Here is a 461373-nt window from a genome sequence, read left to right as displayed (position 1 = left end):
CATCTGTTTTACAATTAATTATATCATATGCCAAATTATGTTTTACAAAAATGCTTGAAATGATATTATAAAAAGATAAACTTATATGATGAGGTGTGATATTGTGAGATTATGGCATGAAGATTTGATTTCTCGTTTGCCTAGACAACAATTATTAGGTCAACACAGAGAATGTTGTGCATTAAGAGGTAAAGGTTGGGGAAAAAGACATGCTACGGTTAACTATGTTTTTGACTACTCACCCTATAAATTATATCAATACCATCAACTAGTTATGGATGAAATGGTTCGCAGAGATTATCGTCCCACAGATTTATGGCGTAATCCTCTTTACAGAGGATTAAAATGTGCGCCTTATAAATCTTTGGACGTTGAAACACTATCCAAACCAATTTATATTGAACACAATCAAAATTATCTAACAGAATGTTTAGATAATTTAAAGTCTAAAAACATCGAGATATAAAAATTTGTCCAATTTGTTATTTACAATTACATTTTAAGTAAACATTTTTTATGAAATATGTTGAACTATATTTTGTTAGCTGATTGTTTGCAAGATTTTTTAACTAAATGAATAACACATAAAAACCTTATATTTTGTTATTTTATTTTTCTAATAATTTTTTTATATACAAAACAAAGTTATATAAATAGCCCCTTTATTGGATTTAAAGATTAAAATTGTATAAAATTACTATGTATCATTTGTAATATTTAGAATTTTGAGCTATCGTATATAAATAAAATAGGAGGTCCTGCAATGAAAGTTGATCGTCTTGAATTTAAAAAAGTAGTTAACGATGCTGCTCACCTTCGCTTTAACTACAGCCAAATGCGTATAGCTGATGATAGTGCCGACATTCGGGAAGATGAAATCGAATATTTAATCGACAATAATATTCATCATCGCGTGATGGAAAACTCAAAACGCAGCCTCTTTGGTGACAAAGTGAATATTAATTCTACTGTAGAAAAAGACTACTTACTTCTTAAAAAATATACTGAATATTTTCGCTGAGCTAAAAAGAAAGGCAATGAATAATTTCTTATTCATTGCCTTTCTTTTTATTCTTCCACTTTACCAATAGAAACGGTTTTCTTATTGTTATAAACATCTTTGTCCAAAGCATCCACACTGTTTGCAACCAATAAAGAAACAAATACATCATTATTTACATTTAAGAATGTTCTAAACATTCCTGCAAACCAATCGACACCGATTAACAAAGCAATTGATTCCAATGGTAAGCCTAAAGATGTTGCTAAAAATGTCGCAACAACAGCTGCACTTCCAGGAACAGTGATTGTTCCTAAAGTTAACATAATTGATAAACCAATACCGATTAACAATTTCAAGAGTGGTAACTCGATGCCTGCACTTTGTTGCATAAATAAAATCATGACAACATAACACATAGCCGCTCCTGCGCTTCCCATGGTCATTCCGACACTCATGGTAAAATTAGCTACATCACGACGCACACCGAATTTCTCTACACAGTCTTTTAATGCTGTAGGAAAAGTAATTGCTGAACTTGTTGTGGTCAATGCAACAATTGACATATCCATAAATTTCTTTGGAAGAAGCATTGGATTTAGTTGGCAACGTACAGCAACCACAGCCGACATAATCAGCATCATTAATAAGACACCAATTAATAAAATTCCTAAATACTTAATCATTGGGAATATAATTTGTAATCCAGTTGTTCCCGCTACATTTGCTAATAAACAAAATACACCGATTGGCGCAACTTTCATCGCTAACTGAATGATATTCAAAACAATCGTATGGACTTCTTTCACACCATCTAAAACTAAGGTATTGCCAGTTTTTTTCACAAGCATATTTAAACCTGCTCCAAAAAAGACAGAAAAGATAATAATTGGAATCATATCTGCGGATGCCATTGACTGAAAAATATTTGTTGAAACAAAATTCGTTACAGTTTCTTGAAAACCTAATGCTTCAGGAACTTCAACTGTTAAACTTTCAGCTGTCATCATTCCTTTACCTGGTTGGATGATTGTCGCCAATAGATAGCCTAATGTCGATGCAACCACTGTGAAAAATAAAATCCATTTAAAGGTATTGACCCCCATCTTCACTCCAAAGGTACTGTCTTCTTTTTGGCGAGCCATTTCGCCAATCGCCGAGATGACCGAAGCCATAACTAAGACAACAATGGACATTTGAATTAAACGGATAAATATATCTCCTATAAATTTTAAATTACCTGCCCATTCACCAACAACTGTTCCAAATACCATACCGCCAATTAACGCAATAACCATTTGCGTTGTGGTCGACTTTTTTATAAATGATAATACTTTCATAAACCCCACACTCCTATTTTTTTATTAAGCATATTATAACTAATTTCCTTGTGTAAAGAATTGGTCATCAAGTATGAGAATAATTCTCTATTTGTCTATTTTAACTAAAAAAAACCAAAAGAAAAGGGTTTCTTTCAAAAAAAAAGCGGAAAAGACGATTTTCCACTTTGTCTGTTTGTTTAATTTTAACAAAAGCTATTTTGCCTTTAAATAATCATTCACTAGAAAAGGTGACTGATTTTTCCTCGTGGAATAGTCAAACAACAGTCAATTCTTTCATTTATCTTTCTACTATGTCTTGCCATTTTATATATTGTATAGTATAACTCTATACAAACAATGAGACCTTGTACGAAAATACCAAAAATTTATTTTTTTAGTGCTCAGTGTACAAAGAAAGGAGTCCTTATGCAGCTTTATTCTTTATTAAATGCAGATGAAACGCATTATATTCAAGTTGCCAACCAAAAAGCAGATTTAACTAGAGAAGTGACGACCGTGGGAATGATGGAAGCTCCTGATATTATCGACTTTTTAGTTGAAGGACAGTTATTAGTCACAACCGGTTTTCACTTTTATCAGGATATTCCCGCACTAACCAGTTTAATTAGAGAAATGGACGAACGAAATTGTGCAGCAATTGGCATTAAAGATCAACGTTATTTTGATAAAATTCCTCAAGAAGTCTTAGATGTAGCGAATGAATTACAATTCCCTGTTTTATTATTGCCTAAAGATACTGGTTTGTCTGTTGTTGTCCGTGATTTATTGCATCGCTTGTTAGAATCACAATCAAATGCTTTGTCACGCATTATTGAACATACCAGTAAATTATCAACATTTATTTTAGAAGAAGGCCCCACTAGTTTATTTTTAGAAAAAATTTCCATGATTATTAATAAAGAATTATTTTTAATCAATTCACATTATGTCGTCACTTACACTAGTAAAAATATTGATGAACATGCGCAATACATTGGACAAACGCTAAAAGCATCATTGACACAAAAGCTATTGGACTTGTCTGAACCGCTTATCGGAACTTATGATAATCATACCATCGCTTTATTACCCATTAATACAGATTTCCAATCAGATGGGTTATTTCTAGGTATATTAGATTATGAAAATGGGAATAAAGAAGCGACTCTTTTATTGCAACAAATTGTAAACTTACTCGGTTTTTCTACATTGCGTACTTTAATTAATGAAGAAGCTAAACGTCAAATAAAAAATGATTTATTCACTTCGATTATCTCAAAAAAAGTTGATTCGTCGGTGCTAGTAGAACAATTACGCCTACAAGAAGTTGATACGTTCACACTGCATAAGTGTGCCATTGTCTCAATTCAGCAAGTGACGACTTCTTATTTAATTAGTTACAAAATGGTGCGCAGAGTGCATGACTACTTAAAATGGTTTTTAGATGAAGAACAATTGGATTATCAATTATTCATTAATGGCGAAGAATTAGTTTTTCTCATTCCCTCTCTAGATATGACTTTTAAACGACTCTATCACCTGCAAACATTTTTATCTGAACAAATTGCAACACCCTATACAGTTGTGATTGGATATTCTCATAGTGAACTCCCTTTAATTCAGACCCATACTTTATTTACGGAAGCTGCTGAAGCATTGACACTCGTCACCAATCCACCAGAACGGACTTTAATTGAATACCGACCAAAAGTGATTTCTGAATTGTTACAACTGATTCCTAATAACGAACAGGAAAGTTATATTGAAGATAATTTACTTGCTTTAATGCAATTGGAAAATCCTGTTGAAAAAGCTGAATTGATAGAAACACTCTATCACTATTTCTATCATTCACGAGCAATTAATAAAGTCGCAAGTTCCTTGTTTTTACATCGAAATACGGTCATCTATCGTTTAAAAAAAATCGAACAAATTTTACACGTTTCTTTAGAGGACCCAGAAGTGAGAATGCGTTTAACAATCGCTATTTTACTATTGAGAAATCATACAGATAATCCAAGATAAAAAGTTTACGTCTTTCATGAAACATTTATGTTAGAATAAAAGAAAATGAAACAATGAAATTGAGGTGTTGTTGATTGAGAAAAATCAAAATTGATTGGAATTATTGGATTATTCGGTTTTTATTTCTGATGGCCGTTATCTTAGGATATAAATTCATCTCTAATTATCAGATTATAGTCAATGCGTTGCGTAACTTTTTCCATATTCTATCCCCTTTTATCATGGGTTTTATCCTTGCTTATTTACTCAACGGAGCACAAAATAGAATTGAGAAATTGTGTCAAAAAATTAGACATCCCTTTATCAAAAAAAGAAGTCGTGGTATTAGTATCTTGATTTTATATCTCTGTGCAATCTATTTAATTTTTATTGCATTAAATTATCTTGTACCATTGATTATCAATAATGTGATTGATTTATTGACGTTATTGCCAACGTTTTATAATTATTTAATTGATTTGGCTACAAATTTAGAAGACCAAGGTGTCATTGAATTTATTCGTTTAGAAGAGTTATTGACTAATTTAACAGCGGATTATTCTCCTGATAAATTGTTACTTCAGTGGACGCAAGCCTTAACTTCTTTAGGTGCATTCACCAAAGGCTTGTCTTCGTTAGTCATTAATTTCTTTTTATCTGTCATTATTTCAATCTATACGTTGTTGTTTAAAGACTCAATTTTAGATTTTATTGGTAAATTATCTAGTAAAATCATGTCAGAAACTGTCTTTAATAGTAGTCGACGTTGGATACAAACTACCAACCAAATTTTTTATAAATTCATTAGTTCTCAGTTTATTGACGCTTGTATTGTTGGTGTTTCTGCGTCAATTGTCCTTTTATTGATGAATGTCAAATTTGCCATTACGCTAGGTTTGCTATTAGGGATTTGTAATATGATTCCTTATTTTGGTTCAATCTTTGCGTCTGTAGTTACAGCAATTATCACCTTCTTTACGGGTGGATTGAGTCATGCGGTATCGGTATTATTTGCTTTGATTGTCTTGCAACAAATTGATGGAAATATTATCGGTCCTCGTATTATGAGTGGTGCATTAAATCTAAATCCGATTATCATCATTATTTCAATTACTATTGGTGGTGCCTACTTAGGGATTTTAGGAATGTTCCTTGCTGTACCAATCGCTGCTATCTTAAAAATTATCGTGACCAATTGGCTTGACGATTCCATAAAAGAAACAACACCGCAATCTGAATAAGTTTGCGGTGTTGTTTCTTTTATATTTCTTCTGAACGACGTTTGGCTTCTTTCACAAATTCTGTCATATTTTCTACCAACTGTTGGCGCAAATCAGAGACTTGTTGCGCGACTAATTGCTTCTCTTTGACTAGTTGACAACCGTTAACCCAAACATCTGAGACATTGCTTGCATTTGCAGAATAAACCAAGGCTGAATAGGCATCAAAAATAGGAAACATATTAACTGATTCTGTTTCAATTAATGTTAAATCAGCTTTCTTTCCAACTTCAATTGACCCCACCAAATGATCTAATCCTAAGACTTGTGCGCCACCTTTTGTTGCTAAGGTAACAATCTCGTTAGCTGGGAATAATCCTCGATCATGTTCATGCGTTTTATGAAAATTAGCAAACATTCGCATCTGGGTAAATAAATCTAAGGTATTGCCACTACTTGGACCATCCGTTCCTAAGCCAACGTGCCAGTGATTTTTCAGCATATCTTTGACTGGTGCTACACCTTTTGCTGATTTTGTATTGGCACCAATACAATGAGCTACTTTAACGGCCTGCGCTTTGCTTTGCAACAAATCAAAGTCACTCGCTTGTGTAAAAATACCATGCGCTATAATAAATTGTTGTTCAAAATAACCTAATTCATTTAAAAAAGCAATCGGTGTTTGCTGGTACCTTTGTGCAAATTCTTCCATTTCATAGGTCATTTCGGCTACATGCATTGTAATGGGACTACCATAGTGTTGGGCGATAGCTACAATTTGTGCTAATACTTCCGGTGTATTGGTATTGGTTGCATGAGGCGCAATGGCTGGCGTAATTAATGGATGCCCTTGCCATTTCTCTATAAAGGTTTCACACCACTTGAGGGCTTCCTCAGGCGTGGCAAAATCGCAAGTTGGCATATCAATAATTGTTTCACCTAGAATCGCTCGAGCGCCCATTTTTTCGACAGATTCAGCAATAGCATCTTCAAAATAATACATATCACAAAAACTTGTCACACCGCTTAATAACATTTCAGCGACAGCATATTCCGCCGAAGCTTGTGCTAATTCTTTCGTCATAACTTGTTCTAAGGGAAATAAAAATCGGCGTAAACGATCAGGTACATCATCTCCTAAAGAACGAAACGGTATCATTCCTACGTGCGTATGCGCATTTATCATGCCTGGTATTAAAATGCCATTTTTGCCATCAATGACCCTATCTGCAGATGGCAATTTTGCATCCATCGCACCGATTTCTTGAATTGTATCCTCTTCAATTAAAACATAACCTTCTGGAAACTCGGTCATTTGGTCATCAATCGTTAACACATGAACATTTTTAATGAGTTGTCGCATGTAAAACACCATCCTCTGGGAAAACCAATGGATAAAACGTTTGTGATTTAGTATCCATCATGCCTTTATCTGTTACTTTAATCGCCGGTGAAACAGGTAATGATAATGTGGAGAAAGACATAATTTCATTCATATTTTCATAACCGAGTTGCTGCATTGCCAACCGAACTTGTTGTAAATCAGCACCGAGTTCTTCAACAGGTGCTTGCGATAAAATACCACCAATTGGCAACGGACAAGTCGCTACTACTTTGCCATCATGGACAACTACATAACCACCTTGTAGTGCTAACAAAGCTTGTTGCGCGACTAAAATAGATGTTGAATCATTCCCCATCACCATTAAATTATGATGGTCATGCGCCCATGTTGTAGCAATGGCTCCTTTATGCTTTAAAGGTTGCTCCATTAAAGCATGAGCAATGTTGCCATTTTTACCATAGCGTTCCATCACAAGTAGATGACCAAGGTTTTCGCTTTCTGTTTGTAATATTCCTTCTACAACAGCAATTTCTTTTGTAACTCTTTCCGTAAAAGTTCCGATGACTTGCTTTTGAATGACATTACAACGAACTTGTACCTTGTCTGTTTCAACTTTTAAGACTAAATCATCCGCTGTTAATAGACGACATTTAACACTTTGCTGGTATGCTTGTGGAAATTCTTCTATGACTTGCGGATAAACAAATGGTTCGCCTTTTTCAAAAACTTTTTGACCGTCTTTATAAACTTGAGCAATCGAGAAATCTTCCAAGTTATCTAATAAAATAAAATCCGCCACTCGACCAGGAGCAATCATTCCTCGGTCTAATAAACTCATGCGACGAGCAGGTGTGTATGTTGTCATATAAATCGCCTGTTCTATGGGTAATCCAGCAGAGACAGCTTTTTTTAAATTCTCATTTAAGTGCCCTTGTAACAGATCGTCTGCCATTACATCATCTGTAATTAAGCAAGCAAAATCATATAAATTATTGTCGCGAATGACTGCCATATTTTCTGGTGTAATGGATTTATTTTGAAATTGGATAAACAATCCTGCTTGAATTTTGTCTAGTAGATGTTCAGGAAACTGGTGGGTATGATCAGATGAAATCCCACTATATAAGAAATCGGCTAACTCTCGATCATAAATTTTAGGAATATGTCCTTCCATCGGCATCGTTGGGCGCATTCCTTTGCATAAATCAATAATTTGAGCAATCAAGGAATCGGGTTCATAAGCAATTCCTTTGAAATTCATCGCTTCACCTAAACAAATTACTCGTGGATCTTGCAGTAATTGCTCCACTTCAGGTAAGCCAATAATGCCACCTGTTGTTTCTAATTCCGGTGTAGTTGATGGAACTGAAGATGGAATCGCATGAAAAATATCCAAAGTAGTTTTGGCAGCCATAAATTCCTTAAGACCTTCTAATCCAAAAACATTCGCCATTTCATGCGCATCTGCTACAATCGTTGTCACACCATACCGCAAAACTGTTTCAGAAAAAATCGTTGGTGTCGTCATAGAACTTTCAATATGCATGTGAATATCAATTAAGCCGGGAATCAGATATTGATTCTCGGCTTCAATCGTTTTTGCAGAAAGATCGTCTATGTCGGCAGCACTGATATAATAAAATTTGTTCCCTTTGATGGCAACATTTTGTTTCACAAAGCTTCGAGTCGGTGTTTGAAAGACCCAAGCATTTTTAATAATCACATCTGCGTTCATTGTATCCCTCTTTTAATTATTCATTGTACGGTTCCATTGGTCTACCCAAGAACTCATATTTTCATTAATTAGTTTGAAATCTACTGGTTGCGCACGGTCAGCAACAGCACCATATGTTTTATTTTCTGCTTCTTCATCAGTCAATTCAACATCTTTGTTCACTGGACCTTCATTTAAAGATAAAGCTTTAGCTTTTTGAGACTCTTCGCTGATGCGGTGGTCAACAAATTTTAAAGCTAATTCTTTGTTTTTTGTGTCTTTTGGAATATTTACTGTATTAAAGTTAGCATATGTGCCTGATTCAGGGACAACATATGTGACATCTTCTGCTGCACCTTTAATAATATCAACAGCAAAGTCTGCCACTACAGCAACTGAAATTTCGCCTGATTGGAACATATTCGCTAAATCAGATGATTTTGAATAAGTTTTAACTACATTTGGTTTTAATTCTTTTAATGCTTCAAAAGCTTTTTCACCATTGTCTGCAGTGATATCTTGTTTTGCATAATCACTTGCTACATATAACATTAATGGACCAGCTGTTACAGTAATATCTGGAATTGAAATTTGACCTTTTAAGTCTTCACTCCATAAATCTTCCCAACTAGTAATTTCATGTCCAACTTTTTCTTTATCGTAGACAATACCAATACTGTTAACAGCAATCGGTACCCCTGAACCACTTTCAAAAACTTCTTTTGCACTATCTGTTAAATTTGCTAAGTTTGGTACGTCTGCTTCAGTAATTTCTAAAAACATATCGTCTTGATTACCTTCTGTTGAGTTGTTTTGTGCTAACTCAATTACATCAACACCTGCATTTGGATTATTTTTCAATTTTGTAAAACGATCCGCACTGTTTCCAACTTCTAATGTAATCTTTGCATCATTTGCTTTTTCAAATGGTGCCATGATATCTTGCTTCACAATATCTTCACTTAAACCAAATGTTGAAACAACTAATGCGTTGCTTCCTGAGCTTTCTCCACCCTTTGTTTCTTCTGTTTTGGTTGCTTCACTATTACCACAAGCTCCTAAAATTAATCCCGACACCAATAATAAACCGAACATATACTTTTTCATTGTGTTCTCACCTTTCTAAAATAACTAATTTTTCAGCTGGGAAGTTTAATTGAATTTCTTCACCAGTTTGGTAAACTTGTTGATCGCTACCATTCACTAACAACGTACCTAATTCCGTTGCTACTTCATATTGGTGGCTTTTGCCTAAAAATGTACGGACAACAACGGTTCCTTTTACTGCACCAGCATTGACGATTTGGATATCTTCGGGACGAATGGTTGCAACTGCTTTTTCAGCTGTTGCAGTTGAAATCGTTGAAGAAAGAATAGTATTATTTTTTGTCTGATAACCAGCTGCCGTTTTAGTTACATCAAAGAAATTTTCAAATCCAATAAATTGAGCGACAAATTGGGTTCTTGGTAAGCGATAAATGTTTTCAGGTGTATCATATTGCTCAATTACTCCGTTATTCATAATCGCTACTTTATCGGAAATCGAGAAACATTCTTCTTGGTCATGAGTAACAAATACAGTTGTAATTCCTAACTGTTGTTGAATTCGTTTGATCTCAATACGCATAGCTACGCGCAATTTAGCATCCAAATTCGATAATGGTTCATCCAATAATAATAATTTTGGTTCAATAATTAACGCACGTGCTAAAGCAACACGTTGGCGTTGACCACCAGATAATTGTTTAGGATAACGATCACCTAGGTTTTCTAAACCACAGATTGCTAACATTTCAGCAACACGTTTTGCGATTACTTCTTTGCTTTCTTTGCGTAATTTTAAACCGAAACCAACATTTTCAGCAATTGTTAAATGAGGAAATAATGCATAACTTTGAAAAACCATTCCAAAATTACGTTTATGAACAGGAATTTTTGTTAGATTTTCATTATCTAAAATAAACTCGCCATCATTCGGTTTGATTAAACCTGCAATCACTCGTAAAGTTGTCGTTTTACCACAACCACTCGGACCTAATAAAGAAACAAGTTCGCCTTTTTCCATCGAAATATTCATTTCTTCTAAAATATTTTGTTTTCCGTCATAACTCACACGGATGTCTTTTAGTTCAACAAATGACACGTTTTTCTCTCCTTTACGCAATAGACGCTAAGCCTAACGTTTTTTCAATCAGATACATCAAGCCGATTGTCAATAACATCAACATCACTGAAATTGCCGAAACGGTTGGATCGTAGTTGTATTCCATATAACTTAATAAAGATGTTGGTAACATTGTCACTCCTGGACCAGATAAAAACATCGATACAGGAACATTGTTAAATGAGTTAACAAATGCCAACATGAATGCAGCGAAAATTCCTGAAGAAACATTTGGTAGCACAATTTGCATAAATGCTCTAAAACGTGTACATCCTAATGTCCAAGCAACTTCTTCCATCGAATAGTCCAATTGATCCATACTTGAACCTACGACACGAATAATATAAGGTAAACTAATTAAAAAGTGTCCAATCAATAGCCCTTGAAATACTGGCAAACCTAGTGCAACAACAATAAATTGGAAAAGCGTATAGCCGACAACAATTCCTGGAATAACAGTAGGTGATAAGAAGAAACTCTTAATCAAATTTTTGCCTTTCACTGTGTATCTCGCTAATGCATAAGAAGCAGGAACACCGACTAATAACGCCAAAATAGTTGCAAGTAAGCCAACAATTAAACTTAATTTAAAACTCTCTAGCATAGTTTCTGAGCGCAGTGCATTGCCATACCAATCCAATGTAAATCCTTTGATAGGAAATTGAATCGCCGCAGCTGTTCCAAACGATGTCACAACGATTAGCAACAAGGGTAGAAATAAAAAGGCAAATACTAATATTGCAATAATCGTCATTCCTTTTTGTTTACGCATGATTCATTTCTCTCCTATCCATTCGACTAGCAATTACATTTAAACCTTTCATTACGATTAGCGTTGTAACAATCATAATCAAAGCAATAATAGCAACTGCATTCCAATCACCTAGCGTTGACGCTTTTTGGTAAAGGAACGTCGCTAATAACATTTTTTGATTTCCACCAAGCAATTGTGGTGTAGTATATGCTGTTAGTGTTCCGGTAAATACTAAAATACTCCCAACAATGGCACCTGGAATGGATAATGGCAAGACAATTTTGATAAAAGCGATAAATGGTGAAGCACCCAATGTTTCTGCAGCTTCCAACATTTCTCCTTCAATATTTTCCATTACGCCGACTAGTGTCATAATCATAGTTGGTAAAAATAGATACACAGAACCAATGATAATCGCAAATTCCGTGTAAAGTAAACTTAGGGGTTGGTCAATTATACCTACTGACAGTAAAAAATTATTAATAACACCATTTTTTCCTAAAATGTTAATCCACGCAAAACTTCGAATAACCGAGTTTGTCAATAAAGGAAACAAAGTCATTGCCATTAAAATGCCGCGCCATTTTTTCTGTAAACCAGCAATAAAATAAGCAGTTGGTATTCCTAAAATTAACGAAATAATCGTCACAATTCCTGACACGCGAATTGTTCTCCAAAAAATCCCACGGTTATATTCATCTTGAAAGAAAGCGATGTAATTACCAATACCTCCATTTTTAGGAAGAAAAGTAGGAAAGATACTCGCAATCAATGGAACCATTAAGAAAAATACTAGAAGGATAATTCCTGGTAATAAAATCATATATGGAATATTTTTTTTCATTGTTACACTCCTCTTTGTTTTAAGCACAGAGAGATTATACGGGATGAGTTCCTGGCTTTCAATAAAAAAACATAAAAAACATATCTATTTTTAACGAACGTTCGTATTTTGACCCATTATTTTTTTATCCACTACTACTTTTTTCTATAAAACAACAAACAAATCTAAGTATATCAATGTTTTCAACCCTAATCAATCCTTAATGATTTTGTTTTCATTTTATTATCATTCGTAAAAAATAGACTGAGACTCTAAAAAAGAATCTCAGTCTATTTTTTATTCTTCGATTGGTTCATTTTGGAATACTAATTGGTTATCTAACAAGCTAATTGTGACGTTTGTTTTTGGTAACACACGTCCAGAAACAATCTCTTTAGCGAGAGGCGTTTCGACTTCGCGTGTAATAAATCGGCGTAAGGGACGCGCACCATAAGCTGGCTCATAGGCTTGTTCTGCAATCCAAGATTTTGCATCATTAGAAATACTCAAGTAAATTTCTTGATTAACTAAGCGTTTAGCTAATTGGACAACTACCTTATCAACGATGCCTTTCACATTTTCAAGACTTAATGGTGTAAATAAGATGGTATCATCAATTCGATTTAAGAACTCTGGTTTAAAGTGTCCTTTTAGAATGGCCATTACTTGTTCTTCAACAGCTTCTGGAATTGTTCCATCGGCTGTTACACCTTCAAGTAATAGTTGGGAACCGATATTACTTGTCATAATTAACACCGTATTTTTAAAATCAACTACGCGACCTTTCGAATCTGTCAAACGACCATCATCCAACACTTGTAATAAGATATTAAATACATCTGGATGGGCTTTTTCAATTTCATCTAACAAAATAATTGTGTATGGATTACGACGGACGGCTTCAGTTAATTGACCGCCTTCTTCAAATCCCACATAACCTGGAGGCGCTCCGACTAAACGAGACACAGAATGTTTTTCCATGTACTCACTCATATCAATACGTACCATATGATCTTCTGAATCAAATAGGTTTTCGGCTAAAGCTTTTGCTAATTCCGTTTTACCAACACCTGTTGGTCCCAAGAATAAGAATGAACCTAATGGACGATTTGGATCTTGCAAGCCAGCTCGCGAACGAATAACCGCATCACTGACCGCATTCACTGCTTCGTCTTGTCCAATGACACGGCGATGAAGTGTTTCATTTAATTTCATTAATTTCTCGCGTTCACCTTCAACTAATTTAGTTACAGGAATACCGGTTAGACGACCAACAACTGTTGCAATTTCATTTTCTGTCACTGATTCTTGTACCATGCGTAAATGATCGCTAGCATCTTTGTTTTCTAATTCTTTTAATTCACGTTCTAATTGTGGGATAGTTCCATGACGTAAAACAGCGGCACGTTCTAAGTCATAATTATTTTCAGCATCTTCTAATTCGTGCTTAGCTCGATCAATTTCAGCACGTTTATTAGAAATTTCATTGACTTCTTCTTTCTCAGTTTCCCATTGCATCTTCATCGCATTAACTTCTTCACGTAATTCTGCTAATTCTTCTTGGAGAGAAGCTAAACGTTTTTTCGATGCATCGTCTGTTTCTTTTTTTAGAGCGGCCTCTTCAATTTCTAATTGCATTAAACGACGAGTCACTTGGTCTAATTCAGTTGGCATAGAATTCATTTCCACACGAATGGTTGCACAAGCCTCATCTACTAAATCAATCGCTTTATCTGGTAAAAAGCGGTCTGTAATATAACGATCGGATAGTGTTGCCGCAGCGACTAACGCATTGTCATGAATATTTACACTATGATGGATTTCAAAACGTTCTTTTAGTCCGCGTAAAATAGAAATGGTATCCTCAACAGTTGGTTCTTTTACCAACACTTTTTGGAAACGACGTTCTAAGGCTTTGTCTTTTTCCATATATTGACGATATTCATCTAGTGTAGTGGCGCCAATTGTATGCAATTCGCCACGCGCCAACATAGGTTTTAATAAGTTGCCAGCATCCATACTGCCTTCTGTTTTACCAGCACCCACAATATTATGAATTTCATCGATGAATAAAATAATGCGACCATCTGATTTTTTCACTTCTTGTAAAACAGCTTTTAATCGTTCTTCAAATTCACCACGGAATTTTGCACCAGCAATCAATGCTCCCATATCTAATGAGAAAATGGTTTTATCTTTTAAGTTTTCAGGAACATCTTTACGAACGATACGTTGGGCTAGTCCTTCAACAATGGCCGTCTTACCAACACCTGGTTCACCAATTAATACTGGATTATTTTTTGTTTTACGTGACAAAATACGAATAACATCGCGAATTTCTTCATCACGTCCAATAATCGGATCCATCTTGCCATTTTTCACTTGTTGCACTAAGTCAACACCATATTTTTCTAATGCTTTGTATTGCTCTTCCTGATTTTGTGAGGTCACTCGATCCCCTCCTCGCATATCTTCTATATTTTTACGTAATTCTTTTTCATTGATTCCTTGTTTGGTTAAATATTTTGTTAGTCGATAATTTTTTAACTTCATTAAAGCAAGTAATACAATTTCAGTTGATAAAAATTCATCTTGAAAAGATTCTCTTAATTTATCCGCTTCATTTAATAAATTGTATAAATTTTGGCTCATACTTTGCCCATATTGAACATTTCCACCTTCAATACTTGGATATTCATCTAACGCACGATCAACTTCTGTTTCAAAAGCATCCACGTCAATCCCAGCATCTGTATAAAAATTTCTTGCAAAATGATTTGGTTGTAAAAAGATTTTCCATAAATGGGCTATATCGATTTCTTGATGATGACGAGTCACTGCAATTTGTTGTGCTTCGGCAATTGCTCCTTGAAGCGTCGTCGTCATTTTCTCTATATTCATAACATTTCCTCCCATCATTTGACTAAGACTTATTGTCTTACAAGAATTATTATACGACTATGGTCAGTAAAGGTCAAAAAATAACCCTTAAAAGTCAAAAGTTTTTTGACTGATTATAAAACGTAATAAAAAGCTTAGACACAGCTATCGTCTAAGCTTTCTAACAGTATAGTTAACAAAATTTGATAAAACGTTTTTGCATCTTATTCACTTGGTATCCCATTTTTTATAAAATGGGTGTGCATTGCTTCGATTTTCACCAGAATTTAAACGTATAGCCAAATAATTCCGTCGTTTTGCTTCGAGTTCTACTTCATCCATTAACTGCTTCCCAATTCCTTGCTGTTGGTGAGTTTCTAAAACAGCTAATCCCATAACGTTAAACATTGTTTCAGAATATAAATTATCATAGATTTCTGCATGAACATAACCAACTACTTGTTTCGTTTTAACGTCTTCATATACACGCAAAAAATGATGATGCTTCTCTTTCATTAGTTTTTGTAATTTATAGTTTCTGTTAGCTCTAAAGAAACAGCATAACCTAATTCCATTGCATTCAACTGTTGCAAAGCCAAAACGTCTTTTCGTTCAATTTTACGTAACATCTTGCACCTCTTGACTATTTAGGAAATTGATTTTTCATCTTATCGATATATTCGGCTTTTTTTGTATAGAGTTTAAATGAAATATGAAAGATACCACAGGCAATTAGGAGTCCTCCGTACATCAGATTTCCTTGCCAAAACACATATGTATTAAAGGCAGCAATTAGCAACAAAGCTATAAAAAAACAAAACAGCATTCGCAGAAATAATCCTTTTGCTTTAATTGTGTTAAAATAGGCAATCCATTTTCCTTCATCCATTTGCAATATCATTCTTTTCAAATGAAAAAACAACATTAACAATAGCACAGAAACCAATAGCGCTAAATAAATCGATACTAATACGGTGATAAATAAACTTAAAATATCTAAAACCAAGTAGACATCTCCTTGCATTTTTATTTCTTTCAAAGTCTACCATAGAATAACTATTGTCTCAATAATAGAACACCAGCCATCTTTTGGAATCAAGATGACTGGTGTTCGTCTGTTATTTCTCTTTTTTAGTTAACCATTTTACGCTGAAAAAAAGGGAGGAAACACTTAAAGCAAAACTAGCAACTAAGCAATTAAACCCTAATTTTAGTACAAAAAGATCTGCATCTTGCCACTTTGCAAGGTCAAAATTAGTTGTACCCACTTGTTTTACAGATTTCGATACCATAACAAATAGAATAATTGAACCAATCATTAATAAAATCGAACCGAGTTGTAACAGATGATTAATTTTTTTCATAGACCTTCTCTCCTTTGAAAACCAAAATCGAAAACGTTTTAATTAATTTTATCACATCACTTACTATACAACCAAAATTGCTACTTCTCTTATCAAAATACAAGACAATCCTAATCAAACATTCGCATAAATAAATCGTTTGCAGTAGAATAAACAAAAGGAGGAAATACTATGACAACAATTTACGATTTCACAGTAAGCGATCAATCAAATAATGATTTTTCATTAAATAACTATCAAGAAAAAGTTCTACTTATCGTGAATACTGCAACAAAATGTGGGTTCACGAAGCAATACGAAGCCTTAGAAAAATTATACAGCGAACTCGCTGAACAACCATTTGAAATTCTTGATTTCCCATGCAATCAATTTATGGAACAAGCACCAGGAACAAGTGAAGAAATCAATCAATTCTGTTCACTGAATTATGGCACTACCTTCCCACGATTTGAAAAAATTGATGTCAATGGTCCACAAGCCATTCCTTTATATCAATGGTTACGAAAAAATAAACCGACAGATGAAGGAAAAGAGGCTCAAGCTTTCGCTGAGAAAATGCACACTGTTCATCCCGATGCAGAAATTGATGCAATTAATTGGAATTTCACAAAATTTTTAGTCGATACCAAAGGACAAGTCGTACATCGCTACTCCCCAACTGTTGAACCTGCAGAAATCAAAGAGGATATTTTAGCTTTGTTAGATTAAAAAAATTCCTCGCCTGTTTGGATAGGTGAGGAATTTTTTATACGTTCAAAAGATACAAGAATTAACTTCCTTGTTGTTTCTTATTTTTATCTAAAGCCTTATGCAAAAGGATACTGTCAAAATCTAATCCTTTAATTAGAGTAAGGAGATATTCATTTAGCTTATTCATTTAACAACAATTCTGCTTGATAATCACAACGTTCATAATCATCTATATCGACAGGCACTTCATTAAAGCCAAACAATTGATAAATATGCAATGCTGTTTTCAAATTTTTATTGGAATAGATAACAATTTTTTTCGCACCTTGCTCTTTTACATAATTTATTGCCTCAGTAAATACTATCTTCCCTGCGCCTCTTCCTTGGAATTTTTCGTTTGTAGCAAATTTACAAATTTCCCATACTTTCGGTTGCAGTTCAGTCACCATACACGTTGATAAAACATGATCATCCTCTATCGCGAAAAAAATCATTCCACCTTGCTCTATATAAGTTTCCACATTTTCTAATTGTTCTAAATCATGTGGTTCGATTTTAAAAAATTTATCAATCCAACGCTTGTTCAAATCAATAAAGTCTTGTTTATATTTTTCTTTATAACGAATAACCTGCATCTTTTTTCCACCTTTTTTATTAAATATGTTGCCATACCCATTTTTCATCCATTAATTCTTTGTTCTTCCATTTGGTAGTCGGAACTGCTTCAGTTAAAGTAAACCCACTTCTTGCATATAGATTTCTAGCTTGTGTTAATTCATTAATCGTCCATAAATAAACGTGTTGCACTTGTTTTTCTGTAATAAATTGCATAAGCGTATCTAATAATTGCTTACCTAAACCTAAATGCTGATAATTTGAATCTACAGCAAACCAATGAATTTCCCACTTATTTTTCTCATTTTCAACAATTCCAATCGATCCTACACGAATACCGTTGACTTTCGCAATCCAGATTTTTCCCGACCGAGGTTTCTCCGTATAACGTATCAAAGAAGTTAAAATATGCGTTTGAATGGCATAATGATACCCTAGCTCTGTATACAATCTACTATGCAAGTCTGCAATAAAACCAATATCTTGAGTGGTTCCTTCATCAATTGCGATGTGATTGTTTTTTTCATAAGTATTTTTAAAAATAGTCATCGCACAATCTAATCGTTGCATTTCTTGTTTAGAATACGGAAGTAACTCTTCTCTCAATCCTAGACGCACAATTTCAGTTTGTTCTAAATACATCTGTGTCCCTTTTTCAGTAAGAGATAAAATAAAAGAACGTTTATCATTATTATCTGGTACACGTACTACGAGACCATTTTTTTCAAATTTATTTAACATTTTACTTAGTTGCCCTTTATTCATCATTAAGTTTTCACTAATATCTTTAGCGCTTAATGCATGATTATTATAAATTTCAGCGATTACGTTTGCTTCACCAATTGTAAATAATTTACCATAAAATTTAAAATCAAATTTCCCTAATAAATTTGCATAAAATCGGTTAAACCCACGAAATTTATCTATAAAGTATAAGTTAGTCACCTATCGAATCCTCCTTTATTTATAATTTATACATTTTAGTTTAATTTGTAAACTAAAATAGAACCTCATGTAAACTAAATACAAAAAAAGATAGAAAGCTATAATAGCTTTCTATCAAATCATTTTACTTCTCTTTCTTTTTCTGACTATCTAATCCAGCACCAATGGCAACGCCAAGTGCCACCCCTAAAGCAATACCTAGAGCTAAATTATCAAATAATAAACCAAATACGACACCAAAAGCGGGACCTAATGCGACACCAAGAGCTGTATAATTTACATCATCTTTTTTCTTCATATTCGTCACTCCCTTTGGTTTTCTCAATTTAAGCCTAACAAAAATTGGATGTTGTGGCAATTATTTTAAATAATTTCAGGTAAATCCTTCAAATACATCTCGCAAGCATTCGTAGCTTCAGACAGAGTGATCATCGTTTGACTGTTTGGTTTCACATAAATAGTTGGATACGTGTATTCATCCTCTTCCGAATTAGGAACAAACGCCAATTTTTCTACTTTCCCATCAAAATCTGCCTGAATCCCTTCTTTATTTCCACGCGCATCTAATTTTACCCATCTTTTTTTGGAGTGTAGATAGACTGCATTAAGCGCATGAATGCAATATTTGCCTGTTTCTTTATCCATTAGCAATAAACGTTGGTAACAAAATCCTGTGGGAATCGTTTCATTCCGTAAAATAGCTGCTAATAAATTAGCCTTTGCATAGCAAATTCCATGACCAGCATGTAATACCTCTAGCGAAGTTTTAGTGACTTCATTTTGTTGAACATCCCAAGAATGGGCAATTTTATCTCGAACAAAAACAAATGCTTTTTGAACCTTTTCTATTTCTGTGTCACTTACCAAAAACAACGTCTCTGTTAATTCTTTAATTTCTTTTGAATGAATCGCTAGTTCTGGTAAGTCCTCTACGTAAGCAGATAATTCATCTACTTCAACATTCATCCGCTATTCACTTCTCTCTGCCTTCAATTCTTCTAATTCATTTGAAATAGCATTTTTACGATCGACTAATACACCAACAAATCCAAGTAAAAATGGTAAGACATACGATGCAAAGCGATATAACAACATAGATGATACGGCATCCACGGTTCCTACTAATGGACTAAATAAAAAGAGATAGACAAATTCAAATGCTCCGATACCCGCAGGAGAAGGCAAAACACCCGCCAAAACGAGGGTGAAACTAATCAAGGAAAAGACTAATAAAAAGTCAATATCTGGATGATTGTCTACTAAACAAACATACGGAATGAGATACCACATGCTCAATTTCAATAAATTTAACAAATAAATTTTAACAAGGGCTGTTCGATCTTTTAAAACAGAAGAAACAGTTTCTCGCAAAGAATAGATTTGAATATTGCACCGATCAACAAAATCACGCATTTTTTTTGTCTTTAAGAAACGATGACACAACATGACAAAACCAACTTGTAATTTTAAACTTATTGAGATAACTAAAAAGAATGAGATAATCACACCTGTCATGACCATGCCCAATAAAATCAATGGAATCATTTTAGGCGCATGTTCATAAAACAGAGAAAATTGGATAATTAATGCAAAGATAGCATAGGTTAGAATAGCACCTTTATACATAATCATATGTAGCGCTGCAACACCCATCCCTTGCGAAACTTTTAATCCTTTACGATTATAAAAATTAATTTCTGAGATTAACGTCCCCATGCCAAATGTAATCACCCGATAAAAAGCCACATAAAAAGCCGTTAGCATTCCATCAAAAATACGAAATTTCTTAGAGAAGCCGGTCACAATTGAACGAATAGACCAACCTTCAAAAAATTGATAGGCAATTCCTAAAAAAACGACACCCACTAAAACAATAATCGTTGTTTCTTTTAATTCCGCAAGTATGTCGGATAAAGAATTTTTAATTAAATAAAACATGATTCCAAAAATCAGTAATAACGCTAAAATATTTAAGATAAATTTAGCTTTTGCATTTATTTTCATTTCATTCTCCTAACTAAAAAAGAGCAATAATCCATCAAAAACGACACCAACTAGAAAGCAAACTAAAAATTTAGGTTTACGCGTCTTATGATGGAAAAAAGCGCGTGCAAGTAGACCACCTAGACCTCCACCAATAATCCCAAAAAACAAAAGATTTGCTTCTGGTACACGCCATCGTCTTTTTTTTGCTTGCTGCTTATCGTAGCCCATTAAACAAAATACATACACATTGACCAGTATCAAATACATCCATACCGGATTTTGAATTATTTCTGACATATAAACCTCCATACCTATAGGATAACTTACAATGAGAATTTATCAATAGAAAAGCAGACAATTCTCATCGTCTGCTTTTCCTTTATTTTGTTGAAGGTGTAAACACTGCTAATTTTTGATGAATCGCTTGTAAGTGAACAGGTAAATCATCTGTTGGGTCTCCATCGGTTCGAGTAACAATTTTTTTCTCATCAGTCAACGGTGTTAGTGTGGCTTCTTTGGCTGAAAAATAAGTTACTCCTGGAATTTTATGAAATTCTCCTTTAAAAATACGTGGAATATTATAAATAAAACGGAAAAATTGCAATTTCGGAATAATCGTCACATGCATTTGTCCATCATCTGGTGTGGCAGATGCATCAAATTGAGTAAATCCACCAACTGAATTTGTCATAGTAATTGTCACTAAATGCGCCTTTCCTTGCCAAAAATCATCTTCTGTTTGAATAGAAAGTGGATATTTTCGGCGCTTGAATAAGATACGGAAAAAACGTTTTGTAAATGCCAATGGACCATATTTTTGCTTTTCTTCTTGACTAACTTTCGATGCAGTATCTGCTAAAATACCAACTGTCATAGTCGAAATCATCACATCATCGTTCACCTTTGCATAATCGATTTTACGTGTGTGTTGATTAATTATTACATTAAAAGCCTCATCTTGTTCTAACGGAATAGCTAATACACGAGCTAAATTATTAACTGTTCCACCTGGAATCAAGCCGACTTGATATTGGTCAATCGTTTCTTGGAACATGCGAACCACATGATGGACAGTGCCATCGCCGCCAATAACTACAAGGGTGTCGATTTGATGATCTTTTGCACTTTGAAGAATTTTCTTTTCATCAACATCTGGATTTGTGACTTGAAAAATAATTTTTTTAACATCTTTGTTATTTTTCACAAAGTTTTTGAAGTTATTAGCAATTTGCTCACCTTCGTTTTTACCAGACGTATCATTATAAATGACCATGATTTTCATCTTACTCACCCCTAAAAAAGATAGTAAAGTTCAATTCGACTTTACTATCTTTTTTGTTATTTTGCAACTAATTCAGCGATTTTGACAATAACGTCTGTTGCTTTTTCCATCGCTTGTAAAGAAACGTATTCAAAACGACCATGCATATTTTCGCCACCTGCAAAAATATTTGGTGTTGGAATTCCCATATAGGAAATTTTTGAGCCATCTGTTCCACCACGTACTGGTTCAATAATTGGTTGGATTGCTAATTCATGCATCGCTTGCTCAGCAACATCAATGATACTCATATCTTTTTCAATGACTTCTTTCATGTTGTAGTATTGGTCATACATATGAACAGCAACACGTTCTTGATCGAACGGATGGTTCATTTTTTCTTGAATTTCTGTAATTAGATTTTTACGTGCTTCAAATTTTTCGCGGTTATGGTCACGAATAATGTAGCTCATTTTCGCTTCTTCTACAGAACCAGATAATCCCATTAAATGGAAGAATCCCTCATAGCCATCTGTTTTTTCAGGAACTTCGTCCGCAGGCAATTGATTTTGAAAATCGATTGCTAATTGTAGTGCATTAATCATGGTATCTTTTGCTGTACCAGGATGAACATTCTTACCATAAAAAGTAATATCTGCTTGTGCTGCATTGAACGTTTCGTATTGTAATTCACCTACTGGACCTCCGTCCATCGTATAGGCAAATTGAACGTTGAAATCTTCTACATCAAACTTATCAGCGCCAACCCCGATTTCTTCATCAGGACCGAATGCCACTTTAATTTCACCATGTGGAATTGATGGATTAGCTAACAAAATTTCCATTGCTGTCATAATTTCTGCTATCCCTGCTTTATCATCTGCACCTAACAAGGTAGAACCATCTGTAGTGATTAATGTTTGACCCGTGTAATTCTTTAAATTAGGAAAATCTGCGGTAGTTAAGACATATTTCCCATCTTTATCCAATGGAATATCAGACACACCGTCATAATTTTCTATAAGTTGTGGATTGACATTGACCGCATTAAAATCAGCTGTATCCATATGTGCGATAAATCCAATTGCTGGCACTTCTTTATCGGTATTTGCTGGTAAAGTTGCTAGGACAAACCCATTTTTTTCATTGTAATGGACATCAAATAAACCTAATTCTTCTAACTCATTTTTCAATGTATGCGCAAAAGCAACTTGCGTTTGCGTTGAAGGTGTTGTAGTGCTTTCTGGATTTGAACGTGTTTCTGTTGTTACATAACGTAAAAAACGTGGTAATAAATTTTCGTACATCTGACATTACTCCTCTTATCTAAATTGGAAAGGATTGGTATTTGTTTCAGATGGGATAAATTCGATATCCCATTGCTGTTCTTTTTTCCATTCTTCCATTTTTTCTATGAATTTTGGTACACAGACAACTTCAATGTTATGACCAGGATCGATAACTGTCAACCCATTTGTTTGCATATCATGCGCTGTATGATAATAAACATCGCCTGTAATATAGACGTCTGCGCCAGCTTTTAATGCATCTCCATAAAAATTACCACCTGAACCACCACAAATGGCAATTGTTTGAATCATTTTTTTCGGTTGCTGTGGTTCAATCAACCGCAAACCATCTAATTGAAAAACTTCTTTCACTTTTTGTGTAAAGGCATCAATCGACATTGGCTGGGCTAATTTCCCCACACGACCTAATCCAAATGTTTGTGGTGGATTGTCCAACGTTAAAATATCATAGGCAGGCTCTTCGTAAGGGTGAACAGAAAACATCGCTGCTAATACTTGTTGTTGAATTGTCTCAGGGTAAAGTACTTCAATTCGGGCTTCTTGTACTTGCTCTGCTTTATTTGCTGAACCAATCGCTGGATTGGCTGCCTCGGTTGGCGTAAAACGTCCCGTACCAATCAACGAATAACTCGTATGATGGTAATTCCCTTGTGTTCCTGCACCGGCATCACCTAACGCTTGACGCATCGCTGCACTTGCTTCAACAGGAACATACACAGCTAATTTTTTAAAGTGAATCTCATGTGTTTTTTTCAAATAATTTGTCACTTGAATACCCAACATTTCGCAAAACCAATCATTTAGTCCGTCTTCGATGATATCCATGTTTGTATGTGCGGCATAAACAGAAATGTTATGACGTAATAAATCAATATACATCTTTGTTTGTAAATCATCTTCAGTTAAACGCTGAATAGGACGAAAAATAGGCGGATGCTTAGCTATAATCAAGTCAATTTTTTTTTCAATTGCTTCTTCCACAACTTCTGGACGAACATCTAAAGTCATCATCACACGTTGAATCTCACGGTCTAATGTTCCAATATGTAAACCGACTGGATCGCCTTCTTCTGCTAACCATAAAGGACAATATTCTTCAAAGCGATGAATAAATTCTTTGGCTGAAAGGCTCATGCCAAAACCTCCTTAATCCAAGCAAGTTGCATTTTTATTTCTTCAACTTTTTCTAAAGGTTTTTCTTCAGCTTTTTCTAATTGACTTAACACACGTTCTTTAGCAGTTAGTTCACGTTGCCATTTTTGGAAGAAAACCTCATTTTTTTCTTCTAATAATTTCGGACCAAAAAATAATTCTTGCTCAGTATAGGTCGTAGGTTTCTGTTTTTCGGCAACAATAATTTCATACGTCTTTTTGTTTTCTTCTAAAATTTCTTCTTCAATAATTGCATAGTCATTTTGTGCTAACCATTCCCGTAATGTTTTCTCACCGATATTTGGTTGGAGGATGAGACGTTCAGTACCATTCATTCGACCATTATTTTTACCACTTTCTAAAATTGAGCGAATTAATGTCCCTCCCATACCGGCAATGGTGATTGCGTTAATTTCATCATTCACTTCAATCGCTTCTAAACCATCAGCTAAACGGACAACAATCCGATCTGTTAAACCACTTTTACGGACTTGCTTTTCAGCTGATTGAAAAGGCCCCCTAACAACTTCACCGGCTACCGCGAATGTAATTTTATTTTTTAACATCAACGCTACGGGTAGATAGGCATGATCTGAACCAATATCTGCTAATCGTGCATCTTGGGGAACATGCGAACCAACACGTGCTAAGCGTCGTGATAATTCTTGTTCGTTCATTAAAATTCCTCTTTTCTCACTAAAAATTCTCTTAAAAATGGCACAACACCATATTCAAGAGAATACTCAATATTTATGGTAATAAGGTAATATTTTCAATTGCATTTCCAGCAACTTGTGGTGGAATTGACGCTGTGGTTGCTGGAAGTCCCTTTAAGGTTACTTCTACTTTACTTCCTTTGCGCCACGCCCGCCAATAAGCAATATCTTTGGTTTTCACATTGATACCGACCCCATGCTGAATAAAAATGTCAACAATATTTTCAGGGTCTTCAATTGATTCCACATTTTCTAAAAACAATAAGACACTGTCATCTTCCATTGCTGATTCTTCAAGATGCTCTGTCAATGTTCCTGTAAAAATAGTTCGTGATTCCATTATTTCACTACTCTCAGTACTTTCTTTTGTTTCAGGTGTAGCATTTTGAGTACCACAGCCTGCCACAAAGACTAAACTTAATCCTAAAAGACTACCTAGTAGCCAGTTCTTCATTTGGTTTCACCTCTATTGATTTCGTCGATTACGCCCACTCATGCTAACCTCTTTGGTCAAGTAGCGAATACGTTCCATAATACGTTTAGCTTTTAATGGTTCTTCTTCACCACGTTGCGTAACAGACAGATGTTTTTCCAATTCTAACATGGTAAAGTTAGAGGTGAAAAACGTTGGGAGTTGTTCCTGCATCCGATATTGCAAAATCACACCAAATACTTCATCCCGAATCCAGCTACTCATGGCATCCGCACCAATATCATCTAACATTAAAATCGGCGCTTTTTTGATAGCTTCCATTTTTTCAGCGACTTGATCTTTACCAATTGCTTGTTTCATTTCAACAGCAAATGAAGGGAAATGTAACAGCGTCGATGAAAAACCTGCTTCTGCTAAATCACGAGCAATTGCCCCTAGAAGATAGGTTTTGCCAATACCAAAACTGCCGGCTAAGTACAAGCCCTTATGAAAATTTTTTGGTTCTTCTTTGTACGCTTCAATAAAATCAATTGCTGCCATTAATGCTTCACCACGTCCAGCAGTTCCTTCATAGGTAGCAATACGAGCTTCTTGGATGTCTTTTGGCATATTCAACGCTTGCACGCGGTTACGCACTTCTTCTTGATGTCTTCTAGCTAATAATTCTTCAGTTGGGATATACGTCACATCGACTGAATGAAAATTTAACATCAACTGAGGCTCATATCCCGGTGCAATTTGGGCTGGATCATTTAACTCAAATTTACGTTTTTCTTGAACAAACTCATAAAGTTTTGCATAACTACGCTCAATATCTTGTTGGGTTAAACGATTTTTATGCAGATCTAAAAAATTACGCACATCGACGTCTTGTAAAACTTCTTGCATCATTTCTTCAAAGCGTGTCCGATAATTTTTTTGATCTAATAGACGATTTAAGTTTTTACCTACATCTTCCATCATTTTTCACCTTCTTTGCGTTGTAAATATTCTTGCAATCGTTGATTAATTGCTGCTTGTTTTTCGGAATCTTCCACTTCTTCAACTGGATTATCAACCCAGTCAGGTAATGTTTCTTTACGAATCGGTTTGCGGTAATTGGTTCGTTGGGTTTCTCGTTTTTCTTTGGCTTCTTTAGATTCTTTAACCAGTTGTCGAACATGTTTAATTGCCTCTTCAGGACTTTTAATTCCCATTTCGGACCAATTGGTTGCAATTCGATTAACAAAGCTCGCTTGTAATGAACTATTGTTTTGTACCACTAGCACATAATGCATCAAAACATTGATGACGCTATTGGCTAGCGGACTTTTCTCAATCAATGATTTCAACAACCAGCTTTCTGAATCCGCTACAAAACTATGCTTTTCTTGCTTGATTGCTTGTAAAAAATCAGCTGGTGCTGTCGCTTCACTCATCTGAATTAAACCGATATCTTGTTCAGAAAATCCCGACTGACGCAATGTATTGAAGCGACGAGTTTCAGCATCTTTTGAAACATAAATCCCTGTCTTTTTTTGTGGTATTTGCTTTGTATGACGTGCTACAACCTTAGCAAGCTCTTTTTCATTCACTTTACCGTCAATAAAAGATACTGCTTCCGTCATCAAGTCAACTAATTCCATCTCATCAAAGCCATAGAGATTTTGGTAAAGAACTAATTGATGATTAAAGGATGTCGTAAAGTTTGTACGTGAAATATATTTTTTCTCAGCTAAGTTAAGTAAAAAGTCCCAATCAATTTGAGAAGCATCAAGCTGAATACCATTGTTTTTATTCACATCATAGACTTGTGCCACTTGTTCTAATTTTGATGATTTGCGCATAAATGATTCTTCGTTAATTGAGCCATACACATCTTTAAAGCGACACGTAATTTCTTGATAGTTAGAGACATCGAGCTTTTTAGGCTTAAAACGTTCAACCATTTGATTAAATTTTCGCTCCCCAATTGCACTCCATAGCAAAAAACTATATGTTTCATCTTTAAAAAACACTTCTGGATGTAATGGTTCTTCTAAGCGATATAAAAACATTCGACCAAACTCTACATCTTCTTTCATAAAAACAGAAAGCAATCCCATACCTTCTAATTGTTTACGAGCATGTAAAAAATCTGGCAAACCGATATTTAATGCATGTAACATATCAATGTGCGCAAAGTCATTTTCAAACGAATCTTCCTCATCACCCAATAATGCATAATACAGAGCCAAAGCTTGTGCACCAATAATTGGTTGGTAGAGGTATAATAAACCATCATTGCCTTCTTTTGTTAAAGGCAGGCTCTTGAACACTTGATAAATATGATTTGGTTGGACTTCATCCCAAGCGGTCTTCACAAAAGCCCCTCCTTTAAATTACTTATTTGCTTCTTTTGCTTTATCAACAATGTCTTGTAGTTCCTTTAAGAATACCGACATGTCTTTAAATTGACGATAGACACTTGCAAAGCGAATATAAGCAATCTCGTCTAAATTGACTAATTCTTCCATAACATACTCACCAATTAAAGTTGAAGGTATTTCATTTTCGCCTCGCTCACGAATTCTAGCTTCTACATGATCGACAATTTGTTCCATTTGCTCCATCGCTACTGGACGTTTTTCAGCAGAACGAATTAAACCACGTAATACTTTTTCACGATTAAATTCTTCACGCGCGCCATTTTTCTTAATGACTAACAGAGGTGTTTCTTCTAATCGTTCAAACGTTGTAAAACGAAAGCCGCAGTTTTCACATTCGCGTCTACGGCGAATCGCACGACCATCATCGGCTTGACGGCTATCAATAACACGAGAATTATTATGATGACATTTTGGACAGTGCATATTTCCACCCCATTTATCTTTATTTATTTTAAATTTACTGAATGAATAAATTAAATTTCTTTCTATATTATAACACGTTTATCAGTTCTTCTGACAGAATAGACAAGAAAAAACTCTAGAAAACTCTAGAGTTTTTAATCTTTTTAAATAAATTTTTGTGCTTTTAACCAGTTTTTAACTTTCTTTTTTGTTTCTTCCAGTGAATTTTGGTTATCAAACACAATATCCGCCCGTTGCTTTTTCTCTTCAATTGATAGTTGACTAGCTATTCGTTGCAACGCCTGTGCTTTTGTTAAGTCATCTCGTCTTATTAAACGTTCTAATTGAACAGCTTCAGGAACATAAACCACGGCAACCTGATCCATTTCATCTTCATAATGGGCTTCAAATAATAGCGGAATATCTGCAATTACTAAGGGTTCCTCTCGATATCCACGGATACGTTGAGTAATTGTTTGTCGTAAAATAGGATCTAATAACGCATCTAATTGGCGACGTTTTTCTTCATCAGAAAAAATAATATTACCTAATTTTTTACGGTCTAACTGACCATTGTCTAACAAAATATCCTCTCCAAAGACGGAGACAATCGCTTGTAGACCTGCTTGTTTGGGTTCAACAATCTCTCGTGCAATCACATCCCCATCCACAATCGGAAAGCCATATGCACGAAAGATGTTCACAACGGTACTTTTTCCTGTAGCAATACCGCCTGTAAGACCTAAAACCATGCCCATCAGCACTCATCCTTTCCGCTTCTGACAAGTTGGACAATAATGGGTGCCACGTTGGGCGACTTTTGTTTTAACAATCGGTGTTTGACAACGTGGACAAGGTAAATCCGTTTGCCCATAAGCATTTAGTGATACTTGAAAAGTGCCTGCTTCTCCTAGTGCGTTAGCGTAAGAACGAATCGTCGTTCCCCCTGCTTCCACAGCTCTAGCTAAGACATCGATAATCGCTTGATGCAAGCGGGTTGTTTCACTTTCGTTTAATGCATTTGCTGGCGTTTCAGGATGTATTTGGGCTTCCCATAGTGCTTCGTCTACATAAATATTTCCTAAACCGGTGACTAGTTTTTGATCTAATAAAAGTGGCTTAATCGCTTTAGCCGATCGTTTTAATTTTTCTTGAAAAGTTTCCAAATAAAAGACATCTGGTTGAGGTTCTGGACCTAATTGTTTAATTCCTTTGTATTGGCTACTCTCATCTTTAGGCACCAAAACCATTCGTCCAAATTTACGCACATCATTATAAAAAAGGCGAGAATGGTCCGTAAAATTAAAGATGACATGTGTATGCTTATCAAGCATATCTTGCATATCAGGGTCAAATTCATATTTACCTTCCATACGCAAATGTGAGATCATATCAAAATTCGTGAATTTAAAAATTAAAAATTTCCCTCGACGCTGAATATCTTCAATCGTCTGATTAACCAAATTTCTTTGGAAAGTTTCTATCTCGGGCGATTCAATAATTCGTGGCCAGCGAACTTCGACAGATTCAATCGTTTTTCCCTTAACTAAATGCAATAGCCCTTTGCGAACAGTTTCTACTTCTGGCAATTCTGGCAAAGCTTTTCACCTCTTTATTTTGCTTCATACCATGTTTTTCCCCAACTGCTGTCGGTGATTAATGGTACATGTAAGGAAACAGCTGTCTCCATCACTTCTTTTACAAGTTGATTTAATTTTTCTAACTCATATTCTGGAACTTCAAAAACCAATTCATCATGTACTTGTAAAAGCATCGCTGCTTCTAATTTTTCTTCTTTCATCCGACGATTCAAATCAATCATCGCAATTTTTAAAATATCGGCGGCACTTCCTTGAATTGGTGAATTAATGGCCGTTCTTTCTGCAAATGAACGTAAATTAAAATTACGTGAATTAATATCTGGTAAATACCGACGACGATGATACAAGGTTTCTACATAGCCGGTGTCTTTAGCTTCACGAACTACTGTCTCCATGTATTTTTTCACACCTGGATAACGTTCGAAATAAGTGTCAATATATTGTTGAGCAGCTTTTCGAGTAATGCCCAAGTTTTGTGATAATCCATAATCAGAAATGCCATAAACAATTCCAAAATTAACTGCTTTGGCTTGGCGACGCATATTGGGAGTGACGTCTTCAGCTTTTTCAATGCCAAAAACGCGCATCGCTGTACTTGAATGGATATCTTGTCCTTCTAAAAAGGCCGCTTTTAAATGCTCGTCATCTGAAATATGAGCCAACACACGTAGTTCAATTTGGGAATAGTCGGAAGAATAAATTACCCAATCTTCTTTTCTTGGTACAAATGCTTCACGAATCTTACGACCTTCTTCTAAACGAATAGGAATATTTTGTAAGTTTGGATCGACTGAGCTTAGACGTCCTGTTTGTGTCAACGTTTGTACATAACGTGTATGAATTTTTCCATCGCTTTGAATCATTTTCAATAATCCTTCAACATAGGTTGACTGAATCTTCGAAATTTGGCGATAAACTAAAATATCTTCGACAATAGGAGCTTGTTCTTTTAGCTGTTCTAAAACATCAACCGCTGTGGAATAGCCTGTTTTTGTTTTTTTAATGACAGGTAGACCCATTTTTTCAAATAGGATAACGCCTAACTGTTTTGGTGAATTCAGATTAAATTCTTCGCCTGCTTGTGCATAAATTTTTTGTTCAATTTCTTGTAAGCGTTCAGCAAATTCACCTTTCATCTGATTCAAACGTTGTCCATCCACTTTGATCCCTGTCATTTCCATTTCTGCTAAGATATTCGATAAAGGAAATTCCATCTCATAAAAGAGTTGCGTTTGCCCTTTTTCTTCCAACTCTTCAACTAGTTTCTCACTTAACCATTCAATCGCAACAATTTTACGAGCTAAATGCGCAAAAAAGACTTCTTCCTCTTCTGGCAGACCTTTTTTAGCTCCTCTTCCATAAATCACATCATCTGATTGAATTTCTGTATATCCATAATGAGCCGCAACAGCTGCAATATCATTACTATTATCATTGGTATCTAATAAATAAGCGGCTAATAAAACATCATAAGACAAGCCTTTTGGACAGCCAATATAACGATTTAAAGCGACTTGGGTACGCTTGGCATCATAGACTTTTTTCTTTTTCGTTTCGTCAAATAGCCATTCTTGGAATGCAGCATCTTCAAATACAGCTTCGTTATTGGCAACATAGATTTTTTTCTTCGTTCCCCAAGCAATCCCCACAATATCTTCAATGTGGTAGTTATCCCCTAGCATTTCAACGTATAGCGCTGATTCTGAGGTAAACATTTCAGGAGTCGTTTCTTCTACCACTTCAAATAAAATATCATCCATCTCTTGGTCATCAACGATATTTAAACGTTCTAAGAAAGTTTTAAAATTCATTTCTTTATAAAAGGGCACTAATTTATCTAAATCTTTGCCTTCATATTTTAAGGAATCAACGTTCACCTCAACAGGGGCATCGGTATTGATGGTTGCTAATTGTTTTGAAAGAAAAGCTAACTCACGATCATTGATTAAATTCTCTTTCATTTTGCTTTTTTTCATTTCATCAATATGTTCATAAATGCCTTCTACTGACTCATATTGTTTTAGCAATTTAATTGCAGTTTTTTCACCGATTTTGGTCACTCCAGGAATGTTATCCGAGGCATCACCAGCTAGACCTTTCATATCGATGATTTGTAAAGGTTTTAAACCATCATATTTTTCTGCAATATGTTCAGGTGTATAAGATTCAAGATCACTGACGCCTTTTACTGTAATATCGATTTTTATATGTTCAGTGGCTAATTGGGTTAAATCACGGTCACCTGTTAAAATTACCACGTCAAATTGTTCTTCATCCACACGATTAGCTAAGGTTCCTATAATATCATCGGCTTCATAGTTATCCAATTCGTAGTGCTTGACACCCAAGCCTGTAATCAATTCACGAATATACGGCATCTGTTCTTTGAATTCACCTGGCGTTTTTGCACGCCCACCTTTGTATTCTTCATACATCGCATTACGAAAAGTAGTGTTACCCGCATCAAATGCAACCAAGACATGCGTTGGCTGCTCTTTAGCCATTACATTTTCAAACATATTGTTGAAGGCATAAATCGCGTTGGTGTGTAATCCATTGTTGTTTTTAAAGCGTTCTAGCGAATTATGTAGCGCAAAAAACGCACGAAACGCGACGCTGTTGCCATCCACTAATAATAATTTATTTTTTGTCATTTTTTTGGCTCCTCACTTGAAACATTCTTCTTTATTTTAACAAAGAAATCTAAGGAATGCGATTATTTAAGTACAAAAAAACGAACATTGGTTTGCCAATGTTCGTTTGCTTGATTAGTCTCTTGAAAAGATTCGTAATAGTGATAAGAACAAGTTGATAAAGTCTAAATAAAGTTGCAATGCCATGAAAGCAGCTAAACCTAAATTCTCTTGTCCTTGTGAAGCAAAATAGACGTGACGGATACGTTGATTATCATAGGCTGTTAAGCCAACAAAGATTAACACCGTAACATAGGATAAGAAATAATCGACACCTGAACTTTGTAAAAACATGTTTACAACTGTCGCAATGATTACCCCAAATAGTAAACCAATTCCCGCACGACCAATACCACTTAAATCACGTTTCGTAAAGGCACCATACAGTGCCATTACTAGGAATGTAATAGTAGCTACAACAAAAGCTCTTGCTGCATTTTCTACACCATAAGCTAAAATAGTAATAGATAAAACTAATCCATTTAGTAAGGAATAGACAATAAATCCTGCCAGTGTTAACGATGGATTTTTTTGTGCTTTGGCACTTAATACAATTACTAAGATGATTTCAGCAATCCAAATCCCTGTTAAGCCTAATGGGAAGTTTTGAATAAACGCTAATGTTTGTTTTAAAAAAATACTTCCACCTAAAAAAGCAGCTAAAGCACTGATACCTAGACCTAAACCGAAGATTCCATAAACCTTTGCATAAAATTTATTTAATCCAGATGTATCTTCAATAACTTGATGATTATTCATTTGTTTCCTCGCTTTCGTCAATTAAAATTGGTGGTTGAACCATCACAACCGCATCCAATACGCGATCGTTTTCTGTATTCACTGCTTCCACAGAAATAGTAATGACATCCTTCATTTTATCAACTTTGATAACTTCAAATTCAAATGTCAATGTTTCATAATGGTAGACAGGTTCCACGAAGTTCACAGAAAAATTAACCACATGTGACCCTGGTCCAGGCAAATGTTTTGAAATGGCACTCGTTACAATCCCCATCAACATAATTGACGGAACAATTGGGCGTTCATACGCTGTTTGTCGTGCATAATCATGTTGAATATATAATGGATTAGCATCATTCGTTAATCCTAAATACAACAACAGCTGATTATCTTCAATCGATTCTGTAACGGATAACGATTCACCCTCCTCAATTTCATCAATGGTTTTTCCTAGTTTTCTTGGCTTACCTATATCCAAAATAGCAGACCTCCAAATAAAATATATAGTTTCTCTTATTTTATCAAATGCACAGAAAAGTGCAAGCGTCGTTACTTCTAAAAAAACGAATGATAGCTAAGCTACCATCCGTCTTGTTTTTATAATACGTTACGTGTTGTTCCGCTTAATAATTTTTCATAAGCTTGTTCAAATTTTTGAACATCGCCTGCGCCCATAAAGATGATCACCGCATTTTCGTGATCTAATAATGGCGACACATTATCTTCTTTGATAACTTGTCCACCTTTTGAAATTTTTGCTCCTAAATCTTCAATTTTCACATCGCCTTGCGTTTCACGTGCTGAACCGAAAATATCACATAAATACACTTTATCTGATAAATCTAACGCTTCTGCAAATTCGTCCATCAATGCAATCGTTCGAGTGAATGTGTGTGGTTGGAAGACTGCAATAATTTCTTTATCTGGATATTTTTGACGTGCGCCATCAATCGTTGCTTTGATTTCGGCTGGATGATGTGCATAGTCATCAACGATAGTCATATCTGCCACAATTTTTTCACTGAAGCGACGTTTTACCCCTTTAAATGTTAACATTTCTTGGGCAACTTTCTCCATGTTAAAGCCTTCTAAATGTGCCGTTGCAATCACACCCAACGCATTGTTGATATTGTGTTGACCAAAAGCTGGCAAAGCAAAGTGGCCGATAAATTCACCTTGGAAATACACATCAAATTCAGAACCTTCTGTTGTACGAATAATATTTCTTGCTTGAATATCATCGTTTTCATTTACCCCATAGTAATAGATGGGAACATCTGCTTCTAATTTACGTAAATACTCATCATCACCAAAAGCTAAAATTCCTTTTTTCACTTGATGAGCCATTGTTTGAAATGCTGAGAAAACATCTTCAATACTTGTGTAATAATCAGGATGGTCAAAATCAATATTTGTCATAATTGCATAATCCGGTGAGTATGCTAAGAAATGACGACGATACTCACATGCTTCAAAAGCAAATAATTCAGCATTTGGGTCACCATGACCTGTTCCATCACCAATTAAATAGCTTGTTGGACGAATACCAGTTAATACGTGAGCTAATAATCCTGTCGTACTTGTTTTTCCATGGGAACCAGTTACGGCAATACTTGTAAATTGTTGAATAAAGTTACTAATAAAATCATGGTAACGAATCACTTCTAGACCTAATTCACGTGCACGCACTAATTCTTCATGAGCATCTGTGAACGCATTACCAGCAATGACTGTTAAACCATCATGAATATTCTCAGCATCAAACGTATATAAAGGAACACCCGCACGTTCTAATTCACGTTGTGTGAAAAAGTATTCTTCTACGTCAGACCCTTGTACTTGCAACCCTTTTTCATGTAAAACAAGTGCTAAAGAGCTCATACCTGAGCCTTTGATTCCTACAAAATGATAGATTTTTTTATCTTGATTCGTCATAATTTGTTGTCCTCTTTTCTCAAAACATTCTCTATATAAAGATTCATTTATCGTCTAATAAGTATATTTAACTGGGATACATTATCTTACAAAACTTCGAAAATAGCAACGAGTTTTAACTTATCATAGTCAAGATTTAATTTTCTCTCATCATTTTCCCAAAGAAATAATTGTTGTATCTAAGTATTGGAGCTTCCCACGACAAGCGCCACACACGTAGCGTTCCGTATTAATTCTTTGACGTCGTTGGACACATTTCTCACAGTTTTGGCATTGATAAATCAAAACTTTTACTTCTCGAGGTGGACTGGGCGCAAACCTAAGTCCACCTGTTTGAGTAAGTAATTCTTTAAATTCCCAATCTTTATGCTGATAACCTTTACCTGCTAAATGTAGATGATAATGACAAAGCTCATGTTTGATAATTCCGATAAATACTTCCATTCCCTGTGTTAACATCTTAGGATTAAAATCTAAGTGATGATCATTCAAATGATACCGACCACCTGTTGTTTTTAGACGCGCATTAAATACAGCCTTATGTTGAAAAGGTTTATCAAAAAATTCAAGCGATATTTTTTCAACCAATTCTTGCAATTCAAATGGTGTCATTTAGACGATCCAGGATCAAGCATGGTTAAGCTGATTCGCCCTTTATTGACATCGACTTGATCAATCCAAACCGTAACCACATCACCCACAGATACAATATCTTTGGGATGTTTAACAAAAGTTTTACTTAATTTAGAAATATGAACCAAACCATCTTGTTTCACACCAATATCAACAAAGGCACCAAAATCAATAACATTACGTACTGTACCTTTTAACTCCATTCCTGTTTTCAGGTCTTCCATGGAAAGCACATCTTTACGTAAAAGAGGCGCAGGCATTTCATCACGCATGTCTCTTCCTGGTTGAAGTAAGGCTTTGATAATATCTAAAACAGTTTCGTTGCCCACGGTTAACTCGTTCGCAGTTTGGATCACATTCAATTGAGCTAACGCTTCTTTCGCAGACTCTGTTCCTAATTGCTCTGATGAAAGATCGACTAACGCTAAAATATCTTTGGCAACAGCGTAGCTCTCTGGGTGAATGCCTGTATTATCTAAAATATTTTTTCCACCTGGAATACGTAAAAATCCAATTGCTTGTTCATATGCTTTAGGTCCTAAACGTGGAACTTTTTTTAATTGGTTTCGTTGCACAAAAGCACCGTTTTCTTCACGGTACTTAACGATATTTTGAGCTGTCGTCTTATTCAACCCAGAAACATGTTGTAAAAGTTGAGGACTTGCGGTATTCACATCTACACCGACTTGGTTTACTACGGTTTCTACCACAAAATCCAATTGTTCTCCTAAACGCTTTTGAGAAACATCGTGCTGATATTGACCCACACCGACTGCTTTTGGCTCAATCTTCACTAATTCGGCTAGTGGGTCTTGTAAACGACGAGCGATACTAATTGCGCTACGCTCTTCTACTGGTAATTCTGGGAATTCTTGACGAGCAGTATCACTCGCAGAATATACTGAAGCTCCGGCCTCATTGACAATCACATAAAAGACTTCGCGTGCAATGTCTTTTAATTGTTCCGCAACAAATTGTTCTGATTCGCGACTAGCGGTTCCATTCCCAATGGCAACCATATCTACTTGATGAGTTTCAATTAAGTTCTTCAATGCTGGTCCTGCCGCTTGACGTTTATTTGGTGCCGCCGGTTTATGTGGGTAGATAACTTCAATCGCTAAAAGCTTACCTGTTGCATCAACTACTGCTAATTTACATCCTGTACGATACGCTGGGTCAAATCCCAATACTACTTTTCCCTTTAAGGGCGGTTGTAATAATAGATTGCGTAAATTCTCACCAAAAATCGCAATCGCTTGCTCATCTGCTTTTTCAGTTAATTCATTGCGAATTTCGCGTTCAATTGCTGGACCAATAAAGCGTTTATACGCGTCTTGATAGGCTTCAATAATAAAAGGCGCGGCTGTTGACTGTGGTTGTTGAATTAATTGTCGGTTAAAATAATCAAAAATTTTCGTTTCATCCACTTCTAGAGAAACTTTCAAGATGTCCTCTTTTTCACCACGATTTGTGGCTAAGATACGATGAGAGACAATTTTATTAATCGGTTCAGAAAAATCATAGTACATTTCGTAAACGCCTTTTTCATCTTTATCTGCATCTTTGACCTTACTGACGTAGCTTCCTTTATTAAAAAGATAACTACGAATCCATGTACGAAATGTCGCAGAATCACCAAATTGTTCTGCTAAAATTTCATGGGCACCTTGTAACGCTTCTTCAGATGTTTCAATTGCTTCATTCACAAAACTCTGTGCTTTTTGATAGACATCTTCTTTAGGAAAAGCTAATAACCATGTTGCAAGGGGTTCTAAACCATTTTCTTTTGCAATCGTAGCTTTTGTTCGACGTTTTTGTTTATAGGGACGATATAAATCCTCTACTTGTTGCATCTTTGTTGCCACTAAAATAGAATTTTTTAATTCAGGTGTTAATTTTTCTTGTTCATCAATTAAACGCAACACTTCTTCTTTACGTTTTTCTAAATTTTCTAAATACGTATATCGTTCTTCAATCTCACGAATTTGCACTTCATCCAATCCGCCAGTCATTTCTTTCCGATAACGAGCAATAAAAGGAACAGTATTTCCTTCTCCTAATAATTCCAACACTTTTGTTAGTTGGTTTCCACGATATTGCGTAAGTTCTTTTTGCAATAACTGAATAATTTTATCGTTCATTTGTTAAATTCCTTTCCTCAAACATCTTCTTAAGTTTAACATAAAATAAACACAGATGGATATGTTCCCATCTGCGTTCTCCGTTTAAAAATCTGGTTGCCATGGACCAGACACATTTTGATATTCAATATCTTGAACAATTCCTTTTTGGTCAAAAATCACTCCATGAACCGAACCACCAAACACCGCTCCACCATCAATTCCGATTTTATGATCAGAAATCCATAAATCTGTGGTTTTCATATCTCCGTGTAACATCGGTGTGATCGTATGACCAAAGACAATTGTTTTTCCTGTATTATTTTTCCCTGTATGAAACGAGTCTCGAATCCAAATAAAATCACGAGGATCGGTTTCTTTCCAATCCTTTTTTGTTAAATCCACTCCGGCATGGACAAATAAATACTTGCCCCACTCAAAACTCAATGGACGATCCATCAAAAAATCAACTAAGTCTTTGTAACGAGAACGTATCATCATCGCAATTTCCGTAGGTGAATACTCCTCTGTCGCTCCAGGATGAAGCAAACTATCAATAGTTTCTTTGCCACCATTACGTACATAACCTGTCATCCAATCTTCCGGCGCATGCAAAAATTGTAAAAAATATTCTTCATGATTCCCTCGAAGATAAATCGCACCATATTTTTCAACTAATTCTTTTCCTAATAAAAAACATTCTTTGCTTTTTTTTCCTCGATCATTTAAGTCACCAATTAAAACTAGTTGATGATGAACTGGATCAAAGCTTTCTAATAATTTCTTAAACAAATCAAGTTGACCATGAATATCGCTAATCACATAAACATATGGTTTCATATTCTTCATCCCCTTTTCTTAAGTATACGCCTTTTTTCAAGCAAATTCATGGATAATTATTTGCGCTTTATTTAGGAAGTCGCTATACTAAAAAACAAGGATGTGAGCACATTGAAGAAATGGACACACTATTGGTTACAATTTAAAGCAGAAATGAAAGAATCCATTCGTACAGGTGCTATTGCGAATGATTGTCAAAAATAAAAAAATGATTCATCGCAATAACATACGATGAATCATTTTTTATTTACCTGAAACAGCGTAATAATTTCCATCACGGTCTGCAAAATTAAAGACCATTTGTTCTTCCATTTGAATCAATTCGCCAACTTCAACATCCATAGATAATAGTTTTTTATATAAATCGACAATTTGATTAGAAACAAACATAATTGATGGTGAATTTGTCGCAACTTCTGGTGAATGACGTTCAATAAATTCACGATCATATAAAACAAAATGGGTTTGCGCATCACTTGACGCTGCAATTTCAACGACAAGTGTTCCGTCTAATTCTTGTTTTTCAATCACGATAAATCCCAATTCTGTCCAAAAATCAACTGCTGCGGGAACATCATCTACATAAATCATCACTTGCATCTCATTTGAAAACATAGCTATCAATCCTCATTTTCTTGATTGTTAAAGTTTAATTTGATACCTGGTTGATCTGTGACAATTTCTGTTACTTCGTATGTTAAACGTTGCAGCATTTCAAATAAAGGTTCAACTAATTCATCTGCTTCAACCTTTGATAGGTCATTAGGGCCTGTGATTTTACGATTGACAATATGATTGATTTGTCCAATCGCTCCACTAATAATAAACTCTGGGAAGACCACTTCAAATTGCAAACGAGCACCTAAAACTGTATTTTCTTCTGGATAATTTTCTTGTGGTTTTAATGGCGCAAAACCAACGTTTAATTTTGTTTCTGCTTCTTGCTCTGGATTACGCATATCAAAGTGATATGTTTCAACTACTGGTTTTTGTCTTTTTATTTCCAAACTTCTCACGCTCCTTAACGAAAGTATATCATAATTTAAAGTAGGAACCTATTTGTATCTTATGCTTTTTTGCGAAAACAAAAAATCGAAACAGAATATCTGCTTCGATTTCACCCTTACATTTTTTCAAGATAATCTAATGCATCCTGTAATGTTTTTACAGGGACAATTTTCATATCTGATTTAATTTTTTTCATTGCTTCTACGGCTTCTTCGTAGTTGGTTTTTAATTCGGGATAGGCAGCTTTTTGTTCTGCAGTAATCTCATCGTCAGGTGCAAAGAAAATTTCAACGCCTTCTTTACTAGCACTGGCAACTTTTTTATCGATTCCTCCAATACGACCAATGGTTCCATCGTTATTCATGGTTCCAGTCCCCGCAATGTTTTTCCCTTTACGCAAATCCTGATCGACTAACTGTTCATATATTTCTAAAGTAAACATTAATCCCGCAGAAGGACCTCCAATATTTTCTACGTGGAAATCAATTTTGTCATCTGATTGAATTTCTGTATGATCGACTAAAGTAATGCCAATCCCAGCTTTTTTATTTGCCTCTAAAGTAATTAATTTAGCCGTGGCTTCTTTCTCTTCGCCATCTTGAAGATAAGTTATCGTTACTTCATCATTGGCTTTTTTCCCTTGAACATAACTCATAAATTCTTGGGTGTTCTTAAACGTTTTACCATCAACTTTAGTAACTGTGTCTCCTACAGAAATTTTATCGATGAAATTGGAATTGGATTCAATTCCCATCACATAGACACCTTTGTAGTCGAAATGATACGGACGTTTCGCTTGTTTTAATGCTTGCTCAATCGCATTATTTTGGGATGAAGTCATATAATATTGTTGAATACGGTCATATTCCGCACCACTTGACTCCCCAAATAGTTCTTTTTCACTAACGACATCTTCAAAAGGATCAAACTTGGCTTTAATTGCTGTAACAACTGATGCTTGGCGAATCCCTACTGACGTTAGCGAAAATGAACCAGGATTATCATCTTTTTGGTCGTTGACTGTAACGAGTTCTTTTAAATCAATGGTCGAGCCGGGCTGTTCAATATAATAAGGCAATGGAATAAAGACACTTGCCACAATTGTCAACGCCACCACAATAGATAAAAGATAATTGACAGAGGTTCTATTTTTCATTTTAATCACCGCTTCTTAATCGCTTCATAGACATTCTTAGGAAGATATTTTTGAACGTCTCCTCCAAATAATAGCACTTCTTTAATCAAACTAGAACTGATATGACTATATTCAGATTTTGCTACTAAAAAGACTGTTTCCAAATTTGGGTCTAAATGACGATTCATTTCCATAATTTCACGTTCATATTCATAATCTTTCATATTACGCACACCACGTAATAAAAAACTCGCGCCTAAGCGTTGGGCAGTTGTGACTGTTAATTCGGTTTCTTGAGAAATAACGGTCACATTTGGTAAATGTGCTACTGCATCATTCACTAATTTCACTTTTTCTTCTACTGAAAAAAATGAATGCTTATTGGTATTAACAAAAATCCCCACATAAAGCTCATCAAAGATTTTAGACCCTCGCTCAATGGTATCTAAATGTCCCATCGTTAATGGATCAAAACTTCCTGGAAATAATGCGATTTTTTTCATATTCGTTTAGACCTCATTTCTATAAATAGTAACTGCTGACATCCCATACACCTGATGTCTAATTTGGACAAGTGTTTGCAGTTCCTCTGGCAAAACAACACCCTTATCTGTTTCACAAACAACTAAACAGTCTGAATTCAATAGATTTTCATCTAACATCTTTTCTAATTGCGTGACAATTTGCTGTTTTGCATAGGGCGGATCTAACAAAATCAAATCAAAAGAATTTTCTCCATGAGATAATTTTTGTATCGCTTGATTAGCATCCATTTTAAGAGTCGTAAATTTCTCGGGCTCTTTCGTAATTTTAATATTTTCTTGAATCACTTTCATTGCAGGATAACTACGGTCAACACAAACAGCGTGCTCCATTCCTCTAGAAATTGCTTCAATGGCTAATCCACCACTGCCTGCAAATAAATCTAACACTTTGCCTCCATCAAAATACGGACCAATCATATTAAAAATCGATTCTTTTACCTTGTCAGAGGTTGGTCGTGTATTATCACCATCTAAACTTTTCAAACGGCGACCACGATAAGTTCCTGATACTACACGCATACGGTTGTTCCTTTCATCGGCTATATTCTCTTTTATTTATCAGCTGCTCTCGCTCTCCTTACAGTCGGACAATCGCAGTGATTCGGGAGGGTGACTACCCTCGCTTCGCTCTGCTAGTGCTGTTCATCAGCTGCTCTCGCTCTCCTTACAGTCGGCGAATCGCAGTGATTCACAGCAAATAGGCTGGGCTTTGCAGTCCAACCTTCTTTGCTATACGTTTTCGGCTAGGCGAATTGTTGTATTTCGTTCTTCAATATCGTCTTTGTCTTCGGTTACTTGGAAGGCCGCTTTGGTGCCAATTTTTTCGGCGAAGTTCATTTCGATATCTGGACGGTGAGAAATGTCTACATTACGCACAAAATGAAGGCGTTCAATTTTTTCTCGGTTCTCTTCAACATTTTCTTCATTCACATACATCACTACATATTTCATGCGTCTTGAAACATAATGAACAAATCCGAAACGTCTTAAGTTCTTTAACTGACGCAAACTATACACCCAGACAATCAGTCCTCGTCTTTTTTGCATCGTAAATTCCTCAGTGTTAACTGACATGGCATTTCCCTCCACAACTTGATTTTGTTTCAAAGAATGGATTTCCTGTATCTACTTTAATATCGTCTGAAATACAATGGGCAATTTTTATACCCATTTCATCTAAAATTCCTTGCAGTTCTGTTTCTGAAAAGCGAAACTCAGCAACTAGCGGATGTAAATCTAATGCACGCTTTGATTTTCGCAAAGCTCGTTGCTTCTCGCGATGATCAGGTGCATACCCTCCATAAGCTGCAACACGGTCAAAAGATTCTTTTTTAGTTAAAAAGTCCGTTCTTATTCCTTGTACATCTGCATCTTCATATAAAATTTTCTTATTATCAATATATGTTTGAAATGTCTGACTTCGTTTCAAACACGTTAATAATTTTTGTACCTGGTCTTCTATTTCAAAAAATTGATCATCGTAAATCAATTGGCGTCACTGTCCTCTGTTTTATTTTCTAATTTCTGTAATAAGACTACCACATTCTCTTTTGAAAAGGCAATTCCTAAAGACTCAGGATCTTGATGCATAAAACGCGTATGTAAATACGGCGTGCTATACCACGTCAAAATAGTAAACGTTGGGTCATAAACGGGTAATTCTAAATAGACACTCGCAGTGGTTGCTGAAAATTCCTTTAGAACATCTTCCATTTCAGAGCGAGATAAGGTAAAACGGCCATCTTCGGTACCACTTTGAATTCTTTTTAATTGCTGGGTACGCTCAGTAGTTAAGAAATCTTCTGTTTTTGAGAAAAAAGAGCCCAAAATTTGTTCCCCAAGCATTTGATTTTTAGTATCTAAAATAAATTCCGGCAAACGATCATAATTTCTTAAAAATTGAAATAAGTTTTTGCTTTGCTCTTGTTTGTTTTGATTAATAATCTCCCAATCTGCATCTTCTTCCATAGTAAAACGAGACGATACTCCATCAGTTAATTGATACGGTTCAAGTTGCAATAATGTTTCTTTATCCAAGTACATCACACTATATAACGAACTCTCACCTTTTTTCTGACTAAAAAATAACATTGCGAAAGTTCCGTTATCAAAAGCGATTAATGGTCGATAATTCATATCATCTTCCATCAATTCAAACGCGATAATCTTCCCGTCATGATTAAGCGTAAAATTGGGGTAAATCATCGTAATTTTTGCTAATTCATTCATTGTCATACCAAATTGAAAGGGTGCAATATCGGTGTTTTCTTTTCCTAAAAATTTAATACTAGTGATACGATTACCTTCTGTGTTAACTTCCAAATATGTCTGATCGTCTATAAAATATTGATGAATAACAAAAGAAAATCCAGAAGAATACACCTCTTCTGGATCTCCATAAACCGTTTCGAAATCCGTTAGTTTTTGCCCTATCCATTTGGCAAACCCATCCGTCGCAATTGGTTCATAGTTCCAAGATGTCGCCGGTGGATCTCTTCGAATTTCACTTTTATTAGACGGATCAGAAGAAACATGAGGAAACCACACAGGATACATATACAACAGAAATGTACATCCTATGAAAATGACACTAAATAATATTCCTCGATGTTTCATGCTGATTCCAGCCTTTCGTTATTTTTCTGCTACTTCGATTAATAAATCTCCAGATGAAATTGGTTCACCTTCAGTAACATATACATGGTCAACTGTACCATCAAAGCGTGCTTCAATTGATGTTTCCATCTTCATTGCTTCTGTAACTAGCAATGTATCCCCACGTTTCACTTGGTCTCCTTTTTTCACTAAAACTTGTAAAACCGAACCAGACATTGTAGCACCAATTTGTTCTTTATTAGTTGGCTCAGCTTTACGCTTAGCAATAACAGTGCTCTTAATTGAAGTATCTTTTACTGAAATTTCACGACGTTGACCATTCAAGTTAAAGAACAACGTACGATTTCCTTCAATATCTGCATCACCAATCTCATCTAAACGAATAATCAAGTTTTTACCTTTTTCGATTTCAACATTGATTTTTTCGCCTGTACGCATACCACTAAAGAAAGTTGGTGTATCTAAGACTTTGATATCAGCAAATTGTTCGTAAGCTTTGCGATAAGCTAAGAAAATTTCTGGATACATCAAGTAGCTCAATACTTCATCATGTTGTGGTTCGTAGCCAATTAATTCAGCTAGTTCTGCTTTTACTTGTTCAAAATCAACCGGTTTTGCTAAAGCACCCGGACGGTCTGTATAAGCAGGACGGTCTTTGATAATAATTTTTTGTAATTTTTCTGGGAAGCCGCCAGTTGGTTGACCTAATTCACCTTGGAAGAAAGTAATTACTGATTCTGGGAAGCTAATTGTTTCACCATTTTCATAAATATCTTCTTCTGTTAAATTATTTTGAACCATGAATAGCGCCATATCTCCAACTACTTTAGAAGAAGGAGTTACTTTTACAATATCACCAAACATCATATTTACATTGTGGTACATTTTCTTAATTTCATCCCAACGATCGCCCAAACCAACTGCTTTTGCTTGTTGTTGTAAATTAGAATATTGTCCACCAGGCATTTCATGCATATAAACTTCTGTTTGAGGAACGTTCAAGCCATTTTCAAATGGTTGATAATACATACGTACATCTTCCCAATAATGATTCAATTCTTGTACATTTTCAATATTGATATCCGGTACGCGTTTGCCATTAACTAAAGCATAGTATAAACTACTCAAGCTTGGTTGACTTGTATTGCTACTCATCGCACTCATCGCTACATCGACAATATCAACGCCTGCTGTTACTGCTGCAGAATACGTGATAATTCCGTTACCACTTGTATCATGTGTATGCAAATGAATTGGCACATCTACAGTATCTTTTAACTCGCTAATTAATCGATAAGATGCTTGTGGTTTCAATAAACCTGCCATATCTTTAATCGCAATCGTATGTGCACCTAATGCTTCCAGCTCTTTTGCCATATCTTTATAATACTGCAATGAATATTTCGGTCTAGAAGCATCATTAATGTCTCCAGTGTAACAAATTGTTGCTTCAGCAATCTTACCTGCATCACGAACTGCTTGAATACTTTTTTCCATTTGTGGAATCCAGTTTAAGCTATCAAAAATACGGAAAACATCAATTCCTTGATGTGCTGCTTCATTGATAAATTCAACTAAGACATTATCTGGATAATTTGAATAACCGACTGCATTTGAACCACGGAATAGCATTTGCAATAACGTATTAGGCATTTTCTTACGTAAGATACGTAATCTTTCCCAAGGATCTTCTGTTAAGAAACGATAAGCAACGTCAAATGTTGCTCCACCCCACATTTCACTTGAGAATAATTGTGGCATTGCTTCTTCTGTTTTACCAGCAATTTTCGCTAAATCATGTGTACGAACACGAGTTGCTAATAAACTTTGATGCGCATCACGGAATGTTGTATCTGTTAATAAAACATTTTTTTGTTCTTTAATCCATTCAACAACAGCATCTGCACCTTTTGCATCTAAAATATTTTTAGCAGTTACTAGATTTTCCACTCGCTCTAATTTTTTAGGCATACGTGGTTCATCAAAGAAACGTTTTGTTTGTTTTTCAATTCCAGGGAAACCATTCACTGTGATTTCACCGATATATTTCATTGTTTTATTTCCACGGTCACGTGTGCGTGGGAATTCAAACAATTCTGGTGTTGTATCGATGAAAATTGTTTTTGCATCACCTGAACGGAATTGTGGGTGGCGAACAACATTACGCATAAATGGAATGTTTGTTTCTACCCCACGGATACGGAATTCTTTCAAGCAACGTTCCATTTTATCAATTGCTTGTTGGAATGTTGAACCATGCGTACAGACTTTTACTAATAAAGAGTCAAAATACGGTGTTACAACTGCTCCAGCATACGCATTACCTACGTCTAAACGCACACCAAAACCACCTGGTGAACGATACGTATCAATTTTACCTGTATCTGGCATAAATCCGTTTAATGGATCTTCTGTAGTTACACGACATTGAATGGCTGCACCTTCAAAAGTAATTTTATCTTGAGTCGGAATACCGATTTCTGTGTGTAAGTTTTTGCCTTGAGCAATTAAAATTTGTGTGGTTACGATATCAATGTCTGTAATCATTTCAGTAATTGTATGCTCTACTTGAACACGCGGGTTTACTTCGATGAAATAGAATTTATCGTCTTCAACTAAGAATTCTACTGTTCCAGCATTAACGTAATCAACATGTTTCATTAATTGAACTGCAGCATTACAGATTGCCGCACGTTGTTCATCATTTAAGGAGACACATGGAGCAACTTCTACAACTTTTTGGTGACGACGTTGAACCGAGCAATCGCGCTCAAATAAGTGAACAACATTTCCATGAGAGTCCCCTAAAATTTGTACTTCGATATGCTTTGGATTACCGATATATTTTTCAACATATACTTCATCACTACCAAAAGCTGCTTTCGCTTCACTTTTCGCACGTTCATAACCATCACGTGCTTCTTTTTCATCATGAGCCACACGCATTCCGCGTCCGCCTCCGCCAAGAGCTGCTTTAATCATAACTGGATAGCCATGATTATTGGCGAATTCTAAAACATCTTCAACGGTTTCAACTGGACCATTTGACCCAGGAATGGACTGAATACCTGCTGCAATCGCTGCCTCTTTGGCTTTAATTTTATCACCAAAAATATCTAAATGATGTGGTGTAGGGCCAATGAAAATAATTCCCTCTTCTTCACAACGTTTAGAAAATTCTAGGTTTTCTGATAAGAAACCATAACCTGGATGAATCGCTTCAGCGCCTGATTCTTTTGCAACACGAATAATATCTTCAATATCTAAGTAAGCATCAATTGGGCGTTTGCCTTTACCGACTAAATACGCTTCATCTGCTTTAAAACGATGAACAGAATATTCATCTTCCTCTGCATAGATTGCTACTGTTTTTATTTTTAATTCCACACACGCTCGAAATACTCGAATCGCGATTTCTCCACGGTTAGCAACAAGAATTTTTTTCATTAAACCACTCCTCTTTCACTTCAATATCAATAATTTAATTGATAATTTTTTTTCTTTTCATCCGCACTAATATTCAATACAAAACCAATACAGATAGAGAATATCAGTAAACTGGAACCACCCTGACTGATAAACGGAAACGTAATCCCAGTTAAAGGAATAATTCCCGTAATTCCACCTAGGTTGATAAATACTGAAATTAAGAACAATGAGCCAATTCCTATACACATCATAGAATTGAACGCATCATTCGAACGAATGCCAATTAATATGATACGCGCAATCATATAAAATAGTAAGCCTAAAATAATGATTGCTACAATGAGACCTAATTCTTCCACAACAATTGAAAACGCAAAATCGGTGTGGGCGAATTTTAGGAATCCTTTTTTCTGTATACTGTTACCAAGTCCTCGCCCTAACAGTCCACCATTAAACATCGCATAGTATCCATGAATTAATTGGTGACCATTTCCAAACTCATCACTAAATGGGTTACGGAAAACTGCAAAACGAGAAATAACGTGTGCTGGTAAAAAGTATTTTCCGACAAGATTGACTAAAGTGACCATTAAAACACTGCCTACTACGCCAATAATACCGGTATATAATGTATAGAGATAATTTACGCCACTACTTAATAACATAATCATCACTAACAATACAATAACTGCTGCGTTCCCAAAATCAGGGTAAAATAGAATAACAGCAATTTGAAACCCAATAACCGCTAGCAAACCTTTTACACTTGTCCAAAAATCTTCATGAATCATTTGTTGTCGTTGTGCCAAATTAGTTGCTAGAAACCAAATTACAATAAATTTTAGAAATTCTACGGGCTGAATGGTTCCTAAGCTTCCTAGCTTAATCCATCCATACGCTCCGTTTGTCGCTTCCTTATCGAACAAAAAAACCACAAATAACGATACAGTAACTATGGTCATTACTATTTGTATCAGTTTTTTATTTTTTAAAAAATCAGTTTTCATTTTGTAAACAACAAAAATAGTAAATAAACTTAACAACCAAAAAGCAAATTGTAACAATGCTTGACGGGTTGTATTCTGCCCACTTTCTAACATAACATAGGTTGTTGTACTGTAAACCATCATTAATCCAACAACGCTTAAAATAAGATATGGGATTAGGATGCCTAAGTCTAACAGATGCCGTTTTTTTATCTCTTTAGGCAAGTTCTAAACCTCCTTGCCTATTTCATTTGCTCTGGTTTCCTCATATACTTCATTGTATAGTTGATTCAAATCTTTTTCTAAATCACTTAATAATTGTTGACCTATTTCATTCGATACAATTCCCAAGCGAATAGCGTATGTGACTTGTCTTGACAAACCGTACATTTGAGTATCTACAACTTCTTCAAAAGCTTTACATTGAGAAATACATAAGCTATTTTTTTGATTGCGAATTAACATACGAATACGATCCGCTTCTTGTACAAGAAGCTCTAATGCTAGTTCTGGAGAAATAGATTCCATTTCCGCTCCCTCCTATCTTTCGTTTCATTATTATAGCACAACTTTATATAGAATTGGATGTTTCAAATCACGAAGTTTTAACAAAAAAATGAAAAAAACGAACAAAAACTCTATAAATCTTGTTTTTTTAAGAAGTTCAAACAAAAATTCACTATATTTTTTTAATTTATTCGCTTTTTTTATGAACGTATGTTCCGTTCGTGAAACACACAAACAATATGAAACATTCTATCGCTTTCTATTTTAACTAAAAAAAACAAAACATTGCTATATCAACTTTTTATTTATTTAATTCTTAAAGTTTCCCACAGATTTACAAAAAAAGCCATCGAAAATTATTCGATGACTCTTTTTAATAAAATTATTCAGCTTTTTTCTTTTTCTTCGCTGCTTTTTCACGTTCGTTCTTGTTTAAAATTTGTTTACGTAAACGAATGCTTTCTGGAGTTACTTCACAATATTCATCATCATTCAAGAATTCTAAAGATTCTTCTAAAGATAAAATACGTGGTTTTTTGATTACTGACGTTTGATCTTTATTAGCCGAACGAACGTTAGTCATTTGTTTTGCTTTTGTAATATTAACTGTCAAATCATTCTCACGAGAGTTTTCTCCAACAATCATACCTTCATATACTTCCGTTGTTGGTTCAACAAAGACAGTTCCACGTTCTTCAATACTCATGATAGAATACGTTGTGGCTTTTCCTGTATCGATTGAAACTAACGCACCATGATGACGTCCGCCGATTTGAGTTGGAATCATTGGTAAGTACTGATCGAATGTGTGGTTCATAATTCCATAGCCACGTGTCATTGATAAAAATTCATTTGTATAACCAATTAATCCACGAGCTGGTGCTAAGAAGACAAGTCTTACTTGCCCATTTCCTGTATTAATCATATCCTGCATTTCTGCTTTACGCATACCTAATGACTCAATAACTGACCCCATATATTCTTCTGGTGTATCAATTTGTACACGTTCAAATGGTTCACACTTCACACCTTCAATTTCACGTTCGATAACTTCAGGGCGTGATACTTGTAATTCATAGCCTTCGCGTCGCATATTTTCAATTAAGATTGATAAATGCAATTCACCACGACCAGAAACAGTCCATGAATCAGGTCCAATCGGTTCAACACGCAAAGATACATCTGTTTGTAATTCTGACATTAAACGTTCTTCAATTTTACGAGAAGTGATATATTTACCTTCACGACCAGCAAAAGGAGAGTTATTTACTAAAAATGTCATTTGTAATGTCGGCTCATCAATGTGCAAAATTGGTAACGCATCTTGATGGCTAGCTGGTGTTACTGTTTCCCCTACGAAGATATCTTCCATACCAGAAACGGCAATTAAATCACCCGCTTGTGCTTCTTGAATTTCAACTTTTTGTAAGCCAAAGAAACCAAATAATTTTGTTACACGGAATTGTTTAACAGAACCGTCTAATTTCATTAAGGCTACACTATCTCCAACTTTAATTCTTCCACGGAATACACGACCGATTCCGATACGTCCCACGTAATCATTGTAGTCTAATAAAGATACTTGGAATTGTAACGGTTCATCACTGTTATCAACTGGAGCAGGAATGTTTTCTACAATGGTATCAAAAATTGGTGCCATTGTTTTTTCTTGATCGGCAGGGTCATCTGATAAACTAGATGTTCCATTTAATGCTGATGCATAAATAACTGGGAAATCTAATTGATCGTCATCTGCGCCTAATTCAATAAATAATTCTAACACTTCATCTACTACGTGTTCTGGACGAGCAGAAGGTTTGTCGATTTTATTTACAACAACGATTGGTGTTACACGTTGTTCTAAAGCTTTTTTCAATACGAAACGTGTTTGAGGCATTGTTCCTTCGTAGGCATCTACGACTAATACTACACCGTCTACCATTTTCATGATACGTTCCACTTCTCCACCAAAGTCCGCGTGTCCAGGAGTATCCATGATGTTGATACGAGTTCCTTTATAATCTACAGCAGTATTTTTTGCTAAGATTGTGATTCCGCGTTCTTTTTCAATGGCATTGGAGTCCATTGCACGTTCTTGTAATTGTGTACGCGCATCCAATGTATCGGATTGTTTTAATAATTCATCTACTAATGTTGTTTTACCGTGGTCGACGTGGGCAATAATAGCTACGTTTCTAATATCTTCTCTATGTTTCAATTTTATTTGCTCCTTTTAATTTGGCTTTACACTTGACGAGTAATTATAACAAATAATCTTTCTGAAAACTAGTGAAAAGTTTTCAGTTGAACGTTTTTTTTCAAAAAAAGAAAAACTTCAAAGTTACCGTCACCTAACTTTGAAGTTTTTATCTCTTAATCATCGTTTTGTTGCGATAAGGCTAGCATTTCTTCATATGCACTTGGCGTTCCTGCTAAAAATCGTTCACGTCCGTCTAGTTTTAATTTTCTACCAGTAATATGGCTCATTTTCATTCCTAATGCCTCGATTAACACGCCACCAGCAGCATAGTCCCACGGTGCTAAATTAGATACATAGCCAACTCGACGACCTAATGCCATTCCCATTAATTCTAAACCAGCGCAACCAGACATTCGTACGCCCATTGCTCGATCACCCATAATTTGGGCATTATGACTGTTTCTAGCATACATTGCTGCATTCATTCCTAATAAACCGTCTTTTAAAGAAACATTGGCTGGTTGAGGCACACGTTCTTCGTTCAAGAACACACCGATATCGCGACCACCCCATAGAAGTTGTCCTTTTATAACATCATAGATAAAACCTAAAATCCCTTGACCTTCTTCGTAAACAGCCAACATAATACAAAAATTTTCACGCTCCAAAACAAAATTCATTGTCCCATCAATTGGATCAATAATAAACACTCGACCATTCCATTTATTCAGATGGTCTTGTCCATTTTCTTCTCCTAAAATTTTAGCTTTTGGATCAAAAGCTAAAATTTTCTGTGCAAAATAAGTTTGTACTATTTTATCCACATTGGTTACTAAATCTTTTCGTTCGCTTTTTGTATCGACAGTTAAGGCATCATCGAAAAGTGCCGTTTTAATCATTTCGCCGGCTTCTGTCATCCAATACTTAATTTCACTAATTAATATTTGCATGATGGTTATCCTTTCATTTTCAATTTACCAGTAGCATTATTTTTTGCTTCTTGCAATGTTCGATACAGTGAATAACCGGATAATTCTTCAAACTCTCTCCCTAAACGACGTTCTTCACCAATACTGCGAACAACTGTTTTAAACGCTTGATGGGTCTTTAAAAATTTTTCAGTAGGTATTCCTTTTTCATAGGCTTGCTCCAAAGCATCCCACATGTTCATGACTAAGACCATTTCATCAGTGGTCCAGTCTAGGTTCAAAGGATATTGATACTCTCTCATATAGTTCCCTCACTTTATTCTCTTCTCATTCAGTTTATCATAGATATCCTAGGAGTAAAACACTTGTCTTAAAAATGAAAAAAAGCTGATTTTCTCAGCTTTTTTACTCTAGTTTTTCTAATACGTTTTTTGGAACATCTTCCTTAGCTACTTCTTCATACGTTTCAACATGAGCACCTTTGTTAGTTAATTTTAAATAATGTCCTACTTTTAATTCTGAAATACCATTAAAGGCAATTGGTCGAGTTTTTCCATCTTCATACACTGCGATTTGTTCATAATATGCTGTTCCATAGCCATTCACACTATCTGCAGCTTTGGTTTTCACATACACGTGTCCTTCTTTAACTAGAGGATTTAGTTGATCCAAAATCCCCGCAAACTCATTCGCTGAATTTTTAGTATAGAAGGTTAAAGCAAATAAGCCTCCCACCATTAATAAAATAACTCCTCCGATTTTCGCAATTAATTTCATCTTTCTTTTCCTCCGTCTTTCATTTGATAACTTTATTTTAATAGAAGAAAAGAAATTATTATTCAGTCTATAGGCCGAAAAATTTCTTACGGTTTTGTCACTCAAATCGATGAATAAACACTGTTTTATTCTAATAATGCTAAATCATAAATTGTATAATCACAACGATAAACAAATAAGTATTGACCATCAATTAATAACCCCGTACTTTTGGGGACATCTGTTTTATACAACGAAACATTATTTCCTCCGTATGTGGCTAATGGTGTACCATTTTGACTACGAATTAAAACAACTTTTTCTTTACCAACAAATGAATTTTTAAAATCATTTACTAATGAATTTATGACTGGTACACCTCGTTGAATAGTTTGAGCATCAACTGTTTGAGCATAATCATCAAAAATATTTTCTAAACCTTTTTCAGCAATAATCATAGATGAACCTACATGGTGCATTTCTTTAGTACCAATTGTAATTTGAATCACAGAAGAATCTTTCGTTTCAGCATCCGTATCAAAAGTAGAGTCACGTTCAATTAAAATTGATTTACCAGTAATTTGATCAATTAGCTGACTTTGTTCATCATAGGTCTGAATCACCATTTCTAATCCCTTGAAACTTTCTTCAAAATCTTTAAACCACATTTTAATATCTTGACACCCCGATAAAAATATTACCCAAAATACCATTACTGCCATCAATCGCTTTTTTTTCATTTTTTTCTCCTTTATAAAAATAAAATTATTTAACTTTACTATAATTGAATAATTTTATTTATTCATCCGCCTAGAGAACGATTACACTTATAATTACAGACAAAAAAAGAGCTATCTAAAACGATAGCTCTTCATTATTCATCTTAAGCGTGAATTGGTAGACCTAATGCTAATTCTGAAGCGTCCATTACGATTTCACCTAATGATGGGTGAGGATGGATTGTTAATGAGATATCTTCTGCATTCATACCTGATTCGATAGCTAATGCTAATTCAGAAACCATATCTGAAGCGCTGATACCTGCAACTTGAGCTCCGATAAGAACGTGACCTTCAGTAGTAGCAACTAAACGGATAAATCCTTCAGTTTTACCTAATGATAATGCACGACCGTTACCAGCAAATGGGAATTTAAATGCTTTAGCATCAATTCCAGCTTCTTTTGCTTCTGCAATTGTCATACCTACTGAAGCTAATTCAGGATCAGTAAAGGCCACAGCTGGCATTGCTTTATAATCAACTGCTACTTTTTTACCTGAAATTGCTTCGGCAGCAATTTTAGCTTCATAGCTTGCTTTATGCGCTAAAGCAGCACCTGGAACAATGTCACCAATAGCGTAGATATTTGATACATTTGTACGGCATTGTGCGTCAACGTTGATTAAACCACGTTCACCAATTTCAACACCAGCTTGCTCTAAGCCCATGTCATCAGTGTTTGGACGACGACCTACAGTAACCATTACGTAATCAGCAGTGACTTCTTCTTCTTTGCCATCTACTGCATATTTAACAGTTACGCTATCTCCATTGTCAACAGCTTCTTTAGCCATTGCACTAGTAATAACAGTCATGCCTTTTTTCTTGAATTCAGCTTCAACAATTTTAACCATATCTTTTTCATAAGTAGGTAAAATTTGTGGTGAACCTTCAAGAATTGTTACTTCCGAACCCAAGTTAGCATAAGCGCCACCTAGTTCAGCACCGATAACTCCGCCACCGATGATCACTAATTTTTTAGGAACTTCAGTTAATGCTAAACCACCAGTTGAATCAATTACGCGTCCAGCAAATTTGAAACCAGGGATTTCAATTGGACGAGAACCAGTTGCTACAATCGCATTTTTAAATTCATACGTTTGTGCAGAATCAGGATGGATAACACGTAAAGTGTGATCATCTACAAAGAAAGCTTCTCCTTCAATGATTTCTACTTTATTTTTTTTCAAAAGCATACCAACGCCAGAAGTTAATTTGTTAACAACGCCATTTGTTTTCCACTCTTGAGTTTTTGCAAAGTCTAATGTTACATTCTCTGCAGACACACCAAACATTTCTGAATGTTGTGCTTCTTGATAATGATGTCCAGCAGCGATTAACGCTTTTGAAGGAATACAACCAACGTTTAGACATACGCCACCAACGTTTTCTCTTTCAATAATCGCTACTTTTTGTCCCATTTGAGCAGCACGGATGGCAGCTACATAGCCGCCAGGTCCCGCACCGATTACTACTGTATCTAATTCTAAGGCAAAATCTCCAACTACCATTTGTTTATCATCCTTCCATTAATAGTAACTCTGGATCTGCTAACAAACGTTTGATGTTATTCATAGCTTGTTGAGCAGTTGCGCCATCAACGATACGGTGGTCGAAGCTTAATGATAATTTCATCATACGACCTACTACGATTTCGCCTTCTGCATTGACAACAGGTTGTTGAGCAATTGTACCTACACCTAAAATTGCTACTTCAGGGTAGTTGATTACTGGTGTGAACCAAGCTCCACCAACTGAACCAATGTTACTGATTGTAACTGTACCGTTACGCATATCTTCTGCAGCTAATTTACCTTCATGAGCTAAAGCAGCTTTTGCATTGATTTCATCAGCGATTGCAAATAGACCTTTACGATCAGCATCTTTAACGTTTGGTACGTATAGACCGTTCGCAGTATCAGTAGCAATACCGATGTTGTAATAGTTTTTGTAAACTACTTCTTGAGAAGCATCATCAATTGATGCGTTCAATACTGGATATTTCTTCATTGTTGCAGTTAATGCTCTAACAACATATGGTAAGAAAGTTAATTTAGTATTTTGAGCGGCAGCAACGTCTTTAAATTTCTTACGTTGATCCCATAGTTTAGAAACTTCTACTTCATCATGTAAAGTTACGTGTGGAGCAGTGTGTTTGCTGTTAACCATTGCTTTAGAAATTGCTTTACGCATTGGTGTTAATTTTTCACGAGTTTCTAATTCGCCCAAGTTAGATTGGTATGGTTTTGCTGGTTCTGCTTTTTCAGCTTTCACAGCTGGTTTTGCTTCTTCTGCTGGAGCTGCTGCTTCTTGTACTGGAGCTGGAGCAGATGAACCACCAGAGATAAAGCTTTGGATATCTTCTTTTGTTACACGTCCACCTTTTCCAGAAGGTGTAACTAAAGTAATATCAACATCGTTTTCACGAGCAAATTGACGTACAGATGGCATAGCTAATACGTTTTTGCTTGGTTTACCAGTAGGAGCCGCTGCTTCAGCTGGTGCAGATGCAGGCGCTGCTGCTTCTGGTGCTGGAGCTGACGGAGCCGCTGCAGGTGCATTGTTATGTCCAGGTGCGTCGATTTCAACTAATACGTCACCAACATTTGCTACAACGCCTTCTGCTACAACAACACGTACAACTGTTCCTGTAACTGGTGATGGAATTTCTTCCACTGATTTATCATTTTGTACTTCTAATAAAGTATCGTCTTCATTAATAGTATCGCCGGCTTTTACAAACCATTTAACGATTTCGCCTTCTGCAATTCCTTCACCAATATCTGGTAATTTGAATTGGAATACGCCTTGACCGCCAGCTTCTGGTAATGCTGCTGGAGCTGCTGGTGTTTGTTCTTGAGCAGGAGCTGCTGGAGTTTCGTCTTCAAAACCTGGTGCGTCGATTTCAACTAACACGTCACCAACGTTTGCTACAACACCTTCTTCTACAAGAATGCTTTTAACTGTTCCTGTAACTGGTGATGGAATTTCTTCCACTGATTTATCATTTTGTACTTCTAATAAAGTATCATCTTCATTAATAGTATCGCCTGGTTTTACAAACCATTTAACGATTTCGCCTTCTGCAATTCCTTCACCGATATCCGGTAATTTAAATTGAAATGCCATGTTTGATATCTTCCTCTCTTATGATCTTAGAAGTTTGCGATTTCTCTTACTTTTGCTTCAATATCTGATGCATTAGGTAACCAAGCATTTTCAGCTTGACCAAATGGGAATACAGTATCTGGAGCAGATACGCGTCCGATTGGAGCTTCTAAAGAAAGGATCGAACGTTCAGAAATTTCAGATACTACTTGAGCAGCTACACCTGCTTGTTTTTGAGCTTCTTGAACAACTACAACACGGCCTGTTTTTTCAACAGATGCAATGATAGTTTCAATATCAAGAGGAGCTACTGTACGTAAGTCAACAATTTCAACGCTGATATTTTCTTTTGCTAAGTTATCAGCAGCTTTGATTGCTTCACGAACCATTGCGCCATAAGTGATGATAGAAATGTCAGTACCTTCACGTGTTACAGCAGCTTTATCCAAAGGTACTGTGTAAGATTCTTCTGGCACTTCTTCACGGAATGAACGGTAAAGTTTCATATGCTCTAAGAAAACAACTGGATCGTTACTTCTAATAGCAGAAATTAATAATCCTTTTGCATCATATGGATTTGATGGAATAACCACACGGATACCAGGAGATTGAGCAATCAATCCTTCTAAGTTATCTGAGTGTAATTCTGGCGTATGAACTCCACCACCAAATGGTGAACGGATTGTGATTGGCAAGTTTCTTGTGCCACCCATACGGTAACGAGTACGTGCCATTTGAGCTACAACTTCATCCATTGCTTCAAATACGAAACCGAAGAATTGTAGTTCTGGAACAGGACGGTATCCTTCTAAGGCTAATCCAAACGCTAAACCAGCAATACCTGATTCTGCTAATGGTGTATCGAATACACGATCTTCACCAAATTTTTCTTGCAAGCCTTCAGTTGCACGGAATACTCCACCGTTTTTACCAACGTCTTCACCAAACATCACTACGTTTTCATCGCTGGCTAACTCACAAGCTAGGGCATCAGTGATTGCTTGAATCATTGTTTTTTGTGCCATGATTATTTCGACTCCTTCGCTTCGTAAATTTCAATTTGTTCTTTAATGCTTTGTGGTTGATCTTCAAACATATTTTTCAAGAAATCAGAAACTTTTTGTTTTGGAACTTTATCAGCTTCAGCAATCGCTACTTTGATTTCTTCTTTTGTTGCTTCAATTACTTCTTCTTCTTTAGCTTCAGACCATAGTCCTTTAGCTTCTAAATATTTACGGAAACGAACCAATGGATCTTTTGCAGTCCATTCATCGTCCATCTCTTTAGAACGGTAACGTGTTGGATCATCACCAGATAATGTATGTGGACCATAACGGTAAGTTAATGCTTCGATTAATACAGGGCCGTTACCAGCAACTGACCAATCACGAGCCATTTTAGATACAGTGTACATTGCTAATGGATCCATACCATCAACTTGGATACCTGGGATACCAGCAGCTACTGCTTTTTGAGCTAAAGTTGTTGCAGCTGATTGTTTGTCACGAGGTGTAGAAATCGCAAATCCATTGTTTTGAATAAAGAATACTGCGTTTGCTTTATACGCACCTACAAAGTTAATACCTTCATAAAAGTCACCTTGTGAAGAACCACCATCACCTGTATAAGTGAATGCTACATTTTTCTTACCGCGCATTTTTAATGCTAAAGCAACACCAGCTGCTTGAACATATTGTGCACCGATAATAATTTGTGGTGGTAAAGCTTTCAAATCTTCTGGGTAGTTGTTACCAGCTACGTGGCCACGAGACCATAAGAAAGCTTGAGTTAAAGGTAAACCATGTTGGATTAATTGAGGTACATCACGGTATCCTGGTAATAATACGTCTTCTTTTTCAAAAGCAAAATGACTTGCTAATTGACTTGCTTCTTGTCCAGCTGTTGGAGCAAAGAAACCTAAGCGACCTTGGCGGTTTAAAGCAGTTGAACGTTGGTCAAGGACACGAGACCACACCATACGAGTCATTAATTCAACTAATTCCTCATCACTTAAATCAGGTACTAAAGCTTCGTTTACAATGTTTCCATCTTGGTCTAATGCCTGATAAGTTGGAAATTGAGCATCGACATTTTCTAGCAGTGCTTGAAAGTCAATTGTTTTTTTCTTTGCCATCTTGTCACACTTTCCTCTCTTTGTTAGGTTAATTCTTGTATATGATAGATTGTAACAGCGATTCTCTTCTGTATCACTTGTCGGAATCATTTACAGTTAATAAGCTATCATTTTTACAAGAGAAAAACAAGTAAAAAGTTTGCAATTCTTTTATTTTGTTTCTTGCCAATCCTTATTATACTAACTTTTTCTCGTGAAATCAATCACATTCAGAAAAAAGCTTTTTTAAAAGTAAAGCGTTTCCCATATGTAACAATCTATATTAGTACAGATTAAAACACCACACGAAACAGCCCACATAATTTAGAGGGAATTTTTAAACTTTCTCTATCTTTATCTTCTAAAATAAACATCAAAAAATGAGAATAATTACACCAAATAAAGGGCAGAAAAACTCTCTAAAACAAGAGTTTCTCTGCCCTTTTAGACATTTTATTTTATAACCATTCTTTGGTCAATCGAATATAAAAGCGTTTAGCAATTTCTACTGATAAAAGATAAGTTATAGTAATACAGATAAAACCCAACCAATACTTTGCTGGTAAATCAGTAAAGCTAAAATATTCTTTCATAGGCGATAAAACAAGTAAGATACCCGCAAGAATAGCTATTAAACTAGCAATAATCACTGGGAAGGATGCACGACTTTGAATGAACGGCACTTTTTTTGTTCGTACAATATGCACAACAAGTGTTTGAGTCACTAAACCAACGACAAACCAACCCGTTTGAAAAACTGCTTGATCTGCTATTGTATTTGCACCAATGATGTACCACATCATCAAAAAGGTTAAAATATCAAAGACACTACTTACAGGGCCAATACATAACGTGAATTTTAATAATCCCCCTACTTGCCATTTAACTGGCTTAGCAATCTCCTCTTCATCAACAGAATCCCAAGGTATCGTTAATTGCGCCATATCATAAATTAGATTTTGTACGAGCAATTGAATGGATAGCATAGGTAAAAAAGGTAGGAAGGCACTCGCAACTAAAATTGAAAACACATTGCCAAAATTAGAACTGATAGTAATTTTGATATATTTCATCATATTGCTAAAGACTTTTCTACCTTCAACTACACCTTTATCTAGCACGTTCAAACTTTTTTCTAACAAAATAATTGAACTGGCATCTTTAGTAATATCCGCAGCAGTATCTACAGAAATCCCTACATCTGCTGTTCGTAAAGCTGGTGCATCATTGATTCCATCGCCCATAAAACCAACTGTATGTCCTTCTGCTTGCAACGCTTGAATAATACGTGATTTTTGCATAGGGTTTAATTTTGCGAAAAGATTTGTTGTTTCCGCAGCTTCTGCTAACTCTTCTGCAGACATAGAATCAATATCTGCCCCTAACAATGCATGACTTACTTCAATACCAACATCACGACACACTTTTTCTGCGACTACTTCATTGTCACCAGTTAAAACTTTGACTGCTACGCCATGATTATGAAGTGATTTGATTGCTGTGACTGCGGATTCTTTTGCAGGATCAAGAAATCCCATAAAACCAATTAATGTCATTTCTTGTTCATCTGCCACAGAATAAATTGCTTCTTGATGTGCATCTTTTTTGACGGCGACAGTCAATACACGCATCCCTTCTTCATTCAAACGACGGTTCACCTGACGCAGACGTTTTTTCAACGTGTCTGTTAATGGTTGTACCTCACCATCAAGCATAACATGAGAACAAATTTCCTCCATTTCCTCAACAGCACCTTTTGTAATCATCCATTGATGGTTATCTGCATTCACTACTACGGTTAAACGACGACGAGAAAAATCAAATGGAATTTCATCTACTTTAATTACTTCTTTAAATGGTAGCTTTTTTTCTTTTTCATCAAAATAATTGATAACAGCAATGTCCATTAAATTCTTCCACCCTGTTTGATAAGAAGAATTTAAAAACGCCATTTCCAAGACTGTTTCGTCATCTTCACCTAACGGATTTAGATGTTGAACTAACACGACACGGTCTTCGGTGATTGTACCTGTTTTATCTGTACACAAAACATCCATGCTTCCTAGATTTTGAATCGAAGGCAGTTCCTTAACAATGACTTTTTCCTTTGCTAAAGTCATGGCACCTTTTGCTAAATTACTGGTAACAATCATTGGTAACATTTCAGGTGTTAACCCCACTGCAACTGCAATAGCGAAGAAAAACGCTGAGCTCCAGTCACCTTTTGTTAAGCCATTAATCAGAAAAACGATTGGGAATAACACAAAAACCATTCGTAATAATAATTTACTAATTTGAGTTAAGCCTGTATCAAATGTTGTTTTCCCTCGTTGCTTGGTCGCATTTTTAGCAATATCTCCAAAAAAAGTATGTTGTCCTGTTTTTAAAATAATTGCTTTTCCTTGACCACTTAAGACATCTGTTCCCATGAAAACTAAATTGTTCATATCTAAAGCTGAAATAGATTGCTTTACTTGAATTCCTGCGTCTACAAACTTTTCAATTGGCATTGACTCACCAGTCAAAGAAGATTGATTAACAAATAAATCATTCGTCCAAATTAATACCGCGTCAGCTGGAATCATATCACCCGTTGCTAACGTAACAATGTCACCTGGCACAACTTCATCCATCGGGATTTCTTTTGTTTGTCCGTTTCGTGTCACAGCGCACGTATTTTCGATTAGTTCTTTCAATTCTAAACTCGCCTTTTGTGAACGATACTCTTGAATAAAAGAAATCGTTGCACTTGCCGTAATCATAACTGCCATAACAATTGCTGCTTCATAGTCTCTCGTTGCTAAGGAGACAATCATTAATAACGCTAGCACTAAAACAAATGGATCGCGAAAAGCGTGCAGAAAAATTAACCATCCTGGTGTGGGTTTCTCTGCATCGATTTGATTTAAATCAAATTCTTCTAAGCGTTTTGTGGCATCTTCTGCAGAAAGTCCATTTAAGGATGTTCGTAATTCCATAAATAACTCTCGATCTGACAACATTGCTAATTTTTTTAGTTCTTGTTCTTTTGTTTGTGGTTGTTTCAACATATTTTCTTCCTCCTAGTTTTGTCTAGGAGTTTATTCCTAGACAATTAGTTTTTTAGATTCCTCTCGGGTGCGGGGTGATCCATAATAAACCTTCCTTTCTGTCTAGTGAAGATACATTTTCAACATAATAAAAAACGCATACTCAACAATGAGCATGCGCCTACTTAGTAGCTAATTCATAGTCATCGTTGAGCTTTAGCACTATAGGGCGTAGACAAATGATTATTTGTCAGCTACGTTATGAATAACCTTCAACGATTATTCTTGTTATACCAAACTAAGGGTCTCTCGATCCTTTCGCGGCAGTAGCCTATGTCCATATAGGAGCCTCACCTAACAATTATTTTATTTTTTACGAAAACTTTCGTCATCCTTCATACTACTTATTTGGTGTCATTCTGTCAACTAATTTAATGTTTGGAAAAATAATCTGCCATCGCATCTAAAATATATTCACTGGCATTTCCATTTCCATAAGGATTTTTTGCTTGTGCCATTTGTTGATGACTAGAAGCATTAGTCAACAATTCTTTTGTTTCCACATAAACTTTTTCTTCTTCTGTTCCAATCAATTTCAAAGTACCTGCCGCAACTCCCTCTGGACGTTCAGTCGTATCACGCAATACTAAGACAGGAACGCCTAATGAAGGGGCTTCTTCCTGGACACCACCTGAATCAGTGAGAATCAAATAACTACGTGCAATTACATTATGAAAGTCCACTACATCCAAAGGTTCAATTAATTGCACATTGGATAGATTCCCTAACAATTCTTGAGCAATCATTCGTACTTTCGGATTTTTGTGCATCGGAAAAATCAACCGAACATCCGGAAACTCTTTGGCGATACGACGTAAAGCAGAAAAAACGTGCGTCATTGGTTCGCCTAAATTTTCGCGACGATGCATAGTGACAACTATTTGTTTTTGCTGATTCAAAACTAAATCGGCATTTTCGTAGTCCTCTTTAACCGTGTATTTCATTGCATCAATTGCGGTATTTCCTGTAATAAAAATCTGGTCTTCTGGATGATTTTCTTTCAATAAATTTTCCTTACTTTGTTCAGTTGGTGCAAAATACAAATCAGCTAAGGCATCGGTCATTTGGCGATTTGCTTCTTCTGGAAATGGCGAATATTTATTCCATGTTCGTAACCCTGCTTCCACATGACCAATTTTAACTTGTTGATAAAAAGCAGCCGTAGCAGCCGCAAATGTCGTCGTTGTATCGCCGTGAACCAATACAATATCGGGTTGTTCTGCCTTTAAAATTGGCTGCATATCTAAAAGAACTTTTGTTGTAATATCAGTTAACGTTTGACCACTGGACATAATATTCAAATCATAATCAGGAACAATATCAAAAATGGTCATCACTTGATCTAACATTTCGCGATGTTGTGCAGTGACAATGATTTTAGAATCAAACCGTTCATCTTTTTCTAACGCTTTAACTAACGGAGCCATTTTGATTGCTTCTGGTCGTGTACCGAATATTGAAAATACTTTAATTCCCATTTTCATTCACCTCAGTTGTATTGTAACAAACCGTTGTTCAGTAAGCTATGAAAAAAAGAAGTAAAATCAAAGTGATTTTACTTCTTGAAAAAGTTATTTTTAGATTGTATCGCCATTAAAGATAGAATTTTTAACAATTACATAGTCAACTTTGCGAATTGCTTCCAAATCTTTCCCACCTGCATAAGAGATAGAAGATTGTAAGTCTTGTTGCATTTCAACTAATGTATCTTTTAATGAGCCTTTGTGTGTTACCCAAATTTTCTTACCTTCAACGTTTTTCTTTTCACCTTTTTGGAATTCAGAAGCTGAACCAAAGTATTCTTTGTAGAATACGCCATCTTCAACTTTTGTTTCACCTGGTGACTCTTCATGTCCTGCAAACAGTGAACCAATCATAACCATCGTTGCTCCGAAACGAACAGATTTCGCGATATCGCCATGTGTACGAATCCCACCATCAGCAATAATTGGTTTACGTGCTGCTTTTGCACACCATCTTAGTGCTGCTAGTTGCCAACCACCTGTACCAAAACCAGTTTTGATTTTAGTGATACATACTTTACCAGGTCCAATGCCGACTTTTGTTGCATCTGCTCCAGCATTTTCTAGCTCACGAACAGCTTCAGGTGTACCCACGTTTCCTGCGATAACAAATGTATCAGGTAAATGTTTTTTGATATGTTGAATCATACGAATAACTGAGTTTGAATGCCCATGTGCGATATCAATTGTAATATAATCAGGAATTAAATTTTGTTTTGCCAATTCCTCAACAAATGGATATTCATTGTCTTTCACACCTACACTAATAGAAGAAATCAAATCGCGTGCTTTCATTTTTTTAATAAATGGAATACGTGCTTCTTCTTCAAAACGGTGCATAATATAAAAATAGCCATTTTCTGCTAAGAATTCCGCAATTTTTTCATCAATAATTGTTTGCATATTTGCTGGAACTACTGGCATTTTAAATTCGTGTTTTCCTAATTTTACAGTTGTATCACATTCTGAACGACTATTTACAATACATTTATTAGGAATCAACTGAACATCTTCGTAATCAAAAACCGTTAAATCAAACATTGAAAACATCCTCTCAAATCTTCACTTATTATCGAAACATTAAATATTTTTATACGTATTTTATTTTTAATGCCTTCAATAATTTAGCTGATATCATTAAATAAAGCAACTATATTCTTTCGTTTTATAAAAAGAAACGAGAAATCGTTCGTGTTTTACGAACAATCTCTCATTTTCACTTTATGGTAAAATATTTCCAGCAGCCATATACACGCTATACCAATCTTCTCTTGACATTTGTACTTCCGATGCTTTAGCAATCTCTTCAATACGTTGAATGTTCATTGTTCCAGCAATCACTTGCATATTTGCTGGGTGACGTAAAATCCATGCAGAAGCAATACCAGTTGGCGTAGTATTATATTTCTCAGCCATTTCTTCTAAAACTTTATTTAGTTCTGGGAATTTTTCATGACCAATAAAAACGCCTTCAAAGAAACCAAATTGATAAGGTGACCAAGCTTGAATGGTCATATCATTTAAACGAGAATACTCTAGAATTTCTCCATCATGATCAACTGATCCAGCATCTGTCATATTCACATGAATTCCTTGATCAATCATTCCTGTGTGCATAATACCAAATTGTAATTGATTAGCAACTAAAGGTTGTTTCACATATTTTTTCAACAATTCAATTTGCCCTGGTTTTTGGTTACTTACACCAAAATATTTCACTTTTCCTTGTTGTTCAAGCTGATCAAAAGCTGCGGCTACTTCTTCTGGCTCTACTAATGTATCTGGACGATGCAATAATAATGCATCTAAATAATCCATATCCAAACGTTGTAAAATACCTTCAACAGAAGAAATGATATGTTCTTTTGAAAAATCAAACATTTTTCCTGGAACAATTCCACATTTTGATTGAATAAACAAATCATCACGCTTAATCTCTGTGTTTGCTAAGGCATCTGCAAAGATACGCTCGCATTCTCCGCGACCATAGATATCGGCATGATCAAAAAATGTAATACCATTGTCGACAGCAGTCTCAATTACTTTCACTGAATCTTCAGCATTACTAATACGCATACAACCAAGAATGACACTTGCAACATCAAGATTAGTTGTACCAAATTTAACAGTTTTCATAAGTTAAAATTCCTCCTTTTACGTTTATATTTTAGCACAGTTTAATGCAAACGCTATACTAAATTTAATCAATAAAAAACTGGATGTTCATTTTACATCCAGTTTCCCACTTAAAATGCTTTATTTCCAATATCATGACGATAAAATAGATATGGCCATTCAACTTGTTCTAATGCTTGATAAACTTTTTGTTGGGCTTCTTGTAAAGTCTCTGCTTGAGCTTCGACTAATAACACACGCCCACCAGCACTTACCAAACCATTTTTTTCTGCTACACCCGCATAATAAACTCGACATTCTTCACTAATAAAGTCTGGAAGCAGTTGTCCCGATACATACTCACCTGGATATCCTTCTGCAGCAACAACTACTCCTAAAGTTGCTTGATTATTCCAGCTAATTTCAGGTTCTTCGCCTTTTAAAAGCTCAGTGATAATTGTTGCTAAACTACTGTCTAAACGAGGTAATACCACTTGAGTTTCAGGATCACCAAAACGTGCATTAAATTCAATTACTTTGGGTCCAGCTTCAGTTGCAATTAATCCTGCATATAAAATACCAGTGAAAGGTGTTCCTTGTTCCACCATTCCTTTCGCAGCTGGTAGCAGAACTTCTTGAACAGCTTGTTCCACCATCGTTTCTGGAATTTGTGGTACTGGAGAGTATGCTCCCATTCCACCAGTATTAGGACCCCGATCTCCATCAAATGCTCGTTTGTGATCTTGAGCAATCACCATTGGGTAAACTTTTTCATCACGAACAAAAGCTAATAATGAAAACTCTTCACCTGCTAAAAACTCTTCAATAACTACTTTCGCACCACTTGCTCCAAACTTATTGTCTTCCAGCATATCTTTGAGAGCCATAATTGCATCATCAATTGTTTCTGCAACAACAACGCCTTTTCCAGCAGCTAACCCATCTGCTTTAATTACAATGGGTGCTCCCTGTTCTAAAACATAAGCCTTGGCCAAATCGAAATCTGAAAAGCTTTGGTAGGCTGCTGTAGGAATTTGATTTTTTATCATTAATTCCTTGGCAAATTCTTTGGAGCCTTCAATCATGGCTGCAGCTTTTTTAGGACCAAATATTTGTAATCCAGCTTGCTCGAAATCATCAACAATTCCATTTAGCAAAGGAATTTCTGGGCCAACGAACGTCCAATCAACAGCTTGATTTTTCGCAAATTCAATCAATTTTTCATGATTATCTTCAGAAATATCCACAATCTGAATCCCATCTTTTTTCATTCCAGGATTTCCTTTAGCACAGAAAACAGTTGATACATTTGAATCTGAAAGTAATTTTTTAGCAATCGCATGCTCACGACCACCACTGCCAATTACGAGTATTTTCATTCATTTACTCCTTTAAAAAAGATTAATGTCTAAAATGACGAACAGCTGTAAACAGCATTGTAATGCCATATTTATCTGCCATATCAATTGATTCTTGATCTTTGATACTGCCACCAGGTTGAATAATCGCTTTAATTCCTTTTTTTGCAGCATATTCCACACTATCACCCATTGGGAAAAAAGCATCACTCGCTAAAACAGCACCTTCAATTTTACCGGCTGCTTCGGCTTGATCAATCGCAATTTTTACGGAACCTACACGATTCATTTGTCCTGCACCAATTCCCACCGTTTGCTTGTCATTAGCCAATAAGATTGCATTTGATTTCACGTGTTTAACAGCTTTCCAAGCAAATTCCAACGCTTTTAATTCTGTTTCAGTTGGTTGGCGTTTGGTTACAACTTGCCAATCCGCACTATTTTCTTCAATTAAATCTTGGTCTTGTACTAATAAACCACCTATTACAGAAACAGTTTCTGCTTGTGTTGATGTTTGATCAGAAAAATCTAGTGTCATTAAACGAATATTTTTCTTCTTCGTTAAAACTGCTAGTGCTTCTTCTTTAAACGCAGGTGCAATAATAATTTCTAAGAAAATTTTACTCATCGCTTCAGCAGTAGCTACATCTACCGGACGGTTCAATACAACAATCCCTCCAAAAATAGAGACTGGATCTGCTTCATAAGCTGCTGTGTAAGCATCAAAAATAGTATCTGCTGTACCAATACCACATGGATTCATATGTTTTAAAGCAACCACTGTTGGTTCAGAGTATTCACGTGCAATGCGAATTGCCGCATCCGCATCACGAATATTATTATAAGACAACTCTTTTCCGTGTAATTGTTTTGCAGAAGCAATTGAATACGTTTTTGGTAAAGCATCCGCATAAAAAGCTGCTTCTTGGTGACTATTTTCACCATAACGCAAAGATTGTTTTAAATCATAAGTCAATGTTAATTTTTCAGGTTCCTCTTCGCCCACTAGTTCGGTTAAATAGTTAGCAATTAACGCATCATAAGCCGCTGTGTGACGAAAAACTTTCGCTGCCAAACGTTTTCTAGTAGCTATTGATGTTTGACCATCCAAATATAATTCATTTAAAACTACTTCATAATCAATTGGATCCACTACAACTGTTACAGAAGCATGATTTTTAGCTGCAGAACGCAACATACTTGGTCCACCAATATCAATATTTTCAATAGCATCTTCTTCGGTTACATCTGGTTTTAAAATCGTTTCTTTAAATGGATACAAATTAACGACAACAAAATCAATAGGAGCAATATCATGTTCTGCCATCGCATCCATATGTGTTGCTAAGTCACGACGCCCTAATAAGCCACCATGAATTTTGGGATGTAATGTTTTGACACGACCATCCATCATTTCAGGAAAACCAGTGACTTCATCAATTGAAATTGTCGAAATCCCTGCTTCATCTAACGCTTTTTTTGTACCGCCCGTTGAAATAATTTCGATGTCTTTTGCCACTAATGCTTTAGCAAATTCTTCAATTCCTGTTTTATCTGATACACTGATTAATGCTCTTTTTTTCATGTTTTAATTTACTCCTTTTTGTGTAATCTCCGCAATGACCTTGGGATACCAATGATGTTCTAATTGATGAATTTTTTCTTCCAACGATTCTAGCGTGTCTTCTTCAGTGATTGCAACCGCTGCTTGAGCTACGATTGGGCCTGTATCCACTCCAGCATCTACGAAATGTATGGTAATTCCAGTAATTTTCACACCATAGTTATAGGCATCTTTAATTCCATGTAAACCTGGAAAACTCGGTAATAAAGAAGGATGAATATTCAAAATTTTATTAGGAAATGACGCTAATAAATCTTTTCCAATAATTCGCATATATCCTGCTAACACGACAAAATCAATTTGATTCGCAAGCAATAAATCTCGTAATGCTTCTTCATACTGTTTTTTCGAGGCAAAGTCTTTCGGCGTGAAACTAAAACGTGGAATTTGATATTTTTTGGCTCGCTCTAACACATACGCATCTTTTTTATCTGAGAAAACTAACGTTAATTCACCTTGAATTTGTTGATCTACAAAAGCTTGGGCAATCGCTTCAAAGTTACTACCATTTCCGGAAGCTAAAACTGCTACCTTCATGCTTCTACCTCTTTAAAAACAATCGGTTGCTCCGCTTGATCAATCACCTTACCAATAATATAACTTGCTTCATCTTGTTTTTTCAATAACGTTTGAACTTTGGTTACATTCTCAGGTGCAACAGCAACCACCATTCCAATACCCATATTAAAAATTTCATACATTTCATGTATTGGGAGATTGCCATAAGAAGATAACACATCAAAAATCGGTAAAATCGGCCAACTATTTTCTTGAATTTCTATTGCTAATCCATCAGGCAACATACGAGGTAAATTTTCAACAAACCCGCCACCTGTTACATGCGCAATACCGTGTACCAATTCTTCTTTGACTAATGGCAAAATAGCTTGAACATAAATGCGCGTTGGCGTTAATAACTCTTTCCCTAACGTTTGTGATAACTCTGGTAGCTGTGCATCATACGTTAATTGATGTTGTTCAAAGAAGATCTTTCTAACAAGTGAAAAACCATTTGAGTGAACACCAGAAGATGGCAAACCAATTAAAACATCGCCGGCTTGAATTTTTTCGCCTGTGACTAATTGACTTTTTTCAGCAATGCCAACTGCAAATCCGGCTAAGTCATAATCATTTTCGTCATACATCCCTGGCATTTCAGCTGTTTCTCCACCAATTAAAGCGGCACCAGCTTGAATGCACCCATCCGCCACACCGGCAACGACTTTTTCTAGACGCTCAGGAACGTTTTTGCCTGTTGCAATATAGTCGAGAAAATACAATGGTTCTGCTCCTTGAGCAACAATATCATTCACACACATCGCCACACAGTCGATACCAATTGTGTCATGTGTATCTGTCTGAATAGCAATCATTAACTTTGTTCCTACACCGTCTGTTCCTGATACTAAAACAGGTTCTTTGACTGAAAGAGTACTTAAATCAAAACAGCCACCAAAACCACCTAGACTACCTAAAACACCTAAGCGCTCTGTTTTCTTTACATGTTTTTTAATACGTTCAACTACTTCATAACCCGCTTCTACATCCACGCCGGCTTTTGAATATGCGTTTGTCACTTGCTTTCCTCCATTTAAAAAAATGATGTTTGCTCTTGTAATGATGCTTGGTATTGTTCTTCGTAATCATACAGTGGCGTTGGATAATCCCCGTTAAAATACGCCATACACAGTCCAGAATAAGGTGCATCAAATGTTAAACCAATAGAATCAATTAACCCCTGTTCACTCAAAAAAGCCAAGGTATCAGATTTGACACACTCTTTAATTTCTTCAATTGAATGATTCGCAGCAATTAGTTCTTTACGAGTTTGAATATCAATGCCATAAAAACAAGGATATTTCAATGGTGGTGAAGCAATTCGTAAATGAACTTCTTTTGCTCCCGCTTCTTTCAATAAATTCACAATCCGTCGACTCGTCGTTCCACGAACGATAGAATCGTCCACTAAAATAACCCGTTTTCCTTCAACAACACCACGAACTGCTGACAACTTCATACGAACGCCTTGTTCACGTAATTCTTGTGTTGGCTGAATAAACGTTCGAGCAACATATTGATTTTTAACTAATCCTAATTCATAAGGAATACCTGAATATTCTGCATAACCACTAGCAGCAGACAGAGATGAGTTGGGTACACCTATCACCATATCTGCTTCAACAGGTGCTTCTTGTGCTAAACGTCGTCCCATTTCTTTCCTTGCTGTATGCACATTGACTCTAGCAATATTAGAATCCGGTCGTGCAAAATAAATGTATTCCATTGCGCAAATTGCATGTTGTGTTTCTGTTGTATATTGTTCAATCGTAATGCCTTCTTCGTTAATGATGACCAACTCCCCAGGTTGGACATCACGAACAAATGCTGCGCCACTCACTTCTAAAGCACACGTTTCCGAAGCAATCACATACGCCCCATTTTTCATCTGTCCAATTGATAATGGTCGAAAGCCATTTGGATCAAGCGCTGCTACAATAGCATCCTCAGTAATTAACAGGTACGCAAAACCACCTTTTACTTGATTCAAGGCTTCTTTTAACTGACCATTAAGCGTTGGCTGTTGACTTCTACGAATGAGATGCATCAAAATTTCAGTATCTGAATTAGAGTGAAAAATCGCACCATCTTTCTCTAATTCACGACGCAAGGTTTTCGCATTCGTTAAGTTACCATTATGAGCTAAAGCAATTTGGCTATCATAAAATTTGAACAAAAATGGTTGAATGTTATCTACGCTACCATTCCCCGCTGTTGCATAACGAACATGCCCAATTGCGGCATTTCCTTTTAACTTAGTCAATTTATTTTCATCTGAAAACACTTCAGATAACAACCCTAAATCACGATGTCCACGTAAGCGCCCTTGATCATTTGAAACAATCCCAGCACCTTCTTGTCCCCGGTGCTGTAAACTGTGCAGACCAAAGTAAACTACGCGGGACGCATCCGGATGTCCCCACACACCGAAAACGCCACACTCTTCGTTTAAACTTTTTACTTCATAAGACATGGAATAGCTTCCTCCCATAATCGTTTAGCTACTTGTGTGTCTACATTAATTTCGTCATTTTGAGCAGTAATCTTTAATTGACCAGTTGTCGTAACTTTTCCGATATATTGGCCTAAATCACCTAGTAACTCCTCAAATGCTACTTGATTTTCCGGTTTGACACTCACTACAAAACGTGATTGTGTTTCTGAGAACAACCATTCTTTTGGCATATCTAATGAAACATCAATGCCCAATTCATTTTTAAAAGTTGCTTCAGCTAAAGCAATCGCCAGTCCACCTTCTGCGCTATCATGCGCACTAGCAATTAGCCCTGCTTGAATCGCTTCTAACACAAAATCTTGAACCGTTTTTTCCGTAGTCAAATCAAACACCATTAATTTTCCTTCGATTTTTCCTACTTGTCGTTTTTGAATTTCGCTTCCATTAAAATCAGCTTTTGTTTCACCAATCACATAAATTAAATCATCTGCGTTTTTAAAATCTTGTGTGGTAATATGAGCAAGATTTTCAATCAAACCAACCATACCAATCATTGGTGTTGGATAGATTGCTTTTCCATTGGTTTCATTGTATAAAGAAACATTTCCGGAAATAACCGGCGTATCTAATATACGGCAAGCTTCAGAAATCCCATCCGCTGATGTCCATAATTCCCAGAAGCCTTCTGGTTTATCTGGTGAACCATAGTTTAAACAATCCGTGATTGCTAATGGTTTCCCACCACTAGCTACAATATTACGTGCGGCTTCTGCAACAGCAATTTGTCCGCCAACTTCCGGATTCAAATATAAGTAACGGCTATTACAATCAGTCGTCATTGCTAACGCTTTTTCAGTTCCACGAATTCGTAACACCGCAGCATCACTCCCTGGTGGAACGACTGTATTTGTACGTACTTGTGAATCATAGGTCTCATAAATTGATTTTTTAGAAGCAATTGTTGGTTGTTGCAATAAATCCAGCAATGTTTCAGAAGGATTTTCAATCGTTGGTACAAAATCTTCTAATGCAGCAAATTCTTGAATACGTGCTGGTTCTTGACGTTCTTTGTGATAAGTTGGTGCATCTTCTGCTAACGCATCTACTGGTAAGTTGGCAACTTCTTCTCCATGATGATAAAGACGATATAACCCATCCTCTGTTACTTCTCCAATAGACACTGCATCTAAATCATATTTCGCAAATAACTCAACGACTTCTTCTTCATGACCTTGTTGGACACAAATCAGCATTCTTTCTTGTGACTCAGATAACATCATTTCATAAGGAGTCATACCCGTTTCACGTTGTGGTACATCATCTAAATAAAGTTTCAAACCTGAACCGGCTTTTGAAGCCATTTCAGAACTAGAAGAAACCAAACCAGCTGCTCCCATATCTTGAATTCCAACTAGAATATCACTATGATCTAAAATTAATTCCAAACAAGCTTCTAACAATAATTTTTCCATGAATGGATCGCCCACTTGAACAGCAGAACGTTGTTGCTCTTCTCCTTCGACAAATTCTTCAGAAGCAAATGTCGCCCCATGAATCCCATCACGTCCAGTTTTCGCGCCAACATACATAATGGCATTACCGACACCTTTTGCTTGACCTTTTTGAATATCTTTATGGTCGATTAAACCAACACACATTGCATTCACTAGCGGATTGCCTTCATAACAAGCATCAAATTGCACTTCGCCCCCAACAGTAGGAATACCAATACAATTTCCATACCCACTAATCCCTGCAACGACTTCTTCTAATAAATATTTTGTCCGTTCATTATCTAACTCACCAAAGCGTAAAGAATCTAAAATAGCAATTGGACGCGCGCCCATACTAAAAATGTCACGGATAATCCCACCGACACCAGTCGCAGCTCCCTCATAAGGTTCAACCGCCGATGGATGATTGTGACTTTCGGCTTTAAATACAACTGCTTGACCATCACCAATATCAACGATTCCGGCTCCTTCTCCTGGACCTTGAAGCACTTGTGGGCCACTTGTTGGGAATTTGCGTAAAACAGGTTTAGAATTTTTATAAGAACAATGTTCGCTCCACATCACCGAGAATAGTCCTGTTTCGGTATAATTTGGCATCCGCCCTAAAATATCTTCTTCAATCATTCGATATTCTTCATCGGTTAACCCCCATTGTGAATAAATACGTTGTTCTTTAATCTCTTGAGGAGTTGGTTCTACTTTTATCATTATACAGACACCTTTCCGAAGTTTTTCAAAATAGAGGCAAAGAATTTTTTCCCATCTTCTGACCCTAACAATGATTCCATCGCACGTTCAGGATGTGGCATCATACCTAATACATTACCTTTTTCATTACAAATTCCGGCAATATTTTTTAGACTACCATTAATGTTTTCTTCATATTTGAATACAATTTGATTATTCGCTTCCAAAGATGCTAACGTTTGTTCATCACAGTAATAATTTCCTTCGCCATGCGCAACTGGAATACGAATAATTTCATCTTGCTCATATTCGGAAGTAAATTTTGTTTGATTATTAACAACTTTTAAAGACGTTGTTTTACAAATAAAATGGAGTGACTCGTTACGGCGAAGAGCTCCCGGTAATAATCCAGCTTCTGTCAACACTTGAAATCCATTACAAGTACCAAAGACTGGTTTGCCTTCATCCGCAAAACGAATCACCTCTTGCATAATTGCAGAAAAACGAGCGATTGCCCCACAACGTAAGTAGTCTCCATAAGAAAAACCTCCTGGTAACAAGACACCATCAAATCCTTCAAGCGAGTCTGCATCGTGGCGAACGTATTCAGCTTCAGCACCCATGACATCCTTGATTGCCCAAAGCATATCCATATCACAGTTTGAACCTGGAAAAACAATGACTGCAAATTTCATGTTTAAACTTCCTCCGTTGCTACAATTTCATAGCGATAGGTTTCCATATTGACATTTGCTAATAATTTATCGCAAATTTCTTCAATCGCCTCTTCAACTGGACGATCAGATTTTGCCACTTTAATTTCAAAATACTTCCCAATACGAATTTCGTCGATTTCATCATAGCCTAAACGATGAACTGCACCTTTCACTGCTTCCCCTTGAGGATCTAAAACTGACTCTTTATATGTGACAAATACTTTTACGAAATACATAATTACGCTCCTTTTTCTTCTAATCTTTGTAATACTTCTTCATATACTGGAATTAAATCGCCTAAATCACGACGATAAACATCTTTATCTAAATGATCATTGGTGTTAACATCCCATAAACGGCAGGTATCTGGCGAAATTTCATCAGCCAATAAAATAGTGCCATCCTCAGTACGTCCAACTTCAATTTTAAAATCAATCAAACGAATATCAATTGAAAGAAATAATTCTTGCAGCAAATGATTCACTTGCAATGCAAGTTCTTTAATTTTTTGTACTTCTTCTTTCGTTGCGACTTGTAAAAAAGCAACATGGTCATCATTGATGAATGGATCATCTAAACGATCTTCTTTGTAATAAAATTCGGTGATTGGAAATGGCAAATCGGTCCCTTCCGTTATATCCAATCGTTTTGAAAAGCTCCCAGCAGCCACATTTCTCACAACAATTTCTAAGGGAATCATTTCAACTCGTTTCACTAATTGTTCGTTTTTAGATATTTTTTCAATAAAATGACTTTGAATACCTTTAACAGTTAGTTTTTCAAAAATTTGGGAAGTGATTTGATTATTCATTTGCCCTTTGCCTTTAACAGCGTCTTTTTTCGCACCATTTAATGCAGTTGCCTGATCTAGATATTCAACTAAAAACACTGATTCATCGTCTGTTTCATATAGCTTTTTAGCTTTACCTTCATAAGCTAATGATCTTTTTTCCATGTTACACCTCATTTTGTTTTTTCCTGCTACTTCTTTTTGTGTACTGTTATTCTAACAATACCCATTTCCTACCGTCAACGATAACTTTACATTAATCGTTTATATTTTTAAAATAGTTCGTGTTTTTACGATTGAAAATATTTTTATTTAACACTTACAAAAATAAAGCGTTTACACAAAGCGGTTTGGGTGTTATTATAATGGCAGATGATAGTCTGGTTTCAAGGAGGACGATGAGTATATGATAGAGTTTTATGAAGAGGCTCAACATTTTGTATCATATTTAACACTAGCAGAAAGAAAAAAAATGTTTTATGATCTTTCGAAAGTTTTACAACAATATACTGAAATGCAAAAACGAAAGCTATCATGGAATGAACGTATGATTTTTTTGACAAAACCCTATCGTCGTTGCAAGCAACTTTTTCAATTTACTAATCACCATAATGAAGAAATTGTTATTCGTGAAGTATATCAATCACATTTTTTCCAACGTCAATACCATGTCGAAGTATTTTACAATTTTAAAGAAACATCGATTGACTTTATTCAAACAATTTTTCTTGTGTTGAAACGAGAGCTTTATACAATCAGCTTCGTAACTTACGGATAACCAAAAGCAAAAAACCCAATTCCCAAAAAGTTTGGAAATCGGGTTTATTTTTCTGTGTTAATTATTGCCTAAACCAACACGTTCAAAAATGGTATCCACATTTTTTAAGTGATGATTGTAATCGAAGGCATCATCTAAATCTTCTTTTGTTAACACTTGGGTTACTTTTTTATCAGCTTCTAACAAAGGACGAAAAGCAGTTTGATCATCCCATGCTTTTGCTGTATGTGGTTGAACTAAGTCATAGGCTTGCTCACGTGTCATCCCATGATCAATCAATTTTAACATCACACGCTGACTATAAATCAAACCAAATGTTGCTTCCATGTTACGTTTCATATTTTCTGGGAAAACAGTCAAATTTTTCACGATATTGCCAAAACGATTTAACATGTAATTTAATAGAATAGTTGTATCAGGAATAATGATACGCTCTGCTGAAGAATGGGAAATATCACGTTCATGCCACAATGTAACATTTTCGTATGCAGTAATCATATGTCCACGAACGACACGTGCTAAACCAGTCATATTTTCAGAACCAATTGGATTACGTTTATGAGGCATAGCTGAAGAACCTTTTTGTCCTTTTGCAAAAAACTCTTCTACTTCACGTGTTTCTGATTTTTGTAAGCCACGAATTTCTGTTGCAAATTTTTCAATGCTTGTTGCAATCAAAGCCATCGCTGAAAAATATTCCGCATGTAAGTCTCTTGGTAAGACTTGAGTAGAAATTTCTTGCGGGCGAATACCTAATTTTGTACACACATATTCTTCAACAAATGGTGGTATATTGGCAAACGTTCCTACTGCACCACTAATTTTCCCAGCTTCCACACCTTTAGCAGCATGTTCGAAACGTTCGATATTGCGTTTCATTTCAGAATACCACAAAGCTAATTTCAACCCGAAAGTAGTTGGTTCTGCATGCACTCCATGCGTGCGCCCCATCGTTACTGTATGTTTATGTTCTTTAGCTTTTTCACCAATAATATCTGTTAAACGTTGCAAATCTTGACGCAAAATATCATTGGCTTGTTTCATTAAATAACCGTATGCTGTATCCACGACATCTGTTGAAGTTAAACCATAATGTACCCACTTACTTTCATCGCCTAATGTTTCTGAAACGGCACGCGTAAAAGCAACCACGTCATGTCTTGTTTGTTCTTCAATTTCTAAAATGCGTTGAATATCAAATGAGGCATTTTCACGAATTTTTGCAACATCTTCTTTTGGGATTTCACCAAGCTCAGCCCAAGCTTCATCTGCTAAGATTTCCACTTCTAACCACGCTTGATAGCGATTTTCATCTGTCCAAATTTTGCCCATTTCAGGTCGTGTATAACGTTCTAACATAGTTTTTCTCCTCTTAATCCCAAATTTTTGTTTTTTCGATTTCTTCTAAAGTTTGCTGCACATCTTCAGTGACAATGGTAATATGCCCCATCTTTCGTCCTTTTTTAGCTTCATTTTTGCCATAATAATGAAATTGCCAGTCAGGCTTACGTGCAATCATTTGATACGTTGCTGCTAAATGCTCGCCTAAAATGTTGACCATCACAGCATTACTTAATAAATGCGCATCTGCTAATGGCCAGCCACAAATACCACGAATATGCGCGTCAAATTGACTCATACTACATGCCTCAATAGAATAGTGACCCGAATTATGTGGACGTGGTGCTAATTCATTGACATAGATGCTACCAGTTTTAGTTAAAAATAATTCAATTCCTAAGACACCGCGTAAATCTAACGCTTTCGCAATGACTTTGGCAATTCGTTCTACTTCTTTGGCTACATCTTGAGGAATATTTGCAGGCGCAATAGTTTCATGCAAAATATTATTGCGATGAATATTTTCAACCACTGGGAAAGTGGTATATTCTCGACCATTTCCTGCTACCATAATTGATAGTTCTTTATCAAAGGGAATCCATGCTTCTAATTCACATGTTCCTTCACGTAATAAATTCATTGATGATGCAAGGTCTGTACGACTTTTTAAAACATATTGACCTTTACCGTCATAGCCACCACGCGTTGTTTTTAAGACACACGGATAACCAATATGCTCAATCGCATCTTGAATATCGGTAGGACTAATAATTGTAGCATATGGCGCGATGACAATATTATTTGCCTCTAAAAAAGATTTTTCTAACAAACGATCTTGAGTAATTGCCAATAAATCGGTTCCTTGAGGTACATCGCAAAACGGTAAAATGGCATTTAGTGCTTCCACACTAACATTTTCAAATTCATACGTCATAACATCGCTTCGTTTTGCCATTTCTTCTAACGCTAAAATATCATCGTAGTCAGCGATAATATGCCAATCAGCAATTTGTGCTGTCGGACAGTTTTCCATGGGGTCTAATACTCCTACACGAAAACCCATTTGTTTTGCACTTATGGTCATCATTCGACCCAATTGACCGCCACCAACGATTCCAATCGTTGCACCCGGCATCAAAGGTTTAACCAAGTTGATCACTACTTTCCATTACTGATTCTTCCATTTGTTTACGTTTTTGAGCAAGTTTTTCTGCTACCTTTAAATCATACATTGAAAGCATCTGTGCCGCAAGTATTCCTGCGTTGATTGCACCAGCTTTTCCAATTGCTGTTGTCGCAACTGGTACCCCACCTGGCATTTGTACAATTGATAATAAGGAATCTAACCCATTTAATGTTCGTGATTGCACCGGAACACCAATTACTGGTAACGTAGTTTTCGCTGCAATCATCCCCGGTAAATGTGCCGCTCCTCCTGCACCAGCGATAATTACTTTCAACCCATTTTCACGAGCATTCTCAGCAAAAGAAAACATAAAATCGGGGGTACGGTGTGCGGAAACAACTTTCTTTTCATACGGTACGCCTAGTTCATCTAAACTATCGCAAGCACCTTTCATTGTTTCCCAATCTGAGGTGCTCCCCATAACAACAGCAACTAAAGGTTTCATTTTCTAAACTCCTTCTCATTTATTCTTTTTCATTTTAGCAATCGAAAAAAACAAAGTCAAAACATTAACGAATAATTTTAAATAAAAACTACCCATTGTTCGTCATATAACAAAATTATTCTTTTTCATAAAAAATACGATAGTCTCTCAACTATCGCATTTCTATAATTATTCTTTGTTTTTGACTCCATTTAAGATCAAGTTCAAAACAACTGCTGTTAAACTGCTCATAACAATTCCGTTGCTTGTAAATAATTGTAATGTTTGTGGTAAACGTTCAAATAGTTGTGGCATCATATTAAATCCTAGACCACAACCAATCGATACTGCAACAATTAATAAATTTCTATCATTGTTGAAATCCACTTTTGCTAACATACGCATTCCTGCAACAGCTACCATGCCAAACATTACCAACATACCTCCCCCTAAAACAGGTTCTGGAATAACTTGGGCCAAAGCACCAATTTTAGGAAATAGACCTAAAATAATTAAAAAGATAGCAGCAAAATAAATTGGTAATTTGGTTTTGATTCCTGAAAGCTGAACTAGACCAACGTTTTGTGAAAATCCTGTATGAGGAAATGTGTTAAAAATTCCGCCTAATAAAATAGCTAAACCTTCAGTACGATACCCGCGTTTTAAATCTGCGCCAGTTACTTCTTGTTCAGTAATATCACCTAAAGCAAAATAAACTCCTGTAGACTCAACCATACAGACAATCACAATAATAATCATTAAAACAATTGATACAAGGTCAAATGTAGGCATTCCAAAATAAAAGGGATGTGGAATTTGAAAAACAGGTGCTTGACTAATCGCTGAGAAATTGACATTCCCCATGAAATAGGCTAATAACGTGCCGCCAGCTAATCCAATCAAGACGGCAATCGAACGAATAAATCCGCGACCAAAGGCTTGAACGCCAATAATTAGTGCAATCGTTACAAAAGCTTGAATTAAGTAACTTGGTTCACCAAAATTACTCATAGAGACATCGCCACCACCCATTTTACTAATCGCTACAGGAATTAAGGTCAAACCAATAACGGTAATAACGGTCCCCGTAACAATTGTAGGAAACAACACTCTAATTTTAGAAAAGATTCCAGCCGTTAAAATTAAAAATAAACCTGCGACAATAATGGAACCAAATAATGCACCAATACCTGCTTGAGAACCAATCATGATAGCTGGTCCAACTACTTGGATTGCACAACCCAAAATAACGGGTAACCCAATTCCAAAATACTTTGTTGCAGTTAATTGTAACAAGGTTGCCAATCCACACATGAAAATATCCATTGAAATTAAGTACGTCATCTGTTGCGCATCCATGCCCAATCCTGTACCAATCAATAGCGGAACGGCTACTGCTCCTGCATACATTGCTAATAAATGTTGTAAACCAACTAGAGCTGCTTTGCCATTCTCTTCATTTGTCTGATTACGCATCTGCTTCACGGAAGGCTACCTCCCCATCAGCTAGTGATGCAATACGTGCCAACGATACAACACGAATTCCCATATCTTCTAACAATTGACGACCGTCTTGGAAGGATTTTTCAATCACAATCCCAACACCTTCCACTTGTGCACCTGCTTGGCGACATAATTCAATCAACCCTTTTGCTGCTTGACCATTCGCTAAAAAGTCATCAATAATTAATACTTTGTCTTCATTACTTAAAAATTTACGTGAAATTGAAATAGTACTTGTCACTTGTTTTGTAAATGAATAAACAGAACTAGTTAATAACTCCTCATCCATCGTTAAACTTTTGGCTTTACGAGCAAAAATCATTGGGACGTTTAATTGTTTCGCTGCGTATAATGCAGGAGCAATACCTGATGCTTCGATCGTTACAACTTTAGTGATACCACTTTCTGCAAATACTTCTGCAAAACGAGCACCCATTTTTTCCATTAATTCAGGATCAACTTGGTGAGTGACAAAACTATCGACTTTTAACACACCTTCTCCTAAAACATTTCCATCTTTTTGAATACGACTAACTAATTCTTCCATCTTTACAAACTCACTTTCCTTTATTTTAATAAAATAAAAAGAGCACCTCTTTGCGAATACAGCAAAAAAGGTGCACAAACAAACACTTTTTTACCTATAGTCCGATATTCCGGTATCGGGTAGAAACTGTCGACCTATTACGACGATATATAAGTAAGAACTAATTATGAAAAACACAACCATCATTATGCCTATAAATTGAATAAAATACAAGTAAACTCAATCATAAATTTGGAATTTCTCATTTTTGTTCGTTTTTAATGTGATTTTTAAATTCGGATCGTTCTTTTTCACGATAAAAATCCATCTTCTTACTGAATAACTTTCCATTAGAAGGTGGCGTATACGTAATGGCATTCGCCCCAGCTTCAATTGTTTCACGAATGCTTTCTTCAGTTGGTCCACCTGTAGCCATAATTGGTAATTCTGGATAGATTTTTCGGAAATGACGGACAGTATCTGCTGTTTCTTTTCCTGCGCTGATGTTAATAATTTTGACTCCCGCTTCAATTTTTTCATCAATTAGTGTATATTTACTAGTCACTGTACTAACTACAGGAATATCTACCACATTACAAACTGCTTGAACAGTATCCAGTGGTGTAGGTCCATTTAAAACGACACCAATTGAACCTTGTGCTTCAGCAAACAGACTCATATAAGAAGCTCGTGTTCCTTGAGTTAAACCACCACCCACTCCAGAAAAAACTGGAATGTCTGCTGCTTCAATAATACTTTTGGTAATAGCTGGATGCGGGGTAAATGGATAAACCGCAATCACAGCATTTGCATTTGTATTGCGAATAATCGCAATATCTGTCGTAAAAATAATAGATTTAATTTTTTTCCCAAAAATAATAATTCCACTCGCTTCATCAATTATTTCTGGTACTTTGACAATGTCTTTTCTCAATTCAGTGGTGATATTCGGAATAAATTTTTCACTCATCGCACAACAGCTCCTTTTAATCGTATTGATTAAGTTGATAGGTTTCAATCACTTCTTTAATTTTAGCAGCATACCCTGGATCCGTTGCATAACCTGCTTCTTGCAAAGCATCTGCTGCAACTTCATAATTTGGAGCAGTTAGAACTTTTTCATATTTTTCAGGACTCCAATCCACCCCGTTGACAAACAGCATGGTATGGTCATCCATTGACTCTTCCCAAGAATTATAAACACGAAAATCACCTTTGATGGTAATCCATTGTTCATTAACAAATTCTTGCGTGTCCAGTGTTACTTTATTTTGGTCTCCGTATGCTTTTATGCCAAATAAATTATTATACTCTTTAGATAATTGACTGTTTCCCCAGTTTGATTCTAAAATAGCTTGTCCAATAACAATACTCGGTAAAATCCCATACCCTTCTTGTAATTCTTTGGCATGAGGTAACAAACGAGAAATAAATTCTTCTTTGGTCATCTCTGAATTTTCTTCATATGCATACATATTTTGTGATAAATTTGGATTTGTTAAACTACGTAACGAAAAAACAAATGCTCCACCAATCATAATAAACCCAATCAAAATGGCAGGTAAACGAAGTGTTTTTTTCTTTCTTCTACTCATATACACCCTACTTTTCTTTTAATAAGTCAATGTACTCTTCTAGTGTCAGGTGATTTTCTTCGATATACTTCGCATGCTCTACACCAACATAACGAAAATGCCATGGCTCATACGTAATTTTAGTAATATCTTCTTTTCCTTCAGGATAACGAACGATAAATCCATATTCTCTGGCATGCTCTGCCAACCATTTTGCTCCTGGTTCGTCGCCGTAAGCTGGTTCTAACAAAACACGTGGATAATTTTGTTGCCAATCGGTATCTACCACGTCGATAGCTAATCCGGTATGATGTTCGCTATTTCCTGGTTCAGTTGAAGTCTTTTTCGTCTCTGTAATGGCTTCTTTTTCAGATAATCCTTGCGACATATACTGATAAACAGCATCATTAAATACTTGCTCTTGATAAGAGACAGAACGATAGGAAGACACTAGCGCTAATGGATAGCCCGCTTGTTCTGCAGCTTGTGTTAGTTGCTGATAAGGTTCAATGACACGGCGATCTAATTGCATCACGCTTCCAGGAATTTCTACAAGGTTATCTTGTGGAATGTCTTTTTCTAATGGATGCTCAGGACCGACTAGAATTAAATTCCAATCATCAATCGAACCGTCAGGAAGTATATCTTGCTTTGTTTCTTGTTCTTTTTCTTTTTTCTGTGTCGTCTCTTTTTCAGAGGCTATAACCGAAGAATCAGCATCTTCGATTACCACTTTTCTTGTAACAAAACGATTAATCCCATAAATGACGATAATACCTATTATGATCAAACTAACCGTCTTTACTATTTTTTTCAACAACCTTTCCCCTCTCACTTTTACTTATTATACGTTTCTTCTAAGTTTTCGTTAACCCAGTCTAATAAAGCAACTTGCTCATTTTCTAATTGTTGTTGAATATATGCTGGCAAGCGGAAAGTGAGAATATCATCAAAGCCCCATTCATCATAGGCAATCCCTACACGTAAGTTTAAGTATTGACTTGAACTATTTTCCTCTTTTGATTGAATCATTTCAACCGTCCCAAGACCGATGTTTAACCACTTGCGAGCAATTGCTGTTTTCATTTTTCGATAGTCACTTACAGCAATGCCACGTTTTTCTGGATAGATAATTGTTTGACGCAAAATCTTTTGTAATAACATCCATTCATAATCACTAAACAAATTTTTTACTTTTTGATTCTCTTCGGGTGCTAAAGAATCGATACCTTTTTTCCAGTTCTCCCATTTTTCAGAAGAAATTCCTAAATTATTTTCATAAAATAACACTTCAGTGCCGTATTGTTCGTAAATAGCACTCAAAATCAATTCAATATATACATCATGCATAAGCAATCCCTCCATCTTCCATTCTACTCAAATTTTATGATAAAAGAAACTTTTTCGCTACTACCTTTTCTCAATTTTAAACTAATTCTGTTATACTAAGGATATCATTAGTAAAAGGAGAAGATAGAATGACAAATTATCGTTGGGGAATTATCGGTCTAGGTGATATTGCGCATCAATTTGCAGCAGATTTTAAAAGTGAGACTAGTGAAATTTACGGTGTCGCAGCTAGAAAATTATCTAAAGTGCAAGCATTTGCAGAAAAATTTTCCATTCCGAATGTTTATGAAACAGTTGATGATTTATTAGCTGATGAAGCGATTGATTTTGTTTATATTGCCGTACCAAATAATGTCCATCATCACTACATTATGGCCGCATTACAAGCAAATAAACATGTTTTATGTGAAAAAGCAATTACGATGAACAGTGAGGAATTGGCCGAAGAAATTGCTCTTGCAAAAGAGAAAAACCTTGTACTACAAGAAGCAATGACCATCTTTAACATGCCACTTTACCTTGAATTAAAAAAAATCGCAGATAGTGGTAAATTAGGTAAATTAAAACTAATTCAAGCGCCTTTTGGTAGTTATAAAGATCCTGATCCAACCAATCGCTTCTTCAGTCCAGAGTTGGCGGGTGGCGCTTTGTTAGACATTGGAACTTATGCTGTATCTTTCGCACGCTTTTTCTTATCTGAAGCGCCTGATGTGTTATTCAGTAACGTTCTGCCGTTTGAAACAGGTGTAGACGAACAATCAATTACTGTTTTACGCAATAAAAAAGATGAAATGGCTACAGTTAGTCTAGCTTTCCAAGCAAAAATGCCTAAAGAAGGGATTGTCGCCTACGAACATGCGTACATTACTGTTGACGAATACCCGCGTGCTGATAAGGCTGAAATTAATTATCGTGACGGCCGCAAAGAAGTGATTGAAGCAGGCGATACTGCTGAAGCATTAAATTATGAAATTCAAACCCTAATCGACACTGTTGAGGGAGCCGATAATCGGACGCTACCACTTACAACAGATGTTATCCGTATTTTAGATGATATGCGTCGGTTTTGGTAAAAAGCAAGACAGCCGTTTGTTTAAGCGGCTGTCTCTTCATTCAGTTTAGTAATAGATTTTGAAAACTCAGCTTTAATCTCAATAAAACTTTTAAAAGACTGAAGAAATTGGAAGAGTCGTGCACGATTTTCAAACTCTTCACGATTCCGAGGCAAAGTTTTTGAACGATACACTTGATAAACCAAGTCAATACGTTTTAAAATTTCTTTCCCATCATTATCCTCATCAAATGTCGCAGCAGTGAAATTTAAAAGCAATCTCAAATCCTCTACCAACACCTCTTCTACTTGAATACCATCGAGTAATTGAACCATGTCTGATAATATTCTAACTTGCGTCCGTCGCATAGAGAAATATTCTTCATAATAAGCATCTTCTACCTGCCACTGATTTTCTTGGTACATTTGTGCTCGTCGTTGATCTTCACGAATAAATATCAATAACTTATCACACGAATTTTTTAGCGTATCTCGTGAGGGGTGATTTAACATCGCAGCCATACCTGATAAAATATGACGAAAACTGTCTTCTATTTTTTCTTGATCTTCTTTTAATTGTTTTTCAATATTAGGCATGTACAAATTAAATGCTAAAGCAAAACCTACACCAATACTCATTAAAAGTAGTTCATTAATTAAAAGCGGTAATGAATACGACTGCTCCATCATATAATGTGTGACTAATACTGAATTAACAACAATACCATCTGTTAAATGAAAGGTAGCCGATACAGGAATAAAAAATAATAAATAAATACCAAATGCGATGGCATTATAACCAATCACTTGAAAGCATACAAAAGATATCGCTGTCGCAATTGCCAGAGAAGCTAAGCGTCCTAAGCCAGTGTATAAGGAAGCTTTTTTTGTATTTCCTACACTTAATATTGCAATAATTCCTGCTGCTGGCGCATAAAGTAAATTTAATACATTTGCTAAAAGCATGGATAAAATAGCGGCTACTGCCGTTTTAATCGTACGCAGTCCAATTCTCATATAAGTTCCTCCCTACATAAGGAATTATACTAAACCTTTTGTGTTTTCTCTATAGATTCGTTATTATTAAATGAAAGGGGGCTATTATTGTGCATATTGGCCGTTTTCGACTTGGCATGAGAACATTCAAATCATCTTTGTCTGTGTTAATTTGTATTTTAATTTTCGAATTTTTTAATCGTGGCGAACCTTGGATTGCTTCATTAGCAGCTGTTTTTTCATTACGTCAAGATTTAACAACTACCTTTAATTTTGGTAAATCACGGGTTCTCGGAAATACTATCGGTGGGATTGCAGGTATTTTATATTTGTTACTACAACAACGATTTACTGAACATTTTCTTGTTGAAATTATCGCTTTACCTGCTCTAGTGGCATTAGTGATTGTTGTATCAGATGGTATTAATAATAATGCTGGGATTATTTCTGCCATTGCAACCATTCTATTAATTACTTTAAGTGTTGCTCCTGGAGATTCTGTCAATGTAGCGATAGATCGTATTTTCGACACATTTATAGGTACTTCTGTGGCAATTGGCCTTAATTTCATTTTGCGTCCACCTAAACCAGAAGCTGAAGAGGAAATAAAAGAAGATCTTATCGTATTAAAAAACAAAGAAGCCGAACTTCAAAAACAACTACAAGAAATTCAAGAAAAAATTGAAAACCAAAAAAAATAAGAGACTGGCATGCCAGTCTCTTATTCATTTGATTTTAACGCTTCAATCATATCAACTTTTTTCAACTTCAAATACATGACAATTCCTACAACTAACGTAAAGAAAGTCGTAATGCAACTCGCATATATATAGCTGATTGAATGAATCGTTGGCGAAAACATCAGCATATCCATCTCTACTGTTTGTAAAACATACCCGTGTAATAAAATCCCCATTGCTAAGCCTACAAGAACACCAAAGAACGTTAAGAAAATGTTCTCACGATAAATGTACATCGTTACTTCCTTATCATAAAAGCCTAACACCTTAATGGTTGATAATTCTCGAATCCGTTCAGAAATATTAATATTATTCAGATTATAAAGCACAATAAACGCTAATAATCCAGCTGAAATAATTAATACCCAGACGACAATATTTAATGTTCCTGTCGTTTCGTCTAATGCAGTAGATGAATCAGACAAGAAACTAACATTAATGATGTCTTCTTGCTCCATCAATTTTTCTGCAACTTGTTTTTCTTGCTTTTTCGTTTGTTCATCTTTGAAGACAACTAAATCTGTATTATACGTGGGTTGCTTATCAAAAACTTCTTCAAAAGTTTTTGGTGTTAAATAAGCAAAATGACCGACATAATTTTCAACAATTGCCGCTATTTTCACTTTAAAAGTTTGATTATCAGCATTTTTCAAGGTAAAAGTATCCCCTTCAGATAAATCAAAAAGAGTGGCTAATTTTTCATTTATAATCGCTCCATCATCTGTTAAATAAGATTCTTTTCCTGTTTGACGATTGTTAAATAAAACAAAATCAGACAATGCTTCAAGATTTTCTGGCACATATACCGTCACATCTTGACTAGTTATTCCTGTTTTCTCCATTGTCAAAGTTTCCGAACCAATTGCTAAATGTGTCTGATAATCATCAAATTGTTCAAGTTTATCCAAATACTTTTGATACGCTACTTCTGTTGGTTGTTCTTTAAAAGTGACAATTCCTTGATAGTGCCAAATTTTTGAAAATTGAATCGGGACTACATCACTAATAGAGTCCCGTAAACCAAAACCTGTCAGAATCATCGCTGTACATCCTGCAATACCAAAAATAGTCATAAACATCCGTGACTTATAGCGAAATAAATTTCGCATCGTTACTTTTTGAATAAAACTCATGCGTTTCCATAATGGCGTTAAATATTCCAATAAAATTCGTTTTCCTGCTTTTGGCGCTTTCGGACGTAATAACGTAGCAGGCGAACTGAATAAATCCACACGCAAGGCAACCAACGAAATGCCCACTGTACAAACTAATGCAACGACAATACCAATACTACTATAACCTACATACCATGGCGTCATAAATTCTTTAATATTGTACAACTGTCCATAAGCGCTAATGATAATTGTTGGGAACAGATAAAAGCCCACTGCTAAGCCTAATAAACTTCCTAAAAGTCCGGCAGATAAAGAATACAACAAAAATTTTTGAGAAATCTCGCCATTTTTATAGCCCAATGCTTTCAATGTACCAATTTCTACACGTTTTTCTTCAATCATTCGTCCCATGGTTGTTAGACTAACCAGTGCTGCTATTAAAAAGAAAATCGTTGGAAAAACAGTAGCGATTGATGAAATTCGATTCGCATTCTCCTTGTATTCAGCGTATCCAGGATTACTTTCACGATCAATTAAAGTAAAGGATGCTGGCTTTAATTCATCGATCTTTTTTTGTTCAGAAGCTAATGTCTCTGTCGCTTCTTTGAGTTTTGGTAGCTCTTTTTCTTTTTGCTTCGTAAATTCTGCTAAGCCCTCATCATATTGCTTTTTACCAGCTTGCCATTCTTTCTCAGCTGATTCTAATTGATTAGCTCTACGTTCTTCTTCTACAGCAAGGGTTTGTTTCCCTTCTGCGAGTTGCTGCTTCCCATCTGCTAATTGTTTTTTTGCCTCTTCTATTTGTTGCTTTCCTTCATCTAATTGTCTTTGCCCTTCTTTAAGTTGTTGCTGTCCTTGGGCAATTTCATCCACTCCAGCTCCTAATTGCGCAAGATTTTCTTCAAGAGTAGCAATTTGAGAATCAATCATTCCTCCTAAACTACGAATATCTGCAACAAGCATTAACAATGATTCCGATGAAAGTTCATCAAGAATCTGTTGAACTGTAGTTAGCCATTCATTATCCTCTGGCAATTGTGTTAGCAACAATTGTAAACTCACTCGCAGATCATCCAACAATTGATCCAGCTCTTCTTCAGGTACCTCATTGACCTGTGAAGTTAAATGCTCAATATCTTTAAAGGTTTGTTGTGCTATTTGTAATTGATTAAGAGCTTCTTCTAACTGAGTGCGCTGTGCTTCTAATTGCGAAAGTTGAGCTTCGTATGCATCTAAAGATCCGGATTGACGATCGACTTCACGCTGACTTTCATTTAAAATTTGTTCATTTGCAGCGAGTTCTTTTTCTGCTTCAGTAATTTGTTGCTCTCGTGTTTGAATTTCAGCTTTCGCAGCAGCTATTTTTTCATCATAGGTTTGTTGTGCTGCTTCTAATTCCGTCTGCCCTTGATCCAATTTTTCTTTTGCTTGTTTCAATTCCTGTTCAGCTTTTTCTAATTGTTCTTCGCCTTCTTGAATTTTTTGGCGATTTTTTTCTAATTCACGATTTGCAGCTTCCTTAATTTCAATTAAGCGAGCTTGTTTTCGAGGCTCCAGCCAGTCTTCTAACTGTTCTTGATTTTTACCCATGAGTTTCGTATATTCGTCAGAATAAGCAGTCACTGTCTGTACATTTTTAAATGACAACAGCATTCGTGAATAGGCATCCATTTGAAAAGCTTCTTCTGGTAAAAGCGCAAAATAATCAATAGCACCATTTCCTACATTTGTATTTCCACGTTTAGCATTGTCAATAAACTCTGGTGTTGTCGCAAAACCAACAATTTTATATTGCTGTTGCTTTAAATTATTTTCTGAATCATCATTTTTTTGAACCTCAAAGGTATCTCCTAATTTATAGTATTCTTTCGCACGAGTATCCAAAATAATTTCATTTTCTTTTGGTAATTTACCTGATTCCAGCACAGGTACGTTCATTGTATCTGTTAGACTATAAAAACGAACAACTTCATTTTTTTCTACTAAATGCATATCTAATACATATTGTGGAACTACCGATTCAATATTTTTTTGTTTTTCTAAGTATGTTTGATCTTCTTCTGAAAACCCAAGACTAGAGTACACTGTGATATCAGATAACTGCTGCTTTTTGTAATAATCATCAGCAGACTGAATCATATCTGGACCTGTCGCACCAATCCCTACAAAAAAAGCGACACCCAAAAAGATAATTCCTAAAATAGAAAAAAAGCGTGCAGGCGATTGCTTGATTTCCCGAATACTACTTTTAAGGAGAGCTGTCTTTTTCATTGCCTTCCTCCTTACCATTCAATATGAGCAATTGGTGTTGGTGTTTCATTATGCTCAATACTACGAACTTTTGCATCATTAATACGAATAACACGATCCGCCATTGGAGCAATCTGAGAATTATGAGTAATAATTATCACGGTTGTTCCTGTATTTCTTGCAGTATCTTCCAAAATTTGCAAAATCTGTTTTCCAGTCTCATAATCCAATGCGCCTGTGGGTTCATCACATAACAACAATTTCGGTCTCTTAGCCAAAGCTCGCGCAATTGTAACCCGTTGTTGTTCTCCTCCTGATAGTTGTGACGGGAAATTATTCATACGATTTCCTAAACCTACTTGCGTTAAAATTGCTTCTGCATTCAACGCATTTTCCACAATTTGTGCAGCTAATTCTACATTCTCTTTTGCAGTCAAATTAGGAACCAAATTATAAAATTGAAACACAAAACCTACATCATCCCGGCGATATGCTGTTAGTTGCTTGGCATCATAATTTGCAATATCTACACCGTCAATGATTATCTGACCACTATCACAACTATCCATGCCACCTAATATATTCAAAACTGTTGATTTTCCCGCACCACTCGGTCCTAAAATCACAGCTACTTCGCCTTTTTCAACACCAAAAGTGACACCATCATTTGCCATGATTGTCGTATCACCCATCTGATATTTTTTTACTTCATCAATAACTTCAATGTAACTCATTTGCCCTCCCCCTTTTTCTTTAGTTTAACACAAACAAATAAAAACACAGACGTTTTTTTACATATAAAAAAACGAGAATCAATTCAATTCTCGTTTCTTTAAGCAATACTTTGATTCTGAAGCCCACCTAATAATTATTGATTAAATAAATTTTGGTTAACCAGTTCACTATTTATTACTCAAAGGATTTCTAGAGATGGTAGTTCGTATGATTAGATAGACTTTTAATAAAAGATGCTTGCGGAAAAATATGTAGTGATGACCTGTTTAATTGATGTCGTTATGGAGCCTACGACGACGTGAGAAGCAAACTAATTATGGCGATAGTTTACGTATTTCAATTCGTTGCAGTCACGAAGACTGCAACCAAGAGTACATCAATAAAAATTTGCTCACGAAAAATATTTCAATCCATGCAGTCACGAAGACTGCAACAACCAGCGTAATTCATGATGGTTGCTGATCGTGCATTTCAATCCATGCAGTCACGAAGACTGCAACGTTGATTTTCTGGGCGCTCTCTCCCCCAATATATTATTTCAATCCATGCAGTCACGAAGACTGCAACGAAAACTCAATTTCAGGTGTTGTGCTTAATGGTTTGATTTCAATCCATGCAGTCACGAAGACTGCAACTATTACAGAGTAGATGTAACTGAAAGCCCAAGTAGATTTCAATCCATGCAGTCACGAAGACTGCAACGCCTCTCGTAAACTAAAGCGACTCACAGGCGTTGAATTTCAATCCATGCAGTCACGAAGACTGCAACGAACCAATTAAAATACGATACGATAAACTTGTGATTTCAATCCATGCAGTCACGAAGACTGCAACGGCAGTCAAAGTGGCCGAACAGTAGATGTTCGAGAATTTCAATCCATGCAGTCACGAAGACTGCAACATAGAGTTTAACAGTATTGTCACTTGCATCTGTAATTTCAATCCATGCAGTCACGAAGACTGCAACCGGCACGATCGAATGAACTATCGTGGGCAACAAAAATTTCAATCCATGCAGTCACGAAGACTGCAACGATGCTTCCAGTGTGATTAATGAATCTAGGACAGGTATTTCAATCCATGCAGTCACGAAGACTGCAACGACAACACGGCAAATGGTACATACCAATTATAGTAATTTCAATCCATGCAGTCACGAAGACTGCAACGGAATACAACACTTTAGACGAGTTGTTAAATAGCATTTCAATCCATGCAGTCACGAAGACTGCAACACAAAATAAAAATAACCCGCATGAGGTAAGCAAAATTTCAATCCATGCAGTCACGAAGACTGCAACTCTCTTATCTTATACCTAACCAACAATGCCATCGATTTCAATCCATGCAGTCACGAAGACTGCAACAATTGAGGACGAAGAGGACGCAGACGACCTTATCATTTCAATCCATGCAGTCACGAAGACTGCAACTTCATATTATCTAAAATATCATCTAAATCATCACTAATTTCAATCCATGCAGTCACGAAGACTGCAACATTTTCAAAATCTTCTTGAGTGTAGCGTACTTTCTATTTCAATCCATGCAGTCACGAAGACTGCAACGGCGATTAAAAGTAAAAAAATAGCAAACCTTCCTATTTTTTGATGAATATCGCCCAATTATATGTATTTTTCTTTTAAAATCGAATATAATCGTATTTATCTCTCATCATTTTCTCATTTATAGGATATTTCATGGTGCGAATCTCCTAGAGAATTTCTGGGAGCTTGGGATTCGCACTAATCTCACTAAATGAAGTAGTTTCTTTTAATTCATTATATCATTTAACTATGACGACTTACTATAAAAAAACAGAGCGAAAAATATTCACTCTGTTTCATTTATTATTTAGATGCATCGAAGCGTTTAATACCGTCTAAATAAGTAGCTTCAAGTGTCATATCTGAATTTAGAACGATGAAGTCTGCAGCACGGCCTTTTTTAATCATGCCACATACATCATCAATTTTACAACTAACAGCTGGTACTAAACTTGCCATCATAACTGCTTGTTCAGGTGTTGCCAATCCCCAATCAACGACATTTTTGATAGCTTCTTTTAGTTTTAAAATACTTCCTGCTAAATTACCTTCTTGCAAGCGAGCAGTTCCATTTTCAACAACTACCGGAAACTCTCCTAAAATATAATTTCCATCAGGCATTCCACCAGCCATCATACAATCTGTAATTAAAGCTACATGATCATGCCCTGCTTTTTCCATCAATACTTCTGCTGCTGCTGGATGAACATGATGACCATCACAAATCAATTCAGAAAAAACGTCATGCAAACTTAATAATGCTCCAACCATACCAGGTTCACGATGGTTCAATCCACGCATTCCGTTAAACGCGTGCACAAAAACGCTCGCTCCAGCTTCTACTGCCTTAGAGGCATCTTCCAATGTGCCGTTGCTATGTCCTAGAGAAACAACTACACCTTCGTCTGTTACTTGCTTAACGAATTCTTCAACACCTTTACGTTCAGGAGCTAAAGCAATTTTTTTGATTATGCCGCCAGAAGCTTCTTGCCACTCATGAAAAGTATCAATATCAGGATCACCGAAATAGGATGGATTTTGTGCCCCTTTGTATTCCTCTGTAAAAAATGGTCCTTCAAAATAAATTCCTTGAATCTTAGCACCAGTTACATCCTTGTGAACACGACCAATCGTTTCAGCCACATCGCGTAATAATTCTTTGCTAGAAGTTAAAGTTGTTGGTAGAAAAGATGTCACCCCACAAGATAACAAGGCATCTGACATCACCTTAATACCTTCTGCATCATTGTCCATTACATCATGATTCATATAACCATGAATGTGCGTATCTACCAATCCCGGTGCAATCCATTTGCCCGAATAATCAATCAACGTTACTTCTTCTTCAGGAAGTTCAGAAGTGTACTCTCCAAATTTTTCGCCAACAATTTCTAAATATCCAGGCCCTTTTACCATTGATTTCAAGAAAAATTTATCTGCACTTATAAAAGTTCTCATTTGACTCGCTCCTCTTTATTTTTTCTACCCTAAAATTACTCTTATTTTCCTTAGAAGTCAAGAAAGGTCTACACCATTTATCGAATTTTTGATACATAAGTAGCTAAAGATAAATATTCTTTCGATTCTTCTATAAGATTCATTTTTTGGCAAATAACACCTGATAACGAAAAGAGTTCTTCCAAATAATAATGACTGCAACGTTGCTGTGCCCATAAAATGCCTTGTTCTGAAACTTCTAGTGCTTGTTCATATTTTTCCATTTGGAATAAGAAACTTCCATAATTATAAAATATCTTTGTTAACTCAAAACTGGTTAATTCAGTTGGTAATAATTCGATTAATTCGTAACTTGTTTCCAAATAAAAGGAAGCTTTCTCAATATTCCCAGCATCGCCGAAGACACGACCTAAACAGCTTAATAATTGAATTTCAATAGAGGAACTATTTTCGTTTCCTTTATTATATGTATATGATAATCCCTTTTTCAGAGATTGAATGGAAGCATCATACGCTTGGTATAAAAAATATTCACAACTTCCTAAATAGTAATAATAAAGTTGAAAATCTGTATCTAAATAAAGATGATCCATCAAACGGGAGTTTTCTAGTAAATCTTCCATTTTTTGATATTCTTGATGAATTAAATAGTAGTGTACTTGACTAAACAAAAATTTAATTCGTTGTATTTCTTCAGACTCTGAATGTAAAACTTGGTCCAAAGTTACATTTAATCGTTGACAAATACTCTGTAAAACCATCACATTGGGAATTTCTACGCCATTTTCTATGCGGCTTAAAACACTTTGAGCACAAATCCCTTGAGCTAGCATTTTTTGAGTCATTTTACGTTCTTTTCGTAAGCGCTTGATTGTTTCGCCAAAAGTTTCAGATGTTGACATCGTACTTCCTCCAAAATATGCGAATTAGCATTTTATTTTTTATTTATTTTAACACATAATGTTAAAAAAGGAAGATTTTATCGAAAAACGTTCGGAATTCTTCATTATTTAGATCGGAGTGACACGTATGGAAACGAAAACAAACGTAACATTCAAGTGGGAAAACCTAACTTTATTTGGCTTTATTGAACGAGAATACGAAAATTCATTTTTAATACAAGTTAACGAACCTTCTAAAGAAATCATGGATAAATTTAGTGGCCGTATGGTCATTAGTAAAAAAGTTTGCGAAAAAATTTCCGAATAAAAATGGAGCAGCGATTATTCGCTCCTCCATTTTTTTATTTTTGTTTATAAGTTGCTAAAAATTCATGCATTTTATCTGCAGTTAGTTTTAATTCTTCCACATTTGGCAAATAGACAATTCTAAAATGATCCGGCTGTTGCCAATTAAATCCACCACCATGCACCATCAATATATGATGCTCGTGAAGAAAGTCTAAAACAAATTTTTCATCATCTAAAATGTTAAAGCGTTTCGTATCGATTTTAGGGAACATATAAAAAGCAGCTTTTGGTTTCACAGCAGATAATCCTGGAATATCATTAATTGCTTTATGGATAAACTCACGTTGTTCATAAATACGTCCCCCTGGCAATAATAATTTATCGATACTTTGATAACCACCTAATGCCGTTTGAACAATTTGTTGTGACAACACATTTGAACACAAACGCATCGAAGATAACATATTTAAGCCTTCAACATAATCTTTAATATGTCTTTTATCTCCACTAAGAACCATCCAACCAACACGGAAGCCTGCCACACGATGAGATTTAGATAAGCCACTAAATGTTACGACTGGACGATCTGGAGCTAGCGTAGCAATAGGAATATGTTGATGACCATCCATCAATAGACGGTCATAAATTTCATCAGAGAAAATAATTAAATCAAATTCACGGGCAATTTCAACAATTTGTTCTAAAATTTCTTTTGGATAAACCGCTCCAGTAGGATTATTAGGATTGATTAAAACAATTGCTTTTGTTTTAGAAGTGATTTTTGAACGAATATCCGCTACATCAGGATTCCATTCACTCTCTTCATCACAGATATAATGGACAGGTTTGCCACCAGCTAATGAAATAGAAGCTGTCCATAAGGGATAATCAGGCATTGGTACTAAAATTTCATCCCCATTATCACATAAACCTTGCATTGACATTGTAATTAACTCACTGACACCATTTCCAGTATAAATATCATTAATAGTCACATTGGGGAAATTTTTCAATTGACAATATTGTTCGATAGCTTTACGTGCTGAAAAAATACCTTTTGAATCAGAATACCCTTCTGATTCTCTCACGTTCATAATCAAGTCACGAATAATTTCGTTTGGAGCTTCAAACCCAAATGTTGCAGGATTCCCTGTATTTAATTTTAAAATACTGATTCCTTCTTCTTGCATGCGATCTGCTTCTTCTAACACAGGCCCACGCACGTCATAACTAACACCTTCAAGTTTGCTAGATTTTTCAAAATTTCTCATAGTAGAACCCTCTTTTCATAAATATACATAATGTATATTGAACTGTATTGCTGCGTCTTCCATAGAACTTTTTTTCAGTGTACCTATTATAGCAAATTTTCTGAAAAAACGGGAAGTATTATTATTCATTTTTACTAAAAAAGTAAGAATTGTAGTATTGACAAATATCCAAATAAAAAGTAAGATTTTAACTGTTACTGCGGACGTGTTGGAATGGCAGACAAGCATGATTGAGGGTCATGTGAGCGTATGCTCGTGTGGGTTCAAGTCCCATCGTCCGCATTTTGTCATCACTAGGAATAGTGATGTTTTTTTATATTTATCGATGTTTCCTTCCTGTAAAAAATAAACATTCGTCTTATCCTAATAACAAGTCCATAAATAACTTATGAGAATTAAGGAGATATTTCAATGAAATCAACTGATATATTACAAAGAGTATTTGGAAACATTGAAATTTATTCTTTAGAACAACAAAATTCAGCGTATGAAGGCTGTCTCTTCTACTCAAAAACAAAGGATATCATCATAAGAACCCGTCTGGCAAAGAAGACATCAAAAAAAGCAGGCTATTTTGTGACGTTTTGGGAAAAGGATGCACAAGCAAACAATACACCTTTTAAAGCAGAGGATAGTCCAGAACTGTTAGCAGTAGTGATTGATGATGGAAATAAAAAAGGAATTTTTACTATTCCAAAAGAAATTGCTGTAGAAAAACAGATTTTATCTACAGCAGACCAAAATGGTAAAATGGCCATGAGATTTTACCCAGTGTGGTGCCATAATTTAAATCAAACTGCCTTGCAAACTCAAAAATGGCAATTACACTATTTTAAAAATTTATCAGAATAAATAACTTTATTCTCTCTTCATGAAAACTAGTGTAACAATGCTAGTTTTTTTATTTTTAGAAACAAAAAAAGTCAACTATCTGAACGATAGCTGACTTGATAATTAACCTTTAACGATGTTTGTTGCTTGAGGTCCACGTTGACCTTCTTCAATATCAAAAGTTACTGCTTGACCTTCTTCTAAAGTTTTGAAACCTTCGCCTTGGATAGCTGAGAAGTGTGCAAACACATCTGTTCCATTTTCTGCTGTGATAAAGCCAAAACCTTTATCTGAGTTAAACCATTTTACTGTACCGTTATTCATAACGTACCTCCAAATTACACATCATATGTGTTTATTTTGTAATAACGAGTGAAGTGCAAATAGAAGTGCGTATCATTTTTTATAAAGATAAACATATTATAGTTACATATCAAAAAGTATTACTTACGTAGTTTAACACGAATATTTTATGAATGCAAATAGATTTCCTTATTTTTCTACTTTTTCTTTGAATTTGCACGATATTGACTGCGAGTCATTTTGACGGAAGAATTGGAATTGAATTTACGAACAGCAGGATCAGTATCTTTGCGAGTTTGATACGCAGCAGGTTCTGTATCAAATAAGAGATACTCGTCTTTTTTCATAGAATTCATCAAATCCTCTTCAGAAATTGCAGGTGCATATTCGTCTTGAATAATTGATGTAGGAATATATTTAGGAACAAATGGCGATTTTTCAGTCGTTTCTTTGTTAATTGATGGACGCGTGACTGTTTCTGCTCTTTTTTCTGTCACCTGATACGTACTGTGCGCAACTGTATCTCCAAACAAACGCTTTTTCCCTGTTGGTGTTACTTCGGGCTGATACTTTTTATTATAGTTGGGTAAATTCTGACGATGCTTACTTAATTCATCACGTTGGCGAATGCTCTGTCCCGCTTTTTCCTGACTTACTCGAGGTGAACGACGTAATGAACGTTCTTCATTATTTTCAACAGAAACTGTGTGTGGATGCTTCGCTGCTTCTGTAAGAATCCAATTATCATCACTTTTAAAAGTAGGTCGTTTATTCTTAGGCTGCAATTTTACGCCTGCCTCATCTGAATAAGCCGGAAAACGTGCATGTTTTCGTTTAATTTCTTCATATTGTGCCATTACTTTCATTCCTTTTATCACAGTTTTTTTTATGATAACATAAATATCTATGCTTCAACAGCTCTAATCCTAAAAAACAGAGGCAAACAAGATGTCTGCGCTCTGTCGTAAGTTTATACAAGTTGTAATTGTTCTTGATTCATTTGGAAACGTTCAATTTTTTCTTTCTTCTCTTTGCTACTGATTAAAATATAACTATTTTCAGCAATCGAGCGTCCAACCAAACGACGGTTCACTTCTTGGGTCAAAGATGTTTCTTCTGCAATAAAATGTAGTTTTTTATTAACATGTTTTGGATAATTAGTTGGATTCATTATCACAGCTACATATTCATTCTTATCTCTTCTTAAAATACCAAATAATTCATCTGTATAGAAGAAACTCAAATCACCATGAATTAATACTTCATAATTATTACGATATTCTACCCATTTCCGACAATTATCATATATTTCACGATCGATTTGGCTCCAAGGGAAAAATTTGCGATTTTCAGGATCCTTCGCTCCAGTCAAACCAGCCTCATCGCCATAATAGATACATGGAACACCTGGAGATAAAAACATAAACCCAAATGCTAAATCTAATTTTTTTGTATGGTTGCCAACCATAGTCAAAATACGCTCCGTATCATGAGTACCAATATTATTCAAATTATTGTAAAAAATATCCCGTGGATAATTTTCATATAGTCGTGTCAATGACTTCGCAATTTGTTCTGGGGAGCTTGTCTCATTCAATAATTCAATGGCACTATCACGCAATGGATAGTTCATCACGCCTTGCAAATGATCCCCTAAGATATATTCACGTCGTACATCATAAGATACTTTATTTGAAGCATCTTCCCATACTTCGCCAATTAATACACGATCTTCATAATTGTTTAAGTTTTTGCGAATACCTGCAATAAACTCATCGGGTAATTCGTCAGCAACATCCAAGCGCCAACCATCAACACCCAGTTGATTCCATTTTGTTAACACACTATTTTCTTCTCCAAAAATAAACTTTTGGAACTCTGAGTCGTGCTTATTGATTTCTGGTAAATCTTTAATTCCCCACCATGATTCATATTCATTTGGATAATTAATAAAATTAAACCAAGAAAAATATTCACTATGACGATTTTGAAATGCGCCAACATGTGTGCCATAAGTACCGTTTGCATTGAAATAACGACTATTTTGTCCAACATGACTAAACACGCCGTCTAAAATAAGATGCATATCATTTATGTGTAAAATATCAATTAATTCTTTAAAATCTTCCTCCGTGCCTAAAACAGGATCAATTTTAAAGTAATCAGATGTATCGTAGCGGTGATTACTACACGCTTCAAAGATAGGGTTTAAATAAATTCCTGTTATCCCTAGCTCTTTTAAGTACGGAATTTTTTTAATGATTCCTTGTAAATTCCCTCCAAAAAAGTCCCAACGTAAAATATCGCCATTTGGACCTTTTACATATAATGGTTCATCCTCTTCAGTTGCATAAATAAACGTGTTTGGTTTGGGTGAATTAATTTTTTTATCTTCATTTCCATTGAAAAAACGATCTGGAAATATTTGATAAAAAATTCCATTACGATACCAGTCTGGTGTGCGTTCTGCTTCTTTATAGCAAGTAATTTGAAAATCCCAAATAGTGGCTGGTTCATCATACAAACGGCCTTCTCCACCTTGTTCACTTGCACCATAATATTCAACAAACACTTGATCGTTTACTTTCGTATGCACTTCAAAATGATAGAAATAAAGACCTTTCCCTTGATTAAAGAAATACTCATATGAGTAAAAGCCTTCTTCTTGTTTTTCCATAAAAATTCGTTGTTCTGGTTGATGATCCTTATGCATAACCAAATAAACTTGTAAAATGTCCTCGGCGATTACCTCAATAGATAATCGCACGAGTCCATTTTCTTTGACTGCTCCAAAAGGATGTTTATGATAGCTTTGCCAAGGATTAAAACGGATTAAAGACATTGCTGGTTCCCTCTTTTTCTGTATGCGCAAAAATTGGTTCAATTTGCCAAATATCTTCTGCATATAGTCTTACAGTATCATCAGAAGAAAAACGTCCAGCATTTGCAATATTTACTAGACTAATTTTACGCCATAATGATTGATCTTTGTAAGTTGCATCAATTCTTTCTTGCGCTCGACAATAATCATCAAAATCACGCAGCAAGAAATATTCATCATTGTAGCGAAGTAATGAATCATAAATTTCGCGTCCTTCATACCCAATATTTGGAATAGTTCCATCAATAAAGGCATCCACTACGCGTCGGATTACCGGGTTCTCATCATAGATTTGGTGAGAGTAATATTCATGATTTTCATAATATGCGTACACTTCTTCTTCAGTTAACCCAAAAATACAAATATTTTCATCGCCTACAGCATCTCGAATTTCTACATTCGCACCATCTAAAGTTGCTACTGTTACAGCACCATTTAACATTAACTTCATGTTACTTGTACCAGATGCTTCTTTTGATGCCAATGAGATTTGTTCACTCACATCTGCTGCTGGAATGATACGTTCTGCTAAGGAAACATTGTAGTTTGGTAAAAAGACAATTTTAATTTTATCTTGAATAGAAGCATCGTTGTTAATCATATTTGCCACTTCATTAATGGTCTTAATGATTGCTTTGGCATAGGTATAACTTGGTGCAGCCTTCGCACCGAAGATAAACACACGTGGATGAATATCTAACTCAGGATTATCTTTCAAGTCAAAATACAATTTTAGAATGTGCATTAAGTTTAATAACTGACGTTTATACGCATGCAGACGTTTGATTTGTACGTCAAAAATTGCATTTGGAGATACAGTAATTCCAGTTGTTTCTTGAATGTATTCTGCCAATTCTTCTTTCTTTTGATGCTTAGCTTCAGCTAATTTACCCAGCACTTTTTCATTATTTTGATAATTCATCAATAATTTCAAGTCAGACGAATCTTTACGCCATGTTTTACCAATCGTTTCATCTAATACATGAGATAAAGGCTCATTAGCTAATTGTGACCAACGACGCTGTGCAATTCCATTTGTTTTGTTGTTAAAACGGTCTGGATAAACTAAATAGAAATCATGTAACACAACTGATTTTAATAGATCAGAATGCAGTTTTGCGACACCATTGGTACTATGACTACCAATAATCGATAAATTAGCCATGTGTACTTGATCGCCTTGAATGATACGTGTGCGTTGAATTAAATCTTCAGGATGGATACCACGCATTGAATCAACATAGCGACGATCAATTTCTTCAATAATTTGATACATACGCGGAACAATTTGTTTCATCAAATAAACTGGCCATTTTTCTAGAGCTTCTGCCATAATAGTATGGTTTGTATAGCTCATAACTTTAACAGTAATGTCCCATGCTTGTTCCCAATTAACGTCATTCTCATCGATTAAAATACGCATTAATTCTGGAATACATAATGCTGGATGTGTATCATTGATATGAATTGCGACTTTTTCACTTAATGCAGACCAAGGTTTATTTAATTTTTGGAAATAACGCACAATACTTTGTACCCCTGCTGAAACAAAGAAATATTCTTGAATCAAGCGAGTCATACGGCCTCTTTCATTTGAATCATCTGGATACAATACAGCCGTTAAATCTTCATATACACGTCGTTCTTCGATACTCTTATATTTACCTTCTTCTGAAGCCGGAATTTCAACACTCCATAAACGCATAGTGTTTACAATGCCATTTTGATAACCTACCATTCCAGTATCATATGGAACTGCACGTAAGATAATTTCATTTTCTGCAACAGGTTTTAATTGCCCATGTTCATTTTCTTTTAAATAAACATTTCCTGCAAAATGTACATTGACTGCTTTACTCGGGCGACGGATTTCCCATACATTCCCATTATTTAGCCATTCATCAGGTAATTCCACTTGATAGCCATCAACAAATTGTTGTTTAAACAAGCCGTAATCATAACGAATACCATTTCCGTTTCCAGGTAAACCACTTGAAGCAATAGAGTCCATAAAACATGAAGCTAAACGGCCTAAACCACCGTTTCCAAGTGCCATATCTTTTTCAACATCTGCTAAATCATCCAAGTCTACATCTAAATCTGACAATGTTTCACGCACTAAATCTAATAATCCTAAATTTAGCAAGTTACTTTTTAACATTTTGCCTGGTAAAAATTCAATGGAGAAATAATAAGCTTGTTTTTGTTCTTCCTTTAAATAATTTTTCCAAGTTTCACGCCAGTTATCGTTATAAATAGCTTTCACTAAACTACCTAAAGTAAAAAACAACTCATCTGCTGAGGCATCTTCTAATTCTACTGCATAGCTTTCTCTTATGCGTTGTCGCAATTCTTCTTTTAAATTTTCCTTTGTTAAAATGGTCATTACCCCCTGTTTCTAAAAACAGGCTGAAACATTGAATAATTCAACGCCTCAGTCTGCCTGTTTCTAAAACTTTTTTTATTTTATTACACTATGCTCTCATATAAAGCAAGGTATCCGTCACAGCTAGTTTCCCAACTGAAATCTTTTGACATCGCATTGCGACGTAATTTATCCCAAGCCTCTGGTGAAGAATAGTATAAATCAATAGCTTTTTGTAAACACTGCATTAAATTATATGATGTAAAATCTTGGAATCCAAATCCTGTACCTGTGCCTTCTATCGGATTAAATGGTTCAACGGTATCTCGTAAACCACCAATTTCATGAACAACAGGTAATGTTCCATAACGCATTGAAATCATTTGTGACAAGCCACAAGGTTCAAATGCAGATGGCATCAAGAAAATGTCCGCTCCGGCATACATTTTTTGAGCAAGCTGAACATCAAAAGAAATGCTAACGGAACACTTTTCAGGATATCTTTCAGCAATCGATTGGAATCGATTTTCAAAGACTGGATCGCCTGTTCCTAATAGAACAAACTGAACATCAAACTGTAATAAGTTTTCTAATTCGTCTAATACTAGATGGAAACCTTTTTGATAAGTCAAACGACTAACAACTGCAATTAATGGTACCTCTTTAATTGGACGTAGACCCATTAAACGTTGCAAGTCTTCTTTATTCGCTGCCTTACCGGATAAATTATCCACAGAGTATGCGCTCACCAAAGCAGGATCTGTTTCAGGATTATTGATATCATAATCAATTCCATTTACAATTCCACTTAATTTGCCACTTTCCATACGCAAAATCACATCAAGTCCAGAACCAAACTCTGGAGTCTTGATTTCATTGGCATACGAAGGACTTACAGTATTTACACGATCTGAATATAAAATTCCAGCTTTCATGAAGTTTAATGCATCGCCCATCCGAATGGTTCCATCATCATACCGTTCTCTTCCCATGCCAAATAAATCTGGCAGGACGTTGCCACTATACTGACCTTGGAATTCGATATTATGGATTGTTAGCACCGTATGAATATTGCGATAAGCTTCAATCCAATTATATTTTTCTTTTAATAAAAATGGAATCATTGCTGTGTGGTAATCATTGACATGTAGAACATCTGGAATAAAATCAATTCTTTCCATCAATTCAATAATTGCCATTTGGAAAAATGCGAAGCGCTCACCATCATCATAATAACCGTATAAACTTTCACGATCAAAGTAATACAAGCTATCAATAAAATAGTACGTTACGCCATTTAGTTCCAGACGTTTCACACCACAATACTGGCTACGCCATCCAACAGAGATCGTGAAGTTCAATACATCTTCACATTGCTCTTTATATTTCAGAGGCATCTTAGTGAAATAAGGTAAGACAACTATTGTTTCAATACCTTTTTTCGTTAATTCTTTTGGTAGTGCACCTGCTACATCGCCTAATCCGCCTGTTTTAAAAAACGGGGCGCATTCAGCTGCCGCAAATAGAAGTTTCATTTTCTAACCTCCAATAATATCTGCTGTTACATGCGTTCCTTTTTTAACAACGATTGGTTTTTCTGGTGTGCCAATAATCTTCACACCTTCTTCTACAACAATATTTTTATCTAAAATTGCGTAGCTAACTTCTGCATTTGATTTGATTGTATTACTTGGGAAAATTAATGATCCAGTAACTTTTGCACCTTCTGCAATATCGCTACCACGACCGATAATAGAATCTTCTATTTGACCTTCAATCATACATCCTGTTGCAAATTGACTGTTATTAACAATCGATGTTTCAGAATAATATGTTGGTACTTCATTTTTCATTTTTGTATAAACTTTTTGGCTTGAATACAATAACGACGTGAATTTTTGAGTATCTAACATATCCATATTTGCTTGATAATAAGATTGAATATCATAAATGTTGTTCAAATAGCCTGTGTATTCATAAGCATACGTACTTTTTGAAATACGTTCACGTAAGAAACTTTCAACATTTCCTAAAATATTTTTAGATTGTTTCTCAAGTAAAATTTCAATTAATTTTTCTGTTTTGATAATAAAAATATCCGCACATAGATTTACAACATCTTGTATTTCGGTATCTTTCACTAAAGAAGTTTTATCAATCAGGTTATCTTCGCCTAAGTTAATCACAATGTCTTCTTTATATAAAAGACTCTTAGGTACACGTTTATAAACAACCGTCATGTCATTGCCATGTGCTTGATGAATGTGTAATAAAGCTCGTAAATCAATATTCACTAAGATTTTACTACCCATATATACCGCATATTCAGATTTTGATTTTTTCAAATAATCAATAACTAAATCATAATAACTACTATTGTTGTCAGCACGACGGATAAAATCTTGATAAATATGAATGAAGAAGCGGTTTTGAATACCATCTAAACTCCATTCTTTTCCGCCACCAATATGGTCAAATACGGATTGTGTTTCACCTTCATTAAACACCATAAACAATGATTTAATATTTGCATTTGCAATACTAGATAAATTGAAATCAAGTAAACGATACTTACCATCAAACGGTAAAGTAGATAGTGGACGATTTGCAGTTAATGGTAATAAATCATCATAACGATGCAAATTTCCAACAAGCGCACACATTTTATTAGTCCTCATCAACAGTCACTCCAATCACTTCAGAATAGCCAACCACAGCAATTTCTTCTGTTCCATCGATTACAGCATTATCGCCAATAATCGCATCTTCCCCAATAATTGCTTTGTGGATTGATACATTTTTACCAATTGTTGCACCAGACATCACGATACTGTCTGTAATTTTTGCACCTTCTTTTACTTGTACATCATCTGATAAGACACTGTGATTAACATCCCCTGCAATATAGCAACCATCAGAAATCAAGGAGTTTTTCGCTGAGCCAGTTTCCGTAACGAAATGTGGTGGTGAAATTGGGTTTTTAGAATAAATACGCCATGCTTTATCACGAATATTTAATTCCATGTCAGGACGTAAAAATTCCATATTTGCTTCCCATAGAGAATCAATTGTACCCACGTCTTTCCAATATCCATCAAAACGATAAGCAACCACTGTTTCACCGCTATCTAGGTAAGCAGGAATAACGTGTTTACCAAAGTCATTCATTGAACTATCTTTTGCATAACTTGTCGTTAAAATATTTCTTAAACGACCCCAGTTGAAAATGTAGATCCCCATTGATGCAAGGTTACTCTTTGGTTCGTCTGGTTTTTCTTCAAATTCAATAATACGATCATTATCATCTGTATTCATAATACCGAAACGAGACGCCTCTTTCATTGGTACTTCAATAACAGCAACTGATAAAGAAGCATTGTTACGTTTATGATTTTCAAGCATTTCTTCATAATCCATCTTGTAAATATGGTCTCCAGATAGGATTAAAACATATTGTGGATCTAATTGATCTAAATAAGAAATATTTTGATAAATCGCATGCGCTGTTCCTTCAAACCATTTACTACCTTCAGAACTTGAGTAAGGTTGTAAAATAGTTGCACCTGCATTAATTCCGTCTAAGCCCCAACTTGCACCATTTCCAATATGATGATTTAACGCCAAAGGTTGATACTGTGTGACTACACCTACATTATTAATTCCTGAATTTGCACAATTACTTAAAGTAAAATCGATAATACGATATCTTCCTCCAAAAGGAACTGCGGGTTTAGCCATATTTTTGGTTAATTTGCCAAGTCGCGTACCTTGCCCTCCCGCAAGAATCATGGCTACCATTTCTGTTTTCATTTTTTCGGTGAAGAATTCACCTTGCCCCCTTTCAACTTACTTGCTTGTATTTCATTTGTTGCTGTTATTCCGTTAGTTACTTTTGTTGCTTTTTTGACTTTTTTCTTTATTCGTACATTAACATCTTTCGGACGAATAATTAGTGCGCCTAATGCTGGTAAAACGGTTTGAACTTGATAATCAAATTGCTTAAATGATTGCTCAATCGTTTGCATATCATCATTATTTTTAGTCCACGTTCCGCCAAACTCCTCCATTTCTGTATTAAGTATTTCTTGATACGTACCTGGATAAGGAACACCTATTACAAAATCATGTCGTTCTACCGGTGCAAGATTTAAAACGACAATCAAGAAATCTTTTTTTGTTTTGCCTTTACGAATAAAAGAAAGGACCGTGTCCTCTAAATTATCTGCGTCGATAATTTCAATTGTTTCACGACTGTCTTCTAATTCCCATAAGGCAGGCTCTTTTTCATAGAAGTGATTCAATGTACTTGTAAAGTGTTGCATTTTGAGGTTCATGTCATCGTCTAAGTTTTCCCATTCCAATTGCTCATCATATTTCCATTCGAGAAATTGTCCGAATTCGCTTCCCATAAAGAGAAGTTTTTTCCCAGGATGCGTCATCATATACGTATACATATTTCGTAAATGCGCAAATTGCTTATACCGATCTCCCCACATTTTATGCATCAAACTTTTCTTTCCATGAACAACTTCATCATGAGAAAAAGCTAATATATAATTTTCATTCATCATATACATAAATGAGAATGTCAATAAACGAAAGTTATCTTTGCGGAATAATGGGTCCATCTCGTAAAAACGTAAGACGTCATTCATCCATCCCATATTCCACTTATAATCAAATCCTAACGCATCATTTTCGATTAATCCTGTAATTTTGGTTTCAGAGCTACTCTCTTCCGCCATCATAATTGTTGCGGGATATGCAAGTTTAATTACGGCATTTAATTTTTGTAAGAAATAAAATCCTTCAAAATTCCGATTACCACCTTCATGATTTGGTGTCCAAGGTCCATCATCGTAGTCTAGATATAACATGCTTGAAACTGCATCTACACGTATCCCATCAATATGGTACATTTCAAGCCAAAACAAAGCACTTGAGATTAAAAAACTTTGGACTTGTGGTTTTCCTAAATCAAAACAAATAGTACCCCAGCGATTATTTTTCGCTCGGTTCGGATCTTCATACTCAAATGTCGGTGTACCATCATAATAAGGTAATGTATCATCGTTAATACAAAAATGACCTGGAACCCAATCGACAAATACGCCAATATTGTTCAAATGACATTCCTCGACAAAATCTTGGAATTCTTTTGGTGTACCGTAATACGAAGACAATGCAAAATAACCGGTCAATTGATACCCCCAAGACATACCTAGTGGATGTTCCATCAATGGCATAAATTCAATGTGGGTATACCCCATTTTTTTCACATAAGGAATGAGTTCATCTTTTAAATCAGCAAATGAATATGGTGTGCCCTCTGAATGTTGTTTCCACGAACTTGCATGGACTTCGTAAATGTTTAATGGACGTTTAAATGTATTACGTCTTTTTTGTCGTCCACGCCATAAACCATCCTTCCAAGTTTTAGTTGGAACCGTATGCAAGACTGCTGCCATACCAGGGCGCTCTTCAAACCGGATAGCAAAGGGATCGATTTTCATAATCTCCCGTCCATCGGCTTGACGAATTTTAAACTTATATTTTTCGCCTTCTTTAGGAAGAGAAGTTGCTACTTCCCAAATCCCTGATACTTCGCGCATTTCCATAGGCAAAGAATCGTCCCATTCGTTAAAATCGCCAACTAACCATACTTTTTGTGCATTTGGTGCCCAAACACGAAAAATATAGTTCTCTCCTTCTTTGTGCACTCCCAATAAATGTTGAGCGTAAAAATTTTCTCCGGTTAAAAATCGTTGTTCAGCTTCTAAAAACTTTTTGTCTTTCACACTCATGCAAAAACTCCTAACCGCTTTATAAATAAATAACTATTAATGCTAAAAATAAAAAAAATCGAAAAGCCATGTAACCCTATTGTCTTTTGATTTCTAATACAATTATATCATATTTTTAATCTTTTAAAATAAAAATTAACAACATTATTTAAAATAACGCAGGAATAATATTATTTAAAATTCTCAATAAAAAAATGTTATTTACGGAAAAATTTTCATTTTTCAAGAATGAATTTTAAAACTTATTTCCTTTCATTTTTCACAAAAAAACGCTATGAAAACATTGTCAAAACAACTATTGAAAATAGTTTCATTTCAAAAGTAAAAAAAATGCATTAAAACACGAACATTTTTTCTTAACATTTTCACAAAACAATAAAAATATTATCAAAAAATTTTTTTCAATGAATAACCTCTACTGATAAAAATAACTAGAATAAATGCATTTTGGGTGATTTTTATAGATTAGATAACACTTTAAAGAGAAAGCACTTACATTAAAATCAAATTAAAATTATCTTTTTATTAAAAAAGAACGCTTTATTTAGCGCTCTTCTTTAATAAAAATGCTTGTTGTTGCTGTGACATTCAATTCAGTCATCACTTTTGCTAGAATAATTCGCTTCATAATGACAGATAATTGATTAAATTGAGGTTGCATTTCAAATGAAGACGCTGAGCTATATACTGGCACGCATAATTCTAAAGGTTCCGTTTTGTGAATTAAACCAAACTTTCTCATCGATTCAATAAAAATGCTTTCTCGGATTCGTCTGCGCTGTACCAATATTTTTTCAATAACCACCTGAACTTGATCCAAATAATACTTTGGATCTACATCACCGATTAATTGTGCTACTTCTTTATAGACTGGTTCTATTGGCTTGGTTCGTAAATTACTAAAATAACGCGGCAATGTTAGCGGCCATTCTTCGACGGAAAGCGAAGCTACTGTCAAATTTTCATTAGAAAGTGAATCGTAATACGCTAAAGGAATAGACGTCTCTATTCCACAAAATATTTCGGAATTATCATGAGGAAATAAAGCTTCTAAGAAAGCTATGCGTTCTCTTTTATTTTTTTCCGATGCACTTTTTACAATTGTTACCACCCAGTCATCTAATAATTTATTATCAATTTCGAGTATAGGGAAAGCAATAAAATAGCGTCGTTCTTTACGCTGAATTATTCCTTTTTTTATCAATTTTTCCAGTTTTTTCTCAACTTTATTCCCAAATACTTCTTTTAAATGTCGCAGGGTTGGAATTTCAGCTTCCAGCAAAGTGACTAATTCTGCAAAAAAAGGACTGCTTACTATTTCTGCCAACTCTGTATCAGATGTTTCATAAATAATTTTCATCTCTGTCTCCTACGAAAAAACACTTCGCAGAGTCAACTCTTCCGAAGTGTTTTTTGTTTAATTAAAACTTTCTGTTAATTGTGGAACTACTTGTTTTTTACGAGAAACAACTCCTGGTAAAAAAGCACGATTATTTTCTAATGTCACATTGAAAGCTTTTTCCACATTAATTTTTGGTTCACCAACAACTAACAATTCAGAATCGCTATCTAAAATGTTGGTTACCACTAATAAAAATAAATCATAGTTATTCTCTACATTTGCACTGCTCATCGCTGCTTCTAAATCTGTTTGACGTTCAAATACTTCTGATAAATCTACCGTATTTACTTGAGCGATACGAACATTTTTATCTCCCATTGGGAAACTTTTGGCATCTAAATCTAATAGTGTTTCAACAGACTTATCACTTAATTTTGTCCCAGCTTTTAACATTTCTAGTCCATACGCTTCTAAATCTACTTTTGCAATGGCTGCTAGAGCTTTCGCCGCTTGAACATCTTCTTCTGTGCACGTAGGAGACTTAAACAATAATGTATCTGATACAATTGCAGACAACATGATACCCGCAATCGCTCCTGGTACTTCGACGTTGTTTTCCTTGTACATTTTAAATACGATTGTACTTGTACATCCTACAGGTTCTGCACGATAATACAGTGGGTTTGCTGTCTCAAAGTTAGCAATTCTATGATGGTCAACTACAGATAAAATATTGACATCTGCAATATCTGCCACACTTTGTTGGAACTCGTTGTGGTCAACTAGCATCACGTCAGCTGTTTCATTTGCGACTGTTGCTACAACACGAGGTGCAGCTAACTCAAAATGGTCCAAGGCATATTGTGTTTCTTCACTTGGAGTACCTAATGCGACTGCTTCCGCATCTTTCCCTAAAGCTTTTTGTAATTCTGCAAAAGCAATTGCTGCACCAATGGCATCTGTATCTGGATTTTGGTGTCCAAAGACTAAAATTTTTGACATATACTTCGCTCCAATCTTTCAATTCATTGTTAATCATAGCAAAATCATCCAGAAATTTCCATATCTTTCCTTGAAAAGACGCGGATTATTTTAGAATATAATAAATGATGCCAATCTAAATAAACTATCCGAACTATATATGACAAGAAACATTCTGTCGTCCTTAATAACTTTTAGATAAGGATCCACTTGATTGTTCTTCATAGTTCGGATAGTTGATTATTTTGTTGCATTCTTATGAATAGATTACCGAGTCAAATAGCCCGTATATTGATTAACATGCAATAACTCTTTCGCATTGCTCACTCGGTCTTGACCTGGAGGCTCAATACCTTCTAAAGGATATTTAATTCCTAATTCGTCCCACTTGTATTTACCCATTGTGTGATAAGGTAACACTTCTACTTTATCGACGTTATTCAACGTTTGGATAAAATCGTCTAAGCGAATCAAAAACTCATCGTAATCACTCCGTTGAGGAACTAATACATGACGAATCCAAACAGGTTTCCCAATCTCAGAAAGATACTTAGCCATTTCTAAAATATTCTCATTGCTTTGAGTTGTTAATCGTTTATGCGCTTCATTATCAATATGTTTAATGTCAAACAATAATAAATCTGTATAATTCATTAACTCTTCAAATTTACTAAAAAACGGTTCTTCTCTAGTAAATGGCTTTCCACACGTATCTAACGTCGTATGAATCCCTTGTGCTTTTGCTTTTTTAAACAAATCAATCAGAAAATCTACTTGAAGCAACGGCTCACCACCACTTACAGTGATGCCACCTTTTTCTCCCCAATACGCACGGTATTTCGCAGCTTCTGCCAACACATCATCTGATGAGCGCAAAGCTGCTTTCGGATCATTGATTTTCCAAGTATCTGGATTATGGCAAAATTGGCAACGCATCCGACATCCTTGAGTGAATACGATAAAGCGGACACCTGGTCCATCAACTGTTCCAAAGCTTTCTGTAGAATGTATTCTTCCCATAACTGGAGTCGTCATATAAATCCCTCTCTCTTTACAAAAGAGAGTGACTACGCCACTCTCTTATTTTTTTATTCTTACAATTTACTATGTGATGTTCTTGCAATAACGTCTGCTTGTTGTTCAGGTGTTAAATCACGGAACTTCACAGCATAACCAGATACACGAATTGTTAAGTTTGGATATTTTTCTGGATGTTTTTGTGCATCTAATAGCAATTCATTTGTGAATACATTGACGTTTAAGTGGTAACCACCTTTGTCAAAATAACCATCCATGACATTGCGTAAATTATTAATTCTTGTTTCTTCATCTTTTCCTAAACCATTTGGATTGATGGTTTGTGTATTTGAAATACCATCTAGTGCATGTGTATATTCCAAACGAGCAGTTGAATTCAATGATGCTAATAGACCATTTTTCTCACCTAGGAATTTACCATCTTGATAACTTGGGTTGGCACCTGGAGCAAGTGGTTTACCTGCACGTCGTCCATCTGGTGTATTTCCAGTCGCTTTTCCATAAACAACATTAGATGTAATTGTTAATAATGAAGTTGTTGGACGAGAATTACGGTACGTATGTTGACGTTTAATTTGTGTCATGAAATAATCCAAAATCCAGTTCGCCATCTCATCAGCTTCTTCATTATCATTACCATAAGTTGGGAATTCATTTTGTGGAACATAATCGATTGCCATGCCATCTTCATCACGGATTACTTGAACATTTCCATGTTTAATTGCCATTACACTATCTGTGGCATGAGAAATCCCTGCAATACCAGTTGCAAAAGTACGTTTCAAATCAGAATCCATCAATGCTAATTGTGCAGCTTCATACGCATATTTATCGTGCATGTAATGAATTACGTTTAATGTATTTACATATAATTCAGCTAACCAATCCATAATATCTTTGAAGCGTTCCATAAATTCATGATAATCCAAAGTTTCACCAGTCATTGGGCGATATTTAGGACCCACTTGCATTTTTGTTTTTTCATCCATACCACCATTAATGGCATACAGTACAGCTTTTGCCAAGTTAGCACGAGCACCAAAGAATTGCATATCTTTCCCAGTAACTGTTGCAGATACACAGCAGGCAATTGCACAGTCATCTGATCCCCAGTTTGTTCGTAATAAATCATCATTCTCAAATTGAATAGAAGAACTTTCTTTTGCAATTTTAGCTGCATAAGTTCTGAAGCCTTCTGGTAAATGAGAAGAATATAAAACAGTTAAGTTTGGTTCTGGTGATGGTCCCATATTTGTTAATGTGTGTAAAATACGGAAATCGCTCTTCGTAACAAGTGAACGTCCGTCCATACCCATACCAGCAATTGATAACGTTGCCCAAATTGGGTAACCTGAGAATAATTGATTGTATTCTGGTGTACGTGCAAATTTCACCATACGTAATTTCATAATTAAATGATCAATCATTTCTTGAGCTTCAAATTCAGCAATCACACCGCGTTCTAAATCGCGTTGGATATAAATATCTAAGAATGCAGAAATACGTCCAATTGACATCGCTGCCCCATTTTGTGATTTAATGGCGCCTAAGTAACCGAAGTATAACCATTGGATTGCTTCTTGAGCATTTTCAGCTGGGCGAGAAATATCAAATCCATAAGAAGCTGCCATTTTCTTCAGATCATTTAATGCACGATATTGTTCTGTAATTTCTTCACGTAAACGAATAACGTCATCGGTCATCACTTTATTTCCAGTATTATCGTGATCTTTTTTCTTTTGTTCCATTAAGAAATCGACACCGTACAACGCCACACGACGATAGTCACCGATGATTCGACCACGACCATAAGCATCTGGTAGACCTGTAATAATTTTGTTTTTGCGAGCTAAACGCATTTCTGGCGTATATACATCAAAAACGCCTTGATTATGTGTTTTTCTCCACTCACTAAAGACTTTTGTCATTTCTTCATCTGCTTCATAACCGTTTGAAACTAACGCATTATTTGCCATGTTAATGCCACCAAATGGTTGAAATGCTTGTTTCAATGGCACATCTGTTTGCAAACCAACAATTTTTTCTTCTTCTTCAAGTAGATAGCCTGGTGCATGTGAGGTTAAAGTAGATGGGATATTATTATCCATATCATAAACCCCATTTTGCTGATGTTGCACTTCAAACAATTCTTGTAATTTTGTCCATAATTTATCTGTGCTAGGGGCAATTCCTTCTAAAAAGCTATCATCTCCGCGGTATTCTGTGTAGTTTGCTTGAATAAAATCACGAGTATTAATTTCTTTTTTCCATTGTCCGCCTTTAAATCCTTCCCAAGCAGTATTTAATCGTTCTGTTTTGTTTGTTACTGATGCCATTTTATGTTCCTCCTCAATTCCTGTTCATTGTAACAGCTCTACGTGAACAGTATAACACTTTAACGAAACTTTGCAAGCATTTACATATTTTTTTATTAACAAAAATATGTAAAATTTAATTAAAATTAACAAAAACATTGATTTAACAACATTTATATTTTGTGATTATTTTATCAAATGTCATTTTTTAAACTTGATAAAAATTGAACAATAAACCATAAAAAAGGGACTCTGTATTGATACAGAGTCCCTTTTCAGTGTTCATTATACAACAGTTTCGTCATTTGTAATTGATGGGTCTGTTATTTCGATAACTGATGTTACCTCGCCACCTTGTTTTTCATCCATGACAAAAGAACCATTTGAAGTACGATCATTTATAGCATAACTGTCTGTAGAAATCAGTTGTTCTTCCCCTTTTTGATTTTGCAGACGAAGCTGTCTATTCTCGCCATTCCCCATATAAACAATCCGATGCGGATGCGCTTTTAGCTCTCTTAAAATCATTAAACCACGTTTCGCACGACCTAATTGCGTTAATTCTTGGGCTAACATCCGTTTGACAGCCCCTCGCTGTGTAACGATAACAATTGGTGTATCCCCTTCAGAATAGACCAATGTACCATTTACAACCGAATCTCCTTCTTTGAGATTCATTGATTTAACACCTGCTGCTTTTGGTCCCACAACAGGTACTTCTGTTAATGGATAACGTAGACCAAAAGACTTTTCACTTGCTAAAAAGACATCTAAACTTTCCTCTTGATTAACCAAGAAGACATTTGTTAATTCATCTGTTTTTGATTTGAACTTAATAATTGTTGTCGGACGACTCTTATATGTTCGCCACGATTCAAATTCCGTCATACGTGTTTGTTTAATTAATCCTTCTCGACTAATTAAAACAAAATTCTTCAATGGATTTAATTCATTATACGTAAATACACCTAAAATGGACTCATCTACTGAGAAGTTCAAAATTGTTTGCGAGATGTGTTCGCCAATTTCTTTCCAGCGCATGTCAGGTAATTCATGGATCGGTCGATAAATCACATTCCCCTTATTAGTAATCAATAATAGATGATCCAGTGTATTTGCTGGTCCGGTATATAAAACATAGTCGCCATCTTTCATCCCAAGCTCTTCTGGTTTTGAAGCTGCATAAGATCGGAGACTACTGCGTTTAATATACCCTTCATGCGTAACAGATATCACGACATCTTCTTGGGGTACTAAGACTTCTGTTTCAATTTTGATTTCTTGAATTTCGTCTTCAATTCTTGTCAATCGCGCCTGACCATATTGTTTTTTAACTTCACGCAATTCTTTTTTAACTACTTTTAATAATTCAGTTTCATTATTAATAATTTTTTGCAGGTGAGCAATGATTGCGGCAAGTTCTTCTGCTTCTGCTTTTAATTGTGTGATATCGGTATTCGTTAAACGATATAGTTGTAACGTAACAATTGCTTCTGCTTGTACTTCTGTAAATTGATGTTCAATAATCAAGTTATTTTTGGCATCTTTTTTATCTTTACTTCCACGAATAGTTGCAATAACTGCATCTAAAATTGACAAGGCTTTAATTAAACCATCCACTATATGTTGTCTAGTTTCTGCTTTTGCAAGGTCATAGCAACTGCGTTTTAAGACGACACCACGACGATGCTTGATATAGCTTTCTAGAATTCGTTTTAATCCTACTTGCTGTGGACGCATTTCATCAATAGCAACCATATTAAAGTTGTAGTTGATTTGTAACTCCGTATTTTTGAACAAATAATTCAAAATTCCTTGAGCATTCACGTCTTTTTTCAATTCCACAACAATTTGTAACCCAGTTCGATCGCTTTCATCACGAACTTCAGCTATTCCTTCGATTTTTTTATTCAAACGAATTTCATCCATTTTCTTAACAAGAGTTGCTTTATTTACTTCATAAGGGATTTCATTAATAATGATTTGTTGCTTGCCGCCACGAATCGTTTCAATACGTGTTTTCGAACGTAAAATCACTTTTCCTTTGCCTGTTTCATAAGCTTTTTTGATTTCTTCTTTCCCTTGTAAAATACCACCTGTTGGAAAATCTGGACCTGGAATAAATTCCATCAATTTATCTAAAGAAGCTTGAGGATGATCAATCAAATAAATCGTTCCATTAATTACTTCATCTAAATTATGCGTTGGAATTTCTGTTGCATAACCAGCAGAAATACCGGTAGAACCATTTACTAGTAAATTGGGATATTTTGCTGGTAAAACAGTTGGTTCCTTTTCGGTATCATCAAAGTTCCAGACAAAATCGACCGTTTCTTTTTCAATATCTTTTAATAATTCACCACTTAATTGTGATAAACGTGCTTCAGTGTAACGCATCGCAGCAGGAGGATCTCCATCCATACTTCCGTTGTTTCCGTGCATTTCAATCAAGATTTCACGTAGTTTCCAATCTTGACTCATCCGAACCATTGCTTCGTAAATACTGCTATCGCCGTGAGGATGGTAGTTCCCCATAATGTTCCCGACAGATTTAGCAGATTTTCGAAACCCTTTTTCATGGGTATTCCCATCTTTATTCATCGCGAATAAAATCCTACGTTGCACCGGCTTTAAACCGTCTCGAATATCAGGTAATGCTCGTTCTTGAATGATATATTTAGAATATCTTCCAAAGCGATCTCCCATGACTTCTTCCAATGTTAATTCTTGAATATTGTTTGTGTGTTCCAAGAGATCACCTCCTAATCATCAAATAAACTTAACTCTTGAACGTCTTGTATAGATTGTACTTCAATTTCAGGTTCATCTTCTTTTTTCTCCAGAATACTACCTTCTTCTTCTAATGAAAATTGAACATGAGATTCAATCCATTTGCGTCTCGGTTCAACCTTATCACCCATTAACGTTGTCACACGACGCTCAGCTTTAGCAGCATCATCAATTCGAACCCGAATTAACGTTCTTGTTTCTGGATCCATAGTTGTTTCCCATAATTGTTCAGCATTCATTTCACCAAGACCTTTATAACGTTGAATCATGTAACCACGACCAACTTTTTTTATCATTTGGTCCAGTTCTTCATCGGTCCAAGCATATTCAATAATCTCTTTTTTCCCTGTACCTTTAGACACTTTATACAATGGCGGTAAAGCGATATAAACTTTCCCAGCTTCAATTAATGGTTTCATATAGCGATAAAAGAACGTCAATAATAAGACTTGAATATGTGCCCCATCAGTATCCGCATCAGTCATGATAATTACTTTGTCATAGTTACAATCTTCTATTGCAAACTCCGGACCGACACCTGAACCGATTGTATAAATCATTGTATTAATTTCTTCATTTTTTAAAATATCTTGCATTTTAGCTTTTTCAGTATTAATTACTTTTCCACGCAAAGGTAAAATCGCTTGAAATTTGCGGTCTCGCCCTTGTTTAGCAGAACCACCAGCTGAATCTCCTTCGACAAGATACAATTCATTTTTCTGAGGATTACGAGATTGCGCAGGTGTCAATTTTCCTGAAAGCAGAGATTCACCTTTCTTACGTTTCTTCCCTGTACGGCTTTCTTCACGAGCTTTACGAGCGGCTTCTCGTGCTTCTCGTGCTTTAATAGCCTTACGAACAAGCATTTGACTCATTTCACTATTTTCTTGTAAATAAAAGCCTAATTGCTCACCTAAAACAGAATCTACTGCGCCACGCGCTGCTGGTGTTCCTAATTTTTCTTTGGTTTGTCCTTCAAATTGCAACAAGTTTTCTGGAATACGCACAGATAAAATGGCAGATAGCCCTTCACGAAAATCGCTACCTTCTAAATTTTTATCTTTTTCTTTTAATAGATTCACCTTACGCGCATATTCATTAAAGGCTTTCGTCATAGAAGTTTTTAACCCAACTTCATGCGTCCCGCCATCTTTTGTACGTACATTGTTAACAAAAGATAGGACATTTTCTGAATAACCATCATTATATTGGAAAGCAACTTCTACTTCGATGCCTTCTCGTTCACCTGAGAAATACGCAACTGGCGTCAATGTATCTTTCTCTTCATTTAAATAATCAACAAATTCTTTAATCCCTTCTTCATAAAGAAAAGTTTCTTCTACTTTTTCTTCTCCGCGAAGATCCGTTAGCATAATGCTTACACCACGTAATAAAAATGCCGATTCACGCAAGCGTTCTGCTAACGTTGTATAAGAAAATTTCGTTACTGAAAAAATAGTGGCATCCGGTAAAAAGTGAACCTTGGTTCCATTTGGTTTTCGGGTCTTACCGATTTTTTTAAGCGTTCCGTCAGGTTTTCCACCGTCTTTAAATTTCTCTTGATACTCTACACCATCACGAACAATCGTGACAGTTAGCCAAGTAGATAAGGCGTTTACCACACTGGCACCCACACCATGTAAACCACCTGATGTTTTATAACCACCTTGTCCAAATTTACCGCCAGCATGTAAGACAGTGAAGATAACCTCAACTGTCGGGATTCCAGAAGCATGCATTCCCACGGGCATTCCACGTCCACTATCTTGAACACTAATGCTATTATCTTCATGAATGGTTACACTGATTTCTTTTCCATAACCTGAAAGAGCTTCATCGACAGCATTATCAAAAATTTCATATACTAAATGATGTAAGCCTCGGCCATCTGTCGAACCGATATACATCCCGGGTCTTTTTCTTACCGCTTCTAATCCTTCTAAAACTTGGATTGAGGCGTCATTGTATTCATTGGTTTGTTTTTTTACCAAAGCTAGCGCTCCTTTTTCAAAATTTACTCGAATCATTATACATCATATTTGTTCCACTAAGCAAAAAATTCGTGAAAAACAAGAAAAAAATTCTAAGAAGAAACTTTCTCTTAGAACTTTTTTTCATACTTGCATTTACGTCATCTTTGCTAATTCAATTTTAATGCAACGATTCATTACAATGTCTGTTCGACCTGCTGTTTGTAAAATTTTAGCAGCCTCTTCATTTTCAATACCTAGTTGCGCCCAATATACTTTAGCATTCGTTTCTAAAAAATCTTTCGCAACATCTGGTAAAAATTCACTTCGTCTAAAAATATCCACAATATCGATTTCTTCAGAGATATCTTGCAAACGTGCATATACAGGTTCACCAAGAATTGTTTGCCCTGCTAATACAGGATTTACAGGAAAAATACGATACCCATGCTCTTGTAAAATTTCAGCAATTTTGTAGCTAGTTCGATCTTCTTTATTACTCAACCCAATCACTGCAATGTTTTTTGCTTCTTTTAAATATTGTTGAATTACTTGTTCACTAGGATTTTCAAAACTCATGTTGCATCCTCCTTCGAATATTTCGTTCTTTTTTATTGTTGCAATACGTAATTCATGCTAAAATTGCTCTAGTTCTTTTAAGAAAGTTGGTCATTATGAAAATTATAATTTTATTGGTCATTGCTTATTTATTGGGTTCTATTCCCTCTGGCGTATGGATTGGAAAACTCTTTTTCAAAAAAGATATCCGTCAATTTGGTAGTGGAAATTTAGGCACAACCAATACCTTTCGTGTCTTAGGAAAAAAAGCTGGAATCATTGTCTTAGTAATGGATATTTTAAAAGGAACACTGGCTACTAGCTTACCTGTTATTTTTCATATCACTACAATTAACCCTTTATGGTTTGGTGTTTGTGCTATTTTAGGTCATACATTTCCAATCTTTGCTGGCTTTAAAGGTGGCAAGGCGGTGGCTACTAGTGCGGGAATGCTGTTAGGTTATCAACCACTTTTCTTTTTATATTCGACAGTTATTTTCATCATCTGCTTGTTTTTCACTAGCATGGTTAGTCTAGCAAGTATGATTGCTGCCGTGCTTATTACTTTATCAACCTTTTTCATCCCTTATATTGCGCCAATTATTTTAGAAAAGCAAGATTGGCTATTAACTATTATCGCCATCTGTGTGACTGCTTTTATTTTTTATCGTCACAAAGACAACATTCAACGGATAAAAAAAGGAACAGAAAATAAGGTTTCCTTTGGTCTAAATAAACCGAAAAAATAAGCTGGGTGTATCCATCCCAGCTTATTTTTTATTTCACTGTTATAAACTGGTATACACAATAGGTAGAAACTACTTAAACCTTTTAGCAAATATATACCTTAACAGTACCACTTTATCAACTTGATTGCACCTATTAAGTAACTCAAGTTTATTCAAATTTCGATTAATCTAGGCTCACTATATGGGTGGCTCTCTTAATACATAGAGATAAATTTCCTGCACGATTAATTATATTTTTCTCAATCGATTTTCTATACTCACCCGTATAAAAATATACTATTCCGTCTTTATAAAATCATTTAATTATTAATCTATAAACAATATATAGTTTAAAACTCATACATTTTTTTCGGAATGATTTTAAATTTATAAATATTATTTTGTTTCGCTTCTTGCTTTTTGAAGTTAGGTTTTATATAAAGATAGAACTCTTCTTGCTTATCATAATGATTATAGTAATTGTAAAATTTCCCTTTTGCGAATTCCACTTCTACAAGAATTGTTCCCTCTTTATTCGGAGCCAACAAAATATCATTTTTTGACGTTTCCGCCATCATATAACTCGAAAAATTTTGATACTTAGCAAAAAAAGAAATGTACTTTTTTTCTAACAAATCAATTTCTTTATCTCCAATATTTTTGACTTGAATAGCTAACGTTGTTACTATATAGTTTCGTTCCATATCTTCCTTATATATTTCTTCAATACTAACAATTTCTTTTAAAGTGTACTCTATATCTTCAATATTAATACTTTCTCCTACCTCAACAGGTATTTCTGAGGTTTCATACATTTGATTATTTTTATTAACAGCTTTAATCCTTAGTAAGGAAATAATAATCAAAAAGAGTATCAAGAATATTATACAGTTTTTCTTAATCCATTTCATTTAAATGCCCCTCGCTAATTCTAAGCCTAATATCCGTTATTCTAGCTAAAAATTCAGAATCATGACTAGCAATAATAATAATCTTGTTCTTTTGACGTTCAGAAATCAATATCTGTTCGATCGTTTTTATACCATCTTCATCTAATGCATTAGTTGGCTCATCAAGTATAAGTATTGATTGATCTTCCATTATAGCTTGAGCAAATGCTAACCGTTGTTTCATACCTAATGAGAAATTTTTATATTTCTCCTTTTCCACATTTAAAAGACCAATTTTACTTAAAGTTGATCTAATTTCATTATCAGTTATTTTATTGTTAATAGATGCAAGAAATTTCAAATTCTGAAAAGCCGTCAAATCATTTATAAACTGAGGATTCTCAATAATAATACCTGTATCTTCTAAGTGCTCAATATCATGTCCAACAATTTTTTCTCCAAGTTTAACTTCTCCCGCATCATAAGAAGTTAAACCTGTAATTACCTTTAATAGCATCGTTTTTCCAGAGCCATTAGGTCCAGTTATTCCTATAATTTGACCAGATTGAGCTACAAAAGATATATTATTTAAAATCCTTCTTTTTTTTATTGTTTTTGTTACATTTTTTATTTCTAATTTGCTCATTTACTTACTACTTCCTCTCATAAAAAAATGACTACACGAAATCAAGAAAACAATAATTGACCAAGTAATGGCTAGATTTCTTGATATAAAAACTAACTCCCATTGGTTAACCATTAATGCGTTCAAATAGATTCCTTTTCCAACTAAGATGTTCACAAAAATTAGAATCATTACTATAACTAAACTGATTTTTGGAGAAATTTTCATGGTCATATATTCGTAAAATATCCCCGAAGAATACAATACCATCCATGACGTTAAAAGTATCTTAGCAAGAAAATAGTCTATCTCTGAGTTGGCATTCGGATTAAATTGTGTATCTAAAATCAAAGGGATAAAAAAGTATACGGTCACAAAAAAGAAACTTATACATAACAGAGAAAGGTTCTTTAAGATTGAAAATGTGTGCTTTGTTGTCCGTATTCTCAAATAAACTCCTGTAGAAGTCCAATCTTCATATCTCGTGGACCCTAAAAATAGAAAATATAAAACTATAATAAAATACCACATAAAGGGAAAAGAAAAAATATCTTCATACAACAAATCTTTTACCATAGCTGGCTCAACACCAAGTAAAAATTCCATGCTATACACCGATAAATAAGAATAATCCTGATAATTTATATATTTAAAAAAAGTATATAGTAATATTAAAATAAACATTAATACCATTTTCTTTACAGTTTTCCAACGAATTAAAATTTCACGTTCAACTATTTTCCTATTTATAAAAGAAAATGTGTTTAGAAAAATTAGTATACACACTGCTATATTTCTAAAAAAATACAAAGGTGAAAAAGCATTCAATCCTGCTATATTAAAAAAATAAATAAGTTTTGACGAAAAAAAGAAATAATCAATGATAGGAATAATACTCATAGATAGACATAATATCAATGATATTTGATTTTTTAATAAAATAAGGAAAAGAAAGCATATTATAAACATAATAATTTGTTGATTAATTATTGTGCCTATATAAGTAAATTCAAAAGAAAAATAAGTTTGTTTTTTTATAGCAAGAATACATATCGCCGCCAATATGTATAAAAATGAATAGAAAATACTAGCAAATAAAGAATAATAACTTGCCAAAATAATCTTTCTAGATGGGTTCATTCTTATTTGAGCTATTTTTGAATAATAACTATTGGTGACAATTCTAAAAAATAAAAAATAAAATGGAAGTATCAATATACTTATATAGTATTCATCAATAATAAGTGTGTATCCGGATTGACCTATTTTCAAAATAAACTCAGCTGAATAATTAGCAGCCAGTAAGAAATATAAAAAATAAGGAATATAAATTTTCTTATAGTGCATAAAAATATTAAAATACATTTTTGTTAGTCCTCACTCCGTATGTCTTAATATATAGTAATACAGTGATAAAATGATGCCAAACAAACATAAAAAAAGAATGCTTGTGCTGATTAATGATACGTTATAAGCGTGTACCGAAAGAGTAACAAGCGGTGACAATTTATGTTTTATTGGTATTACAAGTAATATGAACGGAAAAATTACTGCTAAAGAGAATAAATACATCTGCTTATTTACAAAATATCCCAATAATAAAATCAAATTATTTATTAGTAATACATATATAAGTGCAATACCAATGTACATCAGCATGTTGATTAAAGGATGGTTTTTGAATAACTCTTGGCTAAATGTTTGTCCTGGAATTAATGGATATGCTCTCATATAATCTGTAAACTCGTTTGGTTTAATTAATGGAAAGAACAAGCTGTTCAAATATATATTCAAAAATAAAGTTGAAAGTGTTACAAATATACTGATAATAGAATTAGTGAGTAACATTGAATTTAAATACGTTTTTTTGGAGGATCTAATTAAATAAAAATAGGAGAAAAAGTTATTTTTTTCTTTTAATAAGTGTAACGAGAACGGTAGACTTGAAAGTGGAAATAGTAGAACCAACATGATAAACAAAAAAGAACCACTAGAATCTCCCGATAAAATCCAGGCATAAGATAAACTTCTTGGAACTTCTTCTGGATTAGCCAATTTTTCATTCATCAAATTGTATACTACTTGAGAAATAGAAATTGTCCATAGAATTAATAAAGACAAATAAATAATTTTTTCTGACAGAACTTGATGTAATCTTTTCTTTAACAAATTTTATATCTCCATTCATTTATATTATAGGCAGGTCATTGTATTAAATTATAATAAACTGATTATTTAAGGTAAAACATATACGCCACTTTCTCGAGTATAATCTGGGGACCAATTCCCAGAAATAGTTACTTTTCCCAAAGTACTAGCAATACCTCTAAATCGAGTTGGAACTTTATTGAATGTCTCATATGCCGAATTATACACTTCATACTTTCTTCCAACTGCAACGGTCCCACCATTTCCGACGTTTACCCATCTATTCTTTCCATTAGCTTGAGGCTTAGCATTAAATGTAGTTATAGATCCATCACTTGTTTTAGTAACACTAATATACATTGAGGAGCTTGTCTCCTTTGTTCTAGCACCAGTATAGTGATTACTAGCAGGTCCCCAAAATTGGAATGAATAAGGCTTATCCTGAGTATCTGCAAATCCAATGAATGATGTAAAAAGAGTGGTTACAATAAAGATAAATGCTCCTCGTGACAAAATTTTACTTTTCATAAAAAACTTCCTTTCTTATGACCTGCCCCAAATTATCTTACCATAACTGATATGTAAAAAATGTTTTGGTCGTAAACGTCGTGAATTCATGCCTGAACGTCATGTTTATTATAATTGTATACGTCATACAATAACGAAGTATATTTTTTCTGTAGAGTATCTAAATAAAAAGACAGTTGATTTAGCCTTTGCTACACTTTTCATGCTTTATGATCTAATCGTTTTAGACTAGGTTATCTCATAAAGAGGTAATTTTTTTATCCCCTCTTTTATCATCTCAAGTTGCAATTTCTATTACAAATTACCATGTATGATACTAGAAGTTACTAGTTAAAAAATTTTATCAACGACATAATAACATTCCTGTTATAACCGCTCATGGATTTCGTCACACACATTGTAGCCTGTTGTTTGAATCTGGTGCATCCATGAAAGAGGTACAAGAGCGATTAGGACATAAAGACATTCAAACAACGATGAATATCTATGCTCATGTGTCACCAGAAAAAGTGAAAGACACTGCATCTAAATTTGCTAACTATATGGCTTTTTAGTGTGAAGTTTATTCAAAAGTTTATTCATTTATATTTATCTAACAAAAAAAAGCCTAGAAATCTTGATTTAACAAGGTTTCTAAGCTTCCATTTAAACTTATTTTTTATTTCACTGTAATCGAATACTTTGTCTCAAATACTTCATGAGCATCTAATTTACGAATGCCCAATTTTTCTGTTAGTTCACCACTTGCATCATGGGTATCTGCAATGCCTTCCCATGGTTCAATACATACAAAAGGTGATTCTACTGGATAAGTAGACCAAATACCAACATACGGCATGTTATTATAAGTTAATGTTACACTATGTGGTGAATTTTCACTACGAATCGAAAATGAATTTAAACCAATTGTTTCAAAAATCAATGCATCATTTTTGAATAAATCATGCGTTAAAGCAATATTCGTATTTGTTTGTCCAAGCGTCCGCTGATCTAAATTTACATAGCGGCCACGCAAAGGAACAATAACACGAGATTTCATTGGTGATGGCTCTAAAAAATAATCCTCAAACGACAACCCTTCCTCTAATGGCACATTAAAAGCTGGATGTCCTCCAATTGAAAAATACATTTCTTCACCTGTAGGATTTTCTACACGGTATTTAACCACAATACCGTCTCCTCCTAATTCATAAGACAAAACTAATTTAAAATCAAAAGGATAGACTTTTTTTGTTTCTGGTGTGTCTTCTAAGATAAAACTTACTGCATCTTCTTTTTGTTCCAACACGCTAAATTCCATATCGCGAGCAAATCCATGTTGCGGTAGTTCATAGGTTTTCCCTTGATACGTATATTGATTGTCTTTTAAAGAACCAACAAATGGAAATAAAACTGGTGCATGACGAGCCCAATGTTTGGGATCAGCTTGCCAAATGTATTCAATCTCTGTTTCTTTACTTTTTAAGCTCTTTAACTCTGCTCCATGTGTTGAGATAACTGCTTTTAAGTGAGGTGTTTCAATTGTAATATCCATTTTATTTCCCCCTTAGAGTTTAAAAGTTTACGCTTTATCTAGTTCATCTTTAAAGCGATGATTCAATACTTTTAAATAAGTCCCTTTCATCCCTAATGAACGCGATTCAATGATGCCTGCTGATTCTAATTTACGCAAAGCATTCACAATCACTGAACGCGTAATACCAATTTCATCTGCAATATTGGAAGCTGTCAAACGGCCTTCATCACCTTCTAATGCATTAAAAATTGCTTGTACAGCTTTTAACTCGCTATATGACAAGGTATTTACTGCCATTTGAACAGCTGTTGCACTACGAATATCTTCTTCAATATTACGTGATGTTTGGTATAAAATTTGCATTCCTACAACTGTTGCACTATATTCTGCCAAAACTAAATCTTCATCATCAAAAGAATCCGTAATTCTTGAAAGAATAATTGTACCTAAACGTTCACCCGCACCAAAGATTGGCACAACAGTTGTTAAACCATGAGGATATAACTCACGAGATTCAACAGGAAATGCGGTCATATCACTATCAATTGTAATATTAGCTTCTGTAGCATTTAAGTTATCAACCATATCGGTATAATTTTTTGGAAATTGTTTCTCAACAAACATATTTTTTACACGCGCATTGTTCACATCATGTTTTTCATTGAAGCCTAATAAGCTTCCGTTACTACTGATAATATACGCATTACTATCTAAAATATCCCCTAAAATAATCGCCATTTTATCATAAGGCAAATCAGAATCCATATTAAAAGTATTTTTTTGTTGTAATAATTCGTTAATTTGTCTTGTTCTTTCTAAAAGTGTGGTCATCTTTTTCTCCCTTTTTTATAAAATATAACGACTTAAATCTTCATCCTTGGCAATATCTGCTAATTTTTCATCAACATACGCTTCTGTAATTGTAATTTCAGCCATTTGCATATCAGAGGCTTCAAAAAGAAGGTCTTCTAAAAGTTTTTCTAAAATAGTGTGTAGACGACGAGCACCAATGTTGTCTGTATCGCGATTCACTTGGAAAGCAATCGCCGCAATGCGTTCAATTGCTTCAATTGTAAAGGTTACTTGCACATTTTCCGTACCTAATAATGCAATATATTGTTTGACTAACGCATTATTTGGCTCTTTTAAGATTTTCACGAAATCTTCAGCTGTTAAATCGTCTAGTTCCACACGAATTGGGAAACGTCCTTGTAGTTCAGGAATTAAATCACTTGGTTTTGATAAATGGAACGCGCCTGATGCAATGAATAAAATATGATCAGTTTGTAATGAGCCATATTTAGTATTGACTTGCGAGCCTTCCACGATTGGTAAAATGTCACGTTGAACACCTTCACGAGAGACTTCACCAGATTGTTGTGATTTGGAAGTTACTTTATCAATTTCATCAATAAAAATAATTCCACTTGATTCAGCTAAACGTAACGCCTCACTATGAATGTCTGCATCATTAACTAATTTAGAAGATTCTTCTTGAATTAATAGTTCACGTGCTTCTTTCACAGTAACTGTCCGTTCGACTTTCTTGCGTGGTTTCAAAGCACCTAAAGTTTCGTTTAAATCAATTCCCATTTGTTCTAACCCATTATTCATCATAGGGGCTTGCGTTTTTGGTTCGTCAATTTCAATCGTTACTTCACGCGCGTCTAGAGCACCACGTTCTAGCTGTTCAAAAATTGACTGACGGTTGACACGAATTTCATCGGTTAATTCTTCTTTAGGTTCTTCTGGTTGTTGCATTGTGTTAAACATATTCATCATCTGTTCATATGGATTTGCTGATTGTTTCTTCTCTTTTTTGATTCCTGGCACTAATACTTTAGCTAAACGACGATTGGCTTTTTTTTCTGCTTGAATACGTACGCGATTATATTGTTCTTTTTGAACAATTTGAATCGCATGTTCAACTAAATCTCGAACCATAGACTCCACATCACGACCGACATACCCAACTTCAGTAAACTTAGTTGCTTCTACCTTCACAAAAGGTGCTTGCACTACTTTGGCTAAACGTCGAGCAATTTCTGTTTTTCCGACTCCCGTTGGACCAATCATTAAAATGTTTTTAGGGGTAACTTCTTGCTGCATTTTTTCGTCTAATTGTAAACGACGATAACGGTTACGCAAAGCAACAGCTACAGATTTTTTAGCAGCGTGTTGTCCAACAATATATTGATCCAATTCAGCGACAATTTCTTTTGGTGAAATATTTTGATTCATCATAAAACTAACATTCCTCTACAATAATATTATGGTTAGTAAAGACGCAGATATCTGCGGCTATATTTAAGGCATTTTCAGCGATTTCTTTCGCTGTTAATTCATTACTAGCGTATTTTTTCATTGCGCGCGCAGCTGATAACGCATAGTTCCCACCTGATCCAATCGCTAAAATACCATCATCTGGTGCAATTACTTCTCCAGTTCCAGAAACTAATAACATTTCATTTTTATTCATAACAATCAACATCGCTTCTAATTTTTGCATTGATTGTTTCGTACGCCATTCTTGCGCTAGTTCCACAGCAGCTCGTTGCAAGTTACCGTTGTATTCATTTAATTTTCCTTCAAATTTTTCTTCTAAAGTAAACGCATCCGCTACGCTACCGGCAAAACCGACAACTACTTCACCATTATAGATTCGACGTACTTTGCGGGCAGTTCCTTTCATGACGATTTGCTCGCCCATCGTTACTTGACCATCTCCGGCCATTGCAAATTTGCCATCCTTTTCAACGGCACAAATAGTGGTTGAATGAAATTGTGATTCCATTAATACATATCCTCCTAAATAACTGTTTATTGATTTGCTCTTGGATGAAACTGTCGATAATTTTTTTGTAAACTTTCTTTCGTCACATGAGCATAAATTTGAGTAGTTGATAAATTGGCATGACCAAGCAGTTCTTGAACTGTACGCATATCAGCACCATTGTTTAGTAAATGTGTCGCAAATGTGTGTCGCAACATATGCGGATGAATTTTACTATCCAAACTACTTTTACGAATGACTTGATTAAGTGCATATTCAATTCCCGTTGAAGTAATTGGATCACCTAAACGGTTTACAAAAACAAATGCATGGTCTTTGTGATATTTTTCCATTAATAATCGGCGCCCTTGTTCAAAATATATCTGCAAGGCTTCTTGTGCATACGCCCCAAACGGAACATATCGTTCCTTGTTTCCTTTTCCGTGAATTAACAACACGCCATTTTCCCAATCGATTTGATTAACTTCTAAATTGGCACATTCACTTACACGTAAACCTGAACCATATAACACTTCTAGCAGCACGCGATTTCGCTGTTGCAAAGGTTCAGTTCCTTGAACGCTTTCAAAAAGGGCAGTCATTTCATCTTCATAGAAAAACCGAGGTAATTTAACACCCTTTTTTTTCAAATGAATATATGAAAATGGATTTTCAGAGATAACTTCTTGTTTCAGTAAATACTGATAGAAGGAACGTAAACTCGCAATTTTCCGACTAATGGTATTGCGACTATATAGTTTATCATTTAATTTTCCCAGATACATTCGAACATCGCGATGATCAATCGCTAAATAGTTTTTATTTTTATCTTTTAAAAAATCAAAAAAGACTTCCATATCTTCCTGATAAGCCTCTTGAGTTTTTTCTGAATAACCTCGTTCTACCATGAGATAGCGGAAAAATTCAGCGGGCCAATCTCTTGATACCATTGCTTTTCCCCCATTCTTGATTCTCTTAACTTTAGCATAGACCAAAAGAAAAAACAAACGAATTGTCAGAATTTAATCAATATTTCAAAGTATCTTCACAATTAAGAAAATTTGCATATAATTTTCTAAAAAATTTCTAAAACAACTTTCAGTTTTCTTTCCATTTTGTTATTTTATAGAATGCACAAAGACTGCTAAATAAGTAAATTATTTAACAGTCTTCCAATTATATTTTTATTTTTCTTCAGCTACAATTACAGGTTGTACATCGTCATGTTTTGATTCGATTGCTTGAACAATTTCTTTATTCCCTTGTTTTGTAGCCATGGTCTCATTAATTAAGCCTACTAAATCTAATCCCGTTGTTTCTTTAATTGTATCAAACGTTCGAGCTAGACCAGCTTCACCCATTTCATGTAATCCATCACCACCGCCAAAACTAACAACCTTGTCGATATTACTAATTGGTGCATTAACTTCTTTCGCAATCGCAGGTAGGACTTTAATGAATTCCATTAAAATACCAGCTTCGTTGAGTTTTTGTAATGCCAAGGCCATTTTCTCTTTGCTTTCAGCTTCGGCTTGACCAACCTTCGCAATTTTATCCGCTTCGGCTGCCCCAAGTTTTTCTACTCGTTGTGCTTCTGCTTCAGCCGCTAAGCGTACTTTTTCAGCATCAGCTTCCGCTTTCGCAATTTCTCTGGCTTTTTCAGCCAAAGCGTTTTGTTCAATAACATATTTATCCGCTTCTGCTTTCTTACGAACAGTCGCGTTCAATTCTTTCTCACTTAATTCTGCTTGTTTTTCTTGAATTTCAATATTTTTCTCTTGTTCGATTAAACGAACTTTCATTTTTTCACCAGTCGCAACTTGTTCAGCTTTCGCAACAGCAACATCTTGTTCTTGTTTGTATTGCGCTTGTTTTAACTGCATTTCTTTGGTTGCTTCAGCAATTTCTGTTTTACGACGAATTTCTTCATGCTGTGCTAACTGTTCATTTTCTGCTTGTTTAATACGTGTTTCACGCAATGCATTCGATTCAGCTACTTCAGCATTTTTCTTCACTTCAGCGATTTGCGGACGACCTAACGCATCTAAATAGCCATTTGGATCGGTCACATCTTTAATTGTAAATGAGACAATTTCTAATCCCATTTTTCGTAAGTCAGTGGATGCCACTTCTTGAACTTGTTCCGCAAAATCATCACGGTTTTTATAAATCGCTTCAACAGTCATCGTTCCTAAAATTGCACGTAAATGACCTTCTAGTACTTCTTGTGCTTCATCTTCTAATTCTTTTGTTGATTTACCTAAATATTGTTCTGCCGCTGTTTTAATAGATTCAACACTGTTTCCTACTTTAACTAATACAGTTGCACTCGCTAAAATCGGAACACCTTGTTCTGTATAAACTTCTGGCGTACCAATTTCTAATTTATGTGTTAATAAGCTTAACTTATGGGCCTTTTGAACAATCGGAATAACAAATGTTCCGCTATTCTTTAAAATTTTAATTCCTTCTTTACCTAAAAAAGAACCCGTCACAATTAGTGCTTCATCAGGCTTTCCAATACGGTAACGAACCATCAGAAAAGCTAAAATTGCAATTACAGCAATGATTCCCCACAATATAGGACTACTCAAGATTTCTAACATATACAACACTCTCCTCTTTAAAATTGATTACTTTTAACGACTAGGGCAATCCCCTTTTCATCAAAATCAATAATTAACACTTTTGTACCACTTGGTAAAACGACGTCGCTGTTTCGATCTTCCTCACGATAAAATTTAGCTGGGTAAACCGAGATGGCAGATTCACTCCCAATTTCAATTACTTCACCGATTGAATTTCCTCGAAGTCGCGTAGTCAATTCGCCAATTAAATAATCATTTTCTCCTAACACATTGCTTTTATTTTTATCAGTTAATTGATTATATAAAAACATTAATGGAAAAAAAATGAGTGCAAATAATAAATATAATGCAAAAATAACGAGAAGAAAAAATAGCAACCATAATAATGCTCGTATAGCTACCGGTTGACTAGCTCTAAAATGATTTAGTTGTTCAATAAAACCAAACATTCGATTTCCCACCTTCCGTTATTTCATAATTTAATGATAGCGTATTCCTTGAAAAGGTTCAAGAATATTCCTAAAGATAGTCCTTAAGACTGATAAAAACACCGAACCATTTTTACATTGGTTCGGTGTTTTTTTAATGATTAATTTCTGATTTTTTTGCTTCTAAGCTTTCTAATGCACGATTTGCAATTGCTTCATAACGTGATTTTTTATCTTTAATGCGTTCTGGTAATTCAGGGAATAAACCAAAATTTGCATTCATCGGTTGGAAATGTTTGCCAGAAGCATGTGTAATGTAATACGACATACTACCGATTGCTGTTTCTTGTGGGAAAGTAATTAATTCTTCCTCTTTCGCCATACGTGCAGCATTGATTCCTGCTACTAAACCACTTGCGGCGCTCTCAACATATCCTTCAACACCTGTCATTTGACCAGCAAAAAATAGATCATCACGTAAACGTGATTGATACGTTTGTTGTAATAACTCTGGTGAATTCATAAAGCTATTGCGATGCATTACCCCATAACGAACGATATCTGCATTTTCTAAACCAGGAATCATGCGGAAAACACGTTTTTGTTCGCCCCATTTTAAATGAGTTTGGAAACCAACAATGTTGTATAACGAAGCAACGGCATTATCTTGACGTAATTGAATGACTGCATATGGACGTTTGCCTGTTTTTGGATCTTCTAATCCAACAGGTTTTAATGGACCAAATAACATTGTTTTACGGCCACGTTTTGCCATAACTTCAATTGGCATGCAACCTTCAAAGAATTTTTCTTTTTCAAATTCTTTTAATGGTGCAACTTCGGCAGCTACTAGCTCATCATAAAAAGCGTTAAACTCTTCTTCTGTCATTGGACAGTTTAAATATGCTGCTTCACCTTTGTCATAACGAGATTTCAAATATACTTTATCCATATCAATCGTTGCTTTATCGATAATTGGAGCTGCTGCATCGTAGAAATAAAAACCTTCTGAACCATTAAAATCTTTAATAGCTTGTGCTAAAGGTGCTGAGGTTAATGGACCTGTCGCAATTATGGTAATCCCCTCTGGAATATCAGTAATTTCTTCTTCAACCACTGTAACTAATGGATGGTCTTTCACACGTTTTGTAATTAATTCTGAAAAAGAATCTCGGTCAACCGCTAAAGCTCCACCAGCCGGCACAGAAGTTTGATCCGCTGAAGTAATCACAACAGAATCTAAACGGCGCATTTCTTCTTTTAAAACACCAACAGCATTTGCTAAGCTATTTCCGCGGAGTGAATTTGAACAAACTAGTTCAGCAAAGTTTCCTGTATGATGTGCTTCTGTTGATTTTTTAGGGCGCATTTCAAACAAACGAACAGGTACTCCAGCTTGGGCTACTTGCCAAGCTGCCTCGCTTCCAGCTAAACCAGCACCAATAATATTTACGGTTTTCATTATAAAACTCCTTTAAGATGAAAAGAATCCATCTTTTTTCTATTTTTGTACATCTTCTTCATAGTCACCGTTTGGACAAACAATTTGTTTGCCACCTTTGACTTTTTTCTCTACTAAATAATGATCACATTTTGGACAATTTCGGCCAATTGGTTTGTCCCAAGAAGTAAATTCACATTCAGGATAACGATCACACCCATAGAAGATACGATTTTTCTTAGATTTTCTTTCCACAACTTGTCCTTTATGACAGATGGGACACTCCACACCAATTTCTTTAACAATCGGTTTTGTATTGCGACAATCAGGAAAATTACTACACGCATAAAACTTCCCGTATCGTCCCAATTTAATAACCATTGGATGTCCACATAATTCACAATCAAAGCCTGCAGGTTCATCCTTTATTTGGATTTTTTCGATTTTCTCTTCTGCTGTTACTAATTCTTTCTCAAATGGTCGATAGAATCGGTCAACAACTTTAATCCAATCTTCTTTACCTTCTTCTACTTTATCTAAATTGTCTTCCATCTCAGCTGTAAAATGAACATCGACAATTTGCGGGAAGAAATCTTCAATAAGCGTATTGACGATTTCACCTAATTCAGTTGGTTCAAAACGTTTTTGTGCCAATTTCACATAATACCGACGTTGAATCGTTTCTAGGGTTGGAGCGTAAGTAGATGGTCGACCAACACCGTTTTCTTCCAATGTACGAATTAAGGTAGCTTCACTAAATCGTGCAGGTGGTTGTGTAAAGTGTTGTTTTGGTTCGATATCTACAGATTGAACAATCTCGCCAATTTCTAGCTCTGGCAAAATGTTTTCTTTGTCCTCTTTCCCATCATCGCGACCTTCAACATATACTTGCATAAACCCTTTAAATTTTACTTTTGAACCATTCGCAATAAATTGCACACCATTATGATCCAATGTCACTTTCATTGTATCTAAAATCGCTGGCGTCATTTGACTTGCTACAAAACGTGACCAAATTAAAGAATATAATTTTAATTGATCTTTGTCTAGATATTTCGCCATCTCATCTGGTGTACGCAATGCACTAGTTGGACGAATTGCTTCATGGGCATCTTGAGCACCTTGCGCATTTTTCAATTTTTTGACATCATGCGCTGCGAATTCTTTTCCATAAGTTGATTCGATAAAGTCCGTCACTTCAGCTTTTGCAGAATCTGAGATACGTTTTGAATCGGTACGCATATAAGTGATTAAACCGACTGTCCCTTGACGTCCTAATGAAATTCCTTCATATAGTTGTTGGGCAACCATCATTGTTTTACGTGTTCTAAAGTTTAGTTTGCGCGCTGCCTCTTGTTGCAAACTACTCGTAGTAAACGGCGCTGCTGGGTTGCGTTTACGTTCTTTTTTCTCAACGTTTTTTACTTCATAATCTTTGCCTGTAATACGGCTAGTAACTTCTTTCACGCTTTCCGCATTTGGCAATTTCTTTTTCTTACCATCAATTCCCCAGAAGTTAGCTTTGAATTTCTTGCGTCCCTTTTTGAAATTCCCGTCAATACTCCAGTATTCTTCTGGTTTAAAATCACGAATTTCTTTTTCACGGTCAATAATAATTTTTAAAGCGACTGACTGAACACGTCCTGCACTCAAACCTTTTTTAACTTTACGCCACAAAATAGGACTAATGGAATAACCGACTAAACGGTCTAATACCCGACGTGCTTGTTGCGCATCCACTAAGTCTACATCAATTGTGCGCGGTTCTTTAAACGCTGCTTTTACTGCATCTTTGGTAATTTCATTAAAAACCACACGATTTTTTTCATTTAAGTCTAAATTCAATAAATGGGCTAAATGCCAAGCAATGGCTTCCCCTTCTCTATCCGGGTCACTTGCAAGATACACTTTTTGTGCTTTTTTTGCTGCTGAGCGGAGACTTTTAATGACATCGCCTTTTCCACGAATGGAAATATAATGTGGTTCATAATTATTTTCAACATCGATTCCCATTTTACTTTTTGGTAAATCACGAATATGTCCCACACTGGCAACAACTTTGTAATTTCGACCAAGATACTTCTCAATCGTTTTTGCTTTCGCTGGTGATTCCACAATCACCAAATATTTATAGGCCATGCACAAATGGCTCCTTCCTAAGAAAATTTCCTACTATATAAAGTGCTATCAATTAACAATAAATCGTAGCCTATCATATCTATAAGAAAATCTTTTGTCAAGGAGAGACATACGCACACTTTCAAAAAATAACTTAATATTTCGGAAGTTCGTCAAAAATATCCTGCACAGTATAGACACATTTTGCTCCGTCTTGAATCAAATGATGACAACCATTTGACTGTCCACTGACAATTTCTCCAGGAATAGCAAAAACTTCTTTTCCGTACTCCAACGCCAACTGTGCGGTAATCAAGGAACCACTTCGTTCTTTCGCTTCAATGACGCAGGTTCCTTGTGTTAAAGCCGCGATAATTCGATTGCGCATGGGGAAATGATGTTTTTGTACGCCAACGCCATGAGGGTATTCACTTAAAATCAAATGATTCTTTCGCATTTCTACAAATAAGCTACTAACTTCTCTTGGGTAACACAAATCTAAACCACAACCAACAATTCCAATGGTATTTCCTCCTGAAAGAATGGCTGCTTCATGGCTACAACGATCGACACCCTTTGCTAAACCACTGACAACGACAATGTTTTTTTCAACAATTTTAGGAACAAAACTATTCAACACCTGTATGGCATAAGATGTCGCTTGCCGTGCACCGACAATTGCTAATTTAGGATACTGTAACAATGATACGTTCCCCACATAAAATAAAATTAACGGTTGCTGATACAATTGCTTCAATTCTATCGGATAATCTTCAGCCAACCAGGTGACAAATTGTTGTTTGGCGGCCTGTTCTACTAACCAAGATTCTGAAATAGCCTGCCAACTTTTTTTGAATTGTTCTTTGAATCGCTGAATACCTGCAATGCGTATAATTTCATCCATTGAAAAAATTTCCTGTTGCAATTCCTCTGCACACCTCACAACTTTCCATTTACCGATTAGTCCGATTCCTCTACAATAAGTTAATTTAAAAATTAATCTCTCAAGTTTACTGAGCTGCCAAAAGTTCAAACTTTTCCGCCTCCTTTTCTTCTCATCTAAAAATACGCAAAAATATTCCCAACTTTTTTACACACAAAAAACTTGAGTCCCTTTGTAAAAACGTTTATGATTGACGTTGTGTAAAATAAATGACAAATTTTATCCATATTCGTAGAAAAGGAGTGATAGATATGGCAATTCAATGGTTTCCTGGTCATATGGCAAAAGCGAAACGAGAAGTAAGCGAAAAATTAAAATACGTGGATATTGTTTTTGAATTAGTTGACGGACGACTACCTTTAGCATCTCGTAACCCTATGCTTGACCAAATTCTTCAACAAAAACCACGCCTTGTTTTAATTAACAAAGCTGACCTTGCTGATCCTAATCAAACAAAACAGTGGGAAAAATATTTTATTGAGAAAGGTTTTTCCGTTTTAGCAATTAATGCCCAAGAAAATAAAGGAGTCAAAGCGATTGTTGCAAAAGCTAAAGAAGCCCTCAAAGCAAAATTAGAACGCGATCGCAATCGTGGTCTAAAACCACGTGCTATTCGTGCAATGGTTATAGGCATTCCAAACGTTGGAAAATCAACACTCTTAAACCGATTAGCTGGCAAAAAAATTGCTCAAACAGGAAACAAACCTGGCGTAACTAAAGGACAACAATGGATTCGTTATGGAAGTGAATTAGAATTATTAGATACTCCTGGAATCTTATGGCCAAAATTTGAAGATCAAGAAATCGGCAAAAAACTTGCATTAACAGGTGCTATCAAAGACCAACTTTTGCATTTAGATGATATTGCCATTTATGGACTGGATTTCTTTGCGCGTTACTATCCAAAGCAATTGGTTCAACGTTATCATTTATCAGAAGAAGAACTCTCACAATTAGGTCCTGAACTGTTGATGACAATTACTGAAAAATTAGGCTTTCGCGATAATTACGAACGGGGAAGTGAACGGGTCATTCATGACATTCGTCAAGGAAAATTAGGAAGATATACATTAGATCGTTGTGAAGAATTTGGAGTGGGACTTGATGAAGATTGAATCTATTGCGACGATTAAAGAACAACTACAATCTCTTTCATCTTTAGACGATCCCTATGTGGTAAGCTTGCGTCAAGATTCACGATTAGGCGTTCAAAAATTATTGACACAGCTTGAAAAACGCTTAGAAAAAGAGGCACAACTCAAAACAAAGTATACTGAAATGCAGTTATTTGAACATGCTTGTTATGACCAAGGGCATATGCTAATAGCGGGTATCGATGAAGTGGGTCGTGGCCCTTTAGCAGGTCCAGTGGTTGCCGCAGCAGTGATCTTACCACAAAACTGTGAAATTTTAGGTTTAAACGATTCCAAGCAATTGTCTGAAAAAAAACGGGAATTACTTGCAAAAGAAATTAAAGAGCAAGCAATTGCTATCGGAATCGGAATTCTCTCACCTGAAGAAATTGATACCTTAAATATTTATCAAGCAAGTAAACAAGCGATGATGCAAGCAGTCGTCCAATTAACACCGCAACCTGAGCATTTATTAATTGATGCGATGACTTTAGAGTTACCTTTTCCTCAAGAAAAAATTATTAAAGGGGATGCGCGTTCTATTTCAATTGCTGCAGCAAGTATCATTGCAAAAGTTTATCGGGATAATTTAATGAAGGATTATCACAAATTATATCCACATTATGGCTTTGATAAAAATGCTGGTTACGGAACAAAAATTCACCTTGATGGGCTCGCAACACATGGAATCACACCAATTCATCGCAAAACATTTGCCCCTGTCAAGCAATATCTTTCATAAAAAAACACCCTTCTCGAACTTGAGAAAGGTGTTTTTTCTCTATTAAATTAAATGACTGTCTTTTAATAACTCTTCAATAAACGTTCCTTCGACTTTTTTCAACCCGCGTTTTTCTAACACTTTAATTAACCAAGGAACGTGCATGTCTGTAATTTTTTTACCATCCATTAAACGATTCGTTGAAGATAATAAGGTGCGAATATCATAGGCTGACGCAAAGACTTCTGGTACACCTCGATCAACTTTTAATAAGCTATACACGGCTTCCATTGCGGTACGGACGGAATATTCTGTGGTAAAAACTGTATCTCGTTCGGTCTCGCTAAAGTTTCCAATAAAAGCTAAATTTTTAGAGCCTTCTGGAACTACTAGCGGACGGTCTCCGTTAGCACGAGGCATAAAATAAGACGTAATGTAAGGCATATAGCAAGGAATTGTATTCGCTGAATGACGAGCTAAGTCAGGAATTATTTCCACTGGTACACCTAAATGATATAACCATTCTTGTGCGATTTCATTTCCTGAACATTCCGTAATTTTTTTCTTAATAAAATCACCTTTTTTATCCGAAAGTAAGCCATAAATCCACACGACTAATTGATCTTTAGGTTGATTTTTAAAATGTGGTTGTCGATTTAGGGTATAACTCATTAGCCATCCAGAATCCTTAGCTGTAACGATTCCGCCAGTGACAACTTTGCCAGCATAAGGATCACGTTTGCTAATTTTTTCGATATATGGCGCTATTTTATCATCAAGCGTCGTTAAAGTTGCAGAAACAAACCAACTTTCTTCAGGTAAATTTTCACAGAACTTACTAGGATTACCTAATGCTGGGTCTTGTTTCGCTAAATTTTGCCATAACTGCCAGCTACCACCGGGCTCATGAGTAATAGGGGCTGGGTGATCATTATCCCCATATGTCGTACTTTCAGTAATGCTACCATTCGTTACAAAGACTAAATCATCTGTCGTTAAAGACACACGTTGTTCTTCACCATTCACTTCAAGAATCAATTCTTTTGCTATTAATCCATTTTCATGTTCCACGATAATATTTTTTACCATAGTATCATATTGGAAATGCACATGATGCGCTTCTAAATAGCGAACCAATGGTAAGACTAATGATTCATATTGGTTATATTTTGTAAATTTCAAAGCAGATAAATCTGGTAACCCATCAATATGATGGATGAAACGCATAATATAACGACGCATTTCCATTGCTGAATGCCATTTTTCAAAAGCAAACATGGTTGACCAATACGTCCAAAAGTTAGACTCAAAAAATTCTTCTGAAAAGACATCTGTAATTTTTTTATCTTGTAAACTATCTTCTGTCATAAGAAACAAACGAACAATCTCTTCTGAAGCTTGATCAGATAATGTAAATTTACCGTCTGTTGGAATACGTTCGCCACGGTTTTCAATCACACGACAATTAGAAGAATTCGGATCTTCTTTATTTAACCAATAAAATTCATCTAACACCGAAGCATCTTCCACTTCAAGAGAGGGCACTGAACGGAATAAATCCCACAGACATTCAAAGTGATTTTCCATCTCGCGTCCACCACGAATAATAAATCCTTTTGTTGGATCTAAAATACCATCCAAGCTTCCCCCAGCAAGGGGTAGTTCCTCGAAAATGTGAATATTTTCTCCTTTCATTTGGCCATCGCGTACTAAAAAAGCAGCAGCTGCCAAGGACGCTAAACCGGATCCAACTAAATAAGCTTGTTTACGATCGACATTTTCTGGTTTTTTTGGACGAGCAAACGCTTCATAATTTCCATTACTTCGATACATAGAAACATCTTCTTTCATTAAATTGTTAAATACAAATTTATTATGAAATTTTTCCTTAAATTTAACAATCAAAAACCCTTCAAACTTGTACGACAAATTACGTTTTTTGTCAAAAAATGACGGTGATTTACATAAAAAAACTATCTAAACAATTGAGACATTGCGCTCAATTATTTAGATAGTGCATGTTTAAACAAGCCTAATTCATAGCTTCTAAATAAACTTAATATGTGTAAATGGGTAATAGACAAAACGAGCCTTACCTAAAATGTTTTCTTCAGAAATTGCACCAAATGAGCGACTATCTTTAGATAAACGTCGATTGTCTCCAATAACAAAATAGCTGTCTTTTCCTAATTTTTCTACACCCATCAATTCTTCAAATTTAAAGTCATAGGTGAAAGGAATCGGCTCATCATTTTCTGCCAAGTTTTTCTCTAAGAAAGGTTCATTAACTTGTTTACCATTAATATACAGTTTATCGTCTGCATAACTAACAGATTCTCCAGGTAGACCAATTACCCGTTTAATATACGTTGTTCCATCTGATAGTTGAAAAACAATAATATCAAAACGTTTGATCTCAGAAATCTTTTCAACAACAACCATATCTCCTTGCTGTAAAGTTGTCTCCATAGAATTTCCTTCAACAGGAACTGGAATCAATAGAAATCCCCGAATCATTATAGCCAGTGCTCCGGCAACAAAAGTATATTTCAAAATCATCCAAACTATTTCAAAAAAGCGGTCTTTGTTTACTGTTTTCATTGTTTCGACTCTTTCGTCAATACTTCAACTGCTTTCTCGTACATTTGATCGGACTTGCGCAGTTGGTCTGTTATTTTCAATTCAATAACCACTGCTGTTTCGGCATCTACTTCTCCGGTTTCTTTTAACTTATTGGATGATTGGAAATCTTTGACCGCTTGTTCTGTTGCATCATTAAAGGTATTGCCTTCTGTTTGATATGCCAATACATGTAAGAATGTATTTAAATTTTCTACGTCTTCGGAGGTCATTCCTTTTTTTAACGTTTCATTTTTCGGTAATGGTGGTAGGTAGGCATACTCTGGAAAATCAACTTCAATCGTCGGTTTTAATCCTTTTTCATTAATCCATTCACCAGATGGCGTTAACCACTTTTGAACCGTCATTTTCAGCTCACTCTGGTCTCCAAAACCATTCACTGCTTGAACGGTCCCTTTCCCAAAAGTTTTGGTGCCAATTACAGGTACATTAGCGGATTCTTTTAACGCTGCTGCAAAAATTTCTGAGGCTGAAGCACTGCCACCATCGACTAATACTGCAACAGGTTCCGTCACCTTAAACCCACCGTCTAAGTCACTAGATGCTTTACTGGAACCGACAATTTGGTCATCCGTTTCAAATTGAACAATCGTTTGACCATCTTCTAAAAACATACTTGCCATAGCTTCAACTTGACTTAAATAACCACCAGGATTTTGTCTTAAATCAATGATAAATGATTGTGCTCCTTCTTTGCGCAACTTTTCAATTGCCTCTTGTAACTCACGTGCAGTACTTTCATTAAAACTAGCAATTTGAATCTTACCAATCGTCGGTTGGTTTTCATCCATTTCTGCGATTAAAGAAGCAATTGGAATTTTTCCACGAGTAATTTCAACATCAAATGTTTTGTCTGCCCGCTGAATGGTTAACGTTACTTGTGTACCTTTTTCGCCACGAATCGACTGTACCACTTCATTTAAGGTTTGCCCAATGGTTTCTTTTCCATCCACTTTTAAAATTTTATCATGAACTTTTAAACCAGCTTTTTCAGCAGGACTGTCTTTGACTGGGGCTTGTGCAACTTCAGGTAAATTATCAACTAAAGTCAGTGTTGCACCGATGCCTTCAAAACTATCAGCTAACGAATTTGACAATTGCTCTGCTTCTTCTTTGCCCAAATAAGTTGTATACGGATCATTTAATGCTTCAGTCATGCCTTTAAGGGCTCCTTCAATCAGCGTATCTTTATCAACTTTTTGATAATAATCTTCTTGTAATGTACGATACAAGGTATGAACTTTTTGTAGTTCATCTTCTTCCTCTGAAGCTAATGTGACTCCTGAATTGTTGGCAATATATACGCCGCCACCAGAAATAACCGCTACACAAATGAGTGATATAATATATCTATGAAAAGGTATTTGTTTATTTTGCATGTGTTTCCTCCATTTTTATACCATGAGTATTTCTATACTTTGCATCATACCACAAGAAAAAAGAAGACGGTACAAAAGTCTATTATGACTTTTCCGCCTTCTTTACTTATGCATTATTTTCTAAATATTTTTCCCAAATTCGATCAAAAATATCCATGTTTTCTAAATAATTAACATTCATTTCTAAGTAATTAGAAATTTCATCATAATTGTCTGTATGCTTAGGAAATTGAATATCATGACTTGCATCGGTTGCAAAAATTTGTTCTTCATCTGTATGACTCGGTCCTTTCAACGTCATCAAATACTGATAAAAGCTTCTTCTCATATACTCACCAGTTCTCTTTTAAAAATGCTTCTCTTCGGGCATGACTACGCTCAAAGTTCGTTGGATTTTTCTTATAATAGTCTTGATGATACAATTCTGCTGGATAAAACGGTTGCGCTGATTCAATACTTGTCACAATCGGTTTATCAAAACGGCCAGAATCCTGTAAGGCTTGCTTACTTTCTTCGGCGATTTTCTTTTGTTCGTCATTAAAGTAGAAAATCACTGGACGGTAATTGTCTCCACGGTCTTCAAATTGACCAAATGCATCGGTTGGATCTGTTTGTTGCCAGTAGATTTCTACTAAATCTTTAAACGAAATCAATTCTGGGTCAAAAATAATTTCCACTGCTTCTGTGTGTCCAGTTGTATGACTACACACTTGCTCATACGTTGGATTCTCCACATGACCACCTGTATAACCTGACAGTACTGAATGAATTCCTGGTAGTTCATCAAAAGGTTGTATCATACACCAAAAACAACCTCCTGCAAAAATAGCTCTTTCCATCTTTGTCACTCCTTTTCTTTGGATTCAGGTAAATATAAGCTCACTTGAATCTCATCATCAACCAAATTTATTTTATCTGCTTTTAAGAACAGACCGTTTTGCATACGGAATTGATCTAATCGCAACATAACTGTCTCTTCTTTAGGATTGATCTCAATCCATTTGGGCATATCGTAGTTTCTTTGAATCATTTTCATGACTTCGGTAATCGGTACGCCAAGTGTCCCAATTGATAAACTTTTTGCTTTCAATTGCACATTCCCATTATCCATCACATACGGATCAAAATAAAGATAAAATGTTACTGGAAAACCTAAAATTTTAAATTCACCCGTCAATAATGCTTCATTTTCCAAACGAAATTCATATTTGACATCTGTATCTTGTTGATATTCATCTAAATAAAAATCAATCAGTGAATTGATTTGTTCTTTATTACTACGAATATTTAAAACTGGACTGCCTTCACGTTCAACCAATTCAGGAATATCATGTTTTGTAAAATCTCTTTTTTCAGTAATTCGTGTGAATAAAAAAATACTGCTACCTATTACAATACCAATTAATACAAAAAAAGCAACTTTCCATTTATTCCATTCTTTCCACGAAAAAGTTTTTTTGGTGCTTGGTTTTTCTTCGGGGGTCATCTACTCACTCTCCTTTAGTAACCATTCATTTTTAGTGCTGATTAGTTCATCTTTAACTGCTTTAGCCATCAATTGATAACCAATATTATTCGGATGGAATTTATCTTTATCATACAACACATTATTTTTAACAATATTCAAATCATTGCCTGTTTCTCTAGAGCTATCTTCTGTTTGAACTGTGATTGCAGGCTCGCCTAATCCAGAAGCAATCAACTCATTAATTGGAATAAAATAGACATTTTCATTTTCTTCAACAATTTCTTTCGTCCCTTCATTCCAATTATCTACAATCGTCTGCATATCTGTAATCTCTGGAAAATTGACATAAAACGGATTATACACCCCGACCACATAAATAGGTGCATGAGGATTTAAATTTCGTAACTCTGTTAATAGCTCAGTTAATTGCGTTTGATATTTCTTTAAAGGCTTCTCAAAAGTCTTCATTGACAAACCAAAGATGTTATTTTGAATGACTTTCATTAAATCATTTCCACCAACAGTTAACGTGATAATGTCGGATTCTGCCATATTGTTCTGAATCTCAGTTTCCTTTTTTAAACGTTTATAAATTTGGTCACTACGTTCACCTGCGACACCATAATTCTCAACTTCGACACTGGTTAACTGAAATTCTTCTTGTAAATCATTGGCGACAATCGGTACAAAACCGCCACGTTTCGTATCATCACCCACGCCTTCTGTTAAGGAATCCCCTAAAGCAGTATAACGAATCGTTTCTTTGTATTTTTCTGTAGCAACTTGGCTTGTCCCATTTAACCTTGGTTGAACTTTAGGAAAAGCTTGTTGAAGGACCAAAAAAGTCAAAAATGCCAGTAAAAAAACCACAATAATTGGTCCTATTATTTTTTGAATCTTCACGTTTGCGTCCCTCCATCTTCTGATTTCTCTGCTATTTTATCAGAAAATAATAAAAAAACATACTAAGCGTTCTTTTAATAAACTATTTTTAAACAAAAAACACCTAAAATGAAATACGCCTCTAAGTTAGATTGTTCGATCTAACCTAGAAGCGTACATTCAAATGAACTTCTTCGACTATTCTGTATAATACATAATCGCAAATGCGCCTTCACCTGTATGCGTAGCAATAATTGGTGTGGTATGCAACAAACAAATATCCATTTTAGGGAAGATTTCTTGCAATTCACGTTTGAATTTTTCAGATTGCTCTAACCCACCTGCATAGGAAATTCCTATTTGCTTGACTGCTGGATTATTTTTTAACTCATTTTTTAGTTCTTCAAACCATTTGTTAAATGTCTTGACACCACGGCCTTTAACGACTGGAATTAATTCAGAATTTTTTAATTCCATAATAACACGCATATTTAGAAAACTAGACAGCATTCCTTTTGCACGACTGATTCGACCACCTTTTACTAGATTTTCCAATGTCGATAAGCCAATAAATAGTTTTGTATTGCTTAAAATATTTTGAACAACTGGTAAAACTTCATTTAAGCTTTTTCCTTCTTGTGCTAATTCTGCTGCTCGAATCACTGCAAAAGATAGTCCTTGGTCTGTCATATCAGTTTCTACAACTGTTACGTTACTTTTTGAAAGGTTACTTGCTTGTCTAGCAGCCTCAACCGTTCCACTTAATGCTTTGGTCATATGAATAGATAAAATTTCACTACCATCTTTTCCTAATTCATCATATAATTCAGCAAATTCACCGATTGGCGGTTGACTGGTCTTTGGTAACTCTTTGGAAGTTGACATCATTTCCATGAATTTTTCTCCAGGTAGCTGATCGTCATCACGATACACCACACCATCAATCATCACTGATAATGGCACTACATGAATATTCAACTGATCTCTCACACTTTTTTTCATTGTACAAGATGAATCAGTAACTATCTTAAGATTTCCCATTCTTCTTTCACTCTCTCTTTAACACTGGTCCTGTTTCGTGTTAGAATACTAATGAACCATTTCTTCCCTTTAGTATAACAAACAAAAATTAATTTTTCATCTAACTTAACTAATTTCCAAATGAAAAGAGGCAACCATTTATGGAAACATCTAAATTTACTCGTAAATATCTCATCGTCAATGAAGTACTAAATGCCGTCACACATGGTGTAGGCTTTGGACTTAGTATCGCTGGCCTGGTCATTTTGTTAGTCAAAGGCGCACATTTAGGCTCGCCAATTCATGTCGTTTCTTATGCGTTATACGGTTCCACGATGATTTTGTTATTTTTATTTTCTACCTTGTTTCACAGCTTAATTTTTACCAAAGCGAAAAAAGTCTTTCAAGTCTTTGATCATGCATCGATTTTTTTATTAATTGCTGGTAGCTACACGCCATTTTGTTTATTAAGCATCCAAGGATGGTTAGGTTGGACCTTATTTGTAGCGATTTGGCTGTTAGCCATCAGTGGTATCGTGTACAAATCCATTACCCTGCACAAGCAAGAAACCGTTTCGAAAATCTCAACTGTTATTTACATCATTATGGGATGGTTATGTTTATTCGCTTTTCAACCATTGACACAGTCGCTTGGACTTTGGGGAACTATTCTATTAGCCAGTGGCGGTGTTTCTTATACAGTAGGCGCCTTGTTTTATAGCTTAAAACATGTGCGGTTTATGCATGTTGTTTGGCATTTATTTGTCATGTTAGGCGCAGGTCTGATGTATTTTTCTGTTTTATTTTTCACTTAAAAAAGAAGCAGTTCGATGCTCGAACTGCTTCTTTTTATTTGCGCTCAAATGTTTCATATCGATGTGCATATTTATTTTTTTCGTCTACTACACCCTCTGTTGATTGGACTAATTCCCACTGAGACCAATCAATTTCAGGCATATAAATGTCACCATCAAATTCTTCATCAATCATCGTTCGAAGTAATTGGTCACAATAAGGTAAATAATCTTTGAAAATTAATGCTCCACCGATAATATAGACTGGATGACCTGATTGTTTAGCATAGTCAAGAATTTCTTCTACGGTATGCATAACTAAAACGCCTTCGCTTTGATAATTCTTATCTCTCGTTAGAACAATTGTTTGACGAGAGGGCAACGCACGTTTTCCCATTCCTTCAAATGTTTTTCTTCCCATTACAATCGTATTACCAATGGTGGTTTCTTTAAAAAATTTTAAGTCTGCTGGCAAACTCCATGGAAGTTGATTATCCTTTCCAATGAGACCATTTTTATCTTGTGCCCAAAGTGCTACTAACATTTATTTCCCTTCTTTCTCCTACACTGCAATTGGTGCTTTAATTGTTGGATGTGGATTGTATCCTTCAAGTGTGATATCTGTCATTTCAAAATCAAAAATTGATTGTTTGTCTTCATTTAAAATCAATTTAGGCGCAGGTCGTACATCACGTGTTAATTGTTCACTCATTTGATCAAAGTGATTATTATAAAGGTGAGCATCACCTAAAGTATGGATAAATTCGCCAACTGCAAGGCCGGTTTCGTGAGCAATTAAATGCGTCAACAAAGCGTAACTAGCAATATTAAAAGGAACTCCTAAAAAAACATCGGCACTCCGTTGATATAGCTGACAACTTAATTTACCATCATTCACATAGAACTGAAACATCGTATGACATGGAGGCAGTGCCATTGTAGGAACATCTTCTGGATTCCACGCTGAAACAATTAAACGTCTCGAATTAGGATTTGTTTTAATCATACTGATTAAATCTTGAATTTGATCAATAAAACCACCGTTGACCGTTTCCCAATGGCGCCATTGATAACCATATACTTTTCCTAAATCACCATGTTGTTTCGCAAATGCTTCATCGTCTACAATTTTTTGGCAAAAAGCTGCCAATTCTTTTTGATACACTTCATTAAATTCTTCATCTATTAGACAACGACGACCAAAATCTGTCATATCGGGTCCTTGATAGTCAGAACTTTTAACATAACGTTCAAACGCCCACTCATCCCAAATATGATTATTATGTTGTAATAAATAGCGAATATTCGTATCACCTTTTAAAAACCATAATAGCTCACTTTTAATTAATCCAAAAGGAACACGTTTAGTCGTTAATAAAGGAAATCCCTGTTGCAAATCAAAACGCATTTGATGACCAAAAATACTTTTTGTTCCTGTTCCTGTCCGATCACCTTTTTGATTGCCTTCTTCAAGAATTTTTTTACCTAAGTCAAGGTATGCTTGTTCCATTTATCTTCCTCCTACTCGTCAGCTAGTTCACTTAAATACGCCCAACGTTCCATTTTTTCATCTAACAATTTTTCCGTTTCTGTCAGCGCATGTTGTAACTCTTGTAGCTTCGTAAAGTTGTCACCTTGGTGATTCATTTCTTCTGTATAAAGATCCATTTGTTCTTCTAATTTAGCAATATCATCTTCAATGGTTTCCCATTCTTTCTTCTCCATATAACTTAATTTCTTTTTAATTTTTTTCTCTGGTTGTTTTTCAATCGACTTGACTTTAACAACTACTTCTTTGGGTTCTTCTGTTAAATAGTCATTAATCGAACCAAAATAGGCCTCAATTTGCCCCTGACCTTTAAAAATCAGCAGTTTTTCTGCTACTTTATCTAAGAAGTAACGATCATGCGACACCGTAATAACAGCCCCTGGAAAAGATTGTAAATAATCTTCAAGAATAGTTAAGGTATCGATGTCCAAATCATTCGTTGGCTCATCTAACAGTAAGACGTTTGGTTGACCAATCAATAGTTTCAATAGGTATAAGCGGCGTTTTTCACCACCAGATAGTTTGCCAATTTTTGTCCCATGCATAAAACGTGGAAACAAAAAGCGCTCTAACATTTCAGCCACACTAATTTGTGTGCCATCACTACGTTTCACTTCTTCTGCTGCTTCTTGTAAATACGCAATCATCCGTTGCTCATTATCCATTGCTTCGTTTTGCTGTGTATAATAGGCTAAACGAACAGTCTCACCTACAATTAATTCACCTTGCTCTAAAGGTAAACGTCTTGCCAAAATATTTAACAATGTTGATTTTCCGGCACCATTTTCTCCAGTAATTCCTAAGCGTTCTCTAGCTTGAATCAATAAATCAAAATGATTCAAGATGGCTTGATTTTCAATATGATACACGCCATCTTTGATTTCTAACACTTTTTTTCCTAAGCGTTTCGTTGCAATATCAATTTCAACTTCCCCATTTGTTTTCACTTGATGAAGATTCTCTTTTAAATCTTCAAAGCGGTTGATTCGGGCTTGCTGCTTAGTCGTTCGTGCTTTAACTCCAGCACGCATCCAAGATAATTCTTGTTTGTACAGCTGGTGACGTTTTTGTTCTTGTTCACTTTCTACTCGTTCACGTTCTGCACGCGCGAATACATAAGCTTCGTAGTTTCCTTGATATTCATAAAGTTTACCAAAAGATAATTCAAAGATACGATTAGTCACACGATCTAAGAAATAACGATCATGCGTCACCATTAATAGCGCCCCACGATACTGATTCAAATAACCTTCTAACCATTGAATGGCTTCATAATCAAGATGGTTGGTTGGTTCATCTAATAATAATAAATCTGGTTCATCAATTAAAACCTGAGCTAGACCTACACGTTTTTGCTGTCCACCAGATAATTCACTGACCAATTTATCTAATTGATGAATGCCTAATTTCTGTAAAATAATTTTTGCATTGGTATCTGTTAACCAGGCATCTTTTTCATTCATCGCTTCTTCAGCTAATGTATATTCTTTTTGAGCATTGGCATCCGAACCATTTATTTCAAGATTTAATAAGGCTTTTTCATATCGTTTCACTGTTTTTAATTGTTCGCTTTCCCCTTGAAAAACTGCTTCTAAAACAGTTTGATTGTTGTCAAAAACAGTATTTTGTGACAAATAACCTATACGATACTCACTCGGATAAAATACTTGTTGGCGATCACCATCACCACTATCTTTTCCTGATAAAATTCCTAATAAACTGGTTTTTCCCGTTCCATTTACTCCGATTAATCCAATACGATCTCTCTCATGAATTAAAAAGGAAATCTGATCAAAAAGCGTTTTTTCTCCGTAAGTTTTAGTCAACTCACTTACTTTTAATTCCTTCACAGAATCCCCTCCATTTCCTTTCGCTATTGTAACACAAAACGAGCTCTTGATATAAGTCTGTTAACTATAAAATATTCGAACGATATAGAGTGTGTTTCTGCTGACTAGCGGGCGCTTTCTCTTTATCGTTCGAATATTTTTATAGTGTGTACTTATAACCTAAACTCGTTAAGCTTAATGTAAATTTTTACTAATAGCGAATGATTCTAACAAATTAACTTTTTGACGGTAACTATTGGCTAATAAAGAAGAGATTTTCTCTTCCCGTTCAAATTCGTCGATTGTTCGACGTTCGTACGTATAACCATTTAATAGTTCGCGTTCATAAATCGAGCTTTTTTCAATCGAAACCATTGATACCACATTCCGATGATACATACGTTTCAATAACATTTCACGACGACCAACAAGAAATGATAAAACCGTTTTGCTGACTTTTTCTTCTTTTGATTCTAATAGTTGATTAATACGTAAAGTATTCATATCATAAATATATTTCAATTCATTGACATTAATTTTAGGGTTTTTCGGAAAATCTCGGTTACGTTTTAAATGCCAGAAACGTTTTGGATGTAATAACATACGTAATAAACGACGACCGATTAATAACCATAAACTAATAAATGACAAGAATTTTTTTTCATTTTTGAATTCATAACGATCTAGCAATCGATTATAAATAGCATAACTTGTTTGACTAATTTCACCTTTTTGGTACATTTCATCTAAGCCTTGTTGCTCAATCGTCAACGTCCATGCTTGCAATTCTTGCACTTTTTTCTGATCACTTTCAGTCATGCCTTCAGTTGTTATCTCCCATATTCGCATTCGATACTGATCAACAATTGCTTCAATAGCGGTTTCTTCTTCTTCTGAAAGAGAATTCTTTACTAATTTTTGTTGTAAATATTTAATGACTGCGTTTAATACTTCTAGTTCTTTTAAATCAATTGGTCGTTCATATTCTCCATCGGAAAGAAGTGGTAAGATTAACATCCCAATGGTTAAACTAACAAAAATGACACAGGCAGTCAAAAATAATAACAACGCACGCTGCTCAAATACAACGCCATTTACAGATAATGGTAAAATAAAAATAGCTGCTAAGCTGACCGTTCCTTTTACGCCACCAAAAGTCAGCAATAAAATTTCACGCAAGGTTGTTTTTTCAGTAGTACGATGTTCTTTTACTAAATAAAACCCACCAACAAACAAGAAACGAATTAAAAAGACGACTGCAGTAATTAGTAAGACGATCATCAATAGCCAGCCATTTGAATACGTTCGGTCTGTCCATACAGGTGAAACAACTTCTGATAATTCAATTCCTAAAAATAAAAATACCAGTGCATTTAAAGTAAAACCAATCGTACTCCAAATATTCTCAGATACATTAGCTAACTGAGCATCAAATAGTGTCACCCGCTGATGGCTTCTCGATTGTAAAACACCAGCAACTACGGCTGCAATAATTCCTGAAACACCCATAATTTCTGCAATAACATAGACAACAAAGGGTAAGAGCAATTCAATTAATAAATAGCTAATCACATCTTTAGCTGCTGCTTGTTCAATGAAATTAAGTATTCTATTTTTGACCCACACAACACCAATCCCGACTAAAGCTCCACCAATACTAGATAAAACTAAAGTGACTGACGCATCTAACACAGAAAAAGTCCCAGTTAATAATGCTGCTACAGCAAATTGAAAGGCTGTTACACCCGACGCATCATTTAACAAGCCTTCACCATTTAAAATATTAATAACTTTATCAGGCATTTTAAGTTTTTTAGAGAGCGAACCAACTGCAACCGCATCGGTCGGTCCTAAAGCTGCTCCGAACGCTAAACAAGCGGCCAGAGGAATCGTTGGGAAGAATGTGTGAAGCGTAAATCCGACTGCTAATAAAGTCAAAATAACTCCACCAAATGCTAAAAATAAAATTGTGGAAAAATTCTTAGCAATCGAAGAAATATTCGCCTCTTCTCCTTCTCGAAACAAGAGAGGCGCAATAATCATCACCAGAAAAATCTCTGGTTCAAACGTAATTTCATGTCCATATTTTGACATCCCTAAGAGAATGCCTAGAAAAATTTGGGCAAAAAAGATTGGGATTGTGGGCATTACTTTACTTAAAATATTTGAGAAAGTAATTGTTAATGCAATGATAATGAGTAGTTCAATAAATTCCATCGTACCATCTTCTTTCCTTGAGTTTTGCATCTAATCCATTATACTTTATACTTAACGTTTTCACGAACATAAAGAAACCATTCAACCTAAAAAATTCTCAATGCAGACTTAGAGAGAATCGGTTTGCATTTTACTTAGGTACCTAACTTTACTTTAAAATAAAGTATAATTCGGTACCTAACTATTTGTCAATAACTTCTTACATTTTGCAATAAAAAAAGATAGATACTAAAAAGCATCTATCTTTTTGCTATTCTGCTAAATATAAATCATAATAAGCATCCATAATTTGACGAGTCAAATCTAAGTTTGGTGTGCCACGATTCTCACCTTTCAACTGTGGAATTACTACAGACACAGCAATTTCAGGATCAGAATAAGGACCATATGCTACCATATTCAAATTGTCAACATCAACAGGTTTCCCATCTACATAAATAACTCGTTCAGCTGTACCTGTTTTGGCAGCTAAATCCATCTTAGCTGCAGTTAGTGAGCGTGCTGTTGTATAGGGATCACTTCCATGAACGACTTGATAAAAGCCTTCTTGTAACAATTCCATATTTGCAGAAGAAATATCAATTTTATTTAAAACATTCGGTTCAATTTCTTCCTTCAACTCACCTAGGTTACCATTTTGATCATTGCCATAAATACCTGAAACTAGATGAGGTTGCATCCGTTGTCCTCCATTGGCCACTGTAGACACGTATTGTGCAAGTTGCATGGCAGTATACGTATCAAACTGTCCAAAGGCTAAATCCAAAACTTTACCTGCATCATTATTTTCATCCGATAAGCTAGAAACACTTGGTTGCAGACCAGTTTCTTCGTTTGGTAAATCAATTTCTGTTTTCACGCCTAACCCATAAGAGCCCATAGCCTTACGGAGTTTCTTATACGTATCTTCTTGACTTGTCACTCCAGGAATATACAAGTCTCCTCCTTTGTAATCAATGCCCATCAAACGCAAAGCAATTTGAATCATATACGAGTTTGAAGATAATTCAAGTGCTTGCACGACATTCAAATTACGATTATTGTAACCTAATTTGTTGAAGATCGAAGCTTTTGTACTACCTGGTAGATAAATCGGTTGATCATACAACACTTGGTTGCCTTCGAGTACATCGTTTTCCCAACCAGCTGTAATTGTTGCGGCTTTCATAACAGAGCCAGGTTCAAAAGCGGCTTGATAGGTTCCAATAGCATTTTCAGACAGCTCATTGGTTTCAATATCATGATGATAACCTGACATCGCCATGATTCCTCCAGTTTTAGGATTCATAGCAACTACATAAATTCCTGGCGAATACTCAGCTACCTTAGTATCAACTAGATTTTGATAAAGGTTCTTAACAAGTTCATCAACTTTTTCTTGAAAAGCTGTATCAATGGTTAATACTAAGTTATCTCCTTTTTCACCTGGAGAAATCTCTTTTTGATTTTCAATTGTTCCGTCATTGCCAACTTTAATTTCTTGTTGTGATTTAACACCTTGAAGAACTTCTTCATATTGTTTTTCTAAAAAACTAGTGCCGACACGGTCATTTAACGCATATCCTTTAGCTAGATATTCTTCTGCATTTTCGGCTTGTAATCCTTCTGTTGATACGCGACCAATCACACTTTTTATTGAATTATTCCCTGTACGTAATGATCTTGTCCAATCTGTACCTGTAGATACCCCAGGTAGTTCTTTTGCACGTTCAGAAACTAATGCTAGCTCTTCGTCAGTTACGTCTTTATTCTTCACAAAAACTGTTTTTAGTTGTTGTGCACTATTTAATCGTTTAAAAATAGTTGCTACTTTTAGTTGTTCGCCATCAAATTGAATCTCATCATCTGATACTTTTCCAACTAATAATTCATATTCTTTTGAAGTTCCAGCTAATTTTTCTGTTGTGGTTAATCGTTCTCTTGCTTCATTGAGATTTTCTTTATTAGCTAACCAAAAATCTTTTAAATCTCGTTCAGTGAGTGCATCATCTGCTTCAATATCGATTAATTCATTTAAACGAGTGGCAATATCTAATAAATCGTTAGCCGTCATTTCAATCCCACGAGTAAACGTAATGGCAGCATTGGCTTCATTTTCTACTAGCGCTTCACCAGAAGCATCGTAAATCATTCCACGCGGTGTGCTTCCCTGGATAGTGATTACTGATGAAGCTTTCAATTGTTCTTCAAGCTGATTGCTATTTATAATTTGTAAATGCCCTAATTGAGCAATTAAGATAACAAATAATGTAAAAATAACGAAAAATAATAAATTTAATCGAAAAGGAACATGTGATTTTCGATTGGCATTTCCAGAGAAGTTCTTTTTAAATTTCTGCATGTTGACATTCCTTCCATACTCGAGCTACTGTCTTATTTTACCAAAAAAAAAAATTAAAAAAAGCGAAAACCTCTATACTTATAGAAAAACCAACATTTTTTTACAAAACAACGATTTGTTTCACAAAAAATCTGATTTATATCTTTTTTTCTTATAAATAAGCATTCATTCGTGAAACATTACAAACAGTCATCTAATTTGTGGACAACTAAAAAAGCGACTCATCATGAGCCGCTTCTTTTTAATATGCAAAATCAGTTGTTTCTTCTATTTCTATGTTTTCACTAGTCTCATAATAAGGTTCATCTTCAGGGTCTGCAACCGATGTATGATCCACACCATCTACAGAATCGTCATAAAATTGATTGCCGATATAACCATTGTAAGAATATTGAAATTGTGAATCAATCTCCAACGTTTTACTTGTTGGTAATTCCAATTGTTCTTTTAAGATATTTTGAGCATTCAACAATTCCGTAATACCTAAAATTTGATAATAGACACCATTCACCATTTGACCATTACCTTCTAATTGATGTTGATTAATCGTAGTAAAGGCTGGGTAATAGTTCGTTGCAATGTCTAACATATCATTCCAAGTTAAATCTGTTTTAGAATTTTTTTCCACAGCTTTCAAAATGTTCTGATAGTTACTCACACCATCTAGACTCAATACTTTTTGTACAATTTTCGTTACAACTTCTCGTTGGCGACGTTGACGACCAATATCGCCTTCAGGATCATCATAACGCATTCTTGCATAAGCTAATCCGGTTTTGCCGTCTAATGTGATTTTCCCCGCTGGAACGTGAACTTTTTCTAAAGTAAAGTCAATTTTATTATTTACTTCAATTCCACCTACTGCATCAATTAAATCACGCATCCCCTGCATGTTAATTGTCACATAATGGTCAATTGGAATATCTAGTAATTTTTCTACCGCATCCATTGCTAATTCCACACCGCCATAAGCATAGGCATGGTTTAATTTATCAAAGGTTACACCATCTAACATATCAGCCAAAATATCCCGGTCTAAACTAACAATTGTGGACTCTTTTTTCTCAGGGTTCACTGTGACTACCATCATACTATCTGAGCGTCCCTGATCCGTCCTACCAAGTGCTCCCGTATCAATACCTAATAAAAGGATTGAAAAAGGATCTCGGTCTTCAATACTTACTGCTACGTCTCGTTTTTTTGTTTTTCTATTGGCAGCTTGACTAATATTATCAATGACATCATTAATATCATCAAACGCGCGCATGCCATAAATGGTAAAACCAATTACAACTGCAGCTAATATGCCTAAAATTCCTATAACTATTTTTTGATATAAACGCATTCTGCACCTCTTTCTAATAGAGCAACCGTTTAAATTTTGCCACAATTTAGAATTTGTATCAATATTACAATAGGTTTATTACATAAACTTAACAATTCTGAAACATAAATGAAAAAGAGATGGTCAACCATCTCTTAAATATAATCTACAAATTTTGCACGGAATTTCATGTGTAAATGACTTCCCAGAATCAACAAAATTAATACCATCCCCCAGAAAATAAAGCCATATGTAGCTTTTTCCCAGAACCAAGCTCGATTTAAAAAGGTATCTCTGAAGCCTTCAATGATGTAATAAACAGGATTAATTCGTAAAACTTTAACTAACGTCGGTGGTAAGTTTCTATTCTGAATATCCCAAATAGGACCTGAAACATAGAATAATAAACGTAACACTGACTGTAAGAAAATGTGATAGTCACGAATTAAAACTGTAATTGTAGCATTTAGCAAGCCAAACGCAAATAAAAATACAAACATACAGAAAAAGTAATAGATGTATTGTAACCAATACAATGAAGGCGTGCCTCCAAAACCTAATACCGTAATAACCACAATTGCCAACATTGGAAAATAAGAAGACAAGTTACTGACAATATTAATGGTTGGCAATACACTCACGGGAAACTTCATTTTTGCAACCATACCGACTTGGCGATGAATACTATTCGATGCACCCAAAATAGATGAATTGACATAAAACCAGACGGTAATCCCAATTAACATCCACACAATAAACGGAACACCGGAAATTTCTCGACCTTGATTGACTCCTACACCAAATACTAAATAGTAAATTCCAACTTGAATAGCTGGATTCAAAATTTGCCATGCTAGACCCAAGTAATGACTTTGATAAGTCGCTTTGTCTTCATAGCGAGACATACGAAAAATCATGCCCATATGCTGGAACTGCTCTTTGATAACAGCGACAATTTCTTTCACAAAACTCTTCCTTTTCTATCTAAATTGAGCATTCAATTTATTTCTATTATTTAAAAACACTTGTAATAACCTCTACTGGATGTTCCACTGAATAGCTCAATGAACGTCCACTAAATGACACTAAGGTACAAAAGAGTGTAGCTAGAATTGTTCCTGTCAATAACAGTTTTGTCCCAACGGTCATTTTTTCTCCTAAAGGTGTACGTTTTAAATTTTTATTGATAACTTTTTCAGAAAGCTGCTGGGCTTCTAATTGTAAATCTCCTTTAGCCACACGTTCAGCTAATTCTTCTAAATTGAAAGCTTTTTGTGCCTCTTTTTGATCATCTTGATATTTTTTCTGTTCAGCTTTTGGCTGTTTCTTAAACCATTCGATAAATTGACGATATTCTTTCATCACTTCATTTGTTGGTCCAAACATCCTTAAATCACCATAATGCATCCAGATTGTTTTATCACATAACTTTTCAACCTGTCCTAAAGCATGACTAACAAAGAAAATCGTCTTGCCTTGTTCTTTAAATTCCATAATCTTATCCACACATTTTTGATAAAAGGTCTCGTCTCCAACTGATAAAGCTTCATCAATAACTAAAATATCTGGGTTATTATGCACAGCAATCGCAAAACCTAAGCGTGAACGCATCCCACTTGAATAACTTTTAACAGGTTGATTGATGAAATCCCCTAAGTCAGCAAAGGCAATAATCTCATCTAATTTTTCGTCAATTTCTTTATTTGTCATTCCAGACATTAAGCCTTTCAGACGAATATTCTCCATCCCTGTTAGTTGAAATTTCAGTCCTGCACCAATTGAAATAATCGATGTCTCACCATTCACTTCCATAGTTCCTGATGTTGGTGGAATAATTCCACTAATTACATTAGATAATGTTGACTTTCCAGAACCATTAATTCCAATAATTCCGACTGATTCACCAGCTCTTACTTCAAAATTCACACCTTTTAATGCCCAAAAACGGGGCACATTGCGATGATAAAATTTAAAAAGTGCTTTTATTTTATCTGATTTTTTCTTATACAGATCGTACTCTTTTGTAACAAGCGTACTTCTTACTTTGATTTCATTATTTTTCAATTTATTCATCCATCCTCAAAAACTCTTTAAACAATAAAAAATCATAGTTATCATACCACATTTTTTTATGAAGGGACATTTATCCTTTAGAAAGTAAAGGAAACATTAAAAAAGTCGAGACTTCTCGACTTAGTTTTCATTTAATTTTAAATCTTTTTTGATTTGTGTTGTAGAAATTTCTGGTGTACGTGCTAAATAAAGGACTTCTGCATCTGTTTGTTCTTGAATGAAATCAAATTCACCAGCCCAGTCATCGCCCATTACAAATGTATCAATATGATATTCACTCACATCAGAAACTTTTTGATCCCAGCTGTTTTCTGGAATAACTAAATCTACATAACGAATAGCTTCTAATAATTGTTTTCTTTTCTCATAAGAAAAATAGCATTTTTTCTGTTTTTTGTTCCAGTTAAATTCATCTGTTGATAAAGCAACAACTAAATAATCACCTTGCTCTTTTGCTCGACGCAATAAGTTTATATGACCATAATGCAACAAATCAAATGTTCCATAAGTAATTACTCGTTTCATATTAAGACCTCATTTATTATTTAATATAATTGAAGATAACAAAAAACAACTAAAATAGCAACAAAAGAAAAACCACAAAGACTTCCCTTTGTGGTTTCTACTCTTAAAGTTTTGTTACTTCTGCTGCTTGAGGACCGCGATTTCCTTCAACAATGCTGAATTCAACTTCTTGTCCTTCTTCTAAAGACTTAAAGCCATCTCCTTGAATTGCAGAAAAGTGCACGAATACATCACTGCCATTGTCAGCTGTAATAAACCCAAAACCTTTTTCATTGTTAAACCATTTAACTGTACCGTGTTCCATATAAATAATGCCTCCAAAATAGTAAAATAACGAATATTTTCGTTATAAATATTATAACAAAAATGAAAACGTTAGCAATAGTTTTTTTCAAAAAGATAATCTACCATAAAAAAACCTTGTCCTATATCAGCAATATCTTCTTTTATTAATTGAAAACCACGGTGTTGATAAACAGCAATCGCTTGTTTATTATTTTGATTTACGCGTAGGCGCTGGTTTAAACGCAATTCTTGACTTAACTGATCATACCAGTCAAACACTTCACGCATCAACCCTTGTCCACGATAATCTTGATGAATATAAATTTTACTTAAATACAAATGATCTTTTTTAATTTCATAAGCTGTATATCCTACGCAGTGACCATCTGAAAATAACATATAATATTGTGTGCCTCCTGCCATTTCTTGAAGGATAGTTTCTATTCCTTGATAGTTTTCTAACATATACGCAACCTGTTGTTCTCCAATAATTGGCGTGTAGACCTCTTGCCAAATTTCTGTAATGATTGGATGAACTTCTTCAATATCTAATGGCGTAACTTTTCGACGTTCTAACACCTTATCGCTCCTTACTTTTATCGTAAAATCAAAAAAGCAGATAGAATTTTCTACCTGCTCAAACGGTTTGACCTATTATTTTGCTGCATTGTATAATTCGTTGGCTTTTTCCCAGTTCACTAAGTTCCAGAAAGCATCAATGTAGTCTGGACGAACATTTTTGTAGTTTAAGTAGTAAGCATGTTCCCAAACATCTAAACCAACAACTGGTGTACGGCCATCCATCAATGGAGAATCTTGGTTTGGTGTAGAAGTTACTTCTAATAATCCATTATTTAAAGCTAACCAAGCCCAGCCAGATCCAAAACGACTAGTTGCTGCTGCTTTAAATTCTGCTTTGAAGGCATCAAAACTACCAAATTTTTCGTCAATCGCTGCTTTTAGTTCGCCTACAGGTTCGCCACCAGCGTTTGGTGCCATAATTTCCCAGAAGAATGTATGGTTTGCATGTCCGCCACCATTATTGCGTACGGCTGTACGAATATCTTCAGGAACTGCAGTTAAATCAGAAATTAACTCTTCAACAGATTTTTCACCTAATTCAGGATATTTTTCAATTGCTGCATTTAAGTTTGTCACATAAGTGTTATGGTGTTTGTCATGATGTAAATGCATTGTTTCAACATCGATGTGTGGTTCCAAAGCATCGTAAGCATATGGTAAATCTGGTAATGTGTAAGTCATAGAATGATTCCTCCTAAATAGTTATTTACACTGTAAGACTATCAGAGAAAGCGATTTTCTTCAAAAAATATGCTTAGTTTTTTTCTCATGTACGTTTAAAAATTAAAAACTTACTAAACACATAATTAGCTACAACCACAAGGATTTGTGTAAAGATTTTTGCTACAATATCACCTGCATGAATGAATTCAATTAACACATACATACAGCCCATATCCATAATTAGTGAAAGTAAGCGATAAAACACAAACTTTGAAAATTCAATTAGCCATTCAGTACCGCCTTCTGTCTGTGAATGGAAAACCCAACGTTTATTTGTTACGAAGGCAAATAATACAGAAACAATCCAGGAAATAACTGTCGCTACCATATAGTGAAAACCAAATAAATCTAAACAAGTGAAATGGACAGCAATATTAACAATTGTTGTTAAACCTCCGAAAAAAAGATATATAAAAACTTCCCATAATTTTCTTTCTTCTAATTGCTGTTTACATTTTACTAAAAAATTCATAACTTCTGCTCCTTATTTATATAAATTTTGCTTATTTATTATTTTGTTTCTATTTATCTTCTGATACAATAGACTTTAGTATTTTAAACTATTCACTTATATGAAGGGATTGTATCATGTCATTAATTCAACTTGCAAAACACGCTTTTTTTAATTTTCCTCAATTAAAAGAAGCTCGAAAAATTGGCTTAGGAAAAATCATTGCATATATCTTATTATTAAGCTCCTTGTCTGCGATTCCAATCACTTTCCAAGTCTTACAAATTTTTAAAGATATTCAAACAGATGGTCAAGAAATTGCCAAACAAATTCCTGACTTTAGCATTGCAGATGGCAAATTAAAAACAGATAATGCTGAAAAGGGATTTATTTATCAAACAGATTCAATTATTTTTACTTTTGATCCTGAAGGTCGACGAACGCCAGAAGATGTTTCAAAAGATATGGTCGGAAACTTTCTAAGTGTTGGCTTACTTTCTGAAGAATTGATTGTTAGTTTACCTTCCAATGATGCAACCACGTCTATCTTAGGAAGTAATCAATTTGAACTTTTATATACAGACCTTACAGACGCTAATTTGCTCAACGGGAAAATGTTACGAAATATACTAGCAAATCAACAACTACCTTGGTGGGTATTTGTAGTTATTTTTATAGTTGCTCTCTATCCTTCATTTTTAAGTTTGATTGCTTCCATTTTAATTGCTACATTATTCGGAAATATTTATTGTCGTTTTCGTCAAGTACGCTATTCATTTTTAGACAACTTAAAAATTACCACATTATGTGTCACCCTACCTGTTGTAGTAGCCACTATTGTTCATGCACTAACGTATACCTTTGATAGTAGTACTTTTGTTTTATTAAGTACACTCTTTATTTTCACACGTGCAGTTCGACCAGAAAAAAATATTACCTGACATTTCCATTTTGGGAATGTCTTTTTTTATTAAAGTTTGCTAGACTTAAAGAAAAGGAGGTTTGTTTATGAGTAAATATATTTTATCCACTCGTCCATTCCGAGAAGAATTTATTCGCCAAATGCGCGAAATCTCTACTGATTATCAATTCGTTACCAAAGATGAAATTCATGATTCATTTGATTGGAACAATGTTGAAATCACGATTGGCTGGTCTAAAGATTGGCGTGACAAATTATTAGTCCCTTCAACTTCACTAAAATGGGTACAAGCGATTTCTGCTGGTGTCGATACGTTGCCTTTAAAAGAATTTGCCCAACATCATATCCAGTTATCAAACGCCAGTGGGCTTCATGCACAATCAATTACTGATCATGTGTTAGCCATCTTATTCATGCAAAGTCGTGGAATTTTTGAAGCCATCCGCAGCCAACAAAAACAAATTTGGCAATCAGAATTGACGATTAATAATTTACAAGATTTACGTATTTTAATCGTTGGTACTGGAAAAATTGGTCAACAATTAGCTAAATGTTTAGCATTTTTAAATTGCCGACCAATTGGTATCAATACAAATGGACGTGCCATTGAGCATTTTCATGAAACCTATTCGATTGTAGAGCTTGCGCCACAAACTCAAAAAGCTGATATTATCATCAATATCTTGCCGTTGACGGAAGATACTTACCATCTTTATGACGATGATTTCTTTGCAACCATGAAACAATCCGCGACATTTATTAATGTTGGTCGTGGGGCAAGCGTCGATACAACCGCTCTTTACCAAGCCTTGGTTGATCATTCCATCCATTTTGCAGCTTTGGATGTATTTGAAGAAGAACCATTGGCAGAAGATGACCCGTTATGGATGTTAGAAAACATACTAATCACGCCACACATTTCAGGTTACACGCCACATTTTCAAAAATCATTTATGCGTATTTTTATTGAGAATTTCAAATCATTTCATACTACCGGAAACCTCTCTAAAAATACAGTAAATATTCAATCTGGATATTAAAAAGAAGATGGTGAAAACCATCTTCTTATTTTTCTTCGGTTTCTTTTACAATATAAATTGGACGCTTTTTCGTTTCTAAGAAGATTTTTCCGATATATTTCCCAATAATACCGATACATAAAAGTTGAATGCCACTAACAAATAAAATAATGGATACTAATGATGGCCAACCATCTGTTTGATCACCAAAAATTAATGCACGAAAAACAATAAATAATAAAGCAATTCCTGCACCGAAACACGTAATCGCACCAATAACCGACGCAATGGTTAATGGAGCATCGGAAAAATTGACAATTCCGTCTATCGAATATTTAAATAAGCTCCAAAAAGACCATGATGTCTCGCCAGCCACACGTTCGCGATTTTCATAAGAAATATATTCTGTTTTAAAACCGACCCAACTAAATATCCCTTTTGAAAAACGGTTATATTCAGTCACTTCTAAAATCGCATCTACCATTTGACGCGTCATCAAACGAAAATCACGTGCGCCATCTACCATTTCGGTATCACCAAATTTGTTGACTAATCTATAAAACATTTTGGCAAAAAAACTACGGATTGGCGGTTCTCCGTGACGATCAGCTCTACGGGTTCCTACACAATCAATATCTGAATTCTCAAGCATTTTAATCATTTTTGGTAATAATTCTGGAGGATCTTGTAAGTCAGCATCCATAACAGTAATCAAGTCACCTTTGGCCGCTTGTAATCCAGCATATAACCCTGCTTCTTTTCCGAAATTTTTTGAAAAAGAAATATACCTTATTTTATCAGGTATCTCTTTATGGAGCTTTCGTAATACTTGTAAGGTTTGATCTTTTGATCCATCATTCACAAAAATATACTCCAATTGATGCTCGATATTTACAGCTATTTTCTCTACTTCTTTGACAAATAATGGCAGAGATTCTTCCTCATTATAACAAGGGACTATAATTGATAACATGTCTGCTTCGACCTCCTAATTCTCAAAAATTATAGCACATTTTTTATACATAAAGAAAAAAAAAGCTAAATTCTAAGATTAATTTAGCTTCTTTCACATGCAATTATGATAACTCTGTAAATAAATATTTTGGTTCGTTTAATTTTTCATCATAATCAACGGTCATTTCTAACCCTTTAAAGAACCAATCATCGCTTTCTTCAGCAAAAAATAATATACCATCAACAGTTTCTTCAAAAAGTGGATTTTCTGGACGATCAACAGACATCCCTACCGAGAATCCTTCATGAACTTGAGTGTTTCCATAAATTTTCCCAAAGAAACGAATGCCTGTTTCTGGTTGTAATTCTACTTCTTTTTTAAACCATGATAATGCTGTATCTGTAATTACTATTTTCATTTGCTGCACTCCTAGTCATTTAGTTTATCATCAAGCAAATCTACTTCATCCGTATTTCCAATCACAAGTAAATTATCATTTTCACGTACAATTTCGCTGGCAGCAGGAGAAACGACGACTTTACCATTTCCTCGGCGAATAGCAACAACTGTTAAGCCAAATTTTTGACGAAAATTCAATTCTAGCAATGTTTTGTTGAAGAATCGTTCATTGGTTACCCGAATCTCGGCTAATGAAAATTCATCAGAAAGTTCAATAAAATCCAAAATATTTTTAGAGACTAAATTGTGCGCAATTCGAATTCCCATATCTCTTTCCGGATGAACGACGCGATCTGCACCAATTTTTTCTAATACACGTGCATGATATTCATTTTGTGCTTTCGCTAAAATATTTGGTACACCCATTTCTTTCACCATTAAAGTAACCAGAATACTTGCTTGAATATCTTCCCCAATTGCAACAATCACATGGTCGAAATTACGAATTCCTAATGAACGCAATGTCATTTCATCTTGTGCATTCCCTACAACAGCATGAGTAGCAATATTCATGTATTCATTGACTCGATCTTCATTACTATCAATTGCTAAAACCTCTTGACCTGATTCTATCAAAGTTCGGCAAATACTCCCACCGAAACGACCTAAGCCAATAATGGCATAATTTTGTCTCATTATTTTTTCGCTCCTTTAAAGAATGTTCCTTAAAAATTGTAACAAACAGTTAGTTTATTACGACTGAATTATTTCACTAATTTATGTTTAAAGGCATAAATAGCCGCTTGTGTACGATCTTCTACTTCAAGCTTAGATAAAATATTAGAGACATGGGTTTTAACTGTTTTTAAGGTAATAAATAATTCATCAGCAATTTCCTGATTGCTTTTTCCTTGAGAAATCAACATCAATACTTCTCGTTCGCGATTTGTCAAATCTTCATGTAACTGAATTGTTTTATTCGTCATACGATTAACCATTTTAGTGGTCACTTCCGGTTCTAAAACACGTTCACCACGTTGTGTAGCGCGAATTGCATCAGCTATCTCATGAGCTGTTGATGTTTTCAACATATAGCCAGCAGCACCCGCTTCAATTGCAGGATAGACTTTTTCATCATCAATAAAGCTAGTCACAATAATAATTTTTGCTTCAGGCCAATCTTTTAAAATGGCTTTCGTCGCTTCGATACCATCCATTTCTTCCATTACTAAATCCATCAATATAACATCAGGACGTAACTCCAAAGCTTTTTCGTATCCTATTATTCCATTTTCAGCTTCCCCAACAACTTCAATATCATCTTGGATTAATAAATAAGAAGATACCCCTAAACGTACCATCTCATGATCATCTACCAACAATACTCGTATCATTTACTAATAACCTCCTTCAACAACGGAATCTTAATTTCTATGCTTGTACCTTGATTTTTAAAACTAATAATTTTTAATGTTCCACCAATACCCGTAATTCGTTCGCGAATATTCATTAAACCATAGCTTCCAGCTTTTTGTTGTTGTTTCTCAGGATCAAAACCAACACCATCATCAATCACTCGTAATAAAATATTTTGATCGATTAAATTAAGATAAACCTCTAATTCTTCAGCTTTAGCATGGCGTAATGTATTAGAAAGTAACTCTTGTACTACACGGAACAGTTGATCTTCAATACTACTTGGTATCACTAAATCTTCAATGTCCCACTTTAAAGAAATTTTGATTTTTGTTTGTAATTCTCTTAACAATTGTTCAATACCTTGTTTTAAACTCTTGCCTTCTAAAGTAACTGGTCTAAGATGTAACAATAAAGCACGCATCTCAGATTGGGAAGCATTTATAATATCTGAAACCATTGCTAATTGCTTTCTTTGGGCTTCGGGTACGTCCGTTTTGATTGCTTGTTCATTTAACGCTGACATCATCATCATTGCCGCAAACAATTGCTGAGAAACCGAATCATGTAATTCTCTCGCTAAACGATGACGTTCATTTTCTAAAATTTCTTCTTTGGTTTGTCCATCCACAACTTGTGGGCGTGCATTTAAAATTTGTAGTTCGCTGGACATTTCTTTTAGTTTTTCTTTGATTTGATGAATATCATTATCCATATTGAATAATTCTTTATTTGAAGCAGATAATGGCATGTTTTCATTTAGCGTTTTACTTTCTAAGTTACCATTTGCTAGCAAACGCATTTTTTCTTCGATTGGTGCTAATAGTCTTTTTTGTGTAAATGATAAAAGAACAAAAATCGAGATTCCTGAAACAATTGCAATTGCTAATAAATAAAAAATCATTGGAATAAATAAAACTTTTACTTGAAATAATTGCAACCACCAGTTTTTTTGACCAGTGGCAAAAAGATAGGTAAATAAAACAAAAACTAAAATAAGAAAAGTCGCAATACCACTGTAGAGTGCAAGCATGCTTCGTGAGGTTTTAGCTATCATACACGAATCACCTCTAAATCTCCCACTAAGGTGTTAGATACGATTTTCAAACGTCGCGGACTTGTACTATAATCACTGCTTACTACTGTTAGCACTTCGTTACGTAATTCAGTTTCTTTTGATTCAAACACAACGGAGCCAGCAAAAGCTGCGTGTTCTAATTGCACACCAATCCCTGTTGGAATTAAAATACGTGTTCGACCAAAGCCTTTTCGTACTAATACAATATTATCATTTTTTGGCAAAATTGTATTGCCTAAATCAATGATTGTATCTCCAGATAAAATACTAATATTAATATCGTCCCACTCATAAACTTGACTGCCAATCCGTTCATTACCAAACCATTGTTGCTTTTTCTTTTTTCCGTCATGCTTTTGTGGTTCATCAGTTTCTACCATAATAATTTGTTTTTTGCGCCAAAATGAATGCTTTGAAAAATCAATACCTGAAATTTCTACTCCTTTTAAGCCAATAAAAAGAATAGCAAAGACAATCATCAACCATAGTGCTGGACTATTTAATAAACTCACTAGAATCATCAAACAACCTACGATTAATTGAAAATTCTTTGTGCGTAAGTGTTTTTTACGTTTTATAGCTAAATAAACATTTAGCATACCTATCCCTAATAAAATTAATAATGGGGTATTATTAATAATTTGCCACACAGCAAGTAAAAACAATAAGGCTTCTACGACAAAAAAGAATCGCCATGGACTATTCATAGAATTCCCTCCTCTACTCCAATTTCTCTGCTTATCATACTCGTTTTTAGCACAAACTTCATCCGTCGTGAGGCTGAAAGATAACAAATAAATAGGAATAAACCCTTATGGTCTATTCCTATTGTAGATTTTACTTATTTTACGTCAACAATTTTTACTAACATATCTCCACCTGGAGTTGAGATTGTTACTTCATCATTAATCTTTTTACCAATTAACGCTTGAGCAATTGGTGAGTCATTCGAAATTTTACCAGAGAATGGATCTGCTTCAGCGCTACCTACAATGGTATATTCTTCTTCATCTTCATCTGGTAATTCTTTAAATACCACTGTTTTACCGATTGAAACTTCATCTTGATCCACACCATCATTGTCAATAATTTGTGCAAAACGAATCATTGTCTCCAATGTGGTAATACGACCTTCTACAAATGCTTGTTCATCTTTTGCAGATTCGTATTCAGAGTTCTCAGACAAATCTCCGAAACTACGAGCAACTTTAATTCGCTCAATAATCTCCCCACGTTTAACAGTTTTTAACTCTTCCAACTCTTGCTCTAGCTTTTCTTTGCCTTCTATCGTCATTGGATATACTTTTTCTACCATAATAAAATCTCCTTTTACATCTCATCATTTCGCATCTCTAGAATAAACCTAGGTGTAATAAAATGGTAATCTTTTGTATAGAATCCACAAAAGATTACCACGCTTTTCAATAATTGTAAACTACTTTCTGTGAGAAAATGTTTTTAATCGGTTTTATTTGTTTTATTCACATATTCATCAACTAATTTATTATGTTCTTCTAAAGTTTCAGCATAATAAACTTTCCCAGTTTCTAAATCTGCTACAAAATAATAATTATTATTTGGTGTCGGCTCTAATACAGCTTTAATCGCTTGTTCGCTTGGGTTATCAAATGGTCCTGGTCCATAACCAGTATTTTTATATAGGTTATATGGCGAATCGACCTCTAAATCTTCGTAAAGAACCATCTCTTTATGAACACCCAACGCGTATAAAATCGAAATATCTGACTGTAATGGCATGCCTGTTGCTAGACGGTTGAAGAATACTTGGGCAATCTTCTTACGATCTTCTTCAGTAACCCCTTCTTTTTCCACTAGTGAAGCAATCGTCAGTACTTCATGGACATTCAAATCAGCTTCTTCAATTTGTTCATAATATCCCGCTAATACATTATTAGTTGCTGAAACCATTTCAGTCACTAAAGTCTCAAGAGAAGTTCCTTTATAGTAATCGTAAGTCGCCGGGAACAGATACCCTTCTAAACGGTAACGAACACCTTCAGATTTGCTAGCATCCGTTAATAAATCTGGAAATTGTTCAAGCAATTCATCGAAAAATTTTTCATCTTTCATTAAAGCAAGAAAATCTTTCTTCTTCAATTCTGTATGTTTTTCAATTACGTCCCCAATCTGATCAACATCGTAACCTTCAGGAATAGTTAAACGCGCATCTGCTTGATCAGCTGCTAGTCCACCACCTTGTAATAATTCGCCAATTTCATCTAATGTCATATCTGGTGATACTTGATATTTACCAGCTTGGAAACCAGTTAAATTATTAAATTTTGTATAGTAGTTAAATACCATACCACTTTTAATAACTTTTTCATCTTCTAAAATCTGACCAATCATTTTGTTAGTTGACCCACTTGGAATATCTACCACAATTTTTTCCGAATTATCCGGATCTAAAGGTTTGATACTAGATGCTACATATCGATAAGTAGAAAAACCAAACACCCCACCAACAATTAATAATGCTAGTACGACAATAGCTACAATTCGTGTAACTATCTTGTCTTCTTTTCGATGTTGAGATTTTCTTGAATTATCTTCTTTTTGCTCCACTGCATCTACCTTCTTTCCATCCGGATTTGAAGAATAAAATGATTCTTCCGCTCTATTGTTTTTATCATCTTTTCCAAGGAATTTTGATTCATTCGAGTGTTGTTCTCGCTTCAAAACAACGCCTCCTCACTTTCTGTTTCTAACTTGTATCATTATACACGAAATTGAAAAGAAGAGGAATGATTTATATATATATTGTTAGATATTTATCCAATTCTTATTTAATGCTAACGATGTTTCAATCGTCACGTGTTTCACTAACTCTTCTCTATCAACAGAATCATTCAACATATATACACGTGCTAATTCATTTAATTCTTCCAACGAATGTCCACTGTCTTTACTGTCTATAATTAAATGATTTTCAATTTTTGCATTCTTAACCAATTCTTTTAAATCATTTGGCAGAGCATTAGACAAATATTTATCATAAAATGAAGATTCTTTTAGTTCTTCTAAAGTAAAATAGGGATTGATAATTACTGATTTAAAATCACCTTTAATTCCGTGATGCAACGCCGACATCGCAATATTATCAACACCATATAATACAACACGTTCCTTTTCAATATTCAGTTCTTCTTGTATTTTTTGTATAATATTTTGAACATCTTCTTCCATATTTGGATAATTACTTGTGTTTAAATATAAACTTCCGTATGAAAGATTAGCATCCATAATTCGTAAAACATACGTATTTTTTGCTAAATATTTTTGAATATTAGGAAAATATGTTCTGAAACAACGTGCTGAAATATTACTAGAATATTTTACATTCTCTGCTGGCATTGGACTGAAAATAACAATCAAATTATTTTTTTCAGTTTCACTACTTCGTTCTTTTAATGGTTCCTCTACTGTATAAAATAACCCACCTAAATCTCCTAAGTCTGTACGCTTCCAAATTTCTTTCAAATATTTCCTTCTAATAAAATAGGATACGCCATTATGATGCCAATAAAACATATAATCTTCAGTTAACAGTTTTTGATAAAATAGATACACATCTTCATCTTCGTCTGCTAACTCCAAAATATTTTTACCTGGACCTACGCGAATTCCTAATTTTTTAGATGAATAATTCCCTTCATATTCATCTAAATTAATATATACGATATCATCTAAAACTTCGCTATTAGCTTCTCTTTTTTTCTTAATTACCTTAGCCATAATTTCCCTCCAGCTTTATAATGATTCAACCAACATTTCATGTTCAACTTTTGACTCTTCTATAATTGTAGATAAAATATCTTTTGTAGCATTTTTGTTATCTTCTGTCATTAATTCTTGTATAATTAAACGATTATAATATCCATCATACGGTTGTAAAATTTCTTCTACTAATTCAGGCAAACTGTAATTATGACCATCAATATCAATCAATTCTTTTGTATTGAAATAATAACCAATCTGGCTACCATAATCTTCTGCATCTTCTTGGAAAATTAGTATTTTTCGATTCATATGCGCATAATCAAACATCGCACTAGAATAATCGGTAATCATTACTTTACTTAAAATATATAGCTCTTGAATATCTACTAATTCATTATAAAAACAATGAATTCTTGGATGCAAAGAATTATATTGTTTTCGTAAATGTCCTTCTAATGGATGCAATTTAACGATTAATTGATAGTTCTCAGGTAATTCTTCAATAAATTGTTGTAAATCTAAGCTTGTTGTTGAATTACGTTTATCTTTTCGCCATGTTGGACAATATAAAATATACGTATCTCCATTATAAGGTCTATTGAAATATTTAAAATGTACACGTTCCAATTCTTTTTTATTGTTAGCATTTTTAATCAAATATGCGTTTCTTGGCGCACCGTATTCTAAAATTTGTAAATTTTCATTTTGATCTAGCATAAATGCTGAACTAAAATACTCAGTATTACGCTCAGAGCAACTCAACAAATAATCCCATTTTAACATTCGTGGTAAAAACGCCTCTGATTCTTCTCTACGTTGATCTGGATTTTCTAAGTCATTTACCATCTTCTTCAATGGCAGTCCATGCCAAGTTTGAATAAACACTTGTTCATCAGATTTTCCACATTTATCTAATGCATTTCCATTAGTAATAATATATTTACTTTGTCTGAATTTACGAACATACTCTCTACTACCTAAACGAACAGGTAAGAAGCCCCACTTTAATATTTCCATATCCACCAAACTATTAATACTACTAATATAAATATACATATTAGGGTACATTTTTTTCAGTTCAAGTGCGATATATTTAGGATCTCCACTAAAGCTTTTTCCATGATAGCTTTCAATGAAAGCAAAATCTTCACGTACATCCAATTCTTCAGTATACGGAAAAATTTTATCGTAAATGTCGACTAATTGTTTGTGTAACCATTTATTTCTAAACAGTTGTTTAAATCCTGGAAACGTATTTAACCAATTGTAAGCAGTAGATAATTTACTTGTTCTTGTAGACTTATCCCAATTATAGATTTTTTCAAAAATTTCTGTTTCTTCAGCTTCTCCTGTATAAATTAAGATATTCTTGTTTAGCAATAAGTGATCAATAAATTTTTGTCCATAATCTCTTTTTATACTATAAACCAAAGCCTCATCCAAGTCTGCTTCAAAATCTTCTTGAGAAATTGTTTGATTACAGTAGCTTAATAAAACTTCGCAGTCACTTTCAATATTTTTTGTCAACCAACCGAATGTTTTAAAATTACCATAAATCTTAGTTAAAACATGATCATCTCCACCATAAAGCAATACTTTTTTCCCTGAAACAAAAGCTTCACTAATACTATAACCAAAAGTCTCTGTACGAGCAGTACTTAAATATAACGCATCTTCAGGAATTTTTTCATTAATAAACACATTATCTTCAAGATTATAATAAGCAATTAAATTGTGATACAGAGTCTCTGTTTTTCCTTTACCATTAATATATAATTTATATTCATCTTCTCCTAAATAGTGAACTAGGTAATCCATTAAAGCGATACTGTAGCTAATATCTTTTTGTAATTCCTCAAAACGAGAATAAATATAAAGATTTTTCGTAACTCCACCTTGAAAGACTACATTTTTGTCATATTCTAAGTGTCGCACACTTACAGGAAACTCAACAATTTCTCCCTTAACTTCATTAACTCTATTTAAAAGCATCCTTCTATTAATGTCTGTTGCAACACGGTAAACATCAATACTCTCTGCACATAAGTCGATTTCAGGTTCTATATTAGCAACAGGTGCATGTACTTCACCTACAATCAACGCATTAGGAAACTTTTTCTTTAATAATTTGCTTAAAATAAATAAGTTTTCTCGAGTTAGTAAATAAACATCACATTCAGAATCTTTTAGAATTTCACTAAAATGTCGATACGTTAATCGTCCATGATATTCTTTAAAAACTTCCTCGCGATTTTCAAATTCATTAATAATTCTTTGATTATATTTTTTTGTATTATAATAAACAACCTCTACATCAGGTATATCAAATAATTCCTGCAATAGATTGATGTTTGCTCTACTTGTTCCTCCTAGTCCAAATAGATGGTATCCTACTATACCTATTTTCAATTAACTTCTCTCCCTTAGTCGTCTACAATTTTACTTCTCAATATTAAACGTTTTACCTAAATCTTGCAACTTGTGTATACACTAGTATCTGTTCCTTCTCCACTATTATCTATTTTTTAAATTCCATAATAAACTTTTGAATAAAAAAACAGGTAATTGAAAAATACGACCAATACGTCTAGGATTACTCAGTGAACGATATAACCACTCTAAATGAAAACGCAAAAAAAAGGCAGGTGCTCTCTTAACATGGCCACTAAGCACATCAAAGCTGCCACCTACATCTTGAAAAATAGAGACATTTAATTTATCAAGATTGCGATTCAACCACTGTTCTTGTTTAGGAAATCCCAATGCAATAAATAAAAAATCGGGATGTACTTGATTAATTTTATCCACAATTTCTTCATCTTTTAAAGATGTATATCCATCGATACTGCCTGCTATATTCATTTTAGGATATTCAATTTCTAGTTTCCTAAGCATGTCTTTTAAAACATCTGGATGCGCTCCATAAAAAAAGCAGCTAGAGCAATTTTCATTTGCATATTCTAAAAATTTTATCATTAACTCAAAACCAGCAACACGTTGCTTAATATTTCCTTTTGTTAATTTAGAAACTAATACAATACCAATACCATCTGGGATACGATGCGTACTATTTTTTATAAATTCGATGACTTCAGGGTGTTTTTTGCCTTCCACTATAATTTGAGGATTGACACTAATTGCTGTCATTTTTTCACCTGTTTTTATATACATGGGAACCTCTCTTATAATATCTTCATATGTTAAACAGTCTACAGGTACACCTGCCATTATTTCAGTTTTCATATTTACTCCTTATCCAATCTATCAATTGTTGCTTAGCTTTTCCAGTTGTATAGTTATTCCAAAGTAAATTAAATGCTTCAAAGTTTTGAGTATCCAAGTTAGCAATTTCATGTAGCAGCTCTTTTTCTGTTTGTACAACTTTCCCTGGTACCCATCTTTCAAAATCTAGTTCTATGCCAACTTCTGTTTGATATTTATGCAAATCATAACAATAGAAAATTATTTTTCCTTCTCTATTGGCTAATGAATATTCAAACGGAATAGAAGAATAATCTGTTATTAGACAATCTACGGAAGGAAGAATTTCTTGCAAACTCATCCCTTTAAAGTCAGTAATAATGCCAACTTCTTGTTTTAGGTATTCATGAAACAATTTATCATGAGGATGAGCCTTAACAAAAATTTGCCAATCTTTACCAATTTTTTGTTGTAATTTAGCAAAATTCAAAGGTACATCTGTAGGTGTTTCTCGATATGTTGGCACGTACAATAGTACTTTCTTCTTGTTATTAAATACTCGATTAAATTTATCTTTCACTTTTTTTAGCCATATATTATCAAAAAAATTATCTGTTGGTGGATAACCAAACGGCAATATATTAATTTTTTGATTATAATTCCGCTCAAAAATCCTAGCCATTTGATCTGAACTTACCACATATTTTGTGAATTTTTGATATACATCTAAGTATCTTTGCTTATCTTTATAAGTAGCACTCTTGGCATATTTGGCTTCTAAACCAAATAATTTAATAGCTCCATTAGCATGCCATAATTGTACAACTTCTGTCTTATTATCAAGTGTCATTCCAGCTAAAAATGCAAAATAATTGTCACACAAAACAACTTTGCTTTTTTTTATTAAAGGAACAATTTTAGTACACAATACAAAAAAATTATCTAAACAATATGTAGGTACACCTTTTTGGCGATATTTATCCGCTTCTGATTGACTATTATTGGTATAACAAATGACTAGTTGATTTCCCAAAGATTCATACAAAGCCTCTAATATAGTTTCACTTGTTGAAGGAAAGCTTAACAAAAAAACAATTTGATTACTTTTCCCTCTAGGTCTTTTGCTAATTATTTTTATTAAAAGCAAATATAGTTCTTTACTTAATAATGTAATTTGTTTTTTCAATAGACTTTTCCTCCAGTTTTTTTAATTCTACATGAATTTGATAAAAAAGAAAATACGTGTTCTCAAAAATGAGAACACGTCGTAAGCAGTTCTTTATTCAATTCTAAAAAAATCTCTTATTAAAATAATACTTCCCCATATACTAATCATAATCCAAGAAAAAATACTAATGCCTAATGCTACATAAAATAATACAGAATTTTTGTAGTAAATACTTAATTCATTTTCTCCTATGGCAGAATTAAGTAATAAATTTCCTATACGATTTTTTTTAATTTCAGTCCCTGTTAATAATTTCCCGTTGAAAGTAACTTCTGTTCGATGATAAATAAAAATTGGAACAATCACTTCAGAACTTCGAGTCGCTTCCCATGATAATTTCAATTTGTTATTTTCAACTGTTTTTACTAATCTTTTGTTTAGCGGATTAATTACAATAGTTTTTCCGTATTCTTTATACGGCTTAAATTTAGGATCAGTTGCTAATTTTTTATTTTCTAAAGGGATATAATCTGGTGTTGTTTTACTGAAAACGTCTAATGGTGTTAAAAGTTGATCCGATTTGAAAAAACTATTACGAATCTCATCAGGATTATATTTCTTTACTCGAAGTCCTGTGTTTTTATAATCATCAATGATTGTATCACGGAACCAATATTGTGATTGTATATAAGACGATTGTAAATGTTCTATAACTCCCAAACTCAAACAGCTAAACAGTACTAAATAAATTACACTAGAAGTTAATCTAGATGTCGCTTCTTGCTTAAACAACTGTTCTAAAGACAAGCCAATCCCTAATAATACTAATATAACACTTGGCATTAACAAACGAGAAGGAAATTGAATGAGGGAAATATTTGGTATTATACTTATTAATTCATTCCATGGAAAAATACGCGTTGATGCAATAAAGGTAATATATGCAAGAATAGTAACTATTCGGTTAGTCTTAGATGGTTTAACAAAAAATAACAAAATAAACTGAAAAATATATAAAGAAAAAACAGTGATAGTCAGATGTGTAGGCAACGTTTGAAAACTCAATTTTAAAGCCGATTTATCCATATTAGCATTGAAAAATGGGGGCAAAATAGTATTTTCTAAATTTACTTCTAGCAAAGGATACCAGACATTTGCTGTTGTACAAATAGTTAATACAGCCGCAATACTTACCCACTGTACTAACCTCACTTTATTATCCGATGAAAAAAATGCCAAAACAAAAAAAATACTTAATAAAATCACTAAAAACAATGTAGTTAATACATGTACTTGAACAGCTAAAGTCATAGCAAATGTTAGGAATAGGATTTTCTTAACTAGCGAACCCTCATTAGATTTAAAAAATGCCAGCCCGGCTAAAACTCCTAGTGGAAAAATAACTGCTCCCCATGCATGAAAAACTTGATTAAATGTCCAAGCCTGAACTAAATAAAACGTAACATACATTATAGACAGGAAGAAAGATATTCTTATTCTAATATTATTTTTGATTAGCAAAATAAACATACTCAATGATGCTAAAAAAGTAATCAAAAAATTGGTCAATAACTGATAATTAAACCATGATTTTGTAATGAGAATAAGTAAGCCATTAAAATAAGCAAACATTGGTCCATACAAAGCATTTACTATTCTTCCAGATTGCGTAAAACCATACATAGAGATAAAATATTGAAAATTTCCTTCTTTAATTTGTTGTGCGGCATCATAAAATCTATTGTAATGAAAAACCCAATCATAACCTAAGTACAAGTTTCTATTTTGCACTTGTAAAAGTTGTAAGCTACCTGCAACTATTACTAATAAGAAAATAGCAAATAAAGCTTGTATTTTTCTATTCAATATATACTTTTTCATATTCTCCTCCACTAAGCTTAGTTTTTTACTATTAAATTTTAAAACAACTACTATTTTAGTTTGTAAAACAATTGGTTTAAAGTCAAGATTAGTTTAATTAAAAAAAAACGAAAAACATGTGATATTTGCATTAGTTAAAAAATGAAAACAACCGTTTTAATGTCAATTTTTTTAATTGTAGTGCAATTCACATCTTTTTCGCTTATTTATTACCTATTCAAAAAATTGGTTCCAGTTTCATTAATATAGCCAATCCATTTTCCATCAAGCGTATACAAACCTAAATAGGAAGCCCCATTAGCATGCCTATAGACATTCTTTACTTCTAATTGCTGATTAAGAAAATCTTTTGAGACATTTTTCTTTTCCCAATTAAAATTCTCCCAAATCGTATAATTATTTCTTATAACAGTTACAAGCATTTTTTGAGATGATGGTTGTGCTATATTTCGTGATCCACTACTATTCATATACCCCAGCCACTTACCATTCAAATCATATAAATTTAAGAACTTTGATCCATTAAAATGTTCATGATAACCTCTAACTTGTAAGACTTTTCCTTGATATTTAGAGGAATGAGTACGCTTCTGCCATTTAAAATTATTCCAAATAACATAATTATTTGCTGTAATTTTAATATAATTCTTATCTATTTGATGCCAACCTACCTTACTATCAGAAATTTCTACTCCAGTCTCATTGATATACCCAATCCATTTTCCTTGGTTATCATAAACGGTTAAATAACGTTCTCCATTAAAGTGGTCATAATACCCTCTCGCTTGCAAGACTTTTCCTTGGTAATTAGATGAATGATCGCGTTTTTCCCAATTAAAGCTTCCCCAAATCGTATAGTTATTGGCTTTGATAGTCACATATTTACCATAATTACGATGGTTTCCAATTTTATTTGGCGATAACTTAGTAGCCACTTCATTGATATACCCAATCCATTTTCCTTGGTTATCATAAACGGTTAAATAACGGGCACCATTAAAATGGTTGTAATACCCTCTCGCTTGCAAGACTTCTCCTTGGTAATTAGACGAATGATCACGTTTTTTCCAATTAAAATTTTCCCAAATCGTATAGTTAGCTGCTGATATAGTGACATATTTCGTATAACCAAAAAGTTCGCCTGCTGCGTTATCTATCATATTACTATCTGTTGAACGTATGTATCCTATTTCGTGTTTTTGCTTATCTTCTAACAAATAATATTTTTGATTGGTACTATCTTGTACTTCTTTCTTTATTCTTAGTGTTTTTTCTAACCATTGTGAAGTAGTTCCAATTTGGATAGCTTCATTATTGTCTATACTCCATAAAGAAATTTCTTTATTTAATGTAACATATTTGTTGAATTCTTGATTGCTTTCAAGACTTGTGGTAAATTGCTGTGCGTAATCTGAAGAGATGTCAAATACACCTGAGACATTGGGAAACTTCATTTGTGATGACCATTGCCATGCACCGTATTCTGTATATCTTTGTGTTGTGTCAAGAACATATGGATATGCGGCAACCCACAGCTTTGTATATCCTAATGCAACTGGATTAATTTTTCCACTAGTAATCCAATGCATCCCTACATAATGATTTACATTGATAAACCCTAATTGATTCAATCTCTTTTCGAATTCCAGTGAATTTTGGGTATGATCATTCCCACTTGCAATTTGAGGCTCCTCGATATCATTCACCATTAATGTGTCTTTAGGTAATCCTAGAGTTGTTGCCATTGCAGAAAAATAATTTGCTTCTTGTATCGCTTGTTCTTTTGTCTTAAACCAGCTGTAATGATAAACAGAGACTTTCAATCCTGCTGCTAAGGCATTTGATATTTGTTCTTTAGCAAATGGGTTTTGATAGCTAGTTGCTTCAGTTAGTTTAACCACAACCCCCTTTACACCATAGGATTTGATTATTTTATAACTTTCTATACTAATACTTCCATTGTGAGAAGAAATATCAATGAAGCTTTTTTGTGGTAGATTCACATCAGTTGCATTAACTGTGGGTATAGTGTTCATACTGAATCTTTGTTGACTGCTAGACAAATCGGAACGTCCGCTCGGATAGTTCATATTTTCCTCAGGTATACTGGACTGCTCTGTGGTATCTGTTTCTTTTATGCTTATTGTATTACTTTCTTCTATTTCATCAACGTTAACTGTAGAAGAAATAGTACTTTCATTTGTGGATAGTTTATCTTCTGTTGACATTAAAGTATCTTCAGATTGAGATGTAGAAAGATCCTCCTCTAAAAAATTTTTACTGTCTTCAATAACTATTGGATTATTTGAAATATCTACTCCCATTCCATTACTACTATCAACTAATGAACTCCCGGAATTTGATTCGTCTAAAACGCTACTACTTTCAAGCGTTTCCGTTTGATCTACTGCCTGAACAATAATTGAACTATTTTGAAAAACTAACATAGTTATTATTCCTATTAATAAAACTTTCTTTTTCATTCTTTCCATCCTAACACTCTTATTTTAACTAATAGTTATTTAATTAAAATAACTACTACTCTTTAAATGAATTATAACCTTTCTGCAAGAAAATTACTTCCATTAAAATAATATTTATGATTATACTCATTATACTTGTAAAAAACCTACATTATGCTATGTTTTAATTAACAAGGGTTTTTAGGAGGGAAAATAAATGAAAAAGAGAACTATTACCTTTTTATCAATTGCGATGTTATTAGGTGTTATCCATTCATCCAATGTTTTGGCAGATGATATTGATATAACAACACCTGTTCAAACATCAGAAACTATACCAGAAAAAAAACTATGGGATTCTTCAATCCAAACTACTAGTAGCTTGGATTCTCAAAATACTGAATCTACAGATGCCTTTGAAGAAACTATAGAAGAGCCTACTACAACTGTAGAATCTAGTGAATCAATGGAAACTACCCAATCTACTGAAAAAGAAATATTGACCACGCCACCTTATCAAACACAACAAATAAATGCGCTCGCAAAATTATCATCACAGGAGGTAACAGGATGGAAATCAGTAGAAACTCTACCACAAACTAACAATACTTTTTCTGTTTCAAATAGCATATCAATTTCCAATCATGTCTATCAAGTAACCGAGCATGTTTTATTCGAAGATAATACAAGTTATTATAAACTTATCGATTTAACACAAAAGACTATTGGCTATGTCTCAAAATCTGAAATTGTTTTTCTTAAGGAACCACAGGTAATTGAAAAATATTTTACATTCACAGAAACGAATACACCAGTTTATAGAGATTTAAATTTAACACAAGTAGTTCCTACAACTAATATTTTAAATAAGACTTTTTTTATAAAAGAAAAGCTTCAATCATGGGATGATAAATATTATTTTTCTCTTGTGGATTTTAAAAATCAATTAGTAGGATACATGGAAGTTAAGAATCAAAAATTAACCGATAGTCCATTAGGTATTGAGCAAAAGTTCACGGGATATGCAAATTTTACCAAACAAAATCAAATGGCTTACAAAGATAATCAACTTAAAATAAGTGTTTCTACTAACAGCCTCCTTCATACTACCTATCGTATCAAAGGAACTTATCGACACTTTGATGGAACAGAATATGTGTCATTAGAAACTAACAATACTGAGTCATTATATACTAAAAAAGAAAACATCTTTATAACAGATGGACAACAAGGGCAACATTACAGTTATGGTAAATATGTAACTATCAAAGCCAATAATTATATGATTTGGGGAAGCTTTAATTGGGAAAAACGCGACCATTCATCTAATTACCAAGGAGAAGTCTTGCAAGCGAGAGGGTATTACAACCATTTTAATGGTGCCCGTTATTTAACCGTTTATGATAACCAAGGAAAATGGATTGGGTACATCAATGAGACTGGAACAGAACTTTCTGATGGACGTAGTCAATATCATGCGTATGATAAATATGTGACCATTAAAGCTAGTAATTATACAATTTGGCAAGATTTCAACTGGAAGAAACGCGAACATTCGTCTAATTACCAAGGAGAAGTCTTGCAAGCAAGAGGGTATTATGACCACTTTAATGGACAACGTTATTTAACCGTTTATGATAACCAAGGGAAATGGATCGGGTATATTAATCAAACTGGAACAGAAGTAACTCCTTCTAAAGTAGGAAGTTTTCACAGTGATAATAAATATGTCGCAATAAATGCTAATAATTATACAATCTGGCAAGATTTTAACTGGAAGAAACGCGCGGATTCCGCTAGTTACTATGGACAAGCTCTTCAATCACGTGGATATTACCAACATTTTAATGGCACACGCTACTTAACTTTATATGATAATCAAGGGAAATGGGTTGGTTATTTAAGCGAAAAAGGAACCCAACGTGCTGACAATAAAATGGGGTTACATCATCATTATGGAAAAAAAGTTGTAGTAACAGGAAAAAATCATACAATTTGGCAAAACTTCAACTGGCAAAAACGTGCGAAGTCCTCTACCTATTTTGGACAAACTGTTACGGCACGTGGTTACTATGATCATTTTAACGGTGATCGTTATTTAACTATTTATGATGACAACGGCCATTGGATCGGCTATATCAATGAAACTGGCACTAGTTTAACTAAAGGTGCTGGTTCTTACCTAGGAATCAATCGTAGCAATATCTTAAATGAACTAAATAATAACAGTTCTATGTATCTCAATACTCCTTTTAGAGGCTCATTAGCTATTCCAGCTAGTGTCATGAGTCCAATTGGTAATCCTAATCAATACGGACCAGGATTTAACTGTACAGGTTTTATTGCTACTGCGTTACGAAATAGTGGTGCAAATATCAATAAAGTTGCGAATGCTACTAATGGCATTGGTGGTGTAGCAAATGCGTATAACTGGCGTGATGCTTTAACTGCTAATACTGATTATTATACGTTCTACTCTGTCGATGCTTTATTGCAAAGCGGCAAAGCGAAAAAAGGAGATTTAATTTATTTTGAAGCAGACTTTACTAAACCAAATTATGATTGTCATATTGGCTTTTTCTGGGGAGATACGCCTTCACAAAATCGCTTTTGGCATTCAACATTAGCTGCTGGTGGTAATAAAATCACTCATATTTTCTCAGGGACACCTTTTTCAAAGATTTTATTAATACCAATGGACTAGTTTTTAACAGGGACTTATCAAATAGTCCCTGTTTTTTTGCAAAAAAAAAACAATCGTTAGAAAATATTTTCTAACGATTGTTTTACTTAACTAAAGAAACAACTATCATCAATCAAATACTTAATATCGCTTATATCCACTTCTAATAATCGATCTGCATTTACTTTACCTCGATCACAAATATCATAATTTTCAACTTTAAGAAGAATGGAACCATTCTCTACACGAGTTACTGTTCCAATAACACCACGGTGAAAATTTTTAGGTTGTACTTCATAACGTTCTCCTACGACAATTTCTTTCACTTGAACCATAATATTGTCCCCCTTTTGAATAAAGCAAATAACTATTGATTTTATACTCTATTCATAACACGTATTTAAAAAACATACAAGTTTTTCGGTTCAATAAAATAAGGTTTTTTTAAAGCGGTAAGATATTAAAGACGCCTGCTGCAACGATACCGCCAATAATAGGTCCAGTAATGGGAATCAAACTGTAGCCCCAATCAGAGTTTCCTTTGTTTTTAATTGGTAAAAACTGATGTGCTAAACGAGGGCCTAAATCACGTGCTGGATTAATTGCATAGCCAGTTGGTCCCCCTAATGATAACCCAATTGCCAAAATTAAAATTCCCACTACCATCGGATTCGTACCGTCTGCAAAGCTTGTTTCACCAAAGGCTAATAGAGCAAAGACTAAAACAAATGTACCAATAATCTCAGTCATTAAATTTGCTGGTAAATTACGGATAGCAGGACCTGTCGCAAAAGTGCCTAAAATAGCTCCCTGATCTTTGGTTTCTGCCCAATGAGGTAGATATGCTAACCATACAAGTGCTGCACCAACTATTGCTCCCAAAAGTTGTGCAATAATAAATGGTATAACTAAACTCCAAGTAAATTTACCAGCAATCGCCATTCCAATAGTTACAGCAGGGTTTAGATGGGCAGGTCCCATAAAACTAGACGCATATACTGCAATTGTTACCGCTGTAGCCCAACCAGCAGCAATTACAATCCAACCTGATGCTTCAGCTTTGCTTTTAGCTAAATTGACGGCAGCACATACACCGCTACCTAATAAAATTAACATCGCTGTTCCTAAAAATTCACTAAAAATCTGTGTCATATCGCTCATTGTCCTAACTCCTCTTTCAATTGTTTTAGATCAGATTCTGCAATTACTTCTTCTAATTCTGCACGTTGTTTTTCAGTTTCTTCATCTGTCCAACCAAAGAATGCTTGCATTTTTTTAATAACCGGTTCTTTAATAGCATCCACTTCATCGCGAATGAATAAAATAAAGTTGGTTCGACGCATCAAATAATCGGCAGGTGTCAAGACTGCTTCTTCATTCAGCGCATAATTTAACGAATAACTATCGCGTGCTGATAAACCTGAAATTTTTTCGTCATAACGCAAAACTTTTTCTAGATTAGAACCATATAGATTAGCTAAATAGCGAGCATCTTTTTCATCTAAACCTTTATCCTCTGCTAGTTTTGCCAGTTTAGCTAGTTCATCATCCACGTTTTGATAATCAATTCGTCCACCTGAAACAGGATAGTTTACAGAATCAATTAAAACGAACCTTTTTTGAAAACCTTCTGCTAGAATTTCTTGAATTTTTTGTAAGGCTCCTTCAGCCATTAGACGATAATCGGTAATTTTGCCACCAGCTAGTGTGAGCAAACCATCTACTGAACGATCTAAACTACTACCACGTGATACTTGCGAAGGATTCACAGTATTATCAATGGATACTTCGACTTCATTGATTGCTTTTTCTACTTTTTCACGAGCGGATGGATCGTTCAAATATTCTTTAACAGCGCTTACAACATCTTGAAAACTATCTTCTGACAATGCTCCGTTATTGCCACCATTATAATCTGATCCACCATTACCTGAAATTAACGGACGCAAACCTGCCCAACTGGATTCAATATCTTGAATCGTGATATTTGCTTCTGGAAAGCGATGGTTCACAATGTCTAATAAATAAGCGACATCACTTTGCTCCACTTTAGGGTGTTTTAAATCACCCTGATAATCCGTATCTGTTGTTCCGAAATAAGTTTTTTCTTCACGAGGAACTACAAAGACCATCCGTCCATCATTTTTTCCTGTATCAAAATACGTTGGTTGTGGCACGTTTAATTTACTTCGGTCAACAACTAAATGTACGCCCTTGGTTGGACGCATTTGCGCAGGTAATTCATTTTTACTATCCAATTGTCGCACCTTATCAGACCATGGTCCTGTGGTATTGATAATCACGCGAGCCATAATTGTAAATATTTCTCCTGTTAATAAATCCTCTACTTTTGCTCCATTTGCTTGACCATTTTCGTCATGTACAATTTCAAGCACTTTCATTTTATTAAGCATTAAACCACCATCTGATTGCGCCTGCTTAATATTTTCAATAACTAAACGTGCATCATTATTTCGAAAATCAAGATAGACACCCGCTCCTTGCAAATTTTCTGATTGGAGTTGTGGTTCTCTTTGTAGTACTTCTTCTTTATTTAAAACATAATTAGCATATTTCGTGCCACTAACACCTGCTAGTTGGTCATATAAATCCATAGCAATTTTTGCAGAAAATAAATTAAACGTTGCTCCCGGTTCATCATAGATAGGTAATAACATCGGATCTGGTTTAGGAATATGAGGAGCTATTTTTTGTACATTCGCTCGTTCCTTGACCGTATCCGCTACAACTTCCACATCAAAAGTCTTTAAGTAACGAATACCACCATGCACTAATTTTGTTGATCTAGAAGACGTGCCTTCTGCAAAATCTTGCATCTCAACCAAAGCTGTTTTCATACCGGCAGCGGCAGCTTGAACAGCTACCCCTGCACCAGTAATACCACCACCAATGATTAATAAATCAATCGTTGTTTCTTGTAATTCTTCGATGTTCTTTCGTCTAGTCTTAAATGAAAATGCCATCTTATTGACCTTCCTTCTTTTTGCGCGGTTTGAAAACTTGTGTAGCGGCAACTGCTGCTTGCCAATTTTCATACAATTCTTCACGTTCATCCTCTGCCATTTGTGGTGTGAAAATTTCGCCTTCTTTTTGCATTGCTTTTAACTCGTCTAAGTCTTTCCAGAAACCTACAGCTAAGCCCGCAAGATAGGCAGCGCCTAACGCTGTTGTTTCTAAATTAGCAGCCCGTTGCACTTGAGTATTTAGTATATCTGCTTGGAACTGCATCAATAAATTATTTTTCGCCGCACCACCATCGACTTTTAATAGAGGAATATCAATGCCCGAATCTTTTTTCATTGTTTCTAAAACATCACGTGATTGATACGCTACTGCTTGAAGTGTTGCTCGTACGAAATCTTCTTTTGTTGTTCCACGAGTTAAACCAAAGACCGCTCCACGTGCATCTGAATCCCAATAAGGTGCTCCCAATCCCGTGAAGGCAGGTACAACATACACATCATTACCGCCTGTCGCTTTAGCGGCTATCTCTTCAGATTCTGGAGAAGTTTCAATCATACGTAAGCCATCACGCAACCATTGAATGGCTGAACCGGCTACAAAAATACTTCCTTCTAAGGCATAATAAACTTTTCCATTAATACCATATCCAATTGTCGTTAACAAATTATTGGCTGATAATTGTGGTTTTTCACCCGTATTCATCACAATGAAGGCACCTGTACCATAAGTATTTTTGACCATTCCCGGTTCAAAAGCCATTTGTCCGAATAGTGCTGCTTGTTGATCCCCAGCCATTCCTGAAATTGGTACATTACTTCCATAAAAATGATATCCTTTTGTATACCCATAAATTTCAGAATTACTTTTCACTTCAGGAAGCATAGCTTGCGGAATATCTAGTAGGTCTAAAATTTCTTTATCCCATGTTAAATCATGAATATTGTAAAGCATCGTCCGACTTGCATTTGAGTAATCTGTTACGTGCGCATCGCCATCTGTTAGTTTCCAAACCAACCAAGAATCGATTGTTCCAAATAGCAATTCTCCTTTTTCAGCTCGCTCTTGTGCACCTTCTACATGATCTAAAATCCAACGAATTTTTGTTGCGGAAAAATAAGCATCCACAATCAAACCTGTTTTTGAATGAATCATATCTTTATAACCATCTTTTACCAACTGATTTGCGATTCCTGAAGATTGTCGAGATTGCCAAACAATTGCATTATGAATTGGTCGCCCCGTTTCTTTTTCCCAAACAACTGTTGTTTCACGTTGATTCGTAATACCAATTCCTGCAACTTCATCTGGATGAATGCCTGATTCAATAAACGCACCTGCAATGACCGACTGAACTGAATTCCAAATTTCATTAGCATTATGTTCTACCCAGCCTGAGTTTGGAAAGTATTGTGTGAATTCTTTTTGAGAGCTACCAATATTTTTACCTTTTTTATCAAACAAAATTGCTCGTGAACTGGTAGTTCCTTGATCAATTGCCATAATGTATTTTTTTTCTTTTGTCGTCATAATTATCTGCTCCTTTGATAGCGTTTTCTTTACATACATATCTTACCTTTTTTATTTCAATTTATTTTGTCAGCTTTTTTGCGTTTTTTGTATTTTTTGACAAAATTCAAGCATAGCAAGGCTTATTCTAATTGCCGAATTATTTTTTTAATTTCTTGAATATCATAATTCGTTCCTAATTCTGATAAGCGATAATAGCGTACTTTTTCTTGCTGCTGATTCGTAATAATTAAATCGTAATGGTGTTCAGGAATACACGCCTCTACTACTACACCATTAATCATATTTAAATGTAGCATATACATATTAATAGCGGCTTCTTTAAATAATGGATCCATTTTTAAATCAATGCCTATCCGAATTTCTCGATTCATTTCTACATCTAAAATCGTGACAATACTCAAATATTTCACTTCGGTCATCGCCAACAAACTATTTTCTTCGTCATAAGGAATCGCTAGTGTGTCTTGTGCCAAGCCCAACAATTTTTTTGTATATGCTTGAATATTACGACTAGATAGTTTAGCCTCTAGTTGCCAAATATTCTCACGATCATACACTTCAACATCCCCTTGAAAAAAATACAAACGCAAATGCACTTGGGATAAATGATAATAACAATTGGCTTCCCATTCTGGGCGAATTTTAGGACGAGGATATAATCGTAAAATATTTTCTAAAATTAAAGTATCTGCAATACTACTTGGTGTAAATCGTGAACGTTGTAAGGAATAGTGATAAAAATCTTTTTCGTTTAAAAGAGACATACTAATTAAAAAGATAAAATGTAGCATAATTTCTTCTTCCCTAATTTCTACTGCATAATAACTAAAAAATCGTTGAAAAATAGGTTTTAATTGTAAGTAAAAGCGGTCTTTTTGGTAAGGGATAAATTTTTTGTGAAATTCTTGAAAAGATAATTTTGGAATTGAAATACGGTATTTAGTGATTTTCACCCATAAGTTAATCCGTTGATGCGCTTCTTCAGTAAAAATAAGACCAAAACCACGTTCAAACTGTTCAATCAAGTGTTTTTCTTTTCCCGTTAAATGTTTTGGGTATTGGTCGAGATACCACATCAATTGAAAATAAAAATAACGAATTTGACTTTCTTCGCCTTCGATTTTCCCTTGCCAAATCATCAGTTTAAATTCTTTTAATAAGATATTAATTTCTTTGATTTTTCGTGATAAGGACGATTCACTGATTGCCAATTCTTGTGTTAAACGAATAAAAGCCATTTCTTTGTTTTCCAGTAGATGAATGAGTATTTGATATTTAGGCGCTTCTTGGTACCAAGTCAATTCTAGTTCACGTAAAGAAAACTCCGGTATTTTCCAAAATTCAACACTTGTTTTATCATAGATTAATTGACATTGACCTTCATAAATAGCTAAATCATCTCTTAACTCTTCTAAATAATTTTCTACGGATTTTTTAGAAAGTTGCAACTTCTTCATCATTTCTGTAATAGTGTCTTTTCCACCTGAAAGTAATAAGTTTTTTAAAAGCCGCATTTTTTTTGCTTCTTTTTTCTCTAATAATTCTTCAAATTTCATCGGTGTCACATCCTACAAATAAGTCATTTAAGAAAGCGAGTGTACTGCTGTATTGCGATTGAAAAAAGAAATCTTGTTCTAATAACGCCTCAATCGTCATTTCTTGTTGGATGACCCACCCGCAACGTTCAATAATCGCCAAACAATTCGCTTGTGACAATAACTGTACACCTAATAAACGTTGTGTCTTCCTTTCAATAATTAACTTACAATATAAAGTTTCTTTAGAAGTTATAGATGCAGGTATAACAGTAGTTTTAATCATCAATTTTTTAGGATATAAAAAGGCTTCAGATTCCAGCAAACCCACACTCGCAAGATACCAACCAAATATTTTAGTACCAATCATCCGCAAACCACCACGAAATTTCTTAGTTGGTTTAACTAAATTTGCAGCCGCTGTCATTCCAGAACGAACAGCATGGTTGATTTGTGGCAAATAGATTTTTTCATTGGTTAAGGTAAAAGGAATCTGAATTAAGTCCCCCACTGCAAAAATGTCTTTCTGAGATGTCTCTAAAAAATCATTCGTCTGAATAGTTAAATCGCTATGCGTCGCTAAAACGTCACTCATTGTTTCTGTCGGATGGACATTGACAGTAGTTAAAATTAATTCACTTAATTCCTCCTGATCCATTTGAGTGATTCGCTGATTCAAACGTAAATCTAATTGAGGAATCTTTTCTAACGCAGCTAAAAACGGGGTTAAAAAGTCTTGATCAAAATATTTAAATAACGGATAATCCATGGCCTCAAACAAATGAACTTTTTTACCCAGTTCAATAAAAACACTGGCCGCTTCCATGCCCGCTTGTCCTGCACCAATCAAAGTTATTTCTTGAGCTTCTTCGATCTTTGGTAGCAAATATTTTGCTGCTTGATAGGTTTTGTAATGATAAATTTCTTCTTCTTGCAATTCAATTACTTTTGATTGTTGTGTTGAACCAGTTGCTAAAACCAATTTATCATACATATACGTCCCACAATCCGTTTGTAACGTCTTTTCTTGACCATCGCAAGATAAAAATATTTCTTGCAAACGTAGTTGAATGTTATTTTTCATTAAAGTTTCTTTTGAAATAAAAGTAGCATCTGCTAGATTCTCATACACACCTTGAAGATATAACAGTAACCCATTAGGTAAAAACGCAAGTTGCTCATTTTTTTCAATAATCATAATTTCTGCATCAGGATAAAGTCTTCTTGCTTCTAACGCACAATAAACGCCACCAAATGATGCGCCAATAATTACAATTTTCATACCTTCACCTCTGTTTTCTCATTAAAAAAAAGCGTAAATTAATTGATTTACACATTTTTTTGGCTGTTCTTTTATTCTAAGTATAACAAAAAAACGCCCAAAATGCGGGCGCTTTGTCAGTTCTATGGGTAAATACGATTTAATAAACGTGGGAATGGACTTGCTTCACGTACATGTTCAATCCCCGCTAGCCAAGTAACTGTTCTTTCTAAACCTAATCCGAATCCTGAATGAGGAACAGAACCATACTTACGTAAATCCAAATACCAAGAATATTCGTCTGGGTTTAGACCATGATGCTCAATCTCAGCAAATAAGTGATCATAATCAACATCACGTTCAGAGCCACCAATGATTTCACCATATCCTTCTGGAGCGATCATATCCGCACAAATTACAACATCCTCACGAGTTGGATGTGGTTTCATGTAGAATGGTTTAATAGCTTTTGGATAATTTAAAATGAACACTGGTTGGTCATATGAATTAGCAATAAATGTTTCATGTGGTGAACCAAAGTCATCGCCCCATTCGATATCGTCAAAACCATTTTTCTTCAATAATTCCACTGCCTCATCGTAAGAAATACGTGGATAAGGTAATTTCGTATATTTTTCTAAAATAGCACGGTCACGACCAAGTGTTTCTAAGGCTAGTTCACAATTATCTAATACATTTTGCACTAAAAATGCCACGTATTGTTCTTGAATTTCTAAGCTTTCGTCTTGATGCATGAACGCCATTTCTGGTTCCATCATCCAAAATTCAATCAAGTGACGACGTGTTTTTGATTTTTCAGCACGGAAAGTTGGTCCAAAAGAGAACACTTTTCCAAATGCCATAGCTGCAGCTTCCATATAAAGCTGACCAGATTGTGAAAGGTATGCTTGTTGATCAAAATAATTTGTTTCAAATAAATCAGTGGTTCCTTCTGGTGCAGAACCAGTTAGAATCGGTGGATCAATTTTAATAAAGTTATGTTTGTTGAAAAATTCGTAAGTTGCACGAATAATTTCGTTACGAATTTGCATAATTGCATGCTGTCTTGAAGAACGCAACCATAAATGACGGTGATCCATCAAAAATTCTGTTCCGTGTTCTTTTGGTGTGATTGGATAATCATGGCTTTCACCGATCACTTCGATGCTTTGTACACCAATTTCATAACCGAATTTTGAACGGCTATCTTCGCGAATTTCACCTGTAATCCAGACAGAAGTTTCTTGCGTTAAATTTTTCGCAATTTGAAAAATATCTTCGCCTACTTCATTTTTCACGACAATTCCTTGGAAAGTTGCTGTTCCATCTCTTAATTGTAAGAAAGCAATTTTTCCGCTTGAGCGTTTGTTCGCAATCCATGCGCCGATTTTGACTGTTTCACCAACATGGTGTTGTGCATCAATAATTTGAATTTGTTCCACTTGTGTCTCTCCATTCTATAATTAAACGTTCTATGACAGTGTATTACTTTCTGCGATTTTTTTCAACAAATGCCTTAATTCGATTAACCATCTCTTCTAATGTTTCCCAATCAGAGGCATAACTTAAACGGATATTTTCATTTGCACCAAAACCTGCACCTGTTACAACAGCAACGTGCGCTTCATTTAATAAAGCATCCGTAAATTCAGTCACGTCAGTGTATCCACAAAGATCCATGGTTCCTTTGACATTAGGGAAAAGATAAAATGCGCCTTGTGGTTTCGCTAATTTTACCCCAGGGATTTCTAACATCAATGGATATAAACGATTTAACCGTTCTTCAAACGCTTGACGCATTTCTTCGACTGCATCTTGAGGACCTGTTAAGGCTTCTACAGCTGCATATTGACTCACCGCAGTTGAATTACTTGTTGATTGAGAAGCAATATCTGTCATTGCTTTAATCAATTCTTTGTCACCAATAGCAAAACCAATTCGCCATCCGGTCATTGAATAGCTTTTTGATACGCCATTGATAATTAATGTTTGTTTGCGAATTTCTTCAGAAATCGTCGCAATTGGTGTAAATTCATATCCATCATAGACCAAACGACCATAAATATCATCTGCTATAATTAACAAATCATGTGCCACCGCCCACTCACCAATTGCTGTTAATTCTTCTTTTGTATAAATCATACCTGTAGGGTTAGAAGGTGAATTTAAAATCACCGCTTTTGAATTTTCTGTACGAACAGTTTCTAATTGTTCCACAGTCACTTTAAATTGATTGTCTTCGCTGCCTTCAACAAAAACGGGTGTCCCATCAGCTAATTTCACTTGTTCCCCATAACTTACCCAATAAGGTGTGGGAATAATTACTTCGTCTCCTTCATCCAAAATAGCCTGGAATAAAGCATACAAAGCAAATTTTGCACCATCAGTTACTAAAGTTTGAGAAACCTCATAAGTCAAACCATAGAATTTTTCAATATAATCAACAATCGCTTGACGCAATTCTGGAATCCCTGCACTCGGTGTATAAAAACTTGCTTTGCCTGATTCAATCGCTTCAATTGCCGCTTTTTGAATATTTTTTGGCGTTGGAAAATCTGGTTCACCTAATGTCACACTTAGAACATCGATTCCTTGGCTTTTTAATTCCTTCGCTTTTGTAGAAGCAGCTAATGTCACTGATGGTTCTAATGTTTCAGTTCTTTTCGATAATTTCATACCATTCACCCTTTCAAATTACACCTTAAATATTTCGAATTACTTTAACCTCTTTGCCATCTTTAAAGTCTAATAGATAATAGTTATTCCCCTTATCATCTTTTGTCATGACTTCCCAGACAGGTTTATCTTCAAACATTCCAAGTGTTGCTTTTCTTAATGTTTCACTTGGATATTCATTAAAAATCTTTTCCTTTGCTTCATCTTCGGTTAGACCGTCATCTTGCGCTAAAACGGTCACTTTTTCTCCAGACTTAGGAATAATTGCAATAACCTCTTGTTGTTGATCATTCTTCCCTAAAACAGAAAAATAAGTTTGTTCTCTTGTAAACCAATAGAATTGATCAACTTGCTCAATCTTAGCGTATTGTTCTGCAAGTTGTATAGCTTCTGTTTTAGCTTGCCGCACTGGACTTGTCGCACGGATATAAGAAAGCGAAGAAAAGAGAATGATCAACAACAAAACAATAATTCCTGTCAACAATGCAATAATTTTTTGTTTTTCTTTTTGCGCATTAGTGTTCACTTCTAGTTATCCACTTCCTTTCTTGATAGGTTTCATTATACAAAAACTTTCGTTGAATCTGTACTATTTTCGTTTAAATCTTTGTTATTTTCTAAAAATTGAACAGTTGCTTTTTGGATTTCTTCTATTGAAGCTTCTTGTAATGGAAGTTCCTTTGGTAAGGCTCGAGCGATTTTTTTTCCATATTTTGTGGTTACAATACGTCGATCTAAGATAATCATCGTTCCTTTATCTTCTGTTGAACGAATTAGACGACCTAAGCCTTGACGTAATTTTAAAGCTGCCTTAGGAATGGTTTCTTGCATGAAAGGATTGATGCCCTTTTTTTCCAAATACATCTGACGTGCTTTAACCATCGGACGTTCAGGATTTTCAAACGGTAGGCGCGTAACAATCAACAATTGTAAGGAATCTCCTGGTAAATCGACACCTTCCCAAAAACTATCTGCTCCAAACAAAATACTGTTATTTGATTGCATAAATCGTTTTAACAATTTTTCCCGACTTCCGCCCATTCCTTGTGCCAAAATCTCACGACCATTTTGTAAAAAGTCCATGTGCATACGACCATACACTTTTTGTAAAATATCATGGGAGGTAAATAAGACTAAGACTGGTTGATTCACATCTTCTAACAAGGTTGTCAAAGTCGTTGCTAAATATTTTGCATACGCCGAAGCATCGTATTCATGAATAGCAATCCCCTGATCTAAAGTAAATAATTGTGCTTGTTTCGCATAATCGTACGTAGTTGGTACAACTTTTAACATCGCATCAGGAATACCTAATTTTTTTGCAAAATAACTACGGTCGCCGGATACACGTAACGTTCCACCAATATATAAAATCCGCTCATATCGTTCGTACCAACGAGTATTAGGCAAAATGGCTGCGTCAAAATCAACTAATTGTAATTTCACAGTCCGTTGGTTGCCATAAAAGACTAAGAAATGGACGTAATTTTCTTCCCAATTCGAAAACCAACGATCCATCACTTGATATTGACGTTGCATTTCATCAAAGAAACTCAATAAATCCCCAAACAAAATTCGTTGTCGATTCAACCATGAATGACTCATTTGATTCATTAATGTGCCCAACTGTTTTTGTAAAATTAGTAATTCTTCGTAGTATAGTAGCAAGCGTTGAATATTTTTCTCACATTGTAGTGAAACTGATTCTCGCTGTTCTTTAGTCACGATATTTTCTGCGTTTCCTGTTGCTTGGGACCATTCATAAAAAATATCTTCTTGTGTTTCAGCGATTGCTGTCAATTCTTCGCGATATAATTGAAATAGTCGTGACGTCTCATAATCTTGCCCTACCATCAACTGAATCAAATCAAATAATTGCCCTTCCTCTTGAAATTGACCTAATTTTCTTTGAAAAGCTGCCGTATCCACAAATAAATTAGAAACTTGTTCCATAATGTCTGGTAAATGATGGGCTTCGTCAATAATTAAATAGGGACTTGCTGGAATCAATTGTTGCTGGCGTTGCGTTTCTTGTGCTAATAACGCATGATTAATAATTAACACATTACTTTGAGCCATTTGTGCATATAAGTGCCGTAAGAAATCTTCTTCATATAAAGATTGTGATTTTGCTAAATTTTCAACCCCACGATGACTAATTTCTTTAAATAATAGATGATTCAAACGAACTAAATTCAATTCATCGAAATCGCCTGTTACTGTCTGTGTTAGCCAAACTAAAATTCCCATTTGATATAAGGCATATTGTTTTTGCTGTACAGGCATGTTTAACGTTGCTTTAAATCGTTGCAAATCAATGTAATGATTTTTACTTTTGACAACCGTCGCTTGAATCGGTTGTTCCAAAATGGAATTTAACAACGGAATATCATGTTTCATTAATTGCTGTTGCAACAAAATGGATACGGTACTAATAATTACAGGTTTTTCTGGCGTTGCTAGAAAATGTGCTGGCAATAAATAACCAATTGTTTTGCCCATTCCAGTAGAAGCTTCAACCAATAAATCTTTTTGTTCACCTGTTGTAAAATGGCGATAAATAATATTCATTAATTTACTCTGTTCTTTTCGATACATTAGTTTATCGTGATACAGTGCCATTTTTTCTTTTTTGGTCGTAGGGTATGTTTTCTCAAAATGTTGTTCCAAAAATAATTTTACTTCTTTTTTACGCAAAGCCATGCCATCCACTATTTCTAATTCTGGTGCTAATGGTCGTGGATTCTCGCGCATCTCTTGAACAACTGATTGAATGTACTCGCTAGTTTGCATACTGGTAACAACGCTTAATTGCGCTATTTTTTCCATTGTTACTAACGGTAACTTTTTCATAATTGCTTCTATATATACTAATAATGTGGCTGTTACTTCAGCATCACTATCCGCTTGATGGGGTGCATCATGTTCCAACCCTAGATTTTCTGCCAAATCACCTAAACGAAAACTGACTTCTGTTGGTAAAAAGATTTGCGCTAATTCAACCGTGTCAATTCCCGGAATCGTCAATGGCGGCATTCCACAACGCTCCAACTCGTGATTTAAGAAATGATAATCAAAATGAATGTTGTGCGCAACAAAAATCGTATTTTCTAATAAATTATAAATAGTGGTTGCCACATCTTCAAAAAGTGGTGCTTTTTTAACACGTTTATTTGAAATATGCGTTAAGTTTTGAATTTGTTTGGAAATCGGCTGCATCGGATTGATATCAGTCGCAAATCGACTAACAATTTTATTATTTTCAACTAAGACACAACCAAATTGGATGATACGATCACTTTTAGGATCGGTGCCTGTGGTTTCGATGTCTACAATTGCATAAGTGGTTTTCATCCTCTTCCTCCTCACACATGCTCTTTGCATTATACTACAAAGATTTTTATTCGCCCACCTTTGCCCAAACAAAAAGACCACCCCTCAAGATGATCTTTGTTTGCTTATTTTGTTTCTGGAATTAATTTATTCATCGCTACTGCGACAATCGCACTTAAAGCAATTGGTGAATCTAATAAATATTGGATAAACTGTGGAGCACTTTGTTTCACTTCTGCTGGCATAAATAATAAACCAATCGCGACAATTAATGGCACGCCAATAATATATAATTCTCGTTCAGAAAATTCTTGGTTTTTGATAACACGGAAACCACTCAACATAATAATGACACAAACAACCGAAAATACACCGCCGATAACTGCCGATGGAATGGCATGAATCAATGCAGATAATTTTCCTAAGAAAGATAAGATGATAAACCAAACAGATGCCATAACAAACACTTTCTTACTTGCAACGCCTGTAATTGAAATAATCCCAGCATTTGTTGAATAACCTGTCACTGGAGTTGTTCCTACTAATGCTGCCATTAAACAACCCAAACCTTCGCCAATCACACCTTTATTGATTTGTTCATCTGTGACAGCTTCTTCAGTTACTGCGCTGACTGCATACCAAGTACCAGTCGTTTCAGCTAAAAGAACCATATAAATAACTAACATTGTTAAAATTGCAGAAATATCAAATTTCAATCCAAAATCAATAAAAGCGATATTTGGTAAACTTAAAAAAGAAGCTTCCGAGACTGAACTAAAATCTAAACCGCCCATAAAAGAGGCAATTACTGAGCCTAATGCTAACGCAATAATCACTGAGCTGATTCGGAAAATTTTGCCTAAATTAGGGAAATATTCACCTAACATTGAAAAAATAATTAAGGTAGCTGCTGTAATTATAGCTAATAAAATATTCTGATTGATACTTAAACTTTCGCTTGAAACATAAATGTTTCCAGTAAACGCAGACGGTAACAGGGTCAAACCAACAATCATGATAATCGTTCCACTAACAATACTTGGAATAAACTTGCGGACAATATATTTATATACCCCAGTCATCCCTAACAAAACAACTGCTAATGCACCGATGACACTTGCACCCAACACTGTATCCATTCCTTTTGAACCAAGATAAATACCAATAATTGCCCCCACTGGAACAAAGGACGGCCCTTGACAAACCGGTAATTTCAAGAAAAATAATACTTGAATTAATGACGCAATCCCCGCTCCTAAAAAGGTAGACTGAATAAGTCCTGCTGCCTCAGGAGAAGACATCCCTACTGCTGTTGCAATAATAAATGGTGGAACATATACGTCCATCGCAAGGACATGTTGTAATCCTAAAATAAAGGCTTGGCCAAAGGGAATATCTTCATTGACACCCACAGTTAAATTCTTTTTCTCTACTCTTGTTTCCACAAATTTTCCTCCTAGTACTTCTCGTGTACAAGTTTTCCTTGTACCCAAACTTGTTTAATATTGGTAGGTGTTGCTAAATAAAGTAATTTTTGCAATTGATCTGCTGGCTCATTGAACACGCCAAAGCCTGATAAAGATGCACCTGTTGCATTCATATCCACCACTTGCAAATCACAGGCATAGCCTTTTTCAATGACACCAATTGGTAAACTTAACGCTTCGCCTCCACCTTGTGTAGCCAAAGAAAAAGCTTCAATTACTGAAATACGTGAATCGGCTACGCCACGTGTATCTTGGGTACGAGTAACATCGACACCATCTTCTAACATGCGTGAAGACATGACCGCTTGTTTGATGTTATCCCACAAACTCGGTGAAAATCCCCCTGAGATATCCGTTCCTAAACCAATTTCTACTCCTTGTTCTTTCAAGCGTTTAATCGGAATAACGCCGTTCGCAAAATAAGCATTTGAAATGGGACAATGTGCAACGGCAGTACCAGTCTCCACAAAAATTTCCCCATCTTTTTCATCCACAAAATTGCAATGTGCCATCACTGATTTTTCTGTTAACAAACCAAAATCACGTAAGACTTCCGTATCAGTTTTTCCAAAGCGTTCTTTGACGTGATCGTGCTCCCACTGACCTTCACTACAATGCGATTGGATATGAACATTGTATTTTTCGGCTAATTTTCCTAAACCAGCTAATCCTTCATCTGTACAGCTTGGTACAAAACGTGGTGTGACAACAGGATAGATACCTTGTGTCACCTCTTTTGATAATTCTTTCACTGCTACAATGAACGCTTCCGTATCACTTAACGCCTGTTGTGTTGAAGCATCACGATAAAATTCAGGATTCATTTCTGGATGGTCCATCACAACCTTTCCAACCAACCCACGTTGCCCTTGCTCTGCGCAAATTCTAGCCAAAGCTAAACTTGCTTCTAAATGTATTGTTGCAAAATACAAAACCGTAGTCGTTCCTCGTGCTAGTAAATTTGTTACCAAATCTTGATAAACATTTTGGGCGAACTCCTTATCTTGATATTTCGCTTCTAAAGGAAAGGTACATTCATCTAACCATTTATTTAATGGTTCATCCAATGCAATCCCGGCTTGTGGCCATTGCGGAGCATGGACATGTAAATCAATAAAACCTGGTAAGAAATATTGTCCGTCTTTTAACTCTACAAATTTCTCGCTTGCCTGAGCTTCTTTTAATTTGGTTTGATACAATGTATCTTTTGTTTGGAATACATTTTGGATAATTCCTTGTTCATCCACTTCAATAAGTGCATCTTCTAAAAAAACTAATTGACCATAGCTTGGCGTATGGAATACAGACCCTTTAAAAAACATGATTGTTTGCTCCTTCTTTTTTATTCTTTTTAATTATAATAGAAAACCTATAATCCACAAGATTCTCACGTAAATTAACAACCTAAATTATATTATCGTTCGTTTATTAACCGTTTACAACAAAAAGTGCACAAAAAAAGACGAAGTTGTTCAACTTCGTCTTGTAAATTCATATAGAATTAAGCTTTAACAACGTTAGTAGCTTGAGGGCCACGTTGTCCTTCTTCGATATCAAAAGTTACTGCTTGACCTTCTTCTAAAGTTTTGAAGCCGTCTCCTTGGATAGCTGAGAAATGTACGAATACATCGTTACCATTTTCTGCAGTGATAAATCCAAAACCTTTGTCTGCGTTAAACCATTTTACTGTACCTGTTTCCATATTAAAAAATCCTCCTTGTGTATAAACACATATTTTGCAATTACTTGTTAAGGTGAAAATTTGGAAGATGTTTTAAAATGAAACAAGCTACCATATTTACCATTACAAAAACTACATTTTCATTATAACACACTCATTATAAAAATATCTACCTTTTTCCAGAAGAATTAAAACTAATAGCGTAAAATAGCTACTAATTCCTTCTCACCTGGTGCATCTTTTTGATCTAAAACAAAAACATCGCCACCATTACGAATGGCATCATTTGTTAACGTATTTAATACTTGTCGCCAATCATATTCCTCTTCTGGATTATCGCCATAACCATCAATCAAGTTCGAAGTTGAGATGAATAGATGCGAAACACGCCCTTCTGATGCAGCTTGACGAATATCTGCTAATTGATCAAAGAATTTACGCTCAATCAACTCTTTATAATTTTTCACTTCTTTTGCTGTCAGCTCATCAACAATTACTTGCGTGCCTTTTTCAATTTCATTTACAGACAATTGTGCAGGCGATGAAGATACCGCAATTGACGAATCATAATAAGGATATTTCGCCACTTTTTTGAAGGTTGTTTGATTTTCTGGAAGTGCAAAAAGATAAAGTGGTAACTTCTCTCCATTTTCCAGTTCCTCTTTCAAGAAAGCATCCACTGCTTGGTAATAGTTCACCCAATCAATTTCAACTTCCTCATCTTTTGCACTGACACCGTGATAAGCAGCACTTGAATTTCCTTGTGTGCGGAAGTTTAAGTTGCCACCTGTAATTTCTTCACCCAGCGCTTTTTTTATATCTGTTGGTGCCCCTTCTGATAAAGAAACTTCAGAAAGTTGCTTATTTTCCATGCGATACAATTTCATTGAATCACGATTTAAACCTAATAGATGGTAATTATAATTGAATTGGGCATTTTTAATAATCGCTAATAGATAAGGTGTATCACCAACATAATATTGGTCATCTACAGCAATACTTAAACGGTGAACATAGGTTTCTTCGGTTGTTAAAATAATCGCAACACTAGCTGTTGCACTACGCCAAAAGTTTCGATCATTCAATAACGTATCTGTTTTTTCCTGGAATTTTTGCCAGTCGTTTTCGGAATAACGTTTATTAAATCGTTTTTTTGCTTCTTTAACAAAGTTTTTGAATTTTAATTGATCTTTTTCGATGTCTTGATGAGCCACATGTGTATTTAACATGATTGTTACAAATGGTCCTTGTACACCTTCGGAAGTGAGTTGATCCAATAATTCTTTACCAATTTTCGCCATAATATTCCCTCCTACAAAATTATATATTACACAATTAGTGTATCATGCCTCAGAGAGCTTTCCAAATAAAACGGTTACGTAACTAGTAATAGCCAATTCAAAAAAATAAATGAAGAAAAGGCTTGACTTTCATTTTACTCTTATGATAAATTAGGCACTGTCTTAAATCGTAACAATTACGATTTGAAAAAAATAATAAGAGAGATTCTTATTAAGGTAGAAAGTGAGTGAAGAAAGTGAAAAAAGGAAAATTAGGTATGTTGTTAGTCAGCACACTCTTATTAGGGGCTTGTGCAAGTAACACAGCGGATAAAACGGATAGCACATCATCAAAAGAGGAATCATTAGAAATTGTTACTACCTTCTATCCAATGTATGATTTCACAAAAAATATTGTTGGAGATGAAGCCAACGTCGAATTATTGATGCCGGCTGGAACAGAAGCACATGATTATGAACCGTCTGCTAAAGATATCGCTAATATTCAAAAAGCTGATGCCTTTGTTTACAACAATGAGAATATGGAAATGTGGGTTCCTTCTCTTGAAGAATCGTTAAAAGATGGTGACGTCAACGTCATTAAAGCAACTGAAGGCATGTTATTGTTACCTGGTTCTGAAGATGATCATGACCACGATCATGGACATGGCGAAGAAGGACATAGTCATGAACTAGACCCTCATGTTTGGATATCTCCTTATCGTGCCATTCAAGAAGTTGAAAGTATCCGTGACCAATTGATTGCTGCATATCCAGATAAAAAAGAAGCGTTCACGACAAATGCTGAAAAATATTTAACAAAATTATCTACTCTTGATGAAAGCTATCAAGAAGCATTTGAACAAGCAAAACAAAAAAGCTTTGTCACACAACACGCAGCTTTTGGTTACTTGGCTTTAGATTATGGTTTGACACAAGTCCCGATTGCTGGTCTTTCTCCAGATGAAGAACCTTCCCCTGCCCGTTTAGCAGAACTCAAAGAATTTGTTGACGAACATGGTGTAAAATATATTTACTTTGAAGAAAATGCAAATGATGCTATCGCTCGTACGCTAGCTGATGAAGCCAAAGTAGACTTAGAAGTTCTAAATCCACTTGAAGGTTTAACAAAAGAAGCCATGGATAACGGTGAAGACTATGTTTCAGTAATGGAACAAAATTTAGTAGCCTTACGTAAAACAACCGATACAGAAAATCCAAAAGAAGAAACAGCTAAAGCAGAAAAAGAAAAAACTGTTTATAATGGCTATTTTGAGGATAATGATGTCAAAGATCGCCCATTATCTGATTGGAGTGGTGAATGGCAATCTGTTTATCCATTACTTGAAGATGGTTCATTAGATCAAGTCTTTGATTACAAAGCCAAACTGGACCCAAGTCAAACAAAAGAAGAATACAAAGAATATTATACAGTTGGTTACCAAACAGATGTCAAAGAAATAACTATTACCGATGATACTATGGAATTTATTTTCGACGATAACTCGTCTGAAAAAGCAACGTATCGCTATGCTGGAAAAGAGATTTTAAATTATAAAGCTGGAAACCGTGGCGTTCGTTTCTTATTTGAAGCAACAGATCCAGATACGAAAGCATTTAAATATGTTCAATTTAGCGATCATTCAATTTCACCAACAAAAGCCGCTCACTTCCACATTTATTTTGGAAATGATAGTCAAGAAGCTTTGTTAGAAGAAGTAGATAATTGGCCAACGTATTATCCAACTGATTTATCTTCAACTGAAATCGCTCAAGAAATGTTAGCACATTAATATAGGAAGGAAGTTTTATATGGAAAAGCAAGATTTATCAAGTGCCTATCGCCGTCTAAAAAGTCCCAATATTAAGACGCGTAAACGCGCATTAAAAATTATTCATCAATATAAACGAAACAACAAAAAATAAAGGAGTCCTTTTTCATGGCAAAAAAATCAAAAATTGCAAAATACAAGAAACAACAAGCGCTAGTTGAACAATATGCAGCTTTACGACAAGAATTAAAAGCCAAAGGTGATTATGAAGCTTTAGCAAAATTACCTAAAGACTCACACCCCAATCATTTAAAAAATCGGGATGTCATTGACGGACGACCACATGCTTATATGCGTAAATTCGGACTATCAAGAATTAACTTTCGTAAATATGCCCATCTTGGCCAAATTCCTGGCGTAAAAAAAGCTAGTTGGTAAATATGAAAAAACTATTGAAGCAAATGAGAATCAAACCCTTTGATTTACCAATCATTTTCTGTCTAATTCTCTTTTCTTTCATTCCTCTCGCTATTTTTGCTGCACAACAACCAGAAACGGAAGAAACTTCTGCTCGTTATGCCATTATCCGTATTAACGGGCAAGAAGTTGATCGCTTTAATTTAGATGAAATTCAAGATTTTGAAAAAACTTACTATCCAGCAGAAAATCAATATAATATCATTCAAGTAAAAGATGGACGTATTCGTGTTCGTGAAGACAATAGTCCCGATCAAATAGCGGTTAAAACCAGTTGGATTGCTAAAAATGGAGAAACAAGCATTTGTCTTCCCCATAAATTAGTCATTGAAATTCAACAAGAAGGCGCCGAGGATGCTTTTATCAATTAAAATAGGAAGGAACTTCTAAAAAAGTTCCTTCCTATTTTTGATTTTATTCAATTGGAATAGTTTTTTTACGTGCTAATCTTTCCTCTGTCTTTGGTAACGTAACCTTCAAAATACCATCTTGATAGGTTGCTTTAATCTCATCTTCTTTTACATTATCGATTAAGAACTGCCGCTTCACACTATTATAACTTCTTTCACTGCGAACAACTTTTCCTTTATCATCTGTTGCTTCACTTTCAGTTTGATGTGCACCTTCAATAGTTAAGACACCTTTGCTATAATCGATGTGGATATTCTCTTTTGGAATACCTGGAAGTTCTGCTTCTACATTATATGCAGCTTCTGTTTCAAAAATATCTGTTTTCACCAAATTTTCCTTAAAACCATCGAAAAAACTTCTACCTGCATTGCCTAAAAAATCAAAAGGAGTCATATCGAATAAGCTAGCGTTACGTGGAATTATTTCATTTGCCATCTCAATCCATCCTTTCTATTTTTATTTTCAATTATATTATAAATAGAACGATTTACTTTTTCAAATAGTTTGCTAAAGCAATCAAACGAAAGCGTAAATAACAGTTCCCCAAAATAATGCTAAGAATCCTAAGATAAAACGCCAGACAACATATGGTTTCATTTGAGTAAATTTCATACAGATTCCTCCTAGTCTTTATCATCTTACAACTCAAATGTGTTCTTTTTTATAACAAATTATAAAAGAATCCTTAAATTAAAGATAAGATATAAATAGAACGAAAACTCCTTTATAATAGAAACAAATAATAATTGGAGGAATTTTATGACAAATAGTGCCTTGCTCCTAATCGATGTGCAACAAGCGTTCGATGATGCTAAATGGGGACCTCGAAATAATCCTCAAGCTGAAGAAAATATGCAAAAAATTTTAGCATTCTGTCGAAAAAACAATTGGACAATTATTCATGTCCAACATATTTCGCAATTAACAGAATCTGTGTTTTACCAACACGGTTCAGGTTTTCCAATCAAAGAAATTGTCGCTCCACAAGCACATGAAAAAATCATCCATAAACAAGTAAACAGCGCCTTTATCGGTACAGGTCTGGATGATTACCTTAAAGAAAAACAAATTGGCGACTTAACAATTGTCGGGTTAACCACACCTCATTGTGTATCTACAACGACTAGAATGAGTGGTAACTTAGGCTATCGCACCTACTTAATTTCGGATGCTACAGCTGCGTTTGGTATGAAGGATCATCAAGGGAATTTTGTAGATGCTCAGACACTCCATCATTACTCTCTTGCCACACTCCATGAAGAATTTGCAACAGTAATTGATACAGATACTTTCATTAAAAATAAAACTTCAATTGATTAACATTATATGATGGTGCTTGAATAAGAATAGAGGGAATTGTTAATGAAAAAATTCGATTTTAAAAAAGAAAACAAACACTATTATCTTCCAAAAAATAAGCCTGAGATTATTACTATTCCTAAAATGAATTTTATTGCGATTCGTGGAAAAGGCGATCCAAATGAAGTTGACGGTGAATACGACCACGCACTAAAACAGCTATATACGATTGCCTATACCATCAAAATGAAAGGCAAGGAATTGCCAGGTTATTTTGAATATGTTGTCCCTCCTCTAGAAGGTTTTTGGTGGATGGATGGTATAAAAGGTATTGATTATCAACATAAAGAGTTATTTCAATGGATTGCAGTTATTCGCTTACCTGATTTTGTCACCAAAAAAGCTTTCTCTTGGGCAATTGACTATGCCACTACCCATAAAAAACAAGATTATTCAAACGTCTTCTTCTTTACTTATGATGAAGGGCTTTGCGTACAGATGATGCATCTTGGTCCGTATGATGATGAACCTAAAACATTAGCTATTATGAATCAATATCTAGAGGAACAAGGTTATGCACCCAATTTCGAGTACCGCATGCATCATGAAATTTATATCAGTGATCCACGTAAGACAGCAAAAGAAAAATTAAAAACCGTCCTTCGTCATCCAATAAAAAAACGGATAGATTAAAGAAAAAAACAGAGTGTTCTTATGAAAGTAAGAATCCTCTATTTTTTTAATGTGAATTATGTTTTTCGCCCAGTTTAATTTAGGCAAGTATGAAAGAGTCTAACCACAAGAGTAAAAATAAGTTCTTTTATGGTGGGAATTTCAATCCATGTAGTTGTGAAGACTGCAACTCGCCATATATCCAACTTATTTTTGAGGATAATCTCATTTCAATCCATGCAGTCATGAAGACTGCAACGTTGCAACCGTCCTTGAGGTCAGCGTTGACCCTCGCTATTTCAATCCATGCAGCCATAAAGACTGCAACAAATGTTTAGTTATCAAGTAGCATACGTTGATTGATTTCAATCCATGCAGTCATAAAGACTGCAACCAGGTAGTTAAACTCTCCCGTACCACATCTAAGGTAATTTCAATCCATGCAGTCATAAAGACTGCAACAAAACTTCAAAAATATTATCATAACAAAACTTGCTATTTCAATCCATGCAGTCATAAAGACTGCAACATGGTGTCCTAATCAACAAGTTCTTTATAAATTTATTTCAATCCATGCAGTCATAAAGACTGCAACCTTCTGTCAAGATAGCTAATTGGCTATTGATGATAATTTCAATCCATGCAGTCATAAAGACTGCAACATCTGTAATTTACTTATTAAACGACCGAATTGAAATTTCAATCCATGCAGTCATAAAGACTGCAACAGGTAGTTCCTAAACCAACCCCATCACCTGCATGATTTCAATCCATGCAGTCATAAAGACTGCAACGAAATAAGGAGTGTAAATAGCATGTTTATTCGCGAATTTCAATCCATGCAGTCATAAAGACTGCAACTTATACATTGGCATAATAAATCGCCCACGCTTTTTATATTTCAATCCATGCAGTCATAAAGACTGCAACATGGTCGCAAGCCTTTGAGAAAAGAGACACTGCCAATTTCAATCCATGCAGTCATAAAGACTGCAACTATCAACGAGCAACCAACCCTCGACGAGTGGCAAATTTCAATCCATGCAGTCATAAAGACTGCAACTTTTAGTCGTGACAGTAAAAATCAACCAAAAGACATTTCAATCCATGCAGTCATAAAGACTGCAACAAACCAAGATGGAAATACGAACTATATTTTTTACTATTTCAATCCATGCAGTCATAAAGACTGCAACAAAGGCGTTTTAGCTTTTTTGAGGTTTTTACCCTTATTTCAATCCATGCAGTCATAAAGACTGCAACGGCGATTAAGTATAAAAAACAGTGATTCGTTCTGTTTTCCTGATGAGTTTCGCCCAATTATATGTGTTTTTTTTCAAAAAAACACATATAATTGTATTTTCTCTCATCATAATCTCATTTTACAGCTTTTTTTCGGTGCGAATCGTCTAGTGTTTTTCTGGGAGCTTGGGATTCGCACTAAATTGAATCTTCACAATACTTTCTTCTTTTATTTTATCACAAAGTCATCATAGACATCTGTGAATTAACTGAACAATACAATCAAAGAGCAGAATTATTCTCCATTCTGCCCTTGTTTGTTAATTATAACTGTTCGCCGTTTGTTGCAATTACTTCTTTATACCAATCAAAAGATTTTTTCTTGGTACGTTTTAAGGTGCCATTTCCTTGATCATCCATGTCAACATGAATAAAACCATATCTTTTTTTCATTTCTCCTGTTCCAGCAGAAACAATATCAATACAACCCCATGGCGTATAACCAATTAAATCAACTCCATCTAATTCGATGGCGTCTTTCATGCATTGAATATGTTTAGAAAAATAATCAATACGATAATCATCAATAATTTCGCCGTTCTCGGTCACTTCATCAACTGCACCAAACCCATTTTCTACTACAAATAATGGGATATGATAACGTTCGTATATTTGTACTAATGAAATTCTTAAACCTAATGGATCTACCGCCCAGCCCCATTCAGATTCAGTTAGATAAGGATTTTTAACTGCTGGAACTTGATTGCCGCCAATGTACTTCACGTTTTCTAAGTTTACTGTAGACGCTGTTGACATATAGTAGCTAAACCCGATAAAATCGACAGTTCCTTTGGCAATTAGTTCATCATCACCTGCTTCTTTAGCTATTGTAATGCCTTCACGTTCAAATTTTTTCAGTTGATGTGCAGGATAATACCCTTTCACTTGCACATCCATATAAAATTCATGTTGTCGATTATATTCAATGGCTGCAAAAACGTCTTCCGGTTTACTAGTCATTGGATAACTTGGAATGTAAGCAACCATCATCCCAATCTGGAAATTCGGATTGATACTATGTCCTAGTTCAACAGCTTTTGCACTAGCGACAAATAAATGATGTGCTGCTTGGTATTTACTTTGCGGTTCACTACTATGGATACCAATTTGAGTCCAACTACGTAAAAAATTAATTTCATTAAATGTCATCCAATATTTTACTTTATCTTTATAACGATTAAAAATTGTTTCGCAGAAAAAGACAAAATAATCAATAACTTTACGGTTGGACCAACCATCATATTCATCTGCTAAATACATTGGAATATCAAAATGATTAATTGTAACTACAGGTTCAATCCCATATTTCAAACATTCATCAATGATATTTTCATAGAATTGTAATCCTTCTTCATTCACTTCTTCGGTCCCTTGCGGACAAATTCTTGCCCAAGACATCGAAAAGCGGAAACATTTAAAGCCCATTTCTGCAAATAGCGCAATATCTTCTTTATAATGGTGATAAAAATCAGTTGCCACATGGCTAGGATAATATTGTTCAGAATCGATATATCCTAATGCCCCTTCTGGCAAACTTTGATTGGCTTTGACTTGACTAACCTCGCCTTCTTTTGTTTTAAATGTAATCATTCTTGGTGTATCTTTGTCTCCACCAGTAATTGCATCCAAAGTGCTTAATCCTTTACCTCCTGATAAATAGCCACCTTCGTATTGGTTTGCTGCAGTAGCGCCGCCCCATAAAAAATTCTCTGGAAAACTCATGATCTTCATTCCTTTCTATTTTGTTTGTACTTTAATAAGTGATTCACCCGTTTTAATTAATTTATGCTCACTTGAAATGATTTCTTGATAAGCATCCATATTTGTTACAACAATAGGTGTTGAAATTTCATAACCACTTGCTTTTATTTTATCAATATCAAAGGTTAAAAGTACATCCCCTTTTTTAAATGTATCGCCTTGTTTTAAGGTACTACTAAAATATTTACCCTCTAAATTAACCGTATCGATTCCCACATGAATTAATATTTCTACTCCTTCATCAGATAGTAGCCCTAACGCATGTTTGGAATCAAAAAAGACGGAGATTGTGCCATCAAACGGTGCAACTATTTTTCCTTCAGTAGGGATAATTGCATTCCCTTTACCAACCAATTCTTGGCTAAATACTTCATCATTCACTTCAGCTAACGAAATTACCTCGCCGGATAAGGGACTTTCTATAACAAAATTTTCTTTAACCTTGCTTGAAATCATTACTGAATCGTCGGTTGGTTCAACTCTAGCTGTGGTCACTTCTTTTGGCAAACCAAAAAGATATGTCAAGACGCAAGCTAATCCTGCTGAAATTAATACACCAATGATTAAAGCACCAAAATTATTTGCTGTAAAGACTGGCAAAGTTAATAATGAAGGCGGTACATATGCAGTTCCTTGCGCATTAAATAACGATAAAAATGCTGCTCCGATTGCAGAAGAAAGTAAAGCAAAGCCAAATGGACGTTTATATCTTAGGTTAACTCCAAACATAGCAGGTTCCGTGATTCCTAGAAAAGCCGAAATAGACGACGTAGCCGCTAATGACTTAACTGACTTATCTTTAGCACGTAAAAATACCCCTAAGGCAGCACCAGCTTGAGACATGTTGGCAGTTAATGCACTTACTAAAATATAGGAACCACCTGTGGCTGCAATTTCTTGAATTTGCAGAGGCCCAATAGCATAATGCATTCCTAACATTGTTAATAATGACCGTGTGCCTCCTAAAGCAAAAGCAGAGAATACGCCACCAACTGTGTAAAACCAACGGATAAATATAGCTAGATATTCACCGACATAAGAACCAATTGGACCTAACACAACTAGTTGCAATGGAATCATAATTAACAACACAATCATTGCAGAAAAAATAATTTTTAAAAAATCAGGCATAAACTTATTTACCCATTTATCCACGTAACTTAAAAACCACACAGATAAAATAATCGGGATAACTGTCGATTTGTAGTTCACTAAAAGAATTGGCAAACCAAAGAAACTGATTGTGTCTACACCTGTATCAGCAATTGCTAATGCACCATTTAGAATTGTTGGATACATATATCCTGCTGCTAAACCTAAAGCAAGAAATTCATTGGTTTTAAATTTCTTGGCAGCGCTTAATGCTAAAATAAACGGTAAGAAGTAAAATACTAAATCACCAATCATACTTAGAATAGCTACTTCGCTAGATTCAGCATTAATTAAGTTATACGTTGTTAAAAGCGAAACAACTGCTTTTAACATCCCTCCAGCAATAATCATTGGAATTGCTGGACTAAAAATTCCAGCAATGGTTTCAATGACAGAACTAATTTTTCCTTTCTTTTCCGCAGGTTCAAAATGAGCAGCATCTTCATCAATTTTTACTATTTTTTGAACTTCATGATAAATTTTTTGAACCTTAGCTCCAATAATTACCTGTGTTTGCCCATTTTGCAATTGAGCATTTAAGACACCATCCAAATTAGCAATCGTTTTCAAATCAGCTTTACTATTATCTTTCAAATTAAAACGCAGGCGTGTGGCACAATGTGTAAAATTCTGAATATTCTCCTCCCCTCCTATTTTTTCAACAATTTTCTTGGCTAATTCTTCATTAGTCATATCGCTTTCCTCCTTTTATATATAAAAAATGACCAGCACAAAAAAATGAATTTTTTGTGTTGGTCATGCCTGATCGAATCAGTAACAGTCCAGAATGGCTATTTAGTTGATAAACGTTTTAAATGCAATAATAAATATAATTGTTCATCTGTGGTAACATGCCAATTATAATTATTTTCAAGATATAGGCAAATCTTTTTTAAACATTCTAGTTCTTGCTCAGCCGTTTTTTTAACGACTTCATATAATTCAGATTGTTCATTTAATGATTCATTATTGATTTGTCGAAAAATAAAGTATCTTAAATGTGTCACAAAACGAGCAAAATTAATTGAATCTTCGTTAATGTTTTTCTTCAGATTATATTTTACTATCGTAACAATATCTTTAATAATTTGAGTAATTTTAGATGTTTCTGAAAAATCTGCTCCATTTTTTAATTGGGCATTTACAAAATGTAATGCAATTAAACTGGACTCTTCTTTAGGGAGTGTAATGGCAGTTTTTTCTTTAATTAAAGACAATGCATATTCGCCAATTTTTGTTTCAGTTGGATAGATATGTTTAATTTCCCAGTGTAAGGTATTAATTACTTCATCAGTACCTTCTTCTCTCTCCACTGAATTATTAATATGATCTGCCAAAGAAAACAAAAGCAACTCATTTAAGTTTGCTTGTAATAATTCTTTTCCCTCCTCGATAATCTTTTCTGTTATGTTAATAATTGGTAAGGGAATTTGGGTAAAAATTGCCATATATTTATCGGCATTTTTATCTTGTTGGGTAAATATTTTTTCAATAATTTCATCATTATCATTTAAAATAAAAGGTGTTTGTCGAAATCCCAATCCTCTACCAACCACAAATACTTCAGAACCATCCCTCATTTTTGCCATAACGATATTATTGTTAATTTTTTTTATTACCTTCATGTAAACACCTTCCATTTTTCTCACAATACGCAAAAAATGACCAATATTCCAGCACAAAAAAACTGAAAAATTGGTCATGCCTGATCGAATCAGTAACAGTCCAAACCAAGATGGTCAATATTTGTTTAAATCTTACCACAAAAGTATTGCGCTTTCAACAATAACTTTTAATTCATTTTTTATATCATTAATTTGGCGTAATGCATCTAATTACGCCAAATTAAAATAAACAACATTTAATTCATTAACTTCTTAATCCACGTCCACGCTCAATTAAATACCAACAAGCGCCATACAAAACAATAATGAACAACACTAAAATAGTCATCGAAAAAACTAACGGGACATCGATTGTTCCTAAAAATCCGTAACGGAATCCAGAAATCATATAAACAATCGGGTTGATTTTAGAAATTGTTTGCCAAATTGGTGGTAACATAGAAATGGCATAAAATACGCCACCTAGATAAGTCAATGGTTGCAACACAAAGGTTGGTACAATCGAAACATCATCAAAGGATTTCGCAAAAATCCCATTCAATAGGCCTGCTAATGAGAATAAGGTTCCTGTCATTAAAAGAGTCACCACAACAATTCCCCATGAGTAAACATGCAACGGTACAAAAAATAAAGAAATTAATGTCACTAATGCGCCCACCAAAACACTTCTTCCTAAGCCACCGATCACAAATCCCCAGATAATGACATGTGTTGGTACCGGCGCAACCAATAACTCTTCAATATTTTTTTGAAACTTCTGTGAGAAAAATGAAGAAGCAACATTAGAATAAGAACTGGTAATCACAGACATCATGATTAATCCCGGTACAATAAATTCCATATAAGTAAATCCTGCCATATCACCAATTCGTCCACCAATTAAATTGCCAAAAATAACAAAATAAAGAGATGTTGTTATAACTGGTGGTACTAACGTTTGTATCCAAATTCGCATATAGCGATGTGTCTCCTTAACTGCGAGACTTTTTAAAGCTGTAAAATAAAGACTAAACATGTTTCTCCCCCATTTGTTGATTTTCTTCAGTAATTTTTAGGAATAATTCTTCCAAACGATTGGATTTATTGCGCATCGATAAGACTTTAATTCCTTGGCTGGTTAATTGTTCAAATAACTCATTGATTCCTTGATTACGTTCAACTTCTACTGCAAGTGTTGTATCATCTTCAAATGAACTATTATAGCCGACAATCTCTGGGGCTTTGTCGAATGGTGCTAAATCAAATAAAAATGTTTCAAACTGTAATTTTGATAACAAAGATTTCATGCTTGTATTTTCAATTAAACGTCCGGATTGAATAATGCCGATGTTTCGACATAACATCTCTGCTTCTTCTAGATAATGCGTCGTCAAAATAATAGTCGTGCCTTTTTCATTTAATTCTCTTAAAAAACGCCACATTTCACGACGTAATTCAATATCGACACCTGCAGTTGGTTCATCTAAAATCAATAATTTCGGTTCGTGCATCATTGCCCGAGCAATCATCAAACGACGTTTCATCCCTCCTGACAACATTCCAGCACGTTCATTGCGCTTTTCCCACAAATCAGATTGTTTCAAATATTTTTCACTACGTTTAAACGCTTCTTTACGTGGCACACCATAATATCCTGCTTGGTTCACAACAATTTGTTGGACTGTTTCAAAGGGATTAAAATTAAACTCTTGTGGTACTAAACCAATTTGTTGTTTCGCACGAACTAACGCTGTATCTAAATCATAATCAAAGATTTTCACTTGACCAGATGTTTTATTGACAAGTGAGGTGATAATACCAATTGTAGTTGATTTCCCAGCGCCATTGGGTCCTAAGAGTGCATAGAAGTCTCCTTCTTCAACGGTTAAATCAATTCCTCGTAACGCTTCCACACCAGATGCGTATACTTTTTTTAATGCTTTAATTTCTAATGCATAACTCATTCAATCATTTTCTCCTTTAGGTATAATTTGCCTTACTATCATAACATGTTTTATTTCTAACATTAAAATGATTGATTTCTAAAAAAACTACTTACTGAAATTTCAGCAAGTAGTTATTCATCCGTATCAAATTTTACACCTCGTGGACCGATGTTGGTCGAAAAAACGATGTTAGTTTTTGTATCACCAAATGTTTGTAATTCATTAATAAATTCATCTAATTCAATCGTGTTTTGAAAAAAAACTTTCATTAACATTGAAAAATCACCCGTGATACAGTCACATTCCACTACGTTGGGAATCTCTTCAATGTACTGATAAAACTCATATTTGATTTTTGCATTCACGGCGCATTGAATATACGCTTTAATCGAAAAGTTTAATTTCTGATAGTCAACAATCGTCTGATAAGATTTAATAACCCCTTGATTTTCAAGGTTTTGTAATCTTGTTGAAACAGATGGAGAAGAAATAAAACACTCTTCGGCAATTTGTTTTACCGTGACACGCGCATTTTTTTGTAAAATATTAAGTATTTTGACGTCTAGCATATCCATAGTGATCCCCTCCAATTTCTATCGTTACTCTATTTTAACGATAGAAAGAGTTCGATGCAACAGTTGTTTATTAATCATGTTATATTTTATAACATATTATATTCGATTTCGCCAAAATAAATAGACAATGCCAGCTAAAATGCCACATAGTGTACATGAAAGATACATAGTTGAAAACCCAACAAAAGTTGCTACCACACCCCAAATCATTGCGCCACCACCATAAGCTACATCTAAAGACAATAAAAAAATAGCAGTGGCTTTGCCTCGCTGTTGCTCAGAAACACTTTGTAAGACAATCGTATTCATTATCGGCATCAAATTTGCATAGCCGATTCCATATAAAATTGCTGACAGCAACAATTCCACTAAACCATTCGAAAATGCCACCAGAGCAAACGCTATCGTTACAAACGAAATACTACCCATGATTAAAAACTGTTGATTTATTTTTTCTAGTAATACTGGAAAACAAAGCCTCACTAGAACTGTCACAATAGACATTACTGTAAAGTAATAGCCCGCACCAGAAATGTGACGTTCTATGGCGAATTGTGCGATAAACGCAACTACTCCAGATTGTGCTAAAAAAATCAAAAACATAATGATGCTTGGAATAACAACTTCAGGCTTTTTCAATAGCCCAACATCCAACTCATTTTTTTTCTTAGCAGTAACCATTAGACTTTCACTGACAAATAAACTTAAAAAGAATGCTAGTGCAGTTAAAACTAACGCAATTCGAAAGAGTGCATCAAATCCATAATTTTCAACGACTGTCAACCCAATCAGCGGTCCAATCGCACTAGGTACGGATTGAGCAATACTAAAATAACCCAGTCCTCGTGCCAATATCTCTTTAGGAATTAAATCAGCGGTCATGGTTGCTGAAGCAGTCGCTTGGATACTATTTCCAACACCTTGCACTAAGCGTAATAAGAACAATGAAAGTAAGGTTTGTAAAAAATTCAAAAGTGTAAAATCAATCAGTAGAATAAATAAACCTGTGATTAGCAGGATGCGCCGACCATATTTATCAAGGAGAAAGCCAATCGGAAAACGGACAAACAAGGCGGAAATTCCTAAAATCCCGACGACTCCTCCTGACACAGCGCTTGACCCTCCTAATTCAGATACAAATAACGGTAACGTTCCCATCTGAGTGGTGATAGCGGTCATTGCTAACATGGTAATCAGCATTAACAAAATAAAATCTTTGGTCCATAATCGGACTTTTTCTTGAGAATATTCCATCGCTAATCTCCTTTAGGCTGTTTTAAAGTTAATTTGCGATAAAAATTTCTTCGTTCGCTCTTCTTTTGAATGTTGAAAAACTTCTTCAGGCGTTCCTGCTTCAACAACTACACCATCTGCCATAAAAATGACCTTATCTGCTACTTCATAAGCGAATTGCATTTCATGCGTCACAATAATCATCGTTTGACCCGTCTCAGCCAACTGACGCATAACCTTTAAGACATCACCTACTAATTCTGGATCCAAAGCAGAAGTTGGTTCATCAAATAATAATAATTCTGGACTCAACGCCATTGCTCGTGCAATTCCTACCCGTTGTTGTTGCCCTCCAGATAACTGAATAGGGTACATACCAGCTTTATCCACCAAACCAACTTTTTCAAGCATGGTTAATGCTATTTTTTGCGCTTCTTTTTTTGAATAATGTCGAGGAGTCACTAGTCCTTCCATCACATTTTGTAAAACTGTCATGTGTTGAAATAATTCATACGATTGAAAAACCATTGCCGTTTTCAACGCAATTTCGCGACGTTGCTTGCTTCCAATTCGATGTAATAAATAACTTTCAGATCCTAAAACATAACTTCCTGCATCTGGACGTTCTAATAAATTTAAGCAACGCAAGAAGGTTGTCTTTCCAGAACCACTTGGACCAATAATACAAATGACTTCTCCATGGTGAATAGTCATACTCACATCTTTTAAAATTTCGTTTTTGCCAAATTGTTTTTTCAATCCTTGAATTTGTGCTTGAACCATCGTAATCCCTACTTTCTATTTTAAACTGAAATTTTATTCATAGACTCTCCTTTCACTAGAATTTCTTTGGCATTGTTCAACGCCGTTTCGGTAATTTCTTTCACTGCTAACTCTGTATGAAAAGCCACATGGGGCGTTAAAAAGACATTTGGATACTGAATTAATTTTTTATAAAAGGGATTTTTCGTCCAATCGTCATTGAAATATTGTTCTTCATTTTCAATTGCATCTAAAGCAACTCCCCCAGCTTGTCCTGAAGCCAGCCAATCAATCATAGCGTTTGTATCAATGATTTTGCCACGTGCAGTATTAACTAAGCAGGCATTGGGTTTCATCATCGCAAATACATCATCTGAAAATTGATACAATGAACGTTCATTCAAAGGAATATGAATCGATAAAACATCTGACTGTTTGACTAATTCTTCAAAAGAAACATAGTTAACAATACCTTTAAGACGAGGATTCGGACGTGAACTAGATGCTAAAACATTGCCACCTAAGGCATAAATGCCTTCAGCTACGACGCAACCAATTCGTCCCGTACCTAATACGCCAACTGTTACGTCTTGTAATTCTCGACCAATAAGATTTTTTCGTTTTGATCGTTCAGTCATATGAAGGGGAACATTTCGCAATAATAGCATGATGGACATAATCGCAAAGTGACCGACCGATGTGGGACTGTAGCCTGGAACATTCGTGATTGTTAAATTGTATTTATCTGCCCATTCGAAATTTACACTATCCACTCCCGTAGACTTAATGGACAATTGACGAATGCCATAATCACTCAACCGTTTATAGATGGTTTCGCTTTGTCGCATTTCGACACTTGGATAAAGACAAATACCATCGTAGCCTTTAACCAACTCAATGTTTTCACTAGAAATTCCTTCTGAAACCATCTGAACAGGAATCTGATTAACGAACGACCATTTTTGAATAAATGATCGTTCCTCTTCACTTACGTTAAAAAAAATTAATTTCATCGTCTTCCTCCTCAGCTTGCGCGATAGACTTCTTTTACAGCTGCTTTTTCGATAGCAGTGCCGAGTCGTGCAATTCCTATTTCAATTTCTTCAATTGTCGGTTTGGTAAAGTTTAATCGAATATAATGCTCATAGCCTTTGCCATTGACACTCATGATATTTCCGGGAATCACCACGACTTTGTCCTCTTCTAAAAATTGATAAAAGTTCTCCATGTCAATTGAGTTATCAAGTTTACAACAGATAAAGTACCCACCCGTTGGTTTGATATAACTAATTTTATCTTGCGCTAAAGAATCTAGCCCCGCCATCATCGTCGTTAATTTTTCTTTATATAAAGCTTTTAAGAAATCAACATGTTCTTCAAAATTATGGTGTTGCATAAATTCTGCAAGCATCACTTGCCAATAAAAATTGCTGTGTGAATCAGATACTTGTTTGGCTAAAATCATTTTTTCCAATAATTCATCCGGAGCCATCACAAAACCTAAGCGCGTACTAGGTGCCAATATTTTAGAAAATGAACCTGCATAAATCACTCTACCATCCGTATCCATTTCCTTGATTTTAGGAATAGGATCTCCTTCATATAACAAATCACCATAAGGATCATCTTCAAAAATAACCACATCATATTTTTTTGAAAGTTGATAAATCGCTTTACGTTTCTCTAAGGGAATTGAGGTACCTAAAGGATTTTGAAAGGTCGGAATCAAATAAAGCATTTTAATACGATGATTGCTATCCATTCGTAATAGTTCTTCTAAAGCTTCTAAATCAACCGATTCTTCTTCGATATTCATCGGAACCTCTTTAGGAATCGCACCATAACCTTTAATTGCGTTCACCGCTCCAGAAAAAGTCATTTCTTCGCATAAGACAATATCACCTTCATTACATAATACCTTTACCGCCACATCCATCGCTTGCGTAGAACCAGATACAACCATGATTTCTTCATCGTTTTTAAGTGCATTGATTGTTTCCAAACGTTCTTTAATTAATTTTCGCAAAAGAGGATACCCTTCTGTTGCGCCATATTGTAAAAGTATTTGTGGATCTACTTCCGTATAAATTTTTTGGGAAATTTCTTGCAACGTCGCCATAGGAAAGGCTTCTGTTGGCGGAAAACCATACGCAAAAGAAATAACTTCTGACTCTTCCATATTTTTCTTCGCATTTTCTCTTAAAGGGGATGTCTGCATCCCTAACATTCGATTCGCAAAACGATAATTCATCTATTTTTCCTCCTACCCGGCTAATTGACTTGTAAAACGAGCGAGAAAATCTTTGGTTCGCTCTTCTTTCGTTTGTTCAAATATTTCTTTTGGTGTACCTTGTTCAACAATGTGACCATTTTCCATAAAAATAACTTTATCGGCCACATCATAAGCAAATTGCATTTCATGTGTGACCAATACCATGGTTGCGCCTGTTTTGGCAATCTCTTGCATTAAATGCAGTGTCTGACCAACTAACTCGGGATCCAAAGCCGAGGTTGGTTCATCAAATAAGATAATTTCCGGATTTAAAGCCAATGCTCGTGCAATGCCTATACGCTGCTGTTGTCCGCCTGACATTTGACTTGGATAGAAATCCGCACGATCGCTAAGACCCACTTGTTCTAAAAGTTGTAAGGCTATTTTATTTGCTTCCTCAGGTGTTTGCTTTTGTGCCAACATGAGTGGCAAAGCAATATTATCTTTAGCTGTCTTGTTCAAAAACAACGCATAATTTTGAAAAACCATGGCTGTTTTACGTTGGTGTTGTAGAATTTCTTTTTTGGTGGCTGTTTCAATATTGGTCTCCACGCCACCTAATGTCAGTTTTCCTTGATCGGCATGCTCTAAAAAATTTAAACATCGTAAGAAAGTCGTTTTTCCTGAACCACTTGGTCCTAATAACACAACTACTTCTCCTTTATTAATCTCCATATCGATGCCTTTTAAGACTTCATTTGCACCAAAACGTTTATGAATATTTCGTACTTTCATCGTAATCATGTCGTTGACCTCCTCAATCTACGTGTCATTCGTTCTTCTAAGAATCCTGCTCCTTTTTCGATGAGGAAACTCAATGCCCAATAAATAATCGCTACAGCAATGTATGCTTCTAAAAAACGGTAATTTTGTTGCGCAGTAATTTTAGCTGCCGCAAAAACATCTACGACACTCACCATTGAACCCAATGCTGAAGCTTTAATCAAATTGATTAATAAATTGCTAAACATTGGCAAAGAAACAGGAATTGCTTGGGGTAACAGCACACGTTGTATCGTTTGAAAAGGTGATAAACCAATTGAATGTGCCGCATCCAACTGTCCTTTTTTAATCGAAGCAAATGCGCCACGAAAGATTTCACTACTATTGATTGTTGATAAAAGACTTAAAGCGACAATCGCAATCCAAATCATCTGAAAGTTCTTAAAGCGCAAGGACCAGCCCATTGATTCGGCCCACACATCAAATTGTTTTGAAGCAATCAAATAGATACTTAAAATAATCAGTACAATCGGAACGCCTTTCAAAAGAGTGATGATTGTTTGTAAAATAGGCGATATCACTTTCACCTTGTACAATCGAATTAACGCAATTCCCAATCCTAAGATCATGCCAATCATTAACGAGATGATTGCCATAAATAATGTTGTTCCAATATATTGACTTGCTACTTGTAATGAATGAATCATCGTGCTCAAATCAAAACTCATAATCCTCACCTCGTTTATTTAGGAACGTAATCTCCTTTTAAGTATTGTTCAGAAAGTTTTTTCACAGTTCCATCATCAATCAATTCCTGTAATCCTGTATTTACAGCTTCGATTAATTTTTCGTCAGTCTTTTTATTAAACAATAGAAAAGCATTCGAATTATGCACTGGTTCATTTCCTCTTTCTAAAGAAGTATTAAAAGAATTGTTCCAATTATCTAATTGGTATTGTGGGCTCAATGTCGCATCCACCACACCTGAAGTTAACGCTTGGACAATTTGTTCGTTATTGTATTCACCATAAACCAATTCAAATGCATCTGGGTGTTCTGATAAATAATTTTCTGCCATTACTGCTTGGTTTGTTGCTGTTGTTACATAAATTTTCTTACCTGCTAAATCATCAAATGTGTTATATGTTGAACCATTTGCTGGATCAAAAATAATATATGTGTCCCATACAGAGTAACCTACGTCTCCGTAGATAAATTTTTCTTGTCTTTCGTCGTTAATTTCATATTCATAAGCAGCAATATCGACTTTTTTACTCTCTAAATTAGATAATGTTGTCGAAAAATCAGCACCTTCCAATACAAAGGTATAATCAGGTAATTTTTCATCAATTGCTTTTAAGATAGCTACATCATAACCATCTAATTCGCCATTTTCATTTAAGTATGCAAAAGGCAGTGCATCATTCCCTGTACCAATTTTAATTTCGGTTCCTTTTTCCTCAGTTGCTGCTGAATTATTTCCACATGCTCCTAATACAAATAGTGCTGCTGTTATGACTCCGCTAGTGACCCATCTTGACTTTTTCATCCTAGTTCCTCCCTTAAATCAATTCCGTTTTTTTTCGTTTAAATAAAAATAATTTCGGTAGTTGTATCTTCATCGCTCGTTTTTGCTCAAAACTCATATTCCGTTCTAATAAAGCAAAGATGCGTTCTAGAACCATACTTAATACGATGAAAATAATAGCGGCTCCAACGTATCCTTCTAATGTATGGAAAGTAACGGCTCCAATGGCTCGTGCTTTTCCGACCACATCGATTACACCAATGGTAAATGCGAGTGAAGTATCTTGTAATAAGGCAATCGTTGTCGTGCCAAATGCCGGCAATGCGACTCGAACGACTTGAGGAAAAATAACTCGTGTATACATTTGGTATTTTGTCAATCCACAAGCAATACTTGCCTCTTTTTGTGTCGCTGGTACGCTTAAAATCGCGGCTCGAATTGTCTCGGATTGAAATGCTGCGGTGTTTAATCCATACGTAATGTAAATAAAAATAATTTTATTCCATGAACTCACATCAATTTGAATGAGCTGCAATAACATTGGTACACCGTAATAAACAACATACAACTGAACCAGAATCGGCGTGCCTCGAATAAACGAAACAAAGATTGCCCCTATTTGACTAAGAACTGGAATGTTTTCAATACGTAAAAACGCAATCACACCTCCAAAAAACAATCCTACTATTGTCGCAATTCCCACAATCATGAGCGTGACTGGTAGTGCACTAAGAATATTGGGGAAATATTCGACTACCAAGTTCCAACTAAAAAAGCTCGTCATGTTTTTTTCCTCCTTTTGTCCAGTTTTTTCTGAATATTCTGAACATATCCATACAATACAGAGCAATGAAAGAAATAACAATAGCTCCTCGGCTTTTCCTTTAACCATTTCGAAAATGAGGTGTTTTACAAAATAATCTAAAAAATAAAGCGGATTCACATTTATTTTATAAGTTCACTCAAAATAAAAATAAACGAATACTTGACTGACTTTAATAAAATAAGCCCTCAATTATTCGTTTATTTAACTAAAAATTATGTAAAAATATATTAAACATCCGTCATTAACAGATACTTGGTTTTAAAGAAAAAAAGCATGCTATACTGAAACATAGCGTTTTTTTTATTCCATCTAAAATAGATTCTTAATAGAAAGGTAGACGAACAATGTCTGAGAAATTGCATACGAACTTTATTAATGAGATTGAACATGAATATCAAAAAATTGATAATCAATGGCTAACACTTCATTATCGAACAACAATTGGTGTGGTTTGTCTTGGATTAATTGTTGAGCTTTTATTATCTATACTCTTTTACAAAGTAGAGCAAAGTCAAATCGTACTCACAGTATCCCAATATTACATAAAATATGTACTCAATCCATTTCTACTAAATATTCTTTTTTTAATCCTAAGTGTCTGTACGATGAGAACTCGTCATTTAAGTTCCATTTCACGAGTCTATCTGCTATCGATTTCTTTAATCGGCGTGTGCATGGTCTTTTATTCTGTACATTATATCTACTCAATATCAATTATCTTTTTTGCACCTATTTTATTTACAGCTTTTTACGGAAAATATTCTTTGACAACAAATGTAGCGATTATTACTATCGGTTGCAAGTTAATCTCAGATTATTTTATTTACTACGATGGTAACAAGCCGTCTCCTTTTGAGTCTGGTATTTCTATGATGAATATGATTATCTCTACACTACTGCTAATCTTTTTTTATGGTATCAGCATGGTGATTATTTATTTTCAAAAAAAGAAAAATATGGCAGTCATTCAAAAAGAATATGAACGGCAAACAATGCAAGAACAATTATTAACTGATCCTCTGACACATATCAATAATCGTCTCGCTTTATTAAATGTATTTCAAGAGATGAATCAGTCCATCGAGAACAGTCACTATTATTTGGCGATGATGGATCTCGATTTTTTTAAAAAGGTGAATGATTCTCTGGGACATGCCAAAGGAGATGAATGCTTACAAGAGATTGGTAAAATTCTCAAAAAACATAGTAGTAAATCAATCACGCCTTTTCGCTTTGGTGGTGATGAATTTTGTATTTTATTTGAAGAAATAAGTCTTGAAGAAGTTCTTCAAATATGTAACACATTACGACAACAAATTAACGAAACAATTATCAAAAATTTTGACTTACACTTAACCATTAGTATTGGTATCGCAAAATATACAACCGATATGTTTGCAGAAGACTTGTTACAAAATGCTGATACTGCACTATATCAAGCCAAAAGTCAACGAAACCATATCATGTTGTATGCTGAATAAAGGTAACTCTTTTTAAACTTAACAAAAACTTGCAAAGCTGTTTGCAAGTTTTTTTGCTGGAAATACTATCTTTAACCATCTCTTCTGTGACACTAGTCAACACATTCAGAGATAAAATTTGCAAGCTGCTTTCTTCTATATTAATGTCTAGTTATCTATAAAAATATCTGAGGTGTGATTCATGCAAATCAATCGACTATTTCAAATTATCTATCTACTGTTAAATAAAAAAACAATCACCGCAAAAGAATTGGCGACTTATTTTGAAGTATCGCTTCGAACCATCTACCGTGATATTGAGCTACTTGCCACTGCGGGCATTCCTATCTATACAAAGCAAGGAAAAGGTGGTGGAATTTCTTTAGTAGATACTTATGTATTAAATAAATCATTACTTTCCGAACAAGAACAAAATGAAATCTTGTTTGCTTTACAGAGTTTAGCTATCACACAAAGTTCTGAAACAGATAACGTTCTTTCAAAAGTGAGCACTCTCTTTAATAAACGTCATACAAATTGGATTGAAGTCGATGTATCTTCTTGGGGAAGTAGTATCGATAGCAAAAATGATTTCACTATGATAAAACATGCGATTTTAGATGGTCGTGTGCTTCAACTAACTTATTTTAATAATTCAGGTGAGAAAAGTATTCGAAAAATCGAACCTTTAAAACTCGTTTTCAAAGTAAATGCTTGGTACCTTCAAGCATTTTGTCGTATTAAAAACGATAATCGAACCTTCAAGCTCTCACGTATGTCAGATATTAGCGTAACAGAGGAAACATTTTTACCTACTGTCCCCTCCTCACTGAATACCAAAACTTCCGTTGACCAAAAATGGATGCCAGCACAGTTACGGATTTCTCCTGAAGGTAGATACCGTGTGTTTGATGAATTCAAAGAACATGAAATCACCCAAAATACTGATCAATCATTCACTATTCACACTTATTTACCAGAATCTGATTGGACAATTCAACATCTGCTTTCTTTTGGTCATACACTTGAAGTTATTTCTCCTAAAAAGTTGCGTAGACAAATGCAAACTAAGTTAACACAAATGATTAAAATTTATAAAAATTCCACGATAACTTGACACTCAGTTGTCAAGTTATCGTTAGTATAATACTCGTTGGATAGCCAAAATAACAATCTAGGAGGAATATTCATGACTTTACAATTACCCCCAATAATTATGACCTATTTTCAAGCAGCCAATACGTTTGACAATCATTTATTGTTTACTTGTTTTACAGAAGATGCGCTTCTTTATGATGAAAAGAAGATATTTTATGGACCTAGTGAAATAGAAAAACATATGATTGAGGCAAGTAACAAATTAGCTGTTCAGGCAAAGATTTTGCATTTTGTAGAACACGACGAACAAATCATTGTTACGGCTACGATAACTGGGAATTTCGCGGGTAGCCCTCTTAATTTAGATTACCATTTTTCTTTAGAACAAGAAAAAATCAGTAAATTGACAATTGTCCCATCAACTAGCGAGGAGTGACAGCTATGGCTGACAGATTAAAAGATATTTATTCAACAAATTTTTTAATAGGTTTTGGAAATAAAGTAACACGTGTGTATCCTGGCTTTAAAAGCGCTGAATTTCTTACTGCGGTATTAGATGATACATGGGAAGATCTATCAGTACGCGCACGTTCGAAACAGATTGCCACACAATTGGGATGTTTTCTCCCAGCCAATTACGAAACGGCGTTAGAAATTCTCTTTCAACTTACAGATACCTGTAGTGGTTTTGCTTATCTATTCTTTCCAGATTTTGTCACGATTTATGGACAAGAAGAAGCTGATTGGGAACTTTCGATGCTAGCTCTTGAAACATTTACGACCGCTTCAACTTCAGAATTTGCGATTCGACCGTTTTTATTACGCGACTCAAAACGAACAATGGACCAACTGATGAGTTGGGCAACTCATCCAAATGAACATATTCGTCGATTAGCAAGTGAGGGTTGTCGCCCGCGATTACCTTGGGCAGAAGCCTTACCTCTGTTCAAAGATAACCCAGAACCTGTGCTTGCACTTTTAGAATTGCTGAAAGCTGATCCTTCACTATATGTTCGTAAAAGTGTAGCTAACAATCTCAATGACATTTCAAAAGACCATCCGGCTACTGTCCTTCAAGTCGCAGCTGACTGGTTAGGTTCTAATGAACAGACAAATTGGATTATCCGTCGTGCGTGCCGAACGATGATAAAAGAAGCACATCCTGTAGCCATGCAATTATTTGGCTATGCAGTAGATGAAACGGCAATCAGTGATGCAAAAATTGCACCTACATCAAAAATACTAACCATTGGTGAAAACTGTGACATTCACTACACCGTAACTATTTGTCCAGAACAAACAACGCAACTCCGTCTTGAATATGGCATTGATTTTATCAAAGCTAATGGAAAAACGAGTCGGAAAAAATTTCTTTTATCCGATAAAACGCTTGTTGGAAAAACCATTTTGGCAGGAACTCGCACGCATAAATGGGCAAATTTAACCACTCGCCGCCACTACCCTGGTAAGCATGCGATTGTTTTGTTAGTAAATGGAATTGAAGTTGCCTGGACGGAAATAGAGTTACACTAAGTTTGTCTACTACAATTATTCAGTCATTGACACTCTCAAAGTTTATATGATAGAATACCCGTGAGATTGTTACCGCTTTAATTCTTGTGGGCTATACTCTAATTTATTTCAATATATTGAAACATAGGAGCCTTTTCATTATGGTTATAAAAAAAATAATTAACAATAACATTGTCGTTTCATTTAACAATGCACATAATGAAATAATTGTTATGGGAAAAGGCTTAGGATTCAAAAAAAGTGTTGGCGATTCTATTGACGAAAGCCAAATAGAAAAAACTTATGTTATCACCCAAGAATGGAATGTCAATAAATTGACGCAAATGTTATTAGATATTCCTATCGAGCATATTCAAGTTGCTAACGAAATTATCAGTTTTGCACGAGTTTCTTTAGGTAAGAAACTCAGTGATAATTTATTTTTGACCCTAACCGATCATATCCATTATGCCATTGAACGAAAACAAGAAGGCATTATGTTAAAAAACGCTCTTTTATGGGAAATCAAACGATTTTATAATCATGAATTTTTAATTGGGAAAGAAGCACTCAACATCATCCGTCATCGTTTAAATGTTGATTTACCTGAAGATGAAGCTGGTTTTATTGCTCTTCATATTGTAAATGCAAATTTAGATATGAAAGAAGTTAGCCAAGTGAGTGAAATGGCTGAAATTATTCAAAATATTCTTAATATCGTTAAATATCATTTTAAAATCGATATTGATGAGTATTCGTTAAATTACGAACGCTTTGTTACCCATTTAAAATTTTTCATTCAACGCTTATTTAGTGATACTCGTTTGAATGACTTAGAGACAGTACAACTTATGCTAAAAATTAAAGATCAATATACTAATGAATACGCCTGTGCTCTCAAAATAAGCAATTATGTTCAGAGTGTGTTTGACCGTGAATTAGAAGAAGATGAATTGATTTATTTAACAATTCACATTAAACGAATAACAACTACCGATTAGGATTGTTACCATTGTATGTGGGCTAGACCTAAATATCTCTTATAGGGATATTTGGGTCTTTTTATTTATTTAAAATATAAGGAGGAATAAAAATGAATTATCAAGAAATAGCAGAGAAAGTCATTGATGGTATTGGAGGGACAAACAATGTCAATAGCCTAACACACTGTGCCACTCGTTTACGCTTCAATTTAAAAGACGATAGTAAAGCAAATAAAAAAATATTAGAAGAAACCCCTGGGGTAATGGGCGTAACGATAGGCGGTGGCCAATATCAAGTAATTATTGGTAGCGAAGTTCGTCATGTCTATAATGAAATAAACAAACATCTGACGCCTGGAACTAATTCAGCCAATGAAGAAGAAATTGAAGGACAAAAGAAAAATATCGGAACTCGTTTCTTAGAGACAATTTCTAGTATTTTCACGCCTATTTTGCCAGCAATTACAGCAGCTGGGATGATAAAAGCAGTTTTAGCTTTGGTGGTCGCATTCAAATGGGTAGATAATACTTCGCAAACGTATCAAATTATCAATTTTATGGCAGATGCAGGCTTTTATTTCTTACCTATTCTGTTAGCAAATTCAGCTGCTAAAAAATTCAACTGTAATCCCTATCTAGCTATGATGGTTGGAGGAATTTTACTTCATCCAAATTTTGTAACGATGGTTAATACTGCCAAAGAATCAGGTGAAGCAATCAAACTAGGATTTCTCCCTATCTATAATGCAACGTATGGATCATCCGTAGTCCCAATCATTTTAGCCGTTTGGTTTATGTCTTACATGGAAAAATTTGCTGATAAATATTCTCCAAAAATGATTAAATTCTTTACTGTTCCTTTAATCGCCATTTTAGTAACAGGAATTGTCTCATTAGTTGTATTGGGTCCGATTGGTTTCCATATTGGTAATGGAATTGCTGCAGGTATCTTATTCTTAGACACACATGTAGGTTGGTTAGTTCCAATGATTATTGGTGCATTCTTCCCACTATTAGTATTAACAGGAACACACTATGGAATTATTCCAATTGGCGCAAATAACATTATGTCAGTTGGTTATGATGCCATGATTGGGCCAGGAAACTTGGCTTCAAATATTGCTCAAGGTGGCGCTGCGCTAGCAGTTGGTTTGAAATCAAAAGATCCTGTTGTAAAAGAGTTAGGTATTTCTTCGGGAATTACCGGTGTCTGCGGAATCACTGAACCTGCCTTATTCGGTATTAATATGCGTTTTAAAACGCCTTTATATGCTGCCATGATTGGTGGTGGTGTTGGGGGACTCTTTATTGGATTTATGGGAGTAAAACGTTTTGCTTCTGGTTCTCCAGGCTTAATGACCTTACCTGTGTATATCGGTGAAGACGGTTTTAGCAATTTAATCTATGCCTGTATTGGTGCCGCTATTGCTTTTGGTGTTGCGTTTGTTGTTTCCTATATTTTATATAAAGAAAAACCAGCAGAAACTGCTGAATTAGATGCACTAGAACCCACTGTTGACAATGCAAAAGATGCAGAGATGATTTCATTTTTTTCACCAGTAGATGGTCAAGAAATGGCATTGTCACAAGTAAATGATGCTGCTTTTGCAAGTGAAGCAATGGGAAAAGGCATTGCCATCATCCCTTCTAACGGAACATTTGTCTCACCCATTAACGGCACTGTTGAAATGGTTTTTGAAACAAAACATGCGATTGGATTGCGTTCAGATGAAGGTTTAGAGGTATTAATTCATATTGGTTTAGATACTGTAAAATTAGCAGGAAAACCTTTTGAAACATTTGTAAAAAATGGGAATCGCGTACAAGTTGGTACTCCCTTAGTTCAAGCAGATTTAAATGTAATTAAAGCAGAAGGTCTCGAAACGACTACACCGATTATCTTTACGAACTATACAGAGTTTTCTAAACTGAATATATTAAATAAAACACAAGTTACAAGTGGTGATTTATTGGTGGAGGTAGGAAAATAATGACAAAAAATTTAGTATTTCCTGACGGATTTTTATGGGGCGGTGCTACAGCTGCCAATCAATATGAAGGAGGCTATGGTCAAGATGGTAAAGGAAAAGCTATTGTTGATGTCTTGCCTGCTGGAAAAAATCGTAAATCAGTCATGCTTGGTCGTCTAGATTATAAAAATCTAGACGAAGATACTATTTATCCAGGTAGAGAAGCAGTCGATTTTTACAATCACTGGGAAGAAGATATTAATCATATGATTGAAATGGGATTTAAAGCCTACCGTTTTTCTATTTCTTGGAGCCGAATCTTCCCTACTGGTATAGAAGAAGAACCTAGTGAGGCTGGTCTAGCTTTTTATGAACAAGTCATTGATAAACTAGTTGCCAATCATATTGAACCAGTAGTTACTATTTGTCATTTTGATATGCCACTACATTTAGTAGAAACTTATGGTTCATGGAGAAGTCGTAAAGTAATAGATGCTTACTTGCATTATAGCGAAGCATTATTTAAACGGTTTAAAGGAAAAGTAAAGTATTGGATTACTTTTAATGAGATTAATATGCTTTTCCATTTACCATTCATGGGTGCGGGGATTGTTTTCCAAGAAGGTGAAGACGAAGAAGCTGTGAAATATCAAGTCGCGCATAACGAGCTGGTTGCATCCGCTTTGGCAACTAAATTAGCTCATGAAATTGATGAAAAAAATCAAGTAGGTTGTATGTTAGCAGGCGGACAATATTATCCTTATTCTAGTCATCCCGATGATGTTTTTGATGCTATGGATAAAAATCGCAATATCTTTTTCTTTAGTGATATCCAAGTACGTGGCCACTACCCAAATTATGCGAAGAAAAAATTAGAACAACTTGGAATTCAATTACAAATGGAACCTGCAGATGAAGAAATTCTTCAAAAATATCCTGTAGACTTTATTTCTTTTAGTTACTATTCTTCTCGCCTAACGAGTGCTGACACATCAGTAGGTGAAGTAACTGCAGGCAATGTCATTCATTCTCTTCGAAACGAACATTTAGAAGCCAGCGAATGGGGATGGCAAATTGATCCAAAGGGACTACGAACAACCTTAAATGTCTTATATGAACGTTATGAGAAGCCTTTATTTATTGTGGAAAACGGTTTAGGTGCTAAAGATGAGTTGATTGATGGTACCGTAGAAGATGATTATCGCATTGACTATCTAAACAAACACATGAAAGCAATGCGTGACGCAATTTTAATAGATGGCGTAGATTTAATTGGTTATACTTCTTGGGGGTGTATTGACTTAATCAGCGCTTCTACTGGCGAAATGAGTAAACGCTATGGGTATGTTTATGTAGATAAAGATGATACTGGACAAGGGACTTTAAACCGTTATCCTAAAAAATCATATTACTGGTATAAAGACATCATTGCTTCAAATGGTGCTAGTTTAGAATAATCTAAAAGACCTCTTGGATCTATAAAATAAATCCAAGAGGTCTTTTATTGTCATTATTAACGATGCTTATCTTGAGCTTCTTTGGTTCGTGCGGTCTCTAGATGTGTCACATAATCAAATTCGTCTGTATAAGTTTTCATACGCTCTTCAATTGTGCCCCACCATTCTTGTCCTTGTGGAATCTCATATTTCGCGTAATCCGCATAAGGAACAACTTCATACATTTTTTCATTCTCGGTGCCAAGGATAAATATAGGCATAAATTTGGGATTTGTCACAACGACTTCCCCATCATCTTGGCGTTTAAAAGTGACTTCAGTAATCCCACCTTGTTTATTATCAATATTAACTTGCCCTGTTAAGAAACTAGCTTGAGAATAAATGGCAAAGGTCTCTTTTCCATTGTACCAATCCATCGGTTGTAACACATGTGGATGACCGCCTAAGATTAACTTCACGCCTGCTTCACTTAACATTTCAAAAACATAACGTTGATTATCATCAGGTAGTGTTTCGTATTCTTGACCTAATTGTAGTGTGACTACAACAGCATCCACTTGATCTTTTAGTTTTGTTACATCATCCACCATTTTTTCGACATCCACTAGACTAATTGTGTATTCTTTACCTGGATCAACTGGAATGCCATTAGTTCCATAAGAATAGGTTAGAAAACCTAGTTTAATCCCATTTTCATCAATGATTCGAGGTGTTTGTTGATCTTTTTCACTTCGATAACTTCCTACATACATCAAACCTGCCTCACGAATATGTTCAATTGAGGTAAGTGCTCCTTCACTGAACCAATCCAATGTATGATTGGTGCCATTACTAACAATGTCTACACCAATATTTTTGACATTATTTAACAGCGAACTCGGCGAATTAAATTGAGGATAACCAGAGATAGGTAATTCTGGATAGGCGGTAATCACTTCTAAGTTGGCAATCGTCGCATCTGCATATTGAGTAAATGGCGCAATTTGTGCAAACATAGGTGAAAAATCATAGTCCACTTGCTCTGTTGTACTTGCCGTTGTTTCATTTCCATCAGCTAAAGCTGCCACATCAACTCCATCAGCAGACAATATTTCCATCGCTGATTGATACAAAGGATTACTAATATCGGCCATATATGAAACAGTTTCATGAATTAATAAGTCCCCCACAGAACGTAAGACAAATTCCCCTTCTTTGTCTGGCTTAGCATTAGTTTTCTCTTTTTCCTGCAAACCAAGTAATGGTTCAGTCAAAGGTTTCATTTCTGCTTTTTTCTTTTTAGCCGCTTCTGCTTTTTGGGCAACATTTTCTGCCTCTACTTGCTTTGTATGGCGTATAATCATAATCGTAGTAACTAGACAGGATATGACTAGAGCTACCAACAATCCCACAACTATATTAATCTTTAACTTTCTTCGTGACAATTTGTTCATTCGTGCACCCCTTTTTTCATTTAACTTTCTTTTACTTTTTCTACTATAATACATTGTAACAGAAAACGTTTTCTGTTGGTTGAGCTATTTTCTGATCTAAATAAATTTCCATACAAAAAAAGCGTCCAATAAGCTATTGAACACTTCTTCTTCATTTAAAAATGGATTATGCCAACCACTGTTTAGCTGCTAGAATTTCTTGATAAGTTAGTTGATGATTGGCTGTCCATAATTTCGTAACCACGGCATGACGTTCTTCTAATACTTTAATCACATGCAAACTATCTGATATCGAAACAATAGGATCTTGTTCGCCTAAAGTTGTAAAAATGTGGGTCTTTTCTAACGAATAAATAGGTAAATTTTCAACTGGAAACATTGGATGAAATAAAATAGCTTTTTGAAAAAGTTCTGGTTCATGAAGTAATAGTTGCATAGCAATATTAGCACCATTCGAATAACCCACTAAGATAACTTGTCTTAAATCAAAATGATAGTTTGCTGCAGCTTCTTTAATAAACGCACGCAACTCATTCCCACGCAAAGTTAGGTCTGCTTCATCATAAACACCTTCTGTTACTCTTCGAAAAAAGCGAGGCATATTTCCCTCTAAAACATTTCCACGAATACTTAAAATAGAGGCTTTTTCATTTAACATTTCTCCAATTTCAAGCAGAGAATTTTCATCGCCGCCAGTACCATGTAATAAAACAAATACTGGTTCTTGTGTTCCTTGTTTAAAAATATGATGCATTGTTTTTCTCCTTTCTAAGTTGGACGCTCCATTTCAAAAATATCGCCAATCGTTGCATATGAGCTACCTGCCAAACGACTAATTGCAGCTAATTTTCCAGCATCAATCCTGCCTTCTTGATAAATGGCCTCATCAATTGCATAGTGCTTAATTTCTAATAAAAATAAATCTGCAGTCACTTTTTCCAAGTGATGAATAGGTATATGCTGATAAAGTATCGTCTCAAAACGAACTTTAGCCTCGTTTAAGCTGGGAACTGCAACCTTTGAAGAAGCGCTAGTAGTAAAGTTTGACACAGATAATTCGCTCTCTTCAGGCAATAATGATGCCGCAGTTTGATTCGCATCTTTTACGTTATCACTATCTAAAATATGAATTACAGCTGCTTTTCCAGCTAAAATATTCCGTGCAGTATCTTTCATTTGATTTTCTTTTCTTTGCACTGCTATGGATACGATGGCTGGCTGTGTACTAATAATTGAAAAATAACTAAACGGTGCGATATTTAGCTGTTCATTTTCAGAAAGAGTAGTCACAATCGCTACAGGTCTTGGAATAACTGATCCAATCAGTAATTTATAATTTTCACGTTCACTTAATTTTTGGGGATCAAATTGTAACAAAACACAACACCTCTCTTAGATATTTAATTTGGGTAAGGATGCACTAATTTCTTTTCTACGAGATTCAAAATGTGCAGGCAACATTAATCGTTGACCAAGTGTCTCAAAAGATTCATCTATGGTAAATCCAGGACCTTCTGTCGCTAATTCAAACACTACACTTCCAGGTTCTTGGAAATAAATTGCTTGAAAATAATTTCTATTTTTAATTTCAGTTACTCCATAATGATGTTGCGATAAATAATCGTGCCATTGCGTCTGTTCTTTTTCATCAGAAACAGCCCATGCAATATGATGAACCGTTCCAATTCCCCAACGACCTTTAGATAAAGGTTGTTTAGGAATCCCAATCTGATGACGAGCATCCCCTTTCGTGTAAAAATAATCATAGTTTGTGGAACTGCCGGCAATTACTAAACCTAAATCTTGCGTCAATGTATGCGCAGTAGCTTTTGGATTTGCAGATAAAAGAATGGCTCCATGAAAACCTAAAATCTCTGGGGTTTCAAAAAATTCATTGCTTTCAACTAAAGCTAACGCTAAATCATGAACATCTAGTAATTCCAATGTTGGCTGATTAAATAGCCTTGTTTCTTTAATAGGAACACCAAATTGAGTCAAACGATCTCGCCAATAGCTTGTACTTCCTTTAGGAATGCGAAAAGCTATCATCCCCACTTGTCCGCTCCCCACTCTTCCTTGATGAGCATTTTTCCAATTAAAGAAAGTCATAATGCTCCCATTATCAACTGATTGATTACTAAAATAAAGATGATACGTATGTTCATCATCATAATTCACGGTTTGTTTGATGAAACGTAAATTTAAAACGTCACGATAAAAATCAACGGTTTCCTGTGGGTCCCCAACAATTGCTGAAATGTGATGGATATTCGTAATAGCCTTCATTTTATTTCCTCCTTTAAAGCAAAACTTATTCACTACGTTTAGTATCAAAAGGCTTAATGACACTTTCAATATACGTACGACGATTTTCTAAGAATGGTGCTAAAGATAATTTTTCTCCAAGCGTTTCATAAGGCTCATCTCCCATAAATCCCGGTTCATCCGTTGCCAATTCTACTAAAATATGTCCCATACGCACATAAAGTGATTCAAAATAATAACGATCAACATACCCAGAATTTGGTAGTCCCAACTTGGTAAAAATTTCTTGCCAAACTGCCAATGACTTGCGATTGGCTAAACGAAAAGCGACATGATGCACTTCACCATAACCTTGTTGGGATTGTGGTGAAGTTTGATTATCTACTAAAATAACCTGTCCACCATTCCCACCTTCACCGACTTCAAGTAAATAACGATTTCCTTCATGTTTGATTGTTTGAAAACCTAACACGCCTTCAAATAATTCCTTGAATTGTTCAAAATACGCAATAGAAATTTCTACTGGACCTAAACCATAAATCGCAAATTTTTCTGGTACTGGACCTTTTTTCCAAGGAATTCCAGCTTTCACACCGCTGTTGGTTTCATCGGAAATTAGCTGATAAGCTTGTTCATCAAAATCCCAAAAATGTAAAACTTTTTGTTCAAACTCGGTTGTAATTTCTTGATATTTCACATTAAATTCTTGGAACCTTTGCGCATAATATTCTAACGCTGCATCATTTGGTACCCGAAAACTTGTACGTGTAATTGCATTTGTTCCCTTTTTTCCTTTTGGATTATTGGGAAAGTCAAAAAAAGTCATAGTAGTTCCAGGTGACCCCAAATCATCAGCAAAATACGTATGGTACGTATAAATATCATCTTGATTCACTGATTTTTTTACAAGGCGCATCCCTAATATTTTAGTAAAAAATTCATAGTTTTTAACTGCATCGCTTGTCATCGCTGTAACATGGTGAACTCCTAGTAATTGGTCTTCTTTTCTCATAATTATTCCTCGTTTCTTTTATTCGATATTTTTTTTAGTATTTTTTGTAATAGGTGCAACTCATCTAATGAAACTTCTTCAAAACTGTCAGCAATTCGTTTCGCATGTAATGGAAATATTTTTTCCATCAAATCAATACCCGATTTTGTAATTTCTACATAAATAACGCGACGATCCCTTGGGTTATTTCGTCTTTGAACAAGTCCTTTTTTTACCAACTGATCAATGACATATGTTGTGCTACTACTAGCAATTAAAATTTTTTCTTTAATTCCTTGTGTTGTGTGAGCACCTTTATGAAAAAGTAATTCCAAAACTGAAAATTCTGTAATGTTTAAGTTGTAACAGGCAACATCTTGTTTGGCTATTTGTTCCAATTGGCTACTTGTCCGCAATAAACCAATGTAAGCTTTTAGTGCTTCTGATTGGTGATCCATCTTCCCACCTCTTTTATTTCGAATTCGAGATAAATATACCTTACTTTTTATAAGTAATCAAGAGAAATGCTTGAAAACAATTACTGAAGAAAAAATAGTATAAAAAATCTTATAACTAAGATTTTTTATACTATTTTAATCAATTTTATTTATTCACACAGAATCTCATTCATTTTTTTTAATTGTATACGAATCAAATTCTTCCATGGTATCTGTACGACATGCAGTCATTGTAAAACGATCTTTTGTAAATTGAATATGCGAGAAGGTTGGCACGTAAAATTGTTCTTTGACAGCCAAATAAGGATCATTTACTTCTTCAAAATCATAATATTTACTCCCACTCGCAGAACTATTTGTAACATAAAGTGTTCCTTTGGGATTGAGAGCGATGGTGTTCTCTTCGTCTTCAAATTCAACATCGGTTACTTCTTCAAAGTCATGCATTTGATAGGTTCTACCATACGTGTGGTCATGACCCATGAATACAACGTCAATAGCCAATTTATCAAATGCTGGCACCAATGCCTCTTGACGTGCGGGTGCATCTTCATTCAATGCTTGTTTGCCTGCCGCATAAATGGATTGATGAAAGAGAACCACTTTCCAATCGAACGCTTGGTCTGCCGTTTCTGCAACCGTCTCTTCTAGAAACTGTACATGTTCTTCATTGTTTAGGTTATTGGTATTTAGTACCATATACAACACATTGCCATACGTAAAGTAGTAATCACTGCCGGCTTCATCTTCACCAAGGTTCGATTGATTGGGTTCATTGAAGTGATTGCGATAATTCACGGCAACATCATGATTGCCTACAGTAGTAACCGTTGGATAAGACGCTAAAATTTCTGGAGTAAAATAGGCATCGTATTCACTTTCTTTGTTTGCTGTATCTACAAAATCCCCCGCATTTAAAATAAAGCTTGCTTCTGGGACAGTCTCAAATGCTTGCTTTAATGTCCTTTCCCAGCCAAACACATCCGTAGGAATAGTTCCCGTGCCAATTTGTGGATCCGCTAAGAAAATCGCGTCGTGTCCATCAGTAATATCTTGTGTATTTAATGAATAAACTGGTGAGTAAGCCTCAGCATTCCCCACTCGATACAAATATTCTTTGTCAGGTTCGATCTCAATCGTTCCTTTGTTAACAAAATAATCGATTGACGTAAATTTCGTATAAGAGAGTTCCGTTGTATCCGCTTCAAAAATTCGTGCTTTTTCTTCAGAAAATTCTTCTGGATTACTGCCTTCAGCTAGTTGGATTTCGCCTGCTTCTGAAGATAGTGCATTCCAAGTAAAGTTTAGCAATCTCTCATTTTCACCAGGATTCATCGCTATATTTTTTACTTCTTCGCTGTCAGCAGCCAATTCAGTTTCATCTGGATTTACAACAAAATTAAGCAGCTCAAAACTTGCTTCGTTGTCTTCTGGATTATAAGCATGTAATTCAACAGCAATCGTGATATCTACAAAAGTATTTCCATCATCATCTGTAGCAGCTTCGCTCAATGCATATCTTGTATCACCATTTTCGTTGACAGTGCCTGTATACTCACCTGGAATAAAACCATTAGTGATACTTGAAACATCATCCACAATAAATGTTTCTTCAAGAAAGTCACCATCAGCAACTTTTTCTTGCGCACCATATTCTAAGTTCTCAGAATAATTAGCTGTCGGAATATTATGAAACCCACCTACCGGACTCCCATTAATATACATTGTCATTGCATCATTGTATCGTGCCGTAATTTCAAGCGCATAAATATTTTCTGCTTGTTCTTGTGTGAGTGTAAATGTGTGGCGTAAAAAATACGTGCTTTTTGCTCTACCCTCTTCATTTTTTTGTAGCACTTGACCTTTTGTTTTAGAATCTGTGTTAAATACAGTTCCTTCATACGTTGGCCACTCCTCTTCAGTAAAGTCCATCGGTGTTGAACCCCAATCCAACCAACCCTCAGGATATGCCCAACCATTTCTCTTGTTCCAACCTTCATACCAAGTACCAGCATTGGGATCTTCATCACCATCATAATAACGCCATTCCATTTTTTCATTAACTAATTCTACAGATGCTAAATCTGTATCTTCATTGTCTAAAATTGAAACTAGCGGACGTTGACTCATCGTTACTTTAGATGTGCTATTCTCTGTAGTAACTGTTTCTTCTGTTTCTTTCTTTTCACAAGCACCCATGACAAATACCATTACTAATAGCAAAACGAATAGAATCCCTTGAACCTGCTTATTTTTCATATTTTTTATGTATAAGTTAGATAATATAACTTATACTCTCCTCCCTTATTTTTAAAGTTAAAGAAAATTTATGTTATACCGGTAAAAACACTGATTTCTCTTAATATATACATTATCATTTATAGATAGCGCTTCCAATAAATTCAGTCAAAGACGAAATACATTCCGTATTATTTTAAAAATTAGCTTATCAGGCAAAATTTATTTCGTATTTATTTATAAAAAAAGAGTATTTAACAACAATACTCTCTTTTTATTATCTTTCTTGGAGGGTTGGTCTGATAATCATTTCATTAATAGACAGATGATCCGGCGTATCGATGATATACAGTATAGCCTCACCAATTTCCTTTGCTTTTAAACCTATTTTTTGAGAATTTTCTTTAAGCTCTGCACTAACTTTTTTATCATTAATTGTTTTATATAAATCAGTTTCGACCATTCCAGGAGTAATCAAAGTAGATTTAATATTATTTTCTCTCTGTTCTTGTCTTAACCCCTCCATAATCGCTTTCACTGCAAACTTTGTTCCACAATATACCGCTGAATTAGGATAAACAACATGACCTGCCACTGAATCTGTCGTAATAATATGACCCGATTTTTGTTGAATCATCGTAGGTAGGACAGCAGCAATACCATTCAAAACACCCATAACATTAATATCAAGCATTTGTTGCCATTCTTCTCTTTTACTTTTACTTAGAGGTGCTGTCGGCATTATTCCAGCATTATTAAATAGCACATCTACACGACCATATTTCTTCTTAGTAAAATTTATTACTTCTTGTACTTCTTCAAAATTGGTAACATCCGCTTTTAGATAATCGATTGCTGCTTTTGGTAACTCATTTTTTATTTTTTTAAGTTTGTCAATTCTACGTGCTGCAATAACTAGTTTAAACCCATGTTCTGCTAATATTTTGGTTGTTGCTTCACCGATACCACTTGAAGCTCCCATGATAATAACTACTTTCTCAGTTAAGTTCATTGCTTCTCCTACTTTATTTATAAAATTTTACTTCCCAGTACGTTTCTTTTGTTCTTGATTGTAACGATCGCCAACAATTACTAATTGGTCTACCGCATAATTAATGTCTATCAACTCTTGTTGGCTAAATTGGATTGTCGTTGCACCAATATTTTCGTCCACACGATTCCATTTTGTTGTTCCAGGAATTGGGATAATCCAATCCTTTTGAGCTAATAACCATGCTAGCGACACTTGAGCAATTGTTGCCTCTTTTTCATTGGCAATTTTTTGTAATAAGTCTAGGACAACTTGATTTGCTTGAAATGCTTCTTTAGTAAAACGTGGAAGTTCCGCACGGTTATCATTCTCATTAGCAATATCACTTCTAGTTAACTTTCCTGTAAGAAAGCCTCTTCCTAGTGGACTGTAAGCCACTAGGCCTATTTTTAATTCTTCCAATGTAGGAATGACTTCTTTTTCTAATTCTCGCCACCAAATAGAATATTCACTTTGTACAGCGGCTAAAGGTTCTACTTGATGTGCACGTCGAATTGTTTCAGAATTGGCTTCTGATAAGCCCCAGTGCAAAATTTTACCTTCTTTTTTAAATTCTTGCATCGTTTGCGCAACTTCTTCAATTGGTATATGTGAATCTATACGATGAATATAATACAAATCAATATATTCTGTCTTCAAGTGTTTCAAAGAACCTTCCAATGAATTTCTCAATGTTTTTTTGCTACTATCCGGTGTGTCAGAATCACCAGTAATTCTAAAACCGCCTTTTGTTGCTAATTGAATATCTTTACGAAACGGTTGAATAGCCTCACCAACTAATTCCTCATTGGTGTATGGTCCATAAACTTCCGCAGTATCAAACATTCTTATCCCAGCTTCATACGCATGCTGAACGACTTTTATCATATCGTTCCTGTCTTTCACAGGGCCTCTGTGATGATTCAAACCCATACAGCCAAATCCTAATTCTGAGGTAACTAATCCTGTCTCTCCTAAAATTCGTTGATTCATAACTGTTCCCCTCTCATCTTTCTAAAAAATAAAAGAATGGAACAAGGCACCATTCTTTTATTTTCATTTCTTATTTTATTTGATGAAATTAACTTTATCACGAAGATAATTTATAGAATCTCTCCATTTGATGCAATTACTTGTTTATACCATTCAAATGACTTTTTCTTCGTACGCTTAAGAGTTCCATGCCCTTCATCATCACGATCAACGTAAATAAATCCGTAACGTTTACTCATTTGCCCTGTACTTGCAGCAACTAAATCGATACAGCCCCAAGTGGTGTAACCAAGAAGTTCTACGCCATCAATCTCCACAGCATCTTTAAAAGCTTGCACATGTTTCTTTAAATAGTCGATGCGATAATCATCTTCTATATAGCCGTGTTCATCTGGCTTATCAATAGCACCCAAACCATTTTCTACGATAAATAAAGGTTTTTGGTAACGATCATACATTTGATTTAAAGAATTTCTTAAACCAAGTGGATCAATTTGCCATCCCCATTCCGTTGAAGGAAGATGTTCATTTTTAATAGACGGGAACAAGTTTCCTGTAGCTTGTGCATAATCTTCTGGATGCGCACTGACTGTTCGCGAACAATAATAAGAAAAAGTCACAAAATCTACAGGTGATGCCGCAAGAATCGCTTCATCCTTTTCTTCCATTTCAATATTTAACCCTTCACGTTCAAATTTCTTCAACGCATAATTGGGGTATTTTCCACGCGCTTGGACATCAATAAAGAAATAACCTTCTCTGTCACGATTAATTGCTGCTTGATAATCTTCTGGTCGGCAAGTATACGGATAGTGACTTCCTCCAGCTAACATACAACCTACCATGTTCTCACTATCTACTTCATGTGCAATTTTAGTCGTTAATGCGCTAGCTACCAATTGATGGTGCGCTGCTTGATATTTAATCTCTTGTTGATTATCACCTTCTTTAAAGACGATACCACCACCTACAAAAGGTTGGTGTAACAAAATATTGATTTCATTGATTGTTAACCAGTATTTGACTAAACCTTTGTATCGTTTGATTACCGTTTCTGCATAATTAGCATAGAAATCAATCAATTGACGGTTTTTCCAGCCACCATACTCTTTAATCAAATGAACAGGAACGTCAAAATGAGCAATTGTCACTAATGGTTCAATGTTATGTTTTCGCAATTCTTTAAAAATAGTTTCATAGAAAGCTAATCCTTCTTCATTGGGTTCTTTGTCATTTCCATTAGGAAAAATTCGAGACCAAGAAAGAGACATCCGATAGACTTTAAAACCCATCTCTGCAAATAGTTGGATATCTTCCATATAGCGATGATACATATCAATCGCTTCTTTTGCTGGATAATAATAGCCTTCTTGCCACTCCAACATTTCTAAGTTACCAGCTGCAACTTTTTTGCGATCAGGACCTGTCGGAAGAAGGTCTACATTTGACAGGCCTCTTCCACCTTCCAAAACACCACCTTCTGCTTGATTGGCAGCTGTTGCGCCACCCCATAAAAAATCTTTACTTAAAGTCATATTTAATCACTCCTAAACTTTGACGACTAATACTTCTTCGTCTTTATTCACGTCCCCTTGTTTAATCATTTCAATTGAGGAATATTGTGGTGTATTTGTTACTACAACGGGTACTTGCGTTGGATACCCTGCTGCTTCAATTTTCTTCACATCAAAAGTCAACAGTAACTGTCCTTTGGTAACTGGCTGATCCGGTTCTACTAATGCGTCAAAATATTGACCATTTAGCTCGACTGTATTCAAACCAACATGAATTAAAATTTCCACACCTGAGTCCGACATAAGACCAATGGCATGTTTAGTAGGAAAAACTGCAACAACTTTCCCATTAAATGGTGCAAAAACTTCTCCTTCAGATGGATTAATTGCGAAACCTTTTCCTAACGCTTCAGATGCAAATGCTTCATCCTGAACTTGACTTAAAGGAATAACTGTCCCGGGAATAGGGCTAATCAAACGAGTGTCTTCTAAAATAATCGGTTTGATTTCTGGTACATCTGTTATCTCATCTTTTTCATATTTGAAGCTTAAAACGTAGGTTAATACTGCTGTCACAGCTGCAGAAATAATTAATGCAATGATAATATTCCAGAAAAATTTCATTGTATCATCACCAATATAAAGGAGCACAGCTGGTAATCCAGATGAGCCTGTTGCAAAGCGATGTGTATTTGTTAAACCGGCATATAATCCACCTGAAGCTCCACCAATCATGGCTGCAATCAATGGATATTTTTTAGGTAAATTCACTCCATATAATACAGGTTCTGTAATTCCCATATAAGCAGTAATTGATCCTGAAACGGCTACTTGTTTTATTTTTTTATTTTTTGTACGGAAAGCAACTACCGCTGCAGCAGTCGCCTGTGCAATATTTGAAACCAATGCGCCTGGACCAAAAATACTATCATAACCTAATTCAGCCATTTGCATAACGCCAAGGGGTGCCACTCCGTTGTGTAAGCCAAACATAACCATTACTGGAAGCAAACCACCAATTAAAACAGCTGGTACCCAGCTGGCATTTACGCTTAAGAAAGTAAAGAAAGTTGCTAAATAACCGCCCAAAATACTACCAATTGGTCCAAATAAAGAGAACGCCAATGTTCCCATGATTAGAAAAGTTAACATCGGAACAAACACTAATTCGACTGATTTTGGAATCACTTTATTTAAGAATTTTTCTACATAAGATTGGAAGAAAATAACAATTAAAATAGGAATAACTGAACCAGTATACGTAGCTAAAGTAAAGGGAATGAATCCGAAGAAATTAACTGGTTCTCCTGCTGTTACTAAAGCTCCCCAATTTGGATGCAACATCATTGCTGCTACAGAAACAGCTAGAATAGGATTACAGCGCAACTTTTGAGCAACTGTAAACGCCAAAATCATGGGTAGAAAGAAAAATACGCCATCAGCAAATAGATTCAACATATAATACGTTTGAGAATCAGGGGTAATCACCTTAAATACAATCAAAAGAGCTAAAACTGCCTTTACCATCCCAGCTCCAGATAATGCTGGAATAACTGGTTGGAAGGTTCCTGAAACAAAATCGATCACTGTAGCTACTAGCCCTTTTTTCTCAGTTGAACCGTTATCGTTTGAAGTTTGAACATCAATATTTTTTTCAACTTCTTCAAACACATCCTTCACATGAGTACCAATGACAACTTGATGCACACCTGCATTATGAATATATTTCGTCACACCATCTAACTCTTCTAATTTGTCTTTGTTTAACTTCGATTCATCCGCTACTTTAAAACGTAATCTTGTTTGACAATGATAGGCGTCAGTAATATTTTCTTTGCCGCCTAATTGTTGAACTATCTCTTTAGCCAACTGTTCATATTTTTTGCTCATACAAACCTCTCCTAAATAAATTTTAAAGAAAATTTATGCTATCACCGGTAAGACATAATGTTTCTCCTGCAAGCAATTTAACACTTAAAGATAGCGTTTCCAACACTTTTCTTTAAAGTTGAAATGGATTTCATTTTATTTTAAAATCTGCTCTTTTCCATGAAATTTATTTCATCTTCACCAAAAATAATTGACTTAAAGTGAGCTTAAACTGATATAATCAATAGTATGTTAATCCATTTAAAGGAGCTGAAATAAAATGACAGATAAGAAACAAGCACTTCCTCCACAAACGATTTTTTTTGCGCAAGAAGCCTTTCAAAAAAATGAAGAGACGATGATTCGCTGGTTGGGAAATTCAGGAATTTTATTGAATAGCAGAGGAACTTGCCTGATGGTGGATCCTGTTTTAGAAGAATTTGACTTACCTTTATTAATTGAATTGCCAATTAAAACCGCAGATGTTCCTTACTTAGAGGCTATTTTAATTACACATTCTGATAACGATCATTACAGTTTGCCAACTATAAAAAAATTAGCTCCGAAAACGTCTTCTTTTCATGGACCAAACTACGTTGCGGAATTAATGGCAAAGCAATTAGCAGTCGCAGCTACAGGACATGCTCTTTATGATGAATTTATGGTTGATAATTTAAAGGTGACTTTAACAAAAGCCAATCATTTGTGGCAAAATGAAACAGATAAATTTGATCGTATTTTTAAAATAGAAGATTATTGTGGATTTTGGATTGATACTCCTGATGGAACACTGTGGATTCCTGGAGATTCTCGATTACTTCCAGAACAGTTAGAAATGCCACAACCCGATGCCATTCTTTTTGATTTTAATGACAATACTTGGCATATTGGTTTTGAAAATGCAATTAAATTAGCAAATACATATCCCCATGCGGATTTAATTCTCTCACACTGGGGAACTGTTGATGCGCCACACATTGATGCCTTTAACGGGAATCCTGAAGATTTATATGACAGAATTATCAATCCCAAACGTATTCAATTAGTTGCTGCTGGCGAAGCTTTTAAATTAACAAAGAAATAAACATATCCGAAGTACATAGATGAAGATCGCACATTACTTGGCTTCCTATGTACTTCGGATATGTTTTATTGTCGTTGATATTTACCTTTAGAAATCTTCTGAAATATCTTTAAATGTTGTTTGTCTTTTCACTTCCAACCTACGTGAATTAGCTATTTTGGTCTTCATATTTTCATCATAATTCAAAGAAAATACTTTGGCATATAAAATAGTTAAGATAAATTGAATGGACTCTTCGGTAGAAAAATTAGCTATTTTTGAATATAGTTTTTCTCTGCTTGATACATTTAAAACAATGGTAGAATAGTCGCGCAAATAGTTTTCTCCGCCACTGGTTATACTAATGATTGGCACACGATTGTTTAGAAGAATTTTTACATTTTTCATTGGATAAGAGTCAGAATTATTGCCAGAATAAGAAATAATGATGGCACAATCTTTACTAGTCAAGGTATTTGAAATCAATCCCGCTTCATCTGTATCAGCTACAAAAGCTTTCTTATGAATTGTATTTAGGTTTCTTTTAAATAACTCTCCAAAATAAGAATTCGGACTTCTTCCATAAATAATAATCGTCTCTGCTTGGTTCAAAATATTAGCTGCATGATTAATATCAGTCACCGACATTAATGAAGATGTTTCTTTAATCGTTTGCATTCGAAGATTCGCAATATTTTCAATAATTTCCAAAGTATCTGCGGCATTATCAAAAGGAACATTGGTGTCGACATCAAAATGATTGTCATTAAAATGAGCCACTTCATGTGTAAAAGCGTACATGAATTCCTTCCACCCAGAATAATTAAAATATTTCGCAAATCGAACCAATGTTGCTTTTGAAGTGTGCGTCAATTTAGCGATGTCTTCCATGGTATATTCTGATAGTTTTTCACGATTGGCTAAAAGAAATTCTCCGATTGTTCGACGGGCATCATATTGTTTAAAGACAGTTTCTTCAATTTTCTGAAAGAGATACATACTATTCAACGCTCCCATTAGCATAACTAGCGGTTTGACTTTCGCCTGTTTTTATTTTTGCTTCATAGTTTTTTATTTTATTTCCTAATTTAAATACTGTTTCATTTATTTGCTGTTGTTTTTCTAGTAATTTTTTATATTCCACAATCAAAATCGCCTGCCGTTCTTCTAAGGTTTCATCTCCTTTTTGATATAATTTCGTATATTCAGCTAATGATTCAATTGATAATCCAGAATCGCGCATGCATTTAATAAATTCAATCCAATTTACATCTTCGTTGGAGTAGGTTCGATTCCCCGCCTTGGTGCGTGCAATAGGTGGAATCAACCCCTGTTGTTCATAATATCGTAAAGTTGCTGGTGTCAATTGATACCTAGCAGCTACTTCTGAAATATTCATCTGTATGTCCTCCTAATCAGTATCTTTGGGCTATGTACATTAAGACTAGTGGAAAAATTCCTACTAGTCTTAGCATTTATGAAAATCCGACAATTTTATGTGGAATGTACTCTTCTTCCAAATAGGTCACTTCTTCTTCAGTTAATTTAAAGTCAATGGCTTTGACTGCTGTTTCGACGTGACTAAGTTTGGTAGCGCCGATAATTGGCGCCGCTAAATTCTCTTTTTGTAAAAGCCAAGCTAATGCTACTTCTACACGACTGACATGATGCTTGTCCGCGATTTCTGCTACGCGCTCGATAATAATTCGATCTTTTTCTGCAGATTCATCGTATTTCGCTCTTTGTGCTGGATCTGTTTCTCGTCTTAAAGAACTTTCAGAAAATGGTTTGACAAGTCTCCCTGAAGCTAACGGACTGTATGGCGTCAAAGCAATCCCTTGATCGATACAATAGGGAATCATTTCACGTTCTTCTTCACGATACATCAAATTCAAATGATTTTGCATAGACACAAATTTTGTCCAACCATTTTTTTCAGCAACATGATTGGCTTTCTGAAATTGATAGGCATACATCGCTGAAGCTCCAATATAACGTGCCTTTCCTGCTTTCACTACATCATGTAATGCTTCCATCGTTTCTTCAATCGGTGTATCGTAATCCCATCGATGAATAATATACAAGTCCACATAATCTGTTTGTAGTCGTTGCAAGCTTTGATCAATTTGTGACATGATTGCTTTTCTAGATAATCCTTGCCCATTCGGACCGTCAAACATTTTTTGATGCACCTTTGTAGCTAGAACAATTTCATCACGATTGGCATAATCTTTCAGCGCTTTACCTAATATTTCTTCACTACGCCCTAAAGAATAGACATTTGCCGTATCAAAAAAATTAATACCTAAATCTAGTGCACGCTTAATAATCGGACGACTCTCATCTTCTTCTAAAACCCATTCGTGAATCCAATTATGGGGATCCCCAAAACTCATCGCTCCCAAACAAATTCTAGAAACATCCATTCCAGTATTTCCTAATTTCACATATTCCATTCAACTACCTCCTCTTTTAAACAGTCATATACTTATTAAAGATCAATGTAACTAATCCAATACTACATAATCCTACTCCCGTAAAAATGATTTGATTACTTGCACTAGTATTACCGCTAAGTAAAGAAATACCTTGTGATGCGTACGGTGCAAGTGTCGCTCCTAAATTATAAGCAACTAATACAACTGTCGTACCAAATTTTGCTACTGCTTCACCACCTGTAGTAAATGTATGCATGAAATAAGGCATAATATTCCGAAAAGCAAAACCTAGCACCAACGAACAAATTAATGTAAAAGCAACAGAAAATGACCAACTAGTTAAAAAAATACTTCCACCAGCTACAAAGGCTGCAAGGGGGAGTAACCAACGCTGTAAATAAGCATAAGTTACTCCAAATAAATTCCCTGCAATAAACGCTCCTGTTGCAATCGCTGCAATCATGTTACTCCCATTAGTTGCATCGCCAATTCCCTGTTCAATCAATAAAGGCGTTATCTGTAAATTGTAATTGATAAATAGCAAAACAATACAGAATAAAACAAAGCCCAATAAAATAGATTTTATTTTTCGTTCCTTTGAAACCTTAACTTCTCTAACGGATGCTTCAGCTTTATTAGTACTTTCATTTGGAATAAATACAAACACAAATAGCAAACTAATCATTGCAAAAGCATACACTAAAAAAGAGCTTTCCCAATTTATTTTCACTAACTGTCCTACTGCAATTGTCATAAAAATACCGCCTAAACCTTCACAGGCACTTTCTAATCCCAATGCTTTCGCTTTTTTGAGATTATCTTTTTGAAATAGCTGACTAATCATTTGAATTAGCAAACGATTAAACAAACCAATTCCTAAGCCCAATAAACATCTTGAAAGAAACAAAAGCGCAAAACTACCTTGGTACCATGCAGGCAGTGTCCCAAAAATCCCAACAATAATTAATCCTGTAATAATTGTATATTTTTTTCCTATTTTCTTTTCAATAAAGCTAGTTAAAAATACGCCAATTACCAAAAATAGAGACGGAATCGTTGTCAGTAAACCAACATACACAGGGTTTATTTTCGAAAAATATTGGGTAATAGCTGGAATATTAGCCGAAATAGCTGGGGCAGAATTAACAACCAAAGCTACCGATAATAAGGCTATTAATTTCGTTGAAAAAAATTTCATTTTTTCTCCTTTACCAGCAGTTTTACTCGTCATCAAAAATTTCTTTGGCTAAATTAAATGCTGACCATGCTTTCGGCCATCCAGCATAAAAAGCAAGATGTGTAATTAATTCGACAATTTCTTCTTTTGTTACGCCATTTTGCTTAGCAATATTTAGATGTGCTTCTAATTGAGGAACACCTTGGGTTAACAGACTTGCAACAGTGATTAAACTACGATCACGTTGAGAAAGTTGTGCTTCCCGATCCCATACTTCACCAAATAAGACATCATCATTTAATGCTGCAAATTGTGGGGCAAATTCTCCTAAGTTATCTCTTCCAGCTGTTTGTTTTGGCATTATTTTTCCTTCTTTCTTATTTTTTTAAATTTAAATAAATCTCATCAGAAACTGGTTCTAGCCATTCTGGAGTGCCAGCAGTAATTGCAATATGTTCAAACCAACTATCTTGTGCTGCACCATGCCAATGCTTTACCCCATCATGTGTAACGACAACATCGCCTGGCTTTAAGAATTGAGCTTCTTTTCCTACCTCTTGATACCAGCCTTCACCGCCTGTAACTAAAAGAATTTGGAAACCATCGTGATGAATATGCCAATTGTTTCGACATCCTGGTTCAAATGTCACATTTCCTACACCGACATTAACTGACGGATCCGCGACAAGGGTTTTCAAATAACTTTGCCCAACAAAATATTGAGCAAACGCATCATTTTTATCACCACTTGGAAAAATCACACCATCTTTGACTTCTTCAAATTTTGCCATTTATATCTCCTCCGTTATCGAATACTGTGTAAGCCAGTTTGCAATAGCATTATCAGCTTTCTCAACTCTTGAACCTCTAACTGGTAAACCTACCTTTACATTTGCGTTTGGACAGATTTTTTTTAGCTCAATTAAACTGCAACCAAAAGCACTTCCTTCATGTGTACAAAATGGATAAATTGTTTTAGCTGACAAATCAACTGTTTCTAAAAAGTGAACAACTATCTGCGGAAGCGAACCAAACCAGTTTGGAAATCCTAAAAAAATCGTTTCTACTCGATTCCAGTCAATCGCTAGTTCATGAAAAATAGGCTTGTCCTTCGTTACTTTTTCCTTTTCAACAATGGCCATTGCCTCGTAATAGTCAAAGGGATACGGAACTTTCGGACAAATTTCAACTACCGAGAGTTGTAACTTTTCTCCAATTTTTTCTGCTAAAATTTTTGTATTTCCCTTCACTAGTGTTTTAATTTGACCATTAACGAAATTTTCATCTTTTCTAGAAAAGTAGATTATAATTGTCATTTTCTCACCTCAAAAAAGCTGTACCATGAACTCAAATAGCTTACAAGTTCATAGTACAGCGTTATTTACTTAGCGTCCAATACCTATTAGGCTTAGTTTCATGCCTCTAAAGCATGTTTGATTTTTTTGATAAATGTAAGAACTGTTGAACTAAGGATGGCATCTTTTTTCCAGACAAGTACACAATTAGTTTCAAGTGCGGGGGCGCAAGGTAGGAAGATTGTCTTATTTTTTCGATTATCAATGGCTCCTTTAATCGCTAAGGCAGCTCCCACTTTATTTTCTACTAAAGAAATGACATTAAAAATTAAATTGTATTTCCCAACAATATTTAAGTCGCCTTCTGTGAATTGTCCCCAAGAACAAAACATCTCTCTGACTTCTTTACGACTAGAACAAATAAGCGGAATCCCTCGAAGATCTGTTGCAGAAATGCTCTGTTGGTTACTTAAAAAATGTTCTGTCGAAACTAATACTCCCCAGATTTCTTTGTCTGGTAAAATCAATTTATTGTATTTATCCATAGGCGTTGGTTCAATTAATAACGCAACATCTAACAGACCTTTATCTAATTTTTCAGTAATATCATTACTCGTTCCACTAAAAATATTGAATGTTACTTGAGGATAATCAGCAATCATTTCTTCTAACATTTCTGATAAAAAATGAGAACTTTCCGCTTCTACACAACCAATTGAAATTTGACCACTTAAAATAGCCTGTTGATAATTCGCAAATTCTTGTTCGGTTTTTTCATTCAACTCTAAAATTTCTTCTGCTCGTTTCTTCAAAAACATACCCGGTTCAGTTAAATATAGTTTTTTATTTTGGCGTACAAATAAATCAAGCTGTAAACTCTCTTCGAATTCTCGAATTTGTCTACTTAAAGTTGGTTGTGTGATATGCAGTTTTTTTGCTGCTTGAGTAATATTTTGTTCTTCTGCAACGGTTAGGAAGTATTTTAACATTCTAATTTCCAAAGATACCTTCCTCCTTATTTTTTCTCTTAATGTTATTATACATGTTAAAGCCTGCTTTAAGACAAGCCGGTCTCTTTTTTAAATAAAAAACTGCACTTCCTATCGAAAAGTGCAGTTCTTTCTTATTTTTCCCATTGTTTACCAAATGATTTTTGTTGCGATTCGACATGTCCTCTATGGCCATGAATCACTACGTCATTGAGAGCGAATTCAATTGCTTCAAACTCTTGATTATTTAAATGAACATCCCATGAACCTAAATTCTCTAAAATCCTTTCTTGATTTTTAGATCCGGGAATTGGAATAACGTTACTATACTTATGAAGCATCCAAGCGAGCGAAATTTGCGCATTTGTAGCTTGTTTCTCTTTTGCAAATGTCTTTAAAAGAGCTATTATCGGTTGATTGGCAACAATATTTTCTTTCGATAATTGAGGAACAAATTTCCTTACATCGTCTCCTTCAAATTTTGTTTCAGTTGTGATTTTACCTGACAAAAAACCACTCGCTATTGGTGAAAAAGGCACCACACTAATCCCATGTTTTAAACAATATGGAAATATTTCCTGCTCACAGTCACGTTCCATCATAGAATAAAGATTTTGTACGGCTGCTACAGGTGTTACCTGATGTGCTTTAGCAAGCGTCTCAACTGAAACTTGAGATAAGCCCCATTCTTTAATCAATCCTTCACGAATGAACTGCCCCATCACCTGAGCAATATCCTCAATTGAAATCTGTTCATTAATTCGATGTAAATAATATAAATCAACATATGTTGTCTGCAAGTTTTTCAATGAAGCATTCAAATGTTTGCGAATAGCTGTATACAAATCTATTTCTTCTGTAATTTCATTTTCATCAATATGAAATTTAGTTGCTAGAATAACCTGTTCTCTAAAAGGAGCAACCGCTTTCCCAACTAATTGCTCGTTATGTCCTGGATAAAACATTTCTTTCCCATAAGCTTCTGCTGTATCAAAAAATGTACAACCAAATTCATACGCTTTACGAATCGCTTCAATACTGTAAGCTTCTTCTGGAACTTGTCCATACCCATGAGAAAAACCCATACATCCCATACCAATCGTTGAAACTGATAAATTTCCTATTTTTCTTTTACTCATTATAAACTTCCTCTCCTTACTTATTAACTAACTATTTTGTTCATGATATAATTACTGTAACACCTTAGAGTTACTCTAAGTCAAGGAATTTCAAGGAGAAAAAAATGTATACAGTCAAAGAGGCTTCAAAAATTCTCAATATGAGTGAACATACCATCCGTTATTATACAGATTGCGAATTAATTCCTACTTTAATTCGCACTAAAAATAATCAACGTCTCTTTAATCAAGACTCTATGAATTGGTTGTTAGGTATAAAAAATTTAAAAGCTTGCGGGTTATCAATTAAAGAAATTAAAGAATTTGTTCAATTAAGTCAACTAGGTGATTCCACCATTAAAGAACGCCATCAAATTTTTTTACGTTCTAAGAAATTAGCAGAATTACAATTAGCAGAAGCTCAAGCTAGGGTAACTTTTCTTGAAAACAAACTGAGGCATTATGAAGAAATAATGTATAATGGGATTCCTGATAAAACCAATCCTTCTCAATGGAAAAGATAAAGAAAAAAGAGCTTCCCTAGTTTTTAGGTGAAGCTCTTTTAAGATATTTCTGATACTTAATATAAATGAAGTTCTTCTAAAGATTTTGCTATACCGCCTTCATCATGTGTCAAAGTAACAATATCTGCTACATCTTTTAAAACATCTTGCGCATTTCCCATAGCAATACTCAATTCAACTGCTTCAAACATTGACAAGTCATTATGACCATCACCAAATGCAATCGTCTCGCTCTTATCTTTTTCAAGATGCTGAATGACTGTTTCGATTGCCGTTTTTTTAGTGATATTTTTAATGCCTATCTCGCCACTGTCTGGACCAAAGATTGGAACTGTACTACGTAACATATAAAAATCGCCCTCATATTTTTCATGGATGACTTCATAAGGAATCGTTTGATTGATAAAAGAAACTTTATTAACATCCCCATAATCAATCTTTGTTTGATCTTCAATTAACAAGTCTAAAAACCAGGCAATATCTTGTAATTTTTCTTGACCCTCAATCGAGTCTTTCGGTGTTCCTTTTAAAATCAAACTACTCAGTCTATCTCTAAGGTTTTTACTCGCAAACAATCCTTGATTTGATTCTAAATAATATTCCACTTCATTTTCTTCAAGAAAAGTTATCAATTTTCTTAATTCAATTACATCAAAAACTTCATGTAAAATAACTTCGCCATCCACTTCACAATAACCACCACCCGCACCAATCATACCGCGAATCGGTAATTGCACCACTTCTTCTGGGATTTCGGCTTTCGAACGTCCTGTGCACAAAAAGAAATCATGTCCATTTTCATGTGTCTTTATAATTGCTTCTTTCGCACTTTCAGGCACTTTTCCTAAGTCGTTACACAGTGTTCCATCAACATCTAAAAAAATGATTTTTCCCAATCAGCATTCCTCTTTTCTAAAATAAAGTCACCTCTATCTTATCAGTTTTTTTCAACGAATTGAACATTCATAGTCAGATACATCTAGTAAACTATTCGCTAGTTGATAATGACTGACATAATTAGCTTTATGCTATACTAACAATAGCGCTACAGAATGGAAAGGAGTCGCAAAAATGACAAATTTTATTGCAAAAAATGCAACGGTAATTGGCGATGTCACTTTAGGGACAGAAGTAACGGTTTGGTTTAACAGTGTGATTCGAGGAGATGGCAATTCCATTACAATTGGCAACCGTACCAACATTCAAGATGGAACAATTATTCATATTGATCATAACGCGCCAGTAGAAATTGGCGACAATGTGACAGTCGGACATCAATGTATGCTTCACGGCTGTAAAATAGCATCTGGCGCATTAATCGGGATGAGTTCCATTGTGCTGAATCATGCCGTTATTGGAGAAAACAGTATGATTGGTGCAGGTTCTTTAGTTACTCAAGGTACCATTATTCCTCCAAATGTTTTAGCTTTTGGTCGTCCAGCAAAAGTTATTCGGCCATTAACCCCTGAAGAAATCCAAGCCAATCAAAAAAATGCTGACCACTATTGTCAATTGGGACAAGAATATTTAGAAGGAAAATATTTAGAAATACAGGAATAGACACGTACCTAGCATTTAAGTATGTCTACTATTTCATAAGTAACTTAATTTCTCAAATAAACAGGCAGTCCGATTAACAGGTAAATCTGGACTGCCTTAAGTTTTTTAGAATGAACAATAATCGTTAGTCAGTGAACTTATGATAGACTATTTTTTCAAATACTGGTCTAACTTATCAAAAAATAATTGATTATTGATATGTTCCAGTTCATCCAGAATCTCCTCTATTTCTTCTTCTGAACACTCTAAACAGGTTTCTAGAAAACAACTTAGTAAATCTTACTTTTTTCTTAAATAGGCAACATATCTAGATCCTTTTTCAGTAAGATATACACCCATATATGGCGTATATCTTACAAGATTTTCTTGAGATAATTTTTGAAGCATTTCCGTTACAGACGACTTCGTAAGGGCTAATTTTTTTGCTAAAAGCCCCGTTCGAGCAATACCATCTTGATTTTGATAATAATTTATCAATTTTAAGTATTCTTCTTTTTCTGCTGAAAAAATTTTCACCTACTCACCTTCTTTTACTTTTAATTGATAGTAGGAATGAATGATTCACTACCAAATCTTAATACCAAACAACTCTTTCACACCTGATAAAATCAAGGTAGGCAATGCTGGAACAAACAGTACCAGTAAATAGATCGGCAACGTCAATGGTGCTGTTCCCATAACTATATTAAAGAATGGGATAATCGTTACCAGATAAGAAGAAATACCTGCAAAGAGAACGGCTGCGATTAAGTGCTTGTTTTCAAATGGGTTTCTTCTAAATAATGTTTTCGTGCTTCGCGCATCAAAGACATGCCATAATTGGCCATAAACCAGTGTTAAGAAAGCTACGGTTTGGGCTTGATTACTTGATAACCCTTGGTGAGCCGCCCATAAGAATGCAACATAAACCAATACTCCCATAAAAATTCCGCGAATCAAGACACGAGACCAGGTATAATTTGCTAGAACCGATTCGTTTGGATCTCTCGGCTGTTCCTCCATAATATCAGACTCAGCGACATCATATCCTAGTGAAAAAGAAGGGACTGCATCGCTTACCATATTGACCCATAAAATCATCAAAGCAGTTAATGTTGGTGTCGCACCAGGAACGTTGCCGACTGATTGTGTAAAGAAGATTAAACCAATCAATAATGAAAGAACTTCTGCTACATTGGTTGTTAATTCATGACGCATAAAATTTTTAATATTGGCATAAATGGTTCGACCACTTTTAACAGATTGTTCAATTGTTGTGAATTTGTCGTCCATCAGAATTAAGTCGGCTGAATCTTTCGTCACTTCGGTTCCAGCAATCCCCATAGCGATACCAATATCCGCAGCACGTAATGCAGGTGCATCATTGACACCATCACCGGTCATTGCGACAATTTGTCCGTGCTTTTGTAATTGTTTAACAATGCGTTGTTTATGTTCAGGTGACACACGAGCATAGATATTCGTATGTTTCACACGACTATATAATTCTTCATCAGACATCTTCTCGATTTCAATACCTTTAATCACTGGCGCATCTACCGTATCAACAATACCTAATTCTAAGGCAATTGCTTTGGCCGTTTTTTCATGGTCCCCTGTGATCATAACAACTTCGACATTCGCTTTTTTTAACGTACTTACAGACTCTTTGACTTCTTCACGAGCTGGGTCAATAATTCCGGCAACACCGGTAATAATTAACTGCTTTTCTAACTCTTCGACAGATCCATTCATTGCTTCTTGTTCCGTAATTTCTCTATAACCAACAGCTAATGTACGTAAGGCTGCTTCTGCATACTCTTCGACGGTATCTACGAATGATTGTTTTGCTTCCTCTGAAGAATCAACTTTATGATTGATTAAAATGCCTGTACTTTTATTGACCAATACATCTGGCGCGCCTTTGGTATACACCAGATAACGCTCGCCTTCTTTAACAATGACACTCATCATTTTACGACTACTCGTAAAGGGTAATGTACGGATAATTTCTTTTTCTTGTTCTAGTTTTTCTTTCTTTAGACCTGCTTTTAAGCCTAAAACGGTTAATGCGACTTCTGTTGGATTCCCAAATGGTTTATATTCACCATCCACTTCTTTGACAGTCGCTTCATTACATAAAACAGCTCCTTCTAAAAAAGCTAGTGTATCAGACATCTTGGCGCTTTCTTCTAGTGAATTAATGTCACCCGTTGGCGCATAACCCAGCCCAGATACAGTGTAATAATGGCCGTTACTATAATACTTAACCACTGTCATTTCGTTTTTCGTTAAGGTTCCGGTTTTATCCGAACAAATATAAGAGGTCGCTCCTAAAGTTTCTACACTGGAGAGAGATTTAATAAGACCTCTGTTTTGTGCCATTTTAAAAGCGCCAATTGTCAATACAATCGACAATACTGCAGGCAACGCATCAGGAATAGAAGCTACTGCTAGAGCGATTGATGTGGAAAGTACCGAACCAATCGATGTAAAACTGATTTCCCCTGCCTGAATCATACCAATCACAAAGGTAAATAGAATGACACCAGCTGAAATCAGCATTAAGGTCTTTGTCAATTTATTAACCGTATTCTGTAAGGGAGACGGTTTATCTTCTACAGCTTGAATTAATTGTGCAATGTTTCCTAATTCAGTGTTTAAACCTGTAGCAACGACTAAACCAATTCCTTGCCCATTTGAAACAATGGAGCCTGAAAAGCCCATATTTTTTCTATCGCCAATTTCGACAATTTCATCAATTGCTTCGGTATTTTTATGAATCGCATCTGCTTCGCCAGTTAAATGTGCTTCAATCACTTGCAATTCATTCGTTTGAATCCAACGTACATCTGCTTCAACGAAATCGCCTACTTCTGCTTTGATTAAATCCCCCACCACAACATCTGTAGCAGCAATTTTTTCCCAGCACCCATTTCTTAAGACCGTTGTTTGACGATTGTTCATCTCTTTTAAAGCATTCAAACTCTTACGTGCACTAATTTCTTGCCAAAAACCTAAACAAGCATTGATGATAATTAAAATAAAAATAGCTGCTGCTTCATACAGAGATTCTTTACCATGCTGCATATCTCCTTGTATCTGAATAGAATAAAAGGAACTCAATAAAGATAATACAATAGCCCCCATCAATACGATGACAATGGGTTCTTTAAAATTCTTCAAGAAGACTTTCCAGTATGGATCTTCTTTTTCATCAGGTAGCTTATTCACTCCATATTGCTCTCTGAGACTACGAACACGCTCATTTGTTAACCCGTTCGTTGGATCAACCTCAAATCTCTTGATTAATTTTTCTTTTGTTTCTTGATAAAAATGCATCGCTAACTTCCTTTCTTTTTTCTAAACAACGCAAAAAGAGCGCAAGCAAACAAGACTCTCCTCACCCTTGGAGAATATGTCTTGAAAGCTTGCGCCCAACCTGGTCATTTATGAAATTAGTATTAATTTAACAAAAATTTTCTACTTTGTCTATCTTGATGCCTAAAAAATATAATTTTTTACTACTCAATCGTTATCGTAGACTGAAAAACTATTCTTCACTAGTTTTTTCTGTACTTGAAGAAAGCGACGTTCGCATCTCAGTATCAGCATGAATATTTTAATCCATTGCACTTAATATTCCCTTTTGTAATGCTTCCACCTCGACAACTGCCAAGGTAAAAGGAAAAATGTTAGCAAGAAATTCAGCCACTTTTATTAAAAATTATAATTTTCAATCTGCAAAATCTCTAAATACATCATTCAAATAAAAAAACTGAAACCCTTATACAAAGAGTTTCAGCTACGTCCTCTGCTGGAATCGAACCAGCAACTAAGTCTTAGGAGGACCTTGTTATATCCATTTAACTAAGAGGACGATTGACAAAAAGTCTGTTATCATTTTATCGCTAACCTAAAAAAAACGCAAGGTCAGCGATAAAATTACTTATTAAAAATAATCCTCTAAAACAGGAATATCTGTTGGTAAAATCGCTTCTACAATAGACACTATTTCTTTATCAACCGTTACACAATTGAAAAACATCAATTCTCGTAATTTTTGATAGCCTAAAAAGAGTTGTGTAAAACGTTGAACAGAAATTGTTAGCGTAGGTAGCTTGGTTTTCGCTACTTTACTGACAGTTCCTTTTGAATGAATTTCAAAAATCCCTTCATTCCATGGCGCATAGGTATCTTCTAGAATCTGAATCGCAAATGCTGCTTGTAGATTATCAAATGGATAAACCGTTAAAAATGCCTCAATATCAACAATTCGAACCATCATTTCTGGTCGGATTGTTGCATTTGCAAGTGGTTTTTCTTGTAGGAAGAATGAACTATTTTTATTGTATCCTTGTTCATAGCGAATTTCACTGACCGAATCTCTGTGTGTAGCAATGTAGCGATTCAACGCATGATATGCATTGCCGCTTAATACTTCCCACTCTGCACAATGAAACTTACCATTTAAAATTTGATAAATTAAATAGCCTTCCGCTTCGTCGGATTCATTATAATACACGGCAAAATAATATGGGCGTTGAATATGGAACTTATATTCATACCACCAGTCTTCACGTTGTAATCCTCCATGCTTATTTCGATTAGATGCTTCATATACTTCTTTAATGACATCTTTTGATTGTTCCCATGTCTGTCGACGAATTTTTCCTGGTACACGTCTACTATCCGGCCACTCATGACTAGGTACATCATACGCAATTCGTTCAAAAATCAATTCGTAACCGTAACGACGATAAAAAGGATATGAGAATGGTGCGAGATAAGAGAAAAGAACCTTATTTTCTTTGCAGTCATTTAAAATATTCGCCATCAATTGATCGATTCGGCCTTCACCACGATAACTTGGATCAGAGGAAACAAATCCTACACCTGCCATATCAAACACTTGATTAAAAAATTGAACTTTTAAAGGCGTCGCAATAATTTGACTTGCTAGTTGTTCTCCATCGTAGGAACCATAATGTTTTGAATGTTCTACAATATAATTCAAGCGATTTTTGTATGCGTCGCTTTGATTAAATTGAAACGCATAATGAGCAAGTTGATAGATCGCATCTGCTTTTGTAGTCTCTTGCATTTATTTTCCTCCTATGAATTTATAAAGAAGGACCATAAAAATGACCCTTCTTTAAGTAGATATTTTATTGTGCTGCTTGTTCGCGTTTTAATTCTTGTAAAACTCCGATACGAACAAACGGAATGTAAATCAATGTAGAAATGACTAGGTTGATGGCTGCTAATAAACCGCCTGTCCAACTTTGTGTTGCTAAAAATCCGCCAATTACTGGAGGTGTTACCCATGGTGGCATAAATGTTGCTGCAGGGACGAAACCTAATTTGGTTGCCCAAAATGCAGTTGTAATTAAGACCATTGGCGTGATGATAAATGGAATAAACATAATTGGATTTAAAACAATTGGTAAACCAAACAATAATGGTTCATTGATGTTGAATAATCCTGGTGCAGCACTTAAATTATTTACTACATTGTACGCTTTATTTTTACGACCAACTAAATAGATCGCAATTATCAAACCAAATGTTGCACCTGTTCCGCCTAAGTTGACAAAACTATCAATAAATGGCTTATTCACGATATATGGTGCTACCTTACCAGCTGATACAGCTAATGCATTCGCTTCGATGGCAGGTGCATTAATTGTTTGTAAAAATGGGTCAATCATATTTGCACCGTGTAAACCAAAGAACCATAAGAAAGGTGTAATAAACGCAATCAACAACGCTGATGGATACGTACTTGCCATTCCCATGAATGGTTGTTGTACCGCTGTGTAGAATGAATTAATAATATCTGGCACACCGAATGCTGCAAAAATCGCAGCAACTAAACCGAATAAACTAACTACAATCATCGCTGGTAACAATGCTGCAAATGAACGTGCCACAGCTGGTGGTACACCATCAGGCATTTTAATTACTAATTTACTACTACCAGATAAGCGAACAAATAGTTCTGTTGAAACAATCCCTACAATAATTGCAATAAATAAACCTGTACTAGACATTCCTGTTGCGCCGCCTAGAGCGAAGAATGAAGCTAGTGATACTGTTCCTGCTGCAATACCATCTTTGCCATAACCGTGAGCTAAATTATACGCAATTAAAAATGAAATAATAACAGACAAAATAGCGAATGTTCCGTTCCAAACAGAGCCGCCAAACGTTTGCCAAACACCTTCACCAAAAATACCGTTCATAAAATTTTGATAAACCGGTATTGGTAAGTTATTAATCATAACCACCAAAGCCCCTAAAATCATTAAGGGCATTGTTACCATAAATGAGTCACGAATCGCTACTAAGTGACGTTGTGCGCCAATTTTAGATGCAATTGGCACAAATTTATCTTCCATAAAAGCTACAAATGAATCCATTGTTTCTTCCTCCAAATAATCAAATTATTTTGCTTCGATATGACGATAAACGTCAATAATCTCTTTTGCTAAATCGGTAAATGCGATTGAAGTCATCAAATGATCTTGAGAATGAACGGTTAATAAAGTAACTGTCATGTGATCTCCTTGTGCTTCTTGAGTTAATAGTCCTGTTTGAGAATGATGTGCTTCCACTAATGACGCTTCAGCATCTTTGATTTTTTGATCTGCTAATTCAAAGTCACCTTGTTTGGCAGCAGCAATAGCTTCCATTGCATCGCTTTTTGCATTCCCACCATACATAATTAATCCCATAATTGCTTCTAAGTTTTTTTCATCCATGCGTATATCTCCTCGTAATTAAAATTATTTCATTAAACTTTCTGCTTGAGCTAACACTTTTTCACCATTCATCATGCCATAATCAGACATATTAATTACATCTAATGGAATTCCTTTTGGTGTTAATTTTTGTTCAAATTGAGCTTTCATAAAACGAACTTGTGGACCTAATAATAAAACATCCACTGGTTTTGTTTCTAAATGAATATCAGCTTCTGATGCTGATACTGCAAAGATATCTGCGTCTACCCCTTTATCTTGTGCTGCTTTTTGCATTTTTGTTACTAATAAACTTGTGCTCATTCCTGCTGAACATACGAGCATAATTGTTTTTTTTGCCATGATTGTTGCCACCTCTCAAATTTATGTTGTCTTTACACTTATTTATAAAGCAAGAAGTGTGCCAACTATCAAACAAGCTAAAACCCTTTGAAATCAACGTTTTAGTTACACTATTCAACTACACACTGATTACATTTCACCTACACACTACAAGTTAAGTGTAAAAATACCTCTTTGTATGTAATTTAGTGCGTAAAAAAAGAGCCCGTTGCCGTAGCTCTCTAATACGATTGTTCAATCATTGCTAACATCTGTTTAAATTGACGTTTTTTAAAGAAGCTAAGAAGTACCCCTGTAACCATATCATTTAATGATTGAATCATTCCATGTGAGTCCATTTTTTCTACATATTGGATTTCACAACTCTTTTCATCAATCGAACGAATTTGATAAGTTGCAGTAAAATCATTACGCGTGGTAGATGTTCGGTAAATATATAATTGATCGGTGATTAATTCTTCAATTTTTATTTTAGCACTGGTCTTCTCATTGAATTTCTTGATATATTCAAAACCTATCAGTTGTTTTTCTTTTAACGTTTGACCAGTAGCTTCTTGAACATCATACATCACTGAATCAATAATTTTCTTGTAGAAAAATTCAGCAGGAACATTCATTTGTTTAACGATTTCCACGATTTTCCTCCTCCACTCTCTTTTTTTCTTTTTTATTGCCTTTAATAAATAGACTGATTCCTAGGATTATAAAAAAAATGGACACGATTAAATTGGGCCAATTATACGTGCCGGTCTGTGCATTTACACTATATATAAAGCATATCATCCCTATACTAATTAGAAACAAGCCGTTCTTCAACATATGATTCACCCCATTTCATCTGATTATGCCACATTAAAATATAAAACTTTGCCCCATTCTTCAGCTTTGATTGCATCTTTGGCTAATCGGATTGCGGCATCTTTGTCTCCTGTTATCTTAAAAATTAATTGGATGCCCTTTTTTTCTTTAAACTTATAAGTAATTGCTTCATTTTCAATTGATTCTAATAATTTTTTGATATTTTCTTGTTGCATTGCAGAACTAACTGTAATCATAGTATACACTCTCCATTATTTATAAAATTTCTAGCTGAGTAATTTCTTACTCAGCTAGATTTTTTTACGCTTGATCGGATGGATCAATTTTGTTGGCTGCTAGAATAAATGGTGCCCAAATTAATAAGGCTACTACTAAGTTGACAATGGTTAACACAATCGCTCTCCAGTCTCCTCCTGTTGCTAAGAAACCACTAAGAATCGTAGGCATTACCCAAATAACATTCACTACCACTGGCGAAACTAATCCAGCAGCTGTCGCAAAGAAAGCAATCGTTGCAGTTACAAGGGGTGCAATGATAAATGGAATCATAAACAATGGATTCAACACGATTGGCAATCCAAACATAATTGGCTCATTGATATTGAATATTCCAGGTCCTAATGCTAATTTACCAATCGTCTTGTGATCTGCCCGTTTAGAGAATAACAAAATACCAACTAATAGCATTAATGTTACTCCTGCACCGCCAGGCCATACGAAGGCTTCAAAAGAACCTGCTACCCATTTGTACGGAATTGCATCACCTAATTGGTAAGCATTAGTATTTTCAACCATGGCAACTCCATAAATCGATTGTAAAACTGGCCCCATAATGTTTGTCCCATGTAACCCAAAGAACCATAAAAAATGTACAAGTAAAACAATAATAAATACGGCAAAATAGCCTTGTGATAATCCAAGTAAAGGTTTTTGAATAGATTCAGCAATCCAGTCAATTAATGGCATACCTACAAATTTTTCAAATAAGAAATAAATTGTACCTGAAACAAATAATCCGGCAATTCCTGGAATAATTGCTGCGAATGCTTTAGATACAGCTGGTGGTACAGAGTCTGGCATTTTGATAATAATATTTTTATTCATTAATTTAGCAAAAATGATAACCGAGATAAAACCAAAAATCATTGCTGTAAATAAACCAGTTCCTCCCATATAGGCACCAAATGGGAAGTATCCCCAACCGCCTGCAGAAATTGTTGTTCCATCTACAGTCCAGCCAGCTGTTGTAATAATATCAGCTGCTTCTTTAGGTAAAGCTTCTCCCAAAGTCAATGAAAGATTTGCTGATTGTGGAATCCCCATAATAAATGCCGATAAGGAAACAATTGCTCCTGATAAAGGATCCACATTATATGCTTTTGCAATGTTATAGCCTAAAGATGCTGAAAATACTACAGCCATAATAGCTAACGTTCCTGTCCAAACGAGTCCATTAACTGAAATTAATGGTTGAAAGAATTTAGTAATCACATTGATTCCTTCTGCTTCGTTATACCATGAACCAGAAGTAATATACGTACTTGGAAAGTCACGTACAAAGGCGTTCAATAATACGGCAATCGCTCCTGCCATTGTCACCGGCAACATCCCAATAAATGCGTCACGCAATGCTACTAAGTGTTTTTCTGAGCCAATTTTTGCTGCAATTGGCAACACATATCTTTCTAACCATCCTGATAAAGCTTCCATTTCGTTTCCTCCTATAAGTTCAATTCTTAGAATATTTTTTCTAAAAAATAATCAAATAACTATCCGTTCAAAGTAGTATTTGAAAAACATTCTGTGTATTTTGAATCTATCCGTTCTTTTGTTACATCAATAAAAACAATTGATGCCATCAGGCCATCTTGTGAATGATGCACTTTAACTAACAAGACTTCTCATCTACTAACTAAAAGTCACGCCTCTAGGTAACCGCTTCCATTATATTATTTTTGGCAATCCCATCATGCACAATCCATCCCATGATGACTTTTAACTGTTTTTTCTTTCAATAAATTCCTCTGATTGCTACTTAATTAGTGCTTCTGCTTGTGCTAATACTTTTTCGCCGTTCATCATGCCATAGTCAGCCATATTGATAATATCCAATGGAATCCCTTTAGGCGCTAATTTTTGTTCGAATTGGGCTTTCATAAAACGAACTTGCGGACCTAACAATAATACATCCACTGATTTTGATTCCAAATGGTTGTCCGCATCTGAAGCTGAGACTGCAAAGATGTCTGCTTCCAAACCTTTGTCTTCTGCTGCTTTTTGCATTTTTGTTACTAATAAACTAGTACTCATCCCAGCCGAACATACTAACATAATTGTTTTTTTTGCCATGTTTATTCACCTCTTTTATTTTTTATTTACACTTAACTATAAAGCAAAAAGCATGCCAAAAATAAAAATAGACCAAAAACTGATACATTCAGCTTTTGGTCTATACAGAAAACTACACAGTGTTGATATAAACTTTACACACTTTCATCTAGTGTGTAAGAATTAAAGTGTGTATCTACTTTATTTTCAATAAACATTTGTGTTAGAAAAGCAATTTCATCTTCTGGGATACGTACATTGTAATTCTTTTCAATTAACATCAAACTTGTTTTTAATTGATCGGCTTCTAAACGATACCGTTTTTGAAAACTTGCTAAGTCTGGGAAATGACGGGTTGGTTCTTCTTTCAATAAGCTTTCAATCAAGAAGGCTAAATGAATAACAATGCCTGCTTCAGCACTTGGTTCAACAATTAAATGCATTTGCGTTTGAATTTGTTGAACGGCTTTTTGTAAATCAATAATCAATGATTTTAATGAAGAAACATGGGTAATTGTCCCTTTCAATGAATTGACAATTGTTTCTAACGGTACCCCATCACTGACAATTCGTTTTAAAACATTCAAGCGTTCATGATTAAAGACATCATACGCAGAAAAGAAGGGGATATTCTGATATTCGATCTCTACGGTCCCAGCAATAGCCCGAATTTCGTACTCTTCCAATAAGCCATCAATGTGTTTTTTGAATGTTTCGCGTTCGATAAACTGCATCTGTATAATTTCAACTTTGGATTGGTCAACAATTGGCGCAATTCGTTGATATAACTTCGCAGCCACACCTTCCCCTGTAAAGCAAGTAACCACAATGGCTTTTTTCGTACGTTTCGTTTCATGAAGTGAACGAAATTGTTCCCGTACGATACTTTCAAAGGAGATTTGAATATTTTGATAGATGTCTTCCAAACTTCGTCCAGCATCTGCCATTCGCAAGGCTTCAATCACAATCATGGTACTAGTCATGGAGATTGCTTTCGTACGAATACCGGTTTCTTCATAAATTAAATTCGCAAATGAATTCAATGATCCCATATCGGTTAACAACAATAAACCATTAGATAATTCATCACGGTTTCCATTTACGTAAGCTAATAAATCAGCATACATCTCTTGAACTTCTGTTTCCAAAGACATGTTCATCGCAGTACCAATTGTGGTACTTAACAGTTCTTGCGCTGTTTCAAGCATGCTGCTGGCAGTTGCGCGTCCGTGCATCAACACTACAATGTCCACTTTATTTAAAGGCAATGATTCGGTTTCACCCACTTGAATCGATAAGAACATGCTAATAAAGCCAATTTCATCAAAGGGGATTTCCACATCATATTCTTCTTCAATGATACTTGATAAGTCTAAGGCCACTTGAAATTCTGACTTCAATTTCTTACGAACCGTGTTCAAATCAGGATGTACAATCATATGCCCTTCTGCTACACGATCAAGTGTACTTTGTAAGTGCATTGCAAACGCAAAACGAGCTTTTTCGTTGTACTTACGATCAAGTTCTTCTTCGGCAATATCATACAAACGATTAGTTAACTGCCATAATTCTTGCGGAATTAATTCTTTTTGAACAGGCGCTTGTGCCAACTCTTCCACATACGTTTCAAAATATGCGTCAACATCTCGAGAAATCAATTTTTCCAAATCAACACTTGCCACACCAGTTTCACTTAGCGTAGATACTTTTTCCTCAATGTCATTGTAGACTTGCATATTCCGTTCTGGATCATGAGACCAAACAGCATCGGCTTCTTTAGGTTCGAAGCTTAAAAATTCCCCTTTTCCCTCTAAAAAGCGATCCAAGCGATCCGCCATTTCCTTCACTTTTAATAAGCCTTTTTGAACTTGTAAAGAACAGTCTTTTTTTCGAATGACTAAGATATCCTGTCGATGCGTACGATAGTGTAGGAAAGCTTTGGCACAAACTAATTTCAAATCACGTTTAATTTGGCCAATGTTTGCTTCTGCATCATACAGCATGAAGGCTAAAATGGCTTCCTTTTCTACTTGAATTCTCTGATTCAAACGATTTGCTTCTTGCTTAATAAACAACGAAATAATTTCGTAACGTTCATCTAACGAACGCGCAGCTAAGCTTGGTAAGGTAATCGCCATCGGAATTCGACGATTGAACGTTGTCAAAAAAGAGTCTGAAGATTCAGTTGTTGCGCCAATGATTTGGACAGAAGCTTCATAGACTTGAGCACTTTCCCCTAAAGGACGATACACCCCTTTATCAATAAAGGTAAACAGCATTTCTTGTCCTTCCGGTGGTAAACGGTGAATTTCATCTAAAAATAAAATACCGCCATCTGCTTTAGCAATCAATCCTGGGCTATCTTCCGTCGCTCCAGTATAGGCACCTTTACGAATTCCAAAGATATGACCAAATAATAGCTGTGGATTTTGAGCATAATCCGCACAGTTAAACGAAACAAAAGGAGCCGCTTTTTCCAACATATGTGATTGTACAGCAAAATGATACATACATTCCGCAAACATCGACTTACCAGTTCCCGTTTCGCCAAAAATAATTGTGTGTAAACCTCTTGGCGGATATAAAATAGCTGCTTTGGCTTGTTGAATACTAACTTTAAGGGAAGCATTTTCTCCGACCAAGGTTTCAAACGTGATGTCGGTAGAAGTATCCACATGCACTTGGTCATCAGAAATCGCTTCGTATATCACTGGTCGTCCTGAACGTTTTTGAATTTTTTCTTCTTTATAAAGTTCACTCAAATAACGACTAGCATTACTGCGATCAATCTGCAAAATATCGGCTACTTCTGCGGCAGTTAATCCTTTTTTATGCAGTTCAATCGTTTGCAAGATTTCTTCTTTTCTAGAGTACATGTCTCTCTTCCTTTACTTTTCTTTGCGTTTTCGTGCGCCTTTATTTTTTTGTGCTTTTTTGCGATTTTTTACTTTAGGTTTTGTGTTTGATTTAACCGCTTCGTGTTTAACTTTCGGTTCAGTTTGTTTCAATGGTTTGCGTTCTTTGGGTTGATGGATTTCCTTTTCAGGTTGTTCATCAAGTAACGCACCTCCATGTAAAAAGACTTCTTCTATTGTTAAGTCTAACTCTCTGGCTAGTTTTTTCAAACGTGGCAACGTGTTTTCTTGGACAATGGTCACTACTTGGCCAGAAGCGCCCATTCGTCCGACACGACCTGCACGATGTAAGTAGCTCTCTTTTGTCAAAGGTACCTCTGCATTGACAACATATGGCAATTCGGCAATATCTAAACCACGAGAAGCCACATCTGTTGTGAGTAACTCCACAATTTTTCCTTGTCTAAATAATTCTAGCGACATCTTACGCAAATCCTTGGATTGATCCGATGCCAGTGATGCGACACGTAAATGATGGAATAATAATTTTTCTTCCGCACTCCCTAAGTCTTGCAATTGATTGAAGAAAACCAGACCCTGGAATCCTTCAATATTTGCCAAACGACGTAACCCATCAACCAAGCGGCGACTTGGATAAACAAGGTATGTGTGCTTTACCACGCCTTTGCTTTGGTCTTCTTTTGTTACATCAATTACTTGAATCTCTGGTTTAATTGCTTGAATTGCGGCTAATGCTTGATCCGCTGTCGCAGAAAAGAAACCTAATTGTACCTCTTGTTGCAAGCTTTTGATAATTTCTTCAACTAAATGACTGGCACCAGGTAAAAACAATTGATCGGCTTCATCAAAAATAATTGTTTTTAATTGATGTGATTTAATTTTCTTTTGTTTAATTAATTCAACAATTCGTCCAGGTGTCCCTATCAGTACTTCTGGTTTTGTTTTTAACTTTTCAATTTGACGTTTAACATTCGCTCCACCGATAAATGGTTGAACATTTAAGCCTAAGTCTTTTCCCCATTGACGGGCAACTTCAGCTACTTGAATGCCCAATTCCTGTGAGGAAGTCAAAATCAACAATTGATTGCCTTCATTCAACTGAACATTTTGCATTGTTGGTAAAAGATAAGACAACGTTTTTCCTGAACCCGTCGGTGAAATACCTACAAGACTTTCTCCTTCGATTAATGGACGATACACTGATTCTTGGATAAGTGAGGGCGTAGTAAATCCTTCTTCATCCCAGCGTTGTTGCCATTTTTCAGGCAGTTTAAATTCTGACATCACATTCGTTCCTCTATTCCTGATCCGCATCAAATTTGATGTCGGCTTGTTTTCTCAATTGATACAATACATTATTCACGTCACGTGCTAATTCAACCCATGTTTCATAACGTTCGATATTTGTTGCATCAGTTGGATTCTCAATGATTTCTGCAAAATCAAGCGCTTCTTCAATCATTGGATTTTCTTTGGCAACCACATCTAAAACTTGCGTCCCAGTTTCGCGGTTGTGTAACTCCGCTTTTTCAATGGCATTAATTCCATTTAATGCTAACGTCCCGTTATCAAAATAAATTTCTGAAGGCAATTCTGCATTACCAATTTTACCATGTTGAATTGTTACATCAAACGTATCGTATCTTAAAATAGCTATGCCAATCCCATCGACACCCGTTGCAATTTTACGTGCAAAATGATGCACTTCATTTGGTACACCAAACCAGCCTAACGCTGCATAAATCGCATACACGCCTAAATCAGACAACGATCCTCCTGAAAAACGTGGCGAAAAGATATTTGGTTCTTCTCCAGCTAACACTTGATCATAACGTGAAGAATACTTCATATAAGTAAAGTTTGCTCCGATAATATGCTCAGGTGATGGTAAAAATTCTGCAACCGTTTGAAAACTTTTTTCATGGATATTACGCGCTGCTTCAAAGAAAAAGACGTCTTGTTTTTTTGCCAACTCAATAATTTCAGCCATTTCTTGTGGATTTGAAAACGCTGGTTTCTCCACAATAACATGCTTGCCAGCTAAAATAGCTGCTTTAGCTTGACTAAAATGCAAACTATTTGGTGAAGCAATATACACCGTATCCAATAATGGTGTAGCAAAGAAAGTCGCTAACTCCGTTTCACAAGCAATATTTCCTTCATATTTACTAGCAAATTCTTGCGCTGTTTCTAGTCTCCTTGAATAAACAGCCGTTAACGTGTACCGACTCGTTTCTAATGCACCTTGTACAAATTGATGCGTAATCCAATTTGTACCAATAATTCCTAAATGGACCATATTCATTCCCTCTTTTCTATAATTTAACTGAATTTAAAATTCTGAGCTACTTAGGGAAATTTTAACATATAATCACAAAAACTTCTTGAAAAATCAAACCTTAGTCCCACTTATTTTCTTAACTACCATGATATAATAAATGTAACTTGATAAGAGAACAGGAGTGATTAAGTGGACGCCAGAATGTTTCTTCTCGGAACTTCTTTAGTGACAAATATCGTAGGTTCTACGCTTATCCGTCGCAGAAAGAAACCGAATAACAAGCTAGATTCTTTTGTTGGTAATTGGGTATATTATCGACGAAATCACACAGGACAAGTCTATGTAACAGTAACCGATGATTTACAACTCTATATCCAGAATAAACTGCAACCAACAACAGTCATAGATTGTACTGCTGAGCGTCTTACATTAATCGATTCGATGGGATATCATATTGTTTTTGAACAAAAAGACAAACATATCGCTTTTTATGACGAAACAGAAGGGACTTCTTTTCAATTAATCGAGTGTTAATATTTTTTTGTGGATGAACAAGGTTTGTTCCGTTAAATAAGTCGTACTTATTTATATTTTAAGGTGTGGGTTCGATTCCCATCTTCCACGTATCAATTATGAAGGGTGTGCTGTCTATGTTAACCACATTTGTTTCATTAGTATCTATTTTTGGATTAATGGGATTGTTGGCTGTGTTTTCTTTCTTAGCCTATCAAATTAGTCAAACAGAAACGAGCGCGAGTGTTCCCGTTCGAGTAGAATCTTCTTCAAAGTCTCATCGTAGAGTTTAGTTGCAACTAAACTCTTTTATTTTCGCTTTGAATTTGATACACTCTTAAGTTGAGACTATTTAAAGGAGAGTATTTATGAAGAAAAAACATCGCTTTCTCCCCTTATTAGCGGGAATTTTGTTTTTCCTTTCATCAGTTGTGCCTATTTTTAGTGTGCAAGCAGATGAATTATCTGGAGACTTCAAAGTGGAAGCTAAAGCCGCCCTTTCGATTGACGCAGATACAGGTAAAGTGTTATATGACCAAAACAGTGACGACGCATTAGGTATTGCCTCTATTACTAAGATTATCAGTCTTTATTTAGTGGAAAAAGAAGTTGCAGAAGGGAAGCTTGCTTGGGACGATGAAATTGAAATTTCCGATTTTGTCGCACAACTAAGTGTCCATCCTGAACTTTCAAATGTTCCTTTAGAAACAACCAGTAAATATACTGTAAAAGACTTATTCGATTCAGCATTCATTCAATCATCAAATGCTTCTACCATGGCATTAGCTGAAAAAATTGCTGGTTCTGAAGCAGATTTTGTTGATTTAATGAAAAAACAATTGGAAGACTGGGGCATTAAAGATGCCAAAATCGTAAACTCAACTGGTTTAAACAATGTTTATCTAGGTGAACATATCTATCCTGGTTCTAAAACAGATGATGAAAATATTTTATCTGCAAAAGGTGTAGCGATTGTTGCTCGTCATTTAATTAATGATTACCCAGACGTACTAGAAGTAACTGCGACACCAAAACAAGAATTCGGGTCACATACTTTCTCACCAATCGAGATGGTCAACTGGAACTGGATGTTGCCAGGCATGCTTTACGAAAAAGCAGGTGTGGATGGATTAAAAACTGGAACAACTGATCTAGCTGGCGCTTGTTTTGTAGGAACGATGACAAAAGATGGCCAACGAATTATTACGGTGGTATTAAACGCTACAAATCATGAGACCGATCCCGGCGCACGTTTTGTAGAGACGGGTCGCTTAATGGATTATTCTTTTGATAATTGGAAAAAAGAAGAAGTTTTAGCTAAAGATGCAACGGTCCCTGAATTGAAAACCGTTCCTGTTCATCAAGGAAAAGAATTAACCGTTCCTGTCCAAACAGAAGAAGCACTAACAGTCTGGTTACATTCTTCAATGACAAAAGACGATGTCACCTTCAAAACTTCTTTAAATTCAAAACGTATCACTGACGATAACGAATTACAAGCTCCTATTGAAAAAGGAGTAAACGTCGGAACTGTCCAAGCTGTTTCACCCGACAAATTAGGTTTTATCGAAGAAAGTGATACCGATACTACGAAAACTGCCTTACTTGCTAGTCAAGAAGTTAAAAAAGCCAATATCTTTGTTCAAGCTTGGCGAGCAGTCAAAGGATTATTTAATTAAAAGAATGTGCGTCACTTTCTTATGGAAAGCGACGCACATTCTTTTATAACATTTTAATCGGAAAATATAATTCTACTTCTCCAGGTTCAAAACTTGGTAAATAGTGTTCTTGGATTGCTGCAACTAATTCAGCATTTTCTTGTGGCAGGATTTCTTCAAACATCTTTTCTGTCATCATTTCTAAATTCGCTTCATTGGTTTTTACAACAAGATATTCCATTGCTGGAATCAACCAGCGTTGCCAGTCATGCGGTTGCTTGACTTCATGTGGTAACTGCATTCCAGCTAAATAACGCCCCTCTTCTTGCCACGGATCTAACCAGCGCTTAGTATCACTCATCAATCCCCATAAGTTTACCGAATCGACTTCCCATTCGTTGGCTGCCTCTGCCAATTCTTCAAAATCACGATTTGCCAGTTCCCACAATTCAGGAACCCAAGAAGCAGCTTCAGTTGCTAAGCCGCGTCCTTCTTTCCCAATCACTGCAAACTCAGGTAGTCTTTTACGTATTACTTCACCTAGTTCCAATCCTATCATCCTCCTACTCATCTCTTCTTTTCATTGTAACGGATTTTTGTAAATAAATAAAACAAGATTTTTTGTAGAAAATTCGTTATACTTAATCTATTAATGAATGGAGTGATCGTATGGGGTTAATGCAATTATTTATTTTTGGAATTCCTTATTTAATAGGAGCTGGTGGAATTTATTGGTGGCGTAAAAAAAAGCCACAGCCTGATAAATTTTTCTTTTTAGTTAGCTGGACGTTACTTGCGCTCTCAATATACTTAGGGATACTCGAAGCTAAAAATGGTACTTATTATTTAATAATTCCGCTATTATTTTTTGGTCTATTTTTCTTTTCTTATCGTTTAGAAAAAACCAGATTAATAAATGGCTTTTTATTTAATTTATTTATTGTTATTTTTGGTAGTTATTTAGTGATTAATTTCATTCAAACACCAAATATTATTGTGTTTTTATTATTAGCCGTTATTGGTGTGTGTGGTTTACTGATTTTAGCTTTTGGTTTTACAGGTCTAATGCTTTTATTGTACTGGAATGCCGTTATTGTTATTCGAAAAGAATCACGTTCTTTAGCAAATTTATTAACGTTGATTTTAGCCATTTTAATGACATTGTGGCTGATTTATGATCATTTTATCGCGAGTATTTTACCAGACTGGGCAAGTCTTTTATTATCTATTTTACCGATGACACTTTTTTATTTCGCTTTTGTTTTCTTAAATTTCTTAACAGTTTCAGTTTTGTATCAATTCAATCATCCTCGTTATAAACAAGACTGTATTGTTGTGTTAGGTGCAGGATTGATTGATGGCGAACGTGTTTCGCCACTATTAGCCCGAAGAATTGATAAAGCTATTTCTTTTTATCATCAACAGAAAAAAGCAACAGGTAAAGCACCCAAGTTGATTATGTCTGGTGGGCAAGGTGCCGATGAGAAAGTCTCAGAAGCTGTTGCGATGAAACAATATGCATTAACACAAAATATTCCGGAAAGTAATATTTTAGTAGAAACCAATTCCACCACGACTTTGGAGAATATGCAATTTTCAAAAGAAATTATTCGTCAAAACTTTGGTGAAAATGCCAACGTGATTTTTTCTTCTAATAACTATCATATTTTTAGAGCAGGAATCTTTGCGCGTTGGGCGGGGTTAAAAGCAGATGGAATTGGCTCAAAAACAGCCTTGTATTATTTACCAAATGCCTTTTTAAGAGAATTCATCGCCATTATAGCCATGAATAAAAAACGTCATTTTTTAATTGTGGGGCTCTTAGCAGCGATGATTTTAGTATTGACAGTCATCGTTTTAATTGGTACTTATTGGGCAACATAAAAAAGTAGGTGATAGCGAACTATCACCTACTTTTTCTTATATAGAATCATTTCTTACAACGACACGTTGAATCCGTGTTTTGAAGCGTTTCATTAAGGGGCTAGTGGCCTCTTGAATCGCACAATACTTATCGACCATTGTTACAATGTAGCTTTCTTTGTAACGTGGTGGCGCGATTGTTGCTCCCCACATATGTTTGACAATAATGTCACGTTCTAAATCAGAAAGTTCTGTTAACTTTTCTGCATTCTGTACTGCAATGCGTGGATGCATATACGCATGAGATCCTTCATCGAATTTCGTTGTACGCCAGTCATAATAGAATAAATCATGTAATAGACCTGCGCGAGCAGTTGCACGTGCATCGCCTTTCCAACGTTTTGCTAGTTTATAACTATTGTAAGAAACACTAATTGAATGATCTAATCGAGTTGAATGCATATGTTGAACAAATTCTGATAATTTTTGAACTTCATCCGTTGCAAGTAAATCTTCTACATAAGATAGATATTCTGTATCTTTTTGCCATTCTGTTGTCATATGAATCTTTTGGCCACCTTTTACTTTGCATTTTTTGTATCTAATAAAAGTATAGCACGCTGATTTTAAAATTCTATAATATCATCATATTGTCAAAGAATTTTAATAGTTCCTTAAAATTTGTACTTTTTTCACACAATAATTACACAAAGGCATACATTAAAATTCCAGCCGCAACGCCGACATTTAAGGATTCTGCTTTTCCATGAATCGGAATATATAAATTTTTATCTGTCATTTGTAACAATTCAGCAGCGACCCCTTGCCCTTCATTTCCTAACACCAATGCAACATTCGCTGTTTTTTCCACTTGATTAAATTGTACAGCATCCACATTTAGCTCTGTTCCATAAACCGGAACTTGATTTTTTTGGAATTCAGGTACCACTTCAAGTAAATCACACGCAATTACAGGTATATGAAATTGACTTCCCTGCATACTACGTAAGACCTTCGTGCTGTAGACATCTGCAGTTCCCTTGCCTAGCAAGACACCATTAAACCCTGCTGCATCAGCGGTACGAATCATGGTACCAACATTCCCTGGATCTTGAACGTTGTCTAACAATAACCATTTCCCTTGATACGTTAATTCAGCGAATGCTTCTTTTTGAACAACTGCAATCATGCCCTGAGGTGTTGGCAAATCAGATAACTGCTTCATTACTTCATCTGAAACAAAATAAGTGGTGCTCATTTGTTCAGCTATCCAAGTTCCCCACTCTTTTTTCCCACGTTCATCGATAAAGATTTCTTCAATTTTAGCGCCATATTTTATAGCTTCTTCAACTAAATGAAATCCTTCCAGTAGATATTTTCCTTCTTGTTCACGGTATTTGCGTTTATGTAATTTTTTACGTTCTTTAATTAGTCCGTTCTTTGTCGATTGAATTTCTTTCATGCTTTCACCTCAAGTCTCATTATAGCATGAAAGAATTTTCAAGGCTTGTTCAAATCAATAAAAAGCGCTATCATTAAAGAAAAAGGAGTGACGAACATGAAAAAAATTCGCATGAATGTCCAAGGTCGGGTCCAAGGTGTTGGTTTTCGATTTTCAACTAAAATGCTTGCTGATGAATTAGGAATTTTCGGTAGTGCAATGAATGAAGACAACGGCTCTGTAACCATCGAAGCCATGGGTGACGATGCTGTTATCGATACCTTCATTGAGAAAGTGAAAGCTTCTCCTGCTCCCTACGGACGTGTTAATTTCTACACAATTGAAGAAAATGCAACAATTACCGAACGTGATCGATTTGTCACAAATTAAGACCTTCATACTTCTTTCACATTTAATTTTGGCTTTGTTCATTGAAAAGATGGTTGTTTTTTAGTATAGTTATCATTGTCTAAATTTAATAAGTAGAGGAAGAAGTACATGAGAAAAATGAAAAATTGGCTGGTTGGCTCCGGTCTTTTCGCGCTTTTAATCACATTATCTGGTTGTGTAAGTCGTCTGGAAGATGGGACACCTGATCCAAATGGTCTAATTTATCGTACGTTAGTGCAGCCTTTAGGGAAGTTTCTTTCATATGTTGCTACAGATATGGGCTTAGGTTTTGGTTTAGCAATTATCATTGTAACCATCATTGTTCGTTTGATTATTTTACCATTAGGGATTGGTCAATCGAAAAAAGCGATGGTGCAAAGTGAAAAAATGCAATTTCTAAAACCACAAATTGATGTCGTTCAAAAGAAATTAAAAGCAGCTGCATCACGTGAAGAACAAATGCAAATTCAAGCAGAAATGCAAAGTATTTACAAAGAAAACAATGTGAGTATGCTTGGTGGAATTGGTTGTTTGCCAATGTTAATCCAAATGCCAATCTTTACCGCTTTATACTTTACTGCTCAATTTACACCAGGAATTGATAAAGCTACCTTCTTAGGTATTTCACTGGGTGAGCCTAGTATCGTTTTGGTTATTATTGCTGGTCTTTCTTATGTCTTACAAGGGTACCTATCATTAATTGGTGTTCCTGAAGAACAAAAGAAAACAATGCGTAGTATGTTAATTGTTTCTCCATTAATGATTGTGATGGTTTCATTCGCTGCTCCAGCTGGAGTTACCTTATATTGGGTAGTTGGTGGTATTTTCAGTTGTTTACAAACCTTTATTACTAACGTGATTATGAAACCAAGAATTAAAGCACAAATTGCGGAAGAAATGAGAAAAAACCCACCAAAAACTGTCGTAACACCAATGAAAGATGTGACAGAATCAGTTGAACCTGCAAAAGAAAAAACGCCAACTCCAAAGAAAAACACCAAACAAGGAAATGGTCGTAACGCAGGCAAACAACAACGAAAATAATCAAATTGTTCTTTTTCTTCTCTAGAAAAAGAACAATTTTTTTATAAAAAGGAGGAAATCGGTTGTTACAAGCTTATCTCAATATATTTGTTATTTTTTTATTAATGTTTGTTGGTTATTGGTTATCTTATAAACAATGGTTCACCAATCGTACTGCGGATGTCTTTTCTAAGATTGTTTTGAATTTATCCTTACCTTTCAGTATGTTTTTAAACATTACAGCAAATTTTTCACGTAATGAATTTTTATCATTGTTTTCAGGAATGATTATCCCCTTATTGTCGATGTTAATCACTTTAGGCGTTAGTTTCATCTATCGAAAACTCTTTCGAATTACTAAAACGCGGCAAGGAACTTTCTCTACAATGGTGACTTGTTCCAACACTATTTTTATTGGTTTACCCATTAATTTAGCTATTTTTGGTGAACCTTCTATCCCTTATGTATTGCTTTATTACATTATCAACACCACGATTTTTTGGACGATTGGTATCTATTTAATTGCTACCGATAGCCCACAAATTAAAGAAACACGTGTAACCTTCCACCCTTTAGTTGCTTTGAAAAAAATCTTTTCTCCTGCTCTACTAGGATTTATTATTGGATTAATTTGGATGATTTTAGCACTCAAAGTACCTATTTTAGTGAAAGGTTTTGGCACCTATCTAGCAGATTTAACAACGCCTTTATCGATGTTTGCGATTGGTATTATGGTTTATTTTAATGGGGTAAAAAATCTGAAAATGAATAAAGATATTATTGGCGTGTTGATTGGTCGCTTTATTTTATCGCCAATGATTGTTTGGTTACTTGGGCAATGGATTCACGTGCCATCATTGATGTTACAAGTGTTTATTATTCAATCAGCCATGCCCGTCCAAAATTCCGTACCTATTCTTGCTCGAACCTACCATGCAGACGAGGAATTTGCCGCATCCAGTATGGGCTATTCTGTTTTAATTTATATGCTCTACATTCCTATTTTGTTGAAGCTAATTTATGCAATGTAAAAAAAGGAGGAACCTATGAATGCTATCAAAATAAGCAATCTCATACTGGCTTTTGTATTGGAACTTCTTGCTCTTGTTATTTTAAGTTATTGGGGATTTAGTTTACCCCTGAATCCAAGTATAAATATTTTACTAGGGATTGCTGTGCCAATCATCCTTATACTAGTCTGGGGTAGATGGTGTGCGCCAAAATCTCCCTACCGTCTCGTTGGTATTCATTTGTTTCTACTAAAAAGTTTGATTTTTATCGGTGTTGTTTGGTGTTTAATCCAGTTGCATTTCTTCGCATATGCTTTTGTTTTTGCTTTTTTTGTCATTCTTCATTTAGGAATCAGTAGTTATTTTAAAACATTATAAAAAACTAGGCTGTCGTTAAGCGACAACCTAGTTTTTCTTATTTTGTAATTAATGTGTCTAAACTTGCTAAAGCTAATGACATTTTAGAAATTTTACGTAATTGTAACAGACGGTTATTACGAACTGCTTCATCTTCTACCATAACCATTGTTTGCTCGAAATAAGCTTCAATCAATGGACGTAAGCTAACCAGCGCTTTGTAGTTTTCTTCAACAGTTTGTTCTACAAAATCATTTTCTAAACGAGTAGTTGCTTCATACAGCGCTTTTTCTGCATCATTTTCAAATAGTTCTGGATTAATTTTAGCGGCTTCATCTTCCACTTTTTTCGCTAAATTAATGACTCGTGTTAAAGCTTCCATTGACGGTTTGAAATCCTCATCTTCTAAATGATCTTTTAGCATATCTGCTGTTTCAAACAAACGAGAAAAATCTTCTTGTTCGGCATGAATGACTGCATCGATTACATCATGACGAATATTTTTACCTAAGAAGAATTGACGTAAACGGGCTTGTAAGAAACCTAATACCTCTTTGTCATCATCAGATAATTGAATTCCATATAATTCTTGATTCGCATTAATTTTTTCTTCAATCATTTTTTGCATAACACTAAATGGGAAGCGCCATTGTTTATCTGCAATGATTCGAACAATTCCATATGTTTGACGACGTAGTGCATAAGGATCGTTTGAACCACTTGGACGCATTCCTACTGCAAAGAAGGACAATACACTATCCAATTTATCTGCAATCGCTAAAACAGCACCTACGTTGGATTGTGGGAGTTCTCCTTCACTTGAAATTGGCATATAATGTTCACGAATTGCTTGAGCAACAGCTGGCTTTTCACCTTGTAATAAGGCATATTTTTCACCCATAATTCCTTGTAACTCTGGGAATTCACCAACCATATTCGTCACTAAATCAAATTTATAGATTTCAGTTGCACGTTGTAAGTCAGCCAATTCTTCTGCCGTTAGTCCAACATTTTTACCAAGAATTTGTGCTTCCACACCGACACGTTTCATTTTTTCATAGATAGAACCAATTTTTTCATGGAAAGTAACGTTTTTTAATTTGTTCACACATTGATTGATAGTTAATTTTTGATCTTCTTGATAAAAGAATTCTGCGTCTTCTAAACGGGCAATCAAGACTTTTTCATTTCCCTTGATGACATTCTCAATTTTCACACTATCTCCATTACGTACAGAAATGAAGTGTGGTAATAATTGACCTTCCGCATCACGAACATCAAAATAGCGTTGATGTTCTTTCATAGATGTTACTAACACTTCTTCGGGTACTGCTAAATATTTTTTATCAAAGTTTCCAACAAAAGCAGTTGGATATTCGACTAAATTGTTCACTTCTTCTAATAAATCTGCATCTAATTCAATCGTCCAATTGTTTTTGTCAGCAATTTTTTGAATTTGTGTCGCAATCAAGGCTTCGCGTTCCGCAGAGTCAGCTATTACAAACTGCTCTTTTAGTTTTTCTAAATATTCATCCGCATCGTCAAACGTCACATCTTGCCCTAAGAAACGATGACCACGAGAAGAACGTCCTGTTTTTACATCTAAAATTTCAAAAGGAATCACTTCATCATCCAATAATGCTACGATCCAATGAATTGGGCGAATGTATTCAAAATCATAGCTACTCCAATGCATCGTTACAGGGAAAGTTAAGCTAGTAATCACTTCTTTTAATCCTATTAAAACATCAATTGCCGCTTTTCCTGGGGTATGTTTTGTGACATATACGTATTCTACACCTTTTAATTCTTTAAAAGTAATGTCTTCTGTTGTCAATCCTTGGCCACGAACAAAGCCTTGCGCCGCTTTTGACCAATTACCTTCTGCATCTAACGCAATTTTTTTAGCTGGACCTTTCACTTCTTCTTCCATCTCTTCTTGTTTCTCATCAAGATTAGTTACATGGATTGCCAATCGACGTGGAGTCGAAAAAGCTTGGATTGATTCAAAATTCAAACGATTATCAATTAAAAATTGGCGAGTTTTAGTTTCTAATTGTTTCATGCTTGGCACGACAACATGTGCCGGTACTTCTTCTAAACCAATTTCAAATAATAAATTTTTTGCCATCTTATTTCTCCTCCTGTAATAATTTCTCTGCTTCTGCGCGATCTAATAATGGATAACCTAATTTTTTACGCTCATCTACAAAGATTTTAGCTACTTCACGTGCCATATTACGGATACGTGCCAAATATCCTGCACGTTCTGTTACTGAAACCGCACCTCGCGCATCTAATAAGTTGAAATTATGGCTACATTTTAAAATATAATCATATGCTGGATGCACTAAGTTTTCTGCAATACAGCGTTTTGCTTCTGCTTCAAATTTTGTAAAATTATCTAACAACATCTCTTGATTACTAATTTCAAATGAATATTTGGAATGCTCGTATTCAGGTTGTTTGAAGATTTCACCATATTTAACTCCTGGTGACCATTCTAAATCATAAACACTTTCCACTTCTTGAATATAAGAAGCTAAACGCTCCAAACCATATGTCAATTCGGCAGTTACTGGATGACAGGCAAGTCCACCAACTTGTTGGAAATAAGTAAATTGGGTAATTTCCATTCCGTTTAACCAAACTTCCCAACCTAAACCAGCACATCCCATTGATGGATTTTCCCAGTTATCTTCAACGAAGCGAATGTCGTGCTCTAATGGATTAATTCCTAATTTTTCCAAACTTTCTAAATATAACTCTTGAATATTTTCTGGTGAAGGTTTCATTACCACTTGAAATTGATGATGTTGGTATAAACGGTTTGGGTTTTCTCCATAACGCCCATCAGCTGGACGACGTGAAGGCTCTACATAGGCTGCGTTCCAAGGTTCTGGACCAATCGCGCGCAAGAAAGTGTATGGACTCATCGTTCCGGCACCCTTTTCCGTATCATATGCTTGCATTAACATACAACCATTGTCAGACCAAAATTTTTGTAATGTTAAAATCATTTCTTGAACAGTTAATTTTTGACTCATGATTTTGCTCCTTTTCTTTTTCGATATTTATTTTGGAAGCCGCTGTAGGACTAGGTTCCATCTGTTCAACATCAGCTCTCTGCTTCGCTTTGCTCAGCGAGTCGCTGTGTTTCGGCGCTGGGAAACTACGCTCCCACTGGTCGCCTAGTACTGTTCAACATCAGCTCTCTGCTTCGCTTTGCTCAGCGAATCGCTGTGTTTCACAGCAAAAAGTCCCTATATCTATACTCATGTACAGATATAGGGACGAATAAGTTCGCGGTTCCACCCTACTTCCGATTGCTCGGCAGCTTCGTTGTCTCTGTGCTCACATTGCCTACGGTAAAAAGTTCTTTGTTTGGCTTTCACTCTTCCAAACTCGCTTAAAAAGATTTACTTTTTCCTTTTTATGCTCATCGCACTATTTGAATATAACTATAATAATTCGTTATTCTAGTGTTTGTCAAACGAAAGATGAAAATTTTCGCAAATTACTTCATGGTTTCTTGTTTCACTTTATGGTCAACTACATGACGTTTTGCTAATTCGTCGGCAACTTCTTTAACCGAAATATTCATTTCATTCATCAATACCAACACATGATAGGCTAAATCAGCGACTTCATAAACTGTTTCTTCACGATCTTCTTTCATCGCACCAATCACAACTTCTGTTGATTCTTCACCAATTTTTTTTAAGATTTTTTCTTTACCTTTTTCGAATAAGTAACTAGTGTAGCTACCTTCTTTAGGCGTGTCTTTTCTTTCTTGAATTAACGCATATAGTTGTTCTAATGAAAATTTTTCAGGATGGTTTTCTTCATAAATTGTTTCAAAAAAACAGCTTTCGGCACCAGTATGACAAGCTGGACCATCTTTTTTCACTCGTGCAACCAATGCATCTTTATCACAATCTGCTTTTAACGAAACTAAGTGTTGGTAATTCCCGCTCGTTTCTCCTTTGCGCCATAATTCTTGACGACTGCGTGAATAAAAGGTCATTAGTTTATCTTTTAATGTTAATTCAATGCTTTCTTGATTCATGTACGCAACGGTTAAAACTTCCTTTGTTTCTGCATCTTGTACAACAACAGGAATCAAATTATCTGCGCCAAATTTTAATGTTTGGATATCCATTTTCTTCATCTCCTATAATCGTACTGCAATGTGTTCTTGAGCTAACTTTGCTTTCAAATCAGGGATTTTAACTTCCCCATAATGAAAGATGGAAGCGGCTAGTCCGGCTTCAATATTGGGTAGTTGGAATAATTCAATAAAGTCTTCTGCTTTACCGGCGCCACCAGAAGCGACAATCGGTACGGAAGAAAATTCGGTAATCGCTTGTAATAGAGGCAAATCAAAACCTTCTTTTACCCCATCTGTATCCATACTATTGATGACTAATTCGCCAGCACCTAATGCTTCACCTTGACGAATCCATTCTAACGCATCGATTCCTGTGTCTTCACGACCGCCTTTTGCAAACACATGCCATGCATCTCCTACACGTCGAATGTCAACAGATAAAACGACACATTGGCTACCATAACGCTTGGCACCTTCTGCAATCAATTGCGGATTACGAATAGCCCCAGAGTTTACACTTACTTTGTCAGCTCCACAATTTAAAACGCGCTCAAAATCTTTTAATTCATTAATCCCCCCACCAACAGTTAAAGGAATAAATACTTCTGATGCAACAGCTTGAAGTATATCTGTAAATAAGCCTCGCCCTTCTGCTGAAGCAGTAATATCATAAAAGACTAATTCGTCTGCTCCTTGTTCGTTGTAAAATTTGGCTAACGTCACTGGATCATTAACATCTTTTAAACCAGCAAAATTAACTCCTTTTACTACACGTCCATCACGTACATCTAAGCAAGGAATAATTCGTTTTGAAATCATATTATTCCTCCGCTTCTTTCAAGACGTCTTCTAATTTTAAATCTCCCTTATATAAGGCTTTACCTACAATCGCACTTGGAATACCAAGCTCTTTTAAAGATGTAATGTCATTTAAGGTTGCGACACCACCAGAAGCGACAAATTCAACACCTTCAATTTGTAATAACTGTTGATATAACGGAATATTAATGCCTTGTCCAGTTCCATCCCGTGAGATTTCAGTGAAGATAATCGTTTTTGTTCCCCATGATGCCAATTCTTTACAAAAATCAAACGCATCTGTTTCTGTAGTCTCTAACCAACCTTCAACAGCAACTTTGCCATCGCGAGCATCTACGCCAACAGCAATCTTATCGCCATATTTTTGAATGAGTTCTTTAGCTAATGTTGGATTTTTTTGTGGTAAAGTGCCAATAATTACACGATGAACACCCGCTGCTAAACAACGTTCAATCGTTGCTTCATCACGAATACCACCACCGACTTCCACAAATAAATTGGTATTTTTCACAATATTTTCTGCTGTTTTAAAATAACGCAAAGCGCCGTCTTTTGCTCCATCTAAATCGACTAGGTGCAAATATTTCGCTCCTTTTTCTTCAAAAGACTTGGCAAAAGCAACCGGATCCTCGCCAAAAACTTCTTGTTGGTCATAATCCCCTTGATACAAACGCACGACTTTTTCGTTTAATAAATCAATCGCTGGAAAAATTTTCATTCTTTCACCTCCGAAAATGCTTTAAGCATTTGTAATCCAACTGTTCCACTTTTTTCTGGATGAAATTGTGCGCCATAGACATTGCCTTTTTGTACCAATCCCGGAACTTCGATACCATATTCACTCGTCGCAACTAGACTATCGTCACAATTTGTTGCATAAAAACTGTGAACATAATAGACTTGTTCACCGACACTAAAGTTTTTAAGTAACACACTCTCTTTTTTAACAAGCAATTCATTCCAGCCAATGTGAGGTACTTTTAAGGTCAGATTTTTATCTTGTAACATTTCTTTTAAAGAAACAATTTCGCCTGAAAGCAGTCCTAATCCTCGATGCTCACCAAATTCCGTACTTTTTTCAAATAAAAGTTGCATCCCTAAACAAATTCCCATTAACGGTTTGCCGTCTTTCACTAGTTGTTTAATGGGTTCTTCTAATTGATGCTCACGTAATTTTTGAATGGCATCACCAAAGGCCCCTACGCCTGGTAAAATAATTTGGTCAGCAGCTTTTAATTGTTCAAGATCATTGGTAATGGTACTTTCAATACCTAAATATTCTAATGAACGCGACAAGCTAAACAAATTGCCTACACCATAATCAATAATTGCAATCATATCCTGCCTCCTAAATAATTGTGCCTTTCGTTGATGGAATTTCATCTGGAGCCACTTCATCAATACTTGTTGCTTGGCCCAAAGCACGACCAAAACCTTTGAAACAGGCTTCAACAATGTGATGACTGTTCTTACCAGCAAATTGATGGAAATGAATAGCTGCACCTAATTCACGAGCAAAGGCAATGAAAAATTCTTCCACTAATTCCGTATCAAATTGCGTGCCGATTTTTTCACTTGGAATATCTAAATTAACAACTGCGATTCCACGACCACTAATATCAATGGCTGTCATCACCAAACTTTCATCCATCGGTAACAAGAAACTTCCATAACGCTTAATTCCGCGACGCTCCCCTAAAGCATCTGAAAAAGCACGACCCAATGCAATCGCAACATCTTCAGTGGTGTGATGTGCATCAACATGAACGTCACCATCACAAACAAGTTCAATATCAAAACGTCCATGACGACAAAATAGTTCTAACATATGGTCTAGAAAACCTACGCCTGTTTGAAATTTTTGTTGTCCAGTACCATCGATGGTTAAAGTAAGTTCAATTTTTGTTTCTGTGGTATTTCTAGTAACTGAAGCTGTTCTCATATGTCCACTCCTTCGATTTCTTTGATTGCTTGAATCAAAGTTGCCATTTCTTCTGGCGTTCCAATTGAAATTCGTAAATAATTGGCAATCCGTGGATTATTAAACCAACGAACCAAAATATTTTTTTCTTTTAATTGTTTAAAAATTGTCTCGCCAGCAACGGTTGGATGTTGACAAAAAACAAAATTAGTCTGACTATTCGTGGTTTCAAAACCTAATTTTTGTAATTCTTGTTGCGTCCAATTACGTGTAGCAATAATTTTTTGGGTACATTCATCTACATAGTCCTGTGCTTGTAAAGAAGCTTCGCCACAAGCTAACGTCATTGCATTCACACTGTAGGGATTATGACTAAATTTTAATTTATTTAAGTCTTCAATCAATTGCTTCGAACCCACCGCGTACCCTAAGCGAGCGCCTGCTAGATGGCGTGATTTCGAAAAAGTACCTACGACTAAAATATTTGGATGCGCTTCAAGATAAGGAACTAATGATGCTTCACTAAAATCACTATAGGCTTCATCAACAATAATTAAACGTTGGGGATTATTTTTAGCAAATGTACAAATAACTTCTGGGGCTATCATTAGGCCAGTCGGCGCATTAGGATTGGCAATAATGACTGTTGCTTCTCCCGTGTATTCTGCTAAATCAATGGATAAATCCTCTTTTAATGAAATGATTTCCGTCTTTAAATGGAATAAATCACTATAGACTTCATAAAAACCATACGTAATATCTGGGAATTGCACGCCTTTTTCCATAAATCCCTGAAAAAGAAAGAACAATACTTCATCACTACCATTCCCCAAAAAGATGTTTTCTGGTGCCACGTTAAAGTGTTTCGCCAATGGTTGAATCACTTGTAGACATGTCGGATCGGAATAGCGGCTTAATGTTTTAGCTGCTTCTTTGGCCGCTTCAATCACATTTTGTGGCGGATCATAGGGGTTTTCATTGGTATTTAATTTAATAACTTTTGTCCGTGTCTGTTCACCGGGTACATACGGTACCAGATGTTGAAATTGACTATCTAAAAAACTCATTGATTGCTCTCCTTTCGCACTGCCATTGAACGGGCATGCCCGTCTAACCCTTCCATTTCGGCAAAAGCAATGACTTGCTCAGCAGAGGCTTGTAACGCTTCTTTTGAATAATATAAATAACTACTTTTCTTGATAAAATCATCGACAGAAAGCGGCGAATAAAAACGTGCTGTGCCTTCTGTTGGTAAAGTATGATTAGGTCCAGCAAAATAATCTCCTAATACTTCTGGTGTATGATGGCCTAAAAAGACACTGCCTGCGTGTTTGACTTTTCCTAATAAAGCAAATGGTTCAGCGACACACAACTCTAAATGCTCTGGTGCAATCCGATTCGCTAAGATCAGTGCTTCATCTAAAGACTGTGCAACAATAATTTTACCGTTGTTTTTAATGGAAGCTTGCGCAATCTCTTTACGTGGTAAAACAGCTAATTGCTGGCGTAATTCTTCTTGAACTGCTTTTGCAATTTCCTCACTAGTTGTTACTAAAACAGCTTGTGCCAAAGTATCATGTTCCGCTTGTGCCAATAAATCTGCTGCTAACCATTTGGGGTTCGCCGTTTCATCAGCAACAATTAAAATATCACTCGGTCCAGCAATCATATCAATATCGACTAAACCATAAACCATACGTTTGGCAGTCGCCACATAAATATTTCCTGGACCAACAATTTTATCTACACTGGGAATTGTTTCTGTACCATAAGCTAATGCAGCCACACCTTGTGCACCACCAACTTTATAAATAGCATCCACCCCGGCAACTTTAGCCGCTGCTAAAATAGCTGGCGGAATTTTTCCTGCTTTATTTGGTGGCGTAATCATAACAATCTTTCCGACACCAGCAATTTTAGCTGGTAAAACATCCATTAAGACAGTACTTGGGTAAGCAGCTGTTCCTCCTGGTACGTAGACCCCTACTGTATCTAAAGGTAAAACACGTTGCCCCATCACAATTCCTTGCTCATTCGTTGAAATGAAACCGCGTTGCACTTGTTTTTCATGGAAATTTGTAATGTTTTGCTTGGCTTGTTCTAAAATAGTTAGAAATTCAGAAGTGATTTCTGCTAATCCTTCTGTAAATTCGCTGTCGCTAACTTTAAATTCAGTTAATTCAACTTGATCGAATTTTTTTGTATATTCTTTTAATGCTACGTCGCCACGCTCTTTTATGTCGTTTAAGACTTGGGCTACGACTTTAGAAACATCTTGACTTTCGCCAGCTTTTCGTTGAACTAATTGTTCGATGGTTTCTTCTTTTGTTGTACGAATGTTTATCATAGTTGTTCTTTCACCTTCTCTAACAAAGTCTGAATCGTTTCTTCTTTAAAACGCCAAGTTGAATGATTAACAACCAATCGCGCAGAAGAGGGGGCGATATCTTGAATCACCGTCAAATCATTTTCACGTAAAGTAGTGCCCGTTTCGACAATATCAACAATTACATCTGATAAATTCAACAATGGTGCTAGTTCAATCGAACCATGTAATTGAATTAATTCGACGGATTGTCCCAAACGACTGAAATATTTACGGGTAGTATTGGCATATTTAGTCGCTACACGCAACGTACGTGTGTTATCTTGTTTGAAATCTTTATGTGCAGCAACTGCCATTTTACATTTCCCCATACCTAAATCTAATAGCTCTAAAACATTCGGTTCTGTTTCGTCTAAGACATCTTTACCAATAACACCGATGTCTGCCACGCCATGTTCCACATAAATGGCAACATCACTTGGTTTAACTAGGAAAAACTTCAACTTCTTCTTTTCATCGACAAAAATCAATTTGCGGTTATCTTCAAAAATATTGGCGCTTGCTAAATTAGCATTGACTAATAATTGGTACACAGAATTCGCCATACGCCCTTTTGGCAACGCAAAGCATAAATAGTCGTCTGTCTCTTCAGGAACTTCCACAGAGCGTCCTAGATTGTTTAAATACATTCCAAAACCGATACCGCCTTGTGCTTTATCTTGTTTTTGTAATAAATAATCATAGCGACCACCAAATAATACGGCTTGATTGACTTTTTTTACAAACCCTTGAAACAGTAACCCACTATAATAATCGGCATCATTTACAATTGAGAAGTCTAAACGAATTTTCACATTTTTCGGAAGACGGCCTTCTTTTTCTAACAAGTCATATAATTGTTTTAGTTCTTCAATTGCAGAAATAGCCACTGGATTGGTAAAAATAGCTGATGCTTTAGCATACGTTTGCTTAAAATCACCACATAATGTGATAAGTTCTTCCAAAAGAATCAGTTTCTCTTCAGGAACTCCTGTTTTTTCTCCTAAACTACGAATAACATGGGGACTTTTTTGTTGCAGTGCTTTAATCACTTCATCATGTTTTTCAACAGGAAATAAGCCACAAATCGCTTTAAGTACACCGATATGAGAGACATCTAACACACCACCACCTGCAACTGAAAGGCTTTCTAAAGCTAAATGCAATACTTCTAATTCTTCTTGCTGACCAATCTCACCAATAAATTCCAGACCAGTTTGATGGATACGTAAATATTCGCCATTTTGACGATCGTGACGATACACATCCTCATAATAATAAATTTTTCTCGTTTCTCCAGGAGGTGTGTTTTTGACAATTGACAACGTGATGTCGGGTTTCAATGCCATAATGCGACCATCGCCACCAGTGAACGTAATTACTTCAGCTTCATTCAAAAACTTTTTATTTTGGCTATATAATTCATATTCTTCAAAGCTGCTAAGATGGTAAAGTTGAAAACCATGAAATTGATACAATCCTCTAAGTTGTAATGCTATTTGTTCTTCGGGTCTTAATACTGAAAACAGATTTTCCAAAATCCCACTCCTAACAATTAAAATTCAATAAAAATGTATTAAGAGTATCATAAAGATAAATTAAGCAAAGGTCAATATTTACTCCTTAAATTTTGTAATTTTCTGTAAATTCATTCGGTTATTACAAACAAAAAAACGTTTCACACAATCACTCATTGTGTGAAACGTTCGTCGTTTTATCGGGCGTTTGAAAGACTGTTTCCCATTTACCCATTTGATCGATAAACGTTTTACTTTTTAAGTTCACGCCGACATATTCTTCATACAAAGCATCAATCGTTTGTCGAATTAATGCTTTGGTTTCTGATTTTAGTTCAATGGATTGAATATGTTCATAAGAAATTTGAGAAAACATGCGGATAAAATGAATGGCGATTGGATCTGCATGATAACGATGGGGATCCTTGTCCCAATGGCGTTCACATAAAACACCGCTATATGTTGAAGAATAATCAAATTTACCCTGCGTTTCTCCACAGACCGCGCATTTTTGCCAATTAATGGTAATTCCAAAACGTTGCAATAATTGAATTTCAAAAATATTGGTTAAAATTTCGCCATCATTTCCCTGATCTAACATCATTAAGGCTTGTTCCAAAAAATGAAATAAATTGGGATCATACACATGGTCTTCAATCGCTGCGTCCACTAAATTCATCATATACGTTGCATATCCCGCTAAAAAAATATCTGCTTGAATATTACGATAAGCATGGATATTTTTTGCCGCATTCAAAAAAGACAACCCTTCGCTATTGAATTTACCAATATAAACAGCTTCTGTATAAGGGAGTAATGCTGGTGCTAGCGGATTATTTTTACGATGTGCCCCTTTAACGTAAAACATTTGCTTGCCTGCAGATTCAGTAAAAATTTTGACTAATTTATCTTTTTCTTTATGATTTTTACTAAAAAGCAAAATCCCTTTTGATTCGGCAATCCCCATCAAATTCCCCTCCTTTGGAAAGAAAAGCGAGACAAATTCTCCATAGAGATCTATCTCGCCATAACCGATTAATAATTGTCTTCGCGGTAACCGTAATCTTTCAAATACGTTTGTTTGTCACGCCAATCTTTTTGAACTTTAACCCATAGTTCTAGATAGACCTTATCGCCTAATAGATGTTCAATGTCTTGACGTGCTTTGGTACCGATAACTTTCAGCATTTTTCCGCCTTTTCCAATAATAATGCCTTTTTGGCTATCACGTTCAACAATGATTGTCGCTTGCACTTGAACTTTATCATTTTCATTACGCTTCATTGAATCAACAACTACCGCAACAGAATGCGGTACTTCATCACGTGTTAGTAATAACACTTTTTCACGAATTAATTCAGAAACAATAAAGTATTCTGGATGATCCGTAATTTGGTCGTCAGGGAAATATTGTGGTCCCTCTGGCATTTGTTCTACTAAAACATCCATGAGTGTCTCAAAATTGTTTCCTTCTGTTGCTGAAATTGGAACAACTTCAGCAAATTCCATTTGACTTGTGTAGTCTTGAATCGTTTCTAATAACGCATCAGGATGAATCTTATCAATTTTATTGACGATTAAAAAGACCGGCACGTCACTTTTTCTCAAACGTTCAATAATAAAGTCATCGCCTTTTCCGCGCTTTTGATCAGCACTAATCATAAATAAAGTGACATCTACTTCACGTAAGGCACTATAAGCTGTTTCTACCATAAAATCACCTAAGCGATGTTTTGGTTTATGAATTCCAGGTGTATCGATAAAGACAATTTGCGTATCTGGTGTTGTATAGACACCTTGAATTTTATTTCTAGTTGTTTGAGCTTTGTCACTCATAATCGCAATTTTTTGCCCAACAATGCGATTTAAAAGTGTTGATTTTCCAACATTCGGGCGACCAACAATTGCAACAAACCCTGATTTATGTTCTGTCATATAATTTTTTCCTCTTTCCTAATGAAAAACTAGCTGAATAAGTTTTGGCAGAAAAATAATTGCGCCAATTAGCAAAGCAAATAAGGACGTAATTAATACTGCACCAGCAGCCATATCTTTAATTTTTTTTCCTAATGGATGAAAATGTTTATTCGTCACCATATCTACTACATTTTCAAAGGCTGTGTTGATGATTTCCATAATTATCACCAAAAAAATACTTAAAAGTACCCACAACCATTCTTGTTGACTTAATCGAAAAATAAATCCCAACAAGATGACACAAATAGCAACGACGGTATGACTACGCATATTACGCTCATCTTTATAAACAGTTTTAATCCCTGTTAAAGCAAATTCCACTGAATTAATAAAATGCTTGTTTTTTTCAATGTTTTGTTTTTTATCTTTCAAGTCCATAGGCATCCAAGATTTCCTTTTGTAGTCCAAACATTACCTTCTCATCTTCAGGTGTCATATGATCGTAACCATTGATATGCAAAAAACCATGCAATGCTAGAAAACCTAATTCACGATCATAACTGTGGCCATATTCTTGTGCTTGTTCTTGTGCTCGCTCTGTTGAAATCATAATATCCCCCAACGTACGTGGCATATCTAATTCAAAGTCATCCTCTTCATCAAAAATAATCGGCAATTCATCTTCGCCCTCTTCTTCCATTGCAAAACTAATGACATCAGTCGGTGCATCTTTGTCACGATACGTGCGATTAATGACTTGAATTGCGGCATTATCCATAAATGTGACGGACATCTCAGTTTCTTCGGGCAGTTTTAAATAATCGGCCGCAAACTGAAGCAACGATTCAATATCTGCCACTTTGTCGTTTGAAACAGCATTTGTTTCATCAATAAAGGTAATCTCCATCATTCTTCTCTTCTTTCTTGTTCTTCTTTCATTTTCTCTGCTTCTGATTTCATTTTTGGATATTTAATTCTTGAATGGAATGTACTACATAGACCATTCACTAATGAATTTTCAATAATTCTAATTTCTTTGAGAGTCAAACCAGAATCATCTAATTGGCCATCTAAAATCCGATCAGTAATTAAGTTAGAAACGAACTGACGAATCTTTTCATTGGTTGGATTTTCCATTGCTCGTACTGCTGCTTCACAACTATCGGCAATACTAACCACTGCTGCTTCACGTGTTTGCGGGATTGGACCAGGATAACGATATTCTTCTTCTGTTACTTCTGCATTACGTTCTTTCGCTTTAATATAGAAAAATTTCATCAATGTGGTTCCATGATGCTGACGACAAATGTCAATAACCATTTGTGGCATATTTTTCTCTTCAAGTAATGCCGCCCCATCAATTACATGTCCAAAAATGATTTGTTTACTATCAGCTGGCAACAAGAAATTATGTGGATTTTCTGCCCCAGCAGGTAGATTTTCCACAAAGAAGTTGGCATGTTTTAGTTTTCCAATATCATGATAATAACATGCCACACGAGTTAATAACGAATGCCCCCCAATTTCTGCTACTGCATTTGCACTTAGGTTAGCAACCATCATGCTGTGATGATATGTTCCTGGTGCTTCTTCTAACAATTGCTTTAATAACGGATGATTTGGATTACTTAATTCATTCAAAATAATCACGCTATCGTCTGTAATCAATAACTCAATGTATTGATGTAACCCAATCGTTAATAATAATGAGAAAATACTACCCGCTAAGCCACATGCCAATGCAATCCAGGTCCGACCATTTGAAAAACTCATCCCTTGAAAAATCACCAAAATCAAATTAATTAAGAATGGGAAAATAACCACCCATACTAGCGCTTTAGTTCCTTGATCGACAATTCGTTTTCTTGCCAAAACAGTGCCCATAATTCCTGAAAACATATAAGAAACTAAAATGATAGTTAAAAGATTGGTATCAATTGATTGATAGAAAATAAACGTCGCTGTCACTACTTGAAACGCTGCTGCTAAAATCCCCAAACGTCTATTTAAGAATAAACTTAACACTAATGGAGCAAATGCAGCTGGATAAAATAGTGGAATAAAAGGAACTGCCTCTGTTTGGAATACCTGGAAAAATTTCATGACCAAGATACTCAAAACCATGGTTACTGCATAAAACGTCAAATAATTTTCGCGTCTTTCTCGATCAGACCATTGTTTTACAAAATAAAGTAAGACCATGATTTGTAGCAAAATAGTCATTACTAATGCTACCAGTGGAAACAATGAGGCATTGGAACTAGTCATCCCTAACAAGTTTAATTTTTCAATTGCGTTGGCATCAATTTGTGAACCTTCACGAACAATAATTTCACCTTGGTAAATCATTACTGGCTGAACGGCTTCTTTGGCTGCTTCTTGTAAGTCTTGCGTTTTTCGTTCATTTAAGAACGTGTTGACCACAATTCCCTGATTAAGCATCAAACGAATGGCTTGCGCTTGATTGCTGGTCACATCCAAAAATCCAACTTTTTCTTCCGCATCTTTACGGGCTTCTGCAAGGTTTGATTGACGAACTTGTTTACTCATTTGTTCATCAAGTAAAGTAAGGGTTTCATTTTGGACCGTTTCTAACGCTTCGGAACTCAAAGAAAAAACAATTTGGAAAAAGCTATTACTTACTCGTTGATAGAAACTTAAATCATCTGAATCAATCTGTTCAAATTCTTTTTTCAAGGCAGCAATTTGCTCATCCACGGTCACCTTTTGCACTGTTTGATTCTCTTTAGCATCCGCTTCTCGTTTTTTATTTTCTGCTTCGCTATCTTCTTTTACTTTTCCAACTAATTGAAAAAGATGTTGAATCAATTCATGTTGCTTTTGTGCAATATCTTCTTGGTACGTATATTCTGGGATAACCGCTTCAGCAGCAATTTTTCGTTTTTGTTCCGTAGCGGAGGTATTCTCAATGGTTTTATTGGCACGAATACTTGTTTCAGCTACTTGTCCTTCTTTATAATCGACGGCACGTTGTTTCACACTAGAAAATACTAAACCAATCATAAAAATGAAAAAAATTAGGAGTACTAGCGGTACGAAAAATCTCCCTAGTTTTTCACGTATTTTTCTTAAAGGTTGAATAATCATCTATTTCCCCTCCTAGATAACAAAACTATTTCACTTCTCGTATTTCCGCCTCATCATATGCTTGAATAATCTCTGCTACAACTGGGTGACGTACAACATCACTTGCTGTAAATGTAGCAAAAGCAATTTTATTAATTTTGTGCAACGTACGTTCTGCGTGGACTAACCCACTCGTAACGCCTCTAGGCAAGTCAATTTGGCTAGTATCCCCATTGACAATCATCTTTGAGTTATAGCCTAAACGTGTTAAGAACATTTTCATTTGAGCAATTGTTGTATTTTGAGCTTCGTCTAAAATTACAAAAGCGTCTTCTAATGTTCGTCCACGCATGTAAGCTAAAGGTGCAATTTCAATGACCCCACGTTCCATAAGTCGATTCGTGTGTTCCATGCCAAAAATTTGATACAAGGCATCATAAACTGGACGTAAATAAGGATCTACCTTTTCTTTTAAGTCTCCAGGTAAAAAACCAAGATTTTCGCCAGCTTCAACAGCTGGGCGAGTTAAAATGATTTTTTGAACTTGCCCTTTTTTTAACGCTGCAATTGCTAAAACAACAGCTAAGAACGTTTTCCCTGTCCCTGCCGGACCGATTCCAAATGTGACATCGTGCGTACGTACCGCATCAATGTATTTTTTTTGACCGACATTTTTTACACGAATCGGCTTACCATTACGATCTTTGATGATTTCTTCTTCGTACATATCAATAAATGTCGTTGTATTGCCTTTTGATACCATTTTTAGTGCTGTTACAACATCAGGTGTATGCACTTGAATGCCACGCTTAATCAATTCTTGCAAGGCACCGATAACCGCTGCTGCTTGCTCAATCTTCTCTTGGTTCCCTTTGATTTGAATGATTTCTCCGCGTGTGCGAATAATCGTTTGTGTTGTTTCTTCAATCACTTTAATATGTTTATCGTGTGTTCCAAATAACATGCTGGCATCATCAGCTTCAGTTAATTTAATTTCTAAAGATACTTGCTCTTCTGTCAAAAAAATTCTCTCTCCTTTTTATCTACATTCACTCTAATAATACCATACAATAGATAAAAGAAAAATCGCTTCTGCTTTTTGTATGAGAGTCTTTTAAGGTTTTTATTACGAAACAAAAAAGCCGCAGACAATTGCTTGCCTGCGACGGATTCATTACTTTTCAGTTAATAATTCTTTGACGACTGCATTTACTTGGTTACCGTCTGCTTTACCTTTTACTTGAGGCATCACTAGACCCATTACTTTACCAAATTCTTTTGGTGAAGTAGCACCAGTTTTTTCAATCGCATCTACAACAATTTGACGAATTTCTTCATCGGTTAATTGTGCAGGTAGATATTGTTCAACAATTGTAATTTCACCTTTGACTTTTTCTGTGAGGTCTTCACGACCTGCTTTTTCAAATTCGGTCAAAGAATCACGTCGTTGTTTCATCTCACGAGATAAAACCGTCAACTCTTCATCTTCTGTTAAGTCACGACCGACCTTGATCTGTTCATTTTGTAACGATGCTTTCAGCATGCGAATGACTTGCAAGGTCTCTTTCTCCTTTGCCTTCATCGCCGTCTTCATATCATCGTTCAGTTTACTAAGTAGTGACACACTACCAGCTCCACTTCTCACAACAGAAAACTTAAAAATTAAAATTAGAATTTCTTGCGTTTTCTAGCTGCTTCAGATTTTTTCTTACGTTTCACGCTTGGTTTTTCATAAAACTCACGTTTACGTGATTCTTGTAACGTACCTGCTTTTGAAACGGAACGTTTGAAGCGACGAAGAGCATCATCAAGAGATTCGTTTTTACGAACGACTGTTTTTGACATGTAAATTCCCTCCCTCCGAGCTCAAATAGTAACCGTTTTTGTCATAGAAATAAAATATCTTATAACAATACTGTCCTTTAAAAATTATAGCTAAGTGAAGAAAGCGTGTCAAGTCGTTCTTCTAAAAACTTCTGATAAATAATGAGATTTTTCAAAAATTTTTCTGAATTCTCTCATTATTTCTGAAAAATTCTGAAAAAAAGTTCATTTACACAGGTTGACACTCTTCACAGCGACCAAAAATTTCAAAACGGTGACTTTCAATTGTACAACCAGGTAATTGGTCTTGAAAAAAATCCATGGGACAAATCGATAATTCTTTTGTTTTGCCACAAATGGTACAAATAAAATGATGATGATGATGTTCGATACCATGTGAACAACAATGGAATCGGAATTTCATTTCACCGTTTAATTCAGTTTCTTCTAAAATGCCAATTTCTGAGAAGTCATGTAAATTGCGATAAATAGTGTCGTAGCTTAAGCCTGGATATTCTATGGACATATACTCATGTAATTCTTTAGCAGGAACATAACGATTTGCTTTTGCAAGATAAGCAATCATCGCTTCTCTTTTTTTTGTATATTTCAAACCGTTGTCTTTTAATGTCTGCAACGCCTGCTCAATGGATGTTTGATTTTTCACTTTCCATCCCTCCAAACCAAAATCATTCCGATTATTTTTAATGAGTGTATGGTATAATAAGATTAATTAAAATGCAAGTGAGGGATCGTTTTATGACAGAAGAAAAAAAAGAGTCGCTCTTAACCTTTTTCGTTATTTCAGACTCTGCTGGTGAAACAGCTTCTAAATTAGCGCAAGCAACGATGGCTCAATATCCATCGGTAAAATTTGAAATGTTTCGCCGAACTTTTATCACAACTAAAAGCACGCTGCTTAAAACTTTAGCAGATGCAAAAAAACATAATGCCGTTATTTTACACACATTAATTAATGAAGATTTAGTTGAATTGACGCATGATTTTTGTGAAGAAAGTGGCTTGTATCACTTTGACGTATTAACACCACCTGTTGCTGAAGTTGAACGACGGACCGGTGTTGCTCCTACACGTGAACCAGGTGCTTTGCATCATCTAAATAAAAACTATTTCAAACGAATTAAAGCCATGGAGTTTGCGGTCAAATATGATGACGGGAAAGATCCACGTGGTTTCTTGGAAGCTGATGTAGTTTTATTAGGCGTTTCACGTACTTCTAAAACGCCTCTAAGTTTATTCTTAGCCAACAAAAACTTAAAGGTTGCAAACTTGCCATTAGTTCCTCAAGCGCATATTCCAAAACAATTATGGGAAATTGACCCTAAAAAAATTGTTGGTTTAACAAATGATCCTGATGTGTTGAATGGCATTCGTAAAAAACGGATGATTGCGTATGGTTTAAATCCCGATACAGCGTACTCTGATATTGACCGTATCAAAGAAGAATTAGCTTTTGCTCATGACTTATATAAAAAATTAGGCTGTGAAGTGATTAATGTCGCAACTTTATCTATTGAAGAAACGGCTTCGATTATCTTAAATAAATTAAATCTAGAAGATCATAGTTACTATGCAACTGATGATGATTAACAACATGCTAAAAATTCCGTAAACCATGGTTCACGGAATTTTTTTATTATGATTTTTTGGCACGTAACTTGGGAATGTCTTCCAAATGATAGGGCGTCATTTGATAAACATCATTCAGCCAATTATGATACAGCAAATGTGCGTTGCCTCGCCAGCAATTCGTTACTTTAGTCAATCCTTCGTCCTCAAAATAATTGACAGGCAGTTTAGTCGCTAATCCACGCTGTTGGTCACGTAAGTATTCTCTTTGTAAACTATCGGTGTCATATTCAAAATGCCCCAATAAGAAAATATTATGGTCATCGGTTGAAATCAAAATCGTTGCGCCAATTTCATCGTTTGCTGCCACGATTCGCAACTGTTCTTCTTGAATTTGACTTTCATCAATCCCTGTATAGCGTGATTGTGGTCCCATAAAAATATCATCAAATCCGCGGAATAAACGATGACTTATATTTAAACGTTGTGGGTAAATGCCAAATAATTTTTGTTCATATTGAATTTTTTCTACTTTGTAATGATGATATAATCCTGCTTGAGCTCCCCAACAAATATGAATCACAGAAGTTGTATTTGTTTGACTCCAATCCATAACTTTAACAAGTTCTTGCCAATAATCCACTTCTTCAAACGGCAATGTTTCAACAGGTGCTCCGGTAATAATTAACCCGTCATAACAGGCATTTTTAATTTCTTCAAACGATAAATAGAATTTTGACAGATGGTTCGGACTGGTATTTTTGTGTGTATGTGAGACTAATTTTAAAAAATCTACATCAATTTGCAAAGGGCTTTGACTAATTAAACGAAGCAATTGAATTTCCGTATCAATTTTATTGGGCATTAAGTTTAATAATAGTAAACGTAGCGGACGGATATCTTGTTGCGTAGCACGTTTTTCTTCAATCGCAAAAATGTCTTCTTTTTCTAAAACTGATTTAGCAGGAAAATCATTGGGAAGTTTAATTGGCATCGACTAACCCTCCAATTGTTCCAGTGCTTGTTGTAAATCAACAAGAATGTCATTAATATTTTCAATTCCACAAGAAATGCGAACCAATCCTGCTGAAATACCCACTTCTTTTAATTCTTCTTCAGATAACTGACGATGTGTTGAAGTAGCTGGATGAAGCGCACAAGTACGAATATCCGCCACATGTACTTGTAAAGAAACCAACGTTAACGCATTTAAGAATTTAGCTGCTTGTTCTTTACCTGCAGCAATCTCAAAAGAAACTACGCCACACAAGCCATTAGGCAAATACTTTTGTGCTAATTCATAGCTAGGGTCAGTTGCCAAGGTTGGATAGCTTACCGTACTCACTTCTGGGCGTTCTTGTAAAAATTCAGCCACCTTCTTAGCATTTTCAAAATGACGATCCATCCGAACAGCCAATGTTTCCATCCCTAAGTTTAATAAAAAGGAATTTTGTGGCGAAGGTGTTGCACCTAAATCGCGCATTAACTGTACACGCGCTTTCGCTAAATAGGCTGCTGGACCAAAAGCTTCTGTATAAACTAATCCGTGATACGTCACATCTGGTGTTGATAGCTGCGGGAATTTGCCATTATTCCAATCAAATTTACCGCTATCAACAATGACCCCACCCGTTTGCACAGCATGTCCATCTAAATATTTTGTTGTACTATGAATTACGATGTCTGCGCCATATTCAATCGGTCGACAGAAATAAGGCGTGGCAAAAGTATTATCAACCAATAACGGAAGTTGATTTTCATGCGCTAACGTTGCGAATTTTTCAATATCTAAGACATGTAACGCCGGATTAGCGATTGTTTCTGCAAAAATAGCTTTCGTATTTGGCTGAACCGCTTGCTGTAACTCTTCTAGTGAAGACCATTGATCGATGAAAGTTACTTCGATGCCCATTTTTTTCAATGTATGCGCAAATAGATTATAGGTACCACCATAAATTGAAGTTGTTGAAACTAAATGATCGCCTGCTTCTAAAATATTTAAGACAGCAAAAAAGGTTGCTGCTTGTCCCGAAGACGTACACAAGGCACCTACACCACCTTCAAGTGCTGCAATTTTTTCTTCTGCAGCATTCGTCGTTGGATTTGCTAAACGTGTATAAAAATAACCTGATGCTTTTAAATCAAATAATTGCCCGATTTCTTCTGCTGAATCATATTTATACGTTGTGCTTTGCACGATTGGTACCACACGAGGTTCTCCATTTTTTGGTTCATAACCAGCATGTAAACACTTTGTTTCAAATTCCATATCCAATTCCCCTTTTCCTTTTTTATATAATAAAAAACGCACCCTTTCCGTTACAGAAAGGACGCGTTTTAATTGCGTGTTACCACCTTTTTTCGCTATCACTTTGCAGCAAATAGCCTCTACCAGTACCAACATACTGAGGAGCTATAACGGGCTCACCCGATAATTGCTTCTCACAATTATTTGCTCAAAGACCATCTTCCAAATTAATTCCTTACTTCTTCTCACCTAACGAAGCTCTCTTAAAATTCATCAATTTGTACTCTTCTTTTCAAAGCGTTTTTTATTTAAATTACTTTAAGTATAGCGAGTAATTATGTTTTGTCAATTCTTTTCTAGAAAACCTGAACACCTTCACGATCAATGGATAAATGTTCGACTTGTGCGCGTGAATCTAAAGCATTCAATAATTTCATGATACGTTCTGTCTTTTCAGCTGGGGTCAAAATTAAAATCGTCGGACCCGCACCGCTTAAGAAACAACCATAGGCTTCTTCTTCTTTACAAATTTGGCGGATATCTGATAAATGTGGTACCAATTTTCCTCGATATACCTCATGCCAAAGGTCTTCTTGCATCATTTTACCAGCCAAAGGTAAATTCCCATTTAAAACAGCTGCAATCATCACATTGGCGATAGCACTGGCTTTTACTGCTTCTTTATACGGTAATGTCTCTGGCAATACACCCCGACTTTTACTGGTTAATAATTCCGTATTAGGAATAAATGCGATAATATCTGTTTCAGGGAAATAGTGTTTAACATAATTCACGCTTTTTTCTTGGCGTTCTGAAAAATGACAAGCGACAACAAAATCTCCACAAATTGCTGGCGCTACATTGTCTGGATGCCCTTCAATTTGGGTCGCAAGTTCTACTTTTCTATTTTCTGATAACTGCAAATTCCCCAAACGATTAGCTAATTCGATTCCTGCTACAATCACAGAAGAACTACTTCCTAAACCACGAGTTAATGGAATAGTTGAAGTCATTTTTAATTTTTTTGGTGCTAATGAAGGCGCAAGCTTCAAAGCAGTTTGAATCAATAAATTTTTCTCATCAGAAGGGATAGCGTCTCCTAATGTATGAGTGATTTTCCATTGATCACTATCACCAAGTACCTCAACAGATAAGTACATGGACAGTGCGATTCCGCATGAATCAAATCCAGGACCTAAATTGGCACTGGTTGCTGGAACTCGAATTTTCATTTTTATGCCTCCATTACCCTCATTCTTCGTTCTAATGTTCCTTGTTTTGCTATTGCTGCTTCAACTGCAGCTAGTTGTAAACGATTGATACTTTCAGTAATTACCATGAAACGGTTCGTCTCTCCTATTTCTTGTGCTAACTCATTGATTTGTACCTTTTCGTTTGCCAACAAGGCTGTTAATGCATCAGCTGTAAAGTCTGCTGAAGTTGTTACCGCAAAATAATATTTTGCATAATTAGCTTCTGGCGCAGTTAATTGTAATGGTCGACGATATTCATTGAATTGTGGCGCATCAATCCCTAAACTGATGTTTTTTGCAATGGCTGCAACATCTGAAATAACGCTTGTTGCAGTTGGTAATGAACCAGCACCTGGTCCATAAAACATGGATTGGTCAATTCCCGTGCTGTTGATAAACACTCCATTAAATTCATTTTTAATGGATGCTAATGGATGTGTTTTGGGAACTAATGCTGGACCAACTGAAACAGAAATCGTTTCGTCGGCTTTTACTGATTCACCAATTAATTTGATTTCATAACCAAATTTTTGTGCTTGCAAGACATCTTTATCTGATAGACCACGAATTCCTTGAATTTCTAAATCAGATAATGCCACGTCCATTCCGTAAGCAAATTGGGTCAGAATGACCATTTTGTATGCTGCATCAATCCCATCCACGTCATTGGTAGGATCTGATTCCGCAAACCCTAATGCTTGGGCTTGGGCTAAAGCTTCCTCATAAGATGTTCCATTTTCTAACATTTTTGTTAACATATAGTTTGTTGTTCCATTAACAATCCCACGAATATTGGTAATTTCATCAGCTAAGTAGTTCGTTGTTAACGTACGTAAAATTGGAATACCTCCAGCTACGCTTGCTTCGTAAAATAATGAGACATTATTCTCTTTGGCTATTTCAACTAATTCCACACCGTGCTGCGCAATTAAATCTTTATTGGCAGTCACAACATGTTTGCCATTTTTTAAGGCTTGTGCAATGAATTCTTTCGCTGGATGAACTTTCCCAATCAACTCAATCACGACATCTAAAGTAGCATCTTCCACAATATCTGCTAATTCTGAAGTTAATTCGATACCATGTTCATCTGCAAATTGTTTCTTATCTTCTGCTGGTCGTATCAAAGCTTTGACGATAGACACATTCATCCCGGTTTGTTCTTTTATTTTCGCTCGTTGGGCAGCTAACACTTGTATTGTTCCGCTTCCGACAACGCCTAATCCTAGAATACCTATACGTAAATGATCCTTCATAAAAACTCCTAACTGAAAGCGTCATTAAAACACTTTCATTTTTTTCTCATAATTAATTACTAGCATACCAAATATCACATAAAAAAAAAAGAACTTTCTGTTATCGAAAGTTCCTTAGTTTTATAAATGTCGAATATGGCGAAAAGTCTGTTCTAAAATATCTAAAACGTGATGATCGTCTAAACTATATAAAATTGTTTTGCCTTCACGTCTAGATTTAACTACGTTATTTTCTCGCAGCAGTTTTAGTTGATGGGATACAGCTGATTGTTCCATCTCAACTGTTTCAGCAATTGAGGTAACATTCCGTTCGCCAGCTTCTAAAGATAAAACAATTTTTAAACGAGTAACATCACTTAGAACTTTAAAAATCCGACTGACACGTTCAATTTCAGAAATAGCAGGTTTTTCCATATAATCCTCCTCTTTTCAAAAACTCTGGGACAATAATCAAATGATTGTTGTCCCAGAGTTTCTTTATGATTCATGGTGTATGCAACAATTCAAAAAATAGTTTTGCTTATTATACTACTAAGCGCCAGTAATTTCATTGATTGCTGCTTCTAAGTCGGCGATTTTTTGTGTTGCATTAGCATCACTGTCTGCTTTTACGCCAATATAGAATTTAATTTTTGGTTCAGTTCCAGATGGACGCACGGCAATCCAGCTCTCATCTTCTAACACATATTTTAATACATCTGAAGGCGGTGTTGTCATTTCTTCTGTTGTGCCATCTACTTTTTGACGTGTCAATAGTTTGAAGTCTTCGGTTTGGACAACTTTCACACCAGCAAACTCGGCAGGTGCTTTTTCACGGAAGGTTTTCATTAAAGCCGTAATTTTTGCAGCACCTTCTTGACCACTCATAGTCACAGAAATTGTTTTCTCTGCAAAGTAACCATATTCTGCAAAAATTTCTTGTAAGGCATCATAAACCGTTTTGCCTTCTTTTTTGTAGTAAGCAGCAACTTCTGCAAATAAGACTAATGCTTGAATGGCATCTTTATCGCGTACAAATGGTTTTACAAGATAACCATAGCTTTCTTCAAAACCAAACATAAAGGTATGCGAATGGTCTTCTTCAAATTGTTGAATTTTTTCAGCAATAAATTTAAAGCCTGTTAATACGTTAAACATCGTTGTATTGTAGCTTTTCGCAATCGCTGTTGGTAATTCACTAGATACGATTGATTTCAAGACAGCTGCATTTTCTGGCAACGTACCAGCTTGCTTGTGCGCTTCTAAAATATAACGAATTAAAATAGCCCCAATTTGATTACCAGTTAATACTTGATATTCGCCATTTGGCAAACGAACAGCTGCACCTAAACGGTCTGCGTCTGGGTCAGTCGCAATCAATAAATCCGCGCCTTCTTTTTCGCCTAAGCGAATAGCATATTCAAATGCAGAATGTTCTTCTGGATTTGGTGATTTAACTGTACTAAAGTTTGGATCAGCAATGGCTTGTTCTGGTTCTAAAACAAATTGATGGAAACCAGCTTGTTTCAAAGCCTTTTCTCCTAACATTTTTCCAGTACCATGTAATGGTGTATAAACTAATTTTAAGTTATCGCCCATTTCTTCAATTAATTCATGATTAATCGTGACACTTTTTACTTCTTTTAGATACGCATTATCGACTTCTTCGCCAATAATATTAATTAAACCACTATGTTTAGCTTCTTCTTCGGATAACACAGGAACTTCTAATGGATTGGCAATTTCACGTACAAAAGAAGTTAACGCATCCGCATCAGCAGGTGGCATTTGTCCCCCATCTTCACCATACACTTTATATCCATTATAATTTGATGGATTATGTGATGCTGTAATCATAATTCCTGTGAAGGTTTTTAAGTATCGAACCGCAAAAGATAATTCTGGAGTTGGGCGTAAGCTTTCAAATACATAAGACGGAATATCATGTTTGGCTAATGTTTTTGCTGCTTCCATCGCAAATTCTGGTGAGAAATGTCTTGAATCATAAGCAATTGCTACACCACGACGTCGGGTATCGGGATCTTGTTTATTCATGAAGCGCGCTAATCCTTCTGTTGCTTGACGAATTGTATAAAGGTTCATTCGGTTAATACCAGGTCCAAGTACGCCTCGCATACCTGCTGTTCCAAATTCTAAAGGTGCGTAAAACGCATCTTCCAATTCCTGTGTTTGACCTTCTAAATCTTGTAACTGTTTCTTTAAGTTCTCATCAAGATTCTCTTGATTTTTCCATTGTTCGTAAGTTACTTCCCAAGACATACAAAGCACCTCTTCCAAATTAATTTTTCATAACGATTATATCATTATTGATAGGTGACTAAAAGCCTTGTAGCGCAATTCATCTAAAAAAAGTAGGATGTTATTTGAAAAACAATTTTTTCATTGTTTTTTCAGATAACATCCTGTATTCTTTCCAAATTCTTTCAATTTTTCCTATTTTTTCACATCTTTTTGTGCTTCAAGGTAGTTAAATACTTCTTGTCCAGCAACACTACCGTCACCTACAGCGGTCGTAATTTGACGTAAGTTTTTTTCACGAACATCTCCAACTGCAAAAATACCAGGAATTAATGTACGCATGTCTTCATCTGTTGGAATCCAACCTTCTTCATTCGTAATACCGCTTGATTTGAAGGGTTCTGTCAATGGATCCAACCCAACATAGATAAAAATACCGTTCGCAGCTTCTTCATGTACTTCGCCCGTTTTCACATTTTTAATTTGAGCACCTGTCACAACCATGTCATTTCCAACAATCTCTTCTACAACAGAATCCCATAAGAATGAAATTTTTTCGTTAGCAAACGCACGGTCTTGGATAATTTTTTGAGCACGTAATTCGTCACGACGATGAACAATCACAACTTCTGAAGCAAATTGTGTTAAATAAATCGCTTCTTCAACTGCAGAGTCACCACCACCAACGACTAATAATTTACGATTACGGAAGAATGCACCATCACAAACCGCACAATAAGAAACACCGCGACCAGCAAATTCATCTTCGCCAGCAACACCTAATTTACGATGCTCACAACCTGTGGCGATAATTACTGTTTTTGCTTGGTAAGTCTTATCACCCGCCACGACCTCTTTGTAATCTCCGCAATCTTTAATTTCTTGTATGATACCATAAGCATTTTCAGCACCAAATTTTGTGGCACCATCATACATTTTTTCTGCTAATTCTGGACCTAAAATCATTTCATATCCTGGATAGTTTTCAACTTCTGCTGTATTATTCATTTGTCCACCAGGTGCGCCACGTTCAATCATCACTACTGATAAATTTGAACGAGAAGCATATAATGCAGCAGTCATCCCTGCAGGACCTGCTCCAATAACGATTACATCATACATTTAATTTTTCCCTCCACTTTTCAACTAAGTAAGTCATACTTTACTGCCTTCTCTTTTTTCTGTCTAACGTTTTGCTTTCTAACAAAAAATAAGAATTACATATTGACTTTTAAATCGTATCTTGTAAAATTTCCAAGACATCACAAATATTAACTATAAGAGAGGCGCATGTTTTTGACAAGAAAAAGATTTTTTAACGCTTCAGATAGTGAATTATTCTTTTTAAGTTGGCCAATTTTTATTGAATTATTTTTACGAGTTGTAATTGGTAATATCAACGTCTGGATGATTTCTCATTATTCTGAACCTGCTGTTGCATCAGTTGGAGCCGCAAATCAGCTATTATATTTAGCAGTTTTTGTCTACGGATTTATTACAGTTGGTACACAAATTATTATCGCTCAATTAATCGGTGCAAAAAAACGCAAAGAAATACAAGAAGTAATCAATACGGCATTATTTGGTTCACTAGGTATTGGATTACTTATCAGTTTGGTTTTTATTTTATTTTCACCAGCCTTACTAAGTTTCATGAACTTGGATATGGAACTAATCGAAATCGGAAAAGGCTACTTACAAGTCTACGGTGGCAGCCTGTTTATTTCGGCAATCACGGCTGTTATCATCGCCGTACTACGTACACACAGTTTTACCAAACCCGCTCTATTGGTTCCTATGACGGCGAGTATCTTAGCTGTTATCGGTAACTATTTTGCTCTGTATCAACCATTTGGATTACCCAATTTTGGTGTAACTGGTTTAGGTTTTGCAAGTGTTTTTGGTAACACAATTGGTTTAATCATTGCTTTTATCCTACTGAAAAAATATATTGGTTTTTCCATTCGTTCCATTCGTCCAAAAAAGATTTCCTTCCCTATTCTTAAATCAATTTTGGCTTATGGTTTACCATCTTCAGGTGAAACACTTTCTTATCAAGGAGCGCAAATTGTCGTAACGATGATTGTTGCTTCTTTAGGTTCTAGTGTCTTGATTGCTAAATCCTATATTACAGCTATTTCTCAGTTTGTTTATCTGGTAGCTGCTTCTCTTAGCCAAGGAAATCAAATTATGGTTGGTCGAAATGTGGGCGCTGGTCAATTTGATCGCGCGTCAAAACGTGGCATGCGAACAGTGATTATCGGAATGATTGTTTCACTAGCTATTTGTTTATTAACGTTTGTTTTTATCGAACCAATCATGCATATTTTTACAACCAATGAGGAAATTATTACGATTGCTCGCGAAGTTTTCTTAGTAGAGATTATTCTAGAAACTGCTCGTGCGGTCAATATGATTTTAGTTGGTGCGTTGAATGCCAGTGGTGATGTGAAATTCCCACTTATTTGTAGCTTAATTGTTTTATGGGCAATTAGCTTACCTTTCTCTTATGCTCTAGCGATTGTTGCACATTGGGGCTTAGTTGGCGTTTGGATTGCCTATGCAATTGACGAGGCGTTGCGCAGCATCTTAATGATTCGGCGTTGGCGTTCTGGTGTTTGGCAAACAAAAGCAGTTATCCATCAAGAAGAACCGGTAGAACAAACTGTCTAAAAAATACCCTATTCATGTATGTGCCTCAAAAGGTTGACAAAAAAGCAAAAAAACATCCTATCTGATTAGGATGTTTTTTTTGCTTTCAATCTACAAATGGATTACGCTTAGTCAAAGGAGAGAATACACATGACTATTTACGATTTTGAAGTTACCACTGCAGACGGCACCACTTATTCATTGGAAAAATATCGAGGAAAGATCCTGATTATTGTCAACACTGCCACAAAATGTGGTTTTGCTCCTCAATTTACAGAATTAGAAGCTCTCTATCAGCGCTATAAAGCACAAGGACTTGTTGTCTTAGGATTTCCTTCCAATCAGTTTAAACAAGAATTAGACAGCGCTACAGACGCTCAGGCAACTTGTCGGTTAGATTACGGCGTTACTTTCCCCATGCATCAGCTAGTCACAGTTAATGGCTCACAAGCAGCTCCTATCTTTCACTACCTTACACAAAAAGCACCTGGAACGTTAGGTAAGAGTATTAAATGGAATTTCACTAAATTTTTAATCGACCAAAACGGTCAAGTCATCGCGCGCTATGCTCCCAAAACAACGCCTGAAAAAATGATTCCAGCGATTGAAGAATTACTTAAATAAGCCAAAAAGCGATGATAGACAAACCATCATCGCTTTTTTATTAGTTATTTGATAAATCTTCGCCGTTTGAAGCGATTACTTGTTTGTACCAATCAAATGATTTTTTCTTCGAACGGTTTAATGTTCCATTGCCTTCGTTGTCTAAATCAACATAGACGAAGCCATAACGTTTCTTCATTTCACCTGTTCCGGCAGACACTAAGTCAATACAGCCCCAAGTTGTGTAGCCTAATAAATCAACACCATCAATTTCAACAGCATCTTTCATTGCTTGAATATGTTTTGCTAGATAATCAATACGATAATCATCTTCTACATAACCATTTTCGTCTGGCACATCAACAGCACCTAACCCATTTTCTACGATAAACAATGGTTTTTGATAACGATCATAAATATCGTTCATTGTAATACGTAGTCCTAATGGATCAATTTGCCAGCCCCACTCGCTTGCATCTAGGTAAGGATTTTTTACTGATGCAAAAATATTACCTGCTGTTTGCTCTAATAATTCTGGGTCAGTTGTTGCAACACGTGATGAATAGTATGAGAATGAAATAAAGTCAACTGTATTGGCTTTTAGGATTTCTGCATCGCCTTCTTCCATCGCGATTTCAATGCCTTGGCGTTCTAAATCTTTCAAGAAATATGCAGGATATTCCCCACGAGATTGAACATCAATAAAGAAGTAGCTTTCACGGTCTTTTTGACGAGATTCCCAGACATCTTCAGGGCGACAGCTATATGGATAATAACCACCTGCTGCTAACATACATCCTACTTGATTGTCAGGATCTACTTCATGTGCAATACGTGTTGCAATCGCACTTGATAATAATTCATGATGTGCTGATTGATATTTCACTTGCTCTTCATTTTCGCCTTCTTCAAAGTAAAGACCTGCACCCATGAATGGTGCATGTAAAATCATATTGATTTCATTGAAAGTCAACCAGTATTTAACTAAACCTTTGTAACGGTTAAAGATAACTGTACATAATCTTTCATAAAATTCTACCAATTTACGGTTACGCCAACCACCATATTCTTTAATTAAATGCATTGGGCAATCAAAATGCGTAATAGTTACTAATGGTTCAATACCATATTTATGACATTCTTTAAATAAATCTTCATAGAATTTTAGCCCTTCTTCATTTGGTTCTGTTTCGTCACCATTTGGGAAAATTCTAGTCCAGGCAATTGATAAACGATAAGTTTTAAAGCCCATTTCGCCAAATAAAGCAATATCTTCTTTATAGCGGTGATACATATCAATCCCAACTTTTGCTGGATAATGGTAACCTTCTTCAAAATCAAACATTTTCGTTTTACCAGTAATCACATCTAAACGTGCTTCACCAATTGGTACTACGTCTACGTTTGCTAAACCACGTCCACCTTCATTATAGCCGCCTTCACATTGATTGGCAGCTGTTGCGCCACCCCATAAAAAGTCTTTGCGAAATCCCATTATTTATCCTTCTTTCTTTTATTAGATTAACTCTTTAGCTACTTCATCTTGAACTGTAACGCCTTCTTTTTCAAGACGTTCAATCGTTTCTTTAAATTGTGGCAAATGTGCTTTGTGTGCAATAAATAATTCATGCATGACTTTACGAGCAGTATCGCCTGATGGTACTAGTGGATTAATTGTAAATGCTTGTAAAGCAGTACCATAATCTCCTGTAACTGCCGCTTCGATAGTTAATAATTCCATTGCTTTCATTACTTGTAACCAGCCTTTTTCCGCTGTTGGTAATTCACCAAAGGCAACTGAACGAGCACCGTCTGCTCCCAAATACGCCATGACTTCAACCACACAATCAGCTGGTAGATCTGGAACCGCACCATTATTTTTAGTTGAAACCACAATTTGAGTATTTTTATTTGAGTAAATTGAAGCAATTGTTTCACACGCTGCATCTGAATAATGCGCACCACCACGTTGTTCTAATTGTTCTGGTTTATGTGCTAAATCAGGATCTTTATATAATTCAAATAATTCTGCCTCTGTTTGTTTCACTTGCTGCGCACGTGTACCAATTGTTTGGTATTCTTCCAACGCATGAGCCAGCATTTCTTCTTGGCGATAGTAATAACGATGATAACCACAAGGAATCATTTTCATTTGATGTAATTGTTCCTTATAGAATGGAATATCATGAATATTTTTTGGTAACCCATTATCTTCTTTAAACAATTGATCGATAATATCCAAGGTAACATCATTGCCTTCTAAATCAGCAACTTTATGCCAATGGAAATGGTTCACACCAGCAAATTTGTAAATTAGTTCATTTTCTTTTTTACCTAACAAACCGGGTTCAACCATGATTGCCCCCACTGGTACATTACATAAACCGATGACACGGTCCCATTTACCATAGCGGATAATGGCTTCTGTTACCATACCTGCTGGATTGGTAAAGTTAATAAGCCAAGCATCTGGACAAAGACGTTTCATATCTTCAACAATTTCCAAAATAATTGGAATTGTACGAAAAGCTTTGAACATTCCGCCTGCACCATTCGTTTCTTGTCCTAGCATGCCGTAATAAGCTGGAATACGTTCATCTTTAACGCGAGCGTTTAATAGTCCGACACGAAATTGTGTTGTAACAAAATCAGCATCTTTTAGGGCTTCTTCACGATCTAATGTTAAATGGACTTTAACATCATATGGTGAAGCATCCCACATACGTTGTGCCATTTCACCAACGATTTCTAATTTTTCTTTTCCCGCTTCAACATCTACTAACCAAATTTCTCTGATTGGTAATTCTTCATAACGTTTGATAAAACCTTCCATCAGTTCAGGTGTATAGCTACTTCCGCCACCAATTGTTGCAATTTTAACTCCAGTCATCTGTCAAATCGCTCCCTTAAATTTTATTTACAAGATGATTATCTATCATGTAAATAAAACATTCAAGGTGTTTGCGAACGTTTTCAATTAGTTTTACAAAAGAAACCTAAAAAAATTGATTTTTTTGTAAATATTATTTACATTAAGAGAAAAAAACTACTATCTCTTGCGTAAACGCTATCTTTTATTTACAATTCAGTTAGATAAAATGTAAATAAAAGAAGGGAGTCTCTATGTTATTAGTCGAAAAAATTCAAGAAACTAATTTTTCTCCAGCAGAGCAATCCTTAGTTGAGTATATTCTTGAACAAAAAACTGCGATTGAAGATTATACGATTAAAGAAATTGCTGAAGCGACATTCGTTCATCCATCCACATTGATTCGTATTGCAAAAAAATTAGGTTTCAGTGGTTGGTCAGATTTAAAAATGGCATTTTTAGAAGAACAGCGTTACCTACACAGTCATTTTGAAGAAATTGATGCCAATCTTCCTTTTTCTAAAACAGATGGTTTGTTAACCATCGCTCAAAAAATGGCAGCTCTAGAACAAACAACGATTGAAGATACCTTATCCTTGTTGCATCACGATACTTTAAAACAAGCCACCAATTTACTCTATCATGCAAAGGAAATCAAAATATTTACTTCTAATGCAAATATTTTTGCTTCACAAGATTTTGCTTTAAAAATGCGTCGTTTGAAAAAAAGAACCACTATTGCTGAAATTATTGGCGAACAAGCCTACGAAGCCTACAGTTTAGATGATTCATCTTGTGCTATCTTAATTTCTTACACTGGTGAAAATCATTTAATCAAACAAATTTTACCTATTCTAAAACGACAACGGACCAGTATTTTAAGTATTACCAGTATTGGTGAAAGTACGATTAGTAAAGAATCTGATTGTAATCTTCAAATGACTACTCGTGAACGGCTGTATTCAAAAGTGGGAGATTTCACTACAAGTATGTCTATTTCTTATTTATTAGATGTCCTTTACACCACTGTTTTTTCAAAAAATTATCAACAGAATTTGAATCATTTGATTCAAATGGGGGAAGAATTTGATACGCGAACGAGTACTTCGCCGGTCATGCAAGAACCCCCTATTGAAAATCGGTTACAGATTAAAGATTCGTTTTTACCAAATTAAAAATAACTCTTTCTATTTTTTTGTTATGAAATGTTTTAAATCGTGTTAAAATATAAACTTTAAGAACTCATCTATGAAAAATTTTTTATCCCTACTATTCATGAAATTTGTTTTTATAATGTTTATTTTGAAAGGAAGAAAAAACATGATTAAACAGATGAAGCAACTGCTAGATGCACGCACTTTTGCGAATGCTCGTGTTACGGAGATTAAAAACGAATATGCAAAGATTGATAATGATTGGTTGGTCGTTCATTTTAAAATTACGTTTTATATGGCACTTACAACTTTATTAGTTGAAATTCTACTAAGTTTCTATGTCATTCAAACCCAACTACGAACCACACCTGTATCTTTGTATTTTTTAAAATATGTCATTGTGCCAACCATTTTAAATAGTGGTTTATTAATCATCGGTTATAAGTTAATAAAAACACAACGTTATACTTCGCTTCAAAAAATTTATGGTATTTCGATTATAGCGACATTTGTGGCCTTTGTTATTACATCGATTCATAATATTTATAGTCCGATCTATATGATTTATTTAATTTCAATTGTTTTGACTTCTATTTATTCTAATCATAACTTAACTAGAAATATGAGTTGTTTAAGTATTGTTTTATTTTTACTTTCAGAATTTGTCATCGTCTGGGACCCTATCAAGCAATCTATTTTTGATAGTCCCTTGCGTTTAGTTAGTATTATTTTAATTTTTATCACGTTGTTACTCTTCTCTGTTACCTGCATTATTAGTATGGATTTTCTAAGAAAGAAAAATACAGTGAGTATCAATTTGGAAATTGAGCGTTATGAACTGGAACATCGTCTACGCTTCGATGAATTAACAGGAATTTACAATCGGATGACCCTTAATGCGACATTAAATACCATCTCTGAAAAACATAACGATAATTACTTCATTATGGCGATGGCCGATTTGGATCATTTCAAAAAAATCAATGATCAATTTGGACATCATTTAGGAGATTTATGTTTAAAGGCATTTGCAGAGGCTTTAAAAGATGTCAGTCCTAATTCTTTAGCTTTTCGTTTTGGTGGTGACGAATTTTGTTTGCTTTTTCAAGATATTAGTATGAATGATGCGATTGTCATTTGCCAGATTGTCCAAAGTAAACTGACAGATATTCAACTTGATGAATCTACGACATTTACTATGCACGCCAGCTTTGGTTTAGCAGAATTTTCACCGACAATTAGCGTGACAGAGTTGTTTTTACGAGCTGATTCTGCCTTATATGAAGCTAAAGAAAAACGAAATATGGTTACTGTATTCTCCCAAAAATAACAAAAATCCAGCCAGACATAAGGTGTCTGGCTGAATTTTTTTATTAGATAACTGTTGTCAACAATTCATCCGTGATGACAACATCTTTTTTCTCTGCCTCAATGATATCTAAATAATCACCAGCATTCGTAATTAAAACAGGTGTTTCCACTAAATAGCCTGCTTCAATAATTTTTTCAATATCAAATGTTACTAATTTTTGTCCCTGTTTTACTTTATCACCTTGTTTAACAAATGCTTCAAAATATTTTCCGTCCAATTGAACAGTATCTAACCCGACATGAATTAAAACTTCTAATCCATTATCTGACACTAGTCCAATTGCATGTTTTGATGGAAATAGAGTCATTACTGTTCCATCGAATGGTGCAACAACTTCACCTTTCGTTGGATGAATGACAACACCTTTTCCTAATAAGCCTTGAGCGAAAGCATCATCTTGTGCTGTATTTAATGGAGCAACAGTTCCTTGTACAGGTGCAGTAATCGTCTCTGTGCGTGCCATTGGTGTTTCTACTACAATCGTTTCTTCAATTACTGTATTATCTTTCCAGAAAAAGTAAGTTAAACCAAAACCAATGACTGAAGCAATACCAATCGAAATCACTGCATGTAAAACAAATGATGCATCATCTCCATTAATGTAATTCATTAAACCAAAAATTCCTAATCCACCCATTGTAAATGAACCCACACCATTGAACATTAGGTAAGCTCCAGCTACTGAGCCACCTATCATTGAGTAAATAAATGGCCAACGTTTAGGTAAGGTAATCCCATAAATTGCTGGTTCTGTTACACCAAAAATCCCTGAGATAATCGCTGGTGGACAGAGTGATTTCAAATTTTTATCTTTCAACTTAAAGAACATTGCAGCAACTGCTGCTGTTTGTGCAAAACTGGCACCGTACATTGCTGTTAACACTTGACTAAAACCATCTTGAGTAATTTGCATAATTCCTAATGGTACAACACTCCAGTGTAAACCGAAGATAACTAATACTTGCCAGAAGAAACCTAAAACAATTCCATATACAATTGGTGAAAAGTCCATCACTGCTTGGAAACCACTACTCAATAAATCAGTTAACATACTGATAATTGGACCAATTACTAAGAATCCTACAGGTAAAGCGATTAATAATACCATAAATGGTACAACAAATGTTTGTACCACTGAGGGGATAATTTTCTTCGCTAGTTTTTGAACTTGTGCAGCAAAAGCGATAATAAAGATGACTGGAATAACGCTACTTGTATACGTTGCACCCACCCATGGAATTCCTAAAAAAGTGGCATAAGCAGGCAAACCAAAAATACTATATGGTGCAGCTACTCCTTCGCCAGCTGTTGCAACAAATGCTGCTTGTAAAGCGCCTCCTTGTACTGACGGATAACATAGAGCAGCTCCAACAACAATCCCCACCATCGGATTTAACTTAAATTTTTGTGCAGAAGTAAATCCTAGAATCACCGGCATAAATAGGAAAATTGCATCTCCAATACCATTTAACATGACATATGTGCCACTTGTTGCTGTATAATTAAAGCCATCAATTTGTGATCCCAAAAACACCAACAATGCATTAAATCCTTTAACCATACCGGCAGCAGCTAATGCCCCTAAGAATGGTTGGAAACAACCACTGATAATATCAATTAATCGATCAAATATATTTCCTGTTGGTGCATCTGCTTCATCTGATCCACCTGCACCTAAACCAGCTACTTGCATAACTTCTTCAAAAACATCTGGTACGTGATTACCGATAACAACTTGATATTGTCCACCACTTTTCATAACCGTTACAACGCCATCCATATTTTTTAATACTTCATCTTGAGCAATTGCTTCATTTTTTAATTTAAAACGTAGACGTGTAATACAATGTGTCAGACTATTGATATTTTCTTTTCCGCCAACATTTTCTACGATTCTCTCTGCTAATTCACGATATTTCCCCATATAAATTCTCCTTTATTCTGTTTTTTGGACCAAACGTGCAATATGAATAGTTAAATATAATTTTTCATCATTCGACATAGAATATGAATAATTATTTGTCAAAAAAGTTTCAATGATTAAAACACATTGATAGGCATTGTGATATTTTTTTTGTACCAACAATAATAATTCTTCATCACTTTCTCCTTGATGTTGCTTGCCATAGATAATCCGTCTAGCAAAAAAACTAAGATGTGTAGTAAAACGATAAAAATAAACAGATTCTTCGTCAAAGCTTAATTTAAAATAGTATTTTGTTAATTGAATAATTTCCTGAATGATTTCTGTTAACTCAAATACATCTTCACTACCACTTTCCGTTTGTGCATTTACTAAATGCAAGGCAATAAAACCTGCTTCATCCTCTCCTAAATCAATTTGATATAATTCTAAAATTTTCTCGACTACGCGTTTACCGATCGCATATTCGTTAGGATACAAACGTTTAATATCCCATAATAAAATATTGCGGACATGTATTCCTTGTTTAATCCGTTCAATAGCCGTGTAAAGATGATCCGTTAGCGAAACATAAATACTCTCATTTAATGGACTAGTTAATTTTTTTTTCGCATAATCAATTAATTCATTTGAAATTTTCAGGTATTCTATTGGTACATCTTCTAATAGCTCTTGAAATTTCTGTGAAACTTCCCCATTAGCTAGACGATAAATTTTATCAATTTTTGTTTCATCTAGCATATCACCGACTTTTTTATTAAAAGCAATCCCTTTTCCCATCACAATGAGTTCATTTGATTTATCAGCGGTCACAACGACATTATTGTTCAATATCTTATTAATATACATCCCAATTCCTCCGTAGAGTGACTGTACTGCTTTTAATAACCAACATTATCAACCTTCTCCTCCTTTTTTATACTTCGTAATTGGTACAAAAAAAACCTAATAATCTCCAACACAAAAAAACGTGTTGAAAAAAATTAGGTTTAGCTTGTAATGAAACAATCACTATCCAGATTTCTTTTCCGCTCGTTTAGATTACCAAATTAAGAAAACGCTGTCAATATTTTTTTAATAAAAAAACACGCGACAATCCAAAATTATCGCGTGTTTTCTTATAGGCTCATACTTTGTAATTTGTACATATCTGAATATAACCCGTTTTGTTGGATTAATTCATCATGATTGCCTCGTTCAACAATTTTTCCTTTATCCAAAACTAAGATTAAATCTGCATCGCGAATTGTAGACAATCGATGCGCAATCGCAATTGTTGTTCGACCTTGCCGCATATTTGCCAAACCTTCTTGAATATAACCTTCTGTTTCAGTATCAATATTGGCTGTTGCTTCATCTAGCACTAGAATTTTAGGTTGAGTAACCATTGTACGGGCAAAGGAAATCAATTGACGCTGACCGCTTGAATAGCTTGCTCCGCGTTCAATCACTTTGGCATGATAATCGCCTGGCAATTGTTCAATAAATTTATCCGCTTGCACAAATTTTGCTGCAGTAATAATCTCTTCCTCGGTAATATTTTTATTTAATAAACGAATATTATCAGCAATATCACCATAAAACATAAAGGCGTCTTGTAAAACGAGCCCCATTTTTTGGCGTAACTCTTCTAATGAAAAGTCACGAATATCCTTATCATCAATTAAAATTTGTCCTTCACCAAACTCATAAAAACGCATCAATACATTAATAATGGAACTTTTCCCACTCCCTGTATGTCCCACAAGTGCTACGGTTTCTCCGGGATACGCTACAAAGGAAATATTTTGTAAGACATTATGCTCGCCATCATAAGAAAACGTCACCTTACGAAACTCAATTTTTCCAGCAGTAATAGTCTCATTTGCATGTGGATGTTGTTGTGGTGTATATTCGTCATCATCCATAATTTTTAAAATACGACTTCCTGCCACCACACCATCTGTAAACGTACTTAAAAAATCCATCATCTGCGTCATGGGATTAAAAAATCCTTGGACATAGGTAGTAAAGGCATAAATTAATCCAACTTCAATCGGCGAATGTAACGCATCAAAACCAAAAATAGTTAACGACATCGCTACTGCAATAGCATACAATAAGTTAATAATCGGCGCTAATAACAACGAATTTGTACGAATCATCGCATAACGCGTTTCCAAATATTCATCATTTGTTTCTTCAAATTCACGATTCAATCGTTGCTCTTGGCGAAATTGTTGCACAATTTGCATGCCAGAAATGGATTCGTTAAGTTTAGTATTTAATTGGCTAAGTTTTTCACGCATTTGACGATAAATACGAGAACTAAATTGTTGATAATACCAAATAACAATTCCTAAGATTGGCAAAAAGATCAAATTAATCAACGCAATTTTAGCATTAATTTGAAACATTGCTGCAAAGGAAGAAATCACAGCAAAAATACCTGTTAATACAGATAAAAAGACATACCAAAATTCAAACAATGTTTCGGTATCGTTCGTTACACGGGAAACGATAGAACCTGCTGGTGTACGATCAAAATAACGCATTCCTAATGTATGCAGTTTTTCAAACAATTTTACTCGTATATATTGGTACGTTTGAAGCGATGCCATTGAATATAAAAACCATTGAAAAAACCAAATAATCGCCTTCATTACCGTGCCAAATAAATAAAGAGCCGCAAAATATAAAATGACTTGCATTGTAGCCGTTTGCTTCATCAAGTGATTATCAATCAAGGTTTGCAAGACCCTTGGTAATAAAATATTAACGACTGAAAGTAAAAAAGCAAATAAAATCGCCACAATAAAGGTTCGTCTAAATGGTTTTGCGTAAGTTAATAAACGACGAATGATAGTTGCTTGTTCTTTTAATGGAATGGATTTCGCCCATTCCGATTGCGATTTTTCCATTAGGCCTCGCTCCCTTCAATTTTGGCTTCTAATTGTTGTTTGTCCCACATACGACTATACCAACCATTCAAAGCTAATAATTCTTCATGTGTGCCACGTTCAACAATTTTTCCTTCATCAATGACTAAAATTTCTTTTGCATGCATCACACTGCTGAGACGATGTGCCGCAATAATTGTCGTCTTATCTTGACGGAATTCCTTCAGATTATGCAAAATGGCTTCTTCGGTTTTAGCATCTACTGCTGAAAGTGCATCGTCTAAAATCAATAATTCTGGTTCAACAATCAACGCACGAGCAATTGAAATTCGTTGTTTTTGACCACCTGATAACGACACTCCACGTTCGCCAACCATCGTATCATATCCTTCTGGGAACGCTTTGATATCTTCATCAATAAACGCTAATCTTGCTGCTTCTTCAATTTTTTCTTGTGAAAAATGCGGATTAGCAAAACGAATATTGTCGCGAATCGTCATTGAAAACAAAAAATGATCTTGTGGAACATAACCAATGGATTGCAACAATGCGTCTAAGGAATATTCTTTGATATTATGTGAACCAAATTGAATGGTTCCCTGATAATTATCATATTCACGCATTAATAGTTTTAAGAGCGTCGTTTTTCCTGAACCTGTTTTTCCCACAACACCCAGTACCTCTCCTTCATTTAAAGCGAATTGCAGTTGATTTAAAGCTACCGTTTCGTCTTCTGGATAACGAAATTCATCGATTTGAACAGCTAGCGTGCCTTTGGCGGGAGTTGTGATAGCATTGGGGGCTTCAATAATATGTGTGTGTTCTCTCAACAGTTCAGATACCCGATCATAACTGGCATTTCCACGCTCCAATACATTAAACAAACGACCAATCGCAAACATTGGCCAAATTAACATACCAATGTAACTAATGAACGAGACTAACTGCCCAATTGTAATTGTGCCATTCATAATAAAATTTCCACCGACAATAATAGTTAATACATACGATAAACCAATGATTAGCGTAATAAACGGGTCAAATAAAGCATCTAAGAAATTTACACGACGATTTTTTGAAATAGCTTGGTCTATTTTTTCAGAGAAATCAGCTAAGTCTTCTTTTTCTTGCCCAAATGTTTTAATTACTTTCATACCAGTAATACTTTCTTGGGCTTTGTCATTGATATTGGAAAAGGCTTCTTGAGAATCGCGAAATGCATCGTGGAGTTTAGATCCTAAAATACGTGAAGTGAATGCTAACAACGGTAGAGGAATCAAAGCAATCAGCGTTAAACGCCAATCGATAAAGAGAATCATTGCTAAAATTGTCATTCCTCCTGAAATAAACGAATCTGCAAAGGTTAAAATACCTGCACCAGCTACGTTTTGAATCGCATTCAAATCATTGGTCGCATGTGCCATCAAATCGCCGGTACGATATTTTTGATAAAAGATGTTGTCCATTTTAGTAAAGTGGTCAAATAATTGACGCCGTAAACTTTTTTCTAAGCGAGCGGCACTTCCCCAAATATGCGTTCGCCAGATGTAGCGAAAAATATATTGACCCAACGCAGCTGCACATAATACAGCAATCCAAAATAAAATTGAGGTTATCTGAATGTTTTTTTCAGCAATTTCATCAATGATAATTCCAATCACTTTAGGAGGAACGAGCTGCATAATTGCCACTAAAATTAGTGCTGTAACCCCAATCATATAATTTTTGCGTTCTTGTTTAAAAAACCAACTTAATTTCTTGAATATTGACATACCTAACCTCCTACTGTTTTATAGATTAGCCTAAACTGCTTGTGAAGCCGTTTAAAGCAAACAAAAAAACGAGCTGAATCAATCAGCCCGTTTAAAAAACCAGTTTTTACTTTTGGTTTTTCATTTGTTGCATCATTTGACGAATTTTTTTCTCAGAAGGTTTTTGACCCATTGACATCATCATCATGCGCAACATATCCTCATTAACGGGAGGATTTTTCTTCAAGTAATCTTGCATATATTTACGTGCTAAAAAGAAGCCGCCTACAGCGCCTACAAGTAAAGCGATAATCGCAATTAAAACAACAATTCCTGTACTCATAATTATCTTCTCCTTTCCCTATTCTCAATGAATTATTGTACTAGAAAAACAGAAAAAAGAAAAGGAAGTTTTACAATTTACGTCGAATTCCTTTTCTTTTACCAGCTATTTTCTATTGTGCTACAATTTTTTCTAACAATTGCGGGTCAAACACACCTGCTTTTAGCATTTCAATTTCAAAACGGTATGGCGGTTTTTTGTTCTTTTTATCTTCGCCAACCATCACATATGGCGTTTCCAAAATCTTTGGTAAGCTAACTAATTTTTCATGATGAACGATGTAATTTAAGGCATCAAACCCAATCGTACCAAAACCAATATTAGCATGGCGATCCTTATGTGAACCTTGAGGATTTTTTGAATCGTTAACATGCACTACTTTCAAACGATCTAGCCCAATAATCTTGTCGAATTCTTCTAACACACCATCAAAATCTTCTTTGACATTGTACCCCGCATCATTCGTATGACAAGTATCCAATGTAACAGATAATTTTTCATTCAATGTTACGCCATCTATAATTGTCGCTAACTCTTCAAACGTACGACCTAATTCGGTTCCTTTACCTGCCATTGTCTCTAAAGCAATTTGAGGAATTTGGTCTTTATCCAAGACTTCATTTAGTCCTTTAATAATTTGGGCAAGTCCTGCATCGACACCAGCGCCAACATGGGCACCCGGATGCATCGTAATTTGCGTTGCGCCTAATGCTTGTGCCCGACGAATTTCTTCACGTAAAAATTCAATCGCAAAACCAAAATTTTCTGGTTTAATCGTATTTCCTAAATTAATAATATAGGGTGCATGTACCACCATGTCTGATAAACCATGTTCCACCATAAAAGCCTTACCAGCTTCGATATTCATCTCTTCTAAAGGTTTACGACGGGTATTTTGTGGTGCACCTGTATAGATCATAAACGTTGTTGCATTATAGCTAGCAGCTTCTTCTGCTGACCCTAATAACATTTTTTTTCCACTCATGGAAACGTGTGAGCCAATTAACATGAAACGTCCTCCTTAATTCTCTTCTCCTCTAGTATTGCGGACTCGCTGCTGGATTGCAAGAATCGCGCTTAAACATTAATTCCTAATAAGAGAACCACAAGCGTCATTAACGGTAAACTCAATAAAAAGCTAATCGATGAAGCAAATCCGACGACTTCCTCTTTCACACCAGCTAAAACCGAATTAATCACACCGAACAATGGAATGGGTGTAAGAGCTAATAAAGACAAAATAACTTTGTGCAAATGCGAAATCGGTAAAAAGTAAACAACCGCAATTACCACGAAGCCCAGACCATAACGAAGCGTCAATAATTTTATGACATCTTTCATTGCTCCTTTTGGCAAACGAAATTCTAGATACAATCCAATCATAAACATTGATAAAAAGACATTTGCTGCGGCAACCGGATGTAACATTGTTAACAGTGCATCGGGCAAATTGATTTTAAAAATCCGTAAAATTAACATCAACATATAACAAGTAAACGGAATCGAACGTAATAGCTGTAAAGCAATTTTTTTCGGTTCAAAAGTCGTTTGATTTCCTACTAGACGATTCACAACAATATTTGTTCCACCACATAACATAATACTATTCCCCATGTCAAACATCGAAATAAAAGGCACTCCGAGCGGTAAAAAACCTTGGACAAAAGGTAATGTAAAATTCCCAATATTAAATCCTGAAGCACAATACATAAATAGTTGCTGTTTTGTAGCTGATTCTTTACGCGTGAATAACCATGCTAAAGCAATTTGAAAGATTGACCAAATAAAGCCAATCAAAATAAATACGACTAAATCAAGTTTTAATGATAGACGAGCTAGATTAACGATGACCACTGCTGGTAAGGTGATATTCACAATAATCACAGATAACGTGGTACCATCTGCTTTTGACAATAACCCAATTCGTTTTAATAAAAATCCTAAAAAAATCATCAAAAACAAACCTAATGCCTGAATAATAATTGCGACCATTTTGTCTCCTCCCACAAAAAAGAGACTGTTAAAAACAATCTCTTTTGATTTTTTATTTAAGTTAGAATTTTAGTAAGAAGTATTTTTTCTTCCCACGGCGAACAACGGTAAAGTGTCCATCCATTTTATCAGCATCACTAATTTCATATGCTAAATCTTGCACACGATCACCATTAATGTAAATAGCACCATTTTGGACATCTTCACGTGCTTGACGTTTTGAAGGTTCAATTTTGGCAGTAATTAACAATTCAATTAAATTCAAATTATCATCTGCTTGTACTTCATAAGTTGGGACACCTTTGAAACCTTGTTTAATTTCTTCTCCTGACAAACCTTTAATGTCTCCACTAAATAACGCTTGAGAGATACGAACTGCTTGTTCATAAGCTGTTTCGCCATGAACCAAAGTAGTTACTTCTTTCGCTAACGCTTTTTGTGCCACACGTGTTTCAGGAGCTTGTTTAAATTCTTCTTCAATAGTAGCAATTTCATCCAATGATAAGAATGTGAAATATTTCAAGAATTTAATGGCATCACGGTCATCCGTGTTAATCCAAAATTGGTAGAATTCATAAGGCGTAGTTTTTTCAGCATCTAACCAAACCGCATTTCCTTCGGTTTTACCAAATTTTGTACCATCTGCTTTGGTAATTAATGGCATTGTTAAACCAAAACCTTGGACTTCTTTTTCACGACGTAATAACTCGATACCAGAAGTGATATTGCCCCATTGGTCGCTACCACCCAATTGTAATAAACAACCATGGTTTTCGTATAATTTCAAGAAATCGTATGCTTGCAATAATTGGTAAGCAAATTCTGTATATGAAATCCCTGTTTCAATCCGGCGTTTTACACTCTCTTTACTCATCATGTAATTAATCGTAAAGTTTTTACCAACATCACGTAAAAAATCGATTAACGAAATCTTGCCTAACCAGTCGTAATTATTCGCAATAATTGCAGGATTCTCTGCATTTTCAAAATCAATAAAACGTGACAATTGATTTTTAATACTTTGTGACCAATTTTGAACTGTATCTAAAGTATTTAGTTGACGTTCTTGATCTTTAAATGATGGATCACCAATCATTCCTGTTCCCCCACCAACTAATGCAATCGGCACATGTCCATTTTGTTGGAAACGACGTAACATTAAAATTGGCAATAAGTGACCGATATGTAAACTATCGGCTGTTGGGTCAAACCCGACATATAATTTAACAGACTCTTCATTTAATTGTTTTTCTAAGGCTGCTTCGTCTGTTGCTTGGTGAACTAAACCACGATTTTTTAGTTCTTGAAAAAAGTCTGAACTCATATTATTGTTCCTCCTCAATGAAATACTCATTGTTCATATTAACTGAAAATCATGCCAAAGAAAAGAAGTAAGCTAAAAATAAATGGTACTTCTTTTATTTTTTTCTTAGTTTTTTCACTTAAAGAATCGGTAATCTATTCAATCGAAGCTTTTTTTGCTATAATCAAGCAGAATCAAATTAAAAATTGAGGTGGCTATTTTGTCCGAACTGGAAAAAAAAGCAAAAAAATTTATTACACGTTCTAAACGTTCCTCTGGATGGTTCTATTTTAATATTTCCTTAAGGGTCATACAATCATTACTCCTAGTAGGGATTTCCTTACTTGTTCTGGGTGGTTCATTAGGATTAGGTATCGGAATGGGCTATTTTGCCTATCTCGTTGGGGATACAAAAGCTCCTACAAAAACTGAACTGCAACAAGATTTAGGCGATATTACAGAGACATCCAAGGTGGTGTATGCGGACAATAGTACGATTGCGACAATTCGTGCCGATTTGATGCGTACAACCGTACCAGCAGATCAAATATCTGATTTGGTAAAAACAGCCGTTGTAGCAACGGAAGATGAATACTTCTACGAACATAAAGGGATTGTGCCAAAAGCAGTCTTACGTGCCTTAATTTCAGAAGTAACAGGTATCGGGAGCAGCGGTGGTTCAACGTTAACGCAACAATTAGTTAAACAGCAAATTTTAACTGACGAAACAACTTTTAAACGTAAAGCAAACGAAATGTTGTTAGCCATGGAAGTTGAGAAAAATTATTCAAAAGATGAAATTGTCGCACTTTATTTAAATGTCTCGCCATTTGGGCGTAACAACTTAGGGCAAAATATTGCTGGTGTGCAAGAAGCAGCTAAAGGAATCTTTGGTGTAAATGCAAGTGAGCTTAGTTTGCCACAAGCTGCGTTTATCGCTGGTTTACCACAGAGTCCTATTGTTTATAGTCCATACACAAATACTGGTGAATTAAAAGAAAACTTTGACGCTGGTTTACAACGAAAAGATTTCGTATTGTTCAGTATGTATCGCAATCATGACATCTCGAAAAAAGAATATGAAGATGCCATTGCGTATGATTTGGTGGCTGACTTCAAACCGAAAGAAACTGCAAATCAAGAAAGTCATGAATTCTTATACGATGCCGTAATGAATGATGCGTATAAAATTGTTGCCAAAAAACTTGCAACAGAAGATGAAGTAAGCAACGAAGAGTTTGCAAAAGAAGATGTTTACCAAAACTACTTGTATCGAGCACAAACAAAAATTGCAAATGGTGGTTATACAATCCACTCCACTGTTGATAAAAATATCTATCAAGCCATGCAAGATGCTGTTACCAATTATGGATACATGTTAGACAATGAGTCCTCAGTTGAAGTCGGAAATGTATTAATGGAAAATTCTACTGGAAAAATTCTTGGATTTGTTGGGGGTCGTGATTATGAAACTTCACAATATAACCATGCCTTTAGTTCTACACGGCAAGCTGGTTCAGCAATCAAACCTGTCTTAGTTTATGCCCCAGCAATTGATCAAGGTATTATAGGTAGTGAGTCACGCGTTTCTGACTATCCAACCACTTGGAAAGCTGGTGAGGATAAAGGCAAAAAAATTGTGAATGCAACCAATTCTGGTTCAAGTACATTCCAAACAATCCGTGAATCACTGATTCATTCGAACAATATTCCAGCCTATCATATTTATCAAAAAACATTAGAAGATATGGGCTCAACCAAAGCTGTATACGATACGTATTTGAATAAAATGAACTATCCAGCTACCGATACTTGGGAATATGAATCAGCACCTCTAGGGGTACCTGAAGTCACAACGTTAGAACAAACAAATGGTTTCCAAACCTTAGCTAATGGTGGCGTCTATCAAGAAGGCTATCTGATTGAATCAATTACAGATTCACAAGGTAAAGAGTATTATAAACATGAAGCAAATCCTGTACAAGTTTATTCCAAAGCAACAGCATCTATTATGAATGACATGATGCGTAGCGTGGTTGAAGAAGGTGTGACGACGAATTTCTTATCAAACGTCAATAACATCAATTGGAATTTAGGAAATGCAGATTGGGTTGGTAAAACAGGAACGACCGATGAATATGTCGATTCTTGGTTAGTTGTTTCGACCCCTAACATTACTTTAAGTAGTTGGGCTGGTCGTGACGATAGTCAACCAACCGATTCAAATGCTGGGCAACGAACAGCTCAATACATGGCTTATCTAGCTAATTCTATTTATCAAGCAAATCCTGATGTGATTGGTGTCAATAAAGAGTTTAAATTAGACAAGAGTGTGAAAGAATACAAAGTTTCTGATTTCACTGGTGCAAAACCTGGTGGACGGATGACTGTTAATAATACGACGTTTAATATTCCAAGTAATACAGTTACTTCTTATTGGGCTAAAGGTGGTCCATCTAAAGTTAGCTTACGTTTTGGAATTGGTGGAACTGATGCCAACTATGTCGATTATTGGAAAACAGCTATTCCAAGAACACAAACAAACACCCGCAGACGTTAAGCAAAAAGCTCGTCAACCAATTTAGGTTGACGAGCTTTTTTTGATTATTTAGTTGAACCTTTTTCTAAAATGTTATAAGGTAAAACAATTGTTTTTTGTTCAATCTCTTCTTTGTTCATCATTTTTGTTAATAAACGCATGGCAACTGCACCGATATCATAAAGTGGTTGGCTCACGCTAGATAAACGAGGACGAGCAACATCTGTTAATAGTGAGTTGTTGCTTGTTAAAATTTCGAAATCTTCTGGTACTTTTACTCCACGGTCATATAATCCATCTAAAATACCAATCGCTAATTCATCGTCAGTTACATATGCCGCAGTTGCGCCACTGTTTAATAAACGATCCACAATTGCTAGACCATCTTTAAAAGAATACGGTGCTTCAAAAATCAAGCCTTCATTGTATTCCAAATTACTTTCTTTTAATGCTTCTTTGTAGCCGTTTAAGCGATTTTGTCCGTTAATCGGATCAATTAATGCGCCACTTACAAAAGCAATTTTTTCATTGCCGTTTTTAGCTAGTAGGCTAACGGCATCTTTAGTTGCTGCAGTATAATCAATGTTTACACTACCTACTTGTTCATCTGGATCGATTGAACCAGCTAAAACCACTGGTGTTTTTGAGCGTGAAAATTCACCACGAACTTCATCAGTAATACGATGTCCCATAAAGATGACACCATCTACTTGCTTCGCTAATAAATTATTTAATACATTGACTTCCTTCAAGCTATCGCCATCTGAATTTGCCAAAATGATGTTATATTTGTACATTGTTGCAACATCGTCAATCCCACGTGCTAAAGAAGCAAAAAACATATTACTTACATCAGGAATAATCACTCCTACTGTTGTTGTTTTTTTGCTAGCTAATCCACGAGCAACTGCGTTTGGACGGTAATCAAGACGATCAATGACTTCAAGTACCTTTTTACGAGTGGCTGGTTTGACATTGGGATTTCCGTTAACGACACGAGAGACGGTAGCCATGGATACATTGGCTTCACGAGCAACATCATAAATAGTAATCGTTTGTTTCTCCATATTGTTTTTCTCCTATCAACTTTCATTTTCTGAAAACCTTGTTTACATTTCTTAGATAGAATAGCAAATTTCTTTCACATTTGCAACCGTTTTAGTTTCATTTTCATGAAAATAATTTTACTGACATCATTTTGACAGAATAGTGGTACAATAAGTAAAGAATTGTTAAAGAAAGAAGGTACATTATGAATCAAGAAAAAGTGAACGAATTATCCCGCTGGATGGCAAAAGAAAATGTGGATGTTGCTTATATCACGAATCCTAATTCTATTTCGTATTTATCTGGTTTTACTAGTGACCCACATGAAAGAGTTTTGGCGCTTTTCTTCTCGCCAACTCATGATCCCTTTTTATTTACACCAGCTTTAGAAGCCGACACTGCTCGTCAAAGCAGCTGGCCTTACGATGTTGTCGGTTATTTAGATACCCAAAATCCTTGGCAAATCATTGCGGAAGAATTAACCACACGTTATGGTAAACCGCAACAACTAGCTATTGAAAAATCAGCGTTTACTTTGGATCGCTTTGAACAGCTTGCAAGTTATTTTCCAACAACCGACTTTTCAAAGGATTTAACTGCCGTCATTCAACAAATGCAATTGCGCAAAACTCCTTCAGAAATTGAAACTTTACTTGAAGCAGGTAATTGGGCAGATGTTGCGTTTGAAATTGGTTTTTCAGCAATTAAAGATGGTGTAACAGAAGAAGAAATTGCTGCAGAAATTGAATACCAATTAAAACGTAAAGGAGTCTCTCATATGTCCTTTGACACAACCGTTTTAGTTGGTCCGCACGCAGCCAATCCGCATGGCGCGCCTAATCAAACACCTGTAAAAGCCAATGAATTAGTCTTATTTGATTTAGGAGTTGTTTGGAAAGGTTATTGCAGCGACGCAACACGTACAGTTGCGTATAAAGAACCGACTGCTTTTCAAGAAAAAATTCATGCAATTGTTTTAGAAGCTCAACTAGCCGCACAAGCTGCTGTTAAACCTGGTATGACTGCGAGCCAATTAGACAAAATTGCCCGCGACATCATTACGGATTATGGATACGGAGAAGCATTTAATCACCGATTAGGTCATGGCATTGGGACATCCATCCATGAATATCCTTCTATTGTAGCAGGAAATGATTTAATCATTGAAGAAGGTATGTGTTTCTCAATTGAACCAGGGATCTACTTACCAAATCAAGTAGGTGTACGGATTGAAGATTGTGTATACGTTACGAAAGATGGTTGTCAACCATTTACCAAAACACCCAAAGAACTACTTATTATAAATTAAAAACAAAACTATCCGAAACATCATATATAGATGCTACGGATAGTTTTTTAAATCATATTTTTATTCCTTTACAAACAATAGTTTTGCTTGATGAATTATTTGTTTCGTTGTAGAAAGAAATTCATAATGAATTGCAAAATGATACAATTCATCATCAACTGTTACTTCACCCATACAAGAACCGTATCTTCCATGACTAATACTTGCAATAATCGTGATAGCTTCGATTTGTGGCGGAATTTGCTTACCACCAACAATGATTAATTGCCAATCTTTAGTAACAGCAAGTGCTTGAGTATTTTGTTGCAATAAAGCTAACGAAAACTCTTCAATAAATTGATTTTTAGGCGAGTTATGACATGTTTGACTTCGTTTAATTTTCATCTTTATTTTCCCTTCAAACAAGGACCATGACATAAAAAATATCCGAACTATATAAATGAGAGACGCTAATTCTAACAAATTGGCGCTGAGGACCTACTAAAATGCAGGAACACTCTCTATACAGTTCGAATATTTTACGATAAAGAGGCTTATGTCAAAGCTTCTTTTTATGCTTCTGGATTGTTTTCTTCAATTTTTTCTTTTAATTCTTCAACAGATTCTTCAAAATCGTCTTTTGCAATGGCTGTCGTTTCTTCTGCTTCTTCTTTAGCATCTGAAACGATTTCTTTTGCTTCATCAACGCCCTCAGCAGCTGTCTCTTGCACCTCTTCTGCAGTATCTTGTACGTCGATAATAATATCATCGGCAACCTCAGAAGCTTCTTCAGCTACCTCGTTTGCTGTTTTCTTGAAACGATTGGCAAATTCACTTGCTTGATCTTGAACATCATCAACAAAATCTGAAGACTCATCTTCAAACTCTTCATAAGAATCTACTACTTTTCCTTTTAAAGATTGTGCTAAATCCTCTGCTTGTTGTCCAAATTCACTCGCTTTTTCTTTCGCTAAATCTGTTAAATCTTCGCCTTTTTCTTTCGCGATATCTGTATAATCAGAAGCAGCATCTAATAAATCATCAATTTGTTTCCCTAATTTATCACGTAATACTTTTCCTGATTCAGGAGCTAATAATAATGCTGTTACTGCTGCAGCTGTACCACCAATAACGGCACCTAATAAAAATCCGCCTTTTTTACTCATCTGGTTCCCTCCGATTATTCTTCCGTTTCTTTATTTTTGTTAAAAAATTTCATTGCTGTTTGTCCAACTTTACCAGCAATTGTTGCTTGAGCTGTTGTACGACCTAAAGTTCCTAAACGAGAAACTAAATTTCGTCCAGAATAATTTAATTCTGATACGCTAGTACTTAAGTCCGCCACCGCTGTAAATAATGGATCGATAGTTGCTACTTTTTGATTCACGTCTTGTAGCAATTCATTACTTTTGACCAGTAATCCTTCCACTTCTCTTGAAAGAATGTCCACATCTCTAGTCACTACTTTGATTGTGTTATTGGCTTCTGAAATAGTTGTTTGCACAGATGAGACCGTTTTATCCACTTTAATTAATACACGAACAAGGAATAAAACAAGCACTGCAAAAGCAATAGCTGCAATCAATCCTGCGATTCCCCCAGCAGTCATAACAAAACTCCCTTCAAACTTTCTAGTTCTTACACTAATAAGCATATCATTTCAAAATTTATTATACAAATAAAAGCGATACCACTTGGGGAATTTTTTTAAAGAAAAAGAACCTTTTTCACTGAATAGCTAAAAGGCTCTTTTCATCTTATTCTTCGGTTTCAATTATTTCTTCAGGAACTTCTTTTATAACTGGTTGTCTTTTTGCAGCTAGTTCTTGACCAATTTCAATTAAAAACTCTTCTAAGTTATCTTTAACTTCTGGATGAACTAAGCCATATTCAATACTCGTTTTTAAGAAACCAAATTTATCGCCAACATCGTATCGTTTTCCTTTAAACTCTCTGGCAAAAACACGTTGCGTTTGATTTAACGTATCAATTGCATCGGTTAATTGAATTTCGTCTCCTGCACCAGGTTTTTGATTTTCTAAAATATCAAAAATCTCCGGTGTTAACAGATAACGACCGATAATCGCTAAATCACTTGGTGCTTCTTCTGGTGATGGTTTTTCAACAAAATTTTTCACATTATAAAGACCATCTTCCACTTGATCACCTGGATCAATAATCCCGTATTTGAATGTTTCTTCATGTGGAACATCCATTACAGCAATTGTAGACGCATGCGTACGCTCATAATCGTTAATTAGCTGTCTGCTTAATGGCACAGTATCTTCCATTAAATCATCCCCTAACATCACAACAAACGGTTCATTTCCCACAAAAGCTTTCGCTTGTAAGACTGCATGCCCAAGACCTCTTGGATGAGATTGACGAATAAAATGTAAATTAACATCCGTTGTTTCTTCGACTAATTTCAATAATTCATCTTTGCCTTTTTCTTTTAGATTCATTTCTAATTCTAAATTCGCATCAAAATGGTCTTCAATTGGACGTTTCGCTTTTCCAGTAACAATCAAAATATCTTCGATGCCTGATTTTAATGCTTCTTCAACAATAAATTGAATCGTTGGTTTGTCAACAATTGGTAACATTTCTTTTGCCATCGCTTTAGTTGCAGGTAAGAAACGAGTTCCTAAACCTGCTGCAGGAATTACTGCTTTTTTTACTCTCATCACGTTGTTCTCCTCCATGCAACTATTTTTGTGAGAATTCATTTTCTACTTTTCCGTCTCGTAACATAATGTCTCTAGCTGCTTGCTGAATATCTTTTCCTTCATACAATACACTATAAATCGTTGCGGTAATTGGCATATCAACATTTAGACTTTCAGCTAATTCCATTGCAGCTTTGGTCGTTGCAACACCTTCAACAATCATCCCCATATTATCTAGGATTTCATCTAAATTTTTACCTTTACCTAATAGGTTACCAGCACGCCAGTTACGTGAATGTACGCTTGTACAAGTAACGATTAAGTCACCCACACCACTTAACCCAATGAACGTCAATGGGTCAGCACCCATCGCTACCCCTAAACGGCTAATTTCAGCTAAACCACGTGTCATAATCGCCGCTTTTGCATCATCCCCAAAGCCTAATCCGGCAATAGCTCCCGCACCAATTGCAATGATATTTTTTAACGCGGCACCTGTTTCCACGCCGATTACATCATGATTAGTATAAATACGGAAATAATCATTCATAAATAGATCCTGCACATATTTCGCAGCTGCTTCTACTTCACTGGCGGCTGTGATAGTCGTAATATCGTGAACTGCCACTTCTTCTGCATGGCTCGGTCCAGATAATACAATAATTTCTTTGCGTTTTTCTGCTGGAATTTCTTCTGTTAGAATTTCAGAAATCCGTTTGTGAGAACCTTGTTCCAAACCCTTTGACGCATGGATAATATAAGGGTTACCTTCGATATATTCCGTTACTTCTTGGGCAACGCTACGAACAGCTTTAGTGGGTACAACAAATAGAATTGCATCCACACCTGTAATCGCTTCTCTTAAGTCTTTATATCCGACAATGCTTTCTGGAATTTTAATGTTTGGTAAGTAATGTCTATTCGTATGATAGGTGTTAATTTCATCAATTTGAGCTGGGTTATGCCCCCACATGGATACATCATGACCGTTTTCAGCCAATACTTGAGCAAGAGCAGTTCCCCAAGAACCGGGTCCTAAGACTGCAATTTTCTGTTTCACAATGGAAACCTCCTCTATTTATAACAAAATTTTCTTTTGTACTTTCTAAAGTCTATCATATTTCAATAATTTTGTCCTTTAGATTAAGTACTCATTTTCGCCACGAGAACGGTTGTAATCCTTTAAGTTACTTACTTTTTTACGACGCCAGATAAAAACAGCGATACCGCCAACAAATAAAATAAATGACAACAATTGTGACACACGAATTGGGCCAAATAGATACAGACTATCCGTACGCATTCCTTCAATAAACATTCTTCCAAAACTATACCAAATAATATAACTTAAAAAGACTTCACCTTGTTTTAATAAGCCGGTTTTTTTACGTAAGAAAATCAATACAATAAAACCGATGACGTTCCAAGTTGATTCATATAAAAACGTTGGTTGACGATATGCACCATCGATATACATATTATCAATGATAAATGTCGGTAAATGTAAGCTTTCTAAAAATCCACGTGTGGTTTCACCACCGAAAGCTTCATGGTTCATAAAGTTTCCCCAGCGACCAATCCCTTGTGCCAAAATAACACTTGGTGCTGCAATGTCTAAAAAGCTCCACGTGGAAATAAAATTTCGCTGACAATAAAAATACAACCAGATTCCTCCAGCAATCAAACCACCGTAAATGGCTAACCCACCTGAGCGAATATTAAAAATTTGCATAGGTTCTTGAATATATGGTTCTAAATTAAATAACACATAATACAATCTAGCTCCAATAAAAGATAATGGTAACGCAGCCAGCATAAAATCTGAAACATCATCTGAACGCAACCCTACTCTAACCGCTTCACGTGAACTTAGCCACATAGCGATGACCACACCTGAAATAATGATAATCGCATACCAATAAATAGCGATACCAAACAATTCAAAAGCGACACGATTGACTGTGCCTACCATATTAACGCCTCACTTCCTACAGAGCTGAATTTTCTTCAATTAATTGACTTAAACGATCTTCAAAGGCTTGTGTTGCATCATATCCCATCGTTTTTGCACGGAAGTTCATCGCAGCAACTTCAATAATAATTGCTACGTTACGTCCAGTTTTAACAGGGATTTTGATTTGTGGAATATCCACTTCGCCCAAATGTACCACTTCATCGGAAGAACCTAAGCGATCGTATTTTTTATCTTTCGCCCACGCTTCTAAATAAACGGCTAATTGGACTTGCATAGAACCACGTACTGCACTTGCACCAAATAGATTCATTACATCGATAATCCCAATACCACGGATTTCGATTAAATGTTCTAAAATTTTTGGTGGTTCACCAATCAAGGTCAAATCATCTTGTTTATAAATGTCTACACGGTCATCCGCAATCAAACGATGACCACGTTTGATTAATTCTAAGGCTGTTTCACTCTTGCCAATACCACTATCCCCTTGAATCAAAACACCTAAACCATAGACATCTACTAATACCCCATGGACATTTGTTCTGGTTGCTAAACGACCATCTAAATAACTCGTCATTTGTCCTAACAAACGTGAAGTTGAAATATTGGAACGTAAAATCGGAATGTCTTTCTCATTGCACGCTTGAACCATTTCTTCAGATACATCTAGCCCTCTTGAAATAACCAAAGCTGGTGTATCTTCCGCACATAGACGACGAATGACCATCAAACGTTCTTCTGGCATCATTCGACGTGCAAACGTCACTTCTTTACTGCCAAATAGTTGCAAACGATCGTGTGAATAGTAATTAAAATAACCTGTTAATTCTAAACCTGGACGAGAAACGTCGGCTGTTCTGATATCGCGATTAAGCGCTTTTTCTTCACCAGTAACAATTTCTAAATTTAAAGCCGTAGCTAATTCTTTTATCTTTACGGTTTCTGTCATACTTTTCCCTCTTTCCTAAACCTTGGTTCCGTTTTATTTTATCATTGTATAGACAAAGTTACTACCAAAGTAAAAATTTTCTCAAAAAAAACCAATATTTTTGTGCATGTTTCAAAATAAAAAAACATCCCTTAGATTCGTCAAAATCTAAGGGATTACGAGGCTTGGTACTTTTCCATCTGGTGTTCGGTTACAATCATATTCACCACGGACATAATGATTGCTACTAGTAATGCCGCCCCAAATGAGGAAAAACCAAAATTATGCGTACCAACAAAACTAGAAGTAAATTGGAGCATCAATGCATTAATTACAAAACTGAAAAAACCAAGTGTCAACAACGTTAAGGGAAAAGAAATAATTGTGAGAATTGGTTTAATCAGAGCGTTCAAGATTGAAAGCACAAAACTTGCCAATAATGCCATCATAATACTTTGAACATGTACCATTTGTGGTAGTAAAACCGACAATGAAATAAACGTCAACATATTAATGATTAAGCGTTGGAAATAAGTCACTAGAAATCACTCCAGTCCTCTTCATCTACTTTTTCAGCTTCTTTGCGAGGACGGCTAGTTGTTCCTTTACTGCGATAGTTATTATTTTTATAGTATTTATTGTCATTGCCATAACGTTTTGGACGATCAGAATTATCTGCTGGAATTAAAATTGCCATCCCAATATAAAGTAAAACTGGTGCGCCAAAGCCCATTAATGCTAAGAACACATACACAATACGAACAATTGTTGGATCAATATTCAAATATTCTGCAAGACCTGCTAATGTACCCGTTAATACAACATTATCTCTTGATTTTGTTAATTTTTTTCTCATGATTTTCACCATCCTTTATTTCTCACTAGGTGCAGAAGATGCGTTCAGACATCTTCTGCCTCTCTTTATTTTACTCTTATTTGTCGGTATCTTTCAAATAAACATTACCCGTTGTTGTTGAAAGATCAATTTGTGCGACATTTTCAGTTACACGACGGAATTGTAAGAGTTGATTCATGCGTTCTTTCTTTTGACGAACAATTTCGTATTCTGATAAACGACTGTTGATTGAACCTAAACTTGTTTTCGCAGTTCCTTCTAAACCTAATGTTTCAGGGAAAGCTACTTTAACATTTCCGTTGACTGAATTCGCATTTAGGCGACGTAATGTCTCTTCTTTTAGTGTTAAGCGAACATCGCCATTGACTAAAGAAATTCCGATATTTTGTGGTGTCGCACTCATTGTGACACTACCATTGACTGTTTCAATGATTGAATCTAAAATTTCGCCACCATTTACTTGGATATTACCGTTGACTCCTTCAATTTCTAACATTGAAGCATTGATTTTTTCAATCTCGATATTTCCATTAGTAGATTTAGCGTAAATATCTTTTACATCCAATTCATTAATTAAGATATTGCCATTCAATAATTTAATTGAAACATGATCGTACGTACGTTTTGGTAAATAGAAAACTAAATCGGCACGTACACGTTTGTTTGGAATTTGGAAAGACATATGCTCATCATCCACATTAATTTGGCTACGTTCTTCAAATGCTGCTTCTGGTGAGACAGCATCCATTTTTCCGTAAAGTTTAACTTTCGCTTCAACTTTTACACCAGGTTCATCCCATGCTTCAAACTGAACATTTCCGTTCGCTACTTTAATATCTAAAATACTTGCTTGTGTTTCTGGAAACTCAAACGTTTTTTCAAATTTTTGTGTTGCTACACCTGGAACACGTAGATTAACATCTTTCCATTCCACATTATCACCGACTGTTTCAGAAACAGCTTGGAATGTTTTCTTCAAGAAATGACCTAAATGTGTACTTGCTTCAGCTACTTTGCCACCTACTTGGTTTAATGTATCTGTTGCTTGTTCTTTCCAGTCTTCTGGGATATCTATTTTTTGGCTAATTTTTTCTTTTTTATGATTCCATTGGTTACGACGAATATTTTTTAATTGTTCTTCCAAACCTGCACGTTCATCTCTTAATGTTTCTAGTGATTCTTCTAAAGATTTCACTTCTGCTTCAAGCTCTTGACGTGTTGTTAAGTCGTCTTCACCTAACTCGCCTAGTTCTTCTTTCGTATTTAATTCCATCAAGCGTTCACGTGCTTCTTTTAATTCTGCGTTTACACCTTGGATTTCAGCATTGACTTCATCTAATTCAACAGATGCTTCATTTGCTTCAGTTGCTAATTCATCTAAAATTTGTTCTAAACGTGCTTTGTCTTCAATTTCTTTTTGACGCAACTCGTCTTCACCATTAGATAAATCTTTTTCTAAATCAAAATCTTCTATATCATCAATCAATTGACTTCTGTCTTCTTGTTTTTCTGCTGTGACTTCATCGGCAGCTCGTTGAATTTGTGATTCGTCTTTCGCCTTTGCAATTCCTTCTAGCAAATCCAAGGCTTCTTCCGTAGAAAGTACACCTTTTTTTACTAAATCCAAAATTCGTTCTCTTTCGTTCATGGAAATTGCCTCCTTAAGCAAATTTATTGTATGCAAGTTTTCCTTACACACATATTATGCCTTCTTTTGAAATAAAATGCATAGGTCTTAAGTACCAACTTTTACTCAATCTTAAGAACAATAAAAAAAACAAGGTAAATTCACCTTGTTTTTTTACACGTTATAATGATTCATCACGATTTGAACTTAATTCGCTGATTTTTCCTGTTGCCAAGTAAACAATCCATTCACAAATATTGGTTACATAGTCACCAATTCGTTCTAAATATTGAGCAACATTGATATAATCGGTTCCACTTACAACTGTTTCTGGGTTAGCTTTCATTGCTGCAATTGTTTCATAGTAGATTTTTTCATAATATTCATTCACACGTTGATCCATTTTAGCAATCATTTTTGCATCTGCTTGGTCTGTTTTTACATACGCAACCAAAATATTATCCACCATTTTTTTTACGTAATCAGACATTTCTGAAATATCTTTTTCTACTTCCGCAATACGTTCTTGTCCTTTAACACGGATGGTTGATTTCGCAATTGATACTGCATGATCCCCCATACGTTCTAAGTCTGAACTAGCTTTCATTACAGTAATAATTTTACGTAAGTCGGTTGTTACAGGCTGTTGTAATGCAATCATCTCAAAACTTTTTTTCTCTAATAGAATTTCAAGATTATTAATATGTTCATCATATTCAATGACTTCTTTAGCTAAGGCCTTATCGTGTTTCACATACGAGCTAACCGATTTATGAATCGCTTTACTTACCATCATCCCCATCTCATAAAATTGATTATGCAGATTTAATAAGTCTTCTTCAAATTGTGTACGCAACATTTGGTTTTCTCTCCTTTACGTTTTCATGATTTATTTCATTAAAACAAATTTTATTAGCCAAATCTACCAGAAATATAATCTTCTGTCTCCTTTTTACTTGGATTCAAGAAAATTTTCTTTGTATCATTAAATTCAATCAAATCGCCGTTCAAGAAAAAGGCTGTTTTGTCAGAGATACGAGAAGCTTGTGACATATTATGAGTAACCATAATCATTGTATACTTCTCTTTTAACTCCAATAATGTGTTTTCAATTTTCCCTGAAGAAATTGGATCCAATGCACTTGTTGGTTCATCCAATAAAATAATTTCTGGATTAACTGCCAAGACGCGTGCAATACATACCCGTTGTTGTTGTCCACCTGACAAAGCTAACGCACTTGTATGTAATTTGTCTTTCACATCATCCCAAACAGAAGCAGCTTTCAAGCTTTCCTCGACCACTTGATCAAATACTTGCTTATCTGTTTCACCTTTTAATTTCAAACCATAAATAATATTTTCATAAATTGAAAATGGAAATGGATTAGGTTGTTGAAATACCATCCCAATTTCTTTACGTAAGTTTACTGTGTCCGTTTTTGGGCTATAAATATCTTTTCCTTTGTAAACGACACTTCCTGTGATTGTTACACTTGGAATTAAATCATTCATACGGTTTAAACAACGTAAATAGGTTGATTTACCACAACCAGAAGGACCAATCATTGCTGTAATCTCGCCTTGATTAATCGTCATATCAATCCCTTTTAATGCCTCTTTTTCACCATAATATAAATGTAAATCTTTGGATGAAATAATTTCTTGTCCCATTGTTTTACCTCCGTTCCCCACTAACCAAAGTGTCCTGACACGTAATCTTCTGTTGCTTGAATTTTCGGACGTGTAAAGATTTTTGATGTCACATCATATTCAATAACATTCCCTAAATAGAAGAAGGCTGTATAGTCACTGATACGCGCCGCTTGTTGCATATTGTGGGTTACGATAACAATTGAATATTCCTCTTTTAAATTGATTAATGTTTCTTCTACTTTACCTGTTGAAATTGGATCTAGCGCACTTGCTGGTTCATCTAATAACAAAATATCAGGTTTCATTGCAATTGCTCGAGCGATACATAGGCGTTGTTGTTGTCCACCTGATAACGCATGCGCACTTTTATGCAACGAATCTTTTACCTGGTCCCATAAAGCTGCTTGTTTCAAGCTAGTTTCTACAATTTCATCTAATTTATTTTTATCTTTTTCACCATGACGTTTTAACGCAAACGTGATGTTTTCGTAAATTGATTTGCTGAATGGATTTGGGCGTTGGAATACCATTCCAATACGTTTTCTCATTTCATAGACATCTACTTCTGAAGAATTTACGTTTACGCCTTTATACATGATTTCGCCTGTTACTCTAGTATTTGCAATGCCATCATTCATACGGTTTAAAGAACGTAAATACGTTGATTTTCCGCATCCTGAAGGGCCAATTAAAGCAGTGATTTTATTTTTTTCAAATTCTAAATCAACACCTTTAATTGCTTCGTTATTGCCATAAAATACATGTAAATCATTTGTATGCACAATAACTTCTTTGCCTTCCATCGTAATAATATTACGTTCGTCCAAATTATATTCTTTCATGGTAATTCTCCTTATGCTGACGTCATTTTCTTATGCAATCTCTTTCCAACTGCACGTGCGCCGAAGTTGAAAGCTAAAACAGCGATAATTAATACGGCAGATGCTCCTGCAGATACAGCCACACCGTCTGGCATTGTTCCTTCCGTATTGATTTTCCAGATATGAACCGCTAATGTTTCCGCTTGACGGAAAATACTAATCGGACTTGAAACACTTAATGGATTCCAATTGCTGAAATCTAAGGCTGGTGCGCTTTGTCCAGCTGTATAAATTAAAGCCGCCGCCTCTCCAAAAATACGTCCAGAACTCAAGATAACCCCAGTTAAAATTCCTGGTGTTGCTTCTGGTACAACCACGCGTAAGACGGTTTCCCAACGAGACAATCCTAAAGCAAGGCCCGCTTCACGCTGTGTATAATGAATTGCTCGTAATGACTCTTCAACATTTCTCGTTAGCAACGGTAAGTTAAAGAAAGTTAATGCCAAAGCTCCTGAAATGATTGAAAATCCATATTCGAATTGAATAACAAAAATCAAGAAACCAAACAAACCAACAACAACAGATGGTAATGAACTTAGAATTTCAATCGATGTACGAATCACATCTGTTACCCAGTTCTTTTTCGCATATTCAGATAAATAGATACCTGCACCTAGAGAAATTGGGAAGCTGATAAGCATTGTAATGAATAACAAGTAAAAGGAGTTAAATAATTGGATCCCGATTCCGCCCCCAACTTGGTAAGCTTTAGAAGGTTGTGTTAAAAATTCCCACGAAATATGTGGCACTCCACGAATAAGGATATAAGCTAATAATGACGCTAGAATTAAAACGATAATTCCCGAAATTCCATATAAAATTCCAGTAGCGATTTTATCTGCACGTTTTGCGTTCATTATTTCAACGCCCCTTTCTTCCCAATAATACGAATCACGATATTAAATAGTAATGACATTAATAATAAGATGAGTGCTAATGACCACAACACGTTATTTTCAACTGTACCCATAATTGTATTTCCGATACCCATTGTTAAAATAGATGTCAATGTTGAAGCAGGTGTCACTAAACTAGTTGGTAACAAAGCCGCATTACCGATAACCATTTGAATCGCTAATGCTTCACCAAAAGCACGTGCCATCCCAAATACGACTGCTGTTAAAATACCTGGCACTGCAGCACGTAAAACAACTTTATAAATTGTTTGCCAACGAGTCGCTCCTAAGGCTAAAGAAGCTTCACGATAATGACGAGGAACAGCTTTCAATGCATCTACTGTCATAGTAGTCACAGTTGGCAAAATCATAATGAATAAAACAAACGTTCCGGCTAAAATACCAAATCCGGTACCACCAAAAATAGAACGTACAAAAGGTACAATGACAGATAAGCCAATAAACCCATACACAACTGATGGAATTCCAACTAATAACTCGATAACTGGTTGTAAGATCTTTTGTCCTTGTTTAGGTGAAATTTCTACCATAAACACGGCTGCACCAATCGCAAATGGGGTGGCAACAATTGCTGATAAAAAGGTTACGACAAATGAACCCACAATCATTGGTAATGCGCCTACCATTGGCTTGCCATCTGGTCCAATTTGGCTCGGATTCCAATTTGTTCCAAATAAGAAATCAAACACATTTATTTTGTCAGTAAAGAAAGTGGCTAATCCTTTACTTGCTACAAAATAAAAGATCGATGCCACGACCAAAACAATTAAAGCGATACATAAGAAGCTAATAAATTTTCCTCTTTGCTCCATCTTGGCGCGTTTTGATTTTTTTGTTAACAATTCTTTTACATTTTCTTCCACGAGGGTTCCTCCTCAAAAACTAAGATTTTCGCTCTCACTCAGTGTAACGTTCCAACGTCAATTTTAGTTTAACGTTTTGTAAAGATTAAGAGAACTTTGTAAATTTTGTGTAAAGCTACTTAACAATGTTTCCTTCCCAATCACGTTCCACTTCCATTTTAGAAACTGGAATATATCCTAATTCTCCTACTACATTCATTTGTACTTCTTCTGAAAGAACGTAGTCTAGGAATTCTTTCGTTAGTGCTGTTGGTTCCCCTTTGGTATACATGTGCTCATAAGACCAAATAATCCAATTATTCGTGGTAACATTTTCGTCGGTCGGTTCAATCCCATCAATTGATAAAGTTGCCACATCATCTGTAACATACGAAAAAGCGACATAACTGATAGCTCCCGGCGTATCGGCAATAATTTGACGTACCATTCCACTTGAATCTTGTTCTTGTGCACGTTTTGCCGTCTCACCATCTAATACCCATTTTTCGAAAGTACCACGTGTGCCACTTCCTGCTGCACGGTTTAAAAGAACAATTTCTTGATCTTTACCACCAACTTCTTTCCAGTTAGTGATTTCACCTAAAAAGATTTTTTTCAAATTTTCTAAAGAAATATCTGAAACGCCTATTCCTTTATTAACAATTGGCGTAATTCCTACAGCAGCAACTTTATGATCGACGAGCGCCTCTGCATCAATCCCTTTTTTCTCTTCAGCAAATAAATCTGAATTACCAATATCAACTGCACCAGATTGAACCTGACTTAAACCAGTTCCACTTCCGCCACCTTGGACATTGATAAATTTCCCTGGATTCTCTGTTTGGTAGGCTTCTGCTACGGTTTCAACTAATGGTTGCAACGCAGAAGATCCTACTGCTGTGACAGATTCGCCACGATCAATCCATTTGGCACAACCTGTCATTAAAAGTGATAGCCCGATAAGCGGGAGCAATAATGTTCTTTTTTTCATCTGTAATCCCTCATTTTTTCATAAAAATACATTACAATCATTTCTATTTTACCATCATCTGAAAAGCTTGGAAAATACTTATTGATAAAAATGAGGTAATTCTTTTTTTTACAAAAAAAAACTTCAAGCATTTCCCATAATGGTCATACTTGAAGTTTTGTAAAATTAAATTTTTAAGAAACGTCTCATTGAGATAACTGATCCTAGTGAACCAATTACCATACCAATGATTGCTAATAAAACACAAATTTGAATCGTAAATGTTCCTGGTGCTAATAAACTATAGTTTGAACGTAGTAGCACTGGATTAATAATATTGAAGAATCGGGGATACCCAAAATACATCAATGCCACTGGAACAGCTGCTCCAAGTAATCCAATCCAACCACCTTCTAAGAAGAATGGCCAACGAATATAGCCATTTTTTGCACCTACTAAACGCATAATTTGAATTTCACGTTGACGTGATAAAATCGTAATACGAATCGTATTTGAAATTAAGAACATCGCCACTAATAATAATAACGCTGAACCGATTAAGCCCCACGTACGAACTCCTTGGGCAATTCCAAAGATACGATCAGACAAATCTTCTCCGTAACTTGCTTTATGCACATACTTCGTAATTTTTTCAGCTTCTTCTGTAATACCTTTAACATAACGAGGTTCCGTTGCGCTCACCACAAAGATGTCTAACAATGGATTATCTTGATCAAACAATCCCCAAACATCGCCATAAGATTCTTTGATACGGTCTAGTTCTTCATCTTGGCTTGAATAGGTTACTGATTTTACATGAGGAATTTCGTTTAATTGTTTCTCTAATTCCTCTTTTCCTTTGTCATCTGTTCCATAAGTAACAAAGACAGACACATCTACGTTTTCTTCCATATCTTGCGCTAATTTCACTGTATTCATGATAACAACTAAGAACACGCCTAATAAAGTTAGCGTAATTGTTACTGCACTAATGGAAGAAATAGTCATCCATCCGTTACGACGTAAACTCTTTAAACTTTCTAGAATATGTCGAAAAAAAGTTCTAATCATCGTAGCCGTACTCTCCTTCCACTTGGTCTCGAATAATACGTCCATTTTCAATGGCAATTACACGATGACGAATCGTATTTACAATTGTACTATTATGTGTCGCCATAACAATTGTCGTCCCTTGACCATTAATTCGTTCTAACAATTTCATGATTTCCCATGAATTCTCAGGATCAAGGTTCCCAGTTGGTTCGTCTGCAATCAATACTTTAGGCGTATTTACAATTGCACGAGCAATCGACACACGTTGTTGTTCTCCACCTGAAAGTTCACTTGGGAAAACACGGACTTTATGTTTCAACCCAACAAGGTCTAATACTTCCATCACACGTTTTTTTATTTCGCGAGGTTTACGACCAATTACTTGCATCGCATAGGCAACATTTTCATATACTGTTTTCTTTGGCAACAACTTATAATCTTGAAAGACTACACCAATTTCACGACGTAGAAGTGGTACATCACGACGTTTTATTTTTGTTAACTCATAACCTGCAACACTCAACATACCTTTTGTAGGTTTTTCTTCTCGATACATTAATTTGATAAAGGTAGATTTCCCTGCGCCGGATGGTCCAACGACATAAACAAATTCACCTTGATTAATCGAAACCGAAAGATTACGGATAGCTGTTGTACCATTAGAGTACTTTTTCATTACATCTTGCATTTCAATCATGGCTATCTCTCCAATCACTATTATTCATACTGGCTCATTATAGCATGCCTATATTGCAACGAGCTTTCAGTAAGTTACATTTTTATTTCATTTAAATGACTTTTAGTTGTTTTGATTTAATTTAAGCTTTAAATATGCGTCAATGAAACCGTCTAAGTCTCCATCCATAACTGCTTGTACGTTCCCTGTTTCAAAATTTGTACGATGATCTTTTACCATTGAGTACGGATGGAAAACATACGAGCGAATTTGTGACCCCCAACCAATTTCTAATTGTTCGCCACGCAAAGCAGCGGCTTCTTGTTCTTGTTTTTCTACTTCTAATTGATACAATTTCGCTTGTAACATACTCATCGCTTGTTCACGGTTTTTCAATTGTGAACGTTGCGCTTGACTCGCAACCACTGTTCCAGTAGGGATATGCGTAATGCGAACTGCTGATTCTGTTTTATTAATATGTTGTCCACCGGCACCACTTGCACGGTACGTATCAATTTTCAAATCATCTGAATTGATATCGACTTCAATCGTAGCATCTAATTCAGGCATAACGTCTACTGAACAAAATGACGTATGGCGTCGTTTGGCTGAGTCAAACGGTGAAATACGAACCAAACGATGAACACCTTTTTCAGATTTCAAGTAACCATATACGTTATGACCTTTAATCAACAACGTAACGCTCTTAATACCAGCTTCATCCCCAGCTTGATAATCTAAGACCTCTACTTGATAACCATGTTGTTCCGCCCAGCGTGTGTACATCCGTAGCAACATACTCCCCCAGTCTTGAGATTCCGTACCGCCAGCTCCAGGATGCAATTCTAAAATAGCGTTATTACGATCATACGGTCCATCTAACAACATCGACAACTCATAGGTATTCATTTCTTCACGTAAACTTTTAATACCAGCAACTAATTCTGCTTCGATTTCTGGGTCAGGATCTTCTTGTAACATTTCGACCATCACTTCCAATTCTTCCACGCCATTGGCTAAATGATTAAATTGGTCATAAGTTTCCTTGTTGGCATTATTCTCATTAATGACTTGCTGTGCTGACTCAGAATTGTCCCAAAAACCTGGTTCAGCCATGCGGTGCTCTGCCTCTGCGATATCCTCTTCTAATTGTTCGAGGTCAAAGAGACCCCCTAAAGCTTGTAATTTTTTCATTCATTTCTTCTAATTGATTGCGAATTTCAGCAATTTCCATTTTATTTCCTTCTTTCATAAATTTAGATAATCAAAGGGCTGGACAATTTATATGACCAGCCCTCCCGAAGAGTACAAATAAATTGTCTCTTTATTTCATATGTTTTCTACTTGCCTTTACCATGGCAGTTTTTATATTTTTTGCCACTTCCACAAGGACATGGATCATTACGACCAACTTTAGTTACTTTCACTGGACGTTTTTCAGCCGTATTCGTATCAGCTTGCTCGGTTGGTTGTACTTCTGTTTGAGCAACTTGCTCACGTTGGACATTTTGGCGAATTTCAGCTTTCATAAACAAGCGTGTTACATCATATTCAATTGCGCCAACCATGTTTTCAAACATGGTATATCCTTCTGTTTGATATTCAACAAGTGGATTATTTTGACCATATGCACGTAAACCAATTGATTGACGTAATTGATCCATAGCATCAATATGATCGGTCCATTTTGAATCAACTACTCGTAAAATAACTACTTTTTGGAATTCTAGTAATTGTTCTGGACTATTTAATTGGGTCACTTTTTCATCAAATTTTTCTTGTGCACGTTGCATTAAGTATTCTTTGACTTGTTCAGGGTCTTTTCCTTCAAGATCCGCTACAGAAATTGAATCTTCATGAACTAATACACTACCGGCGAAATCAACAATGCCAATGCGGTTTAATTGATGTGCTTCTACATCTGTGTGTCCATCAACCACACGTTCAATTGTGCGTTTCACCATATTCATCAATACGTCAGACAATGAACTTTCTTCCATAATTACTTGTTGACGTTGACGATAAATGACTTCACGTTGTTCACGCATTACATCATCGTATTGCAAGACATTTTTACGTGTATCATAGTTATTTCCTTCCACACGTTTTTGTGCCGATTCAACTTGTTTTGAGAACATTCTGCTTTGAATTACAGAGTCTTCTTCATCAATATTCAATCGGTCTAAAAATGCTTTAATTCGTTCTGAGCCAAAACGTCTCATTAAATCATCTTCTAAAGATAAATAAAATTGAGAAACCCCAGGATCGCCTTGACGTCCGGCACGTCCACGTAACTGATTATCGATACGACGAGATTCATGACGTTCTGTACCAATAACTGCTAAACCACCAACTTCAGCAACGCCTAGACCCAATTTAATATCGGTACCACGACCTGCCATGTTAGTTGCGATTGTAACGGCACCTTTTTGACCTGCATTTAGAATAATTTCAGCTTCTTTAAAATGGTTTTTCGCATTTAAGACTTCATGCGGGATACGTTCTCTATCTAACATAGTTGATAATAATTCTGAAGTCTCTACAGCAACTGTACCCACCAATACTGGTTGTCCTTTGCGATAGCGTTCTTTAATATCTTGAACTACAGCTTTAAATTTACTATTTAAGGTTGGATATAATAAATCGGCACGGTCATCACGAATAACTGGTTTATTTGTTGGAATTTGGAATACTTGGATATTATATATCTCACGAAATTCCTCTTCTTCTGTCTTAGCAGTACCAGTCATCCCAGCTAGTTTTTTATACATACGGAAAAAGTTTTGGAAAGTAATTGATGCCATTGTTTTTGTTTCATCTTCAATCTCTACGCCTTCTTTGGCTTCGATTGCTTGATGTAACCCGTCAGAATAACGACGACCATCCATAATTCGACCCGTAAATTGGTCAACAATCATTACTTTATTCTCTTGTACAACATAATCAATGTCACGAAGCATGATATAATTGGCACGTAATGATTGGTCTAAATGATGTGTCAATGCAGTATTTTCAATATCATATAAATTATCTAAACCAAATGTTTCTTCTGCTTTTTCAATTCCTGTTTCAGTCAGACTAATTGTTTTTGATTGAACATCAATTTTATAGTCTTCTTCTTCTTTCAAGCGTTTGATAAAATTATCTGCACGTACATATAATGCTGTTGATTTTTCTGCTTGTCCAGAAATGATTAACGGTGTTCTAGCTTCATCGACTAAAATTGAGTCAACCTCATCGACAATTGCATAGTTCAATGGACGTTGAACCATTTGATGACGGTATACCACCATGTTGTCACGTAAATAATCAAATCCTAGTTCGTTGTTAGTACTATATGTGATATCGCACGCGTATGCTGCACGTTTTTCTTCTGAAGATTTTGAGTTGATGTTTAAACCAACTGTCATTCCTAAGAAATTGTATAATTCACCCATTTCAGTTGAGTCACGAGTTGCTAAGTATTCATTTACAGTTACAACATGAACCCCTTCACCTGTTAAAGCATTTAAATACACAGGCATGGTCGCAGTTAAAGTCTTACCTTCACCGGTACGCATTTCTGGAATGTTCCCGTCGTGTAAGACAATCCCTCCCATTAATTGTACATGATATGGATATAGTCCTAAGACACGTTTGGCTGCTTCACGGACAACTGCAAACGCTTCTGTTAATAATTGATCTAACGTTTCTCCTTGTTGGTAACGTTGACGAAACTCATCTGTTTTCGCACGTAATTCTTCATCTGATAATGCACTCATTTGATCTGCTAACGCTTCGATCTTATTTGCCATTTGATCTAGTCGTTTAATTTCTTTTTTATCATTTTCAATCAGTGTTCTAAAAAAGTTGGCCATCCCTTTACGATTCTCCTTTTAAACATTGTTCCACTTCCTAATATAACATTGGAAAGTCTTCAATCCATTTTATCACTTGTTTCCTTTGATTGCTACTTTTTCCGCTAATTCACGCAGACGGATTTTTGTTTTTAAGAAAAGCATAAAAAAAATCTAGGCGTCTCCACCTAGATTTCTTAGTTTTATTGATTAATCTGTTTCAATTAAGCCATATTTGCCATCTTTACGACGATAAACAATGCTAGTGCCATTTGTTTCTGCATCTTCAAAGATAAAGAAGTTATGTCCTAACATATTCATTTGTAATACAGCTTCTTCACTGTCCATTGGTTTTAATGAAAGACGTTTTGTGCGAACAATATCTAATTCAGAACCATTTTCTTCTTCCTCTTCAGGTGCTGAAAAAATTGCTGCTTGTACATCTGGTAAAGCTGTTTCTCTAGATTTACGGTTAATTTTTGTTTTGAATTTGCGGATTTGACGCTCTAATTTATCGACAACCAAATCAATACTTGCGTATAAATCTGGTGATGTTTCTTCCGCGCGTAACACAAGATATGGTAGTGGGATTGTGACTTCTACCTTCGCTGTTTTCTCTGTATAAACTTTTAAGTTTACATGAGCTGTTGCATCGGGTGCATCACTAAAGTAGCGTTCTAATTTCCCTACTTTTTTCTCCACATAGTCGCGAATTGCCTCAGTAACTTCAATATTTTCTCCGCGTACATTATATCTAAACATAACAATTGCCCCTTTCATCTACCAATTAAAGAGGAATAAGGACCACTCTATATTCCTCTTCTTATATCTATTATATCGAACTTTATTATAAATGCAAAAGAAATCGGTATCAAAAACAGAAAATATTTTATCGTGCCAAAGATAATGTCCTTATTTCTCTTGGATGATACGCATTTAATGCCTCTGCCGCATGAAATAAAGTTCGCCCAGTTGTATAGACATCATCGACTAATAGAATGCGTTTGCCAGTAATCTGTTGCTCTGTCGCAACAACTTCAAATGGTTGTGGTGTTATCAATCTTTCTGAACGATTTTTTTCTGCTTGCGGCACTGTATTCACTTTTTTATCTAATAATTTTTCTATCTTAATAGCGGCTGCTTCTAAAATGCCTTCTACTTGATTAAAACCGCGTTTAAGATAACGTTCTTTGGACAAAGGAATGGCACAAATAACATCAAATTTCTCTTTCTTAAAAAAATGTCGTAATTCAACAACGAACGTTTTCCTCAAGCGATAGTCACCTAAAAATTTATATTGATGAATCCATTGGTGAAAAGCATCGTCGTATTGAAAAAATGCTTCATGTTGAAAATTATACGTTGGATAAATTTTATGCCAACGCAAGCAATCCTGACAAGGTATCGACGATCCAGCTTTGCGACAGGTTGGACAGCCTGCCACAATAGGTGTCAGTAATTCTGAACAAGCCTGACATCGTTCCTCATCAAGATGAAATGGCCATACTATTTCTGGCATAGTTAAGTTACGAATAATTGTTTTTTGACACCAATTACAGCGCATTCGTTCGCCACCTTTTTGCTAACTTATTCATTTCCTTAATTTCTTGACAAGCCATTCGAATAGCAGGTGTTTGTTGATTCAAGAAAAAAACAACTCGTCCACCATTAAATTCCCCTTTGCGATCAACTCTACCAGCAATCTGAACAAGAGCAGATTTTGTATAAATTGGATGATTCGCTCCCATAATAATCACAGAAACCTTTTCAAAAGTGACTCCTCTTTCAAGAATGGTCGTAGTAAACAGCACACGATATACTTGATCCCGCATTGCTTGTACTTTTTCTTTTCGCTGTTCGTCTTGAGAAGAGACGCACGCAATCAGCTCAGGCGGAAAATACGCTTTGACTGCTGCATATAATTTCTTCATATAAGCAATACTCGGGCAAAATACTAAAACTGCGTTGTCTTGTAGCAATTCATTTAATAACCGAAGAAGTTTTTTTAATTTCCATTTACGTTGATAACAGCTCGCCCAGTGTTCATACCAATATACTTCTGGAACGATTAATGGACGTTGATGATAGCGAATAGGTAATTTCATAATCGCAAACGTCTCTTGAATTTCTGCCAACAAAGACTGAGAAGGAGTTGCCGTTAAATAAACATATAGTCCTTCAGGTTTACGTGCTTGGCGGACTGCAAAACGTAATTGTTGATTCCCTTCATAAGGAAACGCATCAATTTCATCTACAATTAATAAGTCAAACGCGTGATAAAAATGGAACAATTGATGTGTTGTGCAAACTGTCAATTTATTATAACGATACTTTTCTTCTGAATTTCCATACAATAATAACGCATTTTCTTCTGGAAATGCTTGTTGGATACGGGGAAATAATTCACGACACACATCAATACGTGGCGAAGTAATCCCTACGCGTCCGCCTATTGATAATACTTGCTGAATAATTGGAAAAATCATTTCAGTCTTGCCTGATCCAGTAACAGCCCAAACCAATGAATGTTGCTTTTTTTTATTATTTTTTAAAAGAGAATCAGCAATCTCCTGTTGTGGTGGTGTAAATGTTCCTTGCCAATCAAAACATACCTTACGTTGTTGATAATCATTATCTTCTTTAGATAATAAGACGTCTTCATTAGTTAAACGTCCAAATTGCAAACATGCGACACAATAATAATTTCCATTTGGTAAAAAATGTTTTTCTTGAGAAAACAAACTCCCACATCGCTGACACTGTCCTTTGTCTACATCAAGAGCTTCTCGCACCATCGTGGTATCACTTAATGTAGGTAAGTCTTTTTTAGAAATAGCAATTTGCCTCCCTAACTCGTCCATAATAGCCTCCCTCCTACCTATAACTACGCAAAAAAGCGAGGAAATTTTATCGATTTCCTCGCTTTACTCATTTTTATTTATGAAGGGGTGAATTATTCGCCAATCAAATCTAGTGCTTGCTGTAACACTTTCTCACCATTCATCATGCCATAATCTGCCATGTTGATTACTTCTAAAGGAATTCCTTTTGATGCTAGTCGTTTTTCGAAGTCACCTTTCATAAAACGAACTTGAGGACCTAATAATAACACGTTAACATCTTTGTTTGCTAAATGGTTGTCGGCATCAGATGCTGAAACTGCAAAAATATCTGTATCTAATCCTTTTGTTTCTGCTGCTTGCTGCATTTTTGTTACTAATAAACTAGTACTCATTCCTGCTGAACATACTAACATAATTGTTTTTTTTGCCATAATAAATCTCCCCTTAACTATTCCATAATCATTATTATTTATACTATTTTATATACAAACCATAGTTCTATTATAAAATAAACTCCTTCTTTGTCAACGCTTCCTTTTAATTTAACTCTAACCAAGTTGATTTGACTAATGGACGAAATACAACATACTCTTTTTCTAAATTCACATGGACTACTTCATATTTAGCATTAATCCAGGCATAGGCACCTTTTTCAGGATGTTTGTAATCATTTGTCCACCAATCAAGCGTTGTTCGCGCAGTTCGTGGTAAACCATTCGCTGGAAATAATAATTCGTCAAACTGAGTAAACGTCAAGGTTACTTGTGAACCACCATTGTTTACTAAGTAAGTTGTAATGACATCATACTTTTTTTTGCGTTTTACCATGGTTTACCCCTCCTTTTATTCATTATTACGCTTTCATAAAAAAATTGCAAGGTTTGCATCAATTTGAAAATTAATTCGTTTTTTTCTATACTGTAGAAAAGGGGTGAACAATCTTGATTGATACTTATTTGACCATTAAAGAAGATGGACAAAGTGAAATAGAAATAAAAAAATCCCGTTTTATTTGCTCATTGAAACGAATTGAAACAGAAGAAGAAGCCAAGGACTTCATTCAAGCCTTAAAAAAAGAACACTGGAAAGCGAACCATAATTGCAGTGCTTTTGTATTAGGTGAAAAAAATGACATCCAACGTTCAAGCGATGATGGTGAACCTAGTGGGACTGCTGGTGTTCCTATGCTAGAAGTCTTGAAAAAAAATGAATTAATAAATGTTGTCGCAGTTGTCACTCGCTATTTCGGAGGAACCAAATTAGGTGCTGGTGGACTCATTCGGGCTTATTCAAGTGCTGTTTCTCATGCGCTAAATGAAATTGGAATTGTGGAAGGAAAGCTTCAAAAAGAAGTTTTTGTACAAGTTGAATATCCACTATTAGGCAAATTGCAACATTATTTGGAACAAAATCAATTTTACGTTAAGGATACGCAGTTTTTGGAGAACATTACACTATGCGTTATGGTACAAAATGAAGAAAGCTTCAAACAAGCAGTTATCGATTTATTAAATGGGCAAGTATCGTTTGAAGATGGCGAATATTCTTACGTGGAAATTCCAGTAGCAAATAAAACAAGCTGAAGCACGCTCCAGCTTGTTTTTATTTTTCCAAAAAGAATTCAAAACGATTGCCAACATATTGACTACGAACATACTCAAAAGGCTGTCCATCTAATAAGAAAGAGACTTGACGCATACGTAAAATCGCATCGCCTTTTTTGATATCTAAGTAATCCGCAATTTTTTCTGATGCAATCATTGCTGAAATAGTTTGATTTGCACCGCCAATTTTTTTCTGCCCTTTTTCTTCCAGTGTTCGGTAAAGTGATGAGGTAATTTCTGACTTGCTATACTCCCGAATTAATTTTTCAGGAACACTTGCCACTTCAAAACAAATCGGTATATCATCCGCCAAACGAATACGTTCCATTCTCAAAATAATATCGTCTTTGGTTAATTGTAACTTATCCATCTCACTAGAACTTGGGGAAGTAAAAAAATAAGAAACTGCACGACTAGATGGTTCTCTCCCTTGAGACAACATAATTTCGGTAAAGCTTGTGGTTCCTGTCATTTTTTCTTGCACTTTTCGACGTGCCACATATGTTCCTGAGCCAATTTTTCTTTCAAGAATTCCTTCATCAGCTAAAGTTTGAATCGCTTGTCGTAAGGTCATTCGACTCACACCAAATTGAGTAGAAAGTTCTCGTTCTGAAGGAAGACGATCTCCTATTTTCCAATAATTTGTTTCAATTTTTTCTTTAATTGCATCATGTATTTGAATATATACAGGCAATGTATCTACCATTTTTTACCCTCTCCTTCTTTTCTCTTTATTATAGCTACTATCCTTCTAAATTCAAATAAAACTCCTAAAAAAAACTTTCAACATAAAACTGTTGAAAGTTCTCTAGTTTAATAGTTCTTAGAACGCCACTTAATTGTATGTTTGGTTGGACGTGGTCGTGTTACCTTTACGCCATCTTTTTTCAATAAATTGACTGTAACATCCTTTTTAGTAATATCATGAATGTGTTCAGCTGCTTCTGTTATTTTTTCTTTTAAATTAAATGGTAGTTTCATCTTAAACACTCCCTTTTTATTTTAGAGTATCGCAAAATTAAAATTTATTCAAATAAAAAAAGACACGTCTTAAACGTGTCGTAAAAACTGGGGTAGCTGGATTCGAACCAACGCATGAGGGAGTCAAAGTCCCTTGCCTTACCGCTTGGCTATACCCCAATGGTGGAGGAGAGTGGATTCGAACCACTGAACCCGAAGGAACGGATTTACAGTCCGTCGCGTTTAGCCACTTCGCTACTCCTCCAAAAGGTTGTTTGATCAACCTGACTTAGTTATAATACAATATTCTTTTTTACTTTGCAATACTTTTTTCAAGTTTTTTTATTTTTTCTAGAAATTATTCATGTAAGTTCCACTGACGAATAATTGACTCAATTGCAAGGTCTAATGTCTTACTTGCACCAAGTTCTTCATTGTCCATAAAGCTTTGAAATTCTTTTGGTCCATATGCTAAAACTTCACCAATTTTTTTCTTACCAATATATAATTCAGTTACATCATAAGTTGATCCGCTAATTGTTTTTTTTGTTTCTTCAATACGTACTTCAATATCTTTATTTTTTTTCACAATTTTCACCTCGAGTTACATTCTATCATAAATTTATTTATTTCCTAGTAGAAACTTCTCTTCTTCGCTATTTTTATAAAAACAACTTCTCAAAAAGTTTCTGAGAAGTTGTTTTATCTTATTGATTCGTTAATACTGCATTTACTACATTATAACCAGCTGATTCTAAAGCCTGTTGAATAGTAGCAACTGCTTGAGATTCGACTTGGATTTCAATAATTGTTCCGTCACTTACACGATTCACGACAATCGTCGCTATACTAAAATCATTGTTAGCTAATAACTGGGCAATATCAGCTAAAATTCCTTTTTGATCTTCCGTAATTTGAATGGTTACTCGTGTTCCACCATTGTTATAACCAGTAATTTTTAAGAAGGCATCAAAAATATCATTATTTGTAATAATCCCTAATAAATTAGGACCTTCTACTACCGGTAAGACACCGATATTTTTCGAACGCATAATGGCAATTCCATCTTCTAATAATGCCTCTGGTGAAATTGTTTCGATATCCTTAATCATTACATCACGAACAGTCGTCTTATTTAATAAATAATTGACTTCATAAACACTCAAGCTAGTGGCTTTTGAAGGCATCGCTTCTTGAATGATTCCTTCTGTAATTAATCCCACTAATTGATTATTTTCTAATACTGGTAAACGATGAATATCATGCTTTTTCATCAAATCTACTGCATCAAAAATCGGTGTGTCGGGTGTTACAGTTACTAAATCTGTGGTCATAAAATCACTTACGCTCATTTTTTACCCTCCTAAGTATGCTTTCTTAACAGCTTCACTAGATAGCAATTCTTTTCCAGTACCTTCAAGAACTACTTTACCTGTTTCTAATACATATCCTCGATCAGCAATCGATAAAGCCATGTGTGCATTTTGTTCAATCAACAAAACGGTTGTGCCTTGTTGTTGAATTTCTTGAATAATCGAAAAAATTTCGCGGATGAAAATTGGCGCTAATCCCATTGATGGTTCATCTAACAATAATAATTTAGGACGAGACATTAACGCGCGCCCCATCGCTAACATTTGTTGTTCTCCACCAGATAATGTTGCTGCATCTTGGTTTTTACGCTCTTTTAAAACAGGAAATTTAGCAAATACTTGTTCATAATCTGCTTTTACGCCACTATCTTTACGCAGAAACGCACCCATTTCTAAATTTTCTTGAACAGTTAACCCCGCAAAGACATGACGGCCTTCTGGTACTTGAGATAAGCCTGAAGCAACAATTTTTTGTGGAGCAGCTTTTTCGATTGCTTGTTCCTCAAAGAAAATTGAACCTTCTGAAGGACGAATCAACCCAGATATTGTTCGTAAAATTGTTGTTTTTCCGGCACCATTTGCGCCAATTAACGAAACAATCTCACCTTGATTTACATGGAAGGAAACGTTATGAACGGCTTGAATCATACCGTAACGCACCGATAGATTATCAACTTTTAACATTAAATTTCCCCTCCTAGATACGCCTCAATTACACGAGGGTTATTTTTAATTTCATCTGGATTTCCTTCTGCGATGACTTGACCATATTCTAACACATAAATTCGCTCACAAACATCCATAACCAAATTCATATCATGTTCGATTAAAACAATAGTTAAACCAAAATCTTTTTGAATTTGACGAATTAATTTTGTCAATTCAGCAGTTTCTTGGGGATTCATCCCAGCTGCCGGTTCATCTAAGAAAAGAATTTTAGGATTAGTTGCTAACGCTCGAACAATTTCTAAGCGGCGTTGTTGGCCATAAGGTAAATTTTTAGCTAACGTTTCTTCTTTCTCTTCCAAATCAAAGATACTTAAAAGTTCACGTACTTTTTGACGCATCATCTCTTCAGTTTGATAAAATTTGGGTAAGCGTAAAATTGTACTAAAGAATCCTTCTTTATTTTTCGAATTCATCGCAATCAAGACATTATCCATAACTGTCAAATCTTTAAATAAACGAATATTTTGGAAAGTTCTAGACAAGCCTAAATCTGCAATTTTATACGGTTTAATACCATTTAGACGCGCTTCTTTTCCATCCATATTTAACAATACATCCCCACTACTTGGTTCATAAACACCGGTTAACAGGTTAAACAATGTGGTTTTACCCGCACCATTTGGGCCGATTAAACCAACTAATTCATTGTTTTCCAAAGTAATATTGACATGTGAAACGGCAGCTAGACCACCGAAATTTTTTGTTAATTGATTAACTGTTAGTAGAGGCATTTGAGTCATCCTCCTTTTTAGAAAATTTATTAAAGATACGTTTTACTGAGAATTCCCATGTTCCCAATAGACCACTTGGTTTGAAAATCATAATTACAATAATCGCTAAAGCGTAAATAATCATACGTAAGTTTCCAAAATCTTGCAGATACATATTTAAGAAACCTAATACCACGGCTGCCACCACTGCGCCTGTTGTACTCCCAATTCCGCCAAATACCACAATAATCAACACATCAATTGATTTCATAAATCCGTAATCTTGTGGGAATACAGATTGTTGATAGCTAGCAAACAATGAACCAGCAACACTTGCTAACACTGCACCTAATACAAAAGCTGTTACCTTGTATTTAGTTGTATTAACACCCATTGATTCCGCAGCAATTTCATCTTCACGAACAGACAAAGTCGCACGACCAGGACCGCTATGAATGAAATTCGAAACGATTAAAATAGACAAAGTCATCATGATAAAGATTACTTGCCAATTACTAAACTGTGGCAAACCAAAAATCCCTGCTGGTCCGTTGGTAAGACCGCTCAGATTAATTATTAAAATACGAATAATCTCCGAAATACCTAATGTAGCGATTGCTAAATAGTCTCCTTTTAAACGCAGTGTTGGAATACCTACTGCTAAAGCAATCACACCGGCTAATAACATGCCTAAAAGAATTCCCATTGCAAAGCCACCAAATGTAGGATTATCACGTGTAATAATCGCTGTTGCATATGCCCCAATCGCCATAAATCCTGCATGGCCTAATGAAAATTGACCAGAAAAACCGATAATTAAGTTCAAACTTACTGCTAAGATAATATTAATACCAATATTGGCAATAATCGCATCGGTAAATAGATTGATTACTCCGCCATTATATAAAGCAAATAAACCAAAATAGATGACAGCCGCAATTGCTAACCAAGTCAAATTGTATTTTAAATTCTTCTTCATTGCTGACACCTACACTTTCTCTTTAATATTTTTGCCGAGAATTCCGGCTGGACGAATCAATAAAATAATAATTAAAACGGCATATACTAATGCATCTTTGTAATCAGAAAAACCTAAAGCAGTTGACATTGTTTCAATTAGACCAATTGCAAACCCACCTAGCGCTGCTCCTGGAATAATTCCAATCCCACCTAAAACTGCTGCAACAAAGGATTTCAAACCTGGTGCCACACCCATCATTGGATCGATTGAGTTATAATACAAACCAATCAGCATTCCGCCTGCTGCTGCTAAAGCTGAACCTAAGGCAAAAGTAAATGAAATAGTTCTGTTTACATTAATCCCCATTAATTGAGCTGCATCGGTATCCACACTTACTGCGCGCATTGCTTTTCCCATACGCGTTTTTTGAACGATTAATTGTAATATAATCATTAAGGATACGGAAATACCTAAAATCAATAATTGAATATTACTTACTGAAACAAAGCCAATTGAGAACGCTTTGCGAGCAATTGCTTGTGGAAACGGGCGAGTATCTGGTGAGAAGAAATAAATCATTACATTTTGTAATAAATAAGATACTCCAATTGCTGTAATCAATGCTGCAATTCTCGTTGATTTTCTTAAAGGTCGGTAGGCTAAAAATTCTACAACCACACCTAACAAGGCACTAGCTGCCATTGAAATAATCATTGCTATGAAAAAGCCCCAGGCATTTGGTAAAATTCCCCACGTATTAAAAGAATTAATCAAAAAATATCCGATAAAACTCCCAATCATATAGATTTCACCATGAGCAAAGTTAATAAGTTTAATAATACCATAGACCATTGTATATCCTAGTGCCATCAAGGCATATATGCTACCTAGGAATAGTCCATTAATTAATTGTTGGATCATTACTTCCATCTTTATCACATCCAAATAGTTCATTTTTATTACTTTTTTTACCACTGTAGCAAAAAATAAAAGCTGTGACAAAACCGATTGTTTGATTTTGTCCCAGCTCTTATATGTTCAATTCATCCAATTATGGATTTACTGTATCAGCTGAACTTTCTTTACCATCTGTAAAACCGATAACAACAGCTGATTTTTCTGGGTTATGGTTTGCATCCATTGTAATGTTTCCTGTAATCCCAACAAAATCTTTCAATTCAGCAAGACCTTTTGTAATTGCCGCTGAATCCGCAGAGTCTTGTGATTCAATGGCTGATTTAATCATAAACATTGCATCATAAGCTAATGCATTGAACGTAGATGGCTCTTTGCCATATTTTTCTTTAAATGCATCAATAAATGGTTGTACAGTATCATTTGCTGGAGCTAATGCTGAGAAGTGACCTGTATAGAAGACATTCGATACATTTTCAGCACCTGCAAGTTGAATCATTTTTTCATCACCAAAACCGTCAGCACCTAAAATTGGTTGTTCAATTCCCATTTCGCGCGCTTGTTTAATAATCAAACCAGCTTCTTCATAATAACCTGGTAAATACAATACGTCGAAGTCAGCATTTTTAATTTTAGTTAATTGAGCTTGGAAATCTTTATCATTTTTTGTGAAGTTTTCTCTTAACACCACTTCTCCATCATATGCACTTTCAAAGGCTTTCGTTAAACCAATTGCATAGTCACTTGAATTATCTCCAAAGATAACTGCTTTTTCAGCTGATAAAGTTTCGTCAGCATAGTTTGCTAAAATAACACCTTGGAAACTATCTTGGAAACAAGAACGGAAAACATATTCTTGCACTTTATCACCATTCACAGTAATCGCATCATCTGTACCAGAAGGTGTAATCATTGGTACTTGTGCTTTGGTAACGTTAGGAATAGCTGCTTTACTTGCACCAGTTGTTGCTGGGCCAATAATGGCAACAACTCCATCGTTTGTTGTTAAATTGGCTGCTGCTGTAGCCGCCTCATTACTATCAGATTTATTATCTTTAATCACTAATTCAACTTCTTTGCCTAAGATACCGCCATCAGCATTGATTTTTTCAACGGCTAATTCGACACCTTCTTTTTCTTGTGTCCCGTATCCAGCAACTGCTCCTGATAATTCAAGGTTCAAACCAATTTTGATTGTGTCCCCTTCTTGTGTGTTGCCACCACCGTTTGAGTTGCCATTTGAGTTACCACCGCCACTTGGGCCAGCGCTACAAGCACCTAGTAGAAACAAACTAGCAAATAGAAATGCAAATTTCTTTTTCATACTTAATTCCTCCCTTTTTTACTCCCCTGAGTATGAAATTAATATACAGAATTTTTCAGTAATTGTCAATGAATTTTCAGAATATTTTATACATTTTGACAATCTAATAACAAATTGATAAGAGCACGCTTAAATAATAGTTTTTCAACGCTATTTCATTGAATAACGGCAGTGGATTTTCATAAAAAAAATGAAAAACCTCCCCAGATTGTGAAAGTTTTTCATTTTTTATTTTCTTTTCGATACGTATAATTGGGGCGTATTTCGTCTGTTGTATTTCTTTTTAAAGTAAAATTTCGTGGAACGTAATCAATTCCACCCTTAACAAATGGATGACAACGTAATATTCTCGCAATTCCCATCAAGGTTCCTTTCGCCGCACCATGTACTTGAATGGCATCAATCGTATAACTCGAACAAGTTGGATAATAACGACAACTTGGCGGAAATAATGGCGAAATGAACCGTTGGTACCCTCGAACAAAATAAATTAATATCTTTTGCATGCTTTTCCCTCTTTTCATTCAAAGTATATCTTTTTTTAGTTCTTGATACAAACTTAAAAATTACTAAAATAAAAAGAGAAAAACAGTCTCAAACCTGTCTTTCCCCTTCACTTTATATATTAAAAAAATCTAGAATATGTTGCCATAGCTCGCGATTGAAAACGTGGAACGGAGATCCATCTCCAATCACACCGTATCCAATCATTAAACCGATGAAAAACAACAAAATAGCGCCAAATACGATGGATAGAATTTTAATTAGGGTTTTAAGAATGTCTTCGCTTATTTCCATTCTGCCATCCTCCTTATGGTTGTGCAACAACCGCTTCTTCTACAGCTTCTTTAGAGCTGTTCACTCGCTCTACATTTGCACCCAATTTTTGTAATTTTTCGTGGAATTTATAATAACCACGATCTAAATATTTCAAATTGCGCACGCGTGTACGACCCGTTGCTTTTAAGCCAGCCAAAATCAAAGCTGCCGCAGCACGTAAATCAGTTGCATAAACTAAAGAACCTTGTAATTGATGTCCACCTTCAATAATCGCTACGTTCCCATCGATTTTAACATGAGCATTCATACGAACCATCTCATCTAAATGTTGGAAGCGATTCTCAAAAACTGTCTCAGTAACAACACTTGTCCCGTTAGCAATGACTTGAATTGCCGTCATTTGAGCTTGCATATCTGTTGGGAAGCCTGGATGTGGCATTGTCTTAACATCTGTTGCTTTTAGTTCTTTTGGTCCAATGATACGTACACCATTGTCTTCTTCAATTACTTTAGCACCCATTTCGATTAATTTAGACAACAACGGACGATTATGTTCCGAAATAGCATCTTGAATTAACACATTACCTTCTGTCATAGCAGCAGCTACCATAAATGTTCCTGCTTCAATACGATCTTGTACAATTGCATGATTAACTGCATGTAAATGATCTACACCTTCAATACGCATTGTTTCAGTTCCCGCACCATAAATCTTTGCACCCATTTTATTTAAAATATTCGCAAGATCTACAATTTCAGGTTCTCTAGCTACGTTATCAATAATTGTTGTCCCTTTCGCTTTGACAGCAGCCATCATAATATTTTGAGTAGCTCCTACGCTAGGAAAGTCTAAATAGATATTATTGCCTTTTAATTCATCTGCAATAGCTTCAATGTAACCATCTTTTTGAATAATTTCAGCACCTAAAGCTTGGAATCCTTTTAAATGTAAATCAATCGGACGTTTTCCAATGGCACATCCACCTGGCATTGCAACTTTTGCATGACCATTACGAGCCAATAAAGGACCCATTACAACAATTGAGGCACGCATTTTGCTAACATATTCATACGGCGCTTCAATTTCTAATTGTCGTGATGCATCAATGACAACTTCATTTTTATCAGTATCAAAATCAACATCTACATTTAAGTGTTGAATCACTTTGTTCATTGTAAATACGTCTGAAAGAATTGGGACATTTTTTAATGTTGTTGTGCCTTCTTCAGCTAATAAAGTGGCAGCTAAGATCGGTAACACCGCATTCTTTGCTCCTTCAATTTTTACAGTTCCTTTTAACTGATTACCACCTTGAACGATAATCTCTTCCATCTTGTTCCCTCCAAATAGAACGCTATGTGACATTTCAATCAAAATCTTTTTTATTATAGCATATTCATTTTATTTTAAATAGCAAGCAGTACTGTTAAAAACCTACTAAAAATAAATTCTTGCATAAAATAATAATTTCTAGAAAAAAATTGCTGGCGGTAAAACCAATTGCCACCGAAATTAACACAAGAATTAAGCGAATTTGCGTTGTATGAAGGGCTTTAAAAAACGTTTCGATTCTCACAGAACCTAACGCCCAAAAAGCTAGATAAATAAAAGCTAAATGACTAACAATTCGGATGAATGCATCAATACCATAAACTTGCATACAAAAACTCCTTCTTTACGAAAATTCAACATATAGATAATACCATAAATCAAGAAAATAAAAAAATATTGTCCCCGCAAAAAGTTTTTAAAACATTTTTTAAAAAACTTTTTAATTATTTTATCATGATTACCATTTGCTAAAAATCTTGTTATATCAACTCTTATACTTACTTTTTTACAGATAATTCCCTAGACTACATTAAAAAAAAGAACCTTCTCATAAAGAGAAAGTTCTCATTTTTAAAGATGATTTGACACATTGATTCGATTCAACGCGCGATGTAACGCCACTGTCGCTCGTTTTAATTCATCCACATTATCGTGGGCTTTCGCTTCAGCAATCATTCGTTCGGCACGTTCTTTTGCACGTTGAGCACGTGCAATATCAATTTCACGCTCACGTTCTGCACTATCCGCAATAATCGTAACGATATTATCACGCACTTCCATTATTCCGCCATTTACAGCAACCCAATCAATATGATTTTCTGAATCGATTCGATTGATGCGTACTTCATCGATAATTAATGGTGCAATGATTGGAGCATGATGAGGTAAAATCCCCATTTCACCATCTATTGTCTTGACTACAACGATTTTCGCATGATGATTATACACCACGCCACTAGGTGTCACAATATTGACCGTTAAATGTTGATCCATAAGGCACCTCTTTCTAGTATCCTAAGTTTTTCGCTTTTTCAACTACTTCTTCGATACGTCCGACACTACGGAAAGCTTCTTCTGGAAGTTCATCATATTTTCCATCAAGGATTTCTCTGAACCCTTTGATTGTTTCTTTAACAGGAACATATGAACCAGGTTGGCCTGTAAACTGTTCAGCTACGTGGAAGTTTTGCGATAAGAAAAATTGGATACGACGGGCACGTGATACCAAGACTTTTTCTTCATCAGATAATTCATCCATCCCTAAGATAGCGATAATATCTTGTAATTCACGATAGCGTTGCAATGTACGTTGTACTTCACTAGCCACTTGATAATGCTCTTCACCAACAATTTCAGGTGCTAAGGCACTAGAAGAAGATGCTAATGGGTCTACCGCAGGATAAATCCCTTGTTCTGTTAATTTACGTTCTAAGTTGGTTGTCGCATCCAAATGCGCAAATGCAGTTGCTGGCGCCGGGTCCGTATAGTCATCGGCAGGTACATAAATCGCTTGAATGGATGTAATTGAACCTTTTTTCGTTGAAGTAATACGTTCTTGTAATTGACCCATTTCAGTAGCCAATGTTGGTTGATACCCCACCGCTGAAGGCATACGACCTAACAGCGCTGAAACTTCCGAACCAGCTTGCGTAAAACGGAAAATGTTATCAATAAATAACAATACGTCTTGTCCTTCCACATCACGGAAATATTCTGCAATCGTCAAACCAGTCAATGCTACACGCATACGTGCGCCTGGTGGTTCATTCATTTGCCCAAAAACCATGGCTGTTTTTTCGATAACGCCTGATTCTTTCATTTCGTAATAAAGGTCATTTCCTTCACGCGTACGCTCACCGACACCTGAAAATACTGAAATCCCACCATGTTCTTGTGCAATGTTATTAATTAATTCTTGGATTAATACCGTTTTACCTACACCGGCACCACCGAATAAACCAACTTTACCACCTTTTAAGTAAGGTGCTAATAAATCGATAACTTTGATTCCAGTTTCAAGAATTTCTGTACTTGTACTTAATTCATCAAAATCAGGTGCTTTTTTATGAATACCACTGCGCTCTACTTTTTCAGGAAATGGTTCATCTAAATCAATTGTATCTCCTAAAACATTAAATACACGACCTAACGTTTCTTTCCCAACAGGAACAGAAATTGAAGCTCCTGTATCGATGACTTCCATACCACGTTGTAAGCCATCTGTAGATGCCATTGCAATCGTACGCACGACGCCGTCACCAAGCTCTAATGCTGTTTCAAGTACAACTTTCGTTTTTTCATCATTCTTTTTGTAGACTACCAACGCATTGTTGATATCTGGTAAGGATTGGTCCAAAGAAAATTCCACGTCAACTACGGGACCGATGACTTGAACAATCTTGCCTGAACTCATTTGTTTTCCTCCATTCATTCACGAAATTATTCGAGAGCTGCTGCTCCACCCACAATTTCAGTAATTTCTTGGGTAATTGCCCCTTGACGTGCACGATTATAAGAAATCGTTAAATCATCAATAATATTTCCTGCATTATCTGTTGCTGTTTTCATTGCGGTCATACCCGCAGCATGCTCAGCAGTTTTCGCATCAACAATTGCTCCATAGATCAAACTTTCTGCATATTGTGGAAGCAACTGGTTTAAAATTGCTTCTTTAGAAGGTTCAAAAATGTATTCTTGTTCATACGTTTTAGCTTCTTCCGGATTAATTGTTGTAATAGGCAACATTTTTTCCATTCGGAATTGACTTGTTAGTGAATTGACATGATGGTTATAACAAACATATAACTCATCAAACACTTCATTTTGATACATTGAAACAGTCATATTAACAATTTTTCTTACTTCTTCAAAACTTGGCTGATCTGACAAGTTACGTAATTCATACGCTAATGGGATATCCCGTGCTTTAAAAAATTCAGCCCCGGTTGCTCCAATCGAAATCATTACATATTCGTTAGAAGATTTATGATCTTTTGCTAACATCGTCATCATTTGTTTTAAAATAGAGCTATTATATCCGCCAACTAATCCACCATCTGAAGTAATAACAATATATCCTGTTTTTTTCACTGGTCGACTAACTAACATACTATTAAAGTCTAGTTCTTGTTTCTTTTCTGATTTTTCCATCTCAATTAACTGACTGGTAGTAATATGTGTCACTAATTCACGCACTTTTTTTGCGTAAATTTGAAACTGGCTAGAGTGCGCTTCTGATTTTGTCAGTTTCGAAGCCGATACCATTTGCATCGCTCTGGTGATTTGACTGGTCTTCTTTGTGGAAGTAATCCGTTGTTTTATTTCATTTAGAGAAGCACCCATTATTCTTCACCTCTTTTACGATTGCTCCATCGTCGCTAAATGTTCTTTAATAAACTCTTTGTTTTGATTGCTTTTTCCTGCCATAAATAATTCTTGGAATTCTTTAATTGCTTGATTCATATCAGCTTCAGCTGGTAAATCATGCGTTGTACGAATTGTTTCAAATAAATGTGCATAATTTGCTTCCAAATAATCGAATAATTCTGATTCAAAGTCCAAAATACTATTTACAGGTACGCTATCAATAAATCCACGTGTTAATGCGTATAAGATAACAACCTGTTTTTCTACAGGAAGTGGCGCATGTGATTTTTGTTTTAGAATTTCAACTGTACGACGACCACGATTTAACTTCGCTTGTGTCGCAGCATCTAAATCAGAACCAAATTGAGTGAAGGCTTCTAATTCACGGTAACTAGCTAAATCTAAACGCAATGTACCCGCAACTTTTTTCATTGCTTTAATTTGCGCAGAACCACCTACCCGTGAGACAGATAATCCAGCAGCTACGGCTGGACGAACACCTGAATAGAATAAGTCACTTTCTAAGAAAATTTGTCCATCTGTAATTGAAATAACGTTTGTCGGAATATAAGCAGAAATATCTCCTGCTTGTGTTTCAACAAATGGCAAGGCAGTCATTGAACCACCACCTAAATCATCACTTAATTTCGCTGCACGTTCTAATAAACGTGAATGCAAGTAGAACACATCCCCTGGGTATGCTTCACGACCTGGAGGACGACGTAATAGTAACGAAAGCTCACGATAAGCAACAGCTTGTTTCGATAAGTCATCAAAAACAATTAATACATGTTTTCCGTTATACATAAATTCTTCACCAATTGCTGTTCCCGCATAAGGTGCAATATATAATAACGGCGCTGGTTGTGATGCTCCTGCTGATACTACAATTGTATAGTCCATTGCACCATATTTACGTAGTGTTTCTACTTGTGTACGAACTGTGGAGTCTTTTTGCCCAATTGCCACATAAATACAAATCATATCTTGCCCTTTTTGGTTGATAATTGTATCAATGGCAATCGATGTTTTCCCAGTTTTTCTGTCACCAATAACTAACTCACGTTGTCCACGACCGATTGGCACCAGTGCATCAATCGCTTTTAATCCTGTTTGCATTGGCTCAGAAACTGATTTACGTTGCATAACACCTGGTGCTTCAGCTTCTACTGGACGGAATTTATCTGTTTTAATTGGACCATAGCCATCGATTGGTTGTCCCAATGGATTAACTACACGACCGATTAAAGCATCACCCACGGGTACTTCCATAATGCGCCCTGTGCGTTTTACTGTATCGCCTTCGCGAATGGATTCAAAATCTCCTAAAATAATGATCCCTACATCATTAGACTCTAAATTTTGTGCCATACCGAAAGCACCATTTGAAAATTCAAGCAATTCGCCACTCATCGCATTTTCTAGTCCATGCGCGCGTGCGATTCCATCACCAATGTAAGTAACCGTTCCTACTTCTTCGACGGAAATCTTACTTTGATAATTTTTTATCTGATCTTTAATCAAAGCACTGATTTCTTCTGCTTTAATGGCCATTCGATTCACCTCTTACTGTTTGTATTATTTGCGTAATTCTTTTCGCAAATATTCTAAACGGCTTCTAATACTCCCATCAATGACATGGTGATTCGCTTCAACGATTACCCCACCAAGTATATTGGGATCAACTTGTTCCGTTAACTCTGCTTTTTGATAACCTAATTGCTTGGCTACTTTTTGAGTTAGTTTCGCTTTTTGTTCATTTGTAAGTGGTACCGCTGTGGTTACACTTCCTAAAACAATATTTTTACTATCATTGAATAGTCTCTCATATTCATCAATAATTAATAACAAGTCATACATGCGATTATATTGATAGATAACTTCTAAAGTATTGCGAACGATTCCGTTGAAACCTTTCACAAGATTATCCATTACGTTACGCTTCTCGTTTAAATCCAATCGAGCATCACTTAATAAGTCTCCCAATTCAGGGATATCTTCAAATATTTGTCGTAGTTTCAATAACTCATTGTATACGTCTTCGGCTTGTTGAGATTCGACCGCCAATTCAAATAACGCTTTGCCGTAACGTTTAGCAACGGTAATTTTATCTAGCTTCATCGGTTGTTCCTAATCCATCAATACATTGATCAATCAATGCTTTATGCGATTCTAGAGATAGTTCTTGATTTAAGATTTTTTCTGCAATTTGAAGAGAAAGATCAGCTACTTCATCTTTCACAGTCGATAACGCAGCTTGACGTTCGTTTGCGATATCATTATGCGCTTTGTCTCTCATTTGAGTGACTGTTTCTTCGGCATCTTTCAGAATTGCTTGGCGGCTTGATTCTCCACTATCTCGTGCATTTTTAATAATCTCAGCAGCTTCAGTTTGAGAACTTACTAATTGTAGTTGACGTTCTTCTTCTAATTTAGCTGCTTCAATCCGAGATTTTTCTGCTGAATCTAAATCATTGGCAATCTTATCTTCACGCTTTTTCATAATTGCTGAGATGGAGTCCCATGCAAAAATCTTTAAAAGCACAAGTAAGAGAACAAATGAGCCTGTAACAACAACAAAATTACTGATCATTGTATTATGCACTTCTGCCATTGACAGAACCAAGTGATTTAGCATACGCTGTAACTCCTTTACTTGAAATTTCGTTTTCTATGAGTAAGCTTCACGTGTCACAAAAAAAGCAGAAGATTTATAACTTCTGCTTTATTTTGTGGTTCTTATAAAACAAGAAGTAAAGCAACAACGATACCCAAGATTGGCACAGCTTCGATAAACGCCATACCTAAAATCATTGTTGAGCGTAAATCTTTTGCCATTTCTGGTTGGCGAGCCATTGATTCCAATGCTTGTTTAACAACTTGTGAGTTACCATAAGCTGCACCTAAAGCTGATCCGATAATTGCCATTCCTGCTGCGATAAATTCCATAATATTTCTTCCTCCTAAAATAAACGATATGTTAGTGTTCTACTTCAATTTTGTGACTTAAAAATACCATCGTTAATGTAACAAATACATAAGCTTGAATTCCTCCGATAAATAAGGAGAAACCAATCCAAATCATCTCTAATGGGATAGCTAATGGTAATGCAATCCAACCTAGATTATTTACCATAGAAACGATTAAACTTAAAAGAACTTCACCTGCAAAAATATTTCCATACAAACGTAAACCTAAACTAATTACATTCGTGAATTCTTCCAATAGTTTAATTGGTAAAATAATGCTTACTGGCGTTAAAAATGAATTCTTAATATACCCTTTTAATCCTAATTTTTTAGCTCCTAAGAAATGAGTCAATAAGATGACCATAAAAGCTAAACTTAACGTCACGATTGGATCAGCTGTGGGGCTTTTCCATAGACTGACTTCATGGTTGGTCACAATTTTAGTAACTAGACCAATTTCATTAGCAATCAAAATAAAGAAAAACAAGGTAAAGGCCAATAAATGATAATTGTTGACTTCTTTTTTAGGTAATTGATCAGAAGCAATTCCTCTCACAAAGTCAATGACGTATTCAATAAAGTTTTGTTTTCCTTTTGGCTTCATTTGTAAATTACGGGTACAAACAAAGACAATTGAAAAGACAATGATGCACGTAAGCAGTGTCATCAAAATAACTGTCCCATCAAACCATACCGGCCCTATCTGAAACAGTAGTGAACGTTCTTCCAATATTCTCACCTCTCTTCCTATAGTCTTCTACGCTATGACATAAACGCTTGTGCATTTTTGTTCATAGTTTACTTAACAATCGGTATCATACCACCGTAGAAGAAAAATTTCAAAGCATTTTCAGCAAAAACTAGACAAAATGCCTTATTTGAAAAACGAATAGAAAATCCGCGTTGTTATAAATTTAGTAATGATATACCAACTTACCATTAAAACCCTTAACGCTTTCACTTTCGTTTGAGTAAATAGTATCATATTTCTTGTGCAATAGAAATCAAATTTCTACTAAAACGACAAGAAATGTTAGAAGTTTTTGATTACTCGTTGCAACTGTCGTTCTTGATCTTTACGTTTCAAAGTTTCCCGTTTATCGTAATCTTTCTTCCCTTTGGCTAAGCCAATTAGAACCTTTGCATAACCATCTTTAATGTATACTTTTAATGGAACAATCGTCATTCCTGTATTTTTCGTTTCACCGACTAATTTAGTAATTTGTTTTTTATGCAATAACAATTTACGCGTACGCAAAGGGTCATGATTAAAAATATTTCCTTGCTCATACGGACTAATATGCACATTATAAAGAAAAGCTTCTCCGTTACGAATTCGCACAAAGCCATCTTTTAAATTGATACGGCTGTTACGGATAGATTTAATCTCTGTCCCTTGTAAAACAATTCCAGCCTCCATCGTATCAACAATCGTATAATCATGCCTTGCTTTTCTATTTTGTGCAATTAGTTGTCCTTCACCTTTTGGCATTGTCTTCCCTCCATTTACTTCCAGTTATTTTCCTTTCTTTTTGGCCACGCCTTTATAAAATGGCGCTTTTTTCCCTTTTTTCGGTTTCCCTTTTGGTCCTTGGGGTTTCTTTTGGTTACGTTCTTTTTTATTTTTACTATTAGTATTCATCTCAGCATTTTCTTTTGGTTTACGACGACGTTGATGACGATTTTGTTCTCTTTGTAAGCTTTCTGTTTCTTCTGCTTCAACTAGCTCAAAATCAATTTCTCTGGTTTCAGGATCAGCTTTGACTACACGGATACGAACTTTTTGTCCAATTTTAAACGTCATTCCTGTCCGTTCACCAACTAATGCTAAATGGGATTCTAGATAATGGAAATAATCTTGTTTTAACGCATTGATATGAATCAACCCTTCAATAGTGTTTGGCAATTCAACAAAAATCCCAAATTTGACTACAGAACTGATAATCCCATCAAATTCTTCATCAAGATGGTCTGCCATAAATTCGGCTTTTTTCAACGCATCTACTTCTCGTTCTGCATCAACAGCTCGTCGTTCCATTTGTGAACTGTGAACAGCTATATCTGGTAATTTTTCTGCCCAAATTGCTTGTGTTTCTTCAGAAACATCTTGAGCATACGCACGAATCAAGCGATGAACAATTAAGTCAGGATAACGACGAATTGGGGAAGTAAAATGCGTATAATCCTCAGCAGCTAACCCATAGTGACCATAATTATTCTCAGAATATTTCGCTTGTTGCATACTACGTAACAACATCGTATTAATAACCATCGCTTCTGGTCGTTCCGCTGTATCCTCAACAATCTGTTGTAAATCTTTCGGTGTAATTGAACCTTTCGTTTGTTTTACAACAATTCCTAAGGCTGAAGCAAAATCAAAGAAACGGCGTAGCTTTTCTTCTTTGGGATCTTCATGAATTCGATAAATAAACGGTAATTGTCGGTCATTAAAGTGTCTAGCAATTGTTTCATTAGCTGCCAACATAAAGGACTCGATTAATCGCTCGCCAATCCCTCGTTTACGTAAAATAATATCTAGTGGATGACCGTCACTATCAACCAATACTTTTGCCTCATTGTCTTCAAAAGATACGGCCCCACGACGGATACGCATCGCTTCTAAAATATGATGTAACTCGCCCATTTCTTGAAACATTGGGACTAGTTCTTGATAACGTTCCATCACTTCTGGACTTTGCTCTTCTAAAATTTGATTAACTGCTGTGTAAGTCATTCGTTCTGTTGTTTGGATAACACTTTGAAAAATCTCATGGGTAACAATTTCACCTTGCTGAGTGATTTCCATTTCACAGCTCATTGCCAAACGAGGGACTTTTGGATTCAATGAACAAATACCATTTGACAAACGTTGTGGTAACATTGGAATGACTCGGTCCGTTAAATACACGCTTGTTCCTCGTTCAAAGGCTTCTTTATCTAATTGACTATCTGTAGTCACATAATAGGAAACATCTGCAATATGCACGCCTAAAAAATAATTACCATTTGCTAATTTACGAACAGTAACCGCATCATCTAAATCTTTTGCATCTTCCCCATCAATCGTCACAATCATTTGGTCACGTAAATCACGACGCTCTGGGAAATCACTAGGATTAATTGAATCTGGCACAGCATCTGCTTCTGCCAATACTTCATCAGGAAATTTTGTTGGAATTCCGTTGGCAATTACGATGGACAAAATATCCATACCTGGATCATTTTTGTGTCCTACAACTTGTTTTACCATACCTTCTAAACTCGTTGCATAGCCTTTTTCTGGATAATGAGTAATTTCTACCACCACAATACTGCCATCCACGGGACGAACACCTTCTGCGGCAACGTAGACATTTAATTCTTCTAATTTTTTATCTTTTGGTTTGACTACGCCATATAAATCTGTTTCTGCGACCTCTTCTTCTGGGAAGGCAGTAAATTCGCCAACTATTTGCGTCGCTTGACGTTGACGAACTTCTACGACTTTCCCTTCTGCTCCACGATCACTGAATGGATCAGCTGGTTTAACAATATCAATCGCAACAATATCTCCATCCATAGCATAACCCGTGGCTTCTTTCGGGATAAAAATATCTTCCTCTTCAGGATCAATCGTTACAAAACCAAAGCCACGGCTGTTGGCACGAAAAGTTCCTTCAACGACGATTTGTTGTTGGGGAAGCTTAATCTTCCCTTTTTTATTGAAAACAATTAATTTCTCTCTTTCCATTGTCGCAATGGTTTGTACTAGTGCTTTAAAATCTTCACTTTTTTGTAATTCAAGATTTTCAGCTAGCTCTTCCATGGAAAAACTTTTTTTGCGACTTTGTTCCATAAAGAGTAAGACTTTTGTTTTTATGGTTTCTTTCATTTATTTATTCCTCATTCCAAGACAAGCTTTCAATAAAAGCTAATACGTCTTTTTCAAATTCTTTTCTTTCTTTATCTACAGTGACGACATGTCCACTCTCAGGGTACCATTGCAATGTCACTTTGGTATGGGCTAAACCTTTAGCTGTATCAAAGACCGTCAATGGATCAATCATCCGATCTTTACCTGCTTGGGCTAAAAAGATTGGGACATGAATATTGGTTAATTTTTGATTAACTGTTTGTGCAAAGGATTCAATCGCTAGCAATTGCTTATCGGCAGCTTTAGCAATTTCAGGCAACATAGCTTGTTGTTCCTCAGACGTAAATTCAGAGTAACTTAAGACTTTTTCTGCATAGCGGACAAAATTCTCTGGCACGTGATTTTCTGCTTTAAAAATGGGCGAACAAAAAACACCACCCCCAACTATGACTTCCTCTCCCGCAGTTAAAGCGCCCATCGCCATAATGCCGCCCATCGATAAGCCTAAAACAGCAATTTCTTGATAGCCTTTGTCCTTTAAAAATTGAATCGCAGTTTTTGTGTTTTCAAACCACGTAGTGACTTCTTCTTTTAATATATCTTTTGGATTTAAAGTACCGTGTCCCGCAAACATAGGCGAATACACCGTATAATTTGCATTTTCTAAAGATCTGCAAAGCATGCGCACGTCATTTGGGCTTCCTGAATATGCGTGCAGTAATAACACCGCCCTTTTTCCATGTTCCGCAAATAATTCTTTCGGTAAACTCATTTTCATTTAACAACACCTCTCTGCCTCTCATTTTAACATAGTAAAAGTAAAAAAAGAGTTTGAGATGTCATCCGTCCCAAACTCTTTTTTGTTTATCTTGTTGAAGATAGTAAAACTAATACAAATAATAGTATCATCCATAAAGCACCTAAAACAGCCGTTGCTCGTTGCATCACGGCTTCAAAACCGCGTGCTTTTTGTTTACCAAAAAGTTGATCCGCGCCACCAGTAAATGCACTTGCCGCACTATTTTGTTTGCTTGGCTGCATCATGATTGCAATAATTAAAATGAATGAGAGTACAACAACTACTCCTAAAATAAAACTATACACAATGGGAACCTCCTACCCTAAATATCGTCTCATATACTTTATCATAAATTTTGTCAATTGACTAGTGGAAGTGGTTTTAGCATTTCGTTCTTTTCTGCATGTAAAATAAACATCGTTGCTGCTTGATTCATAAATAAATGATCTCCTTCATAAAAAGTTCTACTATGAACTTTAGAAAAGTTTTTTGACAGCATCTGTTGCAGCATCGTTTGTTCAAAACCATTATGCACCCGTTCATGATAAACAAGCGGATTTTTATCAAAATCAACAATAATTAATTGACCACTTTCTGTCAGCATATCTGCTAGGCGTTGCAAAATCTCTGCTGTTTGCGGAATATGCAAAAGTACTAAAGAGACTAGAATGGTATCCACTTTGAACGTAGGTAAATCTTGTAAAAAATCTGCCGTCAACACGGTTGTATTTAGTAACCCTTGTTGTGTAATTTTTTCTTGCGTAATTTTGGTCATTTCACTTGATACATCTACTAAAAATAACTGTTTTACTTTTCCAGCAAAAGGTAGACTAATCAAACCTGTTCCACAGCCAAAATCAAGGACCCGTTTATCGGATTGATTGCCCCATTCTTTTTCAATTTCTTGACGAATCACTTTCGCTAAGGCTTGTTGTTTAGGTGAATCATATTTTTTAGCAATTTGATCGAAAATATTTTGTGCCATCTTTTTCATCCTTCTTATGAGTGACTTAGTTGTAAAACGTGTATAATAAACTCTAAAGTGAGGTATCTCTATGTTAACATTAATGGCAATGACAACGGAAGCATTTCAACAATACTTAGAAGTAGCTGTAATAGATTATGCAGCTGATAAAGTTAAGAGTGGCACTTGGCAAGAAAATAATGCGCATGAGTTAGCTATTCAGTCCTATAATCAATTGTTACCTAAAGGAATAGATACACCCAATCATTACTTATATTCTATTTGTTTAAAAGAGAAATTGATTGGTCATACCTGGATGTTCTTCAATTCATTGGAGCAAACGGCTTTTATCTATGATATTCATATCTTTGAAGGTTATCAAAATCAAGGCTATGGAACGTCTGTAATGACAATTCTTGAAGAATATGCGCAAAAATTAGGTGCCCAAAAACTTTCTTTACATGTATTTGGTTATAACCAACGCGCGTTACATGTTTATCAAAAAGTTGGGTATCACATTACCGATTACAATTTATCAAAAGAGTTATGATAAAAAAATGACGAAGCCAATAGTAGCCTCGTCATTTTTTTTGTTGATTATTCTCTTCCAAATTTACCACTGTGCCACCACAAATACCGACTATAATGATAGCCATAAGCCACCAAAATTTTTTTCTCTGTTTCATTATTCTACCTCCTTATAATTTCGTCACTTTAAAAGATAGCTCTGTTTCAAATACTCTTGGCTCTTCTAAGTTTAATAATACCTCATTTAAGTTTATAGAAAAAATTTCTTGTGTTTCGTAGGGGCTAAAATAATATTCCAATTCACTCAGATTAAAAACAACTCGATATTGCGTGTATTCCGATTCACCATTAGCTTCTAACATAAGCCCTTTAGGAATTGTAAAATTATTTAATAGATGAAAAATTGCATTTAACGTTTCTTTTGAAGTCGTTCCTTTATCTATAAATTCTTTCGTGTATACTGCTCGTACGAATCGTTCGGGTGAGGAAAGTCCTCCTGGTAAAGCAGATGTACCAGAACCTAATCCATTGGGGCTTACTTTGTAATTCAAGAAATATTTTGATGGAAAATTGTTAGGTGTTAATGATAAATAATTACTTAAATTTTTCAAATGCCATTCCAATTCCGGACTGTTTGTAAGTACGCCTAAAGGATTTTCTTTGATTTCAATCATTCCTCTATTCGTCTCGATAACCACGCAGGTACCTGTTTTATCTGTAACAATATAATGCAATGGAGCAACAGCGCCTAATAACGAAATCTCTGCATGAACTAAATTAATGGTTGCAATATTACTTTTTAATTCGTCAATACTAGCTATATTTCCTAGCACCCACAGAATAAATTCATGCGGCGCTAAATTAATTTTACCAATCTCAGGCGTTTCACTATATCTCGCTTCATTCGAGAAATACAGTTCTGCCATCGCTACCCCCTTTTCGTTCATGCCATCAGCTAACACGTATTCAGTTCCATCTCTACCAGTACTGATAAAACCAAAGCGTGTAACTGCATTAAACCCTAATTGTGACTGCCAGCGAAAGCCTCTTGGAATCACAATTGGTTTGCCGTTTAATTGAAATGAGAAATCCATCGTTCTAGCTAGAAAATTATTCAATTGATTGGTTTGCAAAGTGAAACTTGTACACATCAAAATCACTCTCCTATATTAAGAACACTTAATGAGCATTTAGCAAATTTGCAATAGCATACGAATTTTGAAAAAGTTTTAAACGGCCAACATCACGAGCCATTTCTTTGTAAGTAAAGTATTTTCTATGGTTCGTAAATTTTTGGCTCTTCACTCTCATGTCGTTTAATCTTCACTAAATATATTTTCCATCATACGTCCTCTTTTTACTGACTTCTTAAATAAAATACCTTGATAATCCATTTCTTATTTCAACTTCATCAATACCGCTTACTTCTGTTATTCTATTGTAGCAAAGAATTGTAAAGATAAGCAATATTCCATGCTACGATGACTCCATTCATTTCTTGTTGTATATCATCGTTCACAGCAAAGCACCAATTTTAGGCAACAAAAAAGAGCACCACTTTTCAGCAGTACTCTTTTGTTCTATTCACTTGAAAAATTATTTATTTTTTAAGTTGTAGAAAGCTTGTAAACCTTTGTAAACAGCTACTTCACCTAATTGGTCTTCGATACGTAATAATTGGTTGTATTTTGCGATACGGTCAGTACGTGATAGAGAACCAGTTTTGATTTGGCCAGCGTTAGTTGCAACAGCGATGTCAAAAAAGACTGTTATATCAACGTTTAACCTCTCTATTTATATGTTAATTTCATTATACTAAGTTGAGAGAATTTAGCAAGAGCAATACAGGTTGTACGGCTAAGTATGAAAAATATTAAATAACAATCTAATACATTTTTGATATATCTTCAACAAATTTACTAATATCACTATAAGCTTCTTTTTCTTAATCATAAACGTCTTTGTAAATTTTATATCTCACTTTTTCCTTGATGCTCTTCAACAAACTTTTCTGATTGAACAAACATACCTCCTGATCCACAACAAGGGTCATAGATACGTCCTTCATAAGGTTCTAACATCTCAACAAGTAATGTAACCACTGATCGTGGAGTAAAGAACTCCCCTCCACCTTTTCCCTCAGCATTTACAAACTTACCAAGGAAATATTCATAGGTTCTTCCTAGAATATCATTTTTTTGTCCTTCTGCATCTCCCACTTTAACGTTGGTGATTAAGTCTACTGTTTCACCTAAACGTATTTTATCCAACTGAGGACGTGCATAATCTTTAGGTAATACATTCTTTAAACTTGTATTCGCCTTTTCAATCTCAATCATAGCATGATCAATAATCTGACCTATTTCAGGAGATTTAGATAATCCACTTATATAACTCCATCTAGCTTCTTTTGGAATCCAAAAGATATTCTCTGCTAAGTATTCATCTCTATCTTCTTCATCTGCATACTCATCTACAAGTAACTCTGCATGTTTTTCTTCAAAGCTATCAGATACATATTTTAGGAATATTAATCCTAAGACCACATTTTTATATTCAGAAGCATCCATGCTACCTCTTAATTTATCGGCTGTTTGCCATAACTGTTCTTCAACTCTTAATTCCGCTGAAGCCATTTATATCCTCCTAGAAACTCTCATTATCGTAAAGGCTATAATTAGCCGTACATATGTTTATTTTACCAATGATAGTAGGGATTTGAAAGGACAAAAAAAAGGACGAGATACTCACATCTCATCCTTTTAAAACCTATTTATCTTTTAAATCAATATATTCTAATACATTTGTATCTATTTGCTTTAGTGTTTTTTCTATACTCTCTTTTAACTTTTTAACTAAGTTTTCCCTCGATTCTTCTTCAAGTGTCAAATCTTGAATAAATTTACTTGATACTAGTTTTATCTTCCAATTACCAATGCTTTTCCATCTCCAATTGGTTTTTAGATTTTTAGAGCCTTGTTTTCTAAAGAATTCTTCTAACTCTTCTCTTCTTTCAGAATCAACGTCTCCCGTAAAAGCTAATTTTATTCTTCCTGATGACTGTTCACTCTTATTGTTTATCTCAAAGGCATAAGGTTTATGATTATTCCAACCACCAGAAATATTTTCAGGTAATTTTGGAAATACCTTTGATAATTCTTTTGACTCAAACCTAACTAGTGATTTTCCCGAAAAAGATGGGTCAAAAATAACCTTATCTTCTTTTGCAAGCTCTGTAAGTGCTTCAAAATAAAGTTCACTCATAATGCTCAAGTTATCAGGTCTATTTTCAAATATTAGATCTAGGGCATCTTTATGCTCTGCATAAATACGTTGGCATATTTTTTGTAATTCCTCATCCATTAGTATATCTCTCCTTAGCATATCTATATAATCGTTTATCAGGATATCCACTTTAGTTTCAATACGTTTTAATGTTTGTCTTCTTTCTAGTATTCTCAATACATCAGAATACGATACTATTTTCCACTCATCTTTAGATGGCTCTAGCCCATTAGGTGTTAAGAATACAAATAGATAATCATAACCTTTATATGTCATTTCAACATAGTCCTGATATTTTTTTAATTGATGTGCTGACTCAGAAGCATCTATTTTATTCTCAATACATACAACCAATTTGTTTTTTTCAGAAACCAAAAGAAGATCAATATTTGCCTTTTCTCGGTAAATAAACATATCACTGTAATCAGATAATGCCACATCAAAATATGATATAGTTGATTGTTCCTCTGTTTCATTAGTCACACATAATTTCAAAAAGTCTTTTAGAAAATTATCATCATAACTATGGCTTTCTTTAGGATCAAATAGATAGGACAAAAAATTACTATGTCTTATTTCATTTCGTGATAGCTTTAGTATGCTAAAAATATTGGTAGGATTAATCCATTTTGATAACTCATCTTCAATCAAATCCAGATCTCCAACCAATGATTGTAACTTTATCTTCATATCATTATGATTCTCCAACTCGTTCTCTCCTTTTATTTCATTTTGATAAAGGACTCGTTCTCAATCCTTTCTCCACAATCTCCTCACTATTCATGCTCTCTAAATACCTCTGAGTTATCTTGATATTCGAATGCCCTAACAGTTTTGACAATGTAAAAATATCCTGACCATTCTTGATACTCGTCTTGGCAAAATAGTGTCTCAATGTATATGGACTACATCTGATGTCAGAAACACCCTCTATTCCTATACTAGCATCACTGATGATCTTTTCAATAGCAACATTTGATTTGATTTTTTCACCTGATCTAGTCAGTAAAAGTGTATCATCTTTAATAACTATCTGCCTAGAAGTAAAGTAAGCATGCTTCATTCTTTCATATTTCAGCAATTGCTTATGTAGAGATGAACTAATAGGTACAACACGCCATTTGTTTCCCTTCCCATGAATTTTAATGTAGTTGTCAAAGACAAAATCTGTTTTGATCTGTCGTAGCTCTGTACATCGTATTCCTGTGTCTACAAACAACATGACAATCAACTTGTTTCTTACACTCAAATAATTTGTTTTATTGTAGTAGCGTATCCATTCTTTTATCTGCTTGTCTGAGAAGGTATCTATCACCTTTTGTTCTTCCTTCAATACTTTGATTTGTTTTGGATAGTTGACTAAGACATATTCTTCCTCCAGCAAATAGTTAAAGAATGATTTTAAGCATTCCATCAACAGATTGATATAGCTTGCTTGATATTGTTCTCGTTGTAAGTGAACCACGTACATCTTGAAGTGATTTTTATTAAGTGATGAGAGTTCATTAACTTTCATCTCTTTCTCTAACCATCTCAAAAATAAACTAATATTCAGTTCATAAGTTTCTACTGTCCTCTCAGATAGATTTCTAATCCAACAATCCAGTATAAATTCACTTCTCAATTCTTCTAACAACATATAAATCTCTCCCTTATTTTAATTAAATAAATAGAGAAATTAAATAACAAATATAGCTATCCCAATTATTTTTGTACTGCTATCTAGGAACACTTTTTCTACTCAAAACAACTAAAAATAAGCAAATAAATAAATTGATATACCTCTACTCAATCAAAAAAACACCCCCTAGCACAGGCTAGAGAGTGTTACGTCTGAACAGTTTTAATTCCTATTAGAATAAACTTTATTTAAACTAAAATTATTTATTTTTTAAGTTGTAGAAAGCTTGTAAACCTTTGTAAACAGCTACTTCACCTAATTGGTCTTCGATACGTAATAATTGGTTGTATTTAGCAATACGGTCAGTACGTGATAGAGAACCAGTTTTGATTTGGCCAGCGTTAGTTGCAACAGCGATGTCAGCGATTGTTGAATCTTCTGTTTCACCAGAACGGTGAGATACAACTGCAGTGTAGCCAGCTTCTTTAGCCATTTCGATAGCTTCAAAAGTTTCAGTTAAAGTACCAATTTGGTTAACTTTGATTAAGATTGAGTTACCAATATCTTGGCTGATACCTTTAGCTAAGATTTCAGTGTTTGTTACGAATAAATCGTCACCAACTAATTGAACTTTATCGCCTAAGCGTTCAGTTAATAGTTTCCATCCATCCCAGTCATTTTCATCCATACCGTCTTCGATAGTGATGATTGGGTATTTGTTAACCAATTCTTCTAGGTAGTCAACTTGTTCAGCAGCAGTACGTTTCGCTCCGCCTTCACCTTCGAATTTAGCATAGTTGTATACGCCGTCTTCGTAGAATTCAGAAGATGCACAGTCAAATCCTAAGAATACATCTTTACCTGGTTCTAAACCAACAGCTTTGATTGCTTCTAAGATTGTTTCAACGCCGTCTTCAGTACCTTCAAATTTAGGTGCAAATCCACCTTCATCACCTACAGCAGTTTCTAAACCGCGAGATTTCAAGATTTTAGCTAAAGCATGGAATACTTCTGCACCCCAACGTAAAGCTTCTTTAAATGTTGGCGCACCAACTGGTAAAATCATGAACTCTTGGAATGCGATAGGAGCATCTGAGTGAGATCCACCATTGATGATATTCATCATTGGAGTTGGTAAAACTTTAGTGTTGAATCCGCCTAGGTAGTGGTATAAAGGCACTTCTAGGTAATCAGCAGCAGCACGAGCTACAGCAATAGAAACACCAAGAATAGCGTTCGCACCTAATTTACCTTTGTTAGGAGTTCCATCTAATTCGATCATTGCTTTATCGATAGCCATTTGATCGCGAACATCGTAACCGATGATTGCTTCAGCAATAACGTTATTTACGTTATCAACAGCTTTAGATACCCCTTTACCTAAATAACGGTCTTTGTCGCCATCACGTAATTCAACCGCTTCATGTTCACCAGTTGAAGCTCCTGAAGGAACCATACCGCGTCCAAACGCACCTGATTCAGTATAAACTTCTACTTCGATTGTTGGGTTACCACGTGAGTCTAAGACTTCGCGAGCGTAAACATCAGTAATAATTGACATGTTTTGTCTCTCCTTTGAGTTTGTTTTATCGTAAGGGAACTCCCTTGTGATACTTCTATTTTAATGAATTTTAAGCAATACTGCAAACAAAATTCGAAAATGAAATCGAATTATTTTACAGCGTCTAATAAAGCTAAGAATGATTCTGGTTGTAAGCTTGCGCCACCTACTAAAGCACCATCAACATTTTCTTTTGCCATGTATTCAGCGATGTTTTCTGGTTTAACAGAACCACCGTATTGAATACGAACTTTTGCAGCTACTTCGCCACCATAAAGTTTTTCAACTGTTTGACGTACAACACCACAGATAGTATCTGCAATTGTTGCATCTGCAGATTTACCAGTACCGATAGCCCAAATTGGCTCATAAGCAATAACTAAGTTGCTTACTTGTTCATCTGTTAAATCAGCTAAACCAGCAGTGATTTGTCCTTCAATCCATTCAGCAGTTTTTTCTGCTTCGTATGTTTCTAAAGACTCACCACAGCAAAGAATTGGTGTCAATCCGTTTGCAAAAATAGCTTTTGCTTTTTTGTTGATGTCTTCATCTGTTTCATGGAAGTATTCACGACGTTCTGAATGACCAATGATTACATAGTCTACACCTAAATCTGCTAATGCAGCTGGTGAAGTTTCACCTGTGAATGCTCCTGAGTTTTCCCAATAGCAATTTTGAGCAGAGATTTTTAAATCAGTTCCTTTTGCAGCTTCTACTAAAGTTTCTAAAAATAGCGCTGGTGAACCAATTACTGAATCTACTTTGTCATTGCTAGGGATATTGTTTTTTACAGCTTCTGCAAAAGCTTTTGCTTCTGATGCTGTTAAGTTCATTTTCCAGTTACCTGCGATAATAGGTTTACGCATTTATATGACACTCCTTTTTTCAATTCGTTCATACGTAGAAATAGCTAGTTCTACGTATGAAAAGATCGATTATTTATCGTTGATTGCTGCCAAGCCAGGTAATTCTTTACCTTCTAATAATTCTAAACTTGCGCCACCACCAGTAGAGATATGAGTAAATTTATCTGCAAAGCCTAATTGTTCAGCTGCTGCTGCAGAATCTCCTCCACCGATAATTGTTGTTGCGTCTTCTAAGTTAGCAATTGCTTCACAAACGCCAATTGTTCCGTTAGCAAAATTAGACATTTCAAACACACCCATAGGACCGTTCCAAACAACTGTTTTAGCATCTTTTAAGATATCGCCGAATAATTCAACTGTTTTAGGACCAATATCTAGACCCATTTGATCTACTGGCACGCCGCCTTCATGAACTTCAGTTGGTACATCGTTAGAAAATTCAGGAGCAGTTACTGAATCAACTGGTAATACTAACTTATCGCCAGCTTTTTCAATTAATTCTTTTGCTAATTCAACTTTGTCAGCTTCAACTAATGATTTCCCAATTTCAATTCCTTTTGCACGATAGAATGTATAAGTCATTCCACCACCGATAAGAATTTTATCTGCTTTTGGAATTAAGTTTTCGATTACACCAATTTTATCTGAAACTTTTGCGCCACCTAAAATTGCCACCATTGGACGTTTAGGTTCTTCAACGGCTTCACCGATAAATTTGATTTCTTTTTCCATTAAGAATCCAGCTACTGTTGGAATGCCTGTTGAAGCAATTCCTACGTTAGAAGCATGTGCACGGTGAGCTGTACCAAACGCGTCATTTACGAATACGTCACCTAATGATGCCCAGTATTTACCTAATTCAGAATCATTTTTGCTTTCTTTTTTACCATCTACATCTTCAAAACGTGTGTTTTCAAAGACAACTACGCCACCGTCTTCTAAGTTGTTGATTGCAGCTTCTAATGCTTCACCACGAGTTTCAGGAACGAATGTTACTTCTTTACCAAGTAATTCGCCTAAACGATCTGCAACAGGTGCTAAAGATTTACCAGCTTTATCTTCTTCTGTTTTTACACGTCCTAAGTGAGAAAATAGAATTGCTTTTCCACCTTGGTCTAATACATAGTTGATTGTTGGTAAAGCTGCTTTAATACGTGTATCATCAGTGATTACGCCATCCTTCAATGGAACGTTAAAATCAACACGAACAAGAACTTTTTTACCTTTTAAATCAATATCTTGTACAGTCTTTTTAGCCATGAAATTGCCTCCTAATATCGGTCTTTCTCTTTAAAAAAAGCGGAGAAGCGCGTCGCTTCCCCGCTTTGATACTGCCAATTCAGATAATTAGATTATCTTATAAATTAGCGAAGTATTCTAAAGTACGAACTAATTGTGCAGTGTATGACATTTCATTGTCATACCATGAAACAGTTTTAACTAATTGTTTGTCGCCAACTGTCATTACACGAGTTTGAGTAGCATCGAATAATGAACCGAAAGTCATACCTACGATATCAGAAGAAACGATTTCGTCTTCAGTATAACCGTAAGATTCGTTAGCAGCTTTAGCCATCACTTCATTGATTTCATCAGCAGTAACTTGTTTGTCTAAAACAGTCACTAATTCAGTTAATGAACCAGTAGCAACAGGAACACGTTGAGCAGCTCCATCTAATTTACCGTTCAATTCTGGAATTACTAAGCCGATAGCTTTAGCAGCACCAGTTGAGTTAGGAACGATGTTTGCAGCAGCCGCACGAGCACGACGGAAGTCACCTTTAGGGTGTGGTCCATCAAGAGTCATTTGGTCACCAGTGTAAGCGTGGATAGTTGTCATTAAACCTTCAATAACGCCGAAGTTATCGTTTAATGCTTTAGCCATAGGAGCCAAGCAGTTTGTAGTACATGAAGCACCAGAGATAACTGTTTCTTCGCCTGTTAAGATTTCATGGTTTGTGTTGTAAACGATTGTTGGTACATCGTCTCCACCAGGAGCTGAGATAACAACACGTTTAGCGCCTGCAGTCAAGTGTTTTTCAGCAGCAGCTTTTGATGTAAAGAAACCAGTACATTCTAGAACGATATCTACGCCTAGATCGCCCCATGGTAATTCTTCAGGGTTGCGGTTAGCTAAAACTTTCACTTCTTTACCATTTACATTGAAAGAACCTTCGTGAACTTCAACAGTACCGTTGAAACGTCCTTGAGTTGTATCATATTTTAACAAGTGTGCTAACATTTTAGCATCTGTTAAGTCGTTGATTGCAACCACTTCGATTCCTTCTACATCTTGGATACGACGGAAAGCTAAGCGTCCGATACGTCCAAATCCATTAATACCTACTTTAACTGTCATTTAAGATTTCCTCCTTATGAAAATCAAAAAAATTTTATTTTAAAGGGTCGCCCCTCTTAAAATCTCATTTGCTGCGGCTTCATCTGTGATGAGCCACGTTTGTTTTGGTGCGTTTTTCATATAAGCGCGAATGGCTTTTGCTTTACTTCTCCCACCAGCTATGGCGAATACGTAAGGGATATTCTGTATGTCTTTTAATTGTAAACCTATACGAGGGATTTTGTAAACGACTTGCCCTTCTTCATCAAAAAAATAACCAAATGATTCTGCTACAGCATTTTTGCGTTTTAGCATCAGAATCTCTTCTTCAGTCATCTTTCGTCGAGCAGCCATGTGCAAGGCCTTTCCGATACTGTGAATGACACAGTTTGCTTCGCTTATTAAGTTTAGAACTTCTAAAATAGAAGGTTCTTGCATCAGTGAATTATATGTGGCTGTACTTAATTGTTCAGGAACATATAATGCGCGATATTTGCCATTGGTTTGGATCGCCATTTCAGCACTTACAGAATTTGCTTGTACACTTACAGCTTCTCCAATTCCTCCTCTAGCAGGTACGAATAAGTTTTCACGTTGCTCTGTTTCTAAATCAGAGAGCTCGCTTGCAACTTGTGCCATGGTGGTCCCACCCATTACCGCAATAATGTTTTTCCCATTTGGCAAATTTTCGTCCAGTGCTTCATAAAGAAGATGTCCAAATTCGCTAATTACTTTTACTTGTTGATCGCTATCGCCACCTGTAATGAAGCAACGAGAAATCCCAAAATAACTAGCCAACCGCTTTTCAATCTGGTGCATTTCAAATAATTGGTCCATCATACTTCCTAGTTGATTGTAAACATCTTCACCTTTAGCTGTTAACATCATGCCGCTTTTTGAAGATTCAATCAATTTCAGTCGTTTTAATACATCCGTTTCTGTTCGCAACACACGTTCTGTTAAATCTAAACTCTCAGCCAACGTACGTCGACCAATCGGCTGCATCCAGTAAATATTTTGTAATATTCGGTATCTTTCTTGGAGAACCGTCAAAATATCTGGAGCAATAGCTTCAATCAATTTTATTTCATCAAGCATATGCAACCTCCGTTGGACTTTTTTTGTCCTAGATAGACTTAATATGACCCATGTGTTGTAAAAAAAAGCGAATTTACTTTTCAGTACCAATTCCTTACACAAATAATTCTAGCATGTTCTTTTTTATTTATCAACTAATACTCAAAGAAAAAAATCAAAAATCCTTGTTTTTCTTTAAAAAATCACAAAAAACAGAGGAATTTCACTAAAAATTCATGAAACCCCTCTCAATGCTTATGTTTCATCGTATCGCTTACGTTTGGTTGACGATGGAATTTTTAATAAATCGCGATATTTAGCGATTGTTCTTCGTGAAATATCTATGCCTTCATCGTTCAAAAGTTCCACTAATTTTTGATCGGATAAGGGTTTAGCTTTATCTTCTGAATCGATTAACGTTTGCAAGCGATGTTTCACATCATTTGTCGAGCGTTCTCCTTCATCAGAGGCGAGTTTTTGACTAAAGAAATGTTTTAATTCAAAAACGCCAAAATCCGTTTCTAAATATTTGCCATTCACAGCACGACTGACTGTGGATTCGTGAATAGCCAATTCTTCTGAAATATCTTTTAAAATTAATGGCTTGATAGGATGCTCTTTATTGAAAAAGAATTCTTGTTGTCTTTCAACGATTGCTTTCCCCACATTGTAAATAGTGTCTCCACGTTGTTCCACGGTTTTTTTCAGCCACTCAAACGCTTGTTGTTTTTCTTTCAGATAGTTTAACACTTCTGAATCTCCACTTTGAGTCATTTGTTCAAAATAATTTTGCTGAAATTTGATTTCTGGCATTCCACTACGATTTGAGACTACCGTCACTTGTTGTCCGTCAACTTTAACCGTTAAGTCAGGGATGATGTACAAGCCTTCTGTCGAACCAAAGACTGCCCCTGGTGTTGGCGTTAATGTTTGAATATAATCAAATACTTTTTGAATATCTGTCAAAGAGATGACTAACTTTTTAGCGATACTTTCCCATTTTCTTTCAACTAATTCTGTAAAATATTCTTCTAATATTAAATACGCAATTTCTGGTGCATAGTTATCTCGTTCGGTTTGTAACATCAAACATTCTTGCAGATTTCTAGCACCTACACCCGCTGGTTCTAATTGCTGAATTAAGGTCAAAGCATCCAATAGTTGAATCGGCGTCCCACCTGTCTGTTCAACTGCTTCGTCCAGCGAAATTGTTAAATAACCATTCAAGTCAATATATTCTACCAAATACAGAACCAGTGTCCTTAAATAAGTATCACGATAGTTCAAATGAATTTGATCAATTAAGTGCTCGAATAATGAAATTGTCGTATCAGGGATTTGGTTTAAACGTGTCATTTCTGTGCCTGTTGATGTACGTGGTTTTGAGTAGTTTGAAGTATAATTAGGTTGAATGACATCAAGTAGTGGATTTTCTAAGGCTTGATTCTCAATAAATTGTGTTAATTCCTCTGTAGAAAACTGCAAAACTTGAATCGATTGCTGTAATTTTTGTGTCATCGCTAGTTTCTGTGTTTGCTTTTGTTGCTGCGAAAACTGCTGTTCAAATTTCATTTTGGATTTCCCCTTGTTTTTTTTCTTAAAGTTCGCTAAACTATGTAAAGTGTTCAGCACCTTTAGTGTAGTGGATATCACGCAAGATTCCGGTTCTTGAGACAGGGGTTCGATTCCCTTAAGGTGCGTTTGTGTAACTGATTACATTATACTTGATGCTACGTTAAATGGCAAAACCCTCTTGTAACAACGGATTACGAAAAATAACAATATTCAAAAAGTTCGTGGGTATGGATTTTCTTTCTTCCTTTGTGGATATTTCGTGGGGAGCTCATTATCAAAAAATAGCGTGATGGCGAGTGTTAGGCTAGGTTCCAATTCGGAATCTAGCTTTTTTGTATGAAACTGGTGGATTTACAATATGACGTTTAGGCATGAATTTGCGACGTTCAAGATAAAAATAAATGCTGGTTCAATAGTATAATACTAACTATACTATTGAAAGTATTGATGTGTATGGTAGATACTGAAAATAATAGCTAACAGTTAATCTAAGAGTACACATCATCTGATGGAATCTTTACAGAAGAAAACAACTCCAAACAATCAGTTGGAAGCGTGGCAATTTTAACTTACAATTCGACAGCTTATATAAAAAACTTAGTTTATTACTTTGAATAGGAGGCGATTTTTATGTGGGTAGTTTCGGCTACTATATATGTATCATTATCTATACTATTATTTCTATCCTTTTTCATCTGGAAATTTTTTATGTATTCTTTTTACTTTCCACTGTTACTATGTGCATTAATCTTTTTAGCATTAGGTCTAACTTCTTATTGGTTTGCATTAAAAAAATAAAAAGATAATTAATAAGCTTGAATCTGATAGTCAACTTACATGGAGCTTAATCCTCATTTAGATTTAGATTGAAAAAAACTTGTGTGGTTATAAAAAAGTACATACAAAATTACCTATGCAGTTTTTAGTAATTTTCTTGAAATTTTCCTATAAATTTTCTTTTCAAGAAGAAATATGTTATACTTAAGTAACGCGAAAGATATTTTTATGCGACACTTTAATTTGTTTTTAGGAAATTTATTCACACTGGCGTAACTACAGGGTTACAAGGATGTATTAGAGGTTAGGGAATATATCGTTTAAATGAGAAATAGTTAATTTTTAGTAATAGTTATAATTAGTATCAACTTTAAAATAAATATATTGATTCGTCAGATAGCCTTCTCTTTTTTAGAGAGGGCTATCGTTCATTTTCAGAGTCTTTAATTTCAATGACCAAACGATGTTCTGGCGATTCAAGAACCAAGAATTGTAAAAACTGGAAAAACATCAATAGCCAAACAAAAGCTACTAAAAATGCTAGAAACTCAAAAGCTGTTAATGATAGATAATGAACACCCATAAACAAAAATACGCATAAAACAAGCAATCCCATCACAATAAATGAAGTGATTTTAAATTCTCTTGTAATTCTAGGTAATAACCAAGGTAATGTGACAATTAACAGAATAACTAAATAAACAAGGTTTGCGGCAACATGATTATGAATCACAGCCGATAAAGAACCTTCTTTATATGGAAACATCCCTACACCACCTAAATTTACAGCAATCAAAATTAATAGCCAGCGTAAAATCTGAAGTTTCATTCCTGGATATCGTTCTTGCAAATTCACAAAAATATAATCAATTAATGCAATCATCAAAATGGCCGATAAAACTAAGGTGAGATTGAATTGCCAACGGTTTGTCGCTTCGCTGGTACCTAAAAAACTAAAATTATGTTGCCACCACTGATTTTCTCGATTAGTTACCATCGCACCAACGACACCACCAATAATTACAAAGGTCAAAATATTAGTTAATAACAATGGGGTCAATTCCATTACAATATAAATAATAAAGTAATTAATAATTGCTATACTGACAAAATAAAGCCCTGTAGCAGTGTATAAATCAAAAACTAATCCAGGAAACATATAACGTAAGATTCGAAAGAGAAAAAGACTTCCTAAGAATAACATAATGCCTAATGAAATAAATAATGCTGGAAAATTACGCCAATATAAATTTTTAGCTTGAGAAAACCGCTTGCCTTTTTTTATACTGGTAAAAATAAGTGTCAATGTCAAAAGACCTGTGAGTGTTCCTAAGATTGACAACATAAAACCTATTGAGTCATACCCTGACAAAGCAATTTGGGTTCGTTTTGTAAAATAATAATAAAGAAAAAACAAGAAGGCAGACAAAAAGGATGGAACAAAAAACAAACGTAATGAAATAGTTTGGCTACTCATAGTAGTTTCTTTTTCTTTTATTGTCAAAACACCTGTATTTACATCTAATTCCCCTTCTCCTTCTGACCATTTGATTAATTTTGATTTTTCAACTATTTCTTTTGGAAGATTAAAACGTACTTTATTCATGTTTATTCCACCTTTTTTAAACTCTTTTGTTTTGCTTATCATACACAATTTTGGTAAATAACAAAAGCGACATCATTAAACAAAAAACACCCAAAAGCTATTAATAAGCTTTTGGGTGTTTTGCAATGATTATAATTCTTCTTCCTCGTCATCAAATTCATCGTCGTCATCATCGTCAATGATTGTTAAGTCTTCTTCAATACTTCCTGGAAGTTCTTCTTCATCATCATCGTTGGTTGCGCCAATTTCTTGTAAATCAGAGTTATATGCTGCGATTTCTTCATCTTCATCGTCATCATCAAATAAATCATCATCATCTTCTTCATCAGTTAGATCTGTATCTTCTGGATCATCATCGTTGTAGTCAATAGCATCTTCATCATCACTAATAAAGGCATTTACTTTCTTACGTTTACGACGGCGTGGTGCATCTTCGTCATCTTCGTCAATTCCATGGTTTACTTCTTCGTCAATCGAATCAATGGCATACCATGAACGTAAGCCCCAACGATTATCACCTAAAGAAATGAAACTACCATCAATGTTTAAGTCTGTATAAAACTGCGCCAATGAATCACGAATATCGCTATCAGATTTCCCTAAATAGGTTTGAATCTCATTTACTAAATCTGAAAAATCCATTACATCGCCTTTTTGAGACAAAATTGCATAGGCAACTTCAATCATGGATAATTCGTTTCTATTTACACCTTCAAATACATTAATTTCCAATCGGGACACGTCCTTTCACAGTCTACGTCTAATCATACAAAAATGTTTGCAAAAAAGCAATTTATTCTGATAAAAAACATCAAAAATCAAGCAGTAAATTCTAATGAGAGTTTATACTCACCGATTTTATCGCCTGCTGTAAATAAATCGTAATCAATAGACACTTTCCCAGAAGTCGGTTGGTCTTTTAAACTAAAATGAAGATTATTGGTGTATGTACTGAAAAACATCACGCCATATGGAGTTTGATAACTCGTATCTGCTTTTTCTCGATAAACAAATTTTAAACGCAGACGCATTTCGCCAGAACGAATCAATTGAATGGTGCCATCAGGTGAAAGCTTCATTGTAACAGGCACTTCAGATTGATCTTCTTGAACTTCTTTATAACGGATATAAAGCGTATCTCCCATCTTGACAACTTGTCCAGATAGTTCAAATAAAAATTCTTGTAATTCATTGTTTTGGGTTACTTCTGTTTTCAAGCGAATGGCAACAGGTATTCCTTTAGTTAAATCCACATTCTTCCCTCCTATACTATTCTTTTATATTGTTCACATTTTCAGCATATTTGTCAATAAAACAAACTGTTTGGATGTTTTTCACGTGTTTTCAAAATTTTTTCGTATATAATAAAAGAAAACAATTTATTAAAGAAGGGAAATATCCATGAAGCAATTATTCGATCAAGCAATATTTACGGAAAACAATGCGTATCTTCCCTTTGCCTTAACAGATGTCTTTACGGAACATGCTAGTGCAACCTCACAAGAAATGATTCATTTTTGGCAATGTGACCAAACATTTATTTTAGGAATGAAAGATACGCGTGTTCCTCATCTACAACAAGGTTTGTCACAGGTTTTTCAAGATAATTATCAATCAGTCGTCAGAAATTCTGGTGGCTTAGGTGTCATTGCAGATAAAGGTGTCTTAAATGTCTCACTGATTTTTCCTAGAGAAGAACATACTACGACTGATAGTGCCTACGAACAAATGATGGACTTAACGCAGCAAGCATTTCCCGAATTAAAGGTAGCTGCTTATGAAATTAGTAATTCTTATTGCCCAGGAACCTTTGACTTGAGTATTGATGGAAAAAAAATTGCTGGCATTGCTCAACGACGAGTCAAAAATGGCGTGGCAGTTATGATGTATCTCAGTGTTAATGGCAATCAACATCAACGTGGCGAAGTTGTCCGTAATTTCTATCAACAAAGCCTAAAAGAAAAATTTGGGACAGATGGCTATCCGGCCGTTGATCCCGCTTGTATGACAACCATTGAAACAGCACTAGGACAACCAATGTCGATTCAGCAAACAAAAGAACGATTCATCCAAACACTAAATATTCAACCTACAGCTATTGATCCGCTGCATTGGGTCAAAGAAGCGTTGCATGCTGAATTACTAGAAAAAAAATTAGCTAGTATGAAACAACGCAATTTACAAATAAAGGAGTTACATGATGGCTATTCCCTATAAATTTCGAAAATTACCTATAGAAAAAGTATTTCGTGATCCTGTCCACCAATATGTCCACGTCCAACATCAAGTAATCTGGGATTTAATTAATGCGAAAGAATTCCAACGTCTCCGTCGCATTAAACAACTAGGAACTTCTTCGTTCACTTTTCATGGCGCTGAACATAGTCGTTTTTCCCATTCGTTAGGCGTTTATGAGATTACTCGCCGAATTTGTGATGTCTTTAAACGAAATTATTCAATAGATCAACTTATTGATGGTTGGGATGATTCAGAACGTCTAATCGCTTTGTGTGCCGCCTTGCTCCACGATGTGGGTCATGGGCCTTATTCACACACCTTTGAGCATATTTTTCATACGAATCACGAAGCTATTACCGTTGAAATTATCACATCTCCTGATACTGAAATCTATCAAATTTTAAATCGCGTGGAAGACGGTTTTCCTGAAAAAGTTGCTAGCGTTATTATGAAAACTTATCCTAACCCTCAAGTGGTGCAAATGATTTCAAGTCAAATCGATGCTGACCGAATGGATTATTTGTTGCGAGATGCCTATTTTACAGGAACAGAATATGGAACTTTTGATTTAACACGTATTTTGCGCGTCATTCGTCCATACAAAGGTGGTCTTGCTTTTTCAATAAATGGCATGCATGCCGTGGAAGACTACATTGTCAGTCGCTATCAAATGTATGTACAAATCTATTTCCATGCAACATCGCGTGGAATGGAAGTTGTCCTAGAACATCTTCTTCATCGTGCGCATGTCTTATATAAAAAAGATCCTCGATTTTTTGAGAAGACGTCACAGCTTTTGTTACCGTTTTTGGAGGAAAATTTTTCCTTAGAAGATTACCTGCGCTTAGATGATGGCGTCTTGAACACGTACTTCAATCATTGGCTAGATAGTAATGACCCAATCTTAAATGATTTGGCTGTTCGCTTTTTAAATCGGAAACCTTTTAAATCTTGTCGTTTCTATCCAGATACACAAATGCCGTTAATTGATAAAATGAAAGCTATTGTATCTGAAGTCGGCTTTAATGCTAAATATTATACAGGGATTAATTCTAACTTTGATTTACCTTATGATTTTTATCATCCTAAGCATGACAAACATCGTACACAAATTGAATTGCAACAAAAAGATGGGACCTTGGTTGAATTATCAAAAGTTAGCCCACTAGTCAAAGCTTTAGCTGGTCAAGAACAAGGCGACCACCGTTTTTATTTTCCTAAAGAAATGGTTGACCAATCGACCCAAGACAACTATGATTTATTTGGAGAGTCATATCAACAATTCGCTAATCATATTCATAATGGCGAATTGGTTGAATAACAAGGAGGAAAACATGTCAATTAAATTAATTGCTATCGACATCGATGGGACCCTATTGAATAGTCACCATCAATTAACAAATGAGGTGCACACAGCTTTAAAACAAGCAGAAGCGCAAGGCGTTAAAATTGTTTTATGTACCGGACGTCCTTTAACCGGAGTCGAATCTTTATTAGAAGAGTTGGATTTATTTAGCGGGAACGACTATGTTATCACATACAACGGTTCACTTGTTCAACGCACACATGATAAGGAAATCGTTTCAAAATTCGGTTTAAGCCATGATGATTATCTAGAAATCGAATTACTAGCCCGTAAATTAGGTGTTCATTTGCACACTGAAACAGAAGATACCATGTATACTTCTAATCGAGATATTAGTCCGTATACTATTCATGAAGCATCTTTAGTGAATATGCCATTAAAATATCGAACACCAGAAGAAATGACCGAAGAATTGTCAATTATCAAAATGATGATGATTGATGAACCAGCACTCTTAGATGAAATTATCCCACTTATTCCAAAAAGCTTTATGGAAAAATATACCGTGGTTAAAAGCACGCCATTCTTCTTAGAGATTTTAAATAAAGAAGTTCATAAAGGTGCTGCTCTAGAACGTTTAGCTACTCATTTAGGTTTAGATAGTTCAGAAGTTATGGCATTAGGGGACAACGAAAATGACGTTACAATGATTGAATATGCTGGCTTAGGTATTGCAATGGCCAATGCAACTGAAAATGTTAAAAACGTTGCAGATATTATTACTGCCTCAAATGATGAGCATGGTGTTGCCGAAGCGATTAAACAATATATATTAAATAACTAAACAAAAATCCGCAAACCTATAAAAAAAGTTTGCGGGTTTATTTTTATTCTTCTTTCAACCATTCTTGTACTGCCCAACGATGACTGCCACGTTTTAATAACAACATCGCATCTGCTGGTGTTACCCAAGCAAGCTCGTTGGTAGTTTCTGTTGGTTCAGCTACTTTTTCCCATTCATCCACAACATAAAAATAGCCTGGATGTTCATAATAGGTATCGCGATGGCTGGAATAGAAATATTCAAGTGCTTCTCCTAAATAATTCCCTACTTTCACCTCAAAACCAACCTCTTCTAGCATTTCCCGATTAATGGCTTGTAAATGGTTTTCTCCTTGTTCGATTTCACCACCAGGTAAAAAGTAGGCTCCATTTGGCGCTTGAACAATAATAATTTCTTGTTTGTTTTCTCGATGAATCACAACATAGGCACCAAAACGCGGTTTGTAAACCTTATTAATTTCTTTTTTTCCAAAAATCGGCTTTTCCATTTTATCCTCCTTGTAAAACTGTTTTCTTTTGATTGTAACGGATAGTTGACTTGCAGACAAGTTTCAGCGTTAAGGAAAATTTGCAAAAAAATGGGACAGTTTTCTTATCAATAAAAAACTGATATGTTATGATAAACATATTGAAATAAGAAAGGATGATGACATTTATGAAAATGGCACACACATGTGTACGCGTAAAAGATTTAGAAGCATCTTTAGACTTCTATACAAAAGCATTTGGTTTTGAAGAAAGCCGTCGTCGCGATTTCCCAGATGCAAAATTCACATTAGTTTATCTAACATTACCTGGAGATGACTATGAACTAGAATTGACTTACAATTATGATCATCCGGGATATGATCTAGGTGATGGTTATGGCCATATTGCTATTTCATCTGATGATGTGGAAGGCTTACATGCTAAACACAAAGAAGCAGGCTTTAACGTAACTGATTTAAAAGGTTTACCAGGAGTTCCTCCTTCATATTATTTCATCATTGATCCAGATGGATACAAAATTGAAGTTATCCGCGAACGCTAATTCGCACAACTCCTTCTACTGATTAGAAGGAGTTATTTTTTATCAAGGAGGTTTGGCATTTGAAACCAATTATTGGTATTGCTGGTAATGAACGTACGATGACTATGGGCGAAACGTTTTGGTTGTCTTATACCTCACGTAATTTTGTAGAAGGCATTCAAGATGCTGGAGGATTGCCGCTAGTCTTACCTATTGGACAACCTGAAGACGCAAAAAGATATATTCAACGAATTGATAAATTACTTTTAGGAGGCGGACATGATGTCAATCCTAAATTATATGGTCAAGAACCTCATCCTTATTTAGAAGAAATTAATGAAAAACGGGATGCTTTTGAATTAAAATTAATTGATGAAGCAATCAAGCAAGGAAAGCCAATTTTTGGGATTTGTCGAGGCATGCAACTAATAAACGTGGCTTTTGGTGGCAGTTTGCACCAAGATATTTCTTTATTTGGTCCCACATCTATTAAACACGTCCAAGAATCTGAAATGACGAAGCAAACGCATCTTGTTCGAATTAAAGCGAATAGTCGCTTGGCAACTTTTTTACCTGAAGATTATTCGGTTAATTCCTATCATCATCAAACTATCAAAAATGTTGCCCCTAATTTTACAGTAATTGCTCAAGCACCAGATGGTATTATCGAAGGAATTGAGGCCAACGATTTACCAATTTTAGCTATTCAATGGCATCCAGAATTAACTCGAAATGCTTTTGCAACTGAACAACAATTATTCACTTATTTTGTTAAAGAATTATAAAAAGACTGTGACATCAGTAAACATTAAAACGAATCCGTCAGACAGTGGGCTGCTAGATTGTAGCACGCCTCACTAGATTGTTTGGATAGTTGTTCAATGTACTGATATCACAGTCTTTTTAATGATACAAAACTTCGAAGGATCCGATTGTTCTAGATCTATTTGTTTCTACAAAAGTTATTAGATATTTTTCCATTATTCCTCTTGTTCTAAATACTTCACTAAATCGTCGCTATGCTCAATAGCGGTCCCATTTTCTCGAGAATCTTCCACCATCGTAATTCCCATAAATTGTTTGTTTTCAGTATCAAAATATAACAAGAAACTATTTTCAATGCCAGTTGTATCTTGTTTTTCTTTGATTTCTGCCGTTCCTGTTTTTGCAGCTAACACAAAATCAGGATTATAAAATTGATGGACATAGCCTTCTTCATCCGAAACGCTGTGCACCAAATCAGCTAAGATGGTTGTTGCAGCTTCTTTGGAAATCACGTTTTCTTTGACCTCCGTCTTTTGATAATCCATTAAGCGTGGATAAGTTAATTGGCCATCATTCATAAAAACACTATACATCGCTGCTTGCTGGATAGGCGAAATGAGTAGTTCTCCTTGACCATACCCTGTATCAGCTAACAGAATATCCGTTGAAAAAGATTTTTCATTAGAAAGAGACGCTGGTTCCATATAGAAAGGCAAATCCAACTCTTCATCAAAAATAAAACGAGACAAGCCTTCTCTGAATTTATCTTCACCCAGCTCTAGAGTTTTTTGTGCGAAATAGATATTATCGGAATAAACGAGCGCTTTCTCCAAATTAATTGGCGAAGCTTCTTTGACGCGAGTCACTTCATACGAACCCCAACTTTGATCTTTTTGCCATTTTAATCCTGAAATCGCTAATTCTTCTTCTGGTTTAATAATGCCTTCATCTAGCCCAATTGCTCCCGTAATGACTTTAAATGTGGAACCAGGTGCATAACGGTTCGTAAAACGAGTCATGAACGGTAATTTTTCATCGTTCGCATATGCATCGTATTCTTTTTGAGTCATTCCCAACATCATTTTATTGGGATCGTAAGAAGGTGAGCTAACTGTCGCTAATAAATCACCGGTTTGTGGTTGCATGATTACTGTAGAACCAGGTGCATTGTCTAGATTTTTAAAGGCTGTTTCTTGAACTTTAGCATCTAGAGTCAATTTTAAGGGGTCAGCATTTTTACGTTCTTTTTCTAATAAAACCGCTTTTACTTCGCCTTCTTCCGTCAAAATTTCAATTTGTCCACCTGATTCGCCACGTAGTTGTTTATCAAAAGTTGCTTCTAGACCAGCTTTTCCAATCACAGCTGTTTCATCTAAAGTTGCGTCTTTTTCGATATCTTCTTGCGTGACTTGGCTCACATAACCAATTAAATGAGCCGCGGCCTCTTTTAACGGATAATAACGCTTATTGACGTGACCAATGACCGCTCCTTCTGGCAAATCTTTTAACGGATTACTTTCTTCATTGCCATATAAAATTTTCACAGGGACAAATACATCTCCCGTTGCCCATTCTGGCGATAAACGTTCTTTTAATTGATCGACGGAAACTGAAAATGCTTCACTAATTGCCTGCAAACGTTGTTCTTTTTCTTCTCCGTCTCCTAGCTTACTAGGGTTTAAACCTAATTGTTGATAGTCACGATTCGTTGCTAACTTTTCACCATTGCGATCCACAATTTCTCCTCGTTCTGCAGGATCCTCTTGGATATTAATTTTATCTTTTCCTTCCATTTGTGGGAAAATCAGACTAGGTGCCCAATCGATGACAGGTTGATTATCCACAAATTCTACCGTTGTTTGGTATGCAACATCTTCTAACTTACCTAATAAAGTATCAAAAGACACTGTATAAGAGATCGTATATTCTTCTTTATTTTTTTTAATTTTCACATCAGAAACTTTGGCGTTATCCGTATGTAATGCAGAAAAAATAAGTTGATATTTATCGAGTACTTCTTCTTTTGTGTAGCCACTGTTTTTAATAGAAGTTGAATTGAAACTCTCGACCATTTTTTCATAAGAACCCTTTTCTAACGCTTCAACGTAGTTATCGGCTAGTTGTTTAACTTCTCGTTCTTTTGTTCCTTGGAAATACCAATAAGTCCCTCCACCAAGTGCGCCAATGGCAACAATGGTCCCGACAATCATTGCTATTTTCTTTGATGTCATTCGTTTTCCCCACTTTCTTTTCCATTAATTATGTCATATCAAAAATTGAAAAGCAAAAAACTTAAGAAAATTTAGAGAGGAACTATCTGTGAAATAAATACAAACAACTGAACTATAGTGAGTGACATTCATTCTATTGAATCATAGAACACTCGTTTATAGTTCAGTTAGTTACGGTTAGATAGACTTACTACGCTTTTTTTAAATGTAAAATGGGAAACGGACGTCCTTGCTCATCCATGTCTGAGCGTTGCATTATATCAAACCCCATATGTTGATAAAAGCCAAGTGCTTCTGGGTTTTGTTCATTCACATCCACCCAATGAATCACGTAGTTCTCTAAAGCTGCTTCTATTAATTTTTTACCATAACCTTTACCACGATAGTCATTATCAATAAATAACATTTCGATTTTTTCATTTTGAATTCCTAAAAAACCAACAAGTTGTTGTTCTTCATACACGCCAAGCAACGTATCAATTGCTAGCAATCCTTGTTTCACTTCGGGCACTAATTCTTTAATATCAGCTTCTGTCAAAAATAAATGTGTCGCTCGGACTGCCGATTCCCAAACAGCAACTAAACACGTAAGTTGCGCTTCACGCTTACTAATTAAATGAATATTCATTTTAAACTCCCTTCAAAGAAATCTACAATTAATTGATACACTAGTTTATTTTCGATTTCATTGAGAACTTCATGTTTCATTTGTGGTAAATCGATAATATCAATATTACGATAACCGATTTGTCTTAATGTATTTTCTGTATCAAGTAAACCTTGTTCACCACCTGTAATATCCCAATCTTCCGCACCAGTAATACTTAAAATTGGTAATTCTGGATGCTGACAGGCAAATTTAACTTGTCTTTTTAGTTCACGGTTTGTTTGCCAAATAGTCGCTACCCCTCGATTGTCATATCCTGGAATCATCCAAGGATCATTCATCGCTTTTTCTACATGCTCCTCATTAGAGGTTAACCAGGTTTTGTCGTCTGAGCCAAAATCAGATAATTTCTTCAAAATCCATGAAAAACTATGCTCGCCAGCTACTTTATTAGCTATTTCAGCAATTACACATGCTAATTTTACATTTTTTTCGTATTGTACGGTTCCAGTTAATAGTAATTTATCAATTTCGGCATCATGTTCTTGTAAATAGACGCGAGCTACCATTGAACCAAACGAATGACCATATAAATAGACTGGTTTATTTGCAAATCGCTGTTTAATAAATGTTGTAATATTGGCTTGGTCCTCAACCATCCGATCTGTACTAGGCATATATCCTAAAACAAACTGCTCGTTAATTGATTGACCATGGCCACGGTTGTCACTGATGACTACGGCATACCCATTTTCTGCTAAATGATGGGCAAAATCTAAATAACGTTTCCGATGCTCCAAAATACCATGAATTATTTGAACAACAGCTTTTACTGGACGATAAGCTGGGCGCACGACACTTAATGCTAATGGTAGACCATCTGATGCGACCAAAAAAATATCTTCTGTCGTCGTTTTAAGTAGTCCTTGTTCATCAAACGGGAGCTCCTCTTCAATAGCAATGGTTTCTGGTCGATTGCGGAATAACGCATAAAATCCAATACCAGCACCAATTAGACTCCCATAAAGTAAGGCTTTTTTCACAATACATTCCTCCTAGTTTTCTCATTAGCTTTATTGTACCGAAAAAACGAAATTTAGACGAACAAAAAAGAGGCTGTGATTCAAGCCTCTTTCCTAATAAACTATCCGAACTATAAAAGTTCGGGTAGTTCCATCTTGTGTTTATCGCTTCTTTTTCAATTAATTTTGACTTTTCATTAAACGGAATGATTGTTTCAATGTCGCTAGAATACCGTTATCATTATAAACTAATACATTTGATTTATACATTTTGGCACAACCAAGTGTTAACGCAATCGTTGCAACGATTAAAATTGCTACCGAAATTAACGCACTGCCAATACCAACTGTCTCATTTGCCAAGCGAATTGGCATAATGTAAGACGATAAGAACGGAATGTATGAGGTCACACGAATCACAATATTATTAGGATCCATTGCGCCCAACATGATTCCAAGCATATAACCACCTAATGATAGATACGTAACTGGTAAAATAACTTTCGAGGTATCTTCTGCTTTATTGACTAATGAGCCACATAGAGCTGCTAAAACAGCATAAATGAAAATACCTAATAAAACAAAAATTAATGTAAAGATTAAAAAGTTGCCTAAAATAGCTTGCAATGAAATGTTGGCTAAGAATGTTTTTACCACTTCCATATCTTTTACCCAATTATAACTAATGGCAAAAGCTACTGCATAAACCACCATTTGTGTTAAGGCAACTAATAAAATTCCAAATAATTTACCATAAAAATGTGTTTGTGCGCGTGTACTTGATAAGATTACCTCCATGATACGAGTGCCTTTTTCAGAAGCAATCTCTTGAGCAATAATTCCCGCATAGGTCATGATAAAAACAAATAAAAGAATCGTCCCACCAAAACTAATAATGTATTGGACGGCACTATTGTCTTCCCCAATCATCATTTTACCATTGTCGTCAAAGTTTACTTTTTGCTTCGTAAATTCGGCTGGTTGATTAAGACTTGCTACTTGTTCAGTGGTTAAACCTAATTGTTGTGCGCGAGCAGAGCCTTGAATACTAGATAAAATTTGTTGTAAGGTTAATTCAGTTGCTTGTCCTAAACTGGATTCACTGAACAACTCTCCCTTAACCGTAGTATCTGTTGCATGTAATACAAGAAAGGCATCGATTTTTTCTTCACTCATTTGTTTTTCCGCATCTGCTTGGGAATCTAAAACCACAAACTTATACGCCTCGTTTGCTGTTTGAGCCATCGCTTCAGCTAACTCTTGTTGATCAGAAACTATCGCAATTTTATCAACATCGCTTGCACGACTAGCAAATTGCCCACCTGCATAAGCCAATCCGCCAATAATAAATGGTACCAGTAACATAATAAAAAATGAGACTGATTTTACATTCTTTTTGTAAACATCGCTTGCAATCACCCAAAATTTATTCATTGATGTCACCTGCTTTCAATTTAAAGATTTCTTCTAGCGTCGGTGGTTGTTGATTAAACATTGGAATATAACCATCTGCGGTTGCTAGATTGAATAATTCTTTACCAGCTTCAGGGTTGCTTAAAGTAATCTCCAACGAGCCATCTTCACGTGTTTTAACTTGTTGAATATCCTTCATTTGTTCAATAGACTCTTTGTTTAGACTAGATTCCAAAAAAACTTTGGTTCGTCCAAATGATTCACGTATTTCATGAACTTTCCCGTTTAAAACCATCGCACCATTACGTAACATAATCAAATGATCACATATTTTTTCCACATTATCCATATTATGACTTGAAAAAATAACGCATGAGCCCTTTGATTTTAATTCGATAATACCGTCTTTTAAAAGTTCCGCATTTACTGGATCCAAGCCACTAAACGGTTCATCTAAAATGACTAATTTAGGTTCATGAATTAAGGTAGAAATCAATTGCACTTTTTGCTGATTTCCTTTCGACAAAGATTTAATTTTATCCGTCTTTTTTCCCTTTACTTGAAATTTATCCATCCATTCATCAATTTTAGGTTCAATTTCTTTTTTAGTTTTTCCTCTTAATTTAGCAAAATAAATTAATTGATCTTGAATCGAAACTTTCGGATATAATCCGCGTTCTTCTGGTAAATAACCAATTACATTGTAATCTTTGGCACTTAATGGTTGCCCATTCCATAAGACTTCCCCACGATCTGCTCGTAAAAAGTCTAAAATCAAACGAAAAGTCGTCGTTTTTCCCGCGCCATTTTGTCCGATTAATCCCATAATTTCGCCATCTTGAATTTGAAACGACAAATCATCGACTGCCTTGTATTCGCCAAATTTTTTGACTAAATGCTTTGCTTCTAACATATTAACTCCTCCTCTAGTTCTCTCAGAAAAAATACCCAAAAATAAAACCGATTAATCCACCAAGAATCGCACCTAATAATAAGTTAAATAATGTATCTAACCAAAAACGCTGCTTCTTAGCAAATGCTTCGGGATTGCTAAAAAATTCTGAACGATCTTTATATCGCCAACGCATTAAACGTCCTCCGATAAAATAAATAAGTGGAAAGAAAAATAATCCTATTCCAGCTCCGATAAAAAGACCGCTAAAAAAATTCTTTTCTACAAGTTGGTAAGATAACAAAATAGTTACTAACGCTAAGATAATAACCCCTACGATAGTTGTTTTAAATGAATTTTTAAACAGCCATTTTTGCTCTACTTCTAGACGTTCTGCATAACTTGCTTTGTCCGAAAAAATATTAGGCGTGTCTGGGTCAGCCATAAAATAGAAATATCTTTTGTGATAATTGCTTAAATAGGTCCAACCACTGGCTTCATACATTTCTAAATACTCATCTATTTCTTCTTGTGTTTGATTTCCTGTATAAAAATCAATCGCAAATTGTTTCTCTTGAATGGGTGCTTTTTCAAAAACCAAAAATCCTAATTGGTTCATTTTGACAAATTGCCATCCTTTACGTGCTTGCTTAGCCAGCCTTAACATTTCTTTTTCTGCATAAAAGCTAACACCTAAGCTATATAAATATTTCTGCTTCAACGTCAATCCCCTCCCAACACTAATCAAATTGTTCCAACATTTTTGCACCTGCTTGATAAAATATTTTTCGTCGTTGGACTTCTTTTTTTAACACATCAATTCCTTTTGGTGTGATATGATAAATCTTTTTACGATCCGAGCTTTCTTCTAATCGAATCCATTCACTTTTGACTAGTTTTTTTAAGATGGTATACATACTTGCAGGTCCAATCTCAACTTTTCCTTCTGTTAAAACAGTTATTTCCTTCATAATGGCATAACCATGTTGCGGTTTTAATAAAGCTAATAAAATTAAATAGGTGGAATCTGTTAATGTTTCATCCATCTTAATCACCTCACCTATATCATCATCCGATATATCACTTAATGATATAGTAGCAAGTGATATATTTTTTGTCAATTGACAACTAACATGAGGAAAAATACCAAAAAAACTAGCAATCTTTCAAAAGATTGCTAGCTTTGGTTTATAATTCGACGACTTGTCCGATATTTTTTTCTGCTGCAGTGTCTAAAATTTGTTTTGTCACTGCTAAGTCTTGTAAAGCAATTCCTGTTGAATCAAAAACTGTAATTTCTTCGGCTGATTGCCGCCCAGCTACTTGTCCTAACAATAAATGCCCAATTTCGGTTAGTTGTTCAGGTTGCACTTTGCCACTTTGAATAGGTATTTCTAATTCCCCAACCGTCATCGATTGATTCAAGTCATCGACAAAAATCCGAGCTGATTCTATAATAGCCGTTTCAATTTCTTGCTTGCCACCCATGTCAGCTCCCATACAGCTAATGTGGGTCCCTGGTTGAAGCCATTCTTTTTTGATAAAAGGCTCTTTAGCAGGTGTCGCAGTCACAATAATCTCACTGATTGGCACAGCCTCTTTTAATGGCAACGCCACAATCTCAATTGTTTGAATATGCTCAATTATTTCAGGTAGCTCGTCAATCAAGGGACTCGACTCAACTAAATTCAACAGCTGCTTGCGACAAGTTGTCGCAAAATTTTCTGCTGAATCTGAATCACGTGGACTACTTATAATCACTTTTTGAATTCGAGGGACTGCAATCATATGACTAAGAATTTCAAACAATGCCAAGTGTCCTGTGCCAGCCATTAACAAAGTCGTTGCGTCTTCTCTGGCTAACCATTTACTACCAATGGCCCCCGCAGCACCTGTACGGACACCTGTAATATATCCTGCATCCACTAAGCCAATCGGTTGTCCTGTTTCGCTATCAAATAGCATTGTGGTTCCGTATAAAGCAGGTAGATTTTTCTTCGGATTTTCACCATACCAAGAAACTAATTTCAAGCCGTAAATGGCTAATTCTTTCATGTAACCCGATTTGATATCCATGTCAGCGACACCTGGTTCAAATTCATAAAAAATCATCGGCCATAGAGTGCTGTTTTCCAAAGCTTTACTACGATATACTTTTTCAACTGTCGCAATAGTTTGTTTTGGTGACAACACTTGTTGCACCATTTGTTGACTTAATACACGAATTTTACTCACAATAATTCTCCTTTATTTATCTAATTTTGCAAGAAAATCAGATAAACGTTCCAAACCAGCAATCATACGCTCTTCTGGTTCTCTGGCATAACCCATACGAAAACATTTTTCTAAATCAAAAACAAAACCGGGCATTAATAAAACACTTTGCTCTTCAATCACTCGACGGCAAAACTCTTCAGAATTCAGTGAACTTTCGTATGAAGGCAATGCCACCGTACCACCTTTAAATGGTGTACATGATAATTTAGGCTCACTATCAATCCATTTTGTAAACATTTCAGCACGCGCAGTTGTAATCGCCATATTTCGTTGATGTACCACATCTTTATGTTTTAACGCTAGTGCCGCAATGTATTCATCAATTCCACCATTACTAATCATCGTGTAATCACGATGAATGTGAACAGCTTCCATAAATGACTGATCTTGAGAAGCAATCCAACCTAAACGCAAACCAGCTAAGGCAAAGGCTTTCGACATGCTTCCCAAACTTATTCCTTTTTCGTATAAATCAGCCACTGATGCCGAAAAACCAACATTGTGAGTTAGCCCACGATAGGCTTCATCACAAATCAGATACGCATCATGTTGACGGGCAATGGTTACCATTTGTTGTAAATGTTCGTCACTCACCACATCGCCTGTAGGATTATTAGGATTATTAAACACAATTGCTTTGGTCTGATCAGTCGTTAATGCAGCTAATTTATCCAAATCGATGGTATATCCTGTCGGGGTCGCTTCTAAAAACAGATAATCCACTTTTGCACCAATTGATTCGGGAACAGAATAGATTTGTTGGTACGCAGGTAAAATTGCTACTACATGATCACCAGGTTCAATCACCGTCACCATCGTCAAATGCGAAGCTCCCACTCCACCATGTGTTGAGATAACTTGCTCTTGAGAGATAGTATCATAAAGTTGTGCAATTCCAGCACGATAATCGGGATGACCTTCAATAACACCATAATTTAATTTACGTGAGAAAATATCTTCTTTTATTTTTTGTTCATCTTCACCAGTTAGTTGAATTAATTCTTGTAACGAAAATGGCATAATCGATGTACTTGTTAAATTATAATCCACTTCCGTTTCATAAATGTTTAACCAGCGTTCAACGCCAAATGGTTTAATATACATGTTTTATTACTTCCAATCTTTAATTAATGTAATACTTTACTCAAGAAATCAATGGTTCTTGGATGAGATGGTTGATCGAATAATGCTTCTGGTGTTCCTTCTTCAACAATTTTCCCGCCATCCATAAATAATACGCGGTCGCCCACTTCTTTGGCAAATCCCATTTCATGCGTCACAATTACCATTGTCATTCCAGCTTTAGCTAAATCTTTCATAACATTTAATACTTCGCCAACCATTTCAGGGTCTAAGGCAGAAGTAGGTTCATCAAACAACATCACATCTGGATCCATTGCAAGTGCTCGAGCAATCGCAATCCGTTGTTTTTGTCCACCAGATAATGAATTAGGATACGCATCAGCTTTTTCAGCTAGACCCACTTGATTCAATAAACGCATCCCATTTTCTTTTGCTTGGTCAGGTGTTCGCAAGCCAACTTTTACCGGTGCTAAACAAATATTTTCCATTACTGTTTTATGAGGAAATAAATTGAAGGATTGGAAAACCATTCCTAATTTTTCGCGAACTTTAAAAATATCAATTTTTGGATCAGTTAATTCTTGATTTTCAAAAATAATCGACCCTTTTGTCGGCACTTCTAATAAATTTAAACAACGTAAAAAGGTACTCTTTCCTGAACCAGAAGGACCGATGACTACAACAACTTCTCCTTTTTGGATGGTTGTATCAATTCCATTTAATACTTGGTTATCACCAAATGCTTTATGCAAATCAACTACTTTAATCAACTCTGTCATTTCTTTCATCTCCTTCTAAATTTTTGATGAACGGGCTAGTCTTTTTTCAAATCGTGAGACTAACCAAGAAACACTCCATGTAATAATGAAGTAAATAACGGCTGCAATCAATAATGATTCCATTGTACGATAAGTTGCTGCTTTAACGGTATCGGCAACAAACATTAATTCGGATACGGCAATTACTGATAGAAGTGAAGTCTCTTTAATCATCGATACAAATTCATTTCCTAAAGCGGGTAGAATGTTACGGATTGCTTGCGGCAAAATGATTTCTTTCATTGTTGTTCGGCGATCTAAGCCAAGTGAATAGCCGGCTTCCATTTGTCCACTATCCACTGCATTGATTCCTGAACGAATAATCTCAGCAACATACGCACTTGAATTAATGGATAATGCAATACATCCTGGAATCAATCGAGCAATATTAATATCCCAAATATGAATCGCTGGGATTTTCAGTAACGTAGATAGACCAAAATAAAAGATAAAGACTTGTAGCAAGGCTGGTGTGCCTCGTAGGACTTGAATATAAAAATAAGCAATACTACTGATAATCTTATTCGTTGATAGACGTAATAATGCCACCAATATTCCTAATAATGTTCCTGCAATCACACAGACAAAAGCTACACCTATTGTGGTCAACGCACCTTTTAAGAAAAGTGGGCCATAAATTTGCAAGGTACTCCGTGAATCGATATCGCCTGCTTTGGCTTCTTCAATATTTTTTTCGAGAAGTTCTTCAATCAAGCCTTCTTCTTGCATATCAGCAATAATTCGATTGACTTCCGTAATCAATGTTTGACTTTCTTTTGGAAAAGCAATTGATTGTGCTGTTTTTTCTTCTGGTACCTCAATTTCAATATCAGCAATCACAAGATTCGGATAAATATCCAAATAATTTCGTGCAGCTAAGTAACCCACAACGCCCGCATCAACCGTTCCAGCATTGATTTCGGCAATTACTTCAGGCAACTTCCCTAAAGAAACTGGATGTGCATGACCAATGTAGTCATGTAAAATTGTTTCTTGTGTTGAACCTTTTTGAGCCGCTACTTCTTTGCCTGTTAGTGAGTCAAGTGACGTAAACTGCTCTTCCTTATCTTTAGTTGTCAAAATAACAAAAGGCAAATTATGATAACTATCTGAAAAACTAATAACTTCTTTTCGTTCAGGTGTCGGATTAAATCCAGCTAAGGCCATATCAAATTCACCCGCTTGAACACTTGGTACCAATCCATCAAATTTCATATTGGTAATTTCTAATTCTACACCTAATTCTTCAGCAATTTTCTTAGCAATATCAATATCAAATCCAACAATCTCTTCTTTCCCATTGTTCATACGAATGTATTCTTTGGGTGGATTATCTGCTGATGTTCCTACTATTAATGTCCCACGATCTAAGACTTTTTGTAATGAATCATCTGTCTGTGCAAAAACATCTACACTCCATAACATAGGTAGAAAAACCACTAACATACCTATTAAACCAATTACCTTTTTTCTCATAGGTAAACCTCCTAATTAATGAATATTTTTATAATTATTCATTTTCCTTCCTCGTATTATAGTTCATTTTCAACAACTTTTTCAAGGAAATGTTTTAATTTTCTGAATTTTTGCCAAGAAAAAAAAAAGCCAGCTTCAAAAGCTAGCTTTCTTCTTGATGTAATTCATGATAGACATTTTGAGCAACTTTTTCTGGTAATCCATGTGCTCGTAGCTCTTCTATTGTTGCTTCTTGAATTTTTTTCAGAGATTTAAATTCTTTTAATAACATTTTCTTTCGTTTAGGTCCTAAGCCCTCAATTCCGTCTAAACGAGATGAAAAACTATTTTTGCTACGTAGTTGGCGATGGAAAGTAATTGCAAACCGATGCACTTCATCTTGAATCCGCTGAAGTAAAAAGAATTCCGCTGAATTACGTTCTAAAGGCACCACTGCTAATTCGGAACCAAATAACATTTCACTCGTTTTGTGTTTATCATTCTTGGCTAAACCAGCAATTGGAATATCTAAACCTAATTGATTTTCTAACACATCTCTCGCAACATCTACTTGTCCTTTGCCACCATCAATGATAATCAAATCGGGGAATGGCAGATTTTCTTTTAAAACACGAGCATATCGGCGATAAATCACTTCACGCATGGACGCATAATCATCGGGACCTTTGACCGTTTTAATTTTATATTTACGATATTCATTTTTAGCAGGTTTCCCATCAATAAAAACAACCATTGCCGAAACCGGATCCGTTCCCATAATATTTGAGTTATCAAATGCTTCAATCCGTGTTGGCGTCGGAATGCCCATGACATTGCCCAATTTCTCAACAGCACCAATCGTTCGTTCTTCCTTGCGTTGGATTAAATCAAATTTCTCAGATAAAGCAACCTTGGCATTTTTGCTCGCTAATTCGACGAGTTTCTTCTTTTCGCCACGTTTGGGCTGTAAAATTTTTGTTTCCAGTAGTGCTTGCACACTTTCTTGATCAATGTCATCCGGAATCAAGACTTCTTTGGGAATAATATGTTCATTTTCTTGGTAAAATTGACCAATATACGTTAGAAAATCTTCGCTTGCTTCATTATAAAAAGGGAAAATAGACACATCGCGTTCAATTAACTTTCCTTGGCGTACAAAAAATACCTGTACACACATCCAGCCTTTATCTACTGAATAACCAAACACATCTCGGTCCATCAAATCTGTTTGAGTCATTTTTTGGCGAGTCATAACAGTTTCAATCGCTCGAATTTGATCACGGTATTCCGCAGCTTTTTCAAATTCCATATTCATTGCAGCATCATTCATTTTAGCTTCTAAATCAGCTTGAATCTGACTATGGCCGCCACTTAAAAACTGCTTGATTTCTTTCACCATCTCTGTGTAAGTTTCTTTAGGTACATCAAAGACACACGGTGCCAAACATTGTCCCATATGATAATATAAGCAAACTTCTTTCGGCAATACTTTACATTTGCGTAAGGGAAATAACCGATCTAATAATTTTTTCGTTTCATTTGCCGCACGCACATCAGGATACGGGCCAAAATAAAGTGCTTTATCTTTTAAAACTTTACGAGTAATTAACAGTCGTGGATAAGCTTCGTTCGTAATTTTAATAAACGGATACGTTTTATCATCTTTTAACATGATATTGTATTTAGGATCATTTTTCTTAATTAGATTAATCTCCAACAACAATGCTTCAATGTTAGATTCCGTTACAATATATTCAAAATCTTCAATTTCACTGACTAAACGCTCCGTCTTGGTATCATGACTTCCGGTAAAATAAGAACGGACACGATTTTTTAAAATTTTCGCTTTTCCGACATAAATAATCGTGCCATTTTTATCTTTCATCAAATAACATCCAGGTTGATCAGGTAATAAGGCTAATTTATTTTTAATTTGCTCATTCATGCAAACGACATCCTCCGTTCTTTCTGTATTATTATAGCACATCGGAACATCCGTTCGTAGTGTTTTAGTTTTATGTAAATTTGTTTAACGCTTGCTGTGATAGAGTAAAATAATAGCTATTCTCGCTCTCCTTTCAGTCGGCGAATCATAGTGATTCCTTACGGGTAACTACTCTCGCTTCGTTCGACTAGTACTGCTCATCAGCTATTCTCGCTCTCCTTCCAGTCGGCGAATCATAGTGATTCGCAGTAAAAAACCTGAGATGTGTCATACATCTCAGGTTCTCTTTCTTACATGTGTGGTGCAATCATTGCTTCGATTTGTTCTTTTGTTTGGACACCGATTGCTTTATCAACGACTTGGCCGTCTTTTTTCAAGATTAATGTTGGAATGCTCATTACACCAAATGATGCAGGTGTTTCTGGGTTTTCATCAACATCCATTTTTACGATTTTGAATTCATCTTCATCATAATTTTCAGCTAATTGTTCTAAAATTGGTGCTTGCATACGGCAAGGTCCACACCAAGTTGCCCAAAAGTCAATTAATACTAAACCTTTATCTGTTTCTTCAGCGAATGTTGCATCTGTAATATTTTTTGCCATTTTTGTAACCTCCAATATTCAATATCAAAAGTATAGCATCTTCATTTACACTTGAAAACTATCTTGCTTACTCTTGATAAGTTATTTAAATTTCACGATTGTTGCTCCATTACCACCTTGGTTTGCTGGAGCAAATTCATAACTTTTTACACTGCGATGATTTTTTAGATACTCAATGATTCCTTGGCGTAAAGCACCGGTTCCCTTTCCATGAACGACTGTTACTTGGGGATAACCAGCTAAAATTGCGGCATCTAAATATTGGTCGACTTCATTTAACGCTTCTTCGTAACGTTTGCCACGTAAATCTAATTGATTGGAGACATGAGAACTATCTGCTGAACGAACAGTATTCACAATTCGTTGAACCGGTTCTTTTACAGGGGCAACAGGTTGAATATCTGCTTCATCAACTTTCATTTTTAGAATGCCTAGTTGAACTTCCCATTGTCCATTTGAGGTTTGCTTAATCAATTCACCACGTTGTCCATAAGAAGTTACTAGAACTTCATCGCCTGCTTTTAACTTTTTCGCTTGTTTGGCTTTTTTCAAGACTTTGTTTTTCTTCAAATGGTTTTCTTCTTGATGTAAATCGGAAAGACGTGTTTTAGCATCAATTAACTCATGTTCTTTTACGCGAGCTTGTCCACCTGTTAATTGCATCTTACGAATATCTGAGATAATTTTCTCGGATTCTTCTTTCGCTTCTTCTACAATTTGATTGGCTTTTTGACGCGCTTTCGCTAGTTCTTTTTCACGTTCTTCAAAGAAATAACCATACGCATCCTGTAATTCTTTATGCAAGCGTTGGGCTTCATCAACATATTGACGAACTTCCAAATATTCTGTTTCGGCCATTTTACGACGATTTTCTAAGTCGGCAATCATGTCGTTCAAATCTTGACTTTCGCCGTCCATAATTTGTTTGGCCGCATCAATAATGTGACCTGTCAAGCCAAGTCGTTTTGAAATCTCAAAGGCATTACTACGGCCTGGAACACCGATTAGTAAACGATAAGTTGGACTTAACGTATCCACATCAAATTCCATTGAAGCGTTCACTGTTTTAGATCGGTTATAACCATAGACTTTTAATTCAGGATAATGCGTTGTTGCCATGACATAAGCAGACTTTGCTCCAATTTCATCTAAAATTGCAATGGCTAAAGCTGCCCCTTCTTGAGGGTCAGTCCCCGCACCTAATTCATCAAACAAAACTAAGCTGTCACTATCTACCTTATCTAAAATCGCAACGATATTGGTCATATGTGAAGAGAATGTAGACAAACTCTGCTCAATTGATTGTTCATCGCCAATATCGGCAAAAATTTCTTTAAAAATTCCCATTTGACTTTCTTCATCAACAGGAATAGGCAAACCAGATTGCCCCATTAATTGTAGTAAACCTAGTGTTTTTAAAGTAATTGTTTTACCACCTGTATTCGGACCGGTGATTACCACTGCTTGATACTCGTCTCCAATCAAAATATCATTTGCTACGACTTTTTCTTGATCGATTAATGGATGACGCGCTTGTTTAAAGAAGACATGATTTTCTTCACTAATCGCTGGAACAACAGCTTTTAGTTCTTTTGCAAAGCGTGCTTTTCCGTTCATAAAATCAAATTTTCCAATAACATACGCATTATGAAGAATATCTTTACGATACGGAACTAATTCCGCAGACAATTCAGATAAAATACGAGAAATTTCATTACGCTCTGCAATTTGGTGCTGACGCAATCGATTATTTAATTCGACAATTTGACGAGGTTCAATAAATAAGGTTTGTCCTGAAGCACTTTGATCATGAACAACACCTCCAAAAATCCCACGATATTCTTGTTTTACAGGAATTACATAACGTTCATTACGCATAGTAACAATCGCGTCACTTAAATAACGAGCATTACTTCCACGGACAATATTATCAAGACTCTCTCGAATCGTTTGTTCACTACGACGAATATTGCCACGAATGATTCGTAATTCGGATGAAGCATCGTCAGTCACACGTCCATCTTCATCAATTGCGGTTTTTAATCGACGACTTAATTCAGGTAACGTCGTCAGCTGTTCTTCCCAATCGTACAAACGTTGAAATTCAATTTCGCTATCACGTAAATCTTCTAAAAAACGTTTGACTTCATTCGTTGTTGATAAAACTCGTGAGACTTGTGCTAATTCGATACCATTCAAATCCGCCCCAATCTCAATTCGTTTCATATGGGGACGAATATTTTCAATTTTAGGTACAGGGATTCCGCCACGCAGACGTTGCGCTTTAATCCCATCTTCTGTTTCTTCTAACCAAGCAGTAATGACTTGTATATCTGTTACGGGCAATAAATCACGCAATTCTTCTTGTCCTTGGGCAGTCACTAAATATTGCGAAATCTGTTGTTTTACTTGATTGAACTCTAGTGTTTCTAAAATCCGTTTATTCATTCATTATTCACCTACATTTCTTCATTCATTTTGTTGCCAATAAAAGAGAGCAGGGTTGATTAACAACACAGCTGCTCTACTTTTTTAGCGAATAATATCTGTGATCCATAGTTGATAGAATGGTTTTGATAGGAATGGAGATTTTTCAATGATAAACCTCATTGATCCACTCTTTTCAAATAACTGTTGGATAGCATCGAATGGAATAGTTGTTAACAGGAATAAAACTAAGAAAATAAATGTGTAGACAATCATCACATTCAAAACACCTGCAACCACCCAATCATATTCAAATAAACTATTTCTAAAACGTAAATCTCTTAAGATTACGCCAATTAGTTTTGTAACTAACCAACCGAGAACCATTAAAGTAATAAACGCCACTCCTGCATAATAGGCTTGATCTAAATCAAACGACAGTTCTTGGCTATAAAAAACCATTTTAGTGTCTGGCGAAACAGATAAATATGGAACGTACAATTCCAATTTCTCCCCCAGTGGTTGGTAAAAATGTTTTGCAACCCAATAAGAGAGAACAAAACCTCCAAAATAAACCAATTGTAAAGTAGTTCTTCTTCTAGCACCTTCATAAAAAGCGAAAAGTAGAATTAAAAAGAGTAAAAATCCAATCATTCAAGTATCCTTTCTGCTACCCCTGTGAGGCTTTTTGCTGTATCGTTCGTTTGCGTTCTTCATTCAAAATTTGTTGAGCTTCAACGTGATTCCGAATTTTTTTATCTGACTGTCCTGTTCGTTCAAGAACTTCTTTGGCTTCGACTTCGATTGCTTCAATTCGTTGAATCCGATTTTCCAATTCGACAACGCGGATTGCCTTTTGTTGGAGTTCTTCATTTTTCTTTTTAAGCAAAAGAAGTTGTTCTTGTTTTTTCAATTGATCAGAAATTGCATTGATTGCCAACAATATTGCTGCTTGCTCTGTATCGATATGTGTTGAAATAGCTTTTATTTCATTCAGTTGCGCATTGACAAGTTTTGTGACTCGATCCATATGCTGTGAACTTTCTGGACCAATAATTGTGTAGCTTTGATTATCGATAATAGCTTTATAACGTTTCTTTTGCGTCGCCACATGTTTCAGCTCCCTCATTCTTGCAAGTCTTTTCTATTATAGCACTTTATATTATTTTTTTCTTTACACACTTCTTAAAATTATAAAAGAAACAAGAATTTTTTTCCATGTTCAAAATAATTTTTTTGTATGTTAAAATCAAAAAACAGGAAGGACTGAACTTATGAGTACAAGTGTCATCAAATTAGCCAAAAATGAATTATCCAATGTCCGTGAGTATTATCAAGCGTACCTCTTAAATAAGCAAGTGCCACATACGCATTTCGTTGCCAAAAAAGACGGCACAACTATTACTGCCTATATCTCAGGAAAAGTGATGTTTCAAGGAAGCAATGCTGAAGCAGAAGCAAATCGTTGGCAAACAACAACTACTCCAAGTAGCAATGAATTACCAAAAAATTTCTCACAAAAAAGTATTATTGGTAGTGACGAGGTGGGCAATGGTAGTTACTTTGGTCCATTAATTGTTTGTGCTGTGTATGCGGAAACAGCAATCTTGCCAACCTTAAAAAAATTAGGTGTCAAGGATTCCAAAATGTTAACTGACCCCCAAATTCGACAATTAGCTCCGCAAATTAAAGAAGCTGTCCCTTTTCAATTATTGACTGTTACGCCTGAAAAATATAATCAAATCCAGCCACAATACAATGCTGTACGAATGAAAGTGGCTTTGCATAATCAAGCGATTCAATTATTACTTCAAAAAATCGCACCCACGAAACCAGAGGGAATTTTAATTGATCAGTTTACAAGCGAAAAAAACTATCGTAAGTATCTACAAATGGAAAAAACACAAATAACAGAAAATTTATACTTCATTACTAAAGGAGAACAGTACCACTTAGCAGTTGCTGCTGCCTCTATTTTGTGTCGCGCACATTTCCTAGAAGAATTAGAGCGTGCGTCAAAAGAAGTGGGTTACACGCTTCCATCCGGTGCTGGTAATAAATCCGATCAAGTGGCTGCAAAACTTTTAAAAAAAGGTGGCTTATCACTTTTATCAGACTATGCAAAATTACATTTTGCGAACACACAAAAAGCACAGAAAATTGCAGAAAAATAAGGCACCGCATGGATGCCTTATTTTTTTATGGTTTGGCTTGTAAGTCTTCGATTGAGTCAATCTCCATGTAGCTTGGCACAACAAAACCGTTTTGTGTACCCACTAAGTTTGCACCTAAATCATCAATGTCATCACTGTATTTTTCATAAAATGACTGGTGCGTTAATGGCAACCATGGTGCCACACTAAAATCGGCTTGTCCAGACGCAACTGCTTGGAACATAATAGCTGGTTCTACATCAGTCATTTTTACAGTATAGCCTTGACCTTCTAATACTTGTTTGATTAATTCAGAAGACGCACGCTCGGTATCCCAAGGTGTTGACACCAACTCAAGTGTTTCACCCTCTACTTTTTTTGTACCCTTTGTCCATTCAGAAACCTTATCAGTATTGGCTGTAATCCACTCTTCTACTACTTCTGGAAATGGTCGATCTACCCCATTATTTACAACTTCTTGCATATCTTCTAGTGTCCAATTAAAATTATCAATAATTTGATAGGCTTCTGGTTGTTCTTCTTTTAATCCTTTGCGAGCAATGGTTCGGATTTCCTCTGCGCCACCCATCGTCTCTTGTGGATCCTCTAACATTTTTAACTCATATTCTTCAAAAATCCAATGTGGTGTCCAACCTGTAATAATAATGGGTTCTTCATTCCGAATCGCTTGTTGCAAAGAAGCTAACATTCCAGCGGTTGAACTTTCTTGTAAGGTCCACCCCTGTAAATTCTCATAAGCATCCATTGTATGATGTGCTGCTTCAGTTACTCCTGCGCCAGGTTCAACTCCGGTAATTGTATAATCAACAAACTCTTCGATATTTTCTGTATTCGTTGCTTGTTCTGCCCCGCAACCAGCTAATAATACTGTTCCGGCTAAAACCAACATACTTCCTATTTTCATTTTCATAAACGTGTAACAATCCTTTCTTTTATAAATAAAAAGCTTGTAGGAAAACATTACGTTATCTTACAAGCTTTTTAATTGTTATTGTTTCCAGCTATTTACGATTTCTTCATGTGCATCCATCCAGTCTCTTGCTGCTTGAACTGGATCAGTACCATTTTCGATTTCTAGCATCATACCTTCAATATCTTCTAATTCCCAAGAGAAATTATCCAAAACATTATAAACTTCTGGCATATCATCTTTCAGACCTTGACGAACCATTGTATGAATACTTTCTTCGCCACCCATCGTCCCTTTTGGATCTTCCAGATACTTCAAGTCATAACGAGAAAACATCCAATGTGGAGACCAACCAGTAATGACGATTTCTTTTTCATTCTTCACTGCATTAGCTAGTTCTGTCGTCATCGCACCACCAGAAGAAGTCATTAGATTCCAATCAGATAAATTTGGATATTCTTCCACTGTTTTTTCAGCAGCAGAAACAACTCCTGCACCAGGTTCAATTCCTACAATGGTTTTGTTGGCTTGATCAGATAAATCTTCAATCGAATCAACATCCATATATGAAGGAACGACGATACCTAAACGTGCGCCACCTTCTAAATTTGGCCCTAAGTTTTCAACTTTATCTTTAAACTTTTCATATTGCGTACCATGTGTACCTGGCAACCAAGCAGCTACCATACCGTCTGCTTCACCATTTGCTACAGCTTCCCACATAATTGCATTGTCTAAAGGTGTCATGTTCACTTCATAACCCATGTCTCTCAATACTTCGGAAACGACCGTCGTTGAAGCAACTTCTGTGTCCCATTCAACATAAGCTAGATTTACTGTTTCTTTTTTATCACCTAGCATTGAACTAATGACTGTTCCGCCAACTAAAACGACGATTGCCGCAATAATTGCGCCTGTAATGACTTTCTTTTGTTTAGCAGTTTTTGGTTCTTTATTGCTTTTTGGACGATTCATATTTTGTGTAAATCGATCCATAATAATCGCTAAAACAACTAATGCCAAACCGTTAACAAAACCGCTACCTACTTGTGAACGTTGAACAGCCGATAAGACCCCTTGACCTAAACCAGGTGCACCAATCATTGATGCAATAACAACCATTGATAAAGCTAGCATGATTGTTTGGTTAATACCGGCAAAAATTGTGCTTTTAGCTAATGGTAATTCTAATTTAAATAATTTTTGTTTTCCTGTTCCACCAAATGAATCAGAAGCTTCAACTAATTCAGTTGGTACTTGACGAATCCCTAAGTTAGTCATACGAACAGTTGGTGGTAATGCGAAAATAACAGAAGCAAATACTCCTGGCACCATCCCAATTCCGAAGAAAGCAACCGCTGGAATTAAATAAACAAATCCCGGCATTGTTTGCATAAAGTCAAGAACTGGTGTAATAATACTTTGAGCTTTTTCACTTTTCGCCATTAAAATACCTAATGGAACACCTATGATAATTGATACTAAACTTGAAATAATAACCAATGTGACAGTATTCATTAAGGCTGTCCATAAACCTTGGTTATAAATAAATAATAAACCAATAAAGGTAAATGCAGTTAATCCCCATTTTTTTCCTGAGATAAAATAAGCGACTGCAGTAACAATTAATAACATTAGTAGCGGTGGTACTAATAATAAACCATTCGTCATGCCTTCCATGACAAATTGTCCAATCGTTTGTAAAACTGAGAATAATCCTGCGAATGTATTGGTTAGCCAATCAGTTGCATTGGTTACCCAATCTGATACAGGAATCGGTTGTTGTAAAAAATTAAGCATTCGTAGTTACTCCTTCGTGTGTGGTTTCATCTTTTGATTCAATGTCAGTTAATGCGCCAATGACAGTTCCTCGAATCACAACGCCCATCAAACGATCATTATCATCCACTACTGCTAGTGGTGTTGGTGAATCATAAATTAAATTAAAGATTTCTGATACCAAAGTATCTTTGTGTACTTTTTGCACATTTTTATCAATGACTTCTTTTAGTGATAATTCATTTTTACGTGCTTCACGTGCAGATTCTGCTGTCAAGCTACCTTTCAATTGACGTTTACGGTCAACTGCTAACAACATACTTACTTCTTCTTTACGCATACGTTGTAGTGCAACATTTGGTCCGTCAATTTCAATATTCGTTGTTAAAGCTGGTACCATGATGTTTTCTGCAGTTAATACTTTCGAACGATCTACATCCTCAACGAATTCACGAACAAAGTCATTTGCAGGATTTGTTAAAATTTCTTCTCCTGTACCAATTTGCATAATTTGACCGTCTTTCATCAAAGCAATACGGTCACCAATACGCAACGCTTCATTCAAGTCATGTGTAATAAAGATAATCGTTTTTTGTACTCTTTGTTGTAACTCTAATAATTCATCTTGCATTTCACGACGAATTAATGGATCAAGTGCAGAAAAAGCCTCATCCATCAATAAAATTTCCGGATCGTTAGCTAATGCGCGAGCTAAACCTACACGCTGTTGCATCCCACCAGATAATTGGTTTGGATATTGATCTTTAAATGATAGCAAGCCAGAATTATCTAGAGCTTGCTCGGCACGTTGGCGACGTTCTTCTTTTGCCACGCCACGTACTTCTAATCCATATTCAGTATTTTCTAGAATCGTTCGTTGCGGAAATAGTCCGAAGTTTTGGAATACCATGTTAATTTTATGACGACGTACTTCACGCAATTGTTCTTTGGTCATTTTTGAAACATCTTCTCCATCAATGTAGATATTTCCAGACGAAGGTTCAATTAAGCGATTCAATAAACGGATTAATGTAGATTTACCACTACCAGATAATCCCATGATAACGAAAATTTCTCCTTCGTTCACTTCAAAACTTGCGTCATAAACCCCGACTGTTGCCCCCGTTTTTTCGACGATTTCATTTTTACTTTTATTTTCTTTAACCATAGCTAATGCTTGTTGGCTCTTTTTCCCAAAGACTTTTGTTAGATGTTCAACACGAACTTTACTCAAACAAAAACACTCCTTTTCATTTATTTCATGATTTTTTCTGAAAACCTCACCTAAGTGACCATACTATCGTAACATCGTGTGGTCACTTTGTCAAAAAAAACACACAACTCTTTTTAGAATTGTGTGTTTTCGTTATTCATTTGGATAAAAAAAGTTCTGCATTCGTTGAAAACTCAACTCATTTCCAACAAAATAAACAATGTTCCCAATACTCAATTTTGCATAAGGTCCAGGCGACAATAACAATTCTGTTTCTGTTTGAATGGCGACAACCGTTGCGCCTGTTACCTGCCAAATATTTAATTCCACAATGCTTTTTTCCAAATGTAAGGCTTTTTCTGTTATTTTTAATTCGTATGGAATAAAAGGTGAGATGTCATGAACTTGTTTCGTTTGATTCACCAATACGTCTATTAATTCAGAAAAATTAGCGATTTCTTGTCGTTGTCGATCCACACTATCTGCAATTTCTTGCTGAATTTCTTTGACCGATTGAACATTGCGGTATTTTTCCACAAATTTTTGAGCATTTTCTTTTGACGAAACATATGCACCACTGCCATGACGAACTTCCATAATTTCTAAATCTACTAAAACATTAATCGCCTTACGTGCAGTCTCTGGGGAAACATTGAAATTACTGGCTAAAGTTGACCGTGCATGAATTTTCTCTCCGACTTGATAACGCCCTTCCACTACCCGTTCGGCAATTTCAACGGCAATCTGCTGGTAGCGTGGAAGTGACACTCTGTTTTTAGGTTTCATACTTTTTTCCATTTTTCTACCTTCTTGTTCTCATATTTTAACTGCATAGTATCATATCTCTAATTCTGAAAACAAGTTTCCTCTAGAAAAAATCTTTCAGTCGCTTCTGCAATCGTGGGTCAATCAACGCAAATGCTTCAGTGAATGATGTGCCTAAAAAATGCTGCTGTGCACCATCTAATAACTGTTCACCCGTTACGTAGGCTGGATTTTCACCTAAAATACTATGAATATAACTAGTTACTATTTCCGATTGTTTATGAACTTCAGGACTTTTTAACAACATTGTTAACGTCTCAAAAAAAACATCGGGAAGCTCTGTCATTTTTTCGGTAAAAAGCTGTTCATATTCCTCTTTTTCTAAACGAATCGCTCGCAATAACCCATTGCGCAGCATTCTAGGAATTCCTAAAAAAAATGATTGTTCGAAGCCATATTTTAAATATACACTGACCACTACTCGCATGATTTCTTCTATTAATAAGTTGGTTCGTTCATTAAACTGTTGCAAAATTAAAAAAGAAGTTTCAGGATCGTCTCTGTTTATTTGCTGTAATTGATGCAACAGTTCTGAGTAATACTCACGTGGTAGTTTAGATTGAGTGGTATCGTTTGGTAACAACAACTGACTTTTCTTTGTTAAAAATAATTTATCCAAGTAGATATTCGTTGTTTGCAAATCAACTAAAAAATCCTGATAGAAGTTTTCAAACAGCTCTTTTTTTGCTAAAAACTGGGCGGAATCACCTTTGGCTTGCTGATTCACACGACGTATTTCTGCTTCTAAGGCTTCGTAGTCAGCAATGTAAATGGGCATCTTGGCTTTTCTGAAATCTAAGACACGTTGCGGTAGTTTTTGATTCATTTGAATCGGTTTTGCCAGTTGATTATTACGAAAAACTGCATAACAATAACGTTGCCAAACTTGTTCGGGAAATTGAACTTGATGCTTTTTTAGCCATAATAGTTCGTCTAAGGCAATATCAATCTCATTGACGCCTTTTTGAATTTCTCGGGCAACTTCAATCGGAATATGCAAATGATCGGCAAAATGATTGATTCCTAACGCCATTGTTTGGGCTTTTTTTGTAGAATGCAAAATAAATTGAAATTTTAAAGGTCTTCCACATTTACAAATTAGTTTTGTTCCATCAGGAAACGTATCTGGATAAAAAGGATTAATTTTTAATTCCGAAAAACGCCATTGTGTTGATTGCATATAACTATTTTTTAAAAACAACGAGCGAATACGGTATTTTCGATGATGTTCTAATAAATGTCTCTGCTCTTTAGTTAACGTGTGTAGCAATGCTTCACGCTCTTTCATGGTAAATGTTTTAGCAGCTCGAACTGGATAAAATTGATTTCCCAAAAATTCAGGATACCAATCTGCAAAAAAATCTAAATAATCGGTCATTTTCATTACTCCTTTCCGATTTCTTCTAATTGACAAAGCACTTTATATTATACCGCTTTTGTGTTAAAACTAGTGAAGAAAGGAGCCACTCATGAAAAAAATTGCAATTATTGGCGGAGGAATTATTGGATTAACTCTAGCTAATTACTTAGATTCAACCAAATTTGATGTCACTTTATTTGATGAAGGCATCGGTCAAGCAACCGGTGCTAGTGCGGGCATTATTTCTCCTTGGTTATCCAAAAGACGAAATAAAAAATGGTACCAGCTTGCCAAAGATGGTGCAGCATTTTTCCCAAAATTAATTCAAGATTTAACTTTAGATGAAACAATCTATTCCACTTGTGGCACGTTATTATTACGTGAACAACATAGTTTACTCTCTCTAGCTGAACTAGCCGAAGAAAGAAAACAGGAAGCACCAGAAATTGGTGAGATTCAACTGCTAACAGCTGAACAAACACAGCAACAACTGCCTTTATTAACACCCGCTCCTGCACTTTACGTTTCAGGTGGTGGACGTTTAGACGGTCGTGCCTATCTTAGTCACGCAACCAAACAAGCCGAAGCAAACGGGGTGACAATTATTCGGGAGAAAGCAACCATTCACCCACTAAATGAGTCATGGCAAATTACTAGCCTTACTCATAATCTTGAAGTTGATGCCGTTGCGCTCACGGCGGGACCATTTGTCCAACCACTCTTAAAAAATCTGGATTATGACGTGGATATTCGTCCTCAAAAGGGACAGCTCTTAGCATTTGATACCCCTTATAAAGAAAGTCACCATTGGCCTGTTGCAATGTTAGATGGCGAGGCTGACTTAATTCCTTTTATGAACGGGAAAATTTTATTAGGCGCGACTCATGAAAATGAGGGTGGTTGGGATTTGACGCCAACCCAAGCAGCTTTCGAACAATTAGTTTCAGGCACCCAAAAATTTTTAACAGACCCCACCTTCTTCTTGAACCAAACACCACACTATTTGGTGGGGACTCGTGCCTATACGTCAGATTTCGCTCCGTTTTTTGGACCATTAGAAAATAATCTAGTAGTAGCGAGTGGTTTAGGTTCTTCGGGACTAACTACAGGACCTTATATCGGCTATCTACTGGCGAATTATTTCAATACAACCACTTGGCAAACAGAACAGTATCAAAAACCATTAACCACCTACATCAAAAAACCATGCTAAATCCTCTTCAGCATGGTTTTTTACTAATAAATTTAAAATTATGATTGGCTGTCGCTTCAATAATTGGATGTTTACGCAGATATTCCCCAATCAGTTCAGCCATATCTATTTTAATTTCACGAACAATTTTTTCAGCCCCATACATTGCATAATTTCCGCCACCCACAGCCCGGTATTGATTCAATACAATTTCCAATCGATCCGTCGCATGGATTGGTTTTTCGTGATAGTTAAGCGTTACAATTCGTTGACCAACAGGTTGTTGCAAATCAATGGCATAGTCGATTCCTTCGTACATATCATAATTGTAATATTGCGGTTTAGGAACAATATATTTAGGATTAAAGATAATGTTCTCATGGTTAAAAATAAAATGGTCTGCACTTTGTTCTAAGGCTGCTTTTAACTCTGCGCCTGTTACGTCTAAGACGGCAAGTGTATTAGGGTAAACATAATTCGTAATAATATCACGCATCGTAATTACTTCATTAAAGCCCCGTCCTTCATTATTAAATAATGCTGTACCAGAAATATCTACTCCGCTGGCATCCATCTGTACTTTATTGATAAATTCAATATAAGGATGCTCCACAATTCGTGCTTGATTGGCATCGCAAATCTGCATATCACCTTTGACATGTCCCATTGGCTGATCCAACCAAGTTTCGACTTCTTCGTTTAATTCCGCCAATTCATCGGCAATCACTTCATCTATTTTTTCATTTGCCATTGCATAGAGTTTTGCTTTACTGTCCACAATAGTCTTTGTTTCATCTAATTTTAACGTAATTTCTCCTAAAAAAGCGCCTTGAAAGCCTGGCTGAATAACGGGAATACCGTTGATTTTTGTGGCTATTTTTCGATGCTGATGGCCGGTCACTAATGCATCAATTCCCGCAACTTCCTGCAACAAATCGTAGCCTTCATTTTCTCCTGTCAATTGTTCTGTTGGTTCACCGGTTTCCAGATTTTTTTCAAAACCGCCATGATACGCAACAATCACAACATCTGCTTCTTTGCGTAATTGTGGAATATATTTTTTGGCTGTATCGATCACGCTTGCAAAGGTTAAATTCTCAACAATTTGTGGTTGTTCCCAATGAGGAATGTATTGTGTTACCAATCCTAAGATAGCAATTTTGATTGATGCTTTTTCTAGGATTACATAAGGCTGACCAAATGCTGGTTCACCCGCTTCATTTAATATATTAGCGGCTAAGACTGGATGGTGATAGCTTGCAATTACCTCTTGTAAGTAATCAATTCCATAATTAAATTCATGATTTCCTAATACACTGACATCGTAGTTTAAATGATTAATAATTTTTGTAATGGCTTGTGCACCTTGATGTCGATGTTTACGAACATAATAACTTAAAGGCGATCCTTGTATAAAATCACCGTTCTCAATTAAAACAACCGGTCCAACTGCATTTTGTCGTATTTCATTTAATTTTGTGGCAACTTTTGCTGTCCCAAATGGCAAATCCAACCCTCGTTCTGTATAGTTGGTTGGCATGAGATAGCCGTGCATATCACTTGTTGCTAAAATTGTTAATTCCATGTTACTTCCCCTTTAATCCATCTTCTTGTTCATAGTAAATCAAAAAAGTTGCAATAGCAATTTAGAGTGTCGGGAGTTTCTACATTTTCTTATAAATGTTTGTGTTTTACTAAACAAAAAAAGTATCCAAACTATCAAAATGTGAAGCCATCGAGATGGACAGCTACTTCATTATAGTTTGGATACTTTATCTTGCGTTAATCTATAGTATAGTCTTTTTAGGAATAATTTTGCGATCTGCTATAATTTTCCCTTGGTCCATTTCCAACATTCGCTGACAAGTCATCTGTAGAAATTCTTTGTCGTGTGTGATAATTACAATTAACACTTCTTTTTGCTGAAGCCATTGAATTAACTGACTAACTTCTTTCATTCGTTCTAAATCTAAACCACTAGTTGGTTCATCAAAAATTAGAATTTTTTTTCCTGACAAAATGGCCGCAGCTAGCGCCACCCGTTGCTTTTCGCCACCTGATAGGGTTTGCGGGTGTCTTTGTAATAAAGATTCTAATGACAAACAGCTTACCACTTCATCATATGCTTCTAAATTTTGGGCTTTAGCTGTAATTTCTTTTTCGACAGTTTCAAAGAAAAGCTGTAAATTCACATCTTGCATGACAATATAACTTTCTTTAATTAACTGTCTCATCGATACTTTTTGGCCACGATAGCTAATTTTCCCTTGTTTAGGTTTTAATAATCCTGTTAGCAATTGAGAAAGTGTTGATTTGCCTGAACCATTTTTACCTACTAAACCAATAATTTCATCATTTGCTAAGGTTAAGTGAGGAATTGTCAGTTCATTTTGTTGCTTTGGATAGCGATACCTTAGATTTTCTACGCTAAGAATCGACGTTGTTGCTAAGTTATGTTCTGTGGATTGAATCGTAATAGGTTGCAAACTACGTAATCCTAATTGCTCCACTTCTGCAGATTCCTTAGCTAATAATTCGGCCTTATTCCAATGAATCCCTTCTGGTAAAAACAAAAAATGGTCTGCGCTATCCATTAAATAAGAAAGCCGATGTTCTGCAATCACAATCGTAAAACCTTCACTTTTTAACCAAGCTAAATAATTTCGCAAATTATCAATAGTTGCTTCATCCAAATTACTCGACGGTTCATCTAACAAAAAAAGTTTTGGTACTAAGGTACACGCAGAACCAAATGCAACGAGCTGTTTTTCTCCACCAGAAAGTTGAAACATACTTTTGTCTAATAAATGGGTCAAGTTAAATTCTTTTGCCACCGACTTCACACGTTCCACCATTTCTGGTTGGGCCATCCCTACATTTTCCATGGGAAATGCCAATTCCGAATACACGTCTTGGGTGAAAAACTGAGTCTTAGGATTTTGAAAAACCATCCCAATCGTTTCTACATGATTGGTGAATTCTCGCGTTTCTAACGATTGCTGAAAAACAGTTCCTACACCATGCATCTTTGCTTCATATAACTCTGGAATTAATCCACTAAATACTTTAATGAGTGAGGACTTACCACTTCCGCTTTTTCCACAAAGCACAAGCATTTCTCCTACTTGAACTTTCAAATTAATCTTTTTCAAGAGTTCCTGTTCCTGATATTGTAAGGAAAAATCAGTTAACTCAATGATGGCCATAACAATCTTCCTCCTATACATAAAACCAGTACGACGATTAAAACATAATCCTGACATTTAAAGCGCAGAGGATAAATACTTGTATGTTTTTTAGCATTGCCTAACCCGCGAACCATAGCCGTTGCAGATAAATCAATTGCTGTATTATCAGCTGACATTAAAATCGGAATGATGATATATTCCATCGTTGTAAGTGGATGTAACAGCATTTCCCAATAACTCATCGCAATTCCTCGAAAACGTAAGGCTTTGCGAATATTTTTAAAGTCTTGAAATAACGTTGGAAAAAAACGAAACAACACGGTTAAAGGAACAATCAAAGCAAAAGGAATACGCAATTTTTGCAAAGCTGCAATCCACTCACTAATTTTTGTCCCACTCATCGCAAAACTGGCAGACATCAATGTTGGCAACAGCCGTCGACTACCAATCAAAACAAAAGATAATAGCCCAAAAATCACTTGATTCCCTTGCGGATACATCCAATAGTCCAACCCCGCCAATAACCAAAACACGGAATAATATCCGATACCTTTTTTCCATTCTCCAATTACTAAAAATAAAATGAACAAAATCGTCATAAATAAACACTCATAAATGAACGATAGCGGAACCATCAAGCTAAAACTCGCAAATAAAATGACACATAATTTTGTTCGAGGATCGAATGTTAGTCCTGTACGCATAGTTTACCTCTTTGTTTGGAAATGTTTCGTTAATAGCTTACGACCAATATATATTCCTGCAATCGAACAAATAATTACTGATACGACACAGACAACGAAACCAGTTGTTGTAATCGGTGTAAATACATAATTAATATAGTCAGCATCTTTTCCTCGGCGAATTAATGAATCCACATACGCATTTTTCATAAACCACATCGGCAATAATGGTCCTGTCAATCCAAAACTAAATACTGTATAGCTAACCAATGTACGTAATTTTTCATCCGCATTCCAACGATATTGAATAAAATCAGCCAAAATCGCACAAACAAAACTAGGAATAAATGACAAAGCAAAATGACCAGTAATTAAAAAGAGTAGACCAAATACCCCTCCCATAACAGATATGCCACCAAAACGGGGTACTTTTTGTAAAAGCAACAAATAAATAATTCCTGAAAAAAGTGCTGACGCAGCCGGTAATAATAAGGAATCAAAGACTGGTACAGCTAATTTTAAAACAACCATCACAATCGCAACCACAAAAAAATAGATGGCTGTGTATACACCTGTAAAAATAAGTTCTTGCATCTTTAGTTTCTTCATAGAAAGCTCCTTTAGATAAAATTTTTAAATAACTTCCACGATTGAAAATTATATCACATTTTAGAAAGGTGCTTATGGTTACTGCTTGTGAAAATGAAAAAAACTATGCCTGTAGTGCATAGGCATAGTTTTTACTTATTTAGAAATCTTACTACTCTTAAATTTTTGAATTACTAAAGGACCTTCACTAGTTTGCAAATGCATATGGTTTCCTTTTTCTTTCTCATAAAATGTGAATGTCATTGTTTCACCCGTTGCAGTAAAGATTTCTACTGAAGAAGTGTCTCTGAAAATTTCTAATTTTAGCTGATTATCCATTAACGGAATGCGTACTTCTCTTTTGGTTAATTGTTTTTTTTCAATCCCTTTAATATCATAACCCATATTTTCTCGTGAAAAACTTAATAACGAGGTTGACGTATCATATTCAAGTCGTAAAGACTCTTTATCTTGAGCATATAAGAACGTAATTTTTTGTCCTTCAACAATATCCACAATTAATTGTATATATTGTTGATTAAAGACACTACCTGCAAAACTAATTTGACCACTGGCAATCATTTGGTCTTCTATACTAATTATTTCTTCAAATTCATCGTAGATTGCTTTAGGTGGTGTCTGTATCAAACAATTATCTTTGACATGCAATTCTCTTGGTAACGTCATTGAACCTGACCATAAATGTTTTAAGTCATGTGTCGGAATCGTTCGGTGCCACATTTGCATCCAGGCAACCATGATACGTTCCCCATTTGGACCTTCACATGTTTGTGGTGCATAAAAGTCTAATCCATAATCAATCTCATGATAATTCTCAACAGCCAATTTTCCTGTTTCCCAATCCATTTTGCCAATAAACACTACTGTTGAACTAGTATTCAAATATGAATAATCTACTGGCTCCATTTCGATTGGAGAAAAAATCAACACATCTTTTCCATCTAGATGAAATAAATCGGGACATTCCCACATAACTCCCTGGTCTGCTTCTCCTTCTGCCACAACAGATTTAAAACGCCATTCAAATAAATCAATTGATTCAAATAACAACATTTGACCACGTTTATCTTCTGTTTGTGACGCGACAATTGTATAGTAAATATCTTCATGTTGAAAAACTTTTGGATCTCGAAACTCGGCAATATTACCAATACCATCGATATGCTCTTCTGCAATAATCGGATTATTCACATATTTTTCAAAATGAATACCGTCTTCAGAAACAGCTAAACATTGAACTTCCCTGCGATATTCTCCTTCTTCCACATGACCCGTATATATTAGATACAGCTTACCATCTTTTTCGATTGCACTACCAGAAAAGCAACCATTAATATCGTATTCTTCACTGGGTGCCAAAGCAACAGGTAAACTTTCCCAATGAACTAAATCTTTAGATTTCGCATGTCCCCAATGCATGGGTCCCCAAACGCTATCGTAAGGATAATATTGGAAGAATAAATGATATTCCCCTTTAAAATAAACAAAACCATTAGGGTCATTAATCCATCCAATGGGTGCCATTAAATGGTAGTGATTACGATAAGTTGGAATTACTTCGTGAATCTTCTTTCTGATAAATTCATTTGCCTTTTCAACTTCAATTTTATGCAATAATTTCACGTCCTTTTATTTTATACCAGTACCTGAACCACCTAAACCTTGTAAAATATACTTTTGTGCCACAATATAAATAATAATCAGTGGAATCGTGGAGATGGTCAATACAGCCATTACTTGATTAATATAAACTGGTTGAGTGGTGTTAATAGTTGTTATAGCTACTTGCATCGAAAATTTGCTGCTATCGGTTAGTACCATTAATGGCCAAATATAATCATTCCAACTACCAATAAAGGATAATACTCCCACTGTTGCAATCGCAGGCTTCGACATAGGTAGCATAATACTAAAGAAAATACGTACAATGCTGGCACCATCTAAGCGTGCCGATTCAATAATTTCTTCAGGAATTGCGATGAAAAAGTTTCTAAATAAATAAATATTGAATACACTTGCCATCGCTGGAAGAATAACTGCCATTCGTGTATTTACTAATCCTAAAGCATTCACAATCGTAAATTGTGGAATCAAAACTGTTTCCATTGGGATAATTAATAATGCCAGAAGTATCCCAAAAATGATTTTCTTTCCTGAAAAATTAATTTTAGCAAAAGCAAAACCTGCTAATGAATTGACAATAATTGAACCAAAAGCAAACGTTAAGCCATAAAACACACTGTTTGCTAAATAAGTAGTAATGCTAAAACGTTCCAGTACTTCTTGATATGTTTTAAACCAATTCGCTGGATTCAAACTCGGTAAAAAAGCTTTTAAAGAAGTAAGATTTGTATATACTTCTGCTTCTGGTTTCATTGAAGAAACTAACATCCATAACATCGGAAAGATAAAAAGTGCGGCTAACAAAAATAATAAAATATATTCAAGTATCATTAATGGTCCTATTTTTCTTGTCATTTTTAATTATCCTCCTTAATCAATTTACGTTGAGCGAGAGTAATTAAGCCAATCATAGTTGTAAAGATTAACGCAATTGAACTAGAATACCCTACCATGCGATCGGTAAAACCAGTTTGATAAATATAATACACCATCGTCATTGTAGAATTCATTGGTCCACCTTGTGCCATAACCATTGGCTGAATGATTAGTTTAAAAGCTGAAATTAATGTAGTTAATACGACAAAAATGGTTGTTGGTTTTAATAAAGGCATTGTTATATAACGAAATTGTTGGAATTTGGAAAAGCCATCAATTTCGGCTGCTTCATACACATCATTGGGTATATTCTGCATACCGCCTAAAAAGAGAAGCATTTGGTAACCTGCTCCTTGCCACGCTGATACAAAAACAATTGTATACATCGCTTGTTTTGGACTAGTCAAGAATGGTTGTGAAGGAAGACCAATTTTTGTGAGTAACGTATTAATTAATCCTTCGTTAGGATTTAATAAATACAACCATAAAATCGAAATAACAACTAAAGACATAACTACTGGTGCAAAAAAAGCAACTTTAAAGAAAATATTTCCTTTACGTTGTTTGTTGATAATTAATGCCATTCCTAAAGCTGCTCCTAGTTGAACGGGAATAATCCAAACTACAAACTTTGCTGTATTCCAGATACTTTTAATAAAAATTGGATCTTTAATCAATCGTTGAAAATTTTCTAAGCCAATAAATTGTCGAGCATCGGGTGTTAATAAGTAATAATCTGTAAAAGCGTAATAAAAAACCATCCCTACTGGAATAACTAAAAAAATTGCTAGTAAAATCAATGCCGGGCTTAAAAAACCATAGCCGATTATATTATCTTTCAATGTTGGTTTCTTGAACATATTGCTCCCCCTTTGTTAAAAGAGTACTCCGACAAAATAATTGTCAGAGTACAATTTGTTTTATTTTAGTGAATTATCAATCGCTTGTTGCATTTCTTCAGCACGTGTATCCGCAACTTTTTGAACATCTTTATTTTCTTCGAAGTAACTTATATCTTGAATGGCTTGTTGGAAAGCACGTGAAACTTGCGGATATGCTACAACTACTGGACGTGCATGACCTGAACGTTGGTTTTGTTCCATTAACGTTCTCATTCCTTCAGAAACTTCATCTTTAATTAATTCAATGGTTGAGTTACGAATTGGTAAAACACTATTACCCAGACTCATAATACGACTTGATTCTGTGCTTGTTGCATATTTAATAAATGCAGCTGAAGCATCTTTTTTCTCTGTCTTAGTTGTCATTGCTAATTGCCAACTACCTGTTGGTGAGACTAATTCTTTTGTTGTATCTGAAACTGGATAAGGTAAAATACCATAATCAATATCCTTGTAATTTTCTTCTAAATCAAAAATTGTCCATGAACCACTTAAAAGCATTGGATATTTACCTGTTTCAAAACCTTTTTCAATTGGACTAATTGTAGTGTACCCATTTTTAACCAAGCTTTGAACAAATTCTAAAGCTTCAACAGTTTTGCTATCATTGAAATAATCAGTTGCTTTTGTTCCCTCTTCATTCACCACATCGCCACCATTTGACCAAATAAATGGCGTATAAGCATACGTTAACATTTCATCGTTTGATGCAATTTGCATATCAATTGCTGGACCCTCAAAATGTTTAGTCAAAATTTCACTAATTTTGCTAAAATCACTCCATGTCCAAGGGTTATCAAGTGTTGGAAGTTGTTCTTCTGTAATACCTGCTTCTTTAAACATTTCTTTATTATAGTAAACGCCTACATTGGATTCCGAAAAACCAAAAGCATACATTTTTCCATCATACGTCCCCTGTTGAATAATACTATCTAACACATCATCCATATCAGCATCTTTTAAGTAATCGTCTAATGGAGCAATAACACCTGAGTGAGCATAAGCAGCTGTATTAGGACCATCTAAAGTAATGACATCTGGCAGTCCATTCGTAGTAATTGCAGCATTTACTTTATCTTCATAACCACCGCCACTACCACTGCGAGGGATATATTCTGTTACTGCTTTATACTTGCCTTCATTTTCTTTGTTAAAGCCATCTACAATTTCTTGCCATGCAACGCCTTCTGGTGTTTCATCAGAAAATTGAACCCAAATTTTAATATCACCTGGATCACTACTTTCCTTCTTACTATTTCCTCCACCACAACCTGCCAATAATCCTACTGATAATATCGATAGCGCTGCAAAACCTAACAATTTTCGTTTCATGTGTGTTGCTCCTTTCGATTTTTGAAACGTTTCCGTTTTATTTTAAAATTGGAAACGTTTCAGTTTGTAAAATGAGAATATCATTGGAAACGCTTCCTGTCAATTGTTTTTTGATTTTTTTTTTAAATAATAAAAAAGAAACAAAAATCATATGACTTTCGCTCCTTTCTTCTCAATCATTCATTACTTTAGTTGTATTACCTTCTTTAAACATAACTGGCAATAAAATTCTTTTACGAAATTCTTCATTTGAAATCATAGATAATATTGTTTGAACGGAATGGTACGCCATTTCCTGAATAGGTTGTACAATTGTAGAAATAACAAATGATTGATCTGCAGCCATTTTAACTCCATCAAAACCAATAATTTGATAGTCGCTAATGGGCTCTTTCCCGAATTTTTTTAAGACATCTACTACTTTTAAGCCCATAAAATCATTTACTGCAAAAATACCATCTATCTCTTGATGGGACTTAAAAAATTGTGTAAGTTGTTCTTCCAAATTAGTAATGGGTTCAAACATATCCAATGTACTAGGAATAATTTCTTTTTGTAAACAAAATTCATAGAATCCTTGTTTTCGATTATTTGTTTCATTTGGATATGGCGACGTTCCCCCAATATAAGCTAATTTTTTACAGCCGCGTTTGATTAATTCAATTGCAGCAATTTTACCACCGCTAAAATTATCTGCCGTGACATAAGCAACCTCTTCAGAAAAATGACGGTCAATACTTACAAAAGGCAAATTAGCCGAGACATATTTGTCGATATCAGAATAGGTAATTCCAATAATTCCATCTACTTTACTTTGTTTCACCATTTGAATATATTCTTTTTCTTTATCAGCATTTCCATCAGAATTACACAGTAATAATTTATAATTTCGCTTACTTAACTCAACTTCTACAAAATAGGCAAATTCAGAAAAGAATGGGTGCCAAATTGTTGGAAGAATCAGAGCAATCGTATTACTTTTATTCGTTTTTAAACCACGTGCATATTCATCAGGTTCATAATTTAATTCTTTAATTGCAGCAGTAACTTTTTCTCTTGTGGTATCTTTCACACGTACACCATTAATAACTCGTGAAACTGTTCCTACACCAACTCCTGCAAGAGCAGCTACATCTTTCATTGTTGCTTTCATATCATCCGCTCCTCTCTGCTACTATAATAGCAGAAAATTGAAAACGGTTCTATTTTTTAAGAAAAAAGCTTGCGAAACATCGCAAGCCCTCACTTCTGATACACCCATTCTCCATCCATCATAGTCGCAAGTATTTCCGTTTCTAAAATTTCTTCTTCTGAACAAGTAAGTAAATTTTGAGACAAAATACAAATATCTGCATGGTTTCCGATTGCTAACGTACCAATATCCGTGCGGCTCAAAGCTTTAGCAGCTCCTTGGGTATGCGCATATAGAGCATCTGCTACTGAGATGACTTCTGTTGGCATCAAACGTTCAGTCGGAACTCCTGATTTTTCCCGACGAGCCACTGCATAATAGATTGACTCTAACGGTGTAACATCTACTACAACTGGAGTATCTGTGCCAAATGCTAGCGTTGCTCCTTGGGTTAAGAAGGATTGAAAAGGAAACATTTCGCCCGCCCGTTTTGTACCGACCTCTTCTTCTAATGTCTCGTATCCGACTAATAAATGACTGGGTTGTACTGAGATGACCAATTGTTCTTGATTGACTAAAGCTAAATCAGTAGGATCCATCACTTCTAAATGTTCTAACGTATTGTATTTGCCTTGTGCCAATGGAAATTTTGCTAAGCTTTCTTGATAATACGTTAATGCTTGATGAATCGCTTCATCACCAATCGTATGAATTCTCATAGGCCATCCTTGTTGATTGGCTAATAAAATCAATTGGCGCATCCGTTCTGTCGCAATTAACGGACTGCCTACATCTCCTTCAAAATAAGGTGTTTCATATTCTTCTTTTAAAAAAGCAGTGTGCGTACTTGTGACACCGTCAAAAAATTGCTTCACACCACCCATTTGCACTTTAGGTGAGCAATATTTCGCTGCAATTTCAGTCAATTCCGTAATTTCAGAGCGCATGGCTGGATACAAAATGGCACGTGTTGTGGCTGCTTCTTCAATTTGTTGAAATAATTCTGGATACACCAAATCATCCCAGCTTTCACCAGTTAATGCGACATCTCCAATAGTCGTTATTCCCATTTGATTTAAGTGAGCCATATAAGCTAAATAGGTATCGGCTATTTTTTCTTTAAATATTTCTAATACTTCAGCAAGATAATTAATCGCTACTGCTTCCAAAAAGCAACCTGTTAATTCATTTTCTTCAAAAATTGCTTCCCCACTAATCCCTTGAGGAATTTTTTCTTTGGTAATTTGTAAAACTTCCATTGCTTTCGTATTCAACCAAATACTATGGGCATCGCCAGAAATAAGCATAACAGGAACATCAGAACAAACTGTATCAATTGAATTTTTGGTTGGATAGACGTTTTGCCCAAAATCACTACTAAACCAACCAATACCCAGTTTCCAGCCATGAGTTGTTGGGAGCGCCGGTACTTGTTGCGCAAATTCTTGTTCGGATATTCCTGATAATTGAATTAAATGCCCCGCATGAATTAACGCAGACAAATAAAAATGAACATGACAATCAATAAAACTTGGAATAATCATTTGTTCAGAATAATCAATAACCTCACCTTGAGGAATGTCTGCTAATGGACCTATTTTTTTAATTAAGCCTTTTTCTATTTGAATAAAACCTGCAAAAGTCGTTTTAGTAATCGTATCAAAAATATAATTTGAACGTAGAATTGTCATCTTATAACCCCAACTTCCATTCTAAGAAAAGATCATTGTAAATTTCGACTGCATCTCTTCCTAAATATTCATAATGTTCCATTTGTCCCATTGCCTCTGGTTGCGGATAAAAAGCAGCATTATCAGTTAATTCGTTTGGTAATAACGCTTTGGCTTTTTCATTTGGTGTTGCATAACCAACATATTCCGCATTCTGTTTGGCATTTTCTGGACGCAGCATAAAATTAATAAAAGCATATGCACCTTCTAAATTGCTGACAGTTTTAGGAATAGCGAAATTATCCGTCCAAATCGCTCCGCCATCTTCTGGAACAATATATTCTACAGCAGGATTTTCTGACATTACAAACGCTGCATCCCCTGAATAACCAATGCCGATGGGTGCATCATTGTTAATCATTAATGTTTTGATTTCATCAGTCAAAACCGCCTTAACATTTGGTCGCAAGGCTTCTAATTTTTTTACACCACGTTCAATTTTGTCTTTTTCTAATTCATTTAGAGATAATCCTTGTGCTTGTAATGCAATTCCTATTGATTCACGAGCACCATCTACCATTAAAATATCATTTTGATACGTTGGCTCCCATAAATCTGCCCATTTCTGAATAGCCTCGGCTTCAATCTCATCTGTATTCACCATAATTCCAATCGTTCCCCAAAAATAAGGCAATGAGTATTGGTTATTTTCATCAAAATTTTGATTCATTAAAAAGCTCGATAAATTTTCTATCCCTTTAATTTTACTGTGATCAATCGGTACTAACAAATCCCCTTCAATCATCTTAGGAATAATCGATTCACTTGGAAATACGACATCATAACGCGTTCCACCTTGTTTGATTTTCGTTTCCATCGCTTCATTTGAATCAAATGTATTGTAAATGACATGATAACCAGATTCTTTTTCAAATGCTTCTAGTAACTCGGGATCAATGTATTCCCCCCAGTTAAAGATAATGACTGTATTTTCACTCGCTTCGCTTACCGTCGCCGTTTCTTTTGCCAACCAAGTTTTACTAACAAATAAAATACTCAAAACGAGTAGGATGCCACCAAAAAATACTACCAATCGTTTCAACTCATCAATTCCTTCTTTCTACAAAAAATAGTTTTTCTTGAGTAGAATAGCTGATATTATGGAAAAATACAATTGGAAAAATTAAAAACCTTTAACAGCTCACGACTGCTAAAGGTTTTAATTAATTGATTCGGCGTTTTTTTGATTGAATACCTGCGAGATATAATAAAATGGAGAGGGCCAATAAAAATAACATCGATTGAATCATTGGCATTAAATTATAAGTCGTTTTCTCCCATAATTTAGGCATATCTTGAATCATATGAGTGGTTGGCAACAATTTAGCAACGCTTTGAATAGGTTTTGGTAATTGATTGGTTTGAATCCCCATCATGCCTGATAAAATCATAATTAAAAAATACGTAGACATCACAATCCCAAATGTTGTACTGAATTTTTTCATTAATAAAGAAATTCCGTACGCTGCTAAAAACAAACTAAAGCTCAACAAGCACACACCACTAACAAAAACCATTAACCCAAAAATGGTTGGCAAAGGAACGCTAAGAAACGGTGTCACTACAGCAATATAAATGGCTACTGAGATACTCGACATTATGGCTTGTGCTAAAAATTTTGCTTGCATTTGTTTTTTCTCTGAGTAACCAAATAACGCCATTCTTACAGTCACTTCTTTTTCAATTTCTTGAGAAAACAGCGCTGCAAAACCAATGTAAATAACTGCTAATGGCGAAATCAACAAGTTGGTCACAAATAATTGTGTACTAAATTGAGGCAGCTGACTTTCAGGGATTTGTTTATTAAAAATCGAATAAAACAGTAACGTCATCACAATCGGAAAGATGATCCCAAATAAAATAGAGAAAAAGTTGCCCAGTGAATTTAACAATTCATATTTTACATATCTTTTCATCGCATTTTCCCTCCAATCGCATTTAGAGTCAATAATTCTATGTCTTGATTACTACGTTTGAAGTTGATGCCTTTTTGGATTAAATGCTGGGCTAATTGCCATTCTTCTTCTTGATTGTCACAAGCAATGGCTACCGTATTTTCTGGTGCAATTAATTGTCGATACTGCGTTAACGCAATCGTTTCATTCTCATCAAAGGTAATCACTGCATGCCCACAATATTTTTGAAAGAGCGCTCGATGAGAATCGTAAGCAACCACTTTTCCTTCATGTAAGATAATTAATTTATTGGTTAATTGTTCCAGCTCTTGGTAATAGTGCGTTACAAATAAAATAGCAGCATTTTTATGTTCATACCATTGTAAGATTTTTTGGATTAAAGCGCGACGTGTTTCAAAATCCAGACCTGTCGTTACTTCATCAAAAAAGGTGATAGGTGCATCTTGCATTAGAACTAAAATTAAGGTAAATCGCTGCTTTTGTCCACCAGATAAATCTTTAAATTTCTTTTTTAAATTCTCTTCAAAAGCAAAAAATGTAACAAGTTCTTGTAGTTTCGTATTTTGTTTATATGATGTATTTAAAATCGCTTCTAAAATTACCTTACAACTAACCGTATCTACATAATGATTAAACTGCATATGCACAGCCATGTCTTCAGGGCGCACTTCTGAAAGAATTTTCCCCTCATATTTAATCAATCCTAAACAAGCTTTAATAAGTGTCGTTTTTCCAGCGCCGTTTGAACCAATAATCCCGACACGATCAGTTGCTTGAATTTCAATTGAACGTTCAATATCTAATGCAACGGTTTTACCGTAAGCCACTTTTAATCGTTCAATGGTTATCATTTTCATCCCTCCAGTTTAAAGTAACCTGTACGCCATCAACTGTATTTTTAATCGTCCACGTCATTTCCAGTAAATGCACAAATTTATCAACTAAATATAATCCTAAACCAGTTCCTGCTTCCTCTTCTTTCGTATCTCGAATAAAGGGTTCGTGAATATGCTGAATAAGTTGCTCGGAAATTTTGGCAGTTTCGCTAATAATCGTCAATTCTTGTGATGTCAAGCGAATCTTAATTCGCTGATTACGTGGCGTGTATTTCACCGCATTTTGAATCAAATTATCAAGCACTGATACAAATAATGCTTCTTCTGTTTCAATAAAAACCGGCATCAGTTCCCACTCAATCGTTAGCTCTCGTTGTTGGGCTTTTTCTTGATACATTTGCCAAATCCCTTGTAATATACCATCAACAGCAATCACTTTAGTTGCTTCTCTTGAATGTTCTTCAAATAAAAACATTAATTGTTGGACAATTTGTTGCATTTTTTGAATTTCTTTTTTTACTTCAGGCAAATAAGTTGCGGTTGCTTGATATTTTCCTACACGATGAATCATGCTTTCAACTAGTAATAACGATGACGCAATAGGTGTTTTTAATTGATGAGAGGCATTAGTAAGTAACAACTGTTGCTTGTGATTAATCGCTGCCAATTCTTGATTTTGACGATGTACTTCTTTTAACTGCTTTTGTAATTCCAGATGCATTTGATTCAACGCTTTTTCTAAGACTTCTAATTCATCACCTTTATTGGGCTGATGAAATACAGGCGCTTGCTCTTTGTCACGAATTCTGGCTTGCTGAGCGAGTAATTCGATAGGATAAGCTAATTTTCGGCTAAACCATCGCGCAATCAGCAAAGACATCACCAACAAAACAGCAACAATCATTGGCGTACTTTGTAAAACAATGGGAAAGAGTTCATTTAATTTAGGCGTCATCGCCGAAGCAAACGTCACGTAAATATCCTGATTAACTTCTTTAAAAGCGACATAACTTGCATAGCTATTAGCATTTTGTTCGACAGTCCCCGCAAAAATTAAAATATCATCTGCGGTAGTATACACTTCTTGATTTTCTGAATCTTCCAGCATTTCAAAAGGATAGGTTTGGACATTGTTTATTTCAATAAGTTCTTGTTGAATCGGGGTAGATAGGTTTTTGATTAGCTTTTCAACAGGTTCAAAATCTTGTTCATTCCAACTAAGTGTAAATTCTTTTTCAGGATCCTTCACCTGAAACGATGTGCGTAATTTATGATAAAGTTCTTTTATTTCTGGAGCTTTCAACACAACATCCATGGTCGCATTTGTTGTAGATAATTGAATGGTTTCACCGGTATGAGGCAACTTTAGACTCATCAGCAAAAAATTTTCTGATAATTGATAGTCATCGGAAAACAGCTTTCCTTCGATAAAACGACGTTGCACTTCTTCGGTTGTTTGCAAATACCGATCTGTTTTGTAACGAGCATAGAGTCCTGGTAACATCCATAGAAAATAACCAATAATCAAGCTCCCTAATAATAATGTTGTAAATGCCGTATAAATCATTGTCTTTTGAGTAATTGTTAAGCTAATTTTCTTCATAACAATACCCCATTCCAATTACAGTTCGAATCACTTCAACAGGCAATTTTTTGCGCAAATTTTTAATATGCGCATCAATCACACGATCATTCACCATAAAATCATCTGGTGCAATAATTTCTAGCAAATGATTTCTTGTATACACTCTCTTTGGATGTTGGTACATCGCTTCAAAAATTAAAAACTCCGTGACTGTAAGTTGCAACGATTGCTGATTATAATACACTTGAAAATTTTCTTGACGCACTTCCAAACCATTCGTTAATTCCGGTTTATTCCTGGTTCTACGTAAAACGGCTTCAATTCTTTTCAATAAAACAAGTGGTGAAAATGGTTTGATGATATAGTCATCAGCCAGACGATTAAATGCTTCAAGCTGATTGCTTTCATCCCCTAAAGCCGTCAACATGATGGTTGCACATTGCGGTTGTGTTTGAGTAATAACTTCCAATACTTCTAAACCTGATACAAAAGGAACCATAATATCTAGAATCGCTACATCATACTTTTTTTGTGTTAATGTCACTAGAGCTTCCTGCCCATCAACAGCTAAATCGACTTCATAATCTTGCAACAACAAATATTCACATACAACTTCGCGAATGACACGATCGTCTTCTAAATATAAAATATGAGCCATTCCGTTGCCTCCTCTATCTTTAGTAAACACTATGGATATGAATTTCATATGAATGCAAAAAATCATGCACCCCATTGGTACATGATAGTTATCTTTTTTGGCGCATGGATTGAATATGCTTCAAGCTAGAATCTTGTTTGAAACGCTGATATTCCTCTGATTCCATTGGATAAATCGCCATTTTTTCTTCATGATTAAAATGAACACCCCAGCCATATTGCTTTACTAAGGGAGATGCTCGAAAACAAGGCTGTCCTTTTGAAAAAAATTCTTCTTTGGAAATGCCTTTGTGGAAAGCAGTTGTGGTATATAAGACTTCATCAGACGTGAGTTGATAGGGTTGATTAATCAACAACTCATATTGCTTTCGAGCAATCGTTTTTTGTTTTCTTTCTGGAGGGATACCGGCTGTTGTGATGGGACTATTTTGAGGAATTTCAATAAAGGTATCTCTATAATTTGTGGTATGAACTTTCATCGAAAACATCCTTTCTCACTTTTTTCTACTATAACAAAATTTTGTGCAAACAAAAAGAGCTGAAGAAAACCTTCAACTCTTTTTCTGGATTAAAAGACTGGAACGACTGCTCCTTGGTATGTTTCATTGATATAATCTTTTATTTTGTCTGATTGTAATGCAGCAAGCAATGCTTTGATTGTTTCACTGTCTTCATTACCAGCTTTCACAGCAATAATGTTGGCATATGTTTGTGCTGCTTCAGAATCTTTATCTTCTTTTTGTAACGCATCATTTTCAACGTTAAATCCTGCTTCTAATGCATAGTTGGCATTAATAACCGCTACATCCACATCTTGAACAGCACGAGCAATTTGTGAAGCATCTAATTCAACAATTTCCAAATTTTTTGGATTTTCAACAATATCTTTTGATGTTGTTGTAATATCAGCACCTTCTTTTAATTTGATTAAACCAGCTGCTTCAAGTAATAATAAGGCACGAGCGCCATTTGTTGCATCATTAGGGATAGAAACTTTGCCACCTTCTGAAATGTCTTCTAACGAGTTCGCTTTACCTGGATAAATTCCAAGTGGTTCAAAATGAATGCTTCCAGCAGAAACTAAGTCTGTTCCATGTTCTTCATTGAAATTTTCTAAATATGGTGTATGTTGGAAGAAATTAGCATCCAAGTCGCCATCGTTTAAAGCTGTATTTGGTAAAACATAATCATCAAAAATTTGAACATTTAATTCGATTCCTTCTGCTGCTAAATCATCTTTAACTTGTTCTAAAATTTCAGCATGTGGTGTTGAGCTGGCACCTACTGTTAATGGTGTTTTCTCTTCTGTACTCGCTGAAGCACTAGAATCCTCTGTTTGATTGCCGCTGCCATTTGAGCAAGCTGCTAATCCTAAAAATGTTGCACCTAAAATTCCTAATCCGACTACCTTTTTTAAACTTTTCATATTTTATCTCCCCTTTAATTTCTTTATTATATTTAAACCGTAAAACGGTGTGTTCCTTTAGATAACAAAAAAGTCCTTTCATCAGTAAAACTGACAAAAGGACGAATAAATCGCGGTACCACCTTCGTTTGGAAGTAACTACTTCCCTCAATCTATCTCCTAAAAAACAAGAAATAGTGTTCAAGATAACGATTGAACCTTCCGAAATCACCTACATATCGATGATTTATCCTCAGAGACCATCTTCATTTTCTACCTCTTAGTTCTTTTCACCAACCAGAACCTCTCTACAAAGACTTCGAAAACTACTCTTCTCTTCAATGGATGTATATGTTATTGAATCATAATTTACAATAGAATCCGATGTTTGTCAATCATTAAATAACTTTTAGGACATTTCTTCAAACAGCACCACTTTATTGCGTTCTTGTTTTGCTTTATATAATACGCTATCTGCTTGCAGAAACAAGTCCGACATTCCTTTTGTTGAAGTCGATTCTGCCAAACCAAAACTCGCTGTAATCGTTAACTCTGGATGTTCTGGTATCGTAATTTTTTGAATCTGCTTTTGTAATTCCAGACAAATTTCATACGCTTCTTGTAATGTATTCTCTTGAAACAACAAACAAAATTCATCCCCACCAAAACGATACACAACAGGTTCATGCGAATACTGATTAAGTACCGTCGCAAAAGATTTCAAACATTCATCCCCAATATAATGACCATAATGATCGTTAATTTTTTTAAAATGGTCAATATCAGCAATTGTCAAAACATAACGTGACGGGACAAGCTGTTCATTTAATCGAGTTAAATCAGTATTAAATGCCAATCGATTAAAAATACCAGTTAATTCATCAATATACAGCTGTTGCTCCAGTTCATAACGTTCTAATTCTAAATTGATACTAGCAATATTTTTCTTTTCTAAGTAATACATTCCTATTGTAAAAATTAGTGTAAACATAACTAACAAAGCAAAAATCAACACAATTCCCAACAAACGTAATGGTGACTCAAAAATAGTATTTTGAGAAGGATTCCACGGAATAAGAAATTCTGCACTTAGAAACAAGAAAATGCTTAATATACCCGTTCGCATCGTCAAACGAGGAACTGCATAGATCCCTGTAATAACGATAGGTAGAATGTATAAGGTATAAACGGGAGAAGAAATATTATGAATCGTCGTAATGACAAAACTAATTAACACAAACATAATAGAGACACTATATAACCGTTGCATATGTGAGAGCTTCTGATTCTTCCTCAATATATTTCCCGTTATTAATAAGAGGATATTACTAATCATAGGAATGATTAAATATTTCAAAACATACATAGTCGTTGTAGCTGTTGACAATTGTTGTTTTAACACAATAATACTTACAATAATTTCAATACAAATTGCTGCTAAAACAAAAGCTACCGCTATTTTATAATGAAAACCTAACCACTCCGCATTAATTCGTTCATATTCTTTTTCCAGTTCAACTATTCGGGTAGTCGCAAATTGATTTTTATTTTCTTCGCGTTTCCCCATAGATTATCCCATCCTTTCTCCATTCACAAATTGTGTATGTGCTATCCTTATTTTAAAACATCTATAAATTATAACATAGCGTAAAGGTAAGATTTATAATTAAATTGTTTAAAATAAAAAGCTCCTTAACAAATTAAGACACTAGAATAACGTCTTCTAGTGTCTTAATTGACTAAACTATCGACAAGTTCAGGAAATAACCATTTTTGATAATAGCGGTCGTATAAACTAAAATCTGGGTGTTTGGGGTTATCGCCACCTGGATCCCACCAAATGTAGGGAACATCTAATGTCCGACTTTTCTCTACGAAATATTGCGTCCAGGCCAGTCTATCATCTAAATTATTTTTATGACTCGCTCCAAACTCTGTTATTACAACAGGGATACCTTTATTAATAAATAGTTGGTTAATATCTGAAAAAAATGTATCGATTAATTTCGTATCTTTAGAATTTTCAGGGTCAAACGTTGTTCCTTTTTGATCTGTCTGCGTAAAATAGTCCGGTATATAAGAATGAATTGAAACCATTAAATGTTTTCCTGAAGGCAACTCAAATGCATTCAAAGCTGCTGTTTCGAAACGTGCGGCATAGGTAGGTAATAATAAATAACGTTCCCTATTGTAGCCCTCCAATTGGCGAATAGTTTCCACAAAGCCTTCATTTAATTGATTAACAATTTTTTGCGACTCATAAGGACCAGTTGCCCACTCATCTCCTGTTCCAATTAAACGAGGTTCATTCATGCTCTCAAATAAAAGATGCGTGTCATATTCTGCAAAATGATTGCCAAGTTGCGTCCATAATAGTTTCACTTTTTTGATTGCTGATGTTAAATGCGCTTCATCGGGTGTGTACCAGTCATCATGGTGTGCGTTTAAAATCACATAAAATCCTTCATCTAAACTCATATCAATAATTTCAGTGACCCGATTTAACCACTCTTGATCAATCATAAAATTATCATCGACATGCTCTTGCCAAGTCACAGGAATACGAATTGTTTGAAAGCCTGCTTTGCGAATATCTTGAATTATTTCAGGATTTGTTGGAGGGTTTTTCCAATACGTCTCGTAATCAGTTGGACTATCTGTTTGAAAATTCAGGTTGTGTGTATCTAAACTATTCCCTAAATTCCAACCTGCTTGCAATTTTTCTGAGAAACGTATTTCTTCACTCTTTAACTGCAAATTACACCCTCCTAGAATTAACAAGCCTAGATACAAGAGAAAATAGATTTGTTTATTTAGTATGAGTATCTTCATCTGCGCCACCTAATATATCATTAACTAATAAACTAGTATTATTGACTTGTTGTTTCTCATCAACTTGTTTACTTATATGCGCTTTTTGAGCCCATTGTGTAACTAATTGGAGTTTCTTTGAATCACTTGTTAGTTCATCAATATTTACAATTTGGTATAATTTATTTTTATTATTTAACTGTTTAATGTATTTACATTTAAAGTTCACGCCATCAGATACGACACATTCAATTTCATCATCTACATTTACAGTGTCTGTCACAAGATATTCGAAATTAAAATTAATAATGGTAACAAATCCCCCTGAAACTAGAGGAAGTTGTTCATTCATATCAATACGAGCAGATTTACGACTAAAATAAACAACTGGTTGCATGCGACGCACAATATTTAAGCGTAAATCATCAAACGTACTATGCGATGATTGTAAATTTTTTGGTAGGGTATGCACTCTATCATAAAGTATTTGCATATAATCGGCTTTACTATCTAGATAATCAACAATTTGAAAAGCATATTTCCATCCGCCTCTAAATTCATCGATATGAACAATTTTACCTTCTACTTCAGCCTGATAATAATCGGTTGTGATAGTTAGCTTTATCAATTTTTTATGATCCATAAAGATAGGATTTTCCATAAATAATGAAACACCACCTTCTGAAATATCCAATGTACGACAGTGAATTTCTTCCTCATGAATTGGTTTTAAAACGACTGCTTCTGAAATAGCCACACGTTCACTTTTACGATGAAATTTTCTACCTAAAACAAAAAAGCTTGCCATAACTAAGTTAAATATATTGATTAAGAGCCAAAATAAAACCACGATTGGACCAATAGAACCACTTCTTAAAATCATAAAGATAATATTCGCAATTCCAATCACAGATAAAATAATAAACAATAAAAAGGGGAGTACATACAATAAGTTATTCTGCTGTTCTGTATTCACACCATCTTTTCTTGTTACTTTAAATTTTTTCAACGAAATACCTAAAAATTCCTCTATAACGGGGAATAACAAAAATGGAAACATCGCTGTCTCATAAATATTTGTCCACTTCGTTGTTCTAATATTGCGACTCATCATTCGTAACGTAACTGTGCTTGAGATATACATAGGTAACCAGAAAATTAAAATATGCAATAAATCAGTTTTAATAACCATATAACCAAATGTTGCAAACATAATAGGAGACATAATATAAATTAATCGTTTTATTGGCGCATACCAATACCAAATTGACGCCCAATAGTTTGCTTTTTGAGATAAAGAGAAATTTTTTGTCAAAAAAATATGCATTTTGCGTCCTGTTTGAATACATCCACGTGCCCAACGAATCCGTTGCTGAATCAAACTTGGAAAATCGGTTGGTGATAACCCACTGGCTAACTCTTCATTCATAGCATAACAACGATAATTTTTCTTTTGGAGTAACATTCCTGTAGCAAAATCTTCCGTAATAGCTTTTTCATAAAAACCGCCAATATCATTCAAAGCTTCACGACTGAGTAAAGTATTCGAACCGCCATAGATAACACTGTTTGATCTATTACGTGATACTTGTACATCTTTATAGAAATAATCTTGTTCATTTGGAATACGATTTTCAGAAAACAAGAAGTATTGGAATAGATCTGGGTTATAAAATGTTTGTGGCGATTGAACAAACCCCATTTTGATTTGATCCTTTTCTTCTTTTCCTTCATTTTTAATCCAGGCATCTACAAAATAGGGAACTAAGCGCATTAATAATATTCGGCGTGGAATCATATCTGCATCCATTGTTAAAATTAACGGGGAGTTACTTTTACTCATCGCATGGTTCAAGTTTCCAGCCTTTGCACCTTTATTGTCAGAACGATCTAAGTACTGAATCCCCATAGATTCAGCTAACTTTTTGGCTTCAAGTCGATGACCATCATCACATAAATAAATGTGAATTTTTGTTCTATCAGGATATTCTAAGTGTTTACAACCATTAATCGTTTTATAAAGTAAATCCATTGGTTCTGTATACGTAGCAATAAAAATATCTACATCTGGAAACAATTCTAACGGCACATCTGGGACTTGTGGGCTTTCTATCTTATACATATTGTAGTAATGAACCATCGATTCCAATGCTCCTAAAAATTCTACAATAACTAAAGACACGCCAATGATAATAGATACCACCCCAAACTCCAAAGGTAACGTGTAGCGAATCCGCCAATACAAATAAATGATATTTAAGATAACAGTGAGTAATACCCATAATTGATTACGATAAATTTTAATCTTTGACTCTTTAGGGTAAATCGAAGAATACAATTTACTTGTTTCTTTAGGTATAGACTTCATATTCTCATTTCCTTTCAATTTCCTCTCCATTGCTTTGGAAATGCAACGTTTGTTTGTTTGTAAAATAAATAGTTGATGCTAACTCTTTTAGTGCATTTTGTACTTCTAAGTCATTGCTAGAGGCTGTAGTTACAGCTATTTTTGGTTTAATTTGCTCTATAAAAGATTCTGATGATAAATTAGCACGCCCATGATGTGCAACTAGATATAAATCTATGGTAGGCCAATTAACTTGCATCAACTCTTGCAATCTTTTTGATTCACTATCACCGACAAATAGCATATTTGTTTGTTGATATGTAACTAAAGTAGCAAGCGAGTAATTATTATCTTTTTTGTAATGTCTCTCTAAAGGCGGGTATACTGTCAATTTTATAGATCCTAAAGCAAAATTACGTGTCCTCGAAGGATAGGTTACAGACACTTCCAAAGCTGTCAGTTCGTTAGTTATTTTTTCCAAGTTTTCGTGCTCTTTACCATAATAAGGCATAATTACATGAACAACAGAAAAATCTTGTAAGATATTTAACACACCACCAACATGATCTTTATCTGGATGCGTTAAAATTAAGTAATCAATCGTTTTGATTTGTTCGTCTTTTAATAATTTTTTTAACGCTTGGTAGTCTTGTTGTTCTCCTGTATCAATTAAAATCGTATTTGCGCCTTGTGTCAGCAAAGTAGCATTTGCATCTTTAACTGTGGAAAGAAAATAGACATCTAGTGGTCGTTCATTGTCTTTCGCTGTATTATAATGGCGAACTAGAAAAAAAGCTCCTGCCAACACAGCAATAAAAATTATAAAACGAAAGATGATAAAACTTCTTTCTAAAAAATCATTTTTAATTACTCTCACCTCCATTTACTTGTAAAAATTATAAAAGGAATCTTGGATAGATGTACTTTGTGTTGCTACTACTACCGCATCAAACTCTTCATTTTCTATTAATTTCTCAATTGTTTTGGATGTTTCATTTTCAGTCACTATAACTTCAACTTCTTTATTCATTAAAGCTAAATATTTAGCAATGGATAAAAAATAATTATCTGTTAATAAGACTATTTTTCCACCTGTCTCTATTTGATTGTTTATTAGCTTTAAATGCCTTAATTCAGATCCAAAATAGATAGTTGAAGCATTGAAATATGTGGTATCTTTTCTTGCGTATTCTACAGGATTAATAACAGTTTGATAGTAATCTCCTTGACGAGTTACATTTTTTGATACGTCTTTATAGGTCAGATTAACAGGAAAGTTGGGTACAAATAATTCTAAATCATCCACAGTTGTAAAAAAAATTCCAGTAGAACGTAATTGATCACCTACCATTTTTTTAGAATAAACATCCTTGCGATAGTTAGAGGATAAAGCATATTTTTTATCATAATTAAATATTGAGTTCTTCTTTTGTAGTTCATCCATAATTTGAATCGTTGCTTGAAAAGCAGCAACATCTGTCCAAATACTATGTGTTTTATAATAATATTCCTGATAGGTGTCTCGTTCTTCAGGAACTGTTTTACGTAAATCAAGTGTATTGATTTGTCTATAAGATAATTCTAAAAATAATTCATCTAAATTTTGTAAAGCAACATCATTTGTAGGATAACCAGGTCTTATTTTACTTACTCCATGTATATACTTTCCGGAGCTTCCTACATAAAGAAAAGTAGTGTCATTCAAAGTTTTCGTCATCTTTTCTAATTGTTTTGCATATTTTTTTATATTAGGATTACTTTCTGCAAAGTAATTTGCTTGTTGAAGATAGCCGTCTTCTGTTTTCGTTATATAAAAATCACGTGCTTCCGCTTTTCCTTGAGCTCGTAACAATAAAGAATACACATCACGCAATTGCCTTTTGTAAGGCAGTTGATCAATCAAAATTTTTTCAATCTCCTGTTGTGAAGTAGTTGAAAGTATTTGTGGTGTCTCTCTTAGCTTATCAAAGGATGCTTGTATCTCTATTATTCCTACTATTGATGTAAAGCTGGAGAAGATAATGATTAGCAAGAGATTTAACATATTTTGTTTCTTCATGATAACTGATTATCTCCTCTCTTTAAGCAAATACTTGATTAACTTGAAATCCTAGCAACATGAACAATAAGCACAGAATATAAAGTAATAGAATGCCTATCGTATTGCCTAATTTTAGCAATCCTACTGATGTAATCTTTATTTTTTCTTTAACCAGAGGATGAATAAACATGATGTAACAAGATAGAATAATAGGTATCCATAATTCTCTAATAAATGCCATAACTCGAGCATCGTAAAACCCATTATTATTTAAACCAAATAAATCACTAAAAAATTGACCAGTGTGGTAGAGTGATTGACTTCTCAAAAAAATAAAACCCAAAAATACTGTCAACGTTGTATAAACTCTTCGTAAAATGATATAAGAGTTATTCTCAGAAAAATAAAAGAAATACTCTACTATTAAAATAGCAAAGTTAAACGCTCCCCATAAAATAAATTGCCAACCAAAACCATACCATAAACCAATTAATAACCAAATAACAAATAAATTAATGATAACTTGATCACGATTTTTCTTCAGATTAACTAAACTGAAAAAATATTTTCTAAACCAACGAATTAAGGTGATATTCCAACGTTTCCAAAAATCTGTTAAAGAAGTCGCAATAAATGGATTATCAAAGTTTTCTGGTAAAGAAAAACCAAACATTTTCGCCAGTCCGATAGCCATATCCGCGTATCCAGATAAAAGGAAGTAATAATAGATGCCATTTACAAACAATGCTAACCACGCCATTGTGACTGAGGATTGTATGACGGTATTATCAAGAGAGGATTGCACAAACGCATAGTTTAAAAAATAGGCAAATTGATCGGCTATCAATACTTTTTTTGACAAACCAATAACAAATCGACGAATCCCTTCTACAAATATGCTTATCTCATAGTTGCGCATTAGAAATTGATTTTTCATTATTGAAAAATCAATTAATGGCCCATAGGCTATTTTGGGAAAAAATGCTATATACAGCGCAATCATAAAAATATTCTTTTCCGCCGTTGTCTCCTTAAGAAACACTTCCATGCAATAACCTATCCCTTGTAAAACTACCCATGAAATGCCTAAAGGTAACATCCAATGATTAAATAATTGATTCGTAATTTCTGACCATTGATTAAGAACACGACAACTTACAAGAATGAACAGATTACCGCCTATTCCGATATACAACGCACTTCTTACATATTTATTTCTCTTCATTTGTCTTTCTAAAAAAAGGCCTCCTAGCCAATTCCAAATAATACAACTAACTAAAATAACACTAGCAAAAAAATTGGTTGTTCCTACATAATAAAATAATAAACTAGCTAAAAGTAGCAATCCATTTTGAATTTTCAAAAAGCGAGCTACGCTATAATATATTACTAATGTTAACGGTAAAAAGAGAGTGATAAAAGAAATCGTTTCAAATCGCATGCTTCAGTCCTCCTATTTCCTTGATGCTTTAAATGCTGGTAAAGCAAAACCAAGGACAGCAACTAATAATAGTAATGGCATATAATACGTTATTCCTGTATCCATTTTTGTATCTTTTTCTAATATATTTAAATACGGTCCTATAGAGGTCGCATGTTTTAAAATAGCTGTTTTTAAACGATACATTTCCACACGATATTCTATGGCATTTCGTACGAATTCATCGTTCTCACCAAAATTGTCTAAACTCAATTTATTTTCAGTCGTATATATATGCCCCCAACGTGTCCATTCTCTATCAATAGCATCACCTAAATGGGCTGTAATCATATCCACAGTATTCAAAACATTTTCATCTGAAAAAGCGCCTCTTCGTAATTCAGCATAACGTTTTTGTAGAAGCTTAATAAAATGCTTATCCTTAATTAAGCGATCAAACCATGGACTTACTTGAAATGAAGTCACTTTGTACTCTAATGGTTCATGAAGATAATTATCCATCGTGCCATCAAAATCCCAAACCGGACCCATTTTTAGTTTTTGACCTTTATCTTTGTACATATAGGTCGAATTTAATCCAGAATCATAACTTGCAAAGAACTCATTAACTAAGAAATAATCAACAAAAGAAGCGACATCAATATAACGTGAATAAGTGGCAAAAATATCTGGATCATTTGAATAAATAACCTGCTCAATTTTACTTAAATCTTCTGTTACAAAATCAATTTCTTTTTGCGTCACATTTTTCTTACTTGGATAAATCAGACCTAAATAATTAGCACTTAATTTTTTTCTAGTTGCCCATGTATCCAAAATAACTTCATCTTCAGCAATACGATCTCTTCTAGCAATATAGGAAGGAAATGAATCAGCATTTTTAGCCGGTTCAATAGCTACTCTATCGTTTCCCTGACGCACATTTTCCATTAACAGATGTACTCCTTCATAGTAATAGCGCCCATGTTCATGATAAATTACTTCTGTATAAACAGATTCCGGTGTATAAGGCATAATTTTATCCGTCAGACGTAGTGCTAAATAATTACGCATCATACTTTTATCCATTAACGATCCATTGAGTATCCATTCTTGATCTGAACCCATTCCAAAAAAATCTAGATAACGTTCTTGACCTGATTCAGTTACTAATTTGATTAGATATTGCGCTTTTTCATAAAGCATCGAGCTATTTCCTCGACGTTTTATTTGAATTAAACTCTCTACTTCAGCTCTATCTGTAATATGATTTTCTTTTCCTGTATCAATAATTTTAAATGTTCCTGATCGATAAGGCGTTACTTCAGGAATAGGTACAAAGACACCATCTTTTTCTTGCTTCATGCTGATTGGTGGTTTTTCATTTCCTGTATCAATGACAATAATAGGAAGATTAGTTGAAAAACTTTCGTCTACTTCCCACTGCTTATTAATTCCTTGCAGCGGATTCTTTTTTAAAGGCGCTTCTTCCAATGGTTGTTCATATATACTGTTCATTTTTTTAGATTGAGGTATTTGAGTGAGTAATGAAACAAAAATAACTATTACAAGTAATACTACAATAGTAATCATTGTTTTTTTACGATTATATTTCATCTCTTCACAACCTATCGACTCATTTCATCATTTTGGCTAACAATACTTACAGTCTTAATACCAGTAATATTACTTAAATATGCAGATGTAGAAGATACTTTCTTATCCGCATTTTGTAATTGCTTTTCTGATAATTCATAAATATATTCCAATGAACCATTACTGATATTTTTCACACGATAACGAACTTTTCCTAAAAATAATTGCTCCATTTCCTGTTCAACTAAATTTTCAGAACTACTATCACCACGTAAAATTAATAAATAACGTTCATTGCTTTTAACTGCTCCAAATAAAATTAAAAATAAAAAAATCACTCCTGAACCAATCGACACAATGACATATTCTTGTACACCACAACAAATTCCTGCAGCAATTGCCCAGAAAATATATGCAGTGTCTCGAGAATCCTTAATTGCTGTTCTAAAACGAACAATCGATAACGCTCCGACCATACCTAAAGATAGCGCAATATTATTTCCAATTACATTCATGACTAAAGTTGTAATCAGTGTCAACATAACTAAAGACACATTAAATTTCGTACTATACATTCCACCTGCATGTGAAATTCGGTAAGATAAATAAATAACTACTCCTAAAATTCCTGCAATAAAAAAATTCAATACAATATCCTGAATAGTCAATGCTCCTTGATTTGATTTTAATAATTCTAACAAAACGTCTCTCATAATTGTTCTCCCCTACATTAATTTATTCAGTTGTGTGACTAATAAAACGCGACATTACATACTTACTATATGATTGTGAAGATTTATCAATACTATCCAATAGTTCACGTATATGTGACAATAAAAAATGATTATATTTTATTTCTAGTGTCACATCATCTGGAAAACCTACTGGATAAAAAGTATCCGATTCGCCAAATAAATCAAAACTACTTTCACTAGCTACTAATTTTTGATCAAAAGTCACTCGTGTATCGTTTACATCCATCATAAAAGCATAACGATTATATTGAACAATTACTTGAGGCCTATATAGTTCAGTTGTCATCTTATAATATAGATTTTGTGCCAGTGAATGATTAATTTCTTGTAGAACCGTATAATCACACGCAATTAATCGAATCGCTTCTTTTTTTGCAATTGTTAAAGAACGCTTTTGTTGCCAGTCGCCATTTTTTTCTTTTATTTCTAGTTTTACCAATTGATCTTGCGGAGAGTAAACACGTAGACGTATTTTTTGTCGTTCTTCAATTCCTTCTAATTTTTCTTCTAAGTCATCGTGATATAAACTATCAAAATAAAGAGATCGTACAAGATAGCCATCTACGCCATTGTGACTATCTTGGGGTAATATTTGCGATAAATATTGTTGTGTAAGTAATGCAGTTTCTAAGGAAATACGATATTTTATTTCACGCCTCGTAACATCTAACATTTGTTTCATAAAATTTCTCCTTTATTTCAAAAACATACTATTTGTCGATTTTTTAACTAAAATTTAAACTTCATAAAAATTACATTTACAAAAATTTTATATCCTTATTAATTATACGATATAAATAGATGGATGACGCTATTTTTATTTTCTTATTTATCCTAAAACCATCTGAATCTGTCTATGTCTTTTTGCTAATCTTGTCTGATAAAATTACCATCGCCATTTGTTTATCGAGATACTAGGTGTTAATTCATATTAAGTCAATAAATTCTTTTACTTTTATCAAACAAAAAACGAAACTCTCAAAAGAATTTCGTTTGTCTTTATTATTTTTTAGTTAAAATCATTATTGCCATACTAATTAAAATCATTCCCATGAAAGCAGGCATTGTATGACTAATTATCGCGTACCCTTGACCACCAATCACTGGACCGATGACTCGTGCAAGAGCTTGAATACTCTGTGCGCCACCTTGCACGCGACCTTGTTCATTAGCAGCCACCGATTTAGATAGCAATCCATTAAAGGCGGGACCGAAAATAGCATCACCAATCCCAAATAAAGTCATCCCTATAATGAAAATAGGTACCACAGAAAAAATGGCCGATAACGCAATCAATCCATAACCAATTGTTTCGCTAATCATACCTACTGTCGCAATTTGTTTGTCAGATAATTTCGTTAACATTCTTGGCATAATAAACGCCTGTGAAAAAATATCCAAAATTCCTAAAATTGAAAAAAGAAATCCAATAAATGTTGGTTGCCAAGCAAATGTATCGATTGAAAATTGAGAAAAAATTGCTTGTAATGAACCATTGGGAACCCATATGAAAAAGCCCGTAAGTAAAAGCCATTTTACAGCTTTCTGTGTCAATAAATGTACTAACTCTCGCAAAGGATTCATCTGTTGGATCGAAATACTTGTTAAACGTTGCGACTTATCTAACGTTTCAGGCATAAAAAAATACCCATAAATAGCATTTAGTAACGTAATAACTGCTCCTGCATACATTGGAATATGGTTCCCAAATGTTGCTAAAAAACCTCCCAGACTTGGACCAATAGCTGTACCAACACCGACTAACGCACTAATCCAGCCAAAATATTTGGTGCGTTCACTAACTGGTGTAATATCTGAAAAATAAGCAAAGATAGCTGAAATTTCACCACCAGTAATCCCTTCAATCAAGCGTCCGATAAATAAAAGCATTATCGAACCACCTAAGCCAAAAATAAAATAACCAAATGCAGACCCTAATAAACTCAAAATCATAACTGGACGACGACCATAACGATCACTTAACTTTCCTAATAAAGGTGCTGCTAAAAAAACGGCCAGAGCATACATTGCCATCAGTAATGTGACTACTGTTGCTTGGCTATGTGCATTCGTGGTGTACGTCTCGACGATAAATGGTAGCACGGGACTAACAATCGTCAAACCTAACCCTGTAAGAAAAACGGAAATAAAACCAAATGTTAAAGCATGTTTATTAATAGTTGAATTCATGTAATCACTCCTTATTGTTTCTTGGTCAATAAAAATAACTTTAAGCCATTTTTGTTTCCTAGTCAACAATAAAGAAATAAAAAAATATCACTCTTCTGTGATATTTTTTAAATGATAGCGATAACGTCCAATAAAGCGAAATACAGTATCAAATTCATCATCCGTCATATGTTGAAAAACAGTTTTATCTCTTTCAAGAAATGTTTGATGCAATTCCTGATGTATTTGATTAATTTCTTGTCCGGCTTTGGTTAATCGAAAATAAATCTCTTTTTTATTTTCAGCTTGTTGGTAGCTTTCAATTAATTCTTGTTTGATTAATTTTTTTGCTAATTTGCTAATAGCTCCACGGGTCATATAGCTAGCAGCTGCTAGTTTCGTCACATTTGCATAAGGAATGAGTGCAATATGTTCAATCATTTCAATTTCACTTAATGTATAATCACTTAAAGCTTTTTCCAATACTGGTTTATTTAACCACGTAATTTCATGACATAAGTCCATTAATTCACTAACTAATTGTTGTCGTCGATCCATGCAATCCCTTCTTTCCAACCAAGCATAGCAAGATTTCCAAATGATTGCAAATTCCTTCCTATTTATGCGCAACTACACGTAATCGGCGATAGTCAGCAATCCAATCACTCTCTTGCCATAATTTTTCATGAGCAGTTTCAACAAAATCAGTGAGAATCTGCTCTTGTTCTACTTCTGAGAACACAGCTAATTCCGTTTCAAAAAATTGTTTTCCCCAAATTGCTAATCCCTGTTCGCCTCCTGATAGAACTGTTGGACGATCGTAATCAACTATAGCATCAATGATAAAGCCTTGATTTTCTAATAATTTTGCAAAATCAGCTATTTTTGGAAAAGTAAATTTTGATTGATACGCACAATTTCGTTTTTCTAAAGCTAATTGAAAACTTTCTTCGATTACTTGAATGTTTCCATAAGCACCAAACTCACAAATCAATTGCCCTTCTGGTACTAACGCTTGATAGATCGATGATAAAAGTTGTTGATGATTATTGATCCAATGAAATACTGCATTTGAAAAAATAACCTCCCATTCATTTTCAAATGGAAGTTGTAACGCATCCATGACTTGAAATACCACTTCTGGGTAACGTTTTTTTGCTTGTGCAATCATAGATGCCGAACCATCTACACCAAGAACATTGCCATAGTTTGTCAGCTGTTTAGTTAATGTCCCGGTTCCACATCCTAAATCAAGAATTCGTTGTTCTTGATTTAATGGAATAAGTTCTAATAAACCTTTACCATATTCCGCAACAAAATCATGATGTGTGTCATAAATCAGTGCATTCCATTTCATCTAATCCCCTCCAACTAAAAAATTAGACTAACTATATCATATTACGTTTAGAATTGTAAAAAAACTACCCTTCCACAAAAGAGTAGTTTCATACGGGTCTAATCCCAAGAAGGAATGACTGCCCCACGATATTTGTCTAAAATAAATTGTTTCACTTCTTCCGTTTGATAATATTCTAAAAATTCTCGGAAAATTTCTTCGTCCGCATCTTCTTTACGTGTTACTAGATAGTTCGCTTGCTTTAAGTCTTCTGAATTTTCTACAAAAAGAGCAGAATCATCTGGGAAATAACCAGCATCAATCGCATAATTTGAATTGACCACTGCAAAATCTAAATCTTTTAATCGTAATAAAAGTTGTGCTGCATCAACTAAAATAAATTCTAACTCATAGGGATTTTCTTTGACATCATTTACTGTTACTTCTTGACCTACCCCTTCTGGTAAAGTAATCAATCCCGCATCTTGCAAGACTAACAACGCACGACCTTCTTGGGTTGCTGAATTTGGAAGCCCCACTTTCGCACCTTTTTTAACTTCGTCCAATGAAGTCAATGAATCTGAATATACAGCCATCGGTAAAGTAATGGTGGGCGATAACGGTTCTAGTTCAAACCCTTCTGTCTGAACTATTTCTGTTAAATATGGTTTTGTTTGGAATAAATTCGCATCTAAATCACCGTCAGCCAACGCACGATTGGGTGCAACAAAATCATCAAACACTTTCACTTCAATTTCAAAGCCATCTTTGCTCGCCGTTTCTTGCACATGTTTAATAATTTCTTCATGCGGACCACTTGTCACACCAATTGTCAACGGTTGCTCAATTGCACTACTTTCTTTTTTACCACACGCTCCCAATAAAAATAATGCGCTTAATCCTAATCCTAAAAGTACTTGTTTCTTCATTTTATCTCCCCCTTATAATGTTTGTTCCAATAAAAAAAGCCCTCACTTAAACAACAGTTTAAGCAAGGACGTATTCCAATACGTGTTACCACCTAGATTTCAGAAAAACGTCGCCATTTTTCCCTTATACAGTACAGGAAACTTTTCCGATACCATTGCATGTTTAACGGGTGCATCCGTCACGACTTAATGTTTCCACTCGGCCATGCCACTTAGAATAATTCTTATTAAAGACCATTTTCCATTGTTCACACATTACCCGCTTTCAGCATTTACGAGCTCTCTTTAAATGGTTCCGAATGTACTTATCTCCATGAGTGTTTAATGAGATTAAATTAGAGTAATCTCATCTTATCAAAGCAACGCTTCACTGTCAACATTTTAGAATATTCCCATGAAACTTACAGGTATAAATTTCTTTTGCTTTTTATAAAAAAAGCTGCACCCTTCATCAAGGGTGCAGTTAGTATTTCAGGTCTATTCTTCTTCAGCCATGAAATTAAGTTCATTTATATTAGTTGAAGATAGTTGATATTTAAATGATTTTTGAATAGAGTTAATCACTTTATTGATGATAATTCTTATTGATTGGTTTTCTGGTCGTATTCAAGTTGCGTGGCGTGCTTTTGGTAAGAAATCATAAGACCTGGTTAAACAAATTTTTGTTTTATAATGTTTTACAGAGGAATAAAACGTGTGGAATCAGTATTTAATGATTCATATAATTCCACTGCGTTAGATAAAATTATATTCTGTCATTACCTCAAATCATTACCACAACATGGCAAGTTGGCTGATTGAAGAATAGCTCTCCATCTACTATTTATGCCATATTTTTAATTTTCTATCGTCCGGTAAATAAATCGTTGATGTAAAGAGAATAAAGATATACCTTCTGGTAGTACTAAATTTCTTAACGTTCAGGACAAGATATTCAACGTTTGGGCTATTTTTGATTTTAACGAGAAAAAAAAGAAGATACTCTGATTATAAAATTGAAAGGCGTTTTTATTAATGAAAAAAATCATCATTGTATTCATGTCACTTATTTTACCATTGTCTGTTGTTATGCATTCAGGGGCTAGCATGGTTTACGCTGATAACATTGTAAATTCTGAAAATACTGTGGAGGAATTATTTTCAGAGGAAGATGATACTGACCAGTTGCCTGAGGTTCTAGATGAAGATTTGAATGAGGAGTCTTTAACTGATTTTATTGTTGAGTATTTGAATAATGAAAATAATCCTGACGTTGAATTCACAGATACTGGTGTTTACATTGATGGTATTTATTATACTCCAGAGGAATTTGAAGAGCTATTAGATGGAATGGTGGAGCCAACTGAGTTAGAAGTGAAACTTACTGATGATCAGCCAAGTGTAGGTACTTTTAGTGTCGGGACGGCATTCTTTATCCCAGCTATAGGACAAGCAACGGTTTGGTTATATCCTGTACCGGGAGTTGGTCAAGTCGCAGTCGTTGCAGTTGCATCAGTAGGAGCAGTTTATGGTACCTATATTCTCTCAAAAAATATTGTAAAAGCGGGGCACTGGGCATATACTTCAATTAGAAACTACGTAAACTCAAAACCTCGACCAAAAACTAAGTCTACAACTTCATATAATTATCAAAAATCTGTCACTTATGTTGATTATATAGTCTATAAATATGGTATTCCTAAACGTTTACTAGATGCAAACGGAAATGTAAGAGTAAGAGATTTTAATCAAAAAGTAACTGGACGTAATAGACCTACATGGAAAGAGCCTAAGTCTGGTTGGATAAAGGAAAAGGATGATACTAATCACGCGGGAAAGAAGTGGAAAATAAAAGATAAACAAGGAAATCGAAAGGCTTCTGTTGATGGAAACGGAAAAATAATTTCAAAATAAAATATAAAATGAAGTGAGGAACTATATGTCAAATGAAGAGTTATATCGAGAATCTTATACCCATGGAAAACAAATTTTTGAAGAGAAGAATCTTTGTGAGCCGGGGTTTATGTCAGAACATTTTTTGTATTTAACGCCTAAGAAAAAGTATCTGTATAAATGCATTGATCATCTTCCAAAGAGAATGGATAGCAAGCTTTATTTATACGAATTTGACTTTAATCGATATTCTACTGATGAAAAACAACGAAATAATTATTTCGACTATTTAAAAAGATTTAGACGTTCATTGATGACTATCTTGGGTTATGGAGATACTATTTTCTTAGAACGTACACAATTTGAAGAGAAAGATTTTACTTTACTTAAATTAGCCGCTACTACGACAGACTATAAAACACTTGACGAAGCGATTATTTATTCGTTAAATGACCATGACGCAACAATAATTTCAGTTCCTAGTTTATCTCTGTTACTTTTTGTTGGAGAAATGTGTATTATTTACATCACAGCTGATGAAACAACGGAAAAATTAATTCATGAGGTATCATTAGCAAATGGTTTGTATACTCATGAATATCAGATGATGGATTGAAACACTGCAAGATATAAGTGATTTGGTAGCCAAAATCCTATTTAAACTACTTTTTAAATTTAAAATGTTGATAAAGCCTTTTTAAGATGTACAAAATGGGGGTATAAGATAAACTGTGTAAGTTGCTAATTCTAGATGAAGCAGCTGCACAGTTTTTCTTTTTAATTTCATCCAAAATTAAACGAGGAGTGATTAGAAAAAAACGAGACAAAAAATCTGTAGAGTTAACCCAGTCCATTGTTGATACTTACCAGCCTGAAAGCGTAGAAGACATGCAAAATGCTTTAACGGGATCAACTAGAAAGTCTCTTCCAATACTTGGAATCAAAAAGAAGTACCTATAGAGCAGATTGCGATAAAACTTTACTGCGAAGGAAGCTCAGAATCGCCTTAGACATTCATCACTTAAATTAACAATGGATACTTACGCTCACTTAACTAAAGAAACCAAAGAAAAAACCGTAGAAAAGCTTGCAGAGCACCTAAATTTCTAGCAGAACGTATTCAATCTCGTGTTCAAACAAAAACACAAAAAAGCTGAACCCTTATCCATCAAGGGTTCAGCAATCATTTAAAGCTTATTCTTCTTCTTCAGCCATGAAAGTGTTGAACACTTCTTCGATCATGTCCCACTCTTTATCTGTTTTGATTTCTTCTAAGTCGCCTTCAGTACCATCGGCATTTTCAACGTAAGCATATGCTTGTAATTCTACTTCTTCGTCTTCTGGTACTCCAGCTGGATATAATAATACATAATTGCGTCCGAATTCTTCTTCACCATCAATTGTTAATAAGATTTCGTAAAGTGTTTCATTACCTTGGTCATCTACTAAAGTAATGTGTTCATGTCCTTCATGGTTATGATCATGTGTATGTTCTGTCATGTTCTTTTTTCCTCTTTCCTTGTGTTAAGTTTAAAACAATTTTTTGCCTGCGCCATCTAAATAGTTTTGTAAAATCATTACTGCTGCTACTTTATCGATGACTTTCTTACGTTTAGCACGTGATGTGTTAGCTTGTTCCACCAACATCCGTTCTGCTTGAACAGTAGTTAAACGCTCATCTTGATAGGTAACAGGAATATGATAAAGCTCTTCAATTTTTTTACCGTAAGCCATAGAAGCTTCGGCTCTTGGACCAATCGTGTTATTCATATTTTTAGGAAGACCAACGACAAATTGATTGACTTCATACTGATCAACCAGTTCTTTCAAACGGTCAAAACCAAATTCGCCTTCATCTTCATTAATTCGAATAATTTCTACACCTTGAGCGGTCCATCCCATTGGATCACTGACAGCAATACCTACTGTTCGTGAACCAACGTCCAGTCCCATTACTCTCATTATAGATTGACCCCATGATTTTCTAAATAGAAACGAATTAACACTTCTAAAATCTCATCACGCTCATGGCGACGAATCAAATTACGAGCCTCGCGATAACGAGGAATATAAGCCGGGTCTCCAGAAAGTAAGTAACCCACGATTTGGTTAATTGGATTGTACCCTTTTTCTTCTAGTGCGCTATACACAATCGCTAACGTTTCACTTACTTCTTTTTTTCGACTATCATCAAAATCAAAACGTACCGTTTCATCTGTAAAACCCATTAATATGACACCTCTTTCTCCGAATAAGTTTGCGACTTCTCCTTGTCTATTGTACTAAACATCACCAGAAACTACAAACAAATACTTTACTTTTATCTTACTATAATTTATTTTTGTGATAAATTTATGAATTTACTACTAGTTTTTTGTTTTCTATTAAATTACTGTAAAATAACATGTAATTGTTCGTTATCTCCTCTTTTTCTTTTTAAATGATTGACGAGATGACTGGTTCTATTCTAAAGTACATACAAGGAGGAATGGACACATGCAAACAGTTACGTTTACCTATGCACAAGACCAAATTGCAAGCAAACAACTAGTTTTACTTTATTTATCTATGCCCAATTGTAGTGTCTGTCATGCTGTAAAGCCACAAGTTGAACAATTATTCAAAAATAGTTCGTTACCAATGTTTCATCTCGATGCTAATACGCATCCTGAAGTTGCAAGTACTTTTCAAGTTTTGACTGCTCCAGTTATTTTGCTCTTTTTTGAAGGCAAGGAAGTGCATCGTCAAGCACGTTTTATTGATTTCAAAAAACTAGAGGAACTTGTAAAAAACTACCAGTCTATAAATCTATCGGTTAGTTATGATGAACTTTTCAGCTAAAAAACACCCCATCATCAAAAAAAATGATTTGGGGTGTTTTTGTTATTCTGCTATCGTTTCGCCTTCTGAACCAGAATGTAAGAAATAAATTAAAGTTTGTAATTCATTTGTTAAATCGACATTTTGAATTAACACATCGCTTGGTGCTGTAATACGAGCCGGTGTAAAGTTTAAAATCCCTTTAATGCCAGCTTCTACTAATTCATTCACCACATCTTGTGAACGTTGTGCAGGAACAGTTAAAATCGCAATATCAATTTGTTGAATCGCAATCTGTTCTTTCATATCCGTCATTGGATAAACTGGAATACCGTCTACAATACGTCCTACAATATCAGGATTTACATCAAATGCCGCACTCACGCGGATGCTATTGCTTTGATGGAATTTGTATTTTAGTAACGCGCTTCCTAAATTCCCAACACCAATTAACGCAACATTTGTCATTTGATCATCATTTAATGTTTTAGCAAAAAATTGCATTAAATCTTGAACATCGTATCCGTAACCACGTTTTCCTAATTCGCCAAAATAAGAAAAATCACGGCGAATAGTTGCACTATCAACTTGAACAGCTTCACTCAATTCAGTCGAAGAAACTTTTTTCTTTCCAGCATTATTTAAGATTCGCAAATAGCGATAATATAGAGGCAATCGTTTCGCTGTTGCCTTTGGTATTTGATTTTCTTTCACTTTTATAGACCTCCGTTTGTGAAATCTTCACTAGTACAAAGAGTATCATATCAAAAAGAACTAAAAAAAAGCAATTTGATTGCTCAAAAATAAGCGATTTTCACGAATTTTCTTGCAAATCGTTTTTTAGCCATCTCGCTAAGTCTTAGAAAATGTGATAGACTAACACTGATTCGTCCATTAAATGAAAAGAATTTAGAAGTGAGGATACTATGATTTTATTACAAGCCAACCAAATCGCCCGTCTCTTCGGTGCTGAGGTTCTTTTTGAAAATCTTCAATTAGAAATTAGTAGCCGTGCTCGCATTGGACTTGTGGGTAGAAACGGTGCTGGTAAATCAACTTTCTTAAAAATTATCGCTGGTATCGAAGCACCTGATGCTGGTACGATAGCTAAAAATAAAACTGCTACTATGGGCTATTTAGCTCAAGATACGGGACTAATTTCAAACGCAACCGTTTGGGAAGAGATGCTCGATGCCTTTGCTGAAGTTCGGCTAATTGAAAAACGTATGCGTGAATTGGAAATTGCTATTAGTGAGACAGATCCAACGACGCCAGACTATCAAACTATTTTAAAAGAATACGATCGTTTACAACATGACTTTTCGGAAAAAAATGGCTATGGATATGAAAATGAAATTCGCTCTGTATTGCATGGTTTTCAATTTGATGCTACTTTTTACAGTCAAAAAATAGCTACACTTTCTGGTGGACAAAAAACTCGTCTAGCATTAGCCAAAATGTTATTGCAAAGTCCAGATATTCTAATTCTCGATGAACCAACTAACCACTTAGATATTGAGACATTAGCTTGGTTAGAAGGCTATCTACAAAATTATTCAGGTTCCCTTCTAATCGTTTCACATGACCGTTATTTTCTAGACAAAGTTGTTACGGAGATTTATGAAATTAGCCGTCGTAAAATGCGTCATTACAAAGGAAACTATAGCCGTTATTTGGACTTAAAAGCAGAGCAATTAGCAAGTGATTGGAAAGCCTATGAAAAACAACAAACCGAAATTAATAAACTGGAAGATTTCGTTGCTCGAAACTTAGTGCGTGCTTCGACAACCAAACGGGCACAAAGTCGTCGCAAACAATTAGAAAAAATGGATCGATTAGACCGACCGCAAGGGGATGAAAAATCGGCTCATTTCCTATTTGATATCGAAAAACCTTCTGGTAATATCGTCTTACAAGTGGAAGATGCCGCCATTGGTTATTCAATAGAAGAAATTTTATCAGACCCAATCAATCTGGATATCCGTCGTAAAGACGCCATTGCCTTAGTCGGGCCTAACGGAATTGGAAAATCAACCTTATTGAAATCAATTATTGGTGAGCTGCCTTTTATCCGTGGTGCAGCAACATTTGGTGCCAATGTTGCGACTGGTTATTACGATCAAGGACAAACGAATTTACATCAAAATAAAACTATTTTGCAAGAATTATGGGATGAACATCCAACAACTCCTGAAGTAGACATTCGAACCGCATTAGGTGGTTTCTTATTTTCTGGTGAAGATGTTGACAAACCCATCGCTTTATTAAGTGGTGGCGAAAAAGCTCGGGTCGCTTTAGCAAAATTAGCGATGAATCGAGAAAATTTTTTAATTCTTGATGAACCCACCAACCATTTAGATATCGACAACAAGGAAGTTTTAGAAAATACCTTAATTGACTATGAAGGAACGCTTTTCTTCGTTTCTCATGACCGTTACTTTATTAATCGTATTGCGACAAAAGTAATTGAGCTTTCTGAAAATGGTAGTAAACTTTATTTAGGTGATTATGACTATTATTTAGAAAAGAAACAAGAAGAAGCGGAAATTGCGGCCCTTTTAGAAGAAAAAGAAGAGACTGTCACCGTTTCAACAGGAAAACAAAACTTTCAACAAAGCAAAGAACAACAAAAAATTATCCGTAACTTAAAACGTAAAATTGAAAAAATAGAAGAAGAATTAGCAACATTAGATGAAGAAATTACAACTTCTCAAACTCAAATGACTGAACCAGAAATCTTAAATAACCATGTAAAGTTAAATGAATTGAATCAGTTTGTTGAAACTGCCCAACAACGTCAAGAACAATTAATGGAAGAATGGGAAACATTAAGTCTTGAGTTAGAGGAATTAAATTAACCAGCATCGGACTTTTCATTCTAAAGTCCGATGCTTTTTTTTACTGAGTTTGGTTTAATGAATAGTAAATGAAATTAAGGAGGTTCACTTGTGAAAAAACAAAGAAATTGGGGCATGATTGTTTTTGGTAGTCTATTGATTGGTAGCGGCATAGTTAGCTTTGGTATTCGAAATGCTATCCATAGTTATGACGTACAAGCCTATGAACAACCGACAACCCCTATTGAAGACAATTATTATGAAGAAGGTCCTTATACCGAATTTTCCTATCGAGCAACACAACAACTAAAAGCAGACGGCATCAAAGTCCCCTTATATTTACAAACTGATGAACGCTGGAAAAATGAAGTGATTGATTATACCAACTCTTTAACGATGGAGACACACGGTAGTGCCATTGCATCGATGATGATGGTTCTCTCCTATCAGCAAGAGTTGGATTATGATTATGAAGTCATTTATGAGTTAATCTCTGAAGATTATTTTAACTCTGATAATACACTTAAATGGAAATTTTTCGAACAAGCTAGTGAAAACTATGGTATTTCTATCAGTAATTTAGGCTATCACTACGAAGAAGCTGAGACCCACTTGAAAAACGGTGAACCTGTCATCATAGCCTTAACTCCTGACGATTATTCAAATGAACACTTCGCCGTCATTGTTCGCACAAAAGATGGGAACCTACGAGTATTAGATCCTTTAGATTCACCAGATACAGAACACTACAAAAAAGTATACACACCTTCCGAACTAACAAACACGATTCAAAACTATTGGGCAATCATTTAATTGATTGCTTTTTTCATTGTGAATTTGTAATCAAGATTCTTTTCCTCTATACTAGAGAGAGAATATAATGGAGGGATTTTTATGAAAATTGGAATACCAAAAGAAATCAAGAACAATGAAAATCGTGTTGCGTTACCGCCATCTGGTGTCTACGAATTAATTCAAGCTGGACATCAAGTGATTGTCGAAACCAATGCCGGTGTGGGTTCTGCGATTTCTGACGAAGAATACCAACAAGTTGGAGCAACGATTGCTCATGCAAAAGATGCTTGGTCCGCTGATATGGTCTTGAAAGTGAAAGAACCGCTCCCAGAAGAGTACGCCTATTTCCGTGAAGATTTATTATTGTTTACTTATTTACATTTAGCAGCTAACAAGCCGGTTGCTGACGCGTTATTAAAAGCCAAAGTTAATACGATTGCTTATGAAAGCGTTCAACTAAATGACCGTTCACTCCCTTTACTCGCTCCTATGAGTGAAATTGCTGGTCGGATGGCAGCACAGATTGGGGCAGAATTTTTAGAAAGTCCTCAAGGAGGCAAAGGTATCTTATTGGCAGGTGTCCCCGGCGTTCGTAAAGGCAATGTGGTCATTATCGGTGGTGGGGTCGCTGGAACGAATGCAGCAAAAATTGCTTATGGATTAGGTTCAAACGTAACTATTCTGGATGTGAATATTAATCGTTTGAAAGAACTAGATGCGCAATTTAACGGACAAATTCAAACGCTATTGTCAAATACCTTCAATATCCATCAGCAATTACGAACTGCCGATTTAGTGGTAGGTGCTGTCTTACTTCCAGGTCATAAAGCGCCCACTCTAGTAACACGGGAAATGGTTCGTGATATGCCTGACCGTTCAGTTATCGTTGATATCGCCATTGATCAAGGAGGGATTTTTGAGACAGGAAGTCAAACAACCACACATGATAATCCAACCTACATTGAAGAACATGTCATCCACTATGCCGTAGCAAATATGCCGGGAGCAGTTGCCCAAACAGCCACTTACGCACTGAGCAATGCTACCTTGCCATTTGCTAAAAAGCTCGCTAATGGCACATTTGAACAAGTGATTAAATCCGATGCTGCCCTTTTCCGTGGCGTGAATACTTACCGAGGCCACTTAGTTCATGAAGCTGTTGCAAGTGACTTGTCTTTACCTTATACCTCATTAAATGAACTACTCTAAAAAAATAGCCTTCTTGTAAAAGGTCCTACAAGCGAATATTAAGCCATTCTACCTATTTATTGGTACAATAAAACATATAACTATAAATAGAGGAGTTGTTTGGTATGAAAAAGTTGTTAGCTTTGGGAATGACAATCGTTGCTCTAGTTTTTATGGTAGGTTGTAATAGTAGTAGTAGTGAAGAGAAAAAAGTATTTGTCTCAGAAACGGAAGGTTATACCTCTGAAATTACTTATTATTACAAAGATGATGACGTAACGCGACAAACCACGAAAAATTTGGTTAGTTACGAGTATCTAGGTGCTACAAATGCTGCGGAAGCAGAAGCAACACTTGAACCGTATGCTAGTCAGTATCGTGATGTTAAGGGAATTGATTATTCTATTGATTACGAGAGGGATCCGGTTGTTGAAGAAATTACAATTACCTATGCTGATATCGATTACGAACAGGTTAAAAACATTGATGGTTTTACTATTGAAGGTGATATTAGCCAAGGAATCAGTATGAAAAAAAGTGAAGAACTAATGCTAAACCAGGGATATACATTGAAAGAATAAAAAAAGGCGTTCATGCAGCAATCGCATGAACGCCTTTTTTGTTATTTTGCATGGTACTGAATCACATCATTTAATGCTTGTGCTGCGCCTGCATGTTTGTCATCATAATAAGCAGTGAAACGCTCATCAGCAACATACATCATTCCCAAACCTTTGTGAGCTTCAGCTGAGTATGCCGGCCAAGTGAAACTCAACCATTTTTTGTGTAATTCACAAATTTCTTTTGCAAGATCACTTTCAATTTCCGGTTGTTGTAAATACATCTCGATTTTTGCAAATAGTTGTGTTTCTGTCTCCGTCATTTCCTGCATTTGTTCTTCTGTTAAGTTCAAATATTTTTGATTTGAACGTTCCACGGTTTCTTTCCCATATTTCTCACGAATTTCTTCGCCGTATTTTGCTTCATTTTCTGCAATTTTTTGTTCTTTAAACGCTGTAAATTTTTCTTGATCTGTCATATCAATCTCTCCTTTATAATAATGCATTGTTTGTTGAACAGAAGCTAACAAACGATCAATTTCTCGTCGTTTTGCTAATAATTTTTCTTGATGCTCCATTAAGGCTTGTTCAACATTAAAGTCAGGATTATCGAGAATCTCTTTAATTTCTTCTAATTTCATATCTAGTTCTCGATAAAATAAAATTTGTTGCAATCGATTGACTTCTTGTTGACCATAGATACGATAACCCGATGAATTAACTCTTGCTGGTTTCAGCAAATCAATTTCATCATAAAAGCGTAATGTCCGTGCACTGACACCCGATAAATTGGCTATTTTTTTTATCGTATATTCCATGTCTTATCCCTCCTGACAAACTTATCATAAACCTTTCCGTTACGAGAAGGTCAAGTAAAAAAATTTATTTTTTTTGCTTGTACCTTTTTTTATTTCATGTACAATACAAGAGATGTTCTAAAAAAGGAAGTGAATAGGAAAAACAATGAAAAAATTTATTGGAGATAAAGCTTTTTATCG

435 protein-coding genes, 5 tRNA genes, 4 pseudogenes, 2 CRISPR repeat arrays, 2 riboswitches and 3 other annotated features (1 of these 451 only partly in view) are annotated in these 461373 nt (G+C 35.2%); of the genes and pseudogenes, 69 read left to right on the top strand and 375 right to left on the bottom strand.

Going from position 1 to position 461373, the window contains the following annotated elements; translation table 11 throughout:
• Nucleotides 1–103: 103 nt before the first annotated feature.
• Together DOK78_RS08375 and DOK78_RS08370 are read left to right on the top strand one after the other, a co-directional pair.
• Nucleotides 104–466 carry a TIGR02328 family protein gene (locus DOK78_RS08375; protein WP_207940783.1) on the top strand — a complete coding sequence of 121 codons (363 nt, stop codon included), beginning with the start codon at nucleotides 104–106 and terminating at the stop codon, nucleotides 464–466.
• A gap of 297 nt (nucleotides 467–763) precedes the next feature.
• Nucleotides 764–1021: a hypothetical protein gene (locus tag DOK78_RS08370; protein WP_207940784.1), complete on the top strand. Its 258-nt coding sequence runs from the start codon at nucleotides 764–766 to the stop codon at nucleotides 1019–1021.
• Between the two features lie 47 nt (nucleotides 1022–1068).
• Here the strand turns inward: DOK78_RS08370 and DOK78_RS08365 are convergent, their stop codons facing one another.
• On the bottom strand, nucleotides 1069–2340 hold the full coding sequence (locus tag DOK78_RS08365; RefSeq protein ID WP_207940785.1) for a dicarboxylate/amino acid:cation symporter: 1272 nt from the start codon (nucleotides 2338–2340) through the stop codon (nucleotides 1069–1071).
• Nucleotides 2341–2748: 408 nt separating this feature from the next.
• Here DOK78_RS08365 and DOK78_RS08360 point away from each other — a divergent pair, with 408 nt between their 5' ends.
• Nucleotides 2749–4347 carry a PucR family transcriptional regulator gene (locus DOK78_RS08360; RefSeq protein ID WP_207940786.1) on the top strand — a complete coding sequence of 533 codons (1599 nt, stop codon included), beginning with the start codon at nucleotides 2749–2751 and terminating at the stop codon, nucleotides 4345–4347.
• A gap of 74 nt (nucleotides 4348–4421) precedes the next feature.
• Nucleotides 4422–5567: an AI-2E family transporter gene (locus tag DOK78_RS08355; RefSeq protein ID WP_243430501.1), complete on the top strand. Its 1146-nt coding sequence runs from the start codon at nucleotides 4422–4424 to the stop codon at nucleotides 5565–5567.
• A 19-nt stretch (nucleotides 5568–5586) separates the two neighbouring features.
• Here the strand turns inward: DOK78_RS08355 and DOK78_RS08350 are convergent, their stop codons facing one another.
• The 10 genes from DOK78_RS08350 to DOK78_RS08305 all read right to left on the bottom strand — a co-directional run bounded on the left by DOK78_RS08350 (nucleotide 5587) and on the right by DOK78_RS08305 (nucleotide 16590).
• Nucleotides 5587–6909 carry an amidohydrolase gene (locus DOK78_RS08350; RefSeq protein WP_207940787.1) on the bottom strand — a complete coding sequence of 441 codons (1323 nt, stop codon included), beginning with the start codon at nucleotides 6907–6909 and terminating at the stop codon, nucleotides 5587–5589.
• Nucleotides 6893–8626, bottom strand: a complete 1734-nt coding sequence (locus DOK78_RS08345; RefSeq protein ID WP_207940788.1) for an adenine deaminase C-terminal domain-containing protein — start codon at nucleotides 8624–8626, stop codon at nucleotides 6893–6895. The genes DOK78_RS08350 and DOK78_RS08345 overlap by 17 nt, the downstream gene beginning before the upstream one ends.
• A 12-nt stretch (nucleotides 8627–8638) precedes the next feature.
• The gene (locus DOK78_RS08340) at nucleotides 8639–9712 is read right to left on the bottom strand and encodes an ABC transporter substrate-binding protein (protein WP_207940789.1); all 1074 of its coding nucleotides are present in this window, start codon (nucleotides 9710–9712) and stop codon (nucleotides 8639–8641) included.
• A gap of 7 nt (nucleotides 9713–9719) precedes the next feature.
• A complete protein-coding gene (locus tag DOK78_RS08335; protein ID WP_207940790.1) occupies nucleotides 9720–10748 on the bottom strand; it encodes an ATP-binding cassette domain-containing protein in 1029 nt (342 codons plus the stop codon).
• A 13-nt stretch (nucleotides 10749–10761) separates the two neighbouring features.
• On the bottom strand, nucleotides 10762–11541 hold the full coding sequence (locus DOK78_RS08330) for an ABC transporter permease (protein ID WP_207940791.1): 780 nt from the start codon (nucleotides 11539–11541) through the stop codon (nucleotides 10762–10764).
• Entirely contained in the window at nucleotides 11534–12367 is an 834-nt protein-coding gene (locus DOK78_RS08325; RefSeq protein WP_207940792.1) for an ABC transporter permease, read from the bottom strand. Before DOK78_RS08325 ends, DOK78_RS08330 begins: the two co-directional genes overlap by 8 nt.
• A gap of 276 nt (nucleotides 12368–12643) precedes the next feature.
• Nucleotides 12644–15247 carry an ATP-dependent chaperone ClpB gene (gene clpB / locus DOK78_RS08320; protein WP_207940793.1) on the bottom strand — a complete coding sequence of 868 codons (2604 nt, stop codon included), beginning with the start codon at nucleotides 15245–15247 and terminating at the stop codon, nucleotides 12644–12646.
• 207 nt (nucleotides 15248–15454) lie between these two features.
• Nucleotides 15455–15718, bottom strand: a complete 264-nt coding sequence (locus tag DOK78_RS08315; protein ID WP_243430502.1) for a GNAT family N-acetyltransferase — start codon at nucleotides 15716–15718, stop codon at nucleotides 15455–15457.
• A 151-nt stretch (nucleotides 15719–15869) separates the two neighbouring features.
• On the bottom strand, nucleotides 15870–16232 hold the full coding sequence (locus DOK78_RS08310; RefSeq protein ID WP_207940794.1) for a hypothetical protein: 363 nt from the start codon (nucleotides 16230–16232) through the stop codon (nucleotides 15870–15872).
• 112 nt (nucleotides 16233–16344) lie between these two features.
• The gene (locus DOK78_RS08305) at nucleotides 16345–16590 is read right to left on the bottom strand and encodes a hypothetical protein (RefSeq protein WP_207940795.1); all 246 of its coding nucleotides are present in this window, start codon (nucleotides 16588–16590) and stop codon (nucleotides 16345–16347) included.
• A 171-nt stretch (nucleotides 16591–16761) separates the two neighbouring features.
• Between DOK78_RS08305 and DOK78_RS08300 the strand changes: the two genes are divergently transcribed.
• Nucleotides 16762–17298 (top strand): glutathione peroxidase, encoded by a 537-nt coding sequence (locus DOK78_RS08300; protein ID WP_207940796.1) that lies wholly within the window; start codon nucleotides 16762–16764, stop codon nucleotides 17296–17298.
• 161 nt (nucleotides 17299–17459) lie between these two features.
• Here the strand turns inward: DOK78_RS08300 and DOK78_RS08295 are convergent, their stop codons facing one another.
• The 56 genes from DOK78_RS08295 to purC form a co-directional block, all read right to left on the bottom strand.
• Nucleotides 17460–17963, bottom strand: a complete 504-nt coding sequence (locus DOK78_RS08295) for a GNAT family N-acetyltransferase (protein WP_243430505.1) — start codon at nucleotides 17961–17963, stop codon at nucleotides 17460–17462.
• Nucleotides 17935–18840: a GNAT family N-acetyltransferase gene (locus DOK78_RS08290; protein WP_207940797.1), complete on the bottom strand. Its 906-nt coding sequence runs from the start codon at nucleotides 18838–18840 to the stop codon at nucleotides 17935–17937. Before DOK78_RS08290 ends, DOK78_RS08295 begins: the two co-directional genes overlap by 29 nt.
• A 124-nt stretch (nucleotides 18841–18964) precedes the next feature.
• On the bottom strand, nucleotides 18965–19138 hold the full coding sequence (locus DOK78_RS08285) for a glycine zipper family protein (protein WP_207940798.1): 174 nt from the start codon (nucleotides 19136–19138) through the stop codon (nucleotides 18965–18967).
• 65 nt (nucleotides 19139–19203) lie between these two features.
• Nucleotides 19204–19806 (bottom strand): transglutaminase-like domain-containing protein, encoded by a 603-nt coding sequence (locus tag DOK78_RS08280; protein WP_207940799.1) that lies wholly within the window; start codon nucleotides 19804–19806, stop codon nucleotides 19204–19206.
• Between the two features lie 3 nt (nucleotides 19807–19809).
• Nucleotides 19810–20844 carry a lysylphosphatidylglycerol synthase transmembrane domain-containing protein gene (locus DOK78_RS08275; protein ID WP_207940800.1) on the bottom strand — a complete coding sequence of 345 codons (1035 nt, stop codon included), beginning with the start codon at nucleotides 20842–20844 and terminating at the stop codon, nucleotides 19810–19812.
• Between the two features lie 9 nt (nucleotides 20845–20853).
• Complete coding sequence (locus tag DOK78_RS08270) at nucleotides 20854–21123, bottom strand: DUF1294 domain-containing protein (RefSeq protein ID WP_207940801.1); 270 nt, start codon at nucleotides 21121–21123, stop codon at nucleotides 20854–20856.
• Between the two features lie 82 nt (nucleotides 21124–21205).
• Nucleotides 21206–22108 (bottom strand): diacylglycerol/lipid kinase family protein, encoded by a 903-nt coding sequence (locus tag DOK78_RS08265; RefSeq protein WP_207940802.1) that lies wholly within the window; start codon nucleotides 22106–22108, stop codon nucleotides 21206–21208.
• Nucleotides 22109–22164: 56 nt separating this feature from the next.
• Complete coding sequence (gene pepT, locus DOK78_RS08260; RefSeq protein ID WP_207940803.1) at nucleotides 22165–23394, bottom strand: peptidase T; 1230 nt, start codon at nucleotides 23392–23394, stop codon at nucleotides 22165–22167.
• Between the two features lie 15 nt (nucleotides 23395–23409).
• On the bottom strand, nucleotides 23410–24531 hold the full coding sequence (locus tag DOK78_RS08255) for a Nif3-like dinuclear metal center hexameric protein (protein ID WP_207940804.1): 1122 nt from the start codon (nucleotides 24529–24531) through the stop codon (nucleotides 23410–23412).
• Nucleotides 24528–25226, bottom strand: a complete 699-nt coding sequence (locus DOK78_RS08250; RefSeq protein WP_207940805.1) for a tRNA (adenine(22)-N(1))-methyltransferase — start codon at nucleotides 25224–25226, stop codon at nucleotides 24528–24530. Before DOK78_RS08250 ends, DOK78_RS08255 begins: the two co-directional genes overlap by 4 nt.
• A 73-nt stretch (nucleotides 25227–25299) precedes the next feature.
• Nucleotides 25300–25719, bottom strand: a complete 420-nt coding sequence (locus DOK78_RS08245) for a hypothetical protein (protein ID WP_207940806.1) — start codon at nucleotides 25717–25719, stop codon at nucleotides 25300–25302.
• Between the two features lie 12 nt (nucleotides 25720–25731).
• A complete protein-coding gene (gene dnaI, locus DOK78_RS08240; RefSeq protein WP_207941461.1) occupies nucleotides 25732–26658 on the bottom strand; it encodes a primosomal protein DnaI in 927 nt (308 codons plus the stop codon).
• Nucleotides 26658–28040 (bottom strand): DnaD domain protein, encoded by a 1383-nt coding sequence (locus tag DOK78_RS08235; protein WP_207940807.1) that lies wholly within the window; start codon nucleotides 28038–28040, stop codon nucleotides 26658–26660. The genes dnaI and DOK78_RS08235 overlap by 1 nt, the downstream gene beginning before the upstream one ends.
• A gap of 18 nt (nucleotides 28041–28058) precedes the next feature.
• Nucleotides 28059–28529 carry a transcriptional regulator NrdR gene (gene nrdR, locus DOK78_RS08230; protein WP_207940808.1) on the bottom strand — a complete coding sequence of 157 codons (471 nt, stop codon included), beginning with the start codon at nucleotides 28527–28529 and terminating at the stop codon, nucleotides 28059–28061.
• A 143-nt stretch (nucleotides 28530–28672) separates the two neighbouring features.
• Entirely contained in the window at nucleotides 28673–29266 is a 594-nt protein-coding gene (coaE, locus tag DOK78_RS08225) for a dephospho-CoA kinase (protein ID WP_207940809.1), read from the bottom strand.
• 6 nt (nucleotides 29267–29272) lie between these two features.
• Nucleotides 29273–30106 carry a DNA-formamidopyrimidine glycosylase gene (mutM, locus tag DOK78_RS08220; RefSeq protein WP_207940810.1) on the bottom strand — a complete coding sequence of 278 codons (834 nt, stop codon included), beginning with the start codon at nucleotides 30104–30106 and terminating at the stop codon, nucleotides 29273–29275.
• Nucleotides 30107–30120: 14 nt separating this feature from the next.
• The gene (gene polA / locus DOK78_RS08215; protein ID WP_207940811.1) at nucleotides 30121–32763 is read right to left on the bottom strand and encodes a DNA polymerase I; all 2643 of its coding nucleotides are present in this window, start codon (nucleotides 32761–32763) and stop codon (nucleotides 30121–30123) included.
• A gap of 114 nt (nucleotides 32764–32877) precedes the next feature.
• Complete coding sequence (locus DOK78_RS08210) at nucleotides 32878–33561, bottom strand: Bax inhibitor-1/YccA family protein (RefSeq protein ID WP_207940812.1); 684 nt, start codon at nucleotides 33559–33561, stop codon at nucleotides 32878–32880.
• Nucleotides 33554–34021, bottom strand: coding sequence for a MaoC family dehydratase (locus DOK78_RS08205; protein WP_207940813.1), 468 nt, complete (start codon nucleotides 34019–34021; stop codon nucleotides 33554–33556). Before DOK78_RS08205 ends, DOK78_RS08210 begins: the two co-directional genes overlap by 8 nt.
• A 119-nt stretch (nucleotides 34022–34140) precedes the next feature.
• Complete coding sequence (gene murC, locus DOK78_RS08200) at nucleotides 34141–35478, bottom strand: UDP-N-acetylmuramate--L-alanine ligase (protein ID WP_207940814.1); 1338 nt, start codon at nucleotides 35476–35478, stop codon at nucleotides 34141–34143.
• Nucleotides 35479–35628: 150 nt separating this feature from the next.
• The gene (locus DOK78_RS08195; RefSeq protein WP_207940815.1) at nucleotides 35629–36090 is read right to left on the bottom strand and encodes a SprT family protein; all 462 of its coding nucleotides are present in this window, start codon (nucleotides 36088–36090) and stop codon (nucleotides 35629–35631) included.
• The gene (locus DOK78_RS08190; RefSeq protein WP_207940816.1) at nucleotides 36087–38252 is read right to left on the bottom strand and encodes a Tex family protein; all 2166 of its coding nucleotides are present in this window, start codon (nucleotides 38250–38252) and stop codon (nucleotides 36087–36089) included. Before DOK78_RS08190 ends, DOK78_RS08195 begins: the two co-directional genes overlap by 4 nt.
• 84 nt (nucleotides 38253–38336) lie before the next feature.
• Nucleotides 38337–39071 carry a metallophosphoesterase family protein gene (locus tag DOK78_RS08185; RefSeq protein WP_207940817.1) on the bottom strand — a complete coding sequence of 245 codons (735 nt, stop codon included), beginning with the start codon at nucleotides 39069–39071 and terminating at the stop codon, nucleotides 38337–38339.
• A 243-nt stretch (nucleotides 39072–39314) separates the two neighbouring features.
• Nucleotides 39315–39686: a VOC family protein gene (locus DOK78_RS08180; RefSeq protein ID WP_207940818.1), complete on the bottom strand. Its 372-nt coding sequence runs from the start codon at nucleotides 39684–39686 to the stop codon at nucleotides 39315–39317.
• Between the two features lie 5 nt (nucleotides 39687–39691).
• The gene (locus DOK78_RS08175; protein WP_207940819.1) at nucleotides 39692–40078 is read right to left on the bottom strand and encodes a DUF1149 family protein; all 387 of its coding nucleotides are present in this window, start codon (nucleotides 40076–40078) and stop codon (nucleotides 39692–39694) included.
• A gap of 116 nt (nucleotides 40079–40194) precedes the next feature.
• On the bottom strand, nucleotides 40195–41235 hold the full coding sequence (locus DOK78_RS08170; RefSeq protein WP_207940820.1) for a SepM family pheromone-processing serine protease: 1041 nt from the start codon (nucleotides 41233–41235) through the stop codon (nucleotides 40195–40197).
• A gap of 5 nt (nucleotides 41236–41240) precedes the next feature.
• Complete coding sequence (gene coaD, locus DOK78_RS08165) at nucleotides 41241–41717, bottom strand: pantetheine-phosphate adenylyltransferase (RefSeq protein WP_207940821.1); 477 nt, start codon at nucleotides 41715–41717, stop codon at nucleotides 41241–41243.
• 6 nt (nucleotides 41718–41723) lie between these two features.
• The gene (gene rsmD, locus DOK78_RS08160) at nucleotides 41724–42278 is read right to left on the bottom strand and encodes a 16S rRNA (guanine(966)-N(2))-methyltransferase RsmD (protein ID WP_207940822.1); all 555 of its coding nucleotides are present in this window, start codon (nucleotides 42276–42278) and stop codon (nucleotides 41724–41726) included.
• Between the two features lie 210 nt (nucleotides 42279–42488).
• The gene (locus DOK78_RS08155) at nucleotides 42489–42833 is read right to left on the bottom strand and encodes a YlbG family protein (protein ID WP_207940823.1); all 345 of its coding nucleotides are present in this window, start codon (nucleotides 42831–42833) and stop codon (nucleotides 42489–42491) included.
• The gene (locus DOK78_RS08150) at nucleotides 42823–43248 is read right to left on the bottom strand and encodes a YlbF family regulator (protein WP_207940824.1); all 426 of its coding nucleotides are present in this window, start codon (nucleotides 43246–43248) and stop codon (nucleotides 42823–42825) included. The genes DOK78_RS08155 and DOK78_RS08150 overlap by 11 nt, the downstream gene beginning before the upstream one ends.
• A complete protein-coding gene (locus DOK78_RS08145; protein ID WP_243430554.1) occupies nucleotides 43245–44315 on the bottom strand; it encodes a CAP-associated domain-containing protein in 1071 nt (356 codons plus the stop codon). Before DOK78_RS08145 ends, DOK78_RS08150 begins: the two co-directional genes overlap by 4 nt.
• Before the next feature lie 78 nt (nucleotides 44316–44393).
• Nucleotides 44394–47822 (bottom strand): pyruvate carboxylase, encoded by a 3429-nt coding sequence (locus DOK78_RS08140; RefSeq protein WP_207940826.1) that lies wholly within the window; start codon nucleotides 47820–47822, stop codon nucleotides 44394–44396.
• A 26-nt stretch (nucleotides 47823–47848) separates the two neighbouring features.
• On the bottom strand, nucleotides 47849–49015 hold the full coding sequence (locus tag DOK78_RS08135) for an FtsW/RodA/SpoVE family cell cycle protein (protein WP_207940827.1): 1167 nt from the start codon (nucleotides 49013–49015) through the stop codon (nucleotides 47849–47851).
• A 3-nt stretch (nucleotides 49016–49018) separates the two neighbouring features.
• Entirely contained in the window at nucleotides 49019–49318 is a 300-nt protein-coding gene (locus DOK78_RS08130; RefSeq protein ID WP_207940828.1) for a YlaN family protein, read from the bottom strand.
• A gap of 361 nt (nucleotides 49319–49679) precedes the next feature.
• A complete protein-coding gene (gene typA / locus DOK78_RS08125) occupies nucleotides 49680–51515 on the bottom strand; it encodes a translational GTPase TypA (RefSeq protein WP_207940829.1) in 1836 nt (611 codons plus the stop codon).
• Between the two features lie 155 nt (nucleotides 51516–51670).
• Complete coding sequence (locus DOK78_RS08120; protein ID WP_207940830.1) at nucleotides 51671–52447, bottom strand: inositol monophosphatase family protein; 777 nt, start codon at nucleotides 52445–52447, stop codon at nucleotides 51671–51673.
• Nucleotides 52448–52452: 5 nt separating this feature from the next.
• Nucleotides 52453–52728, bottom strand: coding sequence for a UPF0223 family protein (locus DOK78_RS08115; RefSeq protein WP_207940831.1), 276 nt, complete (start codon nucleotides 52726–52728; stop codon nucleotides 52453–52455).
• A gap of 103 nt (nucleotides 52729–52831) precedes the next feature.
• The gene (locus tag DOK78_RS08110; protein WP_207940832.1) at nucleotides 52832–53203 is read right to left on the bottom strand and encodes a YxeA family protein; all 372 of its coding nucleotides are present in this window, start codon (nucleotides 53201–53203) and stop codon (nucleotides 52832–52834) included.
• Between the two features lie 125 nt (nucleotides 53204–53328).
• Nucleotides 53329–53922 (bottom strand): DUF5052 family protein, encoded by a 594-nt coding sequence (locus DOK78_RS08105; RefSeq protein ID WP_207940833.1) that lies wholly within the window; start codon nucleotides 53920–53922, stop codon nucleotides 53329–53331.
• 143 nt (nucleotides 53923–54065) lie between these two features.
• Nucleotides 54066–55472 carry a dihydrolipoyl dehydrogenase gene (gene lpdA / locus DOK78_RS08100; RefSeq protein WP_207940834.1) on the bottom strand — a complete coding sequence of 469 codons (1407 nt, stop codon included), beginning with the start codon at nucleotides 55470–55472 and terminating at the stop codon, nucleotides 54066–54068.
• A gap of 7 nt (nucleotides 55473–55479) precedes the next feature.
• The gene (locus tag DOK78_RS08095; protein ID WP_207940835.1) at nucleotides 55480–57090 is read right to left on the bottom strand and encodes a 2-oxo acid dehydrogenase subunit E2; all 1611 of its coding nucleotides are present in this window, start codon (nucleotides 57088–57090) and stop codon (nucleotides 55480–55482) included.
• Between the two features lie 26 nt (nucleotides 57091–57116).
• On the bottom strand, nucleotides 57117–58094 hold the full coding sequence (locus tag DOK78_RS08090; RefSeq protein ID WP_207940836.1) for an alpha-ketoacid dehydrogenase subunit beta: 978 nt from the start codon (nucleotides 58092–58094) through the stop codon (nucleotides 57117–57119).
• Between the two features lie 2 nt (nucleotides 58095–58096).
• Nucleotides 58097–59203, bottom strand: a complete 1107-nt coding sequence (pdhA, locus tag DOK78_RS08085) for a pyruvate dehydrogenase (acetyl-transferring) E1 component subunit alpha (protein ID WP_207940837.1) — start codon at nucleotides 59201–59203, stop codon at nucleotides 58097–58099.
• Between the two features lie 437 nt (nucleotides 59204–59640).
• Nucleotides 59641–62232 carry a magnesium-translocating P-type ATPase gene (gene mgtA, locus DOK78_RS08080; RefSeq protein ID WP_207940838.1) on the bottom strand — a complete coding sequence of 864 codons (2592 nt, stop codon included), beginning with the start codon at nucleotides 62230–62232 and terminating at the stop codon, nucleotides 59641–59643.
• Nucleotides 62233–62406: 174 nt separating this feature from the next.
• A riboswitch (M-box (ykoK) riboswitch) is annotated at nucleotides 62407–62580 on the bottom strand.
• Nucleotides 62581–62642: 62 nt separating this feature from the next.
• Nucleotides 62643–63749, bottom strand: coding sequence for a non-hydrolyzing UDP-N-acetylglucosamine 2-epimerase (gene wecB, locus DOK78_RS08075; protein ID WP_279381645.1), 1107 nt, complete (start codon nucleotides 63747–63749; stop codon nucleotides 62643–62645).
• 99 nt (nucleotides 63750–63848) lie between these two features.
• Nucleotides 63849–64835 (bottom strand): GMP reductase, encoded by a 987-nt coding sequence (guaC, locus tag DOK78_RS08070; RefSeq protein WP_207940840.1) that lies wholly within the window; start codon nucleotides 64833–64835, stop codon nucleotides 63849–63851.
• Nucleotides 64836–65015: 180 nt separating this feature from the next.
• The gene (locus DOK78_RS08065) at nucleotides 65016–65930 is read right to left on the bottom strand and encodes an aldo/keto reductase (protein WP_207940841.1); all 915 of its coding nucleotides are present in this window, start codon (nucleotides 65928–65930) and stop codon (nucleotides 65016–65018) included.
• A 110-nt stretch (nucleotides 65931–66040) separates the two neighbouring features.
• Nucleotides 66041–67288 (bottom strand): phosphoribosylamine--glycine ligase, encoded by a 1248-nt coding sequence (gene purD / locus DOK78_RS08060; protein WP_207940842.1) that lies wholly within the window; start codon nucleotides 67286–67288, stop codon nucleotides 66041–66043.
• 22 nt (nucleotides 67289–67310) lie between these two features.
• Complete coding sequence (gene purH, locus DOK78_RS08055; RefSeq protein WP_207940843.1) at nucleotides 67311–68852, bottom strand: bifunctional phosphoribosylaminoimidazolecarboxamide formyltransferase/IMP cyclohydrolase; 1542 nt, start codon at nucleotides 68850–68852, stop codon at nucleotides 67311–67313.
• Nucleotides 68853–68855: 3 nt separating this feature from the next.
• On the bottom strand, nucleotides 68856–69428 hold the full coding sequence (gene purN / locus DOK78_RS08050; protein ID WP_207940844.1) for a phosphoribosylglycinamide formyltransferase: 573 nt from the start codon (nucleotides 69426–69428) through the stop codon (nucleotides 68856–68858).
• Nucleotides 69425–70468 (bottom strand): phosphoribosylformylglycinamidine cyclo-ligase, encoded by a 1044-nt coding sequence (gene purM, locus DOK78_RS08045; RefSeq protein ID WP_207940845.1) that lies wholly within the window; start codon nucleotides 70466–70468, stop codon nucleotides 69425–69427. Before purM ends, purN begins: the two co-directional genes overlap by 4 nt.
• A 14-nt stretch (nucleotides 70469–70482) precedes the next feature.
• A complete protein-coding gene (gene purF / locus DOK78_RS08040; RefSeq protein ID WP_207940846.1) occupies nucleotides 70483–71922 on the bottom strand; it encodes an amidophosphoribosyltransferase in 1440 nt (479 codons plus the stop codon).
• Nucleotides 71907–74126: a phosphoribosylformylglycinamidine synthase subunit PurL gene (gene purL / locus DOK78_RS08035; RefSeq protein WP_243430507.1), complete on the bottom strand. Its 2220-nt coding sequence runs from the start codon at nucleotides 74124–74126 to the stop codon at nucleotides 71907–71909. The genes purF and purL overlap by 16 nt, the downstream gene beginning before the upstream one ends.
• Nucleotides 74126–74800 (bottom strand): phosphoribosylformylglycinamidine synthase subunit PurQ, encoded by a 675-nt coding sequence (purQ, locus tag DOK78_RS08030; RefSeq protein ID WP_207940847.1) that lies wholly within the window; start codon nucleotides 74798–74800, stop codon nucleotides 74126–74128. The genes purL and purQ overlap by 1 nt, the downstream gene beginning before the upstream one ends.
• Nucleotides 74801–74802: 2 nt before the next feature.
• Entirely contained in the window at nucleotides 74803–75057 is a 255-nt protein-coding gene (purS, locus tag DOK78_RS08025) for a phosphoribosylformylglycinamidine synthase subunit PurS (protein ID WP_207940848.1), read from the bottom strand.
• A 2-nt stretch (nucleotides 75058–75059) separates the two neighbouring features.
• Complete coding sequence (purC, locus tag DOK78_RS08020; protein WP_207940849.1) at nucleotides 75060–75776, bottom strand: phosphoribosylaminoimidazolesuccinocarboxamide synthase; 717 nt, start codon at nucleotides 75774–75776, stop codon at nucleotides 75060–75062.
• A gap of 241 nt (nucleotides 75777–76017) precedes the next feature.
• Here purC and DOK78_RS08015 point away from each other — a divergent pair, with 241 nt between their 5' ends.
• Entirely contained in the window at nucleotides 76018–76389 is a 372-nt protein-coding gene (locus tag DOK78_RS08015) for a hypothetical protein (protein ID WP_207940850.1), read from the top strand.
• Between the two features lie 57 nt (nucleotides 76390–76446).
• Here DOK78_RS08015 and purB read toward each other — a convergent pair whose 3' ends face one another.
• The 9 genes from purB to DOK78_RS07970 all read right to left on the bottom strand — a co-directional run bounded on the left by purB (nucleotide 76447) and on the right by DOK78_RS07970 (nucleotide 84293).
• Nucleotides 76447–77748, bottom strand: a complete 1302-nt coding sequence (gene purB, locus DOK78_RS08010; RefSeq protein ID WP_207940851.1) for an adenylosuccinate lyase — start codon at nucleotides 77746–77748, stop codon at nucleotides 76447–76449.
• A gap of 13 nt (nucleotides 77749–77761) precedes the next feature.
• Nucleotides 77762–78880, bottom strand: a complete 1119-nt coding sequence (gene purK, locus DOK78_RS08005; protein WP_207940852.1) for a 5-(carboxyamino)imidazole ribonucleotide synthase — start codon at nucleotides 78878–78880, stop codon at nucleotides 77762–77764.
• Nucleotides 78873–79361, bottom strand: a complete 489-nt coding sequence (gene purE / locus DOK78_RS08000) for a 5-(carboxyamino)imidazole ribonucleotide mutase (protein ID WP_207940853.1) — start codon at nucleotides 79359–79361, stop codon at nucleotides 78873–78875. Before purE ends, purK begins: the two co-directional genes overlap by 8 nt.
• A 168-nt stretch (nucleotides 79362–79529) precedes the next feature.
• The gene (locus DOK78_RS07995) at nucleotides 79530–80816 is read right to left on the bottom strand and encodes a nucleobase:cation symporter-2 family protein (RefSeq protein WP_207941463.1); all 1287 of its coding nucleotides are present in this window, start codon (nucleotides 80814–80816) and stop codon (nucleotides 79530–79532) included.
• Nucleotides 80809–81390 (bottom strand): xanthine phosphoribosyltransferase, encoded by a 582-nt coding sequence (locus tag DOK78_RS07990; protein WP_207940854.1) that lies wholly within the window; start codon nucleotides 81388–81390, stop codon nucleotides 80809–80811. Before DOK78_RS07990 ends, DOK78_RS07995 begins: the two co-directional genes overlap by 8 nt.
• Before the next feature lie 77 nt (nucleotides 81391–81467).
• Nucleotides 81468–81563: riboswitch (purine riboswitch) on the bottom strand.
• A 68-nt stretch (nucleotides 81564–81631) separates the two neighbouring features.
• The gene (locus tag DOK78_RS07985; RefSeq protein WP_207940855.1) at nucleotides 81632–82339 is read right to left on the bottom strand and encodes a hydrolase; all 708 of its coding nucleotides are present in this window, start codon (nucleotides 82337–82339) and stop codon (nucleotides 81632–81634) included.
• Between the two features lie 16 nt (nucleotides 82340–82355).
• On the bottom strand, nucleotides 82356–82964 hold the full coding sequence (locus DOK78_RS07980) for a glycoside hydrolase family 73 protein (RefSeq protein WP_207940856.1): 609 nt from the start codon (nucleotides 82962–82964) through the stop codon (nucleotides 82356–82358).
• Between the two features lie 7 nt (nucleotides 82965–82971).
• The gene (locus tag DOK78_RS07975; RefSeq protein ID WP_207940857.1) at nucleotides 82972–83760 is read right to left on the bottom strand and encodes a M15 family metallopeptidase; all 789 of its coding nucleotides are present in this window, start codon (nucleotides 83758–83760) and stop codon (nucleotides 82972–82974) included.
• A 20-nt stretch (nucleotides 83761–83780) separates the two neighbouring features.
• Nucleotides 83781–84293: a hypothetical protein gene (locus tag DOK78_RS07970; RefSeq protein ID WP_207940858.1), complete on the bottom strand. Its 513-nt coding sequence runs from the start codon at nucleotides 84291–84293 to the stop codon at nucleotides 83781–83783.
• A 128-nt stretch (nucleotides 84294–84421) separates the two neighbouring features.
• On the opposite strand from DOK78_RS07970, the gene DOK78_RS07965 reads away from it, so the two are divergent.
• The gene (locus tag DOK78_RS07965) at nucleotides 84422–85366 is read left to right on the top strand and encodes a Gfo/Idh/MocA family protein (protein ID WP_207940859.1); all 945 of its coding nucleotides are present in this window, start codon (nucleotides 84422–84424) and stop codon (nucleotides 85364–85366) included.
• A 20-nt stretch (nucleotides 85367–85386) separates the two neighbouring features.
• Here the strand turns inward: DOK78_RS07965 and DOK78_RS07960 are convergent, their stop codons facing one another.
• Nucleotides 85387–86361: an aromatic acid exporter family protein gene (locus DOK78_RS07960; protein ID WP_207940860.1), complete on the bottom strand. Its 975-nt coding sequence runs from the start codon at nucleotides 86359–86361 to the stop codon at nucleotides 85387–85389.
• 89 nt (nucleotides 86362–86450) lie between these two features.
• On the opposite strand from DOK78_RS07960, the gene DOK78_RS07955 reads away from it, so the two are divergent.
• Nucleotides 86451–87041, top strand: coding sequence for an FUSC family protein (locus DOK78_RS07955; RefSeq protein WP_207940861.1), 591 nt, complete (start codon nucleotides 86451–86453; stop codon nucleotides 87039–87041).
• A gap of 20 nt (nucleotides 87042–87061) precedes the next feature.
• Here the strand turns inward: DOK78_RS07955 and DOK78_RS07950 are convergent, their stop codons facing one another.
• The 4 genes from DOK78_RS07950 to DOK78_RS07935 form a co-directional block, all read right to left on the bottom strand.
• The gene (locus DOK78_RS07950; RefSeq protein ID WP_207940862.1) at nucleotides 87062–90466 is read right to left on the bottom strand and encodes an FtsX-like permease family protein; all 3405 of its coding nucleotides are present in this window, start codon (nucleotides 90464–90466) and stop codon (nucleotides 87062–87064) included.
• 11 nt (nucleotides 90467–90477) lie between these two features.
• Nucleotides 90478–91179 carry an ABC transporter ATP-binding protein gene (locus tag DOK78_RS07945; protein WP_207940863.1) on the bottom strand — a complete coding sequence of 234 codons (702 nt, stop codon included), beginning with the start codon at nucleotides 91177–91179 and terminating at the stop codon, nucleotides 90478–90480.
• Between the two features lie 335 nt (nucleotides 91180–91514).
• A CRISPR array of direct repeats spans nucleotides 91515–92748; the repeat unit is 32 nt; unit sequence ATTTCAATCCATGCAGTCACGAAGACTGCAAC.
• A 282-nt stretch (nucleotides 92749–93030) separates the two neighbouring features.
• Nucleotides 93031–94185 (bottom strand): N-acetylglucosamine-6-phosphate deacetylase, encoded by a 1155-nt coding sequence (gene nagA / locus DOK78_RS07940; protein WP_207940864.1) that lies wholly within the window; start codon nucleotides 94183–94185, stop codon nucleotides 93031–93033.
• Nucleotides 94186–94262: 77 nt separating this feature from the next.
• Nucleotides 94263–95087: a helix-turn-helix domain-containing protein gene (locus tag DOK78_RS07935; protein WP_207940865.1), complete on the bottom strand. Its 825-nt coding sequence runs from the start codon at nucleotides 95085–95087 to the stop codon at nucleotides 94263–94265.
• Between the two features lie 127 nt (nucleotides 95088–95214).
• Between DOK78_RS07935 and DOK78_RS07930 the strand changes: the two genes are divergently transcribed.
• Nucleotides 95215–95394 carry a DUF2187 domain-containing protein gene (locus DOK78_RS07930; RefSeq protein ID WP_207940866.1) on the top strand — a complete coding sequence of 60 codons (180 nt, stop codon included), beginning with the start codon at nucleotides 95215–95217 and terminating at the stop codon, nucleotides 95392–95394.
• Between the two features lie 34 nt (nucleotides 95395–95428).
• On the opposite strand, the gene DOK78_RS07925 is transcribed toward DOK78_RS07930, so the two are convergent.
• Nucleotides 95429–96646 (bottom strand): pyridoxal phosphate-dependent aminotransferase, encoded by a 1218-nt coding sequence (locus DOK78_RS07925; RefSeq protein ID WP_207940867.1) that lies wholly within the window; start codon nucleotides 96644–96646, stop codon nucleotides 95429–95431.
• A 199-nt stretch (nucleotides 96647–96845) separates the two neighbouring features.
• On the opposite strand from DOK78_RS07925, the gene DOK78_RS07920 reads away from it, so the two are divergent.
• Both DOK78_RS07920 and DOK78_RS07915 read left to right on the top strand, forming a co-directional pair.
• Nucleotides 96846–96928, top strand: a tRNA-Leu gene (locus DOK78_RS07920).
• 129 nt (nucleotides 96929–97057) lie between these two features.
• Nucleotides 97058–97498 (top strand): MepB family protein, encoded by a 441-nt coding sequence (locus DOK78_RS07915; protein ID WP_207940868.1) that lies wholly within the window; start codon nucleotides 97058–97060, stop codon nucleotides 97496–97498.
• 102 nt (nucleotides 97499–97600) lie between these two features.
• On the opposite strand, the gene DOK78_RS07910 is transcribed toward DOK78_RS07915, so the two are convergent.
• From DOK78_RS07910 to DOK78_RS07840, 15 genes are all read right to left on the bottom strand, one after another.
• A complete protein-coding gene (locus DOK78_RS07910; RefSeq protein WP_016174801.1) occupies nucleotides 97601–97801 on the bottom strand; it encodes a cold-shock protein in 201 nt (66 codons plus the stop codon).
• Between the two features lie 176 nt (nucleotides 97802–97977).
• Nucleotides 97978–98637: a hypothetical protein gene (locus DOK78_RS07905; protein WP_207940869.1), complete on the bottom strand. Its 660-nt coding sequence runs from the start codon at nucleotides 98635–98637 to the stop codon at nucleotides 97978–97980.
• Between the two features lie 113 nt (nucleotides 98638–98750).
• Nucleotides 98751–100622 carry a glycoside hydrolase family 13 protein gene (locus DOK78_RS07900; protein WP_207940870.1) on the bottom strand — a complete coding sequence of 624 codons (1872 nt, stop codon included), beginning with the start codon at nucleotides 100620–100622 and terminating at the stop codon, nucleotides 98751–98753.
• On the bottom strand, nucleotides 100603–103047 hold the full coding sequence (locus tag DOK78_RS07895) for a glycogen/starch/alpha-glucan phosphorylase (protein ID WP_207940871.1): 2445 nt from the start codon (nucleotides 103045–103047) through the stop codon (nucleotides 100603–100605). The genes DOK78_RS07900 and DOK78_RS07895 overlap by 20 nt, the downstream gene beginning before the upstream one ends.
• An 83-nt stretch (nucleotides 103048–103130) precedes the next feature.
• On the bottom strand, nucleotides 103131–104561 hold the full coding sequence (gene glgA, locus DOK78_RS07890) for a glycogen synthase GlgA (protein WP_207940872.1): 1431 nt from the start codon (nucleotides 104559–104561) through the stop codon (nucleotides 103131–103133).
• A 3-nt stretch (nucleotides 104562–104564) separates the two neighbouring features.
• Complete coding sequence (gene glgD / locus DOK78_RS07885; protein ID WP_207940873.1) at nucleotides 104565–105704, bottom strand: glucose-1-phosphate adenylyltransferase subunit GlgD; 1140 nt, start codon at nucleotides 105702–105704, stop codon at nucleotides 104565–104567.
• The gene (locus tag DOK78_RS07880) at nucleotides 105694–106836 is read right to left on the bottom strand and encodes a glucose-1-phosphate adenylyltransferase (RefSeq protein WP_207940874.1); all 1143 of its coding nucleotides are present in this window, start codon (nucleotides 106834–106836) and stop codon (nucleotides 105694–105696) included. The genes glgD and DOK78_RS07880 overlap by 11 nt, the downstream gene beginning before the upstream one ends.
• On the bottom strand, nucleotides 106833–108830 hold the full coding sequence (glgB, locus tag DOK78_RS07875; RefSeq protein WP_207940875.1) for a 1,4-alpha-glucan branching protein GlgB: 1998 nt from the start codon (nucleotides 108828–108830) through the stop codon (nucleotides 106833–106835). Before glgB ends, DOK78_RS07880 begins: the two co-directional genes overlap by 4 nt.
• A gap of 544 nt (nucleotides 108831–109374) precedes the next feature.
• Nucleotides 109375–110190: a DUF1803 domain-containing protein gene (locus DOK78_RS07870; protein WP_207940876.1), complete on the bottom strand. Its 816-nt coding sequence runs from the start codon at nucleotides 110188–110190 to the stop codon at nucleotides 109375–109377.
• A 57-nt stretch (nucleotides 110191–110247) separates the two neighbouring features.
• A complete protein-coding gene (locus DOK78_RS07865; protein WP_207940877.1) occupies nucleotides 110248–111174 on the bottom strand; it encodes a manganese-dependent inorganic pyrophosphatase in 927 nt (308 codons plus the stop codon).
• 246 nt (nucleotides 111175–111420) lie between these two features.
• Nucleotides 111421–112188, bottom strand: coding sequence for a pyruvate formate-lyase-activating protein (gene pflA, locus DOK78_RS07860; protein WP_207940878.1), 768 nt, complete (start codon nucleotides 112186–112188; stop codon nucleotides 111421–111423).
• A gap of 59 nt (nucleotides 112189–112247) precedes the next feature.
• A complete protein-coding gene (gene pflB, locus DOK78_RS07855) occupies nucleotides 112248–114527 on the bottom strand; it encodes a formate C-acetyltransferase (protein ID WP_207940879.1) in 2280 nt (759 codons plus the stop codon).
• A 264-nt stretch (nucleotides 114528–114791) separates the two neighbouring features.
• On the bottom strand, nucleotides 114792–117257 hold the full coding sequence (parC, locus tag DOK78_RS07850) for a DNA topoisomerase IV subunit A (RefSeq protein ID WP_207940880.1): 2466 nt from the start codon (nucleotides 117255–117257) through the stop codon (nucleotides 114792–114794).
• Between the two features lie 11 nt (nucleotides 117258–117268).
• A complete protein-coding gene (gene parE, locus DOK78_RS07845; protein ID WP_279381646.1) occupies nucleotides 117269–119287 on the bottom strand; it encodes a DNA topoisomerase IV subunit B in 2019 nt (672 codons plus the stop codon).
• A 135-nt stretch (nucleotides 119288–119422) separates the two neighbouring features.
• Complete coding sequence (locus DOK78_RS07840; protein WP_207940882.1) at nucleotides 119423–119845, bottom strand: CoA-binding protein; 423 nt, start codon at nucleotides 119843–119845, stop codon at nucleotides 119423–119425.
• Between the two features lie 95 nt (nucleotides 119846–119940).
• Between DOK78_RS07840 and plsY the strand changes: the two genes are divergently transcribed.
• A complete protein-coding gene (gene plsY / locus DOK78_RS07835; RefSeq protein WP_207940883.1) occupies nucleotides 119941–120573 on the top strand; it encodes a glycerol-3-phosphate 1-O-acyltransferase PlsY in 633 nt (210 codons plus the stop codon).
• A gap of 329 nt (nucleotides 120574–120902) precedes the next feature.
• On the opposite strand, the gene DOK78_RS07830 is transcribed toward plsY, so the two are convergent.
• The 5 genes from DOK78_RS07830 to DOK78_RS07810 form a co-directional block, all read right to left on the bottom strand.
• A complete protein-coding gene (locus tag DOK78_RS07830) occupies nucleotides 120903–121463 on the bottom strand; it encodes a hypothetical protein (RefSeq protein ID WP_207940884.1) in 561 nt (186 codons plus the stop codon).
• Nucleotides 121450–122088, bottom strand: coding sequence for an ABC transporter ATP-binding protein (locus DOK78_RS07825; RefSeq protein WP_207940885.1), 639 nt, complete (start codon nucleotides 122086–122088; stop codon nucleotides 121450–121452). The genes DOK78_RS07830 and DOK78_RS07825 overlap by 14 nt, the downstream gene beginning before the upstream one ends.
• Nucleotides 122089–123432 (bottom strand): hypothetical protein, encoded by a 1344-nt coding sequence (locus tag DOK78_RS07820; RefSeq protein WP_207940886.1) that lies wholly within the window; start codon nucleotides 123430–123432, stop codon nucleotides 122089–122091.
• Nucleotides 123433–123444: 12 nt separating this feature from the next.
• Entirely contained in the window at nucleotides 123445–124236 is a 792-nt protein-coding gene (locus tag DOK78_RS07815; protein WP_207940887.1) for a hypothetical protein, read from the bottom strand.
• Between the two features lie 66 nt (nucleotides 124237–124302).
• Nucleotides 124303–124743, bottom strand: coding sequence for a hypothetical protein (locus DOK78_RS07810; RefSeq protein WP_207940888.1), 441 nt, complete (start codon nucleotides 124741–124743; stop codon nucleotides 124303–124305).
• Nucleotides 124744–125084: 341 nt separating this feature from the next.
• Here DOK78_RS07810 and DOK78_RS07805 point away from each other — a divergent pair.
• Nucleotides 125085–125297: pseudogene (locus DOK78_RS07805) on the top strand (tyrosine-type recombinase/integrase); the annotation flags it as partial.
• Between the two features lie 104 nt (nucleotides 125298–125401).
• On the opposite strand, the gene DOK78_RS07800 reads toward DOK78_RS07805, so the two are convergent.
• From DOK78_RS07800 to dprA, 10 genes are all read right to left on the bottom strand, one after another.
• Nucleotides 125402–126277 carry an aldose 1-epimerase family protein gene (locus DOK78_RS07800; RefSeq protein ID WP_207940889.1) on the bottom strand — a complete coding sequence of 292 codons (876 nt, stop codon included), beginning with the start codon at nucleotides 126275–126277 and terminating at the stop codon, nucleotides 125402–125404.
• 27 nt (nucleotides 126278–126304) lie between these two features.
• On the bottom strand, nucleotides 126305–127090 hold the full coding sequence (gene codY, locus DOK78_RS07795; RefSeq protein ID WP_207940890.1) for a GTP-sensing pleiotropic transcriptional regulator CodY: 786 nt from the start codon (nucleotides 127088–127090) through the stop codon (nucleotides 126305–126307).
• Between the two features lie 15 nt (nucleotides 127091–127105).
• On the bottom strand, nucleotides 127106–128503 hold the full coding sequence (gene hslU / locus DOK78_RS07790; protein ID WP_279381649.1) for an ATP-dependent protease ATPase subunit HslU: 1398 nt from the start codon (nucleotides 128501–128503) through the stop codon (nucleotides 127106–127108).
• Between the two features lie 4 nt (nucleotides 128504–128507).
• On the bottom strand, nucleotides 128508–129053 hold the full coding sequence (hslV, locus tag DOK78_RS07785) for an ATP-dependent protease subunit HslV (RefSeq protein WP_016174782.1): 546 nt from the start codon (nucleotides 129051–129053) through the stop codon (nucleotides 128508–128510).
• Between the two features lie 26 nt (nucleotides 129054–129079).
• Nucleotides 129080–129982, bottom strand: coding sequence for a tyrosine recombinase XerC (gene xerC / locus DOK78_RS07780; RefSeq protein WP_207940891.1), 903 nt, complete (start codon nucleotides 129980–129982; stop codon nucleotides 129080–129082).
• A gap of 234 nt (nucleotides 129983–130216) precedes the next feature.
• Complete coding sequence (locus DOK78_RS07775; RefSeq protein ID WP_207940892.1) at nucleotides 130217–131638, bottom strand: flotillin family protein; 1422 nt, start codon at nucleotides 131636–131638, stop codon at nucleotides 130217–130219.
• Nucleotides 131639–131655: 17 nt separating this feature from the next.
• Nucleotides 131656–132069 (bottom strand): hypothetical protein, encoded by a 414-nt coding sequence (locus DOK78_RS07770; RefSeq protein WP_207940893.1) that lies wholly within the window; start codon nucleotides 132067–132069, stop codon nucleotides 131656–131658.
• A gap of 133 nt (nucleotides 132070–132202) precedes the next feature.
• On the bottom strand, nucleotides 132203–133510 hold the full coding sequence (gene trmFO, locus DOK78_RS07765; protein WP_207940894.1) for an FADH(2)-oxidizing methylenetetrahydrofolate--tRNA-(uracil(54)-C(5))-methyltransferase TrmFO: 1308 nt from the start codon (nucleotides 133508–133510) through the stop codon (nucleotides 132203–132205).
• Between the two features lie 39 nt (nucleotides 133511–133549).
• Nucleotides 133550–135628: a type I DNA topoisomerase gene (gene topA / locus DOK78_RS07760; RefSeq protein ID WP_207940895.1), complete on the bottom strand. Its 2079-nt coding sequence runs from the start codon at nucleotides 135626–135628 to the stop codon at nucleotides 133550–133552.
• 133 nt (nucleotides 135629–135761) lie between these two features.
• On the bottom strand, nucleotides 135762–136511 hold the full coding sequence (gene dprA, locus DOK78_RS07755) for a DNA-processing protein DprA (RefSeq protein WP_339076389.1): 750 nt from the start codon (nucleotides 136509–136511) through the stop codon (nucleotides 135762–135764).
• 290 nt (nucleotides 136512–136801) lie between these two features.
• On the opposite strand from dprA, the gene ylqF reads away from it, so the two are divergent.
• Nucleotides 136802–137665, top strand: a complete 864-nt coding sequence (gene ylqF, locus DOK78_RS07750) for a ribosome biogenesis GTPase YlqF (RefSeq protein ID WP_207940897.1) — start codon at nucleotides 136802–136804, stop codon at nucleotides 137663–137665.
• On the top strand, nucleotides 137655–138425 hold the full coding sequence (locus DOK78_RS07745; RefSeq protein WP_207940898.1) for a ribonuclease HII: 771 nt from the start codon (nucleotides 137655–137657) through the stop codon (nucleotides 138423–138425). Before ylqF ends, DOK78_RS07745 begins: the two co-directional genes overlap by 11 nt.
• 42 nt (nucleotides 138426–138467) lie before the next feature.
• On the opposite strand, the gene DOK78_RS07740 is transcribed toward DOK78_RS07745, so the two are convergent.
• The 8 genes from DOK78_RS07740 to DOK78_RS07705 all read right to left on the bottom strand — a co-directional run bounded on the left by DOK78_RS07740 (nucleotide 138468) and on the right by DOK78_RS07705 (nucleotide 145814).
• Nucleotides 138468–140237 carry an oleate hydratase gene (locus DOK78_RS07740; RefSeq protein ID WP_207940899.1) on the bottom strand — a complete coding sequence of 590 codons (1770 nt, stop codon included), beginning with the start codon at nucleotides 140235–140237 and terminating at the stop codon, nucleotides 138468–138470.
• A gap of 213 nt (nucleotides 140238–140450) precedes the next feature.
• Nucleotides 140451–141005 (bottom strand): signal peptidase I, encoded by a 555-nt coding sequence (gene lepB / locus DOK78_RS07735; protein WP_207940900.1) that lies wholly within the window; start codon nucleotides 141003–141005, stop codon nucleotides 140451–140453.
• Complete coding sequence (locus tag DOK78_RS07730; protein WP_207940901.1) at nucleotides 141002–142423, bottom strand: S41 family peptidase; 1422 nt, start codon at nucleotides 142421–142423, stop codon at nucleotides 141002–141004. Before DOK78_RS07730 ends, lepB begins: the two co-directional genes overlap by 4 nt.
• Before the next feature lie 106 nt (nucleotides 142424–142529).
• Nucleotides 142530–142751, bottom strand: coding sequence for a YozE family protein (locus tag DOK78_RS07725; protein ID WP_207940902.1), 222 nt, complete (start codon nucleotides 142749–142751; stop codon nucleotides 142530–142532).
• A gap of 4 nt (nucleotides 142752–142755) precedes the next feature.
• Nucleotides 142756–143262: a peptide-methionine (S)-S-oxide reductase MsrA gene (gene msrA, locus DOK78_RS07720; protein ID WP_207940903.1), complete on the bottom strand. Its 507-nt coding sequence runs from the start codon at nucleotides 143260–143262 to the stop codon at nucleotides 142756–142758.
• Nucleotides 143263–143267: 5 nt separating this feature from the next.
• Nucleotides 143268–143909 (bottom strand): YpmS family protein, encoded by a 642-nt coding sequence (locus tag DOK78_RS07715; RefSeq protein WP_207940904.1) that lies wholly within the window; start codon nucleotides 143907–143909, stop codon nucleotides 143268–143270.
• Nucleotides 143910–144794 (bottom strand): GDSL-type esterase/lipase family protein, encoded by an 885-nt coding sequence (locus DOK78_RS07710; RefSeq protein ID WP_207940905.1) that lies wholly within the window; start codon nucleotides 144792–144794, stop codon nucleotides 143910–143912.
• Nucleotides 144795–144971: 177 nt separating this feature from the next.
• Nucleotides 144972–145814 (bottom strand): DegV family protein, encoded by an 843-nt coding sequence (locus DOK78_RS07705; protein ID WP_207940906.1) that lies wholly within the window; start codon nucleotides 145812–145814, stop codon nucleotides 144972–144974.
• 140 nt (nucleotides 145815–145954) lie between these two features.
• On the opposite strand from DOK78_RS07705, the gene trhA reads away from it, so the two are divergent.
• Entirely contained in the window at nucleotides 145955–146608 is a 654-nt protein-coding gene (gene trhA / locus DOK78_RS07700) for a PAQR family membrane homeostasis protein TrhA (RefSeq protein WP_207940907.1), read from the top strand.
• 34 nt (nucleotides 146609–146642) lie between these two features.
• Here the strand turns inward: trhA and DOK78_RS07695 are convergent, their stop codons facing one another.
• The 13 genes from DOK78_RS07695 to DOK78_RS07635 form a co-directional block, all read right to left on the bottom strand.
• Complete coding sequence (locus DOK78_RS07695; RefSeq protein WP_207940908.1) at nucleotides 146643–147131, bottom strand: dihydrofolate reductase; 489 nt, start codon at nucleotides 147129–147131, stop codon at nucleotides 146643–146645.
• 18 nt (nucleotides 147132–147149) lie between these two features.
• On the bottom strand, nucleotides 147150–148097 hold the full coding sequence (locus DOK78_RS07690) for a thymidylate synthase (protein ID WP_207940909.1): 948 nt from the start codon (nucleotides 148095–148097) through the stop codon (nucleotides 147150–147152).
• A gap of 11 nt (nucleotides 148098–148108) precedes the next feature.
• Nucleotides 148109–149986, bottom strand: coding sequence for an ATP-binding cassette domain-containing protein (locus DOK78_RS07685; RefSeq protein WP_207940910.1), 1878 nt, complete (start codon nucleotides 149984–149986; stop codon nucleotides 148109–148111).
• A 174-nt stretch (nucleotides 149987–150160) separates the two neighbouring features.
• Complete coding sequence (locus DOK78_RS07680; RefSeq protein ID WP_207940911.1) at nucleotides 150161–152182, bottom strand: cation:proton antiporter; 2022 nt, start codon at nucleotides 152180–152182, stop codon at nucleotides 150161–150163.
• A gap of 250 nt (nucleotides 152183–152432) precedes the next feature.
• Nucleotides 152433–154523 carry a peptidoglycan D,D-transpeptidase FtsI family protein gene (locus DOK78_RS07675; RefSeq protein WP_207940912.1) on the bottom strand — a complete coding sequence of 697 codons (2091 nt, stop codon included), beginning with the start codon at nucleotides 154521–154523 and terminating at the stop codon, nucleotides 152433–152435.
• 241 nt (nucleotides 154524–154764) lie between these two features.
• Nucleotides 154765–155868, bottom strand: a complete 1104-nt coding sequence (locus DOK78_RS07670; protein ID WP_207940913.1) for an LCP family protein — start codon at nucleotides 155866–155868, stop codon at nucleotides 154765–154767.
• Nucleotides 155869–156002: 134 nt separating this feature from the next.
• Nucleotides 156003–156812: an ABC transporter permease gene (locus tag DOK78_RS07665; protein ID WP_207940914.1), complete on the bottom strand. Its 810-nt coding sequence runs from the start codon at nucleotides 156810–156812 to the stop codon at nucleotides 156003–156005.
• Nucleotides 156813–156858: 46 nt separating this feature from the next.
• Entirely contained in the window at nucleotides 156859–157920 is a 1062-nt protein-coding gene (locus DOK78_RS07660; protein ID WP_207940915.1) for an ABC transporter ATP-binding protein, read from the bottom strand.
• A 120-nt stretch (nucleotides 157921–158040) separates the two neighbouring features.
• Nucleotides 158041–158445: a glycerol-3-phosphate cytidylyltransferase gene (gene tagD / locus DOK78_RS07655; RefSeq protein WP_207940916.1), complete on the bottom strand. Its 405-nt coding sequence runs from the start codon at nucleotides 158443–158445 to the stop codon at nucleotides 158041–158043.
• A gap of 103 nt (nucleotides 158446–158548) precedes the next feature.
• Nucleotides 158549–158749, bottom strand: a complete 201-nt coding sequence (locus DOK78_RS07650) for a cold-shock protein (protein WP_207940917.1) — start codon at nucleotides 158747–158749, stop codon at nucleotides 158549–158551.
• A 71-nt stretch (nucleotides 158750–158820) separates the two neighbouring features.
• A complete protein-coding gene (locus DOK78_RS07645; RefSeq protein ID WP_207940918.1) occupies nucleotides 158821–159309 on the bottom strand; it encodes a GNAT family N-acetyltransferase in 489 nt (162 codons plus the stop codon).
• 75 nt (nucleotides 159310–159384) lie between these two features.
• Nucleotides 159385–159993, bottom strand: coding sequence for a superoxide dismutase (locus DOK78_RS07640; protein WP_207940919.1), 609 nt, complete (start codon nucleotides 159991–159993; stop codon nucleotides 159385–159387).
• A gap of 85 nt (nucleotides 159994–160078) precedes the next feature.
• Nucleotides 160079–160507, bottom strand: coding sequence for a GtrA family protein (locus tag DOK78_RS07635; protein ID WP_207940920.1), 429 nt, complete (start codon nucleotides 160505–160507; stop codon nucleotides 160079–160081).
• A 116-nt stretch (nucleotides 160508–160623) separates the two neighbouring features.
• Here DOK78_RS07635 and DOK78_RS07630 point away from each other — a divergent pair, with 116 nt between their 5' ends.
• Both DOK78_RS07630 and DOK78_RS07625 read left to right on the top strand, forming a co-directional pair.
• Nucleotides 160624–161427, top strand: a complete 804-nt coding sequence (locus tag DOK78_RS07630; RefSeq protein ID WP_207940921.1) for a DUF1189 domain-containing protein — start codon at nucleotides 160624–160626, stop codon at nucleotides 161425–161427.
• A 67-nt stretch (nucleotides 161428–161494) separates the two neighbouring features.
• Nucleotides 161495–162448, top strand: a complete 954-nt coding sequence (locus DOK78_RS07625) for a phosphoglycerate dehydrogenase (RefSeq protein ID WP_207940922.1) — start codon at nucleotides 161495–161497, stop codon at nucleotides 162446–162448.
• 25 nt (nucleotides 162449–162473) lie between these two features.
• On the opposite strand, the gene DOK78_RS07620 is transcribed toward DOK78_RS07625, so the two are convergent.
• The 14 genes from DOK78_RS07620 to DOK78_RS07555 all read right to left on the bottom strand — a co-directional run bounded on the left by DOK78_RS07620 (nucleotide 162474) and on the right by DOK78_RS07555 (nucleotide 178749).
• Nucleotides 162474–163400 carry a glycosyltransferase family 2 protein gene (locus DOK78_RS07620; protein ID WP_207940923.1) on the bottom strand — a complete coding sequence of 309 codons (927 nt, stop codon included), beginning with the start codon at nucleotides 163398–163400 and terminating at the stop codon, nucleotides 162474–162476.
• 103 nt (nucleotides 163401–163503) lie between these two features.
• Nucleotides 163504–163800, bottom strand: coding sequence for a HesB/YadR/YfhF family protein (locus tag DOK78_RS07615; protein ID WP_207940924.1), 297 nt, complete (start codon nucleotides 163798–163800; stop codon nucleotides 163504–163506).
• A gap of 11 nt (nucleotides 163801–163811) precedes the next feature.
• Nucleotides 163812–164477 carry a potassium channel family protein gene (locus tag DOK78_RS07610; protein WP_207940925.1) on the bottom strand — a complete coding sequence of 222 codons (666 nt, stop codon included), beginning with the start codon at nucleotides 164475–164477 and terminating at the stop codon, nucleotides 163812–163814.
• A gap of 68 nt (nucleotides 164478–164545) precedes the next feature.
• Nucleotides 164546–165175: a response regulator transcription factor gene (locus DOK78_RS07605; protein ID WP_207940926.1), complete on the bottom strand. Its 630-nt coding sequence runs from the start codon at nucleotides 165173–165175 to the stop codon at nucleotides 164546–164548.
• Nucleotides 165172–166254, bottom strand: coding sequence for a sensor histidine kinase (locus DOK78_RS07600; RefSeq protein ID WP_207940927.1), 1083 nt, complete (start codon nucleotides 166252–166254; stop codon nucleotides 165172–165174). Before DOK78_RS07600 ends, DOK78_RS07605 begins: the two co-directional genes overlap by 4 nt.
• Complete coding sequence (liaF, locus tag DOK78_RS07595) at nucleotides 166251–166982, bottom strand: cell wall-active antibiotics response protein LiaF (RefSeq protein WP_207940928.1); 732 nt, start codon at nucleotides 166980–166982, stop codon at nucleotides 166251–166253. Before liaF ends, DOK78_RS07600 begins: the two co-directional genes overlap by 4 nt.
• Before the next feature lie 134 nt (nucleotides 166983–167116).
• Nucleotides 167117–167590 (bottom strand): transcription elongation factor GreA, encoded by a 474-nt coding sequence (gene greA / locus DOK78_RS07590; RefSeq protein WP_207940929.1) that lies wholly within the window; start codon nucleotides 167588–167590, stop codon nucleotides 167117–167119.
• A gap of 143 nt (nucleotides 167591–167733) precedes the next feature.
• Complete coding sequence (gene mltG, locus DOK78_RS07585; protein ID WP_207940930.1) at nucleotides 167734–168975, bottom strand: endolytic transglycosylase MltG; 1242 nt, start codon at nucleotides 168973–168975, stop codon at nucleotides 167734–167736.
• Nucleotides 168976–169059: 84 nt separating this feature from the next.
• The gene (locus DOK78_RS07580) at nucleotides 169060–170031 is read right to left on the bottom strand and encodes an accessory Sec system protein Asp2 (protein WP_207940931.1); all 972 of its coding nucleotides are present in this window, start codon (nucleotides 170029–170031) and stop codon (nucleotides 169060–169062) included.
• Between the two features lie 15 nt (nucleotides 170032–170046).
• A complete protein-coding gene (locus DOK78_RS07575; RefSeq protein ID WP_207940932.1) occupies nucleotides 170047–172425 on the bottom strand; it encodes a CDP-glycerol glycerophosphotransferase family protein in 2379 nt (792 codons plus the stop codon).
• Nucleotides 172426–172530: 105 nt separating this feature from the next.
• On the bottom strand, nucleotides 172531–173259 hold the full coding sequence (locus DOK78_RS07570) for a WecB/TagA/CpsF family glycosyltransferase (RefSeq protein ID WP_207940933.1): 729 nt from the start codon (nucleotides 173257–173259) through the stop codon (nucleotides 172531–172533).
• Complete coding sequence (locus DOK78_RS07565) at nucleotides 173249–174403, bottom strand: CDP-glycerol glycerophosphotransferase family protein (RefSeq protein WP_207940934.1); 1155 nt, start codon at nucleotides 174401–174403, stop codon at nucleotides 173249–173251. Before DOK78_RS07565 ends, DOK78_RS07570 begins: the two co-directional genes overlap by 11 nt.
• Nucleotides 174404–174496: 93 nt before the next feature.
• The gene (locus tag DOK78_RS07560) at nucleotides 174497–176266 is read right to left on the bottom strand and encodes a hypothetical protein (RefSeq protein ID WP_207940935.1); all 1770 of its coding nucleotides are present in this window, start codon (nucleotides 176264–176266) and stop codon (nucleotides 174497–174499) included.
• Between the two features lie 209 nt (nucleotides 176267–176475).
• Nucleotides 176476–178749 carry a GH25 family lysozyme gene (locus DOK78_RS07555; RefSeq protein ID WP_243430509.1) on the bottom strand — a complete coding sequence of 758 codons (2274 nt, stop codon included), beginning with the start codon at nucleotides 178747–178749 and terminating at the stop codon, nucleotides 176476–176478.
• Between the two features lie 196 nt (nucleotides 178750–178945).
• Here DOK78_RS07555 and DOK78_RS07550 point away from each other — a divergent pair, with 196 nt between their 5' ends.
• Nucleotides 178946–181432, top strand: coding sequence for a hypothetical protein (locus tag DOK78_RS07550; protein ID WP_207940936.1), 2487 nt, complete (start codon nucleotides 178946–178948; stop codon nucleotides 181430–181432).
• An 86-nt stretch (nucleotides 181433–181518) separates the two neighbouring features.
• Here the strand turns inward: DOK78_RS07550 and DOK78_RS07545 are convergent, their stop codons facing one another.
• The 14 genes from DOK78_RS07545 to DOK78_RS07480 form a co-directional block, all read right to left on the bottom strand.
• On the bottom strand, nucleotides 181519–181746 hold the full coding sequence (locus DOK78_RS07545) for a hypothetical protein (RefSeq protein ID WP_207940937.1): 228 nt from the start codon (nucleotides 181744–181746) through the stop codon (nucleotides 181519–181521).
• A 109-nt stretch (nucleotides 181747–181855) separates the two neighbouring features.
• Nucleotides 181856–182572 carry an MIP/aquaporin family protein gene (locus DOK78_RS07540; RefSeq protein WP_207940938.1) on the bottom strand — a complete coding sequence of 239 codons (717 nt, stop codon included), beginning with the start codon at nucleotides 182570–182572 and terminating at the stop codon, nucleotides 181856–181858.
• On the bottom strand, nucleotides 182569–184395 hold the full coding sequence (gene glpO / locus DOK78_RS07535; RefSeq protein WP_207940939.1) for a type 1 glycerol-3-phosphate oxidase: 1827 nt from the start codon (nucleotides 184393–184395) through the stop codon (nucleotides 182569–182571). The genes DOK78_RS07540 and glpO overlap by 4 nt, the downstream gene beginning before the upstream one ends.
• A 1-nt stretch (nucleotide 184396) precedes the next feature.
• Nucleotides 184397–185923, bottom strand: a complete 1527-nt coding sequence (gene glpK, locus DOK78_RS07530; RefSeq protein WP_207940940.1) for a glycerol kinase GlpK — start codon at nucleotides 185921–185923, stop codon at nucleotides 184397–184399.
• Nucleotides 185924–186045: 122 nt separating this feature from the next.
• Nucleotides 186046–187482 carry a helix-turn-helix domain-containing protein gene (locus DOK78_RS07525; RefSeq protein WP_207940941.1) on the bottom strand — a complete coding sequence of 479 codons (1437 nt, stop codon included), beginning with the start codon at nucleotides 187480–187482 and terminating at the stop codon, nucleotides 186046–186048.
• Nucleotides 187472–188743 (bottom strand): NAD(P)/FAD-dependent oxidoreductase, encoded by a 1272-nt coding sequence (locus DOK78_RS07520; RefSeq protein WP_207940942.1) that lies wholly within the window; start codon nucleotides 188741–188743, stop codon nucleotides 187472–187474. The genes DOK78_RS07525 and DOK78_RS07520 overlap by 11 nt, the downstream gene beginning before the upstream one ends.
• Before the next feature lie 122 nt (nucleotides 188744–188865).
• The gene (gene asnS / locus DOK78_RS07515; RefSeq protein ID WP_207940943.1) at nucleotides 188866–190164 is read right to left on the bottom strand and encodes an asparagine--tRNA ligase; all 1299 of its coding nucleotides are present in this window, start codon (nucleotides 190162–190164) and stop codon (nucleotides 188866–188868) included.
• 43 nt (nucleotides 190165–190207) lie between these two features.
• A complete protein-coding gene (locus DOK78_RS07510) occupies nucleotides 190208–191398 on the bottom strand; it encodes a pyridoxal phosphate-dependent aminotransferase (protein WP_207940944.1) in 1191 nt (396 codons plus the stop codon).
• Between the two features lie 25 nt (nucleotides 191399–191423).
• The gene (locus DOK78_RS07505; RefSeq protein ID WP_207940945.1) at nucleotides 191424–191924 is read right to left on the bottom strand and encodes a DUF5590 domain-containing protein; all 501 of its coding nucleotides are present in this window, start codon (nucleotides 191922–191924) and stop codon (nucleotides 191424–191426) included.
• Nucleotides 191925–191959: 35 nt separating this feature from the next.
• Nucleotides 191960–194752, bottom strand: coding sequence for a helicase C-terminal domain-containing protein (locus tag DOK78_RS07500; RefSeq protein WP_207940946.1), 2793 nt, complete (start codon nucleotides 194750–194752; stop codon nucleotides 191960–191962).
• Between the two features lie 104 nt (nucleotides 194753–194856).
• Nucleotides 194857–196176, bottom strand: coding sequence for a solute carrier family 23 protein (locus tag DOK78_RS07495; RefSeq protein WP_207940947.1), 1320 nt, complete (start codon nucleotides 196174–196176; stop codon nucleotides 194857–194859).
• 11 nt (nucleotides 196177–196187) lie between these two features.
• Nucleotides 196188–197540 carry a guanine deaminase gene (guaD, locus tag DOK78_RS07490; protein WP_207940948.1) on the bottom strand — a complete coding sequence of 451 codons (1353 nt, stop codon included), beginning with the start codon at nucleotides 197538–197540 and terminating at the stop codon, nucleotides 196188–196190.
• A gap of 179 nt (nucleotides 197541–197719) precedes the next feature.
• The gene (locus DOK78_RS07485; RefSeq protein WP_016174721.1) at nucleotides 197720–197920 is read right to left on the bottom strand and encodes a cold-shock protein; all 201 of its coding nucleotides are present in this window, start codon (nucleotides 197918–197920) and stop codon (nucleotides 197720–197722) included.
• 173 nt (nucleotides 197921–198093) lie between these two features.
• On the bottom strand, nucleotides 198094–199200 hold the full coding sequence (locus DOK78_RS07480) for a hypothetical protein (protein WP_207940949.1): 1107 nt from the start codon (nucleotides 199198–199200) through the stop codon (nucleotides 198094–198096).
• A gap of 236 nt (nucleotides 199201–199436) precedes the next feature.
• Between DOK78_RS07480 and DOK78_RS07475 the strand changes: the two genes are divergently transcribed.
• The 4 genes from DOK78_RS07475 to DOK78_RS07460 are packed head-to-tail and all read left to right on the top strand — an operon-like array spanning nucleotide 199437 to nucleotide 201799.
• Nucleotides 199437–200972, top strand: coding sequence for a zinc ABC transporter substrate-binding protein AdcA (locus DOK78_RS07475; RefSeq protein WP_339076397.1), 1536 nt, complete (start codon nucleotides 199437–199439; stop codon nucleotides 200970–200972).
• A 19-nt stretch (nucleotides 200973–200991) separates the two neighbouring features.
• Nucleotides 200992–201105 (top strand): putative metal homeostasis protein, encoded by a 114-nt coding sequence (locus DOK78_RS07470; RefSeq protein WP_016174717.1) that lies wholly within the window; start codon nucleotides 200992–200994, stop codon nucleotides 201103–201105.
• 14 nt (nucleotides 201106–201119) lie between these two features.
• Nucleotides 201120–201389 carry a 30S ribosomal protein S14 gene (rpsN, locus tag DOK78_RS07465; protein WP_207940950.1) on the top strand — a complete coding sequence of 90 codons (270 nt, stop codon included), beginning with the start codon at nucleotides 201120–201122 and terminating at the stop codon, nucleotides 201387–201389.
• A 2-nt stretch (nucleotides 201390–201391) separates the two neighbouring features.
• Nucleotides 201392–201799, top strand: a complete 408-nt coding sequence (locus tag DOK78_RS07460; RefSeq protein ID WP_207940951.1) for a NusG domain II-containing protein — start codon at nucleotides 201392–201394, stop codon at nucleotides 201797–201799.
• 43 nt (nucleotides 201800–201842) lie between these two features.
• On the opposite strand, the gene DOK78_RS07455 is transcribed toward DOK78_RS07460, so the two are convergent.
• Nucleotides 201843–202274, bottom strand: a complete 432-nt coding sequence (locus tag DOK78_RS07455; protein WP_207940952.1) for an Hsp20/alpha crystallin family protein — start codon at nucleotides 202272–202274, stop codon at nucleotides 201843–201845.
• A gap of 324 nt (nucleotides 202275–202598) precedes the next feature.
• Here DOK78_RS07455 and DOK78_RS07450 point away from each other — a divergent pair, with 324 nt between their 5' ends.
• Both DOK78_RS07450 and DOK78_RS07445 read left to right on the top strand, forming a co-directional pair.
• A complete protein-coding gene (locus DOK78_RS07450; protein ID WP_207940953.1) occupies nucleotides 202599–203159 on the top strand; it encodes a cysteine hydrolase family protein in 561 nt (186 codons plus the stop codon).
• Between the two features lie 42 nt (nucleotides 203160–203201).
• A complete protein-coding gene (locus tag DOK78_RS07445) occupies nucleotides 203202–203831 on the top strand; it encodes a GyrI-like domain-containing protein (RefSeq protein WP_207940954.1) in 630 nt (209 codons plus the stop codon).
• 138 nt (nucleotides 203832–203969) lie between these two features.
• Nucleotides 203970–205073: direct repeats of the CRISPR family, unit length 32 nt; unit sequence ATTTCAATCCATGCAGTCATAAAGACTGCAAC.
• Nucleotides 205074–205376: 303 nt separating this feature from the next.
• Here the strand turns inward: DOK78_RS07445 and DOK78_RS07440 are convergent.
• From DOK78_RS07440 to DOK78_RS07375, 14 genes are all read right to left on the bottom strand, one after another.
• Nucleotides 205377–206834, bottom strand: a complete 1458-nt coding sequence (locus DOK78_RS07440; RefSeq protein ID WP_207940955.1) for a glycoside hydrolase family 1 protein — start codon at nucleotides 206832–206834, stop codon at nucleotides 205377–205379.
• Between the two features lie 15 nt (nucleotides 206835–206849).
• Entirely contained in the window at nucleotides 206850–208718 is a 1869-nt protein-coding gene (locus tag DOK78_RS07435) for a beta-glucoside-specific PTS transporter subunit IIABC (RefSeq protein ID WP_207940956.1), read from the bottom strand.
• Nucleotides 208719–208816: 98 nt separating this feature from the next.
• Entirely contained in the window at nucleotides 208817–209650 is an 834-nt protein-coding gene (locus DOK78_RS07430; RefSeq protein ID WP_207940957.1) for a PRD domain-containing protein, read from the bottom strand.
• A gap of 244 nt (nucleotides 209651–209894) precedes the next feature.
• Nucleotides 209895–210665: an ABC transporter permease gene (locus tag DOK78_RS07425; RefSeq protein WP_207940958.1), complete on the bottom strand. Its 771-nt coding sequence runs from the start codon at nucleotides 210663–210665 to the stop codon at nucleotides 209895–209897.
• On the bottom strand, nucleotides 210658–211593 hold the full coding sequence (locus tag DOK78_RS07420) for an ABC transporter ATP-binding protein (protein ID WP_207940959.1): 936 nt from the start codon (nucleotides 211591–211593) through the stop codon (nucleotides 210658–210660). Before DOK78_RS07420 ends, DOK78_RS07425 begins: the two co-directional genes overlap by 8 nt.
• A 113-nt stretch (nucleotides 211594–211706) precedes the next feature.
• A complete protein-coding gene (locus tag DOK78_RS07415; protein ID WP_207940960.1) occupies nucleotides 211707–212150 on the bottom strand; it encodes an Lrp/AsnC family transcriptional regulator in 444 nt (147 codons plus the stop codon).
• 96 nt (nucleotides 212151–212246) lie between these two features.
• On the bottom strand, nucleotides 212247–213404 hold the full coding sequence (locus tag DOK78_RS07410) for an MFS transporter (protein ID WP_207940961.1): 1158 nt from the start codon (nucleotides 213402–213404) through the stop codon (nucleotides 212247–212249).
• A 12-nt stretch (nucleotides 213405–213416) separates the two neighbouring features.
• A complete protein-coding gene (locus tag DOK78_RS07405) occupies nucleotides 213417–214166 on the bottom strand; it encodes an amino acid ABC transporter ATP-binding protein (protein WP_207940962.1) in 750 nt (249 codons plus the stop codon).
• 20 nt (nucleotides 214167–214186) lie between these two features.
• On the bottom strand, nucleotides 214187–215158 hold the full coding sequence (locus DOK78_RS07400; RefSeq protein WP_207940963.1) for an NAD(P)-dependent oxidoreductase: 972 nt from the start codon (nucleotides 215156–215158) through the stop codon (nucleotides 214187–214189).
• A gap of 11 nt (nucleotides 215159–215169) precedes the next feature.
• Nucleotides 215170–216396 (bottom strand): PLP-dependent aminotransferase family protein, encoded by a 1227-nt coding sequence (locus DOK78_RS07395; protein WP_207940964.1) that lies wholly within the window; start codon nucleotides 216394–216396, stop codon nucleotides 215170–215172.
• A 12-nt stretch (nucleotides 216397–216408) separates the two neighbouring features.
• Entirely contained in the window at nucleotides 216409–217161 is a 753-nt protein-coding gene (locus tag DOK78_RS07390; protein ID WP_207940965.1) for an amino acid ABC transporter ATP-binding protein, read from the bottom strand.
• Complete coding sequence (locus DOK78_RS07385) at nucleotides 217158–217868, bottom strand: amino acid ABC transporter permease (protein WP_207940966.1); 711 nt, start codon at nucleotides 217866–217868, stop codon at nucleotides 217158–217160. Before DOK78_RS07385 ends, DOK78_RS07390 begins: the two co-directional genes overlap by 4 nt.
• Nucleotides 217869–217882: 14 nt before the next feature.
• Complete coding sequence (locus tag DOK78_RS07380; protein ID WP_207940967.1) at nucleotides 217883–218689, bottom strand: transporter substrate-binding domain-containing protein; 807 nt, start codon at nucleotides 218687–218689, stop codon at nucleotides 217883–217885.
• 13 nt (nucleotides 218690–218702) lie between these two features.
• Nucleotides 218703–219452, bottom strand: coding sequence for an amino acid ABC transporter permease (locus DOK78_RS07375; protein WP_207940968.1), 750 nt, complete (start codon nucleotides 219450–219452; stop codon nucleotides 218703–218705).
• Between the two features lie 386 nt (nucleotides 219453–219838).
• Here DOK78_RS07375 and DOK78_RS07370 point away from each other — a divergent pair, with 386 nt between their 5' ends.
• From DOK78_RS07370 to DOK78_RS07340, 7 genes are all read left to right on the top strand, one after another.
• Nucleotides 219839–220975, top strand: a complete 1137-nt coding sequence (locus tag DOK78_RS07370) for a GGDEF domain-containing protein (RefSeq protein ID WP_207940969.1) — start codon at nucleotides 219839–219841, stop codon at nucleotides 220973–220975.
• Nucleotides 220976–221156: 181 nt separating this feature from the next.
• Nucleotides 221157–222071 carry a helix-turn-helix transcriptional regulator gene (locus DOK78_RS07365; protein ID WP_207940970.1) on the top strand — a complete coding sequence of 305 codons (915 nt, stop codon included), beginning with the start codon at nucleotides 221157–221159 and terminating at the stop codon, nucleotides 222069–222071.
• A 72-nt stretch (nucleotides 222072–222143) separates the two neighbouring features.
• Entirely contained in the window at nucleotides 222144–222488 is a 345-nt protein-coding gene (locus DOK78_RS07360; protein ID WP_207940971.1) for a nuclear transport factor 2 family protein, read from the top strand.
• Between the two features lie 5 nt (nucleotides 222489–222493).
• The gene (locus DOK78_RS07355) at nucleotides 222494–223585 is read left to right on the top strand and encodes a DNA alkylation repair protein (protein WP_207940972.1); all 1092 of its coding nucleotides are present in this window, start codon (nucleotides 222494–222496) and stop codon (nucleotides 223583–223585) included.
• Nucleotides 223586–223725: 140 nt separating this feature from the next.
• Nucleotides 223726–224565, top strand: a complete 840-nt coding sequence (gene licT, locus DOK78_RS07350; protein WP_207940973.1) for a BglG family transcription antiterminator LicT — start codon at nucleotides 223726–223728, stop codon at nucleotides 224563–224565.
• A gap of 92 nt (nucleotides 224566–224657) precedes the next feature.
• The gene (locus DOK78_RS07345; protein ID WP_207940974.1) at nucleotides 224658–226538 is read left to right on the top strand and encodes a beta-glucoside-specific PTS transporter subunit IIABC; all 1881 of its coding nucleotides are present in this window, start codon (nucleotides 224658–224660) and stop codon (nucleotides 226536–226538) included.
• The gene (locus DOK78_RS07340) at nucleotides 226538–227974 is read left to right on the top strand and encodes a 6-phospho-beta-glucosidase (RefSeq protein ID WP_207940975.1); all 1437 of its coding nucleotides are present in this window, start codon (nucleotides 226538–226540) and stop codon (nucleotides 227972–227974) included. Before DOK78_RS07345 ends, DOK78_RS07340 begins: the two co-directional genes overlap by 1 nt.
• A gap of 56 nt (nucleotides 227975–228030) precedes the next feature.
• Here the strand turns inward: DOK78_RS07340 and DOK78_RS07335 are convergent, their stop codons facing one another.
• The 11 genes from DOK78_RS07335 to DOK78_RS07285 all read right to left on the bottom strand — a co-directional run bounded on the left by DOK78_RS07335 (nucleotide 228031) and on the right by DOK78_RS07285 (nucleotide 240786).
• Nucleotides 228031–229407, bottom strand: a complete 1377-nt coding sequence (locus DOK78_RS07335) for a CapA family protein (RefSeq protein ID WP_207940976.1) — start codon at nucleotides 229405–229407, stop codon at nucleotides 228031–228033.
• A gap of 166 nt (nucleotides 229408–229573) precedes the next feature.
• The gene (locus DOK78_RS07330; protein ID WP_207940977.1) at nucleotides 229574–230161 is read right to left on the bottom strand and encodes an alpha/beta hydrolase; all 588 of its coding nucleotides are present in this window, start codon (nucleotides 230159–230161) and stop codon (nucleotides 229574–229576) included.
• A gap of 14 nt (nucleotides 230162–230175) precedes the next feature.
• Nucleotides 230176–230784 carry a flavin reductase family protein gene (locus tag DOK78_RS07325; RefSeq protein ID WP_207940978.1) on the bottom strand — a complete coding sequence of 203 codons (609 nt, stop codon included), beginning with the start codon at nucleotides 230782–230784 and terminating at the stop codon, nucleotides 230176–230178.
• A 15-nt stretch (nucleotides 230785–230799) separates the two neighbouring features.
• Entirely contained in the window at nucleotides 230800–231693 is an 894-nt protein-coding gene (locus tag DOK78_RS07320; RefSeq protein WP_207940979.1) for a VOC family protein, read from the bottom strand.
• Nucleotides 231694–231718: 25 nt separating this feature from the next.
• Nucleotides 231719–232684 carry a ring-cleaving dioxygenase gene (locus DOK78_RS07315; RefSeq protein ID WP_207940980.1) on the bottom strand — a complete coding sequence of 322 codons (966 nt, stop codon included), beginning with the start codon at nucleotides 232682–232684 and terminating at the stop codon, nucleotides 231719–231721.
• 2 nt (nucleotides 232685–232686) lie between these two features.
• The gene (locus DOK78_RS07310) at nucleotides 232687–233121 is read right to left on the bottom strand and encodes a MarR family winged helix-turn-helix transcriptional regulator (RefSeq protein ID WP_207940981.1); all 435 of its coding nucleotides are present in this window, start codon (nucleotides 233119–233121) and stop codon (nucleotides 232687–232689) included.
• Nucleotides 233122–233286: 165 nt separating this feature from the next.
• Entirely contained in the window at nucleotides 233287–235344 is a 2058-nt protein-coding gene (locus tag DOK78_RS07305) for a purple acid phosphatase family protein (protein WP_207940982.1), read from the bottom strand.
• Between the two features lie 292 nt (nucleotides 235345–235636).
• On the bottom strand, nucleotides 235637–236371 hold the full coding sequence (locus DOK78_RS07300; RefSeq protein WP_207940983.1) for an SDR family oxidoreductase: 735 nt from the start codon (nucleotides 236369–236371) through the stop codon (nucleotides 235637–235639).
• Nucleotides 236372–236398: 27 nt separating this feature from the next.
• Complete coding sequence (locus DOK78_RS07295; protein ID WP_207940984.1) at nucleotides 236399–237382, bottom strand: aldo/keto reductase; 984 nt, start codon at nucleotides 237380–237382, stop codon at nucleotides 236399–236401.
• A 110-nt stretch (nucleotides 237383–237492) separates the two neighbouring features.
• Nucleotides 237493–238917: a 6-phospho-beta-glucosidase gene (locus DOK78_RS07290; RefSeq protein ID WP_207940985.1), complete on the bottom strand. Its 1425-nt coding sequence runs from the start codon at nucleotides 238915–238917 to the stop codon at nucleotides 237493–237495.
• Nucleotides 238918–238929: 12 nt separating this feature from the next.
• A complete protein-coding gene (locus DOK78_RS07285) occupies nucleotides 238930–240786 on the bottom strand; it encodes a beta-glucoside-specific PTS transporter subunit IIABC (protein ID WP_207940986.1) in 1857 nt (618 codons plus the stop codon).
• 259 nt (nucleotides 240787–241045) lie between these two features.
• Here DOK78_RS07285 and DOK78_RS07280 point away from each other — a divergent pair, with 259 nt between their 5' ends.
• Nucleotides 241046–241849, top strand: a complete 804-nt coding sequence (locus DOK78_RS07280; RefSeq protein WP_207940987.1) for an MBL fold metallo-hydrolase — start codon at nucleotides 241046–241048, stop codon at nucleotides 241847–241849.
• 87 nt (nucleotides 241850–241936) lie between these two features.
• On the opposite strand, the gene DOK78_RS07275 is transcribed toward DOK78_RS07280, so the two are convergent.
• The 9 genes from DOK78_RS07275 to DOK78_RS07235 form a co-directional block, all read right to left on the bottom strand.
• Nucleotides 241937–242827, bottom strand: a complete 891-nt coding sequence (locus DOK78_RS07275) for a MurR/RpiR family transcriptional regulator (RefSeq protein ID WP_207940988.1) — start codon at nucleotides 242825–242827, stop codon at nucleotides 241937–241939.
• 1 nt (nucleotide 242828) lies between these two features.
• Nucleotides 242829–243227 carry a MerR family transcriptional regulator gene (locus DOK78_RS07270; RefSeq protein WP_207940989.1) on the bottom strand — a complete coding sequence of 133 codons (399 nt, stop codon included), beginning with the start codon at nucleotides 243225–243227 and terminating at the stop codon, nucleotides 242829–242831.
• Between the two features lie 76 nt (nucleotides 243228–243303).
• Nucleotides 243304–244284, bottom strand: a complete 981-nt coding sequence (locus tag DOK78_RS07265) for an aldo/keto reductase (RefSeq protein ID WP_207940990.1) — start codon at nucleotides 244282–244284, stop codon at nucleotides 243304–243306.
• 16 nt (nucleotides 244285–244300) lie between these two features.
• A complete protein-coding gene (locus DOK78_RS07260; protein ID WP_207940991.1) occupies nucleotides 244301–245464 on the bottom strand; it encodes an MFS transporter in 1164 nt (387 codons plus the stop codon).
• Nucleotides 245465–245486: 22 nt separating this feature from the next.
• The gene (locus DOK78_RS07255; protein ID WP_207940992.1) at nucleotides 245487–245804 is read right to left on the bottom strand and encodes a carboxymuconolactone decarboxylase family protein; all 318 of its coding nucleotides are present in this window, start codon (nucleotides 245802–245804) and stop codon (nucleotides 245487–245489) included.
• Nucleotides 245805–245820: 16 nt separating this feature from the next.
• The gene (locus DOK78_RS07250; RefSeq protein WP_207940993.1) at nucleotides 245821–246234 is read right to left on the bottom strand and encodes a cupin domain-containing protein; all 414 of its coding nucleotides are present in this window, start codon (nucleotides 246232–246234) and stop codon (nucleotides 245821–245823) included.
• Nucleotides 246235–246759, bottom strand: coding sequence for a flavodoxin (locus DOK78_RS07245; protein WP_207940994.1), 525 nt, complete (start codon nucleotides 246757–246759; stop codon nucleotides 246235–246237). It abuts the gene before it with no gap.
• A gap of 98 nt (nucleotides 246760–246857) precedes the next feature.
• Nucleotides 246858–247739, bottom strand: coding sequence for a LysR family transcriptional regulator (locus DOK78_RS07240; protein ID WP_207940995.1), 882 nt, complete (start codon nucleotides 247737–247739; stop codon nucleotides 246858–246860).
• Between the two features lie 122 nt (nucleotides 247740–247861).
• Nucleotides 247862–248866: an aldo/keto reductase gene (locus DOK78_RS07235; protein WP_207940996.1), complete on the bottom strand. Its 1005-nt coding sequence runs from the start codon at nucleotides 248864–248866 to the stop codon at nucleotides 247862–247864.
• A gap of 104 nt (nucleotides 248867–248970) precedes the next feature.
• On the opposite strand from DOK78_RS07235, the gene DOK78_RS07230 reads away from it, so the two are divergent.
• Nucleotides 248971–249369, top strand: a complete 399-nt coding sequence (locus tag DOK78_RS07230) for a MerR family transcriptional regulator (RefSeq protein ID WP_207940997.1) — start codon at nucleotides 248971–248973, stop codon at nucleotides 249367–249369.
• A 56-nt stretch (nucleotides 249370–249425) separates the two neighbouring features.
• Here DOK78_RS07230 and DOK78_RS07225 read toward each other — a convergent pair whose 3' ends face one another.
• On the bottom strand, nucleotides 249426–250265 hold the full coding sequence (locus DOK78_RS07225) for an HAD family hydrolase (RefSeq protein ID WP_207940998.1): 840 nt from the start codon (nucleotides 250263–250265) through the stop codon (nucleotides 249426–249428).
• A 175-nt stretch (nucleotides 250266–250440) separates the two neighbouring features.
• Here DOK78_RS07225 and DOK78_RS07220 point away from each other — a divergent pair, with 175 nt between their 5' ends.
• A complete protein-coding gene (locus tag DOK78_RS07220) occupies nucleotides 250441–250929 on the top strand; it encodes a gamma carbonic anhydrase family protein (RefSeq protein WP_207940999.1) in 489 nt (162 codons plus the stop codon).
• A 279-nt stretch (nucleotides 250930–251208) separates the two neighbouring features.
• On the opposite strand, the gene DOK78_RS07215 is transcribed toward DOK78_RS07220, so the two are convergent.
• From DOK78_RS07215 to DOK78_RS07150, 14 genes are all read right to left on the bottom strand, one after another.
• On the bottom strand, nucleotides 251209–251445 hold the full coding sequence (locus tag DOK78_RS07215) for a metal-dependent transcriptional regulator (protein WP_339076388.1): 237 nt from the start codon (nucleotides 251443–251445) through the stop codon (nucleotides 251209–251211).
• 48 nt (nucleotides 251446–251493) lie between these two features.
• Complete coding sequence (locus DOK78_RS07210; RefSeq protein WP_207941000.1) at nucleotides 251494–254250, bottom strand: cation-translocating P-type ATPase; 2757 nt, start codon at nucleotides 254248–254250, stop codon at nucleotides 251494–251496.
• A 55-nt stretch (nucleotides 254251–254305) separates the two neighbouring features.
• Nucleotides 254306–254351, bottom strand: a sequence feature (sodium ion sensor (DUF1646 type); this cis-regulatory element may regulate processes involved in with the transportation of sodium ions).
• A 365-nt stretch (nucleotides 254352–254716) separates the two neighbouring features.
• A tRNA-Arg gene (locus tag DOK78_RS07205) sits at nucleotides 254717–254788 on the bottom strand.
• A gap of 72 nt (nucleotides 254789–254860) precedes the next feature.
• On the bottom strand, nucleotides 254861–256012 hold the full coding sequence (locus DOK78_RS07200; protein WP_207941001.1) for a GNAT family N-acetyltransferase: 1152 nt from the start codon (nucleotides 256010–256012) through the stop codon (nucleotides 254861–254863).
• Between the two features lie 64 nt (nucleotides 256013–256076).
• Entirely contained in the window at nucleotides 256077–257330 is a 1254-nt protein-coding gene (locus tag DOK78_RS07195) for a PTS sugar transporter subunit IIC (protein ID WP_207941002.1), read from the bottom strand.
• Nucleotides 257331–257354: 24 nt separating this feature from the next.
• Nucleotides 257355–257672, bottom strand: a complete 318-nt coding sequence (locus DOK78_RS07190; protein WP_207941003.1) for a PTS lactose/cellobiose transporter subunit IIA — start codon at nucleotides 257670–257672, stop codon at nucleotides 257355–257357.
• 24 nt (nucleotides 257673–257696) lie between these two features.
• Nucleotides 257697–258014 (bottom strand): PTS sugar transporter subunit IIB, encoded by a 318-nt coding sequence (locus tag DOK78_RS07185; RefSeq protein ID WP_207941004.1) that lies wholly within the window; start codon nucleotides 258012–258014, stop codon nucleotides 257697–257699.
• A 221-nt stretch (nucleotides 258015–258235) separates the two neighbouring features.
• On the bottom strand, nucleotides 258236–258649 hold the full coding sequence (locus DOK78_RS07180) for a DUF3284 domain-containing protein (RefSeq protein ID WP_207941005.1): 414 nt from the start codon (nucleotides 258647–258649) through the stop codon (nucleotides 258236–258238).
• A 207-nt stretch (nucleotides 258650–258856) separates the two neighbouring features.
• Nucleotides 258857–259069 carry a hypothetical protein gene (locus DOK78_RS07175; RefSeq protein ID WP_207941006.1) on the bottom strand — a complete coding sequence of 71 codons (213 nt, stop codon included), beginning with the start codon at nucleotides 259067–259069 and terminating at the stop codon, nucleotides 258857–258859.
• Between the two features lie 64 nt (nucleotides 259070–259133).
• On the bottom strand, nucleotides 259134–260543 hold the full coding sequence (locus DOK78_RS07170) for a PTS sugar transporter subunit IIC (RefSeq protein ID WP_207941007.1): 1410 nt from the start codon (nucleotides 260541–260543) through the stop codon (nucleotides 259134–259136).
• A 321-nt stretch (nucleotides 260544–260864) separates the two neighbouring features.
• Nucleotides 260865–261182, bottom strand: coding sequence for a PTS sugar transporter subunit IIB (locus tag DOK78_RS07165; RefSeq protein ID WP_207941008.1), 318 nt, complete (start codon nucleotides 261180–261182; stop codon nucleotides 260865–260867).
• Nucleotides 261183–261316: 134 nt separating this feature from the next.
• Nucleotides 261317–264037 carry a sigma 54-interacting transcriptional regulator gene (locus tag DOK78_RS07160; RefSeq protein WP_207941009.1) on the bottom strand — a complete coding sequence of 907 codons (2721 nt, stop codon included), beginning with the start codon at nucleotides 264035–264037 and terminating at the stop codon, nucleotides 261317–261319.
• 12 nt (nucleotides 264038–264049) lie between these two features.
• Nucleotides 264050–265321, bottom strand: coding sequence for a DEAD/DEAH box helicase (locus tag DOK78_RS07155; protein WP_207941010.1), 1272 nt, complete (start codon nucleotides 265319–265321; stop codon nucleotides 264050–264052).
• 13 nt (nucleotides 265322–265334) lie between these two features.
• Entirely contained in the window at nucleotides 265335–266336 is a 1002-nt protein-coding gene (locus tag DOK78_RS07150; RefSeq protein WP_207941011.1) for a Gfo/Idh/MocA family protein, read from the bottom strand.
• Between the two features lie 171 nt (nucleotides 266337–266507).
• Here DOK78_RS07150 and DOK78_RS07145 point away from each other — a divergent pair, with 171 nt between their 5' ends.
• The 3 genes from DOK78_RS07145 to DOK78_RS07135 all read left to right on the top strand — a co-directional run bounded on the left by DOK78_RS07145 (nucleotide 266508) and on the right by DOK78_RS07135 (nucleotide 268510).
• Complete coding sequence (locus DOK78_RS07145) at nucleotides 266508–266852, top strand: DUF4828 domain-containing protein (RefSeq protein ID WP_207941012.1); 345 nt, start codon at nucleotides 266508–266510, stop codon at nucleotides 266850–266852.
• Nucleotides 266853–266968: 116 nt separating this feature from the next.
• A complete protein-coding gene (locus DOK78_RS07140) occupies nucleotides 266969–267124 on the top strand; it encodes a hypothetical protein (RefSeq protein WP_207941013.1) in 156 nt (51 codons plus the stop codon).
• Between the two features lie 75 nt (nucleotides 267125–267199).
• A complete protein-coding gene (locus DOK78_RS07135; RefSeq protein ID WP_207941014.1) occupies nucleotides 267200–268510 on the top strand; it encodes a serine hydrolase in 1311 nt (436 codons plus the stop codon).
• Between the two features lie 43 nt (nucleotides 268511–268553).
• On the opposite strand, the gene DOK78_RS07130 is transcribed toward DOK78_RS07135, so the two are convergent.
• The gene (locus DOK78_RS07130; protein ID WP_207941015.1) at nucleotides 268554–269039 is read right to left on the bottom strand and encodes a GyrI-like domain-containing protein; all 486 of its coding nucleotides are present in this window, start codon (nucleotides 269037–269039) and stop codon (nucleotides 268554–268556) included.
• A 119-nt stretch (nucleotides 269040–269158) separates the two neighbouring features.
• Between DOK78_RS07130 and DOK78_RS07125 the strand changes: the two genes are divergently transcribed.
• Complete coding sequence (locus DOK78_RS07125) at nucleotides 269159–270373, top strand: YdcF family protein (protein WP_207941016.1); 1215 nt, start codon at nucleotides 269159–269161, stop codon at nucleotides 270371–270373.
• Nucleotides 270374–270409: 36 nt separating this feature from the next.
• On the opposite strand, the gene DOK78_RS07120 is transcribed toward DOK78_RS07125, so the two are convergent.
• Both DOK78_RS07120 and DOK78_RS07115 read right to left on the bottom strand, forming a co-directional pair.
• Nucleotides 270410–270913 carry an HD domain-containing protein gene (locus DOK78_RS07120; protein ID WP_207941017.1) on the bottom strand — a complete coding sequence of 168 codons (504 nt, stop codon included), beginning with the start codon at nucleotides 270911–270913 and terminating at the stop codon, nucleotides 270410–270412.
• A 142-nt stretch (nucleotides 270914–271055) separates the two neighbouring features.
• On the bottom strand, nucleotides 271056–271814 hold the full coding sequence (locus tag DOK78_RS07115) for a TrmH family RNA methyltransferase (RefSeq protein WP_207941018.1): 759 nt from the start codon (nucleotides 271812–271814) through the stop codon (nucleotides 271056–271058).
• 96 nt (nucleotides 271815–271910) lie between these two features.
• Here DOK78_RS07115 and DOK78_RS07110 point away from each other — a divergent pair, with 96 nt between their 5' ends.
• From DOK78_RS07110 to DOK78_RS07095, 4 genes are all read left to right on the top strand, one after another.
• Entirely contained in the window at nucleotides 271911–272183 is a 273-nt protein-coding gene (locus DOK78_RS07110; RefSeq protein ID WP_207941019.1) for an acylphosphatase, read from the top strand.
• Nucleotides 272184–272291: 108 nt separating this feature from the next.
• The gene (yidC, locus tag DOK78_RS07105; protein WP_207941020.1) at nucleotides 272292–273227 is read left to right on the top strand and encodes a membrane protein insertase YidC; all 936 of its coding nucleotides are present in this window, start codon (nucleotides 272292–272294) and stop codon (nucleotides 273225–273227) included.
• 62 nt (nucleotides 273228–273289) lie between these two features.
• Nucleotides 273290–274237, top strand: a complete 948-nt coding sequence (locus DOK78_RS07100; RefSeq protein WP_207941021.1) for an AEC family transporter — start codon at nucleotides 273290–273292, stop codon at nucleotides 274235–274237.
• 15 nt (nucleotides 274238–274252) lie between these two features.
• Complete coding sequence (locus tag DOK78_RS07095; protein ID WP_207941022.1) at nucleotides 274253–274594, top strand: YrdB family protein; 342 nt, start codon at nucleotides 274253–274255, stop codon at nucleotides 274592–274594.
• A 37-nt stretch (nucleotides 274595–274631) separates the two neighbouring features.
• Here DOK78_RS07095 and glyS read toward each other — a convergent pair whose 3' ends face one another.
• From glyS to DOK78_RS07000, 19 genes are all read right to left on the bottom strand, one after another.
• A complete protein-coding gene (glyS, locus tag DOK78_RS07090) occupies nucleotides 274632–276704 on the bottom strand; it encodes a glycine--tRNA ligase subunit beta (RefSeq protein WP_207941023.1) in 2073 nt (690 codons plus the stop codon).
• A gap of 1 nt (nucleotide 276705) precedes the next feature.
• Complete coding sequence (gene glyQ, locus DOK78_RS07085) at nucleotides 276706–277620, bottom strand: glycine--tRNA ligase subunit alpha (RefSeq protein WP_207941024.1); 915 nt, start codon at nucleotides 277618–277620, stop codon at nucleotides 276706–276708.
• A 470-nt stretch (nucleotides 277621–278090) separates the two neighbouring features.
• Nucleotides 278091–278735 carry a bifunctional phosphoribosyl-AMP cyclohydrolase/phosphoribosyl-ATP diphosphatase HisIE gene (gene hisIE / locus DOK78_RS07080; protein WP_207941025.1) on the bottom strand — a complete coding sequence of 215 codons (645 nt, stop codon included), beginning with the start codon at nucleotides 278733–278735 and terminating at the stop codon, nucleotides 278091–278093.
• A 12-nt stretch (nucleotides 278736–278747) separates the two neighbouring features.
• On the bottom strand, nucleotides 278748–279503 hold the full coding sequence (gene hisF, locus DOK78_RS07075; RefSeq protein ID WP_207941026.1) for an imidazole glycerol phosphate synthase subunit HisF: 756 nt from the start codon (nucleotides 279501–279503) through the stop codon (nucleotides 278748–278750).
• Nucleotide 279504: 1 nt separating this feature from the next.
• Complete coding sequence (hisA, locus tag DOK78_RS07070) at nucleotides 279505–280221, bottom strand: 1-(5-phosphoribosyl)-5-[(5-phosphoribosylamino)methylideneamino]imidazole-4-carboxamide isomerase (RefSeq protein ID WP_207941027.1); 717 nt, start codon at nucleotides 280219–280221, stop codon at nucleotides 279505–279507.
• Nucleotides 280218–280841 (bottom strand): imidazole glycerol phosphate synthase subunit HisH, encoded by a 624-nt coding sequence (hisH, locus tag DOK78_RS07065; protein ID WP_207941028.1) that lies wholly within the window; start codon nucleotides 280839–280841, stop codon nucleotides 280218–280220. Before hisH ends, hisA begins: the two co-directional genes overlap by 4 nt.
• A gap of 10 nt (nucleotides 280842–280851) precedes the next feature.
• On the bottom strand, nucleotides 280852–281445 hold the full coding sequence (gene hisB / locus DOK78_RS07060) for an imidazoleglycerol-phosphate dehydratase HisB (protein ID WP_207941029.1): 594 nt from the start codon (nucleotides 281443–281445) through the stop codon (nucleotides 280852–280854).
• The gene (gene hisC, locus DOK78_RS07055) at nucleotides 281442–282491 is read right to left on the bottom strand and encodes a histidinol-phosphate transaminase (protein ID WP_207941030.1); all 1050 of its coding nucleotides are present in this window, start codon (nucleotides 282489–282491) and stop codon (nucleotides 281442–281444) included. The genes hisB and hisC overlap by 4 nt, the downstream gene beginning before the upstream one ends.
• Entirely contained in the window at nucleotides 282488–283768 is a 1281-nt protein-coding gene (gene hisD, locus DOK78_RS07050) for a histidinol dehydrogenase (RefSeq protein ID WP_207941468.1), read from the bottom strand. Before hisD ends, hisC begins: the two co-directional genes overlap by 4 nt.
• Entirely contained in the window at nucleotides 283768–285327 is a 1560-nt protein-coding gene (gene hisG / locus DOK78_RS07045) for an ATP phosphoribosyltransferase (protein WP_207941031.1), read from the bottom strand. Before hisG ends, hisD begins: the two co-directional genes overlap by 1 nt.
• Nucleotides 285328–285475: 148 nt before the next feature.
• Nucleotides 285476–286273: a DNA repair protein RecO gene (gene recO, locus DOK78_RS07040; RefSeq protein WP_207941032.1), complete on the bottom strand. Its 798-nt coding sequence runs from the start codon at nucleotides 286271–286273 to the stop codon at nucleotides 285476–285478.
• Between the two features lie 68 nt (nucleotides 286274–286341).
• Complete coding sequence (era, locus tag DOK78_RS07035) at nucleotides 286342–287241, bottom strand: GTPase Era (protein WP_207941033.1); 900 nt, start codon at nucleotides 287239–287241, stop codon at nucleotides 286342–286344.
• Between the two features lie 18 nt (nucleotides 287242–287259).
• Nucleotides 287260–287667, bottom strand: coding sequence for a diacylglycerol kinase family protein (locus DOK78_RS07030; protein WP_207941034.1), 408 nt, complete (start codon nucleotides 287665–287667; stop codon nucleotides 287260–287262).
• A complete protein-coding gene (gene ybeY / locus DOK78_RS07025) occupies nucleotides 287645–288130 on the bottom strand; it encodes an rRNA maturation RNase YbeY (protein WP_207941469.1) in 486 nt (161 codons plus the stop codon). Before ybeY ends, DOK78_RS07030 begins: the two co-directional genes overlap by 23 nt.
• Nucleotides 288130–290331: an HD family phosphohydrolase gene (locus DOK78_RS07020; RefSeq protein ID WP_207941035.1), complete on the bottom strand. Its 2202-nt coding sequence runs from the start codon at nucleotides 290329–290331 to the stop codon at nucleotides 288130–288132. The genes ybeY and DOK78_RS07020 overlap by 1 nt, the downstream gene beginning before the upstream one ends.
• A gap of 25 nt (nucleotides 290332–290356) precedes the next feature.
• On the bottom strand, nucleotides 290357–291331 hold the full coding sequence (locus DOK78_RS07015; RefSeq protein ID WP_207941036.1) for a PhoH family protein: 975 nt from the start codon (nucleotides 291329–291331) through the stop codon (nucleotides 290357–290359).
• A 153-nt stretch (nucleotides 291332–291484) separates the two neighbouring features.
• A complete protein-coding gene (locus DOK78_RS07010) occupies nucleotides 291485–291934 on the bottom strand; it encodes a GatB/YqeY domain-containing protein (RefSeq protein WP_207941037.1) in 450 nt (149 codons plus the stop codon).
• A gap of 44 nt (nucleotides 291935–291978) precedes the next feature.
• Nucleotides 291979–292155, bottom strand: coding sequence for a 30S ribosomal protein S21 (rpsU, locus tag DOK78_RS07005; protein WP_002356740.1), 177 nt, complete (start codon nucleotides 292153–292155; stop codon nucleotides 291979–291981).
• 208 nt (nucleotides 292156–292363) lie between these two features.
• A complete protein-coding gene (locus DOK78_RS07000) occupies nucleotides 292364–292801 on the bottom strand; it encodes a transcriptional repressor (RefSeq protein WP_207941038.1) in 438 nt (145 codons plus the stop codon).
• Between the two features lie 92 nt (nucleotides 292802–292893).
• Between DOK78_RS07000 and DOK78_RS06995 the strand changes: the two genes are divergently transcribed.
• The gene (locus DOK78_RS06995) at nucleotides 292894–293745 is read left to right on the top strand and encodes a pyruvate, water dikinase regulatory protein (RefSeq protein WP_207941039.1); all 852 of its coding nucleotides are present in this window, start codon (nucleotides 292894–292896) and stop codon (nucleotides 293743–293745) included.
• A 46-nt stretch (nucleotides 293746–293791) separates the two neighbouring features.
• On the opposite strand, the gene DOK78_RS06990 is transcribed toward DOK78_RS06995, so the two are convergent.
• The 7 genes from DOK78_RS06990 to trxB form a co-directional block, all read right to left on the bottom strand.
• Nucleotides 293792–294718: a homoserine O-succinyltransferase gene (locus DOK78_RS06990; protein ID WP_207941040.1), complete on the bottom strand. Its 927-nt coding sequence runs from the start codon at nucleotides 294716–294718 to the stop codon at nucleotides 293792–293794.
• Between the two features lie 3 nt (nucleotides 294719–294721).
• Complete coding sequence (locus tag DOK78_RS06985) at nucleotides 294722–295993, bottom strand: O-acetylhomoserine aminocarboxypropyltransferase/cysteine synthase family protein (protein WP_207941041.1); 1272 nt, start codon at nucleotides 295991–295993, stop codon at nucleotides 294722–294724.
• Nucleotides 295994–296047: 54 nt separating this feature from the next.
• Nucleotides 296048–296277 (bottom strand) — a binding site (T-box leader).
• A 51-nt stretch (nucleotides 296278–296328) separates the two neighbouring features.
• On the bottom strand, nucleotides 296329–297204 hold the full coding sequence (gene thrB / locus DOK78_RS06980; RefSeq protein ID WP_207941042.1) for a homoserine kinase: 876 nt from the start codon (nucleotides 297202–297204) through the stop codon (nucleotides 296329–296331).
• A gap of 2 nt (nucleotides 297205–297206) precedes the next feature.
• A complete protein-coding gene (locus tag DOK78_RS06975) occupies nucleotides 297207–298481 on the bottom strand; it encodes a homoserine dehydrogenase (protein ID WP_207941043.1) in 1275 nt (424 codons plus the stop codon).
• A 120-nt stretch (nucleotides 298482–298601) separates the two neighbouring features.
• Nucleotides 298602–298895: an ArsR/SmtB family transcription factor gene (locus tag DOK78_RS06970; protein WP_207941044.1), complete on the bottom strand. Its 294-nt coding sequence runs from the start codon at nucleotides 298893–298895 to the stop codon at nucleotides 298602–298604.
• Between the two features lie 117 nt (nucleotides 298896–299012).
• On the bottom strand, nucleotides 299013–300740 hold the full coding sequence (locus tag DOK78_RS06965) for a phospho-sugar mutase (RefSeq protein WP_207941045.1): 1728 nt from the start codon (nucleotides 300738–300740) through the stop codon (nucleotides 299013–299015).
• A 174-nt stretch (nucleotides 300741–300914) separates the two neighbouring features.
• On the bottom strand, nucleotides 300915–301841 hold the full coding sequence (gene trxB / locus DOK78_RS06960) for a thioredoxin-disulfide reductase (protein ID WP_207941046.1): 927 nt from the start codon (nucleotides 301839–301841) through the stop codon (nucleotides 300915–300917).
• A gap of 168 nt (nucleotides 301842–302009) precedes the next feature.
• Here trxB and DOK78_RS06955 point away from each other — a divergent pair, with 168 nt between their 5' ends.
• Both DOK78_RS06955 and DOK78_RS06950 read left to right on the top strand, forming a co-directional pair.
• On the top strand, nucleotides 302010–303392 hold the full coding sequence (locus DOK78_RS06955) for an MATE family efflux transporter (RefSeq protein ID WP_207941047.1): 1383 nt from the start codon (nucleotides 302010–302012) through the stop codon (nucleotides 303390–303392).
• 129 nt (nucleotides 303393–303521) lie between these two features.
• Nucleotides 303522–303995, top strand: a complete 474-nt coding sequence (locus DOK78_RS06950; RefSeq protein WP_207941048.1) for a glutathione peroxidase — start codon at nucleotides 303522–303524, stop codon at nucleotides 303993–303995.
• A gap of 40 nt (nucleotides 303996–304035) precedes the next feature.
• On the opposite strand, the gene DOK78_RS06945 is transcribed toward DOK78_RS06950, so the two are convergent.
• Together DOK78_RS06945 and DOK78_RS06940 are read right to left on the bottom strand one after the other, a co-directional pair.
• The gene (locus DOK78_RS06945; protein WP_207941049.1) at nucleotides 304036–305469 is read right to left on the bottom strand and encodes a 6-phospho-beta-glucosidase; all 1434 of its coding nucleotides are present in this window, start codon (nucleotides 305467–305469) and stop codon (nucleotides 304036–304038) included.
• A gap of 21 nt (nucleotides 305470–305490) precedes the next feature.
• Complete coding sequence (locus DOK78_RS06940) at nucleotides 305491–306864, bottom strand: 6-phospho-beta-glucosidase (protein WP_207941050.1); 1374 nt, start codon at nucleotides 306862–306864, stop codon at nucleotides 305491–305493.
• A gap of 233 nt (nucleotides 306865–307097) precedes the next feature.
• Between DOK78_RS06940 and DOK78_RS06935 the strand changes: the two genes are divergently transcribed.
• Both DOK78_RS06935 and DOK78_RS06930 read left to right on the top strand, forming a co-directional pair.
• The gene (locus DOK78_RS06935) at nucleotides 307098–308018 is read left to right on the top strand and encodes a MurR/RpiR family transcriptional regulator (RefSeq protein WP_207941051.1); all 921 of its coding nucleotides are present in this window, start codon (nucleotides 307098–307100) and stop codon (nucleotides 308016–308018) included.
• Between the two features lie 145 nt (nucleotides 308019–308163).
• A complete protein-coding gene (locus DOK78_RS06930) occupies nucleotides 308164–309327 on the top strand; it encodes a GGDEF domain-containing protein (protein WP_207941052.1) in 1164 nt (387 codons plus the stop codon).
• 43 nt (nucleotides 309328–309370) lie between these two features.
• On the opposite strand, the gene DOK78_RS06925 is transcribed toward DOK78_RS06930, so the two are convergent.
• The 8 genes from DOK78_RS06925 to tyrS all read right to left on the bottom strand — a co-directional run bounded on the left by DOK78_RS06925 (nucleotide 309371) and on the right by tyrS (nucleotide 319582).
• A complete protein-coding gene (locus DOK78_RS06925; protein WP_207941053.1) occupies nucleotides 309371–311293 on the bottom strand; it encodes a beta-glucoside-specific PTS transporter subunit IIABC in 1923 nt (640 codons plus the stop codon).
• A 12-nt stretch (nucleotides 311294–311305) separates the two neighbouring features.
• Nucleotides 311306–312142, bottom strand: coding sequence for a BglG family transcription antiterminator LicT (gene licT, locus DOK78_RS06920; protein ID WP_207941054.1), 837 nt, complete (start codon nucleotides 312140–312142; stop codon nucleotides 311306–311308).
• Nucleotides 312143–312411: 269 nt separating this feature from the next.
• A complete protein-coding gene (locus DOK78_RS06915) occupies nucleotides 312412–314193 on the bottom strand; it encodes an ABC transporter ATP-binding protein (protein ID WP_207941055.1) in 1782 nt (593 codons plus the stop codon).
• Complete coding sequence (locus DOK78_RS06910; protein ID WP_207941056.1) at nucleotides 314193–315944, bottom strand: ABC transporter ATP-binding protein; 1752 nt, start codon at nucleotides 315942–315944, stop codon at nucleotides 314193–314195. The genes DOK78_RS06915 and DOK78_RS06910 overlap by 1 nt, the downstream gene beginning before the upstream one ends.
• Before the next feature lie 106 nt (nucleotides 315945–316050).
• The gene (locus tag DOK78_RS06905; RefSeq protein ID WP_207941470.1) at nucleotides 316051–316269 is read right to left on the bottom strand and encodes a YneF family protein; all 219 of its coding nucleotides are present in this window, start codon (nucleotides 316267–316269) and stop codon (nucleotides 316051–316053) included.
• A 109-nt stretch (nucleotides 316270–316378) separates the two neighbouring features.
• A complete protein-coding gene (locus tag DOK78_RS06900; RefSeq protein WP_207941057.1) occupies nucleotides 316379–317275 on the bottom strand; it encodes a deoxyribonuclease IV in 897 nt (298 codons plus the stop codon).
• Nucleotides 317276–317343: 68 nt separating this feature from the next.
• Nucleotides 317344–318258, bottom strand: coding sequence for an AEC family transporter (locus DOK78_RS06895; protein ID WP_207941058.1), 915 nt, complete (start codon nucleotides 318256–318258; stop codon nucleotides 317344–317346).
• A gap of 61 nt (nucleotides 318259–318319) precedes the next feature.
• Entirely contained in the window at nucleotides 318320–319582 is a 1263-nt protein-coding gene (tyrS, locus tag DOK78_RS06890) for a tyrosine--tRNA ligase (RefSeq protein ID WP_207941059.1), read from the bottom strand.
• 208 nt (nucleotides 319583–319790) lie between these two features.
• Here tyrS and DOK78_RS06885 point away from each other — a divergent pair, with 208 nt between their 5' ends.
• A complete protein-coding gene (locus DOK78_RS06885) occupies nucleotides 319791–322121 on the top strand; it encodes a transglycosylase domain-containing protein (protein ID WP_422389693.1) in 2331 nt (776 codons plus the stop codon).
• 44 nt (nucleotides 322122–322165) lie between these two features.
• Here the strand turns inward: DOK78_RS06885 and ccpA are convergent, their stop codons facing one another.
• Nucleotides 322166–323167 carry a catabolite control protein A gene (ccpA, locus tag DOK78_RS06880; RefSeq protein WP_207941061.1) on the bottom strand — a complete coding sequence of 334 codons (1002 nt, stop codon included), beginning with the start codon at nucleotides 323165–323167 and terminating at the stop codon, nucleotides 322166–322168.
• Between the two features lie 185 nt (nucleotides 323168–323352).
• Here ccpA and DOK78_RS06875 point away from each other — a divergent pair, with 185 nt between their 5' ends.
• Nucleotides 323353–324456 carry a M24 family metallopeptidase gene (locus tag DOK78_RS06875; protein WP_207941062.1) on the top strand — a complete coding sequence of 368 codons (1104 nt, stop codon included), beginning with the start codon at nucleotides 323353–323355 and terminating at the stop codon, nucleotides 324454–324456.
• A 60-nt stretch (nucleotides 324457–324516) separates the two neighbouring features.
• On the opposite strand, the gene DOK78_RS06870 is transcribed toward DOK78_RS06875, so the two are convergent.
• From DOK78_RS06870 to DOK78_RS06750, 25 genes are all read right to left on the bottom strand, one after another.
• Nucleotides 324517–324840, bottom strand: coding sequence for a hypothetical protein (locus tag DOK78_RS06870; protein WP_207941063.1), 324 nt, complete (start codon nucleotides 324838–324840; stop codon nucleotides 324517–324519).
• Nucleotides 324841–325007: 167 nt separating this feature from the next.
• The gene (locus DOK78_RS06865; protein ID WP_207941064.1) at nucleotides 325008–325601 is read right to left on the bottom strand and encodes a YtxH domain-containing protein; all 594 of its coding nucleotides are present in this window, start codon (nucleotides 325599–325601) and stop codon (nucleotides 325008–325010) included.
• Between the two features lie 14 nt (nucleotides 325602–325615).
• Nucleotides 325616–326044, bottom strand: a complete 429-nt coding sequence (locus DOK78_RS06860) for a DUF948 domain-containing protein (RefSeq protein WP_207941065.1) — start codon at nucleotides 326042–326044, stop codon at nucleotides 325616–325618.
• A gap of 148 nt (nucleotides 326045–326192) precedes the next feature.
• Complete coding sequence (gene galU / locus DOK78_RS06855; protein WP_207941066.1) at nucleotides 326193–327122, bottom strand: UTP--glucose-1-phosphate uridylyltransferase GalU; 930 nt, start codon at nucleotides 327120–327122, stop codon at nucleotides 326193–326195.
• 22 nt (nucleotides 327123–327144) lie between these two features.
• Nucleotides 327145–328164 carry an NAD(P)H-dependent glycerol-3-phosphate dehydrogenase gene (locus DOK78_RS06850; RefSeq protein ID WP_207941067.1) on the bottom strand — a complete coding sequence of 340 codons (1020 nt, stop codon included), beginning with the start codon at nucleotides 328162–328164 and terminating at the stop codon, nucleotides 327145–327147.
• A gap of 78 nt (nucleotides 328165–328242) precedes the next feature.
• A complete protein-coding gene (gene lgt, locus DOK78_RS06845; protein ID WP_207941068.1) occupies nucleotides 328243–329076 on the bottom strand; it encodes a prolipoprotein diacylglyceryl transferase in 834 nt (277 codons plus the stop codon).
• A gap of 16 nt (nucleotides 329077–329092) precedes the next feature.
• Nucleotides 329093–330028 carry an HPr(Ser) kinase/phosphatase gene (hprK, locus tag DOK78_RS06840; RefSeq protein ID WP_207941069.1) on the bottom strand — a complete coding sequence of 312 codons (936 nt, stop codon included), beginning with the start codon at nucleotides 330026–330028 and terminating at the stop codon, nucleotides 329093–329095.
• A gap of 155 nt (nucleotides 330029–330183) precedes the next feature.
• On the bottom strand, nucleotides 330184–330546 hold the full coding sequence (locus DOK78_RS06835; RefSeq protein ID WP_207941070.1) for a phage holin family protein: 363 nt from the start codon (nucleotides 330544–330546) through the stop codon (nucleotides 330184–330186).
• On the bottom strand, nucleotides 330546–330863 hold the full coding sequence (locus DOK78_RS06830; protein WP_207941071.1) for a PspC domain-containing protein: 318 nt from the start codon (nucleotides 330861–330863) through the stop codon (nucleotides 330546–330548). Before DOK78_RS06830 ends, DOK78_RS06835 begins: the two co-directional genes overlap by 1 nt.
• A 76-nt stretch (nucleotides 330864–330939) precedes the next feature.
• Complete coding sequence (gene liaX / locus DOK78_RS06825; protein WP_207941072.1) at nucleotides 330940–332511, bottom strand: daptomycin-sensing surface protein LiaX; 1572 nt, start codon at nucleotides 332509–332511, stop codon at nucleotides 330940–330942.
• A gap of 160 nt (nucleotides 332512–332671) precedes the next feature.
• Nucleotides 332672–333349 carry a phosphate signaling complex protein PhoU gene (phoU, locus tag DOK78_RS06820; protein ID WP_207941073.1) on the bottom strand — a complete coding sequence of 226 codons (678 nt, stop codon included), beginning with the start codon at nucleotides 333347–333349 and terminating at the stop codon, nucleotides 332672–332674.
• A 53-nt stretch (nucleotides 333350–333402) separates the two neighbouring features.
• Nucleotides 333403–334161 (bottom strand): phosphate ABC transporter ATP-binding protein PstB, encoded by a 759-nt coding sequence (gene pstB, locus DOK78_RS06815; protein ID WP_207941074.1) that lies wholly within the window; start codon nucleotides 334159–334161, stop codon nucleotides 333403–333405.
• 20 nt (nucleotides 334162–334181) lie between these two features.
• On the bottom strand, nucleotides 334182–334985 hold the full coding sequence (gene pstB, locus DOK78_RS06810) for a phosphate ABC transporter ATP-binding protein PstB (protein WP_207941075.1): 804 nt from the start codon (nucleotides 334983–334985) through the stop codon (nucleotides 334182–334184).
• Between the two features lie 11 nt (nucleotides 334986–334996).
• Complete coding sequence (pstA, locus tag DOK78_RS06805; protein WP_207941076.1) at nucleotides 334997–335881, bottom strand: phosphate ABC transporter permease PstA; 885 nt, start codon at nucleotides 335879–335881, stop codon at nucleotides 334997–334999.
• On the bottom strand, nucleotides 335881–336753 hold the full coding sequence (pstC, locus tag DOK78_RS06800) for a phosphate ABC transporter permease subunit PstC (RefSeq protein ID WP_243430578.1): 873 nt from the start codon (nucleotides 336751–336753) through the stop codon (nucleotides 335881–335883). The genes pstA and pstC overlap by 1 nt, the downstream gene beginning before the upstream one ends.
• A 166-nt stretch (nucleotides 336754–336919) precedes the next feature.
• Nucleotides 336920–337774 carry a phosphate ABC transporter substrate-binding protein PstS gene (locus tag DOK78_RS06795; protein ID WP_207941079.1) on the bottom strand — a complete coding sequence of 285 codons (855 nt, stop codon included), beginning with the start codon at nucleotides 337772–337774 and terminating at the stop codon, nucleotides 336920–336922.
• A gap of 165 nt (nucleotides 337775–337939) precedes the next feature.
• Nucleotides 337940–338824, bottom strand: a complete 885-nt coding sequence (gene ftsX, locus DOK78_RS06790; RefSeq protein WP_207941080.1) for a permease-like cell division protein FtsX — start codon at nucleotides 338822–338824, stop codon at nucleotides 337940–337942.
• The gene (gene ftsE / locus DOK78_RS06785) at nucleotides 338817–339503 is read right to left on the bottom strand and encodes a cell division ATP-binding protein FtsE (RefSeq protein WP_207941081.1); all 687 of its coding nucleotides are present in this window, start codon (nucleotides 339501–339503) and stop codon (nucleotides 338817–338819) included. The genes ftsX and ftsE overlap by 8 nt, the downstream gene beginning before the upstream one ends.
• Nucleotides 339504–339605: 102 nt before the next feature.
• A protein-coding gene (prfB, locus tag DOK78_RS06780) for a peptide chain release factor 2 (protein ID WP_207941082.1) occupies nucleotides 339606–340716 on the bottom strand; the annotation gives its coding sequence in 2 pieces (ribosomal slippage) (nucleotides 339606–340643 and nucleotides 340645–340716; 1110 coding nt in all).
• 106 nt (nucleotides 340717–340822) lie between these two features.
• Entirely contained in the window at nucleotides 340823–343339 is a 2517-nt protein-coding gene (gene secA / locus DOK78_RS06775) for a preprotein translocase subunit SecA (protein WP_207941083.1), read from the bottom strand.
• Nucleotides 343340–343528: 189 nt separating this feature from the next.
• Entirely contained in the window at nucleotides 343529–344080 is a 552-nt protein-coding gene (gene hpf, locus DOK78_RS06770) for a ribosome hibernation-promoting factor, HPF/YfiA family (protein ID WP_207941084.1), read from the bottom strand.
• A 127-nt stretch (nucleotides 344081–344207) separates the two neighbouring features.
• Nucleotides 344208–344882: a ComF family protein gene (locus DOK78_RS06765; protein WP_207941085.1), complete on the bottom strand. Its 675-nt coding sequence runs from the start codon at nucleotides 344880–344882 to the stop codon at nucleotides 344208–344210.
• On the bottom strand, nucleotides 344872–346179 hold the full coding sequence (locus DOK78_RS06760) for a DEAD/DEAH box helicase (protein WP_207941086.1): 1308 nt from the start codon (nucleotides 346177–346179) through the stop codon (nucleotides 344872–344874). The genes DOK78_RS06765 and DOK78_RS06760 overlap by 11 nt, the downstream gene beginning before the upstream one ends.
• 92 nt (nucleotides 346180–346271) lie before the next feature.
• Nucleotides 346272–346592 (bottom strand): PTS sugar transporter subunit IIB, encoded by a 321-nt coding sequence (locus DOK78_RS06755; protein ID WP_207941087.1) that lies wholly within the window; start codon nucleotides 346590–346592, stop codon nucleotides 346272–346274.
• Between the two features lie 106 nt (nucleotides 346593–346698).
• On the bottom strand, nucleotides 346699–346989 hold the full coding sequence (locus tag DOK78_RS06750) for a DUF7662 domain-containing protein (RefSeq protein WP_207941088.1): 291 nt from the start codon (nucleotides 346987–346989) through the stop codon (nucleotides 346699–346701).
• A gap of 113 nt (nucleotides 346990–347102) precedes the next feature.
• Between DOK78_RS06750 and DOK78_RS06745 the strand changes: the two genes are divergently transcribed.
• Nucleotides 347103–347744: a YigZ family protein gene (locus tag DOK78_RS06745; RefSeq protein WP_207941090.1), complete on the top strand. Its 642-nt coding sequence runs from the start codon at nucleotides 347103–347105 to the stop codon at nucleotides 347742–347744.
• 19 nt (nucleotides 347745–347763) lie between these two features.
• Here DOK78_RS06745 and DOK78_RS06740 read toward each other — a convergent pair whose 3' ends face one another.
• The 28 genes from DOK78_RS06740 to DOK78_RS06605 all read right to left on the bottom strand — a co-directional run bounded on the left by DOK78_RS06740 (nucleotide 347764) and on the right by DOK78_RS06605 (nucleotide 368823).
• Nucleotides 347764–348471: a GntR family transcriptional regulator gene (locus DOK78_RS06740; RefSeq protein ID WP_207941092.1), complete on the bottom strand. Its 708-nt coding sequence runs from the start codon at nucleotides 348469–348471 to the stop codon at nucleotides 347764–347766.
• Nucleotides 348472–348578: 107 nt separating this feature from the next.
• Entirely contained in the window at nucleotides 348579–348746 is a 168-nt protein-coding gene (locus tag DOK78_RS06735; protein ID WP_207941094.1) for a hypothetical protein, read from the bottom strand.
• A gap of 87 nt (nucleotides 348747–348833) precedes the next feature.
• Nucleotides 348834–348905 (bottom strand) — tRNA-Gln (locus DOK78_RS06730).
• 1 nt (nucleotide 348906) lies between these two features.
• Nucleotides 348907–348990 (bottom strand) — tRNA-Tyr (locus tag DOK78_RS06725).
• Nucleotides 348991–349083: 93 nt separating this feature from the next.
• Nucleotides 349084–349317: a DUF2969 family protein gene (locus tag DOK78_RS06720; protein ID WP_207941471.1), complete on the bottom strand. Its 234-nt coding sequence runs from the start codon at nucleotides 349315–349317 to the stop codon at nucleotides 349084–349086.
• A 115-nt stretch (nucleotides 349318–349432) separates the two neighbouring features.
• Complete coding sequence (locus DOK78_RS06715) at nucleotides 349433–350077, bottom strand: CBS and ACT domain-containing protein (RefSeq protein ID WP_207941095.1); 645 nt, start codon at nucleotides 350075–350077, stop codon at nucleotides 349433–349435.
• A gap of 3 nt (nucleotides 350078–350080) precedes the next feature.
• Complete coding sequence (locus DOK78_RS06710; RefSeq protein ID WP_207941096.1) at nucleotides 350081–350782, bottom strand: ABC transporter ATP-binding protein; 702 nt, start codon at nucleotides 350780–350782, stop codon at nucleotides 350081–350083.
• The gene (locus DOK78_RS06705; RefSeq protein WP_279381651.1) at nucleotides 350782–351558 is read right to left on the bottom strand and encodes an ABC transporter ATP-binding protein; all 777 of its coding nucleotides are present in this window, start codon (nucleotides 351556–351558) and stop codon (nucleotides 350782–350784) included. Before DOK78_RS06705 ends, DOK78_RS06710 begins: the two co-directional genes overlap by 1 nt.
• A complete protein-coding gene (locus DOK78_RS06700; protein WP_207941098.1) occupies nucleotides 351539–352516 on the bottom strand; it encodes a branched-chain amino acid ABC transporter permease in 978 nt (325 codons plus the stop codon). Before DOK78_RS06700 ends, DOK78_RS06705 begins: the two co-directional genes overlap by 20 nt.
• 9 nt (nucleotides 352517–352525) lie before the next feature.
• Nucleotides 352526–353428: a branched-chain amino acid ABC transporter permease gene (locus tag DOK78_RS06695; RefSeq protein WP_207941099.1), complete on the bottom strand. Its 903-nt coding sequence runs from the start codon at nucleotides 353426–353428 to the stop codon at nucleotides 352526–352528.
• 121 nt (nucleotides 353429–353549) lie between these two features.
• Nucleotides 353550–354737 (bottom strand): ABC transporter substrate-binding protein, encoded by a 1188-nt coding sequence (locus DOK78_RS06690; protein WP_207941100.1) that lies wholly within the window; start codon nucleotides 354735–354737, stop codon nucleotides 353550–353552.
• A gap of 221 nt (nucleotides 354738–354958) precedes the next feature.
• Nucleotides 354959–355243, bottom strand: coding sequence for a membrane protein insertion efficiency factor YidD (gene yidD / locus DOK78_RS06685; protein ID WP_207941101.1), 285 nt, complete (start codon nucleotides 355241–355243; stop codon nucleotides 354959–354961).
• A 112-nt stretch (nucleotides 355244–355355) separates the two neighbouring features.
• Complete coding sequence (locus DOK78_RS06680; protein WP_207941103.1) at nucleotides 355356–355535, bottom strand: DNA-directed RNA polymerase subunit beta; 180 nt, start codon at nucleotides 355533–355535, stop codon at nucleotides 355356–355358.
• Nucleotides 355536–355548: 13 nt separating this feature from the next.
• Nucleotides 355549–356850: a UDP-N-acetylglucosamine 1-carboxyvinyltransferase gene (gene murA, locus DOK78_RS06675; RefSeq protein ID WP_207941104.1), complete on the bottom strand. Its 1302-nt coding sequence runs from the start codon at nucleotides 356848–356850 to the stop codon at nucleotides 355549–355551.
• A 94-nt stretch (nucleotides 356851–356944) separates the two neighbouring features.
• Nucleotides 356945–357178 carry a DUF1146 family protein gene (locus DOK78_RS06670; RefSeq protein WP_207941106.1) on the bottom strand — a complete coding sequence of 78 codons (234 nt, stop codon included), beginning with the start codon at nucleotides 357176–357178 and terminating at the stop codon, nucleotides 356945–356947.
• 242 nt (nucleotides 357179–357420) lie between these two features.
• Nucleotides 357421–357843, bottom strand: a complete 423-nt coding sequence (locus DOK78_RS06665; protein ID WP_207941108.1) for a F0F1 ATP synthase subunit epsilon — start codon at nucleotides 357841–357843, stop codon at nucleotides 357421–357423.
• 13 nt (nucleotides 357844–357856) lie between these two features.
• Nucleotides 357857–359263 (bottom strand): F0F1 ATP synthase subunit beta, encoded by a 1407-nt coding sequence (atpD, locus tag DOK78_RS06660; RefSeq protein ID WP_207941109.1) that lies wholly within the window; start codon nucleotides 359261–359263, stop codon nucleotides 357857–357859.
• A 26-nt stretch (nucleotides 359264–359289) separates the two neighbouring features.
• A complete protein-coding gene (locus DOK78_RS06655; RefSeq protein ID WP_207941111.1) occupies nucleotides 359290–360192 on the bottom strand; it encodes a F0F1 ATP synthase subunit gamma in 903 nt (300 codons plus the stop codon).
• Nucleotides 360193–360207: 15 nt separating this feature from the next.
• Nucleotides 360208–361770, bottom strand: coding sequence for a F0F1 ATP synthase subunit alpha (atpA, locus tag DOK78_RS06650; RefSeq protein ID WP_207941113.1), 1563 nt, complete (start codon nucleotides 361768–361770; stop codon nucleotides 360208–360210).
• A gap of 24 nt (nucleotides 361771–361794) precedes the next feature.
• Nucleotides 361795–362337, bottom strand: a complete 543-nt coding sequence (locus tag DOK78_RS06645; RefSeq protein WP_207941114.1) for a F0F1 ATP synthase subunit delta — start codon at nucleotides 362335–362337, stop codon at nucleotides 361795–361797.
• Nucleotides 362324–362854, bottom strand: coding sequence for a F0F1 ATP synthase subunit B (atpF, locus tag DOK78_RS06640; protein ID WP_207941116.1), 531 nt, complete (start codon nucleotides 362852–362854; stop codon nucleotides 362324–362326). The genes DOK78_RS06645 and atpF overlap by 14 nt, the downstream gene beginning before the upstream one ends.
• 101 nt (nucleotides 362855–362955) lie before the next feature.
• The gene (gene atpE, locus DOK78_RS06635) at nucleotides 362956–363165 is read right to left on the bottom strand and encodes an ATP synthase F0 subunit C (protein WP_207941117.1); all 210 of its coding nucleotides are present in this window, start codon (nucleotides 363163–363165) and stop codon (nucleotides 362956–362958) included.
• 31 nt (nucleotides 363166–363196) lie between these two features.
• Nucleotides 363197–363916, bottom strand: coding sequence for a F0F1 ATP synthase subunit A (gene atpB / locus DOK78_RS06630; protein WP_207941118.1), 720 nt, complete (start codon nucleotides 363914–363916; stop codon nucleotides 363197–363199).
• Between the two features lie 303 nt (nucleotides 363917–364219).
• Nucleotides 364220–364678, bottom strand: coding sequence for an SsrA-binding protein SmpB (smpB, locus tag DOK78_RS06625; protein WP_207941122.1), 459 nt, complete (start codon nucleotides 364676–364678; stop codon nucleotides 364220–364222).
• A 24-nt stretch (nucleotides 364679–364702) separates the two neighbouring features.
• Complete coding sequence (gene rnr / locus DOK78_RS06620) at nucleotides 364703–367057, bottom strand: ribonuclease R (RefSeq protein ID WP_207941124.1); 2355 nt, start codon at nucleotides 367055–367057, stop codon at nucleotides 364703–364705.
• A 4-nt stretch (nucleotides 367058–367061) separates the two neighbouring features.
• A complete protein-coding gene (locus DOK78_RS06615; RefSeq protein ID WP_207941125.1) occupies nucleotides 367062–367817 on the bottom strand; it encodes an alpha/beta hydrolase in 756 nt (251 codons plus the stop codon).
• A gap of 86 nt (nucleotides 367818–367903) precedes the next feature.
• Entirely contained in the window at nucleotides 367904–368143 is a 240-nt protein-coding gene (gene secG, locus DOK78_RS06610; protein WP_207941127.1) for a preprotein translocase subunit SecG, read from the bottom strand.
• 53 nt (nucleotides 368144–368196) lie between these two features.
• Nucleotides 368197–368823: a class I SAM-dependent methyltransferase gene (locus tag DOK78_RS06605; RefSeq protein ID WP_207941129.1), complete on the bottom strand. Its 627-nt coding sequence runs from the start codon at nucleotides 368821–368823 to the stop codon at nucleotides 368197–368199.
• A 70-nt stretch (nucleotides 368824–368893) separates the two neighbouring features.
• Between DOK78_RS06605 and DOK78_RS06600 the strand changes: the two genes are divergently transcribed.
• Complete coding sequence (locus DOK78_RS06600; protein WP_207941131.1) at nucleotides 368894–369352, top strand: GNAT family N-acetyltransferase; 459 nt, start codon at nucleotides 368894–368896, stop codon at nucleotides 369350–369352.
• Nucleotides 369353–369500: 148 nt separating this feature from the next.
• Here the strand turns inward: DOK78_RS06600 and DOK78_RS06595 are convergent, their stop codons facing one another.
• The 11 genes and pseudogenes from DOK78_RS06595 to rpoN form a co-directional block, all read right to left on the bottom strand.
• Nucleotides 369501–370481, bottom strand: coding sequence for a choloylglycine hydrolase family protein (locus tag DOK78_RS06595; protein ID WP_207941132.1), 981 nt, complete (start codon nucleotides 370479–370481; stop codon nucleotides 369501–369503).
• A 445-nt stretch (nucleotides 370482–370926) separates the two neighbouring features.
• A pseudogene (gene eno, locus DOK78_RS06590) lies at nucleotides 370927–371088 on the bottom strand (phosphopyruvate hydratase); the annotation flags it as partial.
• Between the two features lie 224 nt (nucleotides 371089–371312).
• Nucleotides 371313–371966, bottom strand: a pseudogene (locus tag DOK78_RS06585) (type I restriction-modification system subunit M); the annotation flags it as partial.
• Nucleotides 371967–372099: 133 nt separating this feature from the next.
• Nucleotides 372100–373323, bottom strand: coding sequence for a PD-(D/E)XK nuclease family protein (locus tag DOK78_RS06580; protein WP_243430518.1), 1224 nt, complete (start codon nucleotides 373321–373323; stop codon nucleotides 372100–372102).
• A gap of 19 nt (nucleotides 373324–373342) precedes the next feature.
• Nucleotides 373343–374254: a tyrosine-type recombinase/integrase gene (locus tag DOK78_RS06575; RefSeq protein WP_207941136.1), complete on the bottom strand. Its 912-nt coding sequence runs from the start codon at nucleotides 374252–374254 to the stop codon at nucleotides 373343–373345.
• A 241-nt stretch (nucleotides 374255–374495) separates the two neighbouring features.
• A complete protein-coding gene (gene eno / locus DOK78_RS06570) occupies nucleotides 374496–375797 on the bottom strand; it encodes a surface-displayed alpha-enolase (protein ID WP_207941138.1) in 1302 nt (433 codons plus the stop codon).
• A 110-nt stretch (nucleotides 375798–375907) separates the two neighbouring features.
• On the bottom strand, nucleotides 375908–376663 hold the full coding sequence (gene tpiA / locus DOK78_RS06565) for a triose-phosphate isomerase (protein WP_207941139.1): 756 nt from the start codon (nucleotides 376661–376663) through the stop codon (nucleotides 375908–375910).
• 69 nt (nucleotides 376664–376732) lie between these two features.
• Nucleotides 376733–377923 (bottom strand): phosphoglycerate kinase, encoded by a 1191-nt coding sequence (locus tag DOK78_RS06560; RefSeq protein WP_207941141.1) that lies wholly within the window; start codon nucleotides 377921–377923, stop codon nucleotides 376733–376735.
• Between the two features lie 97 nt (nucleotides 377924–378020).
• Nucleotides 378021–379022 (bottom strand): type I glyceraldehyde-3-phosphate dehydrogenase, encoded by a 1002-nt coding sequence (gap, locus tag DOK78_RS06555; protein WP_207941143.1) that lies wholly within the window; start codon nucleotides 379020–379022, stop codon nucleotides 378021–378023.
• A gap of 39 nt (nucleotides 379023–379061) precedes the next feature.
• The gene (locus DOK78_RS06550; RefSeq protein WP_207941145.1) at nucleotides 379062–380099 is read right to left on the bottom strand and encodes a sugar-binding transcriptional regulator; all 1038 of its coding nucleotides are present in this window, start codon (nucleotides 380097–380099) and stop codon (nucleotides 379062–379064) included.
• 234 nt (nucleotides 380100–380333) lie between these two features.
• Entirely contained in the window at nucleotides 380334–381650 is a 1317-nt protein-coding gene (gene rpoN / locus DOK78_RS06545) for an RNA polymerase factor sigma-54 (RefSeq protein ID WP_207941146.1), read from the bottom strand.
• Between the two features lie 56 nt (nucleotides 381651–381706).
• Between rpoN and DOK78_RS06540 the strand changes: the two genes are divergently transcribed.
• Nucleotides 381707–381778, top strand: a tRNA-Arg gene (locus DOK78_RS06540).
• Between the two features lie 1073 nt (nucleotides 381779–382851).
• Here the strand turns inward: DOK78_RS06540 and DOK78_RS06535 are convergent.
• The 3 genes from DOK78_RS06535 to DOK78_RS06525 all read right to left on the bottom strand — a co-directional run bounded on the left by DOK78_RS06535 (nucleotide 382852) and on the right by DOK78_RS06525 (nucleotide 385289).
• Nucleotides 382852–384036, bottom strand: a complete 1185-nt coding sequence (locus tag DOK78_RS06535) for a DUF998 domain-containing protein (RefSeq protein WP_207941148.1) — start codon at nucleotides 384034–384036, stop codon at nucleotides 382852–382854.
• Nucleotides 384037–384165: 129 nt separating this feature from the next.
• Nucleotides 384166–384768, bottom strand: a complete 603-nt coding sequence (rpoE, locus tag DOK78_RS06530) for a DNA-directed RNA polymerase subunit delta (RefSeq protein ID WP_207941149.1) — start codon at nucleotides 384766–384768, stop codon at nucleotides 384166–384168.
• Between the two features lie 86 nt (nucleotides 384769–384854).
• A complete protein-coding gene (locus DOK78_RS06525; RefSeq protein WP_207941151.1) occupies nucleotides 384855–385289 on the bottom strand; it encodes a DUF1934 family protein in 435 nt (144 codons plus the stop codon).
• Between the two features lie 148 nt (nucleotides 385290–385437).
• Between DOK78_RS06525 and DOK78_RS06520 the strand changes: the two genes are divergently transcribed.
• Genes DOK78_RS06520 through yidA form a run of 3 tightly spaced genes read left to right on the top strand, consistent with a single transcriptional unit; the run spans nucleotide 385438 to nucleotide 388424 of the window.
• Nucleotides 385438–386253 carry a lipoate--protein ligase family protein gene (locus DOK78_RS06520; protein ID WP_207941152.1) on the top strand — a complete coding sequence of 272 codons (816 nt, stop codon included), beginning with the start codon at nucleotides 385438–385440 and terminating at the stop codon, nucleotides 386251–386253.
• Complete coding sequence (locus DOK78_RS06515; protein WP_207941153.1) at nucleotides 386237–387595, top strand: HD domain-containing protein; 1359 nt, start codon at nucleotides 386237–386239, stop codon at nucleotides 387593–387595. Before DOK78_RS06520 ends, DOK78_RS06515 begins: the two co-directional genes overlap by 17 nt.
• Before the next feature lie 13 nt (nucleotides 387596–387608).
• Entirely contained in the window at nucleotides 387609–388424 is an 816-nt protein-coding gene (yidA, locus tag DOK78_RS06510; RefSeq protein ID WP_207941155.1) for a sugar-phosphatase, read from the top strand.
• A gap of 43 nt (nucleotides 388425–388467) precedes the next feature.
• On the opposite strand, the gene DOK78_RS06505 is transcribed toward yidA, so the two are convergent.
• Nucleotides 388468–388911 carry an NUDIX hydrolase gene (locus DOK78_RS06505; RefSeq protein WP_207941157.1) on the bottom strand — a complete coding sequence of 148 codons (444 nt, stop codon included), beginning with the start codon at nucleotides 388909–388911 and terminating at the stop codon, nucleotides 388468–388470.
• A gap of 167 nt (nucleotides 388912–389078) precedes the next feature.
• Between DOK78_RS06505 and DOK78_RS06500 the strand changes: the two genes are divergently transcribed.
• Both DOK78_RS06500 and DOK78_RS06495 read left to right on the top strand, forming a co-directional pair.
• The gene (locus tag DOK78_RS06500; protein WP_207941158.1) at nucleotides 389079–389453 is read left to right on the top strand and encodes a VOC family protein; all 375 of its coding nucleotides are present in this window, start codon (nucleotides 389079–389081) and stop codon (nucleotides 389451–389453) included.
• Nucleotides 389454–389512: 59 nt separating this feature from the next.
• Nucleotides 389513–390217: a gamma-glutamyl-gamma-aminobutyrate hydrolase family protein gene (locus tag DOK78_RS06495; RefSeq protein ID WP_207941160.1), complete on the top strand. Its 705-nt coding sequence runs from the start codon at nucleotides 389513–389515 to the stop codon at nucleotides 390215–390217.
• Between the two features lie 195 nt (nucleotides 390218–390412).
• On the opposite strand, the gene DOK78_RS06490 is transcribed toward DOK78_RS06495, so the two are convergent.
• The 16 genes from DOK78_RS06490 to zapA all read right to left on the bottom strand — a co-directional run bounded on the left by DOK78_RS06490 (nucleotide 390413) and on the right by zapA (nucleotide 408083).
• A complete protein-coding gene (locus DOK78_RS06490) occupies nucleotides 390413–392428 on the bottom strand; it encodes a penicillin-binding transpeptidase domain-containing protein (RefSeq protein WP_207941162.1) in 2016 nt (671 codons plus the stop codon).
• A gap of 190 nt (nucleotides 392429–392618) precedes the next feature.
• On the bottom strand, nucleotides 392619–393056 hold the full coding sequence (locus DOK78_RS06485; protein ID WP_207941164.1) for a GNAT family N-acetyltransferase: 438 nt from the start codon (nucleotides 393054–393056) through the stop codon (nucleotides 392619–392621).
• Nucleotides 393053–394078 carry an alpha/beta fold hydrolase gene (locus tag DOK78_RS06480; RefSeq protein WP_207941166.1) on the bottom strand — a complete coding sequence of 342 codons (1026 nt, stop codon included), beginning with the start codon at nucleotides 394076–394078 and terminating at the stop codon, nucleotides 393053–393055. The genes DOK78_RS06485 and DOK78_RS06480 overlap by 4 nt, the downstream gene beginning before the upstream one ends.
• Nucleotides 394079–394237: 159 nt before the next feature.
• Nucleotides 394238–395491, bottom strand: coding sequence for an ABC transporter permease (locus DOK78_RS06475; RefSeq protein WP_207941168.1), 1254 nt, complete (start codon nucleotides 395489–395491; stop codon nucleotides 394238–394240).
• Nucleotides 395484–396383, bottom strand: a complete 900-nt coding sequence (locus tag DOK78_RS06470) for an ABC transporter ATP-binding protein (protein ID WP_207941170.1) — start codon at nucleotides 396381–396383, stop codon at nucleotides 395484–395486. The genes DOK78_RS06475 and DOK78_RS06470 overlap by 8 nt, the downstream gene beginning before the upstream one ends.
• 22 nt (nucleotides 396384–396405) lie before the next feature.
• On the bottom strand, nucleotides 396406–397083 hold the full coding sequence (locus DOK78_RS06465; protein WP_207941172.1) for a DUF2812 domain-containing protein: 678 nt from the start codon (nucleotides 397081–397083) through the stop codon (nucleotides 396406–396408).
• A gap of 19 nt (nucleotides 397084–397102) precedes the next feature.
• A complete protein-coding gene (locus tag DOK78_RS06460; RefSeq protein ID WP_207941173.1) occupies nucleotides 397103–397408 on the bottom strand; it encodes a PadR family transcriptional regulator in 306 nt (101 codons plus the stop codon).
• 142 nt (nucleotides 397409–397550) lie between these two features.
• Complete coding sequence (locus DOK78_RS06455) at nucleotides 397551–398597, bottom strand: ornithine cyclodeaminase family protein (RefSeq protein ID WP_207941175.1); 1047 nt, start codon at nucleotides 398595–398597, stop codon at nucleotides 397551–397553.
• A gap of 12 nt (nucleotides 398598–398609) precedes the next feature.
• Nucleotides 398610–399743, bottom strand: coding sequence for an aminotransferase class I/II-fold pyridoxal phosphate-dependent enzyme (locus DOK78_RS06450; RefSeq protein ID WP_207941177.1), 1134 nt, complete (start codon nucleotides 399741–399743; stop codon nucleotides 398610–398612).
• 23 nt (nucleotides 399744–399766) lie between these two features.
• Nucleotides 399767–400501 (bottom strand): amino acid ABC transporter ATP-binding protein, encoded by a 735-nt coding sequence (locus tag DOK78_RS06445; RefSeq protein WP_279381652.1) that lies wholly within the window; start codon nucleotides 400499–400501, stop codon nucleotides 399767–399769.
• 15 nt (nucleotides 400502–400516) lie between these two features.
• Nucleotides 400517–402016, bottom strand: coding sequence for an ABC transporter substrate-binding protein/permease (locus DOK78_RS06440; RefSeq protein WP_207941179.1), 1500 nt, complete (start codon nucleotides 402014–402016; stop codon nucleotides 400517–400519).
• Nucleotides 402017–402158: 142 nt separating this feature from the next.
• The gene (uvrC, locus tag DOK78_RS06435; protein ID WP_207941180.1) at nucleotides 402159–403940 is read right to left on the bottom strand and encodes an excinuclease ABC subunit UvrC; all 1782 of its coding nucleotides are present in this window, start codon (nucleotides 403938–403940) and stop codon (nucleotides 402159–402161) included.
• A gap of 290 nt (nucleotides 403941–404230) precedes the next feature.
• On the bottom strand, nucleotides 404231–404545 hold the full coding sequence (gene trxA / locus DOK78_RS06430; RefSeq protein WP_207941181.1) for a thioredoxin: 315 nt from the start codon (nucleotides 404543–404545) through the stop codon (nucleotides 404231–404233).
• 81 nt (nucleotides 404546–404626) lie between these two features.
• Nucleotides 404627–406993 carry an endonuclease MutS2 gene (locus DOK78_RS06425; protein WP_207941182.1) on the bottom strand — a complete coding sequence of 789 codons (2367 nt, stop codon included), beginning with the start codon at nucleotides 406991–406993 and terminating at the stop codon, nucleotides 404627–404629.
• Between the two features lie 84 nt (nucleotides 406994–407077).
• Entirely contained in the window at nucleotides 407078–407626 is a 549-nt protein-coding gene (locus DOK78_RS06420) for a CvpA family protein (RefSeq protein WP_207941183.1), read from the bottom strand.
• Nucleotides 407627–407642: 16 nt separating this feature from the next.
• The gene (zapA, locus tag DOK78_RS06415; RefSeq protein ID WP_207941184.1) at nucleotides 407643–408083 is read right to left on the bottom strand and encodes a cell division protein ZapA; all 441 of its coding nucleotides are present in this window, start codon (nucleotides 408081–408083) and stop codon (nucleotides 407643–407645) included.
• Between the two features lie 163 nt (nucleotides 408084–408246).
• Here zapA and rnhC point away from each other — a divergent pair, with 163 nt between their 5' ends.
• Nucleotides 408247–409146 carry a ribonuclease HIII gene (gene rnhC / locus DOK78_RS06410; RefSeq protein ID WP_207941185.1) on the top strand — a complete coding sequence of 300 codons (900 nt, stop codon included), beginning with the start codon at nucleotides 408247–408249 and terminating at the stop codon, nucleotides 409144–409146.
• A gap of 25 nt (nucleotides 409147–409171) precedes the next feature.
• On the opposite strand, the gene DOK78_RS06405 is transcribed toward rnhC, so the two are convergent.
• The 5 genes from DOK78_RS06405 to DOK78_RS06385 all read right to left on the bottom strand — a co-directional run bounded on the left by DOK78_RS06405 (nucleotide 409172) and on the right by DOK78_RS06385 (nucleotide 415251).
• Nucleotides 409172–410056, bottom strand: a complete 885-nt coding sequence (locus DOK78_RS06405; protein WP_207941187.1) for a glycine betaine ABC transporter substrate-binding protein — start codon at nucleotides 410054–410056, stop codon at nucleotides 409172–409174.
• Nucleotides 410057–410134: 78 nt separating this feature from the next.
• Complete coding sequence (locus DOK78_RS06400; RefSeq protein WP_207941188.1) at nucleotides 410135–411856, bottom strand: ABC transporter permease/substrate binding protein; 1722 nt, start codon at nucleotides 411854–411856, stop codon at nucleotides 410135–410137.
• A complete protein-coding gene (locus tag DOK78_RS06395; protein ID WP_207941189.1) occupies nucleotides 411849–413069 on the bottom strand; it encodes a quaternary amine ABC transporter ATP-binding protein in 1221 nt (406 codons plus the stop codon). Before DOK78_RS06395 ends, DOK78_RS06400 begins: the two co-directional genes overlap by 8 nt.
• Before the next feature lie 132 nt (nucleotides 413070–413201).
• On the bottom strand, nucleotides 413202–413846 hold the full coding sequence (locus DOK78_RS06390) for a GntR family transcriptional regulator (RefSeq protein ID WP_207941190.1): 645 nt from the start codon (nucleotides 413844–413846) through the stop codon (nucleotides 413202–413204).
• A gap of 70 nt (nucleotides 413847–413916) precedes the next feature.
• Nucleotides 413917–415251 (bottom strand): hypothetical protein, encoded by a 1335-nt coding sequence (locus DOK78_RS06385; protein WP_207941191.1) that lies wholly within the window; start codon nucleotides 415249–415251, stop codon nucleotides 413917–413919.
• A gap of 91 nt (nucleotides 415252–415342) precedes the next feature.
• Here DOK78_RS06385 and DOK78_RS06380 point away from each other — a divergent pair, with 91 nt between their 5' ends.
• Nucleotides 415343–416446, top strand: coding sequence for an NAD(P)/FAD-dependent oxidoreductase (locus tag DOK78_RS06380; protein WP_207941192.1), 1104 nt, complete (start codon nucleotides 415343–415345; stop codon nucleotides 416444–416446).
• Between the two features lie 7 nt (nucleotides 416447–416453).
• Here the strand turns inward: DOK78_RS06380 and DOK78_RS06375 are convergent, their stop codons facing one another.
• The 30 genes from DOK78_RS06375 to DOK78_RS06230 all read right to left on the bottom strand — a co-directional run bounded on the left by DOK78_RS06375 (nucleotide 416454) and on the right by DOK78_RS06230 (nucleotide 450303).
• Complete coding sequence (locus DOK78_RS06375; protein ID WP_207941194.1) at nucleotides 416454–418010, bottom strand: bifunctional metallophosphatase/5'-nucleotidase; 1557 nt, start codon at nucleotides 418008–418010, stop codon at nucleotides 416454–416456.
• A gap of 202 nt (nucleotides 418011–418212) precedes the next feature.
• The gene (locus DOK78_RS06370) at nucleotides 418213–419631 is read right to left on the bottom strand and encodes an ABC transporter ATP-binding protein (protein ID WP_207941195.1); all 1419 of its coding nucleotides are present in this window, start codon (nucleotides 419629–419631) and stop codon (nucleotides 418213–418215) included.
• Complete coding sequence (locus DOK78_RS06365) at nucleotides 419613–420317, bottom strand: energy-coupling factor transporter transmembrane component T (protein WP_207941197.1); 705 nt, start codon at nucleotides 420315–420317, stop codon at nucleotides 419613–419615. The genes DOK78_RS06370 and DOK78_RS06365 overlap by 19 nt, the downstream gene beginning before the upstream one ends.
• A gap of 3 nt (nucleotides 420318–420320) precedes the next feature.
• On the bottom strand, nucleotides 420321–420905 hold the full coding sequence (locus DOK78_RS06360; protein ID WP_207941199.1) for an MptD family putative ECF transporter S component: 585 nt from the start codon (nucleotides 420903–420905) through the stop codon (nucleotides 420321–420323).
• Between the two features lie 135 nt (nucleotides 420906–421040).
• On the bottom strand, nucleotides 421041–422519 hold the full coding sequence (locus DOK78_RS06355; RefSeq protein WP_243430522.1) for a glycoside hydrolase family 32 protein: 1479 nt from the start codon (nucleotides 422517–422519) through the stop codon (nucleotides 421041–421043).
• Between the two features lie 15 nt (nucleotides 422520–422534).
• Nucleotides 422535–423383, bottom strand: coding sequence for a carbohydrate ABC transporter permease (locus DOK78_RS06350; protein WP_207941202.1), 849 nt, complete (start codon nucleotides 423381–423383; stop codon nucleotides 422535–422537).
• A gap of 2 nt (nucleotides 423384–423385) precedes the next feature.
• Nucleotides 423386–424264, bottom strand: a complete 879-nt coding sequence (locus DOK78_RS06345; RefSeq protein ID WP_207941204.1) for a carbohydrate ABC transporter permease — start codon at nucleotides 424262–424264, stop codon at nucleotides 423386–423388.
• Nucleotides 424265–424324: 60 nt separating this feature from the next.
• Complete coding sequence (locus tag DOK78_RS06340) at nucleotides 424325–425638, bottom strand: ABC transporter substrate-binding protein (protein WP_207941205.1); 1314 nt, start codon at nucleotides 425636–425638, stop codon at nucleotides 424325–424327.
• A gap of 172 nt (nucleotides 425639–425810) precedes the next feature.
• The gene (locus tag DOK78_RS06335; RefSeq protein ID WP_207941206.1) at nucleotides 425811–426791 is read right to left on the bottom strand and encodes a LacI family DNA-binding transcriptional regulator; all 981 of its coding nucleotides are present in this window, start codon (nucleotides 426789–426791) and stop codon (nucleotides 425811–425813) included.
• Between the two features lie 89 nt (nucleotides 426792–426880).
• Nucleotides 426881–428461 (bottom strand): amidohydrolase, encoded by a 1581-nt coding sequence (locus tag DOK78_RS06330; RefSeq protein WP_207941207.1) that lies wholly within the window; start codon nucleotides 428459–428461, stop codon nucleotides 426881–426883.
• A gap of 1 nt (nucleotide 428462) precedes the next feature.
• A complete protein-coding gene (locus DOK78_RS06325) occupies nucleotides 428463–429494 on the bottom strand; it encodes an ABC transporter substrate-binding protein (RefSeq protein WP_422389692.1) in 1032 nt (343 codons plus the stop codon).
• Between the two features lie 169 nt (nucleotides 429495–429663).
• The gene (locus DOK78_RS06320) at nucleotides 429664–430416 is read right to left on the bottom strand and encodes an ABC transporter permease (RefSeq protein ID WP_207941209.1); all 753 of its coding nucleotides are present in this window, start codon (nucleotides 430414–430416) and stop codon (nucleotides 429664–429666) included.
• A complete protein-coding gene (locus DOK78_RS06315; protein WP_207941210.1) occupies nucleotides 430413–431267 on the bottom strand; it encodes an ABC transporter ATP-binding protein in 855 nt (284 codons plus the stop codon). The genes DOK78_RS06320 and DOK78_RS06315 overlap by 4 nt, the downstream gene beginning before the upstream one ends.
• The gene (locus tag DOK78_RS06310; protein WP_207941211.1) at nucleotides 431254–432855 is read right to left on the bottom strand and encodes a HAMP domain-containing sensor histidine kinase; all 1602 of its coding nucleotides are present in this window, start codon (nucleotides 432853–432855) and stop codon (nucleotides 431254–431256) included. The genes DOK78_RS06315 and DOK78_RS06310 overlap by 14 nt, the downstream gene beginning before the upstream one ends.
• Nucleotides 432842–433495: a response regulator transcription factor gene (locus tag DOK78_RS06305; protein WP_207941213.1), complete on the bottom strand. Its 654-nt coding sequence runs from the start codon at nucleotides 433493–433495 to the stop codon at nucleotides 432842–432844. Before DOK78_RS06305 ends, DOK78_RS06310 begins: the two co-directional genes overlap by 14 nt.
• Before the next feature lie 88 nt (nucleotides 433496–433583).
• Nucleotides 433584–433973, bottom strand: coding sequence for a DUF6157 family protein (locus tag DOK78_RS06300; protein WP_207941215.1), 390 nt, complete (start codon nucleotides 433971–433973; stop codon nucleotides 433584–433586).
• Between the two features lie 89 nt (nucleotides 433974–434062).
• Entirely contained in the window at nucleotides 434063–434920 is an 858-nt protein-coding gene (locus DOK78_RS06295) for a MetQ/NlpA family ABC transporter substrate-binding protein (protein WP_207941217.1), read from the bottom strand.
• A gap of 94 nt (nucleotides 434921–435014) precedes the next feature.
• Nucleotides 435015–435250 (bottom strand) — a binding site (T-box leader).
• A 58-nt stretch (nucleotides 435251–435308) separates the two neighbouring features.
• The gene (locus tag DOK78_RS06290) at nucleotides 435309–436466 is read right to left on the bottom strand and encodes a GGDEF domain-containing protein (RefSeq protein ID WP_207941219.1); all 1158 of its coding nucleotides are present in this window, start codon (nucleotides 436464–436466) and stop codon (nucleotides 435309–435311) included.
• 164 nt (nucleotides 436467–436630) lie between these two features.
• A complete protein-coding gene (locus DOK78_RS06285; RefSeq protein WP_243430523.1) occupies nucleotides 436631–437656 on the bottom strand; it encodes a glycoside hydrolase family 5 protein in 1026 nt (341 codons plus the stop codon).
• Between the two features lie 52 nt (nucleotides 437657–437708).
• Complete coding sequence (locus DOK78_RS06280) at nucleotides 437709–440078, bottom strand: glycosyltransferase family 2 protein (protein WP_207941222.1); 2370 nt, start codon at nucleotides 440076–440078, stop codon at nucleotides 437709–437711.
• Nucleotides 440079–440082: 4 nt separating this feature from the next.
• Nucleotides 440083–440934 carry an MBL fold metallo-hydrolase gene (locus DOK78_RS06275; RefSeq protein WP_207941223.1) on the bottom strand — a complete coding sequence of 284 codons (852 nt, stop codon included), beginning with the start codon at nucleotides 440932–440934 and terminating at the stop codon, nucleotides 440083–440085.
• Between the two features lie 6 nt (nucleotides 440935–440940).
• Nucleotides 440941–442116 (bottom strand): alginate O-acetyltransferase AlgX-related protein, encoded by a 1176-nt coding sequence (locus DOK78_RS06270; protein ID WP_207941224.1) that lies wholly within the window; start codon nucleotides 442114–442116, stop codon nucleotides 440941–440943.
• Nucleotides 442117–442138: 22 nt separating this feature from the next.
• On the bottom strand, nucleotides 442139–443539 hold the full coding sequence (locus DOK78_RS06265) for an MBOAT family O-acyltransferase (protein ID WP_207941225.1): 1401 nt from the start codon (nucleotides 443537–443539) through the stop codon (nucleotides 442139–442141).
• A gap of 12 nt (nucleotides 443540–443551) precedes the next feature.
• Complete coding sequence (locus DOK78_RS06260; RefSeq protein ID WP_207941226.1) at nucleotides 443552–445135, bottom strand: CotH kinase family protein; 1584 nt, start codon at nucleotides 445133–445135, stop codon at nucleotides 443552–443554.
• A gap of 11 nt (nucleotides 445136–445146) precedes the next feature.
• Nucleotides 445147–445827 carry a DUF4956 domain-containing protein gene (locus DOK78_RS06255; RefSeq protein WP_207941227.1) on the bottom strand — a complete coding sequence of 227 codons (681 nt, stop codon included), beginning with the start codon at nucleotides 445825–445827 and terminating at the stop codon, nucleotides 445147–445149.
• 22 nt (nucleotides 445828–445849) lie between these two features.
• On the bottom strand, nucleotides 445850–446551 hold the full coding sequence (locus DOK78_RS06250; protein WP_207941228.1) for a polyphosphate polymerase domain-containing protein: 702 nt from the start codon (nucleotides 446549–446551) through the stop codon (nucleotides 445850–445852).
• A 320-nt stretch (nucleotides 446552–446871) separates the two neighbouring features.
• Nucleotides 446872–448059, bottom strand: coding sequence for an MFS transporter (locus DOK78_RS06245; RefSeq protein ID WP_207941229.1), 1188 nt, complete (start codon nucleotides 448057–448059; stop codon nucleotides 446872–446874).
• Nucleotides 448060–448146: 87 nt separating this feature from the next.
• Nucleotides 448147–448596, bottom strand: a complete 450-nt coding sequence (locus tag DOK78_RS06240) for a MarR family winged helix-turn-helix transcriptional regulator (RefSeq protein WP_207941230.1) — start codon at nucleotides 448594–448596, stop codon at nucleotides 448147–448149.
• Nucleotides 448597–448654: 58 nt separating this feature from the next.
• A complete protein-coding gene (locus DOK78_RS06235) occupies nucleotides 448655–449395 on the bottom strand; it encodes a class I SAM-dependent methyltransferase (protein WP_207941231.1) in 741 nt (246 codons plus the stop codon).
• Between the two features lie 98 nt (nucleotides 449396–449493).
• Nucleotides 449494–450303 carry a MetQ/NlpA family ABC transporter substrate-binding protein gene (locus tag DOK78_RS06230; protein WP_207941232.1) on the bottom strand — a complete coding sequence of 270 codons (810 nt, stop codon included), beginning with the start codon at nucleotides 450301–450303 and terminating at the stop codon, nucleotides 449494–449496.
• Between the two features lie 1014 nt (nucleotides 450304–451317).
• On the opposite strand from DOK78_RS06230, the gene DOK78_RS06225 reads away from it, so the two are divergent.
• The 3 genes and pseudogenes from DOK78_RS06225 to DOK78_RS06215 form a co-directional block, all read left to right on the top strand.
• Nucleotides 451318–452196 carry a hypothetical protein gene (locus tag DOK78_RS06225; protein WP_207941233.1) on the top strand — a complete coding sequence of 293 codons (879 nt, stop codon included), beginning with the start codon at nucleotides 451318–451320 and terminating at the stop codon, nucleotides 452194–452196.
• A gap of 25 nt (nucleotides 452197–452221) precedes the next feature.
• Nucleotides 452222–452791 (top strand): hypothetical protein, encoded by a 570-nt coding sequence (locus tag DOK78_RS06220; RefSeq protein WP_207941234.1) that lies wholly within the window; start codon nucleotides 452222–452224, stop codon nucleotides 452789–452791.
• A gap of 371 nt (nucleotides 452792–453162) precedes the next feature.
• Nucleotides 453163–453285: pseudogene (locus tag DOK78_RS06215) on the top strand (site-specific integrase); the annotation flags it as partial.
• A gap of 84 nt (nucleotides 453286–453369) precedes the next feature.
• Here the strand turns inward: DOK78_RS06215 and DOK78_RS06210 are convergent.
• Genes DOK78_RS06210 through DOK78_RS06200 form a run of 3 tightly spaced genes read right to left on the bottom strand, consistent with a single transcriptional unit; the run spans nucleotide 453370 to nucleotide 454403 of the window.
• A complete protein-coding gene (locus DOK78_RS06210; RefSeq protein ID WP_207941236.1) occupies nucleotides 453370–453675 on the bottom strand; it encodes a DUF1292 domain-containing protein in 306 nt (101 codons plus the stop codon).
• A gap of 30 nt (nucleotides 453676–453705) precedes the next feature.
• Entirely contained in the window at nucleotides 453706–454137 is a 432-nt protein-coding gene (gene ruvX / locus DOK78_RS06205) for a Holliday junction resolvase RuvX (RefSeq protein ID WP_207941238.1), read from the bottom strand.
• The gene (locus DOK78_RS06200) at nucleotides 454137–454403 is read right to left on the bottom strand and encodes an IreB family regulatory phosphoprotein (RefSeq protein WP_207941240.1); all 267 of its coding nucleotides are present in this window, start codon (nucleotides 454401–454403) and stop codon (nucleotides 454137–454139) included. Before DOK78_RS06200 ends, ruvX begins: the two co-directional genes overlap by 1 nt.
• Nucleotides 454404–454671: 268 nt before the next feature.
• Here DOK78_RS06200 and DOK78_RS06195 point away from each other — a divergent pair, with 268 nt between their 5' ends.
• Nucleotides 454672–455016, top strand: coding sequence for a thioredoxin family protein (locus tag DOK78_RS06195; RefSeq protein WP_207941242.1), 345 nt, complete (start codon nucleotides 454672–454674; stop codon nucleotides 455014–455016).
• A 42-nt stretch (nucleotides 455017–455058) separates the two neighbouring features.
• On the opposite strand, the gene DOK78_RS06190 is transcribed toward DOK78_RS06195, so the two are convergent.
• The gene (locus DOK78_RS06190; protein ID WP_207941244.1) at nucleotides 455059–455709 is read right to left on the bottom strand and encodes a redox-sensing transcriptional repressor Rex; all 651 of its coding nucleotides are present in this window, start codon (nucleotides 455707–455709) and stop codon (nucleotides 455059–455061) included.
• Between the two features lie 212 nt (nucleotides 455710–455921).
• Between DOK78_RS06190 and DOK78_RS06185 the strand changes: the two genes are divergently transcribed.
• The 4 genes from DOK78_RS06185 to DOK78_RS06170 all read left to right on the top strand — a co-directional run bounded on the left by DOK78_RS06185 (nucleotide 455922) and on the right by DOK78_RS06170 (nucleotide 460396).
• Complete coding sequence (locus DOK78_RS06185; RefSeq protein ID WP_207941246.1) at nucleotides 455922–457853, top strand: ABC-F family ATP-binding cassette domain-containing protein; 1932 nt, start codon at nucleotides 455922–455924, stop codon at nucleotides 457851–457853.
• 90 nt (nucleotides 457854–457943) lie between these two features.
• Nucleotides 457944–458645 carry a C39 family peptidase gene (locus tag DOK78_RS06180; protein ID WP_207941248.1) on the top strand — a complete coding sequence of 234 codons (702 nt, stop codon included), beginning with the start codon at nucleotides 457944–457946 and terminating at the stop codon, nucleotides 458643–458645.
• Nucleotides 458646–458726: 81 nt separating this feature from the next.
• Nucleotides 458727–459836, top strand: coding sequence for an alanine dehydrogenase (gene ald / locus DOK78_RS06175; protein ID WP_207941249.1), 1110 nt, complete (start codon nucleotides 458727–458729; stop codon nucleotides 459834–459836).
• A 104-nt stretch (nucleotides 459837–459940) separates the two neighbouring features.
• Nucleotides 459941–460396: a DUF1307 domain-containing protein gene (locus tag DOK78_RS06170; protein ID WP_207941251.1), complete on the top strand. Its 456-nt coding sequence runs from the start codon at nucleotides 459941–459943 to the stop codon at nucleotides 460394–460396.
• 41 nt (nucleotides 460397–460437) lie between these two features.
• Here DOK78_RS06170 and DOK78_RS06165 read toward each other — a convergent pair whose 3' ends face one another.
• A complete protein-coding gene (locus tag DOK78_RS06165; RefSeq protein ID WP_207941252.1) occupies nucleotides 460438–461193 on the bottom strand; it encodes a MerR family transcriptional regulator in 756 nt (251 codons plus the stop codon).
• A gap of 145 nt (nucleotides 461194–461338) precedes the next feature.
• Here DOK78_RS06165 and DOK78_RS06160 point away from each other — a divergent pair, with 145 nt between their 5' ends.
• Nucleotides 461339–461373, top strand: the beginning of a protein-coding gene (locus DOK78_RS06160) for an MATE family efflux transporter (RefSeq protein ID WP_207941253.1). Its footprint extends 1348 nt past the window's final position; only the first 35 of its 1383 coding nucleotides appear in the window; its start codon is at nucleotides 461339–461341; its stop codon lies off the right edge, out of view.

This window comes from Enterococcus sp. DIV2402 (assembly GCF_017426705.2).
GTDB lineage: Bacteria > Bacillota > Bacilli > Lactobacillales > Enterococcaceae > Enterococcus_F > Enterococcus_F lowellii.
This window is presented reverse-complemented; position numbering and strand designations above follow the sequence as displayed.

Bases quoted from the DNA above. Each gene is read 5' to 3' on its own strand.
- murC (WP_207940814.1), bottom strand. From the start codon at position 35,478: ATGACGAATCAAGATAAAAAAATCTATCATTTTGTAGGAATCAAAGGC.
- DOK78_RS08280 (WP_207940799.1), bottom strand. From the start codon at position 19,806: ATGAATGTTGAAGTAGATGAATTATCTGCTTACGTAGAGGACTTACCA.
- DOK78_RS07175 (WP_207941006.1), bottom strand. From the start codon at position 259,069: ATGATTACAGTTAGTTCTGCAATGCAACAAGAAAATATCAAAAAATTA.
- DOK78_RS07460 (WP_207940951.1), top strand. From the start codon at position 201,392: ATGAAAAAACTATTGAAGCAAATGAGAATCAAACCCTTTGATTTACCA.
- gap (WP_207941143.1), bottom strand. From the start codon at position 379,022: ATGACAGTTAAAGTAGGTATTAATGGATTTGGACGTATCGGACGCTTA.
- DOK78_RS08330 (WP_207940791.1), bottom strand. From the start codon at position 11,541: ATGCGTAAACAAAAAGGAATGACGATTATTGCAATATTAGTATTTGCC.
- DOK78_RS06990 (WP_207941040.1), bottom strand. From the start codon at position 294,718: ATGCCAATTAAACTTCCCAATGATTTTCCTGCTAAATCAGTTTTAGAA.
- DOK78_RS07605 (WP_207940926.1), bottom strand. From the start codon at position 165,175: ATGATACGAGTATTGTTGGTAGATGATCATGAGATGGTACGTTTAGGG.
- DOK78_RS06915 (WP_207941055.1), bottom strand. From the start codon at position 314,193: ATGGAAAAATCGCAATCGGAATGGGCGAAATCCATTCCATTAAAAGAA.
- DOK78_RS08090 (WP_207940836.1), bottom strand. From the start codon at position 58,094: ATGGCACAAAAAACAATGATTCAAGCAATCACTGATGCCCTAGCTTGT.
- DOK78_RS07995 (WP_207941463.1), bottom strand. From the start codon at position 80,816: ATGCGTAATCAGACAAATGAAGAGAATGGCAAAGCAGCTCTAGTTGGT.
- DOK78_RS07800 (WP_207940889.1), bottom strand. From the start codon at position 126,277: ATGGATATTACAATTGAAACACCTCACTTAAAAGCAGTTATCTCAACA.
- DOK78_RS06305 (WP_207941213.1), bottom strand. From the start codon at position 433,495: ATGGCTCATATTTTATATTTAGAAGACGATCGTGTCATTCGCGAAGTT.
- DOK78_RS08190 (WP_207940816.1), bottom strand. From the start codon at position 38,252: ATGAACGATAAAATTATTCAGTTATTGCAAAAAGAACTTACGCAATAT.
- DOK78_RS06235 (WP_207941231.1), bottom strand. From the start codon at position 449,395: ATGAAATGGAATGCACTGATTTATGACACACATCATGATTTTGTTGCG.
- msrA (WP_207940903.1), bottom strand. From the start codon at position 143,262: ATGGAAAGAGCTATTTTTGCAGGAGGTTGTTTTTGGTGTATGATACAA.
- DOK78_RS06485 (WP_207941164.1), bottom strand. From the start codon at position 393,056: ATGAATATTCATTTAATTAGTAAGCGTGAAGCGCAACTTACGTGTTTA.
- DOK78_RS07170 (WP_207941007.1), bottom strand. From the start codon at position 260,543: ATGGAAGCTTTATCAGGATGGTTAGAAAGATATGTGTTGCCAATTGCA.
- DOK78_RS07410 (WP_207940961.1), bottom strand. From the start codon at position 213,404: ATGGAATATTCTCAAGAAAAAGTCCGATTATGGACCAAAGATTTTATT.
- DOK78_RS07570 (WP_207940933.1), bottom strand. From the start codon at position 173,259: ATGAAAACTGAAATAATGGCAGGTGTACCTGTAGACTGTTTAACATAT.
- DOK78_RS07335 (WP_207940976.1), bottom strand. From the start codon at position 229,407: ATGAACAAATTGTCACGAAGAAAGTTAAAGATTAATATAGTTGTGGGA.
- purF (WP_207940846.1), bottom strand. From the start codon at position 71,922: ATGTCTTATGAAGTAAAAAGTTTAAACGAAGAGTGTGGCGTTTTCGGT.
- purQ (WP_207940847.1), bottom strand. From the start codon at position 74,800: ATGAAATTTGCAGTCATTGTTTTTCCAGGTTCAAACTGTGATATGGAT.
- DOK78_RS06335 (WP_207941206.1), bottom strand. From the start codon at position 426,791: ATGAAAGCAACAATGAAAGATGTAGCTGCTCTTGCAGGAGTTGGTGTA.
- DOK78_RS06940 (WP_207941050.1), bottom strand. From the start codon at position 306,864: ATGACTGGAGTTAAAATTGCAACAATTGGTGGCGGAAGTAGCTATACA.
- DOK78_RS07660 (WP_207940915.1), bottom strand. From the start codon at position 157,920: ATGAATAAATTGAAAAATAATGAAATCAAAGTAAGAAGTACGCTTGTT.
- hslU (WP_279381649.1), bottom strand. From the start codon at position 128,503: ATGATGAATCAAAATATTTCACCAAAAGAAATTGTCGCTGAATTGGAT.
- yidD (WP_207941101.1), bottom strand. From the start codon at position 355,243: ATGCAAAAGATATTAATTTATTTTGTTCGAGGGTACCAACGGTTCATT.
- DOK78_RS07625 (WP_207940922.1), top strand. From the start codon at position 161,495: ATGAGTAAATATATTTTATCCACTCGTCCATTCCGAGAAGAATTTATT.
- DOK78_RS07300 (WP_207940983.1), bottom strand. From the start codon at position 236,371: ATGAACTTAACTGAGAAAGTAGTTATTATCATGGGAGCTTCAAGTGGT.
- DOK78_RS07960 (WP_207940860.1), bottom strand. From the start codon at position 86,361: ATGAGAATTGGACTGCGTACGATTAAAACGGCAGTAGCCGCTATTTTA.
- DOK78_RS06655 (WP_207941111.1), bottom strand. From the start codon at position 360,192: ATGGGTGCTTCTCTAAATGAAATAAAACAACGGATTACTTCCACAAAG.
- lgt (WP_207941068.1), bottom strand. From the start codon at position 329,076: ATGGTAGGCACAGTCAATCGTGTCGCTTTTGAATTGTTTGGTATCGCT.
- DOK78_RS08120 (WP_207940830.1), bottom strand. From the start codon at position 52,447: ATGCAAATATTAATTAGTGAAATTAAGTATTGGATGACAGAAGCCGGC.
- DOK78_RS07210 (WP_207941000.1), bottom strand. From the start codon at position 254,250: ATGCATTTTTATCAAGAAACAAAAGAAAAATTAATCAAGAGATTTGAG.
- glpO (WP_207940939.1), bottom strand. From the start codon at position 184,395: ATGGCATTTTCATTTAAGACTAGACGAAAGAACATCGAAGAATTACAA.
- glyS (WP_207941023.1), bottom strand. From the start codon at position 276,704: ATGGCAAAAAATTTATTATTTGAAATTGGTTTAGAAGAAGTACCGGCA.
- DOK78_RS07560 (WP_207940935.1), bottom strand. From the start codon at position 176,266: ATGAAAAAGTATATATTGAATAGAAAAATACAAGCTTTATTTGCTATT.
- DOK78_RS08140 (WP_207940826.1), bottom strand. From the start codon at position 47,822: ATGAAAAAAATTCTTGTTGCTAACCGTGGAGAAATCGCGATTCGAGTA.
- DOK78_RS08370 (WP_207940784.1), top strand. From the start codon at position 764: ATGAAAGTTGATCGTCTTGAATTTAAAAAAGTAGTTAACGATGCTGCT.
- DOK78_RS06490 (WP_207941162.1), bottom strand. From the start codon at position 392,428: ATGACATCAAAGAAAATAGCAATGATTGTCGGGACCATTGTTGCCATT.
- DOK78_RS07255 (WP_207940992.1), bottom strand. From the start codon at position 245,804: ATGCCAAAACAAACAGCTGGAAGAGATAACTTAGGAGAATTTGCCCCA.
- DOK78_RS07200 (WP_207941001.1), bottom strand. From the start codon at position 256,012: ATGCAAGAGACTACAAAAGCAGATGCGATCTATCAACTTGCTCATTAT.
- DOK78_RS06985 (WP_207941041.1), bottom strand. From the start codon at position 295,993: ATGGAATTTGAAACAAAGTGTTTACATGCTGGTTATGAACCAAAAAAT.
- DOK78_RS06470 (WP_207941170.1), bottom strand. From the start codon at position 396,383: ATGTTAGAAGCAAAGCATTTAGTCAAAAAATTTGGCGAATACAAGGCA.
- DOK78_RS07095 (WP_207941022.1), top strand. From the start codon at position 274,253: ATGAATGCTATCAAAATAAGCAATCTCATACTGGCTTTTGTATTGGAA.
- DOK78_RS07820 (WP_207940886.1), bottom strand. From the start codon at position 123,432: ATGTATTTTAATATTTTTATGCACTATAAGAAAATTTATATTCCTTAT.
- hisH (WP_207941028.1), bottom strand. From the start codon at position 280,841: ATGATTGCAATTATTGATTATGGTGTAGGCAATTTGTTTAGCTTGTCG.
- DOK78_RS06860 (WP_207941065.1), bottom strand. From the start codon at position 326,044: ATGACTGCTGGGGGAATCGCAGGATTGATTGCAGCTATTGCTTTTGCA.
- trhA (WP_207940907.1), top strand. From the start codon at position 145,955: ATGGAAACATCTAAATTTACTCGTAAATATCTCATCGTCAATGAAGTA.
- DOK78_RS07615 (WP_207940924.1), bottom strand. From the start codon at position 163,800: ATGAAAATAGTAATTACAGATACAGCATTATCATGGTTTAAAAAAGAA.
- DOK78_RS08300 (WP_207940796.1), top strand. From the start codon at position 16,762: ATGACAACAATTTACGATTTCACAGTAAGCGATCAATCAAATAATGAT.
- liaF (WP_207940928.1), bottom strand. From the start codon at position 166,982: ATGAATAGTCCATGGCGATTCTTTTTTGTCGTAGAAGCCTTATTGTTT.
- DOK78_RS06405 (WP_207941187.1), bottom strand. From the start codon at position 410,056: ATGAAAATGAAAATAGGAAGTATGTTGGTTTTAGCCGGAACAGTATTA.
- DOK78_RS06390 (WP_207941190.1), bottom strand. From the start codon at position 413,846: ATGGAAAAAAGTATGAAACCTAAAAACAGAGTGTCACTTCCACGCTAC.
- purN (WP_207940844.1), bottom strand. From the start codon at position 69,428: ATGAAGGTAGCAGTTTTAGCTTCCGGAAATGGTAGTAACTTTGAAGCG.
- DOK78_RS07910 (WP_016174801.1), bottom strand. From the start codon at position 97,801: ATGAATAACGGTACAGTAAAATGGTTTAACTCAGATAAAGGTTTTGGC.
- DOK78_RS07440 (WP_207940955.1), bottom strand. From the start codon at position 206,834: ATGAGTTTTCCAGAGAATTTTTTATGGGGCGGCGCTACTGCAGCAAAC.
- pstC (WP_243430578.1), bottom strand. From the start codon at position 336,753: ATGGAGCAAAGAGGAAAATTTATTAGCTTCTTATGTATCGCTTTAATT.
- DOK78_RS07270 (WP_207940989.1), bottom strand. From the start codon at position 243,227: ATGAATATTTCAGAAGTAGCTGCTAGGTATCAATTGACACCAGCAACT.
- DOK78_RS07865 (WP_207940877.1), bottom strand. From the start codon at position 111,174: ATGTCAAAAATTTTAGTCTTTGGACACCAAAATCCAGATACAGATGCC.
- purD (WP_207940842.1), bottom strand. From the start codon at position 67,288: ATGAAAATACTCGTAATTGGCAGTGGTGGTCGTGAGCATGCGATTGCT.
- DOK78_RS06760 (WP_207941086.1), bottom strand. From the start codon at position 346,179: ATGGACGAGTTAGGGAGGCAAATTGCTATTTCTAAAAAAGACTTACCT.
- hpf (WP_207941084.1), bottom strand. From the start codon at position 344,080: ATGTTTAGATATAATGTACGCGGAGAAAATATTGAAGTTACTGAGGCA.
- DOK78_RS06265 (WP_207941225.1), bottom strand. From the start codon at position 443,539: ATGCGATTTGAAACGATTTCTTTTATCACTCTCTTTTTACCGTTAACA.
- DOK78_RS06170 (WP_207941251.1), top strand. From the start codon at position 459,941: ATGAAAAAGTTGTTAGCTTTGGGAATGACAATCGTTGCTCTAGTTTTT.
- DOK78_RS08325 (WP_207940792.1), bottom strand. From the start codon at position 12,367: ATGAAAAAAAATATTCCATATATGATTTTATTACCAGGAATTATCCTT.
- DOK78_RS07935 (WP_207940865.1), bottom strand. From the start codon at position 95,087: ATGTCAACATCTGAAACTTTTGGCGAAACAATCAAGCGCTTACGAAAA.
- DOK78_RS07445 (WP_207940954.1), top strand. From the start codon at position 203,202: ATGAAAAAATTCGATTTTAAAAAAGAAAACAAACACTATTATCTTCCA.
- DOK78_RS07425 (WP_207940958.1), bottom strand. From the start codon at position 210,665: ATGTTTAGTCTTTATTTTACAGCTTTAAAAAGTCTCGCAGTTAAGGAG.
- pflA (WP_207940878.1), bottom strand. From the start codon at position 112,188: ATGACGACTCCAGTTATGGGAAGAATACATTCTACAGAAAGCTTTGGA.
- DOK78_RS08105 (WP_207940833.1), bottom strand. From the start codon at position 53,922: ATGAAAAAAAAGCGATTGATGGCAGTAATGGTATTTTGGGTAATATTT.
- DOK78_RS07165 (WP_207941008.1), bottom strand. From the start codon at position 261,182: ATGGCAAAAAAAACAATTATGTTAGTATGTTCGGCTGGGATGAGTACT.
- purH (WP_207940843.1), bottom strand. From the start codon at position 68,852: ATGAAAAAAAGAGCATTAATCAGTGTATCAGATAAAACAGGAATTGAA.
- DOK78_RS08365 (WP_207940785.1), bottom strand. From the start codon at position 2,340: ATGAAAGTATTATCATTTATAAAAAAGTCGACCACAACGCAAATGGTT.
- eno (WP_207941138.1), bottom strand. From the start codon at position 375,797: ATGTCAATTATTACTGATGTTTACGCTCGCGAAGTCTTAGACTCACGT.
- DOK78_RS06875 (WP_207941062.1), top strand. From the start codon at position 323,353: ATGAATCAAGAAAAAGTGAACGAATTATCCCGCTGGATGGCAAAAGAA.
- DOK78_RS07190 (WP_207941003.1), bottom strand. From the start codon at position 257,672: ATGGATGAAAAAAACTTAGAAGCAATTATGGGATTAATTATGTATGGT.
- lpdA (WP_207940834.1), bottom strand. From the start codon at position 55,472: ATGGTAGTTGGAGATTTTGCCTTAGAATTAGATACAGTAGTAATCGGT.
- DOK78_RS07485 (WP_016174721.1), bottom strand. From the start codon at position 197,920: ATGGAAACAGGTACAGTAAAATGGTTTAACGCAGACAAAGGTTTTGGA.
- DOK78_RS06795 (WP_207941079.1), bottom strand. From the start codon at position 337,774: ATGAAAAAAAGAACATTATTGCTCCCGCTTATCGGGCTATCACTTTTA.
- DOK78_RS08210 (WP_207940812.1), bottom strand. From the start codon at position 33,561: ATGAATAATCATCAAGTTATTGAAGATACATCTGGATTAAATAAATTT.
- DOK78_RS07430 (WP_207940957.1), bottom strand. From the start codon at position 209,650: ATGAAGGTAATAAAAAAAATTAACAATAATATCGTTATGGCAAAAATG.
- DOK78_RS06705 (WP_279381651.1), bottom strand. From the start codon at position 351,558: ATGCCTCTACTAACAGTTAATCAATTAACAAAAAATTTCGGTGGTCTA.
- rnr (WP_207941124.1), bottom strand. From the start codon at position 367,057: ATGAAAGAAACCATAAAAACAAAAGTCTTACTCTTTATGGAACAAAGT.
- DOK78_RS06615 (WP_207941125.1), bottom strand. From the start codon at position 367,817: ATGAAAATGAGTTTACCGAAAGAATTATTTGCGGAACATGGAAAAAGG.
- DOK78_RS06345 (WP_207941204.1), bottom strand. From the start codon at position 424,264: ATGTTCAAGAAACCAACATTGAAAGATAATATAATCGGCTATGGTTTT.
- DOK78_RS06425 (WP_207941182.1), bottom strand. From the start codon at position 406,993: ATGAATAAACGGATTTTAGAAACACTAGAGTTCAATCAAGTAAAACAA.
- DOK78_RS07610 (WP_207940925.1), bottom strand. From the start codon at position 164,477: ATGAGACAAAATTATGCCATTATTGGCTTAGGTCGTTTCGGTGGGAGT.
- DOK78_RS07715 (WP_207940904.1), bottom strand. From the start codon at position 143,909: ATGACCCCCGAAGAAAAACCAAGCACCAAAAAAACTTTTTCGTGGAAA.
- pstB (WP_207941075.1), bottom strand. From the start codon at position 334,985: ATGAAAGAATATAATTTGGACGAACGTAATATTATTACGATGGAAGGC.
- topA (WP_207940895.1), bottom strand. From the start codon at position 135,628: ATGGCCTATAAATATTTGGTGATTGTGGAATCACCAGCGAAAGCAAAA.
- tagD (WP_207940916.1), bottom strand. From the start codon at position 158,445: ATGAAACGAGTAATTACTTATGGAACATTTGATTTGTTGCATTATGGT.
- DOK78_RS07670 (WP_207940913.1), bottom strand. From the start codon at position 155,868: ATGCGTTTATATCAAAAAATAGTTATAGGAATTTTAGGCATATTAGCT.
- DOK78_RS08110 (WP_207940832.1), bottom strand. From the start codon at position 53,203: ATGAAATTAATTGCGAAAATCGGAGGAGTTATTTTATTAATGGTGGGA.
- DOK78_RS07380 (WP_207940967.1), bottom strand. From the start codon at position 218,689: ATGAAAAAGTCAAGATGGGTCACTAGCGGAGTCATAACAGCAGCACTA.
- DOK78_RS07580 (WP_207940931.1), bottom strand. From the start codon at position 170,031: ATGGCTAAGGTAATTAAGAAAAAAAGAGAAGCTAATAGCGAAGTTTTA.
- DOK78_RS08245 (WP_207940806.1), bottom strand. From the start codon at position 25,719: ATGAAGAACTGGCTACTAGGTAGTCTTTTAGGATTAAGTTTAGTCTTT.
- DOK78_RS07155 (WP_207941010.1), bottom strand. From the start codon at position 265,321: ATGTCAGAATTTAAACTGCCTGAAAAATGGCAACAACGCTGGGATGAA.
- DOK78_RS06195 (WP_207941242.1), top strand. From the start codon at position 454,672: ATGCAAACAGTTACGTTTACCTATGCACAAGACCAAATTGCAAGCAAA.
- hslV (WP_016174782.1), bottom strand. From the start codon at position 129,053: ATGGAATCACAATTTCATTCAACCACTATTTGTGCCGTTGAAAAGGAT.
- DOK78_RS07620 (WP_207940923.1), bottom strand. From the start codon at position 163,400: ATGTTATCAATTATAGTCCCTTGTTATAATGAGGAAGAATCTCTGCCA.
- DOK78_RS07675 (WP_207940912.1), bottom strand. From the start codon at position 154,523: ATGCAGAAATTTAAAAAGAACTTCTCTGGAAATGCCAATCGAAAATCA.
- DOK78_RS06295 (WP_207941217.1), bottom strand. From the start codon at position 434,920: ATGAAAAGTTTAAAAAAGGTAGTCGGATTAGGAATTTTAGGTGCAACA.
- DOK78_RS07640 (WP_207940919.1), bottom strand. From the start codon at position 159,993: ATGACTTACACATTACCAGATTTACCATATGCTTACGATGCTTTGGAA.
- atpE (WP_207941117.1), bottom strand. From the start codon at position 363,165: ATGGAATTTATCGCAGCAGGAATGGCAATTATCGGATCAGCTTTAGGT.
- rpsN (WP_207940950.1), top strand. From the start codon at position 201,120: ATGGCAAAAAAATCAAAAATTGCAAAATACAAGAAACAACAAGCGCTA.
- uvrC (WP_207941180.1), bottom strand. From the start codon at position 403,940: ATGAATGAGCAAATTAAAAATAAATTAGCCTTATTACCTGATCAACCT.
- DOK78_RS06225 (WP_207941233.1), top strand. From the start codon at position 451,318: ATGAAAAAAATCATCATTGTATTCATGTCACTTATTTTACCATTGTCT.
- DOK78_RS07930 (WP_207940866.1), top strand. From the start codon at position 95,215: ATGGAAACGAAAACAAACGTAACATTCAAGTGGGAAAACCTAACTTTA.
- DOK78_RS06715 (WP_207941095.1), bottom strand. From the start codon at position 350,077: ATGAGCGTAAGTGATTTTATGACCACAGATTTAGTAACTGTAACACCC.
- pflB (WP_207940879.1), bottom strand. From the start codon at position 114,527: ATGGCATCAGTAACAAACAAAACAGAACGATTAAATACTGCTTGGGAA.
- DOK78_RS07285 (WP_207940986.1), bottom strand. From the start codon at position 240,786: ATGAGCAAAAAATATGAACAGTTGGCTAAAGAGATAGTTCAACAATTA.
- DOK78_RS07120 (WP_207941017.1), bottom strand. From the start codon at position 270,913: ATGACAACAGAATGGCAAAAAGATACAGAATATCTATCTTATGTAGAA.
- DOK78_RS07840 (WP_207940882.1), bottom strand. From the start codon at position 119,845: ATGAGTTTTGAAAATCCTAGTGAACAAGTAATTCAACAATATTTAAAA.
- DOK78_RS08130 (WP_207940828.1), bottom strand. From the start codon at position 49,318: ATGGAATCTATTTCTCCAGAACTAGCATTAGAGCTTCTTGTACAAGAA.
- DOK78_RS06270 (WP_207941224.1), bottom strand. From the start codon at position 442,116: ATGAAGAAACAAAATATGTTAAATCTCTTGCTAATCATTATCTTCTCC.
- DOK78_RS07020 (WP_207941035.1), bottom strand. From the start codon at position 290,331: ATGATTATTCAACCTTTAAGAAAAATACGTGAAAAACTAGGGAGATTT.
- DOK78_RS07330 (WP_207940977.1), bottom strand. From the start codon at position 230,161: ATGCATCATATTTTTAAACAAGGAACACAAGAACCAGTATTTGTTTTA.
- DOK78_RS07635 (WP_207940920.1), bottom strand. From the start codon at position 160,507: ATGAATTTTTTAGTAAAATGTAAACAGCAATTAGAAGAAAGAAAATTA.
- DOK78_RS06645 (WP_207941114.1), bottom strand. From the start codon at position 362,337: ATGAAGCTAGATAAAATTACCGTTGCTAAACGTTACGGCAAAGCGTTA.
- DOK78_RS07730 (WP_207940901.1), bottom strand. From the start codon at position 142,423: ATGCAAAATAAACAAATACCTTTTCATAGATATATTATATCACTCATT.
- yidA (WP_207941155.1), top strand. From the start codon at position 387,609: ATGTCAATTAAATTAATTGCTATCGACATCGATGGGACCCTATTGAAT.
- DOK78_RS06400 (WP_207941188.1), bottom strand. From the start codon at position 411,856: ATGCTTAATTTTTTACAACAACCGATTCCTGTATCAGATTGGGTAACC.
- hisF (WP_207941026.1), bottom strand. From the start codon at position 279,503: ATGATTTCAAAACGAATTATTCCTTGCTTAGATGTACGTGATGGACGT.
- rnhC (WP_207941185.1), top strand. From the start codon at position 408,247: ATGAGTACAAGTGTCATCAAATTAGCCAAAAATGAATTATCCAATGTC.
- DOK78_RS07315 (WP_207940980.1), bottom strand. From the start codon at position 232,684: ATGAGAAAAGAAGACCAATTACTAGGAGTTCACCATGTTACAGCGATG.
- DOK78_RS07915 (WP_207940868.1), top strand. From the start codon at position 97,058: ATGAAATCAACTGATATATTACAAAGAGTATTTGGAAACATTGAAATT.
- secA (WP_207941083.1), bottom strand. From the start codon at position 343,339: ATGGCCAACTTTTTTAGAACACTGATTGAAAATGATAAAAAAGAAATT.
- DOK78_RS07355 (WP_207940972.1), top strand. From the start codon at position 222,494: ATGGCTGACAGATTAAAAGATATTTATTCAACAAATTTTTTAATAGGT.
- glgB (WP_207940875.1), bottom strand. From the start codon at position 108,830: ATGAGTGTGAAAGACAAAAAGTTTTTAGAAGCTGAACAACGATTTTTA.
- DOK78_RS07455 (WP_207940952.1), bottom strand. From the start codon at position 202,274: ATGGCAAATGAAATAATTCCACGTAACGCTAGCTTATTCGATATGACT.
- DOK78_RS07895 (WP_207940871.1), bottom strand. From the start codon at position 103,047: ATGACCATTTTAACAAAGGAAAATTTAAAAGAAGAATTGCGACAACGC.
- DOK78_RS07965 (WP_207940859.1), top strand. From the start codon at position 84,422: ATGACAAATTATCGTTGGGGAATTATCGGTCTAGGTGATATTGCGCAT.
- DOK78_RS07985 (WP_207940855.1), bottom strand. From the start codon at position 82,339: ATGAGTGAAAAATTTATTCCGAATATCACCACTGAATTGAGAAAAGAC.
- DOK78_RS07150 (WP_207941011.1), bottom strand. From the start codon at position 266,336: ATGGTCCATTTAGGAATTATTGGTACAAATTGGATTACGCATCAATTT.
- rpoN (WP_207941146.1), bottom strand. From the start codon at position 381,650: ATGAAATTTGAACAGCAGTTTTCGCAGCAACAAAAGCAAACACAGAAA.
- galU (WP_207941066.1), bottom strand. From the start codon at position 327,122: ATGAGAGTAAAAAAAGCAGTAATTCCTGCAGCAGGTTTAGGAACTCGT.
- tpiA (WP_207941139.1), bottom strand. From the start codon at position 376,663: ATGCGTAAACCTATTATCGCAGGTAACTGGAAAATGAACTTAACAGCA.
- DOK78_RS07705 (WP_207940906.1), bottom strand. From the start codon at position 145,814: ATGGGAAATCTTAAGATAGTTACTGATTCATCTTGTACAATGAAAAAA.
- purE (WP_207940853.1), bottom strand. From the start codon at position 79,361: ATGAAACCTTTAGTTGCTGTTGTTATGGGGAGCACCTCAGATTGGGAA.
- DOK78_RS07385 (WP_207940966.1), bottom strand. From the start codon at position 217,868: ATGAGTTTTGATTTGAGCACGATGATTCATTCATTACAAGTAGCAAGT.
- DOK78_RS06250 (WP_207941228.1), bottom strand. From the start codon at position 446,551: ATGAAACAAATGTTAGATGTTACGAGGCGTGAAATAAAATATCGTATT.
- DOK78_RS07415 (WP_207940960.1), bottom strand. From the start codon at position 212,150: ATGGATATGCTAGACGTCAAAATACTTAATATTTTACAAAAAAATGCG.
- hprK (WP_207941069.1), bottom strand. From the start codon at position 330,028: ATGACAGAAACCGTAAAGATAAAAGAATTAGCTACGGCTTTAAATTTA.
- DOK78_RS07900 (WP_207940870.1), bottom strand. From the start codon at position 100,622: ATGTCTTTAATCCGTTTTAATCCTTGGCAAAGCTATCATAAACATCCT.
- DOK78_RS06505 (WP_207941157.1), bottom strand. From the start codon at position 388,911: ATGGAAAAGCCGATTTTTGGAAAAAAAGAAATTAATAAGGTTTACAAA.
- DOK78_RS06165 (WP_207941252.1), bottom strand. From the start codon at position 461,193: ATGGAATATACGATAAAAAAAATAGCCAATTTATCGGGTGTCAGTGCA.
- DOK78_RS06475 (WP_207941168.1), bottom strand. From the start codon at position 395,491: ATGAATAAATTTTGGGTGATTGCAAGCGATGTTTACAAAAAGAATGTA.
- coaD (WP_207940821.1), bottom strand. From the start codon at position 41,717: ATGAAAAAAATCGCATTATTTCCAGGAAGTTTTGATCCATTAACGATG.
- smpB (WP_207941122.1), bottom strand. From the start codon at position 364,678: ATGCCAAAAGGTGAAGGACAACTAATTGCACAAAATAGAAAAGCAAGG.
- DOK78_RS06240 (WP_207941230.1), bottom strand. From the start codon at position 448,596: ATGGATCGACGACAACAATTAGTTAGTGAATTAATGGACTTATGTCAT.
- ybeY (WP_207941469.1), bottom strand. From the start codon at position 288,130: ATGGAGATTACCTTTATTGATGAAACAAATGCTGTTTCAAACGACAAA.
- DOK78_RS07450 (WP_207940953.1), top strand. From the start codon at position 202,599: ATGACAAATAGTGCCTTGCTCCTAATCGATGTGCAACAAGCGTTCGAT.
- murA (WP_207941104.1), bottom strand. From the start codon at position 356,850: ATGGAAGAGATTATCGTTCAAGGTGGTAATCAGTTAAAAGGAACTGTA.
- DOK78_RS06670 (WP_207941106.1), bottom strand. From the start codon at position 357,178: ATGCAAGTTTATGGTATTGATGCATTCATCCGAATTGTTAGTCATTTA.
- DOK78_RS07925 (WP_207940867.1), bottom strand. From the start codon at position 96,646: ATGAGAAATTTTGAAAAATCTAGCAAACTTGAAGGTGTTAGTTATGAC.
- DOK78_RS08250 (WP_207940805.1), bottom strand. From the start codon at position 25,226: ATGAACGAACAAGAATTATCACGACGCTTAGCACGTGTTGGTTCGCAT.
- DOK78_RS06385 (WP_207941191.1), bottom strand. From the start codon at position 415,251: ATGACCGATTATTTAGATTTTTTTGCAGATTGGTATCCTGAATTTTTG.
- DOK78_RS06450 (WP_207941177.1), bottom strand. From the start codon at position 399,743: ATGTATATTAAACCATTTGGCGTTGAACGCTGGTTAAACATTTATGAA.
- DOK78_RS06865 (WP_207941064.1), bottom strand. From the start codon at position 325,601: ATGAGTAAAAAAGGCGGATTTTTATTAGGTGCCGTTATTGGTGGTACA.
- plsY (WP_207940883.1), top strand. From the start codon at position 119,941: ATGAAAATTATAATTTTATTGGTCATTGCTTATTTATTGGGTTCTATT.
- DOK78_RS06910 (WP_207941056.1), bottom strand. From the start codon at position 315,944: ATGTCAATATTCAAGAAATTAAGTTGGTTTTTTAAACAAGAACGCAAA.
- hisA (WP_207941027.1), bottom strand. From the start codon at position 280,221: ATGAAAATTTTTCCAGCGATTGATTTATTAAACGAAAAAGTCGTGCGT.
- glpK (WP_207940940.1), bottom strand. From the start codon at position 185,923: ATGACGACAAAAGAAAAAAAATACATTATGGCAATTGATCAAGGAACT.
- DOK78_RS06220 (WP_207941234.1), top strand. From the start codon at position 452,222: ATGTCAAATGAAGAGTTATATCGAGAATCTTATACCCATGGAAAACAA.
- DOK78_RS07480 (WP_207940949.1), bottom strand. From the start codon at position 199,200: ATGGCGAAAATTGGTAAAGAATTATTGGATCAACTCACTTCCGAAGGT.
- DOK78_RS07775 (WP_207940892.1), bottom strand. From the start codon at position 131,638: ATGTTAGAAATCTTGAGTAGTCCTATATTGTGGGGAATCATTGCTGTA.
- phoU (WP_207941073.1), bottom strand. From the start codon at position 333,349: ATGTTGCGTACACAATTTGAAGAAGACTTATTAAATCTGCATAATCAA.
- DOK78_RS07250 (WP_207940993.1), bottom strand. From the start codon at position 246,234: ATGGCAAAATTTGAAGAAGTCAAAGATGGTGTGATTTTTCCAAGTGGT.
- DOK78_RS07880 (WP_207940874.1), bottom strand. From the start codon at position 106,836: ATGAAAACAGAAATGGTAGCCATGATTCTTGCGGGAGGGCAAGGTACG.
- DOK78_RS06710 (WP_207941096.1), bottom strand. From the start codon at position 350,782: ATGTTAAAAGTTGATAATCTATCGGTGCGTTACGGTATGATTCAAGCC.
- DOK78_RS06520 (WP_207941152.1), top strand. From the start codon at position 385,438: ATGAAGCAATTATTCGATCAAGCAATATTTACGGAAAACAATGCGTAT.
- DOK78_RS08360 (WP_207940786.1), top strand. From the start codon at position 2,749: ATGCAGCTTTATTCTTTATTAAATGCAGATGAAACGCATTATATTCAA.
- mgtA (WP_207940838.1), bottom strand. From the start codon at position 62,232: ATGTTGAAACAACCACAAACAAAAGAACAAGAACTAAAAAAATTAGCA.
- DOK78_RS08185 (WP_207940817.1), bottom strand. From the start codon at position 39,071: ATGAAACCATATGTTTATGTGATTAGCGATATTCATGGTCAACTTGAT.
- trmFO (WP_207940894.1), bottom strand. From the start codon at position 133,510: ATGAAAACCGTAAATATTATTGGTGCTGGTTTAGCTGGAAGCGAGGCA.
- DOK78_RS08065 (WP_207940841.1), bottom strand. From the start codon at position 65,930: ATGAAAACTGTTAAATTTGGTACAACTAATCTTGATGTTGCAAGTGTC.
- DOK78_RS07945 (WP_207940863.1), bottom strand. From the start codon at position 91,179: ATGAGTTACATTGAAGTTATTGATGAAGTAAAAAAATATCAGATGGGT.
- DOK78_RS06380 (WP_207941192.1), top strand. From the start codon at position 415,343: ATGAAAAAAATTGCAATTATTGGCGGAGGAATTATTGGATTAACTCTA.
- DOK78_RS06605 (WP_207941129.1), bottom strand. From the start codon at position 368,823: ATGGCACAAAATATTTTCGATCAAATTGCTAAAAAATATGATTCACCT.
- DOK78_RS06330 (WP_207941207.1), bottom strand. From the start codon at position 428,461: ATGACAATTCTACGTTCAAATTATATTTTTGATACGATTACTAAAACG.
- clpB (WP_207940793.1), bottom strand. From the start codon at position 15,247: ATGAATATAGAGAAAATGACGACGACGCTTCAAGGAGCAATTGCCGAA.
- purC (WP_207940849.1), bottom strand. From the start codon at position 75,776: ATGGAAAAAAGATCATTAGCTTATGAAGGTAAAGCTAAAAAGCTATAT.
- DOK78_RS07140 (WP_207941013.1), top strand. From the start codon at position 266,969: ATGTTAACCACATTTGTTTCATTAGTATCTATTTTTGGATTAATGGGA.
- DOK78_RS06500 (WP_207941158.1), top strand. From the start codon at position 389,079: ATGAAAATGGCACACACATGTGTACGCGTAAAAGATTTAGAAGCATCT.
- rpsU (WP_002356740.1), bottom strand. From the start codon at position 292,155: ATGTCAAAAACAGTCGTTCGTAAAAACGAATCTCTTGATGATGCTCTT.
- DOK78_RS07870 (WP_207940876.1), bottom strand. From the start codon at position 110,190: ATGAAAATTATTTATGAAACATCTGATACAGAGTTGGCAGAAATAGTA.
- DOK78_RS07810 (WP_207940888.1), bottom strand. From the start codon at position 124,743: ATGAAAAGTAAAATTTTGTCACGAGGAGCATTTATCTTTATTGTAACC.
- DOK78_RS08095 (WP_207940835.1), bottom strand. From the start codon at position 57,090: ATGGCATTTCAATTTAAATTACCGGATATCGGTGAAGGAATTGCAGAA.
- greA (WP_207940929.1), bottom strand. From the start codon at position 167,590: ATGGTAGAAAAAGTATATCCAATGACGATAGAAGGCAAAGAAAAGCTA.
- purS (WP_207940848.1), bottom strand. From the start codon at position 75,057: ATGTATTTCGTAAAAGTATTTGTCACATATAAAGAGTCAGTTTTAGAT.
- DOK78_RS08265 (WP_207940802.1), bottom strand. From the start codon at position 22,108: ATGAAAATCATGGTCATTTATAATGATACGTCTGGTAAAAACGAAGGT.
- DOK78_RS06260 (WP_207941226.1), bottom strand. From the start codon at position 445,135: ATGAAATATAATCGTAAAAAAACAATGATTACTATTGTAGTATTACTT.
- DOK78_RS07220 (WP_207940999.1), top strand. From the start codon at position 250,441: ATGACAAATTTTATTGCAAAAAATGCAACGGTAATTGGCGATGTCACT.
- xerC (WP_207940891.1), bottom strand. From the start codon at position 129,982: ATGGTATCAAGAGATTGGCCCGCTGAATTTTTCCGCTATCTCATGGTA.
- hisC (WP_207941030.1), bottom strand. From the start codon at position 282,491: ATGAGTTTTTTAGATAGTCAATTTCAACATCTGGTACCGTATGTACCC.
- DOK78_RS07320 (WP_207940979.1), bottom strand. From the start codon at position 231,693: ATGAAGGCTATTACGAATATCCATCACATTTCAGCAATTGTTGGGGAC.
- atpA (WP_207941113.1), bottom strand. From the start codon at position 361,770: ATGGCCATTAAAGCAGAAGAAATCAGTGCTTTGATTAAAGATCAGATA.
- DOK78_RS07395 (WP_207940964.1), bottom strand. From the start codon at position 216,396: ATGAATTATCGTTTTGCGAATCGAATGTTAGGGATGCAGACATCCCCT.
- DOK78_RS07290 (WP_207940985.1), bottom strand. From the start codon at position 238,917: ATGACTTTAAGTAAAGATTTTTTATGGGGTGGCGCAACAGCTGCCAAT.
- DOK78_RS07400 (WP_207940963.1), bottom strand. From the start codon at position 215,158: ATGAAATTAATTTTTTTTAACGTAAGTGAAGAGGAACGATCATTTATT.
- trxA (WP_207941181.1), bottom strand. From the start codon at position 404,545: ATGGCAAAAAATATTACAGATGCAACATTCGCTGAAGAAACAGATAAA.
- DOK78_RS06870 (WP_207941063.1), bottom strand. From the start codon at position 324,840: ATGAAAATTAAACGAAGTCAAACATGTCATAACTCGCCTAAAAATCAA.
- DOK78_RS07905 (WP_207940869.1), bottom strand. From the start codon at position 98,637: ATGGCACAATATGAAGAAATTAAACGAAAACATGCACGTTTTCCGGCT.
- DOK78_RS06440 (WP_207941179.1), bottom strand. From the start codon at position 402,016: ATGAGAAAAAAGGTAATTGGTTTAATAGGTATGTTAGTGGTTTTTCTA.
- DOK78_RS06370 (WP_207941195.1), bottom strand. From the start codon at position 419,631: ATGGCCATCATTGAGTTAACTGATTTTTCCTTACAATATCAGGAACAG.
- DOK78_RS06700 (WP_207941098.1), bottom strand. From the start codon at position 352,516: ATGAAGAAGAATTTAAAATACAATTTGACTTGGTTAGCAATTGCGGCT.
- DOK78_RS07310 (WP_207940981.1), bottom strand. From the start codon at position 233,121: ATGGATCACCAATCAGAAGCACTAAAAGCTTACATTGGTTTATTGCGG.
- DOK78_RS08295 (WP_243430505.1), bottom strand. From the start codon at position 17,963: ATGAAAAATGGGTATGGCAACATATTTAATAAAAAAGGTGGAAAAAAG.
- DOK78_RS07770 (WP_207940893.1), bottom strand. From the start codon at position 132,069: ATGTTTGGTTTTATTGAACAACTAAATCATTTTAGAGCTAGTCAACCG.
- DOK78_RS06365 (WP_207941197.1), bottom strand. From the start codon at position 420,317: ATGCGTACAGGACTAACATTCGATCCTCGAACAAAATTATGTGTCATT.
- pstB (WP_207941074.1), bottom strand. From the start codon at position 334,161: ATGGGACAAGAAATTATTTCATCCAAAGATTTACATTTATATTATGGT.
- DOK78_RS07245 (WP_207940994.1), bottom strand. From the start codon at position 246,759: ATGACAATTATAATCTACTTTTCTAGAAAAGATGAAAATTTCGTTAAT.
- DOK78_RS06665 (WP_207941108.1), bottom strand. From the start codon at position 357,843: ATGGATCAACATTTAACGGTCAATATTGTGACACCTAGTGGCGTGGTG.
- dprA (WP_339076389.1), bottom strand. From the start codon at position 136,511: ATGGATGAAATTATACGCATTGCAGGTATTCAGCGATTCAAAGAACAA.
- ftsE (WP_207941081.1), bottom strand. From the start codon at position 339,503: ATGATTGAAATGCAAGATGTAATGAAAAAGTACTCTAATGGTACAACA.
- DOK78_RS07115 (WP_207941018.1), bottom strand. From the start codon at position 271,814: ATGAAAGAAATTCAATCGACAAAGAACGGACTAATTAAAGAACGTAAA.
- DOK78_RS06280 (WP_207941222.1), bottom strand. From the start codon at position 440,078: ATGAAGTCTATACCTAAAGAAACAAGTAAATTGTATTCTTCGATTTAC.
- DOK78_RS06290 (WP_207941219.1), bottom strand. From the start codon at position 436,466: ATGGGGAAACGCGAAGAAAATAAAAATCAATTTGCGACTACCCGAATA.
- DOK78_RS07135 (WP_207941014.1), top strand. From the start codon at position 267,200: ATGAAGAAAAAACATCGCTTTCTCCCCTTATTAGCGGGAATTTTGTTT.
- coaE (WP_207940809.1), bottom strand. From the start codon at position 29,266: ATGGGCATGGTTTTAGGTCTTACAGGCGGTATTGCTACAGGAAAAAGT.
- DOK78_RS06420 (WP_207941183.1), bottom strand. From the start codon at position 407,626: ATGATTGGATTTTTACTCTTTTTAATTCTACTTTTCGCTTTTTATGAA.
- DOK78_RS08350 (WP_207940787.1), bottom strand. From the start codon at position 6,909: ATGCGACAACTCATTAAAAATGTTCATGTGTTAACGATTGATGACCAA.
- DOK78_RS07030 (WP_207941034.1), bottom strand. From the start codon at position 287,667: ATGCCTATGGACTTGAAAGATAAAAAACAAAACATTGAAAAAAACAAG.
- DOK78_RS06515 (WP_207941153.1), top strand. From the start codon at position 386,237: ATGGCTATTCCCTATAAATTTCGAAAATTACCTATAGAAAAAGTATTT.
- DOK78_RS06690 (WP_207941100.1), bottom strand. From the start codon at position 354,737: ATGAAAAAGAAATTTGCATTTCTATTTGCTAGTTTGTTTCTACTAGGT.
- hisIE (WP_207941025.1), bottom strand. From the start codon at position 278,735: ATGGATATCCAAACATTAAAATTTGGCGCAGATAATTTGATTCCTGTT.
- DOK78_RS06740 (WP_207941092.1), bottom strand. From the start codon at position 348,471: ATGGTAGATACATTGCCTGTATATATTCAAATACATGATGCAATTAAA.
- glgD (WP_207940873.1), bottom strand. From the start codon at position 105,704: ATGAGGACTAATAAAATGTGTGCGCTTGTTGGAAATTTGCATCGTTAT.
- tyrS (WP_207941059.1), bottom strand. From the start codon at position 319,582: ATGAGTTCAGACTTTTTTCAAGAACTAAAAAATCGTGGTTTAGTTCAC.
- era (WP_207941033.1), bottom strand. From the start codon at position 287,241: ATGACAGAACATAAATCAGGGTTTGTTGCAATTGTTGGTCGCCCGAAT.
- DOK78_RS06975 (WP_207941043.1), bottom strand. From the start codon at position 298,481: ATGAAGGATCATTTACGTATAGGTATTCTAGGATTAGGCGTTGTCGGA.
- DOK78_RS06895 (WP_207941058.1), bottom strand. From the start codon at position 318,258: ATGGTCGCAATTATTATTCAGGCATTAGGTTTGTTTTTGATGATTTTT.
- DOK78_RS07600 (WP_207940927.1), bottom strand. From the start codon at position 166,254: ATGATAGCTAAAACCTCACGAAGCATGCTTGCACTCTACAGTGGTATT.
- ftsX (WP_207941080.1), bottom strand. From the start codon at position 338,824: ATGATTAGAACTTTTTTTCGACATATTCTAGAAAGTTTAAAGAGTTTA.
- DOK78_RS06460 (WP_207941173.1), bottom strand. From the start codon at position 397,408: ATGGATGAAACATTAACAGATTCCACCTATTTAATTTTATTAGCTTTA.
- DOK78_RS06970 (WP_207941044.1), bottom strand. From the start codon at position 298,895: ATGGAAAAACCTGCTATTTCTGAAATTGAACGTGTCAGTCGGATTTTT.
- lepB (WP_207940900.1), bottom strand. From the start codon at position 141,005: ATGAAAACAGTAAACAAAGACCGCTTTTTTGAAATAGTTTGGATGATT.
- DOK78_RS06750 (WP_207941088.1), bottom strand. From the start codon at position 346,989: ATGGTAAAACGCAAAAAAAAGTATGATGTCATTACAACTTACTTAGTA.
- DOK78_RS06300 (WP_207941215.1), bottom strand. From the start codon at position 433,973: ATGAAAGTTCATACCACAAATTATAGAGATACCTTTATTGAAATTCCT.
- DOK78_RS07435 (WP_207940956.1), bottom strand. From the start codon at position 208,718: ATGACTAATGAAGAATTAGCCAAGAAAATTGTTGAAAAAATAGGAGGG.
- glyQ (WP_207941024.1), bottom strand. From the start codon at position 277,620: ATGAGTCAAAAATTAACTGTTCAAGAAATGATTTTAACATTACAAAAA.
- glgA (WP_207940872.1), bottom strand. From the start codon at position 104,561: ATGAAACTTCTATTTGCGGCAGCTGAATGCGCCCCGTTTTTTAAAACA.
- DOK78_RS06695 (WP_207941099.1), bottom strand. From the start codon at position 353,428: ATGGAAGTAATGATCCAACAATTAATTAATGGACTATTCCTAGGTAGC.
- codY (WP_207940890.1), bottom strand. From the start codon at position 127,090: ATGACCACACTTTTAGAAAGAACAAGACAAATTAACGAATTATTACAA.
- DOK78_RS07185 (WP_207941004.1), bottom strand. From the start codon at position 258,014: ATGGCAAAAAAAACAATTATGCTCGTATGTTCAGCAGGAATGAGCACA.
- ccpA (WP_207941061.1), bottom strand. From the start codon at position 323,167: ATGGAGAAACAAACGATTACTATTTATGATGTTGCTCGTGAAGCCAAT.
- guaD (WP_207940948.1), bottom strand. From the start codon at position 197,540: ATGTTTTTTAAAGGGTCTGTATTCCATACGCCAAGCTATGGTCAATTA.
- DOK78_RS06680 (WP_207941103.1), bottom strand. From the start codon at position 355,535: ATGGAAATAAGCGAAGACATTCTTAAAACCCTAATTAAAATTCTATCC.
- DOK78_RS07680 (WP_207940911.1), bottom strand. From the start codon at position 152,182: ATGGAATTTATTGAACTACTCATTATCATTGCATTAACAATTACTTTC.
- DOK78_RS07510 (WP_207940944.1), bottom strand. From the start codon at position 191,398: ATGAAATTATCGAAAAGAACTGAAACATTAGAACCATCAGTGACATTA.
- DOK78_RS07550 (WP_207940936.1), top strand. From the start codon at position 178,946: ATGAAAAAGAGAACTATTACCTTTTTATCAATTGCGATGTTATTAGGT.
- liaX (WP_207941072.1), bottom strand. From the start codon at position 332,511: ATGAACGAAAGAGAACGAATTTTGGATTTAGTAAAAAAAGGTGTACTT.
- DOK78_RS07725 (WP_207940902.1), bottom strand. From the start codon at position 142,751: ATGAGAAGAAGCTTTTATCAGTATTTGATGACGTTGAAAGGACCGAGT.
- DOK78_RS06210 (WP_207941236.1), bottom strand. From the start codon at position 453,675: ATGACAGAACATACACATGATCATAACCATGAAGGACATGAACACATT.
- guaC (WP_207940840.1), bottom strand. From the start codon at position 64,835: ATGTTTGATTTAACGGTTTTTGATTACGAAGATGTTCAGTTGATTCCT.
- DOK78_RS07110 (WP_207941019.1), top strand. From the start codon at position 271,911: ATGAAAAAAATTCGCATGAATGTCCAAGGTCGGGTCCAAGGTGTTGGT.
- DOK78_RS07375 (WP_207940968.1), bottom strand. From the start codon at position 219,452: ATGACGAGCTTTTTTAGTTGGAACTTGGTAGTCGAATATTTCCCCAAT.
- rsmD (WP_207940822.1), bottom strand. From the start codon at position 42,278: ATGCGTGTAGTATCAGGAACTTATCGTGGTCGCCGTTTGAAAAGTTTA.
- DOK78_RS08180 (WP_207940818.1), bottom strand. From the start codon at position 39,686: ATGTTTTCAAATGAGATGCAAGTGATGATTTATGTAGATGATGTTCCC.
- DOK78_RS06575 (WP_207941136.1), bottom strand. From the start codon at position 374,254: ATGTTGTTAGAAGAATTGAGAAGTGAATTTATACTGGATTGTTGGATT.
- DOK78_RS07825 (WP_207940885.1), bottom strand. From the start codon at position 122,088: ATGAGCAAATTAGAAATAAAAAATGTAACAAAAACAATAAAAAAAAGA.
- DOK78_RS07365 (WP_207940970.1), top strand. From the start codon at position 221,157: ATGCAAATCAATCGACTATTTCAAATTATCTATCTACTGTTAAATAAA.
- DOK78_RS08340 (WP_207940789.1), bottom strand. From the start codon at position 9,712: ATGAAAAAGTATATGTTCGGTTTATTATTGGTGTCGGGATTAATTTTA.
- DOK78_RS07745 (WP_207940898.1), top strand. From the start codon at position 137,655: ATGAAGATTGAATCTATTGCGACGATTAAAGAACAACTACAATCTCTT.
- licT (WP_207940973.1), top strand. From the start codon at position 223,726: ATGGTTATAAAAAAAATAATTAACAATAACATTGTCGTTTCATTTAAC.
- DOK78_RS06310 (WP_207941211.1), bottom strand. From the start codon at position 432,855: ATGAAGAAAATTAGCTTAACAATTACTCAAAAGACAATGATTTATACG.
- DOK78_RS07990 (WP_207940854.1), bottom strand. From the start codon at position 81,390: ATGGAAGAATTAGTTAGTCGTATTCAAAAAGATGGAAATGTTTTAGGA.
- licT (WP_207941054.1), bottom strand. From the start codon at position 312,142: ATGTATATTAATAAGATATTGAACAATAATGTCGTTGTGACCGCTGAT.
- DOK78_RS07280 (WP_207940987.1), top strand. From the start codon at position 241,046: ATGACAGATAAGAAACAAGCACTTCCTCCACAAACGATTTTTTTTGCG.
- DOK78_RS07500 (WP_207940946.1), bottom strand. From the start codon at position 194,752: ATGAAAACCACTTATGCAATTGTAGACATCGAAACCACAGGCACCGAT.
- DOK78_RS06755 (WP_207941087.1), bottom strand. From the start codon at position 346,592: ATGGCAAAAAAAACAATTATGTTAGTATGTTCAGCAGGAATGAGTACT.
- wecB (WP_279381645.1), bottom strand. From the start codon at position 63,749: ATGGGAATTAAAGTATTTTCAATATTCGGTACACGACCAGAAGCAATC.
- DOK78_RS08195 (WP_207940815.1), bottom strand. From the start codon at position 36,090: ATGACACCATTTGAATTGCAAGAATTGGTTGAAAAAATATCGCTTGAA.
- DOK78_RS08155 (WP_207940823.1), bottom strand. From the start codon at position 42,833: ATGTCAGTTAACACTGAGGAATTTACGATGCAAAAAAGACGAGGACTG.
- DOK78_RS06925 (WP_207941053.1), bottom strand. From the start codon at position 311,293: ATGGGGAAATATCGTGAATTAGCAGAGAGAATCGTAGAAAATGTTGGC.
- DOK78_RS07390 (WP_207940965.1), bottom strand. From the start codon at position 217,161: ATGATTACGATGAAAGTACGAAATATTCATAAACGTTTTGGTGCAAAT.
- DOK78_RS06350 (WP_207941202.1), bottom strand. From the start codon at position 423,383: ATGACAAGAAAAATAGGACCATTAATGATACTTGAATATATTTTATTA.
- DOK78_RS06965 (WP_207941045.1), bottom strand. From the start codon at position 300,740: ATGTCTTGGGAAGTAACTTACGAACAATGGAAAAATCAAGAGAATCTT.
- DOK78_RS08145 (WP_243430554.1), bottom strand. From the start codon at position 44,315: ATGTATCCTGTGTGGTTTCCTCATGTTTCTTCTGATCCGTCTAATAAA.
- DOK78_RS07690 (WP_207940909.1), bottom strand. From the start codon at position 148,097: ATGGAACAAGCATACCTTGACTTAGGTAAAAAAATTCTTGAAGAAGGC.
- DOK78_RS07275 (WP_207940988.1), bottom strand. From the start codon at position 242,827: ATGTATCTCTTTCAGAAAATTGAAGAAACTGTCTTTAAACAATATGAT.
- DOK78_RS07525 (WP_207940941.1), bottom strand. From the start codon at position 187,482: ATGAAATTTGAAGAATTATTAGAGAAAAAAGAAGCAAAAAAAATGCGG.
- DOK78_RS08270 (WP_207940801.1), bottom strand. From the start codon at position 21,123: ATGTCAGAAATAATTCAAAATCCGGTATGGATGTATTTGATACTGGTC.
- DOK78_RS06830 (WP_207941071.1), bottom strand. From the start codon at position 330,863: ATGAGAAAAAAATTAACAAAATCAAGAGATAATGTTGTATTAACGGGT.
- DOK78_RS07650 (WP_207940917.1), bottom strand. From the start codon at position 158,749: ATGGAACACGGTACAGTTAAATGGTTTAACAATGAAAAAGGTTTTGGG.
- DOK78_RS06955 (WP_207941047.1), top strand. From the start codon at position 302,010: ATGTTTTTGACAAGAAAAAGATTTTTTAACGCTTCAGATAGTGAATTA.
- DOK78_RS08015 (WP_207940850.1), top strand. From the start codon at position 76,018: ATGATAGAGTTTTATGAAGAGGCTCAACATTTTGTATCATATTTAACA.
- DOK78_RS06595 (WP_207941132.1), bottom strand. From the start codon at position 370,481: ATGTGTACAAGTTTCACTTTGCAAACCAATCAATTGAATAATTTTCTA.
- DOK78_RS08275 (WP_207940800.1), bottom strand. From the start codon at position 20,844: ATGAAAATAAATGCAAAAGCTAAATTTATCTTAAATATTTTAGCGTTA.
- ylqF (WP_207940897.1), top strand. From the start codon at position 136,802: ATGGCAATTCAATGGTTTCCTGGTCATATGGCAAAAGCGAAACGAGAA.
- DOK78_RS06185 (WP_207941246.1), top strand. From the start codon at position 455,922: ATGATTTTATTACAAGCCAACCAAATCGCCCGTCTCTTCGGTGCTGAG.
- DOK78_RS06200 (WP_207941240.1), bottom strand. From the start codon at position 454,403: ATGGGTTTTACAGATGAAACGGTACGTTTTGATTTTGATGATAGTCGA.
- DOK78_RS07695 (WP_207940908.1), bottom strand. From the start codon at position 147,131: ATGTTAGTAGCACTTTGGGCACAAGATAAAAATGGTCTCATTGGAAAG.
- DOK78_RS07295 (WP_207940984.1), bottom strand. From the start codon at position 237,382: ATGAATCAACGAATTTTAGGAGAGACAGGATTAGTTACCTCAGAATTA.
- DOK78_RS07540 (WP_207940938.1), bottom strand. From the start codon at position 182,572: ATGAGCGATATGACACAGATTTTTAGTGAATTTTTAGGAACAGCGATG.
- DOK78_RS08345 (WP_207940788.1), bottom strand. From the start codon at position 8,626: ATGAACGCAGATGTGATTATTAAAAATGCTTGGGTCTTTCAAACACCG.
- DOK78_RS06360 (WP_207941199.1), bottom strand. From the start codon at position 420,905: ATGAAGAAACTAAAGATGCAAGAACTTATTTTTACAGGTGTATACACA.
- thrB (WP_207941042.1), bottom strand. From the start codon at position 297,204: ATGAAAATTCGAGTTCCAGCAACCAGTGCCAATTTAGGTCCTGGATTT.
- DOK78_RS06900 (WP_207941057.1), bottom strand. From the start codon at position 317,275: ATGTTAATTGGCTCACACGTTTCCATGAGTGGAAAAAAAATGTTATTA.
- DOK78_RS07340 (WP_207940975.1), top strand. From the start codon at position 226,538: ATGACAAAAAATTTAGTATTTCCTGACGGATTTTTATGGGGCGGTGCT.
- DOK78_RS08170 (WP_207940820.1), bottom strand. From the start codon at position 41,235: ATGAAAAATAGAACCTCTGTCAATTATCTTTTATCTATTGTGGTGGCG.
- DOK78_RS06600 (WP_207941131.1), top strand. From the start codon at position 368,894: ATGTTAACATTAATGGCAATGACAACGGAAGCATTTCAACAATACTTA.
- DOK78_RS07265 (WP_207940990.1), bottom strand. From the start codon at position 244,284: ATGGAATATGTGAAATTAGGAAATACTGGAATGGATGTTTCTAGAATT.
- DOK78_RS06995 (WP_207941039.1), top strand. From the start codon at position 292,894: ATGACAGAAGAAAAAAAAGAGTCGCTCTTAACCTTTTTCGTTATTTCA.
- DOK78_RS06535 (WP_207941148.1), bottom strand. From the start codon at position 384,036: ATGAATAAAGTACGTTTTAATCTTCCAAAAGAAATAGTTGAAAAATCA.
- DOK78_RS06935 (WP_207941051.1), top strand. From the start codon at position 307,098: ATGTTATTAGTCGAAAAAATTCAAGAAACTAATTTTTCTCCAGCAGAG.
- yidC (WP_207941020.1), top strand. From the start codon at position 272,292: ATGAGAAAAATGAAAAATTGGCTGGTTGGCTCCGGTCTTTTCGCGCTT.
- hisB (WP_207941029.1), bottom strand. From the start codon at position 281,445: ATGAGAACAGCTTCAGTTACTAGAAATACCACAGAAACAAAAATTGAA.
- pepT (WP_207940803.1), bottom strand. From the start codon at position 23,394: ATGTACGAAAATTTATTACCACGTTTTTTACGTTATGTAACAACAGAA.
- DOK78_RS06735 (WP_207941094.1), bottom strand. From the start codon at position 348,746: ATGAAACTACCATTTAATTTAAAAGAAAAAATAACAGAAGCAGCTGAA.
- DOK78_RS08255 (WP_207940804.1), bottom strand. From the start codon at position 24,531: ATGAGCCTTTCAGCCAAAGAATTTATTCATCGCTTTGAAGAATATTGT.
- DOK78_RS06375 (WP_207941194.1), bottom strand. From the start codon at position 418,010: ATGGAATTAACAATTTTAGCAACAAGTGATATGCACGGCTATCTCATG.
- purB (WP_207940851.1), bottom strand. From the start codon at position 77,748: ATGTTAGAACGTTATACACGACCTGAAATGGGCAAAATTTGGACAGAT.
- polA (WP_207940811.1), bottom strand. From the start codon at position 32,763: ATGACAAAAAATAAATTATTATTAGTGGATGGCAACAGCGTCGCGTTT.
- pstA (WP_207941076.1), bottom strand. From the start codon at position 335,881: ATGAACGCAAAACGTGCAGATAAAATCGCTACTGGAATTTTATATGGA.
- DOK78_RS06550 (WP_207941145.1), bottom strand. From the start codon at position 380,099: ATGCTTGATGAAATAAAATTGATTGAAGCTATTGCTCCAGATATTTTG.
- recO (WP_207941032.1), bottom strand. From the start codon at position 286,273: ATGGGGATTGCCGAATCAAAAGGGATTTTGCTTTTTAGTAAAAATCAT.
- atpD (WP_207941109.1), bottom strand. From the start codon at position 359,263: ATGAGTTCAGGCAAGATTGTTCAAGTCATCGGTCCCGTAGTTGACGTG.
- DOK78_RS07160 (WP_207941009.1), bottom strand. From the start codon at position 264,037: ATGTACTCTAGAAAAGAAGAAATCTTGCAAACGATTGAACTGCATAAA.
- DOK78_RS07230 (WP_207940997.1), top strand. From the start codon at position 248,971: ATGTATACAGTCAAAGAGGCTTCAAAAATTCTCAATATGAGTGAACAT.
- purL (WP_243430507.1), bottom strand. From the start codon at position 74,126: ATGATAAAAGTAGAACCAACTCCTCAAGAGATTAAAGAACAACGTATT.
- DOK78_RS06945 (WP_207941049.1), bottom strand. From the start codon at position 305,469: ATGGGATTTCGCAAAGACTTTTTATGGGGTGGCGCAACAGCTGCCAAT.
- DOK78_RS06560 (WP_207941141.1), bottom strand. From the start codon at position 377,923: ATGGCTAAAAAGACTGTACAAGATATTGATTTAAAAGGTAAAAAAGTT.
- DOK78_RS08305 (WP_207940795.1), bottom strand. From the start codon at position 16,590: ATGAAAAAAATTAATCATCTGTTACAACTCGGTTCGATTTTATTAATG.
- DOK78_RS06320 (WP_207941209.1), bottom strand. From the start codon at position 430,416: ATGAAAAGATATGTAAAATATGAATTGTTAAATTCACTGGGCAACTTT.
- atpF (WP_207941116.1), bottom strand. From the start codon at position 362,854: ATGCTAAATCACTTGGTTCTGTCAATGGCAGAAGTGCATAATACAATG.
- DOK78_RS06950 (WP_207941048.1), top strand. From the start codon at position 303,522: ATGACTATTTACGATTTTGAAGTTACCACTGCAGACGGCACCACTTAT.
- DOK78_RS06765 (WP_207941085.1), bottom strand. From the start codon at position 344,882: ATGCGCTGTAATTGGTGTCAAAAAACAATTATTCGTAACTTAACTATG.
- DOK78_RS07740 (WP_207940899.1), bottom strand. From the start codon at position 140,237: ATGTATCGAAGTAATGGAAATTATGAAGCGTTTGCTCGTCCAAAAAAA.
- DOK78_RS06230 (WP_207941232.1), bottom strand. From the start codon at position 450,303: ATGAAGAAACAAGTACTTTTAGGATTAGGATTAAGCGCATTATTTTTA.
- DOK78_RS06445 (WP_279381652.1), bottom strand. From the start codon at position 400,501: ATGACAGAGTTGATTAAAGTAGTTGATTTGCATAAAGCATTTGGTGAT.
- DOK78_RS08285 (WP_207940798.1), bottom strand. From the start codon at position 19,138: ATGAAGAAAAAAGATGATGTAAATTATACAGCTCTTGGTGTCGCATTA.
- DOK78_RS07470 (WP_016174717.1), top strand. From the start codon at position 200,992: ATGGAAAAGCAAGATTTATCAAGTGCCTATCGCCGTCTAAAAAGTCCC.
- DOK78_RS07345 (WP_207940974.1), top strand. From the start codon at position 224,658: ATGAATTATCAAGAAATAGCAGAGAAAGTCATTGATGGTATTGGAGGG.
- nagA (WP_207940864.1), bottom strand. From the start codon at position 94,185: ATGAGAACTTTTATAAGTGCAGATAAATTTTTCTTGAAATCAATGGTA.
- DOK78_RS07950 (WP_207940862.1), bottom strand. From the start codon at position 90,466: ATGAAAAAGACAGCTCTCCTTAAAAGTAGTATTCGGGAAATCAAGCAA.
- DOK78_RS07125 (WP_207941016.1), top strand. From the start codon at position 269,159: ATGGGGTTAATGCAATTATTTATTTTTGGAATTCCTTATTTAATAGGA.
- DOK78_RS06255 (WP_207941227.1), bottom strand. From the start codon at position 445,827: ATGAGAGACGTTTTGTTAGAATTATTAAAATCAAATCAAGGAGCATTG.
- DOK78_RS07630 (WP_207940921.1), top strand. From the start codon at position 160,624: ATGTCATTAATTCAACTTGCAAAACACGCTTTTTTTAATTTTCCTCAA.
- DOK78_RS07555 (WP_243430509.1), bottom strand. From the start codon at position 178,749: ATGAAAAAGAAAGTTTTATTAATAGGAATAATAACTATGTTAGTTTTT.
- DOK78_RS07420 (WP_207940959.1), bottom strand. From the start codon at position 211,593: ATGAGTTATGCATTAGAAATTAAAGCATTAAAAAAAGTATACGCATCT.
- DOK78_RS06930 (WP_207941052.1), top strand. From the start codon at position 308,164: ATGATTAAACAGATGAAGCAACTGCTAGATGCACGCACTTTTGCGAAT.
- DOK78_RS07195 (WP_207941002.1), bottom strand. From the start codon at position 257,330: ATGGATTCATTTGTAGCTTTTATGGAAGATAAATTTGTGCCAATTGCA.
- pdhA (WP_207940837.1), bottom strand. From the start codon at position 59,203: ATGGCAAAGAAAAAAACAATTGACTTTCAAGCACTGCTAGAAAATGTC.
- DOK78_RS07405 (WP_207940962.1), bottom strand. From the start codon at position 214,166: ATGGTTCAAGCACAAATTCAAGGATTGAAAAAACAATTTGGCAAAAAC.
- DOK78_RS07370 (WP_207940969.1), top strand. From the start codon at position 219,839: ATGTCTGAGAAATTGCATACGAACTTTATTAATGAGATTGAACATGAA.
- DOK78_RS06340 (WP_207941205.1), bottom strand. From the start codon at position 425,638: ATGAAACGAAAATTGTTAGGTTTTGCAGCGCTATCGATATTATCAGTA.
- DOK78_RS06315 (WP_207941210.1), bottom strand. From the start codon at position 431,267: ATGATAACCATTGAACGATTAAAAGTGGCTTACGGTAAAACCGTTGCA.
- DOK78_RS07260 (WP_207940991.1), bottom strand. From the start codon at position 245,464: ATGAAATTTTTTTCAACGAAATTAATAGCCTTATTATCGGTAGCTTTG.
- DOK78_RS07980 (WP_207940856.1), bottom strand. From the start codon at position 82,964: ATGAGTAGAAGAAAGAAAAAAACACTTCGTTTACCTGCCATTTTGATT.
- DOK78_RS07235 (WP_207940996.1), bottom strand. From the start codon at position 248,866: ATGAGTAAAAGAAAAATAGGAAATTTATCAGTTTCAACGATTGGTATG.
- ruvX (WP_207941238.1), bottom strand. From the start codon at position 454,137: ATGAGAGTAATGGGACTGGACGTTGGTTCACGAACAGTAGGTATTGCT.
- trxB (WP_207941046.1), bottom strand. From the start codon at position 301,841: ATGTATGATGTAATCGTTATTGGAGCAGGTCCTGCAGGGATGACTGCT.
- DOK78_RS07520 (WP_207940942.1), bottom strand. From the start codon at position 188,743: ATGAAAATTGTAATTATTGGCGCATCATTTGGTGGCGTTTATTGTGCG.
- DOK78_RS07545 (WP_207940937.1), bottom strand. From the start codon at position 181,746: ATGGTTCAAGTGAAAGAAATTGTCGTAGGAGAACGTTATGAAGTACAA.
- DOK78_RS07360 (WP_207940971.1), top strand. From the start codon at position 222,144: ATGACTTTACAATTACCCCCAATAATTATGACCTATTTTCAAGCAGCC.
- DOK78_RS06245 (WP_207941229.1), bottom strand. From the start codon at position 448,059: ATGAATTCAACTATTAATAAACATGCTTTAACATTTGGTTTTATTTCC.
- DOK78_RS08115 (WP_207940831.1), bottom strand. From the start codon at position 52,728: ATGAGAGAGTATCAATATCCTTTGAACCTAGACTGGACCACTGATGAA.
- dnaI (WP_207941461.1), bottom strand. From the start codon at position 26,658: ATGGAAGATGTAGGTAAAAACTTAAATCGTCTATTAGATCAAAAAAAT.
- nrdR (WP_207940808.1), bottom strand. From the start codon at position 28,529: ATGCACTGTCCAAAATGTCATCATAATAATTCTCGTGTTATTGATAGC.
- ald (WP_207941249.1), top strand. From the start codon at position 458,727: ATGAAAATTGGAATACCAAAAGAAATCAAGAACAATGAAAATCGTGTT.
- DOK78_RS07970 (WP_207940858.1), bottom strand. From the start codon at position 84,293: ATGCATGATGTATATATTGAATTGATTTTGAGTGCTATTTACGAACAA.
- DOK78_RS07830 (WP_207940884.1), bottom strand. From the start codon at position 121,463: ATGAAATGGATTAAGAAAAACTGTATAATATTCTTGATACTCTTTTTG.